General features: G+C 55.2%; 413 protein-coding genes, 8 tRNA genes, 2 other RNA genes, 7 pseudogenes and 1 riboswitch (2 of these 431 running past the window's edge). Of the genes and pseudogenes, 285 read left to right on the forward strand and 145 right to left on the reverse strand.

Annotated elements, in window-relative coordinates; all coding sequences use genetic code 11:
* The 5 genes from purL to glnB form a co-directional block, all read left to right on the forward strand.
* Positions 1-659: the 3' end of a phosphoribosylformylglycinamidine synthase gene (purL, locus tag OVA10_RS08135; protein WP_268195741.1), read on the forward strand. The gene continues 3,229 nt to the left of window position 1, outside the view; only the last 659 of its 3,888 coding nucleotides appear in the window; its start codon lies off the left edge, out of view; the stop codon is at positions 657-659.
* Between the two features lie 568 nt (positions 660-1,227).
* Entirely contained in the window at positions 1,228-2,661 is a 1,434-nt protein-coding gene (gene qseE / locus OVA10_RS08140; protein WP_164971801.1) for a two component system sensor histidine kinase QseE/GlrK, read from the forward strand.
* Positions 2,658-3,422: a two-component system QseEF-associated lipoprotein QseG gene (qseG, locus tag OVA10_RS08145; RefSeq protein ID WP_107703104.1), complete on the forward strand. Its 765-nt coding sequence runs from the start codon at positions 2,658-2,660 to the stop codon at positions 3,420-3,422. The genes qseE and qseG overlap by 4 nt, the downstream gene beginning before the upstream one ends.
* Complete coding sequence (gene glrR, locus OVA10_RS08150) at positions 3,419-4,756, forward strand: two-component system response regulator GlrR (protein WP_100779295.1); 1,338 nt, start codon at positions 3,419-3,421, stop codon at positions 4,754-4,756. Before qseG ends, glrR begins: the two co-directional genes overlap by 4 nt.
* Before the next feature lie 80 nt (positions 4,757-4,836).
* A complete protein-coding gene (gene glnB / locus OVA10_RS08155; protein ID WP_002914032.1) occupies positions 4,837-5,175 on the forward strand; it encodes a nitrogen regulatory protein P-II in 339 nt (112 codons plus the stop codon).
* A gap of 78 nt (positions 5,176-5,253) precedes the next feature.
* Here the strand turns inward: glnB and hmpA are convergent, their stop codons facing one another.
* A complete protein-coding gene (gene hmpA / locus OVA10_RS08160) occupies positions 5,254-6,432 on the reverse strand; it encodes an NO-inducible flavohemoprotein (protein WP_268195742.1) in 1,179 nt (392 codons plus the stop codon).
* 304 nt (positions 6,433-6,736) lie between these two features.
* Here hmpA and glyA point away from each other — a divergent pair, with 304 nt between their 5' ends.
* Positions 6,737-7,990: a serine hydroxymethyltransferase gene (gene glyA, locus OVA10_RS08165; protein ID WP_100779297.1), complete on the forward strand. Its 1,254-nt coding sequence runs from the start codon at positions 6,737-6,739 to the stop codon at positions 7,988-7,990.
* Positions 7,991-8,038: 48 nt separating this feature from the next.
* On the opposite strand, the gene OVA10_RS08170 is transcribed toward glyA, so the two are convergent.
* Complete coding sequence (locus tag OVA10_RS08170) at positions 8,039-8,461, reverse strand: DoxX family protein (protein ID WP_107703106.1); 423 nt, start codon at positions 8,459-8,461, stop codon at positions 8,039-8,041.
* Between the two features lie 224 nt (positions 8,462-8,685).
* On the opposite strand from OVA10_RS08170, the gene OVA10_RS08175 reads away from it, so the two are divergent.
* Together OVA10_RS08175 and OVA10_RS08180 are read left to right on the forward strand one after the other, a co-directional pair.
* On the forward strand, positions 8,686-8,889 hold the full coding sequence (locus OVA10_RS08175) for a hypothetical protein (protein WP_416079594.1): 204 nt from the start codon (positions 8,686-8,688) through the stop codon (positions 8,887-8,889).
* A gap of 72 nt (positions 8,890-8,961) precedes the next feature.
* Positions 8,962-10,110, forward strand: a complete 1,149-nt coding sequence (locus OVA10_RS08180) for a 3-phenylpropionate MFS transporter (RefSeq protein ID WP_123427064.1) — start codon at positions 8,962-8,964, stop codon at positions 10,108-10,110.
* On the opposite strand, the gene csiE is transcribed toward OVA10_RS08180, so the two are convergent.
* A complete protein-coding gene (gene csiE / locus OVA10_RS08185; RefSeq protein WP_107703108.1) occupies positions 10,105-11,382 on the reverse strand; it encodes a stationary phase inducible protein CsiE in 1,278 nt (425 codons plus the stop codon). The two genes, OVA10_RS08180 and csiE, sit on opposite strands and share 6 nt — an antisense overlap.
* Positions 11,383-11,507: 125 nt before the next feature.
* Here csiE and OVA10_RS08190 point away from each other — a divergent pair, with 125 nt between their 5' ends.
* Entirely contained in the window at positions 11,508-12,146 is a 639-nt protein-coding gene (locus OVA10_RS08190) for a DUF1007 family protein (protein ID WP_268195743.1), read from the forward strand.
* Entirely contained in the window at positions 12,137-13,117 is a 981-nt protein-coding gene (locus OVA10_RS08195) for a nickel/cobalt transporter (protein ID WP_268195744.1), read from the forward strand. Before OVA10_RS08190 ends, OVA10_RS08195 begins: the two co-directional genes overlap by 10 nt.
* A gap of 82 nt (positions 13,118-13,199) precedes the next feature.
* Here the strand turns inward: OVA10_RS08195 and suhB are convergent, their stop codons facing one another.
* On the reverse strand, positions 13,200-14,006 hold the full coding sequence (gene suhB, locus OVA10_RS08200; protein WP_100779303.1) for an inositol-1-monophosphatase: 807 nt from the start codon (positions 14,004-14,006) through the stop codon (positions 13,200-13,202).
* Between the two features lie 137 nt (positions 14,007-14,143).
* Here suhB and trmJ point away from each other — a divergent pair, with 137 nt between their 5' ends.
* The 11 genes from trmJ to sseB all read left to right on the forward strand — a co-directional run bounded on the left by trmJ (position 14,144) and on the right by sseB (position 22,929).
* Entirely contained in the window at positions 14,144-14,881 is a 738-nt protein-coding gene (gene trmJ / locus OVA10_RS08205) for a tRNA (cytosine(32)/uridine(32)-2'-O)-methyltransferase TrmJ (RefSeq protein ID WP_100779304.1), read from the forward strand.
* 235 nt (positions 14,882-15,116) lie between these two features.
* Positions 15,117-15,608 carry a Fe-S cluster assembly transcriptional regulator IscR gene (gene iscR, locus OVA10_RS08210; protein ID WP_100779305.1) on the forward strand — a complete coding sequence of 164 codons (492 nt, stop codon included), beginning with the start codon at positions 15,117-15,119 and terminating at the stop codon, positions 15,606-15,608.
* A gap of 119 nt (positions 15,609-15,727) precedes the next feature.
* The gene (locus tag OVA10_RS08215) at positions 15,728-16,942 is read left to right on the forward strand and encodes an IscS subfamily cysteine desulfurase (RefSeq protein WP_100779306.1); all 1,215 of its coding nucleotides are present in this window, start codon (positions 15,728-15,730) and stop codon (positions 16,940-16,942) included.
* Between the two features lie 22 nt (positions 16,943-16,964).
* The gene (gene iscU / locus OVA10_RS08220) at positions 16,965-17,351 is read left to right on the forward strand and encodes a Fe-S cluster assembly scaffold IscU (protein ID WP_005120408.1); all 387 of its coding nucleotides are present in this window, start codon (positions 16,965-16,967) and stop codon (positions 17,349-17,351) included.
* Between the two features lie 19 nt (positions 17,352-17,370).
* Positions 17,371-17,694 (forward strand): iron-sulfur cluster assembly protein IscA, encoded by a 324-nt coding sequence (gene iscA / locus OVA10_RS08225; protein ID WP_100779307.1) that lies wholly within the window; start codon positions 17,371-17,373, stop codon positions 17,692-17,694.
* 76 nt (positions 17,695-17,770) lie between these two features.
* Positions 17,771-18,286 carry a co-chaperone HscB gene (gene hscB / locus OVA10_RS08230; RefSeq protein WP_268195745.1) on the forward strand — a complete coding sequence of 172 codons (516 nt, stop codon included), beginning with the start codon at positions 17,771-17,773 and terminating at the stop codon, positions 18,284-18,286.
* Between the two features lie 15 nt (positions 18,287-18,301).
* Entirely contained in the window at positions 18,302-20,152 is a 1,851-nt protein-coding gene (gene hscA, locus OVA10_RS08235) for a Fe-S protein assembly chaperone HscA (RefSeq protein WP_268195746.1), read from the forward strand.
* Between the two features lies 1 nt (position 20,153).
* The gene (fdx, locus tag OVA10_RS08240; RefSeq protein ID WP_100779310.1) at positions 20,154-20,489 is read left to right on the forward strand and encodes an ISC system 2Fe-2S type ferredoxin; all 336 of its coding nucleotides are present in this window, start codon (positions 20,154-20,156) and stop codon (positions 20,487-20,489) included.
* Positions 20,490-20,500: 11 nt separating this feature from the next.
* Complete coding sequence (iscX, locus tag OVA10_RS08245; protein WP_100779311.1) at positions 20,501-20,704, forward strand: Fe-S cluster assembly protein IscX; 204 nt, start codon at positions 20,501-20,503, stop codon at positions 20,702-20,704.
* A 68-nt stretch (positions 20,705-20,772) separates the two neighbouring features.
* Positions 20,773-22,059, forward strand: coding sequence for an aminopeptidase PepB (gene pepB / locus OVA10_RS08250; protein WP_248858911.1), 1,287 nt, complete (start codon positions 20,773-20,775; stop codon positions 22,057-22,059).
* Positions 22,060-22,152: 93 nt separating this feature from the next.
* Positions 22,153-22,929 (forward strand): enhanced serine sensitivity protein SseB, encoded by a 777-nt coding sequence (gene sseB, locus OVA10_RS08255; RefSeq protein WP_100779313.1) that lies wholly within the window; start codon positions 22,153-22,155, stop codon positions 22,927-22,929.
* Positions 22,930-22,947: 18 nt separating this feature from the next.
* Here the strand turns inward: sseB and OVA10_RS08260 are convergent, their stop codons facing one another.
* From OVA10_RS08260 to OVA10_RS08275, 4 genes are all read right to left on the reverse strand, one after another.
* Positions 22,948-23,718, reverse strand: coding sequence for a MurR/RpiR family transcriptional regulator (locus OVA10_RS08260; protein ID WP_129035579.1), 771 nt, complete (start codon positions 23,716-23,718; stop codon positions 22,948-22,950).
* A complete protein-coding gene (sseA, locus tag OVA10_RS08265) occupies positions 23,718-24,563 on the reverse strand; it encodes a 3-mercaptopyruvate sulfurtransferase (RefSeq protein WP_268195747.1) in 846 nt (281 codons plus the stop codon). The genes OVA10_RS08260 and sseA overlap by 1 nt, the downstream gene beginning before the upstream one ends.
* 88 nt (positions 24,564-24,651) lie before the next feature.
* The gene (locus tag OVA10_RS08270) at positions 24,652-26,019 is read right to left on the reverse strand and encodes a 6-phospho-alpha-glucosidase (RefSeq protein WP_107703114.1); all 1,368 of its coding nucleotides are present in this window, start codon (positions 26,017-26,019) and stop codon (positions 24,652-24,654) included.
* A gap of 11 nt (positions 26,020-26,030) precedes the next feature.
* Complete coding sequence (locus OVA10_RS08275) at positions 26,031-27,575, reverse strand: PTS transporter subunit EIIC (RefSeq protein ID WP_123427082.1); 1,545 nt, start codon at positions 27,573-27,575, stop codon at positions 26,031-26,033.
* Positions 27,576-27,868: 293 nt separating this feature from the next.
* Here OVA10_RS08275 and OVA10_RS08280 point away from each other — a divergent pair, with 293 nt between their 5' ends.
* The 14 genes and pseudogenes from OVA10_RS08280 to OVA10_RS08345 all read left to right on the forward strand — a co-directional run.
* On the forward strand, positions 27,869-32,818 hold the full coding sequence (locus OVA10_RS08280; protein ID WP_268195748.1) for an alpha-2-macroglobulin family protein: 4,950 nt from the start codon (positions 27,869-27,871) through the stop codon (positions 32,816-32,818).
* Between the two features lies 1 nt (position 32,819).
* Positions 32,820-35,144 (forward strand): peptidoglycan glycosyltransferase PbpC, encoded by a 2,325-nt coding sequence (gene pbpC / locus OVA10_RS08285; RefSeq protein ID WP_268195749.1) that lies wholly within the window; start codon positions 32,820-32,822, stop codon positions 35,142-35,144.
* A gap of 156 nt (positions 35,145-35,300) precedes the next feature.
* Entirely contained in the window at positions 35,301-35,732 is a 432-nt protein-coding gene (gene ndk / locus OVA10_RS08290; protein WP_095282894.1) for a nucleoside-diphosphate kinase, read from the forward strand.
* Between the two features lie 165 nt (positions 35,733-35,897).
* The gene (locus tag OVA10_RS08295) at positions 35,898-37,064 is read left to right on the forward strand and encodes a bifunctional tRNA (adenosine(37)-C2)-methyltransferase TrmG/ribosomal RNA large subunit methyltransferase RlmN (RefSeq protein WP_100779320.1); all 1,167 of its coding nucleotides are present in this window, start codon (positions 35,898-35,900) and stop codon (positions 37,062-37,064) included.
* Between the two features lie 298 nt (positions 37,065-37,362).
* Positions 37,363-38,373 (forward strand): cytoskeleton protein RodZ, encoded by a 1,011-nt coding sequence (rodZ, locus tag OVA10_RS08300; protein WP_268195750.1) that lies wholly within the window; start codon positions 37,363-37,365, stop codon positions 38,371-38,373.
* A gap of 26 nt (positions 38,374-38,399) precedes the next feature.
* Complete coding sequence (gene ispG / locus OVA10_RS08305) at positions 38,400-39,518, forward strand: flavodoxin-dependent (E)-4-hydroxy-3-methylbut-2-enyl-diphosphate synthase (RefSeq protein WP_100779322.1); 1,119 nt, start codon at positions 38,400-38,402, stop codon at positions 39,516-39,518.
* 79 nt (positions 39,519-39,597) lie between these two features.
* A complete protein-coding gene (hisS, locus tag OVA10_RS08310) occupies positions 39,598-40,872 on the forward strand; it encodes a histidine--tRNA ligase (protein ID WP_100779323.1) in 1,275 nt (424 codons plus the stop codon).
* A 13-nt stretch (positions 40,873-40,885) separates the two neighbouring features.
* On the forward strand, positions 40,886-41,506 hold the full coding sequence (locus OVA10_RS08315; RefSeq protein ID WP_100779324.1) for a YfgM family protein: 621 nt from the start codon (positions 40,886-40,888) through the stop codon (positions 41,504-41,506).
* A 10-nt stretch (positions 41,507-41,516) separates the two neighbouring features.
* A complete protein-coding gene (bamB, locus tag OVA10_RS08320) occupies positions 41,517-42,695 on the forward strand; it encodes an outer membrane protein assembly factor BamB (RefSeq protein ID WP_100779325.1) in 1,179 nt (392 codons plus the stop codon).
* A gap of 110 nt (positions 42,696-42,805) precedes the next feature.
* A complete protein-coding gene (der, locus tag OVA10_RS08325; RefSeq protein ID WP_268195751.1) occupies positions 42,806-44,281 on the forward strand; it encodes a ribosome biogenesis GTPase Der in 1,476 nt (491 codons plus the stop codon).
* A gap of 227 nt (positions 44,282-44,508) precedes the next feature.
* Positions 44,509-45,762, forward strand: coding sequence for a tyrosine-type recombinase/integrase (locus OVA10_RS08330; protein ID WP_268195752.1), 1,254 nt, complete (start codon positions 44,509-44,511; stop codon positions 45,760-45,762).
* Between the two features lie 128 nt (positions 45,763-45,890).
* A complete protein-coding gene (locus tag OVA10_RS08335) occupies positions 45,891-46,811 on the forward strand; it encodes a hypothetical protein (RefSeq protein WP_268195753.1) in 921 nt (306 codons plus the stop codon).
* Positions 46,812-46,919: 108 nt separating this feature from the next.
* A complete protein-coding gene (locus OVA10_RS08340; RefSeq protein WP_268195754.1) occupies positions 46,920-47,138 on the forward strand; it encodes a helix-turn-helix transcriptional regulator in 219 nt (72 codons plus the stop codon).
* Positions 47,138-47,548, forward strand: a pseudogene (locus tag OVA10_RS08345) (hypothetical protein); the annotation flags it as partial. The gene OVA10_RS08340 and the pseudogene OVA10_RS08345, both read left to right, overlap by 1 nt.
* A 259-nt stretch (positions 47,549-47,807) precedes the next feature.
* On the opposite strand, the gene OVA10_RS08350 reads toward OVA10_RS08345, so the two are convergent.
* Positions 47,808-47,987, reverse strand: a complete 180-nt coding sequence (locus tag OVA10_RS08350) for a hypothetical protein (protein WP_268195755.1) — start codon at positions 47,985-47,987, stop codon at positions 47,808-47,810.
* A gap of 133 nt (positions 47,988-48,120) precedes the next feature.
* Here OVA10_RS08350 and OVA10_RS08355 point away from each other — a divergent pair, with 133 nt between their 5' ends.
* From OVA10_RS08355 to OVA10_RS08390, 8 genes and pseudogenes are all read left to right on the forward strand, one after another.
* Complete coding sequence (locus OVA10_RS08355) at positions 48,121-48,324, forward strand: host cell division inhibitor Icd-like protein (protein WP_268195756.1); 204 nt, start codon at positions 48,121-48,123, stop codon at positions 48,322-48,324.
* On the forward strand, positions 48,321-48,917 hold the full coding sequence (locus OVA10_RS08360) for a hypothetical protein (protein ID WP_268195758.1): 597 nt from the start codon (positions 48,321-48,323) through the stop codon (positions 48,915-48,917). The genes OVA10_RS08355 and OVA10_RS08360 overlap by 4 nt, the downstream gene beginning before the upstream one ends.
* A gap of 8 nt (positions 48,918-48,925) precedes the next feature.
* Entirely contained in the window at positions 48,926-49,276 is a 351-nt protein-coding gene (locus tag OVA10_RS08365; RefSeq protein WP_268195759.1) for a hypothetical protein, read from the forward strand.
* Entirely contained in the window at positions 49,269-51,710 is a 2,442-nt protein-coding gene (locus OVA10_RS08370) for a primase-helicase zinc-binding domain-containing protein (protein WP_268195760.1), read from the forward strand. The genes OVA10_RS08365 and OVA10_RS08370 overlap by 8 nt, the downstream gene beginning before the upstream one ends.
* A 300-nt stretch (positions 51,711-52,010) precedes the next feature.
* Positions 52,011-52,145: a hypothetical protein gene (locus OVA10_RS08375; RefSeq protein ID WP_268195565.1), complete on the forward strand. Its 135-nt coding sequence runs from the start codon at positions 52,011-52,013 to the stop codon at positions 52,143-52,145.
* 219 nt (positions 52,146-52,364) lie between these two features.
* Positions 52,365-54,398 (forward strand): HsdM family class I SAM-dependent methyltransferase, encoded by a 2,034-nt coding sequence (locus OVA10_RS08380; protein WP_268195761.1) that lies wholly within the window; start codon positions 52,365-52,367, stop codon positions 54,396-54,398.
* A gap of 17 nt (positions 54,399-54,415) precedes the next feature.
* Positions 54,416-55,561 carry a restriction endonuclease subunit S gene (locus OVA10_RS08385; protein WP_268195762.1) on the forward strand — a complete coding sequence of 382 codons (1,146 nt, stop codon included), beginning with the start codon at positions 54,416-54,418 and terminating at the stop codon, positions 55,559-55,561.
* Position 55,562: 1 nt separating this feature from the next.
* A pseudogene (locus OVA10_RS08390) lies at positions 55,563-55,802 on the forward strand (hypothetical protein); the annotation flags it as partial.
* A 1,027-nt stretch (positions 55,803-56,829) separates the two neighbouring features.
* Here the strand turns inward: OVA10_RS08390 and OVA10_RS08395 are convergent.
* Together OVA10_RS08395 and OVA10_RS08400 are read right to left on the reverse strand one after the other, a co-directional pair.
* Positions 56,830-57,480, reverse strand: a complete 651-nt coding sequence (locus tag OVA10_RS08395) for a DUF2931 family protein (protein WP_268195764.1) — start codon at positions 57,478-57,480, stop codon at positions 56,830-56,832.
* The gene (locus OVA10_RS08400) at positions 57,477-59,378 is read right to left on the reverse strand and encodes a PAAR domain-containing protein (RefSeq protein WP_268195765.1); all 1,902 of its coding nucleotides are present in this window, start codon (positions 59,376-59,378) and stop codon (positions 57,477-57,479) included. The genes OVA10_RS08395 and OVA10_RS08400 overlap by 4 nt, the downstream gene beginning before the upstream one ends.
* Before the next feature lie 394 nt (positions 59,379-59,772).
* Here OVA10_RS08400 and OVA10_RS08405 point away from each other — a divergent pair, with 394 nt between their 5' ends.
* Positions 59,773-59,973: a hypothetical protein gene (locus OVA10_RS08405; RefSeq protein ID WP_268195767.1), complete on the forward strand. Its 201-nt coding sequence runs from the start codon at positions 59,773-59,775 to the stop codon at positions 59,971-59,973.
* Here OVA10_RS08405 and OVA10_RS08410 read toward each other — a convergent pair.
* Positions 59,970-60,329, reverse strand: coding sequence for a hypothetical protein (locus OVA10_RS08410; protein ID WP_268195768.1), 360 nt, complete (start codon positions 60,327-60,329; stop codon positions 59,970-59,972). The two genes, OVA10_RS08405 and OVA10_RS08410, sit on opposite strands and share 4 nt — an antisense overlap.
* A gap of 351 nt (positions 60,330-60,680) precedes the next feature.
* Between OVA10_RS08410 and OVA10_RS08415 the strand changes: the two genes are divergently transcribed.
* Entirely contained in the window at positions 60,681-61,772 is a 1,092-nt protein-coding gene (locus OVA10_RS08415) for a Gfo/Idh/MocA family oxidoreductase (protein WP_268195769.1), read from the forward strand.
* Between the two features lie 44 nt (positions 61,773-61,816).
* The gene (locus OVA10_RS08420; RefSeq protein WP_100779327.1) at positions 61,817-62,032 is read left to right on the forward strand and encodes a zinc ribbon domain-containing protein; all 216 of its coding nucleotides are present in this window, start codon (positions 61,817-61,819) and stop codon (positions 62,030-62,032) included.
* Here the strand turns inward: OVA10_RS08420 and xseA are convergent.
* Positions 62,029-63,402: an exodeoxyribonuclease VII large subunit gene (gene xseA / locus OVA10_RS08425; protein WP_123427094.1), complete on the reverse strand. Its 1,374-nt coding sequence runs from the start codon at positions 63,400-63,402 to the stop codon at positions 62,029-62,031. The genes OVA10_RS08420 and xseA overlap by 4 nt on opposite strands.
* Before the next feature lie 159 nt (positions 63,403-63,561).
* Between xseA and guaB the strand changes: the two genes are divergently transcribed.
* Positions 63,562-65,028 carry an IMP dehydrogenase gene (gene guaB / locus OVA10_RS08430; protein ID WP_100779329.1) on the forward strand — a complete coding sequence of 489 codons (1,467 nt, stop codon included), beginning with the start codon at positions 63,562-63,564 and terminating at the stop codon, positions 65,026-65,028.
* Positions 65,029-65,090: 62 nt separating this feature from the next.
* Positions 65,091-66,668, forward strand: a complete 1,578-nt coding sequence (gene guaA, locus OVA10_RS08435; protein ID WP_100779330.1) for a glutamine-hydrolyzing GMP synthase — start codon at positions 65,091-65,093, stop codon at positions 66,666-66,668.
* A gap of 14 nt (positions 66,669-66,682) precedes the next feature.
* Here guaA and OVA10_RS08440 read toward each other — a convergent pair whose 3' ends face one another.
* Entirely contained in the window at positions 66,683-67,873 is a 1,191-nt protein-coding gene (locus tag OVA10_RS08440) for an MFS transporter (protein ID WP_268195770.1), read from the reverse strand.
* A 98-nt stretch (positions 67,874-67,971) separates the two neighbouring features.
* Between OVA10_RS08440 and OVA10_RS08445 the strand changes: the two genes are divergently transcribed.
* A complete protein-coding gene (locus tag OVA10_RS08445) occupies positions 67,972-68,862 on the forward strand; it encodes a LysR family transcriptional regulator (RefSeq protein WP_181826651.1) in 891 nt (296 codons plus the stop codon).
* On the opposite strand, the gene OVA10_RS08450 is transcribed toward OVA10_RS08445, so the two are convergent.
* Positions 68,852-69,022: a YfgG family protein gene (locus tag OVA10_RS08450; RefSeq protein WP_123428126.1), complete on the reverse strand. Its 171-nt coding sequence runs from the start codon at positions 69,020-69,022 to the stop codon at positions 68,852-68,854. The genes OVA10_RS08445 and OVA10_RS08450 overlap by 11 nt on opposite strands.
* Positions 69,023-69,387: 365 nt before the next feature.
* Between OVA10_RS08450 and OVA10_RS08455 the strand changes: the two genes are divergently transcribed.
* Positions 69,388-71,628 (forward strand): sensor domain-containing phosphodiesterase, encoded by a 2,241-nt coding sequence (locus OVA10_RS08455; protein ID WP_268195771.1) that lies wholly within the window; start codon positions 69,388-69,390, stop codon positions 71,626-71,628.
* A gap of 10 nt (positions 71,629-71,638) precedes the next feature.
* On the opposite strand, the gene ppx is transcribed toward OVA10_RS08455, so the two are convergent.
* From ppx to purM, 4 genes are all read right to left on the reverse strand, one after another.
* Positions 71,639-73,180: an exopolyphosphatase gene (gene ppx, locus OVA10_RS08460; protein ID WP_248858888.1), complete on the reverse strand. Its 1,542-nt coding sequence runs from the start codon at positions 73,178-73,180 to the stop codon at positions 71,639-71,641.
* A gap of 3 nt (positions 73,181-73,183) precedes the next feature.
* Complete coding sequence (gene ppk1 / locus OVA10_RS08465; protein WP_100779335.1) at positions 73,184-75,244, reverse strand: polyphosphate kinase 1; 2,061 nt, start codon at positions 75,242-75,244, stop codon at positions 73,184-73,186.
* A 229-nt stretch (positions 75,245-75,473) separates the two neighbouring features.
* Positions 75,474-76,115, reverse strand: coding sequence for a phosphoribosylglycinamide formyltransferase (purN, locus tag OVA10_RS08470; RefSeq protein WP_100779336.1), 642 nt, complete (start codon positions 76,113-76,115; stop codon positions 75,474-75,476).
* Positions 76,112-77,149 (reverse strand): phosphoribosylformylglycinamidine cyclo-ligase, encoded by a 1,038-nt coding sequence (gene purM / locus OVA10_RS08475; RefSeq protein ID WP_102104968.1) that lies wholly within the window; start codon positions 77,147-77,149, stop codon positions 76,112-76,114. The genes purN and purM overlap by 4 nt, the downstream gene beginning before the upstream one ends.
* 276 nt (positions 77,150-77,425) lie before the next feature.
* On the opposite strand from purM, the gene OVA10_RS08480 reads away from it, so the two are divergent.
* From OVA10_RS08480 to OVA10_RS08495, 4 genes are all read left to right on the forward strand, one after another.
* Positions 77,426-78,856, forward strand: coding sequence for a 6-phospho-beta-glucosidase (locus OVA10_RS08480; protein ID WP_100779338.1), 1,431 nt, complete (start codon positions 77,426-77,428; stop codon positions 78,854-78,856).
* A 196-nt stretch (positions 78,857-79,052) separates the two neighbouring features.
* Positions 79,053-79,679: a uracil phosphoribosyltransferase gene (gene upp, locus OVA10_RS08485; protein WP_023308769.1), complete on the forward strand. Its 627-nt coding sequence runs from the start codon at positions 79,053-79,055 to the stop codon at positions 79,677-79,679.
* 87 nt (positions 79,680-79,766) lie between these two features.
* A complete protein-coding gene (gene uraA, locus OVA10_RS08490) occupies positions 79,767-81,056 on the forward strand; it encodes a uracil permease (protein ID WP_100779339.1) in 1,290 nt (429 codons plus the stop codon).
* A gap of 96 nt (positions 81,057-81,152) precedes the next feature.
* Positions 81,153-81,854: a DnaA inactivator Hda gene (locus OVA10_RS08495; RefSeq protein ID WP_213015986.1), complete on the forward strand. Its 702-nt coding sequence runs from the start codon at positions 81,153-81,155 to the stop codon at positions 81,852-81,854.
* A gap of 46 nt (positions 81,855-81,900) precedes the next feature.
* Here the strand turns inward: OVA10_RS08495 and OVA10_RS08500 are convergent, their stop codons facing one another.
* Genes OVA10_RS08500 through celB form a run of 3 tightly spaced genes read right to left on the reverse strand, consistent with a single transcriptional unit; the run spans position 81,901 to position 85,607 of the window.
* Positions 81,901-83,328 carry a leucyl aminopeptidase family protein gene (locus OVA10_RS08500; protein WP_268195772.1) on the reverse strand — a complete coding sequence of 476 codons (1,428 nt, stop codon included), beginning with the start codon at positions 83,326-83,328 and terminating at the stop codon, positions 81,901-81,903.
* Positions 83,325-84,284, reverse strand: a complete 960-nt coding sequence (locus OVA10_RS08505; RefSeq protein WP_194513942.1) for a N(4)-(beta-N-acetylglucosaminyl)-L-asparaginase — start codon at positions 84,282-84,284, stop codon at positions 83,325-83,327. The genes OVA10_RS08500 and OVA10_RS08505 overlap by 4 nt, the downstream gene beginning before the upstream one ends.
* Positions 84,285-84,287: 3 nt before the next feature.
* Entirely contained in the window at positions 84,288-85,607 is a 1,320-nt protein-coding gene (celB, locus tag OVA10_RS08510; protein WP_268195773.1) for a PTS cellobiose transporter subunit IIC, read from the reverse strand.
* A 158-nt stretch (positions 85,608-85,765) separates the two neighbouring features.
* Here celB and OVA10_RS08515 point away from each other — a divergent pair, with 158 nt between their 5' ends.
* Positions 85,766-86,590, forward strand: coding sequence for an XRE family transcriptional regulator (locus OVA10_RS08515; RefSeq protein WP_268195774.1), 825 nt, complete (start codon positions 85,766-85,768; stop codon positions 86,588-86,590).
* Here the strand turns inward: OVA10_RS08515 and arsC are convergent.
* Both arsC and bepA read right to left on the reverse strand, forming a co-directional pair.
* Positions 86,587-86,946: an arsenate reductase (glutaredoxin) gene (arsC, locus tag OVA10_RS08520; protein WP_107703142.1), complete on the reverse strand. Its 360-nt coding sequence runs from the start codon at positions 86,944-86,946 to the stop codon at positions 86,587-86,589. The two genes, OVA10_RS08515 and arsC, sit on opposite strands and share 4 nt — an antisense overlap.
* A 12-nt stretch (positions 86,947-86,958) precedes the next feature.
* Entirely contained in the window at positions 86,959-88,422 is a 1,464-nt protein-coding gene (bepA, locus tag OVA10_RS08525) for a beta-barrel assembly-enhancing protease (RefSeq protein ID WP_123427113.1), read from the reverse strand.
* Between the two features lie 221 nt (positions 88,423-88,643).
* On the opposite strand from bepA, the gene OVA10_RS08530 reads away from it, so the two are divergent.
* Positions 88,644-89,705 carry an AI-2E family transporter gene (locus tag OVA10_RS08530; RefSeq protein WP_100779346.1) on the forward strand — a complete coding sequence of 354 codons (1,062 nt, stop codon included), beginning with the start codon at positions 88,644-88,646 and terminating at the stop codon, positions 89,703-89,705.
* Between the two features lie 38 nt (positions 89,706-89,743).
* On the opposite strand, the gene bcp is transcribed toward OVA10_RS08530, so the two are convergent.
* The gene (gene bcp, locus OVA10_RS08535; RefSeq protein ID WP_100779347.1) at positions 89,744-90,214 is read right to left on the reverse strand and encodes a thioredoxin-dependent thiol peroxidase; all 471 of its coding nucleotides are present in this window, start codon (positions 90,212-90,214) and stop codon (positions 89,744-89,746) included.
* Positions 90,214-90,774, reverse strand: coding sequence for a glycine cleavage system transcriptional repressor (locus OVA10_RS08540; protein ID WP_100779348.1), 561 nt, complete (start codon positions 90,772-90,774; stop codon positions 90,214-90,216). The genes bcp and OVA10_RS08540 overlap by 1 nt, the downstream gene beginning before the upstream one ends.
* 145 nt (positions 90,775-90,919) lie before the next feature.
* Here OVA10_RS08540 and dapA point away from each other — a divergent pair, with 145 nt between their 5' ends.
* From dapA to ypfH, 6 genes are all read left to right on the forward strand, one after another.
* Positions 90,920-91,798: a 4-hydroxy-tetrahydrodipicolinate synthase gene (dapA, locus tag OVA10_RS08545; protein WP_268195776.1), complete on the forward strand. Its 879-nt coding sequence runs from the start codon at positions 90,920-90,922 to the stop codon at positions 91,796-91,798.
* A gap of 16 nt (positions 91,799-91,814) precedes the next feature.
* Positions 91,815-92,849 carry an outer membrane protein assembly factor BamC gene (gene bamC, locus OVA10_RS08550; RefSeq protein WP_100779350.1) on the forward strand — a complete coding sequence of 345 codons (1,035 nt, stop codon included), beginning with the start codon at positions 91,815-91,817 and terminating at the stop codon, positions 92,847-92,849.
* Between the two features lie 110 nt (positions 92,850-92,959).
* Entirely contained in the window at positions 92,960-93,673 is a 714-nt protein-coding gene (gene purC / locus OVA10_RS08555) for a phosphoribosylaminoimidazolesuccinocarboxamide synthase (protein ID WP_095282862.1), read from the forward strand.
* Between the two features lie 120 nt (positions 93,674-93,793).
* Positions 93,794-94,663, forward strand: coding sequence for a KPN_02809 family neutral zinc metallopeptidase (gene ypfJ, locus OVA10_RS08560; protein WP_100779351.1), 870 nt, complete (start codon positions 93,794-93,796; stop codon positions 94,661-94,663).
* Positions 94,663-96,690, forward strand: a complete 2,028-nt coding sequence (locus tag OVA10_RS08565) for a tRNA(Met) cytidine acetyltransferase TmcA (RefSeq protein ID WP_268195777.1) — start codon at positions 94,663-94,665, stop codon at positions 96,688-96,690. Before ypfJ ends, OVA10_RS08565 begins: the two co-directional genes overlap by 1 nt.
* A 73-nt stretch (positions 96,691-96,763) precedes the next feature.
* Positions 96,764-97,459 carry an esterase gene (gene ypfH, locus OVA10_RS08570; protein ID WP_268195778.1) on the forward strand — a complete coding sequence of 232 codons (696 nt, stop codon included), beginning with the start codon at positions 96,764-96,766 and terminating at the stop codon, positions 97,457-97,459.
* 38 nt (positions 97,460-97,497) lie between these two features.
* Here ypfH and OVA10_RS08575 read toward each other — a convergent pair whose 3' ends face one another.
* From OVA10_RS08575 to OVA10_RS08585, 3 genes are read right to left on the reverse strand one after another with little or no spacing between them, the layout of a single operon-like run.
* Positions 97,498-97,695 (reverse strand): YpfN family protein, encoded by a 198-nt coding sequence (locus OVA10_RS08575; protein WP_059179411.1) that lies wholly within the window; start codon positions 97,693-97,695, stop codon positions 97,498-97,500.
* Positions 97,696-97,720: 25 nt separating this feature from the next.
* Entirely contained in the window at positions 97,721-98,848 is a 1,128-nt protein-coding gene (gene dapE / locus OVA10_RS08580) for a succinyl-diaminopimelate desuccinylase (protein WP_107703144.1), read from the reverse strand.
* 10 nt (positions 98,849-98,858) lie between these two features.
* Positions 98,859-99,206 carry an ArsC family reductase gene (locus tag OVA10_RS08585; RefSeq protein ID WP_107703145.1) on the reverse strand — a complete coding sequence of 116 codons (348 nt, stop codon included), beginning with the start codon at positions 99,204-99,206 and terminating at the stop codon, positions 98,859-98,861.
* A gap of 389 nt (positions 99,207-99,595) precedes the next feature.
* Between OVA10_RS08585 and ypfM the strand changes: the two genes are divergently transcribed.
* A complete protein-coding gene (gene ypfM, locus OVA10_RS08590) occupies positions 99,596-99,655 on the forward strand; it encodes a protein YpfM (protein WP_100780840.1) in 60 nt (19 codons plus the stop codon).
* Positions 99,656-99,769: 114 nt separating this feature from the next.
* On the opposite strand, the gene acrD is transcribed toward ypfM, so the two are convergent.
* Together acrD and narQ are read right to left on the reverse strand one after the other, a co-directional pair.
* Positions 99,770-102,883, reverse strand: a complete 3,114-nt coding sequence (gene acrD / locus OVA10_RS08595) for a multidrug efflux RND transporter permease AcrD (RefSeq protein WP_100779356.1) — start codon at positions 102,881-102,883, stop codon at positions 99,770-99,772.
* A gap of 199 nt (positions 102,884-103,082) precedes the next feature.
* Complete coding sequence (gene narQ, locus OVA10_RS08600) at positions 103,083-104,774, reverse strand: nitrate/nitrite two-component system sensor histidine kinase NarQ (RefSeq protein ID WP_268195780.1); 1,692 nt, start codon at positions 104,772-104,774, stop codon at positions 103,083-103,085.
* 178 nt (positions 104,775-104,952) lie between these two features.
* Between narQ and aegA the strand changes: the two genes are divergently transcribed.
* The 3 genes from aegA (at position 104,953) to OVA10_RS08615 (ending at position 108,735) form a co-directional block, all read left to right on the forward strand.
* Entirely contained in the window at positions 104,953-106,929 is a 1,977-nt protein-coding gene (aegA, locus tag OVA10_RS08605) for a formate-dependent uric acid utilization protein AegA (protein ID WP_268195781.1), read from the forward strand.
* Between the two features lie 65 nt (positions 106,930-106,994).
* Positions 106,995-107,567, forward strand: a complete 573-nt coding sequence (gene nudK, locus OVA10_RS08610; RefSeq protein ID WP_181826641.1) for a GDP-mannose pyrophosphatase NudK — start codon at positions 106,995-106,997, stop codon at positions 107,565-107,567.
* Positions 107,568-107,691: 124 nt separating this feature from the next.
* Entirely contained in the window at positions 107,692-108,735 is a 1,044-nt protein-coding gene (locus tag OVA10_RS08615; protein ID WP_102104953.1) for a DUF1176 domain-containing protein, read from the forward strand.
* Between the two features lie 33 nt (positions 108,736-108,768).
* Here OVA10_RS08615 and tkt read toward each other — a convergent pair whose 3' ends face one another.
* Positions 108,769-110,757: a transketolase gene (tkt, locus tag OVA10_RS08620; protein ID WP_268195782.1), complete on the reverse strand. Its 1,989-nt coding sequence runs from the start codon at positions 110,755-110,757 to the stop codon at positions 108,769-108,771.
* A gap of 19 nt (positions 110,758-110,776) precedes the next feature.
* The gene (tal, locus tag OVA10_RS08625; RefSeq protein ID WP_100779362.1) at positions 110,777-111,727 is read right to left on the reverse strand and encodes a transaldolase; all 951 of its coding nucleotides are present in this window, start codon (positions 111,725-111,727) and stop codon (positions 110,777-110,779) included.
* A 292-nt stretch (positions 111,728-112,019) separates the two neighbouring features.
* Between tal and maeB the strand changes: the two genes are divergently transcribed.
* Positions 112,020-114,299, forward strand: a complete 2,280-nt coding sequence (maeB, locus tag OVA10_RS08630; protein ID WP_102104951.1) for an NADP-dependent oxaloacetate-decarboxylating malate dehydrogenase — start codon at positions 112,020-112,022, stop codon at positions 114,297-114,299.
* 27 nt (positions 114,300-114,326) lie between these two features.
* Here the strand turns inward: maeB and hemF are convergent, their stop codons facing one another.
* Both hemF and amiA read right to left on the reverse strand, forming a co-directional pair.
* Positions 114,327-115,226, reverse strand: a complete 900-nt coding sequence (gene hemF, locus OVA10_RS08635; protein WP_100779365.1) for an oxygen-dependent coproporphyrinogen oxidase — start codon at positions 115,224-115,226, stop codon at positions 114,327-114,329.
* Positions 115,223-116,098, reverse strand: a complete 876-nt coding sequence (gene amiA, locus OVA10_RS08640; RefSeq protein ID WP_102104949.1) for an N-acetylmuramoyl-L-alanine amidase AmiA — start codon at positions 116,096-116,098, stop codon at positions 115,223-115,225. The genes hemF and amiA overlap by 4 nt, the downstream gene beginning before the upstream one ends.
* Positions 116,099-116,312: 214 nt before the next feature.
* On the opposite strand from amiA, the gene OVA10_RS08645 reads away from it, so the two are divergent.
* The 10 genes from OVA10_RS08645 (at position 116,313) to pdxK (ending at position 124,799) form a co-directional block, all read left to right on the forward strand.
* Positions 116,313-116,738 (forward strand): GNAT family acetyltransferase, encoded by a 426-nt coding sequence (locus OVA10_RS08645; RefSeq protein WP_047624910.1) that lies wholly within the window; start codon positions 116,313-116,315, stop codon positions 116,736-116,738.
* Positions 116,725-117,174: a DUF2919 domain-containing protein gene (locus OVA10_RS08650; RefSeq protein WP_102104948.1), complete on the forward strand. Its 450-nt coding sequence runs from the start codon at positions 116,725-116,727 to the stop codon at positions 117,172-117,174. The genes OVA10_RS08645 and OVA10_RS08650 overlap by 14 nt, the downstream gene beginning before the upstream one ends.
* Before the next feature lie 61 nt (positions 117,175-117,235).
* Complete coding sequence (locus OVA10_RS08655) at positions 117,236-117,820, forward strand: RpoE-regulated lipoprotein (RefSeq protein WP_123427134.1); 585 nt, start codon at positions 117,236-117,238, stop codon at positions 117,818-117,820.
* A 93-nt stretch (positions 117,821-117,913) separates the two neighbouring features.
* The gene (locus OVA10_RS08660; RefSeq protein WP_268195783.1) at positions 117,914-118,813 is read left to right on the forward strand and encodes a Dyp-type peroxidase; all 900 of its coding nucleotides are present in this window, start codon (positions 117,914-117,916) and stop codon (positions 118,811-118,813) included.
* 308 nt (positions 118,814-119,121) lie between these two features.
* Positions 119,122-120,138, forward strand: coding sequence for a sulfate ABC transporter substrate-binding protein (locus OVA10_RS08665; RefSeq protein ID WP_268195784.1), 1,017 nt, complete (start codon positions 119,122-119,124; stop codon positions 120,136-120,138).
* A complete protein-coding gene (gene cysT / locus OVA10_RS08670) occupies positions 120,138-120,971 on the forward strand; it encodes a sulfate/thiosulfate ABC transporter permease CysT (RefSeq protein ID WP_100779371.1) in 834 nt (277 codons plus the stop codon). The genes OVA10_RS08665 and cysT overlap by 1 nt, the downstream gene beginning before the upstream one ends.
* The gene (cysW, locus tag OVA10_RS08675) at positions 120,971-121,846 is read left to right on the forward strand and encodes a sulfate/thiosulfate ABC transporter permease CysW (RefSeq protein WP_100779372.1); all 876 of its coding nucleotides are present in this window, start codon (positions 120,971-120,973) and stop codon (positions 121,844-121,846) included. Before cysT ends, cysW begins: the two co-directional genes overlap by 1 nt.
* The gene (gene cysA / locus OVA10_RS08680) at positions 121,836-122,930 is read left to right on the forward strand and encodes a sulfate/thiosulfate ABC transporter ATP-binding protein CysA (protein ID WP_268195785.1); all 1,095 of its coding nucleotides are present in this window, start codon (positions 121,836-121,838) and stop codon (positions 122,928-122,930) included. Before cysW ends, cysA begins: the two co-directional genes overlap by 11 nt.
* A 115-nt stretch (positions 122,931-123,045) precedes the next feature.
* Entirely contained in the window at positions 123,046-123,957 is a 912-nt protein-coding gene (gene cysM / locus OVA10_RS08685) for a cysteine synthase CysM (RefSeq protein ID WP_102104944.1), read from the forward strand.
* Between the two features lie 5 nt (positions 123,958-123,962).
* Positions 123,963-124,799 carry a pyridoxine/pyridoxal/pyridoxamine kinase gene (gene pdxK / locus OVA10_RS08690; RefSeq protein ID WP_268195786.1) on the forward strand — a complete coding sequence of 279 codons (837 nt, stop codon included), beginning with the start codon at positions 123,963-123,965 and terminating at the stop codon, positions 124,797-124,799.
* Positions 124,800-124,843: 44 nt separating this feature from the next.
* Here pdxK and crr read toward each other — a convergent pair whose 3' ends face one another.
* The 5 genes from crr to cysZ form a co-directional block, all read right to left on the reverse strand.
* Positions 124,844-125,353 (reverse strand): PTS glucose transporter subunit IIA, encoded by a 510-nt coding sequence (gene crr, locus OVA10_RS08695; RefSeq protein ID WP_049841435.1) that lies wholly within the window; start codon positions 125,351-125,353, stop codon positions 124,844-124,846.
* A gap of 40 nt (positions 125,354-125,393) precedes the next feature.
* Entirely contained in the window at positions 125,394-127,121 is a 1,728-nt protein-coding gene (ptsI, locus tag OVA10_RS08700) for a phosphoenolpyruvate-protein phosphotransferase PtsI (RefSeq protein ID WP_100779376.1), read from the reverse strand.
* 43 nt (positions 127,122-127,164) lie between these two features.
* The gene (gene ptsH, locus OVA10_RS08705) at positions 127,165-127,422 is read right to left on the reverse strand and encodes a phosphocarrier protein Hpr (RefSeq protein WP_000487600.1); all 258 of its coding nucleotides are present in this window, start codon (positions 127,420-127,422) and stop codon (positions 127,165-127,167) included.
* Positions 127,423-127,739: 317 nt separating this feature from the next.
* Complete coding sequence (gene cysK / locus OVA10_RS08710) at positions 127,740-128,711, reverse strand: cysteine synthase A (protein ID WP_102104941.1); 972 nt, start codon at positions 128,709-128,711, stop codon at positions 127,740-127,742.
* 163 nt (positions 128,712-128,874) lie between these two features.
* Positions 128,875-129,636, reverse strand: coding sequence for a sulfate transporter CysZ (cysZ, locus tag OVA10_RS08715; RefSeq protein WP_100779378.1), 762 nt, complete (start codon positions 129,634-129,636; stop codon positions 128,875-128,877).
* Between the two features lie 230 nt (positions 129,637-129,866).
* On the opposite strand from cysZ, the gene zipA reads away from it, so the two are divergent.
* The 3 genes from zipA (at position 129,867) to OVA10_RS08730 (ending at position 133,163) form a co-directional block, all read left to right on the forward strand.
* A complete protein-coding gene (gene zipA / locus OVA10_RS08720; protein WP_268195790.1) occupies positions 129,867-130,862 on the forward strand; it encodes a cell division protein ZipA in 996 nt (331 codons plus the stop codon).
* Positions 130,863-130,930: 68 nt separating this feature from the next.
* Positions 130,931-132,946 (forward strand): NAD-dependent DNA ligase LigA, encoded by a 2,016-nt coding sequence (gene ligA, locus OVA10_RS08725; RefSeq protein ID WP_268195791.1) that lies wholly within the window; start codon positions 130,931-130,933, stop codon positions 132,944-132,946.
* A 1-nt stretch (position 132,947) separates the two neighbouring features.
* A complete protein-coding gene (locus OVA10_RS08730) occupies positions 132,948-133,163 on the forward strand; it encodes a DUF3820 family protein (RefSeq protein WP_100779381.1) in 216 nt (71 codons plus the stop codon).
* Here the strand turns inward: OVA10_RS08730 and OVA10_RS08735 are convergent.
* Positions 133,160-134,155, reverse strand: a complete 996-nt coding sequence (locus OVA10_RS08735) for a bile acid:sodium symporter family protein (protein WP_100779382.1) — start codon at positions 134,153-134,155, stop codon at positions 133,160-133,162. The two genes, OVA10_RS08730 and OVA10_RS08735, sit on opposite strands and share 4 nt — an antisense overlap.
* A gap of 89 nt (positions 134,156-134,244) precedes the next feature.
* Between OVA10_RS08735 and OVA10_RS08740 the strand changes: the two genes are divergently transcribed.
* On the forward strand, positions 134,245-135,180 hold the full coding sequence (locus tag OVA10_RS08740; RefSeq protein ID WP_100779383.1) for a LysR family transcriptional regulator: 936 nt from the start codon (positions 134,245-134,247) through the stop codon (positions 135,178-135,180).
* Here the strand turns inward: OVA10_RS08740 and OVA10_RS08745 are convergent.
* The 7 genes from OVA10_RS08745 to OVA10_RS08775 form a co-directional block, all read right to left on the reverse strand.
* The gene (locus OVA10_RS08745; RefSeq protein ID WP_100779384.1) at positions 135,177-135,524 is read right to left on the reverse strand and encodes a FlxA-like family protein; all 348 of its coding nucleotides are present in this window, start codon (positions 135,522-135,524) and stop codon (positions 135,177-135,179) included. The genes OVA10_RS08740 and OVA10_RS08745 overlap by 4 nt on opposite strands.
* Positions 135,525-135,714: 190 nt before the next feature.
* A non-coding RNA gene (locus OVA10_RS08750) (RtT sRNA) lies at positions 135,715-135,839 on the reverse strand.
* 31 nt (positions 135,840-135,870) lie between these two features.
* A non-coding RNA gene (locus OVA10_RS08755) (RtT sRNA) lies at positions 135,871-135,995 on the reverse strand.
* A gap of 31 nt (positions 135,996-136,026) precedes the next feature.
* Positions 136,027-136,102: transfer RNA gene (locus OVA10_RS08760), tRNA-Lys, on the reverse strand.
* A 3-nt stretch (positions 136,103-136,105) separates the two neighbouring features.
* A tRNA-Val gene (locus OVA10_RS08765) sits at positions 136,106-136,181 on the reverse strand.
* Positions 136,182-136,212: 31 nt separating this feature from the next.
* A tRNA-Val gene (locus tag OVA10_RS08770) sits at positions 136,213-136,288 on the reverse strand.
* A gap of 44 nt (positions 136,289-136,332) precedes the next feature.
* Positions 136,333-136,408, reverse strand: a tRNA-Val gene (locus tag OVA10_RS08775).
* Between the two features lie 258 nt (positions 136,409-136,666).
* Between OVA10_RS08775 and gltX the strand changes: the two genes are divergently transcribed.
* Entirely contained in the window at positions 136,667-138,082 is a 1,416-nt protein-coding gene (gene gltX / locus OVA10_RS08780; RefSeq protein ID WP_268195792.1) for a glutamate--tRNA ligase, read from the forward strand.
* A 50-nt stretch (positions 138,083-138,132) separates the two neighbouring features.
* On the opposite strand, the gene OVA10_RS08785 is transcribed toward gltX, so the two are convergent.
* A complete protein-coding gene (locus OVA10_RS08785) occupies positions 138,133-138,528 on the reverse strand; it encodes a YfeC-like transcriptional regulator (protein WP_100779386.1) in 396 nt (131 codons plus the stop codon).
* 1 nt (position 138,529) lies between these two features.
* Complete coding sequence (locus tag OVA10_RS08790; protein ID WP_142503417.1) at positions 138,530-138,892, reverse strand: YfeC-like transcriptional regulator; 363 nt, start codon at positions 138,890-138,892, stop codon at positions 138,530-138,532.
* A 217-nt stretch (positions 138,893-139,109) separates the two neighbouring features.
* On the opposite strand from OVA10_RS08790, the gene OVA10_RS08795 reads away from it, so the two are divergent.
* From OVA10_RS08795 to OVA10_RS08805, 3 genes are all read left to right on the forward strand, one after another.
* Positions 139,110-139,185, forward strand: a tRNA-Ala gene (locus OVA10_RS08795).
* A 38-nt stretch (positions 139,186-139,223) separates the two neighbouring features.
* Positions 139,224-139,299: transfer RNA gene (locus OVA10_RS08800), tRNA-Ala, on the forward strand.
* 212 nt (positions 139,300-139,511) lie between these two features.
* On the forward strand, positions 139,512-141,707 hold the full coding sequence (locus tag OVA10_RS08805; RefSeq protein WP_416079302.1) for a sensor domain-containing phosphodiesterase: 2,196 nt from the start codon (positions 139,512-139,514) through the stop codon (positions 141,705-141,707).
* 40 nt (positions 141,708-141,747) lie between these two features.
* Here the strand turns inward: OVA10_RS08805 and nupC are convergent, their stop codons facing one another.
* Positions 141,748-142,935, reverse strand: a complete 1,188-nt coding sequence (nupC, locus tag OVA10_RS08810; RefSeq protein ID WP_100779389.1) for a nucleoside permease NupC — start codon at positions 142,933-142,935, stop codon at positions 141,748-141,750.
* Between the two features lie 351 nt (positions 142,936-143,286).
* On the opposite strand from nupC, the gene OVA10_RS08815 reads away from it, so the two are divergent.
* Positions 143,287-144,525 (forward strand): Nramp family divalent metal transporter, encoded by a 1,239-nt coding sequence (locus tag OVA10_RS08815; protein WP_100779390.1) that lies wholly within the window; start codon positions 143,287-143,289, stop codon positions 144,523-144,525.
* 58 nt (positions 144,526-144,583) lie between these two features.
* On the opposite strand, the gene ypeC is transcribed toward OVA10_RS08815, so the two are convergent.
* Both ypeC and mgrA read right to left on the reverse strand, forming a co-directional pair.
* Positions 144,584-144,928: a DUF2502 domain-containing protein YpeC gene (ypeC, locus tag OVA10_RS08820; protein WP_100779391.1), complete on the reverse strand. Its 345-nt coding sequence runs from the start codon at positions 144,926-144,928 to the stop codon at positions 144,584-144,586.
* A gap of 125 nt (positions 144,929-145,053) precedes the next feature.
* Positions 145,054-146,052: an L-glyceraldehyde 3-phosphate reductase gene (gene mgrA, locus OVA10_RS08825; RefSeq protein WP_268195794.1), complete on the reverse strand. Its 999-nt coding sequence runs from the start codon at positions 146,050-146,052 to the stop codon at positions 145,054-145,056.
* Positions 146,053-146,235: 183 nt separating this feature from the next.
* Between mgrA and ipdC the strand changes: the two genes are divergently transcribed.
* On the forward strand, positions 146,236-147,894 hold the full coding sequence (gene ipdC / locus OVA10_RS08830; RefSeq protein WP_268195795.1) for an indolepyruvate decarboxylase: 1,659 nt from the start codon (positions 146,236-146,238) through the stop codon (positions 147,892-147,894).
* Here the strand turns inward: ipdC and OVA10_RS08835 are convergent, their stop codons facing one another.
* A complete protein-coding gene (locus tag OVA10_RS08835; RefSeq protein ID WP_100779395.1) occupies positions 147,895-149,130 on the reverse strand; it encodes an ion channel protein in 1,236 nt (411 codons plus the stop codon).
* A 205-nt stretch (positions 149,131-149,335) separates the two neighbouring features.
* Here OVA10_RS08835 and glk point away from each other — a divergent pair, with 205 nt between their 5' ends.
* Positions 149,336-150,301: a glucokinase gene (glk, locus tag OVA10_RS08840; protein ID WP_100779396.1), complete on the forward strand. Its 966-nt coding sequence runs from the start codon at positions 149,336-149,338 to the stop codon at positions 150,299-150,301.
* 36 nt (positions 150,302-150,337) lie between these two features.
* On the opposite strand, the gene OVA10_RS08845 is transcribed toward glk, so the two are convergent.
* Together OVA10_RS08845 and OVA10_RS08850 are read right to left on the reverse strand one after the other, a co-directional pair.
* Positions 150,338-151,075 carry a LytR/AlgR family response regulator transcription factor gene (locus OVA10_RS08845; RefSeq protein WP_100779397.1) on the reverse strand — a complete coding sequence of 246 codons (738 nt, stop codon included), beginning with the start codon at positions 151,073-151,075 and terminating at the stop codon, positions 150,338-150,340.
* A gap of 12 nt (positions 151,076-151,087) precedes the next feature.
* A complete protein-coding gene (locus OVA10_RS08850; RefSeq protein ID WP_231276614.1) occupies positions 151,088-152,785 on the reverse strand; it encodes a sensor histidine kinase in 1,698 nt (565 codons plus the stop codon).
* 386 nt (positions 152,786-153,171) lie between these two features.
* Between OVA10_RS08850 and alaC the strand changes: the two genes are divergently transcribed.
* Positions 153,172-154,407: an alanine transaminase gene (gene alaC, locus OVA10_RS08855; RefSeq protein ID WP_100779399.1), complete on the forward strand. Its 1,236-nt coding sequence runs from the start codon at positions 153,172-153,174 to the stop codon at positions 154,405-154,407.
* Between the two features lie 63 nt (positions 154,408-154,470).
* Here alaC and ypdK read toward each other — a convergent pair whose 3' ends face one another.
* The 4 genes from ypdK to OVA10_RS08875 all read right to left on the reverse strand — a co-directional run bounded on the left by ypdK (position 154,471) and on the right by OVA10_RS08875 (position 157,204).
* Positions 154,471-154,542 carry a membrane protein YpdK gene (ypdK, locus tag OVA10_RS08860; RefSeq protein ID WP_099458937.1) on the reverse strand — a complete coding sequence of 24 codons (72 nt, stop codon included), beginning with the start codon at positions 154,540-154,542 and terminating at the stop codon, positions 154,471-154,473.
* A 357-nt stretch (positions 154,543-154,899) separates the two neighbouring features.
* Positions 154,900-155,859, reverse strand: a complete 960-nt coding sequence (gene lpxP, locus OVA10_RS08865; RefSeq protein WP_100779400.1) for a kdo(2)-lipid IV(A) palmitoleoyltransferase — start codon at positions 155,857-155,859, stop codon at positions 154,900-154,902.
* A gap of 256 nt (positions 155,860-156,115) precedes the next feature.
* A tRNA-Arg gene (locus tag OVA10_RS08870) sits at positions 156,116-156,187 on the reverse strand.
* Positions 156,188-156,262: 75 nt separating this feature from the next.
* Entirely contained in the window at positions 156,263-157,204 is a 942-nt protein-coding gene (locus tag OVA10_RS08875; protein WP_100779401.1) for a formate/nitrite transporter family protein, read from the reverse strand.
* A gap of 316 nt (positions 157,205-157,520) precedes the next feature.
* Between OVA10_RS08875 and mlaA the strand changes: the two genes are divergently transcribed.
* Positions 157,521-158,273, forward strand: a complete 753-nt coding sequence (gene mlaA / locus OVA10_RS08880) for a phospholipid-binding lipoprotein MlaA (RefSeq protein ID WP_268195796.1) — start codon at positions 157,521-157,523, stop codon at positions 158,271-158,273.
* Positions 158,274-158,319: 46 nt separating this feature from the next.
* Here mlaA and fadL read toward each other — a convergent pair whose 3' ends face one another.
* Positions 158,320-159,666 carry a long-chain fatty acid transporter FadL gene (gene fadL / locus OVA10_RS08885; protein ID WP_100779403.1) on the reverse strand — a complete coding sequence of 449 codons (1,347 nt, stop codon included), beginning with the start codon at positions 159,664-159,666 and terminating at the stop codon, positions 158,320-158,322.
* 372 nt (positions 159,667-160,038) lie between these two features.
* On the opposite strand from fadL, the gene OVA10_RS08890 reads away from it, so the two are divergent.
* The 4 genes from OVA10_RS08890 to sixA all read left to right on the forward strand — a co-directional run bounded on the left by OVA10_RS08890 (position 160,039) and on the right by sixA (position 164,721).
* A complete protein-coding gene (locus tag OVA10_RS08890; RefSeq protein ID WP_100779404.1) occupies positions 160,039-160,323 on the forward strand; it encodes a YfcZ/YiiS family protein in 285 nt (94 codons plus the stop codon).
* A gap of 245 nt (positions 160,324-160,568) precedes the next feature.
* Positions 160,569-161,879 (forward strand): acetyl-CoA C-acyltransferase FadI, encoded by a 1,311-nt coding sequence (fadI, locus tag OVA10_RS08895; protein WP_100779405.1) that lies wholly within the window; start codon positions 160,569-160,571, stop codon positions 161,877-161,879.
* The gene (gene fadJ / locus OVA10_RS08900; protein WP_268195797.1) at positions 161,879-164,026 is read left to right on the forward strand and encodes a fatty acid oxidation complex subunit alpha FadJ; all 2,148 of its coding nucleotides are present in this window, start codon (positions 161,879-161,881) and stop codon (positions 164,024-164,026) included. The genes fadI and fadJ overlap by 1 nt, the downstream gene beginning before the upstream one ends.
* A gap of 209 nt (positions 164,027-164,235) precedes the next feature.
* The gene (sixA, locus tag OVA10_RS08905; RefSeq protein WP_100779407.1) at positions 164,236-164,721 is read left to right on the forward strand and encodes a phosphohistidine phosphatase SixA; all 486 of its coding nucleotides are present in this window, start codon (positions 164,236-164,238) and stop codon (positions 164,719-164,721) included.
* 45 nt (positions 164,722-164,766) lie between these two features.
* Here the strand turns inward: sixA and smrB are convergent, their stop codons facing one another.
* Positions 164,767-165,318: an endonuclease SmrB gene (smrB, locus tag OVA10_RS08910; protein WP_095282796.1), complete on the reverse strand. Its 552-nt coding sequence runs from the start codon at positions 165,316-165,318 to the stop codon at positions 164,767-164,769.
* Positions 165,319-165,475: 157 nt separating this feature from the next.
* On the opposite strand from smrB, the gene prmB reads away from it, so the two are divergent.
* The 6 genes from prmB (at position 165,476) to OVA10_RS08940 (ending at position 170,027) form a co-directional block, all read left to right on the forward strand.
* The gene (gene prmB, locus OVA10_RS08915; protein ID WP_102104928.1) at positions 165,476-166,408 is read left to right on the forward strand and encodes a 50S ribosomal protein L3 N(5)-glutamine methyltransferase; all 933 of its coding nucleotides are present in this window, start codon (positions 165,476-165,478) and stop codon (positions 166,406-166,408) included.
* 61 nt (positions 166,409-166,469) lie between these two features.
* Complete coding sequence (gene aroC / locus OVA10_RS08920; RefSeq protein WP_248858833.1) at positions 166,470-167,555, forward strand: chorismate synthase; 1,086 nt, start codon at positions 166,470-166,472, stop codon at positions 167,553-167,555.
* Positions 167,556-167,557: 2 nt separating this feature from the next.
* Positions 167,558-168,382 (forward strand): penicillin-insensitive murein endopeptidase, encoded by an 825-nt coding sequence (gene mepA / locus OVA10_RS08925; RefSeq protein WP_123427166.1) that lies wholly within the window; start codon positions 167,558-167,560, stop codon positions 168,380-168,382.
* A complete protein-coding gene (locus OVA10_RS08930) occupies positions 168,382-169,194 on the forward strand; it encodes a sulfite exporter TauE/SafE family protein (RefSeq protein ID WP_129035536.1) in 813 nt (270 codons plus the stop codon). The genes mepA and OVA10_RS08930 overlap by 1 nt, the downstream gene beginning before the upstream one ends.
* Entirely contained in the window at positions 169,191-169,739 is a 549-nt protein-coding gene (locus OVA10_RS08935; RefSeq protein WP_102104925.1) for an elongation factor P hydroxylase, read from the forward strand. Before OVA10_RS08930 ends, OVA10_RS08935 begins: the two co-directional genes overlap by 4 nt.
* A gap of 9 nt (positions 169,740-169,748) precedes the next feature.
* The gene (locus tag OVA10_RS08940; RefSeq protein ID WP_100779413.1) at positions 169,749-170,027 is read left to right on the forward strand and encodes a YfcL family protein; all 279 of its coding nucleotides are present in this window, start codon (positions 169,749-169,751) and stop codon (positions 170,025-170,027) included.
* A gap of 44 nt (positions 170,028-170,071) precedes the next feature.
* Here OVA10_RS08940 and mnmC read toward each other — a convergent pair whose 3' ends face one another.
* On the reverse strand, positions 170,072-172,072 hold the full coding sequence (gene mnmC, locus OVA10_RS08945) for a bifunctional tRNA (5-methylaminomethyl-2-thiouridine)(34)-methyltransferase MnmD/FAD-dependent 5-carboxymethylaminomethyl-2-thiouridine(34) oxidoreductase MnmC (protein ID WP_268195798.1): 2,001 nt from the start codon (positions 172,070-172,072) through the stop codon (positions 170,072-170,074).
* 158 nt (positions 172,073-172,230) lie between these two features.
* Between mnmC and fabB the strand changes: the two genes are divergently transcribed.
* A complete protein-coding gene (gene fabB / locus OVA10_RS08950; RefSeq protein WP_100779415.1) occupies positions 172,231-173,448 on the forward strand; it encodes a beta-ketoacyl-ACP synthase I in 1,218 nt (405 codons plus the stop codon).
* 206 nt (positions 173,449-173,654) lie between these two features.
* Positions 173,655-174,833, forward strand: coding sequence for an MFS transporter (locus tag OVA10_RS08955; protein WP_181826625.1), 1,179 nt, complete (start codon positions 173,655-173,657; stop codon positions 174,831-174,833).
* Between the two features lie 67 nt (positions 174,834-174,900).
* Here the strand turns inward: OVA10_RS08955 and flk are convergent, their stop codons facing one another.
* Positions 174,901-175,905 (reverse strand): flagella biosynthesis regulator Flk, encoded by a 1,005-nt coding sequence (flk, locus tag OVA10_RS08960; RefSeq protein ID WP_102104922.1) that lies wholly within the window; start codon positions 175,903-175,905, stop codon positions 174,901-174,903.
* A gap of 117 nt (positions 175,906-176,022) precedes the next feature.
* Between flk and pdxB the strand changes: the two genes are divergently transcribed.
* The 15 genes from pdxB to hisP all read left to right on the forward strand — a co-directional run bounded on the left by pdxB (position 176,023) and on the right by hisP (position 190,158).
* Positions 176,023-177,159 (forward strand): 4-phosphoerythronate dehydrogenase PdxB, encoded by a 1,137-nt coding sequence (gene pdxB, locus OVA10_RS08965; protein WP_123427176.1) that lies wholly within the window; start codon positions 176,023-176,025, stop codon positions 177,157-177,159.
* 67 nt (positions 177,160-177,226) lie between these two features.
* On the forward strand, positions 177,227-178,237 hold the full coding sequence (locus OVA10_RS08970) for an aspartate-semialdehyde dehydrogenase (RefSeq protein WP_129035532.1): 1,011 nt from the start codon (positions 177,227-177,229) through the stop codon (positions 178,235-178,237).
* A gap of 2 nt (positions 178,238-178,239) precedes the next feature.
* Positions 178,240-179,052, forward strand: coding sequence for a tRNA pseudouridine(38-40) synthase TruA (gene truA / locus OVA10_RS08975; RefSeq protein WP_107703176.1), 813 nt, complete (start codon positions 178,240-178,242; stop codon positions 179,050-179,052).
* Positions 179,053-179,079: 27 nt separating this feature from the next.
* Positions 179,080-179,739, forward strand: a complete 660-nt coding sequence (locus OVA10_RS08980) for a DedA family protein (RefSeq protein ID WP_268195799.1) — start codon at positions 179,080-179,082, stop codon at positions 179,737-179,739.
* Between the two features lie 154 nt (positions 179,740-179,893).
* A complete protein-coding gene (accD, locus tag OVA10_RS08985; protein ID WP_100779422.1) occupies positions 179,894-180,799 on the forward strand; it encodes an acetyl-CoA carboxylase, carboxyltransferase subunit beta in 906 nt (301 codons plus the stop codon).
* 138 nt (positions 180,800-180,937) lie between these two features.
* Positions 180,938-182,206 carry a bifunctional tetrahydrofolate synthase/dihydrofolate synthase gene (gene folC / locus OVA10_RS08990; protein ID WP_268195800.1) on the forward strand — a complete coding sequence of 423 codons (1,269 nt, stop codon included), beginning with the start codon at positions 180,938-180,940 and terminating at the stop codon, positions 182,204-182,206.
* Positions 182,196-182,891, forward strand: a complete 696-nt coding sequence (dedD, locus tag OVA10_RS08995) for a cell division protein DedD (RefSeq protein ID WP_100779423.1) — start codon at positions 182,196-182,198, stop codon at positions 182,889-182,891. Before folC ends, dedD begins: the two co-directional genes overlap by 11 nt.
* A gap of 233 nt (positions 182,892-183,124) precedes the next feature.
* The gene (cvpA, locus tag OVA10_RS09000; RefSeq protein WP_100779424.1) at positions 183,125-183,613 is read left to right on the forward strand and encodes a colicin V production protein; all 489 of its coding nucleotides are present in this window, start codon (positions 183,125-183,127) and stop codon (positions 183,611-183,613) included.
* Positions 183,614-183,649: 36 nt separating this feature from the next.
* The gene (purF, locus tag OVA10_RS09005; RefSeq protein WP_100779425.1) at positions 183,650-185,167 is read left to right on the forward strand and encodes an amidophosphoribosyltransferase; all 1,518 of its coding nucleotides are present in this window, start codon (positions 183,650-183,652) and stop codon (positions 185,165-185,167) included.
* A gap of 88 nt (positions 185,168-185,255) precedes the next feature.
* A complete protein-coding gene (locus tag OVA10_RS09010) occupies positions 185,256-185,825 on the forward strand; it encodes a UbiX family flavin prenyltransferase (protein WP_102104915.1) in 570 nt (189 codons plus the stop codon).
* A 290-nt stretch (positions 185,826-186,115) separates the two neighbouring features.
* Complete coding sequence (argT, locus tag OVA10_RS09015) at positions 186,116-186,898, forward strand: lysine/arginine/ornithine ABC transporter substrate-binding protein ArgT (RefSeq protein WP_095282776.1); 783 nt, start codon at positions 186,116-186,118, stop codon at positions 186,896-186,898.
* Positions 186,899-187,109: 211 nt separating this feature from the next.
* Entirely contained in the window at positions 187,110-187,892 is a 783-nt protein-coding gene (gene hisJ, locus OVA10_RS09020; protein WP_231276622.1) for a histidine ABC transporter substrate-binding protein HisJ, read from the forward strand.
* Between the two features lie 85 nt (positions 187,893-187,977).
* A complete protein-coding gene (locus tag OVA10_RS09025) occupies positions 187,978-188,664 on the forward strand; it encodes a histidine ABC transporter permease HisQ (protein ID WP_100779428.1) in 687 nt (228 codons plus the stop codon).
* Complete coding sequence (locus OVA10_RS09030; RefSeq protein WP_100779429.1) at positions 188,661-189,377, forward strand: ABC transporter permease; 717 nt, start codon at positions 188,661-188,663, stop codon at positions 189,375-189,377. Before OVA10_RS09025 ends, OVA10_RS09030 begins: the two co-directional genes overlap by 4 nt.
* 7 nt (positions 189,378-189,384) lie before the next feature.
* Complete coding sequence (hisP, locus tag OVA10_RS09035) at positions 189,385-190,158, forward strand: histidine ABC transporter ATP-binding protein HisP (protein ID WP_102104912.1); 774 nt, start codon at positions 189,385-189,387, stop codon at positions 190,156-190,158.
* Positions 190,159-190,239: 81 nt separating this feature from the next.
* Here hisP and OVA10_RS09040 read toward each other — a convergent pair whose 3' ends face one another.
* The 4 genes from OVA10_RS09040 to yfcG form a co-directional block, all read right to left on the reverse strand.
* Positions 190,240-190,749 (reverse strand): GNAT family N-acetyltransferase, encoded by a 510-nt coding sequence (locus OVA10_RS09040; protein ID WP_268195801.1) that lies wholly within the window; start codon positions 190,747-190,749, stop codon positions 190,240-190,242.
* Positions 190,750-190,806: 57 nt separating this feature from the next.
* A complete protein-coding gene (locus tag OVA10_RS09045; protein WP_268195803.1) occupies positions 190,807-191,700 on the reverse strand; it encodes a TIGR01777 family oxidoreductase in 894 nt (297 codons plus the stop codon).
* Between the two features lie 18 nt (positions 191,701-191,718).
* Positions 191,719-192,081: a dihydroneopterin triphosphate 2'-epimerase gene (folX, locus tag OVA10_RS09050; RefSeq protein ID WP_100779433.1), complete on the reverse strand. Its 363-nt coding sequence runs from the start codon at positions 192,079-192,081 to the stop codon at positions 191,719-191,721.
* 72 nt (positions 192,082-192,153) lie between these two features.
* Positions 192,154-192,783, reverse strand: a complete 630-nt coding sequence (gene yfcG, locus OVA10_RS09055; protein ID WP_268195805.1) for a GSH-dependent disulfide bond oxidoreductase — start codon at positions 192,781-192,783, stop codon at positions 192,154-192,156.
* 138 nt (positions 192,784-192,921) lie between these two features.
* Between yfcG and yfcF the strand changes: the two genes are divergently transcribed.
* Genes yfcF through yfcD form a run of 3 tightly spaced genes read left to right on the forward strand, consistent with a single transcriptional unit; the run spans position 192,922 to position 194,783 of the window.
* A complete protein-coding gene (gene yfcF, locus OVA10_RS09060; protein WP_268195806.1) occupies positions 192,922-193,566 on the forward strand; it encodes a glutathione transferase in 645 nt (214 codons plus the stop codon).
* Between the two features lie 55 nt (positions 193,567-193,621).
* Entirely contained in the window at positions 193,622-194,173 is a 552-nt protein-coding gene (gene yfcE / locus OVA10_RS09065) for a phosphodiesterase (RefSeq protein WP_159075414.1), read from the forward strand.
* Positions 194,174-194,228: 55 nt separating this feature from the next.
* Positions 194,229-194,783: an NUDIX hydrolase YfcD gene (yfcD, locus tag OVA10_RS09070; protein WP_268195807.1), complete on the forward strand. Its 555-nt coding sequence runs from the start codon at positions 194,229-194,231 to the stop codon at positions 194,781-194,783.
* 3 nt (positions 194,784-194,786) lie between these two features.
* Here yfcD and OVA10_RS09075 read toward each other — a convergent pair whose 3' ends face one another.
* Positions 194,787-195,806, reverse strand: a complete 1,020-nt coding sequence (locus tag OVA10_RS09075; protein WP_100779437.1) for a LacI family DNA-binding transcriptional regulator — start codon at positions 195,804-195,806, stop codon at positions 194,787-194,789.
* A 237-nt stretch (positions 195,807-196,043) separates the two neighbouring features.
* Between OVA10_RS09075 and OVA10_RS09080 the strand changes: the two genes are divergently transcribed.
* From OVA10_RS09080 to OVA10_RS09100, 5 genes and pseudogenes are all read left to right on the forward strand, one after another.
* Positions 196,044-196,487 carry a PTS sugar transporter subunit IIA gene (locus OVA10_RS09080; protein WP_268195808.1) on the forward strand — a complete coding sequence of 148 codons (444 nt, stop codon included), beginning with the start codon at positions 196,044-196,046 and terminating at the stop codon, positions 196,485-196,487.
* A 79-nt stretch (positions 196,488-196,566) separates the two neighbouring features.
* Positions 196,567-196,845: a PTS sugar transporter subunit IIB gene (locus tag OVA10_RS09085; RefSeq protein ID WP_268195809.1), complete on the forward strand. Its 279-nt coding sequence runs from the start codon at positions 196,567-196,569 to the stop codon at positions 196,843-196,845.
* A gap of 27 nt (positions 196,846-196,872) precedes the next feature.
* Positions 196,873-198,264, forward strand: a complete 1,392-nt coding sequence (locus OVA10_RS09090; protein ID WP_107703186.1) for a PTS ascorbate transporter subunit IIC — start codon at positions 196,873-196,875, stop codon at positions 198,262-198,264.
* Positions 198,261-199,091 carry a transketolase gene (locus OVA10_RS09095; RefSeq protein WP_268195810.1) on the forward strand — a complete coding sequence of 277 codons (831 nt, stop codon included), beginning with the start codon at positions 198,261-198,263 and terminating at the stop codon, positions 199,089-199,091. The genes OVA10_RS09090 and OVA10_RS09095 overlap by 4 nt, the downstream gene beginning before the upstream one ends.
* A pseudogene (locus tag OVA10_RS09100) lies at positions 199,084-200,038 on the forward strand (transketolase family protein). Before OVA10_RS09095 ends, OVA10_RS09100 begins: the two are co-directional and overlap by 8 nt.
* An 80-nt stretch (positions 200,039-200,118) precedes the next feature.
* Here the strand turns inward: OVA10_RS09100 and pta are convergent.
* Together pta and ackA are read right to left on the reverse strand one after the other, a co-directional pair.
* The gene (gene pta, locus OVA10_RS09105; protein ID WP_100779443.1) at positions 200,119-202,263 is read right to left on the reverse strand and encodes a phosphate acetyltransferase; all 2,145 of its coding nucleotides are present in this window, start codon (positions 202,261-202,263) and stop codon (positions 200,119-200,121) included.
* 76 nt (positions 202,264-202,339) lie between these two features.
* Positions 202,340-203,542: an acetate kinase gene (gene ackA / locus OVA10_RS09110; protein WP_100779444.1), complete on the reverse strand. Its 1,203-nt coding sequence runs from the start codon at positions 203,540-203,542 to the stop codon at positions 202,340-202,342.
* A 337-nt stretch (positions 203,543-203,879) separates the two neighbouring features.
* Between ackA and yfbV the strand changes: the two genes are divergently transcribed.
* From yfbV to OVA10_RS09130, 4 genes are all read left to right on the forward strand, one after another.
* Positions 203,880-204,335 (forward strand): terminus macrodomain insulation protein YfbV, encoded by a 456-nt coding sequence (gene yfbV / locus OVA10_RS09115; RefSeq protein ID WP_100779445.1) that lies wholly within the window; start codon positions 203,880-203,882, stop codon positions 204,333-204,335.
* Between the two features lie 91 nt (positions 204,336-204,426).
* Positions 204,427-204,921: a YfbU family protein gene (locus tag OVA10_RS09120; RefSeq protein ID WP_095282756.1), complete on the forward strand. Its 495-nt coding sequence runs from the start codon at positions 204,427-204,429 to the stop codon at positions 204,919-204,921.
* 10 nt (positions 204,922-204,931) lie between these two features.
* The gene (locus tag OVA10_RS09125) at positions 204,932-205,591 is read left to right on the forward strand and encodes a sugar phosphatase (protein ID WP_100780843.1); all 660 of its coding nucleotides are present in this window, start codon (positions 204,932-204,934) and stop codon (positions 205,589-205,591) included.
* Positions 205,592-205,667: 76 nt separating this feature from the next.
* Positions 205,668-207,500, forward strand: coding sequence for an SLC13 family permease (locus tag OVA10_RS09130; protein WP_123427192.1), 1,833 nt, complete (start codon positions 205,668-205,670; stop codon positions 207,498-207,500).
* Between the two features lie 72 nt (positions 207,501-207,572).
* On the opposite strand, the gene yfbR is transcribed toward OVA10_RS09130, so the two are convergent.
* Both yfbR and alaA read right to left on the reverse strand, forming a co-directional pair.
* Positions 207,573-208,172, reverse strand: coding sequence for a 5'-deoxynucleotidase (yfbR, locus tag OVA10_RS09135; protein ID WP_102104905.1), 600 nt, complete (start codon positions 208,170-208,172; stop codon positions 207,573-207,575).
* A gap of 94 nt (positions 208,173-208,266) precedes the next feature.
* A complete protein-coding gene (gene alaA, locus OVA10_RS09140; protein WP_100779448.1) occupies positions 208,267-209,481 on the reverse strand; it encodes an alanine transaminase AlaA in 1,215 nt (404 codons plus the stop codon).
* Positions 209,482-210,364: 883 nt separating this feature from the next.
* On the opposite strand from alaA, the gene lrhA reads away from it, so the two are divergent.
* The 14 genes from lrhA to nuoN all read left to right on the forward strand — a co-directional run bounded on the left by lrhA (position 210,365) and on the right by nuoN (position 226,969).
* Positions 210,365-211,303 carry a transcriptional regulator LrhA gene (gene lrhA, locus OVA10_RS09145; protein ID WP_100779449.1) on the forward strand — a complete coding sequence of 313 codons (939 nt, stop codon included), beginning with the start codon at positions 210,365-210,367 and terminating at the stop codon, positions 211,301-211,303.
* A gap of 631 nt (positions 211,304-211,934) precedes the next feature.
* Positions 211,935-212,375, forward strand: a complete 441-nt coding sequence (gene nuoA / locus OVA10_RS09150) for an NADH-quinone oxidoreductase subunit NuoA (protein WP_102104904.1) — start codon at positions 211,935-211,937, stop codon at positions 212,373-212,375.
* Between the two features lie 15 nt (positions 212,376-212,390).
* Positions 212,391-213,065: an NADH-quinone oxidoreductase subunit NuoB gene (gene nuoB, locus OVA10_RS09155; protein ID WP_003861482.1), complete on the forward strand. Its 675-nt coding sequence runs from the start codon at positions 212,391-212,393 to the stop codon at positions 213,063-213,065.
* A gap of 89 nt (positions 213,066-213,154) precedes the next feature.
* Complete coding sequence (gene nuoC, locus OVA10_RS09160) at positions 213,155-214,957, forward strand: NADH-quinone oxidoreductase subunit C/D (RefSeq protein ID WP_100779451.1); 1,803 nt, start codon at positions 213,155-213,157, stop codon at positions 214,955-214,957.
* A 2-nt stretch (positions 214,958-214,959) separates the two neighbouring features.
* A complete protein-coding gene (nuoE, locus tag OVA10_RS09165; protein WP_095282749.1) occupies positions 214,960-215,460 on the forward strand; it encodes an NADH-quinone oxidoreductase subunit NuoE in 501 nt (166 codons plus the stop codon).
* Positions 215,457-216,794: an NADH-quinone oxidoreductase subunit NuoF gene (nuoF, locus tag OVA10_RS09170; protein ID WP_100779452.1), complete on the forward strand. Its 1,338-nt coding sequence runs from the start codon at positions 215,457-215,459 to the stop codon at positions 216,792-216,794. Before nuoE ends, nuoF begins: the two co-directional genes overlap by 4 nt.
* 57 nt (positions 216,795-216,851) lie before the next feature.
* Positions 216,852-219,578: an NADH-quinone oxidoreductase subunit NuoG gene (gene nuoG / locus OVA10_RS09175; protein ID WP_123427200.1), complete on the forward strand. Its 2,727-nt coding sequence runs from the start codon at positions 216,852-216,854 to the stop codon at positions 219,576-219,578.
* Positions 219,575-220,552 carry an NADH-quinone oxidoreductase subunit NuoH gene (nuoH, locus tag OVA10_RS09180; RefSeq protein ID WP_095282746.1) on the forward strand — a complete coding sequence of 326 codons (978 nt, stop codon included), beginning with the start codon at positions 219,575-219,577 and terminating at the stop codon, positions 220,550-220,552. The genes nuoG and nuoH overlap by 4 nt, the downstream gene beginning before the upstream one ends.
* A gap of 13 nt (positions 220,553-220,565) precedes the next feature.
* Positions 220,566-221,108 carry an NADH-quinone oxidoreductase subunit NuoI gene (nuoI, locus tag OVA10_RS09185; protein WP_000172742.1) on the forward strand — a complete coding sequence of 181 codons (543 nt, stop codon included), beginning with the start codon at positions 220,566-220,568 and terminating at the stop codon, positions 221,106-221,108.
* 10 nt (positions 221,109-221,118) lie between these two features.
* Positions 221,119-221,673, forward strand: a complete 555-nt coding sequence (nuoJ, locus tag OVA10_RS09190; protein ID WP_100779454.1) for an NADH-quinone oxidoreductase subunit J — start codon at positions 221,119-221,121, stop codon at positions 221,671-221,673.
* Positions 221,670-221,972, forward strand: coding sequence for an NADH-quinone oxidoreductase subunit NuoK (gene nuoK, locus OVA10_RS09195; RefSeq protein ID WP_003861496.1), 303 nt, complete (start codon positions 221,670-221,672; stop codon positions 221,970-221,972). Before nuoJ ends, nuoK begins: the two co-directional genes overlap by 4 nt.
* Complete coding sequence (gene nuoL, locus OVA10_RS09200) at positions 221,969-223,810, forward strand: NADH-quinone oxidoreductase subunit L (RefSeq protein ID WP_123427202.1); 1,842 nt, start codon at positions 221,969-221,971, stop codon at positions 223,808-223,810. The genes nuoK and nuoL overlap by 4 nt, the downstream gene beginning before the upstream one ends.
* 165 nt (positions 223,811-223,975) lie before the next feature.
* On the forward strand, positions 223,976-225,505 hold the full coding sequence (nuoM, locus tag OVA10_RS09205; RefSeq protein ID WP_100779456.1) for an NADH-quinone oxidoreductase subunit M: 1,530 nt from the start codon (positions 223,976-223,978) through the stop codon (positions 225,503-225,505).
* A 6-nt stretch (positions 225,506-225,511) separates the two neighbouring features.
* A complete protein-coding gene (gene nuoN / locus OVA10_RS09210) occupies positions 225,512-226,969 on the forward strand; it encodes an NADH-quinone oxidoreductase subunit NuoN (protein WP_100779457.1) in 1,458 nt (485 codons plus the stop codon).
* An 81-nt stretch (positions 226,970-227,050) separates the two neighbouring features.
* Here the strand turns inward: nuoN and OVA10_RS09215 are convergent, their stop codons facing one another.
* The gene (locus tag OVA10_RS09215; protein ID WP_100779458.1) at positions 227,051-228,055 is read right to left on the reverse strand and encodes a chemotaxis protein; all 1,005 of its coding nucleotides are present in this window, start codon (positions 228,053-228,055) and stop codon (positions 227,051-227,053) included.
* A gap of 64 nt (positions 228,056-228,119) precedes the next feature.
* Positions 228,120-229,037 (reverse strand): ribonuclease Z, encoded by a 918-nt coding sequence (gene rnz, locus OVA10_RS09220; protein WP_268195811.1) that lies wholly within the window; start codon positions 229,035-229,037, stop codon positions 228,120-228,122.
* Positions 229,038-229,108: 71 nt separating this feature from the next.
* On the opposite strand from rnz, the gene OVA10_RS09225 reads away from it, so the two are divergent.
* The 10 genes from OVA10_RS09225 to OVA10_RS09270 all read left to right on the forward strand — a co-directional run bounded on the left by OVA10_RS09225 (position 229,109) and on the right by OVA10_RS09270 (position 239,024).
* Positions 229,109-229,570 (forward strand): GNAT family N-acetyltransferase, encoded by a 462-nt coding sequence (locus OVA10_RS09225; RefSeq protein ID WP_100779460.1) that lies wholly within the window; start codon positions 229,109-229,111, stop codon positions 229,568-229,570.
* Positions 229,571-229,622: 52 nt separating this feature from the next.
* Positions 229,623-229,928, forward strand: coding sequence for a stress response protein ElaB (gene elaB / locus OVA10_RS09230; RefSeq protein ID WP_100780844.1), 306 nt, complete (start codon positions 229,623-229,625; stop codon positions 229,926-229,928).
* 96 nt (positions 229,929-230,024) lie between these two features.
* Complete coding sequence (gene menF / locus OVA10_RS09235) at positions 230,025-231,320, forward strand: isochorismate synthase MenF (protein ID WP_268195812.1); 1,296 nt, start codon at positions 230,025-230,027, stop codon at positions 231,318-231,320.
* Between the two features lie 88 nt (positions 231,321-231,408).
* Positions 231,409-233,079, forward strand: a complete 1,671-nt coding sequence (gene menD, locus OVA10_RS09240) for a 2-succinyl-5-enolpyruvyl-6-hydroxy-3-cyclohexene-1-carboxylic-acid synthase (protein WP_181826610.1) — start codon at positions 231,409-231,411, stop codon at positions 233,077-233,079.
* On the forward strand, positions 233,076-233,852 hold the full coding sequence (gene menH / locus OVA10_RS09245) for a 2-succinyl-6-hydroxy-2,4-cyclohexadiene-1-carboxylate synthase (protein ID WP_268195813.1): 777 nt from the start codon (positions 233,076-233,078) through the stop codon (positions 233,850-233,852). Before menD ends, menH begins: the two co-directional genes overlap by 4 nt.
* Positions 233,849-234,706: a 1,4-dihydroxy-2-naphthoyl-CoA synthase gene (gene menB / locus OVA10_RS09250; RefSeq protein WP_181826608.1), complete on the forward strand. Its 858-nt coding sequence runs from the start codon at positions 233,849-233,851 to the stop codon at positions 234,704-234,706. Before menH ends, menB begins: the two co-directional genes overlap by 4 nt.
* On the forward strand, positions 234,706-235,671 hold the full coding sequence (menC, locus tag OVA10_RS09255; protein WP_268195814.1) for an o-succinylbenzoate synthase: 966 nt from the start codon (positions 234,706-234,708) through the stop codon (positions 235,669-235,671). The genes menB and menC overlap by 1 nt, the downstream gene beginning before the upstream one ends.
* Complete coding sequence (gene menE, locus OVA10_RS09260; protein WP_268195815.1) at positions 235,668-237,029, forward strand: o-succinylbenzoate--CoA ligase; 1,362 nt, start codon at positions 235,668-235,670, stop codon at positions 237,027-237,029. The genes menC and menE overlap by 4 nt, the downstream gene beginning before the upstream one ends.
* Before the next feature lie 159 nt (positions 237,030-237,188).
* Positions 237,189-237,731 carry a YfaZ family outer membrane protein gene (locus tag OVA10_RS09265; RefSeq protein WP_129036045.1) on the forward strand — a complete coding sequence of 181 codons (543 nt, stop codon included), beginning with the start codon at positions 237,189-237,191 and terminating at the stop codon, positions 237,729-237,731.
* 93 nt (positions 237,732-237,824) lie between these two features.
* A complete protein-coding gene (locus tag OVA10_RS09270) occupies positions 237,825-239,024 on the forward strand; it encodes a nicotinamide mononucleotide deamidase-related protein YfaY (protein ID WP_248858800.1) in 1,200 nt (399 codons plus the stop codon).
* Between the two features lie 29 nt (positions 239,025-239,053).
* Here OVA10_RS09270 and glpC read toward each other — a convergent pair whose 3' ends face one another.
* From glpC to glpA, 3 genes are read right to left on the reverse strand one after another with little or no spacing between them, the layout of a single operon-like run.
* A complete protein-coding gene (glpC, locus tag OVA10_RS09275) occupies positions 239,054-240,244 on the reverse strand; it encodes an anaerobic glycerol-3-phosphate dehydrogenase subunit GlpC (RefSeq protein ID WP_268195816.1) in 1,191 nt (396 codons plus the stop codon).
* The gene (glpB, locus tag OVA10_RS09280; RefSeq protein ID WP_268195817.1) at positions 240,241-241,500 is read right to left on the reverse strand and encodes a glycerol-3-phosphate dehydrogenase subunit GlpB; all 1,260 of its coding nucleotides are present in this window, start codon (positions 241,498-241,500) and stop codon (positions 240,241-240,243) included. Before glpB ends, glpC begins: the two co-directional genes overlap by 4 nt.
* Entirely contained in the window at positions 241,490-243,118 is a 1,629-nt protein-coding gene (gene glpA, locus OVA10_RS09285; protein ID WP_268195818.1) for an anaerobic glycerol-3-phosphate dehydrogenase subunit A, read from the reverse strand. The genes glpB and glpA overlap by 11 nt, the downstream gene beginning before the upstream one ends.
* 256 nt (positions 243,119-243,374) lie before the next feature.
* Here glpA and glpT point away from each other — a divergent pair, with 256 nt between their 5' ends.
* Positions 243,375-244,727 carry a glycerol-3-phosphate transporter gene (gene glpT / locus OVA10_RS09290; RefSeq protein WP_268195819.1) on the forward strand — a complete coding sequence of 451 codons (1,353 nt, stop codon included), beginning with the start codon at positions 243,375-243,377 and terminating at the stop codon, positions 244,725-244,727.
* 40 nt (positions 244,728-244,767) lie between these two features.
* Here the strand turns inward: glpT and yfaE are convergent, their stop codons facing one another.
* The 4 genes from yfaE to ubiG form a co-directional block, all read right to left on the reverse strand.
* Positions 244,768-245,022, reverse strand: coding sequence for a class I ribonucleotide reductase maintenance protein YfaE (gene yfaE / locus OVA10_RS09295; protein WP_015959801.1), 255 nt, complete (start codon positions 245,020-245,022; stop codon positions 244,768-244,770).
* A complete protein-coding gene (gene nrdB, locus OVA10_RS09300) occupies positions 245,022-246,152 on the reverse strand; it encodes a class Ia ribonucleoside-diphosphate reductase subunit beta (protein WP_100779473.1) in 1,131 nt (376 codons plus the stop codon). Before nrdB ends, yfaE begins: the two co-directional genes overlap by 1 nt.
* A 118-nt stretch (positions 246,153-246,270) precedes the next feature.
* Positions 246,271-248,556 carry a class 1a ribonucleoside-diphosphate reductase subunit alpha gene (gene nrdA, locus OVA10_RS09305; protein ID WP_100779474.1) on the reverse strand — a complete coding sequence of 762 codons (2,286 nt, stop codon included), beginning with the start codon at positions 248,554-248,556 and terminating at the stop codon, positions 246,271-246,273.
* 357 nt (positions 248,557-248,913) lie between these two features.
* Positions 248,914-249,642, reverse strand: a complete 729-nt coding sequence (gene ubiG, locus OVA10_RS09310; RefSeq protein ID WP_100779475.1) for a bifunctional 2-polyprenyl-6-hydroxyphenol methylase/3-demethylubiquinol 3-O-methyltransferase UbiG — start codon at positions 249,640-249,642, stop codon at positions 248,914-248,916.
* Positions 249,643-249,788: 146 nt separating this feature from the next.
* Here ubiG and gyrA point away from each other — a divergent pair, with 146 nt between their 5' ends.
* Together gyrA and rcsC are read left to right on the forward strand one after the other, a co-directional pair.
* A complete protein-coding gene (gene gyrA, locus OVA10_RS09315) occupies positions 249,789-252,425 on the forward strand; it encodes a DNA topoisomerase (ATP-hydrolyzing) subunit A (protein ID WP_102104891.1) in 2,637 nt (878 codons plus the stop codon).
* A gap of 131 nt (positions 252,426-252,556) precedes the next feature.
* Complete coding sequence (gene rcsC, locus OVA10_RS09320) at positions 252,557-255,403, forward strand: two-component system sensor histidine kinase RcsC (RefSeq protein ID WP_268195820.1); 2,847 nt, start codon at positions 252,557-252,559, stop codon at positions 255,401-255,403.
* A gap of 49 nt (positions 255,404-255,452) precedes the next feature.
* Here rcsC and rcsB read toward each other — a convergent pair whose 3' ends face one another.
* Both rcsB and rcsD read right to left on the reverse strand, forming a co-directional pair.
* Positions 255,453-256,103 carry a response regulator transcription factor RcsB gene (gene rcsB / locus OVA10_RS09325; RefSeq protein ID WP_015959795.1) on the reverse strand — a complete coding sequence of 217 codons (651 nt, stop codon included), beginning with the start codon at positions 256,101-256,103 and terminating at the stop codon, positions 255,453-255,455.
* 16 nt (positions 256,104-256,119) lie between these two features.
* Positions 256,120-258,792: a phosphotransferase RcsD gene (gene rcsD, locus OVA10_RS09330; protein WP_268195821.1), complete on the reverse strand. Its 2,673-nt coding sequence runs from the start codon at positions 258,790-258,792 to the stop codon at positions 256,120-256,122.
* Positions 258,793-259,545: 753 nt separating this feature from the next.
* On the opposite strand from rcsD, the pseudogene OVA10_RS09335 reads away from it, so the two are divergent.
* The 6 genes and pseudogenes from OVA10_RS09335 to mgtE all read left to right on the forward strand — a co-directional run bounded on the left by OVA10_RS09335 (position 259,546) and on the right by mgtE (position 266,940).
* Positions 259,546-260,665 (forward strand): annotated as a pseudogene (locus tag OVA10_RS09335) (porin OmpC).
* 116 nt (positions 260,666-260,781) lie between these two features.
* Positions 260,782-261,838, forward strand: a pseudogene (gene apbE / locus OVA10_RS09340) (FAD:protein FMN transferase ApbE).
* 72 nt (positions 261,839-261,910) lie between these two features.
* Positions 261,911-262,975: a bifunctional DNA-binding transcriptional regulator/O6-methylguanine-DNA methyltransferase Ada gene (ada, locus tag OVA10_RS09345; RefSeq protein ID WP_123427237.1), complete on the forward strand. Its 1,065-nt coding sequence runs from the start codon at positions 261,911-261,913 to the stop codon at positions 262,973-262,975.
* A complete protein-coding gene (gene alkB / locus OVA10_RS09350) occupies positions 262,975-263,625 on the forward strand; it encodes a DNA oxidative demethylase AlkB (RefSeq protein ID WP_268195822.1) in 651 nt (216 codons plus the stop codon). The genes ada and alkB overlap by 1 nt, the downstream gene beginning before the upstream one ends.
* Positions 263,626-263,701: 76 nt before the next feature.
* Positions 263,702-265,345, forward strand: coding sequence for a multidrug ABC transporter permease/ATP-binding protein (locus OVA10_RS09355; protein WP_181826603.1), 1,644 nt, complete (start codon positions 263,702-263,704; stop codon positions 265,343-265,345).
* Positions 265,346-265,503: 158 nt separating this feature from the next.
* Positions 265,504-266,940, forward strand: coding sequence for a magnesium transporter (gene mgtE, locus OVA10_RS09360; protein WP_181826602.1), 1,437 nt, complete (start codon positions 265,504-265,506; stop codon positions 266,938-266,940).
* Here the strand turns inward: mgtE and OVA10_RS09365 are convergent.
* Positions 266,903-268,204, reverse strand: a complete 1,302-nt coding sequence (locus OVA10_RS09365; protein ID WP_268196875.1) for a SulP family inorganic anion transporter — start codon at positions 268,202-268,204, stop codon at positions 266,903-266,905. The genes mgtE and OVA10_RS09365 overlap by 38 nt on opposite strands.
* A gap of 190 nt (positions 268,205-268,394) precedes the next feature.
* Here OVA10_RS09365 and mqo point away from each other — a divergent pair, with 190 nt between their 5' ends.
* Positions 268,395-270,050, forward strand: coding sequence for a malate dehydrogenase (quinone) (gene mqo / locus OVA10_RS09370; protein ID WP_268195823.1), 1,656 nt, complete (start codon positions 268,395-268,397; stop codon positions 270,048-270,050).
* 46 nt (positions 270,051-270,096) lie between these two features.
* Here mqo and eco read toward each other — a convergent pair whose 3' ends face one another.
* Positions 270,097-270,606 (reverse strand): serine protease inhibitor ecotin, encoded by a 510-nt coding sequence (gene eco, locus OVA10_RS09375; RefSeq protein WP_100779488.1) that lies wholly within the window; start codon positions 270,604-270,606, stop codon positions 270,097-270,099.
* Between the two features lie 204 nt (positions 270,607-270,810).
* Here eco and OVA10_RS09380 point away from each other — a divergent pair, with 204 nt between their 5' ends.
* Positions 270,811-271,071 (forward strand): DUF2534 family protein, encoded by a 261-nt coding sequence (locus tag OVA10_RS09380; RefSeq protein ID WP_100779489.1) that lies wholly within the window; start codon positions 270,811-270,813, stop codon positions 271,069-271,071.
* A 300-nt stretch (positions 271,072-271,371) separates the two neighbouring features.
* Here OVA10_RS09380 and OVA10_RS09385 read toward each other — a convergent pair whose 3' ends face one another.
* The 5 genes from OVA10_RS09385 to OVA10_RS09405 form a co-directional block, all read right to left on the reverse strand.
* On the reverse strand, positions 271,372-272,016 hold the full coding sequence (locus OVA10_RS09385; protein WP_248858778.1) for a helix-turn-helix domain-containing protein: 645 nt from the start codon (positions 272,014-272,016) through the stop codon (positions 271,372-271,374).
* A 161-nt stretch (positions 272,017-272,177) separates the two neighbouring features.
* Positions 272,178-272,417 carry a DinI family protein gene (locus OVA10_RS09390; protein ID WP_100779492.1) on the reverse strand — a complete coding sequence of 80 codons (240 nt, stop codon included), beginning with the start codon at positions 272,415-272,417 and terminating at the stop codon, positions 272,178-272,180.
* A gap of 123 nt (positions 272,418-272,540) precedes the next feature.
* A tRNA-Pro gene (locus tag OVA10_RS09395) sits at positions 272,541-272,617 on the reverse strand.
* A 72-nt stretch (positions 272,618-272,689) separates the two neighbouring features.
* Entirely contained in the window at positions 272,690-274,450 is a 1,761-nt protein-coding gene (gene yejM, locus OVA10_RS09400) for an LPS biosynthesis-modulating metalloenzyme YejM (RefSeq protein ID WP_107703207.1), read from the reverse strand.
* Positions 274,451-274,469: 19 nt separating this feature from the next.
* Positions 274,470-274,697: a YejL family protein gene (locus OVA10_RS09405; protein WP_100779494.1), complete on the reverse strand. Its 228-nt coding sequence runs from the start codon at positions 274,695-274,697 to the stop codon at positions 274,470-274,472.
* A 134-nt stretch (positions 274,698-274,831) separates the two neighbouring features.
* On the opposite strand from OVA10_RS09405, the gene yejK reads away from it, so the two are divergent.
* Positions 274,832-275,839, forward strand: a complete 1,008-nt coding sequence (gene yejK, locus OVA10_RS09410) for a nucleoid-associated protein YejK (protein WP_100779495.1) — start codon at positions 274,832-274,834, stop codon at positions 275,837-275,839.
* Between the two features lie 50 nt (positions 275,840-275,889).
* Here yejK and rplY read toward each other — a convergent pair whose 3' ends face one another.
* Both rplY and OVA10_RS09420 read right to left on the reverse strand, forming a co-directional pair.
* Positions 275,890-276,174: a 50S ribosomal protein L25 gene (rplY, locus tag OVA10_RS09415; protein WP_100779496.1), complete on the reverse strand. Its 285-nt coding sequence runs from the start codon at positions 276,172-276,174 to the stop codon at positions 275,890-275,892.
* 124 nt (positions 276,175-276,298) lie between these two features.
* Positions 276,299-278,059 carry a DEAD/DEAH box helicase gene (locus OVA10_RS09420; protein ID WP_123427255.1) on the reverse strand — a complete coding sequence of 587 codons (1,761 nt, stop codon included), beginning with the start codon at positions 278,057-278,059 and terminating at the stop codon, positions 276,299-276,301.
* 150 nt (positions 278,060-278,209) lie between these two features.
* On the opposite strand from OVA10_RS09420, the gene rsuA reads away from it, so the two are divergent.
* The 3 genes from rsuA (at position 278,210) to OVA10_RS09435 (ending at position 280,809) form a co-directional block, all read left to right on the forward strand.
* Positions 278,210-278,917, forward strand: a complete 708-nt coding sequence (rsuA, locus tag OVA10_RS09425) for a 16S rRNA pseudouridine(516) synthase RsuA (protein WP_107703210.1) — start codon at positions 278,210-278,212, stop codon at positions 278,915-278,917.
* Positions 278,918-278,932: 15 nt separating this feature from the next.
* Positions 278,933-280,129, forward strand: coding sequence for a Bcr/CflA family multidrug efflux MFS transporter (locus tag OVA10_RS09430; protein WP_100779499.1), 1,197 nt, complete (start codon positions 278,933-278,935; stop codon positions 280,127-280,129).
* Positions 280,130-280,464: 335 nt separating this feature from the next.
* Complete coding sequence (locus OVA10_RS09435; RefSeq protein WP_100779500.1) at positions 280,465-280,809, forward strand: YejG family protein; 345 nt, start codon at positions 280,465-280,467, stop codon at positions 280,807-280,809.
* A gap of 3 nt (positions 280,810-280,812) precedes the next feature.
* Here the strand turns inward: OVA10_RS09435 and yejF are convergent, their stop codons facing one another.
* From yejF to OVA10_RS09480, 9 genes are all read right to left on the reverse strand, one after another.
* Positions 280,813-282,402 carry a microcin C ABC transporter ATP-binding protein YejF gene (gene yejF / locus OVA10_RS09440; RefSeq protein WP_268195824.1) on the reverse strand — a complete coding sequence of 530 codons (1,590 nt, stop codon included), beginning with the start codon at positions 282,400-282,402 and terminating at the stop codon, positions 280,813-280,815.
* A gap of 1 nt (position 282,403) precedes the next feature.
* Positions 282,404-283,429, reverse strand: a complete 1,026-nt coding sequence (locus tag OVA10_RS09445; RefSeq protein ID WP_181826596.1) for an ABC transporter permease — start codon at positions 283,427-283,429, stop codon at positions 282,404-282,406.
* Positions 283,429-284,523, reverse strand: coding sequence for a microcin C ABC transporter permease YejB (locus OVA10_RS09450; RefSeq protein WP_248858773.1), 1,095 nt, complete (start codon positions 284,521-284,523; stop codon positions 283,429-283,431). The genes OVA10_RS09445 and OVA10_RS09450 overlap by 1 nt, the downstream gene beginning before the upstream one ends.
* 9 nt (positions 284,524-284,532) lie before the next feature.
* Positions 284,533-286,338 carry an extracellular solute-binding protein gene (locus tag OVA10_RS09455; protein WP_129036027.1) on the reverse strand — a complete coding sequence of 602 codons (1,806 nt, stop codon included), beginning with the start codon at positions 286,336-286,338 and terminating at the stop codon, positions 284,533-284,535.
* A gap of 89 nt (positions 286,339-286,427) precedes the next feature.
* Complete coding sequence (locus OVA10_RS09460) at positions 286,428-287,984, reverse strand: cyclic di-GMP phosphodiesterase (RefSeq protein ID WP_142503411.1); 1,557 nt, start codon at positions 287,982-287,984, stop codon at positions 286,428-286,430.
* Positions 287,985-288,185: 201 nt separating this feature from the next.
* Positions 288,186-288,755: a bifunctional murein DD-endopeptidase/murein LD-carboxypeptidase gene (gene mepS, locus OVA10_RS09465; RefSeq protein WP_100779505.1), complete on the reverse strand. Its 570-nt coding sequence runs from the start codon at positions 288,753-288,755 to the stop codon at positions 288,186-288,188.
* Positions 288,756-289,171: 416 nt separating this feature from the next.
* Entirely contained in the window at positions 289,172-289,885 is a 714-nt protein-coding gene (locus tag OVA10_RS09470; RefSeq protein ID WP_100780846.1) for a phosphatase PAP2 family protein, read from the reverse strand.
* Between the two features lie 33 nt (positions 289,886-289,918).
* Positions 289,919-290,905, reverse strand: a complete 987-nt coding sequence (locus OVA10_RS09475; protein ID WP_268195825.1) for a CobW family GTP-binding protein — start codon at positions 290,903-290,905, stop codon at positions 289,919-289,921.
* A 121-nt stretch (positions 290,906-291,026) separates the two neighbouring features.
* Complete coding sequence (locus tag OVA10_RS09480) at positions 291,027-292,493, reverse strand: mannitol dehydrogenase family protein (RefSeq protein WP_268195826.1); 1,467 nt, start codon at positions 292,491-292,493, stop codon at positions 291,027-291,029.
* Positions 292,494-292,697: 204 nt separating this feature from the next.
* Here OVA10_RS09480 and uxuA point away from each other — a divergent pair, with 204 nt between their 5' ends.
* Positions 292,698-293,888, forward strand: coding sequence for a mannonate dehydratase (gene uxuA / locus OVA10_RS09485; protein ID WP_107703217.1), 1,191 nt, complete (start codon positions 292,698-292,700; stop codon positions 293,886-293,888).
* 125 nt (positions 293,889-294,013) lie between these two features.
* Here uxuA and yeiP read toward each other — a convergent pair whose 3' ends face one another.
* Positions 294,014-294,586 (reverse strand): elongation factor P-like protein YeiP, encoded by a 573-nt coding sequence (yeiP, locus tag OVA10_RS09490; RefSeq protein WP_095282688.1) that lies wholly within the window; start codon positions 294,584-294,586, stop codon positions 294,014-294,016.
* Between the two features lie 165 nt (positions 294,587-294,751).
* On the opposite strand from yeiP, the gene OVA10_RS09495 reads away from it, so the two are divergent.
* Complete coding sequence (locus OVA10_RS09495; RefSeq protein ID WP_123427270.1) at positions 294,752-295,006, forward strand: YkgJ family cysteine cluster protein; 255 nt, start codon at positions 294,752-294,754, stop codon at positions 295,004-295,006.
* Here the strand turns inward: OVA10_RS09495 and setB are convergent.
* Positions 295,003-296,184: a sugar efflux transporter SetB gene (gene setB / locus OVA10_RS09500; protein WP_100779510.1), complete on the reverse strand. Its 1,182-nt coding sequence runs from the start codon at positions 296,182-296,184 to the stop codon at positions 295,003-295,005. The two genes, OVA10_RS09495 and setB, sit on opposite strands and share 4 nt — an antisense overlap.
* A gap of 352 nt (positions 296,185-296,536) precedes the next feature.
* Here setB and fruB point away from each other — a divergent pair, with 352 nt between their 5' ends.
* The 3 genes from fruB to fruA are packed head-to-tail and all read left to right on the forward strand — an operon-like array spanning position 296,537 to position 300,313.
* Complete coding sequence (gene fruB / locus OVA10_RS09505; protein WP_268195827.1) at positions 296,537-297,667, forward strand: fused PTS fructose transporter subunit IIA/HPr protein; 1,131 nt, start codon at positions 296,537-296,539, stop codon at positions 297,665-297,667.
* Positions 297,667-298,605, forward strand: a complete 939-nt coding sequence (fruK, locus tag OVA10_RS09510; protein ID WP_100779512.1) for a 1-phosphofructokinase — start codon at positions 297,667-297,669, stop codon at positions 298,603-298,605. The genes fruB and fruK overlap by 1 nt, the downstream gene beginning before the upstream one ends.
* Positions 298,606-298,621: 16 nt before the next feature.
* Positions 298,622-300,313: a PTS fructose transporter subunit IIBC gene (gene fruA, locus OVA10_RS09515; protein ID WP_102104868.1), complete on the forward strand. Its 1,692-nt coding sequence runs from the start codon at positions 298,622-298,624 to the stop codon at positions 300,311-300,313.
* 75 nt (positions 300,314-300,388) lie between these two features.
* Here fruA and nfo read toward each other — a convergent pair whose 3' ends face one another.
* Together nfo and OVA10_RS09525 are read right to left on the reverse strand one after the other, a co-directional pair.
* Positions 300,389-301,246 (reverse strand): deoxyribonuclease IV, encoded by an 858-nt coding sequence (gene nfo, locus OVA10_RS09520; RefSeq protein ID WP_181826591.1) that lies wholly within the window; start codon positions 301,244-301,246, stop codon positions 300,389-300,391.
* A 358-nt stretch (positions 301,247-301,604) separates the two neighbouring features.
* Positions 301,605-302,651, reverse strand: coding sequence for a YeiH family protein (locus OVA10_RS09525; RefSeq protein WP_102104866.1), 1,047 nt, complete (start codon positions 302,649-302,651; stop codon positions 301,605-301,607).
* 121 nt (positions 302,652-302,772) lie between these two features.
* Here OVA10_RS09525 and yieE point away from each other — a divergent pair, with 121 nt between their 5' ends.
* The 3 genes from yieE (at position 302,773) to cirA (ending at position 307,504) form a co-directional block, all read left to right on the forward strand.
* Positions 302,773-303,639 (forward strand): DNA-binding transcriptional regulator YeiE, encoded by an 867-nt coding sequence (gene yieE / locus OVA10_RS09530; RefSeq protein WP_268195828.1) that lies wholly within the window; start codon positions 302,773-302,775, stop codon positions 303,637-303,639.
* A gap of 130 nt (positions 303,640-303,769) precedes the next feature.
* Complete coding sequence (gene lysP / locus OVA10_RS09535; RefSeq protein WP_100779517.1) at positions 303,770-305,239, forward strand: lysine-specific permease; 1,470 nt, start codon at positions 303,770-303,772, stop codon at positions 305,237-305,239.
* Positions 305,240-305,533: 294 nt separating this feature from the next.
* A complete protein-coding gene (gene cirA, locus OVA10_RS09540) occupies positions 305,534-307,504 on the forward strand; it encodes a catecholate siderophore receptor CirA (protein WP_102104864.1) in 1,971 nt (656 codons plus the stop codon).
* Positions 307,505-307,599: 95 nt separating this feature from the next.
* On the opposite strand, the gene fghA is transcribed toward cirA, so the two are convergent.
* Positions 307,600-308,436: an S-formylglutathione hydrolase gene (gene fghA / locus OVA10_RS09545; protein WP_268195829.1), complete on the reverse strand. Its 837-nt coding sequence runs from the start codon at positions 308,434-308,436 to the stop codon at positions 307,600-307,602.
* Positions 308,437-308,574: 138 nt separating this feature from the next.
* Here fghA and OVA10_RS09550 point away from each other — a divergent pair, with 138 nt between their 5' ends.
* The 7 genes from OVA10_RS09550 to mglC all read left to right on the forward strand — a co-directional run bounded on the left by OVA10_RS09550 (position 308,575) and on the right by mglC (position 316,770).
* Positions 308,575-309,723 (forward strand): YbfB/YjiJ family MFS transporter, encoded by a 1,149-nt coding sequence (locus tag OVA10_RS09550; RefSeq protein ID WP_102104862.1) that lies wholly within the window; start codon positions 308,575-308,577, stop codon positions 309,721-309,723.
* Positions 309,724-309,827: 104 nt separating this feature from the next.
* Entirely contained in the window at positions 309,828-310,496 is a 669-nt protein-coding gene (gene folE / locus OVA10_RS09555) for a GTP cyclohydrolase I FolE (protein ID WP_100779522.1), read from the forward strand.
* A gap of 16 nt (positions 310,497-310,512) precedes the next feature.
* Positions 310,513-311,670, forward strand: coding sequence for a DUF418 domain-containing protein YeiB (yeiB, locus tag OVA10_RS09560; protein ID WP_268195830.1), 1,158 nt, complete (start codon positions 310,513-310,515; stop codon positions 311,668-311,670).
* A 155-nt stretch (positions 311,671-311,825) separates the two neighbouring features.
* The gene (gene galS / locus OVA10_RS09565) at positions 311,826-312,848 is read left to right on the forward strand and encodes an HTH-type transcriptional regulator GalS (protein WP_100779524.1); all 1,023 of its coding nucleotides are present in this window, start codon (positions 311,826-311,828) and stop codon (positions 312,846-312,848) included.
* A 295-nt stretch (positions 312,849-313,143) separates the two neighbouring features.
* The gene (mglB, locus tag OVA10_RS09570) at positions 313,144-314,142 is read left to right on the forward strand and encodes a galactose/glucose ABC transporter substrate-binding protein MglB (protein ID WP_063143782.1); all 999 of its coding nucleotides are present in this window, start codon (positions 313,144-313,146) and stop codon (positions 314,140-314,142) included.
* Positions 314,143-314,223: 81 nt separating this feature from the next.
* On the forward strand, positions 314,224-315,744 hold the full coding sequence (mglA, locus tag OVA10_RS09575; RefSeq protein ID WP_100779525.1) for a galactose/methyl galactoside ABC transporter ATP-binding protein MglA: 1,521 nt from the start codon (positions 314,224-314,226) through the stop codon (positions 315,742-315,744).
* Between the two features lie 15 nt (positions 315,745-315,759).
* The gene (gene mglC, locus OVA10_RS09580) at positions 315,760-316,770 is read left to right on the forward strand and encodes a galactose/methyl galactoside ABC transporter permease MglC (protein ID WP_100779526.1); all 1,011 of its coding nucleotides are present in this window, start codon (positions 315,760-315,762) and stop codon (positions 316,768-316,770) included.
* A 39-nt stretch (positions 316,771-316,809) separates the two neighbouring features.
* Here mglC and sanA read toward each other — a convergent pair whose 3' ends face one another.
* The 4 genes from sanA to OVA10_RS09600 form a co-directional block, all read right to left on the reverse strand.
* Positions 316,810-317,529, reverse strand: coding sequence for an outer membrane permeability protein SanA (gene sanA / locus OVA10_RS09585; protein WP_102104860.1), 720 nt, complete (start codon positions 317,527-317,529; stop codon positions 316,810-316,812).
* 129 nt (positions 317,530-317,658) lie between these two features.
* Entirely contained in the window at positions 317,659-318,543 is an 885-nt protein-coding gene (cdd, locus tag OVA10_RS09590) for a cytidine deaminase (protein WP_123427286.1), read from the reverse strand.
* 128 nt (positions 318,544-318,671) lie between these two features.
* Positions 318,672-319,367, reverse strand: coding sequence for a CidB/LrgB family autolysis modulator (locus OVA10_RS09595; RefSeq protein WP_100779529.1), 696 nt, complete (start codon positions 319,365-319,367; stop codon positions 318,672-318,674).
* Positions 319,364-319,762 (reverse strand): CidA/LrgA family protein, encoded by a 399-nt coding sequence (locus OVA10_RS09600; RefSeq protein WP_123427288.1) that lies wholly within the window; start codon positions 319,760-319,762, stop codon positions 319,364-319,366. Before OVA10_RS09600 ends, OVA10_RS09595 begins: the two co-directional genes overlap by 4 nt.
* 217 nt (positions 319,763-319,979) lie before the next feature.
* On the opposite strand from OVA10_RS09600, the gene OVA10_RS09605 reads away from it, so the two are divergent.
* The 5 genes from OVA10_RS09605 (at position 319,980) to OVA10_RS09625 (ending at position 325,784) form a co-directional block, all read left to right on the forward strand.
* Positions 319,980-320,246, forward strand: coding sequence for a hypothetical protein (locus tag OVA10_RS09605; protein WP_100779531.1), 267 nt, complete (start codon positions 319,980-319,982; stop codon positions 320,244-320,246).
* A gap of 72 nt (positions 320,247-320,318) precedes the next feature.
* Positions 320,319-321,251, forward strand: coding sequence for a tRNA dihydrouridine(16) synthase DusC (gene dusC, locus OVA10_RS09610; RefSeq protein WP_123427290.1), 933 nt, complete (start codon positions 320,319-320,321; stop codon positions 321,249-321,251).
* A 292-nt stretch (positions 321,252-321,543) separates the two neighbouring features.
* Positions 321,544-322,377 (forward strand): BglG family transcription antiterminator LicT, encoded by an 834-nt coding sequence (licT, locus tag OVA10_RS09615; RefSeq protein WP_123427292.1) that lies wholly within the window; start codon positions 321,544-321,546, stop codon positions 322,375-322,377.
* A gap of 137 nt (positions 322,378-322,514) precedes the next feature.
* On the forward strand, positions 322,515-324,377 hold the full coding sequence (gene bglF, locus OVA10_RS09620; RefSeq protein WP_268195831.1) for a PTS beta-glucoside transporter subunit IIABC: 1,863 nt from the start codon (positions 322,515-322,517) through the stop codon (positions 324,375-324,377).
* A gap of 12 nt (positions 324,378-324,389) precedes the next feature.
* Entirely contained in the window at positions 324,390-325,784 is a 1,395-nt protein-coding gene (locus OVA10_RS09625) for a glycoside hydrolase family 1 protein (RefSeq protein ID WP_268195832.1), read from the forward strand.
* A gap of 46 nt (positions 325,785-325,830) precedes the next feature.
* Here OVA10_RS09625 and yohP read toward each other — a convergent pair whose 3' ends face one another.
* Positions 325,831-325,914 (reverse strand): small membrane protein YohP, encoded by an 84-nt coding sequence (gene yohP, locus OVA10_RS26115; protein WP_015572324.1) that lies wholly within the window; start codon positions 325,912-325,914, stop codon positions 325,831-325,833.
* A 227-nt stretch (positions 325,915-326,141) separates the two neighbouring features.
* Here yohP and mdtQ point away from each other — a divergent pair, with 227 nt between their 5' ends.
* Together mdtQ and OVA10_RS09635 are read left to right on the forward strand one after the other, a co-directional pair.
* Positions 326,142-327,560, forward strand: a complete 1,419-nt coding sequence (mdtQ, locus tag OVA10_RS09630) for a multidrug resistance outer membrane protein MdtQ (protein WP_129036013.1) — start codon at positions 326,142-326,144, stop codon at positions 327,558-327,560.
* 46 nt (positions 327,561-327,606) lie between these two features.
* On the forward strand, positions 327,607-328,380 hold the full coding sequence (locus OVA10_RS09635) for an SDR family oxidoreductase (RefSeq protein ID WP_248858747.1): 774 nt from the start codon (positions 327,607-327,609) through the stop codon (positions 328,378-328,380).
* 5 nt (positions 328,381-328,385) lie between these two features.
* Here the strand turns inward: OVA10_RS09635 and OVA10_RS09640 are convergent, their stop codons facing one another.
* The gene (locus OVA10_RS09640) at positions 328,386-328,952 is read right to left on the reverse strand and encodes a DedA family protein (RefSeq protein ID WP_181826581.1); all 567 of its coding nucleotides are present in this window, start codon (positions 328,950-328,952) and stop codon (positions 328,386-328,388) included.
* 174 nt (positions 328,953-329,126) lie between these two features.
* Here OVA10_RS09640 and OVA10_RS09645 point away from each other — a divergent pair, with 174 nt between their 5' ends.
* Complete coding sequence (locus OVA10_RS09645) at positions 329,127-329,714, forward strand: Yip1 family protein (RefSeq protein WP_100779539.1); 588 nt, start codon at positions 329,127-329,129, stop codon at positions 329,712-329,714.
* 166 nt (positions 329,715-329,880) lie between these two features.
* A complete protein-coding gene (gene pbpG / locus OVA10_RS09650; RefSeq protein WP_100779540.1) occupies positions 329,881-330,801 on the forward strand; it encodes a D-alanyl-D-alanine endopeptidase in 921 nt (306 codons plus the stop codon).
* Between the two features lie 76 nt (positions 330,802-330,877).
* On the opposite strand, the gene OVA10_RS09655 is transcribed toward pbpG, so the two are convergent.
* Both OVA10_RS09655 and dld read right to left on the reverse strand, forming a co-directional pair.
* Positions 330,878-331,432: a GNAT family N-acetyltransferase gene (locus tag OVA10_RS09655; RefSeq protein WP_100779541.1), complete on the reverse strand. Its 555-nt coding sequence runs from the start codon at positions 331,430-331,432 to the stop codon at positions 330,878-330,880.
* 104 nt (positions 331,433-331,536) lie between these two features.
* A complete protein-coding gene (dld, locus tag OVA10_RS09660; protein WP_268195833.1) occupies positions 331,537-333,294 on the reverse strand; it encodes a D-lactate dehydrogenase in 1,758 nt (585 codons plus the stop codon).
* A gap of 187 nt (positions 333,295-333,481) precedes the next feature.
* Between dld and bglX the strand changes: the two genes are divergently transcribed.
* From bglX to OVA10_RS09700, 8 genes are all read left to right on the forward strand, one after another.
* Positions 333,482-335,779 carry a beta-glucosidase BglX gene (gene bglX / locus OVA10_RS09665; protein WP_181826579.1) on the forward strand — a complete coding sequence of 766 codons (2,298 nt, stop codon included), beginning with the start codon at positions 333,482-333,484 and terminating at the stop codon, positions 335,777-335,779.
* A gap of 304 nt (positions 335,780-336,083) precedes the next feature.
* A complete protein-coding gene (locus OVA10_RS09670; protein WP_268195834.1) occupies positions 336,084-337,415 on the forward strand; it encodes a glycoside hydrolase family 28 protein in 1,332 nt (443 codons plus the stop codon).
* Positions 337,412-338,965: an MFS transporter gene (locus tag OVA10_RS09675; protein ID WP_102104122.1), complete on the forward strand. Its 1,554-nt coding sequence runs from the start codon at positions 337,412-337,414 to the stop codon at positions 338,963-338,965. Before OVA10_RS09670 ends, OVA10_RS09675 begins: the two co-directional genes overlap by 4 nt.
* Complete coding sequence (locus OVA10_RS09680) at positions 338,962-340,197, forward strand: MFS transporter (protein ID WP_268195835.1); 1,236 nt, start codon at positions 338,962-338,964, stop codon at positions 340,195-340,197. Before OVA10_RS09675 ends, OVA10_RS09680 begins: the two co-directional genes overlap by 4 nt.
* Before the next feature lie 70 nt (positions 340,198-340,267).
* Positions 340,268-341,185, forward strand: coding sequence for a glycine betaine ABC transporter substrate-binding protein OsmF (gene osmF / locus OVA10_RS09685; protein WP_100779547.1), 918 nt, complete (start codon positions 340,268-340,270; stop codon positions 341,183-341,185).
* A 12-nt stretch (positions 341,186-341,197) separates the two neighbouring features.
* Entirely contained in the window at positions 341,198-342,355 is a 1,158-nt protein-coding gene (locus OVA10_RS09690) for an ABC transporter permease (protein ID WP_102104120.1), read from the forward strand.
* Entirely contained in the window at positions 342,348-343,298 is a 951-nt protein-coding gene (locus OVA10_RS09695; protein WP_268196876.1) for an ABC transporter ATP-binding protein, read from the forward strand. Before OVA10_RS09690 ends, OVA10_RS09695 begins: the two co-directional genes overlap by 8 nt.
* Positions 343,282-344,019, forward strand: a complete 738-nt coding sequence (locus tag OVA10_RS09700; RefSeq protein ID WP_268195836.1) for an ABC transporter permease — start codon at positions 343,282-343,284, stop codon at positions 344,017-344,019. Before OVA10_RS09695 ends, OVA10_RS09700 begins: the two co-directional genes overlap by 17 nt.
* Here the strand turns inward: OVA10_RS09700 and OVA10_RS09705 are convergent.
* A complete protein-coding gene (locus tag OVA10_RS09705; RefSeq protein ID WP_100779551.1) occupies positions 343,994-344,107 on the reverse strand; it encodes a protein YohO in 114 nt (37 codons plus the stop codon). The genes OVA10_RS09700 and OVA10_RS09705 overlap by 26 nt on opposite strands.
* Positions 344,108-344,185: 78 nt before the next feature.
* The gene (gene mlrA / locus OVA10_RS09710; protein ID WP_100779552.1) at positions 344,186-344,917 is read right to left on the reverse strand and encodes an HTH-type transcriptional regulator MlrA; all 732 of its coding nucleotides are present in this window, start codon (positions 344,915-344,917) and stop codon (positions 344,186-344,188) included.
* Between the two features lie 219 nt (positions 344,918-345,136).
* On the opposite strand from mlrA, the gene OVA10_RS09715 reads away from it, so the two are divergent.
* From OVA10_RS09715 to OVA10_RS09725, 3 genes are read left to right on the forward strand one after another with little or no spacing between them, the layout of a single operon-like run.
* Positions 345,137-346,825, forward strand: a complete 1,689-nt coding sequence (locus OVA10_RS09715) for a sensor histidine kinase (protein ID WP_100779553.1) — start codon at positions 345,137-345,139, stop codon at positions 346,823-346,825.
* Positions 346,819-347,538: a two-component system response regulator BtsR gene (btsR, locus tag OVA10_RS09720; RefSeq protein WP_181826577.1), complete on the forward strand. Its 720-nt coding sequence runs from the start codon at positions 346,819-346,821 to the stop codon at positions 347,536-347,538. Before OVA10_RS09715 ends, btsR begins: the two co-directional genes overlap by 7 nt.
* A gap of 46 nt (positions 347,539-347,584) precedes the next feature.
* Positions 347,585-348,061, forward strand: coding sequence for a DUF1456 family protein (locus OVA10_RS09725; protein ID WP_100779555.1), 477 nt, complete (start codon positions 347,585-347,587; stop codon positions 348,059-348,061).
* 86 nt (positions 348,062-348,147) lie between these two features.
* Here OVA10_RS09725 and metG read toward each other — a convergent pair whose 3' ends face one another.
* The gene (gene metG, locus OVA10_RS09730) at positions 348,148-350,181 is read right to left on the reverse strand and encodes a methionine--tRNA ligase (protein WP_268195837.1); all 2,034 of its coding nucleotides are present in this window, start codon (positions 350,179-350,181) and stop codon (positions 348,148-348,150) included.
* A 136-nt stretch (positions 350,182-350,317) separates the two neighbouring features.
* On the opposite strand from metG, the gene apbC reads away from it, so the two are divergent.
* Positions 350,318-351,427 carry an iron-sulfur cluster carrier protein ApbC gene (apbC, locus tag OVA10_RS09735; protein WP_107703243.1) on the forward strand — a complete coding sequence of 370 codons (1,110 nt, stop codon included), beginning with the start codon at positions 350,318-350,320 and terminating at the stop codon, positions 351,425-351,427.
* Positions 351,428-351,517: 90 nt separating this feature from the next.
* On the opposite strand, the gene OVA10_RS09740 is transcribed toward apbC, so the two are convergent.
* The 6 genes from OVA10_RS09740 to OVA10_RS09765 all read right to left on the reverse strand — a co-directional run bounded on the left by OVA10_RS09740 (position 351,518) and on the right by OVA10_RS09765 (position 357,411).
* A complete protein-coding gene (locus OVA10_RS09740; protein ID WP_268195838.1) occupies positions 351,518-352,003 on the reverse strand; it encodes a GNAT family N-acetyltransferase in 486 nt (161 codons plus the stop codon).
* Positions 351,948-352,280 carry an RcnB family protein gene (locus OVA10_RS09745; protein ID WP_100779559.1) on the reverse strand — a complete coding sequence of 111 codons (333 nt, stop codon included), beginning with the start codon at positions 352,278-352,280 and terminating at the stop codon, positions 351,948-351,950. Before OVA10_RS09745 ends, OVA10_RS09740 begins: the two co-directional genes overlap by 56 nt.
* Before the next feature lie 304 nt (positions 352,281-352,584).
* Positions 352,585-354,051: a pyridoxal phosphate-dependent decarboxylase family protein gene (locus OVA10_RS09750; RefSeq protein WP_194512996.1), complete on the reverse strand. Its 1,467-nt coding sequence runs from the start codon at positions 354,049-354,051 to the stop codon at positions 352,585-352,587.
* Positions 354,052-354,067: 16 nt separating this feature from the next.
* Positions 354,068-355,444, reverse strand: a complete 1,377-nt coding sequence (locus tag OVA10_RS09755) for a diaminobutyrate--2-oxoglutarate transaminase (RefSeq protein WP_123427324.1) — start codon at positions 355,442-355,444, stop codon at positions 354,068-354,070.
* 263 nt (positions 355,445-355,707) lie between these two features.
* Positions 355,708-356,169 carry a hypothetical protein gene (locus tag OVA10_RS09760; RefSeq protein WP_268195839.1) on the reverse strand — a complete coding sequence of 154 codons (462 nt, stop codon included), beginning with the start codon at positions 356,167-356,169 and terminating at the stop codon, positions 355,708-355,710.
* Between the two features lie 201 nt (positions 356,170-356,370).
* Positions 356,371-357,411 (reverse strand): YadA-like family protein, encoded by a 1,041-nt coding sequence (locus tag OVA10_RS09765; RefSeq protein ID WP_268195840.1) that lies wholly within the window; start codon positions 357,409-357,411, stop codon positions 356,371-356,373.
* 461 nt (positions 357,412-357,872) lie between these two features.
* Positions 357,873-357,969: riboswitch (TPP riboswitch) on the forward strand.
* Positions 357,970-358,005: 36 nt separating this feature from the next.
* Here OVA10_RS09765 and thiM point away from each other — a divergent pair.
* Genes thiM through OVA10_RS09780 form a run of 3 tightly spaced genes read left to right on the forward strand, consistent with a single transcriptional unit; the run spans position 358,006 to position 360,369 of the window.
* Positions 358,006-358,776 (forward strand): hydroxyethylthiazole kinase, encoded by a 771-nt coding sequence (gene thiM / locus OVA10_RS09770; protein WP_123427330.1) that lies wholly within the window; start codon positions 358,006-358,008, stop codon positions 358,774-358,776.
* On the forward strand, positions 358,773-359,573 hold the full coding sequence (gene thiD / locus OVA10_RS09775; protein WP_100779577.1) for a bifunctional hydroxymethylpyrimidine kinase/phosphomethylpyrimidine kinase: 801 nt from the start codon (positions 358,773-358,775) through the stop codon (positions 359,571-359,573). Before thiM ends, thiD begins: the two co-directional genes overlap by 4 nt.
* 49 nt (positions 359,574-359,622) lie before the next feature.
* The gene (locus tag OVA10_RS09780; protein WP_100779578.1) at positions 359,623-360,369 is read left to right on the forward strand and encodes a GntR family transcriptional regulator; all 747 of its coding nucleotides are present in this window, start codon (positions 359,623-359,625) and stop codon (positions 360,367-360,369) included.
* On the opposite strand, the gene OVA10_RS09785 is transcribed toward OVA10_RS09780, so the two are convergent.
* From OVA10_RS09785 to OVA10_RS09795, 3 genes and pseudogenes are all read right to left on the reverse strand, one after another.
* Positions 360,343-361,299, reverse strand: a complete 957-nt coding sequence (locus OVA10_RS09785; protein WP_268195841.1) for a PfkB family carbohydrate kinase — start codon at positions 361,297-361,299, stop codon at positions 360,343-360,345. The two genes, OVA10_RS09780 and OVA10_RS09785, sit on opposite strands and share 27 nt — an antisense overlap.
* A pseudogene (locus OVA10_RS09790) lies at positions 361,296-362,301 on the reverse strand (ADP-ribosylglycohydrolase family protein). The gene OVA10_RS09785 and the pseudogene OVA10_RS09790 overlap by 4 nt, the downstream one beginning before the upstream one ends.
* Positions 362,298-363,575, reverse strand: coding sequence for a nucleoside permease (locus tag OVA10_RS09795; protein WP_100779581.1), 1,278 nt, complete (start codon positions 363,573-363,575; stop codon positions 362,298-362,300). The pseudogene OVA10_RS09790 and the gene OVA10_RS09795 overlap by 4 nt, the downstream one beginning before the upstream one ends.
* Before the next feature lie 252 nt (positions 363,576-363,827).
* Between OVA10_RS09795 and fbaB the strand changes: the two genes are divergently transcribed.
* From fbaB to OVA10_RS09830, 7 genes are all read left to right on the forward strand, one after another.
* Positions 363,828-364,880: a class I fructose-bisphosphate aldolase gene (gene fbaB / locus OVA10_RS09800; RefSeq protein WP_123427334.1), complete on the forward strand. Its 1,053-nt coding sequence runs from the start codon at positions 363,828-363,830 to the stop codon at positions 364,878-364,880.
* 312 nt (positions 364,881-365,192) lie between these two features.
* Positions 365,193-366,347: a mandelate racemase family protein gene (locus OVA10_RS09805; RefSeq protein ID WP_248858727.1), complete on the forward strand. Its 1,155-nt coding sequence runs from the start codon at positions 365,193-365,195 to the stop codon at positions 366,345-366,347.
* 33 nt (positions 366,348-366,380) lie between these two features.
* Positions 366,381-367,997 (forward strand): ABC transporter substrate-binding protein, encoded by a 1,617-nt coding sequence (locus OVA10_RS09810; protein WP_248858726.1) that lies wholly within the window; start codon positions 366,381-366,383, stop codon positions 367,995-367,997.
* A complete protein-coding gene (locus tag OVA10_RS09815; protein WP_107703253.1) occupies positions 367,994-369,031 on the forward strand; it encodes an ABC transporter permease in 1,038 nt (345 codons plus the stop codon). Before OVA10_RS09810 ends, OVA10_RS09815 begins: the two co-directional genes overlap by 4 nt.
* Complete coding sequence (locus OVA10_RS09820) at positions 369,028-369,933, forward strand: ABC transporter permease (protein WP_123427338.1); 906 nt, start codon at positions 369,028-369,030, stop codon at positions 369,931-369,933. Before OVA10_RS09815 ends, OVA10_RS09820 begins: the two co-directional genes overlap by 4 nt.
* Positions 369,905-370,768, forward strand: a complete 864-nt coding sequence (locus tag OVA10_RS09825) for an ABC transporter ATP-binding protein (RefSeq protein WP_100779587.1) — start codon at positions 369,905-369,907, stop codon at positions 370,766-370,768. Before OVA10_RS09820 ends, OVA10_RS09825 begins: the two co-directional genes overlap by 29 nt.
* A gap of 9 nt (positions 370,769-370,777) precedes the next feature.
* Entirely contained in the window at positions 370,778-371,551 is a 774-nt protein-coding gene (locus OVA10_RS09830; RefSeq protein ID WP_102104106.1) for an ABC transporter ATP-binding protein, read from the forward strand.
* 86 nt (positions 371,552-371,637) lie between these two features.
* Here OVA10_RS09830 and yegS read toward each other — a convergent pair whose 3' ends face one another.
* From yegS to OVA10_RS09845, 3 genes are all read right to left on the reverse strand, one after another.
* Positions 371,638-372,537 carry a lipid kinase YegS gene (gene yegS, locus OVA10_RS09835; RefSeq protein WP_100779589.1) on the reverse strand — a complete coding sequence of 300 codons (900 nt, stop codon included), beginning with the start codon at positions 372,535-372,537 and terminating at the stop codon, positions 371,638-371,640.
* A 186-nt stretch (positions 372,538-372,723) separates the two neighbouring features.
* Complete coding sequence (locus OVA10_RS09840; RefSeq protein WP_059179206.1) at positions 372,724-373,737, reverse strand: phage integrase; 1,014 nt, start codon at positions 373,735-373,737, stop codon at positions 372,724-372,726.
* Between the two features lie 114 nt (positions 373,738-373,851).
* Entirely contained in the window at positions 373,852-374,151 is a 300-nt protein-coding gene (locus OVA10_RS09845) for a helix-turn-helix domain-containing protein (RefSeq protein ID WP_059179205.1), read from the reverse strand.
* Between the two features lie 121 nt (positions 374,152-374,272).
* Here OVA10_RS09845 and OVA10_RS09850 point away from each other — a divergent pair, with 121 nt between their 5' ends.
* The 9 genes from OVA10_RS09850 to OVA10_RS09890 all read left to right on the forward strand — a co-directional run bounded on the left by OVA10_RS09850 (position 374,273) and on the right by OVA10_RS09890 (position 379,300).
* Positions 374,273-374,548, forward strand: coding sequence for a regulatory phage cox family protein (locus OVA10_RS09850; protein WP_059179204.1), 276 nt, complete (start codon positions 374,273-374,275; stop codon positions 374,546-374,548).
* Positions 374,548-374,727 carry a hypothetical protein gene (locus OVA10_RS09855; RefSeq protein ID WP_072241886.1) on the forward strand — a complete coding sequence of 60 codons (180 nt, stop codon included), beginning with the start codon at positions 374,548-374,550 and terminating at the stop codon, positions 374,725-374,727. The genes OVA10_RS09850 and OVA10_RS09855 overlap by 1 nt, the downstream gene beginning before the upstream one ends.
* Positions 374,715-375,215, forward strand: coding sequence for a hypothetical protein (locus OVA10_RS09860; protein ID WP_059179203.1), 501 nt, complete (start codon positions 374,715-374,717; stop codon positions 375,213-375,215). Before OVA10_RS09855 ends, OVA10_RS09860 begins: the two co-directional genes overlap by 13 nt.
* 64 nt (positions 375,216-375,279) lie before the next feature.
* Positions 375,280-375,501 carry a DUF2732 family protein gene (locus tag OVA10_RS09865; RefSeq protein ID WP_142503404.1) on the forward strand — a complete coding sequence of 74 codons (222 nt, stop codon included), beginning with the start codon at positions 375,280-375,282 and terminating at the stop codon, positions 375,499-375,501.
* A gap of 2 nt (positions 375,502-375,503) precedes the next feature.
* Positions 375,504-375,728, forward strand: coding sequence for a hypothetical protein (locus OVA10_RS09870; RefSeq protein WP_072241869.1), 225 nt, complete (start codon positions 375,504-375,506; stop codon positions 375,726-375,728).
* A gap of 21 nt (positions 375,729-375,749) precedes the next feature.
* On the forward strand, positions 375,750-376,025 hold the full coding sequence (locus tag OVA10_RS09875; protein WP_059179201.1) for a DUF5405 family protein: 276 nt from the start codon (positions 375,750-375,752) through the stop codon (positions 376,023-376,025).
* Entirely contained in the window at positions 376,015-378,306 is a 2,292-nt protein-coding gene (locus OVA10_RS09880) for a replication endonuclease (protein WP_268195842.1), read from the forward strand. The genes OVA10_RS09875 and OVA10_RS09880 overlap by 11 nt, the downstream gene beginning before the upstream one ends.
* A gap of 89 nt (positions 378,307-378,395) precedes the next feature.
* Entirely contained in the window at positions 378,396-378,623 is a 228-nt protein-coding gene (locus OVA10_RS09885) for a hypothetical protein (RefSeq protein ID WP_268196877.1), read from the forward strand.
* A 176-nt stretch (positions 378,624-378,799) separates the two neighbouring features.
* Positions 378,800-379,300 (forward strand): DUF2971 domain-containing protein, encoded by a 501-nt coding sequence (locus OVA10_RS09890; protein ID WP_268195843.1) that lies wholly within the window; start codon positions 378,800-378,802, stop codon positions 379,298-379,300.
* Positions 379,301-379,864: 564 nt separating this feature from the next.
* Here the strand turns inward: OVA10_RS09890 and OVA10_RS09895 are convergent.
* Together OVA10_RS09895 and OVA10_RS09900 are read right to left on the reverse strand one after the other, a co-directional pair.
* Positions 379,865-380,881 (reverse strand): phage portal protein, encoded by a 1,017-nt coding sequence (locus OVA10_RS09895; protein ID WP_059179195.1) that lies wholly within the window; start codon positions 380,879-380,881, stop codon positions 379,865-379,867.
* Between the two features lies 1 nt (position 380,882).
* Positions 380,883-382,652 carry a terminase ATPase subunit family protein gene (locus OVA10_RS09900; protein ID WP_268195844.1) on the reverse strand — a complete coding sequence of 590 codons (1,770 nt, stop codon included), beginning with the start codon at positions 382,650-382,652 and terminating at the stop codon, positions 380,883-380,885.
* Between the two features lie 166 nt (positions 382,653-382,818).
* Between OVA10_RS09900 and OVA10_RS09905 the strand changes: the two genes are divergently transcribed.
* From OVA10_RS09905 to OVA10_RS10040, 28 genes are all read left to right on the forward strand, one after another.
* Positions 382,819-383,676, forward strand: coding sequence for a GPO family capsid scaffolding protein (locus OVA10_RS09905; protein ID WP_268195845.1), 858 nt, complete (start codon positions 382,819-382,821; stop codon positions 383,674-383,676).
* 56 nt (positions 383,677-383,732) lie between these two features.
* Positions 383,733-384,827 (forward strand): phage major capsid protein, P2 family, encoded by a 1,095-nt coding sequence (locus OVA10_RS09910; RefSeq protein WP_123427364.1) that lies wholly within the window; start codon positions 383,733-383,735, stop codon positions 384,825-384,827.
* A gap of 3 nt (positions 384,828-384,830) precedes the next feature.
* Positions 384,831-385,580, forward strand: coding sequence for a phage terminase small subunit (locus OVA10_RS09915; RefSeq protein ID WP_268195846.1), 750 nt, complete (start codon positions 384,831-384,833; stop codon positions 385,578-385,580).
* Between the two features lie 99 nt (positions 385,581-385,679).
* Complete coding sequence (locus OVA10_RS09920) at positions 385,680-386,186, forward strand: head completion/stabilization protein (RefSeq protein WP_234593444.1); 507 nt, start codon at positions 385,680-385,682, stop codon at positions 386,184-386,186.
* A complete protein-coding gene (locus tag OVA10_RS09925) occupies positions 386,186-386,389 on the forward strand; it encodes a tail protein X (RefSeq protein WP_181826445.1) in 204 nt (67 codons plus the stop codon). The genes OVA10_RS09920 and OVA10_RS09925 overlap by 1 nt, the downstream gene beginning before the upstream one ends.
* The gene (locus OVA10_RS09930; protein WP_015960480.1) at positions 386,380-386,601 is read left to right on the forward strand and encodes a hypothetical protein; all 222 of its coding nucleotides are present in this window, start codon (positions 386,380-386,382) and stop codon (positions 386,599-386,601) included. Before OVA10_RS09925 ends, OVA10_RS09930 begins: the two co-directional genes overlap by 10 nt.
* Positions 386,585-387,097: a lysozyme gene (locus tag OVA10_RS09935; protein WP_181826444.1), complete on the forward strand. Its 513-nt coding sequence runs from the start codon at positions 386,585-386,587 to the stop codon at positions 387,095-387,097. Before OVA10_RS09930 ends, OVA10_RS09935 begins: the two co-directional genes overlap by 17 nt.
* On the forward strand, positions 387,094-387,522 hold the full coding sequence (locus OVA10_RS09940) for a DNZ54_00345 family protein (RefSeq protein ID WP_059179190.1): 429 nt from the start codon (positions 387,094-387,096) through the stop codon (positions 387,520-387,522). The genes OVA10_RS09935 and OVA10_RS09940 overlap by 4 nt, the downstream gene beginning before the upstream one ends.
* Positions 387,504-387,938, forward strand: a complete 435-nt coding sequence (gene lysB / locus OVA10_RS09945) for an Rz-like lysis system protein LysB (RefSeq protein ID WP_059179189.1) — start codon at positions 387,504-387,506, stop codon at positions 387,936-387,938. The genes OVA10_RS09940 and lysB overlap by 19 nt, the downstream gene beginning before the upstream one ends.
* Positions 387,826-388,071, forward strand: a complete 246-nt coding sequence (gene lysC / locus OVA10_RS09950; RefSeq protein WP_082691933.1) for an Rz1-like lysis system protein LysC — start codon at positions 387,826-387,828, stop codon at positions 388,069-388,071. Before lysB ends, lysC begins: the two co-directional genes overlap by 113 nt.
* A complete protein-coding gene (locus tag OVA10_RS09955) occupies positions 388,034-388,501 on the forward strand; it encodes a phage tail protein (RefSeq protein ID WP_059179188.1) in 468 nt (155 codons plus the stop codon). Before lysC ends, OVA10_RS09955 begins: the two co-directional genes overlap by 38 nt.
* Positions 388,494-388,958, forward strand: a complete 465-nt coding sequence (locus OVA10_RS09960) for a phage virion morphogenesis protein (protein ID WP_059179187.1) — start codon at positions 388,494-388,496, stop codon at positions 388,956-388,958. Before OVA10_RS09955 ends, OVA10_RS09960 begins: the two co-directional genes overlap by 8 nt.
* A 220-nt stretch (positions 388,959-389,178) precedes the next feature.
* Positions 389,179-389,433 carry a hypothetical protein gene (locus OVA10_RS09965; protein ID WP_268195847.1) on the forward strand — a complete coding sequence of 85 codons (255 nt, stop codon included), beginning with the start codon at positions 389,179-389,181 and terminating at the stop codon, positions 389,431-389,433.
* Positions 389,434-389,546: 113 nt separating this feature from the next.
* Positions 389,547-389,969, forward strand: coding sequence for a hypothetical protein (locus OVA10_RS09970; protein ID WP_268196878.1), 423 nt, complete (start codon positions 389,547-389,549; stop codon positions 389,967-389,969).
* Positions 389,970-391,267: 1,298 nt separating this feature from the next.
* Positions 391,268-391,909: a phage baseplate assembly protein V gene (locus OVA10_RS09975; RefSeq protein ID WP_123427377.1), complete on the forward strand. Its 642-nt coding sequence runs from the start codon at positions 391,268-391,270 to the stop codon at positions 391,907-391,909.
* A complete protein-coding gene (locus tag OVA10_RS09980; RefSeq protein WP_059179184.1) occupies positions 391,906-392,256 on the forward strand; it encodes a GPW/gp25 family protein in 351 nt (116 codons plus the stop codon). Before OVA10_RS09975 ends, OVA10_RS09980 begins: the two co-directional genes overlap by 4 nt.
* A 5-nt stretch (positions 392,257-392,261) precedes the next feature.
* A complete protein-coding gene (locus OVA10_RS09985; RefSeq protein ID WP_123427379.1) occupies positions 392,262-393,170 on the forward strand; it encodes a baseplate assembly protein in 909 nt (302 codons plus the stop codon).
* The gene (locus tag OVA10_RS09990) at positions 393,163-393,693 is read left to right on the forward strand and encodes a phage tail protein I (protein WP_123427381.1); all 531 of its coding nucleotides are present in this window, start codon (positions 393,163-393,165) and stop codon (positions 393,691-393,693) included. Before OVA10_RS09985 ends, OVA10_RS09990 begins: the two co-directional genes overlap by 8 nt.
* A gap of 11 nt (positions 393,694-393,704) precedes the next feature.
* On the forward strand, positions 393,705-395,702 hold the full coding sequence (locus OVA10_RS09995) for a phage tail-collar fiber domain-containing protein (protein ID WP_123427383.1): 1,998 nt from the start codon (positions 393,705-393,707) through the stop codon (positions 395,700-395,702).
* Entirely contained in the window at positions 395,703-396,122 is a 420-nt protein-coding gene (locus OVA10_RS10000) for a tail fiber assembly protein (protein WP_123427385.1), read from the forward strand.
* Between the two features lie 124 nt (positions 396,123-396,246).
* Positions 396,247-397,440: a phage tail sheath protein gene (locus tag OVA10_RS10005; protein ID WP_123427388.1), complete on the forward strand. Its 1,194-nt coding sequence runs from the start codon at positions 396,247-396,249 to the stop codon at positions 397,438-397,440.
* A 12-nt stretch (positions 397,441-397,452) separates the two neighbouring features.
* Positions 397,453-397,971, forward strand: a complete 519-nt coding sequence (locus OVA10_RS10010; RefSeq protein ID WP_123427389.1) for a phage major tail tube protein — start codon at positions 397,453-397,455, stop codon at positions 397,969-397,971.
* Between the two features lie 55 nt (positions 397,972-398,026).
* Positions 398,027-398,335, forward strand: coding sequence for a phage tail assembly protein (locus OVA10_RS10015; protein ID WP_123427391.1), 309 nt, complete (start codon positions 398,027-398,029; stop codon positions 398,333-398,335).
* A gap of 32 nt (positions 398,336-398,367) precedes the next feature.
* Positions 398,368-398,490: a GpE family phage tail protein gene (locus OVA10_RS10020; protein WP_123427393.1), complete on the forward strand. Its 123-nt coding sequence runs from the start codon at positions 398,368-398,370 to the stop codon at positions 398,488-398,490.
* Positions 398,480-400,900, forward strand: a complete 2,421-nt coding sequence (locus OVA10_RS10025) for a phage tail tape measure protein (protein WP_123427395.1) — start codon at positions 398,480-398,482, stop codon at positions 400,898-400,900. Before OVA10_RS10020 ends, OVA10_RS10025 begins: the two co-directional genes overlap by 11 nt.
* Positions 400,901-400,914: 14 nt before the next feature.
* The gene (locus tag OVA10_RS10030) at positions 400,915-401,379 is read left to right on the forward strand and encodes a phage tail protein (RefSeq protein ID WP_123427397.1); all 465 of its coding nucleotides are present in this window, start codon (positions 400,915-400,917) and stop codon (positions 401,377-401,379) included.
* Positions 401,376-402,545 (forward strand): phage late control D family protein, encoded by a 1,170-nt coding sequence (locus tag OVA10_RS10035; RefSeq protein ID WP_268195848.1) that lies wholly within the window; start codon positions 401,376-401,378, stop codon positions 402,543-402,545. The genes OVA10_RS10030 and OVA10_RS10035 overlap by 4 nt, the downstream gene beginning before the upstream one ends.
* Positions 402,546-402,621: 76 nt before the next feature.
* Entirely contained in the window at positions 402,622-402,843 is a 222-nt protein-coding gene (locus OVA10_RS10040) for a DNA-binding transcriptional regulator (protein ID WP_123427401.1), read from the forward strand.
* 245 nt (positions 402,844-403,088) lie between these two features.
* Here the strand turns inward: OVA10_RS10040 and OVA10_RS10045 are convergent.
* From OVA10_RS10045 to yegD, 11 genes and pseudogenes are all read right to left on the reverse strand, one after another.
* A pseudogene (locus tag OVA10_RS10045) lies at positions 403,089-403,271 on the reverse strand (IS6 family transposase); the annotation flags it as partial.
* Between the two features lie 80 nt (positions 403,272-403,351).
* Positions 403,352-404,884, reverse strand: a complete 1,533-nt coding sequence (locus tag OVA10_RS10050; RefSeq protein WP_268195849.1) for an EAL domain-containing protein — start codon at positions 404,882-404,884, stop codon at positions 403,352-403,354.
* Positions 404,885-405,332: 448 nt separating this feature from the next.
* Complete coding sequence (gene trhP, locus OVA10_RS10055) at positions 405,333-406,694, reverse strand: prephenate-dependent tRNA uridine(34) hydroxylase TrhP (RefSeq protein ID WP_100779590.1); 1,362 nt, start codon at positions 406,692-406,694, stop codon at positions 405,333-405,335.
* A gap of 162 nt (positions 406,695-406,856) precedes the next feature.
* Entirely contained in the window at positions 406,857-407,189 is a 333-nt protein-coding gene (locus OVA10_RS10060; protein ID WP_123427409.1) for a YegP family protein, read from the reverse strand.
* 140 nt (positions 407,190-407,329) lie between these two features.
* Entirely contained in the window at positions 407,330-408,052 is a 723-nt protein-coding gene (gene baeR / locus OVA10_RS10065; RefSeq protein ID WP_123427411.1) for a two-component system response regulator BaeR, read from the reverse strand.
* The gene (gene baeS / locus OVA10_RS10070) at positions 408,049-409,452 is read right to left on the reverse strand and encodes a two-component system sensor histidine kinase BaeS (protein ID WP_123427413.1); all 1,404 of its coding nucleotides are present in this window, start codon (positions 409,450-409,452) and stop codon (positions 408,049-408,051) included. Before baeS ends, baeR begins: the two co-directional genes overlap by 4 nt.
* Complete coding sequence (locus tag OVA10_RS10075) at positions 409,449-410,864, reverse strand: MFS transporter (RefSeq protein WP_268195851.1); 1,416 nt, start codon at positions 410,862-410,864, stop codon at positions 409,449-409,451. The genes baeS and OVA10_RS10075 overlap by 4 nt, the downstream gene beginning before the upstream one ends.
* The gene (mdtC, locus tag OVA10_RS10080) at positions 410,865-413,942 is read right to left on the reverse strand and encodes a multidrug efflux RND transporter permease subunit MdtC (protein WP_194512986.1); all 3,078 of its coding nucleotides are present in this window, start codon (positions 413,940-413,942) and stop codon (positions 410,865-410,867) included.
* Positions 413,943-417,065, reverse strand: coding sequence for an MdtB/MuxB family multidrug efflux RND transporter permease subunit (locus OVA10_RS10085; protein ID WP_194512985.1), 3,123 nt, complete (start codon positions 417,063-417,065; stop codon positions 413,943-413,945).
* Complete coding sequence (locus tag OVA10_RS10090; RefSeq protein WP_102104101.1) at positions 417,065-418,312, reverse strand: MdtA/MuxA family multidrug efflux RND transporter periplasmic adaptor subunit; 1,248 nt, start codon at positions 418,310-418,312, stop codon at positions 417,065-417,067. Before OVA10_RS10090 ends, OVA10_RS10085 begins: the two co-directional genes overlap by 1 nt.
* Positions 418,313-418,519: 207 nt before the next feature.
* Entirely contained in the window at positions 418,520-419,872 is a 1,353-nt protein-coding gene (yegD, locus tag OVA10_RS10095) for a molecular chaperone (protein WP_129035988.1), read from the reverse strand.
* Positions 419,873-420,004: 132 nt separating this feature from the next.
* Between yegD and alkA the strand changes: the two genes are divergently transcribed.
* Complete coding sequence (gene alkA, locus OVA10_RS10100) at positions 420,005-420,877, forward strand: DNA-3-methyladenine glycosylase 2 (protein ID WP_268196879.1); 873 nt, start codon at positions 420,005-420,007, stop codon at positions 420,875-420,877.
* Here alkA and OVA10_RS10105 read toward each other — a convergent pair.
* On the reverse strand, positions 420,842-424,171 hold the full coding sequence (locus OVA10_RS10105; RefSeq protein ID WP_268195852.1) for a diguanylate cyclase: 3,330 nt from the start codon (positions 424,169-424,171) through the stop codon (positions 420,842-420,844). The genes alkA and OVA10_RS10105 overlap by 36 nt on opposite strands.
* Positions 424,172-424,513: 342 nt before the next feature.
* On the opposite strand from OVA10_RS10105, the gene udk reads away from it, so the two are divergent.
* The 3 genes from udk to asmA all read left to right on the forward strand — a co-directional run bounded on the left by udk (position 424,514) and on the right by asmA (position 427,698).
* Positions 424,514-425,155 (forward strand): uridine kinase, encoded by a 642-nt coding sequence (udk, locus tag OVA10_RS10110; protein WP_100779601.1) that lies wholly within the window; start codon positions 424,514-424,516, stop codon positions 425,153-425,155.
* A gap of 91 nt (positions 425,156-425,246) precedes the next feature.
* On the forward strand, positions 425,247-425,828 hold the full coding sequence (dcd, locus tag OVA10_RS10115) for a dCTP deaminase (RefSeq protein WP_100779602.1): 582 nt from the start codon (positions 425,247-425,249) through the stop codon (positions 425,826-425,828).
* Between the two features lie 22 nt (positions 425,829-425,850).
* Positions 425,851-427,698, forward strand: a complete 1,848-nt coding sequence (asmA, locus tag OVA10_RS10120) for an outer membrane assembly protein AsmA (protein ID WP_268195853.1) — start codon at positions 425,851-425,853, stop codon at positions 427,696-427,698.
* 47 nt (positions 427,699-427,745) lie between these two features.
* Here the strand turns inward: asmA and OVA10_RS10125 are convergent, their stop codons facing one another.
* Positions 427,746-429,329, reverse strand: coding sequence for a TerC family protein (locus OVA10_RS10125; RefSeq protein ID WP_268195854.1), 1,584 nt, complete (start codon positions 429,327-429,329; stop codon positions 427,746-427,748).
* Positions 429,330-430,023: 694 nt separating this feature from the next.
* Here OVA10_RS10125 and OVA10_RS10130 point away from each other — a divergent pair.
* The 30 genes from OVA10_RS10130 to OVA10_RS10275 all read left to right on the forward strand — a co-directional run.
* On the forward strand, positions 430,024-431,163 hold the full coding sequence (locus OVA10_RS10130; RefSeq protein WP_100779605.1) for a polysaccharide export protein: 1,140 nt from the start codon (positions 430,024-430,026) through the stop codon (positions 431,161-431,163).
* Between the two features lie 6 nt (positions 431,164-431,169).
* Positions 431,170-431,613: a low molecular weight protein-tyrosine-phosphatase Wzb gene (gene wzb, locus OVA10_RS10135; RefSeq protein ID WP_123427425.1), complete on the forward strand. Its 444-nt coding sequence runs from the start codon at positions 431,170-431,172 to the stop codon at positions 431,611-431,613.
* A 2-nt stretch (positions 431,614-431,615) separates the two neighbouring features.
* The gene (wzc, locus tag OVA10_RS10140) at positions 431,616-433,778 is read left to right on the forward strand and encodes a tyrosine-protein kinase Wzc (RefSeq protein ID WP_181826563.1); all 2,163 of its coding nucleotides are present in this window, start codon (positions 431,616-431,618) and stop codon (positions 433,776-433,778) included.
* 83 nt (positions 433,779-433,861) lie between these two features.
* Positions 433,862-434,704 (forward strand): colanic acid biosynthesis glycosyltransferase WcaA, encoded by an 843-nt coding sequence (gene wcaA, locus OVA10_RS10145; RefSeq protein ID WP_268195855.1) that lies wholly within the window; start codon positions 433,862-433,864, stop codon positions 434,702-434,704.
* 2 nt (positions 434,705-434,706) lie between these two features.
* Positions 434,707-435,195 (forward strand): colanic acid biosynthesis acetyltransferase WcaB, encoded by a 489-nt coding sequence (gene wcaB, locus OVA10_RS10150; protein WP_100780848.1) that lies wholly within the window; start codon positions 434,707-434,709, stop codon positions 435,193-435,195.
* The gene (gene wcaC, locus OVA10_RS10155; RefSeq protein ID WP_268195856.1) at positions 435,192-436,409 is read left to right on the forward strand and encodes a colanic acid biosynthesis glycosyltransferase WcaC; all 1,218 of its coding nucleotides are present in this window, start codon (positions 435,192-435,194) and stop codon (positions 436,407-436,409) included. The genes wcaB and wcaC overlap by 4 nt, the downstream gene beginning before the upstream one ends.
* A complete protein-coding gene (gene wcaD, locus OVA10_RS10160) occupies positions 436,384-437,604 on the forward strand; it encodes a colanic acid polymerase WcaD (RefSeq protein ID WP_100779610.1) in 1,221 nt (406 codons plus the stop codon). Before wcaC ends, wcaD begins: the two co-directional genes overlap by 26 nt.
* A gap of 16 nt (positions 437,605-437,620) precedes the next feature.
* Positions 437,621-438,367: a colanic acid biosynthesis glycosyltransferase WcaE gene (gene wcaE, locus OVA10_RS10165; RefSeq protein WP_268195857.1), complete on the forward strand. Its 747-nt coding sequence runs from the start codon at positions 437,621-437,623 to the stop codon at positions 438,365-438,367.
* A 15-nt stretch (positions 438,368-438,382) separates the two neighbouring features.
* Complete coding sequence (gene wcaF / locus OVA10_RS10170; protein WP_102104095.1) at positions 438,383-438,931, forward strand: colanic acid biosynthesis acetyltransferase WcaF; 549 nt, start codon at positions 438,383-438,385, stop codon at positions 438,929-438,931.
* Between the two features lie 25 nt (positions 438,932-438,956).
* Positions 438,957-440,078, forward strand: a complete 1,122-nt coding sequence (gmd, locus tag OVA10_RS10175) for a GDP-mannose 4,6-dehydratase (protein WP_100779613.1) — start codon at positions 438,957-438,959, stop codon at positions 440,076-440,078.
* A 3-nt stretch (positions 440,079-440,081) separates the two neighbouring features.
* Complete coding sequence (gene fcl, locus OVA10_RS10180) at positions 440,082-441,047, forward strand: GDP-L-fucose synthase (RefSeq protein ID WP_100779614.1); 966 nt, start codon at positions 440,082-440,084, stop codon at positions 441,045-441,047.
* Between the two features lie 2 nt (positions 441,048-441,049).
* A complete protein-coding gene (locus OVA10_RS10185; RefSeq protein WP_268195858.1) occupies positions 441,050-441,529 on the forward strand; it encodes a GDP-mannose mannosyl hydrolase in 480 nt (159 codons plus the stop codon).
* Entirely contained in the window at positions 441,526-442,749 is a 1,224-nt protein-coding gene (gene wcaI / locus OVA10_RS10190; RefSeq protein WP_268195859.1) for a colanic acid biosynthesis fucosyltransferase WcaI, read from the forward strand. Before OVA10_RS10185 ends, wcaI begins: the two co-directional genes overlap by 4 nt.
* Before the next feature lie 3 nt (positions 442,750-442,752).
* On the forward strand, positions 442,753-444,189 hold the full coding sequence (cpsB, locus tag OVA10_RS10195) for a mannose-1-phosphate guanyltransferase (protein WP_100779617.1): 1,437 nt from the start codon (positions 442,753-442,755) through the stop codon (positions 444,187-444,189).
* A 110-nt stretch (positions 444,190-444,299) separates the two neighbouring features.
* Positions 444,300-445,670, forward strand: coding sequence for a colanic acid biosynthesis phosphomannomutase CpsG (cpsG, locus tag OVA10_RS10200; RefSeq protein ID WP_102104090.1), 1,371 nt, complete (start codon positions 444,300-444,302; stop codon positions 445,668-445,670).
* A 48-nt stretch (positions 445,671-445,718) separates the two neighbouring features.
* Positions 445,719-447,113 (forward strand): undecaprenyl-phosphate glucose phosphotransferase, encoded by a 1,395-nt coding sequence (wcaJ, locus tag OVA10_RS10205; RefSeq protein ID WP_100779619.1) that lies wholly within the window; start codon positions 445,719-445,721, stop codon positions 447,111-447,113.
* A 32-nt stretch (positions 447,114-447,145) separates the two neighbouring features.
* A complete protein-coding gene (gene wzxC, locus OVA10_RS10210; RefSeq protein ID WP_268195860.1) occupies positions 447,146-448,627 on the forward strand; it encodes a colanic acid undecaprenyl disphosphate flippase WzxC in 1,482 nt (493 codons plus the stop codon).
* Between the two features lie 19 nt (positions 448,628-448,646).
* A complete protein-coding gene (gene wcaK / locus OVA10_RS10215) occupies positions 448,647-449,927 on the forward strand; it encodes a colanic acid biosynthesis pyruvyl transferase WcaK (RefSeq protein WP_100779621.1) in 1,281 nt (426 codons plus the stop codon).
* Positions 449,924-451,144: a colanic acid biosynthesis glycosyltransferase WcaL gene (gene wcaL, locus OVA10_RS10220; protein ID WP_268195861.1), complete on the forward strand. Its 1,221-nt coding sequence runs from the start codon at positions 449,924-449,926 to the stop codon at positions 451,142-451,144. Before wcaK ends, wcaL begins: the two co-directional genes overlap by 4 nt.
* 11 nt (positions 451,145-451,155) lie before the next feature.
* Complete coding sequence (gene wcaM, locus OVA10_RS10225; RefSeq protein ID WP_268195862.1) at positions 451,156-452,553, forward strand: colanic acid biosynthesis protein WcaM; 1,398 nt, start codon at positions 451,156-451,158, stop codon at positions 452,551-452,553.
* A gap of 180 nt (positions 452,554-452,733) precedes the next feature.
* Positions 452,734-453,729: an NAD-dependent epimerase/dehydratase family protein gene (locus OVA10_RS10230; RefSeq protein WP_268195863.1), complete on the forward strand. Its 996-nt coding sequence runs from the start codon at positions 452,734-452,736 to the stop codon at positions 453,727-453,729.
* A 216-nt stretch (positions 453,730-453,945) separates the two neighbouring features.
* Complete coding sequence (gene galF, locus OVA10_RS10235; RefSeq protein ID WP_100779624.1) at positions 453,946-454,842, forward strand: GalU regulator GalF; 897 nt, start codon at positions 453,946-453,948, stop codon at positions 454,840-454,842.
* A gap of 389 nt (positions 454,843-455,231) precedes the next feature.
* A complete protein-coding gene (gene rfbB / locus OVA10_RS10240) occupies positions 455,232-456,317 on the forward strand; it encodes a dTDP-glucose 4,6-dehydratase (protein ID WP_268195864.1) in 1,086 nt (361 codons plus the stop codon).
* Positions 456,317-457,216 (forward strand): dTDP-4-dehydrorhamnose reductase, encoded by a 900-nt coding sequence (gene rfbD, locus OVA10_RS10245; RefSeq protein WP_268195865.1) that lies wholly within the window; start codon positions 456,317-456,319, stop codon positions 457,214-457,216. Before rfbB ends, rfbD begins: the two co-directional genes overlap by 1 nt.
* A 49-nt stretch (positions 457,217-457,265) precedes the next feature.
* Positions 457,266-458,144, forward strand: a complete 879-nt coding sequence (gene rfbA / locus OVA10_RS10250) for a glucose-1-phosphate thymidylyltransferase RfbA (RefSeq protein ID WP_102104081.1) — start codon at positions 457,266-457,268, stop codon at positions 458,142-458,144.
* A gap of 3 nt (positions 458,145-458,147) precedes the next feature.
* A complete protein-coding gene (rfbC, locus tag OVA10_RS10255) occupies positions 458,148-458,696 on the forward strand; it encodes a dTDP-4-dehydrorhamnose 3,5-epimerase (protein WP_268195866.1) in 549 nt (182 codons plus the stop codon).
* Position 458,697: 1 nt separating this feature from the next.
* Positions 458,698-459,117 (forward strand): sugar 3,4-ketoisomerase, encoded by a 420-nt coding sequence (locus OVA10_RS10260; protein ID WP_102104079.1) that lies wholly within the window; start codon positions 458,698-458,700, stop codon positions 459,115-459,117.
* Complete coding sequence (locus OVA10_RS10265; protein WP_102104078.1) at positions 459,095-459,562, forward strand: acyltransferase; 468 nt, start codon at positions 459,095-459,097, stop codon at positions 459,560-459,562. The genes OVA10_RS10260 and OVA10_RS10265 overlap by 23 nt, the downstream gene beginning before the upstream one ends.
* Positions 459,552-460,658, forward strand: a complete 1,107-nt coding sequence (locus tag OVA10_RS10270; protein WP_268195867.1) for a DegT/DnrJ/EryC1/StrS family aminotransferase — start codon at positions 459,552-459,554, stop codon at positions 460,656-460,658. Before OVA10_RS10265 ends, OVA10_RS10270 begins: the two co-directional genes overlap by 11 nt.
* A protein-coding gene (locus OVA10_RS10275; protein WP_102104076.1) for an O-antigen translocase crosses the window boundary here: on the forward strand, positions 460,655-461,373 show its 5' portion. It continues 559 nt past the right edge of the window; the window shows 719 of its 1,278 coding nt (coding positions 1-719); it begins with the start codon at positions 460,655-460,657; the stop codon falls past the right edge of the window. Before OVA10_RS10270 ends, OVA10_RS10275 begins: the two co-directional genes overlap by 4 nt.

The raw sequence follows: 461,373 nt of genomic DNA on the forward strand, positions 1-461,373 counted from the left end.
CTGGGCGCACCGGGCTGGACGATTTCCAGGCACTGGTCGCCTGCGGCGGCTTCTCTTACGGCGACGTGCTGGGGGCAGGTGAGGGTTGGGCGAAATCCATTCTGTTCAACAATCGTGTGCGCGATGAGTTTGAAACCTTCTTCCACCGTCCGCAGACGCTGGCGTTGGGCGTGTGTAACGGCTGCCAGATGATGTCGAATCTGCGCGAGCTGATCCCTGGCAGCGACGCCTGGCCGCGCTTTGTGCGCAACCAGTCCGACCGCTTCGAAGCGCGCTTTAGCCTGGTTGAAGTGACCCAAAGCCCGTCTCTGCTGCTGCAGGGGATGGTGGGCTCGCAGATGCCGATTGCGGTTTCACACGGTGAAGGGCAGGTGGAAGTCCGCGATGCTGCGCATCTGGCTACGCTCGAAAGCAAAGGGCTGGTGGCACTGCGCTTCGTCGATCACTTTGGCAAAGTCACGGAAACCTATCCGGCAAACCCTAACGGCTCAGCAAACGGTATTACTGCCGTGACCAGCGAAAGCGGCCGCGCCACCATCATGATGCCGCACCCTGAGCGTGTATTCCGTACCGTCAGCAACTCCTGGCACCCGGAAAACTGGGGCGAAGACAGCCCGTGGATGCGTATCTTCCGCAATGCGCGTAAGCAGTTAGGGTAATCAGCCTGTCAATGCCGGGCGGCACTGTGTTTGCCCGGCTTTCAAAAGGCTAAAATCGTAGGCCCGGTGAGCGTTAGCGCCATCGGGCTTTTTTTGTCGCAAAAATGCGACAAACGCATAACAACCCTGTCGCTAAAAGGAGACATGTAACTCGTTGATTTTAAATGGGTACGTAAGAGTGATGAGAAGGTGTATCTAATTAGCGACACTTAGCCTAGAAATCGTTCAGTCAGCAACTAACGTTGTTTTGCCATAAATGTGTTAAATATCATGATGATAATAATTTGTTTTGCATTCTGGCACGGCTGTTGCATAATATTAACCAGTGGCTCATTCACCCTCTTATGTCAGCCCCTTCGGGACGCGCTACATAAACTTCGAATGACGCACAACAAGGTGCCTGCCGTCCAACTACTGATTATAGCGATGCTTTATCAGACCCAGGGCGAAACGTCGAGTAAGGCACCGCCTCTTTTCACAACAAAGCCGGGTTTTTACCCGGCTTTGTTGTATCTGACGGGCTGACTCAGTTAGCATCACTCAACACCCACATTGAGAGAGTCATGCGTTGAAACGCTGGTCAATTTTCCCTCGCTCCCTGCGACAGCTCGTTATGATGGCATTCCTGCTGATCCTGTTACCCTTGCTGGTTCTGGCCTGGCAGGCGTGGCAGAGCCTCAATGCCCTCAGCGCTCAGGCGGCGCAAACCAACCGCACAACGCTGATCGATGCCCGCCGCAGCGAGGCGATGACCAATGCCGCGCTGGAAATGGAGCGTAGCTACCGCCAGTATTGCGTGCTCGACGACCGCACGCTGGCGAAGGTCTATCAGAACCAGCGCAAGCGCTACAGCGAAATGCTCGACGCACATGCGGGCGTTCTCCCCGACGACAAACTTTATCAGGCGCTGCGCCAGGATCTTAACGATCTGGCGCAACTGCAGTGCAAAAACAGCGGGCCGGACGAGGTCGCGACCGCACGCCTCGAAGCCTTTGCTAACGCCAATACCGAGATGGTGCAGTCCACGCGCACCGTTATATTCTCTCGCGGACAACAGCTGCAGCAGGAGATCGCCGAACGCGGTCAGTTCTTTGGCTGGCAGGCGCTGGTACTGTTTCTGGTTAGCCTCGGTCTGGTGCTGCTGTTTACCCGCATGATCATCGGCCCGGTGAAGGGCATCGAACGGATGATTAACCGTCTGGGGGAGGGTAAATCCCTCGGTAACACCGTGGTGTTCAAAGGGCCGCGTGAGCTGCGATCCGTCGGTCAGCGCATCATCTGGCTCTCCGAGCGCCTACAGTGGCTGGAATCACAGCGCCATCAATTTTTACGTCATATCTCTCATGAGCTGAAAACGCCGCTCGCCAGTATGCGCGAAGGCACCGAGCTGCTGGCTGACGAAGTGGCGGGGCCGCTGACCCCCGAGCAAAAAGAAATTGTTGAGATTCTCGATGACAGCAGCCGCAATCTGCAGAAGCTGATTGAGCAACTGCTTGATTACAATCGCAAACTGGCCGACGGTGCCGTCGAGCTGGAAAACGTCGAGATTGAGCCGCTGGTGGATATGGTGCTCTCTGCCCACAGCCTGCCTGCGCGAGCTAAAATGATGCATACCGACCTGGATCTCCAGGAGCCGGTCTGTTTTGCCGAACCTATGCTATTAATGAGTGTGCTGGATAATCTTTATTCCAATGCGGTGCACTATGGTACTGAATCCGGTAACATTTATATTCGCAGTTTTACCCACAATTCACGGGTCTGTATTGACGTCGCCAACACCGGTAGTCCCATCCCGGATGACGAACAGAAGATGATTTTTGAGCCCTTTTTCCAGGGAAGTCATCAGCGAAAAGGTGCGGTTAAAGGGAGCGGTTTGGGCTTAAGCATTGCCCGCGATTGCATACGGCGGATGCACGGGGAGTTATATATCTCCCACGACGATCGCGCAGATGTTTGTTTTCGCATTGAGCTGCCCCTTGAGCCGGAAAAATCAATGAAATGAATCTAAGTCTGGTGAGTATGTCACACGTCTTTTTCCGCGCGGTTAACGCGACGTTTTCCAGTAAAATTTTACGCTTAGGTCTGCCATGTCTGCTGCTGGCGGGCTGCGTGGCGCACACGCCAAAAAGTGCGATCAGCGATAAACAAGAAGATAAATTACCTGAACATCAGCTGGCCGATTTCCTCTCCACCGATTGTGACGATATCTGGCAGCTCAACGGCCATGATGTCGAATCGAACCCGCTGTTCTGGCTGCGCGGCATGGATTGCGCCGAGCGTCTCGCCCCTGCTGTGGCGCGCGCGCAGGCGCATCAGTGGGCTGACGACACCTGGCAGGACACCTTTAAGCGCGGCATTCTGCTGGCCAATGCCAAAATTAATCCCGTAGAGCGTCGCAACAATACGTCGCGGATGGATGCGCTCAGCCCGCAGATCCCGGCGCAGATCCGCCCGCTGTATCAGCTGTGGCGTGACGGGCAGGTGCTACAGCTGCAGCTCGCCGAAGAGCGTTTCCGCTACAGCAAACTGCAACAGTCCGCAGATGGCGAACTGGATACCCTGCGCCAGCAGCAGCAATACTTACGTTCCCAGCTTGATACGACCACCCGCAAGCTGGAAAACCTGACGGATATCGAACGTCAGCTCTCCACCCGCAAGCCGTCCAGCAACTATTTGCCGGATAATACGAAAGGCACTGCGCAGCCCGCCAAAACGCCGGAGCAGGAGAGCGAGACGCCGAAACAAGAGGATGTGAAGCCATGACAAGCCGCAAACCTGCCCATCTCCTGCTGGTGGATGACGATCCCGGCCTGCTCAAGCTGCTGGGAATGCGTCTGGTCAGCGAAGGCTACAGCGTGGTCACTGCCGAAAGCGGCGCTGAAGGACTGAAAGCGCTGGGGCGTGAGAAGGTCGATCTGGTGATTAGCGATCTGCGCATGGACGAGATGGACGGGATGCAGCTGTTTGTGGAAATTCAGAAGCTGCAGCCTGGGATGCCGGTGATTATCCTCACCGCCCACGGATCGATTCCGGACGCGGTCGCCGCCACGCAGCAGGGGGTGTTTAGCTTCCTGACCAAGCCGGTGGACAAAGACGCGCTGTACAAAGCCATCGATGATGCGCTGGAACACTCCGCCCCGTCGGTGGATGAGAAGTGGCGCGAATCCATTGTGACCCGCAGCCCGGTGATGCTGCGCTTGCTGGAGCAGGCGCGGATGGTGGCCCAGTCGGACGTCAGCCTGCTGATCAACGGCCAGAGCGGTACCGGGAAAGAGATTCTCGCCCAGGCGATCCACAACGCCAGCCCGCGCAGTAAAAATGCCTTTATCGCCATCAACTGCGGCGCATTGCCGGAACAGCTGCTGGAGTCTGAACTCTTTGGTCATGCGCGCGGGGCCTTTACCGGCGCGGTCAGCAGCCGTGAAGGGCTGTTCCAGGCGGCGGAAGGCGGCACGCTGTTTCTTGATGAAATTGGTGATATGCCTGCGCCGCTGCAGGTCAAACTGCTGCGCGTGTTGCAGGAGCGCAAAGTGCGCCCACTCGGCAGCAACCGGGATATCGATATTAATGTGCGCATTATTTCGGCCACGCACCGCGACCTGCCGAAAGCAATGGAGCGCAAAGAGTTTCGCGAAGATCTCTACTACCGCCTTAATGTCGTAAACCTGAAAATCCCCGCTCTGGCGGAACGTTCAGAAGATATTCCCCTGCTCGCGAACCATCTTTTGCGCCAGTCAGCCGATCGCCACAAACCCTTCGTGCGCGCGTTCTCCACCGACGCCATGAAACGCCTGATGACCGCCAGCTGGCCGGGCAACGTGCGTCAACTGGTCAACGTGATTGAGCAGTGTGTGGCGCTGACCTCTTCGCCGGTGATCAGCGATGCGCTGGTGGATCAGGCGCTGGAAGGGGAAAACACCGCGCTGCCCACGTTTGTCGAGGCGCGTAACCAGTTCGAACTCAACTATCTGCGTAAGCTGCTGCAGATCACCAAGGGTAACGTCACCCACGCCGCGCGCATGGCCGGGCGTAACCGTACTGAGTTCTACAAACTGCTGTCGCGGCACGAGCTGGAAGCGAACGATTTTAAAGAGTAGTGCCGCAAAATTTGACTGACTATGATACTGTGAGCAATCGATTACGAGGCTACAGACAGGCGAGCGTTTAAGGACCCACCATGAAAAAGATTGATGCGATTATTAAACCTTTCAAACTGGATGATGTGCGTGAAGCGCTGGCGGAAGTCGGTATCACCGGGATGACAGTCACCGAAGTGAAAGGCTTTGGTCGCCAGAAAGGTCATACCGAGTTGTACCGTGGCGCAGAGTACATGGTGGATTTCCTGCCGAAAGTGAAAATCGAAATTGTGGTGACTGACGATATCGTCGATACCTGCGTGGATACCATTATCCGCACGGCGCAGACCGGTAAAATCGGTGACGGCAAGATCTTCGTCTTTGACGTGGCGCGCGTCATCCGTATTCGTACCGGTGAAGAAGACGACGCAGCGATTTAAGACGGCGTAAATGTCACTGGCCGGGTAGAGCGAACTGCCTGGCGTAATAAAAAGCCCCTCTGAAAGGGGCTTTTTGCGTTACAGCACTTTGTGTGGACCAAAGCATTCGTAATGGATCTGCTCTGCTTTCACGCCCAATTCAACCAGCTGCTTCGCGGCAAACTGCATAAAGCCAACCGGACCGCAGAGATAAAACTGCATGGCCGGATCGCTGAACGTGCCTTCCTGAGTCCGTAAATCCATCAGCCCTGCGCTATCAAACACGTCATCGCTTTCCGGTTTGTTATACCAGATGTGAGAAGTGAAGCGCGGCAGCGTGGCACCCAGCGTTTTTATGTCTTGCGCAAAGGCATGCACCTGGCCGTTTTCCGCCGCGTGGAACCAGTTCACCTGCGCGCTGTGGTTTGCCGCTGCGAGGGTATCGAGCATCGCCAGCATCGGCGTTTGGCCGACACCCGCTGAGATCAGCGTGACAGGCGTGTTCGCTTCTACCGCCATAAAGAAATCACCCGCAGGTGCCGCCAGATGCACCACGTCGCCGACGCTGGCGTGATTGTGTAGCCAGTGAGAAACCTGACCGCCGTCTTCACGTTTCACCGCAATACGATAGCCTTTTCCATTCGCTTTGCGCGTCAGAGAGTACTGACGAATTTCCTGATGCGGGAACCCTTCTGGTTTCAGCCATACGCCGAGATACTGACCCGGCTGATAATCTGCAACCGGAAGCCCATCGACGGGTTCAAATTCAAAGCTGGTGATCAGGGCACTGCGCGGGGTTTTATCGGCGATACGGAACGCGCGCGTGCCTTCCCAGCCGCCGTTTTTCGTCGCGTGTTCGCTGTAGATTTGCGCTTCACGATTGATAAACACATTCGCCAGCACGCCGTAGGCTTTGCCCCAGGCGTCCAGCACTTCCTGGCCTGGGCTGAACATCTCGTCGAGCGTCGCCAGCAGGTGGCTGCCGACGATATCGTACTGCTCAGGTTTAATCTGGAAACTGGTGTGCTTCTGGGCAATTTTCTCAACCGCAGGCAGCAGCGCGGCCAGATTTTCAATATTGCTGGCATACGCGGCGATGGCGTTAAACAGCGCCTCGCGCTGATCGCCGTTGCGCTGGTTGCTCATATTGAAAATCTCTTTCAGCTCCGGGTTGTGAGCGAACATGCGATCGTAAAAATGGGCGGTGAGTTTCGGTCCGGTTTCGACCAGCAGGGGAATAGTGGCTTTAACGGTAGCGATGGTTTGAGCGTCTAACATAGCAACTTCCTTCGATTGTTACTCTAATGATGTATTTCAAATGCATCTTATAAAAAATAGCCCTGCTTTGTAAATGGTTCTTTGCATGATGAAATAGTTGCATCACAAACCTGAAAAGAAATCCATTGAAAATCGAGAGGTCTTTATTCCTCAAACCCTTGCGTGGCGGGTAGGTAAACGTTTGCGTAAAATCCTTTGTCAAGACCTGTTATCGCAACACTATTCGGTTATACTGTTGCCCGTCGTCTATCAGGACAGCCTTTTCAGGCCAAAATTTTATTGTTAGCTGAGTCAGGAGATGCGGATGTTAAAGCGTGAAATGAACATTGCCGATTATGATGCCGAACTGTGGCAGGCTATGGAGCAGGAAAAAGTACGTCAGGAAGAGCACATCGAACTGATCGCCTCCGAGAACTACACCAGCCCGCGCGTAATGCAGGCGCAGGGTTCTCAGCTGACCAACAAATATGCAGAAGGTTACCCGGGCAAACGCTACTACGGCGGTTGCGAATACGTTGATATCGTTGAACAACTGGCGATTGACCGTGCTAAAGAGCTGTTTGGCGCAGACTACGCGAACGTACAGCCGCACTCTGGTTCTCAGGCGAACTTCGCGGTTTACACCGCGCTGCTACAGCCGGGCGATACCGTTCTCGGTATGAACCTGGCGCAAGGTGGCCACCTGACTCACGGTTCCCCGGTTAACTTCTCCGGTAAACTGTACAACATCATCCCTTATGGTATTGATGAGTCCGGTAAAATTGACTACGAAGACATGGCGAAGCAGGCGCAGACTCACAAACCGAAGATGATCATCGGCGGTTTCTCTGCTTACTCCGGCGTGGTTGACTGGGCAAAAATGCGTGAAATCGCAGACAGCATCGGCGCATACCTGTTCGTTGATATGGCGCACGTCGCCGGTCTGATCGCAGCAGGCGTTTACCCGAACCCGGTTCCACATGCACACGTTGTCACCACCACGACCCACAAAACCCTGGCAGGTCCACGTGGCGGCCTGATCCTGGCGAAAGGTGGTGACGAAGATCTGTACAAAAAACTGAACTCTGCCGTCTTCCCAAGCGCTCAGGGCGGTCCGCTGATGCACGTTATCGCAGCGAAAGCCGTTGCCCTGAAAGAAGCGATGGAGCCAGAGTTCAAAGTTTACCAGCAGCAAGTGGCGAAAAACGCGAAAGCGATGGTGGAAGTGTTCCTGAACCGCGGTTACAAAGTGGTTTCTGGTGGCACTGAGAACCACCTGTTCCTGCTGGATCTGGTTGATAAAAACCTGACCGGTAAAGAAGCCGACGCCGCGCTGGGCCGTGCAAACATCACCGTTAACAAAAACAGCGTACCAAACGATCCGAAGAGCCCGTTTGTGACCTCCGGTATCCGTATCGGTTCTCCGGCTGTTACTCGCCGCGGTTTCAAAGAAGCGGAAGTGAAAGAGCTGGCTGGCTGGATGTGTGATGTTCTCGACAACATCAACGATGAAGCTGTGATCGAACGTGTTAAAGGTAAAGTGCTGGATATCTGCGCACGTTTCCCTGTCTACGCGTAATTCTGCTCGCAGAAATAATAAAGGCCGCGTAAGCGGCCTTTATGTTATCTAGCGACGGTCGATGGATATCGCCCCCGGCCCGGTCACGGCCAGCAACAAAAACGCGCCGGCAATGCTGATATTCTTGTAGAAGTTAATCATGTTAGGCATAACCGCATCACCGCTCATATCCCAGTAGTGGTGACCAATCACCGCTGTCCCAAGCGTATAGAGGACAAAGAGCAGCGCCAGCGGCCGGGTGAAGAACCCGAGCACAATCAGAATCGCGGCGGGCACTTCCATGATCACCGCAATAATGGCTGCCAGCATCGGCATCGGTGCGCCGAGCGACGTCATATATTGCACCGTTCCATCAAAACCGGTCATTTTCGGAATACCAAAAATAATAAACAACACAACAATCGCGATACGTGCAATCAGCAGTACCAGCGGGCGGGACTGTCCGAAATCGAAATAGCGTAGAGTGTTCATGGCAGGCTCGTTATTGGATGGGGCTTATCATAAAGCTAATACACAACCGGTAACTCCGCCATAAGACCAAATTATCAGCCGCTTAACCCTTCGCAAGTCTGCTCCGAGTCCCCGTGCATTTCGCCCCGTTCCCGCTTTGGGCGGCCTGAATGCAATCTCGATACTCCGTCGGCGTAAGCGTTTCAGGAGCGAATAAACAGCCGCTGTCTGTCAGAGGTAATGTGATGGCTATCACAATATCATCGCAAACTCCGTGGCTGATGCTGTTTCGAATGTCGGGTGAAGCACGCTTATGCCGCGAACCTCAGCGCCATCCGGTGAATGCCCGTCATCACGCCGGACAACCTGATTTAGCGGCGTTAGCCCAGGATGAGCGCACCCGTTTAGCCACAGAAATTGCCGCTGAATCAAGGGCAAATTCCTGTTAATCAGCTGTTAATAGCCGCTTGCGTCGGCCCCTTTTTAGCGCCAGACTAGCGCCTCCAAAACGGGAGGGATTCATGGGTTTGCATTCCACGCGCTGGCTGGCGCTCAGCTATTTTACCTACTTTTTTAGCTACGGTATTTTTCTGCCTTTCTGGAGCGTCTGGCTCAAAGGTATCGGCCTGACGCCGGAAACCATCGGCATTCTGCTGGGTGCAGGCCTGGTGGCGCGATTCCTGGGTAGCCTGCTGATTGCGCCGCGCGTCAGCGATCCCTCTCTGTTGATTAAGGCCATGCGCATCCTCGCGCTGCTGACGCTGGTGTTCCTCGCGGGCTTCTGGGTGAATCAGCAGTTTGCGTGGCTGATGGTGGTGATGGTCGGTTTTAACCTCTTCTTCTCGCCGCTGGTACCGCTGACGGACGCGCTGGCGAACACCTGGCAAAAACAGGTGACGATGGACTACGGACGCGTGCGCCTGTGGGGGTCCATCGCCTTTGTGATTGGCTCGGCGCTGGTGGGCAAACTGGTCAGTCTCTACGACTATCGGGCGATTCTGGCGCTGTTAAGCGTCGGTATTGCCTCAATGCTACTGGGGATGTTGCTGCAGCCGTCGGTGAAACCGCAGGGCGAAAGCCGTCATCAGGAGAGCACCGGCTGGGCCGCCTGGCGTTCACTGATTAAACAGAGCTGGCGTTTTCTGGCCTGCGTCTGTCTGCTGCAGGGCGCTCACGCGGCCTACTACGGTTTTAGCGCCATCTACTGGCAGGGGGCGGGGTATTCCGCGTCGGCAGTGGGTTATCTCTGGTCGCTCGGCGTGGTGGCGGAAGTCATTATCTTTGCTCTCAGCAAGAAGCTGTTCCGCCGTTTTGGTGCGCGCGATCTGCTGCTGCTCTCCGCCGTCTGCGGCGTGTTGCGCTGGGGCATTATGGGCTGGACCACCGATCTCCCCTGGCTGATTGTGGCTCAGATCCTGCACTGCGGTACCTTTACCGTGTGCCATCTGGCGGCGATGCGCTACATTGCTGCGCGTCAGGGCAGCGAAGTGATTCGTCTCCAGGCGGTCTATTCGGCGGTGGCGATGGGCGGCAGTATCGCCGTGATGACGGTCTTTGCGGGCTTCCTCTATCAGCACCTCGGCCACGGCGTGTTCTGGGTGATGGCGCTGGTGGCGCTGCCGGCTATGGTGGTACGTCCCAAAGTGGCAGCGCGCAGCGAAGCGCTATGATTCCAGCATGGCGCGTATATGTTCCTGCTGCTGCGCATTCAACGTCTCTACGGCATGAATGAGCGGCGGCGAGAACAGCGGCAGGGCGGTAGGGTACGGAGTAATAATCAGCGCCGCTTCGCGCGGTGCGCCGTCCTTCTGAAACGTCTGGAGCGACACATAGCGGATATTCAGCGGCAGCAGCGTCAGCTCGCGCAGCTGCTCTTCAATCATCACTTCGCAGGCTTTATCATCGCCCGTTAACAGCACCACCTGTTTTTCATGCAGGTCGGTCTCCTGCATCAGCCAGGCGCCGAAAATCACCGCCACCAGGCTCATCTCCTCATCGGAAAACCGCAGGCCAAATTCTGCCTCCACTTCAAACAGCACATCCCGGGTAGTACGCATCAGGCGCGGATAGAGGCGACCGATCTCTTCGGGCAGACTGTTGTCGATACCAACGCCAAACAGCGAGCGGTCCAGCGCCTGGGAAAGATGGATGTACAGCTGATCCGTCAGCCCCTGTTCGTCGCTAAAACGCATTCCTGTTTGCCCGCGAAAGCGCCCGATCATTCGTGAGATGGCGTGGCGCAGGCGTTGGTCCAGCTGATGCGCATCGCGCAGCGGATCGGGGGTGCGCAGCATCATAAACAGCAGCGACAGAAACAGCGGCTCATCGGCATGGGGGCTTTGCCGCACGCGGCGCTGCCAGTGGCGGACGATCTCCTGTGCTGCCAGATATTCACCGCGCGAATGCGCCCAGTGGCGCTGAACAGCGGAGAACTGCGGCGTCTGCCCCAGATGGTGCTGGATCAGGCAATATTGCAGATAGAGCTGCAAAAACTGCACGTCGCGGCACTCGAAGTGGCGCTGCAGGCGGCGCGAACAGAAGTTGATCAGCGCGCGCAGATTGGTATCGTCATACAGCGTACGCGCAATGCCGAGTTGTTTAAGCTCGGTTTTGAGCGCCGGGGTAAACTGTTGTGTAATAAAATGCGGACACAGCCGCAATGCCCGTCGCAACCAGTGCAGCAGGCATAAACGTTGATCGAGCGTCGTACCTTCAATTCGGTAGCTGCCGTCATGATGCGTCACGATGTTCAGCCGGTGATAGCGCTGGATCTCATCGCGTGTCTCGGCTATATCTTGCCGTGCAATGTCGTCGTCCACCCCATTGATATCAACAATACTTTGCGGGGTCACGGCAATACCTGGCAGGTAAAGCATCAAAAGCACCTGGCAGCGGCGCTGCGAACTGGAAAGCACAGATGGGTTTTCGAGGGTCGTCATCATCTGTCGGGTATCCAGTAGGAGTATTCGATAAGAATAGCTAAAGGATGTGCGCAGGAAAGCGCACCCGTGGGTCTTTCCGTCAGGAATGCGGGAGAACATCACAGAATTTTTGACGTGAGGAATCGATGCAAATAGTTAAACACAGCGCCACGGCGCTATTTTTGGCGGTTTTATCTTCTGCCGCCGTCGCGCATCCTCACAGTTTTATCAGCCTGCAGACGGAGATTGTCGCAGACGATACGCACCTGAGCGGGCTGAAAATGCGCTGGACGATGGATGAAATTACATCAGCCGATCTACTCTATGACGCGGGCGATGCGAAACCGGGCGATGAGATCTGGAAAAAACTGGCGGCGGAAGTGATGGCCAACGTACTCGGTCAGCACTACTTCACCGAGTTCTGGCACAACGGCCAGAAAGTGAAATTTCTTAATCGCCCCACGACCTACGGCATGGAGCGCGACGGGCACCAGGCGGTATTAACCTTTATTCTGCCGCTGGCCGAACCTCAGCCGTTGGCGGGGCAGAAGTATACGTTTTCAACCTTTGACCCGAGCTACTACGTCGACATGAGTTATGCCGAAGACAAAGACGCAACGCTGCCCGCGGTGCTGCAAAAGCGCTGCACGATTGCGGTTCATACGCCAAAACCCAGCGAAGAGACGATGAATTTTGCGCTCTCTCTCGATAAAGCGGATGCGCCGCCGGAAGATATGGAGCTGGGTAAACAGTTTGCGCAGCAGGTGACCGTGCAATGTCAGTGATCTCCACTTCACTCAGCAAAAAACGCCGCTGGCTGCACCTGTGGCCGCTGGCACTGTTTCTGATCTTAGCGGCCATCGGGGCGTTATGGCTCTGGCAGGCGTGGCCGCAGGTGATGATGAAAAGCATCCTCTGGCAGCGCGACGTGAATCAGCAGATGAGCGGGCTGCTCAAGGCCGTGGCGGAAAACCCGACCAAAGCGGGCGGCTCGCTGCTGATCTTCAGCTTTTTGTACGGCGTGCTGCATGCGCTGGGGCCAGGGCACGGGAAGATCGTCATCACCACCTGGCTTGCGACTCACCCTTCAAAGCTCAAATCGAGTATCGGATTAACGCTCGCCTCTTCGTTGTTGCAGGGGCTGGTGGCGATTGCGCTGGTGGTTGTGGTGCTGACAGTGCTACAACTGCCTGCCCGACAGCTGCACATGAGCAGCTTCTGGCTGGAGAAGGGCAGTTATGCACTGGTGGGCGTGCTGGGGGTGCTGCTCTGCTGGCGGGCGATCAAAAAACTGCGGGCATTACTTCGAAAACCAACGTTTAAAGCTTTCACGGCGCATCATGTTCACGACGCACACTGCGGTTGCGGGCATCAACATCTGCCGACGCAAGAGCAGCTACAGGGCACAGATGACTGGCGCGCGAGGCTGATGATTATTCTGTCGATGGGAATGCGGCCCTGTTCCGGGGCGATCATGGTGCTGCTGTTCAGTAAGGTGATTGGTGTATTTAGCTGGGGCGTAGTATCCGCTCTGGCGATGGCGGCGGGAACGTCACTGACGATTACCTCGCTGGCATTGCTGGTCCACAGTTTTCGCCAGCTGGCGGTCAAACTGAGCGGCAACACAACGCCGGTACTGTGGCGACAGGTTGGCTGGACGACGCTGGCGTTAGCGGGCGGGGTGATTTTACTGGTGGCGGCGGTGACGATGTGGATCAGTGCGGTGCCGGTAGGGCGGGGGTTACGGCCGTTCTAAAACGAACGATGGCACTGCACTTATCCGGCCTACAGGATCGTAGGCCCGGGAAGTACAGTGCCACCGGGCACAACAGACGGAATTAACGCTTCAGCGCTTCACTCAGTTCGTCACGCATGTTTGCCAGCATAGCTTTCACGACACGCGGGTTACCGGCCACGATGTTGCCGCTCAGCATGTAGTTGTGACCGCCAGTGAAATCGCAAACCAGTGCGCCTGCTTCACGAGCAATCAGCTCGCCTGCAGCAAAATCCCACGGCTTCAGCGCGATTTCGAAATAACCATCAACGCGGCCAGCGGCAACGTAGGCCAGATCCAGCGCAGCAGAACCGGTGCGACGGAAATCCGCGCATTCGGTGTAGAGCTTGCCGAGGATTTTCATGTAGGTCTGAGCGTGCTGTTTCGCCTTGAACGGGAAACCGGTCGCCAGAATCGTGCCATCCAGATCGCGAGAGTTGCTGCCGCGCAGACGGTAGCCGTTCAGCTGTGCGCCCTGACCACGGGTAGCCGTGAACAGTTCGTTACGCATTGGATCGTAAACAACGGCCACTTCAGTACGGCCTTTGATGCGTACAGCGATAGAAACAGAGAAATGAGGAAGGCGTTTAACGAAGTTGGTGGTGCCATCCAGTGGATCGATTACCCATTGAACATCCTGATCTTCGCCTGCGTGTTCACCGCTTTCTTCGGTGATGATGGTGTGCTGCGGGTAAGATTTGCGAATGGTTTCGATAATAATCGCTTCTGCGGCTTTATCGACGTTAGTCACAAAGTCATTGCTGCCTTTCTGGCTGGTTTCTACAGAATCTGGAGTTTCGTAGTGTTTGGCAATTACATTACCCGCCTTGCGCGCTGCGCGCACGGCGATGGTCAACATAGGATGTTGCATCGGTTACTCTCACTGGATGTTAAAGAACAGGGGAAACGAAAACGGCCCAGAGTATAGCAGCGAGTTCGGATCATGTCTCTCGTTTATGATAATATGGCCGAATATTCTTCAGACACTGGCTTCAGACAAAACTAATTATGCTGCAAAACATCCGAATCGTACTGGTCGAAACATCGCACACCGGCAATATGGGCTCTGTCGCCCGCGCTATGAAAACCATGGGTTTAACCAATCTGTGGCTGGTCAATCCGCTGGTTAAACCCGACTCGCAGGCTATTGCACTGGCAGCAGGGGCGAGCGACGTGATCGGCAACGCTCAGATCGTCGATACCCTTGATGAAGCGCTGGCGGGCTGTAGCCTGGTCGTCGGCACCAGCGCACGTTCACGTACGCTGCCGTGGCCGATGCTCGATCCGCGCGAATGCGGCCTGAAAAGCGTTGCTGAAGCCCAGCAGGCGCCGATCGCTCTGGTGTTTGGCCGTGAACGCGTTGGCCTGACCAACGACGAGCTGCAGAAGTGTCATTACCACGTGGCGATTGCCGCGAACCCGGAATACAGCTCCCTGAACCTGGCGATGGCGGTGCAGGTTATTGCCTACGAAGTGCGTATGGCGTGGCTGGCGACCCAGGAAAAAGGCGTCACCCCGGAGCAGGAAGAAGACGCTGCGTATCCGCTGGTGGACGATTTAGAGCGTTTCTACGAACATCTTGAGCAAACGCTGCTGACGACGGGCTTTATTCGCGCGTCGCATCCAGGCCAGGTGATGAACAAGCTGCGCCGTCTGTTTACCCGCGCCCGCCCGGAAACGCAGGAGCTGAACATTCTGCGCGGGATGCTGGCGTCGATTATTGAGCAGAAGAATAAGCAACAGTAACGCCTGATTGCCCGGCTGCGCTTCGCTTGAACGGGCCGACGTTCTGGTCAGTCGGGTGAGCAAAGCGCCACCCGACAAGGCGTAGAGCGCACATAAGGCTAAATACTTGACTAAAACAGTCAAGTAAATAGTTGACCAATTTAGTCGGGAATGTCAGACTTGGCCCTGCTATGCAATACCCCCCATTTTACAATAAAAAACCCCGGGCAGGGGCGAGTTTGAGGTTAAGTAAGACATGAGACTGACATCTAAAGGGCGTTATGCTGTGACCGCGATGCTGGACGTTGCGCTCAACTCTGAATCGGGCCCGGTTCCGTTGGCTGATATTTCTGAACGTCAGGGTATTTCCCTCTCTTATCTGGAACAGCTGTTCTCCAGATTGCGTAAAAATGGACTGGTTTCCAGCGTTCGCGGCCCAGGCGGCGGATATCTGCTGGGTAAAGACGCGGGCAGTATTGCAGTTGGCGAAGTCATTAGTGCTGTTGATGAGTCTGTTGATGCGACCCGTTGCCAGGGCAAAGGCGGCTGTCAGGGCGGCGATAAATGCCTGACCCACGCGCTGTGGCGCGATCTGAGCGACCGTCTGACCGGCTTCCTGAATAACATCACCCTCGGTGAACTGGTTAACAACCAGGAAGTTATGGAAGTGTCTGGCCGCCAGCATAATCACGAAAACCAACGCAGCACCCGCGCGCAAGACGCAATCGACGTTAAACTGCGCGCGTAAAAAAACGATAAGATTTTTCGAATCAGGCCGGGGCACCCGTTGCCCCGTGTACTCGGCCGTACATCCAGCCGGTTAGCCTGATTCCTTGCATTGAAGCGATGTACGGAGTTTATAGAGCAATGAAATTACCGATCTATCTCGATTACTCCGCAACCACGCCGGTGGACCCGCGTGTTGCCGAGAAAATGATGCAGTGTCTGACCCTGGACGGAAACTTTGGTAACCCAGCTTCCCGTTCTCACCGTTTTGGCTGGCATGCTGAAGAGGCGGTTGATATCGCCCGTAATCAGATTGCTGAGCTGGTTGGCGCCGACCCGCGTGAAATTGTTTTCACCTCCGGTGCAACCGAATCCGACAACCTGGCGATCAAAGGCGCTGCCAACTTCTATCAGAAAAAAGGCAAGCACATTATCACCAGCAAAACCGAACACAAAGCCGTGCTGGACACCTGTCGCCAGCTCGAGCGTGAAGGTTTTGACGTCACCTATCTCGCCCCTCAGAGCAACGGTATTATCGACCTGAAAGAGCTCGAAGCGGCCATGCGTGACGACACCATTCTGGTGTCTATCATGCACGTTAACAACGAAATCGGCGTGGTTCAGGATATCGCGACAATCGGCGAACTCTGCCGTGCGCGCGGCATCATCTATCACGTTGACGCGACCCAGAGCGTGGGCAAACTGCCTATCGATCTGAGCCAGCTGAAAGTGGACCTGATGTCCTTCTCCGGCCACAAAATTTATGGCCCGAAAGGTATCGGCGCGCTGTACGTTCGTCGTAAACCACGTATCCGCATCGAAGCACAGATGCACGGCGGCGGTCATGAGCGCGGCATGCGTTCAGGAACTCTGCCTGTTCACCAGATCGTGGGCATGGGCGAAGCCTACCGTATCGCGAAAGAAGAGATGGAAAGCGAGATGGCGCGCCTGCGCACGCTGCGTAACCGTCTGTGGGACGGCGTGAAAGATATGGAAGAAGTCTATCTGAACGGCGATCTCGAGCAGGGCGCTCCGAACATTCTCAACGTCAGCTTCAACTATGTTGAAGGCGAATCGCTGATTATGGCGCTGAAAGACCTCGCGGTCTCTTCCGGTTCTGCCTGTACTTCTGCAAGCCTCGAGCCATCCTACGTGCTGCGTGCACTGGGCATGACCGACGAGCTGGCACACAGTTCTATCCGTTTCTCTTTAGGTCGCTTCACTACCGAAGAAGAGATTGACTACACCATCAAGCTGGTTCGTAACTCCATTGGCCGTCTGCGTGACCTTTCTCCACTGTGGGAAATGTTCAAACAGGGCGTGGATCTGAACAGCATTGAATGGTCACATCACTAATCGGTACGAAGGAGAATTCAACATGGCTTACAGCGAAAAAGTTATTGATCATTACGAGAACCCACGCAACGTTGGCTCTTTCGACAACAGCGACGAAAGCGTTGGTAGCGGCATGGTCGGCGCGCCAGCGTGCGGCGACGTGATGAAGTTGCAGATTAAAGTCAACAATGAAGGTATCATTGAAGACGCGCGTTTCAAGACTTACGGTTGCGGTTCTGCTATCGCATCCAGCTCCCTGGTCACCGAGTGGGTGAAGGGCAAGTCTCTGGACGAAGCACAGGCAATTAAAAATACCGATATTGCTGACGAACTCGAACTGCCACCGGTGAAAATTCACTGCTCTATTCTGGCAGAAGACGCGATCAAAGCCGCTATTGCGGATTACAAAAGCAAACGTGAAGCGAAATAAGAAGAGTTGAGGTTTTGTTATGTCGATTACCCTTAGCGACAGCGCTGCCGCGCGAGTAAGCGCCTTTCTGGCGAACCGTGGTAAAGGCTTTGGCCTGCGACTGGGCGTACGTACCTCCGGCTGTTCCGGGATGGCTTATGTACTGGAATTTGTTGACGCACCGGCGACTGATGACACCGTGTTTGAAGACAAAGGCGTGAAGGTAGTAGTCGATGGCAAGAGCCTGCAATTCCTCAACGGCACTCAGCTGGACTTCGTCAAAGAAGGCCTGAACGAAGGGTTTAAATTCACTAACCCGAACGTAAAAGACGAGTGCGGTTGCGGCGAAAGCTTCCACGTTTAACTGCGCGTTAACCGAAACCCCACCGTGGCCTGGCTACGTGTGGGGTTTGTTCTAACTGGCTAACCCTGAGATTGTTATGGATTACTTCACCCTCTTCGGGTTGCCCGCCCAGTACCCGATCGACATCCAGGCCCTGACGGTTCGTTTTCAGGATCTGCAACGTCAATTCCATCCTGATAAATTTGCCAGCGGGTCTCAGGCGGAGCAACTGGCTGCCGTTTCGCAGTCAGCCACCATTAATCAGGCGTGGCAAACGCTGCGCAGCCCCTTAGCGCGTGCGGAATATCTGCTCTCGCTGTACGGTTTTGATCTGGCAAGTGAACAACACACGGTACGCGACACCGCTTTCCTGATGGAACAGCTGGAGCTTCGCGAAGAGCTGGATGAGATCGAACAGGCGAAAGACGAAGTGCGTCTTGAAAGCTTCATCAAACGGGTGAAAGCGATGTTCGATACCCGCCATCAGCAGATGGTTGAACAACTGAATAACGAGACGTGGGACGTGGCGGCAGATACTGTACGCAAGCTGCGTTTTCTCGATAAACTGCGAAGCAGTGCTGAACAACTCGAAGAAAAGCTGCTCGATTTCTGATTTTGGAAGCTTAACATGGCCTTATTACAAATTAGTGAGCCTGGTCTGAGCGCCGCACCGCACCAGCGTCGTCTGGCGGTGGGCATTGATTTAGGCACCACCAATTCCCTCGTAGCGACCGTACGCAGCGGCCAGGCGGAAACGCTGGCAGACGCCGAAGGGCGTCATCTGCTGCCCTCTGTCGTTTACTACCAGCAGCAGGGCCATTCGGTGGGATATGACGCGCGCGCCAATGCCGCGAAAGATCCGGCCAATACCATCAGCTCGGTAAAACGGATGATGGGCCGCTCGCTGGCCGATATTCAAACGCGTTACCCGCATCTGCCTTATCAGCTGCAGGCCAGTGTTAACGGCCTGCCGATGATTGCCACCGACGCCGGATTGCTCAACCCGGTTCGCGTCTCTGCCGATATTCTCAAAGCGCTCGCGGCGCGCGCGACCGAGACGCTCGAAGGCGAACTGGATGGCGTTGTTATCACCGTGCCAGCCTATTTCGACGACGCACAGCGTCAGGGCACGAAAGACGCTGCGCGTCTGGCGGGCCTGCATGTGCTGCGCTTGCTCAACGAACCAACCGCTGCGGCAATTGCTTACGGTCTCGATTCCGGCCAGGAAGGGGTGATTGCCGTTTACGATCTCGGCGGCGGCACCTTTGATATTTCCATTCTTCGCCTCAGCCGTGGCGTGTTTGAAGTGCTGGCGACCGGCGGCGACTCAGCCCTCGGCGGCGATGACTTCGACCACCTGCTGGCGGATTACATTCGCGAGCAGGCGGGAATTCCCAATCGCAGCGACGTGCGTGTTCAGCGCGAACTGCTGGATGCCGCTATCGACGCCAAAATTGCGCTTAGCGATGCGCAGTCAGTCACCGTTGACGTGGCGGGCTGGCGTGGCGAAATCACCCGCGAGCAGTTCAACGAACTGATTGCTGCGCTCGTAAAACGCACGCTGCTGGCCTGTCGTCGTGCGCTGAAAGATGCCAACGTCGACGCGAGCGAAGTGCTGGAAGTGGTGATGGTCGGCGGCTCAACGCGCGTACCGCTGGTGCGTGAACGCGTGGGCGAATTCTTTGGCCGCACGCCGCTCACCTCCATCGACCCGGATAAAGTGGTGGCGATTGGGGCCGCGATTCAGGCGGATATTCTGGTCGGTAACAAGCCGGACAGCGAAATGCTGCTGCTCGATGTGATTCCGCTCTCTCTGGGGCTGGAAACCATGGGTGGCCTGGTCGAGAAAGTGATCCCCCGTAACACCACCATTCCCGTGGCGCGCGCGCAGGAGTTCACCACTTTCAAAGATGGCCAGACTGCGATGTCTATCCACGTGATGCAGGGCGAGCGCGAGCTGGTCCAGGATTGCCGCTCGCTGGCGCGCTTCGCGCTGCGCGGCATTCCTGCGCTGCCAGCAGGCGGGGCGCATATCCGCGTCACCTTCCAGGTGGATGCCGATGGTCTGCTCAGCGTCACGGCGATGGAAAAATCGACCGGCGTGGAGTCATCCATCCAGGTGAAACCGTCTTACGGTCTGACCGACGGCGAAATCGCCTCCATGATTCAGGATTCAATGAGCTATGCCGAACAGGATGTGAAGGCACGTATGCTGGCGGAACAGAAAGTGGAAGCCGCGCGCGTGCTGGAAAGTCTGGAAGGCGCACTCACTGCCGATGCCGCGCTGTTAAGTGCCGCAGAGCGCCAGGCCATTGACGACGCCGTTGCGCAGCTACGCGCAGTGGCGGTTGGCGATGACGCTGACGCAATAGAACAAGCGATTAAAAACGTTGATAAACAAACCCAGGATTTCGCCGCTCGCCGCATGGACCAGTCTGTCCGTGTCGCGCTGAAAGGCCAGTCCGTGGACGAGGTTTAATATGCCAAAGATTGTTTTTCTGCCTCATGCGGACCTCTGTCCGGATGGCGCAGTTCTGGAAGCTGAGACCGGCGAAACCATCCTCGACGTTGCCCTGCGCAACGGTATCGAAGTGGAACACGCCTGTGAAAAATCCTGTGCCTGCACCACCTGCCACTGCATCGTGCGTGAAGGTTTTGACTCCCTCGCGGAAAGCACCGAAGACGAAGACGACATGCTGGATAAAGCATGGGGTCTGGAGCCAGACAGCCGTTTAAGCTGCCAGGCGCGCGTCACCGATGAAGACCTGGTGGTCGAAATCCCGCGTTACACTATCAACCATGCGCGTGAGCATTAACAGGGGGTAGTATGGGACTGAAGTGGACCGACAGCCGCGAAATCGGCGAGGCGCTGTACGACGCCAACCCGGATCTGGATCCGAAGACCGTACGATTCACCGATATGCATCAGTGGATCTGCGATCTGGAAGATTTTGACGATGATCCCAGCGCATCCAATGAAAAAATTCTGGAGGCGATTCTGTTAGTCTGGTTAGATGAAGCAGACGTTTAACAGAAAGAAAGATCATACGGGCTGCCTTCTGGCGGCCCGTTTGCTCGTTGCGAATAAGGAAAAATAAAATGACCGAAGCGATGAAAATTACGCTCTCTACACAGCCTGCTGACGCACGCTGGGGCGACAAAGCCACCTACAGCATTAACAATGACGGCATCACCCTGCACCTGAACGATTCCGACGATTTGGGTCTGATCCAGCGCGCCGCGCGTAAAATTGACGGCCTGGGCATCAAGCACGTCACTCTGGCCGGAGAAGGCTGGGACACGGATCGCAGCTGGGCATTCTGGGCGGGTTACAAAGGCCCGAAAGGCACCCGTAAAGTCGAGTGGGCAAACCTCGACGAACCCGCGCAGAAAGAGCTGGAAAACCGTCTGACCATCATCGACTGGGTGCGCGACACCATTAACGCTCCGGCGGAAGAGCTGGGCCCTGAACAGCTGGCGCAGCGCGCGGTCGATCTGCTGTGCAAAGTCGCAGGCGATAAAATGTCTTATCGCATCACCAAAGGTGAAGATCTGCGCGAGCAAAACTACATGGGGATTCACACCGTGGGTCGCGGCTCTGAGCGACCACCGGTGCTGCTGGCTCTCGATTTCAACCCGACCGGCGACAAAGAAGCGCCGGTTTACGCGTGTCTGGTCGGCAAAGGCATTACCTTTGATACCGGCGGTTACAGCCTGAAGCAGAGCGCGTTTATGGACTCGATGAAGTCCGACATGGGCGGCGCGGCAACCATTACCGGCGCACTGGCATTCGCCATCACCCGTGGTCTGAACAAGCGCGTAAAACTGTACCTGTGCTGCGCAGACAACATGGTGAGCGGCAATGCGTTCAAGCTGGGCGATATCATTCGCTACCGTAACGGTAAAAATGTCGAAGTGATGAACACCGACGCCGAAGGCCGTCTGGTGCTGGCGGATGGTCTGATTGATGCCTCTGCGCAGAAACCTGAGCTGATCATCGATATGGCGACCCTGACGGGGGCGGCGAAAACCGCTCTGGGTAACGACTATCACGCACTGTTCAGCTTCGACGACAAACTGGCCGCACGCCTGCTGGCGAGTGCCGCCGCTGAGAACGAACCTTTCTGGCGTCTGCCGCTGGCGGAATTCCACCGCAGCCAACTGCCGTCTAACTTTGCCGAGCTGAACAACACCGCAAGCGCAGCGTATCCGGCTGGCGCAAGCACCGCCGCAGGCTTCCTGTCCCACTTCGTTGAGAACTATCACGAAGGCTGGCTGCACATTGACTGCTCTGCCACCTACCGCAAAGCGGGCGTGGAACAGTGGTCTGCGGGTGCTACCGGTCTGGGTGTGCGTACGATTGCCAATTTATTGACTGCTGAGTAGTCGTCCTGCCGGGTGGCGTAGCCGCTGCCCGGCCTACAAACCCCGCAGGCCCGTGCAAGCGCTGCGCCGCCGGGCGATTAACGTAACGAAACTATGTCCGAAACCAAAAACGAATTAGAAACTCTGCTGGAGCAGGCGGCCACTGAGCCAGCCCACCGTCCGGCATTTTTCCGCACCCTGCTGGAGTCCACCGTCTGGGTTCCGGGAACGGCGGCTGAGGGCGAGCAGGTTGTGGAAGACAGCGCGCTGGATCTGCTGCACTGGGAAAAAGACGACGGCACGTCTGTTATCCCGTTTTTCACCTCGCTGGAAGCCCTGCAGCAAGCGGTGGAAGACGAACAGGCGTTTGTCGTCATGCCCGTGCGCACGCTGTTTGAAATGACGCTCGGTGAAACGCTCTTCCTCAATGCAAAACTGCCGACCGGGAAAGAGTTTACTCCGCGTGAAATCAGCCATCTGATTGGCGAAGAGGGCAACCCGCTTAGCACGCAGGAAGTGCTGGAGGGTGGCGAAACGCTGCTGTTGTCTGAAGTGGCTGAGCCTCCGGCGCAGATGATCGACTCTCTGACCACTCTGTTTAAAACCATCAAGCCGGTGAAGCGCGCGTTTCTGTGCTCTATCAAAGAGAGCGCAGAAGAACAGCCGGTGCTATTGATTGGGATTGAAGCCGATGGTGACATCGACGAGATCATTCAGGCGGCGGGAAGCGTTGCGACCGACACGCTGCCGGGCGATGAGCCGATTGATATCTGTCAGGTCGTGAAAGGTGAGAAGGGCATTAGCCACTTTATTACCGAGCACATCACGCCGTTCTATGAACGTCGCTGGGGCGGATTCCTGCGCGATCTGAAAACCACCCGCATTATCTGATATTCGCGGGGTGAACACTCACCCCGTTGCTTCCAGCAGTAACAAATCCATCAGCAAAACCAGATTCGATTCAAATGACGTCACGCCTGCGGCCTCGGCGGCATAATGCACGGCTTCGTCATACAGGGCGAAATGCAAATCCGCCATCCCGGCAAGCGTATTCGCTGACGCGCGGGTAAAGGCAATCACCGTCATGCCGACGTTTTTGGCGATCCGCGCTTTATCCAGCACCTGCTCTGTTTCACCGCTGCGCGACACTGCGATAAACACCTGATAGCGCGCGGCGTTGCTCAGAAAAATATTCCGGCTGTCGCCCGGCCCGGAGATAAAGGCCGTTTTGCCCAGCACCTGCAGCTTTTTCGTCAGGTACTCCGCGAACAAATAGGAAAACCCGGCGCCGTAGAGAAAGAAACTCTCTTTCTCGCGCAGCAGCGTGGCAAACTGACGGCGCTTCTCTTCCGTGACCCACTGAAACGTCTGCTGATAGTTGGCGATAAACTGGCTGAACAGGGCGGGCAGGTGAGGCAAATCCTGCGCCTGTGCCGCAATGTGCGGTGTGTCGGTCAGCAGCTGTTTGCAGTGCCAGATAAACTCGCTAAAACCGCTAAACCCCAGCTTCTGACACAGGCGCATAATAGTGGCCGTCGAGACAAAGGTCGCCTGCGCCAGCTCGCGTACCGTGATATTGCCCACCAGCAGCGGATGCTCCGTGAGATGGGCCAGGACGCGATATTCCGCGCGGGTCAGGGACTCCCCGCGCGTGAGCAGTGTTGCCAGTCGGTTATCCATTACTGAGCAGGTTCAATCGGCAGATCGTCCCGGGCGCCCCATTCGCTCCACGCACCGTCGTACAGCGTCACATCGGTCACGCCGAGCGTTGCCAGCGCAAGAATCACCACGCAGGCGGTCACGCCGGAGCCACAGCTGGCAACCACAGGCTTATGCAAATCCACCCCCTGGCGGGCAAAAATCTCACTCAGTTCATCGGTGGTTTTCAGCTCGCCTTCAAATACCAGATCGCCCCACGGCACGTTGAGCGCGCCGGGAATGTGTCCGCGTTTCAGGCCTGGACGGGGTTCATCAGCCTGGGCTGCAAAGCGTGGCGCCGGTCGGGCATCGACAATTTGCGCCGTTTTCTCGTGGCTCACCAGCAGAACGTCGGTGAGACGTTTCACGGCGTTTGGGTCCAGCGTCGCGTCAAAGTCGCCTTCCGGCAGAGCGACATCCCCTTGCTGAAGTGGCAGTTCATTGCGCTGCCAGCCTGCCAGGCCACCGGCCAGAATAGACACATTCTCTACGCCGAAGGTTTTCAGCATCCACCATGCGCGCGGAGCGGAGAACAGATTGCCCTCATCGTAAACCACCAGATGTTTATCGCGGCTCACGCCCAGCTCACGCATGGCCACGGCAAAGGCCTCCGGGCGCGGCATCATATGGGGCAGGGGAGAGGTGTGATCGGAGAGGGCTTCGATATCAAAAAAGACCGCGCCCGGAAGATGTCCGGCGCGGTATTCAACGGGAACGTCGCGATGCTCCTGCCCTGGCGGGGCCATGCGCGCGTCGAGGATTTGCACTTCCGGGTCGTCGCTATGTTCGAGAAGCCAGTCGGCTGCGACAAAATATGAGGTGGACATGGGTGCCTCCATTTTTTCCTTAAAAAAGGATTGTCGGTGTTTTATCTGACACCGACAAGCAAACCACGTTCAACTCGCGAGCAACCCCCTATTTTTTCACCGCTTCGCCGTCCTGCCAGGCTTTTTGCAGCGCGGGCCAGTAGTCGCGGTTGGCCTCGATCATCTCATCGAGAATGGCTTTTGCATGTTCCATCGTCGGCACGGTGCGGTTCAGGGTGAATGCCTGCAGCGCCTTTTCGTAGCTGCCTTCGATGGTCGCTTCCACCAGCAGTTGCTCAGAGGCGAGCTGTTGTTGCAGCAACGTCTGGTGGAACAGTGGCACCTGACCCACACGGATCGGCTCAGGCCCTTCGGAGGTGATATAGGCCGGGACTTCCACTACCGCGTCGTACGGCAGGTTGGTGATCGCCCCCCGGTTTTCGACCATCACCAGATGGCGCTGACGCAGGTTGAACGCCAGCGAACGGGCCACATCGACAATAAACTCGCCGTGCACGCCGACGTGGAAGGCATCGGACAAAATCCCGGTACGTTTGTACTCTTCGGCGGCGGCAAACAGCTTTTTCTCGCGCCCGTTCATCACTTCGTTGGCACGGGTATAATCCGGGTTTTGATGCTCAACAATCTGATTTGGCATCAGGTAATACTGCAGATACGGGTTCGGCAGATATTCCGGGAAGTTATCCATGATCGGCTTGATGTTGCGCCAGGTTTTCACCCACGAGGGATCTGAGTGCTGCGGGTCGGTTTTGGCTGCATCTTCCGTTAGCAGGCCGTATTTTGCGATGTGGCGGCGCAGCTCAGGCAATCTGTCCACGCCATCGACCAGCACGCGAGTAAACCAGCCGAAGTGGTTCAGGCCGAAATAGTCCACTTCCAGCTTGTGACGATCAACGCCCAGAATCGCGCCCATATTACGCATCGCTGCCACCGGCATATCGCAGATATTCAGCACGCGGGCGTTAGGACGCAGGCGACGTACGCCTTCAGCCACAATTGCCGCCGGGTTGGAGTAGTTCACGATCCACGCTTTCTCGTGTGCGTATCGCTCTACCAGATCGATCAGTTCGACCATCGGCAAAATTGTCCGTAGCCCGTATGCCAGCCCGCCAGGGCCGCAGGTTTCCTGACCGACGACGCCGTGGCGCAGGGGGATCTTCTCGTCCTGCTCGCGCATTTTATACTGACCAACGCGCATCTGGGCGAACACAAAATGGGCACCACTGAAGGCCACTTCCGGGTCGTGCGTCACGGTGAATTTAATGCTCTGGCTGTGGTCGCGAATCACTTTCTCGACCACGGGCGCGATGGTGTCCTGGCGCGCGGCGTCGATGTCGTAGAGGCGGATTTCCGCCAGCGGGAAATCCTGCAGCTGGACCATCAGGCTTTTCACAATGCCGGGTGTGTAGGTGCTGCCACCACCGGCAATGGAGAGAATAAAGGGAGGTTTAAACATGTTTGGCTCCTTCAGAGAAACGTCTCAACGGCTTCTCGCATTTTTTTGACGTGCAGCCCGTAGACCACCTGAACGTTGTTACCTTGTTTGATAATTCCTTTTGCACCCGTCGCCTTGAGCCGTGGCTCATCGATGATGTCGACATCTTTCACGGTGACGCGCAGTCGGGTGTAGCAGTTATCTACCACTTCAATATTTTCTCGCCCGCCGAGACCGACCACGATGGACTCGCCCAGCCCGTCGTTGCTGCCTTTCGCCTGATACTCCTGCTTGCTGTACAGACGGGTTTCCTGTTCGTCGTCCTCACGTCCCGGCGTTTTCATGTTGAAACGCAGGATCAGGAAGCGGAACACGATGAAATAGAGCGCGAACATAATCAGCCCGACGACGATATACATCGGCCAGTTGGACTTCTCCGTGCCCAGCGGCAGGTTGTAGAGAATGAAATCGATAATGCCGTTGGCGCCGATGGCATGCACGCCAAACAGATAGAACAGCATCATGCCAATCCCGGTCAGCACCGCATGCACCACAAACAGCAGCGGGGCGACAAACAGGAAGGAGAATTCGAGCGGTTCGGTTACGCCGACCAGCAGCGAAGTCAGCGCCGCCGGGATCAGGATGGCTTTCGCCAGCGCTTTGCGCTCCGGTCGGGCGGTCATATACATCGCCAGCGCTGCGGCAGGCAGGCCGAACATTTTGCTTATTCCGCGTGCATCCCATACGACCGTGCTGCTGAGCTGTTTCACTTCCGGGCAGGCCATTTCGGCGAAGTAGATATTCCGTGCGCCCTGATAGACGGTGCCGCACACCTCCTGCGTCCCGCCCAGTTCGGTGTACAGGAACGGCGTATAGACCAGGTGATGCAGACCGGTTGGCACCAGGATGCGCTCAAGGAAACCGTAAATCGCCACGCCAAACGGACCAGAACCTTTAATGGCTAATGCCATGGCGCTAATGCCATGCTGGGCAAAGGGCCACAGCTCGCTCATCACCACGCCAAGCAGCATCGACACGGGCAGCATGATAATCGCCACGAAACAGTGCCCGGAGTAGATCGCCATAGCGCCGTTAAACTGTACGCCTGAGTATTTGTTGTACAGATATCCCGACAGGGCACCGGTCAGAATACCGGCGAAAACGCCCATCTCGAGAACCTGCACGCCTAATACCATGCTCTGTCCGGCGGCTTTCATCTGATCGGCGGGGGCGAGATGCCCTTGTAGCTGGAGCGTCACATTCATGGCGTTGATAAACACCACAAAAGTCACCAGACCGATAAGCGCCGCGTAACCTTTGTCCCGCGTGGCGAGGCCAACAGGAATGCCCACTGCAAAGACCAGCGCCAGATTGACCAGAACCGATACCGCCGATTTAGCAATCAGCTGGCCAATGTGTTGAATCAGAGGATGGCCGAGAAACGGCACATACTCGGCAAGATTACCGTTACCCAGCACGTTGCCGAAGGCGATAAACAGCCCGACAATCGGTAAGATAAGTACCGGTCCGTAAAGTGATTTTCCGAAATTTTGTAGGGCGTTCACGGCTCGTTTCATGGCTATCTCTCTTAGTGAACCGCGCACTCAGCGTGCGTCTAAGATGTAAGTTAGCAGGTGATCTGTCTGGATATCTAGCTATCTTATTGTTTTAAAAACAAATGACGCTAAAGGTTACATGTAACCTTTAGCGCTGTGATCTGAACGATGATCGGTATCGCAGCCGCAGGAGAGTCGGGAGCAATCTGCGAGCCGCTTTCCAGATTCTAAGATTGGACTTTTGTATTCGTGAAACTTGCGGATAATACTTATTCGGATGACGACTAACAGGCTCCACGGACCAGGGATAAAGGATGACACCGTTTCGCTTAGCTGCGCTTTCGCTCGCGCTTCTCACCACGTTTACACTCGTTGGTTGCGATAACAACGACGATAAACCTCAGGCGGCCGCACCCGCGGCTTCCACCACCACATCAGAAGCGCCCGCCAAACCGGATGCGGATAAGCTCGCGAAACTCGCCGCGCAGAGTGAGGGTAAAGCGCTCACGCTGCTCGATGCCTCGGAAGTTCAGCTCGATGGCGCATCCACTCTGGTTCTGACGTTTTCGGTTCCGCTCAACCCCGATCAGGATTTTGCCCGCACGGTTCACGTCGTCGATAAAAAGAGCGGCAAAGTGGACGGTGCCTGGGAGCTCGCGCCAAATCTGAAAGAGCTGCGTCTGCGCCATCTGGAGCCGAATCGCAATCTGGTGGTCACCGTGGAGCGCGATCTGCAGGCGTTGAACAAAGCGACCTTTGGCATCGACTACGAAAAGGCGATCACCACTCGGGATATTGAACCGACTGTCGGCTTTGCCAGCAGGGGCTCGCTCCTGCCGGGTAAAGTGGTCGAAGGCCTGCCGGTGATGGCGCTGAACGTCAACAACGTGGATGTAAACTTCTACCGCGTGAAGCCGGAATCGCTGGCCTCATTTGTGAGCCAGTGGGAGTACCGTAACTCCCTGAGCAACTGGGAATCGGATAATCTGCTTAAGATGGCCGAGCTGGTCTATACCGGGCGCTTCGATCTCAATCCGGCGCGCAATACCCGCGAAAAACTGCTGCTGCCGCTGCGCGATATCAAACCGTTGCAGCAGTCCGGCGTCTATATCGCGGTGATGAATCAGGCGGGGCATTACAACTACAGCAATGCTGCCACGCTCTTCACCCTCAGTGACGTGGGCTTGTCTGCGCACCGCTATCACAATCGTCTCGATATCTTCACTCAGAGCTTAGAGAACGGCGCGGCACAGTCCGGTGTTGAAGTCCTTCTGCTGAATGACAAAGGCCAGACGCTGGCGCAGGGCACCAGCGATGGCGACGGCCATGCAAAACTCGAAACGGACAAAGAGGCGGCGCTGATTCTGGCCCGTAAAGACGGCCAGACGACGCTACTGGATCTTAAACTCCCGGCGCTGGACCTGGCGGAATTTGATATCGCAGGCGGGCCTGGTTATAGCAAGCAGTTCTTTATGTTTGGCCCGCGCGATCTCTATCGTCCCGGGGAGACCGTGATCCTCAACGGTCTGCTGCGCGACAGCGACGGCAAACCGCTGGCCGATCAGCCTGTGAAGCTGGAAGTGCTGCGCCCGGATGGGCAGGTGGCGCGAACCGTCGTCAGCCAGCCTGAAAATGGTCTTTATCGCTTCAACTATCCACTGGAAAGCGGCGCGCAGACCGGCATGTGGCATGTGCGCGCGAATACGGGCGACAATCAGCAGCGTTTGTGGGATTTCCACGTCGAAGATTTCATGCCAGAACGTATGGCACTGAATCTGACCGGGCAGAAAACGCCGGTTTCGGTACAGGATGAGGTCAATTTCGACGTTGTCGGCTACTACCTGTACGGCGCACCGGCTAACGGCAACAGTCTGCAGGGCCAGCTTTTCCTGCGTCCGCTGCGTGAAGCGGTCAGCGCGTTGCCGGGATTCCAGTTCGGTGATATTGCGGAAGAGAATCTCAGCCGCAGCCTCGATGAAGTGCAATTGACGCTGAACGTGCAGGGGCGCGGTCAGGTTGCCACGGAAAGCCAGTGGAAGGAGGTACACTCTCCGCTGCAGCTGATTCTGCAGGCCAGCCTGCTGGAGTCTGGTGGTAGGCCGATCACGCGTCGTGCAGAGCAGGCCATCTGGCCTGCTGCTGCGCTGCCGGGTATCCGCCCTCAGTTCGCCAGCAAAGCGGTGTATGACTATCGCACGGACACCACGGTAAACCAGCCGATTGTCGATGAAAACGGTAACGCCAGTTTTGACATTGTTTATGCCGACGCCAGCGGCGCGAAAAAAGCCGTATCGGATCTTCAGGTACGCCTGATCCGCGAGCGCCGCGACTATTACTGGAACTGGTCTGAAAGCGACGGCTGGTTGTCTCAGTTCGATCAGAAAGATCTGGTGGAGGGCGAGCAGGCACTGACGCTCAAGGCCGACGAAACGGGCAAAGTGACCTTCCCCGTTGAGTGGGGCTCTTACCGTCTGGAAGTCAAAGCCCCTGACGATATGGTCAGCAGCGTGCGTTTCTGGGCCGGTTACAGCTGGCAGGATAACAGTGACGGCACTGGGGCCGCGCGCCCTGACCGCGTCATGCTGAAACTCGACAAACCCGCTTATCAGCCAGGTGACACCATTAAACTGCATGTTGCAGCACCGGCAGCGGGTAAAGGCTACGCGATGATCGAGTCCAGCGAAGGTCCGCTGTGGTGGAAAGAGATCGACGTCCCGGCGAACGGGCTGGACCTCTCCATTCCGGTCGATAAAGCCTGGAAGCGTCACGATCTTTACCTCAGCACGCTGGTGGTACGTCCGGGAGATAAATCCAAATCCGCCACGCCGAAACGTGCGGTGGGTATTCTGCATCTGCCGATGGGTGATGAAAATCGTCGACTCACGCTGGCCCTGGATACACCACAGAAAATTCGCCCGAATCAGTCGCTGTCAGTGAAGGTCAAAGCCAGCGTGAAAGACGGCAGTGTGCCACAGAAAGTGAACGTGCTGGTGTCCGCTGTCGATAGCGGCGTTCTGAACATTACCGATTATGTCACGCCCGATCCGTGGGAAGCGTTCTTTGGTCAGAAGCGTTACGGCGCGGATATCTACGATATTTACGGTCAGGTGATTGAAGGCCAGGGAAGGATGGCGGCACTGCGCTTTGGTGGTGACGGCGATGAGCTGAAACGCGGCGGTAAACCGCCGGTGAATCATGTCACCATTATTGCCCAGCAGGCGCAGCCTGTGGCGCTGGATGACAATGGCGAAGGGACGATTACTCTGCCGATTGGCGACTTCAACGGCGAGCTGCGCGTCATGGCGCAGGCCTGGACGGCGGATGATTTTGGTAGCAGCGAGGGCAAAGTGATTGTTGCGGCGCCGGTGATTACCGAACTCAACACGCCACGCTTCCTGGCCAGTGGTGACTCAACAAGGCTGACGCTGGATCTGACTAACCTCACCGACAAACCGCAGACGCTGAACGTCGCGTTGAGCGCATCGGGATTGATGGAGCTCGAAGGCGCACAACCGCAGCCCGTTCAGCTTGAACCGGGCACGCGAACCACGCTGTTTGTTCCGGTGAGAGCCCTGGACGGTTACGGTGACGGCGAAATCACCGCGCAGGTGACTGGCCTTCAGTTGCCAGGAGAAACTTTCGCACCGCAGAACAAGAGCTGGAAAATTGGCGTGCGTCCGGCTTTCCCTGCACAGACGGTGAATACGGGAACCATGCTAAACCCAGGCGAAAGCTGGACGGCACCGGCTCAGCACATCACGGGATTCTCACCGGCTACCCTGCAAGGTCAACTGCTGCTCAGCGGTAAACCACCGCTGAACCTGGCGCGTTATATCCGCGAATTGCAGGCCTATCCATACGGTTGCCTGGAACAAACCGCAAGCGGCCTGTTCCCGTCGCTCTATACCAACGCGGCGCAGCTGACTGCGCTCGGCATCAAAGGCGATACGGATGACAAACGCCGTGCGGCGATTGATATCGGCATCTCCCGTTTGCTGCAAATGCAGCGTGATGACGGCGGTTTTGCCCTCTGGGATAAAAATGGCCCGGAAGAGTATTGGCTGACGGCCTACGTCACCGATTTCCTGGTCCGTGCGGGTGAGCAGGGTTACAGCGTTCCGGCCGAGGCGGTGAACAATGCCAACAATCGTCTTCTGCGCTATCTGCAGGATCCTGGCATGATGTCTATTCGCTACAGCGATGATACGCAGGCGAGTAAATTTGCAGTTCAGGCCTATGCGGCACTGGTACTGGCTCGCCAGCAAAAAGCACCGCTGGGTGCACTGCGTGAAATCTGGGAGCGTCGTGCGCAGACCGGTTCGGGTCTGCCGTTGATGCAGCTGGGGATGGCGCTGAAACTGATGGGCGATGCGCCACGCAGTCAGCAGGCACTGGATCTGTCCTTGAAAACCTCGCGCAGTGACAGCAAAAACTGGATGGCGGATTACGGCAGCCCAATGCGTGACAACGCCCTGATGCTCTCCCTGCTGGAAGAGTACAAACTGCTGCCGGATGCGCAGAACACGCTGCTGAATACGTTGTCTCAGCAGGCGTTCAGCCAGCGCTGGCTCTCAACACAGGAAAGCAACGCGCTGTTCCTGGCCGGTCGTCTATTGCCGACACTTTCAGGCGCCTGGCAGGCAACCACCAGCCTCTCGGATAAAGCGCTGAGCGGCGATAAGGCTCAGACACAAAATGTGAGTGGCGATCAGTTGGGCGCATTGCAGGTCACCAACAGTGGCACCACGCCGCTGTGGGTCCGTCTCGACAGCACAGGCTATCCGGATTATGCACCGCAGCCATCGTCCAACGTCCTGCAAATCGAGCGTCATATTCTCGCAACCGATGGCAGCAGCAAATCGCTCTCTTCTCTGAAGAGCGGTGAACTGGTGCTGGTGTGGCTGGAAGTGAAGGCAAATCAGAATGTCCCGGATGCGCTGGTGGTCGATTTACTTCCGGCAGGGCTTGAGCTGGAAAACCAGAACCTGGCCACCAGCAGCGCCAGCCTTCAGGATAGCGGCAGCGAAGTGCAGAACCTGCTCAACCAGATGCAACAGGCGGACATTCAGCATATGGAGTTCCGCGACGACCGCTTTGTTGCTGCGGTGCCCGTGAACGAAGGGCAGCCTGTGACGCTGGTGTATCTGGCTCGTGCCGTTACTCCGGGAACGTATCAGGTTCCGGTACCGATGGTTGAATCCATGTATGTTCCGCAATGGCGGGCAACGGGCGCAGCAAGCGGCCCGCTGATTGTTGTTCCTTAAGGTGACGTTATCTCGACTCAATCGCTCCCGTTGGCTTTGGCTGGCGGGAGCGATTCTTATTGTATGGGCGCTGATTGTTGTCGCCGATCGCCTGTGGCCGTTGCCTTTAAAAGAGGTCAATCCTGCACGGGTGGTGGTCGATGAGAAAGGTACACCCCTCTGGCGTTTTGCCGATAGCGATGGGATCTGGCGCTATCCGGTCACCATTGAAGATGTCTCTCCGCGCTACCTCGAAGCCCTGATCCAGTATGAAGATCGCTGGTTCTGGGATCATCCCGGCGTTAATCCGTTCTCCGTTTTGCGTGCAGCCTGGCAGGATCTGAGTTCCGGTAAAGTGGTTTCGGGCGGCAGTACCCTTACCATGCAGGTGGCACGACTGCTTGATCCGCATCCACGTACTTTTGGCGGTAAAGTGCGTCAGCTATGGCGGGCGATGCAGCTCGAATGGCACCTGTCAAAACGCGAGATCCTCACGCTCTATCTCAACCGTGCTCCCTTTGGGGGGACGTTACAGGGCGTCGGTGCGGCCAGCTGGGCCTATCTCGGGAAATCACCGGCGCAGTTAAGCTACTCAGAGGCTGCGTTGCTGGCGGTTCTTCCCCAGGCACCGAGCCGTCTGCGTCCGGACCGCTGGCCAGAGCGCGCGGAGGCCGCGCGTAATAAAGTGCTAGAGCGCATGGTGACGCAGAGCGTCTGGAGTGCGCAGCAGGTTAAAGAGTCGCGTGAAGAGCCGGTCTGGCTTGCTCCCCGGCAAATGCCGCAGCTGGCTCCGCTATTTTCCCGCATGATGCTGAGTAAAAGTCGCGACAACAAAATTGTCACTACGCTGGATGCTTCGCTGCAACGTCAGATGGAAGAGCTGGCGATGAACTGGAAATCCAGGCTTCCGCCGCGTAGCTCACTGGCGATGATCGTTGTTGATCACACCACAATGAAAGTTCGCGGTTGGGTTGGCTCAGTGGATATCAATGATGACAGTCGTTTTAGTCATGTCGATATGGTGAGCGCGATCCGATCGCCGGGATCGGTGCTGAAACCCTTTGTCTACGGAATGGCACTCGATGAAGGCCTGATCCATCCCGCCTCGTTGTTACAGGATGTTCCGCGGCGCACGGGAGATTACCGACCGGGTAACTTCGACAGCGGTTTTCACGGCCCCGTCAGCATGAGCGAGGCGCTGGTGCGCTCCCTGAACCTTCCCGCCGTGCAAGTGCTGGAGGCTTATGGCCCAAAACGTTTCACCGGAATGCTCAGCAATGTCGGTTTACGCCTGATCCTTCCGCCTGGCGCGCAGCCTAATTTATCGCTGATCCTGGGCGGTGCGGGGGCGCGGCTCTCAGACATTACCGCCGCTTACAGCGCCTTTGCCCGTCAAGGGAAAGCGGGTCGGTTACGCCTGCAGCCTGGCGATCCGTTGATTGAGCGTCCGCTGCTCTCGCCTGGCTCGGCGTGGATTATTCGCCGAATTTTAGGCAACGAAGCGCAGCCGCTGCCGGATAGCGCACTGCCGCAGGTTGCACCGCTGGCGTGGAAAACCGGTACCAGCTATGGCTATCGTGATGCCTGGGCCATTGGCCTGAACGCGCGCTACATCATTGGGATCTGGACCGGACGCCCGGACGGGACACCCGTTGCCGGGCAGTTTGGATTCGCCAGCGCCGTGCCAGTGCTGAACCAGGTCAATAATATGCTGCAGTCGAGTTCAACGGTGGATGAAGGGCGCTTGCCGCGCGATCCGCGCCCGGCGTCGGTCAGTCGCGGTGTGATCTGCTGGCCCGGCGGGCAATCCCTGCCTGAAGGGAGTGAGAACTGCCGTCGCAGGCTAGCGACCTGGTTGCTTGACGGCAGTCAGCCGCCCACACTGTTATTGCCAGAGCAAGAGGGGATCCGCGGGATTCGCTTCCCGGTCTGGCTGGATAACCAGGGCAAACGCGTCGCGGCTGATTGCCCCGGCGCGCAGGAGAAAATCCTCGACGTCTGGCCGTTACCGCTTGAACCCTGGCTTCCTGCTTCTGAACGCCGGGCGGTGCGCGTTCCGGCACCGTCAACCACCTGTCCTCCGCTGGCGCAAGATTCCCCTGCGCCGTTGATGCTCTCCGGCGTGCGTGAGGGGGCATTGATTAAACGCCTGCCCGGTGAGTCGCGCGTATCGCTTCCGCTACAGGCAATTGGCAGCGACAGTGAGCGCTGGTGGTTCCTGAATGGCGAACCGCTGAATGTGAAAGGGCGCGCTTACACTTTGCAGCTTGATAAAGCAGGGGATTATCAGTTACTGGTAATGGATGAGACGGGGCAAGTCGCTACGGTGAATTTCACCCTGCAGTAGCGAAAAACCCATCCGGGATGTGAGCTGTTGCTAAAACTCGTCTTATTTTAAAAAAATGTTACGTTGAACCATAGGCAATGGCGTTTTTGCTCTCTATAATCCGCGCCATCTTATACAGACGTATGCAAAACAACAGAACATAACACAGAGGTTATCATGGCTATTGAACGTACTTTTTCCATCATCAAACCAAACGCGGTGGCAAAAAACGTTATTGGCAGCATCTTTGCTCGCTTTGAATCTGCAGGGTTCAAAATCGTTGGCACCAAAATGCTGCATCTGACCGTTGAACAGGCTCGCGGTTTCTACGCTGAGCACGACGGCAAACCTTTCTTCGATGGCCTGGTTGAGTTCATGACCTCCGGTCCAATCGTGGTTTCCGTACTGGAAAGCGAAAACGCAGTACAGCGTCACCGCGATCTGCTGGGTGCAACTAACCCGGCTAACGCACTGGCTGGCACTCTGCGTGCAGATTACGCTGACAGCTTCACCGAGAACGGCACCCACGGTTCCGACTCTGTAGAATCTGCTGCGCGCGAAATCGCTTACTTCTTCGCCGAAGGCGAAGTGTGCGCTCGTACCCGCTAATTCCTCAGGGAAGGGTATAAATTTGGTAAAAGTCGCGTGCAAACGTGGCATCCCTGCGCCAGACTTTGTACAATGCAACGCCCCGGAAGAGCAAAGCGCTCACCGGGGCGTTTCTTTTCAACCCTCCACGGGCCATAACGTGTAACAACGAGGCCGGAAAATATTATGTCTGAACTAGTTAACACCTCTGAAGTCGCCATTGCCGCGGTTCCTAATAAAAATGGAAAAATTAACCTGTTGGATCTGAACCGTCAGCAGATGCGCGAGTTTTTCAAAGAGATGGGCGAGAAGCCGTTTCGTGCCGATCAGGTCATGAAATGGATGTACCACTATTGCAGCGACAACTTTGATGACATGACTGACATCAACAAAGTGCTGCGTAACAAACTCAAAGAAGTCGCTGAAATCCGCGCACCGGAAGTGGTGGAAGAGCAGCGTTCTTCTGACGGCACTATCAAATGGGCGATTGCAGTTGGCGATCAGCGCGTTGAAACCGTGTACATCCCGGAAGAAGATCGCGCGACTCTGTGCGTCTCCTCTCAGGTTGGTTGTGCACTGGAGTGCAAATTCTGCTCGACGGCGCAGCAGGGCTTTAACCGTAACCTGCGCGTGTCTGAAATTATCGGCCAGGTATGGCGCGCGGCGAAAATCGTCGGCGCGGCAAAAGTGACCGGCACACGTCCTATCACCAACGTGGTGATGATGGGCATGGGCGAGCCACTGCTGAACCTGACCAACGTCGTTCCGGCGATGGAAATCATGCTTGATGACTTCGGCTTTGGTTTGTCCAAACGTCGCGTGACCCTCTCCACCTCTGGCGTTGTGCCTGCGCTGGATAAACTGGGCGACATGATTGACGTGGCGCTGGCGATCTCCCTGCATGCACCGAACGATGAAATTCGTGACGAAATTGTGCCGATCAACAAAAAGTACAATATCGAAACCTTCCTCGCGGGCGTGCGTCGCTACCTCGAAAAGTCCAATGCCAACCAGGGCCGCGTGACCATCGAATATGTGATGCTGGACCATGTGAATGACGAAACCGATCATGCGCATCAGCTGGCTGAATTGCTGAAAGACACGCCGTGCAAGATTAACTTGATCCCATGGAACCCGTTCCCGGGGGCGCCGTATGGCCGTAGTTCTAACAGCCGTATCGATCGTTTCTCCAAGGTGCTCATGGAGTACGGTTTCACCACCATCGTGCGTAAAACCCGTGGTGATGATATCGATGCCGCCTGCGGCCAGCTGGCCGGTGATGTGATCGACCGTACCAAGCGTACGCTGCGTAAGCGCATGCAGGGTGAGGCGATTGAGGTCAAAGCTGTGTGATTCGTATGCGTCGCGGTGCAGGTTTGTACCGTGACGCATTAGCTTACTGAATATTCAGCCACGTAGATTGTGATTGCTGAATAATTACGGTGCGTTTCAGACGACTTTAAGGCAGTATGTAACGTCGCAACAACAGTTTAGCCTCATGAGTAGCGCTGCACTGTCAACTAAAGCCGGACAGTCTTATACTAACTGTCTGTCTAAGGTTAAATGACCAGAAGTTTCGCGGTGCGGGTGGCATTGTGACTCACCGGCGCCTGAACCCTAATTTACACGTACCAGTAAGTAGTTGTAGCGAATGAATACTGAAGCCACTCACGACCAAAATGAAGCACTCTCCACGGGCGTTCGTCTTCGCAATGCCCGTGAACAACTCGGACTCAGCCAGCAAGCTGTTGCAGAACGCTTGTGCCTGAAGGTTTCCACGGTTCGCGATATTGAAGAAGACAAGGCTCCGGCCGATCTTGCTTCAACGTTTCTGCGTGGTTACATCCGCTCTTATGCAAAACTGGTGCATATCCCTGAAGAAGAACTGTTGCCAATGATGGAAAAACAGGCACCGGTACGTGCGGCGAAAGTCGCGCCGATGCAGACCTTCTCTCTGGGCAAACGTCGCAAAAAACGTGATGGCTGGCTGATGAGCTTTACCTGGCTGGTACTGTTTGTGGTGATTGGTCTGACGGGCGCATGGTGGTGGCAAAACCACAAAGCGCAGCAGGAAGAGATCACCACGATGGCTGACCAGTCCTCTGCCGAGCTAAACAATTCCGGTAACGACGGCGCGCAAAGCGTGCCGTTAAACACCGACAGCAGCGCCACTTCCGGCGAACCGCAAACTGCTGCTACCGATTCTCAGGCTGTTGAACCTGCCCAAACGCCAGCGCCGGCCACCACACCGGACCAGACGACAGCGCAAAATGCTGTTATCGCACCGTCTCAGGCGAATGTGGATAACGCTCCAGCGGCGACAACACCTGCCGCTACGGCGAACACCACACAGCCGCTGCCAACGGACCAGGCTGGCGTCGCAGGGGCAACCACTGCCGATCCTAACGCGCTGGTGATGAACTTCTCTGCCGACTGCTGGCTGGAAGTGACGGATGCAACAGGTAAAAAACTGTTCAGTGGCCTGCAGCGTAAAGATGGCACATTAAATCTAACCGGTCAGGCTCCGTATAAGCTTAAAATCGGTGCTCCGGCTGCGGTGCAGATCCAGTATCAAGGAAAACCTGTCGATCTGAGCCGTTTTATCAGAACTAACCAGGTTGCGCGTCTTACCGTTAATGCCGAACAATCAGCAACACAGTAACAGGCGAGTAACGCGGGAGACTTTTCATGCATAATCAGGCTCCGATTCAACGTAGAAAATCTAAACGGATTTACGTTGGGAATGTGCCGATTGGTGATGGTGCACCCATCGCCGTTCAGTCGATGACCAACACCCGTACCACGGATGTTGAGGCGACGGTCAATCAAATCAAAGCATTAGAGCGCGTAGGTGCGGATATTGTCCGCGTCTCCGTGCCGACCATGGATGCCGCCGAGGCATTCAAACTCATCAAGCAGCAGGTTAATGTTCCGCTGGTTGCCGATATCCACTTCGATTACCGAATCGCGCTGAAAGTCGCGGAATATGGTGTGGATTGTCTGCGTATCAACCCAGGTAACATCGGCAGCGAAGAGCGTATTCGTTCGGTCGTTGACTGCGCCCGCGATAAAAATATTCCTATCCGCATCGGCGTTAACGCCGGATCGCTGGAAAAAGATCTGCAGGAAAAATACGGCGAACCGACGCCGCAGGCGCTGCTGGAATCAGCCATGCGCCATGTGGATCATCTCGATCGCCTCAACTTCGATCAGTTCAAAGTCAGTGTGAAAGCGTCTGATGTTTTCCTGGCCGTTGAATCCTATCGCCTGCTGGCGAAGCAAATCGATCAGCCGCTGCACCTTGGGATCACCGAAGCCGGTGGCTTACGCAGTGGTTCTGTGAAATCCGCGATCGGCCTTGGGCTGCTGCTTTCCGAAGGGATCGGCGACACGCTGCGTGTCTCGCTGGCAGCCGATCCGGTTGAAGAGATCAAAGTCGGTTTCGACATTCTGAAATCCCTGCGCATTCGTGCTCGCGGGATCAACTTCATTGCGTGTCCAACCTGTTCGCGTCAGGAGTTTGACGTTATCGGTACGGTCAACGCGCTGGAGCAGCGTCTGGAAGATCTGATCACGCCGATGGATGTCTCTATTATCGGCTGCGTGGTGAACGGTCCTGGTGAAGCGCTGGTGTCAACGCTTGGCGTGACCGGCGGCAACAAGAAAAGCGGCCTCTATGAAGATGGGATCCGCAAAGACCGTCTGGACAACAACGACATGATCGATCAACTGGAAGCCCGCATTCGCGCAAAAGCGACGATGCTGGACGAAGCCCAGCGAATCAGCATTCAGCAAGTTGAAAAATAACGTGATGGGAAGCGTCAGGCTTCCCATGTATGATTGAACCCATTCTTTGGGTTTTTTTGTATATAGAAAGAGAATAAACGTGGCAAAAAACATTCAAGCCATCCGCGGCATGAACGATTATCTGCCTGGCGAAACCGCCATCTGGCAGCGCATTGAAGGCACTCTGAAACAGGTGCTCGGCAGCTACGGTTACAGCGAAATCCGTTTGCCGATTGTAGAGCAGACCCCGTTATTTAAACGCGCGATCGGCGAAGTGACCGACGTCGTTGAAAAAGAGATGTATACCTTTGAAGACCGCAACGGCGATAGCCTGACGCTGCGTCCGGAAGGTACGGCAGGTTGTGTACGCGCCGGCATCGAACATGGTCTCCTGTACAATCAGGAGCAGCGTCTGTGGTATATCGGCCCGATGTTCCGCCACGAACGCCCGCAAAAAGGCCGTTATCGTCAGTTTAATCAGCTGGGTGTGGAAGTCTTTGGCCTGCAAGGTCCAGATATCGACGCTGAGCTGATCATGCTGACGGCGCGCTGGTGGCGTGAGCTGGGGATTTCTCAGCACGTTGCGCTGGAGCTGAACTCCATTGGCTCCCTGGAAGCGCGTGCGAACTACCGTGATGCGTTAGTCGCATTCCTGGAACAGCACAAAGATAAGCTGGATGAAGACTGCCAGCGTCGCATGTACAGCAATCCGCTGCGCGTTCTGGATTCCAAGAACCCGGAAGTGCAGGCGCTGCTGAACGATGCCCCGGCGCTGGGTGACTATCTGGACGACGATTCTCGCGAGCATTTCGCTGGCCTGTGCAAACTGCTGGAAGCGGCCGGTATTGCTTATACCGTGAACCAGCGTCTGGTGCGCGGTCTGGATTACTATAATCGCACGGTATTTGAGTGGGTCACCACCAGCCTGGGTTCTCAGGGTACCGTATGTGCAGGCGGTCGTTATGACGGTCTGGTAGAACAGCTGGGTGGCCGTGCTGCACCTGCAGTAGGTTTCGCAATGGGTCTTGAACGACTTGTTTTGCTGGTTCAGGCAGTTAATCCGGAATTTAAAGCAGAATCCGTTGTCGATATATACCTGGTGGCCTCAGGTGCGGATACGCAGTCTGCGGCAATGCAGTTTGCCGAACGTCTGCGCGATGCGCTGCCGGGCGTTAAGCTGATGACTAACCATGGTGGTGGCAACTTCAAAAAGCAGTTTGCCCGTGCCGACAAATGGGGCGCAAGTATCGCACTGGTGCTGGGCGAGTCCGAAGTGGCTGCTGGCGAAGTGGTGGTAAAAGACCTGCGCTCTGGTGAGCAAACAACCGTAACGCAGGATAGCGTTGCCGCGCACTTGCGCACTTTACTGGGCTAAGGGGAAGAACAGCGTGGAAATGTACGAGAACGAAAACGACCAGGTTGATGCGATTAAACGCTTCTTTGCCGAAAATGGCAAAGCCCTGGCCGTTGGGGTGATTTTGGGTGTGGGCGCGCTGATGGGTTGGCGTTACTGGAATAGCCATCAGGCTGATTCCGCGCGTGATGCTTCCCTGTCCTATGAAAATACCGTGAGCGCAATTCGTGCCGATCAGCCGCAAACGCTGGCTGCTGCGGAGAAATTTGCTGCTGACAACAAAAATACTTACGGTGCACTGGCATCGCTCGAAGTGGCTCAGCAGTTCGTTGATAAAAATGAACTGGATAAAGCCGCCGCGCAGCTGACTCAGGGTCTCGCGGCAGCCAGCGATGACAATCTGAAAGCGGTGATTAATCTGCGCCTGGCGCGTATTCAGGTCCAGCAGAACAAAGCCGACGACGCGCTGAAAACCCTCGACACTGTCAAAGGTGAAGGTTTTGCAGCCATCGTTGCTGACCTGCGTGGTGAAGCTCTGCTGAGCAAAGGCGACAAACAAGGCGCGCGAAGCGCGTGGGAAGCGGGCGTGAAAAGTAACGCCTCACCTGCGCTGAGCGAAATGATGCAGATGAAAATAAATAATTTGTCCGTCTGAGAGGGACCCGATGCAATTGCGTAAATTACTTCTGCCAGGACTGCTTTCTGTTACGTTATTGAGTGGCTGTTCACTGTTCAGTGGCGAAGAAGATGTTGTAAAAATGTCCCCGCTGCCGACGGTTGAAAATCAGTTTACCCCGTCAACCGCGTGGAGCTCTTCCGTGGGTGATGGAATCGGTGATTTCTATTCCAACCTGCATCCGGCGTATGCCGATAGCGTTGTCTATGCGGCTGATCGCAAAGGCACCGTGCGCGCGTTCAACGCCGATGACGGGAAAGAAGTCTGGTCGGTCAATCTGGCCGAAAAAGACGGTTGGTTCTCCCGTACGCCGGCACTGCTCTCGGGCGGCGTGACCGTTTCCGGTGGTCATGTCTATATCGGTAGCGAAAAAGCGCAGGTCTATGCGCTGAACGCCAGCGACGGTTCTATTGCATGGCAAACTCGCGTAGCGGGTGAAGCCCTGTCTCGTCCGGTTGTGAGCGACGGCCTGGTGCTGATTCATACCAGCAACGGCCAGCTGCAGGCGCTGAACGAAGCTGACGGTGCCGTGAAATGGACTGTGAACCTGGACATGCCAGCCTTGTCTCTGCGCGGCGAATCTGCCCCTGCGACCGCGTTTGGTGCGGCTATCGTGGGCGGTGATAACGGTCGCGTCAGCGCCGTGCTGATGCAGCAGGGTCAGATGATCTGGCAGCAGCGTATCTCCCAGGCAACCGGTCCGACTGAAATTGACCGTCTGAGCGACGTCGATACCACGCCCGTTATCGTGGACAACGTGGTTTATGCGCTGGCTTACAACGGCAACCTGACGGCGCTGGATCTGCGCAGCGGCCAGGTTATGTGGAAACGTGAGCTGGGTTCAGTGAACGATTTCGTGGTCGAGGGCAACCGCATCTACCTGGTGGATCAGAACGACCGTCTGCTGGCGCTGAACACCGACGGTGGTGTCACGCTGTGGACGCAGAGCGATCTGCTGCACCGTCTGCTGACCGCACCTGCGCTGTACAATGGCAGCCTGGTGGTGGGCGATAGCGAAGGTTATATGCACTGGATTGATCCGGAAACGGGTCGCTTCGTGGCGCAGGAAAAAGTCGACAGCTCTGGTTTCCTGACCGATCCGGTTGTGGCTGACGGCAAACTGCTGATCCAGGCAAAAGACGGTACGCTCTACGCGATCACGCGTTAATCGTCTCGTTTGTAGTATAATAAACGGCTCCTGTTAACTCAGGGGCCGTTTTGACTTTTATAAAAACGCCGCAACTGCGACGTTTATTTGAATTTTATGAGGCTTCAAACATGGTACCTGTGGTCGCGCTTGTCGGGCGCCCGAACGTTGGAAAATCCACTCTTTTTAACCGTTTAACACGCACCCGTGATGCGCTGGTGGCGGATTTCCCGGGGCTGACTCGTGACCGTAAGTACGGTCGTGCTGAAGTGGAAGGTCGCGAGTTTATCTGTATCGATACGGGTGGTATCGACGGTACAGAAGACGGTGTGGAAACGCGCATGGCAGAGCAATCTCTGCTGGCGATTGAAGAAGCGGACATTGTTCTGTTCATGGTAGACGCACGTGCGGGCCTGATGCCTGCCGATACGGCTATCGCCAAACACCTGCGCTCTCGCGAAAAGCCAACCTTCCTGGTGGCGAACAAAACTGACGGTATTGATGCCGATCAGGCGGTAGCGGATTTCTGGGCCCTGGGCCTTGGTGAAATCTACCCGATTGCCGCGTCTCATGGCCGCGGTGTCACCAGCCTGCTCGAAACTGTTCTGCTGCCGTGGGTTGACGAAGTAAACCCGCCGGAAGAAGTGGACGAAGACGCTGAATACTGGGCGCAGTTCGAAGCCGATCAAGAGGGCGCAGAAGAAGAACCTGAGGATGATTTTAATCCGCAGGATCTGCCGATCAAACTCGCTATCGTCGGTCGTCCGAACGTAGGTAAGTCCACACTGACCAACCGTATTCTCGGCGAAGACCGCGTGGTGGTCTACGACATGCCGGGCACGACGCGTGACAGTATTTACATCCCGATGGAACGTGACGAGCGCGAATATGTGCTGATCGACACGGCGGGCGTGCGTAAGCGCGGGAAAATCACCGATGTAGTGGAAAAATTCTCCGTTATCAAAACGCTGCAGGCGATTGAAGATGCGAACGTGGTGATGCTGGTCATCGACGCGCGCGAAGGCATCTCCGATCAGGACCTGTCGCTGCTGGGCTTTATCCTCAATAGTGGGCGCTCACTTGTTATCGTCGTCAACAAATGGGACGGCCTGAGCAACGAAGTGCGTGAGCAAGTCAAAGAGATGCTGGACTTCCGTCTGGGCTTTATCGACTTTGCCCGTGTGCACTTCATCTCTGCGCTGCACGGCAGTGGCGTGGGCAACCTGTTCGAATCCGTTCGCGAAGCCTACGACAGTTCCACCCGTCGTGTAAGCACCGCCATGCTGACGCGCATCATGACCATGGCAGCGGAAGACCATCAGCCGCCGCTGGTGCGTGGCCGTCGCGTGAAGCTGAAATACGCCCACGCCGGTGGTTACAACCCGCCAATCGTGGTGATTCACGGTAATCAGGTGAAAGATCTGCCGGATTCCTACAAGCGTTATTTGATGAACTACTTCCGTAAATCGCTGGATGTGATGGGTACGCCTATCCGTATTCAGTTTAAGGAAGGGGATAACCCGTTTGCGAACAAACGCAACACGCTGACGCCGAACCAGATGCGTAAGCGTAAGCGCTTGATTAAACACATCAAGAAAAGCAAGTAAGCTATCAGGACGATTCACCCACCAGCACGAAATCCATAAAGCCCGCATATGCCGGGCTTTTTTGTTATCAGGGGCTATCATAACGACGCATCAGAGCGCATGATAATGTTGTACACATGGTTGTACCCTGTGGGGGTTATCGCTGTTTTGGGTACATCTTAGGTGGTTTTTGGGACAAATCACGTTGTACCCATGACTAAATACACTGGTTTATCAGGTAATCGCACATGCCAAAACTTACAGATATGCAAATTCGCGCATGGGTTAAGAGCGGGGAAAGGTTCGAGGGACGCGCTGACGGTGACGGTCTGTATCTGAGGTTTCGTAAAGAGGATAAAACCCCTTTTTGGCGATACCGCTATCAAATGGCTGGTAAGTCCAGAACTATGCTGATTGGCTCTTACTCGGATTTTCCCCTGTCTAAAGCAAGGGAGATAGCAAGGGAGCTTTCAGCACGCGTTGCCCTGGGTTATGACGTGGCCGCAGAGAAGCAGGAGCGTAAAGCCGATGCTATGGCAAAGATCGAGGCCGAGAAGAACGCCATTAACGTTTCGGCGCTTGCCGCTGAGTATTACACCCGCCAGATCGAACCGAATTACAAACACCCTGACCTTTTCCGCAGCAGCCTACAAAAAAACATCGTGGCGCTAATTGGCAAAATGAACGTCGAGGACGTTCGCCCGCGCCATATTGATAGCATTTTGCAGGACGTGCTACAGCGCGGATCGCCAACGGTCGCTAATGATGTATTGAGAATGCTAAAGCGCCTGTTTGATTACGCCGTGGTGCGCGGAATGATTGAGGTTAACCCAGCTATATCCTTTGGCTCGAAGGATGCCGGGGGGAAGGAGCAGGGGCGAAAACGCGCCTTATCACGCGATGAACTAATCCAGTTCTTTAAAGCGCTACGCCGTGGGCGTGGAATAAGCAGAGAGAACGAGCTTACCTTCAAAATCATCCTTGCGCTGGGTGTCAGAAAGATGGAGCTATGCGCCGCTGAATGGGCTGAGTTCGATTTGAAAAACGCCGTCTGGCACCTGCCGGGAATCCGCGCGAAGAATGGCGATGATATCGACATTCCCCTACCGCAGCCGGTAATCGAATGGATCGAAGAAATCAGGCTCTTTGCAGGTGATAGCCGCTGGTTAATTCCAGCCAGACGAGCCAGAACCACATCACATGTAAGCCGCGCCACGCTGAATATGGTTATGCCCGCCGTCCTGAAAGAAATGCCGGACGTTGAGCCGTTCAGTATTCACGATCTGCGCCGCACGATGCGTACTCAAATGGCAGCGCTGGGGATTGACCCTGTGATAGCTGAGCGATGCCTAAACCACAAAATACCGGGCGTCGAGGGTATCTATAACCGCCACCAGTATTTCGACGAACGAAAGGCGGCGCTGGCGCAGTGGGCTGATTTGCTGGTGGCGCTTGAGCGTGGCGAAAGCTACAACGTAACGCCATTGAGAAAGGCGAAGTAACCACGACCAGTAACCACGATTAGTAACCAGAATTAACGAACAGATTGAGCCTAGCCCGACGGGGCGAAAAGCGGGAAGCCTTACCGCCTGACTCAATACCTTCAAAGGCGAAGCTAAAAGGCCAGCTTATGAATAAAGATAAACAGCAAAAAACTGAACCAGCAATACCATTACCGCCGATTCATTTCTTTCCTCTCCAGCGAGCGGCTGAGCTAACTGGATGTACGACTGAAGACATTCTTCAGATGGCCTATACCGGGGCAATTGATCTTTGCGTGCTGGTAAGAGATTGTCAGGCTATTGTTACAATACACGGTGATGTATCAGAGTGGGCTAATTCTCCTGAGGAAGGATTTAAACATTTCATAGTCGAAGGGAATGCTTTTAACAAAACTGAATATCACTTCACGATAGTAAAAAAATCGCCAATCATGGGGGAGTGGATTGTTCCCTCGCACTTCAAAGACCTGCCTGAAGATATGGCACTGAAGGCGATGCGCCAGCAAAGAATTTTGAAATTTAGGTGTAAAATTGCAGGATTATGGGCGCTGTCTCATGACGTGGTGTCAGACCTTTACCTTGAAGGGAATGTATCAAGACCTATTACCCTTTTTCCATTACTGGAACCAAGGGATGGATTTGCTGTTACCGCGTCTCCTTCGTTGCATGAATTAAACCCAGATCGCACGGTAATGGATTTGGTACGGGTATTAGAAATTAGAGCCGATGACGTATTGATCGCAAGAAAAGACGTAGAGAGTATTTTATCCAGCTATAAAGAAGGCAAACTAATCAGCAATTTCATTGAGCGTGAAAATCCAGATAAGAAAGAGAAAGATAGCGAAAAAGGTAGAGTCAGGGTAACGGCGAAACAGTCTGACTTAATCGTTTCTCTCCTTATAGGGATTGGATTAACTGATAATGACCTCATGGGTAAGATTAGCGAAATAATGAAAAAAGCTAATGCAAAAGCAGGATTCGAACTGAATTTTCCTGATGATTCTAAAAGCCTTGCTACATGGCTAAGAGCTGGCGGTGTAGAACGATAGAAAGGAATTATCATAATTCTACGGAATTTTCTCATAACTCCGTTACTCACTCAAAAATTCCCGACAATATGCCCGTAACACCAGCTATCAACAGGAGTTACGGGACATATGACACCAGAAGAAGCAGCACGCTCAGCCATTCCAACCACAGGGTACATCCGTCGTTTCCGTATGCCGGACATGCTGGGTGTATCCATGCCAACTATCGATCGCTGGGTGAAGAACGGCACAATGCCGCGCCCGGTGAAACTCAGCGATAACGTGACCGCATTCGACGCGGTAGAGATTAATAACTGGCTGGCTGAACGCCGTGGTGAGGTGGCGTAATGCAAAAGAAAAACCGCCTCGTACAGCAGGCGGCTAATTCAGACATTCGCACGTCTGATATTACGCCGACCACCAGCCCGGTACAACCATTCAAACGCACACCAAAGAAACATCGCGCCCGCGTCTACATGCTGCGCACTGGCGTAGAGGGATGGACTGAAAACGACATTCTGCGCTACTGCCATCTTTCCTCTGGAAGAAACTACGCAACCGAATTAGAGCGCCAGCTTGATATCCGACTGGAACGCATCGACGAGAAGAACCCGGACGGCATCGGCGCACACCTGCGCTACCGTTTTGCGTCCCGTGGTGACGTTCTCAAGGTCATTCAGCTTGTGAACCACAACGCCGCTATTAACTCACACAGCGACCTGACCCAGCAGGATATCGCCGACATTCTCAACCTCTATGTTCCAGTGTGGATTACTCCGCTGGCTCGTCTGCCTTTGGTTTGCGGCGTTGGCGTGGTTTTAATACCGTGCCTTGTAGTGTGTCGGCTATACGGTCAGCCCGCGCAATTTTGCGCCCGCTGTACTCCGGGTTCCAGCCGTCCCACACCCCCTTGGAATTTAACAGCGCATCTTCGAGAAGGAAGCGCATCGGTTTATCTGGCGAAGACCCGTCTAACTCGTCGTCCACTGGCTTATCGTCTTCTGGCTCGCTCATGAGTCATCCCTTTGGCTCGATGCCGCGTTGCTGTAGTTCTTTGCGCAGTATCCGCTTTATCCATGCCGAAACAGAGGCGTCGCCATCTTGCGCCAGCGCTTGCTTGATTCCATTTTCTAATGAAGGTTCAACGCGTAGCGCGATTTGCTTATTACCTTTTCCCTTTATTTCATTGGTTGACATTTGGTTGACACCTAATTATGTTTTAATGGTAGTCAAGTGTATGACAAGTGCATACCAAAAAACAACGCCCCAGACTGTTAGAGCAGTACCGGGGCGTCTAACCACCACCGATAGTAATAGTATCGAGGCAGCTATGAAAAAGAGTACCACACACCCGCAAGAGCGGGATTCGCACACCCTGAATAAATTCATCTGGCGCTTTCTGGCGCTGAGCACAGCTAAACCGCGCCTGATTACCATTGAGGCCGAAACCGAAGCGGAAGCCCGCCAGCAGTCACCCGATGCTTGCGTGATGGTGTTTTCTGCCCGTTTCAGAGCGGGGGAGTTAGCAGCATGAACATACCACACCACGCAGAGGCCACACCGGACGGTGTGAACATCATGACCCGCAACGATGCCGGGGTTTATGAACACGTTGAGCTTGTTACCTATGAATGCGCCGTTGCGCGTCTCGTTGTGGGGGAATATGACAGCCAGCCAGATATCGGACTCGCTATTCATGGAGCCGTTGCCGATGGCGGTAATAACGGCTGGTTCGACTTCACCGCACAGCAGCACCTTGAAATGTGGCGATGGCTGGTCGCCGCTGCCTTTATCTGTGACATGAAGCGTGAGAACGGCACAACCTCCGTCGCCGAGGCTGACGGCACAACGTCACAGGTAGCGATTTACTCAAATGGTAAGACGGGAATTGTGGTTTACCCGTTCTCTGAGCGTCTGGCGATGGCGAACAACATCGAGGGCGCAATGATCGAGCGCTACGGCACTGGGCAGGGTACAGAGCACGCCATTACCTTTTATACCCGAATGATTGACGCTGATGCCGGGGTTATTTCGGACTTTGGGCGTGAGGTGCTGGCGGAGCTGCACGATCACTTTATTGCAGACTTTGAACAGAACGGGCTGCCAGAGCAGCCGATAGCGCACTGAGAGGCTACATGATTACTAAAAATTTCCAGCTTAATTCACTGGCTAACCAGTACGCGGCGGCGTTGTATGACCATATCACCGCCACCAGCGGCGGCGCTTATTTCATGATTGATGCTGGCGGGCAGTCTGTTCAAGTGGACATTATCGGCGGCGTTAAGGGGGTGCGCGAACTTATCGACGGTTACGCGCTGGAGGCGCTCAGGGACAACTACCCACAGTGGGAGGGGGTGGGGATCGTCTTAATGGCTAAATGCGCCAGCAGTAGCGGAATTACTGACTTCGGGGTGGAGATCTGGCAGAGCATGACTAACGATATGGGCGCAACGGTGGCGGGTAATGGCGGGGGTGTGAATGCGTAATATCGACTTTATCCGCGAAGTGACCAGCGCAGCAGCGAATAACTGGCCTCATGTACTGGCAGGCCTGAATATTGATGTTCCTGATTCGCCACACAGACACGCCGGATGCCCCGTGTGCGGCGGTACGGATCGCTTTCGGTTCGACGACGACGGGCGCGGCGCTCACATCTGCAATCAGTGCGGTGCTGGCGACGGCTTAGACCTGATTAAGAAGGTCAACAACTGCGACACCACAGAAGCGGCGAGGCTTGCCGCTGGTGTGCTGGGTATTGATTACCGGGCAGCGGAAGCAGACCCGACAGCAGCGAGCCAGAGAAGGGAGCAACTGGAAGCTGACCGCCAGCAGCGGGAGCAGGAGCACCAGAAACAGGCCACAGAGAGAGCAGAGCAGCGGCGGGCTGTCTTTGCCCGTCTGTACGCCAGAATGCGTGACAGCGCCGCACAGGGCGAATCTGAGTACCTGATTAGCAAAGAGCTGGGAGGGTTCACGTTCCCCGTTCTCTCCGATGGTTCAATCCTGCTTGAGCTGGTGGACGAGTCCGGCGCGGTGGCAGCAGCGCAGACCATTACCCCGCAGGGAGAAAAGCGCCTCCTGACGGGTTCAGCAAAGCGCGGGGCATACCATGCCGTAAACGCGCCAGAATCGCCCCAGAGCGTTTTAATCGCCGAAGGGCTTGCAACGGCCTTATCGGTTCACATGATGCGTCCTGACGCGCTCACAGTGGCAGCGATTGACGCCGGGAACCTGATCCACGTCGCCGGGGTTATGCGCCGCAAGTACCCGGATGCGAAAATCATTATCGCCGCTGATAACGACATTAACGGCGATGATGGGCACAATATCGGGAAGGATTCAGCAGAGAAGGCTGCCTTGTCCGTGGCGGGCTGGGTATCCGTTCCACCGACAGGCCACAAAGCTGACTGGAACGACTACCACCTTGAGAACGGGCTGGAAGCCTCTGTAGCGGCTTTTAACGATTCGATTTACCAGATTGAGAGGGAGGGTGTGAGCGTTCAACTGAGAGCGATTGAGGGCGGTAAAAAGAGCCGCCGAACAGAAAATGGTGACATTTCCCAGATGGCAGCAAGCCAGAAAGCGAAGTTGCTTGCGGCTCGCTGGGACAGGCTGGCGGTAAACGCTGATAGTGGCGTGGTTTATCGCTACGGCTCGGGCGTGTGGGAAAAACTGCCAGACAGTGAGCTTGAGCGCGTCATGGTGTCCATTTTTGAGGAGCACGAAGCCCATTACACGGAAAAGGGGATCAAGTCCGTGGTGGCGACGATGAAGCTACAGCTAAAGCCCACCGCTGACCAGCAAGCAGATCTAATCGGTTTTAAGAATGGCGTGTACGACCTCAACACTCGGACATTTTCCGCTCACAGCCCGGATAACTGGCTGATGAACCACAACGGGATCGACTACACACCACCCGCGCCGGGAGAGAGCCTTAAAGAACATGCCCCACACTTCACGCGATGGCTGAACCACGCCAGCGATGGCACAGACGGGAAGGGCGAGCGCATTAAAGCGGCCTTGTTTATGGTGCTGGCAAAGCGTCACGACTGGCAGCTATTTATTGAGGTGACGGGGGAAGGTGGCAGCGGTAAGTCCGTATTCAGCAGCATTGCCGCGACGCTTGCCGGGGAGCACAACACAGCCAGCGGTAGCATGAGCACGCTCGACCTTGCACGCGGGCGGGCGCAGTTCGTCGGAAAGAGTCTGATAATTATGCCAGACCAGACGCGCTACGTGGGTGAGGGGGCGGGTATCAAGGCCATTACAGGCGGCGATCCGGTTGAAATCGACGGTAAGTACGAAAAGCAGTTCACAACGGTACTGAATGCGGTTGTGCTGGCGACCAATAACGAGCCAATGACATTTACCGAGCGCAACGGGGGCATTGCCCGCCGCCGTGTGATATTCCCGTTCAATAATCCAGTGTCCGAGGCAGATAAAGACCCGGATCTAACCGCTAAAATTCGGCGCGAAGTACCGGTAATCATTCGTCACTTGCTGGGTGCTTTTTCCGACCAGAACAGGGCTAAGTTACTTTTGATGGAACAGCGTGATTCACTGGAGGCGCTGGGCGTTAAGCGCGGCACAGATCCAGTAATCGACATGTGCGCAGCGCTGTTTTTCATGACTGAACCTAAAGGGCTGATGATGGGCGGCGGAACATGGGCGGGACAGCCTGAGCCGAGAGCGTATCTTTATCACCTGTATTTATCTTTCCTGGAATATCACGGGCTGGGTAAACCTCTCTCTGTGGAGAAGTTTTCTCGGGCGATGAAAAACGCCGCGAAGGAATACCGGAGTCAGTATCTGACACGGAAAGTTAAGGGGCGCACTCAGACTAACCTGAGCATAACGGAGCTGGCAGAGGAATTTATTCCCCGCGCATACGGGGTTGATGTTCCAGACGCCCCCGCGTGAAAACTTTTCAGGGTGTGACTTACGTCTACACGTCTACCCTTTTGGCTTTCAGGCCAGTGATAGCAAGGGATTTAGGTGGGTAGACGTATATATATTTACCTCTACCTTACGTCTACATACGTCTACCTATTTTGATGCTGTATAAATAAACAGGGTAGACGTAGGTAGAGGTAAGGTAGACGTGTGAAAACAAACGTCTACCCCTCTGCAAGCCGCGTAATTACTGTGTTTTTTGATTTTTTTTGCCGCAGGTAGACGTGTAGACCAACAACACCCCCAAAAAGATTCACAGGGGGGGGTATGAATCAGAAAGGAGTGGAAAAAATGAACGAGCACCACAAAAAGCAGATCGAAGTTATCAGAGAAATTGAGGCGCAGGGCTTCACCACGCAGGAGGCAGCAGCCTTGTTACTGGCTAGCTATTCAGTACAATAGTCAAGGTAATAACGATGATGTAAGGTTTTGGGTGGAAGAAGGTAAGACATTGGTCTTATGTAGTTCCAGGTAGCTTTAGGAAGTGAGAGACTTCAAAAGTATTGATGGCGTAACGGCAGAGAAAGACCGTGGTGGTGTTTGCAGAGCCAGGAAGGGCGTACTGGCATTGCGCTTCTGAATTTGATACGCCAATAAGGGATATGGAGTAAGTGAAGAAAAATGGCTAAATTACAATCAGTTGAACCCAATATTGCAGACCTGGCTAACGGTTGGCTTAAATCTTATAATTTGGATTATAAATTAGAACAAAATTCATTAAATGATGAGATAGATAAAGCACTTAATGACTATTTTTCTAAAAATGGCGGAGTTGGCGGAAATCGACCCGATGTAAAACTCATTTTGAAAGATAAAAAACTCAATTCATACCCTATTTTAATTGAGTATAAAGGGTACAAGGATAAACTTGTCAACCTTAATGTTGATGGATTAGTCGATAATCAGACGTCCAAGAACGAACCAAACTTTAAAAATATAAATAGCTATGCCGTTAACGGGGCAGTGCATTATGCGAATGCATTACTTCATCACACGAGCTATACCGATATTATCGCTATAGGCATGACAGGCTTTATTGATGAAATCGGTAAGCTACAACATGAAATTGGTGTGTATTATGTTGCAAAAAGTAATCTCGGTTCCGGGCGAAAAGTTGCAGATTATTCTGATTTTTCATTTTTAGCAGAAGAGAATTTTGATGGGTTTATTGAAAAAGTAAAAACAATACAGCTATCACAACAAGAATTAGATAATTTAAAGAGTCAGAAAGAAAAAGAAATTGATGCTTGTTTGGTTAAGTTAAATAATGACATTTATCAAAATGAAAAAGGCCTCGGTGAAAATGACCGTGTTTACTTAGTCGCGGCATCTATTATTGCAACAATTGGTATTCCCGGAAAGGTAAAACCTTTAGAGAAAAGTGATTTATCCTCTTCAATCGAAGAGGGGTATACAGATGGTGACATCATCATTAAAAAGATAGAGTCATTTCTCAATCACAAGGCGTTACCTGCGGATAAAAAGTCTTTAATCATAAGAACATTAAAAAATACGTTAATTACATATAATATTAATAAAGTAAGTAATGGTGAAAGTCAGCTTAAGCGAATTTTTACTAAAATTGTTGACGATTTGGGTATTTATTACAAGATTGGGTTGACTACTGACTTTACCGGTAAGTTGTTTAATGAGATGTATGGATGGTTGGGTTTTACGCAAGATAAACTCAATGATGTGGTTTTAACTCCATCATATGTAGCAACATTATTAGTGAAGCTTGCCAGAGTTAACAAAGACTCCTATGTCTGGGATTTTGCGACTGGCTCTGCCGGTTTACTGGTTGCTGCGATGAATGAAATGCTGATAGATGCCAAGAACAGCATTGATTCACCGGAGAAATTCAGAGCTAAAGAAGCCAGTATTAAAGCAGAACAGCTCCTTGGCTTGGAGTTGTTGTCCAGTGTCTATATGCTGGCTATTTTAAATATGATTTTAATGGGTGATGGTAGCTCTAATATATTAAATAAAAACTCATTAACAGACTTTGACGGGAAGTATGGCTTTGGTAAAACGGATAAGGTATTCCCTGCAAATGCGTTTGTTTTAAATCCTCCTTATTCCGCTCAAGGTAATGGGATGATATTTGTTGAAAAAGCACTTGCTATGATGAATGGCGGGTACGCAGCTATTATTATTCAAGGTTCAGCAGGATCAGGGAAAGCTAAAGAGAACAATAAAAAAATACTTAAAAGTAACACACTGGTTGCTAGCATTAAAATGCCTATTGACCTGTTTATTGGAAAATCCAGTGTTCAAACCTATATCTATGTATTTAAAGTGGGCGAAGCTCATCACAGGGATGAAATGGTCAAATTTATCGATTTCACTCATGATGGCTATACTCGTACTAACCGAAAAAAAGCGAGCAATAATCTTAAGGATACAGACCGTGCCAAAGAACGATATCAGGAAGTGGTTGATTTGGTTCGCGTTGGTAAAAGTAAACTCAATATTCTGACCGAACAGAAATACTTTGAAGGCACTATCGATCCTGATAATGGGGCAGACTGGAATCAATCTATTCCCGTAGACACCAAACCAACACTGAATGATTTTAAACAAACTGTCAGCAATTATTTGGCGTGGGAAGTATCTAATCTTATAAAGCAACAAGGTGATGATTCGGGAAAGTAGCATCCCCACTTAACAAAATGTTAGAAGATGTTGAGTGGGGTGAGTTTCGGGTTGGTGATTTATTAGAAAAAATAAAGACAAAAAAACTGCCTTTCAAAGCAGATGAGTTACCAAAGAAAAAAATAGGGAAGTATACACTTCCATGTCTTACGTCTAGTTTCAATAACCAAGGGCTAAACTATTTTGTACCTAGAGAGGGGGCAACTATTTTAAAAAATGTGATTTCAATCCCTTCAAATAGTGATGTTTACCGAGCTTATTTTCAGTCCAATGAGTTTACTGTTTTGTCAGATGCCTATGCCCTTCAATGGAATGTAAGTGACATTGAATTGTCACCGAAACAGTACTTATTTGTAGTTCAGTGTATTAATAAAATTACGGATCTACATATATATTCCTACAAAAATAAGCTGGGGGGATGGAATGTTGTAAAAAACAAATATATTAAATTACCGATTAGCAAAGGAAAAATCGACTTCAATTTCATGGAGGATTTTATAGCGGAGCTGGAGGCGGAGCGTATAGCGGAGCTGGAGGCGTATTTAACCGTTGCTGGGTTGAAAGATTATAATTTAACACAAGAGGAACAGCAAGCGTTAGATAACTATAACGATTTGATATTTAATGTTTTCAATGTTATTGATGTGTTTGATGTTAAAAATACAAGTAACATTCTCGCTAGAGATATCAAACAGAATAGTGGTAACACGCCATATTTATGTGCCAGCAGTGAGAATAATGGAGTGAGCTCTTACATATCTTATGACAATAGATTTTTAGAGAAAGGGGGGTGTATTTTTATTGGTGGAAAAACATTTGTTGTTAGTTATCAGGGACGTGATTTTTACTCTAATGATAGCCATAATTTAACTTTAAGGCTTAAAGGTGAAAATGGGAAAGCAAAGTTAACTCAATTATATCTAGCCACCTGCGTACATAAAAGTTTAAACCACAAATATTCTTGGGGTGATAGCATTAGTAATACGAAAATCCAGAAGGATACTATCTCCCTCCCATCAAAAAATAACAAGCCAGAATTTTCATCAATGGAAATAATAATTTCTGCAATTCAAAAGTTAGTAATTAAAGATGTTGTCCAATATGCGGACAGGAAAATCGCCTTGCATAGGCAAGTTGTGAAATCAGGCGTGGAAAAAGTGTAACGTTGACCAGTGGACGGGGCAGGACGGCGGTACACAGCAGGGTTATCAGGTAGTGGCAGACAGCGTTATCAGTGCCAGAACTGCCCGCCCGACAGGAAAGAAAGGCCAGCAGGGACAGGCAACGGACGCGCTGAGACGTGCGCAGCAGTCACCGCCTGACGACTCAACAGCAGGCCACCGCGTCAATGTGTGTGGTCTGCTTGCCGCCACCAGAAGGGCTAAAAATATTAGACCCTTATAGACGGATTTCAAGCCCGTTAAGCTCGAAAGCCGCGCCAGCATTGGGGTTGCGGCTTTACCGAGATTCAGGCCGTCTAGAATTTTAAGGGCTTCAATCCGGTAGCGAATTTGGGGATAGATGTACGGTGACGTGCATCGCGCAATGACCGCGAAAGTAGTTTATACAATGGCTTGCTGGTGGCCTTTGGTTCCCGCTGTCTTTGACGTGATGCAAAAAACAGGATGGTTATTTATCAACCAAATCTTAACAAATGTTAACGTCATTGCGGGTTGTGTTGGTAGATGTGCGCAAATTTGCTCACATCGAAAACCTAAGAAAACCTAAGGTCTGGAACCTCACAAAACCTGACATCTTAACTGCGAATTGTGCGCAAAGGAACCTTGACGAATCTATACATCTGAACTGCGAATTGAGCGCAAATTTACCCCAGAAACGAAACCGATAATTGAATCTGAAATTTCTCTCAAAGCCTTGCCAGTGCTGGGATGCCGCTATTTGCGGCGTGCGAAAAAGGTTGCGAATTGGAGGAGAAACTGCGAATTGGGGCATAAGCTGGATGTTAAGGAATGTTAAGGTTTCTCACTACATTCATGCCCCGTGAAAAACGAGCGGCAAAGACGCTACGCCGCCGAACTGAACATGTTTATACCCCCGGTAAAAATGTTTATACCCCTGTTAACATGTTAATACCCCACCAGCCCATAAATGGCGCGGCAATCGGCGCTGGCCTGTAAACATGTTTATACCCCCTGAACGGGGATTTTTTCTGTGCATGAGAGGGCGGACGGTGTACCGCCGCCAGCGGCATTGCCCTGACATATCCCCCCGCCCACGGACGGAGCAAAGCGCATGAGCTAACGGTCTGGAACGGCTCACCGGGAGGGGGCGAGCAATCCCTGTAACCATTACCCGACGGGACGCCCCGCATCCTCAAATGTTTAAACCCGCGAAATTAAAAAATTCATCCGAAGGGGGATCCTGACTGGAGAAGCCCACCAGCAAACGGCGCTGGTGGGCGTGGCGACAATTACCAGTTGCCGTAAGGGTAGGTTTTGCCTTTGATAAACTCAGGTGTGTCACCGTAATAGACGTATCCGTTGGGATGTTGGGTAATTCCCTTGCAAATATCCAGCTTATCGCCTGAAAACGTACCGATGCGTTTCGGCTCCAGTGGAATATTTTTCCCCCCGGCGCTATCCTGCAGCCAGATTTTTACCTTCCCTTCTGGTGCCAGACCAAACAGCAATGTTTTATACCAGGCGGTATTGCCGTAACGGTCTGTGCCTGTAGTGGTCAGCATGGTCTCTTTCAGTGACGGCTGAAAGACGATCTGCGTTTCATAGGTCTTTTTATCGATGATGGAATCCCAGCAAAACACCATATTAACGGGCGGGTGCCGGGCTTTATTGAAGTCAGGGAATAGCATCAACCGTGTATCCCACGAACCAACGGAGTTGGGATCTGCTGTTGTTTTATCCAGCATCCGAAACTTCGAGACCACATTACTGCTGTCAATAATGGCAGTATACGTCACCACGGCGGGCAGGGCATGGGGAGTAAAAAACGCAAATCCCCACTTCCCATAGGGCATTTCGCCCGTTTCTTCCGGCGTCTGTGGTTCCGATGCGTGACACCCTCCAGCCAGCAATACAAGCGCAAGCACGATTTTCAGCCTCATACCTTTTTCCCGTCCATGTTGTATACGGTACGCTGCCAGTTTTCATCCGGGCGATCCAGAAAACCGATAATTTCCGCTGCGGATGCGCCGCCCTGGGTGTACCCTTTCATATCAGCAATGATCGCGTTCCAGTTTGCCGAGCAGTGAATATACCGCTGAGCGATAATGTCAGTTTCGTCCTGGCTGAACGTGCCGGAAGACTGGCCCGAACGGACAGCCTTACCCATCGCCACGGCTTTATCGCACAGCGGTGCCAGTTCACCGGGAAGCGCCATTGCAGGGTTTGCCGGGTCGATTGCATCAAACATTACCCCAGCCTCCTGTGCAGCAGCGTACATCACCCGCAACGCTACTTTTGACCAGTCATTTTTAATGACCCGGTTGCGTAGCGTCATGGCGGCATAGCTGCGTTTCTGGGGTTCGCCGTAGCGGTTCGGTGGCATACGGTCATCAAACCAGGTTTCTACCGAGATTTCGCTGGTGCGCATGATGGGCGCAACCGCCGGGAAGGTGTCCAGCTTTTCCATCTGCTTTGTTGCCTGGTGATAGCCGCGCGTCTGTTCCCCCGGCTGGCGCAGCGGGATAGTGTCGGTCTCCGGGCGGGTTAGAAAGAGATCCTCTTTCACGGCTGGCAGGTAGCCCCCGCCAATGTCCGAATGCACGCCGGGTAGCGCCAGTTCAGGCCATGCGGGCTTAACGCTGTTTAACGCGAAGTTAAAGCGGCATTCGTGGGCTGCGGTGATATGGAAAACCTTATCAGCCACGCCCGGATGCAAAACAAGGTTTACGTTGCCCGTATCCGCGTTATGCGGATTCAGTCCATTTAACGGCGTACCGATAGCCGCCACGGTATCAAAAATGCCGATAAAGCGGATTTTACCTGCCGGAGCGCCCTTAAATTCAGCGCCCTGAATGCCGTCACGGATGGCGTCGATAATCGCGGGGTCTTCCGAGTGAATACGGTTGGCAAAGTGGCGCGAGGCCGCAGCGCCGCGGCTGAAACCGAAAATATCAAACTGAAGTGATTTGATTACCGGTTCATAATCTGGCTGATATTGTCGAATAGTGGACAGAGCCTCCTGCAAAGCCTGTTTAAGACGTGAAACGGCCTTATCTGTTTTTGCCACCACTCCGGTATCGGAAATCCCCAGCCCCTGACCGATCATGCTATCAGGCTGGCCCGCCTCTGTACCGATACCGTCAATATAAATCGCTTTCTGAGCTGCGGAATCACCCGGCGATATCGTTTGTTTATACAGCGTATTCAGCCAGTGCACATTGGTGTAATACCCCATGTAGCTGGTGGCCCCCACGCCCGATACGCCCATCCCCTCCTTAGCGCACTTACCCAGAATTGCGCCCGCGTCTGTGTCATCGAGCTGGTAACGCTGCGCAATACAGGCTTTTATCATGTTATCGGTGTTGATGGCATTGTTGCCCGTTCCATCAAAGAACACGCCAATTGTCAGCGTAATTTCTCGCTTTTCCTTTCGGGTCGTGTTGCCGGTATTGCCGGGGGCGGAGGTTGTATTTTTTCGGGCGACCTGTGCGTGCTGCTCTGGCTCCTGACTCGTTACGGGAGAAGATACTGCACGAGGGGAATCGCCCTGGTAAGGACCATGCTTGCGCCACGTCTGGGAAGGGATAAAGAAGGCTTTACAGGGGCAACTGGAGCGGCTGTAAAGGGTGCTGGCCTGCGGCACCCCACCCAGTGACAGCTCGCCGGGATGTCCGCCCATAATATGAAATTTTCCTGCGTGAACGCCGCAGGAGACCTCATCTCCTTTTCTGGCAACAAAGCACGGCGGCGTGCCCATTTTTACGGTCGGGTCTCCGCTCAGTACGCTTCCCCCGCAGCTGGTTTTATCACCTTTGACAATCCAGTACCCGATGCTCATTTTTCTCCCCCTTCCGAGGGCAATTCATTAGTATGTTGCTGGGGCATATCAAATCCTTCTGGTTAATATGGCTAAAGAACCGCCATCATACACCGCATGATACTTAGCCAAAATTTCTTTGTGTGGAGAATATGTTACGGATAATAGCGTATTCTTGACGCATACCATTTTCCCCGCATTTCCTTATGTAGCTCCGATTCCCTTACTGAGTATTTACCAGTGTTAATGACCAAGGCCGCCTACGCCTGGCACAAAGGTGTGAGTCGACAAACTGTCTACGACTGGATATCCGTCAGGATTATTACTACGCCATCACAACAGGCCGCCGCACGCTGCCCATCAAGCCAGCCTGTACACAGGCTGCTTATTCCCCTCGACTAACGGAGCAAACAACATGATAGATACCACCCTGGAACAGCTTGCATCGGCCTTTCTGTCCGGTACTGCCACCGGATCAGCGTTTGACGCTGTATCGTCGTTTGAGCGCCGGGAGCTGATGCGCATTATTAACAGCCAGTCTGCCAACCGTGAACGCTTCATGCAGAAACTCAGATCGCCCGCCTACCAGTGGAAGAAGCCAGCGCCACGGCGCTAATCCAATCGCTCGCACTCCCCATCAATCGCGCTATCAGCGCCGCCAGTATCGCGCGTTACAGCACACTGACCGGGCAGCCCGTAGCGCACGACAGTAGCGTTAGTCTCGCCGCCGCTACGCACCTGACGCGATTCATGCACCGTCACACGCTCAAGTAGCCCACCAGCAACCATTGTTTCCAGCGTGCGCCTGGTGGATTCGAGCTGATGCCGGGTGTCGAACGACTTCATGCCGTGGAGCAGGTAGGCAACGCCGGACACATCGAGCGGAGGCGAACCAATCTCACCTCTAACCCATTCGAGGTTATCCGGCTCGAAGTAACTGAGTATCTCTTTTTTACGGCTGGTCATTCTCATGGCTGGCTGATTCCTTATTGTGGGATGGTACTATCATACAATAAGAAAATGGCTATCACGACAACGCTAAGGTTACGCTAAGGTTTTACGGTAAGGTTACGGTAAGGTTTCGTGGAGGCTACGAAAGTTTCGTAGTTCAAAAAGCGAGCTAAAAAGCAGAGCACTTTGATTTTTGTTGTACACATGGTTGTACCCATTTTGATTTACCGAATAAAAAATACCTTTTAAATCAAGGTGGTTGTCGCTGTGTTTGTCTTTCACATCAAGAAAGGCAAATAATTGCACACTAAAAACCCGACTGAGTCGGGTTTTTTGCCTTTTGTCCTCCACAACTCATGAACGGAGTGGAACATGCGGTTAGGGTTTATTGGGCTTGGCGCCGTGGTTGAGACGGCCTATTTACCGGCGTTGCGACAGATTTTCGATACTCCCTTGCATTGCGTTGGTTTCGATCTTCGCCCCGAGCGCGAGCTTGCAGGCGTGGTGCGCTGCACGTCCCTGCAGCAACTGCTGGCCAGTCCGATAGACACCCTGTTTGTCACCACCTCTTCATTGCACCACCTCGACGCCCTTGAGCTGGCCTTATCCTCACCGATTCCGCGTATCGTGGTGGAAAAACCGGTTGTCGCGACGCTTTCCCAAATCGAAAGACTCAAAACGCTGCTCGCAAAACCTGAAGCCGCTGCTCGCGTGCTGGCGCTCGATCACTGGATGGCACGAAGCGGTGCCATGCAACTGGCGTTGGGCATTCTGAACCCGGCCTGGCAGTCGGAAGGGGAAAATCAGACGGCAGGAAGGGTGGTCAATTCACTTGATGAGATCGTCAAAATCGAAGGATTTCTCCAGGAGCCTAGCGGCTTCAACTCTGCGGGAGAACCTGTTGCACTGAATTTTGCCACCGGTGAGCCGGATACCCGCCAGCTTCGCCACCCGGACGGTGTCATCATTGATATCGGTACGCATGTGCTGGCGATGATGCGAGAAACCGTGCGCGAGCTCGGCGGAAATCACGCACTGTCTTTGCAGGTGATAACCGCAACAGATCGTCTCGGCCGCCCGATTGCCACAGGCGATCTGCTCACCGCCGAAGGCGAAGCTCATCTTCAGGGCCATGTGAGCGGTATTCCGGTGGATATCTGGCTGAACAAATATGCCGGGCCTGCGGGTGGGCAAAAAGGGCTTCGGCTGCATCTACGTGACGGGCGCATTATCAGCCACGACCGACGCGGCACCGAGGATGTTCTCGAACTGATTGACGGCAAAAACGTGCAGCGCTGGACGCTTCCGGGGGCGATCTACGCCCACTGTCTGGCAGAGCATATTCTTGGGGAACAAAGCCTGTACGAGAGGGCGCCAGGAGAGGTGGCATTCACCACGCAGCGGCGGCTGGAAGAGGTCGAACTCCTGCTGAAATTACAGCAACAGCTGCGTGGCCCACACTGATCGCGGCGTGGTAAAATACCTCAAAACCTTTTTAAGGAGTCACGATGTCTATCATCTGTCCGGATTGCCATGCAGAGCTGGAACCTGTAAACGGAATGGCGCACTGCGAGAGCTGCGATAAAGATATCGCGCTTGAAGCGCTATGCCCTGATTGCCATCAGCCGCTTCAGGTTTTGAAAGCCTGCGGTGCGGTCGATTATTTTTGCCAGAACGGGCACGGCCTGATTTCGAAGAAACGCGTTGAGTTCAAGCCGGTTTAAACCGGCTTTTTCTTGCGTGTTTTTTTCGCGGGAGTGATACCTTTCACTTCACTTTCGACCCAGCCGTCGGCCAGGCGGGTTGTCAGCATGTCACCGGCTTTCACCTGTTTGGTCTGCTTCAGTACCGTGCCGTCTGTCGCCGTGGTTACACTGTAGCCGCGCGCCAGCGTTGAAAGCGGGCTAACGGCTTCCAGGTGCGTTACCGCATTACCAAAACGCTCACGGGTACTACTCAGGCGTGCGCGGATGTTCTCACCCAGACGATATTCAAGCTGCTGCATGCGTGTCTGCGCGCGATAGATGCGCGGCTGAGGGTTTTGCTGATTCAGGCGCTGGGTTATCCGCTGCTGGCGCGAAACCGCGCGCTTGAGTTGATTATCCAGAGCAAAATTCATCCGCTGGCGCAGACGCTCAAGCACCGTTTGCTGACGTGCCAGACGCAGCTGCGGGTGCTGCTGCTGTAGCCGATGCTGCAACTGGGTAAAACGCCGATTACGGTTGGCGAGGAAATAGTCCATCGCCATTTCCAGACGCTGCTGGCCGTTCTGCAACTGGCGTAATAGTTCCAGCTGGTTGCGGCTCACGATTTCGGCGGCGGCAGATGGCGTCGGCGCGCGCATGTCCGCGACAAAATCAGCGATGGTGACGTCAGTTTCGTGCCCGACCGCGCTGACAATGGGAATAACACTGTCGAAAATCGCCCGCGCCACGCGCTCGTCGTTGAAACTCCATAGATCTTCCAGAGAACCACCGCCGCGCCCGACGATTAACACGTCACACTCCTGGCGCGCGTTTGCCAGCGCGATGGCGCGCACAATCTGGCCCGGCGCTTCGTCGCCCTGCACGGCAGTCGGGTAAATCACAACGGGCAGCGACGGATCGCGACGCTTCAGCACGTGTAAAATATCGTGCAGCGCCGCACCGGTTTTAGAGGTTATCACCCCGACGCAATGGGCGGGAGAGGGCAGGGATTTCTTGAACTGCTGATCGAACAGGCCTTCTGCTGACAGTTTTGCTTTTAGCTGCTCGTATTTCTGCTGCAGCAAGCCTTCACCCGCCGGCTGCATGCTCTCGACGATGATCTGATAATCACCGCGCGGTTCATACAGCGTGATGTTGGCGCGAACCAGAACCTGCTGGCCGTGCTGAGGGCGGAACGTCACCCGACGATTGCTGTTGCGGAACATGGCACAGCGCACCTGAGCGGTGTCGTCTTTCAGCGTAAAGTACCAGTGGCCGGATGACGGCTGCGTGAAATTAGAGATCTCTCCGCTGATCCAGACCTGTCCCATTTCCTGCTCGAGCAGCAAACGAACCGATTGATTGAGGCGGCTAACGGTAAAAATTGAGGGGCTTTGGGAGGATAACATGTGAGCGGGATCAAATTCTAAATCAGCAAGTTATTCAGTCGATAGTAACCTGCCCGGAGGCAATCGCAAGCATTTTTTATAAAAAAGTGTGGATGCAATCGGTTACGCTCTGTATAATGCCACGGCAATATTTAACCACCCAGGTCAGAGATATTGCCCATGCTACGTATCGCTAAAGAAGCACTGACGTTTGACGACGTCCTCCTCGTTCCCGCTCATTCCACCGTTCTGCCGAATACTGCCGATCTCAGCACGCAGTTGACTAAAACCATTCGCCTGAACATTCCTATGCTCTCTGCGGCTATGGACACCGTGACTGAAGCGCGCCTGGCAATTGCCCTGGCACAGGAAGGTGGCATCGGCTTTATTCACAAAAACATGTCTATCGAGCGTCAGGCGGATGAAGTTCGCCGCGTGAAAAAACATGAATCCGGCATTGTTTCCGATCCCCAGACCGTTCTGCCAACCACTACCCTGCATGAAGTGAAAGCGCTGACCGAGCGTAATGGCTTTGCGGGCTATCCGGTCGTGACTGAAGACAACGAACTGGTGGGTATCATTACTGGCCGTGACGTGCGCTTCGTGACCGACCTGAACCAGCCTGTCAGCGTCTACATGACGCCGAAAGAGCGTCTGGTGACCGTGCGTGAAGGCGAAACCCGTGAAGTCGTGCTGGCTAAAATGCACGAAAAACGCGTTGAAAAAGCGCTGGTTGTGGATAACAGCTTCCACCTGCGTGGCATGATCACCGTAAAAGATTTCCAGAAAGCAGAACGTAAACCCAACGCCTGTAAAGACGAGCGTGGCCGTCTGCGCGTAGGCGCTGCGGTGGGTGCAGGCGCTGGCAACGAAGAGCGCGTTGATGCGCTGGTCGCTGCGGGCGTTGACATTCTGCTGATCGACTCCTCTCACGGTCATTCCGAAGGTGTTCTGCAACGTATTCGCGATACCCGTGCAAAATACCCTGATCTGCAGATCATCGGCGGTAACGTCGCAACTGGCGCGGGTGCCCGTGCTCTGGCAGATGCCGGTTGTAGCGCTGTAAAAGTGGGTATCGGCCCTGGCTCCATCTGTACGACGCGTATCGTAACCGGCGTGGGCGTTCCGCAGATCACCGCCGTTTCTGACGCGGTAGAAGCGCTGGAAGGCACCGGTATTCCGGTTATCGCCGACGGCGGTATCCGCTTCTCTGGCGATATCGCGAAAGCCATCGCGGCAGGTGCAGCGGCGGTCATGGTTGGCTCTATGCTGGCCGGTACCGAAGAATCTCCGGGCGAAATCGAACTGTTCCAGGGCCGTTCTTATAAATCTTACCGTGGTATGGGTTCCCTGGGCGCGATGTCCAAAGGTTCTTCAGACCGTTACTTCCAGACCGATAACGCAGCCGACAAACTGGTACCGGAAGGTATCGAAGGTCGCGTGGCGTACAAAGGCCGTCTGAAAGAGATTATCCACCAGCAGATGGGCGGCCTGCGTTCCTGTATGGGTCTGACCGGCTGTGGTACTATCGACCTGCTGCGTACTAAAGCGGAATTTGTACGTATCAGCGGTGCGGGTATCCAGGAAAGCCACGTTCACGACGTGACAATCACCAAAGAGTCCCCGAACTACCGTCTGGGCTCCTGATAAGTTTCCGCGCCCGGCTCAATGCCGGGCGCTTTGTTTCACTTGCCTCGGAATTAGCGTCAATGACGGAAAACATTCATAAACATCGCATTCTTATCCTGGATTTCGGTTCTCAGTACACTCAGCTGGTGGCACGTCGCGTGCGTGAACTTGGCGTTTACTGTGAGCTGTGGGCGTGGGATGTCACGGAAGCACAAATCCGTGAATTCAATCCAAGCGGCATCATCCTTTCTGGCGGCCCGGAAAGCACCACCGAACATAACAGCCCGCGCGCCCCGCAATACGTCTTTGAAGCCGGTGTTCCTGTCTTCGGCGTCTGCTACGGCATGCAGACCATGGCAATGCAGCTGGGCGGCCACGTTGAATCTTCTAACGAGCGTGAGTTTGGCTACGCGCAGGTCGAAGTGCTGACCGACAGCGCCCTGGTTCGCGGTATCGAAGATTCCCTGACCGCTGAAGGCAAACCGCTGCTCGACGTCTGGATGAGCCACGGCGATAAAGTGACCGCGATTCCTTCCGATTTCGTAACCGTTGCCAGCACCGAAAGCTGCCCGTTTGCCATTATGGCGAACGAAGAAAAACGCTTCTACGGCGTGCAGTTCCACCCGGAAGTGACCCACACCCGTCAGGGTATGCGTATGCTGGACCGCTTCGTTCGCGATATCTGCCAGTGTGAAGCGCTGTGGACCCCAGCGAAAATCATCGACGATGCCGTTGAGCGTATCCGCAAACAGGTCGGCGACGATAAAGTGATCCTCGGCCTGTCCGGTGGCGTTGACTCCTCCGTGACCGCGATGCTGCTGCACCGTGCCATCGGCAAAAACCTGACCTGCGTCTTCGTGGACAATGGTCTGCTGCGCCTGAACGAAGCCCAGCAGGTGATGGACATGTTCGGCGACCATTTCGGTCTGAACATTGTTCACGTTGAAGGCGAAGAGCGCTTCCTGTCCGCACTGGCGGGCGAAAACGATCCGGAAGCCAAACGTAAAATCATTGGCCGCGTGTTTGTTGAAGTGTTCGACGAACAGGCGCTGCGCCTGGAAGACGTGAAATGGCTGGCGCAAGGCACCATCTACCCAGACGTGATCGAATCCGCTGCTTCCGCAACGGGTAAAGCACACGTCATCAAATCTCACCACAACGTGGGCGGCCTGCCGAAAGAGATGAAGATGGGTCTGGTTGAACCGCTGCGTGAGCTGTTCAAAGACGAAGTACGTAAAATTGGTCTGGAGCTGGGCCTGCCGTACGACATGCTTTACCGTCACCCGTTCCCGGGCCCAGGTCTGGGCGTGCGCGTGCTGGGCGAAGTGAAGAAAGAGTACTGCGACCTGCTGCGTCGTGCGGATGCAATCTTCATCGAAGAGCTGCATAAAGCCGACCTGTACAACAAAGTGAGCCAGGCGTTCACCGTATTCCTGCCAGTACGCTCCGTCGGCGTCATGGGTGATGGCCGTAAGTACGACTGGGTTGTCTCCCTGCGTGCTGTTGAAACCATCGACTTCATGACCGCTCACTGGGCACACCTGCCGTATGACTTCCTTGGCCGTGTCTCTAACCGCATCATCAACGAAGTGAACGGGATTTCCCGTGTCGTTTATGACATCAGCGGTAAGCCACCGGCGACGATTGAGTGGGAATAATTTTCCCCCTCTAGTCACACAAAACCCTCTGCCTCGCCAGAGGGTTTTTTATTGTGCCTCTGCATAACCACCATCCCTACAGCCAGCCCCCCAATTATCACCGTCAATCCACATGACACCCACATTGCCCCGAACACACCCAGTTCGCGGTTCAGCCACGCGTAAGCAAAGGGCGATACCGCTGCCATGACCTGCGCCGGAATGAGCAAGACGCCCGTGCGTCGTGCGTAATCCTCAGCAGGAAAAAGCTGTAACGGCAGCGTGGCTTTTACGATGGTCACCAGCCCGTTGATGGCACCATAGCCCAGCACAAATCCGGCAGCCGCCCAGATAAAGGTGCTGGCGCTGAGTCCGGTCAAAAAACAGAGGGGCATGGCGAGGGCAGTGATGAGCGTCAGTCGCAGCGGCGAGAGATGCGCCCCGGCAACCACCTCCGTAAATCGCGCGCCCGTCTGGCCAATGCCCCAGAGCATCCCCACGGACGCCGGAAGCCCTACGCTTGCGATAAATTCCGGTAAGTGCGTGGATGTGCCGTTCGAAACAAAGGTAATGAGCGCAATGAATGTGGCGTAGAGCAGGCCGTTGCGGCGATCCTGATGATTGGCGGGCGCTGTCGCTTTCCATGGAGTGGCGACCGGCACCCTGTGGCCTGGAAGTACGCGGATAAGCACCGCACTCAGCAGGCCGGCCAGGGCGTAGACCAGCAGTGCTTCACGCCAGCTCATAAATGTAAGCAGTTTCGCGCCCAGCGGCCAGAACACGGCAGAGGCCAGCCCGCCCGCCAGCGTGACGTGTGAAATCGTCCGTCGGGCACTCTGGCCGTAGAGATTCACCAGCGAGGCGAACAGGGCATCGTACAGGGACAAGCGCATACCGATCCCTGCCAGCAGCCACGCCGCATACCAGCCAGGCAACGCGTGCACGCAGGCCATGACGGCACAACTCACGGCGATCATCAGCGTGCCGCTCATCACCACGAGCTGCCCGCCAAATCGGGCCAGCAGCCTGGCGACAAAAGGCGACACCGTCGCCATCACCAGCATAGCGAGGGTCAGGCCAAAGTAGATCTGTGGTGACGACCAGCGCATGTCTGCGGCGATCGCGTGGGCAAAGGTCCCTGGCATGTAAAAGGTAATTCCCCAGTTGATCAACTGATTGCCTCCGGCAGCAACAGGAAGCAGGCGGGGGAGGGTAGGTGTTTTCATTATTTTTCATTCCGTCAGGCAGTTGTGATCACCATACTGCGCACGGTAAGGTGCTGGCAGGCCTCTGTGTTTATGACTCCTATAAGAGAAACTTTGCGATGACGACGCTGAATCTGGGCAATCTGGCGACCTTCCGGCTGGTGATCCAGCGCGGCAGCTTTTCGGCTGCGGCGGATATATTGGGCCTTTCTCAACCAGCGGTGAGCCTGCAGGTGCGCCAGCTTGAGCAATTTCTGCGAACGCGTCTGGTCGAACGTACCGGGCGTGGCATCAAAGCCACCGCTGCGGGGCTGGCGCTACTTGAGCATGGCAATCGTATTGAGCAGGTAGTGGAAGAGGCGATCCGGTCGGTCAGCGAGTTTAGTCATGAGATCAGTGGCACTATTACGCTGGGCACGGGGGCCACGGCCTGTATTCACCTTTTGCCTCCGTTGCTACGGCAGCTTCGTGAGGAGCATCCGCTATTACGCGTCGGCGTAACGACGGGGAACACGCTGGATGTGGTGCGCGCCGTGGAGGAGAACCGTCTGGATATCGGGCTGGTCACACTCCCGGCAAGCGGTCGTGCGCTGGAGGTGATGCCCCTACTCGATGAAGAGTTTGTCCTGATAATTTCCCAGGCGCAGGACGAGGAGATAGCGCAGTTTAGCCCGCAAATATTGCACGCACTTCCCCTGATAGCCTTCGAATCGGGGAGTGGCACGCGGGATTTAATTGATGGCTGGTTTAACACATGCGATCTGGAGGTCCGCCCTGTGATGCAGCTGGGCAGTATCGAGGCCATTAAGCGCATGGTTCGCGCAGGATTGGGATACAGCATTGTCCCACGTATGGCGGTCGAAAACGTAGCGGATCGCGAAGGGCTGAGCGTGCGGTCGCTGAACCCCGTTCTGCATCGTCAGTTAGGTATCGTCATGCGGCAAGACAAAATTCTCAGTAAGGGAATTTCTGAAGTGATTCGTTTATTGCGCGAGAAGGTTAATGGTTAACGGAGTCCAGCGGCTGGCTGACTTGCTGAGACTGGATTTTGTCCTGATGGTGATACCAGGCGCCAATGGAGGAGTACACGAAGCGGCCGAAGAAAAACAGAAAGCTGATAAGCAAGATAATGCGGGTCATTCGAGTGTTAAATCGATGTCGTTTGTGCATACGCGTTGCCTGGCTCACTGTGTTTTCCTGGGTATACCCTTTTGGGCGATGGGACTATTAAGTCACAGCGGGAAGCAAGGGTCAATTCGGAGTGTGTAAAAAATCGTCAATGCAATGATTCGTTGATGTTATCGATATTAATTCAATAATTTACCAAGCTGATAGAAAACAGAAAACGGCCCGAGAAAATTGTAATAATTGGTTTTTTGAATCCATATTCTTGCGTTAGGTCAATTCTTGCGCGGCATTGATCACTAAAATCCTCCCTCCACGGTGTTTTCTCATGAAAATACTGTGCGTCAAAATGTCAGGTTGGATGCCTGTCTGAAATTACCCTATGGATGAAGGGGCTTAACCAGGCGCCTATGAACATTCTCTCTTTTTTACAGCAAAACAAAGATCGCTGGTGGGCGCTCCCCCTTCTGTTGCCTGTTATTTTTCTGCCCCTGCTGAACGTTGCGAGCACTTATACCCAGTTAAACGGCGGAAGCATCGTACTCTATTACATGCCGTTGTCGTTTCTGCTCTCCGCAATGCTGTTTTTCGGCCTCGCAGCACTGCCGGGCATCATTCTTGCGCTGTTTTTACGTTATTACGACACGGTCAGCCTCTATGAGACCGTGGCGCTCATCTGCCATTTTATCGTTCCGCTCACCCTGAGCTGGGGCGGATATCGGGTTTTTGCTCCCCGGCGAAATATGGTGGCATACGGCAATACAAAGCTGATGGCGCAACGTATTTTCTGGCAGGTTTTGTGCCCGTCGACGCTATTTTTAGTGTTGTTCCAGTTTGCCGTTTACCTCGGCGTCTATGAAACCCGACAGAGCGTGGCCGGGCTAAATCCGCTGACCATTCGCACCCTGATCAATTTTCAGGGGCTGCTGGTCGGCGGATTGACGGGAGTGCCGTTCAGCTATCTGATGATTCGCGTGTTCCGCCATCCTCGTTATCTCAAAGCGCTCGTTTCACAGATCCGAACGCAGATTGATAAGAAAGTCACTGCGGCGGAGTTTGTTCTCTGGCTTGCCGCGCTGGCAGGCCTGCTTTCACTGCTGCTGGTACCCATGAGCGACAGCAGCTCAATTTTTAGCACTAACTACACGCTGTCGCTGATGATGCCGGTGATGCTGTGGGGCTCAATGCGGTTTGGCTATAAGCTGATGTCGATCATCTGGACGCCGGTGCTGATGGTCTCAATTCACTATTTTTACCTCTATATTCCGCTCGGCCAGGGCTACGACATTCACCTGGCGATCACGTCGTCGAGTTATCTGGTCTTCTCTTTTGTGGTGATTTACATGGCAATGCTGGCTACGCGCCAGCGGGTGATCACGCGCCACGCCAGACGCCTGGCTTTTCTCGATCCGGTTGTGCACATGCCGAATCTGCGGGCGTTATCGCGTGCGTTGTCTAAATCACCCTGGTCAACGCTCTGTATGCTGCGCGTACCGGAACTTGAAGTTCTGAGCCGCAACTACGGTGTGCTGCTTCGAATTCAGTACAAACAGAAGCTGGCGGAGTGGCTTAAGAGTTTCCTGCAGCCCAATGAGTGCGTTTATCAGCTGTCCGGATGCGATCTGGCGATACGGCTGAACACTGAGTCACACGTAACGCGTATTGAAGCGCTCGACGAACTCATTAAACAGTTTCGTTTTATCTGGGACGGGGTGCCGCTGCAACCGCAGGTGGGTATCAGCTATTGTTGTGTCCGTTCGCCGGTGACCCATCTCTATTTGCTGCTCGGCGAGTTGAGCATCATTGCGGATTTCTCGCTCTTCACCAACCATCCTGAGAACCTAAAACAGCGCGGCGCGGCTAATTTACAGCGTAGCCTGCGGGATAAAGTGGCGATGATGAACCGACTGCAGCGGGCGCTTGAGCACAATGAATTTCAGCTCATGGCGCAACGGGTGCAGGGCGTTCGCGGCGATCACTACCACGAAATCCTGTTACGCATGACCGATGAAAATGGCGTACTCATTACGCCGGATAAATTCCTGCCCGTGGCGCAGGAGTTTGGCTTGTCATCGCGCGTCGATCTCTGGGTGCTGGAAAGTACGCTGAAGTTTATGTCGGCGCATCGCGGCAGGCTACCCGGCAAGCGTTTTGCCATTAATCTCATGTCCTCAACCATCTGCCGATCGCAATTCCCCATTGAGGTTCACCGTTTGCTGGAGAAATACGGCATCGAAGCCTGGCAGCTGATCTTTGAAATTACCGAGTGCAGCGGCTTTGGCAATGCGGATCTGGCGGATCAGATGGTCAAACAGCTGCAGAAGTTAGGGTGTCTGATTGCCATCGACGATTTTGGAACGGGCTATGCCAGCTATGCCCGGTTGAAAAGCGTTGATGCCGATATCCTGAAAATTGACGGCAGTTTTATTCGTAACATCGCTGATAACAGCCTGGACTATCAGATTGTCGCGTCGATTTGCCATCTGGCGCGGATGAAGAAAATGCTGGTGGTGGCCGAATATGTGGAAAGTGAAGCGATACGCAGCGCACTGAGCGCGCTGGGGATAGATTTTCTGCAGGGATATTTAATCGGTAAACCTGAGCCGCTGGAACAGCTGCTCGATTCTCAGGCGTCACTACTGGACGCCTGAGAACACAGGGTTACGCCGCCACGTCTGGCGACTGCTCTTCTTCGATTTTAAGCAACCAGCCGGTCACACCTTCCCAGTACTGCTGCTCTTTTTCCAGATCCAGCAGCACCAGCGCATTCTGGCTAAACCAGTCGTGCGGGAAACTCAGCGTCCAGTGATGGTCGTCGGTTTTCAGGGTAAGCGTTGGCGGCGTCGTCGTCGCCTGACGCTGGTTATTCAGCAAAACGCCTAAACGCAAAAGCTGAATGAGGGGCAGGAATTGCTTTTTCTTGAACAGCGTAAAGCGCGGCAGATCGTCCAGTTTGATTGCCTTACGGTGATAGCGCACCAGCGTCGCCATCATCGTTTGTTGCTCCTGATTGAAGCCCGGCAGATCGCTGTTTTGCAGAATATAAGCTGAGTGGCGATGCATGCCGCTGTGGTTAATATTCAGGCCTACTTCGTGCAGCATCGTCGCCCATTTCAACAGGGCAGCCAGCTGCGGATGCGCCAGCTTCGGGTTCTGCTCTTCCCACTGTTCGTAAATGTGGGTGGTGGTTTCCAGAACGCGCTTCGCTTGTTCACGGTCGATATTGTACTGATTCGCCAGGCTTTGCGCGGTACGGCTGCGAATATCCTGATGACGGAAGCGACCTTCCATTTCGTAAAGCACGCCTTCACGCAACGCCCCGTCGGACAGGCGCAGCTCGCGGATCGCCAGCGCATCGAAGACACCGCACAGAATCGCCAGCCCAGGCACGAAGACCGCCTTACGTTCGTCGGACAAGCCCGGCAGGCTCAGGGAGTCAAAACTTTTGTGTTTGAGCACTTCTTCCCGGAGTTTCTCCAGCCGTTCCGGAGTGATAATTCCGTCTTTTTCACCCATCGCCAGCAGCACTTCGTGTGCCGCTTTGATGCTACCGGACGCGCCGAGGGCAACATTCCAGCCCTGAATACGATACTGCCAGGCAAGCGATTCCAGTTTCTGAACGGCCGCCATGCGCGCGCGCTGGAAATTTTCACGGGTAATGGTACCGCCAGGGAAGTACATCTGCGCAAAGCTGACGCAGCCCATACGGCGGCTTTCAACCAGTTTTGGTTCGAAGTCTTCGCCGATGACCAGCTCAGTCGACCCGCCGCCGATATCGATTACCAGTTTGCGGCCTTTTTCCGGCTGGGTATGTTCCACACCCATAAAAATCAGACGCGCTTCCTCGTTACCCGAAATAATTTCAATCGGGTAGGGGATCACTTTTTCCGCGCGTTTGAGAAACTCTGGCGCATTCAGTGCCTGGCGCAGCGTGTGTGTTCCGACAATACACACGCTCGATGCAGAGAACCCTTGCAGGCGTTCGGCGAACAGCGACAGGCAGGCTAAACCGCGCTCCATCGCCTCTTCGCTGAGCATGTTTTTGTCGTCAAGACCATCGGCGAGATGGACGCGCTGCTTAAGGCGCCCGATGATCTGCATGGCGCCGTCGACCTCGCGGGCGATGACCATATGAAAGCTGTTAGAACCTAAATCGACCGCAGCAAACTCCTGCGGGCGTGGGGTCTTATCATTTATCGGCATAGGTTAATCAGGTTGCTCGAGTGATTTGATATAGTCGTAAATCGCCAGCTGTGAGCGCACTTTACGGCGATTGCCGCGCTGCACGTAGCGGTTACTCAGTTCTTTATCGATATAGCGAGCCTTAACGGTGTCACTCAGTTGCAGCTCAATAATATCGAGGATCCGCTGCTTCAGACGTGGGTCCAGCAGCGGCGTCGCGACTTCAATTCGGTAATCAATATTACGCGTCATCCAGTCCGCGGAAGAGAGATACACCTGTTTGTCGCCACCATTTTCAAAAATATAGATGCGATCGTGTTCCAGATAACGGTCAACGATGCTGGTCACGCGAATATTTTCGCTGATGCCTTCCAGTTCTGGAATCAGCGAGCACATGCCGCGAATCAGTAGATTCACCGGCACACCGGTGCTGGAGGCCGCATACAGCCGATCCACCAGGCCTTTGTCGACCAGGTTATTGAGTTTGAGGGTAATACCCGACGGCTCGCCTTTTTGCGCGGCGGCAATCTCTTTGTCGATCATCGCGTAGAGCAGGCGGCGCGAGTTCTGCGGGGAGACCAGCAGATAGTCGAAGCTCACCGGACGATACGGGTTCTCGATAAAGTTAAACACCCGGCGCACTTCGTTAGTGATGCGCGCGTCGGCGGTCAGCAGCGAGTAGTCCGTATACAGTCGCGCAGTTTTCTCGTTGAAGTTACCGGTCCCGATGTGGGCGTAGCGCACCACGTCATCACCTTCTTTACGGGAGATCAGGAACAGTTTGGCGTGAATTTTCAGCCCCGGCGCCGAGAAGATAACGTGCACACCGGCTTCCGTCAGACGGCGCGCCCAGTGAATGTTTGCCTCTTCGTCGAAACGCGCCTGCAGCTCAACGACCACCGTCACTTTTTTGCCGTTGTGCGCGGCGTGAATCATCGCATCGATAATGCGCGAGTCTTTTGCCACACGGTAGATGTTGATTTTAATCGCCAGCACGTTCGGATCGAACGATGCCTGACGCAATAGTTCCAGTACGTGTTCAAAGGTGTGGTACGGATAGTAAAGCAGCACGTCGCGCTCGCGAATGGCGTCGAATCCGTTACGGAACTTATCGAACCAGAGATGGCGCAGGCGCGGCAGCGGTTTGTTGACCAGATTGGCTTTGCCGACGTTCGGGAAGCTAATAAAGTCTTTAAAGTTGTGATAGCGTCCGCCTGGTACGATGGAGTCGTAGCGGGAGATGGTCAGCTTGTCGCGCAGCATTTCCACCATGGCGTCCGGCATATCGCGCTGATAAACAAAGCGCACCGGCTCGGCCGTCAAACGTTGCTTCAGACTGGAGGACATCAGCTCCATGAGGCTGGCTTCCATCTCGTGCACCAGATCGTACTCGGCATCACGGGTCATTTTCATGGAATAGGCGTTCAGCGCATCGTAATCGAAGAAGCCTTTGAAAATGTCGTCGAGGCAGTAGCGCAGGATGTTATCCAGCAGGATCATCGGCTTGCGTCTGCGCGGAGTTTCCGGCGGCAGGTTCACAAAGCGCGGCACTTTATCCGATGGGATCTCCAGCAGCGCGTAGCGAATGGAGTCGCCGCGAATAATCTCAACCGCCAGATAGGTGTAATCATCCTTCAGGAACTGCACCAGATCCGTTTCGCGATTGATAAGAATAGGGGTGATGTGCTGGCGCAGATAATGTTTGAAGTAGTGGCGCAGCCAGGTCTGTTGGTTGGCGGAGAGCTGACGTTCGTTAATCAGGAAGATTTGGTTACGCGCCATCTCCAGCAGCAGCTCGTTATACAAGCCGTCAAATTCCTGGTCGGCTTTCAGAACACGAGCCTGGATTTTACCCAGCAGATGGCGTGAATGGGAGTTCAGGCCTTGCTCTTCGCTGATGATGATCCGCCGCTTCAGTTCGGCAAAACGGACCTTATAAAATTCATCCAGGTTATTGGAATAAATACCCAGAAAACGCATCCGCTCAATCAGCGGATTACTTTTATCAGCCGCTTCCTGAAGCACGCGTTCGTTGAATGCTAACCAGCTTAGCTCTTTTTCGATGTATAACTTTTCCTGACCCATTACAACTTACACTCCGTTTCAATCACGGGACGCAGCAAATCCGTCTCGATTCTATTATGGCGAGCTTTGACACGAGATGTCCAACTGTGCCAGAAAAGTATGACAGTTAATTTTTTTTCTGGGGGATTTTAAGGGGTTGGTGCGGATGAAGATGTGTCGGGCGGCGCGTCGCGTACCCGACTGGCAAAATCGTCGGCTCTGCAAGCGCAGCGCCGCCGGGAAAAACAGATTACTCGTCGGCCGCATAGCCCTGAGCGGGCAGCTTAACGCCATCCAGCCAGGCGGCGTTGTCGCGCATCTCAAGACGCCCATCGACAAACCAGCTCACCACTAACGGGTAGATGGCGTGCTCCTGCGACTGAACGCGTTCGGTGATGTCGTCTTCATCGTCGCCGTCAAACACCGGGATTTTTGCCTGCAGAATGACCGGCCCGCCGTCCAGCTCGTCGGTGACGAAATGTACGGAAGTCCCATGCTCCTCATCGCCATTTTCCAGCACCTGACGGTGGGTATGCAGGCCTGGATATTTCGGCAGAAGAGAAGGGTGGATGTTCAGCAGACGGCCAGAGTAGTGGGAAACAAACCCCGGGCTGAGGATACGCATATAGCCGGCCAGCACCACGACATCCGGCGCGTAGGCGTCGATCTCCTGCACCAGCTCCCGGTCGAAGGCTTCTCGACTGGCAAACTGAGAGGCTTCCAGCGCGTGCGCCGGGATATGGGCATCCCGCGCACGCTCAAGGCCGAACGCATCGGCCTTGTTGCTGAATACTGCGCGAATGGTGCCATTGATCTGTTTCTGTTTGCAGGCGTCGATAATGGCCTGCAAATTACTTCCGTTACCGGAAATGAGCACCACAATATTTTTCATTCAATGACCACGCGCTGTTCGGAATCAGAAGCTTTGATGATACCGATTTTCCACGCGTTTTCACCCTTCGCCTTCATCAGCTCAATGGCATTGTCTGCTTCGCTGGCTGGCAGAGCAATCAGCATGCCGACGCCGCAGTTGAAGGTGCGATACATTTCGTGCTGGCTGACGTTACCTGCAGTTTGCAGCCAGTTGAACACGGCGGGCCACTGCCAGGAGGACGCGTCGATCACCGCCTGAGTATTGTCGGGCAGAACGCGCGGGATGTTTTCCCAGAAGCCGCCGCCGGTCAGGTGTGCAATGGCGTGCACGTCAACGTTCTCAATCAGCTCAAGAATGTTTTTCACGTAGATGCGGGTCGGTGCCAGCAGGTGATCGGCCAACGGTTTGCCGTCGAGTTCCGTGGTTTCGGGATCGCAGCCGCTCACTTCGAGGATCTTACGCACCAGGGAATAACCGTTGGAGTGCGGGCCGCTGGAGCCGAGTGCAATCAGCACATCGCCATCGGTCACTTTGCTGCCGTCGATAATTTCTGATTTTTCTACCACGCCGACGCAGAAGCCTGCGACATCGTAATCTTCACCGTGATACATCCCCGGCATTTCTGCCGTTTCGCCGCCGACCAGCGCACAGCCGGACTGCAAGCAGCCTTCAGCGATACCGGTAATCACGCTGGATGCGGTATCCACGTCCAGTTTTCCGGTCGCGTAATAATCGAGGAAGAAGAGGGGTTCAGCACCCTGTACCACAAGGTCGTTCACGCACATGGCCACCAGGTCGATACCGATGGTGTCGTGGCGTTTGAGATCCATCGCCAGACGCAGTTTTGTTCCCACGCCGTCAGTGCCAGAAACCAGAACAGGCTCACGATATTTTTGCGGCAGTGCGCACAGTGCGCCAAATCCACCCAGACCACCCATCACTTCAGGGCGGCGAGTCTTTTTGACCACACCTTTGATTCGGTCAACCAGCGCATTACCTGCGTCAATATCAACACCGGCATCTTTATAGCTGAGAGAAGTTTTGTTGGTCACGGCTTAAGTCCCCACGCGATTGCATTGCATAGTAAGAAAAATCGGCGCAATTCTAACAGTCCAGGCAAACGTTTGCGAGCCTATTCTGCGGTCATGAAAAGTCGCTGAAAATTTACACATTTATACATCGGGCGGCGACAAACTTGATACCGTTCACGAAAATGAAACCGGTTTCGGTAATGTGCTTGCAACCGCCAGGAGCATTGCACATGATTTCACTGAAACCGGTTTCTGTAATTGTTTTTGCAGAAAATAACGCAGAATGAGGGAAAAGGCATGCCAGGATTCAAAGAAGGTTTTCTGTGGGGCGGCGCGGTGGCGGCGCATCAGCTGGAAGGTGGCTGGAAAGAGGGCGGTAAAGGAATCAGCGTTGCGGACGTAATGACGGTCGGCGCGCACGGTGTCCCGCGTGAAATCACCCAGGGCGTGATTCAGGGTAAAAACTATCCGAACCACGAAGCCATCGATTTCTACCATCGCTACAAAGAAGACATCAAACTTTTCGCTGAACTGGGCTTTAAATGCTTCCGCACATCGATTGCCTGGACGCGTATTTTCCCCAAAGGCGATGAGCTGGAGCCGAACGAAGCCGGTCTGAAATTCTACGACGACCTGTTCGACGAGTGCCTGAAATATGGCATTGAGCCGGTGATTACTCTTTCGCACTTCGAAATGCCTTTCCATCTGGTGACCGAATACGGTGGCTGGCGCAATCGCAAGCTGATCGACATGTTTGTGCGTTTCGCGACCGTGGTATTCAAGCGTTACCAGCACAAAGTGAAGTACTGGATGACCTTCAACGAGATCAACAACCAGGCTAACTTCCACGAAGATTTTGCGCCATTTACCAACTCCGGCCTGAAGTACGAGCCGGGCGAAGATCGCGAGCCGGTGATGTTCCAGGCTGCGCACTATGAGCTGGTGGCCAGCGCTCTGGCGGTGAAAGCCGGGCGTGAGATCAATCCGTCCCTGCAAATTGGCTGCATGATTGCCATGTGCCCAATCTATCCGCTGAGCTGCGCGCCAAACGACATCATGATGGCGATGAACGCCATGCATCGCCGCTACTGGTTCACCGACGTGCACGTGCGCGGGAAATATCCGCAGCACCTGCTCAACTACTTTGAGCGTCGCGGTTTTGAGCTGGATATTACCGAGGAAGATATTGCGGCACTGAAGCAGGGCTGTGTTGATTACATCGGTTTCAGCTATTACATGTCCTTCGCCACCAAAGCAACGCCGGACAACCCGCAGCTGGATTATGACGAAAGTAAAAGCCTGGTCTCCAACCCGTACGTTCAAAAATCCGACTGGGGCTGGCAGATTGACCCGGTGGGCCTGCGCTACTCCCTGAACTGGTTCTGGGATCACTATCAGCTGCCACTGTTTATCGTCGAGAACGGCTTTGGCGCCATCGACGTGCAGGAGAGCGACGGCACGGTGAACGACCAGTACCGCATCGATTATCTCAATGCGCACATCCGTGAGATGAAAAAAGCGGTCGTTGAAGATGGCGTGGATCTGATGGGCTATACCCCGTGGGGCTGTATCGATCTGGTGTCGGCGGGCACGGGCGAAATGAAAAAACGTTACGGGTTTATCTTTGTCGATAAAGATAACGAAGGTAATGGCACCCTGAACCGCAGCAAGAAAAAATCATTCGACTGGTATCAGAAGGTTATCGCCACTAACGGCGCAGACCTGTAAGCGCAGCACAGCACGGTAACTACCCCCGAAAAAGCCGGACTTTCCCTCCGGCTTTTTTTTCCTGTTTTATACTCTCTAACGCTCCCTAATCCACTTTGATTGATCAACGTCAAGCAAGATGGGTATGGCGAACCTGGAAAAAAGCGGTATAATCCGGCGATTTTTTTTGCGGTAGCCACCTCAGAGGAGAATGAGAATGAAGATTGTGGAAGTGAAACACCCACTCGTTAAACACAAGCTGGGCCTGATGCGTGAGCATGACATCAGCACGAAGCGTTTTCGCGAACTGGCCTCTGAAGTTGGAAGCTTACTGACTTACGAAGCAACGTCTGACCTGGAAACTGAAAAAGTGACCATCGAAGGCTGGAACGGCCCGGTCCAGGTTGAGCAGATCAAAGGCAAAAAAATTACCGTGGTGCCAATCCTGCGCGCAGGTCTGGGCATGATGGAAGGCGTGCTGGAGCACGTACCGAGCGCGCGTATCAGCGTTGTCGGTATCTACCGTAATGAAGAGACTCTCGAGCCGGTTCCGTATTTCCAGAAGCTGGTTTCCAATATCGACGAGCGAATGGCGCTGGTCGTTGACCCGATGCTCGCCACCGGCGGCTCGATGATCGCCACTATCGACCTGCTGAAAAACGCCGGCTGCAACAGCATTAAAGTGCTGGTGCTGGTTGCGGCACCGGAAGGTATCGCGGCGCTGGAAAAAGCGCATCCGGACGTTGAGCTGTATACCGCATCCATCGACCAGGGGCTGAACGAGCACGGGTACATCATCCCGGGGCTGGGCGATGCCGGCGATAAGATTTTTGGTACGAAATAATCGAATAACGAAAAAGAAGCCGACTTTGATAGTCGGCTTTTTTTTGAATAAAACACAAACAACTCACAATACTTAGAGGAAAACACTATGACGCGCCGTACTATCGGGGTGAGTGAAAGACCGCCGCTTTTGCAGACGATCCCGCTTAGTTTGCAGCATCTGTTTGCCATGTTTGGTGCGACCGTGCTGGTGCCAATCCTGTTTCACATTAACCCGGCTACCGTGCTGCTGTTCAACGGTGTCGGCACGCTGCTTTACCTTTTCATCTGTAAAGGCAAAATCCCGGCGTATCTGGGTTCCAGCTTTGCGTTTATCTCCCCGGTCCTGTTGCTGCTGCCATTAGGCTACGAAGTGGCGCTGGGCGGCTTTATCATGTGCGGTGCGCTGTTCTGCCTGGTGGCCTTCATTGTGAAGAAAGCCGGTACAGGCTGGCTAGATGTGATGTTCCCGCCTGCGGCGATGGGCGCAATCGTTGCCGTCATCGGTCTGGAGCTGGCGGGTGTGGCGGCTAATATGGCCGGGCTGCTGCCTGCGGACGGACAATCGCCTGAGTCTAAAACCATTATTATTTCGCTGGTGACCTTGGGCGTGACGGTGTTCGGCTCGGTGCTGTTCCGTGGTTTCCTGGCGATTATCCCGATTCTGATCGGGGTGCTGGCGGGCTATGCGCTCTCCTTTGCGATGGGAGTAGTGGACACCACTCCGATTGCCCAGGCGCATTGGTTTGCACTGCCAACCTTCTACACGCCGCGCTTTGAGTGGTTTGCGATCTTCACCATTTTGCCAGCGGCGCTGGTGGTGATTGCCGAACACGTTGGTCACCTGGTGGTGACGGCGAATATCGTCAAAAAAGATCTGATCCGCGACCCCGGTCTGCACCGTTCGATGTTTGCTAACGGCCTGTCGACCATGATTTCCGGCTTCTTCGGCTCCACGCCAAACACCACTTACGGCGAGAACATCGGCGTAATGGCGATCACACGCGTCTACAGCACCTGGGTGATCGGCGGGGCGGCGATCTTTGCAATTCTGCTCTCCTGCGTCGGAAAACTGGCGGCGGCGATCCAGATTATCCCGGTTCCGGTCATCGGCGGTGTCTCACTGCTGCTCTACGGCGTGATCGGCGCATCCGGTATTCGCGTGCTGATTGAATCCAAAGTGGATTACAACAAAACGCAGAACCTGATCCTGACCTCGGTGATCCTGATTATCGGTGTGAGCGGCGCGAAAGTGCACATCGGTGCCGCTGAGCTGAAAGGCATGGCGCTGGCCACCATCGTCGGCGTAGGCCTGAGCCTGATCTTCAAACTGATCTCTGTGCTGCGCCCGGAAGAAGAAGTTCTCGACGCCGCTGACAGCGAAAAAGCGTCACATTGATCGTTAAACCGGGCGGACGATCCGCCCGGTTCTCTCATTGCAGGTTCCGTGATAAACTCCCTCCCGATTTTATGTGAGACCTTGATCGAGGTATTTCTGAACGGACCGGCACAGCTCTCTCTGCCACTTTATCTTCCTGACGACGAAACTTTCGCGAGTTTCTGGCCGGGTGATAACCCCTCTTTACTGGCTGCACTGCAAAACGTGTTGCGCCAGGAGCACAGCGGATACATTTATATCTGGTCACGCGAAGGCGCGGGACGCAGCCATCTGCTGCACGCCGCCTGTGCGGAGCTTTCCCAGCGCGGTGACGCGGTAGGCTACGTGCCGCTGGATAAACGCACCTGGTTTGTCCCGGAAGTGCTCGACGGCATGGAACATCTTTCACTGGTTTGCATCGACAATATTGAATGCATTGCCGGAGATGAGCCGTGGGAAATGGCGATGTTTAATCTCTACAACCGCATTCTGGAATCGGGGAAAACCCGGTTGCTGATCACCGGCGATCGTCCTCCTCGCCAGCTGAATCTGGGGTTGCCGGATCTGGCGTCTCGTCTCGACTGGGGACAAATCTACAAGCTGCAACCCTTGTCTGATGAAGACAAACTTCAGGCGCTGCAGTTACGCTCGCGGCTACGTGGGTTTGAGCTGCCGGAAGACGTGGGGCGTTTCCTGTTAAAGCGGCTGGATCGGGAAATGCGCACTCTGTTTGATACGCTGGATCAGCTCGATCACGCCTCCATAACGGCCCAGCGCAAACTGACCATTCCGTTTGTGAAAGAGACGCTGAAGCTTTAATTCGCCACCAGGCCTGCTGGCCCGGCGGCGCGGCGCGTGTACGGGCTTACAGTTCTGTATCTGCTAATAAATGCTCCACCAATAACGGAATCGGTCTTCCCGACGCCACGCTCCTTCCGCCTTCACGCCATAACGCCGTTCCGCTGATATCCAGATGCGCCCACGGAATCGTTGGCGGGCAAAAATGGTGTAATAACCATGCGGCTGACGCACTGATCGCCGCGTTATTAGTCGGCGTATTGCACAGATCGGCAATCGTGCTTTCGGTCTGTTTTTTCAGCCGCGCATCCAGCGGCAGAGACCACACCTCATCGCCGCTGCTGATCCCGGCGCGGGTCAGCTGCTCCCGCAGCGTTTCGTTTTGCGTCATCAATCCGCTCAGCTCATACCCCAGCGCTTTCACAACCGCACCCGTCAGCGTCGCCATATCGATAATGTAATGCGCCTGCGGATGACGCTGACTCGCCCAGGCGATAGCGTCGGCCAGCACCAGACGTCCTTCGGCGTCGGTATTATTGATCTCCACCGTCAGGCCGTTACAGGCCCGCGCTACCGTCCCCGGCTGCATTGCGTCCGGGCCGATGGCGTTTTCCGCCAGCGCCAGCACGCCCATGATCCGCACGGGCAGATTCAGCTCCGCCACCGTCAGCATCAGACCCAGCACGTTGGCTGCGCCGCACATGTCGTACTTCATGGTGTACATGCCCGCGCCTTCCTTCAGCCACAGACCGCCCGTGTCAAAGGTAATGCCTTTGCCCACATAGCAGCGAACCGGACCGTCGCTGACGCCGTCGTAATGAATCGCCAGCAGGCGCGGCGGGCAGGTGGCGCCTTTTCCAACGGCATGGAGCAGTCCAAGACCTTGCCCGACGATCTGTTGTTCATCAAGCACCTCGCAGCGCAGGGCAGGGAAGGCGGCACACAGGGTCTGCGCCTCGTCGACCACGTACTGTGGCGTGCAGCGGTCGGATGGCGTGTCTGCCAGACGCCGCGCAGCCATCATCCCGTTGGCGATCGCCTGCTGTTGTTCGATGATGCTGGCTAACCGCTCTCGTTGCTCGGGCAGGCACAGGGCGGCAATGTGGCGAATCCGCACGGCGGAGCCATCCGTTTTCTTGAGCTGCAAATCGCTGAGGTTATGCGCCTGATTGAACAGGAAACGCAGCAACTGGCCCAGAACGATGTCGTGAATATCGCAGAGATCAATCACCAGGCTTTCGCTGACGGGGGCGGCAAATAGCGGGCGTAGCGCGGCCACTAAACCGTCGGTCAGGGAATCCTGCCACAGCGCTTCTGGCAGCAGAGTGATACGGGCAAAAGGGGCACAGCCGAAGCGTGTGTCTGCTACGCCTGTCTGTACACGCATCTCATTGATAAGCGCCGTCTCCGGCAGCTGTGCGCAGGCGTGGCGCGCCAGAAGATGGCTGTGTAGGCGGGCTTCGGCAAGAGAGGTAATCAGCTGGCAGGTAATCATGGTTGTTCCTCAATCGGCGCGCGAATGCGGGTGGCATAGGCCTGCATCCAGTCGTCATCCACGGCCTGATAGTGGGTTTTCTCACGCAGGCGTTCGGTGCGAAAAACGGTCAGGGGCTGCCGGGCGGTGGCGACCACAAAAGAGAACGTCTTAATGTTGGTCGCCGCGCCAAATTCGCCTCGGTTATTCATACACACCACGGAAAGATCGCCCACGCGGCCAAAGCGTGACATTAGCTTGTCTTCGAGTTCAAAGACGACGGAATCTGCCGCCTGCTGTGGCGTCATGCCCTGCGCCATGCGGCGCACGATTTCGTAGCTGGTGCAGCCTTTCATCAGGTCCTCGCCCACGCCCGTGGCGGTGGCGGCCCCCGTTTCGCTGTCGCAATAAAAACCGGAACCGATAATCGGCGAATCCCCGATGCGCCCGCGTTTTTTCATAAACAGGCCGCTGGTGGAGGTCGCGACACTCATGGAACCTTGCTTATCCAGCCCGATAATGCCGACAGTATCGTGGCCGTCGTACGGGCTGAGCCCCTTATCCAGCGTTTCACGACAGCGCTTGCGGTAGTGCTGCATTGCCCGGTCGGTGAGCATGGTTTTGTCAGTAAAGCCCTGGCTTAACGCCCACTCGCGCGCTCCCTGGCCGACCAGCAGGCTGTTATAGCGCTGACGGCTCAAGGCCTGAGCCACCCGCACCGGGTTGGCAATATCCACCAGATTACCCACTGCGCCAAAGGCCAGCGTGTCGCCGTCCATATAGGCGGCGTCGAGTTCCACTTCGCCATTCTCCGTGGGCAGCCCGCCGTAGCCGACGGACTTGTAATACGGAAAGTCTTCAACGGCGGCAACGGCATCCACGACTGCCGATGCGACAGGCTTCCCCGCAGCCAGCGCAGACGCAGACTCCGTCACACCTTCCAGCGCCATTCGCCAGGTTGCGATAATTCCCCACATGGTTTACTCCTGTTTTGCCAGCGTGGTTTCGGTTGGCGTCGCGGTAGCGATTTCCGCAGCGCGGTACTGTTTGTCCAGAATGCGCATAAACGGCAGATAGAGCATCGCGCCGATCAGCAGGTTGAGCAGCTGCATCACGCTGCCGCTAAGATGCCCGGTGACGATAAAGCCGCTGATGACCGGCGGCAGCGTCCAGGGAATAAACACCCCGGTGGTCACGGCGACCGCGCCGATTTTCATGGCCGCGTACTGCACGGTGACTAACACCAGCGGCACCAGGTTAAAGGGAATCAGCATGATCGGGTTCATGATCACCGGCAGTCCGAACAGAATCGGTTCGTTGATGTTGAACACCGATGCGCCCGCGCCGAGCCGCGCCACTTCCCGCATATTTTTACTGCGGGCAAAAATCAGCATCGCGATGACCAGCGACAGCGTGGCACCTGCGCCGCCCATCCAGATCATGTCGAAAAACTGCTCGGTAATAATGTGCGGCGGCGTCACGCCCGCCTGAATGGCGGCGATATTGTCGGTCTGATTTTCCATCCACAGCGGACGGATAATGCCGTTGATCATCGAACCGGAGTTAATGCCCACTGACCACAAAATGGTGATACTGAACACCGTCATCAGTGCGCCGAAATAGGAGGTGCCGTAGTGACGCACCGGCGTTGCGACCACGTCATAGATGAACTGATGAATGGTGTGATAGTGCGTGTTTTCAAACGCAATGCGGATCATCAGCACCAGAATCATCACCACCAGGGCGGGGATCAGCGCGGCGAACGACTCATGTACTGCAGGCGGAACGCCCTCCGGCATTTTAATCACCAGATTTTTACGCTTCAGCCAGCAGAACAGCTCCGTCCATAACAGCGAGCCAATCATCGCCACGAACAGGCCTTTACTGCCAATCCACTCCACCGGCATCACGGTAATACCGCCGTTTTCCGCCACTTTGATAAACGGCGTGAGGATCAGGAAGCTGACCAGCGCCAGGATCCCACACGAGATGCGGTCCTCGTCGTAGTGCTCCGCCAGACGGAAGGCGACCAGGAAGCTGATAAACAGAGACATCGTCGAGAAAACAGCGTTAAACGGGATCTCGATAATCGCGCTCCAGCTTTCGCCAAAGGCCGACGACATAAACTGCTGATAGGTTTGATTCGGGAACGAGGAGATAACCAGCAGGATCGAGCCGACGATAATAAACGGCATGAATGAAACGTATGCACCACGAATGGCACCCAGATGACGCTGCTGAGCCGTTTTGGCTGCCAGCGGCATCAATTTTGCTTCCATAAATCCCAGAACATTGTTCATTGTGAACTCCGTACAAGATCGCGTGACGTTGTTTATGTTATGTCTGAGGATTATCAGTGAAGCGTTGCGACCGAAAGGTGAATCAGGTCACAATGTAATCGCTTTATTAACATAAATCTCACAAGATTGGTTATAAGAAATTTGACTGAGGCCTCGCGATGGAAATCAAACTGCACGCCAATGCCACCACGACACCGCGCACCCGTCGCTATCTTCAGCAGTCGGATAAGAGCGACAGGGAGCTGGCCCTGGAGCTGGGAATTTCAGTCACCACCGTCCGGCGCTGGCGCAAGCGTGAGCAGATATCCGACAACCACACGACGCCAAAGGTGATACACAAAGCAATGAGACAAGAGCAAGTTTCATTGATTAACGCCCTGCGTGACGCCACCGGTGCGCCGCTGGACGAACTGTTGCTGATGGTGAATGAAGGGCTGGGGATTAGCGTTTCGCGGGCGACGCTGAATCGCTATCTGAAACCTGCTGCATCCTCGCGTCAGGGCGCGCCACTGCAGGGCAAAAAAGCGCTGAAAGCCGGTCTCTTACCGCAGCGGCTTGAACTGCATCATCTGCCGCTCTCATTGCATATGGATGACGGCGGAGAACAGCATCTGCTGTGGGCGCGGGAGCCTGTCAGCGGCTGGTGTTTTGCCAGGCTTTACGCGGGGATTTCACCGCAGCTGGTGGCAAACTGGTCAAGGGAGCTGCTGGAAGCCTGTCCGGCTGATATTCAATCTGTTGAGACTTTTGGCTTCGCCACATCGTTGAGCCTGGAGGGGATAGTGATAAAACACAGCCCGGCACAGCACAGCGCCGTACAGGTGGCGATCCCGCTGGGTGAAATCATTCCTCGAGTGAATGTGGAACCGGCAGGAGAGTTATTGATGCGAATCTGTGAATTCTATAATCAGGGCAAAGCGCAGAAGAAACTGGGGGACAGTACGCCGCAGGGCTTTCTTGAAGCGCTGCGGCGCACCCTTTAGTTGAGGATTTCGAGCACATCTTCCGGTGGGCGGCCAATGCGCGCTTCACCGTTAGCGACCACAATCGGGCGCTCAATCAGCTTTGGATTTTCAACCATCGCCTGAATCAGCGCATCTTCCGTGAGGTGGCTGTCGTCCAGGTTTAAGGATTTATAGAGATCTTCTTTCCGGCGCATCAGCTCACGTGCGCTCGCCATGCCCAGCATGCTCAGAAGCTGGCGAAGAGTGGCGGCGTCCGGCGGCGTCTCCAAATAGAGCACCACGTCGGGATCAATGCCGTTCGCTTTCAGCAGGCTCAGCGTGTCGCGACTCTTGGAGCAGCGAGGGTTGTGATAAATTTTAACCTTGTCTGACATGACTTCTCCTTATTACATCTTTTCGTACGGCTTGAACCGTTGCTGCAGCGCGCGCAGCTGATCGATTCGGGCGTCGTAGCGCGCCTGCTGCAGACTGCCCAGTTTGACCTGCGAACTGGCGCTGCTTAACAGGGAAATCGACTGGTCCAGGCGCCCAACCAGGGCAAAGCCCTCGGCGCGCGCGGCTAACTCCTGGTCGCGGTTACCAAGCTGTCCTTCGGTTTGCGCCAGTAAATCCCAGCCGTTTTGATCGTCTTTATGGTCAAAGGTATAGCGATTCAGAATCGTTGCCGCCTCTTTCGGCTGACCGCCCTGTAAGTAAGCATTCGCCAGGTTGAGCTGCAACACCGGATTGGTGCGCAAATCTTTGGCGTTTTTCAGGCGGTTAATCGCATCGCCGGTTTTCTTCTGGCCTAAATCGATGTCGGTTGAGAGATCCAGATACCACGCATTGTTAGGATCGGCGGCCAGCAGCGGCTGGAGCGCTTTGCGCGCCTCATCGTATTTGCTGGCCTCCATCGCCTGCAGCGCACGACCGTACTGGGCAGCATTCTGCTCACGCACATTGCCTTTCGTCAGCGTATCGAGCAGGTCACTCGTCAGCTGGTTGCGGCCAGAATTATACATGCCGAGGGTTCTGACCTTCGCCATGTAGAAATCCTGCGACGACTGGACGACGACCGGACGCATCTGATTGGCACGGTTACGCGCATCTGAAAGACGGCTTTCTGGCAGGGGGTGGGTCAGCAGAATTTCCGGTGGGCGAGTGGAGTAGCGCGCCTGATCGAGCAATTTTTCAAGGAAGGTCGGCATCGCCTGCGGATCAAAACCAGAGCGCTGGAGCACCTGAATGCCGATGCGGTCTGCTTCCTGTTCGTTCTGCTGGGTAAAGCTGATCATCCCCTGACGCGTCCCGGCGAGCGTCCCGGTCAGGGCGGCCATCCCGGCCTGCGGGCTGGCCATCGCCAGCAGAATCGAACCTAACGCGCCGACCCAGGTCAGCGGCGCATTTTTTTTCTGATCTTCCATGGCACGCGCCAGATGGCGCTGAGTGACGTGGGAGATTTCGTGCGCCATTACCGAGGCGAGCTGGCTTTCGTTGTCGGAATAACGGAATAACGCCGAATGCAGCACCACGTTACCGCCGAAGAAGGCGAAGGCGTTGATTTCGTCGTTATTAATTAAATAGAAGTGGAAGGGGGTTTTGACGGAGTCGGCGTGGGCCACAAGGCGCATGCCGAGACCGTTGATATATTGCACCAGCAGCGGGTCATTAATCAGCGGCGCGCTGCCGCGAAGTTGACGCACGTAGTAATCACCCATCTGCATTTCTTGTCCGATGGAGAGCGTGCTTCCTGCTGAGGTACCCATATCCGGCAATGTATCGGACGTGTCAGCGAAAGCTGGCACCATTTGACCGACAGTCAGCGCGGCAATAAGCGTTGCAACCAGAGTTTTTTTCAACTGCCTGAACATAACCTCTGCCCTGTATTTTGGATGTACCCATTTGACCGAAGAACGTGCATATCGTTCACCTTCTGCTGCTCTGCGAGTGTAGCCGTGTTACGGCTTGAAGAAAATCCCAAACGCCCGCCTTTTGCGTTTCGTGACGCAGCGTCAAAAATGGAAAGTCTTTTGTGTGACAGTTAGATACAATTCGCCTCTCGCTCCAGCCATCAGATTCAGGGAAGGGTTGTATGCTCGAAATGTTAATGCAGTGGTATCGGCGCCGTTTCAGCGACCCCGAAGCTATTGCTTTGCTGGTTATTCTGGTCGCCGGGTTCGGTATTTTGTTCTTCTTCAGCGGCCTGCTGGCGCCGCTGCTCGTTGCCCTGGTACTGGCCTATCTTCTCGAATGGCCGACAGTGCGCCTTGAAAAAATTGGTTGCTCCCGCCGCTGGGCAACCAGCATTGTGCTGATCTTGTTCGTCGGCATTCTGTTGCTGATGTCGTTTGTGGTGATGCCGGTTGCCTGGCAGCAGGGGATCTACCTGATCCGCGATATGCCGGGGATGCTCAATAAACTTTCCGATTTTGCCGCCACGCTGCCACGCCGTTATCCGGCGCTGATGGATGCGGGCATTATTGATGCGATGGCGGAAAATATGCGCGCCCGCATCATGACGATGGGCGATTCGGTGGTGAAATATTCCCTCGCCTCGCTGGTGGGCCTGCTGACGCTGGCGGTCTATCTGGTGCTGGTGCCGCTGATGGTCTTCTTCCTCGTGAAGGACAAAGAGCAGATGCTCAACGCCGTGCGCCGCATTTTGCCGCGCAATCGCGGGCTGGCGGGCCAGGTGTGGAAAGAGATGAACCAACAGATCACCAACTACATTCGCGGCAAAGTGCTGGAGATGATTGTGGTCGGCGTCGCAACCTGGATTGGGTTTGTGATCTTTGGTCTGAATTATTCGCTGCTGCTGGCGGTGCTGGTGGGCTTCTCGGTGCTGATCCCGTATATCGGCGCATTCGTGGTGACGATTCCGGTGGTCGGTGTGGCGCTGTTCCAGTTTGGTCTGGGTACAGAATTCTGGAGCTGTTTCGCAGTCTACCTGATTATTCAGGGGCTGGACGGTAACCTGCTGGTGCCGGTGCTGTTCTCGGAGGCGGTGAACCTTCACCCGCTGGTGATCATCCTGTCGGTGGTGATTTTTGGGGGGCTGTGGGGCTTCTGGGGGGTGTTCTTTGCCATCCCTCTGGCGACGCTGATTAAAGCGGTCGTGCATGCGTGGCCGGATGTGCCTGCGGTGGAAGAATAAAAAAATCCCGGTTCAATGAACTGGGATTTTTCGTTTAATCAGGCGTTCGCTTTCAGCCAGTCGAGCACCACGTCGTGGTGGTTGCTGGTTTTGAAATCATCAAACACATGTTCAACTTTGCCATCGGCATCAATCAGGAAGCTGATGCGATGAATGCCGTCGTAGGTTTTGCCCATAAAGGTCTTTTCACCCCAGACGCCAAATTGCTCGCAAACCTGATGGTCTTCATCGGAGAGCAGCGTAAAGTTCAGCAGCTCTTTTTCAGCGAAGCGTGACAGTTTTTCTGACTTGTCGGTGCTGATTCCCAGCACGTCTACGCCGGCCTTTTTCAAATCATCCATGTTATCGCGTAAACCGCACGCCTGTACGGTACACCCTGGCGTCATGGCTTTCGGGTAGAAATAGACCAGAACACGCTGTCCCTGGAAGTCGGTCAAATTTACTTGCTCGCCGTCTTGATCGGGCAGGCTAAATTTCGGTGCGATGTCACCGGCTTTCAGTGGATTCATTACTCAACTCCATCCTGTTCGTGCTGCGAATAATTGACGACGTTTATACTGCCTTGTGCATTGAGTTCTGTACAGAGTGCTTTGAACGCTTGCTCAATATTTGACGCATCGTGCGAGGCAGGGCTGTGTGCCGTGATCTGAATAAATAATTTTGGCAGCGGTCCGGGCTGTGTGCGGGACACAAGCTCAGCGATGTTCATCTGGTGGCTGTCAAACAGTGCGGTGAAACGTTCGATTAAATGCGGGGAATCGGTGACTTCAACCTGCACCCAGACGGTCGCCGGCATGGCCGGGCGCGGGCGCGCAGTTGTGCGTTTCATCACGATCAGCAAATCCAGCTCCGCGCCTTTCAGCGGCAACGTGGATTCAATGAGCGTAATCGCGTTCCATGTCCCGGACAACAGCATGATAAACGTGAACTCGTCACCCAGCATCGCAAGGCGGCTGTCTTCGATATTACAGCCGCAACTGCTGACGTGGCGGGTGATGGTGTTCACAATACCGGCTCTGTCGGCACCCAGCGCAGTGATAACCAGGTAATGTTGTGATGAGGTTGTCAAACCTGTTCTTCCTTTGCGTGGTTAAGTCATCCTAAGGAAAGCATAAAAAAAACATGCATACAACAGCCTGGACGCCTTACGTCGCTTGCTTTTATTACAGTTCCAAACGTACCATTGAGAATCTTGTTTGCACAGAGGATGGCCCATGTTCACGGGAAGTATTGTTGCGCTTGTTACGCCGATGGATGAGAAAGGTAATGTCTGCCGGTCAAGCCTGAAAAAACTGATTGATTACCATGTCGCCAACGGGACGTCGGCGATCGTTTCCGTAGGGACTACCGGTGAATCTGCCACCCTGAGCCATGAAGAACACGGCGATGTGGTGATGATGACCGTCGAACTGGCTGACGGGCGTATCCCGGTTATCGCCGGAACGGGTGCAAATGCAACCGCCGAGGCCATCAGCCTGACCCAGCGTTTCAACAACAGCGGCATTGTCGGCTGCCTGACGGTGACCCCGTACTACAACCGCCCAACGCAGGAAGGTCTGTTCCAGCATTTCAAAGCCATCGCTGAACATACTGACTTGCCACAAATTCTGTATAATGTGCCGTCGCGTACTGGCTGCGATATGCTGCCGGAAACCGTAGGCCGTCTCTCGAAAGTTAAAAATATTATCGCAATTAAAGAGGCGACCGGGAACTTAAGCCGCGTTCACCAGATCAAAGAGCTGGTTTCAGACGACTTTATCCTGCTCAGTGGTGATGACGCGACCGCGCTGGACTTCATGCAGCTCGGTGGTCATGGCGTGATTTCCGTGACGTCAAACGTAGCCGCGCGCGATATGGCCGAAATGTGCAAACTGGCTGCGGCGGATCATTTCGACGAAGCTCGCTTGATTAACCAGCGTCTGATGCCGCTGCACACAAAATTATTTGTCGAACCCAATCCGATCCCAGTGAAATGGGCATGTAAGGAGTTGGGACTTGTAGCGACCGACACGCTGCGTCTGCCGATGACCCCCATTACCGACCACGGTCGCGAAGTGGTCACCGGGGCGCTGAAGCATGCCGGTTTGCTGTAGAGTTTAGGGAGATTTGATGGCTTACTCAGTACAGAAGTCGCGCCTGGCGAAGGTTGCGGGTGTTTCGCTTGTTATGCTCCTCGCAGCCTGTAGTTCAGACTCGCGCTACAAGCGCCAGGTGAGCGGTGATGAATCCTATCTGGATGCAACGCCGCTTGCTGAACTTCATGCGCCAGCGGGTATGATCCTGCCGATTCAAAACGGCGATTACAACATTCCTGTCACTAACAGCAGTGGTGCAGTAGGCAAAGCGCTGGACATTCGTCCACCGGCACAGCCACTGGCGCTGGTGAGCGGTGCCCGCACCCAGTTTACGGGTGACACGGCTACGCTTCTGGTCGAAAACGGTCGTGGCAACACCCTGTGGCCGCAGGTGGTCAGCGTGATTCAGTCGAAGAACTACGCGATTGATAAGCGTGACGACGCCAGTCAGAGTCTGACGACCGACTGGATCGAATGGAACCGTCTGGATGAAGATCAGCAGTACCGTGGTCGTTATCAAGTCTCTGTCAAACCGCAGGGTTATCAGCAGGCCGTCACGGTCAAACTGCTGAACCTTGAGCAGGCTGGCAAGCCAGTGGCGGATGCGGCCTCGCTGCAGCGCTACAGCACTGAAATGCTGAACGTGATTGCTTCTGGTCTCGATAAAAACGCGACCGATGCAGCGAACTCCGCGCAGAGCCGCAATGGCGTGACCTTCGATGTGCAGAGCGCAGCGGATGACACCGGTCTGCCAATGCTGGTAGTGCGTGCACCGTTCCAGCAAACCTGGCAGCGTCTGCCAGCCGTGCTTGAAAAAGCCGGTATGAAAGTGACTGACAGCACCCGTTCAACGGGCAGCATCACGGCCACTTACAAACCGCTTTCTGATAGCGCATGGCAGGAACTGGGTGCCAGCGATCCTGGCCTCGCGTCCGGCGATTACAAAATTCAGGTCGGTGACCTCGATAACCGCAGCAGCTTGCAGTTTATCGATCCGAAAGGTCACACGCTGACCCAGTCGCAAAACGATGCGCTGGTTGCAGTCTTCCAGGCTGCATTCAGCAAATAAAAAAACAGGGCTGGTTAATCCAGCCCTTTTTATTTTCGTGCTACGCAAACGTGTGCGTGGCATAATATCCCGAGATTTTTGTACATATCATCACACCAGGAGTAATGAAGATGCAGAAGCAAGCTGAGTTGTATCGTGGCAAAGCGAAGACCGTATACAGCACCGAAAACCCGGATCTGTTGGTGCTCGAGTTCCGCAATGATACGTCAGCAGGGGATGGCGCACGCATTGAGCAGTTCGATCGTAAGGGCATGGTAAACAACAAGTTCAACCATTTCATTATGAGCAAACTCGCCGAAGCCGGTATCCCGACTCAGATGGAAGCGTTGCTGTCCGATACGGAGTGTCTGGTGAAAAAACTGGATATGGTCCCGGTCGAATGTGTGGTGCGTAACCGCGCGGCAGGCTCCCTGGTGAAACGTCTGGGTATTGAAGAAGGCATCGAACTGAACCCGCCATTGTTCGACCTGTTCCTGAAAAATGACGAAATGCACGATCCCATGGTCAATGAATCCTACTGCGAAACCTTCGGTTGGGTGAGCAAAGAGAACCTGGCGCGCATGCAGGAACTGACTTACAAAGCCAACGACGTGCTGAAAAAGCTGTTTGATGACGCGGGCCTGATCCTGGTCGACTTCAAACTGGAGTTCGGTCTGTACAAAGGTGAAGTGGTGCTGGGTGATGAGTTCTCCCCGGACGGCAGTCGTCTGTGGGACAAAGAGACCCTGGATAAAATGGACAAAGACCGTTTCCGTCAGAGCCTGGGTGGCCTGATTGAAGCGTACGAAGCCGTCGCGCATCGTCTGGGCGTTAAACTCGATTAATTCCCTTACGGGCCAAAGGGTGGAAACATCCTTTGGCTTGTTACCATTGTTTCCTATGGTAATCCGTCCGTTAACCGCCTACGATCACTCTATTCATATTGAGAAAGTTTCGAGGTGGTTATGCGCTGGCAAGGGCGTCGTGAAAGTGACAATGTAGAAGACAGGCGCAGCAGTGGCGGCATGGGGCCGTCGATGGGCGGTGGCGGGATGCGACTTCCCGGCGGTAAAGGCGGCATTGTTCTGCTGATTATCGTGCTGGTGGCGGGCTACTACGGTGTCGATTTGACCGGTTTAATGACCGGAGAACCGGTTCCACAACAACAGCAATCTCAGCGCTCCATCAGTCCGAACGAAGATGAAGCCGCAAAATTCACCTCTGTCATTCTGGCGACCACTGAAGATACGTGGAGCCAGCAGTTTGAAAAAATGGGCCGCACCTACCAGCAGCCAAAACTGGTGATGTACCGTGGCGCGACGCGCACGGGATGCGGCACCGGTCAGTCTGTAATGGGGCCGTTCTATTGCCCGGCAGACAGCACCGTCTATATCGATCTCTCCTTCTATGACGACATGAAACGCAAACTTGGCGCTGACGGCGATTTTGCCCAGGGCTACGTGATTGCGCATGAAGTCGGTCACCACGTACAAAAACTGCTCGGCATCGAACCGAAAGTGCGTCAGCTGCAGCAAAACGCCTCCCAGACTGAAATCAACCGCTTGTCCGTGCGTATGGAACTGCAGGCCGACTGCTTCGCAGGCGTCTGGGGCCATAGCATGCAGCAGCAGGGCGTGCTGGAGTCGGGCGATCTGGAAGAGGCGCTCAACGCCGCACAGGCTATCGGCGACGACCGTCTGCAACAGCAAAGTCAGGGGCGCGTGGTGCCAGACAGCTTCACCCACGGCACTTCTGAAGAACGCTACACCTGGTTTAAACGTGGTTTTGCGAGTGGCGATCCGGCTCAGTGCAATACCTTTGGTAAAGCCATGTGATGTCGCGCGGCAGGGAAGAGGCGGTCTCCTGGTTTGAACAACTGGCCGCACAGCTACAGCAGGAAGGTCATCGCCGGTTGCTGGTGCTAAGCGGTAGCGATACGTGGTCGCAGACACACGCATTGATGCTTCGCGACGCGCTTTCCGGCGACTGGCTGTGGGTCGGAAACGACGCGCCCGTTGAGCCGCACTGCGCGCCGCAGGCGCTAAAAAATCTGCTCGGGCGCGAGTATCGTCACGCGATTTTCGATGCCCGTTGCGGTTTTGATGTCGCAGCCTTTGCGGCGCTGAGCGGCACACTACGCGCGGGCAGCCTGCTGGTGTTACTTACGCCTCCCTTCGCCGTCTGGCCCGGTCAAACCGACAGTGATTCGCTTCGCTGGAGCGACAGCGAAACCCCCATCGCGACGCCGCATTTTGTTCACCATTTTTGTCGGGTGGTGAGCGCCGATCCCGATGCGCTGATCTGGCATGAACACCAGCCCTTACCTGATTTCCCCTTGCCTTCGGCACCCGACTGGCAGCCTGCCAGCGGCGAGCCGCAGCGCGAACAGGCTGATATTCTGGCGGCACTAACCGGGATGGAAACCGGCGTAGCGGTGGTCACAGCACCGCGCGGGCGGGGGAAATCCGCGCTCGCAGGGATGCTGTTACGCCGCATTTCGGGGCGGGCTATCGTCACTGCGCCTGCGAAAGGGGCAACAGACGTCATCGCCCGCTTCGCGGAAAATCACTATCACTTTATGGCACCGGATGCGTTGCTTGCCTCAGACCAGCAGGCCGACTGGCTGGTGGTTGATGAAGCCGCCGCCATTCCCGGGCCGCTGCTGGAACAGCTGGTGTCGCGTTTCCCGCGTGTATTACTCACGACGACCGTGCAGGGTTACGAAGGTACGGGACGCGGCTTTTTACTCAAATTCTGCGCGCGTTTTAGCGGCCTGCTCTCTTTCACGCTCTCGGCCCCCATTCGCTGGGCGGCTGGCTGCCCCCTTGAGCGCGTGATAGCGGATGCGTTGTTATTTGATGACGACGTTGTGGACGCGATACCCGGCGGCACACCCGAGATCATCTCCCTTGAACAAAACGCCTGGGAGAGCCAGCCGCAGCTTGCCGCTGATATCTACCGGCTCTTGTGCTCAGCGCACTACCGCACCTCACCCCTGGATTTGCGCCGGATGATGGACGCGCCGGGCCAGCATTTTGCCGTCGCCCGCGCCGGTAAAGCGCTGGCAGGGGCGCTGTGGCTGGTAGACGAGGGCGGGTTAACGCCGGCGTTGAGCCAGGCCGTGTGGGCAGGCTACCGACGTCCGCGCGGCAATCTGGTGGCGCAATCTCTTGCTGCACACGGCGGATCACCGCTGGCGGCGACGCTTGTCGGGCGGCGCGTCACCCGCGTAGCGGTCCATCCGGCGCGTCAGCGCGAGGGGATTGGGCAGGCGCTGACGGGCAGCGCAAGTGCGCACCGACAGCAGGATTATCACTCCGTCAGCTTTGGCTATACCGATGAGCTGTGGCGCTTCTGGCAGCGCTGCGGCTTTGTGCTGGTGCGTATGGGCAGTCATCGCGAGGCCAGCAGCGGCTGCTTCACGGCGATGGCGCTACGGCCCATCAGCGAGGCGGGGCAGGCGCTGTGCGCACAGGAACATCAGCGCCTGTGCCGCGATGCGCGGATTATTGAACGCTGGAACGGCGAAAAGATCCCGGTAGACGATCGCTGGGAGACTACCCTTAATGATGATGACTGGCTGGAGTTAAGTGGTTTCGCCTTTGCCCATCGTCCTCTCTCGACGTCTGCAGCAGCGCTCACGCGCCTCCTGCTGGCGGTACCTTTACCGCTGGAGGCCCTGCGCGGCAGGCTGGAAGAGGGCAAAGAGGACGCGCAACTGTGCGCCGACCTGGCACTTCACGGACGTAAGACGTTACTCATACGACAGCGCCAGGAGGCCGCGCAGGCCCTTGAATCGCTTGATCGCTGCCGCTACGAGCGGCTCAAAAGTGACGTTTTGCAATGGCAATTTTTTCAATGACTTCTTCAATGAAGTGGCATGGTCATTACCCCGCAGAGGCGTAAAATCCTGACTATCAATTAAGGAGACTGCCATGAAACATGACCATTTTGTTGTCCAAAGCCCTTCTTCCCCAGCGCAACAACTGCTGCTGCTGTTTCATGGCGTCGGTGATAATGCAGTGAATATGGGGCAAATCGGCAGCTGGTTTGCGCCGATTTTCCCCGACGCACTCATCGTCAGCATTGGCGGCGTAGAGCCTTGTGGCCCACAGGGGCGTCAGTGGTTTTCCGTGCAGGGCGTGACGGAAGAGAATCGTCAGGCACGCATCGATGCCATCATGCCGACCTTTATCGACACCGTACGCTACTGGCAACAGCAGGGCGGTGTAAGTGCCGGAGCAACCGCGCTGATTGGTTTCTCGCAGGGGGCGATTATGTCGCTGGAGAGCGTGAAAGCACAGCCCGGACTGGTCTCGCGTGTGATTGCCTTTAACGGCCGCTTTGCGACTTTGCCACAGAGCGCCACGACAGCAACCACCATCCACCTGATTCACGGCGGTGAAGACCGCGTGATTGAGTTGTCCCATGCGGTGGCGGCTCAGGAAGCGCTGATTCGTGAAGGGGGAGATGTGACGCTGGATATTGTTGATGAACTGGGTCACGCCATTGACGATCGCAGTATGCAGTTCGCGCTGGATCACCTGCGCTTTACCGTGCCGAAGCACTATTTCGACGAAGCGTTAAGCGGCAGCAAGCCAAACGACGACGATATTGTCGAGTTTATGTAAGTTCAAACCCCTCTCCCGTGGGAGAGGGGTTTTTGAAGCTATTTCTTCTGGTCTTTCTTCGGCCAGTTGTCGTCATCGTCCCACTTATCGTTAAAATCACGATGCGGGGGAAGCTCAGGTTTGTTGGCGAGGAACTTCTTATGGTCCACGCGCTTCAGATCTTTGATTACGTTCAGCAGCACGCCTACCAGAAACACCAACACCAGAATCCACCAATATTTAGCCAGCCAGTCCATTCGCTATTCCTTCTCAGAGCAGTCGTCAGGCGACGAGTTGCTCCATAATACGTTGATACATACGAGCCAGTAGCTGCAAATCAGCCGCGTTCACGCATTCATTGATTTTATGAATGGTGGCGTTTACTGGGCCCAGTTCGACAACCTGCGCACCCATGCGGGCGATAAAGCGTCCGTCTGAAGTGCCACCGGTCGTCAGGAGCTGCGGTTTGATCTCATTATAGTGCGCGATAGCGTTTACCACCGCATCCACCAGCTTGCCGCGCTGGGTCAGGAACGGTTGGCCGGAAAGCCACCAGTCCAGGGTGTAGCGCAGTTCGTATTTATCCAGCAGAGCAATCACGCGGGATTTGATCATCTCGTCGGTCAGTTCCGTGCTAAAGCGGAAGTTGAACTGCACGAAAAGATCGCCCGGAATAACGTTGTTGCTGCCGGTGCCCGCCTGAACGTTGGCGATCTGCATGCTGGTCGGCGGGAAAAATTCATTGCCTTTATCCCACTCGATCCCCACCAGCTCGCTCAGCATTGGCGCCGCGCGATGTACCGGGTTATCAGCGAGATGCGGGTAGGCCACGTGGCCCTGCACGCCGTGGATGGTCAGGTTGCAGGTCAGTGAGCCGCGACGGCCATTTTTCACCACGTCACCGACCACTTCCGTGCTCGACGGCTCGCCCACCAGGCAATAATCCAGGCGTTCGCGGCGTTCCATCAGCGCTTCGACCACTTTCACCGTGCCATTTTTGGCGCTGGCTTCTTCGTCGGAGGTGATCAGAAACGCGAGACGATTTTTGTGGTTCGGGTGCTGGGCGACAAAGCGTTCGGCGGCCACGACCATCGCAGCCAGCGAGCCTTTCATGTCAGCAGCGCCGCGGCCAAACAGCATGCCATCGCGGATGGTGGGTTCGAAAGGAGGATTGATCCAGCGATCGGCGTCACCCGCAGGGACGATATCGGTGTGTCCGGCAAAAGCCAGCGTTTCGCCCTGGCCGCGCCATGCCCAGAAGTTCTGGGTGTCGCCAAAATCCATACGCTCAACGGTAAAACCAATGGCGCGCAGGCGCTCAATCATTAATGCCTGACAACCTGCATCGTCCGGGCTAAGGGAGGGACGGCGAATAAGCTGCTGAGTCAGCTCAATGACCGGGCATGACATAAACTACACCTCAAATATAAGTCTGATAACTGGATTCACTAAAACCCAGCAGCATAGGCTGCCCAGGCGCACAGAGCAATGGGCGTTTGATGATCGCAGGCATTTCGAGCATTAATTTCGCTGCGCTGTCGGCGTCAGTGATGGTATTGCGTACTGATTCATCGAGTTTTCGCCAGGTGGTCCCGCGGGTATTCAGCAGCGCTTCCCAGCCCAGTTCTGCGATGGCGCTATGCAGAAATTCCGCATCCAGGCCATCTGCGCGATAGTCATGAAAGCGATAATCAACGTGGTTTGCCTCAAGGAAGCGGCGTGCTTTTTTGATGGTGTCGCAATTTTTAATGCCGTACATCACAATCATCGTGAATCCTTTTGTCTTTATTAATAGCAAATGTTCAATTTTTTCGAATTTATATTGTTCAGAGAAATATAACACATTCAGCTTACCGTTAATTCTGCTATGCCGATTAATTCAACGTACAACTGTTCGCTGAATAGTGTTTCATTTTTTACGCATAAAAGTCCAGCCGCGTAAAATTTCTTTTAAAGTCAGGCCAGAATAAGATTATCACCCGCTCGCATGGTTGTTTCTAAATATTGCTATTGGTCACATAAAATTAAAGGTAATCGCGCCATATTTGTCTCAGGGCCAGCACAGGAGCGGGGGACACAATCGTAACCATTGATTAAATTATCTTCACAATGACGATATATTCTCATAGAATACGCATAATAATAAGAGAGGTTGTTATGATTGAACGTGAACTGGGGAACTGGAAAGATTTTATCGAAGACATGCTTCGTAAATGATCTTCAGGAAGAACTGCAAGAGCACTTAATTTAGTTATAAAAATGATGTGATAGGTATCAAACAAATCACACGTTAAAAAGGCGGCTATCAAAGCCGCCTTTTTTATTGCCTGATTACTCCGGCTTTTCTTTTAACGGGAAGCGCTGGCGCACCAGCACAAAGAACAGCGGTACGAAGTAAATGGCGAGAATGGTCGCGGAGATCATGCCCCCCATTACGCCGGTCCCGACCGCGTGCTGGCTGCTCGAACCTGCGCCAGAACTGGTGGCCATCGGCAGGACGCCAAACACGAACGCCAGCGAGGTCATCAGGATTGGGCGCAGACGCTGACGGCAGGCGTGCAGCGTAGACGACAGCAGATCGTGGCCCTTCGAATTCATCTCATTGGCAAACTCAACGATCAGAATGGCGTTCTTCGCCGACAAGCCGATCACCGTTAACAGCCCCACCTGGAAGTAGACATCGTTCTCAAGCCCTCGCATCCAGGTGGCGAGCAGCGCGCCAATCACACCCAGCGGTACCACCAGCATCACCGAGAACGGCACCGACCAGCTCTCATACAGAGCGGCCAGACACAGGAAGACGACCAGCAGTGAGACGGCATACAGGGCAGGGGCCTGTGCGCCAGACAGCCGTTCCTGATAGGACATGGCCGTCCACTCCAGGCCAAAACCAGCCGGTAGCTGCTGCACCAGTTTTTCCATGGTGTCCATTGCGGTACCGGTACTGACGCCCGGCGCGGCTTCGCCGACGATTTCGAGCGCCGAATAGCCGTTGTAACGCTCAAGTCGTGGAGAGCCGCTCTCCCAGTGGGAGGTGGCAAAGGCGGAGAAGGGCACCATGCCGCCGGAATTGTTACGCACATACCAGAGATTAATGTCGTCCGGCAGCATACGATACGGCGCGGCGGCCTGAACGTAGACCTTCTTCACGCGGCCCCGGTCCATAAAGTCGTTCACATAGCTGGAGCCCCACGCGGTTTGCAGCGTGTCGTTGATATCATCAATAGACACGCCCAGCGCCTGCGCCTTGCGCTGATCGATATCAATCTGCAGCTGCGGGCTGTCATCCAGACCGTTGTGACGCACGCGGGTAAGCGATTTATCTTTCCCCGCCAGTTCGAGCAGCTGGTCGCGCGCGGCCATCAGCGCATCGTGTCCGACTCCGGCGTGATCCTGTAATTCCATATCAAAGCCAGCCGAACTGCCGAGGCCGCTGATTGCCGCCGGGCTGCTGGCGAAAACGCGCGCCTCTTTGATGTGGCTAAAGGCTTTGGTGGCACGCTCGATAATGGCGAAAGAGGAGCCGGTCGTGCTGTCGCGCTCGTCCCAGTTTTTCAGGCGCACGAACATACGGGCGACGTTCTGCCCGTTCCCGCCGGGGCCGGAACCGACCGTGGAGAACACCGACACAATATTGTCTTTCTCTTTGGTGAAGAAATAGGATTCGACGTTCTCAACCACCTTCAGGGTCTGCTGCTGGGTGGCCCCGCTCGGGAGCTGCACAGAGGTAATAAACATTCCCCGATCTTCCAGCGGCAGGAACGAGGTTGGCAGGCGCAGGAATAAGAAGACCATCCCGCCGAGCAGCAGAACGTAAATCAGCATCCAGCGCAGGCTACGGTGCAGGATTTTCCCCACGCCCGCTTCGTATCGCGCTGCATTGCGGTTGAACATCCGGTTAAACCAGCCGAAGAACCCTTTTTGCCCGTGCTGTTCCCCCTTGTGTAACGGCTTGAGCAAAGTTGCGCAGAGGGCAGGGGTCAGGATCATCGCCACCAGCACTGACAGCACCATCGCCGAGACGATTGTTATCGAGAACTGGCGGTAAATTGCGCCAGTGGTGCCGCCAAAGAAGGCCATCGGCACAAAGACAGCGGAGAGCACCATCGCGATGCCGACCAGTGCCCCCTGAATTTGTCCCATCGATTTGCGCGTCGCTTCCCGCGGCGACAGCCCCTCTTCGCTCATGATGCGCTCGACGTTCTCCACCACCACGATGGCATCGTCCACCAGCAGGCCGATCGCCAGCACCATCGCAAACATGGTCAGGGTGTTGATGCTGTAACCAAAGGCATAGAGCACGGCAAAGGTGCCGAGCAGCACGACGGGAACGGCGATGGTCGGGATGAGCGTGGCGCGGAAGTTTTGCAGGAACAGGTACATCACGAGGAACACCAGTGCGATGGCTTCGAGCAGCGTTTTCACCACGTCCTCAATCGAGGCTTTTACGAAGGAGGTGGTTTCATAGGCAACTTTGTATTCCAGCCCATGCGGGAAATACTGGGACAGCTCATCCAGGCGGTCGATGACCAGCTTCGCGGTCGCCATTTCGTTCGCGCCGGAGGCCAGTTTTACCCCGATACCCGACGCCTGATTGCCGTTAAACCGGCTCAGGTAGTCGTACTTTTCGGCGCCCATTTCGACGGTGGCGACGTCGCCGAGCCGCACTTCGGAACCGTCCTGATTCACGCGCAGGGTGATATCGCGGAACTGCTGCGGCGTCTGGAGCAGGGATTGCGAGTTGATGGTGGCGTTCAGCGCCTGTTTATCCACCGACGGCGTACCGCCCAGTTGCCCGACGGCGATTTGCGCGTTCTGGGATTTGATGGCGTTAGTCACATCGGTGGCGGTCATCTGCACGCTGTTCAGCTTCGCCGGGTCCAGCCAGATGCGCATGGAATACTGTGAGCCATAGGCGTCGATATCGCCGACGCCGTTGATACGGCTTAAGGGGTCCTGAATATTACTGGCAACGTAGTCCGAGATATCCTGCTTATCCATCGAGCCGTCGGTCGACACGAAGGCGATGGTCAGGATGTTGGAATCCCCGGTTTTACGCACCGTCACGCCCTGGTTCTGCACCGCCTGCGGCAGCTTACGCATCGCCGACTGCAGCTGGTTTTGCACCTGCTGCACCGCTTCATCGGGATCGGAACCGGCGGTAAAGCTTAACGTCACCGTCGCCTGGCCAGTCGCGCTGCTCTGGGACGACATGTACATCAGGTTATCCAGCCCGGTCATGTTCTGTTCAATCACCTGAGTGACCGTATTTTCCAGCGTTTGCGCCGATGCGCCCGGGTAGTTCGCGGTAATACGCACGTTCGGCGGAGCCAGGTCGGGGTATTGCTCCACAGGTAAAGACAAAATAGCGAGAGTGCCCGTCAGACATAAAATAATTGCCAGCACCCAGGCAAAAATGGGGCGATCAATGAAAAAATTCGCCATTAAAGTAAGACCTCGTAAGCTTGCATCGTTATTGTTTATTGCCCGCTTAACTCTAGCGGCAAGGCGGATGCCAAACGTGGAGAAAAAAAGGAGATAGTGTAAATTATCATGCGCATTTACAGCGCCTTGTTAACTTTCCGCCCTGTCGATTATTACCTGGTGGCGTCGCATCGGCATGACGGTTTCCGGCAATTTACCGTTATTTACCCGCTTCAGGTTCCGGCGTGCGAAAACGAATACACACCTGCGTCCCGCCATTTTGCGGCTGCGAGAAGCCGAGCGTGCCGCCCAGTCGCTCCGCACGTTCGCGCATAATGTTCAGGCCGTAATGCCCAGGCGGTTCGCTGGCGTCGCCGATCCCAATGCCATTATCCCGAATATAGACCGTGTGCTCGCCATCCGGTGTGGTCACGCAACTGACCGTAATCACCGTCGCGTCGGCATGTTTGATGGCGTTCAGCACCGCTTCACGCACGATCTGCAGCAGATGAACCTGCTTTTGCGCATCCAGCGCCAGGGACGAGAGACGACAGTCCAGCTCCAGTTTCGCACTGGTCTGGCTTTGCAGCCCTTCGAGTGCCTCCTGCAAAGCCGCGGGAAGATTGGAGTGGTTCAGCGTCAGGCGGAAGGTGGTCAACAGCTCGCGGAGCTGGCGCCAGGCGTTGTTCAGCTCGCGCGAGAAGTCGGTGATGATGGTCTGCGCCGGGACGTTATCGTCCGGCACCGCACGCTTGAGCAGCGCCAGCTGAATGCGCAGGTAGGAGAGCACCTGCGCCAGCGAGTCGTGCAATTCGCGGGCAATGGTGGCGCGCTCTTCCATCAGCAGCAACTGCTGGAAATGCTTTTGCGCCTGATTGAAATAGAGCCCGCGCCCAAGCATCGTCGCCACGTTTTTCATCAGCGGCTCCGGCACGATGTTCTCGCTCTGCCAGCGCAGCTCACCGAAGCGCGTCTCCTGCATAACCACCGGCAGGGTGAAGGTCTGCTGTTCCGCTTTTTTCACCCCTTCACACAGCTGCCAGTTGTCGCTGGCCTGCAGTTCCAGATAGCTCATTCCCGTATATTCCTGAACCATCTGGATGATATGGCGGAAACTATGGGGGTCTATCTGGCTGGTATTCAGCGCCTGAGAGCACTTGAACAGCATTTCGAGCTGCTGGTGGGCTTCGTTCAGATGACGGGTCTTCTCTTCGACGGTAATTTCCAGCGAGCGATAGTGTTTATGTAGCTCGGCGGACATATGGTTGAAGGTGCGCGAGAGCAGCCCCAGCTCGTTGGGCAGGTGCGTGTCCTCGGCCTGAAAGTCGAAATTCCCCTGTTCCATTTTCTGGCTGGCGAACACCAGATGATTGAGCGGTGCGACCACCTCCCGGCGGATCCCGCGCAGGGTCATTACCACCAGCAGCAAAATCCCCACGCCGCCCGCCAGGGAAATGGCGACCACCAGCTGCATTTTATGTTCTGCATAGTGCTGAAGAGCCAGCACGAAGGTGTCTATACGCTCCACATATTGCTGAATATGGTCCTGATACCAGGTTTTATCTCCCGCTTCGAGATGGCTGTCCATCTCGGCCCACGCCAGCTGCAGCTGCTGATATCCCGTTTTCACCGACGCCGGTACATACCAGCGATCGAGCTCTTGCAGGACGGGCAAGTTCAGGGTGTTTTGCCAGTGGAGACGGTGGGCGGAAAAATCAGCGCTGTTGCGCTCCAGATCGTAGCCGAGCCGGTAACTCTGCATGCGTAAAGAGCCTGCAATATTAATGGCTTCGGCATCGCGCAGACTGCTGGCAAGCGTCATCAACGCAATGCCGCTGGTCAGAACGGAGAGCAAAATAATGGAGATGAAAGCCCGGGCCAGGCTTCCTGATACAGGACGTTTAACGATCACAACTCGGCTTCCTGAATGTAACTGAAACGCAATTTCACCTGCGATGAAATAAATTGATCTGCCGCAGGGATGTCGTCATTAGTCCCATAACTTGGGCAAATGACCATTGCCTGGGACTATCGGGGTCGTCAATATTCTTATAAAAAATAGGGTTAATGCTACCAGAACAGGTGCCTTTATGAATCGTTTTATTATGGCCGATAACCTGCAATGTATTGGCTGTCACGCCTGCGAAGTCGCCTGCGTGATGGCGCACAATCATGAACAACATGTTTTAAGCCAGCGCCAGTTTATCCCGCGCATTACGGTGCTGAAAGAGGGTAAACGGCGCAGCGCGGTCACTTGTCATCACTGCGAAAACGCCCCCTGCGCGCAAAGCTGCCCCAATGGGGCGATTGCTAAAAGCCACGACAGCGTACAGGTGAATCAGCAAAAATGCATTGGTTGCAAAGCCTGTGTGGTCGCCTGTCCGTTTGGCACGATGGAGATCGTAGTCACACCCGTGTCCGACGGACAGGTCAAAGCCACGGCGCACAAATGCGATTTGTGCCACGACAGGCCGCAGGGCCCGGCGTGCGTGGAGAATTGTCCGGCAGATGCCCTGACGCTGGTGACGCCAGACGTGCTGCATCGTCTGGCGAAAGCCCGCCGTTTGCGCGCTGCCTGCCAGGAGGCTCAGCCGTGGCACAGCGAGGCAACGCCGGTTGCGTCACCGCACACCAAAATCCAGCAAATGCAGGCCCTCACGGCGCGCGGCGAGCCGGATAAGCTCAGCCCGCAGGCGCGTGCAGACAATTTCGATGAAATCTATCTGCCGTTTCGCGCAGAGCAGGCGCACCGCGAGGCGGCACGCTGCCTGAAATGCGGAGAGCACTCCATCTGCGAATGGACCTGTCCGCTGCACAACCACATTCCGCAGTGGATCGAGCGCGTAAAAGCCGGGGATATCGACGCGGCGGTGGAACTGTCCCATCAGACCAACTGTTTACCAGAAATCACCGGACGCGTCTGTCCACAGGACCGGTTGTGCGAAGGGGCCTGCACGGTACGCGATGAATCGGGCGCGGTAACTATTGGCAATATCGAACGCTACATCTCTGACCAGGCGCTGGCGGCAGGCTGGCGGCCCGATTTGACCGGCGTCGCGCCTGTCGATAAGCGTATTGCGATTGTTGGCGCAGGCCCGGCGGGGCTGGCCTGTGCCGACATGCTGGTCCGCCACGGCGTGAGCGTCACGGTCTATGACCGGCACCCGGAGATCGGCGGATTACTCACCTTTGGTATTCCGGCGTTCAAACTGGATAAATCCCTGCTGGCACGGCGACGGGAGATTTTCACCGCCATGGGAATACAGTTCGAACTCAACTGTGAAGTGGGTAAAGACCTGCCGATGTCTCAGCTGCTCGGCCAATACGACGCGGTGTTTATCGGCGTGGGCACCTATCGCTCGATGAAAGCGGGCATTCCGCACGAAGATGCGCCGGGGGTGTACGACGCTTTGCCTTTCCTGGTGGCGAATACCCGCCATCTGATGGGGCTGGCACCCTCAGCGTCCGAACCCTTTATCGATGTCACCGGATTAAACGTGGTGGTACTCGGCGGCGGGGATACGGCGATGGACTGCGTGCGCACCGCGCTGCGCCATCAGGCGGCAAAAGTAACCTGCGCCTATCGTCGGGATGAGGCCAACATGCCTGGCTCGAAAAAAGAGGTCAAGAACGCCAAAGAGGAGGGGGCGCACTTTGAATTCAACGTGCAGCCCGTCGAACTGGTTCTGGATGCGTCGGGCAAGGTGAACGGCATTCGCCTGCTGCGCACCCGGCTTGGTGAACCGGATGCGCAGGGGCGGCGGCGTCCGGTGCCTGTCGAGGGGAGCGAGTTTGTGATGCCTGCTGATGCGGTAATCATGGCGTTTGGCTTTAACCCGCACTCGATGCCATGGCTACAGGCGCAGGGGGTGAACGTCGACGACTGGGGGCGTATCGTGGCGAGCGTGGACAGTCCCTATCGCTACCAGACCAGCCATCCGCAGATTTTTGCCGGCGGTGACGCGGTGCGCGGTGCTGATCTGGTGGTTACGGCAATGGCCGAAGGGCGTCACGCCGCACAAGGGATGATGGACTGGCTGCAAATCAGACGGCCAAACTCCCACTAATCAGCGGGGCGACAAAGCGGGCTTCTCGGCGTACTATGAATCACTCATTACGTCCTGGAGCCCGTATGAGCCTGAAAATTGAGATCATCAAAGATAAAATCCTCTCAGAAAATTATTTTGTCCTGCGCAACATTACCTACGATTTAACTCACCACGGTGAAGTGGTCCGCCACAAGCGCGAAGTCTACGATCGCGGCAACGGTGCCACCATCCTGTTATACAGTCGTGAAAAGCAAACCGTCGTGCTGATCCGCCAGTTCCGCATCGCGACCTGGGTGAATGGCAACCCGGACGGACGCCTGATTGAAACCTGCGCCGGGCTGCTGGATAACGACGAACCCGAAGTCTGTATCCGCAAGGAAGCCATCGAAGAGACGGGCTTTGAAGTGGGAGACGTCACGAAGCTGTTTGAGCTGTACATGTCCCCCGGCGGCGTGACGGAGCTTATCCACTTCTTTATTGCCGAATACACCGACGCACAGCGCAGCAACGCGGGCGGCGGCGTTGAGGACGAAGCCATCGACGTGCTGGAAATTCCTTATACGCAGGCGCTGGAAATGGTAAAAAACGGTGAAATTCGCGATGGTAAGGCGTTGATACTGCTCCAGTATTTACAGCTGTCTGGCCTAATGTCTTGATTAATAAACTATCGCTAAATCATAATCCAGATAAATCTATCCGATAAATCCGATTGAGCAACCCCGGACAGAACACGAAGATACAGCCAGTTTTCGAGTTTCTGCTTCCGGGATTGTGCCTTCCATGCGTCACAGCATTCTTCTTTTTTTACTCCTCAGCATACTGCCTCTGCCACTGGTTTGGGCGGCGCCTGCACAGCAGTCGTTTTCTGACTGGCAGGTCACCTGCAACAACCAGAACTTTTGCGTCGCGCGCAATACCGGTGAGCATCAGGGGCTGGTGATGACGCTAAGCCGCAGCGCGGGGGCCAAAACGGATGCCAATCTGCGGATTGATCTGGGTGGGCTGGAAACGTCGCCGGTGAAAGAGGCGCCCATCGCGCCGCGCCTGCTGCTGGACGGTGCGCCGCTGTCGCTGGATGCGCAGCGCTGGAAGCTGTCGCCGTGGCATCTGGTGACCGATGATACTGCGACTATCGCCGCGTTTCTGAAAACCATTCAGGAGGGGGAGGCGCTGACGCTCAAAGGTGGAAAACAGATCGTCTCTCTGGCCGGGCTGAAGGCGGCATTACTGTTTATTGATTCCCAGCAAAAGCGTGTGGGAAGCGAAACTGCGTGGATTAAAAAGGGCGACGAACCGCCGCTGAGCGTGCCACCGGCTCCGGCGCTGAAAGAGGTCGCGGTGGTCAATCCGACGCCGACGCCCCTGACGCATGAAGAGCTGAACGATCTGCTGGATTACGGCAGCTGGCGCATGAACAACAGCCAGTGTTCGCTCGACCCTAACCGTCGCGAAGTGCGGGTGATGGCCTTAACGGATGACAAAGCGTTGCTGATGATAAGCTGCGAAGCGGGGGCCTACAACACGGTGGATCTGGCGTGGCTGGTGTCGCGTAAAAAGCCGTTTGCCGCCCGAACCGTGCGGCTGCGCCTGCCGTTTGTCTCGTCGAGCGAGAGCAGCGAGATGGAGCTGATGAATGCCCGCTTTGATGAGAAAACGCGTGAACTGACGACCCTGGCGTTAGGGCGTGGCATGGGCGACTGCGGTATCCAGACCCGCTGGCGTTTTGACGGCCAGCGTTTTCGTCTGGTGCGGTATGCCGAAGAGCCGAGCTGCGATAACTGGCATGGGCCAGATGCCTGGCCCACGTTGTGGATTACGCGCTAACCTGCTCGATACGATCACGCACTTAAGCGCGAACTACAGCACGCCGAGCGCCTTCTCGACCACGTTCTCAACCGTAAAGCCAAAGTACGGGAACAGCTTATCCGCCGGTGCCGATTCACCGTACCCCGTCATCCCGACGATAGCCCCTTTCAGGCCGACATATTTGTACCAGTAGTCGGCAATCCCCGCCTCCACGGCCACGCGCGCGGCGACGTTTGAAGGGAGCACGGATTCCCGGTAGGCCTCATCCTGCGCATCAAAAATATCCGTCGAAGGCAGAGACACCACGCGAACGGCGTGTCCTTCGGCGGTAAGCTTCTCCGCCGCTTTCACCGTGATTTCAATTTCCGAACCTGTCGCAATCAAAATCACATCCGGCTTACCGCCGCTGTCTTTCAGGATGTAACCCCCACGGGCGATATTTTTTACCTGCTCCGGCGTACGCTCGATCTGCGCCAGATTCTGACGCGACAGGATCAGCGCCGTCGGCCCGGTGTGGCGCTCAACCGCCAGCTTCCAGCCGACAGCCGCTTCGACCTGATCGCAAGGCCGCCAGGTGCTGAAGTTTGGCGTCAGGCGCAGGCTGGCGAGCTGTTCAACCGCCTGGTGCGTCGGGCCGTCTTCCCCCAGTCCGATGGAGTCGTGGGTGTAGACCATAATCTGCCGCGCTTTCATCAGCGCCGCCATACGCGCCGCGTTACGGGCATACTCAACAAACATCAGGAAGGTGGCGGTGTAAGGGACAAATCCGCCGTGATGGGCGATACCATTCGCGATGGCCGTCATCCCGAACTCGCGCACGCCGTAGTGGATATAGTTTCCGGAGATATCCTCTTTCAGGGAGGTCGAGCCGGACCAGATCGTCAGGTTACTTGGGGCCAAGTCCGCCGAGCCGCCCAGCAGCTCCGGCAGGATCGGGCCGATGACGTTAAGGGTATTTTGCGACGCTTTACGGGTGGCGATTTTCGCCGGATTGGCCTGGAGATCGTCAATCAGCGCCTGAGTTTTCGCTTCCCACTCGTCCGGCAGGCCGCCGCTCATGCGTCGTGAGAACTCAGCCGCCAAATCAGGATGCGCATTTTTGTAAGCGCTGAATTTTTCATTCCACGCCTGCTGGGCTTTTTCGCCGTCCTCGCGTGCGTCCCAGGCTTTGTAAATCTCTTTCGGGATCTCAAAGGCCGGGTACTTCCAGCCCAGTTTCTGCCGCGTCAGCGCCACTTCCTCTTCACCCAGCGCCGCGCCGTGCGCCTCCTCTTTGCCCGCTTTGTTAGGGGAACCGAAGCCAATCACCGTACGGCAGATAATCAGCGACGGTTTGTCCTTCACGCTCTGGGCTTCAAGAATCGCTTTCTTGATTGCTTCCGGGTCGTGGCCGTCAATTTCATGCACCACATGCCAGTGATAGGCCTCGAAGCGTTTTGCCGTATCGTCGGTGAACCAGCCTTCGGTCTCTCCGTCGATGGAAATGCCGTTGTGATCGTAAAAACCGATCAGTTTGCCAAGTCCAAGCGTCCCCGCCAGCGAGCAGACCTCGTGGGAAATCCCCTCCATCAGACAGCCGTCGCCCATAAATACGTAGGTGAAGTGATCGACAATCTCATGATCCGGCTGGTTGAACTGCGCGCCCAGCGTACGTTCGGCAATCGCCAGCCCGACGGCGTTCGCCAGCCCCTGGCCGAGGGGACCGGTGGTGGTTTCCACGCCCGGCGTATAGCCCAGCTCCGGGTGGCCCGGCGTTTTAGAGTGCAGCTGACGGAAGTTTTTCAGCTCTTCGAGCGGCAGGTCGTAGCCGGAAAGGTGCAGCAGGCTATACAACAGCATCGAGGCGTGACCGTTAGAGAGAATAAAGCGGTCGCGGTCATACCAGGTTGGGTCCGTCGGGTTGTGTTTCAGGAAGTCATTCCACAGCACTTCGGCGATATCGGCCATGCCCATCGGCGCGCCGGGGTGGCCAGAATTGGCTTTTTGTACCGCATCCATGCTGAGGGCGCGAATGGCATTGGCTAGCTCTTTACGGGACATAATTCACTCCATGGCATGATTAAAGTTTGGCGGCGAGAAGATCTTCCAGTTTGCGCTGGTCAACGGCGAAAAGGCGGATGCCTTCGGCCAGTTTATCCACGGCCATCGCGTCCTGATTATGTTCCCAGCGGAACTCAGCTTCGGTGAGCGGCTTCGGTTTTGGCAGGACGGTTGAGGTCGGGATGAGCTTACGCACCACCGGTTCTTCTTTTTCCTGCAGATCTTTCAGCAGATTAGGGGAGATGGTCAGGCGGTCGCAGCCTGCCAGCGCCAGGATCTGCTCGGTGCGACGGAAGCTGGCCCCCATCACGATGGTTTCATAGCGGTGCTGTTTGAAGTAATCGTAGATATTACGCACCGATTTCACGCCCGGATCTTCTTCCACCACGTACGGGTCCATCGGCTGTTTCGCCTGATACCAGTCGTATATACGGCCAACAAACGGCGAGACGAGGAACACGCCCGCTTCGGCGCAGGCACGTGCCTGGGCAAAGGAGAACAGCAGCGTCAGGTTGCAGTTGATCCCCTCTTTTTCCAGCACTTCGGCGGCGCGTATGCCCTCCCAGGTGGAGGCGAGCTTAATCAGAATGCGCGATTTATCGATATCCTGCTCCTGGTACAGCTCCACCAGGCGGCGCGCTTTGGCGATGCTCTTTTCTTTGTCAAATGACAGGCGTGCGTCCACTTCCGTCGAGACGCGTCCCGGGATGCTTTTCAGAATTTCCGCACCGATATTGACCGCCAGTTTGTCGCTGGCCTCCGCCACTTTCTGCTCCTGAGTTTTGCCGCGCTGTTTGCCGTAGTCGATGGCGTCATCGATCAGGTGGCTGAAGTGCGCAAGGCCGGCCGCCTTCAGCAGCAGTGACGGGTTGGTGGTCGCATCTTCCGGTTGATAGTGGCGGATGGACTCGATATCGCCGCTGTCGGCGACAACCGTGGTGAATTGTTTGATGCCGTCTAATTGATTCATGGAAATGACTCCTTAGAAATAACAGAGTTAAGCGAGTGCGTTCGTTCACACTTCTGCGAAATACATGACGTACTTAACAAAAAAGCATAGCAGACGGGGGAGGCATTGCTTTCGGGAGTGGGTAACATGGTTGTTATAAATTGATAACAAATTTTGCCCTGCGATGGTGAGAGTTTGGCTGCCTTCAAAGTTTGAACCGTCTGCAGGGGCGATACTATGCGCCACTCCAGGGTGAGCATCAGGAACGTGAGTACGCCACCCTTTTTGATCGATACGTGAAAGGAACAATAAGATGGATGATCAGTTAAGACAGAGTGCCCTCGATTTTCATCAATTCCCTGTACCGGGCAAAATCCAGGTTTCCCCCACTAAGCCACTCGCCACGCAGCGCGATCTGGCGCTGGCCTATTCACCCGGCGTTGCCGCGCCTTGCCTTGAGATCGAAAAAGATCCGTTAGCGGCCTACAAATACACCGCTCGCGGCAACCTGGTGGCGGTCATTTCCAACGGCACCGCGGTGCTCGGGCTGGGCAATATCGGGGCGCTGGCCGGTAAGCCGGTGATGGAAGGGAAGGGCGTACTGTTCAAGAAATTCGCCGGTATCGACGTGTTTGATATTGAAGTGGATGAGCTGGACCCGGACAAATTTATTAACGTTGTGGCCGCGCTGGAGCCTACCTTTGGCGGCATCAACCTTGAAGACATCAAAGCGCCGGAATGTTTCTACATTGAGCAGAAACTGCGTGAACGTATGAACATTCCCGTGTTCCACGATGACCAGCACGGTACGGCGATCATTAGTACGGCGGCCATTTTGAACGGACTGCGCGTGGTCGAGAAAAATCTCTCCGATGTGCGCATGGTCGTTTCCGGCGCGGGTGCGGCAGCGATTGCCTGTATGAACCTGCTGGTGGCGCTGGGCATGCAGAAACATAACATCGTGGTCTGTGATTCGAAAGGCGTTATCTATAAAGATCGCGAGCCGAACATGGCGGAAACCAAAGCCGCCTACGCGGTGGTGGATGACGGCAAACGCACGCTGGACGATGTAATTGAAGGGGCGGATATCTTCCTCGGCTGCTCTGGCCCGAAAGTGCTGACCCCGGAAATGGTCACGAAAATGGCGCGTGCGCCTATGATCCTGGCGCTGGCAAACCCGGAGCCGGAAATCCTGCCGCCGCTGGCGAAATCCGTGCGTGAAGACGCCATTATCTGTACTGGCCGTTCCGACTATCCAAACCAGGTCAACAACGTGCTGTGCTTCCCGTTCATCTTCCGCGGTGCGCTGGACGTGGGTGCCACGGCGATTAACGAAGAGATGAAGCTCGCGGCTGTCCATGCGATTGCGGAGCTGGCCCATGCGGAGCAGAGCGAAGTGGTGGCCTCGGCGTATGGCGATCAGGATCTGAGCTTCGGCCCGGACTACATCATTCCGAAACCGTTCGACCCGCGTTTAATCGTCAAAATCGCCCCGGCCGTTGCCAAAGCGGCGATGGATTCCGGCGTGGCGACGCGCCCGATTGAGGACTTCGACGCTTATATCGATAAGCTGACCGAGTTTGTCTACAAAACGAACCTGTTCATGAAGCCGATCTTCTCGCAGGCGCGCGCCGACGCTAAGCGCGTGGTGCTGGCAGAAGGCGAAGAGGCGCGTGTGCTGCATGCGACGCAGGAGCTGATCACCTTAGGGCTGGCGAAACCGATTCTGATTGGTCGTCCGAGCGTGATCGAAATGCGCATTCAGAAACTCGGTCTGCAGATCAAACCGGGTGTCGATTTTGAAATCGTGAACAACGAATCGGATCCGCGCTTCAAAGAGTACTGGAGCGAGTACTACAGCATTATGAAGCGCCGGGGGATCACTCAGGAGCAGGCGCAGCGCGCGGTGATCAGCAACACCACGGTGATCGGTGCGATCATGGTTCATCGTGGCGAAGCTGACGCCCTGATCTGCGGGACGATTGGCGATTATCACGAGCACTTCAGCGTGGTGCAGGAGATCTTTGGCTATCGCGACGGCGTGCATACGGCGGGGGCGATGAATGCGCTGCTGCTGCCAAGCGGTAACACCTTTATTGCCGACACCTACGTCAACGACGATCCGACGCCGGAAGAGCTGGCGGAAATCACCGTGATGGCGGCGGAAACCGTCCGTCGTTTTGGTATCGAACCGAAAGTGGCGCTGCTGTCGCACTCTAACTTTGGTTCATCCAAATCCGCGGCGGCCTGCAAAATGCGCCAGACGCTGGAGCTGGTGCGTGAACGCGCGCCAGAGCTGATGATTGATGGTGAGATGCACGGCGATGCCGCGCTGGTTGAGAGTATCCGTAACGAGCGGATGCCGGACAGCCCGCTGAAAGGCTCGGCGAACGTGCTGATTATGCCGAACGTGGAAGCGGCGCGTATCAGCTATAACCTGCTGCGTGTTTCCAGTTCTGAAGGGGTGACCGTGGGGCCGGTACTGATGGGCGTCGCAAAACCGGTACATGTGTTGACGCAGATTGCGTCCGTGCGTCGTATCGTCAACATGGTTGCGCTGGCGGTGGTCGAAGCACAGACGCAGCCGCTGTAAGCGCGACGTGGTCTGTGCTGTCGGGTATTAAACCCACTCGCGGACTTTCAGAAACTCACTCAAGGCAGCCTCCGGGCTGCCTTCTTTTGGCTCGAAATTATACTCCCAGCGCACCAGCGGCGGCATCGACATCAGAATCGACTCCGTGCGCCCGCCGGTTTGTAGTCCAAACAGCGTGCCGCGATCCCACACCAGGTTGAACTCCACGTAACGCCCGCGACGATAAAGCTGGAACTCACGCTCGCGCACGCCGTAATCCGTCCCTTTGCGCCGTTCGACAATCGGCAGGTAGGCGTCCGTATAGCCTTCGCCAACCGCCTGCATAAAGCTGAACGCCGTATCAAAATCGGGCGCATTCAAATCGTCGAAGAATAATCCGCCAATCCCGCGCTGTTCGTTCCGGTGCTTGAGATAGAAATAGTCGTCGCACCACTTCTTGTACTTCGGATAAACCTCTTCGCCAAAGGGCTGACAAATATCACGCGCGGTGCGGTGCCAGTGAACGGCGTCCTCTTCAAAGCCGTAGTAGGGCGTTAAATCGAAGCCGCCGCCAAACCACCACACCGGATCGGCACCCGGTTTCTCGGCGATGAAAAAGCGCACGTTGGCGTGGCTGGTGGGCACAAACGGGCTGTGCGGATGAACGACCAATGAGACGCCCATGGCTTCAAAACTGCGTCCGGCCAGCTCCGGGCGATGCGCGGTGGCTGAGGCCGGCATGGCGTCACCGTGAACGTGAGAGAAGTTAACGCCTGCCTGCTCAAACACGCCGCCGTTACGCAGCACGCGGCTGCGCCCGCCGCCGCCAGCCTCGCGCTGCCAGTTGTCTTCCTGAAATTCGCCCCCGTCGACGGCGGCCAGTTTCTGGCAAATCTGATCCTGCAGTTGCAGCAGAAACGCTTTGACCTGCTGAGAGTTCGGTTTCATTTACGTCTCGTCGAATGCGCTTTTTGATTATCAAACCAGTTGAAGTAACTGATCACTCCGGAGGCGATGGCGTTGGCGATCTTCTGGCGAAACGCGGTGGTGCCGAGCAGACGCTCTTCTTCCGGGTTCGTGATGAACGATGTCTCGACCAGCACGGACGGAATTGACGGTGATTTCAGTACCACAAACGCCGCCTGTTCCGTGCCTTTACTGTGCAGGCGATGCACCGGTTTGATCTTCTTTAGAATATGCGACCCGAGCGTCAGGCTGTTTTTGATGGTGTCGGTCTGAACCAGATCGAACAATACCTGCTGCAGGAGATGGTCTTTATCGGTGGTTTTTTTGCCCGCCACTTCATCCGCGCGGTTCTCGCGATCGGATAAGTATTTCGCCATGGCGCTACTCGCACCGCGGTTGGAGAGGGCAAACACCGACGCACCCGCGGCGCTCGGGTTGGTAAATCCATCGGCGTGAATCGACATAAACAGATCCGCGCCGTGCTGGTGGGCGATCTCTACGCGGTCATACAGCGGGATAAAGGTATCGCCGCTGCGCGTCAGACGCGCGTCAATGCCGTTACTGCGCAGAATCGAGCGCACGTTTTTGGCGATCGCCAGCACCACATGTTTCTCTTTCGAGCCGTTGCGACCAATTGCGCCGGTGTCGATTCCGCCGTGTCCCGGATCGAGCATCACCACCCGTTTTGCCCCGGCTTTTTTTACCTTGGGCTTACTGTGTCCATTGCTGGTTTTCAGGGTGCTATCGTCTTTAGCCTGTGCCTGTGCGATGCCTGTTAACGTCAAGGCCGCCAGCCCCGCTTTGAGAACCTGACGACGCGATGTGAGTGTTTTTAAAGGTTTGAATGTGCTCATGCGGCCTGAATTGTAAAAAATTGGGGGTCCTGGTGTTATATCGTATCGCGTTTAGCGTGACGACAGTCCTTGTTGAGAATTGTTTTACTTTTCATTTCAATACGTGACAGAGTGACATTATGCCAAATTTTCGCACATTTTTCGCCGCTTATTGGCTATTGGCGGCGTTCGCGCCATAATCACTGTTTTTAAACCCAAAAAGGCGGTTAATACCATGGAGATACGCGTTTTTCGCCAGGAAGATTTCGAAGAGGTGATTACCCTTTGGGAACGCTGCGATCTGTTGCGTCCGTGGAACGATCCGGAAATGGATATCGAGCGTAAGGTCAATCACGACGTCAGCCTGTTCCTGGTCGCCGAAGTCAACGGTGAAGTGGTGGGGACGGTGATGGGCGGCTACGACGGCCACCGCGGCTCGGCCTATTACCTCGGCGTTCACCCGGAATATCGGGGTCGCGGCATCGCCAACGCGCTGCTCAACCGCCTGGAAAAGAAACTGATTGCCCGCGGCTGCCCTAAGATTCAGATCATGGTGCGCGAAGATAATGATGTGGTGTTGGGGATGTACGAGCGTCTTGGATATGAGCACGCTGATGTCCTGAATTTAGGGAAGCGCCTGATCGAAGATGAAGAATACTGAGTTTCACCCGGCCCACTATGACAGTCAGGGCCGCGTCAAATTGCCCTTTCTATTCTGGTGTGTGCTGCTGCTTCAGGCGCGAACCTGGGTTTTGTTCGTGGTGGCGGGGGCGTCCCGCGATCAGGGAAGTACGCTGCTGAATCTGTTTTATCCCGATCGCGATAACTTCTGGCTCGGGCTGTTGCCCGGCGTCCCGGCGGTGCTGGCCTTTTTACTCAGCGGACGGCGACAGCTTTTTCCGCGCATCTGGTACAGCCTGCGCTGGCTGTTGATTCTCGCCCAGGTGGTGCTGCTGTGCTGGCAGCCATTGCTGTGGTTTTACGGCGAGCCTCTCGGTGGAATCGGAATTGCGCTGGTCGTGGCGGATATTGTCGCGCTGCTGTGGCTGCTGACGCACCCGCGTCTGCGCGCCAGTTTCACGATAGAAAAAGATTAAAGGCACTTTTTATCGATGCCGGACTCCAACAAGCGTTGAATTAACAAGAAAGGACGTTTCAATGAAATCGCTGCGTTTAGTTTTATGCGCTTTGCCGCTGGTGTTAACCGGATGTTCAACGCTCTCGTCAATCTCCTCCATTAACTGGTCGGCGGCCTATCCGTGGAACTGGTTTGGCTCCTCATTCGAAGTGACTGAGAAGGGCGTCGGAAATATTAACGCGACAACGCCGCTGAATCAGGAAGCGATTGAATCCGCCTTAAGCAGTGATTACCGCCTGCGTAGCGGCATGAAAACGGAGAATGGTGCCATTGTGCACTACTTCGAAGCGCTGAAAGACGACAAGCTGGCGCTGATTATCAATGGCGATAAAGGCACCGTAAATCGTGTTGAAGTGCTGGACCGCGATGTGGAGACTGACAGCGGCGTGAAAGTCGGTACGCCATTTAGCGAGCTGTATCAGAAAGCATTCGGCAACTGTGAAAGCGCGGTTGCGGATGAGAAAGTCGCGGTGGAGTGTAAAGCCAAAGACAGCCAGCATATTCGCTATCTCTTCACCGGCGAGTGGAGCGGCCCGGAAGGGTTGATGCCTGCGGACGACACCCTCAAAAACTGGACCGTGAGCAAAATTATCTGGCAGCAGTAATTTGCGCCTGAACAAACCGCCTCGCTGAAATCCAGGTATAATAGCCGCCATCAATGCCACAAACGCGTGGCATCTTTTTTTTCAGGAGGAGCGATGTCTCAGGTTCAGAGTGGCATTTTGCCAGAACATTGCCGCGCGGCGATTTGGATTGAAGCCAATGTTAACGGGGATGTGGATGCCCTGCGTGCGGCCAGCAAAGTATTTGTCGATAAACTGGCCACCTTCCAGGCCAAATTCCCGGATGCGCACCTCGGCGCGGTAGTTGCCTTTGATAATAACGTCTGGCGTCAGCTGAGCGGCGGCGAAGGCGCTGAAGAGCTAAAAGACTTTATCCCTTACGGGAAAGGTCTGGCGCCAGCCACCCAGTACGATGTGCTGATCCATATTTTGTCTCTGCGTCATGACGTCAATTTCTCCGTGGCGCAGGCGGCGGTGGAAGCCTTTGGCGACAGCATCAAGGTGCAGGAAGAGATTCATGGTTTCCGCTGGGTAGAAGAGCGCGATCTGAGCGGTTTCGTTGATGGTACCGAAAACCCGGCGGGCGAAGAGACGCGTCGCGAGGTGGCGGTAATCAAAGACGGCGTGGACGCAGGCGGCAGCTACGTGTTTGTGCAGCGCTGGGAACATAACCTCAAGCAGCTTAACCGCATGAGTGTGCACGACCAGGAGATGATGATTGGCCGTACCAAAGAGGCCAACGACGAGATCGACGGCGATGCCCGCCCGGTAACGTCTCACCTGACCCGTGTCGATCTGAAAGAAGACGGTAAAGGGCTGAAGATTGTGCGCCAGAGCCTGCCGTACGGAACGGCGAGCGGCACTCACGGCCTGTACTTCTGCGCCTACTGCGCGCGTCTGTACAATATCGAGCAGCAGCTTCTGAGCATGTTTGGGGACACCGATGGCAAGCGCGACGCGATGCTGCGCTTCACCAAACCGGTGACCGGCGGCTACTACTTCGCACCATCCGTTGAGCGTCTGCTGGCTCTGTAATGCTATAGGCCGGGTAAGCGCATGCGCCACCCGGCACTCACCCCCGCCCCTTATTCCCTTTTCTGCTGGTAAATCACCAAACGGTATATAAAACCGTTACTCCTTTCGTACTCGTTATAAATATTATGGCTATAAGAAAGAGCCATCCCATCAGGCTATTTTAGTTGTCAGTTTGGGCCTGGGCAGCGCTCAGAATCCTCACGCACACCGTGTATGCTCCGGTTCTTCCGCGCTGTCCATGCCCAACTGACTGCAACAATCACGCCTGATGGGATCGCTCTACGTCATCACATTGAGAAGGGTGCGCAATGGCCGTTACTGTACTGAAAAAAGGATATCTGGCGCTGGCAGCTTCGCTGTTACTGGTCGCGCAGGCGCAGGCGACTGAGCTGCTTAACAGTTCCTATGATGTCTCCCGCGAACTGTTTGCCGCCCTGAACCCGCCGTTTGAACAACAGTGGGCGAAAGAAAACAACGGCGACAAGCTGACCATCAAGCAATCTCACGCTGGCTCCTCCAAGCAAGCGCTGGCAATTTTGCAGGGCCTGAAAGCCGATGTGGTGACTTACAACCAGATTACTGACGTGCAGATCCTGCATGACAAAGGCAACCTGATCCCGGCCGACTGGCAGAGTCGTCTGCCGAATAACAGCTCGCCGTTCTACTCGACCATGGCGTTCCTGGTGCGTAAGGGCAACCCGAAAAACATCCATGACTGGAACGATCTGGTGCGTTCAGACGTGAAGCTGATCTTCCCGAATCCAAAAACCTCCGGTAACGCGCGCTATACCTATCTGGCGGCCTGGGGGGCAGCCGACAAAGCGGACGGCGGCGATAAAGCCAAAACCGAGCAGTTTATGACTCAGTTCCTGAGAAACGTGGAAGTGTTCGATACCGGCGGTCGCGGTGCGACCACCACCTTCGTGGAACGCGGGCTGGGCGATGTGTTGATAAGCTTCGAATCGGAAGTGAATAACATCCGTAAACAGTACGAAGCGCAGGGCTTTGAAGTGGTGGTGCCGAAGGTCAATATCTTTGCTGAATTCCCGGTCGCGTGGGTGGACAAGAACGTCAAAGCCAACGGTACGGAGAAAGTGGCGAAGGCGTACCTGAACTATCTCTACAGCCCGCAGGCGCAAACCATCATCACCGACTATTACTATCGCGTGGCGAACCCGGATGTGATGAACAAGCTGAAAGACAAATTCCCGCAGACCGATCTGTTCCGCGTGGAAGACCAGTTTGGCTCCTGGCCTGAGGTGATGAAAACCCACTTCACCACCGGTGGTGAGCTGGACAAACTGTTGGCGGCGGGGCGTAAGTGATGTTTGCAGTCTCCTCCAGACGTGTGCTGCCCGGCTTTACCTTAAGCCTAGGGACCAGCCTGCTGTTCGTCTGTCTGATTTTGCTGTTGCCGTTAAGTGCGCTGGTGATGCAGCTCTCTGAGATGAGCTGGGCCCAGTACTGGGAAGTGATCACTAATCCGCAGGTTGTGGCGGCATATAAGGTCACGCTGCTGTCGGCGTTTGTGGCATCGATTTTCAACGGCGTATTCGGCCTGCTGATGGCGTGGATCTTAACTCGCTATCGTTTCCCCGGCCGCACGCTGCTGGACGCGCTGATGGATTTACCCTTCGCGCTGCCGACGGCGGTGGCGGGTTTGACCCTCGCGTCGCTGTTTTCGGTGAACGGTTTTTACGGCCAGTGGCTGGCGCAGTTTGACATCAAGGTGACCTATACCTGGCTTGGGATCGCGGTGGCGATGGCCTTTACCAGTATTCCGTTCGTGGTGCGTACCGTGCAGCCGGTTCTGGAAGAGCTTGGCCCGGAATATGAAGAGGCCGCGGAAACCCTCGGCGCGACGCGTATTCAGAGCTTCTGCAAAGTGGTGTTACCGGAGCTTTCTCCGGCGCTGCTGGCAGGCGTGGCGCTTTCGTTCACCCGCAGTCTCGGCGAATTTGGCGCAGTGATTTTCATCGCGGGCAACATCGCGTGGAAAACCGAAGTGACCTCGCTGATGATTTTTGTTCGTTTGCAAGAGTTTGACTATCCGGCGGCGAGCGCGATTGCCTCGGTGATCCTGGCCGCATCGCTGCTGCTGTTGTTCTCGATTAACACTCTGCAAAGTCGCTTTGGTCGGCGTGTGGTAGGTCACTGATGGCGGAAGTTACACAATTGAAGCGCTACGACGCTCCCCGCATTAACTGGGGAAAATGGTTTCTGATTGGCACCGGCGTGCTGGTGTCGGCTTTTATTCTCGTTGTGCCGATGGTTTACATCTTCGTGCAGGCGTTCAGCAAAGGGATTATGCCCGCACTGCAGAACCTGGCCGACCCGGACATGCTGCACGCGATCTGGCTGACGGTGATGATCGCCCTGATTACCGTGCCGGTGAATCTGGTGTTCGGGATTTTGCTGGCGTGGCTGGTGACGCGGTTTAACTTCCCTGGCCGCCAGCTCCTGCTGACGCTGCTGGATATTCCCTTTGCCGTATCGCCGGTGGTCGCCGGTCTTATCTATCTCCTGTTCTACGGCTCTAACGGTCCGCTGGGCGGCTGGCTGGACGAGCACAACCTGCAAATCATGTTCGCATGGCCGGGCATGGTGCTGGTGACGATTTTTGTGACCTGTCCGTTCGTGGTGCGTGAGCTGGTGCCGGTGATGTTGAGTCAGGGCAGCCACGAAGATGAAGCGGCGATCCTGCTGGGCGCGTCCGGCTGGCAGATGTTCAAGCGCGTGACGCTGCCGAACATCCGCTGGGCGTTGCTGTACGGCGTGGTGCTGACCAACGCGCGTGCGATTGGTGAGTTTGGCGCGGTGTCGGTGGTTTCTGGCTCGATTCGCGGTGAAACCCTGTCGCTGCCGCTACAGATTGAATTGCTGGAGCAGGACTATAACACCGTAGGTTCCTTTACCGCCGCAGCCCTGCTGACGCTGATGGCTATTTTGACCTTGTTTTTAAAGAGTGTGGTGCAGTGGCGTTTAGAGAATCAAGAGAAACGCCTGCAGCAGGAGGGAAATCATGAGCATTGAGATTGCCAATATTAAGAAGTCTTTCGGCCGCACCCAGGTGCTGAACGATATCTCGCTGGATATCCCTTCCGGACAGATGGTGGCGCTGCTCGGGCCGTCCGGCTCCGGTAAAACCACGCTGCTGCGCATTATTGCCGGTCTTGAGCATCAGACCAGCGGCCATATTCGCTTCCACGGAACCGATGTCAGCCGCCTGCATGCTCGCGATCGTAAAGTCGGTTTTGTGTTCCAGCATTATGCCCTGTTCCGCCATATGACGGTGTTCGATAACATCGCCTTTGGCCTGACCGTGCTGCCGCGTCGCGAGCGTCCGAATGCCGCGACGATCAAAGCGAAAGTGACCAAACTGCTGGAGATGGTGCAGCTGGCCCATCTCGCCGACCGTTATCCGGCACAGCTTTCCGGTGGGCAGAAACAGCGCGTGGCGCTGGCTCGTGCTCTGGCGGTTGAGCCGCAGATCCTGCTGCTCGACGAACCTTTTGGCGCGCTGGACGCGCAGGTGCGTAAAGAGCTGCGTCGCTGGCTGCGTCAGCTTCACGAGGAGCTGAAATTTACCAGCGTCTTTGTGACGCACGACCAGGAAGAGGCGATGGAAGTGGCCGATCGCGTGGTGGTGATGAGCCAGGGGAATATCGAACAAGTTGATGAGCCGGAACAGCTGTGGCGTGAGCCTGCGACCCGTTTCGTTCTGGAGTTTATGGGCGAAGTGAACCGCATGCAGGGCACTATTCGTGGTGGACAATTCCACGTCGGCGCCCACCGCTGGCCGCTGGGTTACACGCCTGCCCATCAGGGACCGGTCGATCTGTTCTTGCGCCCGTGGGAAGTAGACGTCAGTCGCCGCACCAGCCTCGATTCCCCATTGCCGGTGCAGGTACTGGAGGCTAGCCCTAAAGGGCATTACACCCAATTAGTGGTACAACCCCTGGGCTGGTATACCGAGCCGTTGACGGTGGTGATGCGTGATGAAGAGACGCCATCGCGGGGCGATCGCCTGTTTGTCGGCCTGCAGCATGCGCGCATCTATCACGGCAACGAGCGGATCGAGTCGCGCGAGGATCTTGCTCTGGCGGAGTCAGCCTGATAGGTTAAAGTGACGTGGTATTTGCCGGGTGGCGCTGCGCTTACCCGGCCTACAAAACGATCCCTGTAGGCCCGGTAAGCGAAAGCGCCACCGGGCTTTTTATTGGACAGAATTCGTGAACACATTAGAACAAACTATCGGCAACACCCCTCTGGTCAAGCTGCAACGCATGAATCCCGATAATGGCAGCGAAATCTGGGTCAAACTGGAGGGGAATAATCCTGCCGGTTCCGTTAAAGATCGCGCGGCATTGTCGATGATTGTTGAGGCGGAAAAGCGCGGGGAGATTACGCCCGGCGACGTGCTGATTGAAGCGACCAGCGGTAACACCGGCATTGCGCTGGCGATGATTGCGGCGCTGAAAGGCTATCACATGAAATTGCTGATGCCGGACAACATGAGCCAGGAGCGGCGTGCCGCAATGCGCGCGTATGGTGCTGAGCTGATCCTCGTCACCAAAGAGCAGGGGATGGAAGGGGCACGCGATCTGGCTCTCGACATGGCCCAGCGCGGCGAAGGCACATTGCTGGACCAGTTTAATAATCCCGATAACCCTTACGCGCACTACACCACTACCGGGCCGGAAATCTGGCGCCAGACCGAAGGGCGCATCAGCCACTTCGTCTCCAGTATGGGCACCACGGGCACCATTACCGGCGTCTCCCGTTTTCTGCGCGAGCAGGAAAAACCGGTCACCATTGTGGGCCTGCAGCCGGAAGAGGGGAGCAGCATTCCGGGGATCCGCCGCTGGCCAGCGGAGTACATGCCGGGGATTTTTAATGCCCAGCTTGTGGACCAGGTGCTGGATATTCATCAGCGTGAAGCGGAAAATACCATGCGTGAACTGGCGGTGCGGGAAGGCATCTTCTGTGGCGTCAGTTCGGGTGGCGCGGTAGCCGGAGCATTGCGCGTGGCGCAGGCCTGTCCGGGGGCGGTTGTGGTAGCGATTATTTGCGACCGTGGCGACCGTTATCTGTCTACTGGCGTCTTTGGTGAAGAGAGTTATTCGCAGGGGGCGGGGATTTAAGCGTCATGGAGATGATTTTATTTCGGGATAAAACCCGTGCGCAGCAGACGGATATCGTCGCGGTGCAGTCGCAGGTGGTTTATGGCAGCGTGGGCAACAGCATTGCGGTGCCTAATATCAGACAACATCAGCTGACCGTGACAGCCGTTCCGACGGTGCTGTTCAGCAATACCCCGCATTACGACACCTTTTACGGCGGTGTGATCCCCGACGACTGGTTCAGCGGCTATCTGAAAGCCCTCGAAGAGCGCGATGTGTTGCGCGAGCTGAAAGCGGTGACCACGGGCTATATGGGCAGTGCCAGCCAGATTGCCATTCTGGCTGAGTGGCTGGTGGCCATTAAAGATAAACACCCTGATTTGTTCGTGCTGGTCGATCCGGTCATTGGTGACATCGACAGCGGGATCTATGTGAAACCCGAAATTCCGCAAGCCTATCGCGAGCATTTGCTGCCGCTGGCGCAGGGTATTACGCCGAACGTTTTTGAGCTTGAAGTGTTGAGCGGTCAGCCGTGCCGGACGCCGGAAAGCGCAATTACTGCTGCACAAAGTCTGCTGTCTGACTCACTGAAGTGGGTGGCGATCACCAGTGCGCCGGTGGAATCTGATCATGAGAACATTCACGTGGTGCTGGTAACGAAGGACGGTGTGACGGTGACGAATCATCCGCGCGTCGCAACCGACCTGAAAGGGACCGGGGATCTGTTCTGTTCTGAGCTGGTAAGCGGCATTGTGCAGGGCAGGGACGTCGCTGAAGCGATACGCCGTGCGGGCGACCGTGTGACAGAGGTGATGAAGTATACCCAGGAAAAAGGCTTTGATGAGCTAATCCTCCCCGCATAAACAAAAATGGCGCCCGAAGGCGCCATTTTTCTGTGCGGCAAGAATTACTTCTTGATGCGGATGACCGGAGTTTCACCCACGGTAACGCTGCCAGACAGTTTGATCAGTTCTTTGATTTCGTCCATGTTGGAGATAACAACCGGAGTCAGGGTAGACTTGGCTTTCTCTTCCAGCAGCGCCAGGTCGAATTCGATGACCGGATCGCCTACTTTCACACGCTGGCCTTCTTCAGCGATACGCTTGAAGCCTTCGCCTTTCAGCTCAACGGTGTCGATACCGAAGTGAACGAACAGTTCGATACCGCTATCAGATTCGATAGAGAACGCATGGTTGGTTTCAAAAATTTTACCGATGGTGCCGTCAACTGGCGCAACCATTTTGTTACCAGTTGGTTTGATAGCAATACCATCACCAACGATTTTTTCGGCAAAAACTACATCCGGCACGTCTTCGATATTGACGATTTCGCCAGACAACGGAGCAATAATCTCAATAGTTCCGGTGTCTTTCTTATCATCAGAAACCAGAGATTTCAGTTTATCGAACAAACCCATGATCTTCTCCTAAGCAGTAATTTGGGCCGCATCTCGTGGATTAGCAGATTGTTTTTTCTTCAATGAACTTGTTAACCAGCGTCATTAACTCGTCCGTTGTCGGTTGAGCAAGAGCCTGCTCTGCTAACACCTTCGCATCTTCGAAGTTCGTGTTACGGATAATCTTCTTAATGCGCGGGATGGAAATGGCGCTCATAGAGAATTCGTCCAGACCCATACCCAGCAACAGAAGTGTAGCACGTTCGTCGCCTGCAAGCTCACCACACATGCCAGTCCATTTACCTTCAGCATGAGAAGCATCAATAACTTGCTTGATTAGCGTGAGTACGGACGGTGACATTGGCTGGTAGAGATGTGAAATCATATCATTACCACGGTCAACTGCCAGGGTGTACTGCGTTAAATCATTGGTGCCGATACTAAAGAAGTCGACTTCTTTGGCCAAATGACGAGCAATCGTTGCTGCCGCTGGTGTTTCCACCATCACGCCCACTTCGATGGTTTCGTCAAAGGCTTTACCTTCGTCGCGCAGTTCCTGTTTGTAGATTTCGATCTCTTTCTTCAGTGCACGCACTTCTTCAACAGAGATGATCATTGGGAACATGATGCGCAGTTTACCGAAAGCGGAAGCACGCAGAATCGCACGAACCTGATCGCGAAGGATCTCTTTACGGTCCATGGCGATACGCACTGCACGCCAGCCCAGGAATGGGTTTTCTTCTTTCGGGAAGTTCATGTACGGCAGCTCTTTGTCGCCACCGATGTCCATGGTACGCACGATAACAGCCTGAGAGCCGCATGCTTCGGCAACCGCTTTGTATGCCGCAAACTGCTCTTCTTCAGTAGGCAGTGCGTCACGGTCCATGAACAGGAATTCTGTACGGTACAGACCAACACCTTCCGCGCCGTTGCGCTCAGCGCCATCAACGTCACGTACGGTACCGATGTTCGCGCACACTTCAACCTGATGTCCGTCCAGCGTGATGGCTGGCAGATCTTTCAGTTTAGCCAGTTCCGCTTTCTCAGTAGCAACTTGCTCCTGAACGGCACGCAGCTTTTCGATCTCTTCATTGGTTGGGTTGACGTAAACCAGATTGTTTACGGCATCCAGAATCAGATAGTCGTCGTTTTTCACCTGAGAGGTGACGCTACCAGTACCCACGATGGCAGGCAGTTCCAGAGAACGCGCCATGATAGAGGTGTGGGAGGTACGGCCACCGGCGTCGGTGATGAAACCCAGCACCTTGTTCAGGTTCAGCTGTGCGGTTTCAGACGGCGTCAAATCAGCGGCAACCAGGATAACTTCGTCCTGAATGGCGCTAAGGTCGATGATCGCCAGACCCAGGATGTTGCGCAGCAGGCGCTTACCGATGTCACGTACGTCAGCCGCACGTTCTTTCAGGTATTCATCATCCAGTTCTTCGAGGGCAGTCGCCTGACCTTCGATAATTTCATGTGCAGCCGCGTCGGCCGTCATGCCCTTATCTTTAATCAGGGCTATGATTTCCTGCTCCAGCTCCTCATCTTCGAGCAGCATGATATGCCCTTCGAAGATGGCTTCTTTTTCTTCACCGAAAGTTTCGCCAGCTTTAGTTTTGATCGCTTCCAGTTGCGCTGATGCCTTGGCACGACCGCTCAGAAAACGCTCAACTTCCTGATCAACCTTGTCGGCAGAAATTTTTTTCCGGTCGATGACGATCTCGTCTTCTTTCAGCAGAAGTGCTTTGCCGAAAGCGATACCCGGGGATGCTAAAATGCCTGAAATCATAACCCTACCTTACTTGTGACTGATATTGAAAAGAACCCGTAACTTACTCGAGCTCAGCCATCAGTTTTACCAGATGCTCAACTGCTTTCTGCTCGTCTTCGCCTTCTGCGGAGATGGTCACGACGGTACCCTGAGTCAGGCCCAGAGTCTGCAGCTTGAACAGGCTTTTCGCGCTAGCGCTTTTGCCGTTGGAGGTCACAGTGATCTCAGAAGTGAAGCCTTTAGCTTCTTTAACAAACTGAGCAGCAGGGCGGGTGTGCAGACCGTTCGGAGCGGTAATAGTAACTTCTTGCTGGAACATTGTATTTCCCCAACTTATAGGTTTAGTGTTGTGGAACTAAAGTCTAGCCTGGAGGCTTAACTTTAGCCTGTCTTGTTAGCGCTGACGTTTCGCTCGTCATTAAACATTATGCAGTGAAAGCGAGACTTGAACCAAATCATAAAATCGATTCAGCTTCTGTATTTCCCACATTGATTAATTTCGCGCTTCAAAATAATTGTCAGGTTAAATACCAGACCCGACGGGGTGAATCAATGCCAGGAGGAGTAAAAGTTTGACGCAGGCCACAAAAAAGCACCCGTTTGGGTGCTTTTTTACGCGTTATTAACATGCTGGCATTACTGTTGCAGTTCTTTTTCTGTGAACAGATCGGCAAACAATGCAGTGCTTAAATAACGCTCACCCGAGGACGGTAGAATAACCACAATAGTCTTATTGGTAAAGGTTTCATCTTCCTGGAGCTTCAGGGCAGCAGCGACTGCCGCGCCGGAGGAGATACCGGCCAGAATACCTTCTTCGTCCATCAGGCGACGCGCCGTGGAGATCGCCTCTTCGTTGGTGATCGCAACGACTTTATCGATAAGCTTCAGATCCAGGTTACCCGGGATAAAGCCCGCGCCGATACCCTGAATTTTATGTGGACCGGGTTTGATCTCTTCGCCGGCCAGCGCCTGGGCGATAACCGGGGAGTCCGTTGGCTCAACCGCAACGGTAATCAGATCCTTTTTGCCTTTTGTGCCTTTAATATAGCGGCTCACGCCGGTCAGCGTACCGCCGGTACCCACGCCTGAGATAAACACATCAACCTGACCGTCCGTATCTTCCCAGATTTCCGGACCGGTGGTTTTCTCGTGGATTTCCGGGTTTGCCGGGTTGCTGAACTGCTGCAACAGCAGGTATTTCGCCGGATCGCTGGCGACGATTTCTTCCGCTTTCTGAATGGCACCTTTCATGCCTTTCGCGCCTTCGGTCAGAACCAGATTCGCGCCCAGCGCTTTCAGCAGCTTACGGCGTTCGATGCTCATGGTTTCTGGCATTGTCAGGGTCAGTTTGTAACCGCGGGCAGCGGCGACGTAGGCCAGAGCGATCCCGGTGTTGCCGCTGGTCGGTTCAACCAGTTCGACGCCAGGCTTCAGAACACCGCGTTTTTCGGCATCCCAAATCATGTTTGCACCGATACGGCATTTTACGCTGAAGCTCGGGTTACGTGATTCTACCTTCGCCAGAATGCGTCCATTACCGATACGGTTCAGTCGAACCAGGGGCGTATGACCGATAGTCAGCGAGTTGTCTTCGTAAATCTTACTCATGGCCTGTCCTTAACTGTATGAAATTGGGATACCGTCCCAGCATACCTGTTGGATAAGTATGGGGAAGTAAGGAAATCGCATATCTATATGCTGCAAGGAAATAATGGCTATCAGTATGGAATAAGGATGGCATAAGCCACCCTTTGTTTACACAGTTTTGCAATTACTTCCATAACGCGTGCTTAGCACGATAGCAATCTACCCACATCGCCGTGGCGCCGCAGACCGCGACGGGCATGATGAACAGGTTCAGAACAGGGATCATGGTGAAGAGACTGGTCAGGGCACCAAACTGCATATTGGTGACTTTTTGCGTGCGCAGGGCCGTGCGCATCTCTTTGAACGGCACTTTGTGGTTATCGAACGGGTAGTCGCAATACTGGATAGCCAGCATCCACGCGCTAAACAGGAACCACAGCACAGGCGCCACGGTCTGGCCAATTCCGGGGATAAAGTAAAGGATGAGCAGAACAATGGCGCGCGGCAGATACCAGGCAAACTTCTGCCATTCACGTTTCATGATACGCGGTACGTCTTTCATGATGCCAAGCACACCGGTGTCTGGCGGCGTCGCGCCCGTCAGACGTGCTTCGAGCTGCTCCGCCAGCAGCCCGTTAAACGGCGCGGCTATCCAGTTGGCGATGGTCGAGAAGAAATAGCCAAAAACCAGCAGCACGGAGAGGACCACAATCGGCCACAGCAGATAGCTTAGCCACTGTAGCCAGTCAGGCACGTGGCTCATGATAGAGGGAACCCAGCTTTCGAGTTGGGTAAACAGCCACCAGAAAGCGCCGCCCATCAGCAAAATGTTGATCAGTAGAGGCAGAATCACAAAGCGGCGGATCCCAGGCAGGGTGACCAGCTTCCATCCCTGAGAAAAATAGCCTATACCGCTGCGCGGAGTCGTTGTTGATGTCGAAACCATAACCAGGCTGTACTCCTTTTTTCACAACCAGTGGAATTACACGCCTATATTATCGGGTTGTGGACCAATAACCAGTTCGGAAATGTTCGAAAAAACAGCAAAAAGCACGATTTCGTTCATCTTTATGCTTTGAATGCTCTGCACGCACTTGCACTTGACGTAATCGGCAAATACTCTTAGTGAGTAAATGTTTGCCGTGGTGGCAAGGTGTTAGAACAACAGAGAATATAATGATGCAGGATTTGCGTCTGATATTAATCATTGTTGGCGCGATCGCCATACTCGCTTTACTGGTACATGGTTTCTGGACCAGCCGTAAAGAACGCTCCTCGATGTTTCGCGATCGCCCACTGAAGCGCATGAAGTCCAGTCGTCACGACGATGATGGCGATGACGTCATTGACGATAACGACGACGAAGGCGTGGGTGAAGTGCGCGTTCATCGCGTCAATACTGCTGCGCCTGCCGCAGGCCATGGGGAGCATGAAGCACCTCGTCAGCCTCCGCAGCATCAGTATCAGCCGCCGTACGCGTCAGCTCAGCCGCGCCAGCCCGCGCCACAGCCTGTGGAAGAGCCGGTGCGTCAGCCGCAACCGCAAGCGCCTGTACAGCAACCCGTGCAGCAGCCGGTGCAGCCTCAGCCCGTTTCGCAACCCGTGCAACCGCCGCGTCCTGCTCAGCCGCTGACGCCAGAAATGCCGCCGCAGACTGTTCATACTCCACCTGCGCCGCAGCCAGAACCGGAGCCGTCTGTTGAACCGGAACCGGTGATCGAAGAAGCGCCAGTGGTCGAAAAACCGCAGCGTAAGGAAACGGTCATCATTATGAACGTGGCCGCGCATCACGGAACTCAGCTCAATGGCGACGTGCTGCTCAACAGCATCCAGCAGGCGGGCTTCAAGTTTGGTGACATGAACATTTTCCACCGTCATCTTAGCCCGGACGGAAGTGGCCCTGCGCTGTTCAGTCTGGCGAATATGGTGAATCCGGGTACCTTTGATCCGGAAATGACCGGTGATTTCACCACGCCGGGCATCACAATCTTTATGCAGGTGCCGTCCTACGGGGACGAACTGCAAAACTTTAAGCTGATGCTTCAATCCGCCCAGCATATCGCCGATGAAGTCGGTGGCGTGGTACTCGACGACCAGCGTCGAATGATGACGCCGCAGAAACTGCGCGAATATCAGGATCGCATCCGCGAAGTAAAGGAAGCTAACGCGTAATCTCTGCGTTCTCTTCCACGTCTCCTCAACCCCCGCCTGTCGGGGGTTTTTCTCATTGATGGTGCGCTATGGACTCAATCGAACAAAAAATTACTCACCTAAGAACCACACTTCGCCATCATGAATACCTGTATCACGTGATGGATGCACCGGAGGTTCCGGATGCGGAGTATGACCGCCTGATGCGCGAACTGCGCGAGCTGGAAACAGAATATCCCGATCTCATCACCCCTGATTCACCGACGCAGCGCGTCGGCGCCGCTCCGCTGGCCTCTTTCAGCCAGGTTCGCCATGAAGTGCCGATGCTGTCGCTGGATAACGTCTTCGACGAAGAGAGCTTTCTCGCGTTTAACAAGCGTGTTCAGGACCGCCTGAAAAGCGCCGACGTTTTGACCTGGTGCTGCGAACTGAAGCTCGACGGCCTGGCGGTCAGCATTCTTTATGAGAACGGTATTCTGGTGCGGGCCGCTACGCGCGGCGATGGCACCACGGGTGAGGACATCACCACTAACGTACGTACTATCCGCGCCATTCCGTTAAAGCTGCGCGGCGATAACATCCCGGCGCGTCTCGAAGTGCGCGGTGAAGTGTTCCTCCCGCAGGCGGGCTTTGAGAAGATTAACGATGAAGCGCGCCGCACCGGCGGCAAAGTCTTTGCTAACCCGCGTAATGCGGCTGCTGGCTCAATTCGCCAGCTAGATCCGCGCATCACGGCGAAGCGACCGCTGACGTTCTTCTGCTACGGCGTGGGTATCCTTGAAGGCGGCGAATTGCCTGATACCCATCTGGGCCGTCTGCTGCAGTTTAAAGAGTGGGGCCTGCCGGTCAGCAATCGCGTGCAGCTCTGCGACTCACCGGAAGCGGTGCTGGCGTTTTATCGTCAGGTCGAAGAAGACCGCCCGACGCTGGGGTTTGATATCGATGGCGTGGTCATCAAAGTGAACTCGCTGGCGCTTCAGGAACAATTAGGTTTTGTGGCGCGAGCGCCGCGCTGGGCGGTGGCGTTTAAATTCCCTGCTCAGGAGCAGATGACCTTCGTGCGCGACGTTGAGTTCCAGGTCGGGCGTACGGGTGCGATTACGCCGGTTGCACGTCTGGAGCCGGTTCAGGTTGCGGGCGTACTGGTGAGTAATGCCACCTTACATAATGCCGACGAGATCGCGCGTCTGGGTCTTCGAATTGGCGATAAAGTGGTGATTCGCCGCGCGGGGGATGTGATCCCGCAGGTGGTGAACGTCGTCGAATCTGAGCGTCCTGACAACACGCGCGCCATCGAATTCCCGGCCCACTGCCCGGTATGCGGTTCCGACGTCGAACGCGTGGAAGGTGAGGCGGTCACGCGCTGCACCGGCGGGTTAATTTGTGGGGCGCAGCGCAAAGAATCGCTCAAGCATTTCGTCTCGCGCAGAGCGATGGACGTTGACGGGATGGGCGATAAGATTATCGATCAGCTAGTCGAGAAAGAGTACGTCCACACGCCTGCGGATCTGTTCCGCCTGACGGCGGGCAAGCTGACCGGGCTGGATCGCATGGGGCCAAAATCGGCGCAAAACGTGGTCAATGCGCTGGAAAAAGCCAAAGAGACGACCTTCGCACGTTTCCTGTACGCGCTGGGTATCCGTGAAGTTGGTGAAGCGACAGCCGCCGGGCTGGCAGCCCATTTTGGCACCCTGGAGCAGCTTGAGAAAGCCTCGATTGAGGAGCTGCAAAAAGTGCCGGACGTGGGTATCGTTGTTGCGACGCATGTCTTTAACTTCTTTGCGGAAGAGAGCAACCGTGAGGTGATTGGCAAGCTGCTGGAGGAGGGCATTCACTGGCCTGCCCCGGTGGTGGTTAACGCCGACGAAATCGACAGCCCCTTTGCGGGCAAAACCGTGGTACTCACCGGCAGTTTGAGTCAACTCTCCCGTGACGACGCCAAAGCGCGTCTGGTAGCGTTAGGAGCAAAAGTGGCGGGCAGCGTGTCGAAGAAAACGGATCTGGTGATTGCAGGCGAGGCGGCTGGCTCCAAGCTTGCGAAAGCACAAGAGCTGGGCATTGACGTCATTGACGAAGCGGAAATGCTGCGCCTGTTAGGAGAGTAACGTGGAGAAAGAACAGCTCATCGACATCGCCAACACCGAAATGCCGTTCGGGAAATACAAAGGCCGTCGATTGATTGATGTGCCGGAAGAGTATTTGCTGTGGTTCGCGCGAAAAGATGAATTTCCGGCCGGGCGACTGGGTGAGCTGATGGCGATTACGCTGCTCATCAAAACCGAAGGGCTGAGCCATCTGGTTCAGCCCCTCAAACGTCCTTAAGCTTTCGCGGCGCGGGTCTCTTCCTGCGCCAGCTTTTCCGTCTGGCGCTTGTAACGGCGCGCCATCACCGCGCAGACCATCAGCTGGATCTGGTGGAAAATCATCAGCGGCAGCACCATCATCCCAATCACTGACGTCGGGAAGAGAATATTCGCCATCGGAATGCCGTTGGCGAGACTCTTCTTCGAGCCGCAGAACACAATGGTAATTTCATCCGCCTTATTGAAGCCAAACTTGCGGGCGGCAAAAGTATTCACCGCAATCACAATCGCCAGCAGAACGATGCTCACGAGCGCAATGAACAGAAGCGAGCCGATGCCAACTTTATGCCAGATGCCGTTCACCACGGCTTCGCCAAAGGCGGAGTAGACCACTAACAGGATGGAGGTCTGGTCGGTTTTGCCAATCCACTTTTTGTTTCTGGCGACGAAATCCCCCGTCCACGGGCGAGAAAGGTGTCCCAGCACGAACGGCAGCAGCAGTTGCAGACAGATTTTCCCGACCTGCTCGAGATTGCCCTCTGCGCCGTGCATGTTCATCAGCAGGCCCACCAGCAGCGGCGACACAAAAATCCCCAACAGACTCGACGCAGAGGCGGAACAGACCGCCGCGGCGACGTTACCGCCTGCCAGCGAGGTAAATGCGATAGCTGACTGTACGGTCGCGGGGAGAATGCACAGATACAGGAAGCCAGTATAGAGAGCCGGATCGACGTTGACCGGCGCCCACCAGGCGAAAAGCACGCCCAGTACCGGGAACAAGATGAAGGTGCTGCACATCACCCACAGGTGCAGCCGCCAGTGGCTTCCCCCGGCGATAATGGCCTCACGAGACAGCTTTGCGCCGTGCATAAAAAAGAGCAGGGCGATGGCCGCAGTGGTCAGGCCTTCAATGAAGGGAACAAAACTGCCGCGTGCCGGGAAGAAAGAGGCCAGCAGAACGACAGCAATCAGCGTGAGGGTAAAGGGATCGAGAACACGAAACAGTTTCATAAATGCTCCTGAAATCAGATTTCGCTATTGTGCTTTGTTCCCTTTGAGAAATAAAATCGATTTATTGCATCCATTCATGAATTAAACAGATGAATTACTCTTTGCGTCAGCTTCGCGTTTTTGTCACCGTCGCTCAGGCTCGCAGCTTCAGCCGCGCCGGAGAGATGATCGGCCTGAGTCAATCGGCGGTTAGCCACAGTGTGAAAGAGCTGGAATCACAGACGGGCGTGCGCCTGCTTGATCGCACCACCCGCGAAGTGGTGCTCACCGAGGCGGGGCAACAGCTGGCTGCGCGTCTGGAACGGCTGCTGGATGAGCTCAACAGCACCTTGCGCGATGTGGGCAGAGTGGGGCAGCAACTTTCCGGGACGGTGCGCGTCGCCGCCAGTCAGACCATTTCAGCGCATCTGATCCCGCAATGTATCGCTGAAAGTAACCGTCGCTATCCCGATATCGATTTTGTACTTCACGACAGGCCGCAGCAGTGGGTTCTGGAGAGTATCAGGCAAGGCGACGTCGATTTTGGGATTGTGATCGATCCAGGTCCGGTGACGGATCTGGAGTGCGAAGTGGTGCTGTCGGAGCCGTTTTTACTGCTGTGTCGCGACGATGACCCGCTGGCCGCGATGGCTCAAGTGACGTGGCAGGCGTTACAGGGGGCAAATCTGGTATTGCAGGATTATGCATCGGGGAGCCGTCCGCTGATTGACGCGGCGCTGGCACAGCAACGGGTGAATGCGACGATCGTTCAGGAGATTGGTCATCCCGCCACGCTCTTTCCGATGGTGGAGGCCGGAATTGGGATCAGCGTGTTACCTGCGCTGGCCTTACCGCTGCCGCAGGGCAGCCGCTTAGTCGTGAAGCGTTTCACGCCCTGTATTGAACGTAAGCTGATGCTGGTGCGACGAAAAAATCGCTCGCTCTCTGGTGCGGCTCATGCGCTTTGGGAGGTGGTACGTATGCAGGCACAGCGGTTAATGGAGGCCCGCATACGCGATCCGTTATTTAACGCGCCGAACGATTAGACGTAGATATCGATCTGATGCTCTGCGGAAGGTGAGTTTACGCCTTCTGCTCTGGCCTGCTTTTGCTCTTGTTTTTTCTGGCTTTCTTCGGCCTGCTCACGCTGTAACTGCGCCAGCTGAGCCTGTAGCATTTTGATTTGCGACTGAAGAAGCTCCTGCTGCTTTTTCTTGTCTTCGGTACTGCCGCTGCCGTTCGCAACATCCTTCAGCTGCTGAGTCAGCTTAGTGATTTGCGACGTCAGACGGCTGATTTGCGATGCGATATCGCTGCTGCCGGAGCTACCGCCGCCGCTGCTTGTGCTGCCTGTCTGCACTGATGGAGTTGATGCCTGGATTGTTGTCATTTTAAATCCTCTCGCCATAAAACAAGCATATCGGCATAAAAATCCATAGCTTGAGGGAACCTGCCAGATCTGGGAGGGGAGATGTGCCTGAAATAGGGCAGGTATCTTAAGCGAAGCGCCAGCGGATAATCGACTTTGGGGTTATTAATTGCGCACAGCAAAAAGGCGCCTTTAGGGCGCCTTTCCACATTGGTGGGTCGTGCAGGATGACCCGCTTCGCTCGCCCTTCGGGCCGTCGCCACAGGCGGCTCCGGTGTCTCACTTCGTTCGACTCGAACCTGCTGCAGGTTCTCATCCTGCCGAATTGCGCATAGCAAAAAGGCGCCTTTAGGGCGCCTTTCTACATTGGTGGGTCGTGCAGGATGACTCGCTTCGCTCGCCCTTCGGGCCGTCGCCGCAGGCGGCTCCGGTGTCTCACTTCGTTCGACTCGAACCTGCAGCAGGTTCTCATCCTGCCGAATTACGCATAGCAAAAAGGCGCCTTTAGGGCGCCTTTCTACATTGGTGGGTCGTGCAGGATTCGAACCTGCGACCAATTGATTAAAAGTCAACTGCTCTACCAACTGAGCTAACGACCCGAATGGTGGGTGATGACGGGCTCGAACCGCCGACCCCCTCCGTGTAAAGGAGGTGCTCTACCAACTGAGCTAATCACCCATTTCGGTACTACTAAAACAAGATTTAAGAATGGTGGGCGATGACGGGCTCGAACCGCCGACCCCCTCCGTGTAAAGGAGATGCTCTACCAACTGAGCTAATCGCCCAATCTTAAATTCTTATCTACACTGCGGTATCTACGTAAAGTAGATGGTGGGTGATGACGGGCTCGAACCGCCGACCCCCTCCGTGTAAAGGAGGTGCTCTACCAACTGAGCTAATCACCCCCGCTGTGTGGAGTCGCATTATAGGGAGAGTTGAAAATGAGTCAACGCCTTTTCTAAAGATTTTGTTTGTTCGTCGTAAAATTAAACAAACGGATCACAAAATGTCCCGCGCAGCATGATTTCTAAACAAATTTCGCAAACCTGCATGTCAATCAGGCAACATCATTGAGGAATCGCCCCACAGTGATAGAATATTGCCCATTGTTTTTTTCCCAGCATTTGCCGGTCGTCGGCATCTTTATAACGTAAGGCCATTTCATGAAAATCAAAACTCGCTTCGCGCCCAGCCCGACAGGCTATCTGCACGTCGGTGGTGCCCGTACTGCTCTTTATTCCTGGCTTTTTGCACGTAACCACGGCGGTGAGTTCGTGCTGCGTATTGAAGACACCGATCTCGAGCGTTCCACACCGGAAGCTATTGAAGCCATCATGGATGGCATGAACTGGCTGAACCTGGAGTGGGATGAAGGCCCGTATTTCCAGACGAAACGTTTTGATCGCTATAACGCCGTCATTGATGAAATGCTGGTCGCAGGCACCGCGTATAAATGTTACTGCTCCAAAGAGCGTCTGGAAGCGCTGCGTGAAGAGCAAATGGCGAACGGCGATAAGCCTCGCTACGACGGCCGCTGCCGCCACAGCCATGAGCATCATGCTGCTGATGAGCCGTGCGTAGTGCGTTTTGCTAACCCGCAGGAAGGCTCTGTGATCTTTGACGATCAGATCCGTGGTCCGATTGAGTTCAGCAACCAGGAGCTGGACGATCTGATTATTCGCCGTACCGACGGCTCACCGACCTACAACTTCTGCGTTGTAGTGGATGACTGGGATATGGAAATCACTCACGTTATCCGTGGTGAAGACCATATCAACAACACGCCACGTCAGATCAACATCCTGAAAGCGCTGAATGCGCCTGTGCCGGTTTATGCGCACGTGTCGATGATTAACGGTGACGACGGTAAAAAACTGTCCAAACGTCACGGTGCCGTGAGCGTGATGCAGTACCGTGATGATGGCTATCTGCCAGAAGCACTGCTGAACTACCTGGTGCGTCTGGGCTGGTCCAGCGGCGATCAGGAGATCTTCAGCCGTGAAGAGATGATCAAGCTGTTCTCCCTGAATGCCGTGAGCAAATCTGCCAGTGCGTTTAACACTGATAAACTGCTGTGGCTGAACCATCACTACATCAACACCATGCCAGCCGAGTACGTTGCGACCTATTTGCAGTGGCACATTGAGCACGCAAACATTGATACCCGTACCGGTCCGGAACTGGCGGATCTGGTCAAACTGCTGGGTGAGCGCTGCAAAACCCTGAAAGAGATTGCGGAAAGCTGCCGTTATTTCTACGAAGAGTTTGACGAGTTTGATGCTGACGCCGCGAAAAAACACCTGCGTCCGGTTGCGCGTCAGCCGCTCGAAGTGGTGCGCGATAAGCTGGCGGCACTGACCGACTGGACCGCAGAAAACGTTCATCATGCGATTCAGGCAACGGCCGATGAGCTGGAAGTGGGCATGGGTAAAGTCGGTATGCCACTGCGTGTAGCAGTGACCGGCGCGGGTCAGTCACCGGGCCTGGATGTTACTGTCCACGCGATTGGCAAAACCCGTAGCGTTGCGCGTATTAACAAAGCCCTGGGCTTTATTGCTGAGCGCGAAAGCCAGCAGTAATCACCCCGCTACAAACGAGCGGCAAAACGGCAGGTTATCCTGCCGTTTTTTTATGCCTCTTCTTCAGCAATACCGAGCCGGGTAAGGAACCCCTGAATACCTTCACGTGCCAGCAATACAGCGAGCCTCTCTTGTTCGAGTGGCGTCATGTTCTCCAGGGGAGCCGTCACCTGACGTAACAGGCTGGTCGTTTTCACCTCGCCATACTCAACGGACGCTTCAGCGAGCTGATAAATAGCCTGGCGGCTACGCATCGCAGGGAGACTGATAAGGTGTTCACGCACGCGGGAATCGATATGGATGAGCCTGGCCCGGCCGCCTTTCACGCCGTTCAGCGCTTCCGTTTTCCATCCTTGTTTACGTATCCAGCGGTTTACTGTTTGTTTGGCGACCCCGAGGCTATCAGCCAGCTCTTCCGTGGTCATCTTGCTCCGTAATCTTTTCATATCAACTCTGGTCGCGTATCCCTAAACGTTGTAGCAATCCGGTAATCCCATCCCGCAGTAGTAAAGTGGTTAGCTGCTTTTGCTCATCCGGTGTCATTTCATTGGCCAGGGTCAGCAGGAGAGAAGTGAGCGAACTCGTGTCGGACACGTTTTCACCGGGCTGAGAGTCCTCAGTAATGCGAGACGCGCTGCGGATAAACTCGCGCACCTTTTCATTAACGTGGACCAGACGCGCTTTACCGCCCTGAACACCTGGCTTTGGTGATGTTTTCCAACCCTCTTTTCGTACCCATTTATTGATGGTCTGTCGGCTATAACCAGTGAGCCGGGATAACTCCTCTGGCGTCATTCGTTCCTTGATCATGCAATTACCTGAATATTAGTAGGGTTAATGAGTGCTTCATGTTATAGCACCCTTTTATGCGAAAACGTGACAGGTTTAACTACTGGCTGCGAGCAGCTTCGCAATGTGATTCATTTGCCTGATTTTTCGACGATTGAAAGGGAAGGGCTGATTTTGCCGTTGACACTCTGCGGTGGAATTCATATTATGCCGCCCGTCAACACGACAGCTTTACGTTGGGGCTATAGCTCAGCTGGGAGAGCGCTTGCATGGCATGCAAGAGGTCAGCGGTTCGATCCCGCTTAGCTCCACCAAATTCTTATCCAGGAGAGTTTGGAACGTAAAGAACTGTGGGGCTATAGCTCAGCTGGGAGAGCGCTTGCATGGCATGCAAGAGGTCAGCGGTTCGATCCCGCTTAGCTCCACCAAAATTCAGACCCTCGCCGAAAGGCGGGGGTTTTTTTATGCGTTTGTTATCAACTCCTGCCTTTTTTGTTGCCACACGTGTATGTTTACCTCTCAGACCTTTATCGAAATCAATAAATCGGAGCATTTAAACCCGGAAACTTGATTCGCTCAATTAATAAACTTACCATTCATTCAGCCAATTATTCGCCTGGGAAATAGCGCCTTGCTAAGAATGAAAAGTCACCTACGTAATAATTTACAATTATTTATGCTAGCGCAAATCTTGTGCCTGGTGATTGTTCCTTTTTCTCGCTACATTTCCCCGAAAACCTTTCTGGATGGCCATTACGTCTATTTAGCCTGGCTGCCGTTGAGCGTTATGCTGGCAGTGATCTTCTTGTTTGGCCGTCACGCTATTCTTCCCATTATTTTCAGTTTTGCGTTAACGAATTTTTATCAGTTTCAGTTAACGATACTTCAGCAGGTCGTTATCCTCTTCTGTCAGACGGCGTCGGTGTTTGCAGCGTGCGGCGTGGTGCGCGTCCTGCTGGGCAGGCGCTGGCGATTCGGGCTACCTAACCAGCATATCGGGATACGCATTTTCTGGCTGGGATTCGCCATTCCCCTCGGCATAAAAGTGTCGATGTACTTAGCCGGTTATTTCTTTGATTTTCCTCTTTCCATTTCAAACTTCTTTGGCGATGGGACACCAATTTATAACATTGTGGATATACAGAGCCTGTTTTGTGCCAGCCTGATATTTACAATGATGTTCTATTACCCCTTAAGAATGATAATTAATCCCCGCTATGCTCGTACCTTCTGGTTACGAAGCATTAAGCCGTATCTTATTCAAAATAATCCCGTATTTGCATTACTCTGGCTGATGGGTTTGTCGCTGGTGATGCTGATCTTGTGCGCGCCAATTGAAGAAAACTATATCTCCGGGTATCTGGTCCCCCTCATATTTATTCTTTTTACCGTCGCGATTAGTCGGATGAGCTATGCGCTTGTTTCCCTGAGCTGGGCAATTTCCGTTTTCTTGCTGCTGACCTATAACAAAAACTTTCTGAATGGCGTGCAGAACGGCTACGCGCTGGCATTTGTCCTGTCGGTCCTGATCTCTTTCGCGATCTGTTTGATGTACATGTCGCGGATCTATCATCGCAGTGAATGGCTGAAGCAAGGCTGGCACGAAAGGGCGCTAACCGATCCGCTCACAGGTTTAGCCAATATGCGCGCCCTGGAAGACTATTTGCAGCACTATCCGGATGCCAAAATCTGCTGTCTGCGTATGGGAAATCTGGGGTTTCTTAGTCGCCATTACGGGATGTTGATGCGCATCTACTGTAAGCGAGCCATTACCTCGTCAGTTCAGCCGTTACTGCAGGCGAACGAAAAATTCTTCCAGCTGCCGGGCAGTGAATTGATTCTGGTGCTGTCAGGCCCGGACACTGGAGAGCGCCTCCAGCACATCGTCGATCGGCTGAACAGCCGCAAGATTTACTGGAACAACACCGGGCTAGACATCGAGTTTGGTGCAGCCTGGGGAGAGCTGGAAGGGCAGGAGGGCGAAAACCTTCACCATACGCTTGGGCAACTGAGCTGGCTCTCAGAGCAATCCTGCGTTACTCACAGAGTGCTGGCGCTGACGAATAGCGTTGAGAGGGTTTCAGGGCAAACAACGGAGCGCGTCTTAATGTTGAGCCGGGTAAAACGGGCGCTGGAGGAGGGGGGTGTGCGTCTGTATGCTCAGCCCATCCAGAATGCTGTGGGTGAGGGCTACCACGAAATTCTCACCCGACTGGAGAGCGACGGCGAAATCATTACCCCCGATCGTTTCATCCCGCTGATTGCCCAGTTCAACCTGAGTCATCGTTTTGACCTCTGCGTGGTGGAAAAGGTGCTGATCTGGCTGAGCACCCATGCCACACCGCCAAACAGTGCCCGTTTTTCTGTCAATCTGATGCCGATGACGCTCAATCAAAAAGACGTCGCCGCCGAAATCATTGCCCTGTTTGAGCGCTACGCCATCGCGCCGCAGGCGGTCATTCTGGAGGTCACGGAAGAGCAGGCCTTCTCGGACTCAGAATCCAGCATCCAGAATATCCAGCAGATGCGCGAGTATGGTTTTAAAATTGCGATTGATGATTTCGGGACGGGATACGCTAACTACGAACGGTTAAAACGCCTGCAGGCTGACATCATCAAAATCGACGGATGTTTCGTAAAAGATATCTGTACTGACAGCATGGATGCGACGATTGTGGCGTCGATTTGCAATCTGGCAAAGACCAAATCCCTGTATGTGGTGGCCGAATTTGTTGAAACACCGGCGCAACGACAGCTGTTGCTTGAGATCGGGGTCGATTATCTGCAGGGGTATTTGATTGGGAAACCGCAGCCGCTTGCCGAACTGGAGGCGTAAAAAAGCCGGGGGCAAAAACCCCCGGCTTTTTTATTTCTGATTACAGTACCAGTGCAGCGATAGACGCAGACAGGACGCTCACCAGCGTTGAACCGTAAACCAGTTTCAGGCCGAAGCGAGAAACCACGTTACCTTGCTCTTCGTTCAGACCTTTAATCGCACCAGCGATGATGCCGATGGATGAGAAGTTAGCGAAGGAAACCAGGAACACAGACAGAATGCCTTCTGCGCGCGGAGAGAGCGTGCTGGCAATTTTCTGCAGATCCATCATGGCAACGAATTCGTTGGAAACCAGTTTGGTGGCCATGATACTGCCCACCTGCAGCGCTTCGTGAGCCGGAACACCCATCACCCATGCAACAGGGTAGAAGATGTAGCCCAGAATGCCCTGGAAGGAGATACCCAGCACAGCGGCGAACAGGGCGTTCAGTGCAGCGATCAGGGCGATGAAGCCGATCAGCATCGCGGCCACGATAATCGCCACTTTGAAGCCTGCCAGAATGTATTCGCCCAGCATTTCGAAGAAGCTCTGGCCTTCGTGCAGGTTAGACATCTGGATATTTTCTTCGCTGGCGTCAACGCGGTACGGGTTGATCAGCGACAGCACGATAAAGGTGCTGAACATGTTCAGAACCAGCGCAGCCACCACGTATTTTGGTTCCAGCATTGTCATGTATGCGCCCACGATAGACATGGATACAGTAGACATTGCGGTAGCCGCCATGGTGTACATGCGGTTGCGGGACATTTTGCCGAGGATATCTTTATACGCGATAAAGTTCTCGGACTGACCCAGAATCAGGGAGCTGACTGCGTTGAAAGATTCCAGTTTACCCATGCCGTTGACTTTGGATAACAGGAAACCGATCGCGCGAATCACAACCGGCAGAACGCGGATGTGCTGCAGGATACCGATCAGCGCAGAGATAAAGACGATTGGGCAAAGCACTTTCAGGAAGAAGAACGCCAGGCCTTGATCGTTCATGCTGCCGAAGACAAAGTTCGTCCCTTCGTTAGCAAATCCGAGCAGTTTTTCGAACATTTCGGAGAAGCCTTTCACGAAGCCCAGGCCTACGTTGGAGTTCAGGAAGAACCACGCAAGTAAAACTTCAATGACGAGCAGCTGTACAACATAACGAATACGAATGTTTTTGCGGTCTGTGCTGACCAGCAATGCAAGTGCAGTAACGACAACAAGTGCCAGGACAAAATGAAGGACGCGGTCCATATTTGCTCCAAATATGAGGCAGGTTTAATTTCCGTGCACATTCTATGTAACAAGCACAAAGAAAACGAGATCAAGACCACACTATAGTTACATCCTGTGACGAGTCTCAAAAATAGTGATCAACCATACACTTCCGTTATGTTATGTAAATGAGTGAAAAGTTACGTTTGTGTGCTACGCTTCACAAATGACTGTGCGATTTCACGCTCTGTGAGATCGTTTCATTGCATCCGCCCCACCTATCGTTCAGAGCTATCAGAGAAATCACTATAAACCATCTAAATGATCTTGATAATCATTCTCATTTTGATAGCATGAAACATAGCAAAGGCTATATTTCCAGAGGCAGAAATGACAAACAGTCGCGTAGAGGGTAGCAGTGGCAGAGCAGCGCGCAAGCTGAGGTTTGCGTTAATGGGACCTGCGTTCATCGCTGCCATTGGCTATATCGATCCAGGTAATTTTGCGACCAACATTCAGGCCGGGGCGAGCTTTGGCTACAAATTGCTGTGGGTGGTGGTCTGGGCAAACCTGATGGCGATGCTCATTCAGGTGCTCTCCGCAAAACTGGGGATCGCGACGGGGAAAAACCTCGCTGAACAGATCCGCGATCACTATCCGCGTCCGGTGGTGTGGTTTTACTGGGTGCAGGCCGAAATTATCGCCATGGCCACCGATCTGGCGGAATTTATCGGCGCGGCCATCGGCTTTAAACTGATATTGGGGGTGTCGCTACTCCAGGGGGCGGTGCTCACCGGGATCGCCACTTTCCTGATTTTAATGCTGCAGCGCCGTGGTCAAAAACCGCTGGAGCTGGTGATTGGCGGCTTGCTGCTGTTTGTCGCCGCGGCCTATATTGTCGAGCTGATCTTCTCCCAGCCAAATCTGGCGCAGCTGGGTAAAGGCATGATTATTCCTACTCTGCCGACGTCAGAAGCGGTCTTCCTCGCGGCGGGCGTACTGGGTGCGACTATTATGCCGCACGTGATTTATCTGCACTCCTCGCTGACACAGCACGCCCACGAGGGCTCACGCCGGGAGCGTTATTCGGCTACCAAATGGGATGTCGGTATCGCGATGACCATCGCCGGGTTTGTGAATCTGGCGATGATGGCGACGGCAGCGGCGGCTTTCCATTTCAGCGGCCACACCGGTATCGCCGATCTCGATCAGGCTTATCTGACGCTCGAACCACTTCTCAGCCACGCGGCGGCGACTATTTTTGGTCTGAGCCTGGTTGCAGCGGGCCTCTCGTCAACGGTGGTCGGGACGCTGGCAGGGCAGGTGGTCATGCAGGGGTTTGTGCGTTTTCATATTCCCCTGTGGGTACGCCGATCCGTGACGATGATGCCGTCGTTTATTGTGATCCTGATGGGGCTGGACCCGACGCGTATTCTGGTGATGAGCCAGGTGCTGTTGAGCTTCGGTATCGCGCTGGCGCTGGTGCCGCTGCTGATCTTCACCAGTAACCAGACGTTAATGGGCGATCTGGTGAATACCCGGCTGGTCAAACGTATCGGCTGGGTTATCGTGGTGCTGGTGGTGGCCCTGAACCTGTGGTTGCTGATTGGGACCGCGCTGGGGCTATAAATTATCAGAGATGAAAAAAGGAGCCAGTTGGCTCCTTTTTGTATTGAGTGATGTGTATTTAGTGATGGTGACCACCGTGTCCGTGTCCGCGTCCATGACCCGGTCGGCCACGACGATCGTCCCGGTCGCTCCAGCCTTCGCGGTAGCCGCGTTCATAGGCTTTGCGGTTGTCCCAGCCACGGTGACGGCCATTATCATGCCTCCACCAGCGGTCTTTTCGCCATTCATAGTTGCGGTGCCAGTAATCACGGTCGCGCCAGCCACCGCCGTCCCAGTAGTTACCATAATTGTCACGATCGCCAATTTGTAATTTCACTGATGGCAACAGGGTGATTTCGCCCGCATTAGCGACCAGCGGTGCTGAAGCCATTAATACAGCTGCAAGAATCAGTGACCTGAACATTCTCTTCTCCTTCACGATCGGGGCCGTAGACGGCCTGTTAACGCAATATTACGGGGCCGTAAAGCCCCGTTTAATCGCCTCAACTCCTAATTCATGGAGGGGAGCACTTTTTGCTAAAAACGGTTTTATTTTGACCGGCTCAGGATCACGTCAATCGTATTCAGCTCGTCAGCGGTAAAGTGGAGATTTTTCAGTGTGCCGACCGCATCTTCGATTTGCGCCGTTTTGCTGGCACCAATCAGTACCGTGGTAACGGCGTCATGGCGTAGCACCCAGGCGAGCGCCATCTGCGAGAGTTTTTGGCCCCGGCTTTCGGCCAGCGCGTTCAGCTCGCGAACCTGGCTGATTTTCTCTTCGGTGATCTGATCCGGGTTCAGGAACCGGCTGCCGCTGGCGGCGCGTGAATCCGCTGGAATCCCATTCAGATAACGGTCCGTCAGTTGCCCCCCGGCCAGCGGAGAGAACGGAATACAGCCGACCCCTTTTTCCTGCAGCATGGACAGCAGCCCTTGTTCAGGCGCACGCTCAAACATCGAGTATTTAGGCTGGTGGATCAGGCACGGCGTGCCGAGATCGTCCAGGATCTCAATCGCCTGTCGCGCCAGTTCTGCCGGATAATTCGACAAGCCGACGTACAGCGCTTTTCCCTGTCGCACGACGTGGTCGAGGGCTTTCATCGTCTCTCGCAGCGGTGTTTCCGGGGCCGGACGGTGGTGATAGAAAATATCCACGTATTCCAGCCCCATACGTTTCAGGCTCTGATCGAGGCTGGCAATCAGGTATTTACGCGAGCCCCAGTCACCGTAGGGACCGTCCCACATGGTGTATCCCGCTTTCGTCGAGATGATCAATTCGTCGCGGTAAGGCTGAAAATCCTCCCGAAAAATGCGACCAAAGTTTGATTCTGCGGAGCCGGGAGGTGGGCCATAGTTATTGGCCAGATCGAAGTGGGTAATGCCAAGCTCAAAGGCCCGCTGTAAAAGTTGACGACTGGTGTCAATTAAGGTGGTATCGCCAAAGTTATGCCATAAGCCGAGTGAAATGGCGGGCAGCTTCAGGCCGCTCTGGCCGCAACGACGATACTGCATTGACTGATAACGCATTTTATCCGCATCAAAAACCATGCTCAGACCCTCTTACCGGAAATAATCCATCAGTGTATACGTTTACACTCACGCGCAGTAAATCAGATTACACCGCCATTTTGCGTAAAACATTCTTTCCAGTGCCTTCTTACTGCCATTCCTGGACAGTCATCACGCTTCTTTAATACTCAAAGTGAGGTCAACGTCAGAAGGACACCTGTTATGCGAACCCCCTATTGCGTCGCCGATTACCTGCTGGAACGACTAAAACACTGCGGCGCTGAACATCTGTTCGGCGTGCCAGGCGACTACAATTTGCAGTTTCTCGACCATGTTATCGACAGCCCCGACATCCGCTGGGTGGGCTGTGCCAACGAATTAAACGCCGCCTATGCCGCCGATGGCTATGCTCGCTGCAAGGGCTTTTCCGCACTGCTCACCACCTTTGGCGTGGGGGAGTTAAGCGCCATGAATGGCGTTGCCGGCAGCTTTGCGGAGTATGTGCCGGTACTGCATATCGTGGGCGCGCCGGGGAGTGCCGCCCAGCAAAAAGGTGAACTGCTGCACCACACGCTGGGCGACGGAGAGTTCCGCCATTTCTATCGGATGAGTGAGCCGGTGACTGTGGCCCAGGCCATTCTCACGGAGCAAAACGCCTGCTATGAAATCGATCGCGTATTATCGATCATGCTGCGGGAGCGTCGTCCGGGGTACCTGATGTTGCCTGCTGACGTGGCAAAAAAACCGGCCACACCGCCTGTAAACGCTCTCACTGAGCGCACCTCTCATGCCGACAGCGCCTGTCTTAAAGCCTTCCGCGATGCGGCGGAAGCACGCATCGCTGGCAGCAAACGTACCGCATTGTTGGCCGATTTCCTGGTACTGCGTTACGGCCTGAAAGCGCCGCTGCAGAAATGGGTGAATGACACCCCGATAGCCCACGCCACCATGCTGATGGGCAAAGGGATCTTTGACGAACGTCAGCCCGGTTTTTACGGCACTTACAGCGGCTCGGCGAGCGCGGAGGGGGTGAGAGAGGCGATTGAAGAGGCCGAGACTATCATCTGCGTCGGCACGCGTTTCACCGATACGCTGACAGCCGGATTTACCCACAATCTTCCTGCGGCCCGCACTATCGAAGTTCAGCCGCACGCCGCCCGCGTGGGTGAGAGATGGTTCACCGGGATTCCGATGAGCAAAGCGGTCGAGATCTTATCCGCGCTGTGTAAACAGCACGTCAAAGATCACGCCGCGCCGTCTCGCCAGGCGCCGCTCGAACATCACTATCATGAGGGCACGCTCACGCAGGATAATTTCTGGCACACGCTGCAAACCTTCATTCGCCCCGGCGACATTATTCTCGCCGACCAGGGCACCTCCGCGTTCGGTGCGGCAGCGCTGCGCTTGCCTACAGATGTAAACTTTATCGTTCAGCCGCTGTGGGGGTCGATTGGTTACACGCTGGCGGCTGCTTTCGGCGCGCAAACGGCGTGTCCGGACCGGCGGGTGATCGTTCTGACCGGCGACGGCGCGGCGCAGCTGACCATTCAGGAGATGGGTTCGATGCTACGGGATAATCAGCATCCGGTGATTCTGGTGCTCAACAACGAAGGCTACACCGTTGAGCGGGCGATCCACGGGCCGAAACAGCGCTATAACGATATCGCGCTGTGGAACTGGACGCAGCTCCCGCAAGCCCTGAGCCAGAATGGTCAGGCTGAGTGCTGGCGGGTGAGCGAAACGGTCCAGCTGGCGGAGATCCTTGAGAAGGTCGCGCACAGCGAAAAATTGTCGCTGATCGAAGTGATGCTGCCCAAAGAGGATATTCCTCCGCTGTTAAGCGCCATCACTCAGGCACTGGAGGCGCGAAATAACGCCTGACTATTTCTTGGGCCGCCAGGCCATCAGCATCGGTTTGCCCGCCAGCAAGAGCCAGGCGGGCAACATCACAATGCAAAGTAACGGCAGCAGATTGGTATCCGGCACCACGACCACCGCCATAAACAGGCTCAGCCACGCATCGCGCGTGACTACCAGTACAAACCCCAGAATCGAGCAGGAAACGGTAATTGCCGCCGGAACTGCATCGACGTGCTCATGCAGCATCAGGCCCAATGCCACGGCGATAAACACCGCCGGGAAGATCCTCCCACCGCGAAAGCCGCACGCGGCGGCCACGACCACCGCAGCCAGTTTCACCACCGCAAACAGGAAATAATCTGACACGCTAAACACCTGGCTGAACGCCATCTGCTGCATCTCGTCCAGCCCCTTAAACAGGGTAATCGGCCCGCCAATAGCCCCCAGAATGCCCAGCAAAAATCCGCCTACGCCCAGAATCAGCACCGGATGTTTCAGCTTGTGCACCAGCAGGTGCAGACGCGGCAGGCACCAGACGGCGACCATACCCAGCGCGATGGCGATGGCGGCAACAATCGCGCCGCTGAAAATATCGGCCAGCTGCATGTGTCCGTAGTGGGGGATGGGCAGCGAAAAGTGAGGCTGGAAGAACAGGCTGGTGGTCAGTGCCCCGGCAGCAGCGGCCATCAGTGGGGCGAAAAGGCGATCCCACAGCGGCACGTCGTTATCAGAACTCAGGGTTTGAGAAAAAATCAGCGCGGCGGCAACGGGGGTGCCAAACAATGCGCCGATGGTTCCCGCTGACGCCAGAATTGTCCAGTCCAGCGCGCCGACGCGCGGCAGGATGCGTGCGCCGAGGTACACCGCAAGGGCGATATTCACCGCCATAATGGGATGTTCCGGCCCGAGGCTCACGCCGCCCGCGAGGCCAATCACCAGCGCAAGAATCAGGCCCGGCAGCGCCATCGGATTGACCGGCGCACCGATCAGCGGCTCCAGCGCCGGATCGGGACCGGCATGTCCTGGACTAAAGCGAATCACCAGACCGACGGCAAGCCCGGTCAGGGTTAACATCAGGATGATCCACGCCGGAGAACTCACATCAACACCCAGCTGCCCCGGAAGCGTAGACCACAATAACGTCTGCAGCACCGAGGCGATTTTCATCACCACGATTAACACCAGACTCGACGCAATACCAATAATCAGCGCAGGTATTGCTAACAGCAGCATGGTTCTGGCGCGCGGATGGAGCATGATGATTTCCTTGTACAAAAATAATTAGCATGACTTTGCACAATCAGGTTGACGGCAATAGTGCAAAAGGTGCTGAAACGGTAAAGTTATTCTGTGACGAAGATCGATAATCCTGGGCCACTCGCCTTCAGGCCGTTGTTGTTATCACGCCTTGAACTTACAGTGTTCCAAAGATTTATTCTGACTTTAGCGGAGCAGTAGAAGAATGACAAAATATGCTTTAGTAGGCGATGTGGGCGGCACCAATGCCCGGCTGGCGCTATGCGATATTAATACCGGTGAAATCTCTCAGGCAAAGGCCTATTCAGGGCTGGATTATCCAAGCCTCGAAGCGGTAGTTCGCGTCTATCTGGATGAGCGTCAGGTCAGCGTCGAGGATGGCTGTATCGCCATTGCCTGCCCGATTACCGGTGACTGGGTGGCGATGACCAACCACACCTGGGCCTTTTCCATTGCCGAGATGAAAAAGAATCTCGGTTTCGCCCATCTGGAAATTATTAACGATTTTACGGCCGTTTCTATGGCGATCCCGATGCTCAAGCCTGAACATCTGATTCAGTTCGGCGGGGCCGAGCCGGTCGAAGGTAAGCCGATTGCCGTTTACGGTGCGGGTACCGGGCTGGGCGTTTCGCACCTGGTTCACGTCGATAAACGCTGGGTGAGCCTGCCGGGCGAGGGCGGTCACGTTGACTTTGCGCCAAACAGCGAAGAAGAGGGCATTATTTTGCAGGAGCTGCGCGCCGAGCTGGGGCACGTTTCCGCCGAACGTGTGCTCTCCGGTCCTGGGCTGGTTTATCTTTATCGTGCGATTGTGAAATCCGATGGGCGTCTGCCTGAAAACCTGCAGCCGAAAGATGTCACCGAGCGCGCGCTGGCCGATAGCTGCACCGACTGTCGTCGTGCGCTGTCGCTGTTCTGCGTGATCATGGGGCGCTTTGGCGGCAACCTGGCGCTGAATCTCGGCACCTTTGGCGGCGTCTATATCGCCGGTGGAATAGTGCCGCGCTTCCTCGAGTTCTTTAAAGCGTCTGGTTTCCGCGGCGGTTTTGAAGACAAAGGGCGTTTCAAGTCTTACGTGCAGGATATCCCCGTTTTCCTGATCGTGCATGACAACCCAGGCCTGCTGGGTTCCGGCGCGCATCTGCGTCAAACGCTGGGGCAGTATCTCTGATTACCTCTCGCCGCCCTCTTCTTTCTGGAGAGGGCGTCAAAAATGCATTAATTGCCTGAACTCTTTCACCTTGCTGCGACTCACCGGCACCTGAAAATCCAGATCCTTCAGCCGTAAAATATAGGTATTGTTAAACCAGGGTTCGATTTCGCGGATCTTATTGAGATTGACGCAGAACGAACGGTGACAGCGGAAAAAGTGCGAGGCGGGGAGTTTGGCGCAAAACTCGGTGATATTCATCGGCATGACAAATGAATCCCGGCGGGTATAAACGAACGTCATCTTTTCATGCGCTTCCGCATAATAAATATCATCCATCGGCGTGACGATAATCCGCTCATCCTTGATGAGATTCAGGGTGTCATTTTCGCGCGTGGCGGCGGGCGCAGGGCTGACTGCCGGGCTGTTCTGCTGCTGCCAGGCCAGCTCCAGTTTTTGCAGCATGCTGACAATGCGCGACTCCTGATAGGGTTTCAGAATGTAGTCGAACGCTTCCAGCTCAAAGGCCTCAACGGCATGCTCTTTCCACGCGGTGACAAACACAATAAACGGCTTGTGGGCGAACTGATTGATATTTTGCGCCAGCAGTACGCCGTCCAGCGACGGAATATTGATATCCAGAAAAATGGCATCGACGCGGTTATGCTGCAAAAACTTCAGTACGTCCAGCCCATCCTCAAAGGTGCCCACGATCTCCATCTGGCTGTGTTCTTTGATCAGCCAGCTTAATTCCTGTTGGGCGAGGATTTCATCTTCCACAATGATGACTTTCATCGGTCACTCCGTTTAAGGCAACAACAGCGTCTGGGTATGAACGGGAAGCCGTTCATTAGGGACGTAAAAAGCGATTTCCGTGCCAGGCTCCAGGCGACGGATATGCAGCCCTTCGCCGTACAGTAATTTTACGCGGTGATGCACATTCAGCAGACCAATTTTATTGCCTGGCATTTCGTTCGATTCCACGCGCGCAATCACGTTGGGATCGATGCCGTGACCGGTATCCCGCACCGCCACCCGCACGCGATTCCCGCACTCTTCCACGCTAATGGTCACCACGCCTTTGCCTTTACACGGCTGAATACCGTGAACTATCGCGTTCTCCACCAGCGGCTGGATCAGCAGGCTTGGGATCACGCAGTGCACCTCTTCATCGATATCGTAAATAACCGTGAGCTTATCGCCAAAGCGCGCCTGCTCAATCGCGATGTAATCTTTAATCTGGTACAGCTCTTTTTTGATGTCGATCTGCTCATCGTCTTTCAGCTCGATGTTGTAGCGCAGATAGCGCGACAAATTAAAAATCAGCTGACGGGCGGTGTCCGGATTCATGCGAATCGACGAAGAGATGGCGTTCAGGGCGTTAAACAGAAAATGGGGATTGATCTTACTTTGCAGCGCGCGCAGCTCTGCCTTATTTGCCATTTCCCGCAGCTGCTCAGCGCGCGACACTTCCAATTGAGTGGAGATAATCTGCGACAGGCCAATCGCCATCTCCTGTAAGGAAGAGGTGATCTGGTGCGCGTGGCAGTAGTAAATTTTCAGCGTGCCGGTCACCACGCCTTTCTCCCACAGTGGAATAACCAGCATGGAGTGAATTTCAGGCGTCCGGTGTGCCTCGTCATTGTTTTTAATAATGATTTTACCGTTATTGAGCGCCTGACGCGTGGTCGGGCTGATGGTATCGTCATTATCGCGGTAGTTATCTTCCCCCACGCCGACATAGGCCAGAACGTGGTCGATGTTGGTGATGGCGACCGCATCCGCGTGGATATCGCGGCGAATAATATCGCAGACCTGTCGCAGCGACTCCGCGTTGACATGGCGGAACAGCGGCAGCGTTTTATTGGCAATATCGAGCGCCAGCTTTGCCTGGCGTGCGGCGCTGGCCTCTTTTTCCCCCTCGACGCTCTGCACCAGCAGGACGATAAAGCCAATGCAGACGCTGCCGAGAATCATCGGAATGCCGATTTTGGAGACGATATCCAGCCCCAGCTCAACCGTGGGCGCCCAGGCCACCACGAGGATCATGGTGAGGGTTTCGCACAGCATCCCGGCGGCGATCCCCGCTCGCCAGTGCTGTTTTTTCGGGATCTTACGGTTGATCCAGCCGGACAACGCGCCTGCGATAATGCTGGTGATAAAGCAGGGGATTGCCGTGACGCCGCCGATATCAATCAGATAGCGGTGCGTACCGGCAATAATGCCGGTGATAATTCCTACCCACGGGCCAAACAGAATGCCGCCCGACATGACGGCGATAATGCGCACGTTGACCAGCGAACCTTCCACCCGCACGCCGGACCAGGTGCTGAACAGGGCAAACATAGAGAAGATCGCCGTGACGGCCAGCAGCTCTTTCGGTGAGTGAGCGGATTTGTGCAGAAGCTCGCGAAAGAGCCGGATGCGGATCAGGAAGAAGAGACAAATCAGCATTAATGCCGCGCGATCGAAGACCGCCAGCAGCATATTGAATATTTCGTGCACAAGTGAACCTGGGAAAACGGGAAAAATCTATGATAGGAAACCTTGTGCACAATGACCAGACATCCCTCTGATTTCTCAAATGGGGAAAAGCCCTCCATTTCAAAGGGGATTGCACTTTTTTGCCTGGATACGTCGCGGGTTAGCCATCAGCGGCAGGCTGTTTGTAACTCCATTGATATCATTTAGTTAAAAAATGGTATCGCCAACACGGTTTTGTTGAATCGACTTCCGCTTTTAGCCGAAACACCCTTCCTGTTTTAGGGGACTCATTATTTTTTCACTCCCCTCTCGACAGCCGGATTTGAATCAGGCTATTTTCTAAGCACGCCACATTCGTGGCAGCGTCGCTCGGACGGTCCGGGCGCTAACGTGAATCTGAGGAATCTATGGCTGAATTCAGTCCTGAACGCCGTTTTACGCGTATTGATCGTCTCCCCCCTTATGTTTTTAATATCACTGCTGAACTGAAAATGGCTGCGCGTCGGCGCGGCGAAGACATTATCGATTTCAGCATGGGTAACCCTGACGGGCCAACGCCGCCGCACATCGTTGAAAAACTGTGCACCGTGGCGCAGCGCCCGGATACACACGGCTATTCCACCTCTCGCGGGATTCCGCGTTTGCGTCGGGCAATCTCCCGCTGGTATCAGGATCGCTATCATGTGGATATCGATCCCGAAAGCGAAGCCATCGTTACCATTGGTTCGAAAGAGGGGCTGGCGCACCTGATGCTGGCGACGCTCGATCACGGTGATACGGTGCTGGTGCCCAACCCGAGCTATCCAATCCATATTTATGGTGCAGTGATCGCAGGGGCACAGGTTCGCTCCGTGCCGCTGGTGGAGGGCGTCGACTTTTTCAACGAACTGGAACGCGCGATTCGTGAAAGCTACCCGAAACCGAAAATGATGATCCTCGGATTCCCGTCGAACCCAACGGCGCAGTGCGTCGAGCTGGAGTTCTTCGAGAAAGTGGTCGCGCTGGCGAAGCGCTATGATGTGCTGGTGGTGCACGATCTGGCGTACGCCGATATCGTCTTTGACGGCTGGAAAGCGCCTTCCATAATGCAGGTGCCGGGTGCGCGCGACGTGGCAGTGGAGTTCTTCACCCTGTCAAAAAGCTACAACATGGCAGGCTGGCGTATCGGCTTTATGGTTGGCAATAAAACGCTGGTCAACGCGCTGGCACGTATCAAAAGCTATCATGACTACGGCACCTTTACGCCGTTGCAGGTTGCGGCGATTGCTGCCCTGGAAGGCGATCAGCAGTGCGTGCATGACATCGCCGCGCAGTACAAACGCCGCCGCGATGTGCTGGTGAAAGGCCTGCACGAAGCGGGCTGGATGGTCGAGGTGCCGAAAGCCTCTATGTACGTCTGGGCCAAAATCCCCGAGCACTATGCAGCAATGGGGTCGCTGGAGTTTGCGAAAAAGATGCTGCAGGATGCCAAAGTCTGCGTCTCGCCGGGCATTGGTTTCGGTGACTATGGCGATACCCACGTTCGCTTCGCACTTATCGAAAACAGCGACCGCATTCGTCAGGCGGTGAGAGGCATTAAAAGCATGTTCCGCGCCGACGGGTTATTGCCGGTGGAAAAGAAGAGTTCGACTGAATCTGACTAGGCGGATTTTGCATAAAAAAACAGGAGCCAATGGCTCCTGTTTTTTTAACTGTATTTTCTTCGCTCAGATCATCAGGGCAAAGGTTCCGGCCCACACTAAAACAATCACCGAAATGCCCATAAAGAAATATTTCACGTTCATCGCTCCGCGCATCAATAGATACGCCATAAAAAAACAGAGTCCAACTGAGTATAGAGAGCTGAAATCAGACCAGGCCGGAAATAAGAATTATCCCGCTACGTCGATGACACCAGCCCAGAATTCTGTGCGTTCCTATTGCCAGACGGCGCTAATGTACGCCTAAATATGGGGGGTGACAAGAGGCATTTTTTTGTATCATTTCCGTAACTTACGAGTGTCGTGGAACGGCGACAGTATAATTTCGCAGCGTAATAAAACAGGTTGAGCGAAGGTGAGAATGGAAAGTAACGGCGGGTGATTACAGGTGACTGAAAAGGTTAGTTTCTTAGAGAAACTAACCTGATAAAGAGACTAGATATAGAGCGAGGTTTCGCCGACAGGACGGGTCTTAAAGCGGCGATGCACCCACAGATACTGCTCCGGTGCACGCATGATTTCGCTTTCGATCACTTTATTAATGTACGTTGCGGCTTCGCGCTCATCCTGTGGGTAATTATGCAGCTCAGGAGAGATAAACAGACGATAGCCAGACTTATCGGCTTTTCTGACCATGGTCACCGTCAGCATCGGCGCACCAGAAAGACGCGAGATAACGAATGTCCCGTTCGTGGTGGCGACATCTTTCACCGCGAAGAACGGGGCAAAACTGCTGCCTTTACGCCCATAATCCTGATCGGGCGCGAACCATACCGCTTCCCCTTTCTTAAGGGCATTCACCAGCCCACGCAGGTTATTGCGGCTGATCATCGCTTTGTTTGAGCGCATACGGCCACGCGTCTGTACCCATTCCATCAGCAGATTGTTGTGCGGGCGATAGGTCGCCATCATGGGCTGGCAAAGACCCATCACGCGGCCACCCAGTTCCAGCGACATAAAATGCACGCCGATCACCATGACGCCACGATTTTGTGCCTGAACCTGTTTCAGGTTTTCCAGCCCTTCAACGTCGAACCATTTACGCACGCGCTCGTCCGGCCAGAACCAGGCCATACCGGTTTCCAGCAGCGCCATTCCGATGGATTTGAAGTTTTCGGCGATCAGCTTCTCGCGCTGTTCGACACTGTAATCAGGAAAACAAAGTTCAAGGTTTCTGCGGGCAATAGACTCCCGACGCTTCAGAAAAACACGGGAAGCGCTGCCTAAACTTGAGCCAAGAATTTGTATAGCGGGGTAGGGCAATTGAACGAGCACCCAAAGCAGGCCAAGGCCAAACCATGTGAGCCAGTAACGTGGGTGTAAAAATGCACTTTCGAATTTGCATTGAGACAAAGTAGTGAACCTATGTGAAGCTAGAGAAGGTAGCGCAAACATTGCGTTACAACGTGCTGATTTAGACCGTAGTTTTGGATTATCGTTGCAGGCCTTACCCAACTTTACGGCGCTGCCAGACCACTTTCGGTACAAGGCGGGCTGCGTAGATTAGCACCCTTATACGCGCTTTTCTATGACTTGTTTTTACTGGAAAAAGGCCGAATCAGGAATCGTTTCAGTTAAGTGTATCTCATGGGGGAAAAGCCGTGGCGGTGGATATTTCATGGGAGAGCGTGCATTGATCTGGGCAGGAAAGTGTCCCCTGCAGGAATCGAACCTGCAACTAGCCCTTAGGAGGGGCTCGTTATATCCATTTAACTAAGGGGACGAAGCGGCACGAGTATAGCCTCATTTACACAGGGCGTTAAGCTTGATACCGCCTGACTGCTTAAAGTGTCGCCATTTAGTCGATTTTTTTTGGATTCTCGTCCTTGTTTTGTCGGGCTTTTTCCTTTTCCTTCAGCTCGGCCTTACGCTTGTTGGACATGTCGTTGCGGATTTGCGCATGGCTCAACAGGGCGAAAATAAAGGTCCCGCCGCAGATATTTCCTGCCAGTGTCGGCAGCGCGAACGGCCAGAAGAAATCACTCCAGTGCTGGGTGCCGTTAAACACCAGATACAGCACCTCCACCGTACCAACGACAATGTGGGTAGTGTCGCCCAGTGCGATAAGCCAGGTCATCAAGATGATTACCACGATTTTGGCCGCACCCGCAGAGGGGAACATCCAGACCATAGTGGCAATGATCCAGCCTGAGATAATGGCGTTGGCGAACATCTCAGCCGGGGTATTTTTCATCACGTCCATACCGATTTTAATGAATGCATCCCGGGTGGGTTCATCAAATATCGGCATATATTCGAACGCCCAGGCTGCCACGCCAGTGCCGATAATATTCCCCAGCAGGACCACGCCCCACAGGCGCATCAGAAGGCCGAAATTTCCCCATGTCGGTTTTTGCATCACCGGCAGCACCGCCGTCACGGTGTTTTCCGTGAACAGCTGCTGACGCGCCATAATGACGATGACAAAACCAAAGGTGTAACCAAGGTTTTCAAGCAGGAACCCACCCGGAACCCCCTCCAGCTGCACGTGAAAGATCCCTTTTGCGAGCAGGGAGGCCCCCATCGATAACCCGGCGGCGATGGCTGACCAGAACAGCGCCATCGCATCGCGCTCAAGCTCTTTTTCACCGTCCTGACGGATATGCTCGTGGATAGCCATCGCCCGTGAGGGGAGATGGTCTTCATCGACTTCGATTTTGCCACCCCGCTGTTTTTCTTCACTTTCCACTTCCAGCTCATCAGTATGTTTATCAATTTTTTCTGCGTTTAGTTCATCCATCTGGGGCGTCTCGCTTCGTTGTCATTACCATAATCGTAGCGGTTTTCCGGATAATGCCCGTGGGGAAGCTCTTATTTTTCCGGCAATGGCAATAAAGGCGATACATCACCTTCAGACACAGGATAAAATTGCCGACGAAAAGAAATGATAAAGCAGGCTATGCTGAGATCAGAGTGATGGCAGATGGTTGCCTGTCACTGTGTGCGTGGACATCCCGAAACGTGCTGTTACAATCACTTGCACGACTATTCATAGAGCGCCAGGCGCTCTGTCGCGGATGGCAGTCAACGATAGCCATACTAACAGGGAGAAATATATGAAACTTCGGCTGTCGGCGCTTGCGCTGGGCACGACGTTGCTCGTGGGCTGTGCCAGCTCTGGAGAGCAAACGGGGCGCTCCGATCCTTTAGAAGGATTCAACCGATCCATGTATAGCTTTAACTACAACGTGCTGGACCCGTATCTGGTCCGCCCGGTTGCTGTGGCATGGCGTGATTACGTTCCGCAACCTGCTCGTAATGGTTTGAGCAATTTCACCAGTAACCTGGAAGAACCCGCTGTGATGGTGAACTTCTTCCTTCAGGGCGACCCATATCAGGGGATGGTGCACTTCACTCGTTTCTTCCTGAACAGTTTGTTGGGGATGGGGGGCTTTATTGATGTGGCGGGAATGGCCAATCCGAAGCTGCAGCGTGAACAGCCGCACCGTTTTGGTAGCACGCTGGGCAGTTATGGCGTGGGCTATGGTCCGTATATGCATCTGCCATTCTACGGCAGCTTTACCGTTCGTGACGACGGTGGCGATATGGTCGATACCCTCTATCCGGTGCTCTCTTGGCTGACCTGGCCGCTGTCTATTGGTAAATGGACCGTGGAAGGGATTGAGACACGCGCTCAGTTGTTGGATTCCGACGGCCTGCTGCGACAGTCTTCCGATCCGTACATTATGGTGCGTGAAGCCTACTTCCAGAATCACGACTTTATTGCCAACGGCGGTAAGCTGAAACCGGAAGACAATCCAAACGCCAAAGCTATCGAGAATGAACTTTCAGAGATAGATAAAGAATAAATAAAAAAAGGTGAGCAAATGCTCACCTTTTTTAATGCCGTCGCGATTAGAACGCGTAGTTAAAGTTGGTACCGAACAGCCAGGCTTTACCTTCAGATTTAAAGGTGTACGCAGCAGGGCCTTCACCCTCGGTGAAGCTGACGTTCTGACCGTGCATATAAGAAGCACCCACATCGATAGACGCATCGTCGTTAAACGCATAAGTCATACCGGCGCTCAGCCACAGACGGTCCTGATCCGGGATAGAAATGGAGCGTTTGTCCGCAGGAACCGGGCTGTCATCGAACGCGATACCGGTACGGAAGGTCCAGTTCTTATCGTAGTAGTAGGTCGTACCCAGCGCGATACGATAAGCATCTTTGAAGCTTTCATCTTTATAGAACAGCGTCTGACCGTCGTTGCCGGTGGCTTTCAGCTCCTGGAACTGACTCCAGCTGGTGTAGGTCAGGCTGTAGTGGACAGCCCACTGCGGTGCCACGCGGTTATAACCAGACACTTCCCACATTTCTGGCAGGTTCAGCGTCAGCGCGCCGCTCTGGGTTCTGCCGCCGGTGCCCGCTGGCAGACCGGTCAGGCCCATGCTGGCGAAGATGTTGCTCAGGTTCGGGTCAATGGAGCTTTTATAGTCGCCGTCGAAGTCGATTTTCACTTCAGAACGGTAGGTCAGACCCCAGCGGTTGTTTTTATCCAGCTCATAAAGGATACCGGCGTTCCAGCCGAAGCCCCACTCGTCACCCTTAAGGTAGGCAATCTGGTCGTCCGGGGAGTTAATACCGTCCAGCATGGATGGAGGCACCATCCCCTGCAGTTGGCCTGCCAGCAGTGGACCGAGTGAACCCGCATAGCGCTCGATTTTGGCTTTCGCGTAAACCGCATCAAAGCCCACACCGAAGCTCCAGTTGCTGTCCAGACGATACGCGCCGCTCAGATTGAGGTTGATGGTCTGCAGGTCAGTCTTACCGCCATAAATGCCGGCCGCGTAGCTGTCGTTAAACTCTGTTGCCAGACCATAGTTGGATGTGACGGATGCGCCCCAGCCAAATTGATCGTTGATTGGCATAACAAAGTGCATGTTAGGTACCCACGCGACGGGCGCGATGTTGTCCTGGTTAGCACTCTGTCCGGTTAAATTGGATTTCCCGGTAACGTTCACATCAGGATCAATATAAACGGCACCCATTGAGAAGGTCGGGCGATCAAACATAGTGATCAGCGCCGGGTTACGGCTCACGTTGCCTGCGTCATCGGCAATCGCACCTTCCCCAGAATATGCACGGCCAAGGCCAGAGGAAGAAAATTCGTTAAGCTGGAAGCCCGCTGACCAGGCGGAGGTTGATACGATTGCCACTGCGACTGCCAGCGCAGTCTTTTTGAACAGGGTTTTCTGGCTCATGACCATAACCTCATTGAGTTATTTTTATGCAATATATGTTACATAGAGTAACAGGAGCGCGAAGTGTAGGGTCTGCGGTAACACTTAGAAATCAGACCAGTGGCGAGAGTATAGGTCGGACCAGATGGGATGTTGCAAGTATGTTTCTGAAGTTTTTCAAAGATGTTTTTTGAAACGAGATCTCTGTGGCAAAAATGCGACCACCGGCACTCAGCAGAAAGGGTGATTTTTGCGTTAGATCATTTTTTAGTGTGATAACGGTCACTTATCCCCGTTTGCGCCATTAACGGCTGGAGAGACCCACGGCCAGGGCGTAAAATATCAGCAACGTGTTTATCTCGCGCTGTGCGCGAATGCAGAGGAACTTGAGCTATGAGTAAATGCAGTGCTGATGAAACCCCGGTTTGCTGCTGTATGGATGTCGGTACCATTATGGATAACACCGATTGCACCGCGTCTTACAGCCGCGTATTTAGCAAACGTTCGGATGCAGAAGAAACCTTAGCCGCGCTCACCAAACGCGCGCGCGACGTGGAATCCGATCCCTGTGAAATCAAATCCACCTTCACGGAAGTGGACGGTGGCGTGAAGCTTGATATCGATTTCATCTTTGCGTGTGAAGCTGAAACCCTGATTTTCCAGCTCGGTCTACGTTAATTTCTCCGTAAAGTTGCCGGGTGATTTTTTACTTACCCGACCTGCAGTTTCGTAGTCCGGGTAAGGCAAAGTCGCGACCCGCAAAAAATACCTCAAATGCCCCTGTGACCCAGGGGCATTTTCTTTTCTTCTCTGTGTCTTAGCTCGCACTTTTTCGCTTCCCCGATTGGCTCTATGTAAAAAAATGGTTAAAACTGTTATCAGGTCAGACCACTTTGCGCTTATGTCATTTACAGGGGACTTTTATGAGTCAGGCACTACCGCTCGTCACCCGCCAGGGTGACCGCATTGCCATTGTCAGCGGATTACGTACTCCGTTTGCACGTCAGGCGACGGCATTTCACGGAATACCGGCTGTCGATCTGGGGAAAATGGTAGTGGGGGAGATGCTGGCTCGCAGCGAAATACCCCCAGAGGTCATCGAACAACTGGTTTTTGGCCAGGTCGTCCAGATGCCGGAAGCACCCAATATCGCCCGCGAAATCGTGCTTGGGACGGGAATGAACGTCCATACCGATGCCTACAGCGTCAGTCGCGCCTGTGCGACCAGCTTCCAGGCCGTCGCTAACGTAGCGGAAAGCCTGATGACCGGCACCATTCGCGCCGGTATTGCAGGCGGGGCCGACTCCTCTTCCGTTCTGCCGATTGGCGTCAGTAAAAAGCTGGCCCGTGTGCTGGTGGACGTCAACAAAGCCCGCACCATGGGGCAGCGTCTCAAACTATTCTCCCGCCTGCGTCTGCGCGATCTGGCGCCGGTGCCGCCAGCGGTCGCGGAATATTCTACCGGCCTGCGAATGGGCGATACCGCAGAGCAAATGGCGAAAACCTACGGCATTACCCGCGAACAGCAAGATGCCCTGGCGCATCGCTCGCATCAGCGTGCCGCGCTGGCGTGGTCCGAGGGAAAACTGGCGGATGAAGTGATGACGGCCTATATCCCGCCGTATCGCGAACCGCTCAGTGAAGATAACAATATCCGTGGCAGTTCGACGCTGGCTGATTATGCAAAATTACGTCCGGCGTTTGACCGCAAGCACGGTACCGTCACGGCGGCGAACAGCACGCCTTTGACCGATGGTGCGGCGGCAGTGATCCTGATGACCGAGTCGCGGGCAAAAGAGCTGGGGCTGGTGCCGCTGGGCTACCTGCGCAGCTACGCCTTTACCGCTATCGATGTCTGGCAGGATATGTTGCTGGGACCGGCCTGGTCCACGCCGCTGGCGCTTGAGCGCGCCGGATTAACGCTGTCTGATTTAACTCTTATCGATATGCACGAGGCTTTTGCCGCGCAGACGCTTGCCAACTTGCAACTGCTGGCCAGCGAACGCTTTGCCCGCGATGTGCTGGGCCGCGCGCATGCCACGGGCGAAGTGGACGAGAGCAAATTTAACGTGCTGGGCGGATCTATCGCATACGGCCATCCGTTTGCTGCCACCGGCGCACGCATGATTACGCAAACGCTGCATGAGCTTCGCCGTCGCGGCGGAGGTTTTGGTCTGGTCACCGCCTGTGCGGCGGGTGGTCTGGGCGCGGCGATGGTTCTGGAGGCTGAATAATGGAAACCACTTCCGCTTTTGACCTGAAGGTCCGGCTGGACAATATTGCCGTCGTCACCATCGATGTGCCGGGCGAAAAGATGAATACCCTGAAGGCCGAATTCGGCGTTCAGGTGCGCGCGATCCTCAGGCAAATCCGCGAAAACAAAGACATTCGCGGGCTGATTTTTATCTCAGCCAAACCCGATAACTTCATCGCCGGTGCAGATATCAACATGATCGCCCGCGCCAGCAGCGCGCAGGAAGCGGAAGAGCTGGCCCGACAGGGGCAGCAGATCATGGCCGAGATCCACGCATTACCGATCCCGGTGATCGCGGCGATCCACGGCGCCTGCCTGGGCGGCGGCCTGGAGCTGGCGCTGGCGTGTCACAGCCGTATTTGTACAGATGATGCGAAAACCGTGCTCGGTCTGCCGGAAGTGCAGCTCGGTCTACTGCCGGGGTCCGGTGGCACCCAGCGTTTACCGCGTCTGATTGGCGTGAGTACCGCGCTGGAAATGATACTCACCGGTAAACAGCTTCGACCACGTCAGGCTCTGAAAGCCGGGCTGGTGGACGAAGTGGTTCCCCATTCCATTTTGCTGGACGCGGCCGTTGAGCTGGCATTAAAAGGGCGGCAAACGAGCCGTCATTTGCCGGTTCGCGAGCGTATTCTCGCCGGCCCGCTAGGGCGCGCGCTGCTGTTTAATGTGGTCGGCAAGAAAATGGAACAGAAAACCAAAGGCAACTACCCGGCGACCAAACGCATTCTCGAGGTGATTGAAACCGGCCTGGCACAAGGGAGCAGCAGCGGTTATGCGGCTGAGGCCAAAGCCTTTGGCGAACTGGCGATGACGCCCCAGTCGCAGGCACTGCGCAGCATCTTTTTTGCCAGTACCGACGTAAAAAAAGATCCCGGCAGCGAGGCGTCACCGGCGCCGCTGGCCTCTGTAGGCGTTTTGGGCGGGGGATTGATGGGCGGTGGCATTGCATTTGTCACGGCCAGCAAAGGCAAATTGCCTGTACGAATCAAAGACATCAACGCAAAGGGCATTAATCACGCATTGCAATACAGCTGGCAGCTCCTTGATCAAAAGGTTAAACGCCGCCATATCAAAGCCAGTGAACGCGACAGAGAGCTGGCGCTGATTTCAGGCACCACCGACTACAGCGGTTTTCACCATCGTGACCTGGTGATTGAAGCCGTATTTGAAGATCTGGCGCTGAAACAGCAGATGGTCGCCGACGTGGAACAGCACTGCGCGCCGCACACCATTTTTGCCTCGAATACGTCGTCGCTGCCGATTGGCGATATCGCCGCACGTGCCGCGCGACCGGAGCAGGTAATCGGTTTGCACTTCTTTAGTCCGGTGGAAAAAATGCCGCTGGTGGAAGTCATACCTCACGCTTCGACGAACGCTCAAACGGTGGCCACGGTGGTGAAGCTCGCCAAACGGCAGGGCAAAACACCGATTGTGGTGGCCGACAAGGCCGGTTTTTACGTCAACCGCATTCTCGCGCCTTATATTAATGAGGCGATGCGCCTGCTGACGGAAGGCGAGAAAATCGAACACATTGACAATGCGCTGGTCAAGTTTGGTTTTCCAGTTGGCCCAATCCAACTTTTGGATGAGGTTGGAATTGATACAGGCACTAAAATTATACCTGTGCTGGAAGCTGCTTATGGAGAACGGTTTAGCCCGCCTGCAAACATTGTTTCTACGATCTTGAATGACGATCGCAAAGGCAGAAAAAATGGACGGGGCTTCTATCTTTACGCAGTTAAAGGGCGTAAAAGCAAGAAACAGGTCGACCCCTCGGTCTATGGGCTTATTCACGCCAACGGCCAGGGGAAGTTGTCCGCACAGCAATGCGCTGAGCGCTGCGTCATGATGATGCTCAACGAAGCGGCTCGTTGTTTTGACGAGCAGGTCGTTAAAAGTGCGCGAGACGGCGATATTGGTGCCGTGTTTGGTATCGGTTTTCCACCTTTCCTGGGTGGCCCGTTCCGCTATATGGATAGTCTTGGCGCGGGTGAAGTGGTGGCAATATTGCAGCGTCTGGCTTCGCTTTATGGTCCACGGTTTACGCCGTGTGAACAATTAATGCGCATGGCAGAAAATAACCTGCACTTTTGGCCAGCAGAGGAAACTGACCCCGTAACTTAAGGTCAAACAAGAGTATATCTGACGGTGAATGAACCTGTTTTGGCTATTTTGTAAACAGATATTGACTATACTTACGCCATTAAGGTAAAAAACAGCGTTTCATTCATCAGATGGATCAGGCACAATGCCCGGCCATCGGGTTTTCTACCTTTTTGATCTTTTCGCGGGTAGTGAACGCCGGTGATCCTGGTTAACAAAAGCGGTGCAATATGCAAGTTTTTATCATGCGTCACGGCGACGCGGCACTCGATGCTGCCAGTGACTCTGTTCGTCCTTTGACGACCTGTGGTTGTGACGAATCCCGTCAAATGGCGACCTGGCTCAAAGGCCAAAAAGTGGATATCGATCGTGTGCTGGTGAGTCCGTTCCTGCGGGCCGAACAGACGCTGGATGTGGTAGGGGAGTGTATGAACCTGCCGAAGAGCGTCGATGTTCTTCCTGAGCTTACACCCTGCGGGGATGTGGGTCTCGTCAGCGCGTATCTTCAGGCGCTGTGCAATGAAGGTGTCTCTTCCGCACTGGTGATTTCCCATCTGCCGCTGGTCGGCTACCTGGTGTCTGAACTGTGCCCTGGCGAAACGCCTCCGATGTTCACCACCTCCGCGATTGCCAACGTCACCCTCGACGATGCGGGCAAAGGGGTATTCAACTGGCAAATGAGTCCGTGCAACCTGAAGATGGCAAAAGCTATCTGACGTGACGAATGATCTGGCGGGTAGCCTGTGCCACCCGCCTGCCTGTCAGGGCAGCTCCGGTGGCTGCCACTCTTCTACTTCAATCAACACCAGCAGCGCGGCATCTCCGCCGTACTCTTTTGGCGCCTGATGAAAAGCCATCACGTGTGGATGCTGAGCCAGCCACAACGGCGTTTGCTGTTTGAGAATATGCTTTCCGTGGCCGTGCATCACACAGGTGCAGAACACGTGCTCGCGACGACACGCGGCAATGAGCGCGCCCAGCTCCTGTTTCGCCTGCATTTGCGTCAGGCCATGCAGATCGAGAAACAGCTCCGGCGAATAATCTCCGCGACGTAACTTTTTCAGCTCAAAATGGCTGACATCTTCCCGCACATATTTCACTGCCCCCTGCGTGTTCAGCAGCGGCTGAAATTCGTCTGAAAAATAGTGGCTGTTATCCGCCTGTTCCTGCAGCAGCCGTTTGACCGGCACTTCAGTCACTTTTTTGCGGATCGGGCGATGGACAATGGTGTCCTGGGTGATTTTGCGCGTCCCGCTCATGAGCTGGCGAAACAGCGTCTGATCCTCCTCGCTAAGCGGCATTTTCTTTTTCATTAGTCCGTCTCATCTCTTATTTCCCTTAGTTTACCTGAGGGAGGCGCAAGCAAAACGCATTTTTTCACCTCTCCCACGCCGTCCCGATGCTGATTTATCGCCGTCTTCATGGCAAACTAGCCGCCGAAAATTATGCAAGCATGCCCTGGAGAGAATAATGGATAAAATATTTGTCGATGAAGCAGTAAACGAACTGCATACCATTCAGGACATGTTGCGTTGGTCCGTCAGTCGTTTTAGCGCCGCCAACATCTGGTACGGCCACGGAACGGACAACCCGTGGGATGAGGCGGTTCAGCTGGTGCTGCCATCCCTGTATCTGCCGCTGGATATCCCTGAAGACATGCGCACCGCGCGTCTGACCTCCAGCGAAAAACACCGTATCGTTGAGCGCGTGATTCGCCGCGTCAACGAGCGTATTCCGGTCGCCTATCTCACCAATAAAGCCTGGTTCTGCGGTCACGAATTTTACGTTGATGAACGTGTGCTGGTGCCGCGCTCGCCGATTGGCGAACTGATCAACAACCACTTTGCAGGCCTGATCGACCACCAACCGCAGCACATTCTGGATATGTGTACGGGCAGCGGCTGTATCGCGATTGCCTGCGCCTATGCCTTCCCGGAAGCGGAAGTGGATGCGGTTGATATCTCCGCCGACGCGCTGGCCGTTACCGAACACAACATCGAAGAGCACGGTTTGATTCACCACGTGACGCCGATCCGCTCCGACCTGTTCCGCGACCTGCCAAAACTGCAATACGATTTGATTGTCACCAATCCGCCGTACGTGGATGCAGAAGACATGTCCGATCTGCCGAATGAATATCGCCACGAGCCGGAACTCGGTCTGGCCTCCGGTTCTGACGGCCTGAAACTGACGCGCCGCATTCTGGCCTGCGCGCCGGATTATCTGACTGACGACGGTATTCTGATTTGTGAAGTCGGTAACAGCATGGTACATCTGATGGAGCAGTACCCGGACGTGCCGTTCACCTGGCTTGAATTCGACAACGGTGGTGAAGGCGTCTTCATGCTGACCAAAGCGCAGCTCATCGCCGCGCGTGAACACTTCAGCATTTACAAAGATTAATCCAACGGGCTTCGGCCCGTTTCACATTGCTCAAACACAGAACAACGACAACGGAGCCGTGATGGCAGGAAACAGTATTGGACAATTATTCCGTGTAACGACTTTCGGCGAATCACACGGTCTGGCGCTGGGTTGCATCGTCGACGGCGTGCCACCTGGTATCGAACTGACCGAAGCGGATTTACAGCACGATCTCGATCGCCGCCGTCCAGGCACCTCGCGCTACACCACGCAGCGTCGCGAGCCGGACCAGGTCAAAATTCTCTCCGGTGTCTTTGAAGGCCGCACTACTGGCACCAGCATTGGTCTGCTGATTGAAAATACCGATCAGCGCTCGCAGGACTACGGCGCCATTAAAGATGTTTTCCGCCCCGGTCATGCCGATTACACCTACGAACAAAAATACGGTTTTCGCGACTATCGCGGCGGCGGACGCTCATCGGCGCGTGAAACAGCCATGCGCGTGGCGGCGGGCGCTATCGCTAAAAAATATCTGGCGCAAAAATTTGGCATCGTGATTCGCGGCTGCCTGACCCAGATGGGCGACATTCCGCTGGCGATCAAAGACTGGGATCTGGTTGAACAGAATCCGTTCTTCTGCGCGGATGCCGACAAAATTGACGCACTGGACGAACTGATGCGCGGCCTGAAAAAAGAGGGCGACTCCATCGGCGCGAAAGTGACCGTCGTGGCTGACGGCGTTCCGCCGGGCCTGGGTGAGCCGGTCTTCGATCGCCTGGATGCAGATATCGCCCACGCGATGATGAGCATCAATGCGGTGAAAGGCGTGGAAATTGGCGATGGTTTTGACGTGGTGGCGCTGCGCGGCAGCCAGAACCGCGATGAAATCACGAAAGACGGTTTCCAGAGCAATCATGCGGGCGGCATTCTGGGCGGCATCAGCAGTGGTCAGCAGATTGTGGCCAACATCGCACTGAAACCGACCTCCAGCATTACCGTACCGGGGCGCACCATTAACCGCTTCGGCGAAGAAGTTGAGATGATCACCAAAGGGCGTCACGATCCTTGTGTGGGTATCCGTGCGGTGCCGATCGCTGAAGCGATGCTGGCGATTGTGCTAATGGATCATTTCCTGCGCCAGCGCGCGCAGAATGCGGACGTGACGACCACCATTCCACGCTGGTAAACATGAAAAAAACCGCTATTGCTCTGTTGGCTCTGCTTGTCAGCGGAGCCAGTCTGGCAGCCACGCCGTGGCAAAAAATCACCCAACCGATCGCGGGCAGCGCCCAGTCGATCGGCGCATTTGCTAACGGCTGCATCGTTGGCGCGCAGGATCTGCCGCTGCAATCCGACACCTATCAGGTGATGCGTACCGACCAGCGTCGCTACTTTGGTCATCCGGATCTGGTGCTGTTTATCCAGCGTCTGGGCAATCAGGTGCATAACCTGGGGCTGGGGACGATGTTAATCGGCGATATGGGGATGCCAGCGGGCGGTCGCTTCAATGGCGGACACGCCAGCCATCAGTCCGGTCTGGATGTGGATATTTTCCTGCAACTGCCGAAAACCCGCTGGAGTTCGGCGCAGCTGCTTAAACCCCAGGCATTGGATCTCGTCGCCCGTGACGGCAAAAGCGTGGTGCCGTCTCTGTGGTCGCCAGATGTCTCCAGCATGATTAAGCTGGCGGCAAAAGATAACGATGTGACGCGTATCTTCGTCAATCCGGCGATCAAGCAGCAGCTCTGTCTGGACGCCGGAACGGATCGTGACTGGCTGCGTAAAGTGCGCCCGTGGTTCCAGCATCGCGCGCATATGCACGTGCGTCTGCGCTGCCCGGCCAACAGCCTCGAATGTGAAGATCAGCCGTTACCGCCGCCGGGAGATGGCTGCGGGGCAGAACTCCAGAGCTGGTTTGAGCCAGCAAAACCTGGAACCACCAAGCCTGAGAAGAAGACACCGCCTCCGTTGCCGCCTTCCTGCCAGGCGCTACTGGATGAGCATGTACTTTAATGGATAATTTCGTCGATCTGTTTATGGTGTCACCGCTGCTGCTGGCGGTGCTGTTTTTTGTTGCGATGCTGGCGGGATTTATCGATGCGCTGGCGGGGGGAGGCGGCCTGCTGACAGTGCCTGCGCTGCTGGCGGCGGGTATGAGTCCGGCCCAGGCGCTGGCGACCAATAAGCTGCAGGCCTGCGGCGGCTCGCTCTCTGCCTCCATCTATTTTATTCGCCGTAAAGTGGTCAGTCTTGCCGACCAAAAGCTCAATATTCTGATGACCTTTATCGGCTCTACCAGCGGCGCGCTGCTGGTGCAGCACGTGCAATCGGATATTTTGCGCCAGATTTTACCGATCCTCGTGATCTGCATTGGTCTCTACTTTTTGCTGATGCCAAAATTAGGGGAAGAGGATCGTCAGCGTCGTCTGCACGGTCTGCCGTTTGCCCTGATTGCAGGCGGCTGCGTCGGTTTTTACGATGGCTTCTTCGGGCCGGGTGCCGGTTCTTTTTATGCCCTGGCGTTTGTGACGCTGGCCGGTTTTAACCTCGCCAAATCTACCGCCCACGCAAAAGTGCTCAACGCCACCTCAAACCTGGGCGGTCTGCTGCTGTTTATCATTGGCGGGAAAGTGATTTGGGCGACCGGCTTCGTGATGATGGTCGGGCAGTTTTTAGGCGCGCGCGTCGGCTCGCGTCTGGTATTGAGCAAAGGGCAAAAACTGATTCGTCCGATGATCGTGATTGTGTCGGCGGTGATGAGTGCCAAACTTCTTTATGACAGCCACGGACAGGAGATCCTCCACTGGTTGGGGATGAACTCATGAACAGTACGCATAAATATGAACAGTTGATTGAGATCTTCGACAGCTGTTTTGCGGATGATTTTAATACCCGTCTGATTAAAGGCGACGACGAACCGATCTATCTTCCTGCTGATGCAGACGTGCCGTACAACCGGATCGTGTTTGCCCACGGGTTTTATGCCAGCGGTCTGCACGAGATTTCCCACTGGTGTATTGCCGGGAAAGCGCGCCGCGAGCTGGTCGATTTCGGTTACTGGTACTGCCCGGACGGGCGAGATGCCACGACGCAAGGGCAGTTTGAAGATGTGGAAGTCAAACCGCAGGCCTTCGACTGGCTGTTTTGCGTGGCGGCAGGTTTTCCGTTCAATGTCAGCTGCGACAATCTCGAAGGCGATTGCGAACCGGATCGTATTACCTTCCAGCGCCGCGTTCACGCGCAGGTGATGGAATATCTTGAGAAAGGCATCCCGGAGCGACCGGCGCGTTTTATCAAGGCACTACAGAATTATTACCACACGCCGGCAATAACGGCGGAATGCTTCCCGTGGCCGGAAGATCTCAACTGAGGAAAAAAGATGATCGCAGAATTTGAATCACGCATCCTGGCGTTAATTGATGACATGGTGGAACACGCCAGTGACGATGAACTGTTTGCCAGCGGTTATCTGCGTGGTCACCTGACGCTTGCTGTTGCCGAGCTGGAAGCGGGCGACGATCACTCACCTGAAGCGGTCCACGCTGAAGTGAGCCGTGGTCTTGAAAAAGCTATTCAGGCGGGCGAGCTTTCTCCACGCGACCAGTCACTGGTGCTGGGGATGTGGGACAATTTGTTCCAGCAGGCTAATCTGAAGTAGTGGCTTTTTGCCCGGTAGCGCTGCGCTTACCGGGCCTCCAAACCTTATCCTACCTTTTTACCCTTCAGTAATTTTCGCACCCACAGCCGATTTGGGTTCAATCCTGCAAGCGTAACACCGTCCATCGGGATCGGCTCATCGCTCATCTGCGACGCCAGAATTTCAGCGGCCAGCGGCGCAGTACACAATCCCCGCGACCCGAGCGCACCGAGCATAAACAGGTTCGGATAGACGGGAGAACGCACGGCATTCTCTTTGGACTCTGCCAGATCCTGATAGGCCGCAAGCGTCGCGTCGTAGTCCGGCACATTGCCGATCATCGGCAGGTGATCGCGGGTGGCACACCGCACGCCGCAGCGCGCGTCGCTGCCGCTTACGTCCACCTCTTTCGCCCATTCAGCCCCGGGGAAGCAGTCGATCAAGCGCTGGCGGTTTTGCTGCTGATCCGCTTCGCTATAGCAAATGTCCGCTTCGCCGCGATGATAGCTGGCTCCGATGCAGTGATGACCGTTGGTCGGGTTTTGCGGCGTCAGATAGCCGTCGTAGCACAAGACCTGACGGAGCTTGCCGAGCTGAGCTGTCGTGGGAATATGGCTCACCTGGCCGCCAACCGGATAGACCGGCAGATTTTCTGTTTGCGGGAAATCGCTGATGCGATGGCCGTTAGTCAGTACCACTCCGGCATGTCGGGCCTGTGCACCATGGGCAAAACGCAGCTGCCAGTCGCCGTCGATGCGATCCAGGGATTCCAACTGATGTTCATAATGCACGGTCAGCCCTTGCGACTGGGCCAGCGCAATGGCCGCTGCCGTAAGCTGCGCCGGGCAGAGCCAGCCGCCTTGCGGATAATGAATGCCACCGCAGCCCGTCTCCAGGCCACTTAACGCCTGCACCTGCCCGGCGTCTACGGCTTCTGCGATGTGCGCCGGTAATTCCAGACTCAGCATCTGGTCGATCTTACGCTGGCTTTTTTCGTCCCAGCCGAGCTGTGTGACGCCGCACCAGGCGTGGTCAAAGGTGACTGGCAGGCTGTCGTAAAGACGCCGGGCAAAGGTAAAGGCGGCCGGGAAAAACTGGCTAAGTGCCGGATCGTGGGCGGTCAGCAGAGGATACAGCGCTCCCTGGCGATTGCCGGAGGCACCCGTGGCGGGGGCGGTATCAGCGCAGTACAACGTCACCTGCCAGCCTCGCTGGAGCAGGGCGAGCGACAGCAGTGCGCTGGCAATACCCCCGCCAATAATCGCCGTTTCACGTATTTCCGCACCGCTGCGGGCAAACCAGGGAGTGCACTCAGGCAGGGGATTATCCTGCTCCATCACCCCTGTCAGCATCTCTCGCTTGCGGCCAAATCCTTTGGTTTTGTGCATGGTGAAACCGGCGTCCTGCAAACCACGGCGTACGAATCCGGCGGAGGTGAAGGTCGCGAGCGTAGCGCCAGGACGCGCCAGACGCGCCATCGCCGCGAACAGATGCGGGCTCCACATGTCCGGGTTTTTCGCGGGAGCAAAGCCATCCAAAAACCAGGCGTCGACTTTCTGATTCAGAGAATCGTCGAGTTTGTCCGTCAGGTCATTGATGTCCCCGAGCCACAAATCCAGCGTGACTTGACCACCGTCTAACACTAAACGATGACAGCCGCCGATCGGCTGTGGCCACTGGGCCTGCAGCTGCTCGGCCCAGATGCGAAGTTCCGGCCAGTGCTGATGGGCCAGGGTCAGGTCGTGGGCGGTGAGGGGGAATTTCTCGAAACTGATGAAATGTAATCTTTGTAGCGTAGCGTCAGGGTGCGCCGCACGGAACTGAACAAACGCCTGCCAGAGGGTGAGGAAGTTTAATCCGGTGCCAAAACCGCTCTCCGCCACCACAAACTGGCTGCGCGGATGGACAGGGAAACGCGCGTTGAGCTGGTTTCCGTCGAGGAAAACATAACGGGTTTCTTCCAGTCCGTTATCATTAGAGAAGTAGACATCGTCGAAATCTCGGGAAACAGGTGTACCCTCAGCGTTGAACTCAAGGTTGGCGGGTTGTATGGCGTTTTGTTTCACGTAAGTTACTCGTCTGACAGGCAGTGGCAGGATCTTAGCGATGTGTGTTCGATGGTGCAAATTTCCACAGAAATTGGCTGATCGGACTTGTTCAGCGTACAAGTGTACGCTATTGTGCGACTCGAAACTTAATATAGTATGACTGACAGAGGTATTGAATGAAACGTGCAGTGATTACTGGCCTGGGCATCGTTTCCAGCATCGGTAACAACCAGCAGGAAGTCCTGGAATCTCTGCGTGAAGGACGCTCGGGGATCACTTTCTCTCAAGAATTCAAAGATTCTGGTATGCGTAGCCACGTGTGGGGTAACGTCAAACTGGACACCACCGGTCTGATTGACCGCAAAGTGGTCCGTTTCATGAACGATGCCTCTATCTACGCTTACCTCTCAATGCAGCAGGCTGTAGAAGATGCTGGATTAAAAGAAGACGTTTATCAGAACAACCCACGCGTGGGCCTGATCGCAGGTTCCGGTGGTTCTTCTAAATCTCAGGTGTTCGGCGCAGACGCAATGCGTAGCCCGCGCGGCCTGAAAGCGGTCGGTCCTTACGTTGTGACCAAAGCGATGGCGTCAGCGGTGTCTGCGTGCCTCGCGACCCCCTTCAAAATCCACGGTGTGAACTACTCCATCAGCTCCGCATGTGCGACCTCCGCACACTGTATCGGCAGCGCGGTTGAGCAGATCCAGTTGGGTAAACAAGACATCGTATTTGCTGGCGGCGGCGAAGAGCTGTGCTGGGAAATGGCGTGTGAATTCGACGCGATGGGCGCGCTGTCCACCAAATACAACGAAACGCCAGAAAAAGCGTCCCGTACCTATGATGCGAACCGTGACGGTTTCATCATCGCAGGCGGCGGCGGTATGGTTGTGGTTGAAGAGCTGGAACACGCTCTGGCACGTGGCGCGCACATCTACGCTGAAGTTGTGGGCTACGGTGCGACTTCCGATGGCGCAGACATGGTTGCTCCATCAGGCGAAGGCGCAGTGCGCTGTATGAAGCTGGCGATGAACGGCGTTGATACCCCAATCGACTACCTGAATTCCCACGGTACCTCGACTCCGGTCGGCGACGTGAAAGAGCTGGGTGCAATTCGTGAAGTCTTCGGCGACAACAGCCCGGCGATCTCCGCGACGAAAGCGATGACCGGTCACTCTCTGGGCGCCGCTGGCGTGCAGGAAGCTATCTACTCTCTGCTGATGCTGGAACACGGCTTTATCGCCCCAAGCATTAACGTTGAAGAGCTGGACGAGCAGGCTGCTGGCCTGAACATCGTGACCAAGCCGACTGAGCAGGCGCTGACGACAGTGATGTCCAACAGCTTCGGCTTCGGCGGTACCAACGCCACCCTGGTGATGCGTAAGCTGAAAGCGTAAGTTTTCCGCTGATGAAAAAAAGGAGCCTGATGGCTCCTTTTTTTATGCGTTGACAATTGATTGACTGAAAAGGCAAACTTCGGCTTCAACATTATCACTTTGATAATGCGTAAGCGTTTAACGTCAACCAACGCACCTTAATCCTGATCCTCAGGTAGAGGGGGCGTGGCATTTCCCCGCCTTACTCTTCATTTTCGGAGTAATGCATGACCGCAGTAACCCAAGCAGAAAAAACCTCTTCAGCGAATGTCTCGCTGTTTCGCATCGCCTTCGCGGTGTTTCTTACCTATATGACCGTCGGCCTGCCGCTGCCGGTAATCCCCTTGTTTGTGCACCAGGAGCTGGGCTACGGCAATACCCTGGTGGGCGTCGCCGTGGGGATTCAATTTCTGGCGACCGTGTTAACCCGTGGCTATGCGGGACGCCTGGCCGATCAGCATGGCGCTAAGCGTTCCGCGTTACAGGGTATGTTTGCCTGCGGACTGGCGGGTGGGGCATGGCTGCTGGCCGCGCTGCTGCCGGTGGACGCCATCTATAAATTCGCACTGCTGATTGTCGGGCGCTTAATTCTCGGTTTTGGCGAAAGCCAGCTGCTGACCGGGACGCTCACCTGGGGTATGGGGCTGGTCGGGCCGACGCGCTCCGGGAAAGTGATGTCCTGGAACGGGATGGCGATCTATGGCGCACTGGCCGCAGGCGCACCGCTGGGGCTGCTGATCCACAGCCATTTCGGTTTCGCTGTGCTGGCGGGGACGACCATGGTGCTGCCGCTGGTGGCGTGGGCCTTTAATGGCACGGTGCGTAAAGTGCCAGCTCACAAAGGCGATCGCCCGTCGCTGTGGAGCGTGGTCGGTCAAATCTGGAAACCGGGCCTCGGTCTGGCGCTGCAGGGCGTAGGTTTTGCCGTAATTGGCACCTTTGTCTCGCTCTACTTCATGAGCCGGGGCTGGGCAATGGCCGGTTTCACCTTAACCGCATTCGGTGGCGCTTTCGTGCTGATGCGCGTGCTGCTCGGCTGGATGCCGGACCGTTTTGGTGGCGTAAAAGTGGCGGTGGTTTCGCTAATGATTGAGACCCTCGGCCTGCTGCTGTTGTGGCAGGCACCGGTGGCGTGGATTGCGTTGCTGGGCGCGGCGTTAACCGGCTGCGGCTGCTCGCTCATCTTCCCGGCGCTCGGCGTGGAGGTGGTGAAACGCGTGGCACCGCAGGTTCGTGGAACTGCACTTGGCGGCTATGCGGCATTCCAGGATATCTCGTACGGTATCACCGGCCCGCTGGCAGGGGTACTGGCGACGTCGTTCGGCTATCCGTCGGTGTTTCTGGCAGGGGCCGTCTCGGCAGTGGTGGGGATAGTAGTAACGGTTATCGCATTCCGGAAGCAGTGAACGTCATTGACGGGTAACCCGACCGGCAAAGTCCGTAATTTAGCAGGTCGGGTGGCGATACTTCGACTCAGGCCACCAGCCAGAACAATGCCAGCGCCACCATCAGCGCGATAAACATCAGGCCGGGGCGGGCAGACATCGATTTTATGGTGTCCACCACCGGGGCGAACAGCGGGCTGTAGATTGGCTGAATATTGCGCGCTTCTGGCACACCGCCGTCACGTTCGGCGCGGCGGATAAAGATCTGGTTCAGTAAATCCTGAATCTGGGCGGGGGTCAGCACCGTCTGCGGCGTAACCTGCCAGTTCTGCTGCGCATATTCACGCACCGCTTCAAATTCTCGTGGTTCCAGCGGCTGTTTAAGCGCCGCCTGCAGGGTATGCAGCGTGGGCGCGCTTTGGGTACTCAACGTCTGACGCGCCTGAAGCCAGGTCACCAGATGGGTAAACTGTTTCGCCGGGATCAGCTCACCGGCTTTCACGCCGGAAAGTTCCAGCATGGATTGCCAGATAAGCTTGTTTGACTCGCCCGTGGCAGCAGCCAGCCGGGTGACCATCTGCTTGAGAGTATTATGCTCAGCAGGCTGCAGAGGGCGCTCCGTCGCCGGGCGTTGCTGCGGCTGCGGAATAGAGAGCTGATTGCTCTGTAACAGCGTGAGCACCGTTTTCAGCTGGTCCGGTGTGAGCTGGCTCAGGGCCGTCTGACCAAACTGCTGGCGGATAAAATCACTCACCGCCTGACGATTATTCCCCTGGCCTAACAGTTCGGTGAGCTGTGACACCATCTGGCGGGTGGTGTGATTTTGCTGCGCGGTATTCAGGCGCAGATTCAGGTTTTGCTCGGCGGCAGGGAAGTGGCGCGATAACAGCGGCGTGTCGTTTTTCAGCCCCAAATCATGTTTCACTCCCGCCCACACCTCCGCGTTCTGTTGCGACGTAAGCGCAACCAGGCGGGTGATCAGTCGCTCCAGCACCGTGCGCTGCTGCGTCGATAACGGCTGTTCGCCAATGGCGGAAGGTGTTACTGGGCCTTCACCGGGAGGGCGCGGCGGCGTACCTGAAATGGGCTGCATCGTCAAAATCCTTAAAGTCATTACTCACCGTAAACCAGGCAAAGCGTTCGGGTATGCCTGGCGGCGAGATTATGGCACACTTGGCCGGTTAACTTCCTCTCAAACAGGTACTCTGTCGTGAAAATCCTCGTTGATGAAAATATGCCTTACGCCCGTGAGCTGTTTAGCCGCCTGGGCGACGTTAAGGCCGTTCCCGGTCGTCCCATTCCCCTTGAAGAACTCACCGATGCTGACGCCCTGATGGTGCGCTCGGTCACCAAAGTGAATGAGGCGCTGCTGTCGGGTAAAAACGTCAAATTTGTAGGGACAGCGACGGCGGGAACCGATCACGTAGACGATGCCTGGCTGGCACAGGCCGGTATCGGATTCTCGGCCGCGCCGGGCTGCAACGCTATCGCCGTGGTGGAATACGTTTTCTCTTCACTGTTGATGCTGGGCGAGCGCGACGGCTTTGCGCTGAAAGATCGCACGGTGGGTATTGTTGGCGTCGGTAACGTCGGCGGGCGGTTGCAAAAACGTCTGGAAGCCCTCGGTATCCGCACCTTGCTGTGCGATCCCCCACGCGCCGATCGCGGTGATGAAGGCGACTTCCGCGCGCTGGATGAACTGGTCGAGCAGGCGGATGTGATCACCTTCCATACGCCGCTGTTTAAAGACGGACCGTACAAATCCCTGCATCTGGCCGATGAGGCGTTAATTCGCCGCCTGAAGCCTGGCACTATTCTGATAAATGCCTGCCGTGGCCCGGTGGTGGATAACACCGCGCTGCTGAAATGTCTGGAAGAGGGGCAGGATCTGAGCGTGGTGCTGGATGTCTGGGAGCCGGAGCCGGATCTCAACGTGGCGCTGCTGAATCGCGTGGATGTCGCTACCGCGCACATCGCGGGCTATACGCTTGAAGGCAAAGCGCGCGGCACGACGCAGGTGTTTGAAGCCTATAGTGCTTTTATCGGCCAGGCGCAGCAGGTGGCGCTGGATACGCTGCTGCCTGCGCCGGAATTTGGCCGCATTACGCTGCACGGTCCGCTTGATGAGTCTTCGCTAAAAAGGCTGGTGCATTTAGTGTATGATGTGCGCCGCGATGACGCGCTGCTGCGAAAAGTGGCCGGCATTCCGGGTGAATTCGACCGGCTTCGCAAGAATTATCTTGAGCGCCGTGAGTGGTCCTCCCTGTATGTCATCTGTGACGACGCCGGTGCGGCGGCGTTGCTGAATAAACTGGGTTTTACTGCCACGCATAACCCGGCGCGTTAATGTTTTCCTCATGCTCTCTGCCGGATAATCTGGCAGGGACGCTGTTTCATTTCTGGAGTAAACCACCATGTCTGAAGGCTGGAATATTGCCGTACTGGGTGCCACTGGCGCTGTGGGCGAAGCCCTGCTCGAAACACTTGCGGAGCGTCAGTTCCCGGTGGGAGAAATCTATGCTCTGGCACGCGCCGAAAGCGCGGGCACCTCTCTGCGCTACGAAGGTAAAACCGTTCGCGCGCAGGACGTAGCAGAATTTGACTGGACGCAGGTGCAACTGGCGTTCTTTGCGGCAGGCGTTGAAGCCTCGGCGACTTACGCTGAAGAAGCGGCGAACGCCGGTTGTCTGGTCATCGACCTGAGCGGTCTGTTTGCCCTCGAGCCTGACGTGCCGCTGGTGGTGCCGGACGTGAACCCGTTCGTGCTGGCCGACTACCGCAACCGCAACATTATTGCTGTCCCTGACAGCCTGACCAGCCAGCTGCTGACGGCACTGAAACCGCTGATCGACGACGGTGGTCTGTCGCGTATTAGCGTAACCAGTCTGCTTTCTGTTTCCGCGCAGGGCAAAAAAGCGGTCGACGCGCTGGCAGGGCAGAGCGCGAAACTGCTGAACGGTATCCCGGTGGACGATGACGACTTCTTCGGTCGCCAGTTGGCTTTCAACCTGATGCCAATGCTTGCCGACCGTGAAGGCAGCGTGCGCGAAGAGCGTCGTATCGTCGACGAAACCCGCAAAATTTTGCAGGACGACGGCCTGATGATCTCTGCCAGCTGCGTGCGTTCCCCGGTCTTCTACGGCCACGCGCAAATGGTGAGCTTTGAAGCTCTGCGCCCGCTGGCGGCGGAAGAGGCACGCTATGCGTTTGAGCGCGGCGAAGATATCTCCCTCAGCGAAGAGACAGAGTTTCCGACCCAGGTGGGCGATGCAACGGGTAACGCGCGTCTCTCCATCGGCTGCGTGCGTAACGATTACGGCATGCCTGAACAGGTGCAGTTCTGGTCTGTGGCGGACAACGTCCGTTTCGGCGGCGCGCTGATGGCGGTTAAAATCGCTGAGAAGCTGGTGCAGGAGTATCTGTAAGGATGTCTGAAGTGGAGCAAAAGCCAGTCCATAGAATTGCCCTCGGAATAGAATACGACGGCAGCAAATATTATGGCTGGCAGCGTCAGAATGAAGTGCGCAGCGTTCAGGAAAAGCTGGAAAAAGCGCTCTCTCAGGTGGCGAACGAACCGATCAACGTGCTGTGTGCCGGTCGTACCGATGCGGGCGTTCACGGCACGGGCCAGGTGGTGCATTTCGAAACCACTGCGGTGCGTAAAGACGCGGCCTGGACGCTCGGCGTAAATGCGAATTTGCCTGGTGACATCGCGGTGCGTTGGGTCAAAGATGTGCCCGATGATTTTCACGCGCGCTTTAGTGCCACGGCGCGTCGCTACCGTTATATCATCTACAACCAGCGTCTGCGTCCGGCGGTGTTAAGCCAGGGCGTGACCCATTTTTATGAGCCGCTGGATGCAGAGCGTATGCACCGTGCCGCGCAGCAGTTGCTCGGCGAAAATGACTTTACCTCGTTTCGTGCGGTTCAGTGCCAGTCGCGCACCCCGTGGCGAAACGTGATGCACATTAACGTCAGTCGTTATGGCGCGTATGTGGTGGTGGACATCAAAGCGAATGCCTTTGTACATCATATGGTGCGGAATATCGTTGGCAGCCTGATGGAAGTAGGCGCCGGACACCAGCCGGAGAGCTGGATTGCAGAACTGCTGGCAGCGAAGGACAGAACGCTTGCGGCAGCAACGGCGAAAGCGGAAGGGCTGTATCTGGTCTCGGTGGATTATCCGGATCGATTTGACCTTCCAAAACCGCCAATGGGCCCGCTGTTTTTAGCGGACTAACGCAGTTGCAATTAAGGCTTAGACAATATGGACTTAATACGATTTCTCATTGATTTCATCCTGCATATCGATGTTCATCTGGCAGAGCTGGTCGCGCAGTACGGCGTCTGGGTGTATGCCATTCTGTTTCTGATTTTGTTCTGTGAAACCGGCCTGGTCGTCACGCCGTTTTTGCCGGGCGATTCGCTGCTGTTTGTCGCGGGCGCGCTCTCTGCGCTGCCGACCAACGATCTCAACGTTCACCTGATGGTGGTGCTGATGATTATTGCGGCTATCGTCGGCGATGCGGTGAACTACACTATTGGGCGGGTATTCGGTGAACGGCTTTTCAGTAATCCGAACTCGAAGATTTTCCGTCGCAGCTATTTAGACAAAACGCACGCGTTCTACGAACGTCATGGTGGCAAAACCATCATTCTGGCGCGTTTTGTGCCGATCGTCCGCACCTTTGCACCGTTTGTGGCAGGTATGGGGCATATGTCCTATCGTCATTTCGCGGCGTATAACGTAATTGGCGCGCTGCTGTGGGTGCTGCTGTTTACCTACGCGGGCTACCTGTTTGGCGATCTGCCTATTGTGCAGGAAAATCTTAAGTTACTGATTGTTGCCATTATTGTGCTCTCAGTCTTGCCGGGGGCGATCGAAATTATTCGTCACAAACGCGCGGCGGCTAAGCAAGCGAAGTAAAGACGCATTTGCGGTTCGACCACTTTTTTATCCAAAGTTTCGGGCTGTTATGTTTTAATGTGCAACATTCATGGTCTGTTTGCGGCAAAAATGGCATTATGCGCCGCTTACAGCAAAACTGGCATACGACCAGGTTCAGGCAGAAAGGTTATCAATGAGCTGGATTGAACGAATTAAAAGCAACATAGCCCCAACCCGTAAGGCGAGTATTCCTGAAGGGGTGTGGACCAAGTGTGACAGCTGCGGCCAGGTCCTGTACCGCGCTGAGCTGGAACGCAATCTTGAGGTTTGCCCGAAGTGTGACCACCACATGCGTATGTCGGCGCGTAATCGCCTGCATAGCGTGCTGGACGAAGGTTCGCTTGTGGAACTGGGTAGCGAACTTGAGCCAAAAGATGTGCTGAAGTTCCGTGACTCCAAAAAATACAAAGATCGACTGGCTTCTGCTCAGAAAGAGACCGGCGAGAAAGACGCGCTGGTGGTGATGAAAGGCACTCTGCACGAGATGCCGGTTGTCGCTGTGGCCTTTGAGTTCTCCTTTATGGGCGGCTCAATGGGTTCTGTCGTCGGCGCGCGTTTCATCCGTGCCGTTGAACAGGCGCTGGAGGACAACTGCCCGCTGATCTGCTTCTCGGCCTCCGGTGGTGCACGTATGCAGGAAGCGCTGATGTCTCTGATGCAGATGGCGAAAACCTCTGCGGCCCTGGGTAAAATGCAGGAGCGCGGTCTGCCGTATATCTCCGTACTGACCGACCCAACCATGGGTGGAGTCTCTGCGAGCTTTGCGATGCTGGGCGATCTGAACATCGCTGAACCGAAAGCGCTGATCGGCTTTGCCGGCCCACGCGTTATCGAACAGACCGTTCGTGAAAAACTGCCGCCGGGCTTCCAGCGCAGTGAGTTCCTTATTGAAAAAGGCGCTATCGACATGATCGTTCGCCGTCCAGAAATGCGCCTGAAACTGGCGAGCATCCTGGCGAAGCTGATGAATCTGCCGTCGCCAAGCCCGGACGAGCCGCGTGAAGGCGTGGTTGTGCCGGATCAGGAACCCGAAGCCTGATAACTCAAAAAGGGCAGGGCCAGACGGCGCTGCCCTTTTCACTTATTTGATACACAAGCCAGCAGAGCAGTATCAGGGCGTCGCCAACGCAGAGACCGCTTAAAGGCCGAAGTGTATACACAAATGAAAGTGCGTATCATGGAAAAAAATACTCTTCCCCAAGCCACGTCACCCCTGGTCACGTGGCTTTCTTATCTGGAAAATCTGCACAGTAAAACCATCGATATGGGCCTCGATCGCGTGAGCGAGGTGGGTGCGCGTCTTGATATCCTCAAGCCCGCGCCCTTCGTGTTCACCGTAGCGGGAACGAATGGCAAAGGCACTACCTGCCGCACGCTGGAGTCCATGCTGATGGCCGCCGGTTATAAGGTGGGTGTTTACAGTTCGCCGCATCTGGTCCGCTACACCGAACGCGTGCGCGTGCAGAATAGCGAACTGCCGGAATCCGCCCACACAGCCTCTTTTGCGCAAATCGAAGCGGCGCGCGGCGAGATTTCGCTCTCCTATTTTGAATACGGCACGCTGTCCGCCCTGTGGCTGTTTAAGCAGGCGCAGCTGGATGTGGTCATTCTCGAAGTCGGTTTAGGTGGGCGCTTAGATGCGACTAACATGGTTGATGCCGATGTCGCGGTGGTGACCAGTATCGCACTCGACCATACGGACTGGCTGGGTCCGGACCGCGAAAGCATTGGCCGCGAAAAAGCGGGTGTTTTCCGCGCCAACAAACCTGCCGTGGTCGGTGAACCGGATATGCCGCACACTATCGCCGACGTGGCGAAGGAGAAGGGCGCCCAGCTGATGCGTCGTGGCGTTGACTGGCAATATGACGTAACGGGCGACAGTTGGCGTTTTCGCGACGCGCAGGGCGAGCTGGACCATCTGCCGCTGCCACAGGTGCCGCAACCGAACGCGGCGACCGCACTGGCGGCTATCCGCGCCAGTGGTCTGGCGGTGAGCGAACAGGCGATACGAGACGGCATTCAGAACGCGCTTTTGCCGGGGCGTTTTCAGATTGTCAGCGAATCACCGCGTTTGATTCTGGACGTGGCGCATAACCCCCATGCAGCGGCCTATCTTGCTGAGCGCCTCAAATCCCTGCCAAAAACCGGGCGCGTACTTGCGGTTATCGGTATGCTTCATGATAAAGATATTGCGGGCACGCTGGCCTGCATGGAGACTGTGGTCGATTGCTGGTATTGTGCTCCCCTGGAAGGGCCACGAGGCGCGTCGGCTGAGCAGCTGATGGAACATCTCGCGAAGGGCGAAGCTTATGAAAACGTGGCGCTGGCATGGCGCGCCGCGATGGCGGATGCTAAACCTGAAGATACCGTGCTGGTGTGTGGATCATTCCACACGGTGGCACATGTCATGGAAGTAATGGAGGCGGGGAGAACCGGTGGCAAGTAAGTTTCAGAACCGTTTAACAGGAACCATTGTGCTGGTTGCGCTGGGAGTGATTCTCCTCCCGGGACTGCTCGACGGGCAGAAAAAACATTATCAGGATGAGTTTGCCGCGATCCCGCTGGTGCCAAAACCCGGCGATCGCGACGAGCCAGACATGCTGCCTGCGGCCACGCAGGCGCTGCCCGCTCAGCCTCCTGAAGGGGCAGCAGAAGAGGTGCGCGCCGGTGATGCGGCGGCGCCATCGCTCGATCCTTCTCGTCTGGTGGCGAGTAACGCCGGTGAGCTGGACCCGGTTCCAGAACCCGTTGCACAACCAAAGCCTGCCGTGAAACCGGCAGAAAAACCGCAGCCGAAACCGCAGCGCGATAAAGCCAGCGAGCAGATCGCCGCCGCGACGGAAGCGCCACCGGAAAAACCGGTTCAGGAAGAGAAGCCTGCGCCAACCGGTAAAGCGTATGTGGTGCAGCTTGGTGCGCTAAAAAATGCCGATAAAGTCAATGAAGTGGTCGGTAAACTTCGCGGTGCCGGATATCGGGTTTACACTTCACCTTCCACCCCGGTGCAGGGTAAAATTACCCGCATTCTGGTGGGGCCGGATGCGTCGAAAGATAAGCTGAAAGGCTCGCTCGGCGAGCTGAAGCAGATTTCCGGGCTGAGCGGTGTGGTGATGAGTTATAGCGCGAACTGACGTGCGCGCATACCCCTCGTCCCACCGGGTGAGGGGATTGCTCCATACGGTCTTGAGGGCCGGGATGAGAGGCGGGAATTCGTCCAAAGAGGCGCAATAACCCAGCGGCGATGAACATTTTTTCAGCGCCTTTTTTATTTACGCGCGGGAAGGAAATCCCTACGCAAACGTTTTCTTTTTCTGTTAGAATTCGCCCCGAACTGGATGACAGGGCGTTTAATCGTGGGACACATATGGTCTGGATTGATTACGCCATCATTGCGGTGATAGGTTTTTCCTGTCTGGTTAGCCTGATCCGTGGCTTTGTTCGTGAAGCGTTATCGCTGGTGACATGGGGTTGTGCTTTCTTTGTCGCCAGTCATTACTACACTTACCTGTCTGTCTGGTTCACGGGCTTTGAAGATGAACTGGTCCGAAATGGAATCGCCATCGCGGTGCTGTTTATCGCGACGCTAATCGTCGGCGCTATCGTGAACTACGTGATAGGTCAGCTGGTCGAGAAAACCGGTCTGTCAGGAACAGACAGGGTGCTGGGGATCTGTTTTGGTGCGCTGCGAGGCGCGCTGATCGTGGCTGCGATACTGTTCTTCCTTGATACCTTTACCGGGTTTTCAAAAAGCGAAGACTGGAGCAAGTCCCAGCTGATTCCACAGTTCAGCTTCATCATCAGATGGTTCTTTGACTATCTGCAAAGCTCGTCGAGTTTCTTGCCCAAAGTGTAAAACGCTTTGAGATGTGGCTTAACGAGGAAAAGACGAATGTGCGGTATTGTCGGTATCGCCGGTTTCATGCCGGTAAACCAGTCTATTTATGACGCGTTGTCGGTGCTTCAGCACCGTGGCCAGGATGCAGCAGGCATCATCACCATTGATGCCAACAACTGTTTCCGTTTACGCAAAGCGAATGGCCTGGTCAACGATGTATTTGAAGCCCGCCATATGCAGCGCCTGCAAGGCAATATGGGGATTGGCCACGTTCGTTATCCTACTGCTGGCAGTTCCAGCGCCTCTGAAGCACAGCCGTTCTACGTCAACTCACCGTATGGCATCACGCTTGCCCACAATGGCAACCTGACCAACGCGCATGAGCTGCGTAAAAAGCTGTTCGAAGAGAAGCGTCGCCACATTAACACCACCTCTGATTCTGAAATCCTGCTCAATATCTTTGCCAGCGAGCTGGATAACTTCCGCCATTATCCGCTGGAAGCAGACAACATTTTTGCCGCCATTGCCGCGACAAACCGCCAGATCCGTGGCGCGTATGCTTGCGTGGCGATGATTATCGGCCACGGTATGGTGGCATTCCGCGACCCTAACGGCATCCGTCCGCTGGTGCTGGGTAAGCGCGATTTGGGTGATGGCCGTACCGAGTATATGGTCGCCTCCGAGAGCGTGGCGCTGGATACCCTGGGCTTTGAGTTCCTGCGCGATGTCGCCCCGGGCGAAGCCGTCTACATCACCGAAAAAGGCCAGCTGTTTACCCGTCAGTGTGCGGAAAACCCGGTCAGCAATCCGTGCCTGTTCGAATATGTTTACTTCGCACGCCCTGACTCGTTTATCGACAAAATTTCCGTGTACAGCGCGCGCGTGAATATGGGTACCAAGCTCGGTGAGAAGATCGCCCGCGAGTGGGACGATCTGGATATCGACGTGGTGATCCCTATTCCGGAAACCTCCTGCGATATCGCACTGGAGATGGCCCGTATTCTGGGTAAACCGTACCGTCAGGGCTTTGTGAAAAACCGCTACGTTGGCCGCACCTTTATCATGCCTGGTCAGCAGCTGCGTCGTAAGTCTGTGCGTCGTAAGCTCAACGCCAACCGCGCTGAGTTCCGCGATAAGAACGTGTTGCTGGTGGATGACTCCATCGTACGTGGCACCACTTCCGAGCAAATTATCGAGATGGCGCGTGAAGCCGGTGCGAAGAAAGTCTATCTGGCCTCTGCTGCGCCGGAAATTCGTTTCCCGAACGTCTACGGTATCGACATGCCGACCGCCAACGAGCTGATCGCACACGGTCGTGAAGTGGACGAGATTCGCCAGATCATCGGCGCTGACGGCCTGATTTTCCAGGATCTCAGCGATCTGATTGACGCAGTACGCGCTGAAAACCCGGACATTCAGCAGTTCGAGTGCTCCGTGTTCAACGGCATCTATGTGACCAAAGACGTCGATCAGCAGTATCTCGACTACCTTGACTCGCTGCGTAACGACGATGCCAAAGCCGTACAGATGCAAAACGATCTCGAAAGCTTAGAGATGCACAACGAAGGCTAACGCCCCGGCAAGTGAGGGCGGGCGCCCTCACTTGCAACTCCCCGCAAAATCCTGCAAAGTCTGCCCTGAAGCAAGAAAGGGCGAAATCATGAAACAACTCATTGTAGGGATCTCCGGTGCCAGTGGCGCCATTTACGGCGTACGTCTGCTCCAGGTGCTGCGCGACGTGGCGGATGTCCAGACCCATCTGGTGATGAGCCAGGCGGCGCGTCAGACCCTTTCCCTCGAAACCGATTTTTCTCTGCGCGATGTTCAGGCTCTGGCCGACGTGGTGCACGATGCCCGCGATATCGCCGCCAGCATCTCCTCTGGCTCGTTTAAAACTGCTGGCATGGTTATCCTCCCCTGTTCCATAAAAACCCTCTCTGGCATCGTCAACAGCTATACGGACACCCTCGTGACCCGTGCGGCCGACGTGGTGCTGAAAGAGCGCCGTACGCTGGTGCTGTGCGTGCGTGAAACGCCGCTGCATCTCGGCCATTTGCGTCTGATGACGCAGGCGGCGGAGCTGGGCGCGGTCATTATGCCGCCGGTTCCGGCGTTCTATCATCGCCCGCAAACCCTCGACGACGTGATTAACCAGACCGTAAACCGCGTACTGGATCAGTTTGATATCGACTTGCCGGAAGATCTGTTCGCGCGCTGGCAGGGCGCATAACCCGTCGCCCCGTTTGGGTGCATGATAAGCCTGGTTGCCCCTTCTCGGGGCAATTATGCAACCGCGATCATATCCTCGACATTTAATTCCTTTTTTCCCTTTTTCCCCCTCCGGTTCGTTTGGCAGACCTGCTATCTTCACTATTAAGGCAATATCGCAACGTTTTATTAACATATTTAACGTCGATTTTTTGACCAGTCGGCAATATGGCATAAGACCTGCAAGAGAACGCCTGCTATCCAACACACAACACAAACCATAATAAAATCACGACACTTGAGGGTAAATGTATGAAGAAGACGGTTCTGGCTCTGTCTCTGCTGGTGGGATTAAGTGCGGCAGCGAGCAGCTATGCAGCACTTCCTCAGACAGTGCGCATCGGTACAGACGCCACTTACGCGCCATTCTCGTCCAAGGATGCGAAAGGCGACTTTGTCGGCTTTGATATCGATTTGGGAAATGAAATGTGCAAGCGCATGCAGGTGAAATGCACATGGGTGGGCAGCGATTTTGATGCATTAATCCCGTCGCTGAAAGCCAAGAAAATCGATGCCATTATCTCCTCGCTCTCCATTACCGAAAAACGTCAGCAGGAAATTGCCTTCTCTGACAAGCTCTACGCGGCAGATTCCCGTCTGATTGCCGCGAAAGGCTCTCCGATTCAGCCGACCATCGAGTCGCTGAAAGGCAAACACGTGGGTGTGCTGCAAGGCTCCACTCAGGAAGGGTTTGCTAATGCTGACTGGCGCGAAAAAGGCGTCGATGTGGTTGCCTATCAGAACCAGGATCTGATCTACTCTGACCTCGCAGCAGGGCGTCTGGATGCCGCATTCCAGGACGAAGTGGCCGCCAGCGAAGGCTTTCTGAAACAACCTGCAGGTAAAGAGTTCGCCTTTGCCGGCCCGTCGGTGAAAGACAAAAAATACTTCGGCGATGGCACCGGGATTGGCTTACGTAAAGACGACAAAGAGCTGAAAGCGGCATTCGACAAAGCCTTTGCCGAACTGCGCAAAGACGGCACCTACGACAAGCTGGCGAAGAAGTACTTCGACTTCAACGTCTACGGGGATTAATCGTCACTGACGGGGCACTGCGCTCTGCATGATCCAAAATGGTGCAAAAGACGCACCATTTTGGGTCGCCGAGTGCATAGTTAAGCATTTATGATGCAAAAATTTCCATCTGGCGGGCTTTATACTTTGCCTTGCCAGGGGGATTAATGGCACATTAATGGCACTCCCCCGTTGTAAAATCCCGTAAGAAGACAGTCTGTTGAGGATAAACATGAAAAAACTGGTATTGTCGCTTTCTCTGGTGCTGGCATTTTCCAGCGCTACCGCCGCTTTTGCCGCCATTCCACAAAAAATCCGTATCGGTACCGATCCGACTTATGCCCCGTTCGAATCGAAGAATTCGAAAGGTGAACTGATCGGTTTTGACATCGATATCGCCAATGAGCTGTGCAAACGCATCAAAACCCAATGCACCTACGTTGAGAACCCACTGGATGCGCTGATCCCGTCGCTGAAAGCGAAGAAAATCGACGTGATTATGTCCTCACTCTCCATCACCGAAAAACGTCAGCAGGAGATTGCCTTCACCGACAAACTCTATGCGGCGGATTCTCGTCTGGTGGTCGCGAAGTCTTCTGACATTCAGCCAACGCTTGAGTCCCTGAAAGGCAAACGCGTGGGCGTGCTGCAGGGCACCACCCAGGAAACCTACGGCAATGAGCACTGGGCGCCGAAAGGCATTGAGATCGTCTCCTACCAGGGCCAGGAAAATATCTACGCTGACCTGACTGCTGGCCGTATCGACGCGGCGTTCCAGGACGAAGTGGCCGCTAGCGAAGGTTTCCTGAAGCAGCCTGTAGGGAAAGATTACAAGTTCGGCGGTCCGTCCATTAAGGACGAGAAACTCTTTGGCGTCGGCACCGGCATGGGCCTGCGTAAAGAGGACAACGAACTGCGCGAAGCACTGAACAAAGCCTTTGCCGAAATGCGCGCAGACGGCACTTACGAAAAACTGGCGAAGAAATACTTCGACTTTGATGTCTACGGCGGCTAATCGCCCCGTTAAATAACGTGCGGCCCCTCCCGCGTTCCGGGAGGGGAAAAGACACGGTGTGACCACTCACGACAGGGCAGGCCTTATGCTGTACGGATTTTCTGGCGTTATTTTACAAGGCGCGCTTGTCACCCTCGAACTGGCCATCAGTTCAGTGGTGCTGGCGGTGCTGATAGGCCTGGCGGGTGCGGGAGCGAAACTCTCAAGTAATCGGGTACTGGCGTTAATTTTTGAAGGCTACACCACGCTGATTCGCGGTGTGCCCGATCTGGTCCTGATGCTGCTCATTTTCTATGGTCTGCAGATTGCGCTCAACAGCGTGACGGATGCCGTGGGAATGTCGCAGATTGATATCGACCCGATGGTGGCCGGTATTATCACCCTTGGCTTTATTTACGGCGCCTATTTCACGGAAACCTTCCGCGGCGCATACATGGCCGTACCAAAAGGCCATATCGAGGCGGCCACCGCCTTCGGTTTTACCTCCTCACAAATTTTCCGTCGGATTATGTTCCCGGCCATGATGCGCTTTGCCTTACCGGGCATCGGTAACAACTGGCAGGTGATCCTCAAAGCGACGGCGCTGGTTTCCCTCCTCGGTCTGGAAGATGTGGTGAAAGCCACGCAGCTTGCGGGTAAGAGCACCTGGGAACCCTTCTATTTTGCCGTCGTGTGCGGCGTGATTTATCTGGTGTTTACTACCGTCTCCAATGGTGTGCTGCTTCTTCTCGAACGTCGCTACTCCGTGGGTGTGAAGAGGGCTGACCTGTGATTGAGATTATTCAGGAATACTGGAAATCGCTCCTGTGGACCGATGGCTACCGCTTTACCGGCGTGGCGATTACCCTGTGGCTGCTGATTTCGTCTGTGGTGATGGGCGGGATTCTGGCGGTGTTTTTATCCATTGGCCGCGTATCGGAAAACAAATACATTCGCTTCCCGATTTGGCTGTTTACCTATATTTTTCGCGGCACGCCGCTGTATGTCCAGCTGTTGGTCTTTTACTCCGGCATGTACACGCTGGAAATAGTCAAAGGCACAGAAATGCTGAACGCGTTCTTTCGCAGCGGCTTGAACTGTACCGTACTGGCGCTGACGCTAAATACCTGCGCCTACACCACAGAAATCTTCGCCGGTGCCATTCGTTCTGTGCCTTACGGTGAGATTGAAGCGGCGCGCGCCTATGGTTTCTCATCGGTGAAGCTCTATCGCTGCATTATTATGCCTTCCGCACTGCGTATCGCACTGCCGGCGTACAGCAACGAAGTGATCCTGATGCTGCACTCCACCGCGCTGGCGTTTACCGCGACAGTGCCGGACCTGCTGAAAATCGCGCGGGATATTAACTCGGCTACTTACCAGCCCTTTACCGCCTTTGGCATCGCCGCGGTGCTGTATTTGATTATTTCGTACGTCCTGATTAGCCTGTTCCGCAAGGCAGAAAAACGCTGGTTGCAGCACATGAAACCTACTTCGACGCACTGAGAAAACGATGTCTGAAAATAAATTAAACGTTATCGATCTGCACAAACGCTACGGCGAACATGAAGTGCTGAAAGGGGTATCGCTGCAGGCGAATGCGGGCGATGTGATCAGTATTATTGGCTCATCCGGTTCGGGAAAAAGTACCTTCCTGCGCTGCATAAACTTCCTCGAAAAGCCGAGCGAAGGGTCGATTATCGTCAGCGGGCAAAATATCAACCTGGTGCGCGATAAAGACGGGCAGCTGAAAGTGGCGGATAAGAATCAGCTGCGTCTGCTGCGCACGCGTCTGACGATGGTGTTCCAGCACTTTAACCTCTGGAGCCATATGACGGTGCTGGAGAACGTCATGGAAGCGCCGATTCAGGTGCTGGGCTTAAGCAAACAGGAAGCGCGTGAACGTGCGGTGAAATACCTGGCGAAAGTGGGTATCGACGAACGTCAGCAGATCAAGTATCCGGTGCATTTGTCCGGCGGTCAGCAGCAGCGTGTCTCCATCGCCCGTGCGCTGGCGATGGAGCCGGAAGTTCTGCTGTTTGATGAGCCGACCTCGGCGCTCGATCCTGAGCTGGTGGGCGAAGTGCTGCGCATTATGCAGAAGCTGGCCGAAGAGGGGAAAACGATGGTGGTGGTCACGCACGAGATGGGCTTCGCCCGTAACGTCTCGAACCACGTTATCTTCCTGCATCAGGGCGTCATCGAAGAGCAAGGGCATCCTGATGAGGTGCTGGCGAACCCGAAAAGCCCGCGTTTGCAGCAGTTCTTGAAAGGCTCGCTCAAGTAATGTCGGTGCCCGGTGGCGTTGAGTTTACCGGGCCTGCAAAACGCATTTCATCGCCGGGCAAAGACCGTGCCGCCTGGCAGCTCAGACCGCACCACACTCCAGCCGATACACCCAGTCGTCATACTGCACGCCGTTAATCTCATAGGCCTTTTCCAGCACCTGAGTACGCACAAATCCCTGCTTCTCCAGCACCCGCACCGAACCGGCGTTATCCGCCAGCACATAGGCGTTAATCGCTTTCACGCCCGCCTGGCTGAACGCATAGTCGCACACTGCCCGCAGCGCTTCGCTGGCATAGCCTTTGCCCTGTGCCTGAGGGATCACCGTATAGCCGATATCCGCTTCTTCACGGAACTTCGCGCTGATTTGCAGGCCAATATCGCCGAGCGGTGTGTCGTTGCCGTGGGCGCGAATCACAAAGGTGTGGGGCGCAGCCAGGCGAATGGCGAACAGGCGTCGGGTCTCTTTTTCAGGCGCAATGGCCGCCATATAACGCATGATCGCGCGATCTTCGCGCAGGGAGCGGAAGAACGCCCAGTCGGAGGGTTTAAAGGGGGAAAGCTGAAGTCGGGGAGTGGTGATTGTCGCCATAGTGTCGCCATTCTGGGGAGTCTGACGTACGACTCTACCATAAGCGACACGGCAGATTTAACCCACCACATCTCCCAGGGCTTCTTCTAAGTCGTACCAGCGGAAGGCAAATCCCGACGCCTCCAGCCGTTTTGGCAGGGCGCGCTGCCCGCCCAGCACTAGTACTGACGATTCCCCCATCAGGAGGCGGATGGCCGTCGCAGGGGCGCGAAGCACCGCAGGGCGTTTCAGGGCGTGGCCCAGCGCATGGGCAAACTGTTCGTTTCGCACCGGGTAGGGCGCAACCATATTGAACGGGCCGCGCAGATCGTTATCCAGCAGCCACAGAATGCCGTTAACCATATCGTCGATATGAATCCAGGCCAGATACTGGCGCCCGTTGCCCATCGGACCGCCCAGGCCAAGTTTAAATACCGGGAGCATCTTCGCCAGAATCCCGCCCTTCGGTGCCAGCACCACGCCGGTTCTGAGCAGACAAACGCGGGTAGCGTCACTCTGCGCACCGCAGGCGATTTGCTCCCAGCGGGCGCAGAGTTTGTGGGTAAATTCGTTATGCGGTGGCTCTTCTTCGGTAACGACGACTTCGCCGAGATCGCCGTAATAGCCTGCCGCCGAGCCGGAGATCAGCACCGACGGAGGCGTTGCGCTGGCGTGGAACAGATCGACCAGCTTTTGAGTGGTGTTCCAGCGGCTGTCACACAGCCGCTGTTTCTGCTCTTCGGTCCAGCGTTTGTCGGCGATAGGCTCACCGGCGAGGTTGATGACGGCGTCGAAACCGTCCAGATTCTGCTGTTCAGCCAGCCCTTTCCAGATATCGACGTTATTGCCGAGCACCTGACGCGCTTTATCCGCGTTGCGCGTCACCACGGTGATGTCGTGTTTCAGCACCTGCAAGCGCGAAATGAGATGACGGCCAATCAGGCCGGTACCGCCGGTCACCAGAATCTTCATACCACCTCCTGGAGGCGCTTAGCGTTGCCAGCTTAGGGTCATAGAGACCGAGTCGGCGTAACGCAGCGCGTGAAGTTTGTCGATTTCAACTTCAGCATAAGTGACCCAGTGATGTTCGCGTGCGATATCGAGCACATCCTGAGTTAATTTTTCGAGCAAAGAGAAACGGTTATTCTCAACGTACTTAATGATGTTCTTGGTAATGGTGCGATAGTTCAGGGCGTCGTTGATATCTTCACTGGCGCGGGCCTTGTCGGCCGGGTAGTGAATAACGACATTAATCACGATGTCCTGACGATTTTCGATCTCTTCGTCTTTGATACCGATAAAAGTGCGTAAGCGTAAGTTTTTTATACGAATAATAGCGTCATGCTGAGACATTGCAGGCTTCCTCTGTTTGTTATTCGCACCATAATACATGAGGATTTTGGGCGCGCCCAATCCGGCGGGTATCTAAATTTGCTGAGCTTTCTGCATCGCGCGCTCCGTCGCCGGGCGGGTGCGGATCCGCTCGAACCAGTTGTTCACGGCAGGGTAAGTGGCCAGATCGATTCGCTGGCGCAGATGGGCGTTGATCCACGGCCAGCAGGCGATATCCGCGATGCTGTAATGGTCGCCCCCAAGCCACGGGGATTTTTCCAGGCGCTTGTTCAGCACCCCGTAAAGACGCTGGGTTTCCACCTGATAGCGCTCAATGGCGTAAGGAATGGGCTGCGGGGCAAAATGGTTAAAGTGGTGGTTTTGTCCCAGGCTCGGCCCCAGACCGCTCGCCTGCCAGAACAGCCATTGCAGCGTGTGGTGGCGCTCACGCAGCTCACCGCTCAGCAGCTTGCCGGTTTTTTCCGCTAGATAGAGCAGAATCTCACCCGATTCAAACAGGCTCAGCGGCCTGCCGCCATCCACAGGGGAGGTATCGACAATCGCGGGAATTTTATTGTTGGGCGAAATGGCCAGAAAATCAGCCCGGAACTGATCGCCTTTGCTGATATCCACTTTGATAATGCGATAATCCAGCTGAGTTTCTTCCAGAAAGAGCGTGATCTTGTAACCGTTAGGGGTCGGGGCAAAATAGAGGTCTATCATCTCAACTCCTGTCATTAGATTATTTCAGGCCTTAAAAACGAGTATAGGCGCTGCGCATAAATCGTGAGTTTTCATCAAGTGACAGGAACGCAAAGAGATTATATGTTGGATGAAAACCGTTCAGCCGATGAGGATGTTATGAGCCAACCTGCGATTACCCTGTGGTCCGATGCCAACTTTTTTTCGCCGTATGTCATGAGTGTGTATGTCGCGCTGGCGGAGAAGGGGCTGACATTCAACCTCAAAACCGTTGATCTGGATCGCGGCGATCACCTTAAACCGCAGTGGCAGGGTTATGCCCTGACGCGTCGTGTGCCGGTGCTGGAAATCGACGGATTTGAGTTGAGTGAATCTTCAGCCATTGATGAGTATCTCGAAGACCGCTTTGCGCCGCCGGAGTGGGAGCGTATCTATCCCCACGATCTGCAAAAACGCGCGCGGGCGCGACAGATCCAGGCGTGGCTCAGGAGCGATCTGGTGCCGATTCGTGAGCAGCGTGCGACGGACGTGATCTTTGGCGGCGTGAAAATGCCTGCGCTCAACGAAGCGGGTGAGGCGAGCGCCAGTAAGCTCTTTGAAACGGCCACGAAACTGCTGGAACACGGCAACCCGAACCTGTTTGGCGAATGGTGTATTGCCGATGCCGATCTGGCGCTGATGCTTAACCGGCTGGTACTGAATGGCGACGCCGTTCCACAGGCGCTGGCCGACTATGCCTCCTTCCAGTGGCAGCGCGCCTCCGTGCAGCGTTTTGTCGCGCTGTCAGCAAAGCGTGCAGGCTGATAAACCCCGTGGGTTCAGGTATGATAGGGCAGTGATCATTTGAAAGGAGTCACTGATGAAACTCATGTTTGCATCGGATATTCACGGATCGCTGCCCGCGACGGAGCGCGTGCTTGAACGCTTTGTGCAAAGCGGGGCGCAGTGGCTGATTATCCTCGGCGATGTGCTTAACCACGGGCCGCGTAATGCGCTTCCGGACGGCTACGCTCCCGCGCAGGTGGCGGACAAACTGAATCAGTATGCGGATAAAATCATCGCGGTGCGCGGCAACTGCGACAGTGAAGTCGATCAGATGTTACTTCACTTCCCGATGACTGCTCCCTGGCAGCAGGTGTTGCTGGGCCAGAACCGCCTGTTTTTGACCCACGGACATCTTTTTAGCCCGGATAATTTGCCGCCGCTCTCGACTGGCGATGTGCTGGTTTACGGTCATACTCATATTCCGGTGGCGTCGAGGCACGGAGATACCGTGCATTTCAATCCTGGGTCCGTCAGTATTCCGAAAGGGGGGAATGTCCCCAGCTACGGCATGCTGGAGGAGAATCTATTACGCGTTATCGCACTTAATGATCAGCAAGTTATTGCGCAGGTCAGCATTAATCCGTAAGTTACACCTCAAAAGTCAAACGCGCCAAAAGAGCGCTTAACGAGAAGGGTTCCCGATGGTGGAGCAGAGTCATTTGGCAAGTACAGAGTGGGTTGACATTGTCAGCGAAGACAATGAAGTGATTGCACAGGCGAGCCGCGAGCAAATGCGGGCTGAACGTCTGCGTCACCGCGCAACTTACATCGTTGTTCACGATGGAATGGGCAAGATCCTGGTACAGCGACGTACTGACACGAAAGATTTTCTCCCGGGCATGCTCGATGCTACGGCAGGTGGCGTGGTCCAGGCCGATGAAATTCTGCTGGACTCTGCGCGTCGTGAGGCAGAAGAGGAGCTGGGCATTGCCGGTGTGCCTTTTGCTGAGCACGGTCTGTTCTACTTTGAAGACCCGCATTGTCGCGTCTGGGGCGGATTGTTTAGCTGCGTGTCTCACGGTCCCTTCGCCCTTCAGGAAGAAGAGGTGAGCGAAGTAAGCTGGATGACGCCAGAAGAGATCACCGCACGTTGTGATGAGTTCACTCCGGATTCACTGAAAGCTCTGGCGCTGTGGATGAGCCGCAACGCCAAAAATGAGTCCGCAAAATCTGAGAAGCAGGAGCAGGCTGAGTAAACCTCAGCAGCTCTCCCGCAAACACAGACTGGAGGCGATCGGTTTCTGATCGCGCCAGTCGCTGTCATTCAAGCGCTCCAGCAGCGCGCGTCCCGCTTCAACACCAATCTTACGATGTGGCACCGCCATCGTCGTCAGCGGCGGCTGACAGACACGGCTGACGTCGCTATCGCCAAAACCCACCACCGCCAGGTCATCCGGTACTTTGATGCGCCGGCGCTGACACTCATACAGCACGCCACATGCCAGTTCGTCGGAGACGCAGACCAGCGCATCCAGTTCTGGCCAGGCGAGTAAAAACTCCGGCAGCTGCGACGCCCCCGTTGAGAAATTCGGCGGCAGTGCGGCATTTATCACCCGATTTGGCGACATATGGTGGCGCAACATCGCCTTATACCAGCCTTGCAGATGTTGCTGGAAAATCCACTGCTCCTGATTGGCGCACAGCAGACCGATGTTCTGATAGCCGCGCTGAATCACCAGTTCGGTGAGTTCGTACATCGCCGCGACGTTGTCGATTCCAATATTCATATCCAGCGGATCGGCGCGCATCGCCCCCATTTCCATCACCGGTATAGAGGCGTTTTTCAGCCAGTGGCGGACGGTATCCGTGTGCTCCGCGCTGAGCAAAATGGCGGCCGCAATGTTAGAGGCGAGCAGCGTTTCGAGCAGTTTCTCTTCCTGCTCAGGACGGTGCTGAGATTCGGCCAGCATAATCTGGTATCCGGCCGGTTGCAGGATTTGCTGCAGTCCGGCGAACATATCGGAACATCCGTCTTCTGCAAGATTGGGGACGACCATGGCGATGGTCCTTGATGATGCTGACGCCAGCGCGCTGGCTGCAAGATTAGGCATATAACCCAGCTCCTGCACCGCCGCATCAATTTTTTCTCGTAGCTTATCGGAAACCTGCTCTGGCGTGCGCAATGCGCGGGACACCGTCATAGTACCCACTCCGGCAAGCTGAGCGACATCAGAGATTGTCACTTTGCCGGTACTACGTCGTTTTCGGGTTAGAGACATACAAATTCCTGGTGACCAGTCGCGTTTTGTTATCTTCCTTCACTTCACGTAAAAATCAGTATACGCCTTAACTCCCTTTTTTTACTGTGATTTAAGGTGCGGTTTGTAATTTGATAGCGCTATCACAATTTTGAACGTTAGAAATTGGTAGCGCTATCTTTGTGATCTTGATCGCAGCTATCCGTGATAGCCTTGCATAAAGTTTGCTCATTGTTGATATCAGGCCGGGAGGAAAACATGCTCAAAAACTGGATACATGATGCAACCATCACCCTGGAAGAGAGCGTTGAAAACTGGCCGCAGGCGCTGGAGCTTTGCGCCAGACCGCTGCTGGAGATGAACGTGATCTCCCAGGAGTATGTGACGGCGATTGTCGAAAAGCATCATAAGTTAGGACCGTATTACGTGCTGGCACCAGGGCTGGCGATGCCGCATGCGCGGCCAGAAGAAGGGGCGAAAGGGCTTGGCCTCTCATTATTAAAACTTAAGCAGGGAGTTGCATTCGGTGCCGGAGAGTTCGATCCGGTAGATATTATTATCATGCTGGCTGCACCCGATAAACACAGCCATATCGAAATGATCTCCGCGCTGGCCGAGTTATTTTCCAGTGACGATGATTTGGCCGAACTGCATAACGTAAATACGCGGGAGGAAATAAAAGCCATTATCGAACGCTTCTGACGTTATTACCCATTCCGATTAATTAACTCATTACGCTGATGCGTGATGCGGGCGCACTCTACTCAAAAAAGGCATAACAATGAAAATTATGGCGATTTGCGGCTCCGGCCTGGGCAGTAGTTTCATGGTCGAAATGAATATCAAAAAAGTGCTAAAAAAATTAAATATCCAGGCTGAGGTTGAGCACTCCGATCTCTCTTCGGCCACACCGGGTGCTGCCGATGTGTTCGTGATGGCGAAAGACATTGCTGCCAGCGCGAACGTGCCGGAAAGCCAGCTGGTGGTCATCAACAACATTATTGATATCAATGAACTGGAAGCGCAACTCAGCGCCTGGTTCGCAAAACAATCATCCTGATAACACCCTGTAAACGGTGAGGTGGATATGTTTATACTCGAAACGTTGAATTTCGTTGTTGATATTTTAAAAGTACCCTCAGTGCTGGTGGGATTAATTGCCTTAATTGGACTGGTGGCCCAGAAAAAGCCGTTTTCGGATGTGGTGAAAGGCACCATTAAAACCATTCTCGGTTTTATTGTTTTGGGCGGCGGCGCCACGGTGCTGGTCGGCTCCTTAAATCCCTTAGGGGGAATGTTTGAACACGCTTTTAATATTCAGGGCATTATTCCGAATAACGAAGCCATTGTATCCATTGCGCTGGAGAAATATGGCGCATCTACGGCGCTGATTATGGCCTTCGGGATGGTAGCGAATATTATTGTCGCTCGCTTTACCCGACTGAAGTACATCTTCCTGACCGGGCACCACACGTTCTACATGGCCTGCATGATCGGCGTGATCCTGACCGTCGCCGGGTTTGAGGGGATCGGCCTGGTCTTTACCGGCTCGCTGATTCTCGGTCTGGTCATGGCGTTCTTCCCGGCGCTGGCGCAACGCTACATGAAGCGCATCACCGGTAATGACGATATCGCATTTGGCCACTTCGGTACGCTGGGCTACGTTCTTTCCGGCTGGATCGGCAGCAAATGCGGGAAAGGCTCGCGCTCAACGGAAGAGATGAATCTGCCAAAGAACCTCAGCTTCCTGCGCGACAGCTCAATCTCTATCTCGCTGACCATGATGATCATTTACCTGATTATGGCCGTCAGCGCCGGACGTGAGTATGTCGAAGCGACCTTCAGCGGCGGTCAAAACTACCTGGTTTACGCAATTATCATGGCGATCACCTTCGCGGCGGGGGTGTTCATCATCCTGCAGGGCGTGCGTTTGATTCTGGCGGAGATTGTCCCGGCCTTTACCGGCTTTTCCGAAAAACTGGTCCCGAACGCGCGTCCGGCCCTCGACTGCCCGGTGGTCTATCCCTATGCGCCCAACGCCGTGCTAATCGGTTTCCTGTTCAGCTTCCTTGGCGGTCTGGTCGGTCTGTTCCTGTGTGGGCAGTTTAGCTGGGTGCTGATCCTGCCGGGTGTGGTTCCTCACTTCTTCACCGGTGCCACTGCCGGGGTGTTCGGGAATGCTACGGGCGGGCGTCGCGGTGCGATGATTGGGGCCTTCGCCAACGGCCTGCTGATTACCTTCCTGCCAGTGATGTTGCTGCCGGTGCTGGGGGCGATTGGTTTCGCTAACACCACTTTCTCAGACGCCGATTTTGGCGCAGTGGGCATCGTGCTGGGCAATCTGGCGCGCTACCTGTCTCCGTTCGCCATTACCGGTCTCGTCGTTGCGCTGTTCGCCGCGCTGGTGGCCTACAACGTGTTCGCTAAAAACAACTCTGCGGGCGGTAACGCGCAGGAAAACACCGGAGCTAAATCATGAATGTGAAAGAAGTCACCCGACTGGCGCATGAGATCCGCCTGGAAACGCTCAAATCCTTAACGCAGCTGGGGTTCGGTCATTACGGCGGCAGTATGTCGGTGGTGGAAACGCTGGCGGTGCTGTACGGCGCGGTGATGAAAATCGACCCGGCCGATCCCGACTGGCCAGAGCGCGATTACTTCGTGCTCTCCAAGGGGCACGCTGGCCCGGCGCTTTACAGCACGCTGGCGATCAAAGGCTATTTCCCGGTGGAAGAACTGAGCACGCTGAACCAGAACGGCACGCGTTTGCCGAGCCACCCGGATCGCCTGAAAACGCGCGGCGTGGATGCCACTACCGGTTCGCTGGGGCAGGGAATTTCAATCGCCGGCGGGATGGCCCTGTCGCATAAGCTGGCGGGGCGTCCTAACCGGGTGTTCAGTATCGTCGGTGACGGCGAGCTAAACGAGGGGCAGTGCTGGGAAGCCTTCCAGTTTATCGCCCACCACCGGCTGACCAATCTGACCATCTTTGTCGACTGGAACAAACAGCAGCTCGACGGCGAGCTGGATGAGATCATCTGTGCGTTCGATCTCGAAGGGAAGTTCCGCGCCTTTGGCTTTGACGTGGTGACGGTCAAGGGGGACGACGTGGCCGGACTGCTGGAGGCGGTTTCACTGCCGCCTGCCGCCGGTGCCCGCCCGCTGGTGGTGATCCTCGACAGCATCAAAGGGCAGGGCGTGCCGTATCTGGAGCAGCTAAGCAACTCCCACCACCTGCGACTGACGGATGACGTCAAAGCCGCGCTGAATGAGACGATTCGCCAACTGGAGGCCGCACATGATTAAGGTTGCACCCGCAGGACAAAAAGATGCCATCGAGATGCGTAAAGTCTATGCCGGTTTCGTGGCAAACCAGATTGAAGCCGGAAGTGAGATTATCGCTCTCGAAGCGGATCTGATGAGCTCAATGGCAATGGATGGCGTGGCACGGGATTACCCGCAGCATGTGATTAACTGCGGCATTATGGAAGCCAACGTCATCGGTACGGCCGCCGGCTTGTCACTCACCGGGCGCAAACCCTTTGTGCATACGTTTACGGCCTTTGCCAGCCGCCGCTGCTTTGACCAGCTTTTTATGTCGCTGGATTATCAGCGCAATAACGTCAAAGTCATTGCCTCGGATGCGGGGGTCACGGCCTGTCACAACGGCGGCACCCATATGTCGTTTGAGGATATGGGGATCGTGCGCGGCCTGGCGCATTCGGTGGTGCTGGAGGTGACCGATGCGGTGATGTTCGAAGATGTGCTGCGCCAGCTGATCGATCTCGAGGGTTTCTACTGGGTGCGTACGATTCGTAAGCAGGCACCAAGCGTCTATGCACCGGGTTCGACCTTTACCATTGGCAAAGGTAACGTCTTGCGTGAGGGGAGCGATATCACGCCTGATTGCAAACGGCATCATGGTGGCGGAAGCGCTGGAAGCGGCCCGTCAGCTCGAGCAGGAGGGGGTCAGCGCGGCGGTAATCGACATGTTTACCCTGAAACCTATCGACCGGATGCTGGTGAAAAACTACGCCGAGAAAACCGGGCGGATTGTGACCTGTGAAAACCACAGTATTCACAACGGGCTGGGGTCTGCGGTGGCGGAAGTGCTGGTGGAAACCTGTCCGGTCCCGATGCGTCGTGTCGGCGTGAAAGAGCGTTATGGTCAAGTGGGAACGCAGGACTTCCTGCAGAAAGAGTATGGCCTGACGGCACACGATATTGTCTCGGCGGCGCGAGAGCTGCTGTAATTAAAAAAGGCGACCAGAGGGTCGCCTTTTTGTTGCCCGGTGGTGCAAACGCTTACCGGACTTACGGAACGTTCAGAACATTACTGCTGTTGCTGGGAAGACTGAATCGCGGTCAGAGCGATGGTGTAGACGATATCGTCAACCAGCGCGCCACGGGACAGGTCGTTCACCGGCTTGCGCATACCCTGCAGCATCGGCCCGATGGAGATCAGGTCGGCAGAACGCTGTACCGCTTTGTAGGTGGTGTTACCGGTGTTCAGATCCGGGAAGATGAACACGGTCGCGCGACCTGCAACCGGAGAGTTCGGTGCTTTGGATTTCGCAACGTCAGCCATCACGGCGGCGTCGTACTGCAGCGGGCCATCGATCATCAGGTCAGGACGTTTTTCCTGCGCCAGACGCGTCGCTTCACGCACTTTCTCTACGTCGCTACCTGCACCAGAGGTGCCGGTGGAGTAGGAGAGCATCGCAACGCGCGGTTCGATACCGAAGGCAATTGCGGAGTCCGCAGACTGGATAGCAATCTCAGCCAGCTGTTCTGCTGTTGGGTCTGGGTTGATCGCACAGTCACCGTAAACATAAACTTGTTCAGGCAGCAGCATGAAGAACACAGAAGAGACCAGCGAGCTACCTGGTGCCGTTTTGATCAGCTGCAGCGGTGGACGGATGGTGTTCGCGGTGGTGTGAACTGCACCAGAAACCAGACCGTCAACTTCGTCCTGCTCCAGCATCAGGGTACCCAGTACCACATTGTCTTCCAGCTGTTCGCGCGCAACGGCTTCGGTCATGCCTTTGCTCTTACGCAGCTCAACCAGACGGGCAACATAGCTCTCGCGAACCACTTCTGGATCGACGATTTCGATACCTGAACCCAGCTCAACGCCCTGAGACGCTGCAACGCGGGTGATTTCATCTGGGTTACCCAGCAGCACGCAGGTCGCGATGCCGCGCTCTGCACAGATAGCAGCCGCTTTAACGGTACGCGGTTCATCGCCTTCTGGCAGAACAACGCGTTTACCGGCTTTACGCGCCAGCTCGGTCAGCTGGTAGCGGAATGCTGGTGGAGACAGACGACGGCTACGCTCGGAGGTCGCGGTCAGAGACTCAACCCAATCAGCGTTGATGTAGCTTGCAACGTATTCCTGAACTTTCTCGATACGCTCATGGTCATCAACCGGGACTTCGAGGTTGAAGCTCTGCAGGCTCAGAGAGGTCTGCCAGGTGTTGGTGTTCACCATGAACACTGGCAGGCCGGTGGCAAACGCACGTTCGCACAGCTTACTTACGCGTGGGTCCATTTCGTATGCGCCGGTCAGCAGGATCGCACCGATCTCAACGCCGTTCATCGCAGCCAGACAGGCAGCAACCAGCACGTCAGGACGGTCAGCGGAGGTCACCAGCAGGGAACCTGCACGGAAATGTTCCAGCATGTGCGGAATGCTACGTGCACAGAAGGTCACAGATTTCACGCGGCGGGTATTGATGTCGCCTTCGTTAACCACGGTCGCATTCAGGTGACGCGCCATGTCGATCGCACGGGTAGCGATCAGATCGAAGCTCCATGGCACCGCGCCCAGCACTGGCAGCGGGCTGCTTGCGCTCAGCTGAGCAGGGTCTACTTTCACGATCTTCGCTTTGGAAGAGTCGTCGAAAATTTCAGACAGGTCAGGGCGAGTACGGCCTTGTTCATCAACCGGTGCGTTCAGTTTGTTAACGATAACGCCGGTGATATTGCTGTTTTTCGCGCCGCCGAAGCTGCTGCGAGTCAGCTCAATGCGCTCGTTCAGCTGTTCCGGGGTATCGGTACCCTGGGACATCACGAACACGATTTCAGCGTTCAGGGTTTTGGCGATTTCGTAGTTCAGAGACTGAGCAAACTGATGTTTGCGCGTCGGAACCAGACCTTCAACCAGAACCACTTCCGCGTCCTTCGCGTTCGCGTGGTAGTTAGCGATGATCTCTTCCATCAGCACATCGGACTGATTGCTGGAGAGCAGAGACTCAACGTGGCTCATTTTCAGCGGTTCAGCCGCTGGCAGACCGGAATTCGCACGCACGATGGCGGTGGTCTGGTCTGGCGCATCGCCACCAGCACGAGGCTGGGCGATAGGCTTAAAGACGCTCAGGCGAACGCCTTTGCGTTCCATAGCACGGATAACGCCAAGGCTGACGCTGGTCAGGCCGACGCTGGTTCCGGTAGGGATCAGCATAATAGTACGGGACACGGTTTATCCTCTTTTGGTTACCGCCGCAGTGGGCGGGGTACAAAACAGCACCGCCAGCATTGCTGGCGGTGTGGAATCAGGCAGTCAGACGGTTCGCGTCTTGCGCGATGACCAGCTCTTCGTTGGTTGGGATAACCAGAGCCGGGCGGGTGCCTTCTTTGTTGATGAAGCCAGACTTGCCGAAACGGGCAGCCAGGTTACGTTCGTGATCAACATCGAAGCCCAGAACGCCCAGTTTGCCCAGGGACAGTTCACGAACCATTGCCGCGTTCTCACCGATACCACCGGTGAAGATAACCGCATCCAGACGACCATCCATCAGTGCAGTGTAAGAACCGATGTATTTCGCCAGACGGTGGCAGTAAACGTCCATTGCACGTTTAGCGTCAGCTTTGGTGGTGTAGTTGTCTTCAACGTAACGGCAGTCGCTGGTGACTTCGGTCAGACCCAGCAGGCCAGACTCTTTGGTCAGCATTTTGTTGATTGCATCAACGCTCATGCCCAGGGTGTCGTGCAGGTGGAAGATGATCGCCGGGTCGATGTCACCGGAACGTGTACCCATCACCAGACCTTCCAGTGGGGTCAGACCCATAGAAGTATCAACACACTCGCCGTTGCGGATAGCAGAAACAGAACCACCGTTGCCCAGGTGGCAAGTGATGATGTTCAGCTCTTCAACAGGTTTGTTCAGAATCTTGGCCGCTTCCTGAGTAACATAGAAGTGGCTGGTGCCGTGTGCGCCGTAACGACGAACGCCGTGCTCTTTGTACAGGCTGTACGGCAGGGCATAGAGGTAAGACTCTTCTGGCATGGTCTGATGGAACGCGGTGTCGAAGACAGCGACGTTTTTGTCTTTCAGATTCGGGAAGGATTTCAGCGCTTCCGCGATGCCGATCAGGTGTGCAGGGTTGTGCAGCGGTGCAAAAGAGGCTGCGTCTTTGATACCCTGAATAACGGAATCGTCGATCACTACAGAGCCGGTGTACTTCTCGCCGCCGTGAACAACACGGTGGCCGATCGCAGTCAGCTGAGCAGACAGTTCTGGTTTTTGTGCCAGAATAGTGTTAACGATAAAGTTCAGCGCTTCACTGTGAGCGGCGCCTGCACCTAAAGCCGCTTCTTGTTTGCTGCCGTCCATTTTCCATTTCAGACGTGCTTCAGGAAGATGGAAACATTCGGCCAAACCAGAGAGGTACTCTTCACCGTTGAGCGCATCGATGATGGCGAATTTCAGTGAGGAGCTACCGCAGTTCAGAACCAGTACTAACTTACTCGACATGGAAGTACCTATTATTGATACGTGGCTAAAAAAACGTCAGTGAGTCTCGTAGCGTAGCGCAAGATGACCCAGACATTTATGATTAACATCATGCCAAACGAACTTTCTGGCATGATGAAAGAAATCCATATGATTTTATGCCATTTTGAACGATTTTCAGACAATGGCATAATATGCGATAATTTGACGAGTTAACGATTCTCGTCTAAGGCCCAATCAGGCTGGCACAGAATACCCGATACTGGGTAGCGATGACAAAATATTTTGAACGTTGTCATGGCTTGTTGTGGATTTGCACGAAAATTTTAATTTTTATATGTGAAGTTGAGGTACAGCCATGTCGACACCTGAGAACCCCTCCGTGAGCTTCTTGAGTCTGTTTCGTCGGGGCCAGCATTACGCAAAGACGTGGCCCCTGGAGAAGCGCCTTGCGCCGGTGTTTGTAGATAACCGCGTTATCCGCATCACCCGCTATGCGATCCGTTTTATGCCGCCGATTGCCGTCTTTACCCTGTGCTGGCAAATCGCGCTGGGTGGTCAGCTTGGCCCGGCAGTGGCAACCGCGCTGTTTGCGCTCAGTCTCCCGATGCAGGGATTGTGGTGGTTGGGTAAACGTTCTGTCACGCCGCTGCCACCTACTATTTTACACTGGTTTTATGAAGTGCGCGGGAAACTTCAGGAAGCAGGCCAGGCGCTAGCCCCGGTTGAAGGCAAACCGGATTATCAGGCGCTGGCGGATACGCTCAAGCGGGCTTTCAAGCAACTTGATAAAACATTCCTTGATGACTTGTGATTGATCATCGAAACGGTCACGAAAAGAAGGCACAGTAACCACCAGTTACCGTGTCTTTTTTTTTAGTGCAACGCGCAACAGGAGTCGAAAGATGGAAATGACCAATGCTCAACGTCTGATTTTGTCCAATCAGTACAAGATGATGACTATGCTTGATCCCGACAACGCGGAGCGCTATCGCCGCCTGCAGACTATCGTTGAACGTGGCTTCGGCTTGCAGATGCGCGAGCTGGACCGCGAGTTTGGCGAGCTGAAGGAAGAGACGTGCCGCACCGTCATCGACATTATGGAGATGTACCACGCGCTGCATGTTTCCTGGACCAATCTGAAAGATGCTCAAACCATTGATGAGCGTCGCGTGACATTCCTCGGTTTTGACGTGGCGACCGAATCGCGTTATCTGAGCTATGTTCGCTTCATGGTCAACACCGAAGGGCGTTACACCCATTTTGATGCGGGTACTCATGGCTTCAATTCCCAGACGCCGATGTGGGAAAAATATCAGCGTATGTTAAGCGCGTGGCACGCCTGCCCGCGTCAGTACCATTTAAGCAGTAACGAAATTCAGCAAATTATCAATGCCTGAGGGGGTGAGTGTGCAGTGTAAAGGTTTTCTGTTTGATCTGGACGGTACGCTGGTGGATTCGCTGCCGGTAGTCGAGCGCTCGTGGTGCCATTGGGCCGACAGGCATGGCATTGACCATCAGGACGTATTGAATTTCATCCATGGCAAACAGGCCATTACCTCTTTACGTCACTTCTTGCCCGGACGAACCGAAGAAGAGATTCAGGCGGAGTTCAAGTATCTGGAGCAGATCGAAGCAACAGATGTTGAAGGGATTGTCGCTTTGCCGGGCGCGCTTGAGCTGCTCAATCATCTTGAAGAAGCGCAGATCCCCTGGGCTATCGTGACCTCAGGTTCGATTCCCGTCGCGCACGCCCGCCATAAGGCTGCCGGTCTGCCGACGCCTGAAGTGTTCGTCACCGCCGAACGCGTGAAGCGCGGGAAACCGGAACCGGACGCCTTCTTATTAGGCGCGGAATTGCTGGGCATCCATCCGGCCGAGTGCGTCGTGGTGGAAGATGCCGCCGCCGGTGTGCTGGCCGGGCTGAACGCCGGTAGCCATGTGGTTGCCGTGAATGTGCCCGCCGGTTCGCCCCGGCTCGACGAGGTCGACTTTGTGCTCACGTCGCTTGCTGCGCTGTCCGTTCACAAGGGCGCAGACGGAAATGTTACCGTCTCCTTAAAAATGTAATCCCATGATTTGGCCCCACATTGTTGGGGCCTTTTTATGGCAAAATTCCACTCCCTTTCCCTGACAAGGACATGTTGTGAACGGTGAACTGATTTGGGTGCTCAGCCTGCTTGCTATCGCCATCATTCTCTTTGCAACCGGCAAAGTGCGCATGGACGCCGTCGCTTTACTGGTTATCGTCGCGTTTGTTCTGAGCGGCACCTTAACGCTCCCGGAAGCCTTCTCGGGTTTTAGCGATCCCAACGTTATTTTGATTGCCGCGCTGTTTATCATCGGTGACGGACTGGTGCGCACCGGCGTCGCCACGGTGATGGGCGCCTGGCTGGTGAAAGTGGCGGGCAGCAGCGAAACCAAAATGCTCATCTACCTGATGCTGACGGTCGCCGGACTGGGTGCCTTTATGAGCTCCACCGGCGTGGTTGCAATCTTTATTCCGGTGGTATTAAGCGTCTCCATGCGCATGCAGACCTCACCGTCGCGACTGATGATGCCGCTGAGTTTTGCCGGGCTGATTAGCGGCATGATGACTCTGGTCGCCACGCCACCGAACCTGGTGGTTAACAGTGAACTGCTACGCGAAGGCTATGCCGGGTTTAGTTTCTTCAGCGTGACGCCGATTGGCCTGGTGGTGCTGGTGCTCGGGGTGGTTTATATGCTCCTGACCCGCTTTGCCCTGAAGGGCGATAACCAGCATAAACACCGCGATGGCTGGCGCAGACGCACCTTCCGCGATCTGATCAAAGAGTATCGTCTTACCGGTCGGGCGCGTCGTCTGGCGATTCGCCCCGGTTCGCCGCTGATTGGTCAGCGTCTTGACGATCTCAAGCTGCGCGAGCGCTACGGCGCGAATATCATCGGGGTCGAGCGCTGGCGCCGGTTCCGTCGCGTGATTGTAAATGTGAACGGGGTATCTGAGTTTCGTGCCCGCGATGTTCTGCTGATTGATATGTCGACGGCGGACGTCGATTTACGTGAGTTCTGCACCGAGCAACTGCTGGAGCCAATGGTGCTTCGTGGTGAGTATTTCTCCGACCAGGCGCTGGACGTGGGAATGGCAGAAGTCTCTCTTATCCCCGAATCGGAATTGCTGGGTAAAACCGTCCGTGAGATAGGGTTTCGAACCCGCTACGGGCTGAATGTGGTTGGCCTGAAACGTGACGGGGTGGCGATGGAAGGGGCGGTAGTGGATGAGCCGCTGCAGCTGGGCGATATCTTCCTGGTGGTCGGCAACTGGAAACTGATCAGCCAGCTTGGTCAAAAAGGGCGTGATTTTGTGGTGCTCAATATGCCCATCGAAGAGAGCGATGCGTCACCGGCCCACAGCCAGGCGCCGCATGCCATTTTCTGTCTGGTGCTGATGGTCGCACTGATGCTCACGGACGAAATTCCGAATCCGATCGCGGCCATTATTGCCTGTCTGCTGATGGGGAAATTCCGCTGCATCGACGCGGAAAGTGCCTATAAAGCCATTCACTGGCCGAGCATTATTCTGATCGTCGGGATGATGCCGTTTGCTCTGGCGCTGCAAAAAACGGGTGGCGTGGATCTGGTGGTGAAAGGGCTGATGGACGTCGGCGGGGGATACGGCCCGTACATGATGCTGATTTGTCTGTTTGTCATGTGCGCCACCATCGGGCTGTTTATCTCCAATACCGCGACGGCGGTGCTGATGGCGCCGATTGCGCTGGCGATGGCTAAATCGATGGGGGTGTCGCCGTATCCGTTTGCGATGATGGTCGCAATGGCCGCGTCGGCGGCGTTTATGACGCCTGTTTCGTCACCAGTGAATACGCTGGTGCTGGGACCGGGAAACTATAAATTCAGCGATTTCGTGAAGCTCGGCGTGCCGTTCACTATCCTGGTAATGCTGGTGTGCGTGGTGTTGATTCCGGTGCTGTTCCCGTTCTGACCACTTTACGCCGGGCGGCGGCTTCGCCTGACCCGGCTGCATTTGTGTATCAGCTGTACACCTGGCAAAGGCTTACAGCGGCGAATCCTGACTGATTTCATCCAGCGACAGATGGAAGCTCGGCACGAACACCTCCATGAAATAATCCATCTCTTCGCTGCGACGCGATTCGAGGGTTTTTTCCAGCCGCGTTTTCGCCAGTAAAAACTCATTATTACCAGCGGAGAGTTCTTCCAGACACTTGAGATAGGCGCACAGGGCATCCGCCTGTTTCACCAGCAATCTTTCCTCTTCCGTGCACTGGTGTTCGTCGATAAGCGGCGCAAAAATATCTCGCAGTTCTTCCGGCACCATATCCACCAGTTTCTGCTGGGCGATCTTCTCGATGGCCTTATATTCCTGCGCAATCTGCGAGTTGAAATATTTAACCGGTGTCGGTAAATCCCCGGTCAGAACTTCAGAGGCGTCGTGATACATCGCCAGCAGCGCGATGCGCTCGGGGTTCACCTGCCCGTTGAATTTACGGTTTTTGATAGCGGCCAGCGCGTGCGCGACCATAGCGACCTGCAAACTGTGTTCAGACACGTTCTCTGTGCGCACGTTGCGCATCAGCGGCCAGCGGTTGATTAACTTCAGGCGGGAGAGATGGGCAAAAAAATGACTCTGACTCATAGATAACCTTTTGTCTTGCACTGCGACAGATTTCATTGTGCGGCGAGGGGAGGCAAGATGCAAATCAGGCTGCCCGTGGCAGCCTGATGGAGGTTTACTGATGATAACCGGAGAGGAAGCGTCCGAACCGGCTAATCGCCATTTCGAGGTCGTCTTCGCGCGGCAGGGTGACGATACGGACGTGGTCCGGCCACGGCCAGTTAAACGCGGTTCCCTGCACCAGCAGCACTTTTTCCTGTAACAGGAAGTCGAGCACCATTTTCTGGTCATCGTGAATATTGAAACGTTTAATATCGATTTTCGGGAACATATATAGCGCGCCGTTCGGCTTCACGCAGGAGACGCCAGGAATATCGTTAATCAACTCCCACGCGCGGTTACGTTGCTCATACAGACGCCCGCCGGGTACGATAAATTCGCTGATGCTCTGATAACCGCCGAGCGCTGTCTGAATGGCGTGTTGCGCCGGAACGTTAGCACACAGGCGCATCGAGGCGAGCATTTCCAGCCCTTCGATATAGCCTTTGGCGTGTTTTTTCGGGCCGTTCAGAACCATCCAGCCCTGACGGAAACCGGCAACGCGGTAGGTTTTCGACAGGCCGTTAAAGGTGACGGTCAGCAGATCCGGAGCCAGCGTAGCAATAGAGTGGTGTTGCGCCGCATCGTACAGAATCTTGTCGTAAATCTCATCGGCAAAGATAATCAGGTTGTGCTGACGGGCGATCTCAACGATCTCCATCAACAGCTCTTTGGAATAGACGGCACCCGTTGGGTTGTTCGGGTTGATAATCACAATACCGCGCGTGCGCGGGGTGATTTTGGCGCGGATATCGTCGAGATCCGGGAACCAGTCGGACGATTCATCGCACAGATAGTGCACCGCTTTGCCGCTGGAAAGGGAAACGGCCGCTGTCCACAGCGGATAGTCCGGCGCAGGCACCAGCATTTCATCGCCGCTGTTAAGCAGAGCCTGCATCGCCTGGACGATCAGTTCAGAAACGCCGTTACCAATATAGATATCTTCAACGGTGACATCGCGCATCCCACGGGCCTGATAGTGCTGCATGATGGCCTTACGGGCGGAATAGAGTCCTTTTGAATCACAGTAGCCTTGCGCTGTCGGCAGGTTACGGATCACATCAACGAGGATTTCATCCGGCGCGTCAAAGCCAAAGGGCGCGGGGTTACCAATGTTGAGTTTCAGGACTTTGTTGCCTTCCTCTTCAAGGCGCTTAGCCTCTTTAAGAACCGGACCGCGGATGTCGTAACAGACGTTATCTAATTTGCTGGATTTTTCGATAGGGGACATGAATCGTTGACCTTTTAGCTGTTATTGCCACTCCCTGCCGTGGAAGTCAGCACGGAACAATGTACTCCCACCGCGCTGCGTTTTGAAGGGTGTACAGAAGAAGATTTTGCTGGGATGCGAAAATAAGAGGTAATCTTTTTAGCTATCAGAAAGGGAATTTGGTCGTGTAAAGCATTGCTTTGAGAGGTAAGTGCAGTTTATTATCTCGCACCATGTGGTTTTTAATGTATTTTACCCTGCTTAAAACCGCTGTACGACAGAGAAACGATGAGATCGCAATGATTTCTCCCGGTGACCTTTCGTAAAACCGGAATGCTTCTTAATATCTTTGGTGAATGATGGATTCGGCCAGAGGTTGCGCGTGTGAAAATATTGTTAAGCAATATTAATGGATAAACCTAATCTACATTAATGTTTATTTATTAATGATGCCTAAATCTTAACTTTCGTTAATTTTAATAAAATTAGTTTAGCCGTTAATCAACATGGATTAATCAGTAATGGTGTAATAATACTTATAAATAAAGTGGATTTGGGTTAAGATGTTGTCTCAGGAAAAGAGAGGAATGTTTACATTACTGTGTATTTTGCCTCGATTTTTCTGAATTAGTTGATTGTTATTGTTAGAATTATCTCTACTATACTGGATAGGCAACACCTTTACTGCTGTGCCCGTGTTGCGAGTAAAAGAGTGATGATGAGTAAGTTCTTTAATGGAATTTACTGAAATCAGCAAAATCTAAAAATATCCTGAACATTTAAGAGAATAAAAATATCGTCATGGAACGTTGTTTCTGACTTCTGCTATACACCAGCCAATAACTATCTGTCAGGTAGTCTGCCGGTCGGCAGCTCCGCACGAGCAACTTGTAAGTGAATAGATATGATAAATGCAAATCGTCCGATACTAAATCTCGATCTCGATCTGCTGAGAACGTTTGTTGCGGTCGCTGATCTCAACACCTTTGCAGCCGCTGCTGCCGCTGTCTGCCGTACGCAATCGGCGGTCAGCCAACAGATGCAGCGACTGGAGCAACTGGTGGGCAAAGAACTCTTTGCACGCCACGGTCGTAATAAACTGTTAACTGAGCACGGGATCCAGTTACTGGGTTACGCCAGGAAGATTTTACGCTTCAACGATGAAGCATGTATGTCATTAATGTTTAGCAATCTTCAGGGCGTTTTAACGTTAGGCGCTTCTGATGAATCTGCTGATACGATATTGCCGTTTTTACTTAATCGGATCAGTTCGGTTTATCCGAAGCTTGCGCTGGATGTCAGCGTAAAACGAAATGCCTTCATGATTGATATGCTTAAAGACCATGAAGTTGATCTGGTTGTTACCACGCACTGTCCTGGACAATTTGATTGTCTGACATTACGAACGTCGCCAACGCACTGGTATTGCGCGGCAGAATATGTGCTGCAAAAAGGCGAGCCTATTCCGCTGGTATTGCTGGACGATCCTAGTCCGTTCCGCGATATGGTGTTGTCGGCTCTGAATGAAGCGAATATTCCGTGGCGTTTAGCGTACGTGGCTTCCACATTACCTGCAGTGCGTGCCGCCGTTAAAGCCGGACTTGGTGTGACCGCTCGCCCTGTTGAGATGATGAGCCCGGATTTACGCGTCTTAGGTAAATCTAATGGTTTACCTGCGCTGCCGGACACGGAATATCTGCTTTGCCATAACTCATCCAGCAACAACGAGCTGGCAAAAATCGTGTTTGAAGCGATGGTGAACTACCACAACCCATGGCAATTCGAGAATGTTACTCCCGAAGGGGGGGGCGATTCCCTGGTGGTTGAAGGGGATTTTGAGTGATCCCGATCCGATAATTGTCGTAACAATTTGTAAGTGTAAAAAAGAACCACTCGTGCGGTATTTCCGCAGAGTGGTTTTTTTTTGACAACAATAGCGCCATACTCTTTGAGGTTATTGTAAATAAGTCTTAATTATCATCGCGATGTATGGTTCTGCTCGATTTTTGAACGTAATGCGTTTTGTTATCTTCTCTGCGGCACTGATGTTAAAAAACCAGCAAAAATGTTGCCGTTTTTTTGATTGGATTAACAAAAGCGTGTCTCAGATCAAGAAAATACTCCCATTTGGGGGGAGGAATCAGCAGCAAATCCTGTCAAAATAGGAGGGTAATATTTCTTTTACTTCAAAACGGACACGATTCAACAGCATGCAGTTGACGTAAAGTCATCGACCCACCAGGGTTAAAGGGCATGAAATGTTAATGAGAATCGATCTATGTGATTTAATGTGAAGAAACCTTTGTTAAAGTTGACAAAAGGTTATAGAAAGGAGTAAAAAACCACATCATTTTGCTGTCTATGTCTCATTTCTGACAGTCGGTGTAAGGTTATTTGTTCCTCCCCATGAATCGATGTGATGTCCATCTGCCAGCAAGAGCAGAGCTGTAGATATCACTTTTGATGAGTAAGCAATGAGTATGTCAACATCCACAGAAGTCGTCGCTCATCACTGGGCATTCGCAATCTTTCTTATTGTTGCCATTGGCCTGTGCTGCCTGATGTTAATCGGCGGCTGGTTCCTGGGCGGTCGCGCCCGCGCAAGGCACAAAAACACCCCATTTGAATCGGGTATCGATTCGGTAGGTACTGCTCGCTTACGCTTGTCCGCCAAGTTCTATCTGGTGGCCATGTTCTTCGTCATTTTCGACGTTGAAGCGCTCTACCTGTTCGCATGGTCAACGTCAATCCGCGAAAGTGGATGGACTGGCTTTGTCGAAGCCGCAATTTTCATTTTAGTGCTACTGGCCGGTCTGGTGTACCTGGTGCGCATCGGCGCGCTGGACTGGACACCTGTGCGTTCACGCCGTGAACTGGTTAATCCGGAAAACAGTAACTCTAATCGTCAGCAGTAACAGCGAGGCAATAAGATGGATTATACGCTCACCCGCATAGATCCTAACGGTGAGAATGACCGTTACCCCCTGCAAAAACAGGAGATCGTAACCGACCCCCTGGAGCAAGAAGTCAACAAAAGCGTGTACATGGGCAAACTCGAACATGCCATGCACGATATGGTCAACTGGGGTCGTAAGAACTCCATCTGGCCATACAACTTTGGTCTTTCTTGCTGCTACGTTGAAATGGTGACGTCATTCACTGCGGTGCATGACGTTGCGCGTTTTGGTGCCGAGGTACTGCGTGCTTCCCCTCGTCAGGCTGACCTGATGGTGGTGGCCGGAACCTGCTTCACCAAAATGGCGCCAGTTATTCAGCGTCTTTATGACCAGATGCTCGAGCCGAAGTGGGTTATCTCCATGGGTGCCTGTGCAAACTCGGGTGGTATGTACGACATTTATTCCGTTGTGCAAGGCGTCGATAAGTTTATCCCGGTGGATGTTTACATCCCTGGCTGCCCGCCGCGTCCGGAAGCTTACATGCAGGCGCTGATGCTGCTGCAGGAGTCGATCGGTAAAGAACGCCGTCCGCTTTCCTGGGTCGTGGGCGACCAGGGCGTGTACCGCGCCAATATGCAGTCTGAGCGCGAGCGTAAACGCGGAGAACGTATTGCAGTCACCAATCTGCGTACGCCTGACGAAATTTAATTTGCGCCTGTGGGCCTGGGGCAAACCTTCGCATATCACTATACAAATAGCGCGAAGCCAGGCTTAACAGTCACCACGGACCATTTGCAATGGTGAACAATATGACCGACTTAACCGCGCAAGATGCCGCATGGCAAACCCGGGATCATCTCGATGACCCGGTCATTGGCGAACTGCGCAACCGTTTTGGGCCGGATGCCTTTACTGTTCAGGCCACCCGCACCGGGGTACCCGTTGTTTGGGTGAAGCGTGAACAATTGCTGGAAGCAGTTGATTTCTTAAAGAAATTACCTAAACCTTACGTCATGCTGTTTGACTTACACGGCATGGATGAGCGTCTTCGCACCCACCGTCACGGTTTACCCGCGGCGGATTTTTCCGTTTTCTACCACCTGATCTCAATAGACCGCAACCGGGATATCATGCTCAAGGTGGCATTGTCTGAAAACGACATGCATCTGCCGACGCTCACCAAACTTTTCCCTAACGCCAACTGGTATGAGCGTGAAACCTGGGAAATGTTCGGCATGACGTTCGATGGCCACCCGCACCTGACGCGCATCATGATGCCGCAGACCTGGACCGGCCACCCGCTGCGTAAAGACTATCCGGCGCGCGCCACCGAATTCGATCCGTTTGAGCTGACCAAAGCCAAACAGGATCTGGAGATGGAAGCGCTGACTTTCAAGCCGGAAGACTGGGGCATGAAGCGCGGTACCGACAACGAGGACTTCATGTTCCTCAACCTCGGTCCAAACCACCCGTCTGCGCACGGTGCGTTCCGTATTATTCTTCAGCTCGACGGCGAAGAGATTGTCGACTGTGTGCCTGATGTCGGTTACCACCACCGTGGTGCTGAGAAGATGGGCGAGCGTCAGTCCTGGCACAGCTACATTCCGTACACCGACCGTATCGAGTACCTCGGCGGCTGCGTGAACGAAATGCCTTACGTGCTGGCCGTTGAGAAACTGGCGGGTATCACCGTACCGGATCGCGTTAACGTTATCCGCGTGATGCTGTCAGAACTGTTCCGTATCAACAGTCACCTGCTCTACATCTCCACGTTCATTCAGGACGTCGGGGCGATGACGCCGGTGTTCTTCGCGTTTACCGACCGTCAGAAAATCTACGATCTGGTTGAAGCAATTACGGGTTTCCGTATGCACCCGGCCTGGTTCCGTATTGGCGGCGTGGCACATGACCTGCCGCGCGGATGGGATCGTCTGCTGCGCGAATTCCTCGACTGGATGCCGAAGCGTCTGGCCTCTTACGAGAAAGCCGCGCTGCGTAACACCATCCTGATTGGCCGTTCCAAAGGCGTGGCCGCTTACGGCGCGAAAGAAGCGCTGGAGTGGGGCACCACCGGTGCTGGCCTGCGTGCGACGGGTATTGATTTCGACGTGCGTAAAGCCCGTCCATACTCTGGCTACGAAAACTTCGACTTCGAAGTCCCGGTTGGCGGCGGCGTATCCGACTGCTACACCCGCGTGATGCTGAAAGTCGAAGAGCTGCGCCAGAGTCTTCGCATCCTTGAGCAGTGCCTCAACAACATGCCGGAAGGCCCGTTCAAAGCGGATCACCCGCTGACAACGCCGCCACCGAAAGAGCGCACGCTGCAACATATCGAAACTCTGATCACTCACTTCCTGCAGGTTTCCTGGGGCCCGGTCATGCCGGCCAACGAATCCTTCCAGATGATTGAAGCGACCAAGGGTATTAACAGTTACTACCTGACCAGTGACGGCAGCACCATGAGCTATCGTACGCGTATCCGTACGCCGAGCTATGCGCACCTGCAGCAGATCCCGTCCGCCATTCGCGGCAGTCTGGTCTCCGACCTGATTGTGTATCTGGGTAGTATCGATTTTGTTATGTCAGATGTGGACCGCTAATTATGCACGAGAATCAACAACCACAAACCGAGGCTTTTGAGCTGAGTGCGGCAGAACGTGCGGCAATTGAGCACGAAATGCACCACTACGAAGACCCGCGTGCGGCATCCATTGAAGCGCTGAAAATCGTCCAGAAACAGCGTGGTTGGGTACCCGATGGCGCGATCTATGCGATCGCCGACGTGCTGGGTATCCCGGCAAGCGACGTGGAAGGGGTGGCAACATTCTACAGCCAGATCTTCCGCCAGCCGGTGGGCCGTCACGTTATTCGCTATTGCGACAGCGTCGTTTGCCATATCACCGGTTATCAGGGCATCCAGGCTGCACTCGAGAAGAAACTCGATATCAAGCCAGGACAGACGACCTTTGACGGTCGTTTCACGCTGCTGCCAACCTGCTGCCTGGGTAACTGCGACAAGGGGCCGAGCATGATGATTGATGAGGACACTCACAGCCATCTGACGCCGGAAGCAATTCCTGACCTGCTGGAGCGGTACAAATGAAAACAGTCATTCGCACTGCTGAAACCCATCCGCTGACCTGGCGTCTGCGCGATGACAAACAGCCGGTTTGGCTCGAAGAATACCAGAGCAAAAACGGTTACGAAGGGGCGCGTAAAGCGCTCTCGGGCATGGCGCCAGATGAGATCGTTAACGCGGTTAAAGATTCCGGCCTGAAAGGGCGCGGCGGTGCAGGTTTCTCCACCGGTCTTAAGTGGAGCCTGATGCCGAAAGACGAATCCATGAACATCCGTTACCTGCTGTGTAACGCCGATGAAATGGAGCCAGGCACCTATAAAGACCGCCTGCTGATGGAGCAGCTGCCGCACCTGCTGGTGGAAGGCATGCTGATCTCCGCGTTCGCGCTGAAAGCCTATCGTGGTTACATCTTCCTGCGCGGCGAGTACATCGAAGCGGCAGAGCACCTGCGCCGCGCGATTGCAGAAGCGACCGAAGCGGGCCTGCTGGGCAAAAACATTCTCGGCACCGGTTTTGATTTTGAGCTGTTCGTGCACACGGGCGCAGGGCGTTATATCTGTGGTGAAGAGACCGCACTGATTAACTCCCTCGAAGGCCGCCGCGCGAACCCACGCTCCAAGCCGCCATTCCCGGCAAGTTCCGGCGTCTGGGGTAAACCGACCTGTGTCAACAACGTCGAAACCTTGTGTAACGTACCGGCTATTCTCGCCAACGGCGTGGAGTGGTATCAGAACATTTCGACCAGCAAAGACGCGGGCACCAAGCTGATGGGCTTCTCCGGCCGCGTCAAAAATCCTGGCCTTTGGGAGCTGCCGTTCGGTACTACCGCACGCGAAATCCTCGAAGACTATGCGGGCGGGATGCGCGATGGCCTGAAATTTAAAGCCTGGCAACCGGGTGGGGCAGGGACCGACTTCCTGACCGAAGCCCACCTCGATCTGCCAATGGAATTTGAAAGCATTGGTAAAGCAGGCAGCCGTCTGGGTACGGCGCTGGCGATGGCCGTGGACCATGAAATTGGCATGGTGTCGCTGGTGCGTAACCTGGAAGAGTTCTTCGCGCGCGAATCCTGCGGCTGGTGTACGCCATGCCGTGATGGTTTGCCATGGAGCGTGAAAATTCTGCGCGCTATCGAGCGCGGCGAAGGCCAGCCGGGCGATATCGAGACACTTGAGCAACTGTGTCGATTCCTCGGTCCGGGCAAAACCTTCTGTGCCCACGCACCAGGTGCCGTTGAGCCATTGCAGAGCGCGATTAAATATTTCCGCGACGAATTCGAAGCAGGCATCAAGCAGCAGTTCAGCAATACCCATTTGATTAATGGTATTCAGCCGAACCTGCTGAAAGCGCGCTGGTAGCGATACTGAATTTTGATTAACGCTCAGTCCCTGACTGAGCCAACTGGAAGCATGCTAATGGCTACGATTCATGTAGACGGCAAAGAATACGAGGTCAACGGGGCCGACAACCTGCTAGAAGCTTGTCTGTCTCTCGGCCTTGATATTCCGTATTTTTGCTGGCATCCGGCGCTGGGCAGCGTCGGTGCTTGCCGCCAGTGTGCGGTGAAGCAATATCAAAACGCGGAAGACACGCGTGGGCGCCTGGTGATGTCCTGTATGACACCAGCGACCGAAGGCACCTTTATTTCGATTGAAGACGAAGAAGCGAAACAGTTCCGCGAGAGCGTCGTGGAATGGTTGATGACCAACCACCCGCACGACTGTCCGGTTTGTGAAGAGGGCGGTAACTGCCATCTTCAGGATATGACCGTGATGACCGGTCATAGCTTCCGTCGCTATCGCTTTACTAAACGTACCCACCGTAATCAGGATCTGGGGCCGTTCATCTCTCACGAAATGAACCGCTGCATCGCCTGCTATCGCTGCGTGCGTTACTACAAAGATTACGCAGACGGTCAGGATCTTGGCGTGTATGGCGCGCATGACAACGTCTACTTTGGTCGTCCGGAAGACGGTACGCTCGAAAGCGAATTCTCCGGTAACCTGGTAGAAATCTGCCCGACCGGCGTCTTCACCGATAAAACGCACTCCGAGCGTTACAACCGTAAGTGGGACATGCAGTTTGCACCAAGCATCTGCCAGCAGTGTTCCCTTGGCTGTAACACCAGCCCGGGCGAGCGCTATGGTGAACTGCGTCGTATCGAAAACCGTTACAACGGTACCGTAAACCACTACTTCCTCTGCGACCGTGGTCGTTTCGGCTATGGCTATGTGAACCTGAAAGACCGTCCGCGTCAGCCGGTTCAGCGCCGTGGCGATGACCTGATCACCCTCAACGCTGAACAAGCGATGCAGGGCGCGGCAGATATTCTGCGCCAGTCGAAGAAAGTGATCGGTATCGGCTCCCCGCGCGCCAGCGTCGAAAGCAACTTTGCGCTGCGTGAGCTGGTGGGTGCGGATAACTTCTACACCGGTATCGCCAACGGCGAGCAGGAACGTCTGCAGCTGGTGCTGAAAGTGCTGCGTGAAGGCGGTATTCGTACCCCGGCGCTGCGCGAAATCGAATCCTATGACGCGGTGCTGGTGCTGGGCGAAGATCTGACTCAGACCGGTGCGCGCGTTGCGCTGGCCGTTCGTCAGGCGGTGAAAGGTAAAGCACGTGAAATGGCAGCGGCCCAGAAAGTGGCTGACTGGCAGATTGCGGCAATCCTGAACATCGGCCAGCGTGCCAAGCATCCGCTGTTTGTGACGAACGTCGACAACACGCGTCTGGACGACATCGCGGCGTGGACCTATCGCGCACCGGTGGAAGATCAGGCGCGCCTCGGTTTTGCTATTGCTCACGCGCTGGATAACAGTGCTCCGGCCGTTGAAGGCCTGGATCGTGACCTGCAAAACAAGATCGACGTGATCGTTCAGGCTCTGGCCGGTGCGAAAAAACCACTGATTATTTCCGGCACCAACGCCGGCAGCCCCGATGTGATTCAGGCTGCGGCAAACGTGGCTAAAGCGCTGAAAGGGCGTGGGGCAGACGTGGGTGTGACCATGATTGCGCGCGCAGTGAACAGCGTCGGTCTGGGACTGATTGGCGGCGGTTCTCTGGAAGCGGCGTTAAGCGAACTCGAATCGGGTGCGGCTGACGGCGTTATCGTACTTGAGAACGACTTGCATCGTCATGCTTCTGCGGCTCGCGTGGATGCCGCTCTGTCTAAAGCGCCGTTGGTGATGGTAATCGACCATCAGCGCACCGCGATTATGGACAAAGCGCACCTCGTGCTCTCAGCGGCAAGCTTCGCCGAAAGCGACGGTACGGTTATCAACAACGAAGGCCGCGCACAGCGTTTCTTCCAGGTTTATGACCCGTCCTATTACGACAGCAACACCGTGATGCTGGAAAGCTGGCGCTGGCTGCACTCGCTGCACAGCACCGTAGAAAACCGTCAGGTGGACTGGACGCAGCTCGATGATGTGATCGATGCCGTGGTCGCAAAACTGCCGCAACTGGCGGGCATTAAAGAAGCCGCGCCGGACGCGAGCTTCCGCATTCGCGGCCAGAAACTGGCTCGTGAACCGCACCGTTACAGTGGTCGTACCGCGATGCGCGCGAATATCAGCGTGCACGAACCGCGTCAGCCGCAGGATAAAGACACGATGTTCGCCTTCTCCATGGAAGGGAACAACCAACCGTCTGCACCGCGCTCTCAGGTTCCGTTCGCATGGGCACCAGGCTGGAACTCCCCGCAGGCATGGAACAAGTTCCAGGCGGAAGTGGGCGGCTCTCTGCGCCATGGTGATCCAGGTGTTCGTCTGATCGAAGCGAGCGAAACGGGTCTGGAGTACTTCACGACCGTTCCGGCGAGTTTCGAAGCGCAGGAAGGCAACTGGCGTATCGCGCCGTACTACCATCTGTTCGGTAGTGACGAGATGTCCCAGCGCTCTCCGGTATTCCAGACGCGCATGCCGCAGCCTTACATCAAGCTCAATCCGGCGGATGCCGCGAAGCTTGGCGTCAACGCGGGCAGCCAGGTCTCCTTTAGCTATGAAGGCCAGACCATCAGTCTGCCGCTGGTTATCGCCGAAGGTCTGACAGCAGGGCAGGTGGGTCTGCCGATGGGTCTGCCGGGCATCGCTCCGGTACTGGCGGGCGCGCGTCTTGATAATCTGCAGGAGGCACAAGCATGAGTTGGTTAACGCCGGATCTCATCGAAATTCTGTTAAGCATTCTCAAGGCGGTGGTCATTCTGCTGGTGGTTGTCACCTGCGGCGCGTTCATGAGCTTTGGTGAACGTCGTCTGCTCGGTCTGTTCCAGAACCGTTACGGACCGAACCGCGTGGGCTGGGGTGGTTCACTCCAGCTGGTCGCGGACATGATCAAGATGTTCTTTAAAGAAGACTGGATCCCGAAATTCTCGGATCGCGTCATCTTTACTCTGGCACCGATGATCGCCTTTACCTCACTGCTGCTGGCCTTTGCTATCGTCCCGGTCAGTCCGACCTGGGTGGTCGCTGACCTGAATATCGGGATCTTGTTCTTCCTGATGATGGCGGGTCTTGCGGTGTACGCGGTGCTGTTTGCGGGCTGGTCCAGTAACAACAAATACTCGCTGCTGGGTGCGATGCGTGCGTCTGCGCAGACCCTGAGCTACGAAGTGTTCCTGGGTCTTTCCCTGATGGGCGTAGTGGCGCAGGCCGGTTCATTCAACATGACCGACATCGTCAACAACCAGGCCGACATCTGGAACGTCATTCCGCAGTTCTTTGGTTTTGTCACCTTTGCTATCGCGGGCGTGGCGGTGTGTCACCGTCACCCGTTTGACCAGCCAGAAGCCGAGCAGGAACTGGCCGACGGTTATCACATTGAATATTCCGGTATGAAATTCGGTCTGTTCTTTGTGGGCGAGTACATCGGTATCGTCACCATTTCCGCGTTGATGGTAACGCTGTTCTTTGGTGGCTGGCATGGCCCGTTCTTACCGCCGTTCATCTGGTTCGCGCTGAAAACCGCGTTCTTCATGATGATGTTCATTTTGATTCGCGCCTCATTACCGCGTCCGCGTTATGACCAGGTAATGTCCTTCGGCTGGAAAGTGTGCCTGCCGCTGACGCTAGTCAACTTGTTGGTAACGGCAGCTGTCATTCTCTGGCAGCAGCCATAAGGGGCAATAGACCATGACCTTAAAAGAATTATTGGTAGGTTTCGGCACCCAGGTACGCAGTATCTGGATGATCGGCCTGCACGCGTTTGCAAAACGCGAAACCCAGATGTATCCGGAAGAGCCGGTCTATCTGCCGCCGCGCTACCGTGGCCGTATCGTGCTGACCCGCGATCCGGACGGCGAAGAGCGCTGCGTTGCCTGTAACCTGTGTGCGGTAGCCTGTCCGGTTGGCTGTATCTCTTTGCAGAAAGCAGAGACCAAAGACGGCCGCTGGTACCCTGAGTTCTTCCGCATTAACTTCTCACGCTGCATTTTCTGCGGTCTGTGTGAAGAAGCGTGCCCAACCACGGCGATTCAGCTGACTCCAGATTTCGAACTGGGTGAGTACAAGCGTCAGGACCTGGTGTACGAGAAAGAGGATCTGCTGATTTCCGGTCCGGGCAAATACCCGGAATATAACTTCTACCGGATGGCGGGTATGGCAATCGACGGCAAAGATAAGGGCGAAGCAGAGAACGAAGCTAAGCCTATCGACGTCAAGAGCCTGTTACCGTAAGGAGAGGGCAATGGAATTCGCTTTTTATATCTGTGGCCTTATCGCCATCCTGGCCACGCTGCGAGTGATTACGCACACCAATCCGGTGCATGCGTTGCTTTACTTAATCATTTCGCTTCTGGCTATTTCCGGCGTGTTCTTCGCGCTGGGCGCCCACTTTGCGGGTGCGCTGGAGATCATCGTCTACGCCGGGGCCATTATGGTTCTGTTCGTGTTCGTCGTCATGATGCTGAACCTGGGCGGCTCTGAAATTGAACAAGAGCGTCAGTGGTTGAAACCGCAGGTATGGATTGGCCCGGCGATTCTGTCGGCCATCATGCTGGCAGTGATCGTTTACGCGATTCTCGGCGTGAACGATCAGGGTATCGACGGTACGCCGATCAGCGCGAAAGCGGTTGGTATCACGCTCTTCGGTCCGTACGTACTGGCCGTTGAACTGGCGTCGATGCTGCTGCTGGCGGGTCTGGTTGTTGCCTTCCACGTTGGCCGCGAAGATCGTGCCGGCGAAGTGCTGAGCAACCGTGCGAATGACAGCGCGAAAAGAAAAACGGAGGAGCGCGCATGATCCCCTTAACACATGGACTGATCCTCGCCGCGATTTTGTTCGTTCTGGGCTTAACCGGTCTGGTTATCCGACGCAATCTGCTGTTTATGCTGATCGGTCTGGAAATCATGATCAACGCTTCCGCGCTGGCCTTTGTGGTCGCCGGTAGCTACTGGGGCCAGACCGATGGTCAGGTGATGTATATTCTCGCCATCAGCCTTGCGGCTGCCGAAGCGAGTATTGGCCTGGCGCTGTTGCTGCAGCTCCATCGTCGCCGCCAGAACCTGAACATCGATTCAGTAAGTGAGTTGCGTGGATGAACATGCTTGCCTTAACCATTATTTTCCCGTTGATCGGCTTTGTGCTGCTGGCTTTCTCCCGTGGTCGCTGGTCGGAAAATCTGTCTGCCACCGTGGGCATCGGCTCTATCGGCCTGGCTGCGCTGGTCACCGCTTACGCGGGTATCGACTTCTTTAACAACGGCAAGCAGGCGTTCAGCCTGCCGCTGTGGACCTGGATGTCGGTCGGCGATTTCAACATCGGTTTCAGCCTGGTACTGGATGGTCTCTCCCTGACCATGCTCTCCGTGGTTACCGGTGTTGGCTTCCTGATCCACATGTTCGCCTCCTGGTATATGCGCGGTGAAGAGGGTTACTCCCGCTTCTTCGCCTACACCAACCTGTTTATCGCCAGCATGGTTGTTCTGGTGCTGGGTGATAACCTGCTGCTGATGTATCTCGGCTGGGAAGGCGTGGGTCTCTGTTCTTACCTGCTGATCGGTTTCTACTACACCGATCCGAAGAATGGCGCAGCCGCCATGAAAGCGTTCGTCGTGACCCGTGTGGGTGACGTGTTCCTCGCTTTCGCGCTGTTCATTCTTTACAACGAACTGGGCACGCTGAACTTCCGCGAAATGGTGGAACTGGCGCCAGCGCACTTCGAAGCAGGCAACAACATGCTAACGTGGGCAACGCTGATGCTGCTGGGTGGTGCCGTGGGTAAATCCGCGCAGCTGCCGTTGCAGACCTGGCTTGCGGACGCGATGGCAGGCCCAACGCCTGTCTCCGCGCTGATCCACGCCGCGACCATGGTGACCGCTGGTGTCTATCTGATTGCACGTACACATGGCCTGTTCCTGATGACGCCGGAAATTCTGCACCTTGTCGGTATCGTCGGTGCGGTAACTCTGGTACTGGCGGGCTTTGCCGCGCTGGTTCAGACGGACATCAAACGCGTTCTCGCTTACTCCACCATGAGCCAGATTGGTTACATGTTCCTGGCGCTGGGCGTGCAGGCATGGGACGCAGCGATCTTCCACCTGATGACGCACGCGTTCTTTAAAGCGCTGCTGTTCCTCTCGTCTGGCTCCGTCATTCTGGCGTGCCATCACGAGCAGAACATCTTCAAGATGGGCGGTCTGCGCAAATCGATTCCGCTGGTGTATGTCTGCTTCCTGGTGGGCGGCGCGGCGCTGTCGGCACTGCCGATCATCACTGCGGGCTTCTTCAGTAAGGACGAAATCCTTGCGGGCGCCATGGCAAATGGTCATATCAATCTGATGGTGGCAGGTCTGGTCGGTGCGTTTATGACCTCCCTGTATACCTTCCGTATGATTTTCATCGTCTTCCACGGTAAAGAACAAATTCACGCTCACGCAGGGAAGGGGATTACTCACCACCTGCCGCTGCTGGTTCTGCTGGTGCTCTCTACCTTCGTTGGCGCGATGATTGTGCCACCGTTGCAGGGCGTACTGCCGGATACCACCGAGCTTGAGCACGGTCGCGTTCTGACGCTTGAAATCACCTCCGGTGTGGTCGCTATCGCAGGCATCCTGATTGCTGCATGGCTGTGGCTGGGCAAACGTACTCTGGTGACGGCTGTTGCTAACAGTGCGCCAGGCCGTCTGCTGGGCACCTGGTGGTACAACGCGTGGGGCTTCGACTGGCTGTACGACATGATCTTCGTTAAGCCGTTCCTGGGCGTTGCATGGTTGCTGAAACGCGATCCGATGAACTCCATGATGAACATCCCGGCAGTGCTGTCCCGCTTTGCAGGTAAAGGCCTGCTGTTGAGCGAGAACGGCTATCTGCGCTGGTATGTGGCATCCATGAGCATTGGTGCGGTCGTCGTGCTGGCGCTGCTGATGGTGTTGCGTTGATCTGAGATTGGGTTTGCCCGGTGGTGCAAGCCGGGCCTACAAGAGCGTAGGTCGGATAAGCGTGAGTGCCACCCGACATAACAAACCCAGTCCGAAGTGAATGTTCCGTGAGAATTCGTTGAAAATCGGCCCCGGCTGGGGCCTTAAAAAGGAATAAAAATCGCCATGTTACTACCCTGGCTAATATTAATTCCCTTCATTGGTGGGTTCCTGTGCTGGCAGACCGAACGCTTTGGCGTGAAGATGCCGCGCTGGATTGCGCTGATCACCATGGGATTGACGCTCGCGCTTGGTCTGCAACTGTGGTTGCAGGGCGGCTATTCTCTGACCCAGTCTGCGGGTATTCCGCAGTGGCAGTCTGAATTTATCCTGCCGTGGATACCGCGCTTTGGTATCACAATCCACCTCGCCATCGACGGTCTGTCGCTGCTGATGGTGGTGCTGACCGGTTTGCTCGGCGTTCTGGCGGTGCTCTGTTCCTGGAACGAGATTCAAAAATACCAGGGCTTCTTCCACCTGAACCTGATGTGGATCCTGGGCGGCGTTATCGGCGTGTTCCTTGCCATCGACATGTTCCTGTTCTTCTTCTTCTGGGAGATGATGTTGGTGCCGATGTACTTCCTGATCGCGCTGTGGGGCCATAAGGCATCCGACGGTAAAACGCGTATCACGGCGGCCACCAAGTTCTTCATCTACACCCAGGCGAGTGGTCTGGTGATGTTGATTGCCATCCTGGCGCTGGTGTTCGTGCACTACAACGCGACTGGTGTCTGGACCTTCAACTATCAGGACCTGCTGAAAACGCCAATGTCTCACGGCGTCGAATACCTGCTGATGCTGGGCTTCTTCATTGCGTTTGCGGTGAAAATGCCGGTGGTTCCACTGCACGGCTGGCTGCCAGACGCGCACTCCCAGGCACCCACGGCGGGTTCCGTTGACCTGGCGGGGATCTTGCTGAAAACCGCGGCCTACGGTCTGCTGCGCTTTGCGCTGCCGCTGTTCCCGAACGCCTCCGCTGAGTTTGCACCGATTGCGATGTGGCTCGGTGTGATTGGTATCTTCTACGGCGCATGGATGGCTTTCACGCAGTACGACATCAAACGTCTTATCGCGTACACCTCCGTTTCCCACATGGGCTTCGTGCTGATTGCCATCTACACCGGCAGCCAGCTGGCGTACCAGGGGGCGGTGATTCAGATGATTGCACACGGTCTGTCTGCGGCGGGTCTCTTCATCCTCTGTGGTCAGCTGTACGAACGTCTGCATACCCGTGACATGCGCATGATGGGCGGTCTGTGGAGCAAAATTAAGTGGTTGCCAGCCCTGTCGATGTTCTTCGCAGTGGCGACGCTGGGTATGCCGGGTACCGGTAACTTTGTCGGCGAATTCATGATTCTGTTCGGCAGCTTTAAAGTGGTTCCGGTCATTACGGTTATCTCCACTTTCGGCCTGGTCTTCGCGTCCGTTTACTCGCTGGCGATGCTGCATCGCGCTTACTTCGGTAAAGCGAAGAGCCAAATCGCGGCGCAAGAACTGCCGGGAATGTCGCTGCGCGAACTGTTCATCGTTCTGCTGCTGGTCGTACTGCTGGTGCTGCTGGGCTTCTATCCGCAGCCGATTCTGGATACCTCGCATTCCGCGATGGGTAACATCCAGCAGTGGTTTGTTAATTCTGCTTCTAATACAAGGCTGTAAATCGCCATGACAATAACTCCACAACAACTGATCGCGCTGCTACCGCTGCTGATCGTCGGATTGACGGTGGTGGTTGTGATGCTCTCCATTGCGTGGCGACGCAATCACTTCCTGAATGCCACACTGTCGGTTTTAGGTCTGAACGCTGCGTTAGTCTCCCTCTGGTTTGTTGGCCAGGCGGGCGCAATGGATGTCACCCCGCTGATGCGCGTTGACGGTTTTGCGATGCTGTACACCGGGCTGGTCCTGCTGGCGAGCCTGGCGACCTGTACCTTTGCTTACCCTTGGCTCGAAGGCTACAACGACAACAAAGAAGAGTTTTACCTGCTGGTTCTGATTGCCGCCCTCGGCGGGATCCTGCTGGCGAACGCGAACCACCTCGCGGCCCTGTTCCTCGGTATTGAGTTGATCTCACTGCCGCTGTTCGGCCTGATTGGTTATGCGTTCCGTCAGAAGCGCTCTCTGGAAGCGAGTATCAAGTATACGATTCTGTCTGCTGCCGCCTCGTCTTTCCTGCTGTTTGGTATGGCGCTGCTGTACGCACAGTCCGGGAACCTGTCGTTCGTGGCGCTCGGTAAGAGCCTCGGCGACAACATGCTGCACGAACCGCTGCTGCTGGCGGGTCTGGGCATGATGATTGTCGGTCTTGGCTTTAAACTCTCTCTGGTTCCGTTCCACCTGTGGACGCCAGACGTGTATCAGGGCGCTCCGGCTCCTGTCTCCACCTTCCTGGCGACAGCGAGTAAAATCGCGATCTTCGGCGTGGTGATGCGTCTGTTCCTGTACGCGCCAGTGGGTGACAGCGAAGCGGTGCGCGTGGTGCTCGGCATTATCGCCTTCGCCTCCATCATCTTCGGTAACCTGATGGCGCTGAGCCAGACCAACATCAAGCGTCTGCTTGGTTACTCGTCTATCTCCCACCTGGGTTATCTGCTGGTAGCGCTGATTGCCCTGCAGAGCGGCTCCATGTCGATGGAAACCGTCGGTGTTTACCTGGCCGGTTACCTGTTCAGCAGCCTCGGCGCGTTCGGCGTCGTGAGTCTGATGTCCAGCCCGTACCGTGGTCCGGATGCCGATTCACTGTTCTCCTACCGTGGTCTGTTCTGGCACCGTCCGATTCTGTCTGCGGTAATGACGGTGATGATGCTGTCTCTGGCGGGTATCCCGATGACGCTGGGCTTTATCGGTAAGTTCTACGTGCTGGCCGTCGGTGTACAGTCTGGCCTGTGGTGGCTGACGGCTGCGGTGGTTATCGGCTCCGCAATCGGTCTGTACTACTACCTGCGTGTGGCGGTGAGCCTGTATCTGTCGGCACCACAGCAGCTGAACCGCGATGCGCCAACCAACTGGCAGTACAGCGCCGGCGGTATTGTGGTGCTGATCTCCGCGCTGCTGGTACTGATCTTCGGTATCTATCCGCAGCCGCTGATCACCCTGGTGCAGCATGCGATGCCGCTGATGTAATTGTCTCAGACATAAAAAAACCCGCCTCGGCGGGTTTTTTATTGCGGGTGAGCAAAGCGCCACCCGGCAATCAGACTCAAATCAAGCCAGCTGTTTGCGGCTAATCAGCGGCCCATCAATCTTCTTCATCGACCGATCCAGCACTTCCTCAATCACCGATGACAGCTCGTTAAGCTCAAACTTCGCCACATAGCCATCAGCCTTCACCTTGCGGATATGGTCTTCGTTGGCGTTTCCGGACAGGGAGGAGTGGATCACCACCGGAATATGCTTGAGGATCTCGTCGGATTTGATTTTGCGCGTCAGCGTAAACCCGTCCATCTCTGGCATTTCGAGGTCGGTCAGCACCAGCGCGATTTTATCGGTGATCGGCACGCCTTCGGCCTGCGCCTGTGCAGCGAGCACGCCAATTTTTTCCCACGCTTCTTTGCCGGTAATATGCAGCTGGGCCGGGATGTTCATCGCCTCAAGCCCTTTTTCCAGCATGGAGCGGGCAACCTTAGAATCTTCCGCCACAATCGCTACCGCGCCAGGCTTGATGTTGAATTTGCTGATTTTCAGGTTATTGGCGTGCAGATCGTGGTTCGCCGGGGTGATGTCATACAAAATCTGTTCAACGTCGAGCACCATCGCCAGATCGTTGGTATCCGTCTCTTCATCGAGGCAGGCGATGCTGGTGATGTAGCGTCCGCTGACGGCAGTTTCCGCCGCATGGACCTGCTTCCAGTCCAGACGCATGATGTTTTCTACCGACTCCACGGCAAACGCCTGCACGCTACGGGCATACTCGGTGATCAGCAGAATGTTCAAACCGGTGGCGGGTTTACAGCCGGCCACCGCCGAAAGATCGATGACCGGGATCACCTGATCGCGGATATTCACCATACCCATCAGCGGCGACTTCATGCCCGCGGGCTTGGTGAATTCCGGCATCGGTACAATTTCACGCAGCTTAAAAACGTTAATGCCAAACAGCTCAGACTTGTTCTCATTCAACGAGGTACCGAGGCGGAACAGCAACAGTTCAAACCGGTTCGACAGGGTCAGATTGGCCCTGTCATCAATATCTTTCTGGAAATTATCCATTTTACCCTCAAGTGAGATGCTTGCCTTTTAATCGTTATCGGCACGCCGAGGGAAAAGTGAAGGGCTAAACGCAAACCTGCATGAAATCGTGGGCCAGCTCGCACTCCTTGAACACTTCCCGGCACTCCGCCAGCAGCGCCGCGCAGCCCTGGGCATCGTAGCGAGAGCTGACGTGGGTGACGATCAGTTTCTGCACGCCCGCGTCTCTGGCAAGGGTTGCCGCCTGACGCGTAGAGCTGTGCCCACGGCTGTTGGCTTTCTCTTCCATTGCCGTCTCAAGCGTCGCCTCGTGGACCAGCAGATCAACGTTGTGCGCCAGAAGCAGCGCTTCAGGGCAGGGCGCCGTATCGCCAAAGATCGCCACTTTTTTACCGGGAACCGGGGCCGCGAGATAGGCCTGACCGTCAACAACGCGTCCGTCATCCAGTGTCACGGTTTCGCCATTTTTCAGCTGCTGGAACAGCGGGCCAGGTTTGATGCCGTCGGCAATCAGCGCGGCAGCGTCCAGTGCGCCGGGTTTGTCGTGTTCATCCACTCGATAGCCGTAGCACTCCACCGGATGATTCAGCGGCTGTGCGGTCACCGTAAAACGCGCGTCCTGGAACACCACGCCTTCAGCGATCTCTATCACCTCCAGCGGATAATCGGTCCACGACCCGCTAAGGCGCAGCGTAGTCTCGACAAACGCCTGAATGCCCTTCGGACCGTAGATCGTCAGCGGTCTGGCGTTCCCGGCCATCGAGCGGCTGCACAGCAGCCCTGGCAGGCCAAACAGATGGTCGCCGTGCAGGTGAGTGATAAAAATTTTATCCAGCTTGCCGGGGTGATACGAGGTGTGTAACAGCTGATGCTGCGTCCCTTCACCACAGTCGAAAAGCCATAAACCCGCATGCGTCGGGTGCTGTAAATCGAACAGGATTGCCGTCACATTTCGTGATCGGGTTGGCACACCGGCGGACGTACCGAGAAAAATCAGTTCCATAACATCATCAGACTCTATGACTCACGAGAAGTGTTTAGTATAACGGGATGATACTTAAGAAGGAGCCTGACATGATCCAGTGGCAAGATTTACATCACAGTGAGCTGACCGTTTCCGCCCTTTACGCGTTACTCAAATTACGTTGCGAAGTGTTTGTCGTCGAACAGACCTGCCCCTATCAGGATATCGACGGCGATGACCTGGTCGGTGAGAACCGCCATATCCTCGGCTGGAAAGATGACGCGCTGGTGGCGTATGCGAGGATTCTGAAAAGTGAAGACGATTTCGACCCGGTGGTGATTGGCCGGGTAATCATCAGCAGCAACGCGCGAGGTGAAAAACTTGGCTATAAGCTGATGGAACAGACGCTCGAATCCTGCAAAAAACAGTGGCCAGACAAGGCGTTATATCTCGGCGCGCAGGCGCATCTGCAGCCATTCTATGCCCACTTTGGGTTCGCCCCGGTAACAGAGGTGTACGACGAAGACGGTATTCCACATATCGGCATGGCGAGGGAAGCGAAACAGGCGTAATAGCCTGTCGTTGTCTATAGTTAGGGACTGAAGCACTCACATGGAGAAAAATATGTCATTTCAATCCTGGGATTCCCGTATCGACGACGACCTGGCGCTGCTTAGTGAAACACTGGAAGAGGTGCTGCGTTCTTCAGGCGACCCGGCAGACCAAAAGTATATTGAGCTGAAAGCGCGTGCTGAACAGGCGCTGGAAGAGGTCAAACACCGCGTCAGCAATGCCTCCGACAACTACTATTACCGCGCCAAAAAAGCGGTCTATCGTGCCGATGATTACGTGCACGAAAAACCGTGGCAGGGCATTGGCGTAGGGGCGGCTGCCGGCCTGGTGCTGGGGCTTCTGCTCTCCCGCCGCTAAGTTTATGCAAAAACGGTGACCCCTCCCTAAACGTGGGTACTGCTTTTTATGGTAAGTACCCCGTATAATGTGAGGTTTTAACAGGGAGAGGTCAGCGTGCATTCGATTTCAATTGCGATTGAACGTCTTGGTCATTTTCTGGCTCAAGCGTTTCCGCCCACACCCGGCACGCGTCATGTCGAGGTCTCTTTCCCGTTAAACGATGCCTTCGATCCCCTGGCCTGGCTGGGTGCTCAGGTGGCCTATCCTCAGTTTTACTGGCAACAGCGTAGCGGTGAGGAAGAGCTGGCCGCCCTCGGCGCGGTGCACCATTTCTCGTCACTCACGCTCGCCCGCCAGTTTCTCCAGACTCACGAACTTTCCGATGACACCCGCATTTGCGGCCTGAATGCGTTTGCTCCTGAAAAGAGCCACCTGTTTCTGCCGCGCCTGCTCTGGCTGCGGCTGGGGGGCGTGGCGACACTGCGACTGAACCTGTCGAGCGACCATTCGCTTGCGGATGATGCGCAGCAGGCGAGAGCCTTTTTACTGCAGCTCTCACCCGCCAGAACAATTACCCCGCTCGCTCCGCACAAGGTGCGCGAAACGCATCTGCCTGAAAAACCGGAGTGGCTGCGGCTGATTTCGCAGGCCACCGAGACCATTGCCAGTGGCGCATTCGAAAAAGTGGTGCTGGCGCGGGCGACGGATTTGCACTTTGATCGGGGCATCAACGCCATCGCTCTGATGGCAGCCAGCCGTCGGCTGAACTTCAACTGCTACCATTTCTGCATGGTATTCGACGCCCACAGCGCCTTTATGGGCTCCTCGCCGGAGCGCTTGTGGCGTCGACGCGGCAACCACCTACGCACCGAAGCGCTGGCGGGCACCGTGGCCAGCCATCCTGACGATCGCCAGGCTCAGTATCTGGGCGAATGGCTACTGGCCGACGACAAAAACCAGCGTGAAAACATGCTGGTGGTGGAAGACATCTGTCAGCGGCTACAGCACCATACCCAGGCGCTGGAAGTGCTTCCGGCGCAAATCGTTCGTCTGCGCAAGGTGCAGCATCTGCGCCGCTGTATCTGGACCGATTTGAAACACCCTGATGACGAGCAGTGCCTCCAGCTATTGCAGCCGACGGCTGCTGTCGCCGGTTTGCCGCGCCTGTCAGCGCGCGATTTTATTCAGACACATGAACCGTTCGACCGGGAGTGGTACGCCGGATCGGCCGGATATCTCTCTTTGGCACAAAGTGAGTTTTGCGTGGCGCTTCGCAGCGCGCGCGTCAGTGATTCAGCAGTCAGACTTTACGCCGGGGCAGGGATTGTCAGTGGGTCCGTGCCTGAGGACGAGTGGCAGGAGATAGAAAACAAAGCCGCAGGGCTGAGAACACTGCTCCTTATGGATTAATACTGAGTCGCACATTCCCGATTCATATCAAAATTCAATCACTCTCTATTATTTATACTGTGTCTTAATATTGATACCGGACAATTTCATGTCAGTAAGTTCTTTTAACCGCCGCTGGGCGACGGTCATTCTTGAAGCCCTGACGCGCCATGGCGTCAGGCATGTGTGTATTGCGCCGGGCTCACGTTCTACGCCGCTGACGCTGGCGGCGGCAGAAAACCGGGCGTTTATTCATCACACCCATTTTGATGAACGCGGTCTTGGTCATCTGGCGCTCGGGCTGGCAAAAGTCAGCCAGGCACCCGTGGCGGTGATTGTGACGTCTGGTACGGCAGTGGCAAATCTCTATCCGGCTCTGATTGAAGCCGGGCTGACGGGCGAAAAACTCATTCTTCTCACCGCCGACCGACCGCCTGAACTGATCGACTGCGGCGCCAACCAGGCGATCCGCCAGCCGGGTATCTTTGCTTCTCATCCATCCCAGTCGATCGCCTTACCGCGCCCGACTCAGGACATTCCCGCCAGCTGGCTGGTGTCGACGCTTGATAACGCGCTCGGCTCCCTGCGCAGTGGCGCACTGCACATCAACTGCCCGTTCGCCGAACCGCTGTACGGCGAAATGGACGACACCGGCGTTGAGTGGCAACAAGCCCTCGGCAACTGGTGGCGCAGCGATAAACCCTGGCTGCGCGTACAAACTCATCTTGAAAGCGCCAGACAGCGCGACTGGTTTTTCTGGCGACAAAAGCGCGGCGTCGTTCTAGCCGGGCGCATGAGCGCCGCCGAAGGCAAACTAGTGGCCGAATGGGCGCAAACCCTGGGCTGGCCGCTGATTGGCGATGTGCTTTCGCAAACCGGGCAGCCGCTACCGTGCGCCGATCTCTGGCTGGGAAATGCCAAAGCGGTAACGGAACTGTCGCAGGCACAAATCGTGGTTCAGCTCGGCTCAAGCCTCACGGGTAAACGCCTGTTACAGTGGCAGGCCACCTGCGATCCGGAAGAGTATTGGCTGGTGGACCCGCTGGACGGACGGCTGGATCCGGCGCACCATCGCGGGCGTCGTCTGGTCAGCACTATCGACGAATGGCTGGATGCGCATCCGGCGGAAAAACGTCAGCCGTGGGCGACGGATATTCCGGCGTTGTCGCGTCAGGCCTGGGAGTTAACCTCCCGCCAGTGCGAAGGCTTTGGCGAGGCTGAGCTGGCGCACCGCATCCGCCACTATCTGCCGGAGCAGGGCCAGCTGTTTGTCGGCAACAGCCTGGTAGTGCGTCTGATTGATGCCCTGTCAAAACTGCCGGCCGGGTATCCGGTCTACAGCAACCGTGGCGCCAGCGGGATTGACGGTTTGATCTCAACGGCGGCGGGCGTGCAGCGCGCCAGCGCGAAATCCACCCTGGCGATTGTCGGGGATTTATCGGCGCTGTATGACCTGAACGCGCTGGCACTGCTGCGCCAGGTCTCTGCGCCATTTGTGCTGATTGTGGTGAACAATAACGGCGGGCAGATTTTCTCCCTGCTGCCGACGCCGCAAAGCGAGCGCGAGCGTTTCTATCTGATGCCGCAAAACGTCCAGTTTGAACACGCCGCGGCGATGTTTAGCCTCAAATACCATCGCCCGGAGAGCTGGGCCGATCTCGATGACGCGCTCAGTCGCGCCTGGCGGCAGCCGGGCACCACGCTGATTGAGTTGGTGGTCAACGATTCCGACGGCGCGCAGACGCTGCAAAGCCTGCTCGCCCAGGTGAGCCATCTATGATTCTGGCCGGTGAAAGGCGTGCTGGTAAGCCAGGGTTGCCCTGGCTGGTCTTCCTGCACGGTTTTTCCGGCGACTGTCGCGAATGGCAGACGGTGGGCGCTAAGCTGCCCGATCATCCGCGGCTGTATCTGGATCTCCCAGGGCACGGCGGTTCACAGGATATTGCCGTCTCTGGGTTCAGCGACGTGAGCCAGCTGCTGACCAATACGCTGGTTAGTTACAACATACTTGACTACTGGCTGGTGGGGTACTCCCTTGGCGGCCGCATTGCGATGGTTCATGCCTGTCAGCAGCCGAAAGGGCTGGCGGGGCTGATTGTCGAGGGCGGTCATCCGGGCCTGTACGACGCGAAAGCGCGAGAGGCGCGAGCCGAATCTGACCGCCGCTGGGCGCAACGTTTTCGCGATGAACCGCTGCTGTCAGTTTTTCGTGCCTGGTATCAACAGCCAGTTTTTGCCTCGCTGACTGACGCGCAGCGTGACGAACTCATCACCCTGCGCAGCCAAAATAATGGCGCGACGCTTGCCGCCATGCTGCAGGCCACATCCCTGGCGAACCAACCTGATTTACGCGCGGCGCTGAACGCCCGCACGACGCCTTTCCACTATGTGTATGGCGAGCGCGACGAGAAGTTTGCAGCCCTCGCGGCTGAACTTAACGCCGAGCGCCATGTGATTCCCAATGCCGGACACAACGCCCACCGGGACAATCCCACTGCGGTTGCCGCGAGTCTGGCGCAGATACTGCGTTTTCGAATAAAGGACATCCCATGATCTACCCTGATGAACAAATGCTGTATGCCCCCGTTGAATGGCAAGACTGCTCCGAAGGCTATACGGATATTCGTTACCACAAATCGACGGACGGCATTGCCAAAATCACCATCAACCGCCCTCAGGTGCGTAACGCGTTTCGTCCCCTGACCGTGAAAGAGATGATGCAGGCGCTGGCCGATGCACGTTACGACGATAACGTCGGCGTCATCGTTCTGACCGGCGAAGGCGACAAAGCGTTCTGCGCGGGCGGCGATCAGAAAGTGCGCGGCGACTACGGCGGATATCAGGATGACTCCGGCGTACATCACCTGAATGTGCTCGACTTCCAGCGCCAGATCCGCACCTGTCCAAAACCGGTCGTGGCGATGGTCGCTGGCTACTCCATCGGTGGCGGCCACGTGCTGCATATGATGTGTGATCTGACGATTGCCGCGGAGAACGCTGTCTTCGGCCAGACCGGTCCGAAAGTCGGCTCCTTCGACGGCGGCTGGGGCGCTTCTTATATGGCGCGCATTGTCGGTCAGAAAAAAGCGCGTGAAATCTGGTTCCTGTGCCGTCAGTACGATGCCAAAGAGGCGCTGGATATGGGCCTCGTCAACACGGTGGTGCCGATTGCCGATCTGGAAAAAGAGACCGTTCGCTGGTGTCGCGAAATGCTGCAAAACAGCCCAATGGCGCTGCGCTGCCTGAAAGCGGCGCTGAACGCCGACTGCGACGGTCAGGCCGGTCTGCAGGAGCTGGCGGGTAACGCCACTATGTTGTTCTACATGACCGAAGAAGGGCAGGAAGGCCGCAACGCGTTTAACGAAAAACGCCAGCCGGACTTCAGCAAATACAAACGGAATCCGTAATGCGTCGCGCGCAGGTTTACCGCTGGCAGATACCCATGGACGCGGGCGTGGTGCTGCGTGAACGGCGGTTAAAAACCCGTGACGGTCTCTTCGTCCATCTGCAGCAGGGCGAAAAGCAGGGCTGGGGCGAAATCTCGCCGCTGCCGGGCTTTAGCCTTGAATCGCTTGACGACGCCCAGGCCGCGCTGCTGAGTTGGGTGAATGCCTGGCGCGAAGGGGCTTCTCCGGCACTGCCGGAGGTGCCTTCTGCCGCCTTCGGTATTAGCTGCGCGCTGGCCGAGCTGGACGGCACGCTGCCGGACGCGGCGGATTACCGCGCCGCGCCGCTCTGCTCGGGCGATCCGGACGAACTGTTTGCCGCCCTTAGCGCTATGCCCGGCGAGAAAGTCGCCAAGGTCAAAGTGGGCCTGTACGAAGCGGTACGCGATGGCATGGTGGTCAATTTGCTGCTCGAAGCGATTCCGGATTTGCGTCTGCGTCTGGATGCAAACCGCGCGTGGACGCCGCTCAAGGCGCAGCAGTTCGCGAAGTACGTCAATCCGGCGTATCGCGATCGCATCGCATTTATGGAAGAGCCGTGCAAAACCCGCGACGACTCGCGCGCCTTTGCGCAGGAGACGGGAATTGCCATTGCCTGGGATGAAAGCCTGCGTGAAGCGGATTTCCAGTTTCTCGCCGAGCCGGGCGTAAGTGCGGTGGTGATCAAGCCGACGCTGACGGGCAGCCTGGAAAAGGTGCGCAAGCAGGTGGCTGCGGCCCACGCTCTCGGCCTGACGGCGGTGATAAGTTCCTCCATTGAGTCGAGCCTTGGCCTGACGCAACTGGCGCGGATTGCCGCGTGGCTGACCCCGCAGACCATTCCGGGGCTGGATACGCTCAATCTGATGCAGGCCCAGCTGGTGCGTCGCTGGCCGGAGAGTACCCTCCCGCTGGTGGACGTTGAGGCGCTGGAGCCACTGCTATGAGCTTTACCGACTGGCCGTGGCGGCACTGGTGTCAGCGAAAAGCCGATAAACCCGCGCTGCGCCTGAACAGTGACACGCTGACCTGGCATCAGCTGTGCCAGCGTGTTGATGCGCTGGCAAGCGGCTTCCGTCAGCAGGGCGTGCAGGATGGCGACGGGGTCATGCTGATGGCGCAAAACCATCCCAGCACTTTGCTGGCCTGGCTGGCATTACTGCAATGCGGCGCGCGGATTTTACCCGTCAACCCGCAGCTTCCACGTCCGCTGCTGAATGTATTAATTCCCCATATGACGTTGCGTTTTGCGCTGGTGCTGGATGGCGAGTTCGACGGATTGCCACCGGTGTTGATGCGCGAATCAGCAGGTCACTACGCCGCCCCCTGGCAACCCGCGCGGCTGGCGTCCATGACGCTCACCTCCGGGTCCACCGGTCTGCCAAAAGCGGCGGTACATACCTGCGACGCGCATCTTGCCAGCGCGCAGGGCGTGCTCTCTCTGATGCCCTATGGCGACGATGATGACTGGCTGCTTTCCCTCCCTCTTTTTCATGTCTCCGGACAGGGAATTTTGTGGCGCTGGCTGCTGGCCGGCGCGCGATTAACCGTGCGTGAAAAACAGCCACTGGAGCAGATGCTGGAGGGCTGCACGCATGCCTCGCTGGTGCCGACGCAGCTCTGGCGTTTGCTGAATCACCCTGATCCTGTCGCCCTCCGGGCCGTCCTGCTGGGCGGTGCGGCGATCCCCGTTGAGTTAACCCTTCGGGCGCAAGAGCAGGGCATCAAAACCTGGTGCGGATACGGGCTGACGGAATTCGCCTCGACAGTTTGTGCCAAAGAAGCCGACGGGCAACCGGATGTCGGGAGTGCGCTACCGGGGCGCGAGGTCAAGATTGTGGAAGGTGAGGTCTGGCTCCGGGCCAAAAGTATGGCCAGCGGCTACTGGCGCGACGGTGGATTAGCGCCGCTTGCCAATGCGCAAGGCTGGTTTGCTACCCGCGATCGTGGAGAGTTACATGACGGCCGTCTGACTCTTGTCGGGCGCATGGATAATCTCTTTTTCAGCGGCGGAGAAGGCATTCAGCCGGAAGAGCTGGAGCGCGTCATTAGCGGGCATCCGCTGATTCATCAGGTTTTCATCGTGCCGCTGGACGACGCCGAATTTGGTCAGCGACCGGTGGCGGTAGTCGAATGCGCAGAAAACGCGGATATCACGACCTTCCCGGAGTGGGTGGGCGATAAGCTGGCGCGTTTCCAGCAGCCGCGGCACTGGCTGGTTCTGCCCGCTGAGCTAAAAAGCGGCGGGATCAAAATCTCCCGTCGGGCGCTGCAGCAGTGGGTGAACGCTTTTCTGAAAGGCTAGCGTTTTCAGGCAGCTGCTGCGGCTGGCTAACGCCAGAAAGTTTCAAATCGTTACAATCTAAACGTCATACGCACCGATAGCGCATTGATCCCTGGATTTCTCGGGTTAAAATCGCGCGGTTTTGGGATATCTATTTTAAATGAGTGCGGGATCACGACAATGAAAAAAGTGGCATTACTGGGCCTGAGCGGCCTGATGTTTGTATCTGCGGCGGCAAATGCAATCTCTTTTAGCGGCCAGGCGGGTAAGGATTACACCCACCTCGGTTTTGGCATGGGCACAGACACCTCCGGCCTGGCGATGACCGGTGGCTGGACTCACAACGATGACGACGGCGATGCCGCGAGCCTCGGTCTGGGCCTGAACATTCCGCTGGGTCCATTCCTGGCGACCGTTGGCGGGAAAGGTATCTACACTAACCCGAACGACGGCGACGAAGGCTACGCAGCAGCAGTGGGCGGCGGTTTGCAGTGGAAAATCGGCGACAGCTTCGGTCTGTTTGGTGAGTACTACTACTCTCCGGATTCCCTCTCCAGCGGTATCGACAGCTATGAAGAAGCCAACGCCGGTGCGCGCTGGACGATCATGCGTCCGATCACCATCGAAGCCGGTTATCGCTACCTGAATCTCGCCGGTAAAGACGGCAACCGCGACAACGCGCTGGCCGATGGCCCGTACGTGGGCGTGAGCGCAGGATTCTGATTTTAGGGTGCGGCGTCCTGCCGCACCTGTTTCTCTCTTCCCCCCACATCTGATTGCGCTATAGTGTTTCCACTAAATAAGTGGGAGAACACGATGATAAGCGTGGAAATGTTGTCCACTGGCGACGAAGTGCTGCATGGACAAATTACCGATACCAATGCGGCCTGGCTGGCCAATTTTTTCTTTGAGCAGGGATTATCGTTAACGCGCCGTAATACCGTCGGCGATAGCCTCGAATCGCTGGTCAACGTGCTGCGTGAGCGCAGCGAACATGCGGATGTGCTGATCGTCAACGGTGGCCTCGGGCCAACCAGCGATGACCTCAGCGCACTGGCAGCGGCGACGGCCAAAGGCGAAGGGCTGGTACTGCATAAAGAGTGGCTGGTGCAGATGGAGCGCTTCTTCAGCGAGCGTGGCCGGGTGATGGCGCCCAGCAACCGTAAGCAGGCGGAAATCCCCGCCAGCGCCGAGTTTATTAATAATCCAGTCGGCACGGCCTGCGGTTTTGCGGTCAAGCTTAACCGCTGCCTGATGTTCTTTACCCCCGGCGTTCCCTCTGAATTTAAAGTGATGGTCGAGCAGGAAATTATGCCGCGCCTGCGCGAGCGGTTCACACTGCCAGAGCCGCCGATTTGCCTGCGCCTCACCACCTTTGGCCGTTCGGAAAGCGATCTGGCGCAAAGCCTCGATCCCCTTGAGCTGCCGGAAGGGGTATCGATGGGCTACCGCTCCTCAATGCCGATAATCGAGCTGAAACTGACCGGTCCGGCGACGCAAAAAGCGGCGATGCTGGCGGCATGGCCTGAGGTGCAGCGCGTAGCGGGTGAAAATCTGATCTTTGAAGGCACCGAAGGATTACCGGCGCAAATCGCCCGTCATCTTCAGGAGCGTCAATTGAGCCTGACCTTAAGCGAGCAGTTCACCGGCGGTTTGCTGGCGCTGCAACTCTCGCGGGCAAACGCCTCGCTGCTGGCGAGCGAAGTGGTGCCATCGCAGGAAGAGACGCTCGCGCAAACCGCCCACTGGACGGCCGATCGTCGGGTCAACCATTTCGCCGGACTGGCGCTGGCGGTGACTGGCCTTGAAGATGAGCATCTCAACTTTGCCCTCGCCACACCGCAGGGGACACACGCTCTGCGCGTGAAAATGAGCGCCACGCGCTACAGTCTGCAGGTGCGCCAGGAGGTGTGCGCGATGATGGCGTTGAATATGCTGCGCCGCTGGCTGAATGGCAAAGAGGTCGCCAGCGATCATGGCTGGATTGAGGTGGTGGAAACGCTGTTTATCGAGTGAAAAAACCGGGGCAAAACGCCCCGGTCTGCTTAGCTGAGCGCTTTCGCCAGCAGGGAGATTGGATGTTCACAGCGCAGGCTCGTGGACATCTCGATCTGCCATTTGCAGGTTTCACAGTCGGTCACCACCAGGTCTGCGCCGCTCTCTTCGATCTGACGGAACAGCGGCGCACCAATGGCCTGCGACGTCGGGTAGTTTTCGCTTTTAAAGCCGTAGGTTCCTGCAATCCCGCAGCAGCGCGAATCCAGCACCGTCAGTTCCAGCCCCGGAATCAGCCTGAGTAGCTCCAGCGTATAAATCGCCCAGCCCATTTTTTCCATATGACAGGGTGTGTGATACACCACTTTCAGCGGTAATTTCTTCAACGGCAGCGTCTGCCCGCTATCCAGTTTGCGCCAGATAAAACGGGTGGCCAGCTCGATGTGCTCGCGCAAACCGCTGTTATCGACGTCCAGCAGATGCGGATACTCATCCCGCAGCGTAAAGGTGCAGGTGGACGACGTGGCGAGGACCGGGATCCCTTTGTCGACAATCGCTTCGCGCAGGGAGGTCACGTTGTGTCGAGCCTGTTTACGCGCCCGGTCGGTAAAGCCGTTGGCAATCAGCGGCACGCCGCAGCACCTCTCTTTATTCAGCAACTGCACGCCGGTGCCCATTGCATTCAACACGCTGACCAGATCTTTGCCCAGCTGCGGGTGGTTATAGTTTACGTAACAGCCGTGGAAGAACGCGGCCTGGTCGGTGTACTGCGCCTGTCTCTCGGCAACGCTTTTATACCAGCGGCGGAAAGTCCCGTGGGAGTATTTGGGCAGAGTGCGGTGATGATCGATTTTGAGCGCCACGTCGAGGAGCTTTCGCACCGGTTTCAGCGAGGTCGCCGCATTCACCAGCGGGGCGAACGGGGTGGAGACGCTGCCCATCAGATCCGTATGGCTTAAAATGGCATCACGAAGGGTCGGTTTTTGCGTGCTGTACTGCGCGCGCGCGCGCTGGATAATGTCCCCGATTTTGACATCAGAGGGGCAGGCGACTTCACAGCGTTTGCAGTTAATGCAGTATTTCAGCGCGTCGTCGTACAGTGCGCCATCTTTCAGGCGCAGGCGCTCGCCGTCCGGCCCGGCCTGTTTCGGCCCCGGGTAGCGCGGATTCACGCTACTCACCGGGCAAACGGTGGTGCAGACGGTGCATTTGATGCAGCTTTCAAAACGGGTATCGTTCATGGTTGTTCTCCCGCTCGCTGGCAAATCTGTTCGGCAACGGCCAGCGCCGTGATGGCGCAGACACCGCCGCCGCAGCCCTGGGCTATCGGGTCAAAACCGCCCAGCACCGAGCCAATGGCGTAAAGATTGTCGATCGCCACGCCGGAAAGCTGCGGGCGCAGATGCTCATCGGTGATGACACCAAACTGCTGCCACGGCTGGGGTGTGAAGAAATCGCTCTGATACCAGTCGGCGCGGGAGGCGCTCTGGCGCACGTCCAGCCCCATCACCGCCTCGCGGATCCCTTCGCGGGTGCTGATTAATCCGTTGCTGAAGAAACTGCCGCTCGCCAGCACCACAAAACGGGCACGCAGCGGAATATCCTCATGGTTTCGCGTCCAGACGGCATGGGCGTTACCCGCTTCAAGCGACACTTTTTTGACTTCATCCCCCGCCATCCAGACGCCGCCCTGAGCGATAAACTGCCGCTGAAGCTGATTGTGCAGACGAATCCCTGGCACAGATGGCGGCAGCGTCGGCAGCAGCCAGAGCGGGCAGGGGAGGCGATCGCTGAGCCAGCGCCACAAACGATTATCCGTCAGGCCAAAACAGGCCGGCATGTACAGGGCATCGACGCCCTGCGCCAGAGGATGTAAGGCGTCAAAAATCATTGGCCAGTGAACGTCGTTGTCCAGCAGCCGGGCAATATTCACGGCGCGAAACTCGCTGGCGTTATCCCGCAGCACATCCAGCTCCGGCAACTCGATCTCCGCCGTGTCCGCGTGAATCCCCTGGTGTCGAAGTGACGCAGCGGCAAGATGGGCCTGAAAATCGAGAAATCCGCTGATGCCAATGACGCAGACGCGCTGGTTCTGGCTGGGGGCGACCGGCACCTCTTCCGGACTGAGCCAGGCGCTGCGCTGCGTGCCGAGCGGCGTGACGCGGGCGTGATTTTGCCCGGCATTGCCCTTTAAGCGCGCGCCGCTGGCGGCGAGGAGGCTTTCGGTTTCTCGCGCGAAGCGGGCAATATTTTCAACCCCCACCCGGCGGTAAGGGTGTTCAGGCGGCAACGCCGCCGGGTTTTGCACCGCCGTGAGCGGATTCTGGACGGGCGAACCGTCGGCCATCGCGCCGAGCAGGTCCAGGGAGCCGGACGAAAAATGCAGCGCGCTTTGACCGCGACTGATAATGGCGCAGCGCTGGCCGCTTTGCGTCAGCTTCAGGCCGCACAGCAGCCCGGCGAGACCGCCACCAATAATCACCGTATCAAACTTCATCGTGCTGCTCCTTTTCCAGTCCGCACAGCCCCTGGTAGACCCAGCGGGTAAATTCGCTTTCGCGCAGCGCATCGCCCCAGGCGACAGGCTGCACCCCTTTCCAGCGCTCATTGAGGAACTCACTGAGCTGCGTCAGTGATTGCGCGGAGGTGGTGACATTGAAACGCTGTAACAGGCCCGCCGCGCGGCAGGCGCACAGCTCGCCCTGACAGGTGCCCATCCCGACGCGGGTACGGCGGCGTAAATCGAGCAGGTTGTTAACCGCCAGATTTTCCACCGCATACTGTACTTCGCCCGCAGTGACGGCTTCGCATTCGCACACCAGGCTGCGGCTGAGGCGGCCCTGTCCCAGCCAGGCGGGCGTGCGATCGCCGTGGCGGTAGATGGCCGATCCGCGCAGCGGCGCAGGCAGGGAGATGATTTTTTGCAGCGTTTTTTCGGTTGGCTCCTGCGAGCCTGGCAACGGGCGCTCAGCAGTGGTGCAGGGCTGCGTATTCCCGAGCTTGCGGCATACGGCGTCGGTGGCCCACTGCGCCATCAGCCGGTAGGTCATCAGTTTGCCGCCGGTGATGGTAATGAAACCCTCCAGCCCGTCGCGCGTGGCGTGATCGAGCAACACAATGCCACGGCTGACGTTGCGCCCGCTCGGATCGTCGTCGCTGGCGACCAGCGGGCGTACCCCGGCATAGGCGCGCAGAATGCGGGTTTGCGCCATGATCGGCGCCAGTTTTTCCCCTTCGCGCAGCAGGATATCCACCTCTTCGGCAGTCACCCGATTACAGTCGATATCGTTGTAATCAATGTGCGTGGAGGTGGTACCAATCAGGGAGATGGTATCCCCCGGCACCAGGATGTCGGCGTCGGACGGTTTGCGGCAGCGGTTGATGACGTGATTGTTGATACGGTGATCGAGGATCAGCAGCGAGCCTTTCGCCGGGAACATGCGAACGGACAACTCAGCATACTCCGCAATGTGCTGACCCCAGATCCCGGCAGCGTTGACCACCACACCTGCATACAGCTCACTGTGTTCCCCGTACAGGCGATCATAGACACGCACGCCCCGTACGCTGTCGCCTTCACGGATAAGCCCTGTAACTTCATGCGCGGTCAGAATGGTCGCGCCGTGTTCGCGAGCATCGAGCATATTGGCCGCCGTCAGGCGGAAGGGGTCTACGGTGCCGTCGGGCACTTTCACTGCGCCCAGCAGGGCCGGGTTTACCGCCGGTTCTATGCGCCGGGCAAGCAGAGGATCTATCGCTTCGGCATTGATACCCGCGTTAGTGCAGGCGGTAATAAAGGTTTTCTGAAACGCCAGATCGTCCTCTGGCAGCGTGATAAACAGGCCGTCCGTGGGTTCAATGCAGTGGCGGGCGATGCGTTTGAGGATCTGGTTTTCGGCGATGCACTCGCGCGCGGATTCGTTGTCGGTCACGGCGTAGCGCGCGCCGCTGTGCAATAAGCCGTGATTGCGCCCGGTGGCGCCGGTGGCGATATCGTGACGTTCGAGCAGCGTAACGCTTAAGCCTCGCAGGGCGCAGTCCCGCGCCATCCCGGCGCCCGTTGCGCCGCCGCCAATGATAATCACATCGCTATAACGGGGATCGCGGATTGCCATTGTCTTCCCTCATGTTCGTTTTTTACCATTTAGCCACATCAAAAATGTGGTTTGTTTGATTTCGAACACAAACGAGCGCAATTCGAAAATGAAACGTGATTCCGTGCGCCTTTTTGCGCACTATGTCATATTTCTGTAACAATTCGTGCGTTGATTCACAGTAACAATCGTCGTGATTATTTAACATCCCCAGCCTCTCTGGAGCTGGGGTGCAGTAAAAGCCCTGGCAATTTACAATATGGCCACGGAGGCTGTTATGCTCAGTATCTTCAAACCTGCTCCGCATCGGGCACGTCTGCCAGAGGCAGAAGTTGACCCGCTTTATCGCCGCCTGCGCTGGCAAATCTTCCTCGGAATTTTCTTCGGCTATGCCGCTTACTATCTGGTGCGCAAAAACTTCGCCCTGGCGATGCCGTATCTGGTTGAACAGGGTTTTTCGCGCGGTGACTTAGGTTTCGCGCTCTCCGGCATTTCAATTGCCTACGGTTTTTCGAAATTCATCATGGGGTCGGTCTCGGACCGCTCGAATCCGCGCGTCTTCTTACCGGCAGGCCTGATTCTGGCTGCGGCGGTAATGCTGTTTATGGGCTTTGTGCCCTGGGCGACCTCCAGCATCGCAGTGATGTTTGTGCTGCTGTTTATCTGCGGCTGGTTCCAGGGAATGGGGTGGCCACCGTGCGGACGGACCATGGTCCACTGGTGGTCGCAGAAAGAGCGCGGCGGGATTGTGTCGGTGTGGAACTGCGCCCATAACGTCGGCGGCGGTATTCCGCCACTGCTGTTCCTGTTAGGGATGGCGTGGTTTAACGACTGGAAAGCGGCGCTGTACATGCCTGCATTTGGCGCGATTCTGGTGGCGATGATTGCTTTTGCGCTGATGCGCGATACTCCGCAATCCTGCGGCCTGCCGCCAATTGAAGAGTATAAAAACGACTATCCGGACGACTACAGCGAACAACACGAAGAGGAGCTGACGGCGAAGCAAATCTTCATGAAATACGTCCTGCCGAACAAACTGCTGTGGTACATCGCGGTGGCGAACGTTTTTGTCTATCTGCTGCGATACGGCATCCTTGACTGGTCGCCAACCTATCTGAAAGAGGTGAAGCACTTCGCGCTGGATAAATCATCCTGGGCCTATTTCTTATATGAATATGCCGGGATCCCGGGCACGCTGATTTGCGGCTGGATGTCGGATAAAGTGTTCAAAGGCAACCGCGGTGCAACGGGCGTGTTCTTTATGACGCTGGTGACCATCGCCACGATCGTTTACTGGCTCAACCCTCCGGGAAATCCGGGCGTGGATATGGCCTGTATGATCGTGATTGGCTTCCTGATTTATGGCCCGGTAATGCTGATCGGCCTGCATGCTCTTGAACTGGCGCCGAAGAAAGCGGCAGGGACCGCCGCAGGCTTTACCGGTCTGTTTGGTTATCTCGGTGGCTCGGTCGCCGCCAGCGCTATTGTTGGTTACACGGTCGATTTCTTCGGCTGGGACGGTGGCTTTATGGTGATGATTGGCGGCAGCATAATGGCAGTATTGCTGCTGATTATGGTGATGTTCGGTGAAAAACGTCATCACGCGGAGATGATGCAGAAACGTGGATAAAAAAATGCCCGCGAAAGCGGGCATTTAGTGCGTGCAGGCATTACATCTCGATTTCGATATCGCCTTTTGCCCGGCAACAGCAGGGCAAAATTTCCCCTTCATTGATGAACGCCAGCGGCTCGGTGAGCCAGTCGACCTGGCCTGCCACTAAACGGCAGCGGCAGGAGCCGCAGTACCCGGCGCGACACTGGTATTCGACTTCCACCTGATGCGACTCAAGCGCGACCAGCAGAGAAGGGTGCTCTTCGCGGCACAGAACTTCTGTGCCGGAAAGGCTTAGCGTGACGCGGCTCATCAGAGCTGGAAATCGCTCAGGTCGTCAGTATTGACTTCGGAATCAATCTGACCGACCAGGTAAGAACTCACTTCCACTTCCTGCGGCGCAACCTGCACGTTGTCGGACACCAGCCAGGTGTTTATCCACGGAATCGGGTTAGAGCGCGTTTTAAACGGCAGCTCAAGGCCCACCGCCTGCATGCGGATGTTGGTGATGTACTCCACGTACTGACACAGAATGTCTTTGTTCAGACCGATCATGGAACCGTCGCGGAACAGGTAATCTGCCCACTCTTTTTCCTGCTGAGCGGCCAGCACAAACAGGTCGTAGCACTCCTGTTTGCACTCTTCGGCAATCTCTGCCATTTCCGGATCGTCCACGCCGCTGCGCAGCAGATTTAGCATGTGCTGAGTGCCGGTCAGGTGCAGGGCTTCGTCGCGAGCGATCAGACGGATAATTTTCGCGTTACCTTCCATCAGCTTGCGCTCGGCGAAGGCAAATGAGCAAGCAAAGCTGACATAGAAGCGAATCGCTTCCAGCGCGTTGACGCTCATCAGGCACAGGTAGAGCTGTTTTTTCAGGGCGCGCAGATTCACGGTCACGGTTTTACCGTTGACGTTGTGGGTGCCTTCGCCCAGCAGATGCCAGTAGCTGGTCATTTCGATCAGCTCGTCGTAGTAGTGGGCGATGCCCTCTGCACGTTTCTGGATCTGCTCGTTGGTAACGATATCGTCAAACACCACCGCAGGATCGTTCACGATGTTACGGATGATGTGGGTGTAGGAGCGCGAGTGGATCGTCTCGGAGAACGCCCAGGTTTCGACCCAGGTTTCCAGTTCAGGAATAGAGATCAGCGGCAGCAACGCCACGTTTGGGCTACGACCCTGAATGGAATCCAGCAGCGTCTGATACTTCAGGTTGCTGAGGAAAATGTGCTTTTCATGGTCAGGCAGTGCCTGAAAGTCGATACGATCGCGTGAAACATCCACTTCTTCCGGACGCCAGAAGAAGGAGAGTTGCTTTTCGATCAGCTTTTCGAAGATGTCATATTTTTGCTGATCGTAGCGTGCCACGTTGACCGATTGCCCGAAGAACATGGGCTCTTTGAGCTGGTCGTTTTTCGTCTGTGAAAAGGTGGTATATGCCATTAAAGTGAGTCCTGTAGGAGTGTAATGCCGGAAAGCGCTTTGCGTATCCGGCCTACAACACCTCGAAATTATGTAGGCCGGATACGGCGTTTACGCCGCCATCCGGCAAAAGGCAAAACTAGATCTTACATGCGCCGCTTTCGCAGCCATCGTCCTGGATTGAAGGCGCCATATCATCCTGCGCATCTTCTGCACCGTCACGGGTGTTGTGATAGTACAGGGTTTTCACGCCAAATTTGTAGGCGGTCAGCAGATCTTTGAGCAACTGTTGCATCGGCACTTTTCCTGACGGGAAGCGCGTCGGATCGTAGTTGGTATTCGCAGAGATCGACTGGTCGATAAACTTCTGCATGATGCCCACCAGCTGCAGGTAACCGTCGTTATTCGGCATTTCCCACAGCAGCTCGTAGTTATTCCCCAGCGTTTCGTAATCCGGCACGACCTGACGCAGCACGCCATCTTTCGAGGCTTTGATGCTCACGTGACCGCGCGGAGGCTCGATGCCGTTGGTGGCGTTGGAGATCTGCGAGGAGGTCTCGGACGGCATCAGCGCAGAAAGGGTGGAGTTACGCAGACCGTGCGTTTTGATCGATTCACGCAGACCTTCCCAGTCGAGATGCAGCGGCTCGCTGACGATACCGTCCAGATCTTTCTTGTAGGTATCGATCGGCAGAATGCCTTTCGCGTAGGTAGTTTCGTTGAACCACGGGCACGCGCCTTGCTCTTTCGCCAGCTCATTCGAGGCTTTCATCAGGTAATACTGAATGGCTTCGAAAGTTTCATGCGTCAGGTTATTGGCGCTGCCGTCGGAGTAACGCTTACCGTTTTTCGCCAGCCAGTAGGCAAAGTTGATCACGCCAATACCCAGCGTACGACGGCCCATGGCACCGCGTTTTGCCGCAGGGATTGGGTAGTCCTGATAATCCAGCAGGGCATCCAGCGCGCGAACCGCCAGCACAGCCAGCTCTTCCAGCTCGGACAGGCTCTTGATTGCGCCCAGGTTGAATGCAGACAGAGTACAGAGCGCGATTTCACCGTTTTCGTCGTTAACATCGTACAGCGGTTTGGTCGGCAGGGCGATCTCCAGGCACAGGTTAGACTGGCGCACGGGTGCGATGGCCGGATCAAACGGGCTGTGGGTGTTGCAGTGGTCCACGTTCTGAATGTAGATACGGCCAGTTGAGGCACGTTCCTGCATCATCAGAGAGAACAGGTCAACCGCTTTGACGCGCTGTTTGCGGATGCTGTCGTCGTTTTCGTACTGGGTATACAGACGCTCGAACTCATCCTGATCGGCGAAGAACGCATCGTACAGGCCTGGGACGTCGGACGGGCTGAACAGGGTGATGTCCTGGCCTTTCAACAGGCGGGTATACATCAGTTTGTTGATCTGAACGCCGTAGTCCATGTGACGAACGCGGTTGCCTTCAACGCCACGGTTGTTTTTCAGAACCAGCAGGCTTTCTACTTCCAGATGCCACATTGGGTAGAACAGCGTGGCTGCACCACCGCGAACGCCGCCCTGAGAGCAGGATTTCACTGCGGTCTGGAAGTGTTTGTAGAACGGGATACAGCCGGTATGGAACGCTTCACCGCCGCGAATTGGGCTACCCAGGGCACGAATACGGCCCGCGTTGATACCGATACCGGCACGCTGGGAGACGTATTTCACAATGGCGCTGGAGGTGGCGTTAATGGAATCCAGGCTGTCGCCGCACTCGATCAGAACGCAAGAGCTGAACTGGCGAGTTGGGGTGCGCACGCCAGACATGATCGGCGTAGGCAGAGAAATTTTAAAGGTAGAAACCGCATCATAGAAACGCTTCACATAGCTCAGGCGGGTTTCACGCGGATAGCCGGAGAACAGGCATGCGGCGACCAGAATGTACAGGAACTGCGCGCTTTCGTAGATTTCACCCGTTACGCGGTTCTGAACCAGGTATTTGCCTTCGAGCTGTTTGACCGCGGCGTAGGAGAAGTTCATGTCACGCCAGTGATCGATAAACCCGTTCATCTGCTCGAACTCTTCTTCCGTATAGTCTTCCAGCAGATGCGTGTCGTATTTGCCCAGCTCAACCATTTTGACCACGTGATCATACAGCGCTGGCGGCTCAAATTGGCCGTAGGCTTTTTTACGCAGATGGAAAATGGCAAGACGTGCTGCGAGATACTGATAATCAGGCGCTTCGCGGGAGATGAGATCGGCCGCCGCCTTGATGATGGTCTCGTGGATGTCAGAGGTTTTGATGCCGTCGTAGAACTGAATGTGAGAACGCAGCTCAACCTGGGAGATAGATACGTTATTCAGTCCTTCTGCTGCCCAGTCGAGAACTCGATGGATTTTGTCGAGATTGATACGCTCAGTGGTACCGTCGCGCTTTGTCACCAGCAGACTCTGATTCATGTGGGTTTTTACCTGTCCGTGAATTACCGTGAAATAGAAATATCCCCCGCTTATCCACAGAATGGTCTTGTGACTAACTCTGTGGATAAATACTACATGTAGGGGTTTTGCGATTAAAAGAACGCTATATGGTGAGTATTCTAGTATCGAATCATTTCAGTACAAGGGTTGATTTTGAGGTTAAATTGAGGTTGTGAAAGGGTAAAAAAGCCTAAGTCCTCGTGCTGTAAGGCCTGGACGACATGTCAATAATTAAGAAAAAAAATTCAAAATTTGATCGAGTGCTGATTTCTTCAACGAGAGGTCAAAATTGCGCAACATGACGCCGCGCAATCTTTATAAGAATAGTTGATGACGTTAGTCGTTTTTTGCGGTTGTGTGCAACATATAGTTAACATCTACACCCGGCGCGAGTTTGAATTTGTCCGTTAGCGGATTGTAGTGCAGACCGGTGATGTGCTGCTCTTTAAGCCAGGTGCCGTCAACCCAGCCTAATAATTCAGCCGGTTTGATAAATTTCTTCACGTCATGGGTGCCTTTTGGCACCATGCGCAGGACATATTCTGCCCCTACGACCGCCATCAGCCACGCCTTGCCGTTACGGTTGATGGTCGAGAAGAAGACCTGTCCACCGGGTTTGACAAGCGCAGCGCAGGCCTTGACCACCGACTGCGGGTCAGGAACGTGCTCTAACATTTCCATGCAGGTGACCACGTCATACTGATGGGCGTGCTTCGCCGCGTGCTCTTCGACCGTCTCCTGCACGTAATCCACCTGAATACCGGTTTCTAACGCATGCAGACGCGCGACCTGTAACGGCTCAAAGCCCATATCCAGCCCGGTGACCGTAGCCCCTTCGCGCGCCATGCTCTCTGCCAGAATGCCGCCGCCACAACCGACATCGAGCACGTTTTTACCGAACAGACCGCCGGAACGCTCCGCAATATAGCCCAGACGCAGCGGGTTAATACGGTGCAGAGGTTTGAACTCACCTTCGAGATCCCACCAGCGGGATGCCACCGCTTCAAATTTGGCGATCTCTTCGTGGTCGACGTTGTGAGCTACCGGGGATTTTTCGGCATTCATGGGCGCTTTTACTCCTTATTTCGCAAGAGGATCGAGTATATCAGGCTCTCCCCGCGAATAAAGCATACAGGTTTACCTGTCTCATAGCGGTTGTGTTATAATTTGCGACCTTTGAATCCGGGACACAGTAGAGGGATAGCGGTTAGATGAGCGACCTTGCGAGAGAAATTACACCGGTTAACATCGAGGAAGAGCTTAAGAGCTCCTATCTGGACTATGCGATGTCGGTCATTGTTGGCCGTGCGCTGCCAGACGTCCGAGATGGCCTGAAGCCGGTACACCGTCGCGTACTTTACGCCATGAACGTATTGGGCAATGACTGGAATAAAGCCTACAAAAAATCTGCCCGTGTCGTTGGTGACGTAATCGGTAAATACCACCCTCATGGTGATACCGCCGTTTATGACACTATCGTGCGTATGGCGCAGCCATTCTCCTTGCGTTACATGCTGGTAGATGGCCAGGGTAACTTTGGTTCTGTCGATGGCGACTCCGCGGCGGCGATGCGTTATACGGAAATCCGTATGTCGAAAATCGCCCATGAGCTGATGGCCGACCTGGAAAAAGAGACGGTAGATTTCGTCGATAACTACGACGGCACCGAGCGCATCCCAGACGTGATGCCGACCAAGATCCCGAACCTGCTGGTGAACGGTTCTTCCGGTATCGCCGTCGGTATGGCCACCAACATTCCGCCGCACAACATCACGGAAGTGATCAACGGCTGCCTGGCCTTTATCGACGATGAAGAGATCAGCATTGAAGGGCTGATGGAACACATCCCTGGCCCGGACTTCCCGACTGCCGCCATTATCAATGGTCGTCGCGGTATCGAAGAAGCGTACCGTACCGGTCGTGGCAAAATTTATATTCGTGCCCGCGCGGAAGTGGAAGCTGACGCGAAGACGGGTCGCGAAACCATTATCGTCCACGAAATTCCGTACCAGGTGAACAAAGCGCGCCTGATCGAGAAAATCGCGGAACTGGTAAAAGATAAACGCGTTGAAGGTATCAGCGCGCTGCGTGACGAGTCTGATAAAGACGGTATGCGCATCGTGATTGAAATCAAACGCGACGCGGTGGGTGAAGTTGTTCTTAACAACCTTTACTCCCAGACGCAGCTCCAGGTTTCCTTCGGTATCAACATGGTGGCACTGCACCATGGTCAGCCGAAGATCATGAACCTGAAAGAGATTCTGAGCGCGTTCGTGCGTCACCGCCGTGAAGTGGTGACTCGCCGTACTATTTTCGAACTGCGTAAAGCACGCGATCGTGCGCACATCCTCGAAGCGCTGGCTGTTGCGCTGGCGAACATCGACCCGATCATCGAACTGATCCGTCGTGCGCCAACGCCTGCCGAAGCGAAAGCGGGCCTGGTTGCCCGTCCGTGGGAGCTGGGTAACGTCGCGGCCATGCTGGAACGCGCTGGCGATGATGCTGCGCGCCCTGAATGGCTGGAGCCGGAGTTCGGCGTGCGTGACGGTCAGTACTATCTGACCGAACAGCAGGCACAGGCGATTCTGGATCTGCGTCTGCAGAAACTGACTGGCCTTGAGCATGAAAAACTGCTCGACGAGTACAAAGAGCTGCTGGAGCAGATTGCTGAACTGCTGCATATCCTCGGTAGCGCAGATCGTCTGATGGAAGTGATTCGTGAAGAGCTGGAACTGGTCCGCGATCAGTTTGGTGATGAGCGTCGCACTGAGATCACCGCCAACAGCGCGGATATCAACATCGAAGATCTGATCAACCAGGAAGATGTGGTTGTGACCCTGTCTCACCAGGGCTACGTGAAGTATCAGCCGCTGACCGACTACGAAGCACAACGTCGTGGTGGTAAAGGCAAATCAGCTGCACGTATTAAAGAAGAAGACTTTATTGACCGCCTGCTGGTGGCCAACACCCACGATACGATCCTCTGCTTCTCCAGCCGTGGCCGTCTGTACTGGATGAAGGTCTATCAGCTGCCGGAAGCGAGCCGTGGGGCGCGTGGTCGTCCAATCGTCAACCTGCTGCCGCTGGAGCCGAACGAACGCATCACTGCGATTCTGCCGGTCCGCGAGTACGCAGAAGGCGTAAACGTCTTTATGGCGACCGCCAGCGGGACCGTGAAGAAAACCGCGCTGAAAGAGTTCAGCCGTCCGCGTTCTGCCGGCATTATTGCCGTCAACCTGAACGAAGGCGACGAACTTATCGGCGTGGATCTGACCTCCGGTACTGACGACGTCATGCTCTTCTCTGCCGCCGGTAAAGTGGTGCGCTTCAAAGAGAGCGCCGTGCGTGCGATGGGTCGTACCGCGACCGGTGTTCGTGGTATCCGTCTGGCAGGCGAAGACAGCGTTGTTTCCCTGATTATTCCACGTGGCGAAGGGGCAATCCTGACCGTGACGCAGAATGGTTACGGTAAACGTACGGCGGAAGGGGAATACCCAACCAAGTCTCGCGGTACGCAGGGCGTTATCTCCATTAAAGTCACCGAACGTAACGGCTCCGTTGTCGGCGCGGTACAGGTTGATGACTGCGATCAGATCATGATGATCACCGACGCAGGCACCCTGGTGCGTACCCGCGTGTCTGAGATTAGCGTTGTGGGTCGTAACACCCAGGGCGTGATCCTTATCCGTACTGCGGAAGACGAAAACGTGGTCGGCCTGCAGCGTGTTGCAGAACCGGTGGATGACGAAGAGCTCGATTCCATCGACGGAAGTGTGGCAGAAGGCGATGACGAAATCGCGCCGGAAGCTGACACCGACGACGATGCGGCAGATGATGCCGAAGAGTAATGTCTCCTGACAGAAAAAAGGGCCGGATTCCGGCCCTTTCTTTTTTGCAGACAAGCGAACATTGCGGCAAGCGGCGTTTACCGCTACCTTAACCACATTCTTTTTGACCCTGATGGCGGAGCTTCGCCCCCTTGAAATACCTCGTCTCCTTTCGTACCACGCTTAAAGTCTCTCGCTATTTATTCCGGGCGCTGGCGTTATTGCTCTGGTTACTGGTCGCGCTGTTTTCGGTGTTTTACATCGTCAACACGCTGCACCAAAAGGAGTCCGAGATCCGTCAGGAGTTCAACCTAAGCTCCGATCAGGCCCAGCGCTATATCCAGCGCACGTCCGACGTGATGAAAGAGCTGAAGTACATTGCGGAGAACCGTCTGACGGCGGAAAACGGGATTATGGCGTCCCGCGGGCGCGACGAGAAATCGGAAGTCCCGGACTTTGAGCCGTTGTTCCCGGATTCCGACTGCTCGGCGATGGGCAACTCCTGGCGAGGCTCTCTCGAATCGCTGGCCTGGTTTATGCGCTACTGGCGCGATAATTTCTCTGCGGCCTACGATCTTAACCGCGTGTTCCTCATCGGCAGCGAAAACCTCTGTATGGCCGATTTCGGCCTGCGAGATATGCCCGTCGAGCGCGAGGATGCGCTGAAAAAACTGCACGAACGTATTCTCAAATACCATAACGCCCCTCAGGATGAGCGCGGCAACAATATTTTCTGGATTAGCCAGGGTCCGCGTCCTGGCGTGGGCTATTTCTATGGCCTGACGCCTGTCTATCTGGCTAACCGCCTGCAGGCGCTGCTGGGCACCGAGCAGACGATTCGCATGGAGAACTTCTTCACGCCAGGCAGCCTGCCGATGGGCGTGACCATTCTCGATGAAAATGGCCATAAGCTGATTTCACTCACCGGTCCTGAGGATCGTTTAAAAGTCGATCCGCGCTGGATGCAGGAGCGTTCCTGGTTTGGTTATACCTCGGGGTTCCGCGACCTGGTGCTGAAGAAAAGCCTGCCGCCGTCTTCACTGAGTATTGTCTACTCCGTGCCGGTCGATATGGTGCTGGAACGCATCCGGATGCTGATCCTCAACGCAATCCTGCTGAACGTGCTGGTAGGCATTGCGCTGTTTACGCTGGCGCGGATGTATGAGCGCAAGATTTTCATTCCGGCAGAGAGCGACGCCCAGCGGCTGGAAGAGCACGAGCAGTTCAACCGCAAAATCGTCGCTTCGGCGCCCGTCGGCATCTGTATTCTGCGTACCCAGGACGGAACGAATATTCTCAGTAATGAGCTGGCGCATAACTATCTGAACATGCTGACGCACGAAGACCGGCAGCGGCTGACGCAAATCATCTGCGGGCAGCAGGTCAATTTTGTCGATGTGCTCACCAGCAACCATACGAACCTGCAGATCAGTTTTGTTCACTCGCGCTATCGCAACGAAAACGTGGCGATTTGCGTGCTGGTGGATGTCTCCTCGCGCGTGAAAATGGAAGAGTCTTTGCAGGAAATGGCGCAGGCGGCAGAACAGGCCAGCCAGTCGAAATCCATGTTCCTGGCTACCGTCAGCCATGAGCTGCGCACGCCGCTGTACGGCATTATCGGTAACCTCGATTTGCTGCAAACCAAAGAGCTGCCGAAGGGCGTCGACCGTCTGGTGACGGCGATGAACAACTCGTCGAGCCTGCTGCTGAAAATTATCAGCGACATTCTCGACTTCTCCAAAATTGAGTCTGAGCAGCTGAAAATCGAGCCGAGCGAGTTTTCGCCGCGTGAGGTGATGAACCACATCAGCGCCAACTATATGCCGCTGGTGGTGCGCAAACAGCTGGGACTTTACTGCTTTATCGAGCCGGATGTGCCGCTGACATTGCAGGGTGACCCGATGCGCCTGCAGCAGGTGATTTCCAACCTGCTGAGCAATGCGATCAAGTTTACCGACATCGGCTGTATCGTCCTGCATGTTTCCCGCGCCGGGGATTATTTGAGTATCCGCGTTCGCGACACGGGGACCGGGATCCCGGCCAAAGAGGTGGTTAAACTGTTTGACCCGTTCTTCCAGGTGGGAACCGGCGTACAGCGTAACTTCCAGGGCACAGGTCTGGGGCTTGCGATCTGTGAACAACTGATCAGCATGATGGACGGCGATATCTCGGTGGATACCGAGCCGGGTATGGGCAGCCAGTTTACGATTCGTATTCCGCTCTATTCGGCGAAGTATCCGGTGAAAGCCCCGGCGGATGGCTTGAGCGGTAAAACAATCTGGCTGGCGGTGCATAACGCCTCGCTGTATACCTTCCTCGAGTCGATGCTGACCAACCGTGGCCTTCACGTGATGCGCTACGAGGGGCAAACCGCCGATGCCGACGACACGCTGATTACGGACGTGGAGCTGGACCCGTCCTGGAAAGGCAGAGCCGCGATTATCTTCTGTCGTCGTCATATTGGTATTCCGCAGGAGCGTGTGCCGGGAGAGTGGACGCACAGCGTCGCCACGCCGCATGAGCTGATGCATCTGCTGGCGCATATCTATCGCGTTGAAGTGGATGAGCGTGACGGCGTGAGAGCGCTGCCGTCGCCGGACTCTTCCGTCGCAATGAATGACGATATGATGATACTGGTGGTCGACGATCATCCGATTAACCGGCGTCTGTTGGCCGATCAGCTCGGATCGCTGGGATATCAATGTCTGACGGCCAACGACGGCGTCGATGCGCTTAACGTGCTCAGCAAAAATCATATTGATATTGTGCTCAGCGACGTCAACATGCCGAACATGGATGGCTATCGCCTGACGCAGCGTATCCGCGAGCAGGGGCTGACTCTGCCGGTGATTGGCGTGACGGCGAATGCGCTGGCGGAAGAGAAGCAGCGCTGCCTGGAGTCGGGAATGGACAGTTGTCTGTCGAAACCGGTGACGCTAGATGTGATCAAGCAGACCCTGACGGTCTACGCGGATCGCGTGCGCAAAAACAGGGCGTAAAAAAACCCGGCAAGCGCGAGCGCTGCCGGGTTTTTTAAGCGAAGAGCAATCAGTCTTTGTCGACCGCGCTCAGCGTCACAGAAGAGAGATAGTTCAGCAGGGCGATGTCATTTTCAACACCCAGCTTCATCATCGCCGATTTCTTCTGGCTACTGATGGTTTTAATGCTGCGGTTCAGCTTCTTGGCAATCTCGGTGACCAGGAAACCTTCCGCGAACAGGCGCAACACTTCGCTCTCTTTCGGGGACAAACGCTTGTCACCGTAACCACCGGCGCTGATTTTCTCCAGCAGACGGGAGACGCTTTCCGGGGTAAATTTCTTGCCTTTCTGCAGGGCGGCAAGCGCTTTCGGCAGATCGGTTGGCGCGCCTTGTTTCAGTACGATCCCTTCAATATCGAGTTCCAGCACGGCGCTTAAGATCGCCGGGTTGTTGTTCATGGTCAGAACAATGATCGAAATGCTCGGGAAGTGGCGCTTGATGTATTTGATAAGCGTGATCCCATCACCGTATTTATCTCCCGGCATGGAGAGATCGGTGATGAGGACATGGGCATCAAGTTTCGGGAGGTTATTGATAAGTGCTGTAGAGTCTTCAAATTCACCGACAACATTCACCCACTCGATCTGTTCAAGTGATTTGCGAATACCGAACAGTACAATCGGGTGGTCATCGGCAATAATTACGTTCATATTGTTCATGTATAAGGCTACCTTGCTACAGCAAGCTTTTGACGTAGGCGTCAATGTCGCTGATGTATTTTTCTGTGCCAGAAGCATCCTTCTCGCGAATAAGATGTTCCAGCGTTTCACATAACTGCTTGCCCGGAACCAGATTAAGCATGGCAAACACCCCTTTAAGCCGGTGTGCTGTCTGCGCCAGCGCCGCGAAATCCTTCGCAGCGGACTCAGTATACAACCGCTTAACATCATCTGGTACTGTATCTACAAAGAGGGAATAGTATCCGCTGGCATGGAGTTCGGCATTTTCATCGCCACCCAACGGGGACTCCAGGATCTCTTCTTGTGCCAGCTGTTCCTCTATTAGTTGTAGTACAGCTTCCTGCATCGCATTGCTCATATTAAAGTTGACGCGCATCTGGCCGGGGCCGATTTTGCGCACGCCAGACTCATCATCGCTTAAAAGCAAGCCCGAGGCAGTAAGATTAGACGGATTATCAGTTAAAAACAGATCATATTCTTGACTTGTAAGCCTGTCGTCCGGGGTGATGCAGGACGCGCCCCAGTTTTCCAGCTGACGAACCACAATGTTGCGGATCTCGTTCGAGGTCACATCCACCATGATCACCACATCATCCAGCAGACGCTCTTCGTCCTCTTCCTCTGGGGTCGCGGCCATTTTGACGTGCAGGGAGTAGCGGGTACCAAGGGACTCGCGGGCTTTAATATTCAGGTGCCCGCCCAGTTTACGCGCCAGCTGATCGCACAGCCAGAAGGTGAGGGGATTGGCTTTGCCGTAGTTGTCGCTCTGAGTATCGTTAAGGAACGGGAAGTGAAGGTTATCGACTTCGCTCAGCGTCACGCCTTCGCCCGTATCCAGGATACGGATCGTCAGGCGGTCTTGAGCGGATTCGTCTGCGCTGACTTTCAGCGTAATCTTGCCGATTTGAGTGGTGGTGACGGAGTACTGAATCAGCATCAGCACGATGCGGCGCAGGGCATCGCGGTCGCCGTGGCGTTTATCGTTGGCCGGCAGATGGTTGTTAATCAGCAGCTGCAGCCCTTTACGCTTAATCACCGGCAGGACTTCAGGCACCACTTCGTTGATCAGATCCTGAATCGAGAACAGGGTAGGGTTCCCTCTCCAGGAGTCGTTTTCCAGCATATTAGCCAGCTGAATTTCATCCACCATCCGCACGAGCGTATCCGCCTGAGTGGCAAGCTGATGGCTTTCTGGCGTGCTGATGTTTGCGGCCTGGCTTGCCAGCGCTTTCAGCGGATGCTTAAACGCATCGCTGATGTTTTGCATAAAGACCGCGCGGCCCTGCTGGTTCTTCTCATACAGTCGCTGGGCCTGCTTGAGTTTCTTGTTCACCAGCACTTCACGGTCCTGATCGCGGATGATAAAGATTTGGGTGCGGGAAGCAACCTGGCTGCGGAACTGACGAATTTCATACAGTTCATTATTAATGGTGGCCTGAATGACGCCCTGGTGCTGATCGGCCATCGCCGTGATGTTCTGCAAATTCAGGTGCGGCAGCAGATGATCGGCAATCTTGTTGCTCATAATGGTGCGATTGGCTTCCTGATCATGCACCAGCAGCCCGAGCGGGAGGATGGAGACAATCTCCTCATTCAGCGCCCGCAGGACGCGCAGTTCGTTGCCTGAGCCGGATGACGACACGCTTTCGCTTTGACGTCCAGGCTGGAAGCGGAAGGTGCTGTAGCCAAACAGCGCCAGCGCCAGCAGGCCGATATTCAGCAGCAGCGGCAGGAGAATATTTTGCAGAGTATCCAGCAGTAACGTACCAAACGGCACCTGCCAGACCAGGCGCATACCGGTGGAGTTCAGCGCAGAGGCGATCTCAATCTTCGAGCCATTGAACGTAATGGTGGCGCTCTCCGGGCCCTCTTTCTTATCGGCTGATGCGCGCAGATTTTGTGCGGAGCTGTCTGGCTCCAGACGGAAACTGTCCAGCGGCATGTCAGGCGGGATCAGATCGTTAATCGGCAAATCAAAGGCCACGACGGTCGCCAGATGGCCCGGCTGGTTAAAGGTGGTGCGCAGGGTAAAGTAATGCCCGTTCTGCCACGCCAGGCGGCGCAGAGAGGAGAAACTTTCGCGCTCATCCAGGGCGTTGGCCTGCTGGAGCATTTCGGCGCGGCGGGAATCGACGATCGAGCCGATGGTGGACTCTTTAAACCCGGATGAGAGATCTTTCAGCGGCAGCGTGGAGATCAGGATCATGCTGTTATCCTGACCGTTGAGATAATACATCGACCACGGCACCGTTTCTGCGCCCCACAGCGTGTCGAGATAGGTCGACATCCGCTGGGTCATCTCAAGCGTGGCGCTATCGTGCGAACCAAAAATCAGGGCTTCGGTTTTACGGCGCGTTTTTTCGAGGTAATACACGTCCTGTTTAAGACGCGTCTCCTGCAGATTCTCACCCGACGAGGTTCCCGGTGCGGCGGCAATGTTGTCATAAATCTGCCAGGTGGCGTAACGCCAGGTATCAATACGCTTATGCACCGCGTGGGTAATATCAACAATCTGGTAGCTCCTGTCCTTCAGCCAGGTATTGACCGCGCTCTGCACCATCACTCCCATCGTCACCAGCAGCACAATGATTAAGAGAAGGAAGAAGCGGGTGATGCTCCCCGGAAGGAGGGAGAACTTACCTGTTGCTGTGGTTTCAGACTGACTCATTGATATGTTTAACCCGATATGGCCGCACGTAAGGGGGAGTGGGCAGTATAAAGGGTAATACCTGAATTTCCAGCATCGTAGCCAGAGCAGACGGGACTTTTTCGACTTTAAATAGCGCAGGGCGGGGTAGATTTAAAAGTGTACAAACGCGATCGAATTGTACAAATAATTGGCAATGAATGTGAAAAATAGCACTAATTAACAAGAAATTAAAATTTGTTAAAGCGACGGGAAAGGAAATTTAGAGACATAATCGAATTAATTAATAGTTGTTATAATTTCAGTGCGGTAGCACAGATAAATTCAGTTTACGTAAAGAAGCGTAAAAAAAAACCGAATGCAGTGCACTCGGCTGAATTAGGGATAAACAGACATTCAAAACTGAATGACGGTAATAAATAAAGTTAATGATGATAGCGGGATTTATTTTAGTGATCTCGTCGGTTTTTGTTTTGACAATCAGTGCGGTAATGATTACTTTGGCCATCTCTCTGATATATATCATCTATTTTCACGTTTTGATTTAACGTGCTTTATTTTTTAGCTCTTAGTGCTATCAAAAAGTTCCCCTTTATTTACAAGTTGAAACATGTTTGTAGATGAATGAAACATCTTCAAAGTTTTCGTATCATATTCTTATTGGATTATTCTGTAATTTTGCGGAGAATGAAGTTGCCGACTGGTTAAGAGGGTTAATCAGTAAGCAGTGGTAATAATAAGGCATATAAAGGCATATAACAGAGGGTTAATAAAATGAAAGTTAAAGTCCTGTCCCTCCTGGTACCAGCTCTGCTGGTAGCAGGCGCAGCAAATGCGGCTGAAATTTATAACAAAGACGGCAACAAATTAGATCTGTTCGGTAAAGTCGACGGTCTGCACTATTTCTCCGATGACAAAAGGCGCGGATGGCGATCAGACCTACATGCGTATCGGCTTCAAAGGCGAAACTCAGGTTAACGATCAGCTGACCGGTTACGGCCAGTGGGAATACCAGATTCAGGGTAACACCGACGAGAGCGACAACCAGTCCTGGACTCGTGTGGCCTTCGCGGGTCTGAAGTTCGCTGACGCAGGTTCTTTCGACTATGGTCGTAACTACGGCGTTATCTACGATGTCACCTCCTGGACTGACGTTCTGCCAGAATTCGGCGGCGACACCTACGGTGCTGACAACTTCCTGCAGTCCCGTGCTAACGGCGTTGCAACTTACCGTAACCAGGACTTCTTCGGTCTGGTTGATGGCCTGAACTTTGCTCTGCAGTATCAGGGTAAAAACGGCAGCGTTGACGGCGAAAACGACACCGGTCGTAGCACTCTGAAACAGAACGGCGACGGCTACGGCGCATCCCTGACCTACAACCTGGGCGAAGGCTTCAGCGTGGGTGGTGCGATGTCTTCCTCTAAACGTACTGCTGACCAGAATGCAGCAGGCGTGTACGGCGAAGGCGATCACGCAGAAGTGTATAGCGGTGGTCTGAAATATGATGCCAACAACATTTACCTGGCAGCACAGTACTCCCAGACTTACAACGCAACCCGTTTCGGCGACTCCCAGAGCAGCAGCGACATCTACGGTTTTGCTAACAAAGCACAGAACTTCGAAGTGGTTGCTCAGTACCAGTTCGACTTCGGTCTGCGTCCATCCGTGGCTTACCTGCAGTCTAAAGGTAAGGACGTAAGCAACAACACCACCAACTTCGGCGATCAGGATCTGCTGAAATATGTTGATGTTGGCGCGACTTACTACTTCAACAAAAACATGTCCACCTACGTGGATTACAAAATCAACCTGCTGGATGAAAACAACTTCACCCGTCAGGCAGGTATCGGTACTGATGATATCGTCGCTCTGGGTCTGGTTTACCAGTTCTAAGACACGCTCAGTAACACAAAGGGGCCTTATGGCCCCTTTTTCTATTCTCTTTTTAGGGCCTTACCTGCGACCGGGTTTGATATACTCTTGCCGCCCAGGCATGAGGATGATAACGAATGGACATGACTTTTTGGCGCGCTGGCATTCTGGCGAGCTTTTTCTTACTGGCGGCATGCGACTCTTCCACCCCTTCGGTGAAACCTGCTGCACCTGCAGCTACGGTGCTGGAAGGGAAAACCATGGGAACCTTCTGGCGCGTCAGCATCATGAATGTTGACGCCAGACGCGCGGACGAACTGCGCGGTAAAATTCAGTCTCAGCTCGAGGCTGACGATCAGCTGCTCTCGACCTATAAAAATGACTCTGCGCTGATGCGCTTCAATCTGTCCAATAGCACCTCCCTGTGGCCCGTAAGCGAGGCGATGGCCGACATCGTCACCGAGGCGCTACATATTGGCTATAAAACCAACGGGGCGATGGATATTACCGTCGGGCCGCTGGTGAATTTATGGGGCTTTGGCCCAACCAAACAGCCGGAGAAAATCCCCGATCAGGCGCAAATCGACGATGCCCGCGCCCGCACCGGTTTGCAGCATCTGACGGTGATCAACCAATACGGTCAGCAGTATCTGCAAAAAGACATTCCCGATCTGTTTGTGGATCTTTCAACGGTCGGGGAGGGCTACGCGGCGGATCATCTGGCCGCGCTGATGACCCAGGAAGGGATCTCACGCTATCTGGTCTCGGTCGGTGGCGCGCTGGTCAGCCGTGGACTGAATGCCAGCGATAAGCCCTGGCGCGTGGCGATCCAAAAACCGACCGACACCCAGAACGCAGTCCAGGCGGTGGTGGATATTAACGGTCACGGCATCAGTACCTCAGGAAGCTATCGGAATTATTACGAGCTGGACGGGAAACGCCTCTCTCACGTCATCGATCCGCAGACCGGTCGCCCGATCGAACATAACCTGGTCTCCGTTACCGTCATCGCTCCCACTGCGCTGGAAGCTGATACCTGGGATACGGGGGCTGATGGTGTTGGGGCCAGAGAAGGCGAAAGAGGTGGTGCGCCAGGAAGGGCTGGCAGTGTATATGATCACCCGCGAGGGCGAGACGTTTAAAACCTGGATGTCGCCGCAGTTCCAGAGCTTCTTAATTAGCGAACAAAATTAAAAAGCAAGGTTGCGGGTTTTTGTTCAGTGGCACTCCGGCATTGTGTGAGTATGCTTGTAAGAGGAGCCGATGATGAAAAACCTGATCCTGAATACCGATGAGGAACGCTGGCTGGCAGTGCTGGCCCGCGATTCCAGTGCCGATAACCAGTTTGTCTTTGCCGTCCAGACAACAGGCATCTTTTGCCGCCCTTCCTGCCGGGCGCGCCACGCGCTGCGCAAGAATGTCCGTTTCTTCCCCGATGCCCGTCATGCTGAACAGGCCGGATTTCGCCCCTGTAAACGCTGCGCGCCGGACAAAGCCGATCCTCAGGCCGCAAAAATGGCCAAAATCGAAAAAGCCTGCCGCCTGCTGGAAGAGGACTCCGCGCTGACCCTGACTGCGCTGGCAGAAGCGGTGGCGATGAGCCCGTTCCATTTTCACAGGCTGTTTAAATCCCACACCGGGATGACGCCGAAATCCTGGCAGCAGGCGGCGCGCGCGCGACGTTTACGGGCCGCACTGACGCAGGGCGATACCATTACCGATTCCGTACTGGCCGCCGGTTTCCCTGACAGCAGCAGCTACTATCGAAAAGCAGACGACGTGTTGGGCATGACCGCAAAACAGTATCGCAATGGCGGGAGTGATGTGACCGTGCGCTACGCCATTAGCGACTGCGAACTGGGCCGTTGCCTGGTGGCGGAAAGTGAGCGCGGGATCTGTGCGATTTTACTGGGCGATAATGACGATGCCCTGGCAGAAGAGATTCATACGCTTTTCCCTCACGCACAGCAGGAAACGCCCGAGGGGACCTTTGCGGGCAGGCTGCATCAGGTCATTACGAGTCTGGATAACAGCGGCACGGCGCTGGCGCTGCCGCTGGATATTCGCGGTACCGCGTTTCAGCAGCAGGTCTGGCAGGCACTGCGCGCGATCCCCTGCGGTGAAACCGCGAGCTACCAGCAGGTCGCCAGTGCCATCGGCAAACCCAACGCGGTGCGGGCGGTGGCAAGCGCCTGTGCGGCCAACAAACTGGCGATCGTTATCCCTTGTCACCGCGTCGTGCGAAACGACGGCGCCTTGTCCGGCTATCGCTGGGGAACGGCGCGCAAAGCGCAGTTGCTGCAGCGTGAAGCGAAAAATCAGGAGGAGTAATGCTGGATCTGTTTGCGGATAGCGATCCCTGGCAAGAGCCGCTGGCGCCCGGTGCCACCATTTTGCGCCGTTTCGCACTAGCGCGCGCCGATGCGCTGTTTCAGGCAATTGCTGAGGTCGCTGCGCTATCGCCGTTCCGCCATATGCTCACGCCGGGCGGATACACCATGTCCGTGGCGATGACGAACTGCGGATCGCTTGGCTGGACGACAAACGATCGCGGGTATCTCTATTCACCCATCGATCCTGTGACGGGCCAGCCCTGGCCGTTAATTCCCGCAGCGTTCAGCACGCTCTGTCATGACGCGGCAGTCGCGGCGGGCTATCCGCACTTTCAGCCCGATGCCTGCCTGGTCAACCGCTACGCGCCGGGATCAAAGCTGTCGCTACATCAGGACAAAGACGAGCCGGATCTGCGTGCGCCGATTGTGTCTGTTTCGCTGGGCCTGCCTGCGGTCTTCCAGTTTGGCGGCCTGAAGCGCAGCGATCCGCTTAAGCGGCTGATGCTTGAGCACGGTGACGTGGTGGTGTGGGGTGGGGAATCTCGGCTTTTTTATCACGGGATTCAACCCCTTAAACCCGGCATTCATCCGCTGGCGGGGGAGTACCGCTACAATCTGACCTTCCGCCAGGCATCGGATAGCGAATAAAAATAAGAATTATTCTTGATGTAACCGTCGGGCAGTTTACACTGCTGGCTGTTTTTTCTTGTCCGGATTGCTTTGCATGCAACTACTTCTCCTTGTCTGGCGTCAGTACCGCTGGCCGTTTGTCGCGGTTATGGCGCTCAGCCTTGCCAGCGCCGCGCTGGGCATTGGGCTTATCGCCTTTATTAACGTCCGTCTGATTGAAATGGTCGATACGAAACTGTCGGTATTGCCGGAGTTTCTCGGCCTGCTGCTGCTGCTGATGGCGGTCACGCTGGCCTCGCAGCTGGCGCTGACGGCCCTGGGGCACCATTTCGTCTATCGCCTGCGCGGCGAATTTATCAAACGTATTCTCGATACGCAGGTTGAACGCATCGAACAGCTGGGCAGTGCGTCACTGCTGGCGGGGCTGACCAGCGATGTGAGGGCCATTACGATTGCTTTCGTGCGTTTGCCGGAGCTGGTGCAGGGTATCATTCTGACCTTTGGCTCAGCCGCCTATCTGGCGTGGCTGTCGACCAAAATGCTGGCGGTGACCGCGATTTGGATTGTGGTCACTATCTGGGGCGGTTACCTGCTGGTGGCACGCGTGTATAAGCACATGGCGGTGCTGCGTGAAACAGAAGATAAGCTTTATAACGACTACCAGACGGTGCTGGAAGGGCGCAAAGAGCTGACCCTCAACCGCGAGCGCGCCGAACACATCTTTAACAACCTCTATATTCCCGATGCACGCGAATATCGCCATCACATCATTCGCGCCGATACCTTCCACCTGAGTGCCGTGAACTGGTCGAATATCATGATGCTGGGCGCGATCGGTCTGGTGTTCTGGATGGCAAACAGCCTCGGCTGGGCCGACACTAACGTGGCGGCGACCTATTCCCTGACGCTGCTGTTCCTGCGTACGCCGCTGCTCTCCGCCGTGGGTGCGCTGCCGACGCTGCTCAGTGCACAGGTGGCCTTCAGAAAACTGAATCAGTTTGCGCTGGCGCCGTTCCGCCCTGATTTTCCTCGCCCGGACGCCTTCCCGGACTGGAAAACGCTGGAGCTGCGTAACGTCACTTTCCATTATCAGGATAACAACTTTGCCGTCGGCCCGGTCAATCTGACCATCCATCGCGGCGAACTGCTGTTCCTGATTGGCGGCAACGGGAGCGGAAAATCCACGCTGGCGATGCTGCTGACGGGGCTGTATCAGCCGCAGTCCGGTGAGATCTTGCTGGACGGAAAAGCGCTGTCCGTTGAGAAACCGGAGGATTATCGCAAGCTCTTCTCCGCAGTCTTTACGGATGTCTGGCTGTTCGATCAGCTGTTAGGGCCGGAAGGCAAACAGGCAAATCCTGAGTTGGTCGCGAAGTGGCTCGAACAGCTGAAAATGTCGCACAAGCTGGAGCTTCAGGACGGCAAAATCCTCAATCTCAAACTGTCGAAAGGGCAGAAAAAACGCGTGGCGCTGCTGCTGGCATTAGCGGAAGAGCGCGACATCATTCTGCTGGATGAATGGGCGGCCGACCAGGACCCTCATTTCCGCCGCGAATTTTATCAGGTGCTGCTGCCGCTGATGCAGGCGATGGGCAAAACGATTTTCGCCATCAGCCACGACGATCACTACTTCGTTCACGCCGACCGCTTGCTGGAGATGCGTGACGGACAGCTCAGCGAGCTGACCGGCGAGGAGCGCGATGCCGCCTCGCGAGATGCCGTGGCGCGTACCGCGTAAAGGTAAACATGCCGGGGGGCGGCCACGCCTTACCCGGCATGTTTTACGACAAAACCTGCTATCCGCTCCTTTTTTATCCATTCCGCCCATTTGTTTATTATCATTTACATTCCCCCACGCTATGCTTGATATCACCTTATTTCATGGATTTATGATTGATGTCGTTGATAAACAAAAACAGCGCAAGGCTGCGCGATCAGGAGCGTGCCCGACTTATCTGGCTTCTGACCACTGATAAAGCGGTCACGTCGGCGTTACTCGGAAAATTAACCCTGGCTGAGCAATATGACGTCGGTACCTTGTCCGACGATATTGCTGAGGTAGGGGCGCTGGTTGCCCATCTGCCACCGCCGGACCTGGCGGATACACTCGAGTCTCTCCCTTCGGAAGAGCGTCACGCCCTGTGGCGACTGGTGCAGGATCATGAGCGTGGTCAGGTACTCCTGGAGGCCTCGGAGAACGTCTGGGATGATCTCATCGATGATATGAGCGACCGCGAACTGCTCGATGCCGTGCAGACGCTGGATATTGACGAGCAGATCTACCTGGTTCAACACCTGCCGCGTAACCTGACGGGCCGCCTGCTGGCGTCGCTGCCGGCGGAAGAGCGTGCTCGCGTACGCCAGGTGATGGACTTCGCTCAGGACAGCGTCGGCGCGATCATGGAGTTCGAAGTGATCATGGTGCGCCCGGACGTCACGCTGGCCACCGTGCAGCGCTATTTGCGCCGCAAAGGGAAAATGCCGGAAAACACCGATAAGCTGTTTGTCACGGCGCGCGACAAAACCCTGCTTGGCGAGCTGTCGCTGCAATCTATCCTGCTCAACGATGCACAGCGTCGGGTGAGTGAGGTCATGAACAATGAGCCAATGGTTTTCTCCCCGGAAGATGACGCTGAAAAGGCGGCGCGTACCTTCGAACGTGACAACCTGATCAGCGCCGCAGTAGTGGATTCCGTTGGCAAACTGATGGGCCGCGTGACGATCGATGAAATCGTTGACGTGGTCTACGAAGAGACCGACAACGATCTGCGCGCGTTAGGCGGTTTGAGCGCCGAAGATGACGTCCATGCCTCCGTCGGCAAAGCGGTCAAAACGCGCTGGGCGTGGCTGGCGATTAACCTCTGCACCGCCTTTATCGCCTCCAGGGTGATCGACGGCTTTGAACACACGATTTCACAGCTGGTGGCGCTGGCCTCTCTGATGCCAATCGTGGCAGGGATTGGCGGTAACACCGGGAATCAAACCATCACCATGATCGTACGCGCCCTGGCGCTGGAGAAAATCCAGCCCGGCAACTTTACGTTCCTGATCCTCAGGGAGATGGGCGTGGCGCTGATTAACGGCCTGGTGTGGGGCGGGATTATGGGCGGCATCACCTGGTGGCTGTACGACGATATGGCGCTGGGTGGCGTGATGATGCTGGCGATGGTGCTTAATCTGCTGGTGGCGTCGATGATGGGGGTGATCATTCCGCTGACGATGACCCGCTTCGGGCGCGACCCCGCGGTGGGGTCGAGCGTGATGATCACCGCCATTACCGATACCGGCGGCTTCTTTATTTTCCTTGGTCTGGCGACGATTTTCCTGCTGTAGCCGCGTGCTTACGCTTCAGCCGGGCCGGGATTATCACCATCACGATGATCCCGCCCAGTACGCCAATCGCCAGATTGCCGGTTGAGACGGTGGCCGCAACGGTCACCAGCATGACCAGGGTTTCAGCAATCGGCGCGTCTTTCACGGTTCCCGGCTGAATGCTGTGCCAGTTGAAGGTCTTGAATGCCACAATCGCCATAATCCCGGCCAGCACCGCCATCGGAATGTGCGCCATGACTTCGCTCAAGCCGGTGACCAGAATCAGCAGAACCACACCCGCCGCCAGCGTCGATATGCGGCTGCGTCCTTTCCCCATCTCCACGTTAACGATGGTTTGCCCAATCATTGCGCAACCGGCGATACCGCCGTAAAAGCCGGACATCATATTCGCAACCCCCAGCCCGATGCTCTCCCGGCGTTTACTCGACGGCGTCAGGGTGAGTTCATCCACCAGTTTTGCCGTCAGCAACGATTCCATCAGACCGACAAAGGCGATGCTGAGCGCGCAGGGCCAGATAATGCTCAGGGTGTGCAGGTTCAGCGGCACCAGCAGCTGCGTCAGACCCGGCAGCCCGCCGCTCATGGAGCCTTCGTCGCCGACGGTCGGCAGAATCTGCCCGCTGGTCACGGTAAAGAGGGTTAAAACGACAATGGCGATAAGCGGGGAGGGAACGCTTTTGATAACCCGAGGCGCCCACAGGACTATCAGCAGCGTCAGCACAAACAGGCCGACGATCAGCGGGCTTTTGGTCCAGAAATGGGGCACCTGGGCAAAGAAAATCAAAATGCCGAGGGCATTCACAAACCCGGTCATCACCGACTGGGGAATAAAGCGCATCAGACGCGCCATGCCGAGCACGCCAAACAGGATCTGAATGAGACCGGCGAGGATCACGGCGGGCAAAATGTACTGAACCCCGTGCAGATGCACCATTGGGCCGATCACCAGGGCCACGGAACCGGCAGCAGCGGTAACCATCGCCGGACGGCCGCCTAAAAAGGACATCGCCAGACAGAGCACCACCGAGGCGATAAGACTCACCTTCGGGTCCACTCCGGCGACCACGGAAAACGAGATCACTTCGGGGATAAGTGCCAGGGCGGTAATCACGCCGGCTAAGGTTTCGCGCATCAACATTTTAGGTGAGCGCAGTACGCTTGAGACGCGGCCATCGTCAGGCGTCAGGGCAGAAGTGTGTGGTAATGACATAGCTATTCGCAGGTTAGGGCAGGCTTCCGTGCGCGCGATCACAAAGTGCAGCATAGTAGCCAGAAAAGCCGCGCGGTGCCAGCCAGCAATCCTGATACCCACACAATTATTCAAACATTTAATTTCACAATTACAATAATTTCTTAACCTTTAAACAATGTTTAAAAATTGTTAACGTTCCCCCGCAGCTTATTTCACCTGCAATTTCCACGTAAAAAGCACGACTACAAGTAAGGCATAAATGATGAAAAAAATGACTGCCATGCTCTTTTCTATGGCCGTAGGGCTGAGCGCCATCTCAATGGCGGCGAGAGCGGATACGCCTAAAGAGCAGGAAACGGACGTCCTTTTAATTGGCGGCGGCATTATGAGCGCCACGCTGGGCACCTATTTACAGGAATTACAGCCAGACTGGTCGATGACCATGGTTGAGCGCCTCGACGGCGTGGCGCAGGAGAGTTCGAACGGCTGGAACAACGCCGGTACGGGCCACTCGGCACTCATGGAACTGAACTATACGCCGCAGAAAAAGGACGGTTCCATTAGTATCGAGAAGGCGGTTGAGATCAACGAAGCCTTCCAGATCTCCCGCCAGTTCTGGTCGCATCAGGTAAACAGCGGTGTGATGCACGACCCGCACTCCTTTATTAATACCGTTCCGCACATGAGCTTTGTGTGGGGCGACGACAACGTTAACTTCCTGCGCGCGCGCTACGCCGCGTTGCAGCAGAGCAGCCTGTTCCGTGGCATGAAATATTCCGAAGATCATACGCAGATCAAAGAGTGGGCGCCGCTGGTGATGGAAGGGCGTGACCCGAACCAGAAAGTGGCCGCGACCCGTACTGAAATCGGGACCGACGTAAACTACGGTGAAATCACCCGTCAGCTGGTGGGCGCATTGCAGAAGAAAGACAACTTCAAACTGCAGGTCAGCACCGAAGTGCGCGGCTTTAAGCGTAACGCGGATAACAGCTGGAGCGTGACCGTTGCCGATCTGAAAAACAATGAAGCCGAGCACGTGATCAAGGCGAAGTTCGTCTTTATCGGGGCCGGTGGCGCTGCGCTGAAATTGTTGCAGGAGTCCGGTATTCCGGAAGCCGACGACTACGCGGGCTTCCCGGTTGGCGGCCAGTTCCTGGTCTCTGATAACCCGGAAGTGGTGAACCGTCATCTGGCGAAAGTGTATGGTCAGGCTTCAGTGGGTGCTCCGCCGATGTCTGTTCCGCATATCGATACCCGTATTCTGGACGGCAAACGCGTGGTGCTGTTTGGGCCGTTTGCGACCTTCTCCACGAAATTCCTGAAAAACGGCTCCCTGTGGGATCTGCTGAGTTCCACCACCACCTCGAACTTTATGCCGATGGTGGATGTGGGCCTGGATAACTTCGATCTGGTGAAATACCTGATTAGCCAGGTGATGCTCTCCGATGATGACCGTTTTGCTGCCCTGCAAGAGTATTACCCGCAGGCGAAGAAAGCCGACTGGCGTTTATGGCAGGCGGGTCAGCGCGTGCAGATCATCAAGCGCGATCCGAAAGAGGGCGGCGTTCTGCGTCTGGGTACGGAAGTGGTGAGTGACAAAGACGGGACCATTGCCGCGCTGCTGGGCGCATCGCCTGGAGCATCCACTGCGGCACCGATCATGCTGCATCTGATGGAAAAAGTGTTTAAAGATAAAGTCGCCAGCCCGGAATGGCAGGCGAAGCTGAAAAACATTATTCCGTCTTATGGCACCAAACTGAACGGTAACGTGGCAGCGACGGAACAAGAGCTGGAATACACCAGCGGTGTTCTGCAGCTCAAATACGAAAAACCGCAGGCAGCAGATGTGGCACCGCAGGCGCAACCGCAGGCAAAACCACAGCCGGAATCTAAACCGGTCGCGGATATCGCGCTGTAATTACTATGAAGGACAAAAAAGCCGGGTATCACTACCCGGCTTTTTTTTAACGCACGACTGCGTTTTCGACTTTCTCGTCGGCTTTCCAGACGCGGTATTTCACGTCGATATTCTCGGGCGTGTAAACCACAATCGGTAATTTGCTGTTGTAGCGCAGCAGGCTGTTATCGCCGAGATACGCCGTCACGAACTGCTGCGTTTTTTTCCCGTCCGGGCAGGCCATCATCGTGGAAACCGGCGACGTCACGTTATCGAAGACGTAATAGTCGTAGCCCCAGCCTTCCAGGGTTTTGCTTTCCAGTTTGCCGCCAAGGCGATGACGATTGCAGTCCACTTCCAGGTTCTGTCCAATCAGCAGCTCTACTTTAAACGCGGATTCATCTTCCTGAGCCGGGAGCTGGATAACCTGACGCTTCATGCCTTTTTCCGCCTGCGGGTACGGCGCAATCTTTTCCAGAGGCTGCGCTTTCGGCGTTTCGCTTGCGAAGGCGCTGGTGCTCATGCAGGCAGCAGCCAGAAGGGCGATGGCAAATTTAGGTGTGTTTTTCACAGTCATTCCTTTTATGTCAAACAATCGATGCAAGATTAGCATAGTGCAGACGGCTGCCTGGTGGGATTTACCTATATTTTGATTTCACTCGGTTGATCACACTGCTTTTGTGGCTGAATGGCAGAGATAAATGCTGATATGGAATGAAAGGGGAGATCGTGTTAGGGTTAGCGTTAAATAATGTTATTCATCTGTAAAGGAAAGAGAGACATGGTCCGCGCAAAGCTTAAAACCCCCGAAGGCAGGAAGTTTTTACTGGCGCTGTTTGTGGTGTTTCTGATTGCCGCCGCAGGCGTCGGACGGGCAACAATCGTCGGTGTGATTGAGCAGTACAATATTCCGCTCTCACAGTGGACGACCAGCATGTACGTCCTGCAGTCGGCGATGATTTTTGTTTACAGCATGGTCTTCACCATTTTACTGGCGATTCCGCTGGGGATCTTTTTCCTCGGTGGCCCAGATAAGCATTGAATAATCGCCCATGATAAATAAGCCAACCTTCGGGTTGGTTTTTTTGAAAGCGAGAATGGCACAGCACGAAACTGCTCCGTCGAATTACGGCATTAAACGTTTGGCACGGCCACAATAACCGTAATACCGCTTCTTCCCAATCCGAACATGGAACCGGAACCGGTGCGGACAATGCGCATGACCACGCCTTTGGCGGGCATGTGGGTGCGGGCGGTGGCTTCCATATGTAACGGGAATCAATGTAAATTAAAAAGGCCATCGATTGATGGCCTTTTTAATGACAGAAAAAACAAATTAGGGCTAACGAGGGGTGTCGTTAATAAACGTCAATACACCTCGCTGAATGCCGATGATATTTTCGCTTTTCATTTCAGCCAGAATACTCATTACGCCACTGCGGGATAGCCCTGTCTTTTCCATAATATATTTGCACGAGTTTGTTTTCAGCCGGTATTGCTCACTCTCGTTCATTAAGTCAACCAGACAGTCACGGATAATCTCCCGCGAACGTAGCCCTATACTGTAATGACTTAAGGCAGAGTGCAGGCCCATAATGTAGAGAAGATAGTTACTGTAATCTTCCCACATTTTCTGCTCTTTAATGATCGTCATGGCGGTTTTATAAGGCAGAATCGCGACATTCACCGTGGTGACGCTCATCAATCGGAACGCATTCCCCATATATTCTGGATGCGATATTCCGGCCACAAAGGGCGCTTTCAGCGTTCCTTTAAGCGTTCCGTTATCAATACGAGAAATATCCACCAGCCCTTCGAGGAGAATTAAGCACAGACGCTCACCCTGGCTATCAAGATGCAGGATACGGTGTGCGGAAAATTGTTTAAGCTGTGCGTGAGGAAGAAAGCGATGGATCAATCGGTCAATCTGCGCGTGCGGTTTAAAACGCGTCAGTGTGTGGATTGGCATGGCAGCTTTGGGATTCATGATGGTGCCCGGCGTTTTTAAGTAATTATCGCAGAAGCTGTGAAACGCGCAATCACATGCTCACACTGCGACATAAAACAACTATACGAATGGTGAGCATTGTTTAATGAACCCTGGGATGAGTCGCCAGGGGTCATAGTCGTAAGAAAGAAGTGCGGGGGTTACTCAGAAACCATCCACATATCCGCTTCTTCAAACATCTCTTCCAGCATGCGGTTAAGTTTCTCGCGATCGCTTTTGCTGGCATCGCTGTTCAAACCGTTCGCCTGCATAGGTTTCACTTTCACCACTGCCTCCGGGAAGATCCGGTGCACGCGTTTTGTTAATTCATTCAGGATGATGTCACTGGCGCCCGGTAAACCTGCAACGTTGCGCTTGTCATAAACGAGTTCAACAAACATAACTGCCTCATGATAACTGTTTTTATATACAGCATCTTCGCGGTTACGCCCTTAAGAGTCAAGCAGTCCGGATGTTCAGGCATAAAAAAACCAACCGTAAAAGGTTGGTTTTTTTTACTATTTTGGTCGGCACGGAGAGATTTGAACTCTCGACCCTCGCCACCCCATGACGATGCGCTACCAGGCTGCGCTACGTGCCGACGTATGAAAAAGATACTACCTGTTTGCATTCTGAATGCAAGAGTGTACCACGCTAACTGATTTAAAATTAATCAGTTAGCGATAAACCGTTTCTCGTCAGTGAGCACCTGTAGCAACAGGCTCAGCTGCGGTTTTTGGTCGTGAATCTTCTCACCCTGCAGGTTATACGTCTGGTAATTGCCGTTGCTGTTGAGCACCAGCGTCAGTGCTGGCGTAGTCACTGCCAGGGTGTTATTGCTTGCTGCCGTCACCCAGTTATGTCGACGCGTGGCGCTAAACAGATCCTGACCCTGGGAATACTCATTCGCCGGTGTGCTGACGTGCAGCAGGCGTTGCATCAGCGTGGTCATCACATCTTTGTGATCTGTCAGCATATTGATGCGCTGCGCCGGTGTGCCCGGCCAGTGTACGACCAGCGGAACGTGCAGGTTAGGGCGCGACCAGTTCATGTCCGTCGCTTCATCGCCCAGCGGCACGCCATGGCCCGCAGTGATAATCACCACGGTATTGTCCAGCTTGCCGGATTCTCGCAGGGCGTTAATCACGCGCGCAATCTGATCGTCGACATTGCCAGCCGCGCGGCTGTAGCGGCGGACAAAGCCTTTTTGATTGCTGTCATCAAGGTTAGTGCCGTTAAAGGCCACCCATGAGAACCAGCGATTATCTTCTTGCGCGTAACGATTGAGCCAGTTTACCCACTGACCGGCAGTCTGTTCGTCAGTCTGATTTTGCGCAGGCGGCAGTGAGAAATCAGACAGCAGTGCCTGGCGATAGAGCGGGCTGCTGAAACCGTCAGAGGAGAACAGTCCCAGCTGGTAACCCTGTTGGTTCAGGGAGGTAATCAGCGCCGCAGGCGTTCGGGCGGAAAGCACGCCGTCCATATAGCCGGCGGAGATGCCGTAGAACAGACCAAAAATACCGGCGTCGGTGTTATTTCCCGAGCTCATATGCTGGGTGAAGTTGATGTTCTGCTCGGCAAACTGTGCAAGCGCAGGCATCTGCTTCTCGTAACGGGAGTAGTTCAGACCGTCGACGGTAATAAGCAGAACGTTCTGGCCCTGACCCATATCGCGATAACGTAACTCGCTCAGCGGATACTGGACCGATACGGCTTCCGGATTACCTTGTTCCACCAGACGGCGCTGATATTCCTGCGCATCCAGCAGGCCGTGTTTCTCCAGGAAGCGGCGTGCCGTCATCGGATAGGAGAGCGGCAGGTTGGCGCGCTGCATTGTAATCGGGCGATAGAAGTTCGCATCCGCCCAGATGTACATAATATGGGAGCTGATAAATGCGACGAAAAACAGCGCCGCAACAGGCTGGGCATAGTGGCGACGGCGGGTGAGGCTTCGCAGTTTTTGCCAGCTCCAGGTGGCAAACAGCATCTCAATCAGCAGGATAATCGGCACGCTGATAAACATCAGCTGCCAGTCACGCGCGGTTTCGTTCTGGTCGGGATTGATCACCAGTTCCCAGACGATGGGATTGAGATGGAGGTGAAAACGGGTGAAAACTTCGCTGTCGATCAGCAGCAGGGTCATGCCGACAGTGGCGAGAATTGCGGATAAAAACCGCATCAGCCTCTGCGACATCACGATAAACGTCAGAGGGAACAGAATCAGCAGATAGGTGGCGAAGACCAAAAAGCTAAAGTGCCCGACAACGCTTATCCAGGAGTAAATGCGCCCGGTTAAGGTCGTCGGCCAGTCGGCCACTAACAGATAACGGCTGCCGAGTACCATGGCCAACAGAATGTTGAACAAGGCAAACCAGTGCCCCCAGCTAACCATCTGGGAGACTTTTTCACGGTAGCGCTGACGATTCGTCACCATAGACTGTCGTTCGTTTCCCTTAATGCGCCTGGTCGTCGCTGACGGAGGACTGCAACGCGTGGGCGAATGATTTTGCGATCGCCTGACGTTGGGCCGGAGCAACGCTGGTATTGATAAGGTTGGTGACCATATTTCCCAGAACCATCAGGGAGAGATCGGTCGGCGTTTTATGTTTTTCAAGTACGTTGACCAGCTCACTGAGCAGTTGTTCAACGTGTTCATCACTATAGCGGGAATGTTGTGGCATAAATCGAAATCAGTTTGTTGATGAGAGGGCAACATATTACCGTAGCAACAGCTTTTTTTCCCCTTTTTTATCTTCTATTGCACACATGCGTGGGTGGTGGTTGAATACCGCCCGGTCTTAAAGGAGAGTTTATCATGAGTCTGGATATCAACCAGATTGCCTTGCACCAGCTTATCAAGCGTGATGAGCAAACCCTGGAGCTGGTGCTTCGCGATTCGTTACTGGAACCAACGCCTACCGTTACGGAAATGATGGCGGAGCTACACCGCGTCTACAGCGCTAAAAATAAAGCCTATGGCATGTTCAACGACGAGAGTGAGCTGGCCGAAAGCCTGCGTCTACAACGCCAGGGCGAAGAGGATTTTCTGGCGTTTAGCCGCGCGGCAACCGGGCGTCTGCGTGACGAGCTGGCAAAATATCCGTTCGCTGACGGCGGTATCGTACTGTTTTGTCAGTACCGCTATCTCGCCGTGGAGTACCTGCTGGTCACGGTGCTCAGCAATCTGAGCAGCATGCGCGTCAACGAGCAGATGGATATCAGCTCCACACATTATCTGGATATCAACCATGCCGATATCGTGGCGCGAATCGATCTGACCGAATGGGAAACCAACCCGGAATCAACGCGATATCTGACGTTCCTGAAAGGGCGCGTGGGCCGCAAAGTCGCCGATTTCTTCATGGACTTCCTCGGCGCCAGCGAAGGTCTGAACGCGAAAGCGCAGAACAAAGGGCTGCTGCAGGCCGTGGATGATTTCACCGCAGAAGCGCAGCTCGATAAATCCGAGCGTCAGAACGTGCGTCAGCAGGTTTACAGCTACTGCAACGAACAGCTGCAGGCGGGCGAAGAGATTGAACTGGAGTCGCTGTCGAAAGAGCTTTCTGGCGTCAGCGAGGTCAGCTTCCACGAGTTTACGGCGGATAAAGGCTACGAGCTGGAAGAGAGCTTCCCGGCGGATCGCAGCACCCTGCGTCAGCTCACCAAATTTGCCGGTAGCGGCGGCGGGTTAACGGTGAACTTCGATGCCATGCTGCTGGGCGAGCGCATTTTCTGGGACCCGGCGACGGACACCTTAACCATCAAAGGTACACCGCCGAATCTGCGCGACCAGCTGCAACGCCGTACGTCTGGCGGTAAATAACAGCCATAAAAAAACCCCGCAATGCGGGGTTTTTCTCAACTTGTTGGCGATTAAGCGCGAACGAAGTCGACGTGAGACAGTTTTGGCTTGAACGGGTGACGCTGAACAGCCTGAACTTTCACTTTTTCTTCTTTGCCATCGATAACGATAGTCAGAACTTCGGTGTAGAAACCTTCTTTAGTCTGCTGGTTCCAGACTTTGTCCTGGTCCATCTCGATTGCTACTGGAGCAGCATCGCCACCATAGATGATAGCCGGGAATTTGTTAGCTGCGCGCAGGCGGCGGCTCGCACCCTTACCCTGCACAGAACGTACTTCTGCATTGATAGTAAACATTGATTTCTCTCTGTAAATAAGTCCTGCTACAGGCGACCCAGCAGCAGGTGAGTGTTCTGCCTCACGGATGTGAAGCGGGCGGCATTTTATACTCAAACGCCCGTCACATCAATCAAAAGTGCCCTTAACCGCGCAATTCATTGGCCCGACGGAAACGCCCTTCGTAATCGAAGACCTTCTCGCGCACCTGCCAGAACTGGCCTTTTTTGCGCGCGACGACAAAATCCGGGTGGCGCAACAATACCTGCTGATGGACGATGTCGGCGACCGTTATCCAGCGCAATGGCACACCTGGCGTGCGGGTATGCGGGCGAATAAACAGCTGTTCAAAAGCCGTGCGCTGGGCGGGCGTATGCAGACGAAAACGCTCGCTGACGTCTGCGCCGTCCTCATCGTAATAGGTGATTTTCAGCCATTCGCCTTTCTCGTCGGCGCCGGATTGCAGCGCCATGCCCGAGCAGCGTAGCACCAGCGCGTCTTTCAGCTTCAGCGCGGCTTTCAGCATGTCATCAGGATCGACCAGCACCGTGTCACATTCGCGACAGCGCCGCGCAGCAATATCATTTTCGGCGTTACACTGCGGGCAATTTTTGAAGCGAAAACGGTAATCGCACTGCTCGCGATGACCGTCGTCATCCTCAAACCAGCCCTGACACCGGCGGCCAAAATGCTCGATCAGGGTTCCGTCGGCAGTGGTTTTCCCCCAGAAGGTATTGGCGAAACCGCAGCCAGGACAGAAAACCTGCACCGGGACGTTCCCGCTTTTGCCCTTTGGCGTACCCACTTCCGGTGAATAGAGATCGTGCGGGTTCCCCGCGTAATCAAGAATCAGACAGTCGGTCTTGCCGGGAGACAGCCGCAGCCCACGGCCGACAATCTGCTGATAAAGGCTGACGGATTCGGTCGGGCGCAAAATCGCAATCAGATCCACGTGCGGGGCGTCAAACCCGGTGGTCAGCACCGAGACATTCACCAGATAGCGGAACTGCTGTGCTTTAAAGGCGTCGATCAGCGTGTCGCGCTCCGGTCCTGGCGTTTCACCGGTGATCAGCGCCGCGTCGTCGGCCGGAAGCAGGCCGGTTATCTCTCTGGCGTGCTCGACGGTGGCCGCGAAAATCATCACTCCTTTGCGCGTCTGTGCGAACTCTTCGATCTGGCTGATGATATGCGGGGTGATGCGCTGCTGTTTTTTCAGCTCCTGGTTCATATCTGCTTCGCTAAACAGCCCGTTACTCTGGGCCTGCAAACGGCTGAAATCATACTGCACGACCGGCATATCCAGCCGTTCGGGCGGCGTCAGATAACCGTGCTTAATCATGTAGCGCAGGGGCAGCTCATAGATGCAATCGCGGAACAGGGTTTTTTCGTCGCCACGCACCATGCCGTGATAATGGAACTGATAGATCCAGCCTTTGCCGAGGCGGAAGGGCGTAGCGGTCAGCCCCAGCAGGCGAACCTGCGGGTTTACCGTTTTCAGATGATTAAGGATCTGCTGATACTGGCTCTCATCGTCATCGCTGATCCGATGACACTCGTCGACAATCAATAGTGAGAATTCACTGCGAAAATGCGCCAGGTTTCGTGCGACCGACTGCACGCTGCCAAACACCACTTTGCCGTGGCTCTCTTTGCGTTTCAGCCCGGCGGCGAAGATATCGGCCTCAAGACCCAGCGCACAGTATTTGGCATGGTTTTGCGCTACCAGCTCTTTGACGTGGGCCAGCACCAGCACCCGGCCACGCGCCAGCCGTGCCAGTTCGGCAATTACCAGGCTTTTGCCCGCTCCGGTGGGCAGGACGATGGCGGCAGGTTCAGTGTGCTTGCGAAACCAGGCGAGGGTGGCGTCAACGGCTTCCTGCTGATAGGGGCGAAGTGTAAAAGTCATGAGCTCTCGATTTTGTTATCACGCACATAGTATGCCACGAAACTTTTTCCCTTGAGTGGCGCAACCAGACCGCTATACTGGACCGTTCTTGACTGCTTCTTTTTCGGACATGTTGTCCGACTTCCAGCACCATAAAGGCTATAAGATTTCATGCGACTTGATAAGTTTATCGCTCAGCAACTCGGCGTAAGCCGCGCTATTGCCGGGCGTGAAATTCGCGCCAGCCGCGTTACCGTGGATGGCGATATTGTGAAAGAGAGCGCTTTCAAACTCCAGCCAGAACATGAGGTGGAGTACGACGGCAACACGCTGACCCAGCAGAATGGCCCGCGCTATTTCATGCTCAACAAGCCGGAAGGGTACGTGTGCTCGACGGATGACCCGGATCACCCGACGGTGCTCTATTTCCTGGATGAACCTGTCGCGCACAAGCTGCATGCGGCGGGGCGTCTGGACATTGATACCACCGGTCTGGTGCTGATGACCGACGACGGCCAGTGGTCGCACCGCATTACGTCTCCGCGTCATCACTGCGAAAAAACCTATCTGGTTACGCTCGAATCACCGGTGTCTGACGATACCGCCGAGCAGTTTACCAAAGGCGTGCAGCTGCATAATGAAAAAGATCTGACCAAACCCGCGCTGCTGGACGTGCTCACCCCGACCGAAGTGCGTCTGACCATCAGCGAAGGCCGTTACCATCAGGTGAAGCGTATGTTCGCCGCCGTCGGCAACCGTGTGGTTGGGCTGCACCGCGAACGCATTGGTGAAATCGCCCTCGATCCCGAGCTTGAACCCGGTGAATACCGCCCGTTGACGGAAGAAGAGATTGCCAGCGTTGGCATGCCTTCCCGCTAATTTCAGGAGCACACTGTGACCACCAGGCCACACTCGTCAATTAGCATCGTATTTATTCTTGGCCTGCTGGCCATGCTGATGCCGCTGTCGATCGATATGTACCTGCCCGCGCTGCCGGTGATTTCCGCGCAGTTTGGCGTTCCGGCAGGCAGCGCGCAAATGACGCTCAGTACCTATATCCTCGGTTTCGCCGTCGGGCAGTTATTGTACGGCCCGATGGCAGACAGCATTGGCCGCAAGCCGGTGATCCTCGGGGGAACGCTGGTGTTTGCAGGGGCGGCGGTGGCCTGTGCGCTGGCGCAGACCATCGATCATCTGATTATCATGCGATTCTTCCACGGCCTGGCGGCTGCGGCGGCGAGCGTGGTGATTAACGCCCTGATGCGCGATATCTATCCGAAAGAAGAGTTCTCGCGCATGATGTCCTTCGTCATGCTGGTCACTACCATCGCGCCACTGCTGGCGCCGATGATCGGTGGCGCGGTGCTGGTGTGGTTTAGCTGGCACGCCATCTTCTGGATCCTGGCGATCGCAGCGCTGCTGGCATCGGCGATGATCTTCTTCTTTATTGACGAAACCTTGCCGGTGGAACGTCGGCAGAAGTTTCATATTCGCACCACCATCGGCAACTTCGCCTCACTGTTCCGCCATAAACGTGTGCTGAGCTATATGCTGGCGAGCGGTTTCAGCTTTGCGGGGATGTTCTCATTCCTGAGCGCCGGGCCGTTTGTTTACATCGAGATCAATCACGTTTCGCCGCAGCATTTTGGCTATTACTTCGCCCTGAACATCGTGTTCCTGTTTGTGATGACCATCATTAACAGCCGCTTTGTTCGTCGGGCAGGGGCGCTGAATATGTTCCGCGCCGGGCTGTGGATCCAGTTTGTGATGGCTGTCTGGATGGTGCTCAGCGCCTTCTTTGGCGTCGGTTTCTGGGCGCTGGTGGTCGGCGTGGCGGCGTTTGTTGGCTGCGTGTCAATGGTGTCATCCAATGCGATGGCCGTTATCCTTGATGAGTTTCCGCATATGGCGGGGACGGCCTCATCGCTGGCGGGAACCTTCCGCTTCGGGATTGGTGCGATTGTCGGGGCACTGCTCTCCATGGCGACGTTTAATACCGCCTGGCCGATGATTTGGTCAATCGCGTTTTGCGCGACCTGCTCCATTCTCTTCTATCTCTACGCCAGTCGGCCGCGAAAAACGGCAAGCTGATAACAGAAAAGGGGCCAATGCGGCCCCTTTTTTTGATACGCGTCAACCAAACCTGCGTTTGTTTACCCCTTGTTTGTTTCTTTTATGTAAAATCTATTTATGTAAAAAGTCACATCGTTGTAGTTAAAAAGGTTGAGTTAGATCGCAGAAACGGGTACATATACCGCCAAAGCGAGCCTGTAACTCACTAAATAATGCCCTGAAAAATGAGACGCTAAAGCCCGTAACATACGGCTGTGAACGGTTTTTCAGGAAAATAACGGCAGGTTAGCAACGATGTGTTACTATAAATGTAAATAAATTGTGAAGGCTTTTTTGGCTTCCGGGGAAAGAACGTGAATACATTACAACTCTCCATAGTCCATCGCTTGCCCCAGAGCTATCGCTGGTCGGCGGGTTTTGCAGGTTCGAAAGTTGAACCGATTCCGCAAAGTGGAAAAGAGGGCGATAACTGTCTGGTGGCGCTGAAATTGCTCAGCCCGGATGATGAAAACGCATGGCCGGTGATGGAGCGTTTGAGCCAGGCACTGACCGATATCGAAGTCGTCAGCTCCGTGCTGGAGTGTGAAGGCGAACCCTGCCTCTTTGTGAACAGCCAGGATGAATTTGCGGCGACCTGCCGCCTGAAAAACTTTGGCGTCGCGATCGCCGAGCCGTTCTCCGGCCAGCATCCTTTCTGAGCGTCAGCGCAGCGCTAACAGCTGACGCGTGTAGTCATGCGTCGGCGCGGCAAACACGCGCTGACAATCCCCTTGCTCGACCACCTCTCCCTGTCGCAGCACTATCACCTGATGGCATAACGCCCGCACCACCTGCAGATCGTGGCTGATAAAAATATAGGCCAGGCGATGCTTTTCCTGGAGCCCCTTCAATAGCGCCAGAATCTGCGCCTGCACGGTGCGGTCCAGGGACGAGGTCGGCTCATCCAGAATAATCAGCTCGGGTTTCAGGATCAGGGCCCTGGAGATGGCGATGCGCTGGCGTTGACCACCGGAAAAAGCCGCCGGGTAGCGATAGCGCGTTTCCGGATCCAGCCCCACCTCCTGCATCACCCGAATCACTTCCTCTTCCCGCTGACGGGCGCTCAGCGCAGGCTGATGAACGCGCAACCCCTCCTCGATGATTTGCAGTACGTTCAGCCGCGGATTGAGAGACGAGTTCGGGTCCTGAAACACCACCTGCATCCGTGGGCGAACGGGCAACATCTGGCGACGATTCCAGTTGTGCAACGGTTTGCCGTCGAACAGAATCGTCCCCTGAGAATTAATCAGGCGTAACAGCGCCAGACCGGTAGTGCTTTTCCCCGAACCCGATTCCCCCACCAGCCCCAGCGTTTCGCCTGGGCGTAGAGAAAAGCTGACGTTCTTCAGCACCGTATTTTCCGCCACCACGCGGCGGAAAATGCCTTTACGCACCGGGAACGCGACGGCCAGGTTTTCGACGTTCAGCAGCGGTTTGCTGCCCGCGGTCAGCGGGACGGGATCGCCCGACGGCTCGCTGTCGAGCAAACGCTGGGTGTAAGGGTGCTGCGGCGCGTGGAACAGGGCGGTCGCCGTGTTCTGCTCCACACAGCGACCGTTTTGCATCACCGCCACGTTATCCGCGAGTTTCTTCACGATGCTGAGGTTATGAGTGATAAACAGCAGGCTCATATTCAGCTCTTCGCGCAGCTCGCGCAAAAGCTGCAGGATTTGCGCCTGCACGGTGACATCCAGCGCGGTCGTCGGCTCATCGGCAATCAGCAGCTCCGGGCGCGTCAGCAGCGCCATCGCAATCATCACACGCTGGCGCTCACCGCCCGACAGCTGATGCGGGAAATCGGTCAGGCGTCTGGCGGCGTTGCGGATCCCGGTACGCTCAAGGCAATCCAGAATCTCGCCGCGTGCGGCCTCTTTGCGCATTCCCCGGTGCAGGGAAAGCACCTCGTAGAGCTGTTTTTCCAGAGTATGCAGCGGGTTAAGGGAGACCATCGGCTCCTGGAAAATCATCGCGATTTTGTTCCCGCGCACGCCGCGCAGGGTGTGTTCATCGGCGTGAAGCAGTGATTGGTTGTGAAACAGAATATCGCCTTGCGGATAGACCACCGGCGGGGAGGGGAGCAGGCGCAGTATCGACAGCGCCGAGACGCTTTTGCCAGAGCCGGATTCGCCCACCAGCGCCAGCGTCTCTCCCGCCTGGATTTGCAGGGATAAATCGCTCACCACTTCGCGCGTTTCTCCTTGCTGAGTGAACGCGATGGAGAGATTTTCGATGCTAAGCAGAGGCTGCGTCATCTTATACCGCCTTATTAGGATCAAAGGCATCGCGGACCGCTTCGCCAATAAAAATCAGTAACGAGAGCAGTATGGCCACCGACAGAAACGCCGTAATGCCCAGCCAGGGCGCCTGAAGATTGTTTTTCCCCTGCAGCAACAGCTCGCCCAGTGACGGTGAGCCAAGCGGCAAGCCGAAACCGAGAAAATCAAGAGAGGTGAGGGTGGTTATCGAACTGCACAGAATAAAGGGCAGGAAGGTCAGGGTCGCGACCACCGCGTTGGGCAGCATGTGGCGGAAAATGATGCTGCGATCGCTCACCCCCAGCGCCTGCGCCGCACGAATGTAATCAAAGTTTCGGGTGCGCAAAAACTCGGCGCGCACCACACCCACCAGCGCCATCCAGCCAAACAGCACAGTGATACCGAGCAGCCACCAGAAGTTGGGCTGTAACACGCTCGAGAGCAAGATAATCAAAAACAGCGTCGGCATGCCCGACCAGACCTCGATAAAACGCTGGCCCCACAGATCGATTTTACCGCCGTAATAACCCTGTACCGCGCCCGCGACAACTCCCATTACGCTCGAAAACAGCGTCAGCATCAGGCCGAAGAGAATGGATATCCGCGTGCCGTAGAGGATGCGTGCCAGCACATCGCCGCCGTTGGCATCCGTCCCCAGCCAGTTTTGCGCGGAGGGCGCAGAAGGGAAGGGGGTTGAGGTGGAGAAGTTGATACTGTTCGCGCCAAAGCGAATGGGCGCCCACAGCACCCAGCCGTGGTTGTCGAGCTGATCGCGCAGCCACGGGTCCTGATAGTCAGCCGGTGTGGCAAAGGGCCCGCCAAAATCACTTTCGCTGTAGTTGGTGAGTACCGGCATGTACCAGCGATCGTTGAAATGCACCAGCAGCGGTTTGTCGTTGGCAATCAGCTCTGAACAGAGGCTCAGGATAAACAGGACGGCGAAGATCCACAGCGACCAGTAGCCGCGACGATTGTGGCGAAAACGTGCCCAGCGGGCCTGGTTGACGGGGCTTAAATGCGGCATCAGCGGCCCTCAAAATCAATGCGAGGATCGACCAGCGTATAGCTGATATCGCTGACAATATTCAGCAGCAGGCCAATCAGGGTGAAAATGTAGAGTGTGCCAAACATCACGGGATAGTCGCGCGACACGGTGGCTTCATAGCCGAGCAGGCCGAGGCCATTGAGGGAGAACATCACCTCAATCAGCAGCGAGCCGGTGAAAAACATGCTGATAAAAGTGGCCGGAAAACCGGCGATGACCAGCAGCATGGCGTTGCGGAACACGTGTTTCCACATGATCTGTTTTTCGCTCACCCCTTTAGCCCGCGCGGTTACCACGTACTGTTTGCGGATCTCATCCAGAAAGGCGTTTTTGGTCAGCATCGTCAGGGCGGCAAATCCGCCAATCACCGTCGCCAGCACCGGCAGGGTGATATGCCAGAGATAATCGGTGATTTTCTGATACCAGGGCAGCGAGCTGAAATCAGCTGACACCAGCCCACGCAGGGGGAAGAGGTCGAAATAGCTGCCGCCGGCGAAAAAGACAATCAACAGCACGGCAAACAGAAACGCCGGGATCGCGTACCCGATAATGATGAAGGTGCTGCTCCAGATATCGAAACGGCTGCCGTTGTGCACCGCTTTGCGGATCCCAAGCGGAATCGACACCAGGTAGATAATCAGCGTCCCCCACAATCCGAGGGTGATCGACACCGGCAGGCTGTCTTTGATGAGCTGAATTACCGAGGCGCTGCGGAACAGGCTGTCGCCGAAATCGAAGCGGATGTAGTCCCAGAGCATTTTGAAATAGCGCTCGTGAATGGGTTTGTCGAAACCGTAGCGGTGGGTGATCTCAGCGATCACCTCAGGATCTAATCCGCGTCCCCCGCGATAACTGCTTTCACTGATATTTCCGGTGCCGGTTTGTGCGTGGCTGGCGCGCAGGCCTTCGCCTCCGCCGCCCGGTAGGCCGCTGCTGTTGCCAAACTCAATGGCGGCAATGGCCTGATCGACCGGGCCGCCGGGCGCAATCTGCACAATGAAAAAGTTAATGGTGATAATCGCCCACAGGGTGGGGATTATCAGCAGTAAACGGCGAATCAGGTAAGCACCCATCTGTATTCCTTAACGCCGTTCAGCGGGCAGTTTGGCGGCTTTATTGACGTCATACCACCAGTTATCTAGCCCCAGTGAATAGATCGGGCGAATGGATGGCTGAGAGAATTTGTCCCAGTAGGCCAGTCGATCTTCTCCCATAAACCACATCGGCAGCATGTAGTAGTTCCAGGTCAGGACGCGATCGAGCGCACGGCCCAGAGGGACCAGCTTCGTCTTATCGCCCTGCGCGGCAATGATTTGGTTTATCAGGTTGTCGATGACCGGGCTTTTAACGCCCGGCGCGTTGTAGGTCGAGTTGATGTATTCCGACGCCCACGAGATGCGCAGATTGGTGTTGGGCCACGGCTGTGCCTGCCAGACGCGCGGCATCATGTCGTAATCGCGGTTGCGCATTCGGTTGGTGATTTGCGCGTTATCGACCTGTCGAATCTCCACGGTGACGCCCAAACGCTCCAGATTGTGCTGGAACGGCAGTACCCACTGATTATTACCGGCGGAGGAGAGCAGCAGCTCAAAGCTGAGGGGTTTACCGGTCTGCGTATTCACCCGTTTCTGGTTTTTAAGCACCCAGCCCGCGTCGTCGAGCAGTTTGCTGGCTTTAAGCAAGTTGTCACGGTCGTAGCCATCTCCTTTTGAGGTTGGTGGCTCAAAGATACTAGTGAAAACTTCCGGCGGCACTTCAGCTTTCAGCGGCGCAAGCAGGGTCAGCTCGGCGGCATCGGGATACTGGCGGGCTGCGTATTCCGTATTCTGGAAATAGCTGTTGGTGCGGCTGTAAGCCCCGTAAAACAGCGCCTTGTTCATCCATTCAAAGTCAAACGCCAGCGTGATGGCCTGACGCACGCGCCGGTCGGCAAAGACCGGACGCTGAATATTAAATGCCAGCCAGCGTGTATCTTGCGCAGATTCATTTTTTTGCTCGTCTTTGACGATGAAATGGTTAGAAAAATTCTTGCCTATATAGCGCGTCGCCCAGTTTTTCGGGCTGACTTCTGCACGCAGGTCAAATGCCCCGGCCTTGAAGGCTTCGAAGGCGACATTGTCGTCCAGATAGTAGTCGTAGCGAATCGTATCGAAATTCCAGCGCCCCCGATTGACCGGCAAATTAGCCGCCCAGTAGTCTTTGACGCGGGAATAGACCAGATATTGCCCCATCTTCCAGTGGGTGATGCGGTAAGGGCCACCCGCCAGCGGAGGCGTGGCGATCGGGTCGCTCAGCTTATGATTTTTCCAGAACGATTCAGGCATTACCGGGAGTGAGAAAAGACTCAGCATGCTCTCTTTACCCGGCTCTGCCAGCTCGATGCGCACGGTCAGCGGGGCGATGGCTTTGACGGTCGCCCCCTTGAATACCAGGCGGAACTGCGGCACCCCTTCGGTCATAAACTTGTGAAAGGTGAAGGCCACATCGCTGGCTTTTACCGGGGAACCGTCGTGAAAACGGGCGCGCGGGTTGAGGGTGACTTCCGCCCAGGAAAAATCATCCGCGTAGCGCGCGGAATCGGCGATCAGTGGGTAGTAACTGCCTGGCTCATCATCTGAAGTGACAAACAGCGTGTCATACAGGGCATCGGTGCGTTCGGCAGCGACACCGCGCAGGGCGAAACGGTTAAAGTTATCAAACGTCCCGAGGGCGGAGAGGGTGAGGGTTCCGCCTTTGGGAGCCGCAGGATTGACGTAATCGAAGTGGGTAAAGTTCGCTTCATACTTCGGCTCGCCGAGCACGGCGAACGCGTAGCTCTCTTTAATACTCTGTGCCTGGCAGGTCACGCTGAATAACGCCATTAACAGCAAAACAAAGCGCATAGTCATTGGCAGCGTATCCCTCTTTTATTCTGGCTCACCCATAGTGAGGCGTCTGGTGTAGCTGAATCATAAGTGACGAAACGGTCATTGTGAAATTATTCACTGTCCTTGACGAAATCGGGCTGCCATTTCAGGAATTGTGCCAGCGGCATTGGGCGGCTGATCCAGTAACCCTGAAGGTAGTTTACCCCATGCTGGCGCAGCCAGGCGGCCTGCTCCGGCGTTTCGACACCTTCAGCAACGGTGACCATGTTCAGCCGTCGGGCGAGCGTCAGCACGGCATCCAGCACCGGAGACGTGACCGTTTCCGTACCAATGGCGTTCACAAAACCGCGATCGATTTTCAGGTAATCCATCGTGAACCGCTCCAGATAAATCAGCGCGCTGTGGCCGGTACCAAAATCATCTATCGCGATTTCAAAGCCTTCATGATGCAACCATTCGAATAACGGGGCCGCTTCGAGCTGATTAATCATGTCGCGTTCGGTAATTTCCAGAACCACCTGGAAGTGGTCTGGCGGCAGCGACGCCGCGAAGTTGCGCATGTCATCTTTAAAACTGTCCGAATGCAGATGGCCCGGCGCGATGTTAATGCCCAGCTTGGCGCCCGGCGGCAACACGGTTTGCAGCAGCGCCGCGTCGCGGATGATCAGATCGAACAGATGCAGCGTCAGCGGGACAATCAGCCTTTGCGCTTCAGCGAAATTGATAAAGGCATCCGGCGGGATTTCACCCATCGTCGGATGTTTCCAGCGCATCAGCACTTCGCAGCCCTGCATTTTCAGCTCTTTTGTATCTACAACCGGCTGATACACCACATAGAACTGACCGTGCTTGATGGCTGAAAGGATCTCTTTCCCGGGATGCAAACGGATGGTGAGAATATAAAAAGAGAGGGTTCCCGCCGCAATACCGCATATCAGGCCGAAGAGCAGGGCGAACAGAATTTCATAGGGCGTCCACTTCTGCGCATACACCTTGATGGTGAGCGGAACCGTTTTCAGCATAGCGGTGCGGATAGCGGTTTCATGCATATCCTGGACGTTCAGCAGATGGTTCGAGAAGGTGGATAACGCTTTATTGCCAATCATCACCGCAATACCGGCAAACTCATCCTGACGTGAGGTATAGAGCAGATAGGGCGTTAAATTGATGTTGATTGACGTAAATACCCCGTCGCCTTTGACCAGCGGGTTTTGATACCAGATGGCGATAGCGGGCTTGTCTGGCAGCATTGGCGTGCCGGGCAGCAGCGCCATATCAACGGATTTGGAGGTATCCAGATCGGGTATCAGCTCCTTCATCGTGACACGCATTGGCCCGGTGGCGGAAGAACAAAATGCGGTGTTATCGCGGACCAGTAAAAATGCGCGCACGTTAACGCTAAAGGCGGCGCGGGACGTTAGCTCCGCACTCACATCCTGGCAACTGCTCAGCGTGAAGGGTTGGAGGGTATCAATCGAGGTTTTCAGCTCAGAGAAGTAGCTCTCCATGTAGACCCGAAGGTCAACGATCAGGGTATCGAATTTCGCTTCCCGCTTATGATAGCTCAGAAAAAACTGCAACATTCCGCAGAGTAGGGCAACGATAATGCCCGCGAGGATGCTGCCTGTCAGAACTTTGCGGCTGGTGGAAAAGAAACGAGTGAGCATAAACGTCATTGTTCCTGGATCGTCGTGATTCCGGCAGGACGACTAATCTTACGTATTTACAAGACTATAGCCTGGTTTTTTGCAACCAGTCATCTGTGAAGGCAGAGCGCACGGGGTTAAACAGGCAAAAAAAAACACTGCCGAAGCAGTGCTTATTTTTTATTGTGTTGCCAGCCAAGGGATAACCAACAACACAACAGATTAACTGCGACTCAGTACACGGCGCGCTTCGTTGTAGCGCTTCTTCCAGTAGGGTTCATTCATGCTGGAAATCGTGACACCGCTGCTGGTGGAGGCATGAACAAACTGGTCGTTGCCGATGTAGATACCCACGTGTCGGCCTGTAGAACCTGCACGGAACAGAACCAAATCACCGGTACGCAATTTTGTACGCGAGATGGATTTACCCATTTCCTGCTGTTCGTAAGTCGAACGAGGCAGATCTAAACCAAACTGCTCGCGGAATGTACGCTGTACAAAACCGGAACAATCGATACCTTTTTTGGTGCTGCCGCCAAGACGATAGCGCACGCCTTTCCAGTCAGCATACTGGTCCATAATGCGGGACTTCACGTCCAGATTACGTACCATGTTCTCAAATTCATCCTGAGAGGCTTGCAGTGACGAGGCATCTTCCATGCCCACAACACGCGTCTCAGGATGCATATTCTTCGCGGTGTTTGTCGAACTACATGCAGACAGCAGTACCGCAACTGCTATTGCCGGGATTCCCCGCAAGATATATCTCAAAATCGGTTGAGATTTGACCATTTTGATTATTTTCCCTTGAAGTCCTTAACGATAAATATCGTTATAAAAATGCCAAACGTGACGAGACTAAATACCTGCGCACAATGAGACAATTCTTTATGGTCAAATCTGTGCTCTAACGCACAAACTTATTCACCCTGAGAATAATTATCTCTGTGAGGCAAAACGAGTTCGAGATTACCCGATCGCCTTAGTCAATGCGAGCAAAAATATCCGATTTTTTATAAGAAATTGTGATAGAGAAAGTGATTAACCGGGATTGCTTAAAATAGCGCCAGTTTAGGTTAAAACTCACGCAACGCATTCATTTAGCTGATGAATGATATTACGAGAAGATGACAAAATAGGGCGGCGGCGGCGGGAAAAACATCAGGGATCGAAAATGATCCCTGATGGATGATGTTAATTTAGGTTGGTTATTTGTTTTCTGTTTGTTGCATTTTGCCCGGAAGATAGCGATCAAATAGCGCAATCAGACGGTCGCTGAGTGGTGTCATTAAGACCCACGGTACACCAATCAGCACAGCAGAAAGTGAACCGACGACAATATCCGTTAGCCAGTGAGCGCCGATCATTACGCGCGGGAAGGCAAAAACCACAACAATAATCAGGGCAACCGCAAAGGCTTTTTTACCAAAATAGCGCAGCATGAAAGAGGCAAAAATAAGCAGCATCATTCCGTGATCGCCAGGGAAACTGTCTTTCGATGCGTCTTTGGTCGAGATATTCAGTAATTCACTCACCCGATGAATATTTGGGAAGAAGAGTGAAGGGCTGGAGCGCTTGACCGGCATCAGACCTTGCGCCAGCTGGTTAATCACCACGGCGGTGAGCAGCATCACCAGGCCAATCAGGATGATTCGGCGGCGTCCTGTCGCATCTTCTTTCAGCCAGAATGAGAGCATTAAGCAGCCCATCGCCAGCAGAGAACAGCCATCGAAGGCGCGATTGTTGGTGATTGCCACCAGCCACAGGATCACCTTGCTCTTCACCAGCTGTTCATTGAAGAAGTGGAAAATACCGGAATCCACCGGGAACCAGAAACCATGGTTCACTGGCAGATACCAGGATAAGAAGAGCGCCAGACCGGCGGCGTTAAGCAGTAATATCAGGGGGATTTTTTTAATCATCGTCATATGCATAGCAGTTAAGTCCCGGCAACGTTAGTGGCTCGAACTTAAACGAAGCTTCAACAAGCTGGCCTGAAGTGCGTTCCAGTCCGTATTAACCGCACTAATTAACTCTATTCGACTGTCGGGCGGGGCGACATTTTGCGTTTCAATGAAAAAATCGGCGCCCTGACGGTTAATGCGCACCAGCCCGTCCGGTGTACGCATCACGCCTTTCACGCGATCCACCGGCGCGAGGCGCGCCCATTCCAGAATGCCAATGGTGTCAAAGCAGGTATCGGCATCAAAAATCCAGCCACAGGCCTGATAACCTTGCCCGCTGTTGAGGCTGCGACGCCAGCGCTGATGTTCCGGCAGGCTCAGGGCTGCCAGCCCTTTTTGCGCCACACGCGCGTGTGAGTGCGCGGCACTGGCAGGCAGTTCGGTCAAATTCCGACGCGGCAGGTCGAGCAGGGCATTATCAATTTTCCCCTGAGTGGCCAGCACGAACTGGCGATCGTGACCAAAATTCTGCCACCAGAAGTCAAAGGCGTCACGGCTCTCCTGTGATGCGCGATCCTCTTTATTCGCCACAATGACATCGGCAGCAGCCAACTGGTCGCGGAAGTTTTCATTGCGTACTACTTTCTCGTCCAGTAGCTGGCGTGGGTCGAGGATACACAGCGTCGCACGCAGATCGATCCAGGGCTCATACACCGGAGCGGTAAGCAGATCGAGAATTTGCTTGGGATGGCCTAAACCGGTCGGCTCAATGATCAAGCGGTCTGGTTTCCCCTGACGCAGCAGGGTGTTGAGACCGACCTGCATCGGCAAGCCGTTGACGCAGCACATGCATCCACCGGGGATCTCTTTGACCAGCGCGCCAGAGTCAGCCAGCAGTGCGCCGTCAATCCCAATCTCGCCGAATTCGTTAACCAGTATGGCCCATTTCTCCGCCGGATCTTTGTTAGCCAGCAGATGAAGGATTGAGGTGGTTTTACCGCTGCCGAGAAAGCCGGTTACCAGGTTAGTTTTGGTCACGTGAACTCCAGGAGATAATCATCATGCACGAACAATGAATATTATCCTGGCGAAAAAAGAGAGTATTGGGAAGGGCAGGAGCGAACGGAGTGTCCCCCGTCCGCTTTAAGCGCATGAACGGTTAAATCATCACGGCGTCAATCACAGCCTGGCGCGCCTCGTGCTGAGCAATACGTTGATACGCCTGACGAATGGCCTCGACGAACTGCGGATGCTGGGGCAGATCGGTGCCAAAAATTTCACCCAGCGTCAGCAGGGCGTTGACGCGCTCCTCTTCGCTACTGGTTTCTACGAGTGCACGAATTTTATCGCTGAGAGGATCGCGAATATCAATGGCGTTGCCGTTGTCATCCACACCGCTGACGTAGCGCATCCAGCCCGCGATCCCCAGCGCCAGCAGCGGCCAGGCGCTCTCACGTGCTAAATGAACGCGTACGCCCTCAAGCATACGTTGAGGCAATTTCTGGCTGCCATCCATCGCGATCTGCCAGGTGCGATGCTGCAGGGCAGGGTTGGCAAAGCGGTCGATCAGGCTGTCGGCATAACCCGTCAGGTCAACGTCAGTAATCCGCAGAGTGGGTGCCTGTTCATCCAGCATCAGGCGGCGCGCGGCTTCGCGGAACGCGTCGTCCTCCATGCACTCATTAATGTGAGCATAACCGGCAAGATAGCCGAGATACGCCAGGAAGGAGTGGCTGCCGTTAAGCATACGTAGCTTCATCTGTTCCCAGGGTAAAACGTCCTGCACCATCTGCACGCCCGCCAGCTCCCACTCCGGACGACCGGCAACGAAGTTATCTTCCACCACCCACTGGATAAACGGCTCGCAGCTGATGGCGCAAGGGTCTTCCACGCCGAGTTCCTGGGTGATTTCGGCGAGCGATGCCTCGGTGGCGGCAGGAACAATGCGGTCAACCATGGTACCGGGGAAACTGACGTGCTCAGCAATCCAGGCGGCAAGCTCTGGCGAGCGTTTCTCCGCCATTCCCAGCACCGCGTTTTTCACGACATGACCGTTGTCCGGAATATTGTCGCAGGAGAGCACGGTAAAGGGTGCCAGCCCGCGCGCGTGGCGACGGTATAAGGCTTCGACCAGAATTCCCGGCGCCGAGTGCGGCTCAGACGGATTTTCCAGATCGTGAACGATGCGCGCATTCTGCGTATCCAGTCGGCCCGTCGCCGGATCGATGCAATAGCCTTTTTCGGTGATGGTGAGCGACACAATCGCCACCTGCGGCTCACAGAACTTTTCAATAATGGCTGCCAGCGAATCGAGTTTGGCATTGAGGCACTCATGCACCGCCCCGACGATAATCGGCTGATTACCTTCAGCCCCTTTCTCCAGCACCGTAAACAGATGATCCTGGGCGCGCAGCTGGCTCATCAGCGTATCGCCGCTGAACAGGCTAATCTCACAGATCCCCCAGTCGCCCCCTTTGGCGTTAAGCACGCGGTTTGTTAACAACGCCTGATGCGCGCGATGGAAGGCACCAAAACCGAAATGAACGATGCGGGAGCGCAGCTGCTGACGATCGAACTGCGGCAGTTGCACATGAGAAGGGAGCGCGGTGGAGGCAATTGTCTTCATGAAATACACACCTGATTAACCATTAATTAACAATGGCAGTGTAAAGTTATATGACAGCAAATTGAATTGGTAAGCCGTAAATATCCAGATTCTGTGAGTTCGATCAATCAATGCTGCCGCCTGTATTGACCGTCTGAAACAAACATGTATGGTAGTCGTCATTGCAACAATCATATTGGTATAACAACTTTAGAGGGTGAGGCAATGGAACAAACCTGGCGTTGGTACGGGCCGAATGATCCGGTTTCTCTTGATGATGTGCGTCAGGCTGGCGCAACGGGTGTTGTCACGGCACTGCACCATATTCCGAACGGTCAGGTCTGGCCGCTGGAAGAGATTAAAAAACGCCAGGCTGTGCTGGCGGAAAAAGGGCTGACCTGGTCAGTCGTTGAAAGTATCCCGGTGCACGAAGACATCAAAACCCATTCCGGCGAGTTTGACACCTGGATTGCCAACTATCAGCAAAGCATCCGCAATCTGGCGGCCTGCGGTATTGATACCGTGTGCTACAACTTTATGCCTATTCTGGACTGGACGCGTACCGACCTTGAGTACCAGATGCCAGACGGCTCTAAAGCCCTGCGTTTCGACCAGATTGCTTTTGCCGCTTTTGAGCTGCACATCCTCAAGCGTCCGGGCGCCGACGCGGACTATTCCGCCGAAGAGCAGCAGCAGGCGCTGAAATGGTTTAACGAGGCGACGGAAGCGGATATTGAGAAGCTGACCCGCAATATCATTGCCGGCCTGCCGGGTGCGGAAGAGGGTTACACGCTGGATCAGTTCCGCGCACGTCTGGCGGAATACGGCGACATCGACAAAAATCAGCTGCGCGAAAACATGGCCTACTTCCTGCGCGCGATTGTGCCGGTGGCGGAAGCCTGCGGTTTACGCCTGGCGGTTCATCCGGACGATCCACCGCGCCCAATCCTCGGCCTGCCGCGCATCGTCTCGACCATTGAAGATATGCAATGGCTGAAAGAGACCGTCGACAGCATTAACAATGGTTTCACCATGTGCACCGGTTCTTACGGCGTACGCGCGGATAACGATCTGGTACGCATGATTGAAACCTTCGGCGACCGCATTCACTTCACTCACTTACGCGCGACCTGTCGCGAAGATAACCCGAAAACCTTCCACGAAGCGGCGCATCTCGGCGGTGACGTGAATATGGTGGCGGTGGTTGATGCGATTCTGGGTGAAGAGCAGCGTCGTAAGAAAGCGGGTGATTTGCGTCCGATTCCGTTCCGTCCAGACCACGGACATCAGATGCTGGACGATCTGCGTAAGAAAACCAACCCAGGTTATTCGGCGATTGGTCGCCTGAAAGGCATGGCGGAAGTGCGCGGCGTGGAGCTGGCGCTGAAGATGACGAAGTACCCAGAACTGTTGTAACTGGTGTTAATGCCCGGCGGCGCTACGCTGAACGGGCCTACAAAAAAACCGGCGAATTCGCCGGTTTTTTTATGCGTTTTTTATGTGAGCCGGATAAGACGAAGCCGCCATCCGGCAAAACACTATTAGTCAGCACGACCCATATAACGTTTTTCTTCGATATGGATGCGGATCTTCTCGCCAGCAGACAGATATTCCGGAACCTGTACTACCAGACCCGTAGTCAGCGTCGCAGGTTTGTTACGTGCGCTGGCAGAGGCCCCTTTAATGCCCGGTGACGTTTCCACGATTTCGAGATCCACGGTCTGCGGCAGTTCGAGTGCCAGCAGCTGGCCATCCCAGGTCAGAACCTGCATATCCGGCATACCGCCTTCAGGAATAAACTGCAGCTCGTCTTCAATCTGGTCTTTGGTAAAGATATACGGCGTGTAGTCTTCTTTATCCATGAACACGTATTCGTTGCCGTCAATGTAGGAGAAATCAACGAAACGGCGGGTCAGGGTCACGGTATCAACGATATCGTCGCCTTTGAAACGCTCTTCGACTTTCAGACCGGTACGCACATCGGCAAAGCGCATTTTGTACAGTGTGGCTGCGCCACGGGCGCTTGGGGACTGAACATCGATATCTTTTACAATCAGCAGTTTGCTGTTGTAGTTCAGTACCATACCTTTCTTAATTTCGTTCGCTCTTGGCATTGCAATAATCCTGTCTACTGGGAGGTAAAAAATATCGCGCCAAATTACTCGCGCGCAGCCTTTCAGGCAAGCGGAATTAGTGGCTTTTGCTATCAATACACAAAAGGTGTTACTGTGCGCGCCACGCCCGACCATACGGGCATTCGCCACTGACAGAGAGGGTTTATGGATTGTCGTCCAGACTGTGGCGCGTGCTGCACCGCGCCGTCCATCTCAAGCCCGATCCCAGGCATGCCAGAGGGCAAGCCTGCCAACACCCGCTGCGTTCAGCTTTCTGACACCAATCTGTGCAATATTTTTGGCTCGCCGCTGCGCCCGAAAGTCTGCGGTGCGCTTCAGCCGTTACAAGAGATGTGCGGCAGCACGCGCGAGCAGGCGATGATCTATTTGATTGAGCTGGAAGCGCTCACCGCGCCCTAGACATCTTTAATTCGCGTCAGGCAGCCGGTGGTAATGATGCACATCACCAGCGCAATCCAGAACACCGTGTGATAACTCCAGATTTCCGCCACAACCCCTGCCAGCGAGCCCGCAATGATCCAGCCCACGCGGGTGGTATTAGTATAAAGTGTCGTCGCTGCCCCTGCCTGGCCAGGCATTAAATCCTGGAAGTAGAGCATGCCAATCCCCGCAAGAATGCCAATATAGATGGCGTTCAGCAGCTGCAACGCCAGCAGCAACGCCGGGGTGTGCACTGTCAGCATTCCGATGTAAAACAGCAAACCGGCCACGGCCGCAATCCGCATCAAAAAACGCTTTCCGAAACGCTTCGCGTAATAACCGGCGATCAGCATTGTCGGGATTTCCAGGCCTGCCGCTGTACCCATCATGATGCCTGCCAGTTTTTCAGGCAGATGCAGCTCATCAATAATAAACAGCGGCATATTGATGATATAGAGGCTGTTGGTGCCCCACATCAGCGTGCAGACAATAAACAGAAGAAGGGCGTCGCGGCGGTTGCGACGCGGCGCTTCCAGCGTGCCGGTCGACAGTTTTGGCTCTTTGCGCATGGTGGGCAGGAAAAACCAGACCATGATCCCGCACACGACAAACGCCACGGCGGCGCTCAGATACATCACCGTAAAACCAAAGCCCATCGCCAGCGCGTAAGCCAGCGGCGGGCCGATTACCCACGCCAGCGACACCTGGGCGCGCAGTATCGAGCTGAACATTACCGCTTCGCGCCCCGTGTGATCCGCGTGTTCCCGTGCAAGGGCAAACATCTGCGGGTTCGCGGTGGAACCAAAGCTACTCAAGAACACGCCGACAAACAGCAGGATAAAATAGTTGCGGTTCCAGGCGAACAGCACGCAGGCAAACACGCCGAGCAGGCAGCAGAAAACAATCAGGCTTTTGCGATCGCCTTTTCGGTCGGAGCGGCCTGCCAGAAACTGGCTGACGAGAATGCCGATAATGGCACTGCCGGTAAAGAAGAAGCCAACCATCGCCGGACGGGCATGGACTTCGTTGGTCAGGAACAGGCTCAGCGTTGGCGTCTGTAACGCGCCGGCGATACCGGTGAGAAAGGCAACAATCAAAAACGCCGATGACGTCAAATCAAAGGGTTTTGGTGAGGCGGCAGCGGGGGAGTTGTGCATGGTTCGCTATCGGTAATGTGAAGAGTCGCGGAGTTTACGCCGCTTGTCAGAAAATAAACAGGTGGTGCGGTCAAATTCCCCACGAAAAATCAAAATGGCATTTCAAAATCTTTGTGGCTGAAGTGTGCTGAAGCTGAAGGATGTACGTGACTGTCACGTCAGCAAATGTGGGAGAAATGTGCTGCACTTCTAAATTCTGAAACAGGAAACACGACTTTACTTGCAAGGTTGAACATTAAGCGTAAGACTTCTTGAAACGTTTCAGCGCTATCTTGTTTTAACTGACGGAGCAGGTTAGCGCATTTTTTCTCATTAAGGCTGAAACGATTCAATTCAGCGAGAGAGGAGAACTATGTTCCAGTTATCAGTGCAAAATATTCATCCGGGCGAACAGGCCGGTAATAAAGAAGAGGCCATTCGCAAGATTGCCGCTGCCCTCGTGCAGGCAGGCAACGTGGCGGACGGCTATGTAGCCGGCATGCTGGCGCGCGAACAGCAAACTTCCACCTTCCTCGGCAATGGCATTGCCATTCCGCACGGTACAACGGATACCCGCGACCAGGTGCTGAAAACCGGCGTTCAGGTTTATCAGTTCCCGCAGGGGATTTTGTGGGGCGAAGGGCAGGTGGCTTACGTTGCCATCGGGATTGCCGCCAGCAGTGATGAGCATCTGGGCCTGCTGCGTCAGCTGACGCACGTGCTGAGCGATGACTCCGTGGCTGAACAGCTGCAATCTGCCACCACCGCAGAAGAGCTGCGTGCGCTGCTGATGGGTGAAAAACAGAGCGACGCGCTGAAGCTGGATAACGACACGCTGACGCTGGACGTGGTGGCCACCGATCTGGTGACTCTGCAGGCGCTGAACGCCGGTCGTCTGAAAGAGGCAGGTGCAGTTGACACCGCCTTCGTTGCCCGCGTGATTAATGATAAGCCGCTGAACCTGGGTCAGGGCGTCTGGCTGAACGACAGTGCGGAAGGTAACCTGCGCAGCGCGATTGCTGTAAGCCGTGCCGCGAGCGCATTTGAAACCGATGGTGAACATGCCGCGCTGCTGGTGACGGTTGCGATGGCCGATGAACAGCCGGTTGCCGTGCTGAAGCGCCTGAGCGATCTGCTGCTGAGCAATAAAGCTGAACATTTGCTGAAAGCGGATGCCGCCACGTTGCTGGCGCTGCTGACCAGTGATGACGCACTGACCGACGACCTGCTGAGCGCTGAGTTTGTGGTGCGTAACGAACATGGCCTGCACGCCCGTCCTGGCACTCTGCTGGTCAACACCATTAAGCAATTCGAAAGTGATATTACCGTGACCAACCTCGATGGGTCCGGCAAACCCGCCAATGGCCGCAGCCTGATGAAAGTCGTCGCGCTGGGTGTGAAAAAAGGCCACCGCCTGCGCTTTACCGCTCAGGGTGCGGATGCTGAACAGGCGCTGAAAGCGATTGGCGAAGCCATCGCGGCAGGTCTGGGGGAGGGCGCATAATGAGCAGACGTGTCGCCACTATTACGCTGAACCCGGCTTACGATCTCGTCGGTTTTTGCCCTGAAATTGAACGCGGTGAGGTCAACCTCGTGCGCACCACCGGCCTGCACGCAGCCGGTAAAGGCATCAACGTTGCGAAAGTGCTGAAAGACTTAGGCATTGACGTGACCGTGGGCGGTTTCCTTGGGAAAGACAACCAGGACGGTTTTCAGCAGCTGTTCAGCGAGCTGGGCATCGCCAACCGTTTCCAGGTCGTTCAGGGCCGTACCCGTATTAACGTCAAGCTGACGGAAAAAGACGGTGAAGTTACCGATCTGAACTTCTCCGGTTTTGAAGTCACCGGCGCGGACTGGGAGCGTTTCGTGAATGACTCCCTGAGCTGGCTGGGTCAGTTCGACATGGTCTGCGTCAGCGGCAGTCTGCCGTCAGGCGTCAGCCCGGAAGCCTTCACCGACTGGATGCTGCGTCTGCGTAGCCAGTGCCCGTGCATTATTTTCGACAGCAGCCGTGAAGCGCTGGTGGCAGGTCTGAAAGCCTCTCCGTGGCTGGTGAAACCAAATCGCCGCGAACTGGAGATCTGGGCGGGCCGTAAGCTGCCAGAATTGAAAGATGTGATTGAAGCGGCCCATGCGCTGCGTGAACAGGGTATCGCTCACGTGGTGATTTCGCTGGGTGCAGAAGGCGCGCTGTGGGTTAACGCGTCTGGCGAATGGATCGCCAAGCCACCGTCGGTGGAAGTGGTCAGCACCGTAGGTGCCGGGGATTCAATGGTGGGCGGTCTGATCTACGGCCTGCTGATGCGTGAATCCAGTGAGCATACTTTACGTCTTGCTACCGCTGTTGCCGCCCTGGCCGTGAGTCAGAGCAATGTTGGAATTACCGAACGTACCCAGTTGGCCGCGATGATGGCGCGCGTTGACTTAAAACCTTTTAACTAACAGCAGGAGAGGCATAATGAAAACGCTGCTGATCATTGATTCCGGTCTTGGACAAGCTCGCGCCTATATGGCGAAGACCTTGCTGGGCGCGGCGGCACACAAAGCGCATGTTGAACTCGTCGACAACCCAAATGACGCCGAACTGGCGATTGTTCTGGGCGATAAAGTTCCGGCTGACAGTGCGCTGAACGGCAAAAAAGTGTGGCTGGGCGATATCAATCGCGCGGTGGCACATCCCGAACTGTTCCTGAGCGAAGCGAAAGGCCACGCAACGGTTTACAGCGCACCTGTTGCTACCGCAGCAGTGGCGACGGCAACCGGCCCGAAACGCATCGTGGCGATTACTGCCTGCCCGACGGGCGTGGCGCACACCTTTATGGCGGCTGAAGCCATCGAAACCGAAGCGAAAAAACGCGGCTGGTGGGTGAAGGTCGAAACCCGTGGTTCCGTGGGCGCAGGCAATGCGATCACCCCGGAAGAGGTGGCGGAAGCGGATCTGGTCATGGTGGCGGCAGATATCGAAGTTGACCTGGCGAAATTCGCCGGTAAGCCGATGTATCGCACCTCTACCGGCCTGGCGCTGAAGAAAACGGCGCAGGAATTTGATAAAGCACTGGCTGAAGCGAAACCTTATCAGCCAACGGGCAAATCAGAGTCCTCCGCCAGCGAAGGCAAAAAAGAGTCTGCGGGCGCTTATCGTCACCTGCTGACCGGCGTGTCTTACATGCTGCCGATGGTGGTTGCGGGTGGTCTGTGTATCGCACTCTCCTTCGCTTTCGGTATCGAAGCCTTTAAAGAGCCAGGTACGCTGGCGGCGGCGTTGATGCAGATTGGTGGTGGCTCGGCGTTCGCGCTGATGGTGCCTGTTCTGGCAGGTTATATTGCGTTCTCCATCGCTGACCGTCCAGGCCTGACGCCGGGTCTTATCGGCGGTATGCTGGCTGTGAGCACTGGCTCGGGCTTTATCGGCGGTATCATCGCCGGTTTCCTGGCCGGTTACGTCGCGAAGGCCATCAGCTCGAAGCTGAAGCTGCCGCAAAGTATGGAAGCCCTGAAACCGATCCTGATAATTCCACTGATCTCCAGCCTGGTGGTTGGCCTGGGTATGATTTACCTGATTGGTAAGCCGGTAGCGGGTATCCTGGAAGGTCTGACCCACTGGCTGCAAACCATGGGGACGGCGAACGCGGTACTGCTGGGCGCAATCCTTGGCGGCATGATGTGTACTGATATGGGTGGCCCGGTCAACAAAGCGGCTTACGCCTTTGGTGTCGGCCTGCTGAGTACTCAGACGTATGCCCCGATGGCCGCTATCATGGCTGCCGGTATGGTGCCACCGCTGGCGCTGGGTCTGGCGACCATTATTGCACGCCGTAAGTTCGATAAGGCGCAGCAAGAGGGCGGTAAAGCGGCGCTGGTACTGGGACTGTGCTTCATTACCGAAGGTGCGATTCCGTTCGCAGCGCGTGATCCGATGCGTGTTCTGCCTTGCTGTATCGCAGGCGGCGCGGTAACCGGTGCGATCTCTATGGCGATTGGCGCGAAACTGATGGCGCCGCACGGGGGTCTGTTTGTTCTGCTGATTCCTGGCGCGATTACCCCGGTTCTGGGTTATCTGTTCGCGATTATCGCCGGTACGCTGGTGGCGGGTCTGTCTTACGCGGTGCTGAAACGCCCGGAAGCAGAAGTGGTTGCGAAAGTAGCGTAAATGTCTTGTCGGGTGGCGCTTCGCTTACCCGACCGACAAAGTAAAAAGCCGGGTGCTTACGCGACCCGGCTTTTTTTATGCGGCTTGTTCAGCTGTTTGCTGGGCTTTCAGCCAGGCGATCTCTTCCGCCCAGATATCCGGATTCACCGTTTCCAGCACCATTGGGATGCCGTCAAAGCGGGCGTCCTGCATGATAAAGCGGAACGCGTCGTGGCCGATATTGCCCTCACCCAGACTGTGATGGCGGTCCACGCGGCTGCCGAACGCGCTTTTGGCATCGTTCAAATGCATGCCGCGCAGATACTTAAAGCCGACAATACGTTCAAACTCCGCGAAGGTTTTCTCGCACTCTTCAAGGGTGCGCAGGTCATACCCGGCGGCAAAGGCGTGGCAGGTATCAATGCAGACGCCGACGCGGGATTTATCTTCCACACCGTCGATAATCGCCGCCAGATGCTCAAACTTGAATCCCAGATTGCTGCCCTGGCCTGCGGTGTTTTCGATTACCGCGGTGACACCGGTGGTCTGCGCCAGCGCAATATTGATGGATTCGGCGATCCGCGCCAGACACGCATCTTCCTCGATCTGCATCAGATGGCTACCTGGATGGAAGTTCAGCAGCGTCAGGCCAAGCTGTTCGCAGCGCTGAAGTTCATCCAGAAACGCTTCGCGCGATTTATCCAGCGCCTCCTGAACCGGATGGCCCAGGTTGATGAGGTAACTGTCATGCGGAAGGATCTGGCCCGGCCCGAAGTGATACTTCTCGCAGGCGGCTTTGAAATCTTCAATCACTTCAGTGGTGAGCGGCGCAGCGCGCCACTGGCGCTGATTTTTGGTGAACAGGGCGAAAGCGGTCGCCTCGATTTCGGCGGCGCGAATGGCGGCATTCGCAAGACCACCTGCTGCGCTCACGTGCGCTCCAACGTATTTCATAAGGGACTCCTGTTAACCCGAAACGCTTATGATAGCGGGTTAACAGATTTTTTACGCCCCCCAACAAGAAGATCGTAGTAGCCGCCAGACCCTCGTTGCCTGCATATCCCTTTGCTTTTGGCATAGCGACTGCCGGAGGAAATGACGCTTGTCGAGAGGCACTTAGAGTAGTCAGTGTTGAGAGGGTGAAAGGAGATAATAAAACAGTCGCTCCTACCTGCCCGCTTAGGACGGTAAAAAATGAAAACTGCCGCCTTCAAAGAAGACGGCAGTTCAACATGGTTACCCGAGCAAAACGGAGAGTGGGTTACGAGATAGTCGCAATTCAAAATTTATTTATATTCATCAAATGGATGCATTAAGCTAACGCATAATGTACCGCCAGGTTGATCGCCCCGCCGCCCACAATCAGCCAGACAAACAGTACCAGTGCCATCAGTAGCGGTTTGGCCCCGGCTTTTTTCAGCGCGCTGACGTGGGTGGTGACGCCCAGAGCGGCCATTGCCATCGCCAGCATGACGGTATCCAGAGTGATCAGCATATCGACCACCGCCTTTGGCAGCAGATGGAACGAGTTAAACACCGCCACCACAATAAACAGAACGGCGAACCAGGGAATGGTGATTTTGCTTTTCTCGCCTTTGCCTGCTGGCGAAAGTTGTTTTACGCGTGCCGCCAGAATAATCAGGAACGGGGCCAGCATCATCACGCGCAGCATTTTGGCAATCACCGCCGCATTTTCGGCATCCGGATTGATGGCATGACCGGCCGCTACAACCTGCGCCACTTCATGCATGGTCGAACCAATATAGATCCCGTAGGCCTCCGGCGTGAACCAGTGTGCCAGCAGCGGGTACATGGCAGGATAAAGGAATATCGCCAGCGTACCGAATATCACCACCGTCGCCACCGCAACGGTCACTTTACTCGACTCGGCTTTCACCACCGGTTCTGTCGCCAGCACGGCTGCGGCCCCACAAATACTGCTCCCCGCGCCAATCAGCCAGCTGGTTTGTTTGTCGAGGCCAAAGACTTTTTGCCCGATAAAGCAGGCCAGCATAAAGGTGCTGGTGAGCGTTAACACGTCGATGGCAATGCCGCTCACGCCGACGTCGGCAATCTGCGCAAAGGTGAGGCGAAAACCATAAAGAATGATACCCAGGCGCAGCAAATGCTGTTTGGCAAACAGCACACCCCCATCGCAGGCGGACCAGATTTTTGGGTAAACCGTATTCCCGACCACCATCCCCAGCAGGATCGCCAGCGTCAATGCGCTAAATCCTGCCCCGGCGACGGCCGGAATACTGCCACCCCATAATGCCACCCCGGTGATCAGTGCGCTTAGCGCAAGTCCCGGAACGTAATGCCACAGTGTTCGATGATGATGCACAGTGAGTTCAGTCATAGCCTTCTCCTTTTAATGGTTAAAAGGTTACGGCGCTCTGGCTTAAAAATAAAATTGATTATATATTTATAATTAATCTTTATAAGTGGTAAGCAGCGCGCTTACCGGGTGGAAGGCCACGATGCACATAACATTACGTCAACTGGAAGTTTTCGCCGAAGTGTTGAAAAGCGGGTCGACCACCCAGGCTTCGCAGCGGCTGGCCTTGTCTCAGTCGGCGGTCAGCGCCGCGCTGACGGATCTGGAAGGGCAGCTCGGGGTGCAGCTTTTCGACAGGGTAGGGAAGCGGCTGGTGGTGAACGAACACGGACGTCTGCTTTACCCGCGTGCGCTGGCGCTACTGGAGCAGGCTGTCGAAATTGAACAGCTGTTCCGGGAGGACAACGGGGCGATCCGAGTGTATGCCAGCAGCACCATCGGTAACTATATTCTTCCGGAAGTGATTGCCCGCTATCGCCGCGATTTCCCGGCATTGCCGCTGGAGATGAGCGTCGGCAACAGCCAGGATGTGATTAATGCGATTATTGATTTCCGCGTGGACATTGGGCTTATCGAAGGGCCGTGCCATAACGTGGATATCATTGCGGAACCCTGGCTGGAAGATGAGCTGGTGGTATTTGCCTCTCCCGCCTCTTCCTTATTACAGGGCGAGGTCACGCTGGAACGCCTGGCGCTGGCGCCGTGGATTTTACGCGAGCACGGTTCAGGCACGCGCGAAATCGTCGATTATCTTTTGCTCTCGCATCTGCCGCAGTTTCAGCTGGGCATGGAGCTGGGAAATTCCGAGGCGATTAAACACGCCGTGCGGCACGGTCTTGGGATTAGCTGTCTCTCCCGTCGCGTCATCGCCGAGCAGCTCGAAAGCGGTTCCTTGATTGAAATTCCGGTTCCACTGCCGAAGCTGGTGCGCACCCTGTGGTGTATTCATCACCGCCAAAAACACCTTTCGAATTCGTTGCAGCGGTTTTTGCGCTATTGCGAAATCTAGTCCAGGCTCTGCTTTACTTATAATTCCGGAGCCGTCATGAAGCTCTCTTATAACAGAGCATTTCTGCCGGAAGGTTCGCGGATCGTCTGCTACAATCTCGCCTCATTTTTTGAATGGACAGCATTTTCATATGGTTTCCGAAACTAAAACCACAGAAGCGCCCGCGCTACGTCGCGAACTCAAGGCGCGTCACCTGACGATGATCGCCATTGGCGGTTCTATCGGTACAGGTCTTTTTGTTGCCTCTGGTGCAACTATTTCAGCGGCAGGCCCGGGTGGCGCGCTGTTTTCTTACATGCTGATTGGCCTGATGGTGTACTTCCTGATGACCAGTCTGGGCGAACTGGCAGCTTATATGCCGGTATCCGGCTCTTTCTCCACTTACGGCCAAAAATACGTTGAAGAAGGCTTCGGCTTCGCGCTGGGCTGGAACTACTGGTACAACTGGGCGGTGACCATCGCCGTTGACCTCGTGGCCGCACAGCTGGTCATGAACTGGTGGTTCCCGGACACGCCAGGCTGGATCTGGAGCGCGCTCTTCCTGGCCGTGATCTTCCTGCTGAACTACATCTCCGTGCGCGGTTTTGGCGAAGCGGAGTACTGGTTCTCGCTGATTAAAGTCGCGACCGTTATCATCTTTATCGTCGTCGGCGTGGCGATGATTGTCGGCATCTTCAAAGGGGCGCAGCCAGCGGGCTGGAGCAACTGGCAGATTGGCGAAGCGCCGTTCGCCGGTGGTTTTGCGGCAATGATCGGTGTGGCGATGATCGTCGGCTTCTCCTTCCAGGGCACCGAGCTGATTGGTATCGCGGCGGGTGAATCTGAAGATCCCGAGAAGAACATTCCGCGCGCCGTGCGTCAGGTATTCTGGCGTATCCTGCTGTTCTATGTGTTCGCGATCCTGATTATCAGCCTGATTATTCCTTACACCGATCCAAGCCTGCTGCGTAACGATGTTAAAGACATCAGCGTCAGCCCGTTCACGCTGGTCTTCCAGCATGCGGGTCTGCTCTCTGCGGCAGCGGTGATGAACGCGGTGATCCTGACGGCGGTGCTGTCGGCGGGGAACTCAGGGATGTACGCTTCAACGCGTATGCTCTACACCCTGGCCTGCGACGGTAAAGCGCCACGTATTTTCTCTAAACTGTCTCGCGGCGGTGTTCCGCGCAACGCGCTGTATGCAACCACGGTGGTGGCGGGGCTGTGCTTCCTGACGTCGATGTTCGGCAACCAGACGGTTTACCTGTGGCTGCTGAACACCTCCGGTATGACTGGCTTTATCGCCTGGCTGGGGATTGCGATCAGCCACTATCGTTTCCGCCGCGGCTATGTGAAGCAGGGGCACGATATTAACGATCTGCCGTACCGCTCTGGTTTCTTCCCGTTAGGGCCAATCTTCGCCTTCATTCTGTGCCTGATCATCACGCTCGGTCAGAACTACGAAGCCTTCCTGTCAGACACCATCGACTGGGGCGGCGTCATGGCGACGTACATTGGTATCCCTCTGTTCCTGATCATCTGGTTTGGTTACAAACTGACGAAAGGAACCCGATTCGTCCGCTACAGCGAAATGGAATTCCCTGGACGAATCAAACAATAATTGCAACTTCCTCTCTTTTAGCCCGCTCATTCGAGTGGGCTTTTTTATCCCCACAGTATGCATAAATGACATAATTGTTAACAATTGAATTGATAATAATTATCGTTTGTTTTATCGTTATCGCCGTTATCAAAAGGATGAAGGAGTCAGCGTCGCGTTTTTGAAAAGACGATGACGTTACTGCCACACCTGCAAAGAAACACACAGCCGACCGGCCAAAGAAGCCGGCGGTATGCAATGCACTGTGAGCAATAATTATTTGATATTGTTGTGTTTACCTCATGGAGATATGGAATGTTTAGGTTAAATCCCTTCGTACGGGGAGGACTCTGTGCGTCTGCACTGTCCCTGGCGTTACCGGTTATTGCGGCTGAGTCCGGCGATACCCTGGTTGTCACGGCGTCTGCCACTGAACAAAACCTCAAAGATGCACCGGCCAGTATCAGCGTCATTACTCAGGAAGATCTGCAGCGTAAACCCGTTCAGAACCTGAAAGATGTGTTACAGGACGTGCCAGGTGTGCAACTCACCAACGAAGGGGATAACCGTAAAGGGGTCAGTATCCGTGGGCTTGACAGCAGCTACACCCTGATCCTGGTGGACGGTAAGCGCGTCAACTCCCGCAATGCCGTCTTCCGCCATAACGATTTCGATCTCAACTGGGTTCCGGTCGATGCCATCGAGCGTATCGAAGTGGTGCGCGGCCCGATGTCATCGCTGTACGGGTCCGATGCGCTGGGCGGGGTGGTAAACATCATCACCAAAAAAATCGGCCAGAAATGGACCGGCACCCTGACCGCCGACACCACGATTCAGGAACATCGCGATCGCGGTGATACCTACAACGGTCAGTTCTTTACTAGCGGTCCGCTGGTGGATGGCGTGCTGGGGCTGAAAGCCTACGGTAGCCTCTCTAAACGCGAAAAAGATGACCAGCAGGAATCCTCAACCTCTGCGACGGGCGAAACGCCGCGCATTGAAGGGTTCACCAGCCGCGACGCTAACGTCGAATTCGCCTGGACGCCGAATCAAAACCACGATTTCACCGCAGGCTACGGTTTCGACCGTCAGGATCGCGATTCAGACTCTCTCGACCAGAACCGCCTTGAGCGCCAGAACTACTCCCTGAGCCACAACGGGCGCTGGGATGTGGGCAACAGCGAGCTAAAATTCTACGGCGAGAAAGTCGATAACAAAAACCCTGGTAACAGCAGCCCGATTACCTCCGAAAGCAACAGTATCGACGGGAAGTATGTCCTGCCGCTTAGTGAAATTAACCAGCTGCTGACCTTCGGCGGCGAATGGCGACACGACAAACTGAAAGATCCGGTGAACCTGACCGGCGGCTCCAGCAGCAATACCTCTGCCAGCCAGTACGCGCTGTTTATTGAAAACGAATGGCGTATTTTTGAGCCGCTGGCGTTGACCACTGGCGTGCGTATGGACGATCACGAAACCTACGGCGACCACTGGAGCCCGCGTGCGTACCTGGTCTATAGCGCAACCGACACCGTGACGGTGAAAGGCGGCTGGGCGACGGCGTTCAAAGCTCCCTCCTTACTGCAGTTAAGCCCGGACTGGACCACCGGTTCGTGCCGTGGTGCCTGTGAAATTGTCGGTAGCCCGGATCTGAAACCAGAAACCAGCGAAAGCTTCGAGCTGGGTCTTTACTATGCCGGGGAAGAGGGCTGGTTAGAGGGCGTTCAGGCCAGTATTACCACCTTCCAGAACGATGTGGATGACCGTATCAGCATCCTCCGCACCGCAAATGTAAATCAGGCGCAGAGCTATCCAAACTACGTTGGGCTGAATGCCGACGGTGAGCCGATTTTCCGCTACTACAACGTCAACAAAGCGCGTATTCGCGGCGTAGAAACCGAGCTGAAATTCCCGCTGGCCGAAGACTGGAAAGTGACGCTGAATTATACCTATAACGACGGGCGTGATATCAGCAATGGCGGCAACAAACCGCTGTCCGAGCTGCCATTCCATACCGCGAACGGAACCGTGGACTGGCAGGCAACGCAGGACTGGTCCTTCTATATGCAGGGTAACTATTCCGGCGAAAAACGTGCCATCACCGCCGGCGATGCAACGCCAGGCGGGTATGTGGTCTGGAATACCGGTGCAGCGTGGCAGGCAACGAAAAATGTCAAACTGCGTGCAGGCGTGCAAAACCTGCTGGATAAAGATCTCAGCCGCGACGATTACAGCTATACGGAAGATGGCCGCCGTTACTTTATGGCAGTGGATTACCGCTTCTGATAGCGAGCTGGCCGGGTGAAGGTTATGCCTTTCCCGGCCTACGCTTGTGCTCAGTATTGGCCCGGTTTGCGTCGCGCGCCGGGCAACAGGCTGGGTTATTTCAGTAAATACTCCGCATGGAAGCGGAGATGATCCTCGATAAACGAGGCAATAAAGTAATAGCTATGATCGTGCCCCGGCTGGATGCGCAGGGTCAAAGGCCAGCTTTTCTGCCGCGCCACTTCCGCCAGCACTGCGGGCTGCAGTTGATCGGCGAGGAACTGATCGGCATCACCCTGATCGATAAGCGTCGGGATCGCCTGTTCCGGAAGGCTTGCCTGCATCAGCGCACAGCTATCCCATTCCTGCCAGGTGGTGACATCATCGCCCAGATAATTCGAAAACGCTTTCTGCCCCCAGGATATCTGAGTCGGGTTCACAATCGGCGCAAAGGCGGAGACGCTGGTGAATTTACCCGGATTTTTAAGCGCCATAATTAACGCGCCGTGTCCGCCCATCGAATGCCCGCTGATGGCCGCGCGATCACTCACGGCAAACTGCGCCTGGATCAGAGCAGGCAGCTCGTCGCGAATGTAATCGTACATCCGATAGTGGCTCGCCCAGGGCTGTTGGGTCGCATTCAGATAGAAACCCGCCCCTTTACCCAGATCGTATCCGGCGTCGTCAGCGACATCATCGCCGCGCGGGCTGGTGTCGGGCATCACCAGCGCAATGCCTAATTCAGCCGCAACGCGCTGTGCACCCGCTTTGGTGGTGAAGTTCTCATCGTTGCAGGTCAGGCCGGAGAGCCAGTACAGCACCGGTGGCTTAACATTACCGGTGACCGGTGGCAGAAAGATGCTGAACGTCATCGCGCAGTTCAGCGTGGTGGAGTCGTGCCGCCAGCGCTGCTGCCGACCTTCAAAACAACGGTGCTCTTCGAGCAGTTCCATGCAAGGCTCCTGATTTTGTGTCGATATTCACTCAATCCATAATACAGATTATTCATTCACCTGTGAGCAACTTTCACTTCCGCATTAAGTCGATATGTTGCATCATGAATTAACTAAATTTTAACAATTGGGGCGATCATGGCGCTGCGTATCGCGCTCAGCGGATTTGTGGTTTTGGTGGTGGCGATGGGGATAGGGCGCTTTGCTTTTACGCCTCAGGTTCCGCTGATGATTTCGGCCGGACAGCTGACGCTGACCAGCGCCGGGCTGGTGGCCGCCATGAACTATCTGGGCTATTTAGTTGGTGCGTGGGATGCCATGCGGGCGCACCGCTTTGTTGAAGGGCGTCTCTATCTCGGGATCTTCGGCGCGGTAGCGCTGACGCTGCTGTCAGCCGTCGCGGATAACGCCATCATTCACGGCCTGATTCGTTTCGCGATCGGCTGCATGAGCGGCTGGTCGATGGTGCTGATAGCCGCATGGACCAACGAACGGCTGGCCCATTTTGGTAAGCCGGGGCTTAGCGCGGCGGTCTTTGCCGGGCCGGGGGCGGGCATTGCCTTAAGCGGCCTGCTGGCGGTCTATATTCAGGCCCGCTCGCTTTCAGCAGGCGCGGCGTGGCAGATTTATGGCGTGCTGGCGCTGATTCTCATTGTTCTGGTGGCGCGCTATCTGCCGCGCGGCGGGCAGTTGCATCGGCCGGGAACGGCGCCGGAGCCGCTGGTGCTGACCACCGATTTGCGTCGCCTGGTCTGGAGCTACAGCCTGGCAGGGTTTGGCTACATTCTCCCGGCCACCTTTTTATCGCAAATGGCGGCCGTGCGTTTCCCTGGCAGCCTGTTTGCGCAGTTTGTCTGGCCCGTCTTTGGCGCAGCGTCTGTCATCGGGATCGCGCTGAGTATCGCCCTGCGCCACGTCTCGACGTCGAACCGCCGTCTGTCGATTGTCCTGTGGTTGCAGGGGCTGGGCGTGTTTGCCGCCTGGCTGATGCCGGGAATCGGTGGCCTGATAACGGGCGCATTGCTGGTGGGCGGTGGGTTCCTCTGTGCCGTGCAGCTCTCCCTGCTGTGCGGCCGCGAACTGGCCCCAAACCACACCCGTTATATGGCCGGTTTACTGACCACAGGGTATGCGCTCGGTCAATTGGTTGGGCCGGTAACGTCGGCGCTCTCGACGTGGCTTACCCATCAGCTTGAGCCGGCGCTGGGCCTTGCAGGGCTGGCGTTGTTTGTCGGCGGAGCACTGGTCTGGGATCGTCAGGCCGAAAGGCAGCAGCAATTGCAATAATTATCGCTGTGAATACTGGATTATGTGCGCCACCTCACGCACAATGAGCGCACACTTTTGCTTCAAAGAGGGCAAAAGGCAGCCACACCTGCAGGAGAAAAATAATGCCATCACTCAGTAAAGAAGCCGCTCTCGTTCACGAAGCTTTAGTCGCGCGTGGTCTTGAAACCCCGCTGCGTCCGCCTGTTAATGAACTGGACAACGAAACACGCAAACGTCTTATTTCCGGGCACATGACCGAGATCATGCAGTTGCTGAATCTCGACCTGAGCGACGACAGCCTGATGGAAACTCCGAATCGCATCGCCAAGATGTATGTCGATGAGATTTTTTCCGGTCTCGATTACGCCAATTTCCCAAAAATCACCGTCATCGAAAATAAAATGAAAGTCGATGAAATGGTGACCGTGCGTGATATCACTCTGACCAGCACCTGCGAACACCATTTCGTGACCATCGACGGCAAAGCGACCGTGGCCTATATCCCGAAAGATACGGTGATTGGTCTGTCCAAGATCAACCGCATTGTGCAGTTCTTTGCCCAGCGTCCGCAGGTGCAGGAGCGCTTAACGCAGCAGATTCTGACGGCGCTGCAAACGCTGCTTGGCACCAACAATGTGGCTGTATCTATTGATGCCGTCCATTATTGCGTTAAAGCGCGCGGCGTTCGCGATGCAACCAGCGCGACCACCACCACGTCGCTGGGTGGCCTGTTTAAATCCAGCCAGAACACCCGCCAGGAGTTCCTGCGCGCCGTGCGTCACCACAACTAACCACAGGGCAGGATAGATGGAGCGTAATGTCACGCTGGATTTTGTACGTGGCGTTGCCATTCTCGGTATCCTGCTACTGAATATCGCCGCTTTTGGACTGCCCAAAGCGGCGTATCTCAATCCCGCCTGGTATGGCGATATTACCCGCAGCGACGCCTGGACATGGGCGATTCTCGATCTCTTCGCGCAGGTTAAATTCCTCACGCTCTTTGCGCTCCTCTTCGGCGCTGGGCTGCAACTGCTCCTCAAACGTGGCAAACGCTGGATCCAGTCGCGGCTGACGCTGCTGGTACTGCTCGGCTTTATCCATGGCCTGTTTTTCTGGGATGGCGATATTCTGCTGGCCTATGGATTAGTCGGTCTGATTTGCTGGCGAATGATCCGCGATGCCCACGACGTAAAAAACCTGTTCAATACGGGGGCGATCCTCTATCTGATTGGCATCGGCGTACTGTTGCTGCTGGGAATGATCTCCGGTGGGGCGACCAACCGCTCATGGATCCCGGATGCGGCGAATCTGCAATACGAACAGTTCTGGAAGCTGAAAGGCGGCGTAGAGGCTATCAGCAATCGCGCGGATATGCTCGGCGATAACCTGATCGCCCTCGGCGCGCAGTACGGCTGGCAGCTGGCGGGAATGATGCTGATGGGCGCGGCACTAATGCGCACCGGCTGGCTGAAAGGGGAATTTAGTCTCGCTCATTACCGCCGGACCGGGTGTGCGCTGGTGCTGACTGGCGTCATCATCAATCTGCCTGCGATTGTCGCGCAGTGGATGCTGGGCTGGGATTACCGCTGGTGCGCGTTCCTGTTACAGGCCCCGCGTGAGCTGAGCGCCCCGTTCCAGACCATCGGCTATGCGGCGCTGATTTTCGGCTTCTGGCCGCAGATAGCCCGTTTCCGACTGGTGGCTGCCGTCGCCTGCGTTGGCCGGATGGCGCTGAGCAATTATCTGCTGCAAACTCTGATCTGCACCACACTGTTCTATCATTTCGGCCTGTTTATGAAATTCGACCGCCTTCATCTGCTGGCGTTTGTTATTCCGGTCTGGGCAGTGAATCTGGTGTTTTCCGTCATCTGGTTGCGTTTTTTCCGCCAGGGACCGCTGGAATGGTTGTGGCGTCAATTAACCGCACGTGCTGCAGGTGTATCATTGACTAAAACATCCAGATAACGATCTGGATCACAATCGTTAACAAAACGGATGTAAACGTTTTCATCTGTGTGAGCTTCTTCACGTAGTCCCCTCCTTGTCACTGCCAGAATAGCCTCCTTGCTAAACACAGGGGGTGTCTGTGAGTTGCTGCAATCCTTTAAAGGATGGTGAATATGATCACCATTCGTGACGTAGCCCGCATCGCGGGTGTTTCTGTTGCTACCGTCTCCCGCGTGCTGAATAACAGCGCGCTGGTCAGCCCTGAAACGCGTGAAACCGTGATGAAAGCGGTGACGCAGCTCGGCTATCGGCCCAACGCCAATGCGCAGGCTCTCGCCACCCAGGTGAGCGACACCATTGGCGTGGTGGTGATGGATGTGTCGGATGCCTTCTTTGGTGCGCTGGTGAAAGCCGTGGACGTTGTCGCCCAGCAGCACCACAAATATGTGCTGATCGGTAACAGCTACCACGAGGCTGAAAAAGAACGTCACGCCATTGAGGTGCTGATCCGCCAGCGATGTAATGCCCTGATTGTCCACTCAAAAGCCTTGAGCGATGAGGAGCTGGCGGGGTTTATGGATCAAATTCCTGGTATGGTGCTCATCAACCGCGTGGTGCCGGGGTATGCCCACCGCTGTGTCACGCTGGACAACGTCAGCGGGGCGATGATGGCGACGCGCATGCTGCTCAATAACGGCCATCAGCGCATCGGCTATCTCGCCTCCAGCCACCATATTGAAGATGACGATATGCGACGGGAAGGCTGGCAAAACGCCCTGAAAGAAGCCGGGATTGTGCCGTCAGACAGCTGGATTGGTACCGGTTCGCCGGACATGCCGGGAGGGGAGGCCGCGATGGTCGAACTGCTCGGACGGAATCTGCAACTGACCGCCGTCTTTGCCTACAATGACAGCATGGCCGCCGGGGCGCTCACTGCGCTGAAAGACAACGGCATTGCGGTGCCGCAGCATCTGTCATTGATTGGTTTTGATGATATTCCGATTGCCCGTTACACGGACCCGCAGCTCACAACTGTGCGCTATCCGATTGCGTCCATGGCCCGTCTGGCAACGGAGCTGGCGTTACAGGGCGCCGCAGGGCAGCAGGATTTGAGCGCAACGCACTGTTTCATGCCGACTTTAGTACGCCGCCATTCTGTGGCTGTTAAACAAATTGTGGCTCCGATCACTAACTGATTACGTCAGGTGATGTAACCGTTTTCAATCTGTGAGTAAATTCACAGTATCTTAACAAGCCGCTGACTATGATGTCAGCGTTTTAGGAGCTGAAACGCTATGTAACGGTGATTAATCACTTTCACTATAGCCAAAGTGCCCCAAACGACAAATAAAACGCATTACTGGAGCGTTACCGAACACGGAAGATAGAAATTTTATAAGTGAACTTCGGCTGTCAGTAACGTTTTTCTAACATCTGCCCGCCGACCGTTATTCACAAGAACTACCCTGCATAAAAAAAACCGGAGATACCATGAATAAGAAGGTGTTGACTCTGTCTGCTGTTATGGCAAGCATGCTTTTTGGTGCAGCTGCGCACGCTGCGGATACCCGTATTGGTGTGACAATCTATAAATACGACGACAACTTTATGTCTGTTGTTCGTAAAGCTATCGAGAAAGATGCTAAAGCAGCGCCAGACGTTCAGCTGCTGATGAATGACTCCCAGAACGACCAGTCCAAACAGAACGACCAGATCGACGTTCTGCTGGCGAAAGGCGTGAAAGCCCTGGCCATCAACCTGGTTGACCCGGCAGCTGCAGGCACCGTTATTGAAAAAGCACGTGGCCAGAATGTGCCTATCGTCTTCTTCAACAAAGAGCCTTCCCGCAAAGCGCTGGACAGCTATGACAAAGCCTTCTATGTCGGTACTGACTCTAAAGAGTCCGGTATTATTCAGGGCGATCTGATCGCGAAACACTGGGCAGCGAACCCGAATTGGGACCTGAACAAAGACGGTCAGATTCAGTTCGTTCTGCTGAAAGGCGAGCCGGGCCACCCGGATGCTGAAGCACGTACCACGTATGTGATCAAAGAGCTGAACGACAAAGGTCTGAAAACCCAGCAGCTGGCGTTAGATACCGCGATGTGGGATACCGCTCAGGCGAAAGATAAGATGGACGCATGGCTGTCTGGCCCGAACGCGAACAAAATCGAAGTGGTTATCGCCAACAACGATGCGATGGCAATGGGTGCTGTTGAAGCACTGAAAGCGCACAACAAATCGTCTATCCCTGTCTTCGGCGTGGATGCCCTGCCAGAAGCGCTGGCACTGGTTAAGTCTGGCGCAATGGCCGGTACCGTTCTGAACGATGCGAATAACCAGGCTAAAGCGACCTTCGATCTGGCGAAAAACCTGGCCGATGGCAAAGGTGCGGCTGATGGCACCAACTGGAAAATCGAGAACAAAATCGTTCGCGTTCCTTACGTGGGCGTAGACCAGTCAAACCTGGCTGAGTTTATCGGTAAATAAGTTAGAGATTGCATGTTCTCACAGGGCGCAATTCGTTGCGCCCTTTTATAACGCGATATGCGAGGCCGTCAAGGTATAATTATGGTCAGCACAAATACTCAGTCGTCAGGCGAATTCTTGTTAGAAATGAGCAATATTAACAAGTCTTTTCCCGGCGTTAAGGCTCTCGACAATGTTAATTTAAAAGTACGTCCTCACTCTATTCATGCGTTGATGGGGGAGAATGGTGCGGGTAAATCAACATTATTAAAATGCCTTTTTGGGATCTATCAAAAAGATTCTGGTAGCATTCTTTTTCAGGGGAAAGAGATCGACTTCCATTCCGCCAAGGAAGCACTGGAGAATGGTATTTCGATGGTTCACCAGGAATTAAACCTGGTGCTTCAGCGTTCTGTTATGGACAATATGTGGCTGGGTCGTTACCCAACCAAAGGTGTATTTGTCGATCAGGACAAAATGTATCGCGACACCAAAGCGATTTTTGATGAACTGGATATTGATATTGACCCGCGCGCCCGCGTAGGCACCTTATCCGTTTCACAAATGCAGATGATTGAAATTGCCAAGGCATTCTCCTATAACGCGAAAATCGTGATTATGGATGAGCCAACGTCATCCCTGACGGAAAAAGAGGTGAACCACCTTTTCACCATTATCCGTAAACTGAAAGAGCGTGGCTGTGGCATCGTCTATATCTCGCATAAAATGGAAGAGATCTTCCAGCTGTGCGATGAGATCACCATTCTGCGTGACGGCCAGTGGATCACCACTCAGCCTCTCGAAGGGCTGGATATGGACAAGATCATCGCCATGATGGTCGGCCGCTCCCTGAACCAGCGCTTCCCGGACAAAGAGAACAAGCCGGGCGAAGTGATTCTGGAAGTTCGCAACCTTACGTCTTTGCGTCAGCCCTCTATCCGCGATGTCTCCTTCGACCTGCATAAGGGCGAAATTCTGGGTATCGCAGGCCTGGTCGGTGCGAAACGTACCGATATCGTGGAAACCTTATTTGGTATCCGTGAAAAATCGGACGGCACCATTACGCTGCACGGTAAGCGCATTAATAACCATAACGCCAACGAAGCGATTAACCATGGCTTTGCCCTGGTGACCGAAGAGCGTCGTTCGACGGGGATTTATGCTTATCTGGATATTAACTTCAACTCGTTAATCTCCAATATTCGTAACTATAAAAATAAAATGGGCCTGCTGGATACTTCCCGCATGAAAAGCGATACCCAGTGGGTTATCGACTCGATGCGTGTAAAAACCCCAGGGCACCAGACGCAAATCGGTTCACTTTCCGGCGGTAACCAGCAGAAGGTTATTATTGGTCGCTGGTTATTAACGCAGCCAGAAATTTTAATGCTTGATGAACCGACGCGCGGTATTGACGTGGGTGCAAAATTTGAAATCTATCAGCTGATTGCTGAACTGGCTAAAAAGAATAAAGGGATCATTATTATTTCTTCCGAAATGCCGGAATTGTTAGGGATCACAGATCGTATTCTGGTTATGAGCAATGGTCTCGTTGCCGGAATTGTTGACACCAAAACGACAACGCAAAACGAAATTCTCCGTCTTGCGTCTTTGCACCTTTAAGATCAGGGGCTCCTCATGAGTGCGTTAAATAAAAAAAGTTTTCTCACTTATCTGAAAGAGGGCGGTATTTACGTCGTTCTTTTAGTATTACTGGCCATTATTATTTTCCAGGACCCTACGTTCTTAAGTTTGCTTAACTTGAGTAACATTTTGACCCAGTCCTCCGTGCGTATCATCATCGCGCTGGGCGTGGCGGGGCTGATTGTGACTCAGGGTACGGACCTGTCAGCAGGGCGCCAGGTAGGTCTGGCGGCGGTTGTGGCCGCCACGCTATTGCAGTCGATGGAAAACGCCAACAAGGTGTTCCCGGAAATGGCCACCATGCCAATTATTGTGGTGGTGCTGATTGTCTGTGTGGTGGGTGCCATCATCGGTCTGATCAACGGTATTATCATCGCCTATCTCAACGTGACGCCGTTTATCACCACGCTGGGTACGATGATTATCGTTTACGGTATCAACTCCCTGTACTACGACTTCGTTGGCGCATCCCCGATTTCTGGTTTCGACAGCGGCTTCTCGACCTTCGCGCAGGGCTTTGTGGCGCTGGGCAGTTTCCGCCTCTCCTACATCACCTTCTACGCGCTGATCGCCGTGGCCTTTGTCTGGGTGCTGTGGAACAAAACGCGCTTCGGTAAAAACATCTTCGCTATCGGCGGCAACCCGGAAGCAGCAAAAGTGTCCGGCGTTAACGTGGCCCTGAACCTGCTGATGATTTATGCCCTGTCCGGCGTGTTCTATGCCTTCGGTGGTTTGCTGGAAGCGGGTCGTATCGGCTCAGCGACGAACAACCTCGGCTTCATGTACGAACTGGATGCTATCGCAGCCTGTGTGGTAGGCGGCGTCTCCTTCAGCGGCGGTGTAGGTACGGTGGTAGGCGTGGTGACGGGTGTAATCATCTTTACCGTTATCAACTACGGATTGACCTATATCGGTGTGAACCCGTACTGGCAGTACATTATCAAAGGGGCGATTATCATCTTTGCGGTGGCGTTAGATTCCCTCAAATACGCGCGCAAGAAGTAATCTTGCCAAAACGAAAAACCCGCTCACGAGCGGGTTTTTTTATCTCTTCTCTTTCTTCTGCAATTCCAGCAGTTGGTCCGGAGTAACCGCCGGATAATCCTGCGCATCCTCAGGCACCTGATGCATCTCCGGAATCGGCACCAGCGGGCCTAAAAAGCGCGGTTCACGTTTGAAGAGATAGAGATCCGCCAGCGCGCCAAAGCGTGCGCCAAACTCACGCACACGAACGCTCCACATATCTTTCGGAGAAGGGACCGCGTAGCACTGCGCCTGAATCCCCATATGCAGGGCAATAAACAGCGCGCGCTCACAGTGGAAGCGCTGGGTGATGATAATAAAATCATTAGTATCAAAGACCTTACGCGTACGCACAATGGAGTCCAGGGTGCGGAATCCGGCATAGTCCAGAACGATATCCGCCGGATCGACGCCAGCGGCAATCAAATCTTTGCGCATGGTCATCGGCTCGTTATAGCTTTGCTGGGCGTTATCGCCGCTCAGCAGCAGGTAATTGACCTTGCCGCTGTTGTAGGCGTTTAGCGCCCCCTGAATGCGGTAGCGGTAGTACTGATTAATCACGCCGGTGCGATAGTACTTGGCCGTCCCCAGCACCACACCCACCTGGCGATAAGGCAAATCCTGCAGATCGTCAAAGATATAGGGGGCGGTTTTCCAGCTCATCCAGCGGTCGAGGCCGAGCACAGTCAACAGCAGAATGCCGACCAGGACACACAGGCTGTAAAACACGCGCTTTAACATGAAGATGGCTCGTTCCGTGGAGGGAAATTTCACTCAGGCTACTTTACCCGCCTGGTAATCGCAAGAAACAGCGGTTTGATTGGGGGGAATTTCATCAGCAGGGCGGGCATTTCTGCCCGCACAGGTCTATTACGCCAGCAGCGTACGGTCGATACTGGTACAGCCGAGCGCCTTGAGGGTGGCGGCGGTGGCGTCCCACTGGATCAGCGGTGCATCGGCCTTTTCTGCCAGAATCGCACGCTGAATATCCGGGTAGTCGTACCCGTTGAGGCTCAGCAGGTTCAGGGCGCCTTGCAGCGGTGGCAGCGTCGGGTTGAATGCCGCGTTTTCGGCATAGCTGCCGCTGAAAATCTTGCCATCACGCAGCTCCAGCGCCACGCCGCTTGGCGACTTGCTGTACGGCGTATGACTTTTGTTTGCCGCCGCAATGGCCGCTTGCGCCAGGTCATCGCCCGCTAACGCATAGCCATGATCCTGGTCGTCCATCAGCAGGGTTTTGATATCCAGGTCTTTCGGGCCGAAGGCATCCGGCAGGTAATCGCCCAGCGTATGCGGTTCACGGCCAGGCAGGTTGATGCGCAGTTGCAAACCGCTGTTCAGCTCATTCATAAACTGACGGCAGTGACCGCAAGGGGTGTAGTTCACGGTGATGGCCTGCAGCGCTTTCTCACCACGCAGCCAGGCATGGCTGATGGCGCTCTGTTCTGCATGGACGGTCTGTTGCATGGTCGCACCAAGGAACTCCATGTTCCCGCCGAAATACCAGGTCCCGCTCACGCCGCGCGCAATCGCGCCAACGTTAAAGTGGGAGAGATCGGCTCTGGCGCAGGCGGCAGCCAGCGGCAGTAGTGCGAAAGCCAGCGCGTCTTCGTCCAGTCCCGTAGCCTGTTTAAGCGTCGTGACCTGCTCCGCAGTCAGCAGGGCGGGGAAATGCGTATCCGCCAGAACCGGAGCCAGGGCTGATTGCAAATTCTCTGCGAGCTGGGCAAAAGCAGTTTGAAAACGTGGGTGCATGGCAATGCCTCATAAAGGTTAATGGATCGGTAGTGTACGGAGCCAATAGCGCTTTATATGTGATCTAGTTCTCATTATGTTTGCAACTTATGAAAACAAAATGAAATTTGCGCGACGCATCGCAAATTTTAGCCCACTACCGCCAGAATAATCGGGAACAGGAACGGAGCGATCAGCGAGGTCATGATCCCGCAAATCACCAGCGCCAGCGAACTGAACGCGCCTTCCTGATAGTCCAGCTCCGCGCAGCGCGCAGTGCCGAGGGCGTGGGAGGCCGTACCCATCGCCAGCCCGCGGGCGGCTTTGGTACGGATACGCATGACATTGAGCAGCGTATGGCCAAACACCGCACCCAGGATCCCGACAAAAATCACGCACATGGCACTAATGGCCGGGATACCACCGATGCTGCCGCCCACGGCCATCGCAATCGGCGTGGTCACGGATTTCGGCAGAATAGAGGCGGCGATTTGCGGCGACGCCCCCATCAGCAGCGCCACTGACGTCCCCGTTACCATGGCGACGACGCTACCAATCAGACAGATGGTGATGATCGATTTCCAGCGCGCGCGGATCTGGTGCAGCTGCTCGTAAAGCGGAAATGCCAGCGCCACGACGGCAGGCTGGAGCAGATCGTTTAAAATCTTGCTGCCCGCAAAATAGCGTTCGTAAGGAATGCCGGTGAGCAGCAGGAACGGAATAATCACCACCATCGCCACCAGCAGCGGGTTGAGAAGCGGCATCTTGAAACGCGCGGCAAGTTTACGTGCGGCGAAAAACACCACCAGTGTCAATGGCAGCGACCACCAGATATTGGCCATCATTTTTGACTTCCTTTCTGCCCAACGACTTTGCGTTCGCCATGTACCAGATGCGAACTCCAGCTCACGACCAGGAATACGACCAGCGTACTCACCGCGCAGGAGACCAGAATCGGGCCGTACTGCGCTTTAAGTAGATCGTAATATTGCATCACGCCCACGCCTATCGGCACAAACAGCAGCGCCATATAGCGGATCAGCACAAAGCAGCCAGGGTTGACCCACTTCGCGGGCAGAATTTGCAGCGCCAGCAGCAGAAAAAGAATCAGCATGCCGATAATGCTGCCGGGAATGGTGATCGGTAGCAGGGACGAAATGAAAATCCCGGCATACAGGCAGGCATAGATCAGAATAAAAGCACGCAGGTACTGCCAGAGGGTATTCAGAGTTTTGATCATGGTGAAAGTCCTTGATGGAACGCATTCATCATACAATTAAACATAGAAACGTGCTACGGATCACATCATGATTTTTGAGCATACCAGACATTCCTTTTTGGAACGTTAGGCAATTCCCCAGCATTCACAGCAAAAGCCATACAAAACAGTGTAGTTGCGGTGACTATTTTTGAAGCAGTGATATGATAAAAGCCATTCCCGCGATCAGGAGATTCTAATGTCAGAATTCATTTTTTTCCGGAAAGGGACACAGATTTTCGCCGTGGAGAAGGGCAATGCGGAAGGCTCATCACACCTGGAAGCACAGGGCTATGAGCAGGAGTTTGAAGAGATCACGGCGCCCGATGCCCAAAGTGCGCTGGCGCGTTACAACGATATCAAAAAAGAAGATGAGCTGAACGTCTACGCCTTCGCGCTGGGCCCGACATTCACACTGCTCATCGTGGTCGTTCTGACGGCGGTGGCCTACGTCGTAATGAAATAGACGCGCGTTAAGCCCTTTGCACCTTTATAGAGAGCGGCTACTATAGCGGGTCTTTTTTCACAGGGTTTTAGAATGCGTGTTTTACTGGCGCCGATGGAAGGCGTGCTCGACTCTTTAGTGCGCGAGCTGCTGACTGAGGTAAATGATTACGATCTCTGCGTCACCGAGTTTTTGCGGGTGGTCGATATGCTGTTGCCAGTAAAGTCGTTTTATCGACTCTGCCCGGAGCTGCATCGTCAGAGCCGGACTACCTCCGGTACGTTGGTGCGCATCCAGCTGCTGGGGCAGTACCCGGAATGGCTGGCGGAGAACGCAGCCCGTGCGGTAGAACTGGGTTCCTACGGTGTCGATCTCAACTGCGGTTGTCCGTCGAAAATGGTCAACGGCAGCGGCGGTGGCGCAACGTTGCTAAAAGATCCTGAGCTGATCTATCGCGGCGCGAAAGCGATGCGTGAGGCGGTGCCAGGCCATCTCCCGGTGACGGTAAAAGTGCGTCTGGGCTGGGACAGTCACGACCGCCAGTTTGAGATTGCCGATGCGGTGCAGCAGGCCGGGGCGACGGAGCTGGTGGTTCACGGGCGCACCAAAGACGACGGCTATAAAGCAGATCGCATCAACTGGCAGGCGATTGGGGAAATCCGCAAGCGTCTGTCGATTCCGGTGATCGCGAATGGCGAAATCTGGGACTACGAAAGTGCGCAGGCCTGTATAAAAGAGACAGGCTGCGATTCGGTGATGATCGGGCGCGGTGCGCTTAACGTGCCTAACCTGAGCCGGGTGGTGAAGTACAACGAGCCGCGTATGCCGTGGCCGGATGTGGTTACGCTGCTGCAAAAATATTCGCGTCTGGAAAAGCAGGGCGACACCGGGTTGTACCACGTGGCACGTATCAAACAGTGGCTGAGCTATTTACGCAAAGAATATGACGAAGCGCTGGGGTTATTTCAGGAAATTCGGACTCTGCAGACATCAGCCGACATTGCGCGGGTCATTCAGGCCAAATAATAGCGTCGGGATCGTCGCGTTACTGCCCTCGCAGGCTTTCATAGGGCATATAACGTTTCACTAAAGGCGATGTGCGCTACGTTTAGCGATATGTTCCGCTGGCGCAGGAGAGCGGGGTGGCGAAACTGAAAACCGCTTCAATAACGATCTGTATCACGTTTTTACGCGTAGTACATTGAGGCTGCGATTGAAACTGATAGAGTGCAAAAACTGGATTGTTACTGCTGCGGCAGGCAAAACCTGATTTTCTGGCATCTGCCGGAGGTCAGGTTTTTTTGTTTCTGGGGTTCTGATGAAAATCGCCAAAATTCTCAATAATAATGTGGTGGTTGTTCTGGATGAGCACATGCGCGAACAGGTCGTGATGGGGCGCGGGCTGGCCTTCCAGAAACGCATCGGTGACGATCTTGACGCTGAGAAAGTGGAAAAGGTTTTCGCACTGCAAAGCGATGAGCTGGCGCGTCGACTGGGGGAGTTACTCAATCAGATCCCGCTTGAGGTAATGACCACCTGCGACCGCATTATTGGGCTGGCGGCGCAGCGGCTGGGAAAATTGCAGGACAGTCTCTACATCACGTTGACCGACCACTGCCATTTTGCCATCGAGCGGCAAAAGAAAGGCCTGGCGATCAAAAACGTGCTGTTGTGGGAGATCAAACGTCTGTACCCGAAGGAGTTTGAGCTGGGGCAGGAAGCAAGGGCGATTATCGCCAGCAGGCTGGGGGTGGAGCTTGCCGAAGATGAGGCGGGGTTTATCGCGCTTCACCTGGTCACGGCGCAACTGAACAGCGAAATGCCTGAAGTGATGCACGTCACCCGCGTTATGCAGGAGATTCTGCAGCTGGTGAAGTATCAGCTTCAGCTGGAATATGACGAAGAGTCGCTCAGCTATCAGCGCTTTGTCACCCACCTGAAGTTCTTTGCTCAACGGATGCTGACCCGCACCGTGGTGGAAGATGACGATGTGACGCTGCATACGGCGGTAAAAGATAACTACGCGAAAGCCTGGATTTGCGCCGAGAAAATCGCGCAGTATCTGCAGAAAAGTTATCAGCGCGAGCTGACGACGGAAGAAATTATGTTTCTCACCATTCATATTGAGCGAGTGAGAAAAGAGGGGCGTTAAGCTCCAAAATCTGGATTGTTACTGCATAACGCAGGCAAAACCTGAGCGCGGCATCTGAAGAGATGCCGTTCTCGGGTTTTTTTTATTTTTAAACTCAGTCACCAGATGCCTGCGGGCATCGAAGAAAGGAAATCGAGATGGAATATCAAGCTTTGGCGAAGGATATTCTCGGCCACGTAGGGGGCAAAGAGAACATCATCAGTCTGGTCCATTGTGCCACCCGGCTTCGCTTCAAACTGAAAGAAAATCAAAAAGCGGATGCCGAAGGGCTGAAGAAAAATCTGGGCGTGATCATGGTCGTTGAAAGCGGCGGGCAGTTTCAGGTGGTGATTGGAAACCATGTGAATGATGTCTGGAAAGCGGTACGTGCTGAAGCGGGTTTGCATGACGATACGCCAGTGGCAGCAGACGAGAACGGAGACAAGAGTCATCTTCTCGGGCGCTTGATTGACGTGGTCTCCGGCATCTTTACCCCGTTTATTGGCATCCTGGCGGCATCCGGTATTTTGAAAGGATTGCTGGCGCTGGCCGTGGTTTGCGGCTGGCTCAGCCCCGACAGCGGAACCTACAAAATCTGGTTTGCGGCAAGCGATGCCTTATTCTTCTTCTTTCCGCTGGTGCTGGGCTACACGGCCGGGAAGAAATTTGGCGGCAATCCGTTTATCACCATGGTCATCGGTGGCGCGCTGACCCATCCGATGATGATTCAGGCGTTTGAGGCCAGCCAACAAACCGGGGCCGTAGCGGACGCGTTTCTCGGTATTCCGGTCACCTGGTTCAACTACAGCGCATCGGTTATTCCGATTATTCTCGCGGCGTGGGTCAGCTGCTGGCTGGAAAAAAAGAGCGGCAAACTGCTGCCGTCGTCGATGAAAAACTTCTTTACGCCGCTGATCTGTTTAGCGGTCACCGTCCCGCTGACCTTCCTGGTGATTGGGCCGGTAGCGACCTGGCTGAGCCAGCTGCTGGCTAACGGATATCAGGTGATTTATGTCCTGGCCCCGTGGCTGGCTGGCGCAGCGATGGGCGCGCTGTGGCAGGTGTGCGTGATCTTCGGCCTGCACTGGGGGCTGGTGCCGCTGATGATCAATAACCTGGCGGTACTGGGGCATGACTCAATGCTGCCGATGCTGCTGCCTGCGGTGATGGGGCAGGTGGGTGCCGCGCTGGGGGTCTTCCTGCGCACGCGCGATGCGCGTCTGAAAATGCTGGCTGGCTCATCGGTAACAGCGGGGATTTTTGGCATCACTGAGCCTGCGGTGTATGGCGTGAACTTGCCGCTGCGTCGTCCGTTCATCTTTGGCTGCGTGGCCGGGTCGATTGGCGGGGCCATCGTGGGCCTGAGCCAGGCCTACGTCTACTCCTTCGGGTTCGCCAATATCTTTACCATTGCGCAGATGATCCCGCCGGGTGGCATTGATGCTTCGCTGTGGGGGGGCATTATCGGAACTGTGATTGCCCTGATGTTGAGTTGCGTGCTGACGCTGGTTGCAGGGATGCCGGGGCGCGCAGTTGAGACGACGCCGGTCGCGCTCACTGCTGGCGAAGACGATGTACTTTCGCCAATGAGCGGAACGGTGCTGGCCCTGAGTCAGGTGCCGGATGCCACCTTCGCGAGCGGTCTTCTCGGTCACGGCGCGGCCATTATCCCGTCCGACAACCACGTTTTCGCCCCGTTTGCGGGTGAGGTTGCCTCGCTATTCCAGACCAAACACGCGATAGGCCTGCTAAGCGACAGCGGCATTGAAGTGCTGATCCACGTCGGTATCGACACCGTCAAGCTCGACGGCAAGCATTTCACCGCTCACGTGAACGTGGGCGATAAAGTGAAGCCTGGCGATCTGCTGCTGGAATTCGACAGACAGGCCATTCTTGACGCCGGATACGATCTGGCCACCCCGATTATTATCAGTAACAGCGACAGTTATGCAGAGGTGATCACCGTGGCGGCCAGCGCCGTCAACGCCGGTTCGCCGCTGCTGACCGTCAGCCATCAATAACAGGAGAACGTGATGAAAACTTTCCCGGATACATTTTTATGGGGCGGCGCGGTTGCTGCCAACCAGGTAGAAGGCGCTTACCTTGAAGATGGCAAAGGCCTGTCAACGTCGGACGTCCAGCCGAAAGGGGTATTTGGCCCGGTGGTAGAGCGCGTTCCGGGCGACAGCGGAATTAAGGATGTGGCGATCGATTTTTATCATCGCTACCCGGACGATATTAAGCTGTTTGCTGAAATGGGATTTAGCTGCCTGCGCGTCTCTATCGCCTGGACGCGTATTTTCCCGAACGGGGATGAGCAGCAGCCGAATGAAGCGGGTCTGGCGTTTTACGACAAACTGTTTGACGAACTGGCCGCGCACAACATCACTCCGCTGGTAACGCTATCGCACTATGAGATGCCGTGGGGCCTGGTGAAACAGTATGGTGGCTGGGGCAGCCGTCAGGTGATTGGTTTCTTCGAGCGGTATGCGCGCACGGTGTTTACCCGCTACAAAGAGAAGGTGAAGCTGTGGCTGACATTTAACGAAATCAATATGTCTTTGCATGCGCCAATGACGGGCGTCGGCCTGCCGGAAACCAGCAGTAAAGCGGAAGTCTATCAGGCAATCCATCATCAGCTGGTGGCCAGCGCATTGGCGGTGAACGCCTGTCATGAGATTGTCCCGGAAGGCAAAATTGGCAATATGCTGCTGGGAGGGCTGGTCTATCCGCTGACCTGTAAGCCGGACGATGTGCTGGAAGCGTTGCAGGAGAACCGTGCATGGCAGTTCTTCGGTGATGTGCAGTGCCGTGGCGCTTATCCGGGCTACATGCTGCGTTTCTTCCGTGATCACGGTATCCAGCTTGACGTAACCGATGCCGATCGCGAGGCGCTGAAATCGACCGTAGATTTTATCTCTTTCAGCTATTACATGACCGGTTGTGTGACCACGGATGAAGAGCTAAACCAGCAGGCGCGCGGCAACATTTTAAGCATGGTGCCAAACCCGCATCTCGCAAGCTCAGAGTGGGGCTGGCAGATTGACCCGGTCGGCCTGCGTACTCTGCTGAATGTGCTGTGGGATCGCTATCAGAAGCCGCTGTTTATTGTCGAGAATGGTCTGGGTGCGAAAGATAAACCCGATGCCGACGGTGTCGTGCAGGATGACTACCGTATTGCCTATCTCAACGATCATCTGGTGCAGGTGCGTGAGGCAATGGAAGACGGTGTAGAGGTGATGGGCTACACCAGTTGGGGACCTATCGATCTGGTGAGCGCGTCGAAAGCTGAGTTGTCCAAACGCTACGGCTTTATTTACGTCGATCGTGACGACAGCGGTAATGGCACGCTGGCCCGCAGCCGTAAGAAAAGTTTCTACTGGTACAAAGAGGTCATTTCGACCAAAGGCGCTTCGCTAAAAGCGTAATGGCACGACGCTTTGCCCGACCGGTAAAAATCGGTCGGGCAAATTATCAGAAAATCATTTTAAATACGCCCGTCACCACCAGTAAACCAATTAAGAAAATAATCAAAATAACCCACAGTAATATTTTCATTCCCTTCTCCTTCAACTTTGCTATTGGGCTTACGTCTATTTAAGTGTAGCAGCCGCATCAAATGCTTAATCAATAAGTGCTGTGAATGAATGTAATTGTCTAATTCGTAAGGGGAATATTTTTCTGAGTGTGTGAATGTATGACAAAGTAAGGGTTGCCACGCGTTACTAAAAAAAAGAGGAGCAGCAGGCGTAATTTGCCCCTTTCTTTTTTGCGTGAATGGCGTAATGAAACGTTCAATTATTTTCTCTTTTAGCTTACCTCTCTCTTTATTGCTGGTGGCCTGTGCGCCGGGCCACGACACGGCGGCGTCTCTGCATCAGCAGGCTCCCGTGGCGAAAATCAACACTCAGCTGGCCCACACCCAGTGGCCGAAAAATGAGTGGTGGAAAGAGTTCCACGACCCGGAGCTGAACGCCCTGATTGCCAAAGCGCTGGCCGATGCACCGGATATGCAGATTGCCCACCAGCGTATCGCCCTCGCGGAAGCCCAGGCCAAAATGGCAGTGGCTGCGGGCGGCCCGCAGATTGATTTTTCGGCGGACGCCGAGCGGCAAAAAATGTCGGCAGAAGGGCTGATGGGTCCGTTCGCGGAGACCGATCCTGCGGCGGGCACCACCGGGCCGTGGTACACCAACGGCACCTTCGGTCTGACGGCGGGATGGGATCTGGATTTGTGGGGTAAAAACCGCTCACAGGTCGAGGCCCGGATCGGCAAGGTCAATGCGCAGAAAGCGGAGATGGAACAGACCCGCCAGCTCCTCGCCAGCAGCGTGGCGCGCCTGTACTGGGAGTGGCAAACGCAGGCCGAAATTGGTCATGTGCTGACGGACATCAAACAGGAACAAGAGTCGATTATTGCCGTCGATCGTGAACTCTACCAGCACGGCATTACCTCCTCCGTAGAAGGTGTCGTCACCGATATCAACGCCAGCAAAACACAGGAGCAGAGGGCGGAAGTCAGTGGCAAAATGAAAGCCATTGAGGCGCGGTTGCAGGCGCTGACCAATACCACGTCAGTGACGCTCACACCGCACGCGCTGCCGAAAATCGACGCTTCGCTGCCGCCGACGCTGGGCTACGACCTGCTGGCCCGTCGTCCCGATCTTCAGGAGGCGCACTGGTACATTGAAGCGTCCATGAATGACGTGGATGCAGCGAAAGCCGCGTTTTATCCGGATGTTAATCTGATGGCTTTCCTGCAACAGGACGCCCTGCACTTAAGCGATCTGTTCCGCTCATCGGCCCAGCAGATGGGGGTCACTGCCGGACTGACGCTGCCGATCTTCGACAGTGGTCGACTCAACGCGAATCTCGACATCGCCCAGGCGCAGAGCAATCTGTCCGTCGCGAACTACAACAAAGCGGTGGTCGATGCAGTGAATCAGGTTGCGCGCACGGCCAGTGAAGTGGAGACGCTGATGAACAAAAATCAGCAACAGCAGCAGGTTGAAGCCGATACCGCACGGGTGGTGGCCCAGGCGCAGGCCCGTTTTCATGCGGGGATCATCGCCGGCTCACGCGTGAGCGAAGCGAAAATTCCGGCGTTGCAGGAGCACATCGCGAGCCTGACGCTTCAGGGGCAATATGTGGACGCCACCCTGCAACTGACCTCCGCCCTGGGCGGCGGGTATCACCACGGTTAACAGGACGTTATCTATACTTACCTTTTGCGTCATGGTGGAGGTAGGTATGGCATCAGTTCAGCGTGTGGCCATTGTTACGGCATCAGATTCCGGAATCGGTAAAACAACGGCGCTACTTCTGGCAGAGCACGGGTTTGATATTGGCGTGACCTGGCATTCGGATGAGGAGGGGGCACTCCAGACCTGTCGTGAAATCGAAGCCCTGGGGCGTCGCGCCGAGGCGATACAGCTGGATCTCAGCCACCTGCCCGAGGGGGCGAAAGCCATTGAGACGCTTATCGCCCGCTTTGGTCGGCTGGATGCGCTAGTCAACAACGCTGGCGCCATGGCCAAAGCCCTGTTTCTTGATATGACGTTTGACGACTGGCGCGGGATTTTTACCGTGGATGTGGATGGCGCGTTTCTCTGCTCACAACTTGCCGCCCGGCAGATGGTGAAGCAGGGGCAGGGTGGACGGATTGTGAATATTACCTCGGTGCATGAGCACACCCCGCTACCGGAGGCCAGCGCCTACACCGCAGCGAAACATGCGCTGGGCGGCCTGACAAAATCGATGGCCCTTGAGCTGGTGCAGCACAAGATCTTGGTCAATGCGGTTGCCCCTGGCGCTATCGCCACGCCGATGAACGGCATGGATGACAGCGAAGTCGAAGAAGGCTCCATGCCCGAGATCCCCCTCGGTCGGCCTGGGCAAACCCATGAGATCGCAAGCCTTGTCGCGTGGCTGTGTGACACGGATGCCAGCTACACCACGGGGCAATCGTTTATTGTCGACGGTGGCTTTATGCTGGCGAATCCGCAGTTTAAACCGGCGGAATAACGACGCTAGTCGCGATTATTTTCCCGATGCTTGCGCCACAGTCGCCAGATAATGACGCCTGCCACCACCAGTATCAGCCAGATCCAGTGCTTCAGATGCTGGTCGAGGTTGTGCAGCCAGGGGCCAATCACTTCGCCGCCCACATAGCCGAGCGAAGTGAATATCAGCGCCCAGGCGATGGCACCAATGATGTTTAGCGGCAGAAAGATTTTCGGCGGCAGGCGGCTGGCGCCAATCAGCAGCGGGCCGATAATGCGAAAGCCGTACATAAACCGGGTACCGATCACAAACAGATAGGGGTGACGCTGAATCAGCCGCTGCGCGCGGTTGATTTTTTTCTGATGCCGGGCAAAACGTTTGAGCAGCGTGGGGCCAAAGCGCAATCCCAGCAGATAGAGCAACTGATCGCCAATCATCCCACCCAGCGCTACCGCGGCGACCACCAGCGGGAAACGAAGCAGCCCCTGATGTGCGGCCACCCCGCCTAGCAGGGTGATGGTTTCCCCTTCCGCCACGCTCCCTATCACCAGCGCCGCATATCCGTACTGTTCAATCAGACTATTGATATCCATGAGTTCAGCGGTGTCTCCCTGTGTAAACCTTCCTTAAGCATACACCCTGTGAATCAATGGTGTGGCAACCAGGACGATTTCCCCGAAGCGGCAATTTTGCCGCTGGTCATAAAATAATCTAAAGCTGCATTATACTTACAGTATCGCCTTGCGGGCCGACAATGAGGGGGCTGTATGAACCATGTCTGGGGGCTGTTTTCCCATCCCGATCGTGAGATGCATGTCATCAGAAGCGAGAACGAAACGGTCGCGCATCACTACACGCACCATGTCCTGCTCATGGCTGCCGTACCGGTGATCTGCGCGTTTATTGGCACAACACAAATCGGCTGGAATTTTGGCGATGGCAACGTCGTGACGCTCTCATGGATGACGGGGCTGGCGCTGGCGGTGGTCTTCTACGGTTTAATGCTGGCAGGTGTGGCGGTGATGGGGCGGGTGATCTACTGGATGGCGCGAAACTATCCTCAGCGTCCCTCGCTCACCCTGTGCATGGTTTTTGCCGGATACGTGGCAACACCGTTGTTTATGAGCGGCATCGTGGCGCTCTATCCGCTGGTCTGGCTGTGTGCGCTGGTGGGTACCATCGCGCTGTTTTACACCGGTTATCTGCTGTACGTGGGTATTCCGACCTTCCTCAACATTAACAAAGAAGAAGGCTTAAGTTTCTCCAGTTCAACCCTCGCGATTGGCGTGCTGGTGCTGGAGGCGCTGCTGGCGCTTACGGTGATCCTGTGGGGTTACGGCTATCGTCTCTTCTGAGGTAAATGCATTGCTGGCGTAAATGCCAGCAATGCAGCATCTGTTCACGATTCTCCGCTGGCGACAACTCACCAGGGCAGCTATGATGCCTTTGCCAGCCTGTTTCGCTCGTTGTAACGGGAGGCGTACGTCATCACGTGCATGAATAATTATCAGAAGTCTCACCATGCTGAAATTCCGAGTTTCTTTACTTAGCCTTGCGCTGATCCTGGCTGTGCCCGTTGCCGCGCCAGCGATTGCCAAAACAACCGCAGTGACCACTGCCGCTCAGCCGGAAATCGCCTCCGGAAGCGCGATGATTGTCGATCTGAATACCAACAAGGTGATCTATTCCAGTCACCCGGATCTGGTGCGTCCGATCGCGTCGATTACCAAATTAATGACCGCGATGGTGGTGCTCGATGCACGACTGCCGCTGGATGAGAAACTGAAAGTCGATATCAGCCAGACGCCAGAGATGAAAGGGATATACTCCCGCGTGCGTCTGAACAGCGAAATCAGCCGTAAAAATATGTTGCTGCTGGCGCTGATGTCCTCGGAAAACCGGGCGGCCGCGAGCCTCGCGCACCACTATCCGGGCGGATACAACGCATTTATCCGGGCGATGAATGCCAAAGCCAAATCCCTGGGCATGACCAACACCCGTTTTGTCGAGCCAACCGGGCTGTCGATTCACAATGTCTCCACCGCACGCGACCTGACCCACCTGCTGATCGCCAGCAAACAGTACCCGCTGATCGGTCAGTTGAGTACCACGCGTGAAGAGATGGCGACCTTTGCGAATCCGGCGTACACCTTACCGTTCCGCAATACTAACCATCTGGTGTATCGCGAAAACTGGAATATTCAGCTGACGAAAACTGGCTTTACCAATGCGGCTGGTCACTGTCTGGTGATGCGTACCGTGTTTAACGGCAAACCGGTGGCGCTGGTGGTGATGGATGCGTTTGGCAAATACACTCACTTTGCTGATGCCAGCCGTTTGCGTACCTGGATTGAAACCGGAAAAGTGATGCCAGTTCCGGCGGCAGCGCTGAGCTATAAAAAGCAAAAAGCAGCGCAGATGGAAACCGCACAGAACGACTGAGCGCGTGGCAAGTGAATCCACGGTTTGCAGGCCGGGCAGGCGCAGTGCCGCCCGGCAAAACGTTTTGTCTCGCGAATTACTCCGGCAGCGTCCAGTCACCGTCGTTCAGGGGGCGCTGCATAATCAGCGTATCCCGCCAGTTTCCCTTCTTATAGCCCACGCTTCTTAACTGCCCGGCCACCTCGAATCCATGCTTTTTATGCAGCCGGATTGAGCCGGCATTGTTGTGCCCGTCGCCGACCACGGCAATCATCTGCCGCCACGGACCCTGCTCACAACGTTCAATCAGGGCATCCATCAGCGAGCTGCCAAAACCACGTCCGGTGGCGCTGGCATCCACATAGATCGACTCTTCAAGCGTATAGCGATAGGCAGGGCGCGCGCGATATAACGCCGCATAGCAGTATCCCACCACCACGCCGCGATAGAGCGCCACCAGCCACGGCAACCCGTCGGCGGCAATCGTACTCATGCGCTGGCGCATCTCTTCGATGGTGGGGGGAACTTCTTCAAACGATGCACGCCCGTTAAGCACATGCCAGGCGTAGATTGCGGCAATGGCATGTACGTCGTCAGGTTGGGCGTCGCGCACCTCGACTTCGGAAGCGGACAGGATATCAACGGCCGACATGATGGGCGGGCTCCTCAGGAAAAAAAAGCCGGAGAAGCGGTTCTCCGGCGGGGTGAGATTACTCTAGTACGATTGTTACTGGCTTAACAATAATTTCAGTGTGGCTATAGTGTTTGATCAGAGGGTTGCGTCTCGTCGCGCTCTGTCTGTACCGCTTCTTTCCAGTATTTATGCTTCGTCGTCTTACCAATGCCGGGATTCATGCTGTTTGTCGGGTCATTCTCGCGATAAAAACGTTTAAGCGTTTCTGGCGCTTCATACAGGTGCCCGACGTTATGTTCGGCCGGGTATTGTGCCCCGCGCGCGCGCAGCAGTTCGAGCATCTGCTCCTTCAGGGCATGCGCATCAACGCCTTTTTTGACGATGTAATCCTGGTGGAAAACGTGGCACATAAAGTGGCCGTAGTAGAGTTTATGCACCAGCTTACTGTCGATTTCCGGCGGCAGGTGTTCAAACCACTCCGTATCGTTACGTCGCAGGGCGATATCCAGCGCCAGAATATCTTCCACTTCGTCGGCGTGAACCGCCTGATAGCGAATCGCGGCGCCCGCCGCGGCGAAGCGGTGTAAGAACGCCTTGTTGCCTTCTTCTGGCGTACAGGCAAAGAAATCGCCCTCGGCAGTTTTAAAGAATTCCGCCAGCCAGGTTTGCGCCTCGGCAATCCCGTCGCCCGACATTTTCAGCAGCAGGTGGTGTTCGTACTTATCGCGCCAGCTCTTCATGCGCGGCGGCAGGTGCGCCGGGAAAGCCGTGCCCAGCTTCTGCATAAAGCGATCGGTGAAGTGCGGTTTGAACAGGGACACTTTGCCAAGCATGGCGTCGGCGCGGCCTTTCATCGTAAAGAAGAACGGCATTTTGTCGGTGCCGAGCTTGTCGATCATCAGGAAGGTGTCTTTGCCGTAGCGCTCGGCGATATCGTAAATATCGCGATGCATGTACTCACCCGCGACCGGCAGATTTGTGAACTCGCCCAGAATATGACGACGGATCTCGGTCAGCACCTCCGGCTGGTTGGTGCCGATATAAAAGACCTGCTGATTTTTCTGCGCCGGGAAGGTGTCCAGACGTACGGCAAACACCGCCAGTTTGCCCGCGCAGCCGGAAGATTCAAACAGACGATCCGGATCGGCGTTGTAGCGCGCCGGGGTATCGGCTTCAATGTCGCGCACGCGTTCGACGTAATCGTGATCGTGGGCGTGACGGCCATCGTGCTGCACGTCAGCGTCGTTCACGCGCTCGTCGTCGAGCTTGCTCAGGATCTGCTCAGGCGTGACACCCAGGTTGATCCCCAGATGATTCACCAGCTGTAATTTTCCGTTCTCATCAATGCGTGCAAACAGGGACATTTCCGTATACGCCGGGCCGCGCTGCACCAGCGACCCGCCGGAGTTGTTGCAGATCCCGCCGATCACCGACGCGCCAATGCAGGAGGAGCCAATCACCGAGTGCGGCTCGCGACCCAGCGGCTTGAGTGCTTTTTCCAGCGAATAAAGGGTCGTACCAGGATAGGCCAGCACCTGCTCACCTTTGTCCAGCAGATGCAGTTTATCGAGACGCAGGGTGCTGATAATGACGATATCCCGGTCGTAATCATCGCCGTTTGGCGTCGAGCCTTCCGTCAGGCCGGTATTGGCCGCCTGCATCAGAATGATTTTGTCGGCGTTGACGCAGGCGCTCAGCACACGCCACAGCTCCAGCAGCGTGCCGGGGAAGACTACCGCCAGCGCTTCACCCTGGCCGGAACGGAAGCCCTTGCGATAGCGGGCGGTTTTTTCCGGGTCCGTCAGCAGGTGTGAGTGACCGACCAGGCGAGACAGTTCGTTAATAAAAGTGTTGTTATTTTGTGTGCGAACAGAAGTCATCTTCCACTCCTTGTGGTGGGGCAAATTTCTCGCTGTAAAGCATAGCGCGATTAACTGTTAAGCGAACAAGTATTCATGAGAAAAATCAGAGAATAACCCTGCAAGGTTGAAAGGGTTTGTGGCACACTGCGCTTTTCGCACGGTCTGGCCGAGTTTTCCGGCGGTTGATGATGAGAGAGTACAACACATGAAATGGCTTTGTTCTGTAGCTGTCGCAGTAAGCCTGGCGCTGCAACCCGCGCTGGCTGAAGATCTGTTTGGCAACCACCCATTAACCCCGGAAGCCCGCGACGCCTTCGTCACGGACTTGCTCACTAAAATGACGGTCGATGAAAAAATCGGCCAGCTGCGTCTCATCAGCGTCGGGCCGGATAACCCGAAAGAGGCGATCCGCGAGATGATCAAGGAGAGCCAGGTCGGGGCGATTTTTAACACCGTCACCCGCGAAGATATCCGCAAAATGCAGGACCAGGTGATGCAGCTCAGCCGCCTGAAAATTCCGCTTTTCTTCGCCTACGACGTGGTCCACGGCCAGCGTACCGTCTTCCCGATTAGCCTCGGTTTAGCCTCTTCCTTTAACCTGGATGCGGTCAGAACCGTCGGGCGTATTTCGGCCTATGAAGCCGCCGACGACGGTCTGAACATGACCTGGGCGCCGATGGTCGACGTCTCGCGCGATCCGCGCTGGGGCCGCGCCTCAGAGGGCTTTGGTGAAGACACCTATTTAACCGCCACCCTCGGCAAAACCATGGTCGAAGCGATGCAGGGCAAAAGCCCGGCGGATCGTTACTCGGTGATGACCAGCGTCAAACACTTTGCCGCCTACGGCGCGGTAGAGGGCGGGAAAGAGTACAACACCGTTGACATGAGCTCGCAGCGCCTGTTCAACGACTACATGCCGCCGTACAAAGCCGGGCTGGATGCAGGCAGCGGCGCGGTGATGGTGGCCCTGAACTCCCTCAACGGCACCCCGGCGACCTCCGATTCCTGGCTGCTGAAAGACGTACTACGCGATCAGTGGGGCTTCAAAGGCATTACCGTGTCCGATCACGGCGCGATTAAAGAGCTGATCAAACACGGCACCGCCTCCGATCCGGAAGACGCCGTGCGCGTGGCGCTCAAAGCCGGTATCAACATGAGCATGAGCGACGAGTATTACAGCAAATACCTGCCTGACCTGGTGAAAACCGGCAAAGTGACCATGGCAGAGCTGGACGACGCCACCCGCCATGTGCTGAACGTGAAATATGACATGGGGCTGTTTAACGATCCGTACAGCCATTTAGGGCCGAAAGAGTCCGACCCGGCGGATACCAATGCCGAAAGCCGTCTGCATCGTAAAGAGGCCCGTGAAGTGGCGCGCGAAAGTCTCGTGCTGCTGAAAAACCGTCTCGAAACGCTGCCGCTGAAAAAATCCGGCACCCTCGCCGTGGTTGGCCCACTGGCCGACAGCAAGCGTGACGTGATGGGCAGTTGGTCCGCTGCGGGCGTGGCCGATCAGTCCGTCACCGTACTCACGGGCATCAAAAATGCGCTGGGTGAAAAGGGCAAAGTGATTTACGCCAAAGGCGCTAACGTCACTAACGACAACGATATCGTCACCTTCCTGAACCAGTACGAAGAGGCGGTGAAGGTTGATCCGCGTTCGGCGAAAGAGATGATCGACGAAGCGGTCAACGCGGCGAAACAGGCTGATGTGGTGGTGGCGGTCGTCGGTGAAGCGCAGGGCATGGCCCATGAAGCGTCGAGCCGCACCGATATTACCCTCCCGCAGAGCCAGCGCGATCTGATCAGCGCCCTGAAAGCGACGGGTAAACCGCTGGTGCTGGTGCTGATGAACGGCCGCCCGCTGGCGCTGGTGAAAGAGGATCAGCAGGCTGATGCCCTGCTCGAAACCTGGTTCGCCGGGACCGAGGGCGGTAACGCCATTGCCGATGTGCTGTTTGGCGATTACAACCCGTCCGGCAAACTGCCGATGTCCTTCCCGCGCTCAGTCGGCCAAATTCCGGTTTACTACAGCCACCTGAACACCGGTCGCCCGTACAACGCCGATAAGCCGAACAAGTACACCTCACGCTATTTCGATGAAGCCAATGGCCCGCTTTATCCGTTTGGTTATGGGCTGAGCTACACCACCTTCAAGGTTTCTGACGTGAAAATGTCTGCACCCACCCTGAAGCGTGACGGCAAAGTCACCGCCAGCGTGGACGTGACCAACACCGGTAAACGTGACGGTGCCACGGTCATTCAGATGTACGTGCAGGATGTAACGGCCTCCATGAGCCGCCCGGTGAAACAGCTGCGCGGCTTCGAGAAGGTTGACCTGAAGCCGGGTGAGACCAAAACTGTGAGCTTCCCGATTGACGTCGATGCGCTGAAGTTCTGGAATCAGCAGATGAAATATGACGCGGAACCAGGGAAGTTTAACGTCTTTATCGGCGTGGACTCTGCGCGAGTGAATAAAGGCGAGTTCGACCTGCTTTAACGACAAGAGACGAAACCCGCCGTTGTGCGGGTTTCGTGACGCCTCCCGCAAGGTTTCGCGCCTTTCCTGCCTGATTGCTTTGATTCCCTCTTTTCTTGACTCTTACTCGCCGTTAAATGTGACGTTTTTCACACTTCATTTTTATCCCACAGATGAAATCGTGAGGACGATCAAAACTCACTCCCGCCACACCCGGCAGGCGTGACTCTCTTCACTCTTCGCGAAAAAGCCCGGTAAACACGCCACAAACACGCCGCAGAAAAGCCGTGTAATGCCTGTCACATCACAGCTGACAGGTAATCACATGAAGCTCTCATTAGAAAACATCTCCCTCGATCGAAGCGGGTCGACCCCCGTCACCACCGCGCTGCAGGAACTCATCGATACGCTTGCCGTGAACGGAGGAGGCACGCTGGTGGTCACGCCAGGCATCTACCTGACCGGAACGCTGGTGCTGCCGTCGAATTTCACCCTGCATCTGGAAGCGGGTGCGCGCCTGCTCGCCAGCCAGAATGTGGATGATTACCGCGCCGCAGAAACCCAAAGCACAGCCGAGCTGTCGCGCATGGCGCTCATTTACGCCCGCGATGCGCGCAACCTGACGCTCGGCGGTGCGGGCTGCATCGACGGCAACGCCACGGCCTGGTTTGCCGCAGAGATGGATGACCAGGGGTATCGTCAGCCGAAGCCCCAGCGCCCGCGCCTGCTGGTGCTGGAAGGGTGCGAACAGGTACGCCTGACGGATATCACCCTGTGCGACTCGCCGATGTGGACCGCGCATCTGGTGAGCTGCAACCATGTTTTCATCCGCAATATCACCATTGATAACGATCTGGCGCTGGCTAACACCGACGCGCTGGACATCGACAGCTGCCAGCATGTGCTCATCAGCGACAGCTACTTCAGCGCCGCCGACGACGGCATCTGCCTGAAGACCACGGCCAAAGCGCCCGAACTCCAGCAGCCGATCGACAACGTCACGATCAGTAACTGCATCATTCGATCCAAAAGCTGCGCAATCAAAGTCGGGACCGAAACCTTCGCTGACATTACCCATCTGGCGGTCACCAACTGCGTGATTTTCGACTCCAACCGTGGCATCGGCTTGATCTCCCGCGACGGCGGCCATTTCAGCAAGATGAGCTTCAGCAACATTCTCTTCGACTGCCGCCACGGCCATCCGTGTCACTGGGGCAAAGCCGACCCGGTGTTTATCTCCGTACGCCATCGCGCGCCGGATATCACGCCGGGCACGATCAGCCAGATCACCTTCTCGGGCCTGAACGGGACGGGGGAGGGGGCGATAAATCTGCACAGCGAAACGCCCGGTGCGATCCGCGATGTCACCTTCAACGGCCTGGCGTTCAGCCAGCTTGCCTCCCGATCCGATGAACAGGGCTGCTACGACGTGCGCCCGCCGTGTAACCCAGAGCGCCCGACCGGAATGGGGCTGGACAACGCCTATCGCGTGAATACGCAAACCGGGCGCGCTCACGGCGTGGAGTTATATCCGCACGGGCTGCCGGCCCTTTACGCCTGCGGCGTCGAAGGGTTGCATCTGCATGCCATCACCATTACGCGCCCGTCGCCGCTGCCTGCGGGCTGGGATACTGAAAAAATCCGGAGTGCAAAATGATCAAAAAAGTGCGGGAAATAAAGCTGCGGAACTACGTGTGCTACGGGCTGGCGGATGTGATTGGCTCGGGGGCCTTTACTTTGGTCAGCGCCTGGCTGCTGTTTTTCTTAACCACCTTTTGTGGCCTGACGCCGATCCAGGCCGGGTCCCTGTTTGCGGTGGCGAGAATTGTTGATGTGATCATGTGTCCGGTGATCGGCTACGTTTCTGATAACTTCCACAAAACGCGCCTGGGGCGCCGCTTTGGCCGTCGCCGTTTCTTCCTGTTGGCCAGTATTCCGCTGGTGTCGGTCTACAGCCTGCTGTGGGTGGAAGGGTTCAACTACTGGATGTACCTGCTGTTCTACATCCTGTTTGAAATCGTCTACACCATGATCATTATTCCGTACGACACGCTCTCGGCTGAGATGACGTCGGATTTCAAAAAGCGCTCAAAACTGACCAGCGCACGTATGTATATCGCCCAGCTCGCGGGATTTGCGGCGGCGTTCCTGCCGGGGCGTCTGGTGGCGTACTTCGGCCCGGACTCTTCCGACTCCTTCTTCTATACCGGGGCGATTTTCACCGTCTCCTTTATGATTGTGCTGTTCTTTGTCTATTTCGGCACCTGGGAGCGCTCGCTGGAAGAGATCCAGCAGAATGAGCACCACGACGAAGACGACGAAAAAGAGCCGTTCGCCACGCGCGCATACCATATCTATTACGATTTCGTCTCAACGTTAAAAATCAAAACCTTCCGTTCGCATCTGGGGATGTATCTCGGCGGCTCGGTGGCGCAGGACATTTTTAACTCAGTCTTTACCTACTTTGTGGTCTTCGCCCTGATGACCTCGTCTGTGATGGCCTCCAATCTGCTGGGCGTCGTAAACGGTCTGCAGTTCTTTGGCGTGGGAATTGCCACCTGGCTGACCCTGCGCTACTCCCCGTCGCGCGCCTTTGCCACCCAGGCCACGATGGCGCTGGTGGCGTTTGCCCTGTTTGTGTCCGCGTACTTCAGCGGCACCGGCGGGATGACCCTGCTGTACGTCGGTGCGGCGGTCGCCGGGCTGGCGCGCGGCGGTATCTACGCTATTCCGTGGAATAACTATACCTTTGTCGCCGACGTGGATGAGATCCTCACCTGCCGTCGTCGCGAGGGGATTTTCGCGGGCTTTATGAGCCTGCTGCGTAAGGCGTCGCAGGCCCTGTCGATTTTCCTCGTCGGCGTGGCCCTGCAGATGTCCGGGTTTGTCTCCGGGCAAAACGCCCAGCCGCAGTCGGCCATCAACATGATTTTAATCATCATGATTGTGCTGCCGGTCGCACTGACGCTGTGGGGGATCTGGTCGGCGTTCCAGTTTAAGGTCAACAGCCGTACCCACGCGATTCTGAACGAAGAAGTGGCGCGTCTGAAACAGGGCGGCAGCAAGGCGACCGTCAGCGCGGAAAACAAAGCGGTGATCGAAAGCCTGACCGGTATGCCGTACGACCACTGCTGGGGGGAAAACAGCGTCGGCTATTTGAATCGTAAACGCATGAATGTGCGCGCACTGCGAGACAAAATGGCATGACGGAGCAGAGCGTATTTATCCAGCAGGGCCTGTGGGCCCGGCTGGGATTGCCTCGTGAACTGTGCTGGGGCTTTGTCGGGATTTTCCTGTTTATCACCGGCGCCACCATCGAGCAAAGCTGGCTGGCGTCGATGCTTCAGCATCGCGGTTTTGATGCCATGCACATCAGCCTGCTGTCATCGGTGTTTGGGCTGTGTGTCGCGGCGGTATCGTGGTTTTCCGGAATAGGCGCGGGCGTACTTGGCCTGCGCCGCCTGATGTGGGCGGCGACGCTGTTCTACTTTATCGGCTCAATTCCCTTTATCGCTTACGCGCTGCCGCAGGGGAATTATCCCCTGATGGTGGCGAGCTACGCCCTGCGCGGTGTGGCGTATCCGCTGTTCGCCTATTCGTTTCTGGTGTGGATTAACCAGCGCTGCGAGCCAGGTATACTCGGGCGCGCCGTCTCCTGGTTCTGGATTGCGTTTGGGGTGGGCATGACCATCGTCGGGCCGTGGTACTCAAGCCTGATGCTGCCCCTGATCGGCGAAACCTCGACGCTGCTGAGCGGGTTTATCTTTGTGGCACTCGGCGCATTCTGCGCGCTGGTGCTCAACCGCGATCGCCCGCTCGTGCAAAGCAACGGCCATCTCGGCGCGGCCTTTGCCGAAGGGATGATGGTGCTGGTGCGTGAGCCGAAAATGCGTCTGGCGGTGATCGTCAAAACCATCAACGATATCGGCAAGTTTTCGCTGGTGATCCTGATGCCGGTCTACCTGCCGCGTTTCGGATTTAGCATCGCCGAGTGGCTGACTATCTGGGGGCTGGTGAACGTGGTCAATATCTTCGCCAGCTACTTCTTCGGCTGGCTCGGCGATACCATCGGCTGGCGCAAGACGGTGGTCTGGTTCTCCGGCACCCTGTGCGGTCTGGCGATGCTGGCGGTGTGCTACGCGCCGGTACTGTTTGGTGACAGCCAAACGGCGCTGTTTCTGGCTCTGGCCCTGTACGCCATCGGGCTGGGTGCCTTTGGCCCGCTGAGCGCGCTGATCCCGTCCCTGCTGCCGGAGAACAAAGGCGCTGCCATCTCCTGCCTGAATCTCGGGTCGGGGCTGAGCAATTTCGCCGGTCCGCTTATCGTCACGCTCTGCGTTTCGCCGTTTGGCGTGGAGGGGACGTTGTGGGTGATCGCGCTGCTCTATTTTGCCGCCAGCCTGCTGACCGTTCCGCTGAGGTTGCCGGAAGAAGGATGATTCCTCAATTTTAGGCTACGCTTTTCTCTCAAGCCCCTGATAAAGGCGGCAAATTAATGAGGAAAGCAGAATGACAATCACAAAGGGGATATGGGGTTCAGCGGCGTTACTGGCGGCGCTGAGCCTGCCTTTACAGGCGGCAGAGCCAGTAAAGGTGGGGTCTAAGATCGATACGGAAGGGGCGTTGCTCGGCAATATCATCCTGCAGGTGCTGGAAAGCCACGGGGTGAAAACAGTCAATAAAGTCCAGCTGGGTACCACGCCCGTGGTGCGCGGGGCCATCACCTCCGGCGAGCTGGATATCTACCCGGAATACACCGGTAATGGCGCGTTTTTCTTTAAAGATGAAAACGATGCGGCGTGGAAAAACGCCAGCGCTGGCTACGAGAAAGTGAAAAAACTCGACGCCGAGCAGAACAAGCTGATCTGGCTGACGCCTGCGCCCGCCAACAACACCTGGACCATCGCCGTGCGCAAGGATATCGCTGAGAAAGGCAAACTGACCTCTCTTGACGATCTGAGTCGCTATCTGAAAGAGAAGGGCGATTTCAAACTGGCGGCCTCGGCGGAATTTATCGAACGTCCGGACGCGCTTCCGGCCTTTGAAAAAGCCTACGATTTTAAACTCGACCAGAGCCAGCTGCTGTCGCTCGCGGGCGGTGATACGGCGGTGACGATCAAAGCTGCCGCTCAGAAAACCTCCGGCGTAAATGCGGCGATGGCCTACGGCACTGACGGCCCGGTGGCGGCGCTCGGTCTGCAAACCCTGACCGATCCGAAAGGCGTTCAGCCGATCTATGCCCCTACGCCTGTGGTGCGTGAAGCGGTGCTGAAAGCCTATCCGCAGATCGGCGACTGGCTAAAGCCGGTGTTTGAAACTCTCGATGAGAAAACCCTGCAACAGCTCAATGCGAGCATTGCGGTGGAAGGGCTGGATGCCAAAAAAGTGGCGGCAGATTATCTGAAGCAAAAAGGACTTGTGAAGTAACAGGATAATGCTGTGCCGATAACCTGTCATAACCGCGTACTGCTGCTGCTCGCGTTTGTCGCGCTGGCGGCGTGCGCGCTTCCGTTTGTGAATTTTGCCCCTAATCGGCTGGTGTCCGGCGAGGGGCTGTCCGTCTGGCAGGTGTGGGCGTTTTCGCCCCTCCTGCTGGCCCTGTCCCTTCTACTGGCTGCCGTGCTGGCGTTTTGCCGTGGGCGCTTGCCGCTCATTTTCACGCTGATCCTCTGCGAAGCGTTAGTTGTGCTGCTGACCTGGAGTGCCGGGCAGGCGGCGACGCATCTCGCCACCGCCGAAACGCCGCTGGCGCGCACCTCGGCAGGTAGCGGGCTGTGGCTGTGGATGGCCCTGTGCCTGCTCGCCTGTAGCGACGCGATCCGCCGTCTGACGCAACACCCGCTCTGGCGCTGGCTGCTCCACGCGCAGATTTGGGTTCTGCCGCTGGCGCTGCTGTTCAGCGGCGAACTGAATACCCTTTCTCTGCTCAAAGAGTACGCTAACCGCCAGGAGATTTTTAACGATGCGCTGTTGCAACATCTGACGATCCTGTTTGGCACGCTGGTGCCTGCGCTGCTTATCGGCGTACCCATCGGCCTGTGGTGCTACCGCCACCCCACGCGTCAGGGGCCGGTATTTACCGTGCTGAACGTGATTCAGACAATCCCTTCCGTGGCGCTGTTCGGCTTGCTGATCGCGCCGCTCGCCGGGCTGGTGAAAAGCTTTCCTGCGCTCGCCTCGCTCGGTATCGCCGGAACCGGACTGACGCCCGCGCTGATCGCGCTGGTGCTGTACGCGCTGCTGCCTCTGGCGCGCGGCGTGCTGGCGGGGCTAAGCCAGGTTTCCCCTGAAGTGCTGGAGAGCGCCAGCGCGATGGGGATGAGCGCTCGCCAGCGATTCTGGAAAATCCAGCTGCCGCTGGCACTGCCGCTGCTGCTGCGCAGCCTGCGGGTGGTGGCAGTGCAAACCGTCGGCATGGCGGTGATTGCGGCGCTGATCGGCGCTGGCGGCTTTGGGGCACTGGTATTCCAGGGCCTGCTGAGCAGCGCGCTGGATTTGGTCTTACTCGGTGTGATTCCTACCATCGCGCTGGCGGTGGTGGTGGATGCGCTTTTTGCCCTGTGGCTGGCCCTGCTGAAGGGGAAAAATGATGATTGAATTTCACGATGTGAACAAAAAATTTGCCGGGCAGATGGCTGTCAGCAACCTGAATCTGCGTTTTGAAGAAGGGGCCTTTTCGGTGCTGATCGGCACTTCCGGCTCGGGAAAATCGACCACCCTGAAGATGATCAACCGGCTGGTGGAGCATGACAGCGGGCTGATTCGTTTTGCCGGCGAGGAGATCCGCAGCCTGCCGGTGCTGGAACTGCGCCGCCGGATGGGGTACGCCATTCAGTCCATCGGCCTTTTCCCGCACTGGACGGTGGCGCAGAATATCGCCACCGTGCCGCAGCTGCAAAAATGGTCGCGGCAGAAGATTGCGGATCGCGTGGACGAACTGATGGCGCTGCTGGGGCTGGAGCCTGCCCTGTGCGAGCGCTATCCGCATCAGCTTTCCGGCGGGCAGCAGCAGCGCGTCGGGGTGGCGCGTGCGCTGGCCGCGAATCCTGAAGTGCTGCTGATGGATGAGCCTTTCGGCGCGCTGGACCCGGTTACCCGCAGCGCGCTGCAAACGGAGATGACCCGCATCCACCGCATTCTGGGGCGCACGATTATTCTGGTGACTCACGATATCGACGAAGCCCTGCGCCTCGCCGATCGCCTGGTTTTGATGGACAACGGCGAAGTGGTGCAGCAAGGGACGCCGCTGGAGCTGTTAACTCATCCGGCGACGGATTTTGTTCGCGAATTCTTTGGCCGCAGCGAACTGGGCGTACGCCTGCTGTCGCTGCGCACGGTCGGGGAGTATCTGCGCCGCGAAGATCCTGCCGTTAACGGCGAACCCCTTCAGGCGCAAATGAGCCTGCGCGATGCGCTCTCTGCGTTTGTCGCGCGGCAGTGCGAGGTGTTACCGGTGGTCGATGAGCACGGCGCGCCCTGCGGCACCCTGCATTTTCGCGATTTACTGGCTGGGGAGGTGGAACGTGAAATGGCTACGTGATCCGCTCCTGTGGCTGGTGCTGTTGTTTGTCGCGCTGCTGTGGCTGATGCCCTACAGCGGCGGGCTGTTTGGCGCGTTGTTTCCAGGCCTTCCGCGCCCTGTTTATCTGCAGGAGAGTTTTATCAGCCTGACGCTGGCCCATTTCTGGCTGGTGGGGGTTTCAAGCGCCGTGGCGATTATGATCGGCGTCGGGGCCGGGATTGCGGTGACGCGCCCGGCGGGCCGAGAGTTTCGCCCGCTGGTGGAGACCATTGCCGCTATCGGGCAGACGTTCCCGCCGGTGGCGGTGCTGGCGATTGCGGTACCGGTGATCGGTTTTGGTCAGCAACCGGCAATTATTGCGTTGATTCTGTACGGCGTTCTGCCGATTTTACAGGCGACGCTGGCCGGGCTGACGGCGGTTCCGGCGGCGGTGAACAGCGTGGCGGAAGGCATGGGGATGAGTGCGGGGCAGCGTCTGCGTAAAGTTGAGCTGCCGCTTGCCGCGCCGGTGATTCTGGCAGGTGTGCGCACGTCGGTAATCATTAATATCGGGACGGCGACCATTGCCTCAACGGTCGGGGCCAATACCTTAGGCACGCCGATCATTATCGGCCTGAGCGGGTTTAACTCGGCTTATATTGTGCAGGGTGCCGTGCTGGTTGCGCTGGCGGCGATCGTAGTTGATCGCGGATTTGAACGGCTGGCGCAGTATCTCAGCCGACACCGCCACGTACGATAAATGAGTAGCCAGCCAGCATAACGCCGCCAATGCCGCTGATAGCCATTAAGGCGAAGAGGGTAATTACAGCCACTTTGGTTGCCTTCATAATGTGCTCCTTTTGTTAACCGCCCAATTATACGGTGAAGCACACCTGTTAATGAACCATTAAATGCCGTTAAGACATTTACGGACCGAGGGTAATGACGGGGTAGCCGTGTTCGCGCCATTCGCTCAGAAGCTGCTGTTGGGCGGCAGTGGGGATTTCTCCGCACCAGACCAGCAGGGTTTGCCCTTCGAAAAGCTCCGGGCGAAACTGCGCTAATGAATGTGCCAGTACGTCTACTCGCCAGCCTTGCTGCGTGGCGATCCAGGCTTCGAGCCATAAGCGGGTGGTGTCGTGAATATTCCAGCCGACCACCAGCGCGTCCTTTCCGCTCTTCTTGCGTGCCGTCGACAGGCACACGGAAATGTAATTGATTAACGCGCCATCCAGCATGCTTAGCAGCGTCTGTAATGCCGGCTGCTGAGACTGCAGACGGCGGCGAAGCGGTATAAACAGATGAGCGATTAACGTCTGGGCGGGATAATCCCGACCCTGCTCCTTGATCCAGGTTCGCAGACGTTGAAAGTTACCGGCCTGCAACAGCCGAAGCAGGGTTTCCTGATGTTCGCGCCACTCGGCCAGGCTGTCGGGATCGTGTTCGCATAAGAGCGATTTGACCTTACTGACCTGCACACCGTTGTCGATCCAGCTTTTGATTTCGCGAATGCGATCGATATCCGCCTCGTTAAACAGGCGGTGCCCTCCGTCCGTTCTCTGCGGTTTAAGCAGCTCGTACCGCCGCTGCCATGCCCGCAGCGTCACAGGATTGATATCACAAAGCAGTGCCACTTCACCTATCGTGTAAAGCGCCATGTTCGCCCCCTGGCTTGCGCATCCCCAGAGTAACTGTAGTCGTTGATTCGCGAACCAGGAAGAATCGACCGTTTTTTGAACAAATAATGCGAAGGGTGGAATATCTTGCGCTAAACGATGTGATGACGGGCACGAATTGCAGCTTTTTTGGAATGCTTCAAAGAAAGTTAATGTGTATCAGTGTATGTTACGCGTTTTTAGAAAGTGCGGTTTGCGGTCATGTACGAATTTAATCTGGTGTTGCTGCTGCTTCAGCAGATGTGCGTTTTTCTGGTCATCGCGTGGCTGATGAGCAAAACGCGGCTGTTCATTCCGCTGATGCAGGTGACGGTACGCCTGCCGCACAAACTTCTCTGCTACGTCACCTTCTCGATTTTCTGCATTCTCGGCACCTATTTTGGCCTGCACATTGAAGACTCGATCGCCAACACGCGCGCCATCGGTGCGGTGATGGGCGGGCTGCTGGGTGGCCCGGTGGTCGGCGGTTTAGTCGGGTTAACGGGCGGATTGCATCGTTACTCCATGGGTGGCATGACGGCCCTGAGCTGCATGATCTCGACGATTGTCGAAGGGCTGCTCGGTGGCCTGGTTCACAGCTACATGATCAAGCGTGGTCGCCCGGATAAAGTCTTTAGCCCACTCACTGCCGGGGCAATAACTCTGGTGGCAGAGCTGGCGCAAATGCTGATTATTCTGCTGATTGCGCGTCCCTTTGAAGATGCCCTGCATCTGGTGAGCAGCATCGCCGCGCCGATGATGGTCACCAATACCGTCGGCGCGGCGCTGTTTATGCGCATCCTGTTAGATAAACGCGCGATGTTTGAAAAATACACTTCGGCGTTCTCGGCCACGGCGCTTAAGGTCGCCGCCTCGACGGAAGGCATTCTGCGCCAGGGCTTTAACGAAGAGAACAGCATGAAAGTGGCTCAGGTGCTCTATCAGGAGCTGGATATCGGCGCGGTGGCGATCACCGATCGGGAACGGCTGCTGGCGTTTACCGGCACCGGTGACGATCACCATCTGCCCGGCAAACCGATCTCTTCGACGTATACGCTGCGTGCCATTGAAACGGGCGAAGTGGTGTATGCCGACGGGAATGAAGTGCCGTATCGCTGCTCGCTGCACCCGCAGTGCAAACTCGGCTCAACGCTGGTGATCCCGCTGCGCGGTGAGAATCAGCGGGTGATGGGGACGATCAAGCTCTACGAAGCCAAAAACCGGCTGTTCAGCTCCATCAACCGCACGCTGGGGGAGGGGATCGCTCAGCTGCTGTCGGCGCAAATCCTGGCGGGGCAGTACGAGCGGCAAAAGGCGCTGCTGACGCAGTCGGAAATCAAACTCCTGCACGCCCAGGTGAATCCGCATTTTCTGTTTAATGCGCTGAACACGCTCAAGGCGGTGATCCGCCACGACAGCGATCAGGCAACGCAGCTGGTGCAGTTTCTGTCGACCTTTTTCCGCAAAAACCTGAAGCGCCCTTCAGAGATTGTGACCCTCGCCGATGAGATCGAACATGTGAATGCCTATCTGCAAATCGAAAAGGCGCGATTCCAGTCGAGACTGCAGGTGTCGCTGTTCGTGCCGGACGAACTGGCCCATCAGCATCTTCCTGCGTTCACCCTGCAGCCGATTGTGGAAAACGCCATTAAACACGGCACCTCGCAGCTGCTGGGCACCGGCGAAATCCATATTTCTGCCAGCCGTTTTAATCACCATCTGGTGCTGGACATTGAAGATAACGCCGGGCTTTATCAGCCTGGCGCCGAGTCGGGCGGGCTGGGGATGAGCCTGGTCGACAAACGTCTGCGCGCGCATTTCGGCGATGATTGCGGTATCACCGTCGACTGCGAGCCGGACAGTTTTACCCGTATTACCTTACGATTGCCCCTGGAGGAAAACGCATGCTAAGAGTGCTGATTGTCGATGATGAGCCGTTAGCGCGGGAAAACCTGCGGGTTCTGTTGCAGGACCAGAGCGATATTGAGGTGGTGGGCGAATGCGCCAACGCCATCGAAGCCATTGGTGCGGTACATAAATTGCGCCCGGACGTGCTGTTTCTCGATATCCAGATGCCGCGCATTAGCGGCCTGGAGATGGTCGGAATGCTCGACCCGGAGCATCGTCCGTACATTGTTTTTCTGACGGCGTTTGATGAATATGCGGTAAAAGCGTTTGAAGAGCATGCGTTCGATTATCTGCTGAAACCCATCGAAGAGAAGCGGCTGGAGAAAACCCTCAACCGCCTGCGCCAGGAGCGCAGCGTGCAGGACGTTTCGCTTCTGCCGGAAAACCAGCAGGCGCTGAAATTTATCCCCTGTACCGGCCATAGCCGTATCTACCTGTTGCAGATGGACGACGTGGCGTTTGTCAGCAGCCGCATGAGCGGGGTGTTCGTCACCAGCGCTGAAGGCAAGGAGGGCTTTACGGAGCTGACGCTGCGCACGCTGGAGAGCCGTACGCCGCTGATCCGCTGTCACCGCCAGTATCTGGTGAACATGGCGCATCTGAAAGAAATTCGTCTGGAAGAGAACGGTCAGGCGGAGCTGGTGCTGCGTGCCGGGCAGACGGTGCCGGTGAGTCGGCGCTATCTGAAGAGCCTGAAAGAGGCGATTGGACTGTAAAACTGGTACACTGCGCCCCATCGCATCACCGACAGCTGAAGGCTCTATGTTAAGTAACGATATTCTTCGTAGCGTGCGCTACATCCTGAAATCCAACAATAACGATTTGGTTCGTATTCTGGCGCTGGCCGAGGTCGAGACCACGCCGGCGAATATCGCCAGCTGGATCACCAAAGAGGACGAAGAGGGCTTTGTTCGCTGCCCGGATATCATTCTCTCTTCGTTTTTGAATGGCCTGATTTACGATAAACGCGGTAAGGATGAGTCTGCCCCGGTGCTGTCGCCTGAGCGTCGCGTGAATAACAACATCGTGCTGAAAAAACTGCGTATCGCGTTTTCCCTCAAATCTGACGATGTGCTGGCGATCATGACCGAGCAAAAATTCCGCGTGTCGATGCCGGAAATCACCGCCATGATGCGCGCGCCGGATCATAAGAACTACCGCGAGTGCGGCGATCAGTTTATGCGCTACTTCCTGCGCGGGCTGACTCACCGTGTGCATAGCGCGAAGCCGTCAGCCTAAGTTTGTTGGCGCTACCCTACGCTTTGTAGGCCGGGAGCCGGTAAACAAGGCATAAAAAAAGCCGGAGAACGCTCCGGCTTTTTTGTTTATTTCACCTGCTGACCCGGTTTCGCCCCGTCGTCCGGGCTTAACAGGAAGATATCCTTCCCGCCAGGACCGGCGGCCATCACCATCCCTTCCGAGATGCCGAAGCGCATTTTGCGCGGCGCAAGGTTAGCGACCATCACCGTCTGGCGACCGATCAGCACCTGCGGGTCCGGATACGCAGAGCGAATGCCAGAGAAGACGTTACGTTTCTCACCGCCCAGATCCAGCGTCAGGCGCAGCAGTTTGTCAGAGCCTTCGACGAATTCCGCGTTTTCAATCAGCGCAACGCGCATATCAACTTTGGCGAAATCATCAAAAGTGATGGTTTCCTGAATCGGATCGTCTGCCAGCGGGCCAGTGACTGGCGCAGCGGCGGCTTTCACCTCTTCTTTCGACGCTTCAACCAGCGCTTCAACCTGTTTCATCTCAATGCGGTTATACAGCGCTTTGAAGGTGTTCACTTTATGGCTGAGCAGCGGCTGCTGGATAGCATCCCAGGTCAGCTCGGTGTTCAGGAAGACTTCTGCACGTTCCGTCAGCTGCGGCAGAACCGGCTTCAGGTAGGTCATCAGCACGCGGAACAGGTTGATGCCCATGGAGCAGATCGCCTGCAGATCCGCATCGCGGCCTTCCTGCTTCGCGACGACCCACGGTGCCTGCTCATCCACATAGCGGTTCGCCAGATCGGCCAGAGCCATGATTTCGCGCACTGCTTTACCGAACTCGCGCGCTTCCCACGCGTCGCCGATAGTGGCGGCCGCATCGGTAAAGGTTTTATACAGTTCTGGATCGGCCAGTTCTGCCGCCATTACGCCGTCGAAACGCTTGGCGATAAAGCCTGCGTTACGGGACGCCAGGTTGACCACTTTATTCACGATGTCTGCGTTCACGCGCTGCACGAAATCTTCCAGATTCAGGTCGATATCGTCGATGCGGGAAGAGAGCTTCGCGGTGTAGTAGTAGCGCAGGCTGTCTGCGTCGAAGTGGTTCAGCCAGGTGCTGGCTTTAATGAAGGTGCCGCGTGATTTGGACATCTTCGCGCCGTTCACCGTCACGTAGCCGTGGACAAACAGGTTGGTTGGCTTACGGAAACCGCTGCCTTCCAGCATCGCAGGCCAGAACAGGCTGTGGAAATAGACGATGTCTTTGCCGATGAAGTGGTACAGCTCGGCGTCGGAGTCTTTTTTCCAGTACTCTTCGAAGCTCTGAGTGTCGCCGCGCTTGTCGCACAGGTTCTTGAAGGAACCCATGTAGCCGATTGGCGCATCCAGCCAGACGTAGAAATATTTGCCCGGCGCGTTCGGGATTTCGAAACCGAAGTACGGCGCATCGCGGGAGATATCCCACTGCTGCAGACCGGATTCGAACCACTCCTGCATTTTATTCGCCACCTGCTCCTGCAGCGCGCCGCTGCGGGTCCACGCCTGCAGCATTTCGCTGAAGGACGGCAGATCGAAGAAGAAGTGTTCGGAGTCGCGCATGACAGGCGTCGCGCCGGACACCACGGATTTCGGCTCAATAAGCTCGGTCGGGCTGTAGGTCGCGCCGCACACTTCGCAGTTATCGCCATACTGATCCGGGGATTTACACTTCGGACAGGTGCCTTTCACAAAACGGTCCGGCAGGAACATGCCTTTTTCCGGATCGTACAGCTGAGAGATAGTGCGGTTTTTGATAAAACCGTTCTCTTTCAGGCGGGTGTAGATAAGCTCCGACAGCTCGCGGTTCTCGTCGCTGTGCGTCGAGTGATAGTTATCATAGCTGATGTCAAAGCCAGCAAAATCAGTCTGATGCTCCTGACTCATCTCGGTAATCATCTGCTCCGGGGAGATCCCCAGCTGCTGTGCTTTCAGCATAATTGGCGTGCCGTGAGCATCGTCCGCGCAGATGAAGTTTACCTGGTGGCCGCGCATTCGCTGGTAACGGACCCAGACATCAGCCTGGATATGCTCCAGCATGTGGCCGAGGTGGATTGAACCGTTTGCGTACGGCAGAGCGCACGTTACCAGAATTTTTTTCGCGACTTGAGTCATAGTGGGCATTACTTCTTTAACAGTAAAAAGGGTTTTTGATAGTAACAAAAGGGCCATTATTAAGTAAGCACAAACCACGGCCTTTCAGGTAAACTTGTTCAACTAAGGTCTTATTCACAAGAACAAAGGAGTCGGGATGAGTTCTCAATCCCAGGCCAAATCACCGGAAGCCTTACGAGCAATGGTTGCCGGGACGCTGGCTAATTTTCAGCATCCAACCCTGAAGCACAATCTGACCACGCTAAAAGCGCTGCACCACGTGGCATGGCTGGATGACACGCTGCACGTAGAACTGCAGATGCCGTTTGTCTGGACCAGCGCCTTCGAAACCCTGAAAGAGCAGTGCAGTTCCGATCTGCTGCGTATTACCGGGGCGAAGGCGATTGACTGGAAGCTAACGCACACCATCGCCACGCTCAAACGCGTGAAAAATCAGCCGGGCATTAACGGCGTGAAGAATATTATTGCCATCAGCTCCGGCAAGGGTGGGGTGGGGAAATCCTCCACCGCCGTGAACCTTGCGCTGGCGCTGGCCGCAGAAGGGGCCAAAGTCGGAATTCTGGATGCCGATATCTACGGTCCGTCGATTCCCAATATGCTGGGCGCGGAAAACCAACGTCCAACCTCCCCGGACGGCACCCACATGGCGCCGATCATGGCCTACGGCCTGGCGACTAACTCCATCGGCTATCTGGTGACGGATGATAACGCGATGGTCTGGCGTGGCCCGATGGCCAGCAAGGCGCTGCTGCAGATGCTGCAGGAGACCATGTGGCCGGATCTCGATTATCTGGTGCTGGATATGCCGCCAGGCACGGGCGATATCCAGCTGACGCTGGCGCAAAATATCCCGGTGACGGGGGCGGTTGTGGTCACAACCCCGCAGGATATCGCGCTGATCGACGCCAAAAAAGGCATCGTGATGTTTGAGAAAGTGGACGTGCCGGTGCTCGGTGTGGTCGAGAACATGAGCGTGCATATTTGCAGCAACTGCGGTCACCACGAGCCGATTTTTGGCACCGGTGGCGCAGAGAAACTGGCGGCGCAGTATCACACTCAGCTGCTGGGGCAGATGCCGCTGCATATCACCCTGCGTGAAGATCTCGACCGTGGTAAGCCGACCGTGGTGGGCCGTCCGGAGAGTGAATTTGCGGGAATGTACCGCCAGCTGGCAGGGCGCGTGGCCGCGCAGCTGTACTGGCAGGGTGAAGTGATTCCAAGCGAGATCGCGTTCCGCGCAGTCTAAGCATTAGCCATAATGGGCCGGGGGCACTCGCTTACCCGGCCTGCAACAGGCTGTTCCGTGGGCCTGCGCAAGCGCAGCGTCTGCGGGCAATTACCGCAAAACGTAATGCATCAGGTAATACTCTCCGTCCGGAGAATCTCCCGTCGCCTCAATATGCCAGCCGTGTCGCTGGTAAAATGCCACCGCGCGTTCATTTCTGACCAGACACTTCAGCGAACCGGTGCTGGTGAATGTTTCCTGCACATGTTTGAGCAACAGGCTGCCAGCGCCCGCGCGCTGATACTGCGGGTCTACAAACAGATTGTGCAGAAAATTATCGTTGCTCCAGACCGACGCAAACCCAACGCGATGGCCGTCTTGCATCGCCACCCAGATCTGCTCGTCACGCGTTGCCGCGTCGAAATCTTCTAGCTGCCAGTCGCTGCTGTCCAGCCACGGCCAGGCTTCACGCCGGGCGTGTAAGTAGAGGGTGCGCAGGAAAGGGCGATCGCTTTCCTGCCAGGCCCGGACGGTGAGGGGATCAGCGGTGATAGAAGATATCTCCGTTGTAGGCTTTACGGATTTTACCGTCGGCATCACCAATCAGAACGTAGTTCTCACCCATGTAAGTCCAGTGTGTACCCGCGTCAGGCGCTGGGAGGTTACGCAGCTGGTACTGTTTAATGGTGTATTCAGGCGTTTGATACTGAGCTGGTGCGGTGTCGCCAATTTTGAATTTGGTGAAATCGGCAATGAACTCTTGTTCTTCGTATGCCTGGATACCAGAAGGGGCAGCGGCAGGCTGCGGCGCGGCGTATACGGCACCCGCCAGTGACATTAACACACCCAGAAGCAGCAATTTACTCTTAGCCATTTTTTCTCCAGTTAAACCGTTTTGCTGATACTTCAGCCCGCTGTGGCGTCACAGCGTGGCAAGCAGCCCATTTTAGGGGGCACAGTCCCACTTGTTTGAAAAAAAATGTAACAAATCTGAACAGCTTTGCCCACGAAATCTTAACCACGTCGCTGAATGACGTTTCACATCTCAATATTCAGAGAAAATAACGAATTAGAGGTCTGCGAATTTTGGCTGAGCCGATCGGGGAAAATCGCAATGGGAAAGGAAAAAGAGGGATAACAAAATTGTCCCCGCACCAGAGGGTGCGGGGAGCAAGGACTTACTTCGCCAGAATCTCGTACGCAGTGCGTTCCACCAGCGACAGCAGGACTTTCACGTCGTCCAGCGTCACCGTTGGGTTCAGCAGCGTCAGTTTCAGGCAAGTCACGCCGTTGTGCTCGGTCACGCCGACGTTTGCACGGCCAGAGTCGAGCAGGGCGTCACCGATTTTCTGGTTCAGCAGCGCGATAGCCGCATCGTTCAGCGCCTGCTCAGGGCGGAAGCGGAACAGCACGCTCGCCAGCTGAGGCTGCATTACCAGCTCCAGCACCGCCTGATCTTTCACGTACGCGGCAACGTCCTGCGCCAGCGTCACACCGTGATCGATAATGGCCGCGTATTGCTCCTGACCCAGCGCTTCCAGGCTCATCCACAGCTTCAGCGCGTCGAAACGGCGCGTTGTCTGCAGTGACTTGGAAACCAGGTTCGGCACGCCCGCTTCTTCGTCAAACTCAGAGTTCAGGTAGGCCGCCTGGTAGCGCATCAGCTCGTAATGGCGCGCTTCTTTCAGCAGGAATGCGCCGCAGCTGATGGTCTGGAAGAACTGCTTGTGGAAGTCCAGGGTGATGGAATCCACCAGTTCGATACCGTCCAGGTAGTCGCGATACTTATCGGACATCAGCAGTGCGCCGCCCCAGGCTGCATCCACGTGCACCCAAATCTGCTGCTCTGCGGCCATCTCTGCGATAGCGCGCAGCGGATCGATCGCACCCGCGTCGGTGGTCCCGGCGGTGGCGACGATCGCCAGAATCTGCTCACCGTTGGCATTGCACTGGGCAATTTTCGCCGCCAGATCGTTCAGATCCATGCGTGAGCACTCGTCGGTTTTCACCTGAATGACCGACTGATAGCCCAGACCGAGCAGCGCCATGTTCTTCTGCACGGAGAAGTGCGCGTTTTCAGAACAGAGTACGCGGATCTTACGCAGATCACCGATCAGACCATCCTGCTGGATGGAGTGGCCCTGACGCGCGAAGAACGCGTCACGTGCCAGCATCAGGCCCATCAGATTGCTCTGGGTGCCACCGCTGGTGAACACGCCCGCATCCCCGGCCTGATAACCCACGCGGGTACGCAGCCAGTCGATCAGCTTCATCTCAATGATGGTTGCTGACGGGCTTTGATCCCAGGAGTCCATGCTCTGGTTGGTGGCGTTGATCAGCACTTCCGCCGCCTGGCTCACGACCAGGCTCGGGCAGTGCAGGTGCGCCACACACTGCGGGTGGTGAACCGACAGACTGTCTTTCAGGAAGTACTCGACCGCGCGGGCAATCGCCGCTTCGTTGCCGAGGCCTTTCTGACCGAAGTTCAGGGAGATATTCTCGCGCAGCTCGGCGACGGTTTTCCCCTGATACATCTCAGACTGCTGCAGCCACTGCATCACCGCCTGAGAGCTTTGCTCGATGGCCTGCTGATAGGCCTCGATGCTTTGCGCCGACGACGACAGAATTGGGTTTGACTCAGACATCTTTTTCCTAACTCCGTTAGACCGGGCGAACGCCCGCAGCAAGCAGCGCCTGCTCGAATTTATCCAGGAAGACGTTCAGTTCCTGATCGCTAATCAGCAGGGATGGCAGCAGACGCAGAACCACGCCGTTACGACCACCGCGCTCCAGAATCAGGCCTGCTTCGAAGCATTTCTTCTGGATCAGGGCAGAGAGGTCACCGTCGCCTGGGAAACAGCCCATGTGATCTGCCGCTTCGTTCGGTTTCACGATCTCGATGCCGATCATCAGGCCCAGGCCGCGCACGTGGCCGATCACCGGATAACGCTGCTGCAGCTCAACCAGCTGGCCTTTCAGCCATTCGCCCTGAGCGGCCACTTTGTCGGCGATATTCTGATCTTTCAGAATTTTCAGCGTGGTCAGGCCGGTTGCCATCGCCAGCTGGTTGCCACGGAAGGTGCCGGTGTGATGACCTGGTGCCCAGGCATCGAACTGCTTTTTGATGCCGAGAACGGCCAGTGGCAGACCGCCGCCGACAGCTTTAGACATCACGATGATGTCTGGCTCGATACCCGCGTGTTCGAAGGCAAACTGCTTGCCGGTACGGCAGAAACCAGCCTGAACTTCGTCGAGGATCAGCAGAATGCCGTGCTCCTGAGTCACTTTACGAATGCGCTGCAGCCACTCAGCCGGAGCCGGGTTCACGCCGCCTTCGCCCTGAACCGCTTCCAGAATCACGGCCGCAGGTTTACGCACGCCGCTTTCGACGTCGTTGATCAGGTTATCAAAGTAGTAGGTCAGCGCTTTCACGCCCGCGTCACCGCCGATACCCAGCGGGCAGCGGTACTGGTGCGGGTAAGGCATGAACTGCACTTCTGGCATCATGTTATCGACCGCTTCTTTCGGAGACAGGTTACCTGTCACGGAGAGCGCGCCGTGGGTCATCCCGTGATAGCCGCCGGAGAAGCTGATAATGCTGCTGCGACCGGTGACTTTTTTCGCCAGTTTCAGCGCGGCTTCTACCGCATCGGCACCGGATGGGCCGGTGAACTGCAGACAATATTCTTTGCCCTGGCCTGGCAGCAGGGAGAGCAGATACTCAGAGAACTCGTCTTTCAACGGTGTTGTCAGATCGAGAGTATGTAACGGCAAGCCGCTGGTAATGACATTTTGGATGCTTTTCAGCACATCAGGATGGTTATGGCCAAGCGCGAGGGTGCCAGCGCCGGCAAGACAGTCAAGGTATTCTTTATTATCTGCATCGGTAATCCACACGCCATCTGCTTTAGCGATCGCTAAAGGCAGTTTGCGAGGATAACTCCTGACGTTCGATTCAAACTCGGCCTGACGGGCCAGATAGGTTTCGTTGCTTTTGCGGGCATCTGCGGTGTCAATACGGACTTTATCCGTCATCATATCACTCCCACAACCGGGGCAGCCTTATGCGCCTCGATTGAATAAATAGTTAGTAAAGGATAGGGCGAGTAAAAAACGCGGCCAATATAGAGCCTTTTGGCGCGTGGCTCAATGGTTAATTTGTTTACTGTTTTGTTACAAAAGAGGGGGGTTGAAGAGCGTTCAATAACCCGATGTTTTTGATAACAAAAATCTGCCGCTTCGACGCGAAAAGCCCTCACCCCGCGCAATACAAAAAAGGCGGCACGTTAGCCGCCTTAACATTACTTCTGCGTGAACGGCAATAAGCCATGATCGCGGCCATGGGTTTTATTCCATGACGCATCGGTAATACCGTCTTCATCAAGCGTGATGGAGAGTACGTAACCCGCCCCTTTAATCTCATAACTATTCGCATTAAAACGCTTTATCGTCGCCTGCTTACCGTTGATTTTGGCGGTGAAAAAGCCGTTGCTGACGCTGGCTTTGATCCCGTTTGCCGTGAACGAAGCTTCACGCAGCGGGTCATGCACTTTGGCGCTCTGACCGTGCTGCACGGCGTTGGCGGCATTCTCAAGCGCCTGTTTTTCGGCCATGGCGTTCATCGTCGTGGTGCGGTTTTGCTCCGCTAAATAACAGGTATCGCGGCTGACGCCTTGCGCTTCACACTTCGCCATACGCTCAGCCGGAGAGGAACAGGCCGAAAGCGCAGAGACAGCAATGGCGACCATCATTAATTTCTTCATTTAATAACCTCTAACACATTGGATACAATTTAAAGATGAGATGAGATCGCGACAGGAGAAATAATCTCTGTACATCGTCCCGAGCCAAAATCCGGTCAGTATTAATAAAATATAAAGCACAGCAGAAAATATTATTATTTTTATCATGATGGCTATCATCAACAGGTACAAAATCACTCTTTAATAACGAGAGCAGATATATCAGAAGCCAATTCCGATACCCGCGCCCATCGCGAAATCGTTGTTGGTGGAATCACTGACACCCGCTTTAATCACCGTTGCGTCGCCTGCATGGAATGATGCGCCCACGCTCAGCGCCTGCTCATTTTTGAATGTCCCGACGCCTGCGGAAAACATCACCTGCTGGCCCACCTGCACCTGAGGCATCGATGCAATGGCGATGGCAGATGCCGCCCCGCTGCGGGACTCTTTCTTGTTATCGTCCACTTCATCTTTCAGGTTTTTGAACTGACTATTACTGGCGGACTGCTGTTGAGCAAACGACTGTTTCGCGTCTTGCAGGTCTTTCTCGACGCTCGCCGACTGCTGGGCAGCGGCACTCTGCAGATGGTTAATCTGCTGATTCACATCCTGTTTAGTCTGCTGAAGATCTTTATTCAGGCTGGCCGACTGCTGCGTGCTGGCGTTCTTCACCGTCGAAATCTGCTGATTCACATCCTGCTTAGTCTGCTGAAGATCTTTATTCAGGTTGGCCGACTGCTGCGTGCTGGTGTTCTTCACCGTCGAAATCTGCTGATTCACATCCTGTTTAGCCTGCTGAAGATCTTTTTCAATGCGGGTCGTTTGCTGCGTGGTGGTATTTGTTACCGTCGTAATCTGGTTAGTGATGTTCGTGTTGGTCTGTTGCAGTGCATTATCGATGTCGATTTTCTGCTGAGTGACCGCATTATTCGTATTATCAATTTGCGTGTTTAAATCTGTTCGCGTCTGCTGTAAATCATAGTTGACCACCAGTACTGCATCTTTAGTGCTATTCAGATCGTCATCTACGCTACTGATACGCGTATTCAGTCCCTGAATAGCCTGTTCGCTATCGACTTTATTTTGGGTGATCTGGTTCTGATGATCGTTGATAAGACCGATAGCCGCCTGGTGATCGGCTTCAACGGTATCACCCCACGCTTGAGAATAATCTATTGGTGCAGCAAATACGCTTCCGGCGCAGAAAAGCGTCAACGTAAATACAGCGACAGGGGTTTTACGAGCTAATATTAATTTCACGATCTCAATCTCAACAATAAATGCATAATTCTTAGATATAACGCAGCTAAAAACCGACGCGAAAAATCGAGTCGAGTAAGTCTGCTCCAGAGGGTGTATTTCTTTGATGGTCACAATCTTATTAACCGGGCTGAACTATCGTCTAACTGACGCGTGTGAACTTTGACGCAGATCACGTGCAGTGCATATATCTAACTTGCTGAAAGTAAACATTAATTTTTCTTAAAGCGTTGTTTTTATTTGTATTGTCACCCTGGTTTGCGAGGTGGTAGTGCCAAGAGAAGCGGAGAGTTAAAAACATTAAATCTGAATAATCAAAGAGATTAAATGTATACACAGTAAATGAATGTTGAGGCTATTTTTTTAATATTTTTGCCCTGACGCACGACAGAAATCGGCTCGCGAAGGCTTGCCTGAGGCGATGGCTTGCTCTACCCTGCTAAAATTACTGAACTGCTCAGTAAGTTGACTCGGGGTGCCCTTCCTTGTGAAGGCTGAGAAATACCCGTACCACCTGATCTGGATAATGCCAGCGTAGGGAAGTCAGATGCCCCTCACGGCTATCGCTTCTTGACGCAAGGCAGGAGCGAAACCATGCAGCCTGACCTGCTCGATTTACACGTCTTACACCACTTCCGTACCCGTTCTCCGCTTACTCACTGCATGACTAACGATGTGGTGCAGGCCTTTACCGCGAACGTTTTACTGGCCCTCGGGGCCTCTCCGGCGATGGTTATCGAAGCCGAAGAGGCGGAGCAGTTTGCCGGGATAGCCGATGCGCTGTTAATCAATGTCGGTACGCTCACCTCGCCGCGCGCGCAGGCCATGCGCCGGGCAATTGAACGTGCGGTTGGCGCAGGCAAGCCCTGGACGCTCGATCCGGTGGCGGTCGGTGCGCTGGCGTTTCGCACCCGCTTTTGCCAGCAAATTCTCACTCTGAAACCCGCCGCCATCCGTGGGAATGCCTCAGAAATCCTTGCCCTTGCCGGTATGAGTGCGGGCGGTCGCGGCGTAGACACTACCGATACCGCTGCCAGCGCGTTGCCCGCAGCCCAGGCACTGGCACGCCAGACCAACGCCATTGTTGCGGTCACGGGGGAGGTGGATTACGTCACCGACGGGCAGCGAACGAAAACCATCGCAGGAGGTGATCCGATGATGACCCGCGTGGTCGGCACCGGCTGTGCCCTGTCGGCGGTGGTTGCGGCAAGCTGCTCGCTGCCGGGCGATCGGCTGGATAATGTGGCTGCCGCCTGTGGATGGATGAAGCGCGCGGGAGGCGTAGCCGCCGCACACAGCGCCGGGCCGGGCAGTTTTGCCAGCGCCTTTATTGACGCCCTCTGGAATCTGGAGGCGCAGGCATGAAACGCATCAACGCATTAACCATCGCAGGCACCGATCCAAGCGGCGGCGCGGGTATTCAGGCCGATCTCAAAACGTTCTCCGCTCTCGGGGCTTATGGCTGCTCGGTCATCACCGCGCTGGTGGCGCAAAATACCCGTGGCGTGCAGTCGGTCTATCGCATTGAGCCAGATTTTGTCGCGGCTCAGCTCGATTCCGTGTTCAGCGACGTACGCATTGATACCACCAAAATCGGCATGCTGGCCGAAACCGATATCGTTGAAGCGGTGGCCGAGCGGCTGAAGCGTTATCAGGTGCAAAACGTGGTGCTCGATACGGTGATGCTGGCAAAAAGCGGCGATCCGCTGCTTTCAACGTCTGCCGTTGAAACCCTGCGTAAAAAGCTGCTGCCGCAGGTTTCGCTCATCACGCCGAATCTGCCGGAAGCGGCGGCGCTGCTCGATGCGCCGCACGCCCGTAGCGAACAGGAGATGAAAGAGCAGGGCCGTGCATTACTGGCGCTGGGCTGTGAAGCGGTGCTGATGAAGGGCGGTCATCTGGACGACGCCGAAAGCCCGGACTGGCTCTTTACCCGCGACGGTGCGCAGCGATTTACCGCCCCGCGCGTCATCACCAAAAACACCCACGGCACCGGCTGCACCCTGTCGGCGGCACTGGCGGCGCTGCGCCCGCGCCATGAAAACTGGGCCGATACGGTGCAGGACGCCAAAGCCTGGCTCTCACTGGCGCTCGCCAAAGCCGATACTCTGGAAGTCGGTCACGGTATTGGCCCGGTTCACCATTTTCATGCATGGTGGTAAAGCGCTGAAGGAGTATACTGAATAAGGACTTTCTGCCAGGAAAACAGAGATGGAACAAGCGCATACCCGGTTAATTGCTCAACTGAATGAACGGTTTGCGGCGGTGGATAATACCCCGCTTTATCTGAGATTTGCCGAGACGGTAAAAAACGCCGTGCGCAGCGGAATGCTGGAGCATGGCAACATTTTGCCGGGCGAGCGCGATCTGAGCCAGTTGACCGGGGTGTCGCGCATTACCGTGCGCAAGGCGTTGCAGGCGCTGGAAGAGGAAGGCGTGGTCACGCGTTCTCAGGGCTATGGCACGCAGATTAATAACATATTTGAGTATTCCCTCAAGGAGGCGCGCGGGTTTTCTCAGCAGGTGGTCCTGCGCGGCAAAAAGCCTGACACCCTGTGGGTGAACAAACGGATCGTCAAATGCCCGGATGAAGTCGCGTCGGAGCTCTCAATCGCACCGCAAAGCGATGTCTTTATGCTGAAACGCATTCGTTACGTTGACGACGACGCCGTGTCGATTGAAGAGTCCTGGGTGCCGGTTGGGCTGATTCACGACCCCGATGCCATCGGGATTTCTCTGTACGACTATTTCCGCAGCCAGAATATCTTCCCTCAGCGTACCCGCTCGCGCGTCAGCGCCCGGATGCCGGACAGCGAATTCCAGATGCACATCAAAATGGACGAAAAAATACCGGTGCTGGTGATCAAGCAAGTCGCGCTTGACCAGCAACACCGGCCGATTGAGTACAGCATTAGCTACTGTCGCAGCGATTTATACGTCTTTGTGTGCGAGGAGTAGTTCCTCGCGCGTCGGCGCACAGTCGCCGCCGCGATGGCTGACAACCCACGCGGCCACCGCATTACCGAGTAATACGGCGTCCGGGAGCGCCCAACCCGCCGCCAGCCCGGCCAGCGTTCCACCTGCGTGGCTGTCGCCCGCACCAATGGTATCCACCACCGTGGCGGGAAATGCCGGAACATGCCCGGCATTTTCACCGTCGTAATACTCTGCGCCGTCTTTATCGTGCCGCACAATCAGCGGGCAGTCGTAATGCGCCTGCCACGCCTTGCCGAGCGCTTCCACGGGCACATCAAGACTCTCCGCCGCAATAACGGCTTCCTGGCGATTCAGCGACACAATCGGTTTGCAGGCCATGATACGTGCCATCAATGCATCAGGAATATCCGCGATGCGTGGCCCAAAATCGATAAACGCCGTTACGTCTCTAAGCCCTTCCAGCCAGTGCGTCAGCAGGTCCCCGCACGGCGAGGCCAGCTGATAGCCCGAGAGCGATACCAGGCTGTGAGGCGGCACCACAAGCGCGTCCAGCCAGCTCTGCTGCCACTGGTTTTCCACGCCGCTGAAAGACATAAAGGTGCGCTCGCCGTCCGGCTCCACCAGCGCCAGGCACCAGCCGTTATCACCGCTTTCGGCTTCTACCGCGCTGTGCAGATCCTGTTTTGTCATGGCGTTACGAATGATATCGGCCCACACGCCGTGCCCGACCGGCAGCGCGTTTTGCGCCGTGATCCCGAGGCGTTTCAGGGCGATAGCGATGTTCAGCGCACAGCCGCCAATGTTCACGCCCTGCTGTTTTAATTCGATATCACACCCGCGCCAGGGCAGGGCGTAGGCATCGGCGATCACGTCGATGACCGCCGCACCCAGCACCGTCACCGGACGCTGGGCCGTTAAGGTTTCAAGCTGGTGAGAAAGTTCGGTTCTCATGCGCCCTCTCTTTCTTCCCGATAGTGCAGCAGATGCTCGCAGTAGTAGCCAAAGTCCAGCTGATTCACCGCATCCAGCTCGGCTTTCAGCGCCGGATCAATTGCCTGCACGCCATGCAGCGCGCCGCAAATCGCGGTCGCCATCGCGCCGATAGTGTCCGTATCCCCGCCGAGATTCGCGCATAAAATTGCGCAGCGGTTCGGGTCTGTCCCGGCCAGTTCCACCATCGCAATCGCCGCCGGAACGGATTCAATGGTGCTGGTGCCTGCGCCGACGAGCTGGTAAATCTGCTCGCTGGCGGAGTCGATGCCGTTGGCCTCGCGCACGGTTTTAAGGGCCAGTTCCAGACGCGCAGCCAGAGAAGCGCTGAACGTGGTGGATCTGGACTCTTGGGGCATAACGCGCGATGCCGGGCAGGGCGTCGACGATGTTCTGCCAGCTTTCCCCGTCAATGGCGCGGGAGATTGCCCAGGCGATCACCACCGCACCGGCAATCGCCAGATCCGATTTGTGCGTCGGACTGGAGGCGAGCGCCACCTGCTCAACAAAATGCTCAAGACGGGTGGCCGGGAGCAGGCAGCCGAGCGGTGAGGCGCGCATCGCCGCGCCGTTGGTAACGCCATTATTTTCCAGCTCGCTCACCGGTTTACCGCTGCGGATGGCGTTAAGGGCAATTTTTGACGTTGGGCCGAGCACGTTCTTATTAAAAGCATCAAACTCTTCGGCCCACAGCAGGATATGCCTGCCGATGGCATCGGGATCAATCTGCCCGTCGCATTCGATAATGGCATCCGCCAGGCTCAGGGCCATGGAGGTATCATCCGTAAACTCCGCCCGGCCAAAATAACAGGCGGCATTATTCTCTGCCGGGCCGGGCAAAAAGCGGTCGATCCAGCCAAAATGGGCTTTCACGCGGCTTCTTGGCCACAGCTCTGACGGCATGCCCATCGCATCCCCCAACATCTGCCCGTACAGGGCACCGAGAATACGTTCTGCTTTCATTTTACTTCCCCTCGTGTCAGCGCAGTATCGGCATCATCCACCTCAATGGCGGTGATCTCTTTATCCGATTCGCGGAAAAACAGCATAAACAGCACGGCGATAACGGCGATCATAATGCCGCCGAACGCCCACATTCCGGCCCAGTTGAAGGTCAACCCGTTCACAGGCTCTTTATAGGCAAACATTTTTTCCATCATCACGCCGCCAAGACGGTAGCCCAGCAGGCTGCCAAAGCCCTGGCAGCAGAGTGTGATCAGCCCTTGCGCTGCGGTACGCATATGCACAGGCGCTTTTTTGTCCACGTAGATATACGCGGTGACGTAATAGAAGTCGTAGCTTACGCCGTGGAGCAAAATGCCCAGGAACAGTAGCGCGTAGGTGAAGTACTGGTCCGCGCCACCGAAGACAAAGAAGCCGTAGCGGATAGCGGCGGTAATCAGGCCCAGCAGCAGGACCTTTTTAATACCAAAGCGCTTGGTGAAGAAAGGCAGCGCCAGCATAAAGAAGATTTCAGAGAACTGGCCGAGGGTCATCCAGCCGGTGGCGTTTTTCATGCCCACTTCCGTGAGATATCCGTTCGCAAAGATGTAGTAGAACGCCAGCGGCATCGCGAACAGGAACGAGCAGAAGAAGAACACGAGGAAGTTTTTATCGCGCAGTAAAATGAGCGCATCCAGCCCCAGCATCACTTTGATATCCAGCTTGCCGGTGCTCTTCGGGGGTGTGTTCGGCAGGAACAGGGCAAACACGCCCAGAAGCGCAGAGCTGGCCGCCGTCATCAGCAGGGGAATATTGGTGTCAGAAATATCGTTGTAGCCGAGCATCTGCGGCAGGAATCCGCAGGCCAGGCCCGAGGCGATCCAGCCAATCGTCCCCATCACGCGGATGCGCGGGAAATCGGCCTCCACATCGTCGACGTTCGCAAAGGCAATGCTGTTGGTCAGGGCGATGGTCGGCATGTAGGTCAGAGAGTAGAGCAGCAGCAGCGGGAAGAAGGCGCTGAACTGCGTTTGCTGGGCGGCGAAGTACATCAGAATTGCCCCGGCAAACATCAGCACCGCCAGCACTTTTTGCGCGGCAAAGAAGCGGTCTGTCAGCGAGCCAACGAGGATCGGCGAGAGGATCGCGGCGATAGCGGTACAGGCATACGACCAGCCAATTTCCCCGGCGGTAAAGCCGCTTTTACTCAGCCACAGCCACAGCGGCACAAACCACGCGCCCCAGATAAACCATTCAACAAACATCATGAATGACAGTTGGACTTTCGTTTTCATTGTTTAATCCTGCATGTCAGAGAGGGTACGCCTTTAACATACCACTCAATGATACCTTTTAAATACCTTTGCGGTGATTGTTTGATCAATGTAACAGTTTTGTTGTACACGAAACGAGCCAGCAGATTGTGCTGAAAAAAATGACTCCGGCTGGAAAATAGGCTAAGACGGGTCCAGGCTTAGTCTGCTCACAAAAATGTGGGTATGGATATCACGCTCCGACACGATGTCGGAACTTACGGGAGCATCGCTATGACTGATATTGCGCAGCTGCTTGGCAAAGACGCCGACAGCCTTTTACAGCATCGTTGTATGACTATTCCAGCCGATCAGCTCTACCTGCCGGGCCACGACTACGTTGATCGGGTGATGATTGATAACAATCGCCCGCCTGCGGTTCTGCGAAACATGCAGACGCTTTACAACACCGGGCGCCTCGCCGGAACAGGCTATCTGTCCATTCTGCCCGTTGACCAGGGCGTCGAGCACTCTGCGGGAGCGTCGTTTGCCGCCAATCCGCTCTATTTTGATCCGAAGAATATTGTTGAGCTGGCGATTGAAGCCGGCTGTAACTGCGTGGCGTCAACTTACGGCGTGCTGGCCTCCGTGTCGCGCCGCTACGCGCATCGCATTCCCTTCCTCGTAAAACTGAACCATAACGAAACCCTGAGCTACCCGACCGAATACGACCAGACGTTGTACGCCAGCGTCGAGCAGGCGTTTAACATGGGCGCGGTGGCGGTAGGGGCGACGATTTACTTCGGCTCTGAACAGTCCCGTCGTCAGATTGAGGAGATCTCCGCGGCGTTCGAGCGTGCCCACGAGCTGGGGATGGTCACGGTGCTGTGGGCCTATCTGCGCAACAACGCCTTCAAGAAAGATGGCGTGGATTACCACGTTTCTGCGGATCTCACCGGCCAGGCGAACCATCTGGCGGCGACCATTGGCGCGGATATCGTGAAGCAGAAAATGGCCGAAAATAACGGCGGCTATAAGGCGGTAAACTTCGGTTACACCGACGACCGTGTCTACAGCAAACTGACCAGCGAAAACCCGATTGATCTGGTGCGCTACCAGCTCGCCAACTGCTACATGGGCCGCGCGGGGCTGATTAACTCCGGCGGTGCGGCAGGCGGCGAAACGGATCTGACCGATGCGGTGCGCACGGCGGTGATCAATAAACGCGCGGGCGGTATGGGCCTGATTCTGGGACGTAAGGCGTTTAAAAAATCGATGACCGAAGGCGTTAAGCTGATCAACGCGGTGCAGGACGTGTATCTGGATACCAAAGTCACTATCGCGTAGGTTTACTGCAATCCCTTCTCCGCCAGGGAGAGGGGATTTATCAGATCCGATAATTTCCCTCTCATTCCTATGGGTAAAGAGATAACCCAAAACTCCGTTTCATTTCAGTCAAACCCTTATCCCGATCAACTTCACACTTCCCCTCTCTTTTGTGAAAACTGTCACTCCTCACCGTGCATATGCCCAATAAATGGTCGATGCTTAGCGGAATTTGTCTAAGGCAGCGGACGAATTTTGCGCTTAAAGTTACTTTCGAAACAGCTTTTCAAATTACGAAGTCGCTCTGAACCTCTGTTGTTTTAAGGACTGATAATGAAAATTGAATCTGTAAACGTCACCGTCTTCCAGTACCCGACGCGCCGGGTCTCCGACAGCGCCGGGCACTCGCACCCTGGCCCGGAAAGTATGGCCAAAATGGCGATGCTCTCGATCACGGCAGACGATGGCACCAAAGGGTACTCTTTCGCGCCGCCGGAAGTGGTGCGTCCCTTTGTGGTCAATACCTTCTTTCGCAAAGTGCTGGTCGGCCAGGATGCATTCAATCGCGAGAAAATCTGGCAGGAGCTGGCGCACTGGCAGCGCGGGAGCGCGCACCAGCTCACCGAGCGCGCGCTTGGGTTCGTCGAGCAGGCGCTGTGGGATCTGATTGGTCGCAAACTGAATATGCCGGTCTGGAAACTGCTTGGCGGCTATCGCGATAAAGTTCCGGCCTACGGCAGCACCATGTGTGGCGACGATCTGCCAGGCGGCCTGTCGACGCCGGATGAGTACGCGAGCTTCGCTGAAACCCTGGTGGCGCGCGGATACAAAGCCATCAAACTTCACACCTGGATGCCGCCCGTCTCGTTTGCGCCAAACCCGAAAATGGACGTCAAAGCCTGCGCCGCCGTGCGTGAAGCGGTCGGGCCAGATATCGATCTGATGATCGACGGCTATCACTGGTACAGCCGTACTGAAGCGTTGTACATCGGCAAAGAACTGGAAAAACTCAACTTCGCCTGGTTTGAAGAGCCGATGGAAGAGGAGAGCATGGCCTCCTACGTCTGGCTTGCGGAAAACCTGTCGATCCCGATTATCGGCCCGGAAAGCCTGGGCGGAAAACATCACAGCCGCGCCGACTGGGTGAAAGCGGGGGCGTGCGACATTCTGCGCGCGGGCGCTAACGGCGTGGGCGGGATATCACCGACGCTGAAAGTGGCGAACCTCGCGGAGTCCTTCGGCATGGACTGTGAAGTGCACGGTAACGGCGCGGCAAGCCTCGCGGTGATCGGCGCCATTAAAAACTGCCGCTGGTATGAGCGCGGCCTGCTGCACCCGTTCCTTGATTACGACCAACCGGCGGCGTATCTCCACAGCCTGGTCGACCCGATGGATGAACATGGCATGGTCAGCCTGCCGAATCGCCCTGGACTCGGCGAAGACATTAATTTTGCGTATATCGAAGCCAATATCGTCAGCCACGACTGACACATAAAAACGTACCCTACAGGCGATATATTCATGAAACAAACTCCGCTGTGCAGAGCGTGTGTACTCGCGCTCTCGCTGATGATGGGGGGCGGTGCGGCGTACGCGAAAACGCCGCCCGACCAGCTCATCATCGGCATGAACATGAACAACCTGCTGACCCTCGACCCGGCGGCGATGACCGGCAACGAAGTGGTTGGCATCGTGGTGAATCTCTACGATTCGCTGGTGGAGCTGGATCCGAACGAACTCACCCACGTCAGGCCCGCGCTGGCGAAATCCTGGGATATTGCGCCAGACGGCAAAACCCTGACTTTCCATCTGCGCGATAACGTCAAATTCCACTCGGGTAATCCGCTCACGGCGCAGGATGTGGTGTGGTCGATGCGCCGTCTGCTGCACCTCAATCTGGCGCAGGCGTCCGTCTGGAAATCCTACGGCTTTTCGAAGAAAAACATCGACCAGCAAATCCGCGCCACCGATGACTACACCGTGCAGATCGTGCTGCCCAAGCCTAACGATCCGCAGCTGGTGATTTACTCTCTCGGGGCGCTCGGCAATCTGGGCGTGCTCGACAGCAAAACGGTGCAGTCCCATGAGGTGAATAACGACTGGGGTAACCGCTGGCTGACCACCAACGAGGCCGGTTCTGGCCCATTCATGCTGGAAACCTGGCAGGCGAAAGATGTGCTGCGTATGCAGCGCAACCCGCACTACTGGCGCGATGAACCGAAAATGAACCGCGTCGTGCTGCGCCACTTTCAGGAGTCACAAACCCTGCGCCTGATGATTGAGAAAGGCGATCTGGATATTGCCAGTAACATGGCGGTGTCGGATATCAACGCCCTGCGCAAAGACCCTCAGCTTACGGTTGAAGCCGTGCAGAAGGGGACGGTCTATTACGTGGCGATGAGCATGAAAGAGGCGCACTTCGCCAACCCGAAAGTGCGCGAAGCGGTGCGCTATCTGATTGATTATCAGGGCATCAACAAAGCCCTGATGCCGGGCTACGGTGTGCTGCATCAGCGTCCAATCAAAGCCGGTATGCCGTCGACGCTCCCTGATCCGGGTTACCGGCTGGATATTCCGCGCGCCAAAAAGCTGCTGGCAGAGGCGGGCTATCCGGAGGGTTTCGACACCACCCTGCGCGTGCTGGCGGATCAGCCGTTCCTTAATATTGCCATCGCGGTGCAGTCGACGCTGATGCAGGCGGGGATCAACGCCAAAATCATCACCGGTACCGGCAATCAGATCTACGGCGCCATGCGCGAGCGTAAGTTCGACATGCTGGTCGGGCGCGGCGGGAGCGGCGTCGAACCGCACCCGCACTCTAGCCTGCGTGCGCTGGTCTATAACCCGGACAACAGCGACGAAGCGCGGCTCACCAACTTCCAGGGCTGGCGCACCAGTTTCTACGACAAGCCGCTGAACGAGATGATCGACAAAGCACTGCTGGAACGCGATCCGCAGAAGCAAGTGGCGGATTATCAGCAAATCCAGGTGCGCTACGACGAACTCATTCCGGCGATGGTCCCGCTGTCGCAGATGGTGGATTCCGTTGTCGTGCGTAATGAAGTGAAAAACTTCCAGTCGCACCCGTCGGCCACCACTTTCCTGCGTGAAGTCTACAAAACTGGAGGTGAAAAATGAGCGTCGCGATCCTCTCTCCCGGCTCCCGGACCCGCCGTTTCTCAAAGCGACTGACGCAGGTGCTGGTGACGCTGTTTGGCCTGCTGCTGCTGACGTTCTTCATTGGCCGCGTGATGCCGGTCGATCCGGTGCTGGCGATTGTCGGCCCGGATGCCGACCACAGCACCTATCAGCAGGTGTATCACCAGTTGGGCTTCGACCAGTCGTTGCTGACGCAGTTTGGTATTTATCTGAACAACCTGCTGCACGGCGATCTGGGTAACGCGCTGCTGACGGGCAAACCGGTCACAGACGATATTCTGCGCGTCTTCCCGGCAACCCTGGAGCTGGCGACGATGGCCATTATCGTCGGTGCGGGGTTAGGCATTCCGCTCGGCGTGCTGGCGGCGGCGCGTCGCAACAGTCTTTCCGATTACGTGGTGCGCATTATCAGCCTTGCGGGTTACTCCACGCCGATCTTTTGGGTCGGGATGATGGGGCTGCTGCTGTTCTACGCCTGGCTCGGCTGGGTGGGCGGCGCGGGACGGCTCGATTTAGGGCTGGACGGTATCGTGCCGCGTCGTACCGGGCTTATGACCATCGATGCGCTGCTGGCCGGAAACAGCGCCGTGTTCTGGAATGCGATCAACCACCTGGTCCTGCCCGCATCGTTACTGGGCTTCCATTCGCTGGCCTACATCAGCCGCATGACGCGCAGCTTTATGCTGGCGCAGCTCTCCCAGGAGTTCATCATCACCGCGCGGGTGAAAGGCTTAACCGAGCGTCAGGTGATCTGGAATCACGCGTTTCGCAATATCCTCGTGCAGCTGTTAACGGTCGTGGCGCTGGCCTACGGCTCGCTGCTGGAAGGGGCGGTGCTGATTGAAACCGTCTTCTCCTGGCCGGGCTTTGGCTCCTATCTCACCGGCAGCCTGCTGCTCGGCGACATGAATGCGGTGATGGGCTGTGTGCTGCTGGTGGGGCTGATCTTCGTGATGCTCAACCTGCTCTCCGACATGCTGTATCAACTCTTTGACCCGAGGACGAAATCATGACCGTTTCTCTGGATTCGCCGCTGGGGGCGCGCAACAGCGAAAGCCGCCAGCGTATTAAACGCACCCTGAACCGGGCGGGCGGTTTTGTCGGCAAAATGGCACGCAATCCGCTGACTGCCATCGGCGGCGGAATTGTTCTGCTGCTGCTGATCGTGGCCGCCTTTGCGCCGCTGATTGCGCCCTACAACCCGCTGGTGCAGGACCTCAACAATGCGCTGGTCGCGCCGAATGCGCAGCACTGGTTCGGCACCGACGAGTTTGGCCGCGATATTTTCAGCCGCCTGGTGTACGGCTCGCGCATCACGCTCTATATCGTGCTGCTGGTGTCGGTCACCGTCGGGCCGCTCGGTTTGCTGCTGGGCGTCACCGCCGGGTATTTCGGTGGCAAAGTGGATGCGGTGCTGATGCGGGTGACGGATATCTTTATCTCGTTCCCGAGCCTGGTGCTGGCGCTGGCATTCGTGGCAGCGCTCGGTCCGGGGCTGGAGCACGTGGTGATTGCCATTACGCTCACCGCATGGCCGCCGATAGCGCGCCTGGCGCGTGCGGAAACGCTCTCTCTGCGTCAGGCCGATTTTATCTCGGCGGTACGCCTGCAGGGCGCGTCTCCCGTACGCGTGCTGTGGCGTCATATCGTGCCGCTGTGTCTGCCGTCGGTGATTATCCGTATCACCATGAACATGGCGGGGATCATCCTGACCGCTGCCGGTCTGGGCTTCCTCGGCCTGGGCGCGCAGCCGCCGGAGCCAGAGTGGGGCGCGATGATCTCCAGCGGGCGCACTTACATGATGGAGTGCTGGTGGGTAGTGACTATTCCGGGGCTGGCGATTCTGATCAACAGCCTGGCGTTCAACTTCTTAGGAGATGGCCTTCGTGACATCCTCGATCCTCGCAGCGAATAACGCTCCACTGCTCGATGTGCGCGATCTGCACGTCGATTTTATCAACGGCGGCGCGGTGACCCATGCCGTGCGCGGCGTCTCCTTCCAGCTCGGACGCGAAAAGCTGGCGATTGTCGGCGAGTCCGGCTCCGGGAAATCCACCGTCGGGCGCGCGCTATTGCGCCTGCACCCGGCAAAAGCACGGATCAGCGCAACCAGGATGCAGTTTGGCGATGTCGATCTGCGCAGCGTCAGCGAGGCGCAAATGCGCGGCATTCGCGGCAAGCGCATCTCTATGATCATGCAGGACCCGAAATACTCTCTCAATCCGGTTGTCTGCGTGGGCGATCAGATCGCCGAAGCCTGGCTGACGCACCATCCGGGGCGCAAAGCCGAGGCCAAAGCCAAAGTGCTGGAGATGCTCGACGTGGTGCGCATTCGCCAGCCGGAGCGGGTCTATCATCTCTATCCGCATGAAATTTCCGGCGGGCAGGGGCAACGCATCATGATCGCCATGATGCTGATCACCGATCCCGAGCTTGTGATCGCCGATGAACCGACCTCCGCGCTGGACGTCTCTGTGCGTTTGCAGGTGCTGGGATTGCTGGACGATCTGGTGAAATCCCGCGGGCTGGGGCTGATTTTTATCAGCCACGATATCAACCTGGTGCGCAGTTTCTGTGACCGGGTGCTGGTGATGTACGCCGGTCGGGTGGTGGAATCCATCGCCGCCTGCGATCTGCACAAGGCGCAGCATCCTTATACCCAGGGGTTAATCAGCGCCCTGCCGGAACTTAACCACCGCCGTCCGGTGCTGCCGGTATTGCAGCGTCAGGCCAGCTGGCTTACGGAGTAAGGAGCAGAGATGATCGAGATTAACAACCTCAACCTGGCCTTTGGCGAGGGTGAAAAGCGCAATCAGGTGCTGAGCGATGTGAATATTCACGTCGGCGAAGGGGAAATTTACGGGCTGGTGGGGGAGTCGGGTTCCGGCAAAACCACGGTGCTGAAATGTCTGGCCGGGCTGTTCACCCACTGGGACGGCGAACTTGCCATCGACGGTAAACCGCTGGGGCGAAAGATTAACGCTGAGCGATGCCGTCGCGTGCAGATGGTCTTTCAGGACCCGTACGGATCGCTGCATCCGCGTCATACTATCGGCGATATTCTGGAAGAGCCGCTGCAAATTCACGGGATTCAGGATCGCGACCGGCGTATCCACGGTTTGCTGGATAAAGTGGGGCTGAACCGGGCGTTTCGCGATCGCTATCCGCATCAGCTGTCCGGTGGGCAGCGTCAGCGCGTGGCCATCGCCAGAGCACTGATTCTGGAGCCGCAGGTGTTGCTGCTGGATGAACCGACATCGGCGCTGGACGTGTCAGTGCAGGCGGAGATCCTGAATTTACTGGCGGAACTCCAGCGCGAATCGAATCTCACCTATTTAATGGTGACGCACGATCTGGGCGTGATTGCGCACCTGTGCCAGAAAGTGGCGGTGATGCAGTACGGCAAGATTCTGGAGACCCTGAGCGTGGATGAACTGGTCGCCGGAAACGCCAAAACCGACTATACGCGGATGCTGGTCAATGCCAGCCAGCAGTACAGCCGGGAGATGGCGCGCGAGGTGGCGGCGTATTGAGTGGCGTGGGTGCCGGGGGGTAGCGGCACCTTTGCGGGCCTAGGGTGTGCAGGCTCGTGCAAGGAAAGCGTCGCCTGGCAAAACGGTCACCGCAGAAGCGCACAATCCGGCGGCAAACGGCACTCCAGCGCACCGGGAAGCAGGGAAATACGGAAATGTTCCCCGCTGAGCGGCTCGCCGTCGAGATTAAAGGTCATACCGTGTGGGGCGATAATTTCAAACCACGCGGACTGTCCGTCGAGCACGTTCGGGCTCTCTTCCGGGCGGGTCAGTGTGGTGAACAGGGCAGGCAGCATGCCGTCGCTGGTGAAGATACGCAGCTGTAACAGCCCATCGTTGATCAACGCGTCCGGACACAGCTGCTGTCCGCCGCCCGCCTGACGCCCGTTTCCGATACCGATCACCAGCGCATCGCCCTGCCAGTGGAAGTTTTCGCCATTAATTTCGCAGCGATCGGGCTTGAGCATATCCATACGCATCAGACCGTGAATCAGATACGACACACCGCCAAGGGCGGCTTTTAGTTTCTCCGGCGTTTCGCTGGTAATGCGCGTACCAAATCCGCCTGTCGCCATATTGATAAAACAGGTTTTATCATTCACCTGGGCAATATCCACCGCTGCCGGTTTCCCGACAATAGCCAGCTGGAGCGCCTTGTCCAGTGTCTCCGGAATGCCTGCGCTGGTGGCGAAATCATTGGCGGTACCGAGCGGTAAAATGCCCATCACCGGGCGCTGAGCACTATCGTGTTCAATCAGCGCCGTCGCGACTTCGTTAATGGTGCCATCGCCGCCCCCGGCGATCACCGTCGCCACCCCAAGACGACAGGCTTCGTCGATATACCGCGCGGCATCGCCTTTTTCCCAGGTCACACGAACGTGAATGTTCGCGCCAGTATCACGCAGGTCGGCAATCGCCTGGCGCAGAAGGTCGTTGCCTGCGCTTTTGCCGTTGAGGATCAATAAACTATCCGGATATGTCGCCATTCAGCGTTGCTCCCTTTTTTAGCACTAACAAGAGTGTATCCCAGCGAGGGAAAAAGCGGGTAAGAACAGGATGAAAGGGCAAAAAATAAGCCTGCGTAAGGGCGTTTATACGCCCTTACAACAGGGGCTTTCAGCGGTGCAATGCGGGTTTTCACGGCACACAAGACCACTGAAAACCACTATAAATCACTCAAGCGTGGACACTGTGTGGACACTCTGAGCGTCCGTGCCACCGCGTAAAGGATTGAGCGTTATCGCGTCCTGCAGGTATTCAGGGGCGAAATGTGCATACGTCATTGTTTGCTCAATTCGTGAATGCCCGAGAATCCGTTGAAGCGTGATAATGCTGCCCCCGTTAATCATAAAGTGAGTGGCAAAGCTGTGACGCAATGCGTGCGTTGCCTGACCCGGTGGCAGGTCCGGTTTCAACTCCTTCATTAGCCGTCTGAACGCTGGATAGTTAGCGTCAGTGAACAGAAAGCCACGCTTACCTGCAGTGATCATTGTTGCCAGCTCCTCTGATATCGGAACGGTTCGCGGCTTGTTGGTCTTTGTCTTAACGAACGTGACGCGATTTTGGATGATGTTTTCCGCTTTCAGTTTTGCCGCCTCACTCCATCTCGCGCCGGTGCTAAGGCAAAGAATCGCAATTTTTTTATTATCTCCGTCTACTTTAGACAGGAGCTCGGCGATCTCTTCTTGCGTGAGATATCCAGTTTCCGGTTTATCTTCCTTCAACCTTTTCAGGCCCCGGAAAGGATGCTCCCCGAAAAATAGCTCCGCATCTATCAATGCAGTAAACATCCCGCTAAGACACGTTAAATCACGATTTATACTCGATGGCTTGATGCCTTGAGAACGCCGCACAGTGCTGTATTGGCTTATCAATGATTTTGTAATCTGAAAAGCACATGGGTCACTGGTTATCTTGGTAAACAGCTCAATCTTGCCCAGGTAATCTCGACCGTGAGTCTCATGTTTGCCTTTCAACTCCCACCAAATTTTTGTCAGTTCCGACAGATGCCGCTTATCAGTCGGTTTCGCTAACCATTCTTTGTTGTGATGGTTGTACTGCGTATGTTTCTCGAAAGCGATAGCTTCGCTTTTCTTTTCGAACTTCCTGCGGATGCGCTTTCCGTTGCGCCCTGCAGGTCTAATGTCCACTTCATATCGACCATCATCGAGTTTCTTAATTGTCATAAGAAAACCCTCCGAAGGTATGTTTACTCTTTGTTGCTAACTGCTTGTTTTTAAATGCTGGGTACTTTTCGGCCAGTATTAAGCACTTTTCAAAAATGTACCTGCGATGAAGCGTTAACCAGTCTTTTGGTCTGAGTGCGGCAAGTTTGTTGTTTCTTGCCCAAAGTGTGCGAGTGCCGGTGCAATCTGCCCGGATTCTGGTGATATTTGTTCAGTCATAAACCACAAGGTGTATTTACTAAAGCGGGGGTTTTGAAGGATTTTCATCGTTACATCTGTCGGCGGAACAGTCCTTCCACTTTCATAGTAAGTTAAGGAGCTGTAAGGAACTCCTGTAATTTCAGCAAATTGCTTCCGATTCAGCCTTTCTGACTCCCTTATAAGCGCCAGCTTCTCACTGATTGCTGTTGACATGTTTTCAAGATCCTCTAATATTTACGAAATGTTCTATTGTGATTCAAGTTACTCTAAGTTCACTTGGAAACATTAGAGAACATTGAAGCCCATTGGTTAGATCTAGATGAAAGGTTATCAGATGATCAAACAAGTTGTCAGTACTAGTGATGCAGTTCCCTACCCTGAGTTTGCCAAACTCATCGGCAAGACACCTGCAGCGGTGCGTGGAATGATTGAGAAAGGGAAGTTGCCAGTAATTGAAATGACTGACCCGCAATCAACTTCTGGCAGGGCGGGGGAGTTCTGGGTGTACCTCCCTGCATGGAACAATGGGATGAAACTTGCCTACGAAAGCCGCCCGAAAGAAATTCGCGAAGGGTGGCTTATGTGGCTTGGTTTGGGGGAGCCCAAATGATGACCGAGCCACGTTGTATTGCCCAGTTGCTCCGTAATGAAAGCCCTGTGTCGATTAACTTCACGATCACTCATGGCCGTGGACGTCAGGGCGTTATTATTAGAACCCGCAAGCCTGGCATTTTTGCCACCGCGAAACGCATCTTTAAATCAAGAGGGTTATCCCTATGTCGGTTATGACTCTTGCGCTGGTCCAAAAACAACCTCAATCACTTCGCGTTGTAATTGGTAAACATCTTGCGCTTCCCCGCTGGCAGGATACTTGCGATTTTTATAATCAGATGATGGAACGTGATCGCCTGACAGTATGTTTTCATGCTCAGTTAAAACAGCGTCATGCAACTATGCGCTTTGAGGAAATGAATGATGTAGACCGTGAGCGTCTGGCTTGTGGTATTGATGAATTGCGAGCCGCATTTTCGAAACGTCGGCAGGTTGGCGCTTCTGAGTCGGCTTATATTAGTTTTTTGTCAGTGGGTCAGCGTCGCGCTTTATTCCTTCATGCTGGTTTAAGCGAGGTCGAATTTAATCAGCCTTACTGGCGCATTGATGAAGATTCTTGTTATTGGCGTGAGAAATTATTCCGCGCGCTCCGTGAATTATTCAGCTTGTTTGAGTATGCCCCAACTATTTTAACCTCGGTTAAGCCTGAGCAATATTTGCATTAATTAACTAGTCGAACATTTCACGCACTTGAATGTGCGGGGCATCTTTTTGTCTGGAGCCGGGTAAATGGAAAAAGAATTATCAGCACCTCCCAGCAATATGAAAGCTCTGTTGGCACAGGCTGCAGTTGAGGCGCAGCTAGTCACGGCGACCCGTTTCGCGTCGGCGCTTGATTCTTTGATAGCTCACATTTGCAAGTCTGAAATGAATCGGACTGAAATCATCGAGCTGTTGGGGCAGGAATCAGCAAAGATTCACAATGATATTTTAGGAAGTAATGGTTTTTAATTATGACTCAAATTAAACGTTCTGGAAAAAAACTAACTGACTTTCAAATTGTGTTGCTTAAAAAACTCCACTTACTAACCCCTTTATACATTACTAAAGGATTGTTTAGAACGTGCCCCTCTAAAGTGAGTAAAGCCTATCTAGGCATGGTTGGTCGTGGATATGTAATTGAAGTGGATGGTGGGTTTTGCATTACGAGTGAAGGTTTAAAGGTAGTTTGTCTTTAATATTGTTAAGGTGGTTTTTTTATGAGCATTCATATCGTTATCGGAAATAAATTCGTAATTACCAGCGATCAATTCCAATTTATTTTGCAGGAAAAGAAAATCGCTAAATCTGGAAAGAGTGCCGGTAAAGAGTGGCTTGATATCGTGGGCTTTTATCCAACGATTCCTAAGCTCGTTTCTGGCCTGATTTTGCATACCCTTCTAACCGGTGAAGCTCGTCAGTTTTCGGATTTAGAAAAGCAGGTTGAGCAGTTGGGACACAAATGTCTGGAAGCATTCACTGCTAATGGCCGCTGAGAATCGGGGGCGCGTCGCCCCCTCGCCACAACCCCCACTATCAAAAAGCACCGGTGATACTTTCGTCGGTGCTTATTCGTGGAATAAACCCCGCGAGGCCATAGGCCGCGACAGACCCCTTACACGTGCCGAACTCCGTCAGGTGCAAGGTGTTTTAAACCGAATTGACCGGCTGCCTTTTTTCCTACAAACGCTGTTTACGTCGCGTTATAACTTCATCCGCCGCACTAAGAGCCCACTCGGTGCGCTCTATTTCCTGAAAAATACTTTTGAGAGGAAGCTGTTGCCGCGTCTTGAGCGCGTTAACGAGCTGTGTGGGATGAATGAATCCGCCTCGATTGGCTTTTTGTCCGAGCGTGACCAATATGCGCGCCTGCCTGATATGAGCGACAAAGAGCTCAGGAAATTTTCAGCCCGAATTGCCTCACAGCTCTGGAGCAAATACGAGGAACTGAGCGACGCCTGGGCGGAGGCGCACGGCGGTAAAGAGACCCTTTTTACCGACGAGGCGCAGGCGCATTTGTATGGTCAGGTGGCCGGTGTTGCACGTGCTTTCAACTTCACCCCTTTGCACTGGAAAAAATACCGTAAGGGTCAGATGACGATCCGACAGGCATTTTCCGCTATCTCCCGTCTGATTAAAGATGAGTGGTGGGTCAACCAGCTCAAAGCGCAGCGTATGCGATGGCGCGAGGCGTTGCTAATTGCTGCCGGTGAGGTCAATAAAGACCGTTCACCCTACGCCAGCAAAATGGCGATCCGCGATGTTCACGCGCGCCGCCTGGCTAATCTCGAATACCTCAAATCCTGTGAGCTGGAAAACAAAGTTACCGGCGAACGAATCGACCTTATTAGCAAGGTTATGGGAAGCATTTCAAATCCTGAAATACGTCGAATGGAGCTGATGAACACTATCGCCGGGATTGAACGCTACGCGGCAAGCGTTGGCGACGTGGGGATGTTTATCACACTGACCACACCATCGAAGTATCACCCGACTCGTCAGGTTGGCAAAGGCAACAGCAAAACGGTTCAGCTCAATCACGGCTGGAACGATACCGCATTCACCCCCAAAGACGGCCAGCGCTATCTCTGCCGAATATGGAGCCTGATGCGCACTGCTTTCAAAGATAACGATTTAGAGGTTTACGGAATGCGGGTTGTCGAGCCTCATCACGACGGTACGCCACACTGGCACATGATGCTGTTTTGCAAACCCGGTCAGCGTAAAACTATCAACGAAATTATGCGTCGTTATGCACTCAAAGAGGACGGACACGAAAAGGGTGCGGCAAAACAGCGCTTTGAGTCCCGTCATCTTAATCAGGGTGGCGCGGCGGGTTATATCGCTAAATACGTTGCCAAAAACATCGACGGCTACGCGCTCGACGGCCAGCTCGACCACGACACCGGCAAGCCACTGAAAGACACGGCTGCAGCGGTCACCGCATGGGCGTCTACGTGGCGCATTCCTCAGTTTAAACCGATTGGCCTCCCGACAATGGGCGCTTACCGGGAACTGCGCAAACTGCCGCGCGGGGTGAGTATTGCCAGCGAGTTTGACGACAGGGTCGAGGCCGCGCGAGCTGCTGCAGATGAGGGCGAGTTTGACCTCTATATCATCGCGCAGGGTGGGGCAAATATGCCGCGTGATGCTCAGGCCGTCAGGGTCGCCCGTAAAGCGACGGATGAGGTCAACGATTATGAGGAGGATATTGAGAGAGTGGTTGGTATTTATGCCCCTCACCTCGGCGCGGGTCATATCCGTATAACGCGATCCGCAGACTGGCGCATCGTTCCAAAGGCTTTGGCCGTTGAGCCTTTGACTTTAAAAAGCGGCTCTGCCGCGCCTCGGAGTCCTGTCAATAACTGTGGAAAGCTCACCGGCGGTGGCGATCCAGTTATGACACCTACACCGTCTGAGCAAGCCGCAGCGGTGTTAAATCTGATTGATAAAGGCGTTATCGGTTGGGATGAACCCGACGTGATGAGGGTGCTCAGGGCCGCGTCTAAAGAGGGCGCGCCCCGCAAAAATCGACAGCAAAGAAATGCTGCACCGCTCAAACCCGCAGAACAAGCGCCATCAGCACGGATGACCAAAGCAGAGCGGGAAAGTATACCGAAAATTCGTTTCGACTTAGCGCAGGAGGGTATTACTCCTGAGCGCTGGGAGCTTGAAGCTTTGGCGCGTGGGGCAACGGTGAGTTATGGCGATAAAAAATTCAAATATACGACTACTGATGAGTGGCCGGGCAATACAACTCAGAGGGAATGGGCTTAATGAAAGATTTTTTGATTCAAACTGATAATTTTTGCTATGCATACATATTGGGTGCGCCTGAGGGGTATTAAATGCATCCATTACCGATTATGCACCCAGTGCCGCCAAGACACTCAAGTCGCAGCCTTAAGATGATGGCTATCGTTCAGCGCTTGCAACAAATTATGGTCAATGAAAACCTGACACCCGCCGAGCTGGTCGGGTGTGCCGAAATCGTCAGGGATAATTACGGCAGGATGTACGAAATCGCTAATACGAAAATTGAGGCGTTCACACCGGCGAAAGGGCCAACTACCCCGCCACCAAGCCGACCATAGGAAACCCTGTCTGTGCTGAAACTTTTTTTCAGCACGGACGGGGTTGAACAACGAGCTAGAGAGGCGTTAGAGTCTTTCTTTTTTGAACTAGCCTAACGGGGGCCACATTGATTCTATCAAGTGCTACTCATCTCTTCAGGTTCAGGGGAGACAACATTAATACAATAAACGAGTTGGTGAATAATTCGATTTGGCACTCAAAAATCAGTGGTCTCAATGATCCATTTGAAATGTTCTTTAATTTCGACAGGGATGCACTAAGGCAATTTGATCACTCAGATATTGCTGCAATCATTAAGAAAACAAAGTTTCTTGAAGTTCATAGGCACGCTATAGAAAAGTGCTTTTTCGAAAATGACTTAAGTCCAATATATAAACATATTGATGATTTCTGGGATGATGGGTTCTCTGCTGGCTTGCTTAGAGAATTTCAAAGTTGCGTTGCAACGGCATGTTTCACAAAAAAATACGACAGTAGATTAATGTGGGGGTATTACGGGAATGGTATGAAGGGAATTTGTTTTGCTTATAACAAAGAGAAATTAAAGAACTCAGATATTGAGTATTCTGATGTGGTGTATACCCCTGATCCTCCGAAAGTTAATCTTTACAAGCATCTTCTCGAAAAAATTCGAGGCGAGCCTGTAACTATCGATGGGGGGGTTCGCATTAGTTAAGCATTCTGATTGGGGGAGTGAGGAAGAGGTTAGAAGCTTAAAATACCTTAAAGGCGAAAATGTTTACGCACATCAGCCAGGCTTCGCGGTCCCGCTGAAAGAATGCTGCATTGATGCAGTAATCATCGGGGAGCGTTTGGCCGGAGACATGCGAGTTTTCATCGAGAATTTCGCTAAACAAAAACACATTGAAGTACTGATAGCTAAAGCTGACTTTACAAACTACAAGATTCAAATTGAGTCTAAATAAGTAGTGCGTGCATTAGTTGCATCATTTTGCATGCGTCAGCGTAGCTTGTTTTGGCCGTGCGCTTTCAGAGCAGGCGTGGTTCCTGAGTGGTCATGCAACTGCATTAAAAGCGACCCATGAAGCGGGCAGGCGTGGCGGGGAAAGCATTGCGCGCCAGATGTGGTGTCAGCATTTAATTGTGTACGCCTGCGAGCCTCCTGACGGCGCTGCCGCTTCGCTGGCCTGCGACGGGGCTGACTGATAAATGCGTTGCGTGTGGCGCGTCTGAGGCGGTCTGTGATGATGCCGCCCGGAGGCGGCATTTTTTGCGGGTTTTATTCTGATTCGAGGCTGTAATCTTTAAAGCGGATCACCTCCATTCCGAGCCAGTCGTTTACCTCTTTGAAACGCTCCTGCAGTGGTGACAGCTCGTTACGCACAAACACCTTCGCCACCTTCTCGACATCACCCATTGAGCCGATATTTTCAGGCTTGCCGCCCATCAACTGGAACGGCACGCGGTGCGCATCGAGCAGGTCAGCGGCGCTCACTTTTTTGATATTGAAAAAATCATCCTTCGTGGCGACTTCACTCAGTGGCACGATCTTAATGCCGTCCGGTTTTCCGTTGGGTGCATAGAAAAACAGGTTTTTAAAATTCCCGAGCCCTTTCGAATCCCGCATTGCAGAGCGCAGCGACTCAACGTCGGTGCTGCTTTGCGCCGCGTCAGTGACGTACATGATGTAACCCGCGTGTGCGCCGTTCTGGTAATACTTGCGACGAAACAGCGTGGCGGACTCATTCAGCCAGGCGGAATTGAGCGCGCTCAGGTATTCCGGCATCCCGTAAAGCTCCTGATTAATATCAGGCTCAAGCAGGTGAAATACCGAGCCGGGCGCAAATTCGTGCGGATGGGTGAAGCTCGACACGTACCAGTAAACATCCTCCTCGACGCCACGGCGGGTGTATTTTGCAGGCGACGTTTCCAGCTTCATGAGCTGGCCAGTGACGCTCATGCGTTTTTCAAGATAGCCGTTGGCAAAGACCAGATAATCGAGCACCAGGCGGCTGAAATCCTGACGCGACAGCAACGGATGCGGGATGTAGGTGCTCGCCAGAATATTACGCTTCACGTAAATTGGTGAGCTGTGATGTACGGCGGCGCGCAGGCTTTTCGCCAGCCCCGACAAGTTGACCGGCGGCTCGTACCATTTTCCGTTATGAATACACTCAACGTAATCAAGAATGTCACGGCGATCCAGAACAGGGGAGGGCTCACCAAAAGTAAACGCCTCCATTTTTTGCGGTGCGCTGGCGGTCGTGGTGGCTGGTTTTTTCTGTCGTTTTTTCATCTTAGTAAATTTCCAGAATTGAATTAGAGTGCATCCCGCTCCCGGCGGAAAGCGGTTCGTTTAACAGGGCGTGCATGGTCGCCCACGCGATATCCGCGTGGCTGGCTTCCTCGCTGCGACTCGCTTCATAGGTCGAACTGCGCCCGCTGCTGGTCATGGTTTTGCGAATGGCCATAAACGACTGCGTGATGTCGGTCGCACCGGCGTCATATTCCAGACACCCGCGTCGGATGGTGTCTTTCGCTTTCAGCACCATCGCGGTTTTCATTTCTGGCGTGTAGCGAATGGCGCGCGCCGCCGGGAAGAATGAGCGCACGAGCTGGTAAACACCCTGGCCGATGCCGGTCGCATCGATGCCGATATAGTCGACGGTGTATTTTTCGGTGAGTGACCTGATGGCCTCCGCCTGCGCCGCAAAATCCATCCCTTTCCACTGGTGACGCTCAAGGATGCGGAACTTGCCCCCGGCAACCAGCGGCGGAGCCAGTACCGCACAGCCTGCGCTGTCGCCGGTGTGTGACGGGTCATAGCCAATCCAGACCGGACGCCAGTTAAACGGACGGTCGGCAAATTGTTCGAAGTCCTCCCATTCTTCCATCGCATCGACCATGCAGCGTTGCAGCTCCTCGAACGGAAATACCGACGCCTTGTCGTCGACGAACTCGCACATAAACAGATTGCGGAAATCGTCGGCACTGTTTTCCTGTTTGAGCTGACCCAGATTGAACAGGGTGCAGCCCCCGGCGAGCGCATCCTCGATAGTGACAATCTGCCGCCACTGACCATCCGGGCACAGCACGCCACCGGCGAGCGCCTTATGGCTGATATCGATGTCGACCCGTTCGTCGCGGTTGCTGCGCCCCCGGTTAAACAGCTCGCCTGACCAGAACGGATAAGCACCGTGCGCCAGCGTGGACGGGGTCGAGAAATAGGTGGTGCGCAGGTGCGACTGTGACGCCATCCCCGACGCCACTTTGCGCAGCCGCTGAAAGTTGGGTATCCAGAAAATTTCATCGACGTACAGGTCGCCGTTGTGGCTCTGCGCGGTGTTGGAGTTCGTCCCGAGGAAAATCAGCTCTGCGCCGTTGTTGCCGATGACAATCGGGTCGCCTGACAGGTCGACGTCGACGAGACGAGCAAAGGCGATGATGTATTTTCGAAACACGTATGCCTGCGTTTTACTCGCGGATAAAAATATCTGGTTTTGTCCGGTTTTCAGCGCGCGCAGCAATGCCTCACGCGCAAAGTAGAACGTTGCGCCAATCTGGCGAGATTTGAGGATGTGGCGAATACGGTGCTCAAGCCCGGCTTTGTGCCAGTTGAGCTGATACTCAAACGACTGGTTGAGGAAAATCTCTTCCAGCTTCTCGATAGCCTCGTCGCTGAAATAATTGCGTTTCGGCTTTTTGCGATCCCCTTTGTTGCGGCTCGCAATGTTGGGGTTTAAATCCACTTCATTTCCTGTCTGGCCGTAGCGGTTGATGCGTGCGAACCGTTCCATCTGGCGTGACAGGAAATCAGCGACCTTAAAGTCATGTGGTGTCAGGTCGGGCTTTGCGTAGAGCTGAATCAGCCGCGCCTCAAGCGTCGTTTCCACGCGGTTGAGCGGGGCGGTTTCTTCCCATTCGTCGCGCTGCTTCCAGCTCTGAACCGTCGGGCGCTTCACCTGCAGCGTGTTGGCGATTTGTGGCACAGAGAATCCCTGCCAGAACAGCAGGCGCGCCTGTCGTCGCGGGTCGTGCAAAAGGGAGAGGTCAGTCGAAATGGTCATGGTTGCCTCGTGTCGGTGAATACGGGGCAAGGCTAAGGAATTAACAGGTCTTTATCGCTAAGCCCCTGTTGTGTCAGGGGTTGCACTTCTGCAAGCGGTGGCTGATGCGGGTCGGAGTCGGGAAACTAAGCCCGAACCGAAAACCCAACATCAGGACACCTGAACAATGGCAAAGAAAGTAGTTTCTAAGTGGTTTCGCATCGGCGTCGAGGGTGACACCTGCGATGGCCGCGTGATTAACGGCGATGACATTCAGGACATGGCTGACACCTTTGACCCGCGTGTCTATGGCTGTCGCATCAATCTGGAACATATCAAAAGTCTCTGGCCTGACAGCCCGTTTAAGCGCTATGGCGATGTGACGGAAGTCAAAGCGGAAATCATTAGCGATGACTCTGCACTGAACGGCAAGAAAGCGCTGTTTGGCAAAATCGCCCCGCTCGACGAGCTGGTGAGCATGGTGCGTGCCGGTCAGAAGGTTTACACCTCCATGGAAATTCGCCCGAATTTCTCAAATAGCGGCAAGTGTTACCTGATTGGCCTCGCCGTCACCGATGACCCGGCAAGCCTCGGCACCGAATACCTCGAATTCTGCAGCCGCGCCACGCAGAACCCGCTCGCCGGTAAAAAAGACCAGCCTGACGATCTGTTTTCCGTTGCCACGCTGGCTGAGCTGGAATTTGAAGATGTCCCCGACACCGTGCTCAACAGCCTGACCGACAAGGTCAAAGCCATTTTCAGCCGCAAGCAGGTCAGCGACGACGCGCGTTTTGCTGACGTGCATGAAGCGGTGACGGAAGTCTCTGAGCTGGTGCAGACCAGTCTCAGCGCGACTGACCAGCGCATCGCGGAGCTTGAGACCACCTTCGCTCAGTTTAAGCAGGACGTGACGCGCAAGGCAGACGAAAGCGCGCAGGCGTTTACTTCGCTAAAAAGCGCCCTCGATAACACCGAAAGCCATAGCCAGCCGCGCCGCGAGAAGTCGAAAGGCGGGACGGGCGACGAGCTGCTGACTAACTGCTGATAACGCGCCGGGCGCTGTCCGGCCTGAGACCCCATTTTTAGAAAACAGGAATAACAATGCGTAAAGAAACCCGCTTTAAATTTAATGCCTACATGTCCCGCGTTGCGGAGCTGAACGGCGTTTCCACTGATGACGTGGCGAAGAAATTCACTGTCGAGCCGTCGGTAACGCAAACCCTGATGAATACCCTGCAGGTGTCATCCGCGTTTCTGACCAAAATCAACATTGTGCCGGTCGACGAGCTGAAAGGCGAAAAAGTCGGGGTGGGTGTCAACGGTACGATTGCGAGCACCGCTGATACTGCCGGGGATGACGAGCGCAAGACCGCCGATTTTACGGCGCTGGAATCCAACAAATACGAATGTGCGCAAATCAACTTTGATTTCCATATCCGTTACAAACAGCTCGACCTGTGGGCGCGATTCCAGGACTTCCAGACCCGTATCCGTGACGCGATTATCAAGCGACAGTCGCTCGATTTCATCATGGCCGGTTTCAACGGTATCGAGCGCGCGGAAACCTCCAACCGCAAAACGCATCCGATGCTGCAGGATGTGGCGGTGGGCTGGCTGCAGAAATACCGCAATGAAGCACCGGCACGCGTCATGTCGAAAATCACTGATGCAAACGGCGATGTGGTTTCGGCGGTGATCCGCGTGGGTGAAAACGGCGATTATGCCAACCTCGACGCGCTGGTGATGGACGCCACCACTAACCTGATTGACGAGATTTATCAGGACGACCCGGAGCTCGTGGTCATCACAGGTCGCAAGCTGCTCGCGGATAAATATTTCCCGATTGTCAACAAGACGCAGGAAAACAGCGAGTCGCTGGCCGCTGACATCATCATCAGCCAGAAGCGCATTGGCAATTTGCCTGCCGTGCGTGTGCCGTACTTCCCGGCCAATGCGCTGATGGTGACGCGCCTCGATAACCTGTCGATTTACTTCATGGATGATGCGCACCGCCGCGCCATCATCGAGGAGCCGAAAAAAGACCGCATCGAAAACTATGAATCGATGAACATCGATTATGTGGTCGAGGCTTACGCCGCCGGTTGCCTGATTGAAAACATCACTCTCGGCAACTTCGCGGCTCCTGCTGAGCCAGAAAGCGCCGCCGCGCCTGCTGACCAGAACGGCGGAGAGTAAGCCATGACGAGCCCCGCAGCGCTTCACATGATGCGGGTCTCGGCCTCTGAAACTGCGCGGCGGGGTGCTGCTCCGCTGCGCAATGCAACTGCCTATGAGCAGATGCTGGTTAAGCTGGCCGCAGACAATCGCACACTTAGACAAATCAGTTCCAAAGAGCAGAAAGCCGAGAAAAAGCGTGAGCTGCTGCCGTTCTACCTGCCATGGGTGGCGGGTGTTCTTGCCAATGGTAAAGGCGTACAGGATGACATTGTTATGACCGTCATGCTCTGGCGTCTCGATGCAAATGACATCGCCGGTGCGCTGGAGATTGCCCGTTACGCCATGACCTATGGCATGACGATGCCGGTCGGTCGCCGTCCGACGCCATGCCTGCTGGCTGAGGAAGTGGCGCTTGCCGCACAGCGTCTGTGTGACGCAAAACAGTCACCTGAGCTGGCGCTGCTGCTCGATACCCTCGCGCTGACTGAGCGTGCAGATATGCCTGACATCGTGCGCGCGAAGCTGCACAAAATCACCGGCTACGTGCTGCGTGACACAGGGAAACTGCCCGAGGCACTGGTGCACCTGCAGCGTGCGATCCAGTTAGAGCGAACTATCGGCGTGAAAAAGGATATCGAACAGCTTGAGCGCCAGCTTAAACCGAAGCCAGAGCCCGCGCCCAAAACGACTACACCACGCACGCGCAAACCTGCCGCTAAACCGGCGGCACGGCGCGGACGTCCTCCTAAAGCGGCAAAAGCCGCAGGTTAACCGAACGCTCCCCGAGCCGGGCGGCACGCCGGTCAATGCGGGTATTGATTACCCTGTCTGCGACCGGCGTCCACCGCCCACCTATTTTCCGAGGTTGTCATGACGACACTGATTATTGAGCCCAAAACAACGCCGCAGGACGTGCCGGGCGTGGTGATACCGCCACCGGGCGTGAGCGAGCCGGTGATTAAAAACACGGGATTTTTCCCTGATGTAGACCCGAAGCGCGTGCGCGAAGAAATGCGCCTTGAGCAGACTGTTTCCCCTGTGCGCCTGCGCCGCGCAATTAAGACCGCCATCGCGGAAACCAATGCGGAGCTGCGCGACTGGCGCGACCGCCAGCTCGACGCCGGTCACGCCACGCTCGCGGATGTCCCGACCGACGAGCTCGACGGCGAGAGCGTGCGCTGCTTCCACTATTTCAACGCCGTATGCGCGATGACGACCGCCACGCTTTACGAGCGTTATCGCGGCGTAGATGCGACCAGCAAGGGCGACAAAAAGGCCGACAGTATCGACAGCACTATCGATGAAATGTGGCGGGATATGCGCTGGTCAGTGGCGCGCATTCAGGACAGGGCGCGCTGCATTGTGGGGCAAATCTGATGAAGGTCTGTGCGATGCAGGGTGACACCCTCGACGTGATTTGTGCGCGCTATTACGGGCGCACCGAGGGCGTGGTCGAGACGGTGCTGCAGTCGAATCCGGGGCTGTCGGAGCTGGGCGTCATACTGCCGCACGGCACGGCTATCGAGCTGCCCGAGACCGACAGCGCCCCGAAAACCGAGACGGTGAATCTATGGGACTGAACATGGAAAAAATCACGACGTTTGTCGCCTACTGGCTGGCCGTGGGGGTGGCGTATTTCGGGGCGATGTCCCCCGAAAAGCTGGCGCTGTATGTCGGCGGTGGCTGCGCCATTTTTACCGCGCTGACGAATTACTGGTTTAAGCGAAAAACCTATCGCTATCTGATTTCACTCGGACTCGATAAGGGGGCTATTCGTGAACTCAATCATTAAAAAATGCAGTGTGGCCGCTGTGCTGGCGCTGGCGGCGCTGATGCCTGACTTTCGTCTGCTGAATACCTCGCCCGAGGGGCTGGCGTTACTCGCTGACCTCGAAGGATGTCGCCTGACACCTTACCAGTGCAGCGCGGGCGTGTGGACGTCAGGCATCGGCCACACTGCCGGTGTCACCCCTAAAGGGGATATCACCGAGCGACAGGCGGCGGCGAACCTCGTCGCGGATGTGCTCAATACCGAGCAACGACTCGCCGTGTGCGTGCCGGTGAAGATGCCGCCGCGCGTATATGACGCGCTGGTCAGTTTTGCCTTCAACGTTGGAACCGGCGCGGCCTGTCGCTCGACGCTGGTCTCGTTTATCAAACGTCAGCAGTGGTGGCAGGCGTGCGACCAGCTTACCCGCTGGGTGTTTGTGAATGGCGTCAAAAATCAAGGACTGGAAAACCGCCGTGCGCGGGAATGGGCTTACTGCATGAAAGGAGTACCTCAATGAAAGCGTTGTTATCTTCTCTGATTTTTAATGTCGTGATTGCCGTTCTACTTGTGCTGGGTTTGAACAATCCCGACGGTGTGGCCGTTAATTTTATTGCCGTCTGGGCGTTATTTGGCTGTTTGGTTTGTATCGGAGGAAGTGTGCTGGCTGCTGTCAGCTATGAGGACTGGTTTGCGAGTCAGTCTGACCCTTACCGAACGCCAAAACACATGGCTATTTTTAGGTCTCTTATCGGAAAGCCCCGCCCACTATGGCGTCGATTTTGGTCTCTGATTCTTTCTGCTGGTACGGTTTTATGCCTGCTTACCGGGGGCAAGGTGTTTATCGCATTCACGTACTTACTTTGGCTGATCCTGTTTAACATGGTTCGTTGTTCGTACCGTCGGCGCATTAAGGAGGCTGGCCTGTGTCCAGAATCATTGTGATATTGCTTGCCGCCGGTCTGGTGCTGGCGTCGGTGCTCTGGCTGCGTCATGAGAACGGCAATTTACGGCGCTCATTCGACAGGGCGAATAAAGTCGCCACCGAACAAAAGACGACTATCGGGATGCTGAAAAATCAGCTTGCCGTGTCGCAACGTATCGCCAGGGCGAATGAGGCCGGTCAGGTCAGGCTCGCTGATGAACTGACTGCCGCCGGTGAGCAGGCGGTAAGGCGCGAACAAACTATCACGAGGTTACTCAATGAAAACGAAGATTTACGCCGCTGGTATCGCGCTGATTTGCCTGATGCTGTGCGCCGGTTGCACACCCGAAAGGCCTGCGCCTCCGCCGGTCATTGTTTACAACAACTGCCCGAAAGTGAGCCTTTGCCCGATGCCGGGAAGCGAGCCCACGATTAACGGCGATTTGAGTGCCGATATCCGCAGGCTTGAGAATGCGCTCGCCGCCTGCGCGCTCAAGGTCGAGACCACTAAAGACTGTCAGGACAAAATCGATGCAGAAAATGAAAAGTCTGCGCAAGGCACTCACTGATGCCGTGCCGCAGTTAGAAACAAATCCCGAAATGATGCGCATCTTTGCCGACGAGGGGAATATCGATGCACGCCTCGCGGCCTCGCTGTCGCACGAAAAGATTTACACCCTGAATGTGATCGTGTGTGACTTTGTCGGCGACCCCGATTTGATTTTTGTACCGGTGACGGCGTGGCTGCGTGAGAATCAGCCGGATATTTGCACCTCGGATGAGGGGCGCAAAAAGGGCTACCGCTTCCAGATGGATTTAAACGACGGTGACAACGTTGATCTCAGTATCAGTCTGCAGCTTACCGAGCGCACGCTGGTCAGGGAGGAGAACGGCGCGCTGCACGTCAGCTATGCACCTGAGCCGCCATTACCCGAGCCGGTCACGCGCCCGACCGAGCTCTATATCAATGGCGAACTGGTGAGCAAATGGGATGAATGAGTTTAAGCCTTTTGACGATAAGCTCGCCGGGCTGATTGGGGCGCTGTCACCGGCGGGGCGGCGAAAGCTTGCTGCTGCGATTGCGAAAGAGCTGCGAAAATCGCAACAGCAACGGATTAAACTGCAAAAAGCCCCGGATGGCACGCCGTATCAGGCGCGAAAGCGTCAGCCGATCAGGGCAAAAAAAGGGCGTATTAAAAGGGCGATGTTTCAGAAGCTGCGAACCAGCCGCTACATGAAAGCCCGTGGCCGCAATGATACTGCTGTGGTGCAGTTTACCGGTAAGGTGCAACGTATCGTGCAGATCCATCAGTACGGACTTAAAGACAGGCCAACCCCTAATAGTCAGGATGTTCAGTACCCACAGCGTGAGTTGCTGGGATTTAGTCGTGCTGATAAAAAATATATTGAGGAGCTGATAGTTGATTACCTTGGGGATAGTTCAGCCTTTGAATAATTTCGGATGGGAATTTTGCATTTCATTATGATAGTATTTAAAGCGCTTGAATAGCCAGGTTATAGCAGAAACTGTTCCTGCCAAGACATTCGCTACGTAACGATATTACGAGTATTCTGTAGCTTGATAAAAGTGTTAGCGTTACCTTGTGGCTGTTCCAGAACGATAGCCAACGTAACGTTTTTTGGACGATAAGCATTCTAGCTATCAGGAAATATAAATGACGATCTCTTCTACTGCACGCGTTTCGAGTAGCAGTATCATAGCACCAGGCGCAGTGATCGAGGCACATGTCAATATCAGTCCATTTTGTATTATTTCTGCGGATGTTGTTATTGGTGAGGGAACTATTATAGGGTCCCATTCAGTTATTAATGGATTTACAGTTATCGGGTGTGATAATCAGATTGGGCAGTTTTCATCGATAGGTGAAGTGAATCAAGATCTAAATATAAAAATGAGTCAACCAGGCTAATTATAGGGAGTCGTAACAATATTGGTAACAATGCAACAATCCATCGAGGCACGGCGCAAGATAATAATTACACTATAATAGGTGACGATAATACCCTCCTGAATAACGTTCACATTGGGCATGACTGCATCATTGGTAATAGTACGCACATTGGTGATAACAGCGGCCTGGCAGGACATGTTGCACTGGGTGATGGTGCTGTGGTCGGGTTCATGTGCGCAATCCATCAATTCTGTGTATTAGGTGCATATGCAAATGTTGGGCATCACTCAGGTGTAACTCAGGATACTCCCCCATTTGTTTATGCTAGCGGTAACTATGCTGAACCCAATGGAATAGACACCACATCCAGATATTTCACCGGGTCGGGTCAGAGCGATCAGAGCTTAATAAAAGGTTGTTACGATATACTTTACAATAAATCACTATCGTTACATGAAGCGAAGGTTATGTTAAAAGAGAGGTTAAATAAGCATCCTGTTGGCGAACTATTCGAATGGTTTTTCCAGCACTCAACACGTGGAATTATCCGTTAGTAGAGTATATATTTAGTTGGATGAGTGTCGAATCTCGAATTATGCGATAGGTAAACAGAATGAAGATTGAAAAATGCTACTGTCAGCAAAATGTGGAATGTGGCATTTAATAGTGGTGGTTCGTTTTAAATACGGCAATTGAAAAATATCTTTAACTATTTTTCGATTGGCTATTCAAGGTTTGGTGGCAGTAAATGTGCAATACCCAGAACGCAAGTTACTCGTGTTCGATATGCAAGAAAAGTTTCTCATTGAACAGTTGATTCTAAGAAAACTGAAGTGAGTTATGGAGAACGTATTCATATATTCTCTATTTTAAGCTGGAGTTTATTGATTTAAATAGAGTTGAAGCAGTTTTGTGTGGTTAAGCAGGTCCTTACTGAGTGGTTCCATGTGTTTTATCATAGACGCATGGTAAGCATTCTATTGGTTCTATAGGTAATGAATACTAAAAACTTGTACGTTTCTCATAAGTGGTGCTATGCTAAATTTACTTCATCTGAAGTAAATGGTTGGTAAGCACCTTTTCTGATATTTCAGAAGTCTGTCAATTTATTGATGGACTTTTTTTTGCGTTTTCATGCAGGTCAGATAATGATTGTCAATTAATGTTGGAAATATAAACTAAGCTGATGTGACAAAAGCATGCTTTTTCGTTTGGTATAAGCATAGCTGACACAAAATTTCTTTATTGTGATCATGGGATCATGAAAAAACACATGTCTGCTAAAAAAACTTGACTCACGTGAGACTGTTTTCTATTTTTCTAGGTGTGGTGAATCCCCCTATGCGGCGGGTCGAACCAGACACCTTTGCGATATGCTCGCGCTTCTTTGGTCTGGCAAAGAAGCACCGGGAGGCACCCGGCACCACGATGTTAATTTCATGATCATATTTTTCTAACTTTCAAGCGTTTATTATTGTAATAATTATTCTGGAGGGCTGGGTTTAATTTAATGAAAAGAGCGGAGTAGGCGACATCACCGTCCGCTAATATATCATTGCTTAGTTTTTGGTTTACCTACGCTATTATTATTGCCTAGTTTCCTTCATGGTTCAATCGGAAATTTTTTAACTTATAGCATGAGTTAATTGGTTTTATTTTTTTTTAAATATTTCCTGATTGCAATGGAATAGTTCACTTGTATGACTTTCAATATCTCAATTATTTAAAAGTAAGAGGTTGAACAACAAGGGAACGACAGTTTTTTGATCTCGCACAGTATCAGTGTGTTGTTTCATGCCTCTTCAAACTGCATTTAATTGTCGTTGACCATACCAGGCGGCATTCTACCTCCATGAACACATTAAATTCACTTCAGGATATCGCTCGCGCTATGCGCAACCTTATCCGTACCGGCATCGTGACCGACGTCGATCACGATGCTGGGCTCTGTCGCGTCCAGACCGGCGGGATGCAAACCACCTGGCTTAACTGGCTGACCTCCCGCGCCGGTCGCTCGCGTGTGTGGTGGGCTCCTTCCGTTGGCGAGCAGGTGCTGATTCTTGCCATCGGTGGCGAACTCGACACCGCGTTTGTGCTGCCCGCCATTTTCTCGGATGACCATCCCGCGCCGGATGCCTCGCCGGATGCGCTTCACATCGCCTTTCCTGACGGCGCGGTCATTGAGTACGAGCCTGAAAGCGGGGCGCTCACCGTGTCCGGGATTAAAACCGCTGACGTCACCGCGTCAGATTCCCTTACCGCCACTGTGCCGGTGGTGCTGGTCAAAGCTGAAACCCGCATCACGCTCGATACCCCAGAAGTGGTGTGCACTAACAAGCTCATCACCGGCTCACTCGAAGTGCAGAAGGGCGGGACGATGAAAGGAAATATCGAGCACAGCGGCGGGAAACTGACCTCGAACGGCGTGCAGGTGGATGACCACGACCACGGCGGAGTAGAACGCGGCGGTAGCAGAACGGAGGGGACGAAATGACGGTGCGTTATTTAGGTATGAACAGCCACACCGGGCTCAGTATTTCTGAGGCCGACCATATCAGGCAGAGCGTGCGCGATATTCTGGTCACGCCGGTTGGCTCGCGTGTCATGCGCCGTGAATACGGCTCGCTGCTGTCAGCGCTGATTGACCAGCCGCAGACCCCGGCGCTGCGGCTGCAGATTATGGCCGCGTGCTACTCGGCGATCCAGAAGTGGGAGCCACGCGTCAGTTTGTCGACCATCACCTTTGAGCGCGGTGAGGATGACGGCGCGCTGTATGTCGATATCACCGGGACGCGCTCGACGACGAGCCAGCCCTTTTCACTGACCATTCCACTGAGTTAAACGCTATGGCTATTGTTGACCTGAACCAGCTCGCCGCGCCCGATGTCGTGGAGGAGCTGGATTTTGAAACCATCCTGACCGAGCGCAAGGCGACGCTGGTCTCGCTCTATCCCGAAGACCAGCAGGAGGCGGTCGCGCGCACGCTGACGCTCGAATCTGAGCCGATGGTGAAGCTCCTGCAGGAGAACGCTTATCGGGAAGTTATCTGGCGACAGCGTGTCAATGAATCGGCACGTGCGGTGATGCTGGCGTATGCCGCCGGGCATGACCTCGATAACCTCGGGGCAAATTACAACGTCGAGCGCCTCGTTATCACGCCAGCCGATGTGACCACGCTGCCGCCAACGCCTGCCGTCATGGAGTCAGACACCGATTATCGTCTGCGCATCCAGCAGGCCTTTGAGGGAATGAGCGTGGCCGGGTCGACCGGCGCATATCAGTTTCATGGCCGCAGCGCCGACGGGCGGGTCGCGGATATTTCGGTTATCAGCCCGGAGCCTGCCTGCGTAACCGTGTCGGTACTGTCCCGCGAGAATAACGGCGCGGCGTCCGACGAACTGCTCGCCGTGGTGCGTACAGCGCTGAACGACGAAGACGTGAGGCCGGTCGCTGACCGGGTGACCGTCCAGTCGGCGGCGATTGTCGACTACACCATCGATGCGGCGCTTTATCTTTTCCCCGGCCCCGAACGCGAGCCGGTGCTCAGTGCGGCAAAGGCGAAGCTGCAGACCTATATCAGCGCGCAGCACAGGCTCGGGCGGGATATCCGCAAATCCGCCATTTATGCCGCGCTCCACGTCGAGGGTGTGCAGCGTGTCGAGCTGGCCGCGCCGGTGGCCGATATCGTGCTCGATGATACGCAGGCGTCTTATTGCACCGCGTACAGCGTGACGGTCGGGGGTAACGATGAGTAATAACCGACTGCTGCCGGTCGGCTCGTCACCGCTTGAGGTGGCGGCGGCGCGCGCCTGTGCGGATATCCAAAATACCCCCGTCCCGCTGCGCCGTCTGTGGAACGCCGACACCTGCCCGACGAATTTGCTGCCGTGGCTTGCCTGGGCGTTTTCTGTTGACCGCTGGGATGAGAGCTGGCCGGAAGAGACTAAGCGCGAGGTGATCCGCGCGGCGTGGTTTATCCATGCGCACAAAGGGACGATTGGTGCGGTGCGCCGTGTGGTCGAGCCGCTCGGGTATCTGATTAACGTGACGGAATGGTGGGAAACGAACGACCCGCCCGGCACATTCCGCCTCGATATCGGCGTGTTAGAAACCGGTATCACCGAGGAAATGTATTACGAAATGGAGCGGCTGATTGCTGATGCCAAACCCGCGAGCCGACATCTAATCGGCCTGAATATTATTCAGGATATTCCGGGGCATCTGTATTACGGCGCCCTGACCTATGACGGCGATATCACCACGGTTTACCCCGGATAAGTGAGAGCACAATGACAGTAAAATATAAAACCGTTATCACCAAAGCCGGTGCGGAGAAACTGGCGGCGGCGAGTGTCCCGAACGCGAAGAAAGTCAACTTTGTAGCGATGGCCGTCGGGGATGGCGGCGGCAAACTGCCCGAGCCGAACGCCAGTCAGACGAAACTGGTCAATGAGGTCTGGCGTCATGCGCTGAATAAAATCAGCCAGGACAAAAAACACAAAAACTATGTCTTGGCGGAGCTGGTTATTCCTCCTGAGACCGGCGGTTTCTGGCTGCGTGAAATGGGGTTGTACGATGATACCGGCGCGCTGATTGCGGTCGGCAATATGGCCGAAAGCTACAAGCCCGAGCTGGCAGAAGGGTCAGGTCGCGCGCAGACGCTGCGTATGGTTATCATGGTGAGCGATATCGACACGGTCGAGCTGTCCATTGATACCACGCTGGTGATGGCAACGCAGGATTATGTCGACGACAGGCTCGCAGAACATGAGCGGTCACGCCTCCATCCTGACGCCACGCTGAAAGAAAAAGGTTTCACTCAGTTAAGCAGCGCGACCGACAGCACGTCTGAGGCGCTCGCCGCGACCCCGAACGCGGTCAAGGCGGCGTATGACCTCGCTAAGGGCAAATATACGGCTCAGGACGCGACCACAAAGCAGAAGGGCATTGTCCAGCTCAGTAGCGCAACTGACAGTGTGTCTGAGACGGTAGCCGCTACGCCGAAAGCGGTCAGTGCAGCTATTAAGGCGTTAAAAGACACGCTGGGGGATGCGTCGGGGAAGGATGTTGTGACATCTTTGTCTGACTTCACGCCGGGACGCGTTCCCGTTGTTGGCTGGATGGGGCTGGGCAGTATTCGGGATACGAAAATTCAGGATGAGAATTTCCCCTCTTTCTGGCGGGATACCAGCATTGTTAAATCAGGAATTACCATTCCCTATGACGGTTCACCGACGGTTTCTTATCTGGCTGTCGATGGCGCAAATCAGCACGCCTATGTAGGCCGCAAAAAAGCAGGCGAAGCGATTAGCTGGGTGAAGATTTACAGCGAATTTTATAAACCTTCCACCCGAGATATTTTCGCCTCCACCGAGTCAATCGGGGCGGCGGCTGATTTAAATGATTACATCAACCCCGGTCTTTATTATCAGGGCGCTAATGCCAATGCGGTCAATGGCAAAAATTACCCGGAAGGAAGTCTGTCAGGCTCGCTGGCCGTGTATAAAAATGCGGGCGGTATCACTCAGGTATACCGAATTTACAGCAACTCCCGCTGCTGGAGCCGGTCGCTGTATAACGGTGCCTGGTCAGCATGGGTGAAGCAATACGACACGGTGAATAAGCCCTCGGCGGAAGATGTCGATGCTATTTCTGCCTCTGGCGGAGGGACGTATCAACGCAATATTGCCGTCAAAGGCAACGGCGCAACCATAGCCTTGTGGCCGCTGTCTGCAAATCAGGCTGTATATGCGTTAGGAAAAGATTATACCGGTGAAAACGCGTGGTACGTCGGTCGGGGTGGTGCTGGCTATAACGTTGCACTCTACAACTACAACGGCGGGAATGGCCTGAATTTAAATGAAGATGGCTCGATTGCCCTGAATCTGGCGAACGGGAAACTGTTAACGGTGAATGGTCAAATTGTCCCCTCAGTCTATGGGAACTTTGACGCCCGGTATCAGGCAAAGGGCTCTTACGCTGCGCCGAACACCGCATCACGAGCTGTGAATGGCTGGTCTCAGGATGCCAGTACCGGCCTGATTTATCAGTGGTGTCAGGGGGCAACGGTCAGCAACGAAGCCAACCACACGGTGACCTTCCCGAAAGCATTTCCATCAGCGTGTCTGTTTGTCTCAGTCGGTACGTTAAACGTGAGTAATAACGACAACGCCGAACAGATTTATCACCTTGTTTCAAAAACGACGGCGAACTGTGTCGTTAAACCGAACAGGGCATATGGCAGCAATGGCAATGTTGCGCCGCTGGTCTGGGCTGTGGGGTACTAAATGAACGGATATTATTACAGTGCAGTAATTGGCGGTTTTCTGTATGAAGGGGATCGTCCTGCTTTTGAGGCAGCTGCAGGCTGGCCTGCTGATGCGGTCGCTATTTCTGACCGCTGGTACCAGCATTTAATCGACGGGCAGACCAAAGGTAAGGCGATTGTGCCGAATGAGCAGGGTAAACCTGTACTGAAAGCCATCACGCCTGATTACCCGGCAATGGCGGAACTGCAAAAGCAAAGACTTATCAGCGATGCGATGCAGTCCGTGAGCGTGATTCAGCTCAAGCTGCAGGCCGGTCGCGCCCTCAGTGAGTCTGAGTCAGTCACTCTGGCTGCTGTACTGGATTACATCGATGAGGTTGAAAGTATTGATACGGCATCCGTGACGAGTCAGGTCGACTGGCCGCAAATAACCCGTTAAACCAGAGCCCTCCACCCGGAGGGCTTTTTGTTAGTTGTGTCATTCCCCGTCCAACGCCATTGCATCGCGCCAGTCTCGCGCACATCAGAAAATAGTCGCTCCACTTCACCACGGAGTTTAACGGATGGGCGACTATCATCACGGCGTGCAGGTCATCGAGATTAACGATGGCGTGCGCACCATTTCCACCGTCTCAACGGCCATCATCGGCATGGTCTGCACGGCCAGCGATGCTGACGAAAAAGTATTCCCTCTTAACGAGCCTGTGCTCATTACTAACGTGCAAAGCGCCATCAGTAAGGCAGGTAAAACCGGCACGCTGTCGGCGTCCCTGCAGGCTATCGCTGACCAGTGCAAGCCGGTCATTGTGGCCGTACGCGTGGCCGAAGGTATCGAAGACCCCGACGACCCCGACGCGGCGCAGAAACAAACCCTTTCCAACATCATCGGCACCACTGACGAAAACGGGAAATACACCGGGCTGAAAGCGCTGCTGACCGCGAAAACCGTCACCGGCGTTAAGCCGCGCATTCTCGGCGTGCCGGGGCTGGATTCGCAGGAGGTGGCGACCGCGCTCGCCTCCACCTGTCAGAGCCTGCGCGCCTTTGGCTACATCAGCGCTTGGGGATGCAAAACCATTTCGGAGGCCATCGACTATCGCGAGAATTTCAGCCAGCGCGAGCTGATGGTGATCTTCCCCGATTTTCTGGCATGGGACACCACGGCGAACGCCACGACAAACGCCTGGGCGACGGCACGCGCGCTCGGTCTGCGCGCCAGAATCGACCAGACGGTCGGCTGGCACAAAACCCTGTCAAACGTCGGCGTGAATGGCGTCACCGGCGTCAGCGCCTCGGTGTCGTGGGATTTGCAGGAGCCGGCGACCGACGCCAACCTGCTTAATCAGGCCGGTGTCACGACGCTGATTCGCAACGACGGCTTTAAGTTCTGGGGCAACCGCACCTGCTCGGATGACCCGCTTTTCCTGTTTGAGAACTACACCCGCACCGCGCAGGTGCTGGCCGACACGATGGCGGAGGCGCACGCGTGGGCGATGGATAAGCCCATCACCCCGACGCTTATCCGCGACATCGTCGCCGGTATCAATGCCAAATTCCGCGAGCTCAAAACCAACGGCTATATCGTCGATGGTTCGTGCTGGTACGACCCGGAGTCAAACGACGTCACAACCCTTAAAGCGGGGAAACTGTATATCGATTACGACTATACCCCCGTCCCGCCGCTGGAAAATCTGACCCTGCGCCAGCGCATCACCGATACCTATCTGGCGAACCTGTCGGACTCGGTCAACAGCTAAGGAGCTGACAGCATGGCATTACCGCGCAAGCTTAAATATCTGAACATGTTCAACGATGGCCTCAGCTACATGGGCGTCGTGGAATCCGTCACCCTGCCGAAACTCACGCGTAAGTTTGAGAAGTATCGCGGCGGCGGGATGCCGGGCTCGGTGTCAATCGACCTCGGCCTCGATGACGACGCGCTCTCTCTTGAGTGGACGCTCGGCGGTCTGCCCGACATCGACCTGTGGGCGCAGTATGCCTCGCCGGGTGCTGACAGTGTGCCGCTGCGTTTTGCAGGCTCTTACCAGCGTGACGACACCGGCGTCATTTCTGCCGTTGAGGTGGTGATGCGTGGCCGTCACAAAGAGTACGACGGCGGCGAGAATAAGCAGGGTGAAAGCGGGACGACCAAAATGTCGACCGAGCTCGCCTATTACCAGCTCACGATTGACGGCAAAGAAGTCATCGAGATTGACGTCATTAACATGGTGCTGAAAGTCGACGGTGTTGACCGTCTGGCGGAGCATCGCAAGGCGATCGGCCTGTAACCCCTGAACCGGTCAGCGGTGCTGGCCGGTCACTTCACTTTGCTGAGAGAAAGATATGAAAAAAATTAACGAAACTGCTGCGACCGAAACCGAAAACCCGAACGTCGTTACCCTCGATACGCCGCTGATGCGCGGCGAGCAGAAAATCGAAAAGGTCACACTGTCCAAACCGAACGCGGGAACCCTGCGCGGCGTGTCGCTGGCGGCGCTGGCGCAGTCGGATGTCGATGCACTGATTAAGGTGCTGCCGCGCATGACGTATCCGGCACTGACCGAGCAGGAAATCATCCGCCTCGATGCGTCCGACCTGCTGTCTTTCGCCGGTAAGGTGATTGGTTTTTTGTCACCGGCTTCGGATCGTTAACCTTCCCTGAAAAACTGTCGGTCGATGACCTGATGGCGGATATTGCAGTGATATTTCACTGGCCGCCATCAGAGCTGTATTCCCTGAGCCTGACCGGGCTCCTGACATGGCGCGAGAAAGCGCTGCAACGTAGCGGAAATCACCATGAGCAATAACGTCAGACTTGAGGTGCTGCTGAACGCGGTCGACCGGGCAAGCCGACCGCTTAAAGCTATCCAGACCGCCAGCAAATTCCTCACCGGCGACATCCGCAATTCACAGAAAAGCCTGCGCGACCTTAACGCGCAGGCATCCCGGATTGACGGATTCAGGAAAGCCAGCGCGCAGCTCGCCGTGACCGGCCAGTCACTGAACAAGGCGAAACAGGAAGCGGCCGCGCTGGCCGTCCAGTTTAAAAACACCGAGACACCCACGCTCGCACAGGCGCGCGCACTGGAAGCGGCGAAGAAATCTGCTGCTGACCTGCAGCTCAAATACAACGGCCTGCGTCAGTCCGTGCAGCGTCAGCGCACCGAGCTCACGCAGGCGGGGATTAATACCCGCCAACTGTCGACCGATGAGCGGGGGCTCAGGTCGCGCATCAGCGAGACAACCGCGCAGCTCAACCGCCAGCGTGACGCGCTGGCGCGGGTCAGTCAGCAACAGGCCAGACTGAGCGCGGTCAAGAAACGCTACGAATCCGGGCAACAGCTCGCCGCCGGTGCGCGCAATGCCGGAATGGTCGGCGTGGGTGTGTCGACCGCCGGGCTTTATGGGGCGTCGCGGTTTATCGCGCCCGGTATCGGGTTTGATAAACAGATGTCTGGCACGCAGGCGATCCTCGGTCTCGATAAAGGCGATGACAAACTCGCGGCCATTCGTAAACAGGCGCGCGATATCGGTGCGACCACGGCCTTTTCACCGGGTGACGTCGCGCGCACGCAGACCACGCTCGCACGCTCGGGCTATAACGCTGATGACGTGCTTGCGGCGACCGGCTCGACCGTTAACCTGAGCCTCGCGGCGGATGTCGATATCGCCGAAGCGGCCGACATCATTACCAACATGCAATCAGCGTTTAACCTGTCGACAACCGAGATTGAGCGCGTCGCGGATGTGATGACCAAAGGCTTTACGTCATCCAATACCGGTCTGGTCGAGCTGGGCGAGGCAATGAAATACGTTGCGCCGATTGCGGAGGCCGCCGGGGCGAGTATTGAAGACACGACGGCGATGCTCGGCATTCTTGCGGATAACGGGATTAAAGGCTCGATGGCCGGGACCGGGGCGAGCGCCATTTTCAACCGTCTGCAGGCTCCGATGGGCAAAGCGGTCGATGCTATCTCAGAGTTAGGCGTGAAAACCCGCGACGGCAAAGGGAACATGCTGCCGGTCGAGAAAATCCTCAAGGATATTCATAAGTCCTTTGCGAAAAACAAGCTCGGGACGGCGGAGCAGGGCGAATACCTGAAAGTCATCTTTGGTGAGGAGGCGATGAAGGGGGCGATTAAACTCGTCGCCGCTGCCGGTGATGGCTCACTTGCCAGCAAGCGCCAGCAAATCGGGGACTCAAAAGGAACCACGGAGCGGATAGCCAAAATTCAGACCGATAACCTCGACGGGGATTTGAAAAACCTGCAGTCGGCTTATGAAGATTTGCAGATTGAGGTATTCGATAAAGAGAACTCCGCATTGCGCCGCCTGACGGTTTCCGCGACCGATATGCTCGGCAAGGTTGCCGCCTGGGCGAAAGCGAATCCTGAGCTGACGCAGACCATTTTCAGTGTGACTGCCGGTGCGCTGGCGCTGGTCGGCGTGCTGGGCGGAATTGGCCTGATTGCGTGGCCGGTCATCGCCGGGATTAACGGCATCATCGCCGCCGCAGGTCTGCTGAGTGTGATTTTCACCACGGCCGGGACGGCCATTGTCACGGCTATTGGGGCAATCAGTCTGCCGGTTGTGGCCGTGGTGGCGGCTGTCGTGGGCGCTGCCTTGCTCATCTATAAATTCTGGGAACCGATAAGTGCCTTTTTCTCGGAGGTGGTGGCGGGGATTAAAATAGCTTTTGGTTCACTGTCACCGGTGTTTGACGCTATCGCGGAAAAGCTCGGTGCGGTCTGGAAATGGTTTACTGACCTGTTTGCGCCGGTGAAATCCCTGCAGGATATTTTCGAGCGCTGCAAAAATGTCGTTGTGGCCTTTGGTCAGGGCCTGACCGATGCGCTGATGGCTCCGCTGAATATCTTTAACAGCCTGAGCGGAAAGGTTAGCTGGTTGCTGGAAAAGCTCGGGGTCATCAAAAAAGAATCGAGCGACCTCAACCAGAACGCCGCGAAAACGGATAAGACCGCCGCCGGTGGCGGGTATGTCCCGGCAACCGCGGGTTATGGCGGCTATCAGGGTTATCAGCCGGTGACGGCTCCCGCAGGCCGCTCGTACATCGACCAGAGCAAAAGCGAGTACAACATCACCCTGCAGGGTGGCGTTGCACCGGGCAGTGACCTCGATCGCCAGCTCCGCGACGCCGTCGACAAGCTCGACCGCGAAAACCGTGCGCGCCAGCGCTCCAGCATGAGACACGATTAAGGAGAACATTAAGCATGTTAATGGTGCTGGGCTTTTTTGTGTTTGAGCGGCGCACCCTGCCGTATCAGTCGATGCAGTATTCGAAGGATTATCGCTGGGCGTCAAACGACCGCATCGGCAAGCCACCGGCGTATCAGTTTCTCGGGGAGGGGGAAACCACGCGCACGTTGTCGGGTACGCTTTACCCGGAAATCACCGGCGGTCGCCTGTCTTTGCTGGCCGTCGAACTGATGGCCGATGAGGGGCGCGCATGGCCGTTAATTGACGGGAACGGCATGATCCACGGCATGTATGTCATCGATAAAGTGACCCACACGCATACTGAGTTTTTCAGCGATGGTGCGGCGCGAAAGATTGAGTTTAGCCTGTCGCTGAAACGCGTCGATAAATCACTTTCGGCCATTTATGGCGACCTGAAAACGCAGGCCAGCAATCTGGTCACGGATGCGGGTAACTGGCCGGGAGGGCTGGCGGGATGATAACTGAAATGAATATTCAGGCCGGGGCGCGGCTCGCGCCTGCGTATATGCTTACGCTCAATGGCGCGGATATCACGCAGAATTTCAGCGACCGGCTTATCGGGCTGACCATGACCGACAATCGCGGATTCGAGGCCGACCAACTCGATATCGAGCTCAATGATACTGACGGACTGGTCGAGCTGCCGCCGCGCGGGGCAAAGCTGACGCTGTGGCTGGGCTGGCAGGGCTCCGCGCTGGTGAATAAGGGGAGTTTTACGGTCGATGAAATCGAGCACCGTGGCGCGCCCGATACGCTGACCATCCGGGGGCGCAGTGCGGATTTTCGCGGTACGCTGAACTCTCGCCGCGAGCAGTCATGGCATGACACCACGCTCGGGGTGATTGTTGAGACCATCGCGCAGCGCAACAAACTGACGGCCAGTGTCGCGGATACCCTGAAAGCCATTGCGATCCCGCATATTGACCAGACGCAGGAATCCGACACGGCGTTTTTATCCCGGCTGGCGGAGCGTAACGGGGCGTCTGTCTCAGTAAAAGCCGGGAAACTGTTATTCCTGAAAGCCGGTAGCGGGATGACGGCCAGCGGCAAACCTATCCCACAAATGACCGTTGAGCGTGGCGACGGCGACCGTCATCAGTTTGCGATTGCTGACCGCGAAGCCTACACCGGCGTCACGGCGAAATGGCTGCACACCAAAGACCCGAAACCGCAAAAACAAAAGGTGAAGCTCAAACGAAAACCTAAAGTGCAGCACCTGCGCGCGCTGCAGCATCCGAAAGCGGCCAAAACCACCACCAAGGCCAAAGCCAAAAAGGAGCAGGAGGCGCGCGAGGGTGAGTATATGGCCGGAGAAGCTGACAACGTGCTGGAGCTTACAACCATCTACGCGACAAAAGCGCAGGCGATGCGCGCAGCTCAGGCTAAGTGGGACAAAATACAGCGCGGGGTGGCGGAGTTTTCAATCTCGCTGGCTATTGGCCGTGCAGATTTATTTCCTGAAACGCCGGTAGCGGTGAAAGGCTTTAAGCGCGTGATAGACGGGCAGACGTGGATAATCAGCCGCGTGGTGCACAGTCTCAACGGGAACGGCTACACGACGAGCTTAGAGCTTGAGGTGAAGGTTTCGGACGTGGAGTATGAGAGCGAAGAAATAGAAAGCTGAATTGTTTTTATGTATTTGTTTTATATGGTTAAAATGAGTAAAATGCATGCATCGGAAACGTTCAAAGGTGCTCACCATGTTTCACTGTCCTAAATGCCATCACGCCGCTCATGCTCGCACGAGTCGCTATTTTTCAGACACGACAAAAGAGCGTTATCATCAGTGCCAAAATATCAACTGCAGTTGCACCTTTGTCACGACCGAAACCCTTTCGCGTTTTATCGTTTCACCGGGTGAGATCGTGCCAGCACCACCACACCCGACTACATCAGGACAGCAGCAGATACACTGGATGTGACCAACGAGAAAGCCCCGCAATTGCGGGGCTTTTTGTATCTGTTAGATTTGTGCTGTTAATAACATGACCGTAATCACATGACCGCCTGCAAAGTGCCAGAAACGGACGTTATAACGGTTGTGGAAATACTCTAATACCGTGTTCATTTTTAGTTGAACACTATAAAAAGACCTCAGTTGCAAACTGGATCGCAAACCGGGTGTTCTCATTGAAAAAAAAGACCTAATTCACAAGTACTTTGTTCACCGCCAGTACCCGTGCAGTCGCTTTTCCATTTCGGGAGCGTAACTCTGATCCAAGCGATAAATCGTAGTGTAGTCAACATTCACTCCACGCTCGGCTAACATTCCTACAGTGCACGATAGCTGATCCTGTAATTGCAGTACCAGCGAATAGCCCTGAAAATACCGGCCATGGAAAGGATTCATCTGTTTCTCCGGTGAGAAAACGAGGTTCCATGTTATCAAATGCGATACTGAATGATATTTGCAACCGTGCCGCATAACTCTCATGGCGACACCAGACTGAGAAATTCCTTCACTGGCATGGGCCTGCCATACAAATAACCTTGCAGGTAGGTCACTTTACGGGCTCTCAGGTAGGCAGACTGCTCTTCGTTCTCCACCCCTTCGGCCACTAGTTTAAGATCGAGCCTGGTTGCAAGGTCAATCACATTATCAACAAGATGGGCAGAGATCGCGTCAGTCCCAATCATGCTGACAAAGCTCTTATCAATTTTGAGAATATCGATCCTCAGGTTTTGCAGGTAACTCAGGCTGGAATTACCGGTTCCGAAGTCATCAATGGCAATAAGAACACCGAGCTTGTGCAGTTCTGCAATCAGTCTGTGAGTGACGTCATCCACTACGAGCAGTTCACGCTCGGTTAACTCCAGGACCAGTTTGATGGGATTTTCCCGAAAGCTTGCGATGAACTCACAACAATCCTCCACCAGGCTAAAGTCCCTGAAGTGCGCTGCACAGATATTGAAACCGAAATGGAAGTTCCTTGGTAACTGTTGTACACAGGGGGCAAACTGTTCCCGTACCTGAGTTATCAAATTCCGTGTCATAGGGATGATGAGACCACTGTGTTCCGCCATAGGGATGAAACGATCCGGTGATATCATACCTTGCCGGGGATGCTGCCAGCGCATCAGTACTTCACAGCCGGTCAACTGAGTATGATCTCCAGACACTACGGGCTGGATATAGGGAATAAACTCCTGGTGATCCAGTGCCCCGCGCAATTCTTGCTCAGGCGAGTGAATACGCCCCGATTTTCTGAACGCCCAGATACCAGATACCAGACCCAGGAGAGCCCATGCAATGAGGCTGAATTTTGAGAAGCGCCAGATATTATCTATGTAGTCAGCGGGATACAGGCGGGTAACGATGCGAAACGGGTAACGCGTTGATGGTTGCTCCATATAACCTGGCGTTTCAAGTGGGAATAACTGATCTGTGGGCGTTTTCCCGGCTTGCCATCGTTGTTTCCCCACAACGAGGCTCAGGGGGGTATTGGTGCTTAAATTATTGAGTTCGGAGAGTAACAGGTACCCATAAATTCGCACCGTTATACTGTCGTTGCCAACAACGTCACGGTAAATAACGATCGGCTGGTCCACTTTTACCCAGTTGCCCTTCATGAGAAAGAGCTGGCCTTTCGTATAATTATCAATGTTGATGCGTTCCTGATACGGGCCGTAGAGGGAAGAGCAATAGATGTTATTGCCATGGGCCAAAAGAATGCTTCGCACATCCGGTGAGATTGCCACCTGCGTCCTGAGTAGAGGCACAATATCGTTGCAGGGTTTTCCAAGGCTTTCCCTTACAGCAAGGGCCACCTGATGGGCGTTGTCCAGGGACGAGTCAATCCTTTGTTGTGCATTCCGCAACTGGGTCCAGGTTTCCTGCTGCGTATTCGAGACCGTCTGCCACAGTGTAATGGCGGACCCAAACAGAATACACCCCAGACTAACCGCGATGGCGCTAAACAGACGGACCTTAAATTGATGCGTTTTTAAAGTATTAAACGGCATGACTAGCCTCGCTAACACTGAAATAATAATGATGACATTATCGGTTTTTGTCGCATTAAGGAATCGAAGCAACGAAAAGATAAAACTGTTTTACTGGCGACAGTCCGCTCCTCGCTCATAGCAGACGGTCAAAAGCATGCTCGTTACTGACTAAATATGATTTATCTATCAGCCTCAGTTAAAAAAAAGCCCCGCATATGCAGGGCTTTAGCTATCAATGTGGTCAATGCGTGGACGCTACCAGAAATAAATCCTTTTATTTCATTGTCTTAATCAAAAAAAATAAGCCTGCGTAAGGGAGATTACGCAGGCTAAGGAGGTGGTTCCTGGTACAGCTAGCATTTATGGGTTATGTTTTTCAGCGCAGGGGATAATACCCGTATTGAACGAAGCGGTATGTGATCCGATTCTAAGAATTATCCCATGCTGAAAAAATCCCGACAGTTGACTATTTACTGTGCGGATTACGGGTGCTTTCGCCGGCAAAATTGCGCATCAGCAGCGCGTATTCCAGCTCCACCTCTTCCGGTACCGGCAGCCACACGGTGTGACCATCCCCAGGGGCGACGGTGATTGCTTCGCCTTTACCGTTCTCCAGATGCTCCAGCGTGAAGTTGATATTGCCCTGCGGGGTCATCAGCTCCAGGCTGTCGCCTTTGGTGAATTTATTTTTTACTGCCACTGCCGCCAGCGGGCCTTTGCGCGCGCCGGTAAAGTCGCCGACAAACTGCTGGCGCTCGGAGATGGAGTAGCCGTGCTCGTAGTTCTGATAATCGTCATGAGTATGACGACGCAGGAAGCCTTCGGTGTAGCCGCGATGGGCCAGGCCTTCCAGGGTTTCCAGCAGGCTGGTATCAAACGGTTTTCCCGCTGCGGCGTCGTCAATGGCTTTACGGTACACCTGTGCGGTACGGGCGCAGTAGTAGTAAGACTTGGTGCGGCCTTCGATTTTAAGCGAGTGCACGCCCATCTGCGTCAGACGCTCGACGTGCGCAATCGCGCGCAGGTCTTTGGAGTTCATGATGTAGGTGCCGTGTTCGTCTTCAAACGCCGTCATGTATTCGCCCGGACGTTTGGCCTCTTCAATCATAAACACGCTGTCGGTTGGTGCGCCCACGCCCAGCGTCGGCTCCACGGTTTTCACCGGAATCGGTTCATGCTTGTGCACGATGTTGCCCACATCATCTTCTTTCCCTTCCTGGACGTTATATTCCCAGCGGCAGGCGTTGGTGCAGGTTCCCTGATTCGGGTCGCGCTTGTTGATGTAGCCGGAGAGCAGGCAGCGGCCAGAGTAGGCCATGCACAGGGCGCCGTGAACGAAGATTTCGAGTTCCATTTCCGGCACCTGAGTGCGAATCTCTTCGATCTCTTCAAGAGAGAGCTCGCGCGACAGAATCACACGCGTCAGGCCCATCTGTTTCCAGAATTTGACCGTCGCCCAGTTGACGGCGTTGGCCTGCACGGAAAGATGGATATCCATCTCCGGGAAGTTCTCACGCACCAGCATGATTAAACCGGGATCGGACATAATCAGCGCATCAGGACCCATTTCCACAACCGGCTTCAGATCGCGAATAAACGTTTTCAGCTTGGCGTTGTGCGGCGCGATGTTCACGACCACGTAGAATTTTTTGCCCAGGGCATGCGCTTCGTTGATGCCGAGCTGCAAATTCTCGTGGTTGAATTCGTTATTACGCACGCGCAGAGAGTAACGCGGCTGGCCCGCATACACCGCATCGGCACCGTAAGCGAAAGCGTAACGCATATTCTGCAGCGTTCCCGCCGGGGAAAGGAGTTCTGGTTTAAACATGTTTGTTCTCGTTCTGATGACAGGTCAGATCCGCGTGCACCTGGTGCAGCGGTAAGGGGAGATCCCCTACTTTAAGGGCGGGCATTGTAGCGCTGCGGGGGAGGGAGGTAAAGCGCCGGTTGGCGGCAAAGCCTGCCCGGCGGGTCTGGCGGGTCTGGCGGGTCAGGTTAAATCTTTCACCGTCTGGCTGGAGCCATTATTTTTCACCGAGGCGATACCACTTTCCCGCGTCTGCTCGGAAGCATAAAGCTGGCTTGAACCGATCACCTGGTGGTTTGCCGCCTTCAGGTTGAAGTGATATTTCCCGTTGGTCGCCGTTTTTTTCTCATAGCGCTCATCGTGCGGGCTATTGGTACGCACGGAGGCAATGCCGTTTTCTGCTGCGGATTTTGTGGTGTACAGCTCACTGGTGAGGATAATTTCTCCGTTTCCTGCTTTCAGAACAAACCTGAACTGCCCGTCACTGCTTTTGCTTAGTTCGAACCAACCAGCCATAAAACACTCCTTGAGGAAAGTTAACGAGAAACAGGCGACAGCTAAACGCACCGACAAGAAGAGTATGGATGATAATGTGAGACTTTCTAGTGAAGAAAAACCCGCCAGCGGGCGGGTCAGATTTGATGGGGGAAATTCTTTTACGCGATCCGACAGGCATCCGCCTCCCAGCGATACCCCACGCCGTACACCGCGCGGATAAACGACTGATCGGCGTCGAGCGATTCCAGTTTACGGCGCAAGTTTTTGATATGGCTGTCGATGGTGCGGTCCGTCACCACCCGGTAATCGTCATAGAGATGATTCAGCAGCTGTTCGCGGGAGAACACTTTCCCCGGCTCGTGAGAGAGGGTTTTCAGCAGGCGGAATTCCGCCGGTGTCAGGTCCAGCAGTTTGCTGCGCCAGCTTGCCTGGAAGCGGCTCTCATCGACAATCAGCGGGCTTTCGGCGTCGAGCACCTGTAGTTCGCGCTGTGGACGGCAGCGACGCAGAATCGTTTTCACGCGGGCGACCACTTCACGCGGGCTGTAGGGTTTGCAGATGTAATCATCGGCACCGATTTCCAGCCCCAGCAGGCGATCGATCTCTTCGATTTTCGCCGTCACCATCACAATCGGTACGTCGGAAAAACGGCGGATTTCGCGGCACAGCGTCAGGCCGTCGGTGCCAGGGAGCATGAGATCCAGCAGGATCAGATGCGGCGGCGTCTGGCGCACATAGGGCAGCACCTGATCGCCGTGATTAATCAGCGTGGGGGCATAGCTTGCCGCGCGTAAATAGTCGATCAATAACTGCCCAAGCTTAGGCTCGTCCTCCACGATCAGAATGCGTGGCGTGTTTTCGTCAATGGGTAACTCAGTCATACTTCTCTCGATAAATCGCGTTCCAGCGGTAACTCTACTGTAATGCTAACCCCGCCAAAAGGCGAATGGGCGGCGTGGATAGTGCCGCCGTGCGCCTCGACGATGTTAACGCAAATCGCCAGCCCCAGGCCCGAACCGCCGCTGGCACGGTTGCGGGAGCCTTCGGTGCGGTAAAAGCGCTCGAACAGTTTCTCCAGCTGCGCGTCCTGCACTCCCGGTGCGGAATCGGCAAAGGTGAGGGCGAAACGCCCGTCTTCGACGCGACCAGAAATGCGCAGTGCGCCGCCGCCGTCCGTATAGCGCAGACTGTTTTCCAGCAGGTTATTAAACAGCTGCATCAGACGGTCAGGATCGCCGAAGACCACGGCGCTATCCGGCAGGGAGAGTTCAATGTTCAGATTCCGACTGGCGAAGCGTTCGCGGAACGCGCCGCTGACCACTTCCAGAATATTGATCACATCGACAGGGGCTTTTTGATAGGCCAGCGCGCCCTCATCGGACATGGAAAGCTGATGCAGATCGTCCACCAGCTTGGTCAGGGTGCCCACTTCTGCCTGCAACGAGGTGACGGACTCAGGCGTAAACTGACGTACACCGTCCTGAATGGCTTCCAGTTCACCGCGCAGCACTGCCAGCGGCGTGCGCAGCTCGTGGGAAATATCGGCCATAAAATCGCGGCGCATCTGCTGGTTTTTCTCAAGCGTACTGGCGAGCTGGTTGAAGTCCTGCGCCAGTTTGCCCAGCTCGTCCTGGCTACGGGTATCCACGCGGGTGGTAAAGTCTCCTGCCGCCAGCTTGTGCGTGCCTTCCACCAGCCGTTTGACGGGGGCCAGCAGGCCGCGCGCCAGCGGGAACGTCGCCAGTGCCGCAAGCAGGGTGGAGAGGGCGACAATCAGCCAGCTGGTCTGGCGTTGCTGGCGATCAAAGTTGATATCCGTGTTGCGCGTCAGCCGTTCGACCGGCGAGGCGATCACCCAGCCGACAGTGGCACCGTTAAACATAATGGCCCGCCGGGTGCCGTCAGGCGGAACCGGCGCGCGAGGCCCAACCAGCACGTATTTATCCTGGTCGATCACCCAGAACTGCGTGCGCCAGCCGTGCGGCGGCATTCCCGGCCCCGGGCGATCGTCGTCGTTATCATGCTCAAGCGATTTGAGGATCTGGAACACAAAACGGTCGTTATTGCGCAAGAAACGCCAGTTGCCGTGCAGGGCATACTGATCGGCCAGCGCGTCGCTCAAGCCCTGCAGTCGCTGTTCGTTTCCGCGCTTAATGTAGTCGATAAAACCCCGCTCGAAGCTGACCCGCACGGCCCAGTGCATAGTAATAAGCAGCACGATACAGGTGGCGAAAATCGCCAGAAACAGTTTTCCAGTAATGCCGGGGCGCCAGAATTTCATAACTCACTCCTTTTACGTCGGCTGATGACGACGTTTTTGCTGGTATCATCCGGGACCCGGGCGAAAATTAAGGCGGGCAGGGCGATAATCACCGCCATGCTGAGATAGGTGTAAAGGAAGACCTGATGCGCGCCAGCGGTACCAGCGCCCAGATGATGCTGACCGTACATGCCGAGCAGCAGGCCCGCGACGGTCACGCCCACGCTCATGGAGAGCTGCATGATCATCGACAGCAAACTGTTGCCGCTGCTCGCCAGTTCGTCGGGCAGATCCTTCAGCGTCAGGGTGTTCATCGACGAGAAACGCGTGGAGTTAATCACCCCCTGGAAGAACAGCACCAGCGGCAGAGCGTAATACCAGCCCATCAGCGCCACGGCCATAAACAGCAGGCTGATCAGCGCCAGTCCCAGCGTTGCGGCGACCAGCACCCGGCGATAGCCAAAGCGGTTCACCACCTGCACCACAATGCGTTTCATGCCCATGCTGCCAAGCACCATCGGGATCATCATCAAACCGGCGTGGAACGGCGAAAAGCCCAGTCCGATCTGCAGGAACACCGGCGTCATAAACGGCAACATGCCGCTGCCAAGACGCCCGGCGAAGCTGCCGAGCAGCCCGAGGCGGAAGGTGTGATTGCGAAACAGCGACAGGCTGAACAGCGCCTGGTCGTTATCCCTGGCGTGCCACAGATACCACAGCACCGACAGAACGCCGATAGTCACCAGCAGCGCCAGCGTGAGGGTGGAAATCCCCAGCCCTTTTTGCCCGTCCAGCGCCAGGGTCAGCGTCGCCATGCCCGCTGCCAGCAGCACAAAACCGAAGAGATCAAAGCGCCGCGTCTGCATTTTGTAGTTTGGCATCAGCCACAGCGTGGCGATTGCGCCGACCACCCCGACCGGAAGATTGATCAGGAAAATCCAGTGCCAGGAGGCGTACTCCACCAGAATCCCGCCGAGGGCAGGGCCGAGCAATGGCCCGACCTGGCCGGGCAGCGTCACGAAGGTCATCGCCGCCATATATTGTTCGCGCGGCACGATTTTCATCACCGTCAGTCTGCCGACGGGCACCATCATCGCTCCGCCGACGCCCTGCAGCACGCGCGCCATCACCAGCTCGTTCAGCGTGTCGGCCTGCGCGCAAAACAGCGAGCCGAGGGTGAACAGAATAATGGCGGTGAAGAAGATATTGCGCACCCCAACTTTGTCCGCCAGCCAGCCGCTGGCGGGCAACATCACCGCCACCGTCAGCACATAGGAGACGATGACCATGTGCATATGCAGCGGACTCTCCCCCAGGCTTTTCGCCATCGAGGGGAGGGCGGTGTTAACAATGGTGGTATCCAGCGACTGCATAAAGAAGCCGAAGGCGACAATCCACAGTTGCCAGCGAACATTGTTGGGCAAATCAGTCATTTACTCGCTTACCGTTTCTCTGTTTTTACGTGAAAAACGCACCCGCAGGCGGTCGAAGAACAGATACACCACCGGTGTGGTATAGAGCGTCAATAGCTGGCTCATCACCAGCCCGCCGACGATGGTGATCCCCAGCGGCTGGCGCAGTTCAGAGCCATCACCGCCGGAAATCACCAGCGGCAGTGCGCCAAACAGCGCCGCCAGCGTGGTCATCATAATCGGGCGGAAGCGCAGCAGGCAGGCCTGGAAAATGGCGTCCTGCGGCGACATATTGCCGTTGCGCTGCGCGTCGAGGGCGAAATCGACCATCATGATCGCGTTTTTCTTCACGATGCCTATTAATAACATGATCCCGATAAGCGCAATGAGGCTAAAGGGTGCGCCGAATAACTCCAGCGCCAGCAGCGCGCCGACGCCCGCCGACGGCAGGGTGGAGAGGATCGTCAGCGGATGGACGTAGCTTTCGTACAGAATGCCGAGCACGATATAGACCGTCGCAATCGCCGCCAGGATCAAAATCACCTGTGAGTTCATCGTCTCCTGGAACACCTGCGCGGTGCCTGCAAAGCTGCCGCGCACGGTCGACGGCACGCCAAGCTGGGTCATGGCGCGGTTGATCGCATCGCTGGCCTCAGATAGCGACGAACCGGTTGGCAGGTTAAATGACACCGTTGACGCCGCCGACAGCCCCTGATGGTTTACCGACAGCGGCGCGTTGGCGGGCTGCCAGCTGGCGAAGTAGGAGAGGGGGATCGATTTACCTTCGTTGTTGATAACGTACATCTTATCCAGCGCGCTGATGTCCTGGGTGTAGCGTGGATCGACCTCCATCACCACTTTGTACTGGTTCATCGGCTGGTAGATAGTGGAAATCTGGCGCTGACCAAAGGCGTTGTTGAGCAAACTGTTGGCCGCTTCAACGTTAATGCCGAGCCGCGCCATGGTTTCGCGGTCATAGGTCAGGTTCATCTCCGCGCCGTTATCCTGCTGGTCCGAGTTCACATCGGCCAGCTCCGGCAGGGCGGCCAGTGCTTTACGGATTTTCGGCTCCCACTCGCGCAGGGCGGCCAGATCGTCTGACAAAAGGGTGTACTGATAGCTGGCGTTAGCCTGACGCCCACCGACGCGGATATCCTGAACGGCCATCAAAAACAGATTCGCGCCCGGCTCTTTGGCGAGCTTCACGCGCAGGCGGTCGATCACCTGCTGCGCCGTTTCGTTGCGCTCGCCGCGTGCTTTCAGGGTGATAAACATCATCCCGCTGTTAACGCGCGAACCGCCGGTAAAGCCCGTCACGTTATCAACAGCAGGATCTTCCCGGATGATCTTCATGAAATCCTGCAGCTTCACGCGCATCGCCTGGAATGAAATGCTCTGGTCAGCCTGAATCCCGCCCATCAGCACGCCTGTGTCCTGCTCGGGGAAAAAGGTTTTCGGAATGCTGATGTACATCCAGACGTTGAGTGCGATGGTACCCACCAGCACAAAACCGACGATTCGCGTATGGTTCAGCACCCATTTCAGTGACTTGCCGTAACCCTCCTGCATCGCCACCAGCAGGCGGCCAACGCCTTTTTTACGCGGCTGGGAATGGGGCTTGCTGCGCTTAAGCATCCAGCCGCACATCATCGGCGTCAGGGTCAGGGAGATCACCAGCGAAATACCTATGGCGACAGAAAGCGTGACGGCGAACTCGCGCAATAACCGCCCCGGCAGCCCGCCCATCAGCAGCAGCGGCAGAAATACCGCCACCAGCGACAGGCTCATGGAGAGCACCGTAAAGCCCACTTCACGCGTCCCCTGAAGCGCGGCCTGCAACGGTTTCATCCCCGCTTCCAGATGGCGCGAAATATTTTCCAGCACCACGATGGCGTCATCGACCACGAATCCGGTGGCGATAGTCAGGGCCATCAGCGACAGGTTGTTAAGACTAAATCCGCACAGGTACATGGCGGCGAAGGTGCCAATCAGCGATACGGGCACCGCCACGGCGGGGATTAGCGTCGCGCGACCGGAGCGCAGGAACAGGAACACCACCAGGATAACCAGCCCGACGGAGATAATCAGCGTCTGCTCGACCTCTTCCAGCGAGGCGCGGATGGTCGGGGAGCGGTCCTGGGCGATTTGCAGATCGATCGCCGCCGGAATCGTCTCCTGCAGTTCCGGCAGGCGCTCGCGAATGCTGTTCACCGTCTGGATGATATTGGCTTCCGGCAGTTTGCGGATCATCAGCAAAATTGCCGGTTTGGCGTTCGTCATCCCGGCGTTACGCACGTCCTGCACCGAGTCGGTGACACTGGCCACATCGCTTAAACGCACCGCCGCGCCGTTGTTGTAGTGAATAATCAGCGGCTGATATTCCGCCGCGGTTTTTAGCTCGTCGTTGGTCTGGATCTGCCAGCGATGGCTGCTGTCCTCAATCGCCCCCTGCGGCCTGCGCACGTTGGCATTGCTGATGGCGCTGCGCACATCATCCAGCGAGACCCCCTGGTTAAACAGCGCTTGCGGGTTCAGGCCCACGCGCACGGCGGGCAGGGAGCTACCGCCGACATCGACGTCGCCGACGCCGTCGATCTGGGCGATGGTCTGTGCCAGCTGCGTCGAGGCGAAATCGTACAGTTCGCCCTGGGAGTAGGTGTCTGATGTCAGCGTCAGAATCATAATCGGCGCATCGGACGGGTTGGCTTTGCGATAGGTCGGCCGGCTCGGCATGCCGCTGGGCAGCAGGCTTTGCGCGGCGTTGATGGCGGCCTGCACGTCGCGGGCGGCGCCATTGATATCGCGATCAAAGTTGAATTCCAGAATGATTCGCGTGCTGCCGAGGGAACTGCTGGAGGTCATTTCACTGACGCCCGCAATGCGCCCGAGAGAGCGCTCCAGCGGCGTGGCCACCGACGAGGCCATCGTTTCTGGCGACGCGCCGGGCAGGGAGGCGCTGATCATGATCACCGGGAAATCCACCTGCGGCAGCGGGGCCACCGGCAGCAGCCGGAAGCCGAGCACGCCGCACAGGGTGATGGCGAGGGAGATCAAAATCGTTGCCACCGGGCGGTAAATGAAGAGGGCGAAAAACTTCACTTACGCCTCCTCTTCACGTTTCGGGAAGCGCGCTTTGAGCCTCAGCGCCAGGCTGTCAAACAGCAGGTAAATCACCGGCGTGGTGAACAGCGTCAGCACCTGGCTTACCAGCAAACCGCCGACCATACCGATCCCCAGCGGACGGCGCAATTCCGCACCGACGCCGGTACTGAGCATCAGCGGCAGTGCGCCAAGCAGGGCGGCCATGGTGGTCATCAGGATCGGGCGAAAACGCAGCAGGCAGGCCTGGAAAATGGCCTCGCGCGGGGCCATGCCCTGTTCGCGCTCGGCGGCAAGAGCGAAGTCGATCATCATTATGGCGTTTTTCTTGACGATGCCGATCAGCAAAATAATGCCGATAATCGCGATCACATCCAGCTCACTGCCCGACAGCATCAGCGCCAGCAGCGCGCCCACGCCCGCCGTGGGCAGGGTGGAGAGGATCGTGACAGGATGGATAAAGCTCTCATACAGCACACCGAGCACGATATACATCGCCACCACCGCCGCCACGATAAGCCAGATGGTGTTCCCGAGTGCGGCCTGGAACGCCAGGGTGCTGCCCTGGAACTGAGTCTGGATATCCGTCGGGAAGCTGAGGGTTTTCTCGGCGTTGAGAATGGACTCCACCGCTTCCCCGAGGGAGTAATTGTCCGGCACGTTAAACGAAATGGTGGTGGACGGGAACTGGTCGAGATGGTTGATGGAGAGCGGCGTAAAGCGCTGCTCGACGGTGGCAATTGCGCTCAGCGGCACCATCCCGCCGTCTTTGCTGGTCAGGCGAATCGAATCCAGCGCCGCAAGGCCCGGCGTCTGTTCAGTGTTATGCTCCAGCACCACGCGATACTGGTTGGCTTGGGTGTAGATCGTGGAGATCAGGCGCTGGCCGAAGGCGTTGTACAGCGCGTTATCCACATCGGCCATGGAAATGCCCAGACGGCTGGCGGTGTCACGGTTAACGTTGACGTAGGCAGCCAGCCCCTGATCCTGCCAGTCGCTGCTCACGTCCGACAGCTGCGGCAGTTCCTGGAGCTTACTGACCAGTTGTGGAACCCAGGTGCTGAGCGCCTCCAGGCTGGTGGCCTGCAGGGTGAACTGGTACTGGGTGCGGCTGACGGTGGTATCGATGGTCAAATCCTGAGTCGGCTGCAGATACAGCTCGACACCCGGCACTCTCGCCACCGCATTTTGCAGCCGTTCGATCACGGTATTCACGCGATCGTCGCGGTCGTCCAGCGGTTTGAGATTGATCTGCAGGCGAGCGCTGTTCAGTGACGGATTGGTGCCGTCGACGCCGACAAACGACGTCAGGCTCTCGACCGCCGGATCTTTCATGATCACCTCGGATACCTGCTGCTGGCGCTGGGCCATGCTGGCGAAGGAGACGGACTGCGGTGCCTGCAGCGTACCCTGAATAATGCCGTTATCCTGAATCGGGAAGAAGCCTTTCGGGATCATCACCCACAGCAGCACGCTCAGGGCCAGTGTCCCCAGCGCAACGCTCAACGTCGCCCACGGGTGATTGAGCACTTTGGTCAGCATTCGGCCATAGGCCGCAATCACACGTTCAAACAGGCGCTCGGAGGCGCGAGAAAAACGGTTTTGCTTGCGCAGGGATTCCGCGCTCAGCATGCGGGCGCACATCATCGGCGTCAGCGTCAGGGAGACCACGGCGGAGATGAGAATCGCCACTGCCAGGGTGACGGCAAATTCGCGGAACAGACGGCCAACGATATCGCCCATAAACAGCAGCGGGATCAGCACCGCAATCAGCGAGAAGGTGAGGGAGATAATGGTAAAGCCGATCTCGCCTGCGCCTTTTAGCGCTGCGGCCAGCGGCTTCTCACCTTTTTCGATATAGCGCGAAATGTTCTCGATGACCACGATTGCATCATCGACCACGAACCCGGTGGCGATGGTGAGCGCCATCAGGGTGAGGTTGTTGATGGAGAAATCGAGGAACACCATCACCGCAAAGGTCCCGACCAGCGACAGCGGAACGGCGACGGCAGGGATAATGGTCGCTGGAACGTTACGCAGGAAGACGTAAATAATCATCACCACCAGCGCAATCGCCAGCATCAGCTCGAACTGGGTGTCGCTGACGGAGGCGCGGATATTGGTGGTGCGATCCGACAGGACCTTGACGCTCACCGATTTCGGCAGGCTTTCGATCAGCTGCGGCAACATAGTGCGAATGCTGTCGGCGGTGTCGATAATGTTCGCGCCCGGCTGGCGCTGGACGTTCATCACAATCGCCTGCTGTTTGTTGGCCCATGCGCCGAGCCAGCTGTTTTCTGCGCCTTGCTCTACGGTGGCCACATCACCGAGGCGAATGGGGGCGCCGTTCTGGTAAGCCACAATCAACTGACGATACTCGTCGGCGGACTGCATCTGGTCGTTAGCCGAGAGCGTGACGGCGCGCGTTGGGCCGTCCAGCGAGCCTTTTGCCGAGTTGACGTTGGCGCTACTGATGGCGGTGCGGATGGTTTCGCTGGTCAATCCGAGGGCGGCAATCGCCTGGGCGTTCAGTTTCACGCGCACGGCCGGACGCTGACCACCGGAGAGTGTCACCAGCCCGACGCCGGAGACCTGGGAGATCTTCTGTGCCACGCGCGTTTCCACCATATCTTCCACCTGTGTCATCGGCATGGCGGAGGAGGTGACGGCGAGGGTCATGATCGGTGGATCCGCCGGATTGACCTTGCTGTAAACCGGTGGATTGGGCAGGTCGGAGGGCAGCAGATTAGTGGCTGCGTTAATCGCCGCCTGCACTTCCTGCTCGGCCACGTCGAGAGGCAGGGTGAGCTGGAATTGCAGCGTCACCACCGACGCGCCGCCGGAGCTTTGCGATGACATCTGTTTCAGGCCCGACATCTGCCCAAACTGGCGCTCCAGCGGGGCAGTGATCGCCGACGTCACCACATCCGGGCTGGCGCCAGGATAGAGGGTGATGACCTGAATCGTTGGATAATCCACTTCGGGCAGGGCCGACACGGGCAGGAAGCGATAGCCGATAATCCCTGCCAGCAGGATCGCCACCATCAGCAGCGTGGTGGCGACGGGGCGTAAAATGAACAGGCGTGATGGCCCACCTGTGGAGCTGGGTGGCAATACCTGCATCAGGACGCCGCTCCCTGTTTCACGTGTTCACGTTTAGCCGGTTTTTCGCTGGTGGCCGTATCCGTGTGTGCTTCAACGACTTCGACTTTGGCCCCTTCGGTCAGACGGTCGATCCCGTCCGTTACCACGCGATCGCCTGCGGAAAGGCCCGCGCTGATGACCACAGTCTGGCTGTCCTGAATGCCCGGTTTCACCAAATGTTTGCTGACTTTATTGTCACTGTTCAGTACCCAAACAAAGTTGCCTTCGTTGCCCATCTGCAGCGCCGCCGTTGGGATCACCACCGCATTCTCTTCGGTAGCGACCAGCATGCGCGCGTTGACGAACTGGTTCGGGAACAGGGCGTCATCCTGATTGGTAAAGCGGGCTTTAAGCTTGATAGTGCCGGTCGTGGTATCGATCTGGTTATCCAGGCTCAATAGTTGGCCGTCGCTCAGCTTGGCTTTGTTCGCGCGATCCCAGGCTTCTACCGCCAGCGTCTGGCCGTTTTTTTGTGCCTGAACGACGGTGGCGATTTCGCTTTCCGGCAGGGTGAAGACGAGATCAATCGGATGCGTTTGGGTGAGCACCACGATGCCGGTGGTGTCGCCACTGGAGATCTGGTTGCCGATATCGACCTGTTTCAGGCCGACGCGTCCGTCAATCGGTGCGGTAATGCGGCTCCAGTCGAGCTGCAATTGTGCGCTGGCGACGGCGGCTTCATCCGCTTTAATGGTGCCCTGGGCTTCGCTCACCAGCGACTGCTGCGTGTCCAGCTCCTGACGGGAAACGAGATTGGTTTTCACCAGTTGCTGATAACGCGCCAGATCGCGCTGGGCGTTGGCAAGCGTTGCTTTATCTTTGGCGAGCTGGCCTTGCGCCTGCGCGAGCGCCACTTTGAACTGACTCGGATCGATTTCAGCCAGCAGATCGCCAGCTTTGACCTGTTGGCCTTCCTGGAAGTGGATCGCCATCAGCTGTCCATCGACGCGGCTGCGCACGGTCACTGTGTTTGCAGCGGTGACCGTCCCAAGACCGGTGAGATAACGAGGAACCGATTTGCTGACGGCGGTCGCGGCCTGTACCGGGGCAAGCGCCCCACCGCGCATTCCGTGGCGTCCACCGCCCGCAGGACGTTGCGTCTGGCCGTTAGCGCCTGCCGGAGCGGCACTCTGCGCCGATTGATTGTGCCAGTACCACGCGGCGGCAAGGGCCACCACAATGACACCGGCGGCGATTGCCCAGCGGAATTTTTTGCTGCCTTTCATCGTTATACGTTCTCTTCCTGAAACACTTCGGGGAATGATACTAGTTTAGTCAGGCAACGCAGTGGAATAATGGAGGAAATATGAAAGACTGTCTGGATTTGTCTGAGAGATAAAAGCAAAACGGCAACCTGAGCTGCCGTTTTGAGAATTTCTCGCTCTTACCGGACGCGGGGGGAGGGTATCAGCCCACACAGACCCCGACAAATATCAGCTGAACATCACCTTCGCCCAGCGTGCCAGCCCGGCGGTGACGGAGCCAAAATCATCGCCACCGGCAATCGGAATGCCCGGCAACTGTTCTGCCAGCGCTTTCTTGATCAGTGGTGAACGTGCGCTACCGCCCGTCAGGTAGATCACATCCGGCTTCTCGTGACCGTTTTCCAGTGCCAGCTGAACCTGCTCCAGAATGCGCTGCAGCGGCTGCGACAGCGCCGTCTCAAGCCCATGCTGAGAAATGGCGGTCGCCAGTTCATCGCTGATAAACGGCAGCGTGACGGCGTGCTCGGTCGCATCGGAGAGGGCAATTTTGCTCTCTTCTGCACTGCGCACCACACGGTAGCTCAGACGCTGACGCCAGACTTTATGCAGCAGGGCCACTTTGTCGCCGTCCTGGGCGTCACGCACCAGGTCGTTCAGGAAGCGTCCGTTAGCTGTACTGTAGAAATCGCTCTGCGCCGGAACGTCGTTAATCGCGACGGCATTCCACCACGGCAGAATCGGCAGGGCGGTCCCTTTTTCTGTTTGCCCGCCCATACCGAGCAGCGGCATCAGGCTTTTAAATGCCAGGGCGATATCCAGATCGTTACCGCCTACGCGGCAACCGCTGTGCCCTAACAGGCTGTTTTCGCGGTCGCGGCGCTGGTGCCATTGTGGCCCCATCAGCAGCAGGGAGCAGTCGGTAGTACCCCCACCGATATCCACCACCAGCACACGTTTCTCTTCGCGCAGTGTCGCTTCAAAATCCAGACCCGCAGCGACCGGCTCATACTGAAACACAACGTCGCGGAAACCGGCGCGATGGGCCGCGCGCTCAAGAATACCCTGCGCCTGCTGGTTGGCTTCATCGCCGCCCAGCCCCTGGAAGTTAATCGGACGGCCAATGACGGCCTGGGTGATCGCGTCCGACACCTGCGTCTGCGCCTGGTTGCGAATGTGCAGCATCATCGCGCACACCAGATCTTCAAACAGGGCTACCTGCTGCGGCTTAAGCCCGCTGGCACCGAGGAAGGATTTGGGGGATTTAACGAAGTAAACTTCTTCGGGATCTTCAATGTACTGCGCCAGAGAGGACAAGCCAAACTGCACGCTGGACGGCGTGACGTCGATATCTTCGTCGCGGTTGAAATTCACGGCACGACGCAGTAACGCCTGCGTCTCTGTGGCAGTCGCCGGAACCTGATGGTGGCGATACAGCCATTCGCTCACGGCTTCGCGCGTCGGCGCGCACAGCATCGACGGCAGCAGCGAGCTCTCTTTTTCCATTTTCAGCAGACGTGGCGTGTTGTCATCCATCACCGCCACAGAGCAGTTTGCCGTACCGTAGTCAAAACCAATAAACACTGACGTAATCCCCATGCCGTTGAGAAGGGGCGAGACTTTAGCGAAATGTCTCGCTCACGACAACAGGAATATGAAAGCAAGGCACGCCGCGTAAGGTCGGGTTATGCTGTGAAGACAACAAAAGGAGCGATGATGTACACCCTGAACTGGCAATCCCCCTACGACTGGCAATGGATGTTTGGCTTTCTTGGCGCGCGTGCGGTCGCGGGCGTGGAGACCGTGACGGATACCTATTACGAGCGCAGTTTCACCTGCGACGGCCATCAGGGGCTGTTTCGGGTCACGCCATCGCTGGCGGATTGCACCCTGCAGGTCACGCTCAGTGCAGGGCTGGTGCCGGTCGCACAAAACTGCCTGGCGCGTATCGAACGCCTGTTCGATCTCTCCTGCAATCCGCAGCACATCGCTGCCACGCTGGGTGAGCTGGGCGCAGCGCGTCCCGGATTACGCCTGCCGGGGGCGATGGATGCGTACGAACAGGGTGTGCGGGCGATTCTCGGGCAGCTGGTGAGCGTGTCGATGGCGGCGAAACTCGCGGCGCGCGTGGTCGCGCTCTGCGGCGAACCGCTGAAAGGATTCCCGGAATACACCTGCTTTCCGACCCCGGCGGCACTGGCTGCTGCCGATCCGCTGGCGCTCAAGGCGCTGGGGATGCCGGTGAAACGTGCGGAGTCGCTGATTCACCTTGCGCAGTCGGTCGTTGACGGCACTTTTCCGCTCCAGCCGCCGGAAGATATTGAGAGCGGAATGAAGGCGCTTCAGGCGCGGCCCGGGATCGGGCGCTGGACGGCTAACTACTTAGCCCTGCGCGGCTGGCAGGCGAAAGATGTGTTCTTGCCGGATGATTATCTGATCAAACAGCGCTTCGCCGGTATGACGCCGGCGCAGATCCGCAAGTATGCGCTGCGCTGGCAGCCGTGGCGGTCTTATGCGCTGCTCCATATCTGGTATACGGAAAACTGGGCACCCTCAGTTGATAGCGAAATAACTGGTGTTCAGCAGTAGTTCCAGCGGCTGCGGTTCGGCAATGGAATCGCCATAGATGAAGTCGATGCCAATGCCGGAAAGGGTATCCATCATCAGCGGCTGATTGCTTGGCCCGGCAATGGTTTTCATCCCCAGCCGCTGGGCGTGGCCCTGGATAATGGTCACCATCATTTCGTCCATCAGATTGCCGTGGACGTTGGTCACCAGCTCCGGGTCCAGCAGCAGGTAATCCGCCATGTGGGCGCTCAGGTGGTTAAAAATGTCCATATCGCGCCCGACCTGGCTCAGAATAATGCGGCAACCGGCCTGACGCAGTTTTTGCAGCCCGTCCTGAATTGTCGCATCCTGGTTTTGCAGGGTTTCGACCGGGATCACCAGATGCAGCAGGCGCCCTGGCAGTGGGCTTTTCTCCAGCAAATCGAGCAGTTCATTCACCAGCGTCGAGCTGGACATCCCCTCAGGTGAGAGCGGCAGCGCCACACCCATCCCTTTATTCGCTACCTGAACGGCAAAGGCGCGGAAAAATTCCTGGAAAATACGGCGGTCGAGGGCATGCAGCAGATCCGGTTTTGCCAGCCCCGAGCGGAACGCGTGTTCTTCGAGCACTTCACCCTGACTGGTCCACAGCCGCAGGGAGACCAGCCAGAAGTTGCTGCTCTCCGGAATGCGCGGCGACGCGACGCTGCGGCCAATCATCAGCAGATGGTTGTCTTTGATCATGTGCCATTGCTCATCCAGCGACATCATGCTGCGCGCGCTGTGAATTCTCTCCTGCTGCGGTTCGTACACCGTTACCACGCCGCGACCGTTGTTTTTCGAGGCGTAGCAGGCGATATCAGCCTGGGACATGACTTCTGCGGCCAGGCTGTTGGTGTCGTCAATCAGCGTGATCCCGGCACTGGCGCCGATGCGGTGCAGGCGACCTTCCCACATGAAGTGGTAATCGTTGATGGCATGAATAATTCGGCCCGCGATATAGCGTGCGCTCTCGACGTTACAGTCCGGCAGCAACAAGCCAAATTCATCGCCGCCCAGTCGCGCCAGCACGTCGCTTGAGCGCAGCATACTCAGCATCAGAGACGACAGTTCGCGCAGCAGGGCGTCACCCGCCGCGTGGCCTGCGGTGTCGTTCACCGCTTTGAAGCGGTCGAGATCGATAAAGACCAGCGCGTGACGCTGATGGGTGTCATGCACGGTTTGCAGCAGACGCTTGAGATGGCTTTCAAAGCTGACGCGGTTCGCCAGGTGGGTGAGGGCGTCGTGAGAGGCGCTGTAGCTTAGCTGACGCAGCATTTTGCGCGACTCGGTGACGTCCTGAATGACCAGCACCGAGCCGATATTCTGCCCGTCGAGGGTGCTCAGCGGCGTGATGCTGTAGTGAATATCGAAGCTGCCACTATTGCGGCTGTGCAGGACCACATCCTGATTAATATCAGAACGTGACATATCGCCGCTGTGAATATTTTCCATCGGCGGGCCGTTCTCGCCGAAGGTAATGTGCAGTACGTTGAGGATGGGCTGTCCCATCGCTTCCTGCTGCGTCCAGCCGCTCATTTTCTCCGCGACCGGGTTCATAAAGGTGACGTGCATATCGATATCGGTACACAGCACCGCCTCGCCGATAGAGTCGAGGGTGATATGCAGGCGCTCTTTTTCCTGGAACAGGGCTTCGTTAAGTTCTTTAACTTCGGTCATGTCCATATTGATGCCCAGCAGGCGTTCGACTTCGCCCTGCTTGTTGAGCACCCGATTCGCCAGCGAGCGGATATGACGTACGCCCTCTTTGACGCGTATGCGGAATTCGAGCTTAAACGGCACGCGCGCCATCAGGGCATCGCGGATCACCTGTTCAGCATGCTCGCGATCCTCCGGAAGCATGCTCTTGTGCCACAACTGCCAGGTCGGTTTGATATGCGACGGGATCTCGTACATCTCGAACATACGTTTGTCCCAGCTGATCACATCCGGCTGTAAATCCCACTCCCAGATACCGATGCCGCCCGCTTCGTTCGCCAGCGTAATACGCTCCATCAGGCGCTTATTGACCCACTCGGTGTGCTTGAGGTCGTTGATATCTTCGATTTGCGCGATGAAATAGAGCGGGGAGCCGTCCGTATGACGCACCACGGAGACCGTCAGCAGCGCCCAGACCACCTCGCCGTTGCGGGTGTAGTAGCGCTTTTCCATTGAATAGCTGTTGATGTCGCCACGTACCAGATCTTCCAGGCTTTTCAGGTCGGAATTTAAATCTTCCGGCCAGGTCAATTGCTGGAAAGTCAGGGCCTGCAGCTCAGGCTGAGAGTAGCCAAGGAACTGGCACAGCGCCTTGTTTGCCTGCAGCCACTGCCCTTCAATGCCGACCAGCGCCATGCCGATGGCGGAATACTCCATCGCATTACGAAAACGCTCTTCACTCTCGGTAATGTGCTTGCGCTCTGCGCGGAAGGCGTACATCACCATGGTCATCACGTTCGCCGGCAGGAGCATCATCAGGAAGGGCAGCCACGGGGCGTTGAGCATCACGTCGGTACTCTGGGGCGTGAGCAGCGCCGGTTTGGTCGCAATCATCAGCGACACCATCATCACCGTCACCAGAAAGACGAGGAACGCCTCCATGCGCGGCAGACGCACCGCGCTCCACATCAGTAACACAATTACGCAGGTAAACGGCCAGGGCAGGAAAGTGATCGACACCCAGCACAGCACCAGCGTGACCGCCATAGTGAGCAGGGTTTCCAGCAGCAGTTTCGGGTTGCGGTGGCGCAGTAAATAGTGCGGTTTAAACAGCAGACCGAGCGGAACTAGCGCCAGCGCGCCGATAGATTCTGAAAGCACCCACACAAAAAAGTTACGCAGCGGCTCGGCGCTGGGGACCAGCAGCCAGGCCAGAACGCCGCCCAACAGCGGCGGCACAACGGCGCTGCCTATCGCCAGACGAATCCAGTCGCTAAGATTTTTAAGCGGGTTATACCAGGGCAATAGTTTGCGCAGCAGCAGCGCGCCGACGCACGCTTCGATCACGTTGATGGCCGTGTACCAGAAACTGAGGGTTTCCCAGGGAAACAGCATCCATGAGGCAAGAATGTTACCAAACGAGCAGGCGAGGGCGATTCCTGGCCACATCTTTCCGGCGTGGCGATAGAAGGCGACCATCATGATCGACGTCGGGAACCATAACGGTGCCAGTAAAGTACCGAAACGCGTCAGCTCGAGCGAGAAAAGGGTAAAGATGAAGGTCACCAGACCAAGACTGACAAGCCGTAGTAAAGGATGTGGGGTAGTCACCAAAACATGCTGGTATTGTTTATTCATTACCGCTTTATCCAGAGACGCCATGCTGCCAGGAACAAGGTCCGCACGAATGAGAATTTTAATTTGGATTATGCTAGTACAAACAATTTACAATTCATATGCCGACTGCTCATAATTTGTCATCATAGAGTTATTAAATACTTAGTCTGCAGAAATTTCAGGTTTAACGCGTTAAAAATGACCGTTAAAATTTCGGTCAGGGCGAAAAGAGGGATTTGGAATGACTCTCGCATTACCTGCCCTTTCCACTAGTATCAGGCACGCGAAATCCCTATAATTGCCGCGTTTGACGCTCAGGCGTCGTCCTTCCTTTACATCCAGGTTAATCAGGTCGCTAAATTTATGACTGATAAGTCTCATCAGTGCGTCATCATAGGCATCGCCGGCGCATCAGCTTCAGGTAAAAGTCTTATTGCCAGTACGCTTTATCGCGAACTGCGCGAACAAGTTGGTGATGAGCACATCGGCGTCATTCCCGAAGACAGCTACTATAAAGATCAATCCCATCTGTCGATGGAAGAACGCGTAAAAACGAATTACGACCATCCTAATGCCATGGATCACAGCCTGCTGTTCCAGCATTTGCAAATGATCAAAAGCGGCACACCTATCGATCTGCCGGTCTATAGCTATGTCGACCACACGCGTACGCAAGAAACGATTCACATTGAACCGAAAAAGGTCATCATTCTGGAAGGCATCCTGCTGCTGACCGATGCGCGCTTGCGCGAAGCGATGAACTTCTCGATTTTCGTCGACACGCCGCTGGACATCTGTCTGATGCGTCGTATCAAGCGCGACGTGAACGAGCGTGGTCGTTCGATGGACTCCGTGATGGCGCAGTATCAGAAAACCGTACGTCCGATGTTCCTGCAGTTTATCGAACCGTCCAAACAGTACGCTGATATCATCGTGCCGCGCGGGGGTAAAAACCGCATTGCTATCGATATCCTGAAAGCGAAAATTAGCCAGTTTTTTGAATAATACGCCCGAATTGTGTACCGTTCAGAGATAACCGGGTTTGCCCTGAAGCCAGTGCGGTTTCAGGGTTTGATGCACGAAAGGAGAAAGTGTCATGCGTCTTTGTGACCGAGATATAGAAGCCTGGCTGGATGAAGGGCGTCTGTCTATCACCCCGCGTCCGCCAGTAGAACGCATTAACGGTGTCACCGTTGATGTGCGTTTGGGCAATAAATTCCGTACTTTCAGCGGCCACACCGCACCTTTTATTGATTTGAGCGGACCGAAAGACGAAGTCAGCGCCGCGCTCGATCGCGTCATGAGCGATGAAATTGTGCTGGCGGAAGGCGACGCTTTCTATCTGCACCCGGGCGAACTGGCGCTGGCGGTGACCTATGAATCCGTGACGCTGCCTGCCGATCTGGTCGGCTGGCTCGATGGCCGCTCGTCTTTGGCGCGTCTGGGGCTGATGGTGCACGTCACCGCGCACCGTATCGATCCCGGCTGGTCTGGCCGTATCGTGCTTGAGTTCTTTAATGCCGGTAAATTACCGCTGGCGTTGCGCCCTGGTATGATGATTGGTGCGCTGAGCTTCGAGCCGCTGACCGGCCCGGCCGAGCGCCCTTACAACCGCCGTCAGGACGCGAAGTACCGCGACCAGCAGGGTGCGGTTGCCAGTCGTATTGATAAAGACTGATTTAGGCTTCATCGAGGATGCCATGAGAAGAGTTCTTACAACGCTGATGATTTTGCTGGTGGTGCTGGTTGCTGGCCTTTCAGCGTTGGTTCTGCTGGTTAACCCCAATGATTTCCGCGCCTACATGGTCCGCCAGGTCGAAGCACGAAGCGGGTACGAACTGAAGCTGGATGGGCCTCTTCGCTGGCACGTCTGGCCGCAGCTCAGCATTCTGTCTGGCCGCATGTCACTGACTGCACCGGGCGCCGCTTTGCCGGTGGTCTCTGCTGACAATATGCGTCTGGACGTCGCCTTAATGCCGCTGCTTTCGCACCAGCTACAGGTGCGTCAGGTGATGTTGAAAGGTGCTGTCATTCAGCTGACGCCGCAAACAGAAGCCGTCCGTAAACCGGGTGAGCCTGTCGCCCCTCGCGCTAATTCACTCCCCGACGTCCCCGAAGATGCGGGCTGGTCATTTGATATCGCCAGTCTGAAAGTGGCGGACAGCGTGCTGGTCTTCCAGCATGAGGATGACGACCAGGTCACCGTGCGCAATATTAATCTGACGATGGAACAGGACCCGCATCATCTGGCGACGGTCGATTTTTCAGGTCGCATTAATCGCAATCAGCGTGACCTGACTCTGTCGCTAAATGCCCGCGTCAACGCGTCGGACTACCCGCATCAACTTACCGCCGATATTCAACAGCTGAACTGGCAACTCTCTGGCGCCGATCTCCCGACGCAAGGGATCACCGGCCAGGGCACGCTGCAAGCGATGTGGCGTGAAGAGCAAAAACAGCTTGAGCTGAATAATCTCAACCTGCAGGCGAATGACAGTTCATTAAAAGGTCGTGCCAGCGTTCTGCTGGGCGAAGAGCCGAAATGGGTCTTTGATCTTCAGTTCGACAAGCTCAACCTGGAAAATCTGTTGCCTCCGCAGCCGGTCCCGGCGAAAGAGGGTGACGACGCTCAGGCACCCGGACTGCCGAAACAGATGCGACCGGTTATTGCGTCGAACGTCGACGCGCCAGACTACAACGGGCTGCGCAGCTTTACGGCGGATATTCTGCTTAAAGCCAACGCAGTGCGCTGGCGGGGCATTGACTTCACTAACGTCAGTAGCCAGATGCTGAACCACAACGGTTTACTGGTCATTTCCGAGCTAAGCGGTCAGATGGGGGCGGGGCATATTTCTCTGCCTGGCATGCTGGACGTGCGTAAGGATATGGCGAAGGCCGAGTTCCAGCCGCGTCTTGAGAACATCGAGATTGGCACTATCCTCAAAGCCTTCGATTACCCTATCGCGCTGACCGGTAATCTGACCATGGCGGGGGATTTCTCCGGCGATAAGATTGACGCTGACGCCTTCCGTCACAGCTGGCAGGGGCGAGCGCACGTTGACCTCGCCAACAGCCGCATGGAAGGGCTGAACTTCCAGCAGCTGGTGCAGCAGGCCGTCGAGCGCAGCAGCAATGTCAAAGCCAAAGAGAACTTCGACAGCGCGACGAAACTCGACACCTTTACCACCGATCTGACGCTGGACAACGGGCAGCTCACGCTTGATGACATGCAGGGGCAATCCTCGATGCTGGCGGTCACGGGTAAAGGCACAATGGATCTGGTGAAAGAGACGACGGATACGCGCTTTAATGTCCGCGTGATGTCCGGCTGGGAAGGCGAAGGCCCACTGATTGATGTCCTGAAAGAGACGGCTATCCCGCTCAACGTTTACGGCAGATGGCAGGAGCTGAATTATAGTCTTCAGGTTGACCAGATCCTGCGTAAACATCTGCAGGATGAAGCGAAACGCCGTCTGAATGAGTGGGCGGATAAGAATAAAGATTCGCAGAATAGCAAAGATGTGAAGAAGCTTTTAGATAAGCTCTGATCCAATCATCCCCCTCTCCTTGAACGGGAGAGGGGGATGAGAAGAGATCAAACCTCAAAATCCAAATCGTCCTCCCCGCGCAGGGGGATCAGCTGCACTTTCTGCACGCGATGACTCTCCACCTGCAGCGTCTTCAGCACATAGTCCCCTACCTGAACCTCTTCACCCGGCTGCGGAATGCGCTGTAAGTATTCCATCAGCAGACCGGCGATCGTGTGGTATTCGCGCTTCTCATCCAGCGGCAATGGAACGTACTGCACCAGATCTTCCAGCGGCATATGACCGTTGGCAGTCCATGACCCATCGGCATTTTTCTGGATGTCGTGGCGGGCGTCGATCTCATCCACTTCGTTAGGCAAATTACCGGCGATGGTTTCCATCACGTCGCTCAGCGTCACCAGCCCTTCAACGGAGCCAAACTCATCGACCACAAAGGCAAAGTGGGTGCGCGCGTTGCGGAACTGTTCTAGCGCCGAAAGCAGCGGCAGGGTTTCCGGGAACACCAGCGGCTGGCGGATCAGCGCACGTAAATCCAGTGGCTCACCGCGCAGGGACTGCTGGAGCAGGTCAATGACGTGCACCACCCCAAGCAGACCTTCCTCATCATCACCCCCGGTCACCACCACGCGGGTGTGCTGGTTTTTATCCAGCAGGGCGCGGATCTGCGCTTCCGGCGAATTCAGGTCGATATGTTCGATATCGTGGCGCGACGTCATGATGCTGCTGACCGAGCGCTGGTTAAGATTGAGCACCCGCTCAATCATCCGCCGCTCCTGCGGGTTAAAGATCTGGCTGTCGTCGTGATCGGCAAGCAGTGACGCTGACTCTGCATCCAGCTCGGCGTCCTCTTTCTTACCGCTGAGCAGACGCAGAACGGTCTCCGCCGTGCGCTGACGCAAGGTCTGATTGGCAGAGAGAAAACGGCGGCGGTTGAAAATCGCAAGCTGGTTCAGGGATTCAATAATCACCGAGAAACCAATCGCCGCGTACAGATAGCCTTTTGGAATATGGAAGCCAAACCCGTCTGCGACCAGGCTAAAGCCGATCATCAGCAGGAAGCTCAGACACAAAATCACAATCGTCGGATGGCTGTTCACAAAGCGCGTCAGGGCCTTGCTCGCCATCACCATCAGCGTGATGGCAATAATCACCGCCGCCATCATGACGGGCAGATGATCAACCATCCCCACGGCGGTAATCACGGAATCCAGCGAGAAGACAGCGTCCAGCACCACGATTTGCGCGACCACGGGCCAGAACTTCGCCCCACGACGCTGGGTGGGGTTCTCGCTGTCTTTCCCTTCGAGCCGCTCGTTCAGCTCAACGGTGGCTTTGAACAGCAGGAACAGGCCGCCAAACAGCATGATCACGTCACGGGCGCTAAAGCTCAGGCCGTGGAGCGAGAAGAGGGGAGTGGTCAGGGTGACCAGCCAGGAGATCGACGCCAGTAACAGCAAACGCATCACCATCGCCAACAGCAAACCGGTAACGCGTGCGCGGTCGCGCTGCGCCGGGGGCAATTTTTCGGCGAGGATGGCAATAAAGACCAGGTTATCGATGCCAAGCACTAATTCGATGACGACCAGCGTCACCAGCCCGGCCCAGATTGATGGATCGGCAATCCATTCCATAGTAATAGCAGTACCTCTGAAGATATGACATTTGTCACACTTCGATCATGGATAAAGCTGGCTAAAATTGCAATGATTGCTTGAGATTTCTCTTAATGAAAGCGCGGCAAATAGCCACGGCGAATAACCCTGTTATTTCTATATGAAAGTGAAATTATCCGGTTAAACGGATAATTAGGAAATATCGCATGAAATGTTTTATGTCTGTATTTTGTCAATATAAAGAAATTCCTAAAACCATAAAACTTTGCGCTTAATATTATTCTTAAAAACCAATAATAGGACGGTTGTCTCCTTGCCTGCTATTAGGTTAGCTGCAACAATTCTCCAGGCATCAAATGTTAAATCTTCTTGCTGCTATTTATGTAACGGTCTTAAGAGCGAACATTCATTACCGCTCAGGCATTGAAAATGCCGGATATATTTATCCTGCAAGACCTAATTTTAGAGGGTGTCTATCCATAATACATTGTTTCGTCAGTGGATTGGTAACTGAAAGCCAAGGGCGGTAGCGTGCCTGAAAGCGTGTGAATCAGCCTCGATTATTCTGTCAATAGCCAATGGATGAATAAGCGTTTTTTAGGATTGATGCCAGTTATATTTCTATTTTATTAACTGCATTCTGATTGCCTAAACAACCCGCGCTTATTTAAATTGCACAGGATAATTACTCTGCCAAAGTGATAAATAATCAATGATGAAATCCAAAATGAAATTGATGCCATTATTGGTGTCTGTGACCTTGATGAGTGGTTGTACGGTCTTTCCCGGCAGCAATATGTCAACAATGGGCAAGGATGTGATCAAGCAACAGGATGCTGATTTTGATCTCGACAAAATGGTGAATGTTTATCCATTAACGCCGCGTATCGTCGAACAATTACGCCCGCGTCCGAATGTTGCGCAGCCGAATATGTCTCTGGATCAGGAAATTGCCTCTTATCAATACCGCGTGGGGCCGGGCGACGTTGTGAGCGTCACCGTCTGGGATCACCCGGAACTGACCACTCCCGCAGGGCAATACCGCAGCTCCAGCGATACCGGTAACTGGGTGCAGCCTGATGGTACCATGTTCTATCCCTACATCGGTAAAGTGCACGTCGTGGGGAAAACCCTCGCAGAAATTCGTAGTGATATTACCGGCCGTTTAGCGCAGTACATCGCTGACCCGCAGGTGGACGTTAATATCGCCGCATTCCGTTCGCAGAAAGCCTACGTCTCCGGCCAGGTCAATAAATCAGGCCAGCAGGCGATCACCAACGTGCCGCTGACCATTCTCGACGCCATCAACACCGCGGGCGGGTTAACGGACGCGGCCGACTGGCGCAACGTGGTGCTGACGCACAACGGCAAAGAGGAGCGCATTTCACTCCAGGCGCTGATGCAGAACGGCGATTTGAGCCAAAACCGTCTGCTCTATCCGGGCGACATTCTGTTTGTGCCGCGCAACGACGATCTGAAAGTGTTCGTGATGGGCGAAGTTAAAAAACAGAGCACCCTCAAAATGGACTTCAGCGGCATGACCCTGACCGAAGCGCTGGGGAATGCGGAAGGCCTGGATCTGACGTCGTCTAACGCCAGCGGCATCTTCGTGATCCGTCCGCTGAAAGGCGAAGGCAGTGCGAAAGGCAAGATTGCCAACATCTACCAGCTGGATATGTCCGATGCGACGTCGCTGGTGATGGCGACGGAATTCCGTCTGCAGCCATACGATGTGGTCTATGTCACTACCGCGCCAGTCACACGCTGGAACCGTCTGATCAACCAGTTGCTGCCAACCATCAGTGGCGTTCGCTACATGACGGACACGGCGCGCGACATTCATACCTGGTAACCCGCGATGTTTAACAAAATTCTGGTGGTGTGCGTGGGGAACATTTGCCGTTCCCCAACGGCTGAACGGTTGCTGAGAAATTATCAGCCCGATCTGGTGGTGGACTCCGCAGGGCTGGGGGCGCTGGTGGGGAAGGGGGCGGATGAGCGCGCAACGAGCGTGGCGAAGTCGCATAACCTCTCCCTGGACGGGCACGTGGCCCGTCAGGTCTCTGGCCGGATGTGCCGGGAGTACGATCTGATCCTCGCGATGGAAAAACGCCACATTAGTGCGCTGTGCGAAATCGCACCGGAGATGCGCGGCAAAGTGATGCTGTTTGGTCACTGGGACAGTGAGCGCGAAATTCCCGATCCGTATCGCAAGAGCCGTGAGGCATTTGAGGCGGTTTATACCTTACTAGACCAGTCTGCCCAACAGTGGGCGCAGGCACTGAAAGCTCAGCAGGGATAACAATGACAGAAAAAACAAAACCTTCTGCCGCCCCGATCTCGGGCAGTGATGAAATTGATATTGGCCGTCTGATCGGGACGGTGGTCGAGGCGCGCTGGTGGGTGCTGGGCATTACCGCGGTTTTTGCGATCGCCGCCGTGGTCTACACCCTGTTTGCTACGCCTATCTACAGTGCCGATGCGCTGGTGCAGATCGAGCAAAACTCCGGAAATTCACTGGTGCAGGATATCGGTTCGGCGCTGGCGAATAAGCCACCGGCGTCCGACGCGGAAATCCAGCTGATTCAGTCGCGCATGGTCCTTGGTAAAACCGTTGACGATCTCGACCTGGATATCGCCGTCAGCAAAAACACCTTCCCGGTGTTTGGTGCCGGTTGGGACCGACTGATGGGGCGTCAAAACGATACCGTTAAAGTCACCACCTTTACCCTGCCAAAAGGTTCGGCGGATCAGGTGTTCACCCTGACGGTGCTTGGCCCCAAACAGTATGAACTGACCAGCGATGCGGGCTTTAGCGCACGCGGCGAAGTGGGGCAATTGCTGTCTAAAAACGGTGTCACCATGATGGTCAGCGCCATTCAGGCGGCCGAGGGCGGTGAATTTACCGTCAGCAAATTCTCGACGCTTGGCATGATCAACAATCTGCAAAACAACCTGACCGTCACCGAAAATGGCAAAGACACGGGTGTGTTGAGCCTGAGCTTTACCGGTGAAGATAAGGAGATGATTCGCAACGTCCTGAACAGCATTACCCGCAACTACCTTGAGCAGAACGTGGAGCGCAAGTCGGAAGAGGCGGCGAAGAGCCTCGCTTTCCTCGCGAAACAGCTGCCGGAAGTGCGTACCCGTCTGGATGACGCGGAGAACAAACTTAACGCCTATCGCCAGCAGAAAGACTCCGTCGATCTGCCGCTGGAAGCGAAATCGGTGCTCGATTCGATGGTTAACATCGATGCCCAGTTAAACGAGCTGACCTTCAAAGAAGCGGAAATCTCCAAGCTTTACACCAAACGCCACCCGGCTTACCGCACGCTGCTGGAAAAACGCCAGGCGCTGGAAGATGAGAAATCGAAACTCAACAACCGCGTCACCGCGATGCCGAAAACTCAGCAGGAAATTGTGCGTCTGACGCGCGATGTGGAGTCGGGCCAGCAGGTGTACATGCAACTGCTGAATAAACAGCAGGAGCTGAAAATCACCGAAGCCAGTACCGTCGGTGACGTGCGAATCGTTGACTCCGCTATCACCCAGCCTGGCGTGTTGAAACCGAAGAAAGCGCTGATCATTTTCGGCAGCATTATTCTCGGCCTGATGCTCTCCATCGTCGGTGTGCTGCTGCGCTCCCTGTTCAACCGCGGTATCGAAAGCCCGCAGGTCCTCGAAGAGAACGGTATCAGCGTCTATGCCAGCATTCCGCTGTCGGAATGGCAGAAGTCGCGCGATAGCGTCAAAACGGTCAAAGGGGTCAAACGTTACAAACAGAGTCAGCTGCTGGCCGTGGGTAACCCAACGGATCTGGCGATTGAAGCGGTGCGCAGCCTGCGTACCAGCCTGCACTTCGCCATGATGCAGGCCAAAAATAACGTCCTGATGCTCACCGGGGTCAGCCCGTCGATTGGTAAAACCTTCGTGTGTGCCAACCTCGCGGCGGTAATCAGTCAGACCAACAAACGCGTGCTGCTGATCGACTGCGATATGCGCAAGGGCTACACCCACGAACTGCTCGGCACCAACAACGTCAACGGTCTGTCGGAAATTCTGCTCGGCAAAGGGGAGATCAGCCAGTGCGCCAAGCCGACCTCCATTACCAATTTTGACCTCGTGCCACGCGGCCAGGTGCCACCGAATCCGTCCGAACTGCTGATGAGCGAACGTTTCGCGCAACTGGTGAAATGGGCGAGTGAACACTACGACCTGGTGCTGATTGATACGCCGCCAATTCTGGCCGTCACCGACGCCGCGATTGTGGGCCGCCACGCCGGGACCACACTGATGGTGGCGCGCTATGCGGTGAACACCCTGAAAGAGGTGGAAACCAGCCTGAGTCGCTTCGAGCAGAACGGCATCGAGGTGAAAGGGGTGATTCTGAACTCCATCTTCCGCCGCGCAACCGGGTACCAGGATTACGGGTATTACGAGTACGAATATAAGTCTGACAGTAAATAATCGTTTTCCCTCACCCTAATATTAATTCCCTCTTCCAGTGGGAGAGGGCAGGGGTGAGGGCAACAAGCCATCCGGGGAATAAAATGACAACACCACGCCCTTTGATCTCCATCTATATGCCAACCTGGAATCGTCAGCAGCTGGCGATCCGCGCGATTAAATCGGTTTTACGTCAGGACTACGACCACTGGGAATTGATCATCGTGGATGATTGCTCGTCATCCTTCGAGCAGCTGCAAAAATTTGTCACCGAGCTGAACGACCCGCGCGTGATGTATACCCACAACGCCATCAACTCCGGGGCGTGCGCGGTGCGCAACCAGGCGATTTTGCAGGCGAAAGGGGAGTTCCTGACCGGCATCGATGACGACGACGAGTGGACGCCCAACCGTCTGTCGACCTTCCTGGCGCATAAACATCAGCTGGTCACCCACGCGTTTTTGTATGCCAACGACTATGTCTGCCAGGGCGAAGTTTACTCCCAGCCCGCCAGCCTGCCGCTGTACCCGAAATCACCGTACTCGCGCCGTCTGTTTTACAAACGCAATATCATCGGCAACCAGGTCTTTACCTGGGCATGGCGCTTCAAAGAGTGCCTGTTCGATACGGAACTGAGAGCGGCGCAGGACTATGACATTTTCCTGCGCATGGTAGTGGAATATGGCGAACCCTGGAAAGTGGATGACGCCACGCAAATTCTGCACATCAATCACGGTGAAATGCAGATCACCTCATCGCCGAAAAAATTCTCCGGCTACTTCCACTTCTATCGCAAGCACAAGGACAAGTTCGACCGTGCCAGCCGTAAATATCAGCTGTTTACCCTCTATCAGATCCGCAATAAGCGCATGAACTGGCGCACGCTGCTGACGCTCTTTTCCGTGCGAAACACCAAGCGTCTGGCCGACGGGCTGCGGGGGAAATAATGATTCTGGAAGATTGCCGCGCAAACAGCTGGAGCCTGCGCCCGTGCTGCATGGTTCTGGCGTATCGCATCGCCCATTTCTGCTCCGTCTGGCGCAAGAAAAATGTGCTCAATAACCTGTGGGCAGCGCCGGTTCTGGTGCTGTACCGCATCATCACCGAATGCCTGTTTGGCTATGAAATCCAGGCGGCGGCCACCATCGGACGACGTTTTACCATTCACCACGGCTACGCCATCGTTATCAATAAATTCGTGGTCGCGGGTGATGATTTCACCGTTCGCCACGGCGTCACTATCGGTAACCGTGGCCCGGACAGCCTGGCCTGCCCGGTGATTGGCAACAACGTCGAGCTGGGGGCCAATGTGGTGATGATTGGTGAGATTACCGTTGGCAACAACGTCACCGTTGGCGCGGGGAGCGTGGTGCTGGACAGCATCCCGGATAACGCGCTGGTGGTGGGTGAAAAAGCCCGCGTGAAGGTGTTGAAATGAATATTCTGCAATTTAACGTCCGTCTTGCCGAAGGCGGGGCGGCCGGCGTGGCGCTGGATCTGCATCAGCGTGCGCTACAAAAAGGGTTCAAGTCCCGCTTTGTGTATGGCTACGGCAAGGGCGGTAAAAAAAGCGTCAGTCATGATAACTATCCGCACGTCCTGAAGCAGACCCCGCGTCTGACATCGGTGGCCAACATCGCGCTGTTTCGTCTGTTCAACCGCGATCTGTTCGGCAATCTGAATAACCTCTACCGCACCGTGACGCGCACCCCCGGCCCGGTGGTTCTGCATTTCCACGTTATGCACAGCTACTGGCTGAAACTTGAAGAGGTGGTTGCCTTTTGTGAGAACTTGCAGGCGCACAAGCCGGACACCACGTTTGTCTGGACCCTGCACGATCACTGGAGCGTTACCGGACGCTGCGCGTTCACCGATGGCTGCGAAGGCTGGAAAACGAACTGCCAGAAATGCCCGACACTCAGCAACTATCCGCCGGTGAAAGTGGATCGCGCGCACCAGCTGGTGGCAGGAAAACGTCAGCTGTTCCGCGACATGATGGCCCTCGGCTGCCACTTTATCTCCCCGAGTCAGCACGTGGCGGATGCCTTTAACAGCCTGTATGGCGTCGGGCGCTGCAAGATTATCAATAATGGCATTGATGTGGCGACCGAAGACATTCTGGCGGAACTCACGCCGGTGGCAGTAACGCCGGGTAAGCCGAAAATTGCGGTGGTTGCGCACGATCTGCGCTATGACGGCAAAACCAATCAACAGCTGGTGCGCGACATGATGGCGCTCGGCGACAAAATTGAGCTGCACACCTTCGGCAAATTCTCGCCGTTTGAAGGGCCGAATGTGATTAATCATGGCTTTGAGACGGATAAACGCAAGCTAATGAGCGCCCTGAACGGTATGGACGCGCTGGTGTTTAGTTCTCGCGTGGACAACTACCCACTGATTTTGTGCGAAGCGCTCTCCATCGGCGTGCCGGTGATCGCCACCCACAGCGACGCCGCGCGCGAAGTGCTGGAGAAATCAGGCGGCAAAACCTTCAGCGAGCACGAGGTGCTGCCGCTGGTGCAACGACCAAAAGCCGAGATCGCGCAGGCTGTTTTTAACACCAGCCTGGAATCGTTCCGCAACCGCAGCCGCAAGGCTTACAGCGGTGAACAGATGCTGGAGGAGTATGTCTCGTTCTATCAGAATCTGTAGCTACCTGCTGTTGCCGCTGATCTATCTGCTGGTTAACGTCAAAATTGCCCAGTTGGGCGAAAGCTTCCCGATCACCATCGTGACTTTCTTACCGCTTTTGTTGCTGCTCTATGTCGACAAAATTAGCGTGAAGAAACTGATGATTGCCCTGGGGTTGGGTTTTGGCTTAACGGCATTTAACTACATCTTTGGTCAGTCGCTGGATGCCAGCAAGTACGTCACCTCCACCATGTTATTTGTCTATATCGTCATTATTATTGGCATGGTGTGGAGTATTCGGTTTAAAACTATTTCGCCGCACAATTATCGGAAAATCCTTAGGTTCTTTTATATTGCCGTTGCGTTCATTGTTATGCTTGCCGCTATGGAAATGGCGCAAATTATTTTGACCGGCGGCAGTAGCCTGATGGAGATGATTTCGAAATATCTGATTTACAGTAATAGCTATGTTCTGAACTTCATTAAATTTGGTGGCAAACGCACCACTGCGCTTTATTTTGAACCGGCGTTTTTTGCTCTGGCACTAATCTCAATTTGGCTCAGCATCAAACAGTTTGGTATCAAAACCCCTAAGACCGATGCTATGATTCTTGCAGGGATTGTTCTGTCAGGCTCTTTCTCCGGGGTAATGACATTTATCTTGTTTTACCTGCTGGAGTGGGCCTTTCAGTACCTGAATAAAGACGCGATTAAGAAAAAACTACCCCTGGCTATCATTTCATTAGCCGTATTTTTAGTGGGTATTGTTTTTGCATTCCCCTACATCGCCACGCGTCTCGGTGATTTAGGTACGGAAGGTTCGTCATCATATTATCGTATCATTGGGCCACTGGTGATGGTGGGGTATTCATTAACCCATATTGATGGCGTAGTCAGATTTGGCTCACTTTACGAATATGTTGCATCATTCGGAATCTTTAACGGTGCGGATGTCGGTAAAACCATAGACAATGGGCTGTATCTGTTAATTATTTACTTTTCCTGGTTCGCCGTGCTGTTAACAGCATGGTACCTGTTTAAAGTGTTCAAAATGATGATTAACGCGTTTGGTGATAATCAGAATTTCCGTGTGCAGCTTTATCTTTTTACGCCGGTGTCGCTGTTTTTTACCGGGTCAATATTTAGCCCGGAATATGCATTCTTAATTGTCTGTCCGTTTATTCTGCGCAAAGCGCTTAATATTACGAACGTATGACGAAACGAGGTGGTTTATGTTTCTTAGCGTCATTACAGTCGCTTTTCGCAATCACGAAGGGGTCGTCAAAACCTGGCGCTCGCTGCGCAATCTGGCCCGCGATCCCAGCCTCACGTTTGAATGGATTGTGGTCGACGGCGGCTCTGACGATGGCACCGCGGAGTTTCTGGAAAAACTTAACGGTGAGTTCAACTTACGTTACATCAGCGAGAAAGATAAAGGCATTTACGATGCGATGAATAAAGGCATCGACATGGCGCAAGGGCGCTATGCGATCTTCCTTAATTCCGGTGATGTTTTCCACGACGATGTGGCGCTGTTTGCCCGTCAGCTGTCGCGCCAGAAAGAAGAAGCCATGTTTATCGGTGATGCGCTGCTCGATTTCGGCGATGGCACAAAAATTCGTCGTAGCGCCAAAAGCGGCTGGTATATCTACCACAGTTTGCCTGCCAGCCATCAGGCGATTTTCTTCCCGACGGCGGGCCTGAAAAAGCACCCGTACGATTTGCAATATAAAGTGTCATCTGATTATGCACTGGCTGCCAGTCTGTATAAATCCGGTTATCCGTTCCGTCGAATTAAAGGGCTGGTATCGGAATTCTCGATGGGGGGTGTGTCAACCTCGAATAATCTGGAATTATGCCGGGATGCTAAAAAAGTCCAGCGCAACATATTGCGCGTACCCGGCTTCTGGGCGGAATTATCCTATTTATTACGTCTGAAAACGACGGGCAAAACGAAAGCCTTATATAACAAAGCCTGAATATAAGGAAAGGTGATGCAGGATCTTAGTGGTTTTACCGTCCCGAAAGGTTTTCGCGGTGGAAATGGAATAAAAGTGCAGCTGTGGTGGGCGGTACAGGCAACATTATTTGCCTGGTCACCGCAGGTGCTGTATCGCTGGCGAGCCTTTTTGTTGCGTTTATTTGGCGCAAAAATTGGCAAAAATGTGGTTATTCGCCCGTCTGTGAAAATTACTTATCCCTGGAAATTAACCCTCGGTGATTACGCCTGGGTGGGTGATGACGCGGTGTTATATACCCTGGGCGATATTACGATTGGCGCCCACTCTGTGGTGTCACAAAAGTGTTATTTGTGTACCGGCAGTCACGATTTTATGAGTCAGCATTTCGATATTAACGCCACGCCTATTGTGATTGGCGAAAAATGCTGGCTGGCGACAGATGTTTTTGTTGCACCTGGTGTTTCTGTTGGCGATGGCACCGTTATTGGCGCCCGCAGCAGCGTTTTTAAATCGCTACCGGCAAATAAGATTTGCCGTGGCAACCCCGCAGTGGTGATACGCGAACGCGTTGAAACTGATTAAATTCGATAAGTAGAGGAATATAAACATGTCTAAAGTCGCTCTCATCACCGGCGTTACCGGGCAGGATGGTTCTTATCTGGCGGAGTTTCTGCTGGAGAAAGGGTATGAAGTTCACGGCATTAAACGCCGCGCTTCTTCGTTCAACACCGAGCGTGTGGACCACATCTATCAGGATCCGCATGCTGCAAACCCGAAATTCCATCTGCACTACGGCGACCTGACCGACAGCTCCAACCTGACCCGTATCCTGCAGGAAGTGCAGCCGGATGAAGTCTACAACCTGGGCGCAATGAGCCACGTGGCTGTCTCCTTCGAATCCCCGGAATACACCGCAGATGTCGATGGCATGGGCACGCTGCGCCTGCTGGAAGCTATCCGCTTCCTGGGTCTGGAAAAGAAAACCCGTTTCTACCAGGCATCCACCTCTGAGCTGTACGGCCTGGTGCAGGAAATCCCACAGAAAGAGACCACGCCGTTCTACCCGCGCTCTCCTTACGCTGTCGCCAAACTCTACGCTTACTGGATCACCGTGAACTACCGCGAATCCTACGGCATGTACGCCTGTAACGGCATTCTGTTCAACCACGAATCCCCACGCCGTGGCGAAACCTTCGTAACCCGTAAAATCACCCGTGCGATCGCTAACATCGCGCAGGGCCTGGAATCCTGCCTGCACCTCGGCAACATGGACTCCCTGCGTGACTGGGGCCATGCGAAAGACTACGTGAAAATGCAGTGGATGATGCTGCAGCAGGACAAACCGGAAGATTTCGTGATTGCCACCGGCGTGCAGTACTCCGTGCGTCAGTTCGTTGAAATGGCAGCCGCACAGCTCGGTATCAAACTGCGCTTTGAAGGCACCGGTGTTGAAGAGCGTGGTGTGGTGGTTTCTGTGACCGGTCACGATGCACCGGGCGTGAAACCGGGCGATGTGATTGTTCAGGTTGACCCGCGTTACTTCCGTCCTGCGGAAGTGGAAACCCTGCTCGGCGACCCAACCAAAGCGCACGAAAAACTGGGCTGGAAACCGGAAATCACTCTGCAGGAGATGGTCTCTGAAATGGTTGCCCACGATCTCGAAGCAGCGAAAAAACACTCCCTGCTGAAGTCCCATGGCTACGAGGTTGCCATCGCGCTGGAGTCCTGAGTCATGACCAAACAACGTATTTTTGTCGCCGGTCATCGTGGAATGGTGGGATCGGCCATCGTTCGCCAGCTGGAACAGCGCGGCGATGCAGAGCTGATTCTTCGCACCCGCGACGAGCTGAACCTGCTGGACAGCCAGGCGGTGCAGCAGTTCTTTGCTAACGAACGCATTGACCAGGTGTATCTGGCGGCGGCGAAAGTGGGCGGCATTGTCGCCAACAACAGCTACCCGGCGGATTTCATCTACGAAAACATGATGATTGAGAGCAACATCATTCACGCGGCGCATCTGCACAATGTGAATAAGCTGCTGTTCCTCGGCTCATCCTGTATCTACCCGAAGCTGGCCAAACAGCCGATCGCTGAGAGCGAGCTGCTGCAGGGCACGCTGGAAGCAACGAACGAGCCGTATGCCATCGCCAAGATTGCCGGGATCAAACTGTGCGAGTCCTATAACCGCCAGTACGATCGCGACTATCGCTCGGTGATGCCGACCAATCTGTACGGGCCGCACGATAACTTCCACCCGAGCAACTCGCACGTGATCCCGGCGCTGCTGCGCCGCTTCCACGAAGCGACCGCCGCCAACACCCCTGATGTGGTGGTGTGGGGCAGCGGGACGCCGATGCGCGAATTCCTGCATGTGGATGACATGGCTGCCGCCAGCATTCACGTGATGGAACTGGATCGCGAGGTGTGGGCTGAAAACACCCAGCCGATGCTGTCGCACATCAACGTTGGCACCGGCGTGGATTGCACCATTCGCGAACTGGCGCAGACCATCGCCCAGGTGGTGGGCTACAAAGGCCGCGTGGTGTTCGACGCCACTAAGCCCGACGGCACACCGCGTAAATTGCTGGACGTGACGCGTCTGCACCAGCTCGGCTGGTATCACGAAGTGTCGCTCGAACAGGGACTGGCCAGTACGTACCAGTGGTTCCTGGAAAACCAGCATCGCTTCCGGGGGTAATCATGTTTTTAAGTCAGGAAGATTTTGCCACGGTAGTCCGCTCCACTCCGCTGATCTCCATCGATTTGATCGTGGAGAACGAACGCGGTGAGTTTCTGCTCGGTAAACGCACCAATCGCCCGGCACAAGGATTCTGGTTTGTTCCGGGAGGACGCGTGCAAAAGGATGAGACGTTAGACACTGCGTTTGAACGTCTCACCCTGGCGGAGCTGGGGCTGCGTCTGCCGATGGCGGCAGGCCAGTTTTACGGGGTTTGGCAGCACTTCTATGACGATAACTTTTCCGGCACCGATTTTAGCACCCATTACGTGGTGCTCGGTTTTCGCCTGAAGGTGAGTGAGGCAGACCTGCGTCTGCCTGATTCTCAGCACGACGATTACCGCTGGCTGGAACAGGCCGCGCTGCTGGCCAGTGACAATGTTCACGACAACAGTCGCGCCTACTTCCTGGCGGAACGGCAGGCTGAGGTGCCGGGACTATGAAGATTTTGGTCTACGGCATCAACTACTCGCCGGAGCTAACCGGTATCGGTAAGTACACCGGTGAGATGGTCGAATGGATGACCCGTCAGGGTCACGAGGTGCGGGTCATTACGGCCCCGCCTTACTACCCGGAATGGAAAGTCGGCGAGCGCTACTCCAGCTGGCGCTATCGCCGCGAGCAGGGTGACGCGACCGTCTGGCGCTGCCCGCTGTATGTGCCGAAACAGCCCTCGACGCTAAAACGCCTGCTGCATTTGGGAAGCTTTGCTCTGAGCAGTTTCTTCCCGCTGATGGCCCAGCGTCGCTGGAAGCCGGATCGCATTATTGGCGTGGTGCCGACGCTGTTTTGTACGCCAGGCATGCGCCTGCTGGGCAAACTCTCTGGCGCACGCACTCTGCTGCACATTCAGGATTATGAAGTCGACGCGATGCTCGGCCTCGGTATGGCCGGGAAAGGCAAGGGCGGGAAAGTCGCGAAACTGGCCAGCGCCTTTGAGCGCAGCGGCCTGCATAACGTCGATTACGTCTCAACCATCTCGCGCTCGATGATGAACAAAGCGCAGGAGAAGGGCGTCCCGGCGCAGAAAGTGATCTTTTTCCCAAACTGGTCCGAAGTGGCGCGTTTTCGCGACGTAACGGAGAGCGATGCGCTGGCGTTACGTACCCAGCTCGGTCTGCCTTCTGATCAAAAAATCATTCTTTACTCAGGCAACATCGGGGAAAAACAGGGGCTGGAAAGTGTTATCGACGCCGCGCAGCAGCTTCACAATCACCCGTGGATGTTTGTGATTGTCGGGCAGGGCGGTGGCAAAGCCCGGCTTGAGAAAATGGTCAGCGAACGCGGCCTGAACAATGTGAAATTTTTCCCGCTTCAGTCTTATGAGGCGCTGCCAGCCCTGCTGAAGATGGGCGATTGCCACCTGGTCGTGCAAAAGCGCGGCGCCGCAGATGCGGTTCTGCCCTCCAAGCTGACCAACATTTTGGCCGTCGGCGGCAATGCGGTGATCACCGCCGAGCCGGAGACCGAGTTAGGCCAGCTGTGCGACAGCTATCCGGGGATCGCCGTTTGCGTTGAGCCGGAATCGGTAACGGCGCTGGTCGCCGGAATTGAACAGGCTCTCGCGATGCCAAAAGAGAACACGGTGGCACGTGATTATGCCGAACGCACGCTCGAAAAAGAGAACGTGCTTAGCCAATTTATTGCAGATATACGGGGATGAATAATGAGTCAGAATAAATTGTACCCGGTCGTGATGGCGGGTGGCTCCGGTAGTCGGTTGTGGCCGCTGTCCCGCGTGCTCTATCCCAAGCAGTTCCTCTGCCTGAAAGGGGAACTCACCATGCTGCAAACGACGGTGTCTCGTCTGAACGGCGTGGAGTGCGAAAGTCCGGTGGTGATTTGCAACGAGCAGCACCGCTTTATTGTCGCCGAACAGCTGCGTCAGCTGAACAAGCTGACGGAAAATATCATTCTGGAACCGGCAGGCCGTAATACTGCCCCGGCGATCGCCCTGGCGGCACTGGCCGCGCGACGCAGCAGCCCGGATTGCGATCCGCTGATGCTGGTGCTGGCGGCTGACCATGTGATTCAGCAGGAAGACGCCTTCCGTAACGCGGTGCGCGCCGCCATTCCTTACGCCGAAAGCGGCAAACTGGTGACCTTCGGCATCGTGCCGGATCTCCCGGAAACCGGCTACGGCTATATCCGTCGCGGCGATGTAACGACCGGAGAAGGCGACAGTGTGGCCTTTAACGTGGCGCAGTTTGTCGAAAAACCGAATCTGGAAACTGCTCAGGCCTATGTCGGCAGCGGCGAATACTACTGGAACAGCGGGATGTTCCTGTTCCGCGCCGGGCGCTATCTGGAAGAGCTGGAAAAATATCGCCCGGATATTCTCCGCGCCTGCGAAAAAGCGATGGCGGTGGTAGACCCGGATCTCGACTTTATCCGCGTGGATGAAGCGGCGTTCCTCGCCTGCCCGGAAGAGTCAGTGGATTACGCGGTAATGGAACGCACGGCGGACGCGGTGGTGGTGCCGATGGATGCGGGCTGGAGCGATGTCGGCTCCTGGTCCTCTCTGTGGGAAATCAGCGCCCATACGGCGGAAGGCAACGTCCATCATGGCGATGTCATTAGCCACAAAACCGAAAACAGCTATGTCTATGCGGAATCCGGCCTGGTCACCACGGTTGGCGTCAAAGATCTGGTGGTTGTACAGACCAAAGACGCGGTGCTGATTGCCGACCGAAACTCCGTCCAGGACGTCAAAAAAGTCGTTGAGCAGATTAAAGCTGATGGCCGTCATGAGCATCACATTCACCGCGAAGTGTACCGTCCGTGGGGCAAATATGACTCCATCGACGCGGGCGATCGCTATCAGGTGAAGCGCATTACCGTGAAACCGGGCGAGGGGCTTTCTGTGCAGATGCATCATCATCGCGCGGAACACTGGGTGGTGGTCGCGGGGACGGCGAAAGTCACCATTGATGGTGAGATCAAACTGCTTGGCGAAAACGAATCTATCTATATTCCGCTGGGCGCGACGCACTGTCTGGAAAACCCAGGAAAAATTCCTCTCGATCTGATCGAAGTGCGATCCGGCTCCTATCTGGAAGAGGACGATATTGTCCGGTTCCAGGATCGGTACGGGCGGGTTTAGCACCGCTTAACAATGCCCGGTGGCACTGCGCCATCCGGCAAATAACGACAACGATAATTTTTGGCCACTTTCTGGTCAGGGCCGACTGTTGCCTGAAGAAGGGTAAAAACATGAATAAGTTAACCTGTTTCAAAGCCTACGATATTCGCGGCAAATTGGGTGAAGAGCTGAATGAAGATATCGCGTGGCGCATTGGCCGCGCGTACGGCGAATACCTGAAACCGAAAACCATTGTGCTCGGCGGCGATGTGCGTCTCACCAGCGAAGCGCTGAAACTGGCGCTGGCAAAGGGGCTGCAGGACGCCGGTGTGGATGTGCTTGATATCGGCCTGTCCGGCACCGAAGAGATCTATTTCGCCACCTTCCACCTGGGCGTGGACGGCGGCATCGAAGTCACCGCCAGCCATAATCCGATGGATTACAACGGCATGAAGCTGGTGCGCGAAGGCGCGCGTCCGATCAGCGGCGACACTGGGCTTCGCGACGTGCAGCGTCTGGCGGAAGCCAACGACTTCCCGCCGGTGAACGAGGCCGCGCGCGGCAGCTATCAGCAGATTGATCTGCGCAACGCGTATATCGACCATCTGCTGGGGTATATCAACGTGGCAAACCTCAAGCCGCTGAAGCTGGTGATTAACTCCGGCAACGGCGCGGCGGGTCCGGTGGTTGACGCCCTTGAAGCCCGCTTTAAGGCGCTGAACGTGCCGGTCACCTTTGTGAAAGTCCACAACACCCCGGATGGCAACTTCCCGAACGGGATCCCGAACCCGCTGCTGCCAGAGTGCCGCGACGATACCCGCAACGCGGTAATCGAGCACGGCGCGGATATGGGGATTGCCTTTGACGGCGATTTCGACCGCTGCTTCCTGTTCGATGAAAAAGGTCAGTTTATCGAGGGCTATTACATTGTCGGCCTGCTGGCTGAAGCCTTCCTTGAGAAAAACCCGGGGGCGAAAATCATTCACGACCCCCGTCTCTCCTGGAACACCGTCGATGTGGTCAGCGCTGCGGGCGGCACGCCGGTGATGTCGAAGACCGGTCACGCGTTCATTAAAGAGCGCATGCGCGAAGAAGACGCCATTTATGGTGGCGAGATGAGCGCCCATCACTACTTCCGTGATTTTGCCTACTGCGACAGCGGGATGATCCCGTGGCTGCTGGTGACCGAGCTGCTGTGCCTGAAGGGGCAAACGCTGGGCGAACTGGTGCGCGACCGCATGGCGGCGTTCCCGGCGAGCGGCGAAATCAACAGCAAGCTGGAACAACCAGCCGAGTCTATCGCCCGCGTCGAGCAGCATTTTGCCCTGCACGCCCTCGAAATCGACCGTACGGATGGGATCAGCATGTCGTTCCCGCAGTGGCGCTTTAACTTGCGCTCGTCGAACACCGAGCCGGTGGTACGCCTGAACGTGGAGTCGCGTGCCGACGTTCCGCTGATGGAGGCACGAACGCAGGACATTCTGGCGCTGTTGAAACAGTGATCATTGCCCTCTCCCGATGGGAGAGGGAACCCGATAACAGGAACAACGATGACAAATCTAAAAAAGCGCGAGCGAGCCAAAACGAATGCATCGTTAATCTCTATGGTGCAGCGTTTTTCTGATATCACCATCATGTTCGGTGGGCTGTGGGTGGTGTGTCAGCTAAGCGACCTGTCGTTTTTATACATGCATCTGTTGATGGCGCTGCTGGCGCTGGTGGTCTTTCAGATGATTGGCGGGATGACCGATTTTTATCGCTCTTACCGTGGCGTCAAAATCACCACCGAGCTGATGTTACTTCTGCAAAACTGGACCTTAAGCCTGATTTTCAGCGCCGGGCTGGTGGCATTCAGCAGCGACTTTGATAACAGCCTGAAAACCTATCTTTGCTGGTACGCGTTAACCAGCGTCGGGATGGTGGTCTGCCGTTCCCTGATCCGCTTTATCGCAGGCTGGCTGCGTAACCGCGGCTATAACAAGCGTTACGTGGCGGTGGCCGGCGATCTGCCCGTGGGGCAGGCGCTGCTGGACAGTTTTCGCAAAGAGCCGTGGCTGGGCTTCGACGTGGTGGGGGTGTATCACGATGCTAAACCGGGCGGCGTGACGTCGGACTGGGCGGGTAACTACGACCAGCTGATCGAAGATGCGCGCGCGGGCAAAATTCACAACGTCTATCTCGCCCTGAAAATGAGCGAAGAGTCCTGTATCAAACACCTGATGCGTGAGCTGGCCGACACGACCTGCTCGGTGATCCTGATCCCTGACGTGTTTACCTTCAACATTTTGCACTCGCGTATTGAAGAAGTGAACGGCGTGCCGGTGGTACCGCTGTATGACACGCCGCTCTCCGGGATCAACCGTCTGCTCAAGCGCGCAGAAGATATCGTGCTCTCCTCTTTGATTTTGCTGCTGATCTCCCCGGTGCTGTGCGGCATTGCGCTGGCGGTCAAAATCACCTCGCCAGGCCCGGTGATCTTCCGCCAGACCCGCTACGGGATGGACGGCAAGCCGATCATGGTGTGGAAATTCCGCTCGATGAAGGTGATGGAAAACGACAGGGTCGTGACTCAGGCCACGCAGAACGATCCGCGCGTCACCCGCGTGGGCAACTTCCTTCGCCGCACGTCCCTCGACGAACTGCCGCAGTTTATCAACGTGCTGACCGGCGGAATGTCGATTGTCGGGCCACGTCCGCATGCGGTGGCGCATAACGAGCAGTATCGTGCGCTGATCGAGGGCTACATGCTGCGTCACAAAGTGAAGCCAGGCATTACCGGCTGGGCGCAAATCAACGGCTGGCGCGGCGAAACCGACACGCTGGAAAAAATGGAAAAACGCATTGAATTCGATCTGGAATACATCCGCGAGTGGAGCGTCTGGTTCGATATCAAAATCGTGTTTCTGACCATCTTTAAGGGCTTTGTTAATAAAGCCGCGTATTAAGTGCCTGATGGAACAGGCTTAAAGGAGTGGTCATGAGTTTACGTGAAAAAACCATCAGCGGGGCCAAGTGGTCGGCGATGGCCACCACCATCATCATCATCGGCCTCGGGCTGGTGCAGATGACGGTGCTGGCGCGGATTATTGATAATCACCAGTTCGGCCTGCTGACGGTCTCGCTGGTGATTATCGCGCTGGCGGATACCCTGTCGGACTTCGGCATTGCCAACTCGATTATTCAGCGCAAAGAGATCAGTCATCTTGAACTCACGACCCTTTACTGGCTGAACGTCGGGCTGGGGATTGCGGTGTTTGTGGTGGTGTTTCTGCTGAGTGACGTTATCGGTGATGTGCTGAACAACCCGGATCTTGCGCCGCTTATCCGCACCCTGTCGTTTGCCTTTGTGGTGATCCCGCACGGTCAGCAGTTCCGCGCGCTGATGCAAAAAGAGCTGGAGTTCAACAAGATCGGCATGATCGAGACTACCTCGGTGCTGGCAGGTTTTACCTTCACCGTGGTCAGCGCCCATTTCTGGCCGCTGGCGATGACGGCGATCCTCGGGTATCTGGTCAACACGGCGGTGCGTACGCTGCTGTTCGGCTTCTTTGGACGAAAGATTTACCGTCCCGGTTTTCACTTTTCGCTGGCGTCCGTCTCCTCCAATCTGCGTTTCGGCGCGTGGCTGACTGCCGACAGCATTATCAACTACGTAAATACCAATCTCTCCACGCTGGTGCTGGCACGTATTCTGGGTGCCAGCGTCGCGGGTGGCTATAACCTGGCGTACAACGTGGCGGTTGTACCGCCGATGAAACTCAACCCGATCATTACCCGCGTGCTGTTTCCGGCGTTCGCCAAAATTCAGGACGACACGGACAAGCTGCGCGTGAACTTCTACAAGCTGCTGTCGGTGGTGGGGATTATTAACTTCCCGGCGCTGCTCGGGCTGATGGTGGTCTCCAATAACTTCGTTCCGCTGGTGTTTGGCGAGAAGTGGAGCGGGATTATCCCGATCCTGCAGCTGTTGTGCGTGGTGGGCCTGCTGCGTTCCGTCGGTAACCCGATTGGTTCCCTGCTGATGGCCAAAGCGCGCGTCGATATCAGCTTCAAATTCAACGTCTTTAAAACGTTCCTGTTTATTCCGGCGATTATCGTCGGCGGGCACATGGCGGGCGCGATTGGTGTAACGCTTGGCTTCCTGCTGGTGCAGATAATCAACACCGTGCTGAGCTACTTCGTGATGATTAAACCGGTGCTCGGCTCCAGCTATCGCCAGTACATCCTGAGCCTGTGGCTGCCGTTTTATCTGTCGCTACCGACGCTGGCTGTGAGCTACGGATTAGGGTTTGTGCTCAACGGACATCTGCCGCTGGGCGCGTTGCTGGCGGTGCAGATCGCCGCCGGTGCGCTGGCGTTTGTGGTGATGATTGTGCTGTCCCGTAATGCGCTGGTGGTTGAGATGAAGCGCCAGTTTTGTCGCAGCGAAAAAATGAAAACATTGCTTCGTGCAGGCTGATTTTTTTTAAGAGGTCATTATGAAATTACTGATTCTGGGCAACCATACCTGCGGCAACCGTGGCGATAGCGCCATTCTGCGCGGTCTGCTGGATGCCATTAACACACTCGAGCCTGAGACAGAAGTGGATGTGATGAGCCGCTATCCGGTGAGCTCGTCGTGGTTACTCAACCGCCCGGTGATGGGCGATCCGCTCTACAGCCAGATGAAACAGCACAACACTGCCGCAGGCGTCGTGGGTCGCGTGAAAAAAGTGCTGCGTCGCCGCTATCAGCATCAGGTGCTGCTGTCGCGTGTCACCGACACCGGCAAGCTGCGCAACATTGCTATCGCCCAGGGGTTTACCGATTTTGTGCGCCTGCTGTCGGGCTATGACGCCATTATTCAGGTTGGCGGGTCGTTCTTTGTCGATCTCTACGGCGTGCCGCAGTTCGAGCATGCGCTCTGCACCTTTATGGCGAAAAAGCCGCTGTTTATGATTGGCCACAGCGTCGGGCCATTCCAGGACCCACAGTTTAACCAGCTGGCGAACTATGTGTTTGGCCACTGCGATGCGCTGATCCTGCGCGAATCCGTGAGTCTGGATCTGATGAAGCGCAGCGAAATTGATACCTCAAAAGTTGAGCACGGGGTGGATACGGCCTGGCTTGTGGATCACCAGAACGATAACTTTGAGGCCAGCTATGCGGTTCAGCACTGGCTGAACGTGGCGGCGAAACAGAAAACCGTGGCTATTACCCTGCGTGAACTGGCGCCGTTCGATAAGCGTCTGGGCACCACTCAGGCGGCTTACGAGCAGGCGTTCGCCGACGTGGTGAATCGCGTGCTCGACAGCGGCTATCAGGTGCTGGCGCTCTCCACCTGTACGGGCATCGACAGCTACAACAAAGATGACCGGATGGTGGCGCTGAACCTGCGCAACCTGGTGAACGATCCGTCGCGCTACCACGTGGTGATGGATGAGCTTAACGATCTGGAGATGGGCAAGCTGCTTTCCGCCTGCGACCTGACGGTGGGCACACGCCTGCATTCAGCGATTATCTCCATGAACTTTGGCACGCCAGCTATCGCCATCAACTATGAACACAAATCAGCGGGCATTATGCAGCAGCTGGGCATGCCGGAGATGGCGGTGGATATACGCCATCTGCTGGACGGTTCCCTGGGCGCGATGGTGGGCGATACGCTCGGCCAGCTTCCGGCAATCAATGAACGCCTGGCGCACGCGGTGAAAGCCGAGCGGGAAAACGGGATTAGCATGGTCAAATCCGTCCTCGATCGCATCGGGGAGGGTAAATGAAGGTTGGTTTCTTCTTGCTGAAATTCCCGCTCTCGTCGGAGACCTTTGTGCTGAACCAAATCACCGCGTTTATCGATATGGGATATGACGTGGAGATTGTCGCCCTGCAAAAGGGCGATACGCAGAATACCCATGCGGCCTGGACGCAGTATGATCTTGCGGCGAAAACCCGCTGGCTGCAGGATGAGCCACAGGGCCGCCTGGCGAAGCTACGCTTCCGTGCTGGCCAGACGTTGCGCGGGATGCATCGCACATCAACCTGGCGGGCGCTCAACGTTTCCCGCTACGGCGCTGAAGCGCGCAACCTGATCCTCTCCTCGATTCGCGGGCAAACGGCCCGGCCATTTCGCGCCGATGTGTTTATCGCCCACTTTGGCCCGGCAGGCGTGACGGCAGCAAAACTGCGCGAGCTGGGGGTGATTGACGGCAAAATCGCGACCATTTTCCACGGGATCGACATCTCCAGCCATGAGGTGTTGAACCATTACACCGGTGAATATCAGCAACTGTTTCGTCGCGGCGACATGATGCTGCCGATCAGCGAACTCTGGGCCGGACGGCTGAAAACCATGGGCTGTCCGTCCGATAAAATCACCGTGTCGCGAATGGGCGTGAACATGGAGCGCTTTACCCAGCGCCCGGTGAAAGTGCCGGGTAAACCGCTGCAAATTATCTCTGTGGCGCGTCTCACCGAGAAAAAAGGGCTGCACGTGGCGATTGAAGCCTGTCGTCAGCTCAGGGCGCGTGGGGTGGATTTTCACTACCGCATTCTCGGGATTGGCCCGTGGGAGCGCCGCTTGCGCACGTTGATCGAGCAATACCAGCTGGAAGGTTTTGTTGAGATGCCGGGCTTTAAGCCGAGTCATGAAGTCAAAGCCATGCTCGACGACGCCGATGTGTTCCTGCTGCCGTCCGTGACCGGTGCGGATGGCGATATGGAGGGAATTCCTGTGGCCCTGATGGAGGCGATGGCGGTGGGTATTCCGGTGGTCTCCACCGTGCACAGCGGCATCCCGGAGCTGATCGAGCCTGGCCATTCCGGCTGGCTGGTGCCGGAAAATAACGCGGTCGCGCTTGCCGACAGGCTGGCCGCGTTCAGCGATATTGACCAGCAGGAGCTGGCGCCGGTGCTGCATAACGCGCGGCAAAAAGTCGAAACCGAATTTAATCAGCAGGTAATAAATCGTCAGTTAGCGAGCCTGTTACAAACGCTATAAGCCGAGGTGGTATGCTGAAAAAAATAACCCGACGCAACTTTGTGACCGCCTGCTCGCTGCTGGCCGCGACGCCGTTGCTCACGACACGTCTCGCACGCGCGGCGGGCAGCGGCACGGTCGATATCAGTCAGTACAATCGCAAGGACTGGATCGCTGCTTTTAAGCAGGCCTTTGTCGACGGCGATACCGTGGTGGTTCCGGCGGGACTCACCTGCGAGAACATCAACACCGGAATATTTATCCCCGAGGGTAAAACCCTGCTGATTCGCGGGGTGCTCACCGGCAACGGGCGTGGGCGCTTTGTGTTACAGGAGGGCAGCAAGGTGATCGGCGAAGGGAAGGGCCGCACGGAAAACATCACCCTGGATGTGCGCGGCTCTGACTGCGTGATTCAGGGGCTGGCGATGAGCGGCTTTGGCCCGGTGACGCAGATTTACATTGGCGGTAAAAAACCGCGGGTGATGCGGAATTTGCTGATCGATAACATCAGCGTGTCGCAGGCCAACTACGCCATTCTACGTCAGGGATTCCATAATCAGGTCGACGGCGCGCGGATCACGAACAGCCGTTTCAGCCATTTGCAGGGCGATGCGATCGAATGGAACGTCGCCATTAACGACCGCAATATCCTGATCTCTGACCATGTGATCGACAATATCAACTGTACCAACGGCAAGATCAACTGGGGCATCGGCATTGGCCTCGCCGGGAGTACCTACGATAACGACTACCCGGAAAAGCAGACCGTGAAGAACTTTGTGGTGGCGAACATTACGGGCAGTAACTGTCGGCAACTGGTGCATGTGGAAAACGGTAAGCACTTTATTATTCGTAATGTGAAAGCCAAAAACATCACCCCGGATTTCAGTAAAAAAGCCGGGATTGATAACGCCACGGTGGCGATTTATGGCTGCGATAACTTTGTCATCGATAATGTTGATATGGTCAACAGCGCCGGGATGCTGATCGGCTACGGGGTGGTTAAGGGCGATTACCTGTCGATTCCGCAAAACTTCAGGCTCAACAATATCCGCCTGGATAATCGACAGCTGGCGTACAAATTGCGCGGCATACAGATTTCATCGGGCAACGCGACCTCGTTTGTCGCCATCACTAACGTGGAGATGCAGCGCGCGACACTTGAGTTGCACAACAAACCGCAGCACCTGTTTTTACGCAACATCACCGTGATGCAGCAGGCGACAGTCGGGCCCGCGCTGAAGATGAATTTTGACCTGCGCAAAGACGTGCGCGGCAAGTTTATGGCGAAAGATGAGACCTTGCTCTCACTGGCGAATATTCATGCGGTCAATGAAAAAGGGCAGAGTTCGGTGGATATCGACCGGGTGGATCAGCAGGTGGTGAATGTGGAGAGGCTGAATTTTTCCCTTCCTCAAAAGCAAAGATAACTTTTCTGCTGCATCAAAATACCGTAGCCCCCTAAGAATTTGTTACTGAAGTCACTCTTCTTAGGGGCTATAATCCGTGCCATTACTGTTTGAAGTTTATCTGGTCTACAGGCTGGCACCTCAGGGAATAGATGTATAAATGACCAGAGGACGCTCTACATCTAACTTATTGAGTGGTTTATGAACGATAAAGTTTTATTTATTGGCGCATCTGGTTTTGTTGGGACCCGTCTGATTGAGATTTCTCAGGCAAATTTCGATGTGACCAATTTCGACAAGCAACAAAGTCATTTTTACTCTGAGATCACTGTGTCTGGTGATGTTCGCAATCAGGAACAACTCGACCTGGCGCTTGCTGGATTTAACACCGTTGTGCTGCTTGCTGCTGAGCACCGCGATGACGTTAGCCCGACGTCACTTTATTATGATGTCAATGTTCAGGGGACGCGTAACGTACTGGCAGCAATGGAAAAAAATAATGTAAACAACATCATTTTTACCAGTTCCGTCGCCGTTTACGGACTCAATAAAGTGAATCCGGATGAGACTCATCAGCAAGACCCGTTTAATCATTATGGAAAGAGCAAATGGCAGGCGGAAGAGGTGTTGCGTGAATGGTTCGATAAAGCGCCTCAGGAACGCTCGCTGACCATTGTTCGACCAACTGTGATCTTCGGCGAGCGCAACCGCGGTAATGTCTACAATCTGCTGAAGCAAATCGCAGGGGGTAAATTTGCCATGGTTGGAGCAGGCACGAATTATAAATCGATGGCTTATGTTGGCAACATCGTTGAGTTTATTAAATTTAAGCTCACGAACGTCAAGCCTGGCTATGACGTATATAACTATGTCGACAAGCCTGATCTGAATATGAATCAGCTAGTAGCAGAAGTTGAGAAAAGTCTCAGCAAAAAAATCCCGTCGGTTCATCTACCTTACCCATTAGGTATGTTAGGCGGGTATTGCTTTGACGTATTGAGCAAAATTACGGGCAAAAAGTACGCTATCAGTTCTGTTCGTGTTAAGAAGTTCTGTGCCACAACGCAATTCGATGCAACGAAAGTGCATAGTTCTGGCTTTATAGCACCCTACACCCTTTCTCAGGGACTCGATCGTACGTTGAAACACGAGTTCGTCCACGAGAAAAAGGATGACATCACATTTGTATCTGAATGAGTGGCTGGTAGCTACGATTATTCGGAAAAACTGGTGGAGTAACATCTACCATGCAGGATTCCGATAATTCTGGCTCTCACCTTATCGTGTAAAGGGTAAGTTAGGTGAGTATTCGCTACAATGTGATTCGCATGCGACGTTTATCAGGACTCTTCAGCTAGGCTGTTTTCCGGTAAGAGTCTATAATTCGTCAACCATTTTAAGGTGGAAGAAATAATGATTAATTTGAAAGCAGTCATTCCGGTAGCGGGCTTGGGCATGCATATGCTGCCAGCCACAAAAGCGATTCCTAAAGAGATGCTGCCGATCGTTGACAAGCCGATGATCCAGTACATCGTCGACGAGATTGTTGCTGCAGGGATCAAAGAAATCGTTCTGGTGACTCACTCTTCCAAGAATGCGGTAGAGAACCACTTCGACACCTCTTACGAACTCGAAGCGCTGCTTGAGCAGCGCGTTAAGCGTCAGCTTCTGGCCGAAGTGCAGTCCATCTGCCCGCCAGGGGTGACCATCATGAACGTGCGCCAGGCACAGCCGCTGGGCCTTGGGCATTCCATTCTCTGCGCGCGTCCGGTTGTCGGTGACAATCCGTTTATCGTGGTGCTGCCAGACATCATTCTGGACAATGCTTCAGCCGATCCGCTGCGCTATAACCTCGCCGCTATGGTGGCGCGTTTCAATGAAACGGGCCGTAGCCAGGTGCTGGCGAAACGCATGAAAGGCGATCTGTCTGAGTACTCTGTGATTAAAACCAAAGAGCCGCTGGATTCAGAAGGTCAGGTGAGCCGTATTGTTGAATTCATCGAAAAACCCGATCAGCCGCAGACACTGGCTTCTGACCTGATGGCAGTAGGCCGCTATGTGCTGAACGCTGATATCTGGGCCGAGCTGGAAAAAACGGAACCCGGTGCCTGGGACCGTATTCAGCTGACGGATGCCATTGCAGAACTGGCGAAAAAACAGTCGGTTGATGCGATGCTGATGACCGGTGACAGCTACGACTGCGGTAAGAAAATGGGCTATATGCAGGCGTTTGTGAACTATGGGCTGCGCAACCTGAAGGAAGGGGCGAAGTTCCGTAAGAGCATTGAGAAGATGCTGACGAGCGAGTGATAATTCAGGCCTCGTAAGCGCGCAGCACGAAAGTAGCGGCAACCGATCATTCTGAGTGAAGGCAAATCCTCAAGAATGCTCGTTGCCGTTTTTTGTTTTTAAAGTTCCCACATTACAATAAGTTAGCTGTTGTTTTTTTGGGCGACTTGATAAGGATTTCTACTTGTTTCTGACGCCGATAAGGACGACAATTAACGGACTTCTATGGTTGTCCAGTGGCGTCTGACGCCCAAAAAATGACCATAAGTGAACACATTTTGCGAATCTACTCAGTGCACTGGTAGCTGTTAAGCCAGGGGCGGTAGCGTGCATATTTTCTGTCTTCGCTCATATTACTCTGAATTCAGAACATCAATATCCCGATATATTCAATCAACGGAATAGCTAACGTGAAAATTCTTGTTACTGGCGGAGCTGGTTTTATTGGCTCTGCAGTTGTGCGGCATATTATTAAAAATACCCAGGATGAAGTGGTTAACGTTGATAAGTTGACCTATGCCGGTAACCTGGAATCACTTGCAGAAGTGAGTGACAGCAAGCGTTACGCGTTTGAGCAGGCAGACATCTGCGATAAAGCGGCGATGGAGCGCATTTTTGCTGAGCACAAACCTGATGCTGTCATGCATTTGGCTGCTGAAAGCCACGTGGATCGTTCCATTACGGGGCCTGCTGCATTTATCGAAACCAATATAGTCGGGACTTATGTCCTGCTGGAAGCCGCGCGCGCATACTGGTCTGCGTTGAATGAAGAGGCAAAAGCCGCATTCCGCTTCCACCACATTTCGACTGACGAAGTGTATGGCGATCTGCCCCATCCTGATGAGCACCCGGCTTCAACCGAGCTGCCGCTGTTCACTGAAACAACGGCTTATGCGCCGAGCAGCCCGTATTCCGCGTCCAAAGCGTCAAGCGATCATCTGGTTCGCGCATGGCTGCGTACTTATGGTTTCCCAACAATTGTGACTAACTGTTCTAACAACTACGGTCCCTATCATTTCCCGGAAAAACTGATCCCGCTGGTTATCCTCAACGCTCTGGACGGTAAAGCATTGCCGATTTATGGCAAAGGCGATCAGATTCGTGACTGGCTGTATGTTGAAGATCATGCCCGTGCTCTCTATACCGTAGCCACTCAAGGTAAGCCGGGTGAGACGTACAACATTGGCGGCCATAACGAGAAGCAGAACCTTGATGTCGTTCATACCATCTGCGATCTGTTGGATGAAATCGTACCGAAAGATGGCTCCTATCGCGATCAGATTACTTATGTGACCGACCGTCCGGGTCACGACCGCCGCTATGCAATCGATGCACATAAAATTGGTCAAGAACTGGGCTGGCAACCGCAAGAGACGTTTGAGAGCGGGATTCGCAAAACAGTTAAATGGTATCTCAGTAATCAGGATTGGGTGAACAACGTGAAAAGCGGGGCTTACAAAACCTGGATTGAGCAGAATTATGGAGAGCGCCAGTAATGAACATTCTCCTGTTTGGTAAAACAGGGCAGGTGGGCTGGGAATTACAGCGCGCCCTCGCTCCCCTTGGTAACCTGATCGCCCTGGATGTCCATTCAAAAGACTATTGTGGTGACTTTAGCAATCCTGAAGGTATTGCCGAGACGGTGCGTGCGATTAGGCCTGATGTGATCGTCAACGCAGCTGCACATACTGCGGTGGACAAGGCCGAATCCGAGCGAGATTTCGCTGAGCTACTGAACGCAACAAGTGTTGAAGCGATTGCAAAAGAAGCTGCCAAGATTGGTGCCTGGGTTGTTCATTACTCCACAGATTATGTCTTCCCTGGCGACGGCGAGACGCCCTGGCAGGAAACCGATACAACGGCACCGCTGAACGTTTATGGTCAGACTAAACTTAACGGCGAAAAAGCGCTGCAGGAGAATTGTGCTAAGCATCTGATTTTCCGCACCAGTTGGGTATACGCCGGTAAAGGGAATAACTTTGCTAAAACGATGCTGCGCCTGGCAAAAGAGCGGACTGAGCTGTCAGTGATCAACGATCAGATTGGTGCCCCTACGGGAGCTGAGCTGTTAGCTGATTGTACCGCGCACGCTATTCGTGTGGCGCTGGCAAAACCCGAAGTGGCTGGGCTGTATCATCTTGTAGCATCAAATACCACAACCTGGTACGACTACGCCGCACTGGTGTTCGAACAAGCTCGAGAAGCGGGTATTGAATTGGCAATCGAAAAATTGAATGCCGTTCCGACATCAGCGTATCCGACTCCGGCAAAACGGCCGCAAAATTCACGCCTGAACACCGAAAAGTTCCAACGGAACTTTGATCTGGTATTGCCGTCCTGGGATATTGGCGTGAAACGTATGCTCGCTGAGCTGTTTACCGCTCAATCTATTTAATTATTTTAAATGCCCTTTAGAGGGCATTTTGTGTTTATAGAGAAAATTGATGACTACGCGTAAAGGTATTATTCTGGCTGGTGGTTCTGGCACTCGTCTTTATCCTGTGACAATGGCGGTAAGTAAACAATTGCTGCCTATCTATGATAAACCAATGATTTATTATCCATTGTCGACACTGATGTTGGCGGGAATTAAAGATATTCTGATCATCAGTACACCGCAGGATACGCCGCGCTTTGAGCAACTGCTCGGCGATGGCAGCCAGTGGGGGCTGAACCTGCAATATAAAGTGCAGCCAAGCCCTGATGGACTGGCGCAGGCCTTTATTATTGGCGAAGAGTTCATTGGTGACGATAGCTGCGCGCTGGTGCTGGGCGATAACATTTTCTATGGTCATGACCTGCCAAAACAGCTTGAAGCTGCGTTGAATAAAGATGCTGGTGCAACGGTCTTTGCCTATCACGTTAACGACCCTGAACGCTATGGCGTTGTGGAGTTTGATAAAAACGGTACGGCCATCAGCCTGGAAGAAAAACCGCTGGAGCCTAAGAGTAACTATGCCGTAACGGGTCTCTATTTCTACGATAACGATGTTGTAGAAATGGCGAAAAACCTGAAACCTTCTGCGCGCGGTGAGTTGGAAATCACGGATATCAACCGTATTTATCTGGAGCAGGGGCGTCTTTCAGTTGCCATGATGGGACGCGGTTATGCCTGGCTGGATACCGGTACACACCAGAGCCTGATCGAGGCAAGTAACTTTATTGCGACAATTGAAGAGCGTCAGGGGCTGAAAGTTTCCTGCCCGGAAGAGATTGCGTATCGTAAAGGTTTTATCGACGCTGATCAGGTTAAGAAACTGGCAGAGCCGTTGAAGAAAAATGCATACGGTCAGTACCTGCTGAAAATGATTAAAGGCTATTAAGCAATGAATGTGATTAAGACTGATATTCCAGATGTTTTGATTTTTGAACCGAAAGTATTTGGTGATGATCGTGGTTTTTTCTTTGAAAGTTTTAATCAAAGGGTCTTTGAGCAAGCTGTTGGAAGGCAAATAAATTTCGTTCAGGATAACCATTCTAGATCATCCAAAGGTGTTTTACGGGGGCTGCATTATCAACTTTCGCCTTCTGCACAAGCAAAATTGGTCCGCTGTTTACATGGCGCAATTTATGATATTGCAGTCGATATCCGAGAAGGTTCTTCAACTTTTGGGCATTGGGTTGGTGTAGAACTCACCGCTGAAAACAAAAAGCAGATTTGGATTCCTGAAGGTTTTGCACATGGTTTCATTGCTCTCAAGGATGACTCGGAAATTTTGTACAAAACAAATAACTATTACTCTAAAGAAAATGAAAGAGCAATTCGTTGGGATGATAGTCAATTAGCAATTGAATGGCCAATTGATCCACTGATCATTTCAGAAAAAGACAATCAGGCATGTTTCTTTAACGAAGCACAAATATTCAGGAACTAAAATGGACATCAAAATTATCCCACTCCAGGCTCATGGAGATGATCGAGGTTCACTGATTGCCTTAGAGGAAGAAAATAATATTCCTTTCGAAATCAAGCGTGTTTATTACATGTTCAACACCAAAGAAGGTGTAAGACGTGGGTTGCACGCGCATCGGAAACTTAAGCAGGTTGCTATCGCGATGCGTGGATCATGTCGATTTGTTTTAGATGATGGAAAGGAGCGTGTAGAAATTTTGTTGGATAATCCAGCACAAGGTTTACTTATCGACTCATGTATGTGGCGTGAAATGTATGATTTTTCAGAGGACTGCGTGCTAATGGTATTGGCAGACAGTCACTATGATGAGAATGACTATATTCGAGATTACGATGCGTTCCTGGATAAGGTAAACAAAAATGTATGTTCATCCCTTAAGTGATGTTCAGACCAATGATATCGGTGAAGGAACAAGGATATGGCAATTTTCTGTTATTTTAGCTGGCGCTAAAATCGGTAAAGATTGCAATATCTGTGCCCATACCTTGGTGGAAGGTAAAGTTGAAATAGGTGACCGTGTGACAGTTAAATCCGGGGTCTATATTTGGGATAATACCGTTATTGAAGATGACGTTTTTATTGGCCCATGTGTCACTTTTACCAATGACAAATATCCTCGTTCCAAAAATCATAGTAAAGAGTTTGACACTATTCATGTAAAAAAAGGCGCTTCCATCGGAGCTAATGTCACTATTCTTCCGGGAATTACCTTAGGAGAAAAGTGTATGGTCGGAGCAGGTTCTGTTGTTACAAAAGATGTTGCAGATTATTCTATCGTATATGGTAATCCAGCTAAAATAATGGGTATATCTAAAAATGGAAATTGAATTTCTGAGTCTTAAAAATGTAAATTCTCGTTTTAATGCTGAATTAAAAGACGCTTGCGCGAGGGTCATCGATTCGGGTTGGTATATCGCAGGAAAGGAGTTGGATTCCTTTGAAACAGAATTTGCCCAATGGTGTGGTTCAAAGCATTGTGTTGGTGTTGCCAATGGCCTGGATGCATTAATACTGACAATTCGTGCATGGAAATTACTCGGTAAATTGCATGAAGGCGATGAGATTCTGGTACCAGCTAATACTTATATTGCTACAGTATTAGCGATAAGTGAGAATGGTCTTAAGCCAGTTTTTGTGGAGCCTGACGCCAGTACATATAATCTGACGTTGGCCGGTATAGAGAAAGCTGCAACGGTTAGAACTAAAGCAATCATTGCTGTTCATCTGTATGGTCGAATTTGCCCGATGGATGAAATTATGGCTTTTGCAAAAGAAAATAACTTGCTGGTTCTTGAAGATTCAGCACAGGCTCATGGTGCTAGCATCGGCAACAAGCGTGCAGGCTCATGGGGACATGCTAGCGGTTTTAGTTTTTATCCTGGTAAAAATTTGGGAGCTCTTGGGGATGCTGGTGCAATAACAACTAACGACGATGAGCTTAATCAGGTCCTGCGTGCATTACGTAATTATGGCTCCCACAAAAAATATGAGAATATTTTCAAGGGTGTTAACAGTCGCCTCGATGAAATGCAGGCTGCAATGTTACGTGTAAAACTCAAATACCTGGATGAAGATACCGATATTCGAAAGAAAATTGCAGAGAAATATATAGCAGGTATTAAAAACCCTTATTTACAGTTGCCACTTAATGATATTGAAGAGCGAAGCGTCTGGCATCTTTTTGTTATTAAAACAAAATTTAGAAAACAGCTCTCTGATTTCTTAGCTGAACTTGCCATTCAGACTTTAATTCATTATCCAATTCCACCACACAAGCAAAAAGCGTATTCAGAATATAATGATTTAAGTTACCCTCTGACTGAATCCATTCATGAAGAAGTAATTTCAATACCGATCGATCCAACTATGGATGATGCGCAAATAAATTATGTCATTGAAAAACTGAATGAGTTTCAGGCATGAAAAAACTGTTGAGTGTAACCTTTTTTACGGGGTTACTTACTTTAAGCAGAATGATGGCCGGATTTTTGGTATCGAAAATCATTGCAGTGTATACAGGAACAACCGGAATGGCATTGTTGGGTCAGGCGCAAAATCTGATTACTATGCTCAACGGAATTATTAACGCACCTACAAGCAATGCCATTGTAAGATATACATCTGAAAATTGCGATAGTGGTTATACTGCATGCTCGCCATGGTGGCGAGCATCAGTGCAATGGGTGGCCGTATTTTGTGTTTCTCTTGTTCCTGTTGGATTATTACTCTCAAAGCATATTTCAAACTGGTTATTCGAAGTTCCTAATTATGGCTGGTTAATCTGCGTAATGTTTTTGACGCTACCATTTTCTGCAATGGCAACGTTAATAAATTCTGTCATTAATGGTCATCAACATTACAAACGATTTGTAACACTTGGTATTATATCGGTTATTATGTCAACAACCATTATGGTTGCTCTGATCATTATGTGGGGTGTTAATGGTGCACTTATTGCTGCATCTGTACAGTCAGGGCTTATTGGCATCGTGATGCTTATCTCCTGTTTAAGGCAACCGTGGTTAAAGCTGACATATTGGTGGGGAGAAACTGAATCAGAGAATAGAAAAAAAGTCGGTGGATATATTTTAATTGCAATTGCATCTGCAGTTAGCATGCCATTGGCGTTAATAGCTGT

It is taken from the genome of Lelliottia sp. SL45, from assembly GCF_026672535.1.
GTDB lineage: Bacteria > Pseudomonadota > Gammaproteobacteria > Enterobacterales > Enterobacteriaceae > Enterobacter > Enterobacter nimipressuralis.

Excerpts from the sequence above, each read along its gene's own strand:
- qseG (WP_107703104.1), top strand. The coding sequence starts at position 2,658 with ATGAATCTAAGTCTGGTGAGTATGTCACACGTCTTTTTCCGCGCGGTT.
- glrR (WP_100779295.1), top strand. The coding sequence starts at position 3,419 with ATGACAAGCCGCAAACCTGCCCATCTCCTGCTGGTGGATGACGATCCC.
- glnB (WP_002914032.1), top strand. The coding sequence starts at position 4,837 with ATGAAAAAGATTGATGCGATTATTAAACCTTTCAAACTGGATGATGTG.
- hmpA (WP_268195742.1), bottom strand. The coding sequence starts at position 6,432 with ATGTTAGACGCTCAAACCATCGCTACCGTTAAAGCCACTATTCCCCTG.
- glyA (WP_100779297.1), top strand. The coding sequence starts at position 6,737 with ATGTTAAAGCGTGAAATGAACATTGCCGATTATGATGCCGAACTGTGG.
- OVA10_RS08170 (WP_107703106.1), bottom strand. The coding sequence starts at position 8,461 with ATGAACACTCTACGCTATTTCGATTTCGGACAGTCCCGCCCGCTGGTA.
- OVA10_RS08175 (WP_416079594.1), top strand. The coding sequence starts at position 8,686 with ATGGCTATCACAATATCATCGCAAACTCCGTGGCTGATGCTGTTTCGA.
- OVA10_RS08180 (WP_123427064.1), top strand. The coding sequence starts at position 8,962 with ATGGGTTTGCATTCCACGCGCTGGCTGGCGCTCAGCTATTTTACCTAC.
- csiE (WP_107703108.1), bottom strand. The coding sequence starts at position 11,382 with ATGATGACGACCCTCGAAAACCCATCTGTGCTTTCCAGTTCGCAGCGC.
- OVA10_RS08190 (WP_268195743.1), top strand. The coding sequence starts at position 11,508 with ATGCAAATAGTTAAACACAGCGCCACGGCGCTATTTTTGGCGGTTTTA.
- OVA10_RS08195 (WP_268195744.1), top strand. The coding sequence starts at position 12,137 with ATGTCAGTGATCTCCACTTCACTCAGCAAAAAACGCCGCTGGCTGCAC.
- suhB (WP_100779303.1), bottom strand. The coding sequence starts at position 14,006 with ATGCAACATCCTATGTTGACCATCGCCGTGCGCGCAGCGCGCAAGGCG.
- trmJ (WP_100779304.1), top strand. The coding sequence starts at position 14,144 with ATGCTGCAAAACATCCGAATCGTACTGGTCGAAACATCGCACACCGGC.
- iscR (WP_100779305.1), top strand. The coding sequence starts at position 15,117 with ATGAGACTGACATCTAAAGGGCGTTATGCTGTGACCGCGATGCTGGAC.
- OVA10_RS08215 (WP_100779306.1), top strand. The coding sequence starts at position 15,728 with ATGAAATTACCGATCTATCTCGATTACTCCGCAACCACGCCGGTGGAC.
- iscU (WP_005120408.1), top strand. The coding sequence starts at position 16,965 with ATGGCTTACAGCGAAAAAGTTATTGATCATTACGAGAACCCACGCAAC.
- iscA (WP_100779307.1), top strand. The coding sequence starts at position 17,371 with ATGTCGATTACCCTTAGCGACAGCGCTGCCGCGCGAGTAAGCGCCTTT.
- hscB (WP_268195745.1), top strand. The coding sequence starts at position 17,771 with ATGGATTACTTCACCCTCTTCGGGTTGCCCGCCCAGTACCCGATCGAC.
- hscA (WP_268195746.1), top strand. The coding sequence starts at position 18,302 with ATGGCCTTATTACAAATTAGTGAGCCTGGTCTGAGCGCCGCACCGCAC.
- fdx (WP_100779310.1), top strand. The coding sequence starts at position 20,154 with ATGCCAAAGATTGTTTTTCTGCCTCATGCGGACCTCTGTCCGGATGGC.
- iscX (WP_100779311.1), top strand. The coding sequence starts at position 20,501 with ATGGGACTGAAGTGGACCGACAGCCGCGAAATCGGCGAGGCGCTGTAC.
- pepB (WP_248858911.1), top strand. The coding sequence starts at position 20,773 with ATGACCGAAGCGATGAAAATTACGCTCTCTACACAGCCTGCTGACGCA.
- sseB (WP_100779313.1), top strand. The coding sequence starts at position 22,153 with ATGTCCGAAACCAAAAACGAATTAGAAACTCTGCTGGAGCAGGCGGCC.
- OVA10_RS08260 (WP_129035579.1), bottom strand. The coding sequence starts at position 23,718 with ATGGATAACCGACTGGCAACACTGCTCACGCGCGGGGAGTCCCTGACC.
- sseA (WP_268195747.1), bottom strand. The coding sequence starts at position 24,563 with ATGTCCACCTCATATTTTGTCGCAGCCGACTGGCTTCTCGAACATAGC.
- OVA10_RS08270 (WP_107703114.1), bottom strand. The coding sequence starts at position 26,019 with ATGTTTAAACCTCCCTTTATTCTCTCCATTGCCGGTGGTGGCAGCACC.
- OVA10_RS08275 (WP_123427082.1), bottom strand. The coding sequence starts at position 27,575 with ATGAAACGAGCCGTGAACGCCCTACAAAATTTCGGAAAATCACTTTAC.
- OVA10_RS08280 (WP_268195748.1), top strand. The coding sequence starts at position 27,869 with ATGACACCGTTTCGCTTAGCTGCGCTTTCGCTCGCGCTTCTCACCACG.
- ndk (WP_095282894.1), top strand. The coding sequence starts at position 35,301 with ATGGCTATTGAACGTACTTTTTCCATCATCAAACCAAACGCGGTGGCA.
- OVA10_RS08295 (WP_100779320.1), top strand. The coding sequence starts at position 35,898 with ATGTCTGAACTAGTTAACACCTCTGAAGTCGCCATTGCCGCGGTTCCT.
- rodZ (WP_268195750.1), top strand. The coding sequence starts at position 37,363 with ATGAATACTGAAGCCACTCACGACCAAAATGAAGCACTCTCCACGGGC.
- ispG (WP_100779322.1), top strand. The coding sequence starts at position 38,400 with ATGCATAATCAGGCTCCGATTCAACGTAGAAAATCTAAACGGATTTAC.
- bamB (WP_100779325.1), top strand. The coding sequence starts at position 41,517 with ATGCAATTGCGTAAATTACTTCTGCCAGGACTGCTTTCTGTTACGTTA.
- der (WP_268195751.1), top strand. The coding sequence starts at position 42,806 with ATGGTACCTGTGGTCGCGCTTGTCGGGCGCCCGAACGTTGGAAAATCC.
- OVA10_RS08330 (WP_268195752.1), top strand. The coding sequence starts at position 44,509 with ATGCCAAAACTTACAGATATGCAAATTCGCGCATGGGTTAAGAGCGGG.
- OVA10_RS08335 (WP_268195753.1), top strand. The coding sequence starts at position 45,891 with ATGAATAAAGATAAACAGCAAAAAACTGAACCAGCAATACCATTACCG.
- OVA10_RS08340 (WP_268195754.1), top strand. The coding sequence starts at position 46,920 with ATGACACCAGAAGAAGCAGCACGCTCAGCCATTCCAACCACAGGGTAC.
- OVA10_RS08350 (WP_268195755.1), bottom strand. The coding sequence starts at position 47,987 with ATGTCAACCAATGAAATAAAGGGAAAAGGTAATAAGCAAATCGCGCTA.
- OVA10_RS08355 (WP_268195756.1), top strand. The coding sequence starts at position 48,121 with ATGAAAAAGAGTACCACACACCCGCAAGAGCGGGATTCGCACACCCTG.
- OVA10_RS08360 (WP_268195758.1), top strand. The coding sequence starts at position 48,321 with ATGAACATACCACACCACGCAGAGGCCACACCGGACGGTGTGAACATC.
- OVA10_RS08365 (WP_268195759.1), top strand. The coding sequence starts at position 48,926 with ATGATTACTAAAAATTTCCAGCTTAATTCACTGGCTAACCAGTACGCG.
- OVA10_RS08370 (WP_268195760.1), top strand. The coding sequence starts at position 49,269 with ATGCGTAATATCGACTTTATCCGCGAAGTGACCAGCGCAGCAGCGAAT.
- OVA10_RS08375 (WP_268195565.1), top strand. The coding sequence starts at position 52,011 with ATGAATCAGAAAGGAGTGGAAAAAATGAACGAGCACCACAAAAAGCAG.
- OVA10_RS08380 (WP_268195761.1), top strand. The coding sequence starts at position 52,365 with ATGGCTAAATTACAATCAGTTGAACCCAATATTGCAGACCTGGCTAAC.
- OVA10_RS08385 (WP_268195762.1), top strand. The coding sequence starts at position 54,416 with ATGTTAGAAGATGTTGAGTGGGGTGAGTTTCGGGTTGGTGATTTATTA.
- OVA10_RS08395 (WP_268195764.1), bottom strand. The coding sequence starts at position 57,480 with ATGAGGCTGAAAATCGTGCTTGCGCTTGTATTGCTGGCTGGAGGGTGT.
- OVA10_RS08400 (WP_268195765.1), bottom strand. The coding sequence starts at position 59,378 with ATGAGCATCGGGTACTGGATTGTCAAAGGTGATAAAACCAGCTGCGGG.
- OVA10_RS08405 (WP_268195767.1), top strand. The coding sequence starts at position 59,773 with ATGATAGATACCACCCTGGAACAGCTTGCATCGGCCTTTCTGTCCGGT.
- OVA10_RS08410 (WP_268195768.1), bottom strand. The coding sequence starts at position 60,329 with ATGAGAATGACCAGCCGTAAAAAAGAGATACTCAGTTACTTCGAGCCG.
- OVA10_RS08415 (WP_268195769.1), top strand. The coding sequence starts at position 60,681 with ATGCGGTTAGGGTTTATTGGGCTTGGCGCCGTGGTTGAGACGGCCTAT.
- OVA10_RS08420 (WP_100779327.1), top strand. The coding sequence starts at position 61,817 with ATGTCTATCATCTGTCCGGATTGCCATGCAGAGCTGGAACCTGTAAAC.
- xseA (WP_123427094.1), bottom strand. The coding sequence starts at position 63,402 with ATGTTATCCTCCCAAAGCCCCTCAATTTTTACCGTTAGCCGCCTCAAT.
- guaB (WP_100779329.1), top strand. The coding sequence starts at position 63,562 with ATGCTACGTATCGCTAAAGAAGCACTGACGTTTGACGACGTCCTCCTC.
- guaA (WP_100779330.1), top strand. The coding sequence starts at position 65,091 with ATGACGGAAAACATTCATAAACATCGCATTCTTATCCTGGATTTCGGT.
- OVA10_RS08440 (WP_268195770.1), bottom strand. The coding sequence starts at position 67,873 with ATGAAAACACCTACCCTCCCCCGCCTGCTTCCTGTTGCTGCCGGAGGC.
- OVA10_RS08445 (WP_181826651.1), top strand. The coding sequence starts at position 67,972 with ATGACGACGCTGAATCTGGGCAATCTGGCGACCTTCCGGCTGGTGATC.
- OVA10_RS08450 (WP_123428126.1), bottom strand. The coding sequence starts at position 69,022 with ATGCACAAACGACATCGATTTAACACTCGAATGACCCGCATTATCTTG.
- OVA10_RS08455 (WP_268195771.1), top strand. The coding sequence starts at position 69,388 with ATGAACATTCTCTCTTTTTTACAGCAAAACAAAGATCGCTGGTGGGCG.
- ppx (WP_248858888.1), bottom strand. The coding sequence starts at position 73,180 with ATGCCGATAAATGATAAGACCCCACGCCCGCAGGAGTTTGCTGCGGTC.
- ppk1 (WP_100779335.1), bottom strand. The coding sequence starts at position 75,244 with ATGGGTCAGGAAAAGTTATACATCGAAAAAGAGCTAAGCTGGTTAGCA.
- purN (WP_100779336.1), bottom strand. The coding sequence starts at position 76,115 with ATGAAAAATATTGTGGTGCTCATTTCCGGTAACGGAAGTAATTTGCAG.
- OVA10_RS08480 (WP_100779338.1), top strand. The coding sequence starts at position 77,426 with ATGCCAGGATTCAAAGAAGGTTTTCTGTGGGGCGGCGCGGTGGCGGCG.
- upp (WP_023308769.1), top strand. The coding sequence starts at position 79,053 with ATGAAGATTGTGGAAGTGAAACACCCACTCGTTAAACACAAGCTGGGC.
- uraA (WP_100779339.1), top strand. The coding sequence starts at position 79,767 with ATGACGCGCCGTACTATCGGGGTGAGTGAAAGACCGCCGCTTTTGCAG.
- OVA10_RS08500 (WP_268195772.1), bottom strand. The coding sequence starts at position 83,328 with ATGATTACCTGCCAGCTGATTACCTCTCTTGCCGAAGCCCGCCTACAC.
- OVA10_RS08505 (WP_194513942.1), bottom strand. The coding sequence starts at position 84,284 with ATGTGGGGAATTATCGCAACCTGGCGAATGGCGCTGGAAGGTGTGACG.
- celB (WP_268195773.1), bottom strand. The coding sequence starts at position 85,607 with ATGAACAATGTTCTGGGATTTATGGAAGCAAAATTGATGCCGCTGGCA.
- OVA10_RS08515 (WP_268195774.1), top strand. The coding sequence starts at position 85,766 with ATGGAAATCAAACTGCACGCCAATGCCACCACGACACCGCGCACCCGT.
- arsC (WP_107703142.1), bottom strand. The coding sequence starts at position 86,946 with ATGTCAGACAAGGTTAAAATTTATCACAACCCTCGCTGCTCCAAGAGT.
- bepA (WP_123427113.1), bottom strand. The coding sequence starts at position 88,422 with ATGTTCAGGCAGTTGAAAAAAACTCTGGTTGCAACGCTTATTGCCGCG.
- OVA10_RS08530 (WP_100779346.1), top strand. The coding sequence starts at position 88,644 with ATGCTCGAAATGTTAATGCAGTGGTATCGGCGCCGTTTCAGCGACCCC.
- bcp (WP_100779347.1), bottom strand. The coding sequence starts at position 90,214 with ATGAATCCACTGAAAGCCGGTGACATCGCACCGAAATTTAGCCTGCCC.
- dapA (WP_268195776.1), top strand. The coding sequence starts at position 90,920 with ATGTTCACGGGAAGTATTGTTGCGCTTGTTACGCCGATGGATGAGAAA.
- bamC (WP_100779350.1), top strand. The coding sequence starts at position 91,815 with ATGGCTTACTCAGTACAGAAGTCGCGCCTGGCGAAGGTTGCGGGTGTT.
- purC (WP_095282862.1), top strand. The coding sequence starts at position 92,960 with ATGCAGAAGCAAGCTGAGTTGTATCGTGGCAAAGCGAAGACCGTATAC.
- ypfJ (WP_100779351.1), top strand. The coding sequence starts at position 93,794 with ATGCGCTGGCAAGGGCGTCGTGAAAGTGACAATGTAGAAGACAGGCGC.
- OVA10_RS08565 (WP_268195777.1), top strand. The coding sequence starts at position 94,663 with ATGTCGCGCGGCAGGGAAGAGGCGGTCTCCTGGTTTGAACAACTGGCC.
- ypfH (WP_268195778.1), top strand. The coding sequence starts at position 96,764 with ATGAAACATGACCATTTTGTTGTCCAAAGCCCTTCTTCCCCAGCGCAA.
- OVA10_RS08575 (WP_059179411.1), bottom strand. The coding sequence starts at position 97,695 with ATGGACTGGCTGGCTAAATATTGGTGGATTCTGGTGTTGGTGTTTCTG.
- dapE (WP_107703144.1), bottom strand. The coding sequence starts at position 98,848 with ATGTCATGCCCGGTCATTGAGCTGACTCAGCAGCTTATTCGCCGTCCC.
- OVA10_RS08585 (WP_107703145.1), bottom strand. The coding sequence starts at position 99,206 with ATGATTGTGATGTACGGCATTAAAAATTGCGACACCATCAAAAAAGCA.
- acrD (WP_100779356.1), bottom strand. The coding sequence starts at position 102,883 with ATGGCGAATTTTTTCATTGATCGCCCCATTTTTGCCTGGGTGCTGGCA.
- aegA (WP_268195781.1), top strand. The coding sequence starts at position 104,953 with ATGAATCGTTTTATTATGGCCGATAACCTGCAATGTATTGGCTGTCAC.
- nudK (WP_181826641.1), top strand. The coding sequence starts at position 106,995 with ATGAGCCTGAAAATTGAGATCATCAAAGATAAAATCCTCTCAGAAAAT.
- OVA10_RS08615 (WP_102104953.1), top strand. The coding sequence starts at position 107,692 with ATGCGTCACAGCATTCTTCTTTTTTTACTCCTCAGCATACTGCCTCTG.
- tkt (WP_268195782.1), bottom strand. The coding sequence starts at position 110,757 with ATGTCCCGTAAAGAGCTAGCCAATGCCATTCGCGCCCTCAGCATGGAT.
- tal (WP_100779362.1), bottom strand. The coding sequence starts at position 111,727 with ATGAATCAATTAGACGGCATCAAACAATTCACCACGGTTGTCGCCGAC.
- maeB (WP_102104951.1), top strand. The coding sequence starts at position 112,020 with ATGGATGATCAGTTAAGACAGAGTGCCCTCGATTTTCATCAATTCCCT.
- hemF (WP_100779365.1), bottom strand. The coding sequence starts at position 115,226 with ATGAAACCGAACTCTCAGCAGGTCAAAGCGTTTCTGCTGCAACTGCAG.
- amiA (WP_102104949.1), bottom strand. The coding sequence starts at position 116,098 with ATGAGCACATTCAAACCTTTAAAAACACTCACATCGCGTCGTCAGGTT.
- OVA10_RS08645 (WP_047624910.1), top strand. The coding sequence starts at position 116,313 with ATGGAGATACGCGTTTTTCGCCAGGAAGATTTCGAAGAGGTGATTACC.
- OVA10_RS08650 (WP_102104948.1), top strand. The coding sequence starts at position 116,725 with ATGAAGAATACTGAGTTTCACCCGGCCCACTATGACAGTCAGGGCCGC.
- OVA10_RS08655 (WP_123427134.1), top strand. The coding sequence starts at position 117,236 with ATGAAATCGCTGCGTTTAGTTTTATGCGCTTTGCCGCTGGTGTTAACC.
- OVA10_RS08660 (WP_268195783.1), top strand. The coding sequence starts at position 117,914 with ATGTCTCAGGTTCAGAGTGGCATTTTGCCAGAACATTGCCGCGCGGCG.
- OVA10_RS08665 (WP_268195784.1), top strand. The coding sequence starts at position 119,122 with ATGGCCGTTACTGTACTGAAAAAAGGATATCTGGCGCTGGCAGCTTCG.
- cysT (WP_100779371.1), top strand. The coding sequence starts at position 120,138 with ATGTTTGCAGTCTCCTCCAGACGTGTGCTGCCCGGCTTTACCTTAAGC.
- cysW (WP_100779372.1), top strand. The coding sequence starts at position 120,971 with ATGGCGGAAGTTACACAATTGAAGCGCTACGACGCTCCCCGCATTAAC.
- cysA (WP_268195785.1), top strand. The coding sequence starts at position 121,836 with ATGAGCATTGAGATTGCCAATATTAAGAAGTCTTTCGGCCGCACCCAG.
- pdxK (WP_268195786.1), top strand. The coding sequence starts at position 123,963 with ATGGAGATGATTTTATTTCGGGATAAAACCCGTGCGCAGCAGACGGAT.
- crr (WP_049841435.1), bottom strand. The coding sequence starts at position 125,353 with ATGGGTTTGTTCGATAAACTGAAATCTCTGGTTTCTGATGATAAGAAA.
- ptsI (WP_100779376.1), bottom strand. The coding sequence starts at position 127,121 with ATGATTTCAGGCATTTTAGCATCCCCGGGTATCGCTTTCGGCAAAGCA.
- ptsH (WP_000487600.1), bottom strand. The coding sequence starts at position 127,422 with ATGTTCCAGCAAGAAGTTACTATTACCGCTCCGAACGGTCTGCACACC.
- cysK (WP_102104941.1), bottom strand. The coding sequence starts at position 128,711 with ATGAGTAAGATTTACGAAGACAACTCGCTGACTATCGGTCATACGCCC.
- cysZ (WP_100779378.1), bottom strand. The coding sequence starts at position 129,636 with ATGGTTTCGACATCAACAACGACTCCGCGCAGCGGTATAGGCTATTTT.
- zipA (WP_268195790.1), top strand. The coding sequence starts at position 129,867 with ATGATGCAGGATTTGCGTCTGATATTAATCATTGTTGGCGCGATCGCC.
- ligA (WP_268195791.1), top strand. The coding sequence starts at position 130,931 with ATGGACTCAATCGAACAAAAAATTACTCACCTAAGAACCACACTTCGC.
- OVA10_RS08735 (WP_100779382.1), bottom strand. The coding sequence starts at position 134,155 with ATGAAACTGTTTCGTGTTCTCGATCCCTTTACCCTCACGCTGATTGCT.
- OVA10_RS08740 (WP_100779383.1), top strand. The coding sequence starts at position 134,245 with ATGAATTACTCTTTGCGTCAGCTTCGCGTTTTTGTCACCGTCGCTCAG.
- OVA10_RS08745 (WP_100779384.1), bottom strand. The coding sequence starts at position 135,524 with ATGACAACAATCCAGGCATCAACTCCATCAGTGCAGACAGGCAGCACA.
- gltX (WP_268195792.1), top strand. The coding sequence starts at position 136,667 with ATGAAAATCAAAACTCGCTTCGCGCCCAGCCCGACAGGCTATCTGCAC.
- OVA10_RS08785 (WP_100779386.1), bottom strand. The coding sequence starts at position 138,528 with ATGAAAAGATTACGGAGCAAGATGACCACGGAAGAGCTGGCTGATAGC.
- OVA10_RS08790 (WP_142503417.1), bottom strand. The coding sequence starts at position 138,892 with ATGATCAAGGAACGAATGACGCCAGAGGAGTTATCCCGGCTCACTGGT.
- OVA10_RS08805 (WP_416079302.1), top strand. The coding sequence starts at position 139,512 with ATGAAAAGTCACCTACGTAATAATTTACAATTATTTATGCTAGCGCAA.
- nupC (WP_100779389.1), bottom strand. The coding sequence starts at position 142,935 with ATGGACCGCGTCCTTCATTTTGTCCTGGCACTTGTTGTCGTTACTGCA.
- OVA10_RS08815 (WP_100779390.1), top strand. The coding sequence starts at position 143,287 with ATGACAAACAGTCGCGTAGAGGGTAGCAGTGGCAGAGCAGCGCGCAAG.
- ypeC (WP_100779391.1), bottom strand. The coding sequence starts at position 144,928 with ATGTTCAGGTCACTGATTCTTGCAGCTGTATTAATGGCTTCAGCACCG.
- mgrA (WP_268195794.1), bottom strand. The coding sequence starts at position 146,052 with ATGGTTTTTGATGCGGATAAAATGCGTTATCAGTCAATGCAGTATCGT.
- ipdC (WP_268195795.1), top strand. The coding sequence starts at position 146,236 with ATGCGAACCCCCTATTGCGTCGCCGATTACCTGCTGGAACGACTAAAA.
- OVA10_RS08835 (WP_100779395.1), bottom strand. The coding sequence starts at position 149,130 with ATGCTCCATCCGCGCGCCAGAACCATGCTGCTGTTAGCAATACCTGCG.
- glk (WP_100779396.1), top strand. The coding sequence starts at position 149,336 with ATGACAAAATATGCTTTAGTAGGCGATGTGGGCGGCACCAATGCCCGG.
- OVA10_RS08845 (WP_100779397.1), bottom strand. The coding sequence starts at position 151,075 with ATGAAAGTCATCATTGTGGAAGATGAAATCCTCGCCCAACAGGAATTA.
- alaC (WP_100779399.1), top strand. The coding sequence starts at position 153,172 with ATGGCTGAATTCAGTCCTGAACGCCGTTTTACGCGTATTGATCGTCTC.
- lpxP (WP_100779400.1), bottom strand. The coding sequence starts at position 155,859 with ATGTTTGCGCTACCTTCTCTAGCTTCACATAGGTTCACTACTTTGTCT.
- OVA10_RS08875 (WP_100779401.1), bottom strand. The coding sequence starts at position 157,204 with ATGGATGAACTAAACGCAGAAAAAATTGATAAACATACTGATGAGCTG.
- mlaA (WP_268195796.1), top strand. The coding sequence starts at position 157,521 with ATGAAACTTCGGCTGTCGGCGCTTGCGCTGGGCACGACGTTGCTCGTG.
- fadL (WP_100779403.1), bottom strand. The coding sequence starts at position 159,666 with ATGAGCCAGAAAACCCTGTTCAAAAAGACTGCGCTGGCAGTCGCAGTG.
- OVA10_RS08890 (WP_100779404.1), top strand. The coding sequence starts at position 160,039 with ATGAGTAAATGCAGTGCTGATGAAACCCCGGTTTGCTGCTGTATGGAT.
- fadI (WP_100779405.1), top strand. The coding sequence starts at position 160,569 with ATGAGTCAGGCACTACCGCTCGTCACCCGCCAGGGTGACCGCATTGCC.
- fadJ (WP_268195797.1), top strand. The coding sequence starts at position 161,879 with ATGGAAACCACTTCCGCTTTTGACCTGAAGGTCCGGCTGGACAATATT.
- sixA (WP_100779407.1), top strand. The coding sequence starts at position 164,236 with ATGCAAGTTTTTATCATGCGTCACGGCGACGCGGCACTCGATGCTGCC.
- smrB (WP_095282796.1), bottom strand. The coding sequence starts at position 165,318 with ATGAAAAAGAAAATGCCGCTTAGCGAGGAGGATCAGACGCTGTTTCGC.
- prmB (WP_102104928.1), top strand. The coding sequence starts at position 165,476 with ATGGATAAAATATTTGTCGATGAAGCAGTAAACGAACTGCATACCATT.
- aroC (WP_248858833.1), top strand. The coding sequence starts at position 166,470 with ATGGCAGGAAACAGTATTGGACAATTATTCCGTGTAACGACTTTCGGC.
- mepA (WP_123427166.1), top strand. The coding sequence starts at position 167,558 with ATGAAAAAAACCGCTATTGCTCTGTTGGCTCTGCTTGTCAGCGGAGCC.
- OVA10_RS08930 (WP_129035536.1), top strand. The coding sequence starts at position 168,382 with ATGGATAATTTCGTCGATCTGTTTATGGTGTCACCGCTGCTGCTGGCG.
- OVA10_RS08935 (WP_102104925.1), top strand. The coding sequence starts at position 169,191 with ATGAACAGTACGCATAAATATGAACAGTTGATTGAGATCTTCGACAGC.
- OVA10_RS08940 (WP_100779413.1), top strand. The coding sequence starts at position 169,749 with ATGATCGCAGAATTTGAATCACGCATCCTGGCGTTAATTGATGACATG.
- fabB (WP_100779415.1), top strand. The coding sequence starts at position 172,231 with ATGAAACGTGCAGTGATTACTGGCCTGGGCATCGTTTCCAGCATCGGT.
- OVA10_RS08955 (WP_181826625.1), top strand. The coding sequence starts at position 173,655 with ATGACCGCAGTAACCCAAGCAGAAAAAACCTCTTCAGCGAATGTCTCG.
- flk (WP_102104922.1), bottom strand. The coding sequence starts at position 175,905 with ATGCAGCCCATTTCAGGTACGCCGCCGCGCCCTCCCGGTGAAGGCCCA.
- OVA10_RS08970 (WP_129035532.1), top strand. The coding sequence starts at position 177,227 with ATGTCTGAAGGCTGGAATATTGCCGTACTGGGTGCCACTGGCGCTGTG.
- truA (WP_107703176.1), top strand. The coding sequence starts at position 178,240 with ATGTCTGAAGTGGAGCAAAAGCCAGTCCATAGAATTGCCCTCGGAATA.
- OVA10_RS08980 (WP_268195799.1), top strand. The coding sequence starts at position 179,080 with ATGGACTTAATACGATTTCTCATTGATTTCATCCTGCATATCGATGTT.
- accD (WP_100779422.1), top strand. The coding sequence starts at position 179,894 with ATGAGCTGGATTGAACGAATTAAAAGCAACATAGCCCCAACCCGTAAG.
- folC (WP_268195800.1), top strand. The coding sequence starts at position 180,938 with ATGGAAAAAAATACTCTTCCCCAAGCCACGTCACCCCTGGTCACGTGG.
- cvpA (WP_100779424.1), top strand. The coding sequence starts at position 183,125 with ATGGTCTGGATTGATTACGCCATCATTGCGGTGATAGGTTTTTCCTGT.
- purF (WP_100779425.1), top strand. The coding sequence starts at position 183,650 with ATGTGCGGTATTGTCGGTATCGCCGGTTTCATGCCGGTAAACCAGTCT.
- OVA10_RS09010 (WP_102104915.1), top strand. The coding sequence starts at position 185,256 with ATGAAACAACTCATTGTAGGGATCTCCGGTGCCAGTGGCGCCATTTAC.
- argT (WP_095282776.1), top strand. The coding sequence starts at position 186,116 with ATGAAGAAGACGGTTCTGGCTCTGTCTCTGCTGGTGGGATTAAGTGCG.
- hisJ (WP_231276622.1), top strand. The coding sequence starts at position 187,110 with ATGAAAAAACTGGTATTGTCGCTTTCTCTGGTGCTGGCATTTTCCAGC.
- OVA10_RS09025 (WP_100779428.1), top strand. The coding sequence starts at position 187,978 with ATGCTGTACGGATTTTCTGGCGTTATTTTACAAGGCGCGCTTGTCACC.
- hisP (WP_102104912.1), top strand. The coding sequence starts at position 189,385 with ATGTCTGAAAATAAATTAAACGTTATCGATCTGCACAAACGCTACGGC.
- OVA10_RS09040 (WP_268195801.1), bottom strand. The coding sequence starts at position 190,749 with ATGGCGACAATCACCACTCCCCGACTTCAGCTTTCCCCCTTTAAACCC.
- OVA10_RS09045 (WP_268195803.1), bottom strand. The coding sequence starts at position 191,700 with ATGAAGATTCTGGTGACCGGCGGTACCGGCCTGATTGGCCGTCATCTC.
- folX (WP_100779433.1), bottom strand. The coding sequence starts at position 192,081 with ATGTCTCAGCATGACGCTATTATTCGTATAAAAAACTTACGCTTACGC.
- yfcG (WP_268195805.1), bottom strand. The coding sequence starts at position 192,783 with ATGATAGACCTCTATTTTGCCCCGACCCCTAACGGTTACAAGATCACG.
- yfcF (WP_268195806.1), top strand. The coding sequence starts at position 192,922 with ATGAGCCAACCTGCGATTACCCTGTGGTCCGATGCCAACTTTTTTTCG.
- yfcE (WP_159075414.1), top strand. The coding sequence starts at position 193,622 with ATGAAACTCATGTTTGCATCGGATATTCACGGATCGCTGCCCGCGACG.
- yfcD (WP_268195807.1), top strand. The coding sequence starts at position 194,229 with ATGGTGGAGCAGAGTCATTTGGCAAGTACAGAGTGGGTTGACATTGTC.
- OVA10_RS09075 (WP_100779437.1), bottom strand. The coding sequence starts at position 195,806 with ATGTCTCTAACCCGAAAACGACGTAGTACCGGCAAAGTGACAATCTCT.
- OVA10_RS09080 (WP_268195808.1), top strand. The coding sequence starts at position 196,044 with ATGCTCAAAAACTGGATACATGATGCAACCATCACCCTGGAAGAGAGC.
- OVA10_RS09085 (WP_268195809.1), top strand. The coding sequence starts at position 196,567 with ATGAAAATTATGGCGATTTGCGGCTCCGGCCTGGGCAGTAGTTTCATG.
- OVA10_RS09090 (WP_107703186.1), top strand. The coding sequence starts at position 196,873 with ATGTTTATACTCGAAACGTTGAATTTCGTTGTTGATATTTTAAAAGTA.
- OVA10_RS09095 (WP_268195810.1), top strand. The coding sequence starts at position 198,261 with ATGAATGTGAAAGAAGTCACCCGACTGGCGCATGAGATCCGCCTGGAA.
- ackA (WP_100779444.1), bottom strand. The coding sequence starts at position 203,542 with ATGTCGAGTAAGTTAGTACTGGTTCTGAACTGCGGTAGCTCCTCACTG.
- yfbV (WP_100779445.1), top strand. The coding sequence starts at position 203,880 with ATGTCGACACCTGAGAACCCCTCCGTGAGCTTCTTGAGTCTGTTTCGT.
- OVA10_RS09120 (WP_095282756.1), top strand. The coding sequence starts at position 204,427 with ATGGAAATGACCAATGCTCAACGTCTGATTTTGTCCAATCAGTACAAG.
- yfbR (WP_102104905.1), bottom strand. The coding sequence starts at position 208,172 with ATGAGTCAGAGTCATTTTTTTGCCCATCTCTCCCGCCTGAAGTTAATC.
- alaA (WP_100779448.1), bottom strand. The coding sequence starts at position 209,481 with ATGTCCCCTATCGAAAAATCCAGCAAATTAGATAACGTCTGTTACGAC.
- lrhA (WP_100779449.1), top strand. The coding sequence starts at position 210,365 with ATGATAAATGCAAATCGTCCGATACTAAATCTCGATCTCGATCTGCTG.
- nuoA (WP_102104904.1), top strand. The coding sequence starts at position 211,935 with ATGAGTATGTCAACATCCACAGAAGTCGTCGCTCATCACTGGGCATTC.
- nuoB (WP_003861482.1), top strand. The coding sequence starts at position 212,391 with ATGGATTATACGCTCACCCGCATAGATCCTAACGGTGAGAATGACCGT.
- nuoC (WP_100779451.1), top strand. The coding sequence starts at position 213,155 with ATGGTGAACAATATGACCGACTTAACCGCGCAAGATGCCGCATGGCAA.
- nuoE (WP_095282749.1), top strand. The coding sequence starts at position 214,960 with ATGCACGAGAATCAACAACCACAAACCGAGGCTTTTGAGCTGAGTGCG.
- nuoF (WP_100779452.1), top strand. The coding sequence starts at position 215,457 with ATGAAAACAGTCATTCGCACTGCTGAAACCCATCCGCTGACCTGGCGT.
- nuoG (WP_123427200.1), top strand. The coding sequence starts at position 216,852 with ATGGCTACGATTCATGTAGACGGCAAAGAATACGAGGTCAACGGGGCC.
- nuoH (WP_095282746.1), top strand. The coding sequence starts at position 219,575 with ATGAGTTGGTTAACGCCGGATCTCATCGAAATTCTGTTAAGCATTCTC.
- nuoI (WP_000172742.1), top strand. The coding sequence starts at position 220,566 with ATGACCTTAAAAGAATTATTGGTAGGTTTCGGCACCCAGGTACGCAGT.
- nuoJ (WP_100779454.1), top strand. The coding sequence starts at position 221,119 with ATGGAATTCGCTTTTTATATCTGTGGCCTTATCGCCATCCTGGCCACG.
- nuoK (WP_003861496.1), top strand. The coding sequence starts at position 221,670 with ATGATCCCCTTAACACATGGACTGATCCTCGCCGCGATTTTGTTCGTT.
- nuoL (WP_123427202.1), top strand. The coding sequence starts at position 221,969 with ATGAACATGCTTGCCTTAACCATTATTTTCCCGTTGATCGGCTTTGTG.
- nuoM (WP_100779456.1), top strand. The coding sequence starts at position 223,976 with ATGTTACTACCCTGGCTAATATTAATTCCCTTCATTGGTGGGTTCCTG.
- nuoN (WP_100779457.1), top strand. The coding sequence starts at position 225,512 with ATGACAATAACTCCACAACAACTGATCGCGCTGCTACCGCTGCTGATC.
- OVA10_RS09215 (WP_100779458.1), bottom strand. The coding sequence starts at position 228,055 with ATGGATAATTTCCAGAAAGATATTGATGACAGGGCCAATCTGACCCTG.
- rnz (WP_268195811.1), bottom strand. The coding sequence starts at position 229,037 with ATGGAACTGATTTTTCTCGGTACGTCCGCCGGTGTGCCAACCCGATCA.
- OVA10_RS09225 (WP_100779460.1), top strand. The coding sequence starts at position 229,109 with ATGATCCAGTGGCAAGATTTACATCACAGTGAGCTGACCGTTTCCGCC.
- elaB (WP_100780844.1), top strand. The coding sequence starts at position 229,623 with ATGTCATTTCAATCCTGGGATTCCCGTATCGACGACGACCTGGCGCTG.
- menD (WP_181826610.1), top strand. The coding sequence starts at position 231,409 with ATGTCAGTAAGTTCTTTTAACCGCCGCTGGGCGACGGTCATTCTTGAA.
- menH (WP_268195813.1), top strand. The coding sequence starts at position 233,076 with ATGATTCTGGCCGGTGAAAGGCGTGCTGGTAAGCCAGGGTTGCCCTGG.
- menB (WP_181826608.1), top strand. The coding sequence starts at position 233,849 with ATGATCTACCCTGATGAACAAATGCTGTATGCCCCCGTTGAATGGCAA.
- menC (WP_268195814.1), top strand. The coding sequence starts at position 234,706 with ATGCGTCGCGCGCAGGTTTACCGCTGGCAGATACCCATGGACGCGGGC.
- menE (WP_268195815.1), top strand. The coding sequence starts at position 235,668 with ATGAGCTTTACCGACTGGCCGTGGCGGCACTGGTGTCAGCGAAAAGCC.
- OVA10_RS09265 (WP_129036045.1), top strand. The coding sequence starts at position 237,189 with ATGAAAAAAGTGGCATTACTGGGCCTGAGCGGCCTGATGTTTGTATCT.
- OVA10_RS09270 (WP_248858800.1), top strand. The coding sequence starts at position 237,825 with ATGATAAGCGTGGAAATGTTGTCCACTGGCGACGAAGTGCTGCATGGA.
- glpC (WP_268195816.1), bottom strand. The coding sequence starts at position 240,244 with ATGAACGATACCCGTTTTGAAAGCTGCATCAAATGCACCGTCTGCACC.
- glpB (WP_268195817.1), bottom strand. The coding sequence starts at position 241,500 with ATGAAGTTTGATACGGTGATTATTGGTGGCGGTCTCGCCGGGCTGCTG.
- glpA (WP_268195818.1), bottom strand. The coding sequence starts at position 243,118 with ATGGCAATCCGCGATCCCCGTTATAGCGATGTGATTATCATTGGCGGC.
- glpT (WP_268195819.1), top strand. The coding sequence starts at position 243,375 with ATGCTCAGTATCTTCAAACCTGCTCCGCATCGGGCACGTCTGCCAGAG.
- yfaE (WP_015959801.1), bottom strand. The coding sequence starts at position 245,022 with ATGAGCCGCGTCACGCTAAGCCTTTCCGGCACAGAAGTTCTGTGCCGC.
- nrdB (WP_100779473.1), bottom strand. The coding sequence starts at position 246,152 with ATGGCATATACCACCTTTTCACAGACGAAAAACGACCAGCTCAAAGAG.
- nrdA (WP_100779474.1), bottom strand. The coding sequence starts at position 248,556 with ATGAATCAGAGTCTGCTGGTGACAAAGCGCGACGGTACCACTGAGCGT.
- ubiG (WP_100779475.1), bottom strand. The coding sequence starts at position 249,642 with ATGAATGCCGAAAAATCCCCGGTAGCTCACAACGTCGACCACGAAGAG.
- gyrA (WP_102104891.1), top strand. The coding sequence starts at position 249,789 with ATGAGCGACCTTGCGAGAGAAATTACACCGGTTAACATCGAGGAAGAG.
- rcsB (WP_015959795.1), bottom strand. The coding sequence starts at position 256,103 with ATGAACAATATGAACGTAATTATTGCCGATGACCACCCGATTGTACTG.
- rcsD (WP_268195821.1), bottom strand. The coding sequence starts at position 258,792 with ATGAGTCAGTCTGAAACCACAGCAACAGGTAAGTTCTCCCTCCTTCCG.
- ada (WP_123427237.1), top strand. The coding sequence starts at position 261,911 with ATGAAAAACCTGATCCTGAATACCGATGAGGAACGCTGGCTGGCAGTG.
- alkB (WP_268195822.1), top strand. The coding sequence starts at position 262,975 with ATGCTGGATCTGTTTGCGGATAGCGATCCCTGGCAAGAGCCGCTGGCG.
- OVA10_RS09355 (WP_181826603.1), top strand. The coding sequence starts at position 263,702 with ATGCAACTACTTCTCCTTGTCTGGCGTCAGTACCGCTGGCCGTTTGTC.
- mgtE (WP_181826602.1), top strand. The coding sequence starts at position 265,504 with ATGTCGTTGATAAACAAAAACAGCGCAAGGCTGCGCGATCAGGAGCGT.
- OVA10_RS09365 (WP_268196875.1), bottom strand. The coding sequence starts at position 268,204 with ATGCTGCACTTTGTGATCGCGCGCACGGAAGCCTGCCCTAACCTGCGA.
- mqo (WP_268195823.1), top strand. The coding sequence starts at position 268,395 with ATGAAAAAAATGACTGCCATGCTCTTTTCTATGGCCGTAGGGCTGAGC.
- eco (WP_100779488.1), bottom strand. The coding sequence starts at position 270,606 with ATGACTGTGAAAAACACACCTAAATTTGCCATCGCCCTTCTGGCTGCT.
- OVA10_RS09380 (WP_100779489.1), top strand. The coding sequence starts at position 270,811 with ATGGTCCGCGCAAAGCTTAAAACCCCCGAAGGCAGGAAGTTTTTACTG.
- OVA10_RS09385 (WP_248858778.1), bottom strand. The coding sequence starts at position 272,016 with ATGAATCCCAAAGCTGCCATGCCAATCCACACACTGACGCGTTTTAAA.
- OVA10_RS09390 (WP_100779492.1), bottom strand. The coding sequence starts at position 272,417 with ATGTTTGTTGAACTCGTTTATGACAAGCGCAACGTTGCAGGTTTACCG.
- yejM (WP_107703207.1), bottom strand. The coding sequence starts at position 274,450 with ATGGTGACGAATCGTCAGCGCTACCGTGAAAAAGTCTCCCAGATGGTT.
- OVA10_RS09405 (WP_100779494.1), bottom strand. The coding sequence starts at position 274,697 with ATGCCACAACATTCCCGCTATAGTGATGAACACGTTGAACAACTGCTC.
- yejK (WP_100779495.1), top strand. The coding sequence starts at position 274,832 with ATGAGTCTGGATATCAACCAGATTGCCTTGCACCAGCTTATCAAGCGT.
- rplY (WP_100779496.1), bottom strand. The coding sequence starts at position 276,174 with ATGTTTACTATCAATGCAGAAGTACGTTCTGTGCAGGGTAAGGGTGCG.
- OVA10_RS09420 (WP_123427255.1), bottom strand. The coding sequence starts at position 278,059 with ATGACTTTTACACTTCGCCCCTATCAGCAGGAAGCCGTTGACGCCACC.
- rsuA (WP_107703210.1), top strand. The coding sequence starts at position 278,210 with ATGCGACTTGATAAGTTTATCGCTCAGCAACTCGGCGTAAGCCGCGCT.
- yejF (WP_268195824.1), bottom strand. The coding sequence starts at position 282,402 with ATGACGCAGCCTCTGCTTAGCATCGAAAATCTCTCCATCGCGTTCACT.
- OVA10_RS09445 (WP_181826596.1), bottom strand. The coding sequence starts at position 283,429 with ATGCCGCATTTAAGCCCCGTCAACCAGGCCCGCTGGGCACGTTTTCGC.
- OVA10_RS09450 (WP_248858773.1), bottom strand. The coding sequence starts at position 284,523 with ATGGGTGCTTACCTGATTCGCCGTTTACTGCTGATAATCCCCACCCTG.
- OVA10_RS09455 (WP_129036027.1), bottom strand. The coding sequence starts at position 286,338 with ATGACTATGCGCTTTGTTTTGCTGTTAATGGCGTTATTCAGCGTGACC.
- OVA10_RS09460 (WP_142503411.1), bottom strand. The coding sequence starts at position 287,984 with ATGCTCACTCGTTTCTTTTCCACCAGCCGCAAAGTTCTGACAGGCAGC.
- mepS (WP_100779505.1), bottom strand. The coding sequence starts at position 288,755 with ATGGTCAAATCTCAACCGATTTTGAGATATATCTTGCGGGGAATCCCG.
- OVA10_RS09470 (WP_100780846.1), bottom strand. The coding sequence starts at position 289,885 with ATGATTAAAAAAATCCCCCTGATATTACTGCTTAACGCCGCCGGTCTG.
- OVA10_RS09480 (WP_268195826.1), bottom strand. The coding sequence starts at position 292,493 with ATGAAGACAATTGCCTCCACCGCGCTCCCTTCTCATGTGCAACTGCCG.
- uxuA (WP_107703217.1), top strand. The coding sequence starts at position 292,698 with ATGGAACAAACCTGGCGTTGGTACGGGCCGAATGATCCGGTTTCTCTT.
- yeiP (WP_095282688.1), bottom strand. The coding sequence starts at position 294,586 with ATGCCAAGAGCGAACGAAATTAAGAAAGGTATGGTACTGAACTACAAC.
- OVA10_RS09495 (WP_123427270.1), top strand. The coding sequence starts at position 294,752 with ATGGATTGTCGTCCAGACTGTGGCGCGTGCTGCACCGCGCCGTCCATC.
- setB (WP_100779510.1), bottom strand. The coding sequence starts at position 296,184 with ATGCACAACTCCCCCGCTGCCGCCTCACCAAAACCCTTTGATTTGACG.
- fruB (WP_268195827.1), top strand. The coding sequence starts at position 296,537 with ATGTTCCAGTTATCAGTGCAAAATATTCATCCGGGCGAACAGGCCGGT.
- fruK (WP_100779512.1), top strand. The coding sequence starts at position 297,667 with ATGAGCAGACGTGTCGCCACTATTACGCTGAACCCGGCTTACGATCTC.
- fruA (WP_102104868.1), top strand. The coding sequence starts at position 298,622 with ATGAAAACGCTGCTGATCATTGATTCCGGTCTTGGACAAGCTCGCGCC.
- nfo (WP_181826591.1), bottom strand. The coding sequence starts at position 301,246 with ATGAAATACGTTGGAGCGCACGTGAGCGCAGCAGGTGGTCTTGCGAAT.
- OVA10_RS09525 (WP_102104866.1), bottom strand. The coding sequence starts at position 302,651 with ATGACTGAACTCACTGTGCATCATCATCGAACACTGTGGCATTACGTT.
- yieE (WP_268195828.1), top strand. The coding sequence starts at position 302,773 with ATGCACATAACATTACGTCAACTGGAAGTTTTCGCCGAAGTGTTGAAA.
- lysP (WP_100779517.1), top strand. The coding sequence starts at position 303,770 with ATGGTTTCCGAAACTAAAACCACAGAAGCGCCCGCGCTACGTCGCGAA.
- cirA (WP_102104864.1), top strand. The coding sequence starts at position 305,534 with ATGTTTAGGTTAAATCCCTTCGTACGGGGAGGACTCTGTGCGTCTGCA.
- fghA (WP_268195829.1), bottom strand. The coding sequence starts at position 308,436 with ATGGAACTGCTCGAAGAGCACCGTTGTTTTGAAGGTCGGCAGCAGCGC.
- OVA10_RS09550 (WP_102104862.1), top strand. The coding sequence starts at position 308,575 with ATGGCGCTGCGTATCGCGCTCAGCGGATTTGTGGTTTTGGTGGTGGCG.
- folE (WP_100779522.1), top strand. The coding sequence starts at position 309,828 with ATGCCATCACTCAGTAAAGAAGCCGCTCTCGTTCACGAAGCTTTAGTC.
- yeiB (WP_268195830.1), top strand. The coding sequence starts at position 310,513 with ATGGAGCGTAATGTCACGCTGGATTTTGTACGTGGCGTTGCCATTCTC.
- galS (WP_100779524.1), top strand. The coding sequence starts at position 311,826 with ATGATCACCATTCGTGACGTAGCCCGCATCGCGGGTGTTTCTGTTGCT.
- mglB (WP_063143782.1), top strand. The coding sequence starts at position 313,144 with ATGAATAAGAAGGTGTTGACTCTGTCTGCTGTTATGGCAAGCATGCTT.
- mglA (WP_100779525.1), top strand. The coding sequence starts at position 314,224 with ATGGTCAGCACAAATACTCAGTCGTCAGGCGAATTCTTGTTAGAAATG.
- mglC (WP_100779526.1), top strand. The coding sequence starts at position 315,760 with ATGAGTGCGTTAAATAAAAAAAGTTTTCTCACTTATCTGAAAGAGGGC.
- sanA (WP_102104860.1), bottom strand. The coding sequence starts at position 317,529 with ATGTTAAAGCGCGTGTTTTACAGCCTGTGTGTCCTGGTCGGCATTCTG.
- cdd (WP_123427286.1), bottom strand. The coding sequence starts at position 318,543 with ATGCACCCACGTTTTCAAACTGCTTTTGCCCAGCTCGCAGAGAATTTG.
- OVA10_RS09595 (WP_100779529.1), bottom strand. The coding sequence starts at position 319,367 with ATGATGGCCAATATCTGGTGGTCGCTGCCATTGACACTGGTGGTGTTT.
- OVA10_RS09600 (WP_123427288.1), bottom strand. The coding sequence starts at position 319,762 with ATGATCAAAACTCTGAATACCCTCTGGCAGTACCTGCGTGCTTTTATT.
- OVA10_RS09605 (WP_100779531.1), top strand. The coding sequence starts at position 319,980 with ATGTCAGAATTCATTTTTTTCCGGAAAGGGACACAGATTTTCGCCGTG.
- dusC (WP_123427290.1), top strand. The coding sequence starts at position 320,319 with ATGCGTGTTTTACTGGCGCCGATGGAAGGCGTGCTCGACTCTTTAGTG.
- licT (WP_123427292.1), top strand. The coding sequence starts at position 321,544 with ATGAAAATCGCCAAAATTCTCAATAATAATGTGGTGGTTGTTCTGGAT.
- bglF (WP_268195831.1), top strand. The coding sequence starts at position 322,515 with ATGGAATATCAAGCTTTGGCGAAGGATATTCTCGGCCACGTAGGGGGC.
- OVA10_RS09625 (WP_268195832.1), top strand. The coding sequence starts at position 324,390 with ATGAAAACTTTCCCGGATACATTTTTATGGGGCGGCGCGGTTGCTGCC.
- yohP (WP_015572324.1), bottom strand. The coding sequence starts at position 325,914 with ATGAAAATATTACTGTGGGTTATTTTGATTATTTTCTTAATTGGTTTA.
- mdtQ (WP_129036013.1), top strand. The coding sequence starts at position 326,142 with ATGAAACGTTCAATTATTTTCTCTTTTAGCTTACCTCTCTCTTTATTG.
- OVA10_RS09635 (WP_248858747.1), top strand. The coding sequence starts at position 327,607 with ATGGCATCAGTTCAGCGTGTGGCCATTGTTACGGCATCAGATTCCGGA.
- OVA10_RS09640 (WP_181826581.1), bottom strand. The coding sequence starts at position 328,952 with ATGGATATCAATAGTCTGATTGAACAGTACGGATATGCGGCGCTGGTG.
- OVA10_RS09645 (WP_100779539.1), top strand. The coding sequence starts at position 329,127 with ATGAACCATGTCTGGGGGCTGTTTTCCCATCCCGATCGTGAGATGCAT.
- pbpG (WP_100779540.1), top strand. The coding sequence starts at position 329,881 with ATGCTGAAATTCCGAGTTTCTTTACTTAGCCTTGCGCTGATCCTGGCT.
- OVA10_RS09655 (WP_100779541.1), bottom strand. The coding sequence starts at position 331,432 with ATGTCGGCCGTTGATATCCTGTCCGCTTCCGAAGTCGAGGTGCGCGAC.
- dld (WP_268195833.1), bottom strand. The coding sequence starts at position 333,294 with ATGACTTCTGTTCGCACACAAAATAACAACACTTTTATTAACGAACTG.
- bglX (WP_181826579.1), top strand. The coding sequence starts at position 333,482 with ATGAAATGGCTTTGTTCTGTAGCTGTCGCAGTAAGCCTGGCGCTGCAA.
- OVA10_RS09670 (WP_268195834.1), top strand. The coding sequence starts at position 336,084 with ATGAAGCTCTCATTAGAAAACATCTCCCTCGATCGAAGCGGGTCGACC.
- OVA10_RS09675 (WP_102104122.1), top strand. The coding sequence starts at position 337,412 with ATGATCAAAAAAGTGCGGGAAATAAAGCTGCGGAACTACGTGTGCTAC.
- OVA10_RS09680 (WP_268195835.1), top strand. The coding sequence starts at position 338,962 with ATGACGGAGCAGAGCGTATTTATCCAGCAGGGCCTGTGGGCCCGGCTG.
- osmF (WP_100779547.1), top strand. The coding sequence starts at position 340,268 with ATGACAATCACAAAGGGGATATGGGGTTCAGCGGCGTTACTGGCGGCG.
- OVA10_RS09695 (WP_268196876.1), top strand. The coding sequence starts at position 342,348 with ATGATTGAATTTCACGATGTGAACAAAAAATTTGCCGGGCAGATGGCT.
- OVA10_RS09705 (WP_100779551.1), bottom strand. The coding sequence starts at position 344,107 with ATGAAGGCAACCAAAGTGGCTGTAATTACCCTCTTCGCCTTAATGGCT.
- mlrA (WP_100779552.1), bottom strand. The coding sequence starts at position 344,917 with ATGGCGCTTTACACGATAGGTGAAGTGGCACTGCTTTGTGATATCAAT.
- OVA10_RS09715 (WP_100779553.1), top strand. The coding sequence starts at position 345,137 with ATGTACGAATTTAATCTGGTGTTGCTGCTGCTTCAGCAGATGTGCGTT.
- btsR (WP_181826577.1), top strand. The coding sequence starts at position 346,819 with ATGCTAAGAGTGCTGATTGTCGATGATGAGCCGTTAGCGCGGGAAAAC.
- OVA10_RS09725 (WP_100779555.1), top strand. The coding sequence starts at position 347,585 with ATGTTAAGTAACGATATTCTTCGTAGCGTGCGCTACATCCTGAAATCC.
- metG (WP_268195837.1), bottom strand. The coding sequence starts at position 350,181 with ATGACTCAAGTCGCGAAAAAAATTCTGGTAACGTGCGCTCTGCCGTAC.
- apbC (WP_107703243.1), top strand. The coding sequence starts at position 350,318 with ATGAGTTCTCAATCCCAGGCCAAATCACCGGAAGCCTTACGAGCAATG.
- OVA10_RS09740 (WP_268195838.1), bottom strand. The coding sequence starts at position 352,003 with ATGCCGACGGTAAAATCCGTAAAGCCTACAACGGAGATATCTTCTATC.
- OVA10_RS09745 (WP_100779559.1), bottom strand. The coding sequence starts at position 352,280 with ATGGCTAAGAGTAAATTGCTGCTTCTGGGTGTGTTAATGTCACTGGCG.
- OVA10_RS09750 (WP_194512996.1), bottom strand. The coding sequence starts at position 354,051 with ATGTCTGAGTCAAACCCAATTCTGTCGTCGTCGGCGCAAAGCATCGAG.
- OVA10_RS09755 (WP_123427324.1), bottom strand. The coding sequence starts at position 355,444 with ATGATGACGGATAAAGTCCGTATTGACACCGCAGATGCCCGCAAAAGC.
- OVA10_RS09760 (WP_268195839.1), bottom strand. The coding sequence starts at position 356,169 with ATGAAGAAATTAATGATGGTCGCCATTGCTGTCTCTGCGCTTTCGGCC.
- thiM (WP_123427330.1), top strand. The coding sequence starts at position 358,006 with ATGCAGCCTGACCTGCTCGATTTACACGTCTTACACCACTTCCGTACC.
- thiD (WP_100779577.1), top strand. The coding sequence starts at position 358,773 with ATGAAACGCATCAACGCATTAACCATCGCAGGCACCGATCCAAGCGGC.
- OVA10_RS09780 (WP_100779578.1), top strand. The coding sequence starts at position 359,623 with ATGGAACAAGCGCATACCCGGTTAATTGCTCAACTGAATGAACGGTTT.
- OVA10_RS09785 (WP_268195841.1), bottom strand. The coding sequence starts at position 361,299 with ATGAGAACCGAACTTTCTCACCAGCTTGAAACCTTAACGGCCCAGCGT.
- OVA10_RS09795 (WP_100779581.1), bottom strand. The coding sequence starts at position 363,575 with ATGAAAACGAAAGTCCAACTGTCATTCATGATGTTTGTTGAATGGTTT.
- fbaB (WP_123427334.1), top strand. The coding sequence starts at position 363,828 with ATGACTGATATTGCGCAGCTGCTTGGCAAAGACGCCGACAGCCTTTTA.
- OVA10_RS09805 (WP_248858727.1), top strand. The coding sequence starts at position 365,193 with ATGAAAATTGAATCTGTAAACGTCACCGTCTTCCAGTACCCGACGCGC.
- OVA10_RS09810 (WP_248858726.1), top strand. The coding sequence starts at position 366,381 with ATGAAACAAACTCCGCTGTGCAGAGCGTGTGTACTCGCGCTCTCGCTG.
- OVA10_RS09815 (WP_107703253.1), top strand. The coding sequence starts at position 367,994 with ATGAGCGTCGCGATCCTCTCTCCCGGCTCCCGGACCCGCCGTTTCTCA.
- OVA10_RS09820 (WP_123427338.1), top strand. The coding sequence starts at position 369,028 with ATGACCGTTTCTCTGGATTCGCCGCTGGGGGCGCGCAACAGCGAAAGC.
- OVA10_RS09830 (WP_102104106.1), top strand. The coding sequence starts at position 370,778 with ATGATCGAGATTAACAACCTCAACCTGGCCTTTGGCGAGGGTGAAAAG.
- yegS (WP_100779589.1), bottom strand. The coding sequence starts at position 372,537 with ATGGCGACATATCCGGATAGTTTATTGATCCTCAACGGCAAAAGCGCA.
- OVA10_RS09840 (WP_059179206.1), bottom strand. The coding sequence starts at position 373,737 with ATGACAATTAAGAAACTCGATGATGGTCGATATGAAGTGGACATTAGA.
- OVA10_RS09845 (WP_059179205.1), bottom strand. The coding sequence starts at position 374,151 with ATGTCAACAGCAATCAGTGAGAAGCTGGCGCTTATAAGGGAGTCAGAA.
- OVA10_RS09850 (WP_059179204.1), top strand. The coding sequence starts at position 374,273 with ATGATCAAACAAGTTGTCAGTACTAGTGATGCAGTTCCCTACCCTGAG.
- OVA10_RS09855 (WP_072241886.1), top strand. The coding sequence starts at position 374,548 with ATGACCGAGCCACGTTGTATTGCCCAGTTGCTCCGTAATGAAAGCCCT.
- OVA10_RS09860 (WP_059179203.1), top strand. The coding sequence starts at position 374,715 with ATGTCGGTTATGACTCTTGCGCTGGTCCAAAAACAACCTCAATCACTT.
- OVA10_RS09865 (WP_142503404.1), top strand. The coding sequence starts at position 375,280 with ATGGAAAAAGAATTATCAGCACCTCCCAGCAATATGAAAGCTCTGTTG.
- OVA10_RS09870 (WP_072241869.1), top strand. The coding sequence starts at position 375,504 with ATGACTCAAATTAAACGTTCTGGAAAAAAACTAACTGACTTTCAAATT.
- OVA10_RS09875 (WP_059179201.1), top strand. The coding sequence starts at position 375,750 with ATGAGCATTCATATCGTTATCGGAAATAAATTCGTAATTACCAGCGAT.
- OVA10_RS09880 (WP_268195842.1), top strand. The coding sequence starts at position 376,015 with ATGGCCGCTGAGAATCGGGGGCGCGTCGCCCCCTCGCCACAACCCCCA.
- OVA10_RS09885 (WP_268196877.1), top strand. The coding sequence starts at position 378,396 with ATGCACCCAGTGCCGCCAAGACACTCAAGTCGCAGCCTTAAGATGATG.
- OVA10_RS09895 (WP_059179195.1), bottom strand. The coding sequence starts at position 380,881 with ATGAAAAAACGACAGAAAAAACCAGCCACCACGACCGCCAGCGCACCG.
- OVA10_RS09900 (WP_268195844.1), bottom strand. The coding sequence starts at position 382,652 with ATGACCATTTCGACTGACCTCTCCCTTTTGCACGACCCGCGACGACAG.
- OVA10_RS09905 (WP_268195845.1), top strand. The coding sequence starts at position 382,819 with ATGGCAAAGAAAGTAGTTTCTAAGTGGTTTCGCATCGGCGTCGAGGGT.
- OVA10_RS09910 (WP_123427364.1), top strand. The coding sequence starts at position 383,733 with ATGCGTAAAGAAACCCGCTTTAAATTTAATGCCTACATGTCCCGCGTT.
- OVA10_RS09915 (WP_268195846.1), top strand. The coding sequence starts at position 384,831 with ATGACGAGCCCCGCAGCGCTTCACATGATGCGGGTCTCGGCCTCTGAA.
- OVA10_RS09920 (WP_234593444.1), top strand. The coding sequence starts at position 385,680 with ATGACGACACTGATTATTGAGCCCAAAACAACGCCGCAGGACGTGCCG.
- OVA10_RS09925 (WP_181826445.1), top strand. The coding sequence starts at position 386,186 with ATGAAGGTCTGTGCGATGCAGGGTGACACCCTCGACGTGATTTGTGCG.
- OVA10_RS09930 (WP_015960480.1), top strand. The coding sequence starts at position 386,380 with ATGGGACTGAACATGGAAAAAATCACGACGTTTGTCGCCTACTGGCTG.
- OVA10_RS09940 (WP_059179190.1), top strand. The coding sequence starts at position 387,094 with ATGAAAGCGTTGTTATCTTCTCTGATTTTTAATGTCGTGATTGCCGTT.
- lysC (WP_082691933.1), top strand. The coding sequence starts at position 387,826 with ATGCTGTGCGCCGGTTGCACACCCGAAAGGCCTGCGCCTCCGCCGGTC.
- OVA10_RS09955 (WP_059179188.1), top strand. The coding sequence starts at position 388,034 with ATGCAGAAAATGAAAAGTCTGCGCAAGGCACTCACTGATGCCGTGCCG.
- OVA10_RS09960 (WP_059179187.1), top strand. The coding sequence starts at position 388,494 with ATGAATGAGTTTAAGCCTTTTGACGATAAGCTCGCCGGGCTGATTGGG.
- OVA10_RS09965 (WP_268195847.1), top strand. The coding sequence starts at position 389,179 with ATGACGATCTCTTCTACTGCACGCGTTTCGAGTAGCAGTATCATAGCA.
- OVA10_RS09975 (WP_123427377.1), top strand. The coding sequence starts at position 391,268 with ATGAACACATTAAATTCACTTCAGGATATCGCTCGCGCTATGCGCAAC.
- OVA10_RS09980 (WP_059179184.1), top strand. The coding sequence starts at position 391,906 with ATGACGGTGCGTTATTTAGGTATGAACAGCCACACCGGGCTCAGTATT.
- OVA10_RS09985 (WP_123427379.1), top strand. The coding sequence starts at position 392,262 with ATGGCTATTGTTGACCTGAACCAGCTCGCCGCGCCCGATGTCGTGGAG.
- OVA10_RS09990 (WP_123427381.1), top strand. The coding sequence starts at position 393,163 with ATGAGTAATAACCGACTGCTGCCGGTCGGCTCGTCACCGCTTGAGGTG.
- OVA10_RS09995 (WP_123427383.1), top strand. The coding sequence starts at position 393,705 with ATGACAGTAAAATATAAAACCGTTATCACCAAAGCCGGTGCGGAGAAA.
- OVA10_RS10000 (WP_123427385.1), top strand. The coding sequence starts at position 395,703 with ATGAACGGATATTATTACAGTGCAGTAATTGGCGGTTTTCTGTATGAA.
- OVA10_RS10005 (WP_123427388.1), top strand. The coding sequence starts at position 396,247 with ATGGGCGACTATCATCACGGCGTGCAGGTCATCGAGATTAACGATGGC.
- OVA10_RS10010 (WP_123427389.1), top strand. The coding sequence starts at position 397,453 with ATGGCATTACCGCGCAAGCTTAAATATCTGAACATGTTCAACGATGGC.
- OVA10_RS10015 (WP_123427391.1), top strand. The coding sequence starts at position 398,027 with ATGAAAAAAATTAACGAAACTGCTGCGACCGAAACCGAAAACCCGAAC.
- OVA10_RS10020 (WP_123427393.1), top strand. The coding sequence starts at position 398,368 with ATGGCGGATATTGCAGTGATATTTCACTGGCCGCCATCAGAGCTGTAT.
- OVA10_RS10025 (WP_123427395.1), top strand. The coding sequence starts at position 398,480 with ATGAGCAATAACGTCAGACTTGAGGTGCTGCTGAACGCGGTCGACCGG.
- OVA10_RS10030 (WP_123427397.1), top strand. The coding sequence starts at position 400,915 with ATGTTAATGGTGCTGGGCTTTTTTGTGTTTGAGCGGCGCACCCTGCCG.
- OVA10_RS10035 (WP_268195848.1), top strand. The coding sequence starts at position 401,376 with ATGATAACTGAAATGAATATTCAGGCCGGGGCGCGGCTCGCGCCTGCG.
- OVA10_RS10040 (WP_123427401.1), top strand. The coding sequence starts at position 402,622 with ATGTTTCACTGTCCTAAATGCCATCACGCCGCTCATGCTCGCACGAGT.
- OVA10_RS10050 (WP_268195849.1), bottom strand. The coding sequence starts at position 404,884 with ATGCCGTTTAATACTTTAAAAACGCATCAATTTAAGGTCCGTCTGTTT.
- trhP (WP_100779590.1), bottom strand. The coding sequence starts at position 406,694 with ATGTTTAAACCAGAACTCCTTTCCCCGGCGGGAACGCTGCAGAATATG.
- OVA10_RS10060 (WP_123427409.1), bottom strand. The coding sequence starts at position 407,189 with ATGGCTGGTTGGTTCGAACTAAGCAAAAGCAGTGACGGGCAGTTCAGG.
- baeR (WP_123427411.1), bottom strand. The coding sequence starts at position 408,052 with ATGACTGAGTTACCCATTGACGAAAACACGCCACGCATTCTGATCGTG.
- baeS (WP_123427413.1), bottom strand. The coding sequence starts at position 409,452 with ATGAAATTCTGGCGCCCCGGCATTACTGGAAAACTGTTTCTGGCGATT.
- OVA10_RS10075 (WP_268195851.1), bottom strand. The coding sequence starts at position 410,864 with ATGACTGATTTGCCCAACAATGTTCGCTGGCAACTGTGGATTGTCGCC.
- OVA10_RS10085 (WP_194512985.1), bottom strand. The coding sequence starts at position 417,065 with ATGCAGGTATTGCCACCCAGCTCCACAGGTGGGCCATCACGCCTGTTC.
- OVA10_RS10090 (WP_102104101.1), bottom strand. The coding sequence starts at position 418,312 with ATGAAAGGCAGCAAAAAATTCCGCTGGGCAATCGCCGCCGGTGTCATT.
- alkA (WP_268196879.1), top strand. The coding sequence starts at position 420,005 with ATGTACACCCTGAACTGGCAATCCCCCTACGACTGGCAATGGATGTTT.
- OVA10_RS10105 (WP_268195852.1), bottom strand. The coding sequence starts at position 424,171 with ATGAATAAACAATACCAGCATGTTTTGGTGACTACCCCACATCCTTTA.
- udk (WP_100779601.1), top strand. The coding sequence starts at position 424,514 with ATGACTGATAAGTCTCATCAGTGCGTCATCATAGGCATCGCCGGCGCA.
- dcd (WP_100779602.1), top strand. The coding sequence starts at position 425,247 with ATGCGTCTTTGTGACCGAGATATAGAAGCCTGGCTGGATGAAGGGCGT.
- asmA (WP_268195853.1), top strand. The coding sequence starts at position 425,851 with ATGAGAAGAGTTCTTACAACGCTGATGATTTTGCTGGTGGTGCTGGTT.
- OVA10_RS10125 (WP_268195854.1), bottom strand. The coding sequence starts at position 429,329 with ATGGAATGGATTGCCGATCCATCAATCTGGGCCGGGCTGGTGACGCTG.
- OVA10_RS10130 (WP_100779605.1), top strand. The coding sequence starts at position 430,024 with ATGATGAAATCCAAAATGAAATTGATGCCATTATTGGTGTCTGTGACC.
- wzb (WP_123427425.1), top strand. The coding sequence starts at position 431,170 with ATGTTTAACAAAATTCTGGTGGTGTGCGTGGGGAACATTTGCCGTTCC.
- wzc (WP_181826563.1), top strand. The coding sequence starts at position 431,616 with ATGACAGAAAAAACAAAACCTTCTGCCGCCCCGATCTCGGGCAGTGAT.
- wcaA (WP_268195855.1), top strand. The coding sequence starts at position 433,862 with ATGACAACACCACGCCCTTTGATCTCCATCTATATGCCAACCTGGAAT.
- wcaC (WP_268195856.1), top strand. The coding sequence starts at position 435,192 with ATGAATATTCTGCAATTTAACGTCCGTCTTGCCGAAGGCGGGGCGGCC.
- wcaD (WP_100779610.1), top strand. The coding sequence starts at position 436,384 with ATGTCTCGTTCTATCAGAATCTGTAGCTACCTGCTGTTGCCGCTGATC.
- wcaE (WP_268195857.1), top strand. The coding sequence starts at position 437,621 with ATGTTTCTTAGCGTCATTACAGTCGCTTTTCGCAATCACGAAGGGGTC.
- wcaF (WP_102104095.1), top strand. The coding sequence starts at position 438,383 with ATGCAGGATCTTAGTGGTTTTACCGTCCCGAAAGGTTTTCGCGGTGGA.
- gmd (WP_100779613.1), top strand. The coding sequence starts at position 438,957 with ATGTCTAAAGTCGCTCTCATCACCGGCGTTACCGGGCAGGATGGTTCT.
- fcl (WP_100779614.1), top strand. The coding sequence starts at position 440,082 with ATGACCAAACAACGTATTTTTGTCGCCGGTCATCGTGGAATGGTGGGA.
- OVA10_RS10185 (WP_268195858.1), top strand. The coding sequence starts at position 441,050 with ATGTTTTTAAGTCAGGAAGATTTTGCCACGGTAGTCCGCTCCACTCCG.
- wcaI (WP_268195859.1), top strand. The coding sequence starts at position 441,526 with ATGAAGATTTTGGTCTACGGCATCAACTACTCGCCGGAGCTAACCGGT.
- cpsB (WP_100779617.1), top strand. The coding sequence starts at position 442,753 with ATGAGTCAGAATAAATTGTACCCGGTCGTGATGGCGGGTGGCTCCGGT.
- cpsG (WP_102104090.1), top strand. The coding sequence starts at position 444,300 with ATGAATAAGTTAACCTGTTTCAAAGCCTACGATATTCGCGGCAAATTG.
- wcaJ (WP_100779619.1), top strand. The coding sequence starts at position 445,719 with ATGACAAATCTAAAAAAGCGCGAGCGAGCCAAAACGAATGCATCGTTA.
- wzxC (WP_268195860.1), top strand. The coding sequence starts at position 447,146 with ATGAGTTTACGTGAAAAAACCATCAGCGGGGCCAAGTGGTCGGCGATG.
- wcaK (WP_100779621.1), top strand. The coding sequence starts at position 448,647 with ATGAAATTACTGATTCTGGGCAACCATACCTGCGGCAACCGTGGCGAT.
- wcaL (WP_268195861.1), top strand. The coding sequence starts at position 449,924 with ATGAAGGTTGGTTTCTTCTTGCTGAAATTCCCGCTCTCGTCGGAGACC.
- wcaM (WP_268195862.1), top strand. The coding sequence starts at position 451,156 with ATGCTGAAAAAAATAACCCGACGCAACTTTGTGACCGCCTGCTCGCTG.
- OVA10_RS10230 (WP_268195863.1), top strand. The coding sequence starts at position 452,734 with ATGAACGATAAAGTTTTATTTATTGGCGCATCTGGTTTTGTTGGGACC.
- galF (WP_100779624.1), top strand. The coding sequence starts at position 453,946 with ATGATTAATTTGAAAGCAGTCATTCCGGTAGCGGGCTTGGGCATGCAT.
- rfbD (WP_268195865.1), top strand. The coding sequence starts at position 456,317 with ATGAACATTCTCCTGTTTGGTAAAACAGGGCAGGTGGGCTGGGAATTA.
- rfbA (WP_102104081.1), top strand. The coding sequence starts at position 457,266 with ATGACTACGCGTAAAGGTATTATTCTGGCTGGTGGTTCTGGCACTCGT.
- rfbC (WP_268195866.1), top strand. The coding sequence starts at position 458,148 with ATGAATGTGATTAAGACTGATATTCCAGATGTTTTGATTTTTGAACCG.
- OVA10_RS10260 (WP_102104079.1), top strand. The coding sequence starts at position 458,698 with ATGGACATCAAAATTATCCCACTCCAGGCTCATGGAGATGATCGAGGT.
- OVA10_RS10265 (WP_102104078.1), top strand. The coding sequence starts at position 459,095 with ATGTATGTTCATCCCTTAAGTGATGTTCAGACCAATGATATCGGTGAA.
- OVA10_RS10270 (WP_268195867.1), top strand. The coding sequence starts at position 459,552 with ATGGAAATTGAATTTCTGAGTCTTAAAAATGTAAATTCTCGTTTTAAT.